This is a genomic window from Mycobacterium sp. 1274756.6 (genome assembly GCF_001668625.1).
Lineage (GTDB): Bacteria > Actinomycetota > Actinomycetes > Mycobacteriales > Mycobacteriaceae > Mycobacterium.
The window spans coordinates 57,377-387,760 of the sequence record NZ_LZLJ01000093.1 but is presented as its reverse complement, the minus strand read 5'-3'; the positions used below and the strand labels follow the sequence as shown (position 1 = coordinate 387,760).

Sequence of the window (330,384 nt, the reverse complement as noted above, 5' to 3'; positions counted from 1 at the left end):
TCCGACGGCTACCAGGGCGGGCTGCAGTTCGCGCCGAGCACCTGGAGCGCGCACGGTGGCGGCGGGTCCGCCGGGGGCGGCGGAACGTCCTCGTTGACCGGCGGCAGGTCCTCCGGCGGAGCTTCCTTCGGCGCGCTCATGGTGCGCTCGCTCGGCCCGGACAGCCCGGTGCCGCAGACCGGCCAGGCGCCCCGGCCCTGGGTGGCCAGGACGCGCTCGGCGACCACGATCTGGGCTTCCTTGCTGGCCTGGTGGGCCGATGCGGCGAACTCGCCGCCACCGTGCGCGCTCCAGGTGCTCGGCGCGAACTGCAGCCCGCCCTGGTAGCCGTTGCCGGTGTTGATGCCCCAGTTGCCGCCGGATTCGCAGTTGGCGACCCGGTCCCATTCGCTGTCGGTCGCCGCCGCGGCGTGACCGGCGAGGGCGAAGCCGCCACCACCGAGCACGGCGCCGGTAACGGCGATCTTGGCGACGCTGTAGTTCGATTGGCTGGGCTTACGGTGCCGACCAGTCATAGAACCGCTGTGTTCCTCTCGTGTGGACGCCTGCGAAGTCAGCTGTCGGGTTCGGGCTGGAGAGGCTGCCCGGCCGTCACCCCCGAAGGGAAAACGGCTTCACCCCAAGGAGTCGTCGTCGACTCCGGGTCCGGGTGGACCGGTGGGTCCCCCGCCTCCATCCGCGATGTTGCATGCGTCCCCGCGCAGCCGGATGGAGCTAGGCGCTACCGGCGGGAACGATGCGCCGACCGGAAGGTTCGACGCACCGGGAGAGACGGTAGCGGGTTCGCACGGCGTCGTCACCCCTATCGGGGAGGTGTGTTTTCGGCCGCAAAACACCGAAAACGCCCAGGAAAACCGACGTTTCCGCAGGTCAAACCCGTCGGTATCAATCCGTAGCCGCGCTGTTATCTCTTCGTTATGTGAGCGAAATCACGTCACAGCTCGGTTTCGGCCGGCGGCGCGCTCGACGGCCCACCCGCCGTCCTGCCGCCGGCTCACCCGCCCGCGAACGGCGGCAACACGTCGATGACCGTGCCCGACTTCAGCCGCGCCTGCGGGTCGCGCACCGCCACCCCGTCATACAGGTATGAGCAGCGCGCCAACACCCGCGCCAGCTCGGCGTTGCGCCCGCCGAGGGTATCCACCAGCTCGGCGACCGTGGCGTCGGGGGAGAGGGTCAGTTGCTCGGAGTCGGTGGCCGCCGCGGCGCGGGCGGCGGCGAAGTACCGCACCGTCACCGGCATCGACCGGCTCGTCGCCCCACCCATCGTCGTCAGCCGCCGATCGCGCTCATCGGCCGGTTCGGCTGGATGAAGTTCGGGTCGTTGATGCCGTGCCCGGCCGGCTTGCGCCACATCGCCGCCCGCCAGGCCGCCTCGATCGCGGCGTCGTCGGCACCGGAGCGCAACAGACTGCGCAGGTCGCTCTCCTCGCGGGCGAACAGGCAGCTGCGGATCTGCCCGTCGGGCGTCAACCGGGTGCGGTCACACGCCCCGCAGAACGGGTGGGAGACCGACGCGATCAACCCGACCAGGCCGGTCTCGCCGCTGGCCTCGTCGGTGACCCGCCACAGCTCGGCGGGCGCCGAACCGCGCGGCGCGGTGTCCGGCTCGAGGCTGAACTGCTCGCGCAGCGCGCCCAGCACCTCGTCGGCGGTCAGGATGGCGCTGCGGGTCCACCGGTGCCCGGCGTCCAGCGGCATCTGCTCGATCATCCGCAGCTGCAACTCGTTGCCGAGGCAGTAGCGCACCAACTCCACCGCGTCCTGCAACCCGGTCGTGGGGTCGAGCACGGCGTTGACCTTCACCGGCTCCAGGCGCGCCGCCTTGGCGGCCGCCAGCCCGGCCAGGACGTCATCGAGGCGGTCGCGGCGGGTGATCGAGGCGAAGTGCTTGCGGTCCACGCTGTCGAGCGAGACGTTGATGCGGTCCAGTCCGGCCGCCTTCAGCGTGTGCGCACGGTCGGCCAGCCCCACCGCATTGGTGGTCATCGCGATCTCGGGACGGGGCCGCAGCGCGGCCGTCGCGGCGATGACCTGCTCGAGGTGGCGCGCCACCAGCGGCTCCCCGCCGGTGAACCGGACGTTGGTGATGCCGAGCCGGGTCACGCCGATCCGGATCAACCGGATGGTCTCCTCGGGCTCCAGCAATTGCTTGGCCGGCAGCCACGGAACCCCTTCGGCGGGCATGCAGTAGGTGCACCGCAGATTGCACCGGTCGGTCAGCGAGACCCGCAGGTCGGTCGCGACCCGGCCGTAGGTGTCGATCAGCGGGCCGGACGCCGGTGGCGCCTCCGGTGGGCGGTCGGCTCGGCGCGGCACCGTCGGCACGCCGAGTGAACTCGTCAAAGTCATGCCTGCACCCTTTCGGGAACGGGGTCAGGGGCGGGGTAAGACCAGCTTACCGACGAATACCGGGGTGCTTTCCGACGCGGCGCCCGAGTAACATTGAGAACCATCGCGCCCCGCAGCGGCGGGGCGTTTGCCATGTCGCCTCGTTCGAGTGACCCGTCAGACAAGCAGGTGAGTTCCAGTGCCGACCGGCAAAGTGAAGTGGTATGACCCTGAAAAGGGGTTCGGCTTCCTGTCGCAGGAGGACGGCGAGGACGTCTACGTGCGCGCCTCGGCACTTCCGGAAGGTGTGGAGACCCTCAAAACCGGTCAGCGCGTCGAGTTCGGGATGGCCGCGGGACGCCGCGGCCCGCAGGCGTTGAGCCTCACGTTGCTCGACCCGCCGCCGAGTGTGTCGCGGTCGCGTCGCGAGGCGACGCCGAGCCACAAGCACAGCCCCGACGAGCTGCACGGCATGGTCGAGGACATGATCACCCTGCTCGAAGGGGCGGTGCAGCCCGAATTGCGCAAGGGTCGTTACCCCGACCGCAAGACCGCGCGGCGGGTCTCCGAAGTGGTCAAAGCGGTGGCGCGCGAACTCGACGCCTGACCGGCGCCGCCGGTTTGCCCGACCGGGCCTTCGGGAACCCTCACCTCAACCGCGTTCTGCGAGGAGGTGCCCGATGGCTGAGCAAGTGAAGGTAACCGAGGAGGAGGCGCGGGCAGTCGCCGAAGAGTCCCGCGAAAGTGGCTGGGATAAGCCATCTTTCGCCAAGGAAATCTTCCTCGGCCGATTCCCGCTCGACCTCATCCACCCGTTCCCGCACCCGGGCGCCGAGGACGAAGCGCGCACCGAGGAATTCCTCGGCCGGCTGCGGTCCTTCCTCGAGACCTGCGACGGCAGCGTCATCGAACGCGACGCGTGCATTCCCGACGACTACATCACCGGCCTGGCCGAACTGGGCTGCTTCGGGCTGAAGATCCCCGAAGAGTACGGCGGACTTGGGCTTTCGCAGGTCGCCTACAACCGGGCGCTGATGCTCGTCGCCGGCGTGCACCCCAGCCTCGGCGCGCTGCTGAGCGCCCATCAGTCGATCGGGGTGCCCGAACCGCTCAAACTCGCCGGCACCGAGGAGCAGAAGAAGCGGTTTTTGCCGCGCTGCGCCGCCGGCGCCATCTCCGCGTTCCTGCTCACCGAGCCCGACGTGGGCTCCGACCCCGCGCGGCTGGCCTCCACCGCCACCCCGGTCGAGGGCGGCTACGAACTCGACGGGGTCAAGCTGTGGACCACCAACGGCGTTATCGCCGATCTGCTGGTGGTGATGGCCCGGGTTCCCAAGGACGACGGACATCGCGGCGGCATCAGTGCCTTTGTCGTGGAAGCCGATTCGCCGGGCATCACCGTCGAGCGGCGCAACGAGTTCATGGGGCTGCGCGGCATCGAGAACGGCGTCACCCGGCTGCACCAGGTCCGGGTGCCGGCGGAGAACCTCGTCGGCAAGGAGGGCGACGGGCTCAAGATCGCACTGACCACCCTCAACGCCGGCCGCCTGGCGATCCCGGCGATGGCCGCCGGCGCGGCGAAGTGGTCGCTGAAGATCGCGCGCGAATGGTCGGCCGAACGGGTGCAGTGGGGCCGCCCGGTCGGCGAGCACGGCGCGGTCGCGTCCAAGATCGGGTTCATCGCCGCCACCTGCTACGCCCTGGATGCGGTGCTGGAGCTGTCCGGGCAGATGGCCGACGAGGGCCGCAACGACATCCGGATCGAGGCCGCCCTGGCCAAACTGTGGAGCAGTGAGATGGCCTGCGTCATCGCCGACGAACTGCTGCAGATCCGCGGCGGGCGCGGCTATGAGACCGCGGCGTCGCTGGCCGCGCGCGGCGAGCGGGCCGTCCCGGTGGAACAGCAGGTTCGCGACCTGCGCATCAACCGCATCTTCGAAGGCTCCAGCGAGATCATGCGGCTGCTGATCGCGCGGGAGGCCGTCGACACCCACCTGCAGGCCGCCGGCGACCTCGCCGACCCCAAGGCCGGGCTGCGCGACAAGGCCGTCGCCGCCGCCGGCGCCAGCCGCTTCTACGCGAAGTGGTTCCCGCAGTTGCTCGTCGGCGCCGGTCATGCCCCGCTGACCTACCGCGAGTTCGGCGCCCTCGCCCCGCACCTGCGGTTCGTCGAGCGCGCCTCGCGCAAGCTGGCCCGCAACACCTTCTACGGCATGGCCCGCTGGCAGGCGGCGATGGAACAGAAGCAGGGGTTCTTGGGCCGGGTGGTCGACATCGGCGCCGAGCTGTTCGCCATGGCGGCCAGTTGCGTGCGCGCGCAGGCGCAACGCACAGCCGGGGACAGCGACGCCGCGGCGGCCCAGCAGCTCGCCGACGCGTTCTGCCGGCAGGCCACGCTGCGCGTCGACGCGCTCTTCGACGCGCTGTGGACCAACACCGACAGCAGCGACGACCAGCTGTCCCGCGACGTGCTGGCGGGCCGGTTCACCTGGCTGGAAGCCGGCATCCTCGACCCCAGCGAGGGCACCGGACCGTGGATCGCGCACTGGGAGCCCGGCGAATCCGGCGAGGAGAACCTGTTGCGCCACATCGCCACCGGCAACCAGGTGGCAAGCTGACGGGTATGGCCGACTACGTCGCGTCCGGGGACTTCACCCGCGACACCAACTACATCGCCACCCGCATCACCGCCGACGGACGCGACGGCTACCCGGTGGAGGCCGGGCGCTACCGGCTCGTCGTTGCCCGCGCCTGCCCGTGGGCCAACCGCACCATCATCGTGCGGCGCCTGCTCGGCCTCGAGGACGCCATCTCGATCGGGTTCTGCGGGCCCACCCACGACGAGCGCAGCTGGACCTTCGACCTCGACCCCGGCGGGGTGGACCCGGTGCTGAAGATCCCGCGGCTGCAAGACGCCTACCTCAAACGCTTCCCCGACTACGACAAGGGCATCACCGTGCCCGCGATCGTCGACGTGCCCAGCGGGGCGGTGGTCACCAACGACTACCCGCAGATCACCCTGGACTTCTCCACCGAGTGGACCGCCCACCACCGCGACGGCGCCCCCGACCTCTACCCCGACCGGCTACGCGACGAGATCGACGAGGTCGCCGAGCGGGTCTACACCGAGGTCAACAACGGGGTGTACCGCTGCGGGTTCGCCGGCACCCAGGAGGCCTACAACGCCGCCTACGACCGGCTGTTCAACGCCCTGGACTGGCTCAGCGAGCGCCTCGCCGGACAGCGTTACCTCGTCGGCGACACCATCACCGAGGCCGACGTGCGGCTGTTCACCACCCTGGCCCGCTTCGATCCCGTCTACCACGGGCACTTCAAGTGCAACCGGCAGAAACTCGCCGAGCTGCCGGTGCTGTGGGCGTACGCGCGTGACCTGTTCCAGACCCCGGGGTTCGGCGACACCATCGACTTCGCCCAGATCAAGCAGCACTACTACATCGTGCACGCCGATCTGAACCCCACCCGGATCGTGCCGCAGGGCCCGGATCTGGCCAACTGGCTCAGCCCGCACGGCCGCGAGGAGCTCGGCGGCCGCCCGTTCGGCGACGGCACCCCGCCGGGGCCGCCCCGCGACGGTGAAGCGGTGCTGCCCGGGCACGGCGCGGTCTGACTAGCCCCCTGCGCCGCGCGACCCATGCGCGCACCTCGCCCGCGGGCACCCCGCCCGCGAGTGAAGACTCAGGTAGCTCGCGGACGCGTTGTCGCTCCCTGAAGCTTCACTCGGTGTACGCCAAGCTTCACTCGGCGGACTCGTCCGCCCACTCCGCCCAGCCCGGCCAGACCGTGGCCACCGACCACTCCGCGTGCGGGGCGCGGCCCAGCTCACCGTCGGGGTAGGCCACCAGCGTCATCAACTGCACGGCGATACCGGTCAGCCGGCCGCGGTGCGGGTCGACGGTCGGGATGGTCACCGCGAGGCGGGTGTCGGGGCGGAACACCGTGTTGATCTCCCCGGCCTCGTAGACCTGCAGCAGCCGCCACGGCGCCCGCCCGATCGCCTGGGGCACCGCGAGCTGGACCACGTCGCGGCCGGTCACCGGCAACTCGGCCATCTCCTGCGGTTCGGCGCAGTCGGTCAGGTCCAGCACGTCGCAGTACCAGTACGGCCCGACCCGGGCGGAATTGCCGTGGGAGTACACGCTGATCTGTGGGAGTTGGCCGGCCGGCTTCCGCACCAGCCACCAGGCGCCGACCCCGGCGGCGGCCGACGCGAGCACCGTGAGCACCGCGACCACCACGGCCGTCGTCCGCGTCATCGGCGGATCACCGCCGTGGCGTCGTCCATGCCACCCTCCTGCTCGACCCGTACCGGCCGGTTGCCGCCGAACCCGGGGACCAGCGAGTCCCCGTTGAAGCTCACCACCGTCTGCGCCAACCCGACGATCAGCAGCGCGGCGATCACGCTGAACCCGGCCCACAGTTCGGTGTAGACCAGCACCCCGACCGCGCCGCCGAGCACCCAGGACAGCTGCAGCGAGGACTCCGAGCGACCGAACGCCGACGCCCGGGACTCCTCGGGCAGGTCGTCTTGCAGCGCCGCGTCCAGGGCGGCCTTGGCGATCGCGCTGGAACCTGCGGTCACCAGCGCGGCCAGCACCACCATCATCAGGGTGCCGGCCACCGCGGCGGCCAGCGCGGCGGCGGTCACCGCCATCGCCGAGCGCACCACCAGCACCGACGGGCGGCCCAGCTTGAGCCGGGCGCTGGCGAAGTTGCCGGCGAAGTTGCCGAGGGCGGCCGCGGCGCCGACCAGCCCGAGCATGGTCAGCTGCTCCCAGCCGCCGGCGTCGTGCGACTTCACCACGAACGCCGGGTACAAGAACATGAACCCGACCATCACCTTGATGGTGCAGTTGCCCCACAGCGACGTCATGATGTTGCGCCCCAACGGCCGGGTCAGGGCGCCGCCGGCCTGCCGGGCGTGATCGCGCCAGCCGCGTCGCAGCGGCCCGTCGTCGTGGTAGCTCAACGTGGTGGGCACCTCACCGGTGGTGACCTCCACCCAGCGCGGGATCTGCATCGACAGGATAGCCCCGGCCAGGGCCACCACCACCACGACGAACAGCGCGCCGGGCAACTGGAACAGGTGGTTGGCCGAATACTCCACCCCGGCGGCGATACCGCCGCCGGCCAGGGTGCCGCCGATCAGCCCGAAGGTGGTCAGCCGGGAGTTGACTCGGACCAGGTCGATGCCCGGCGGCATCACCCGCGGGGTCACCGCGCTGCGTAGCACCGAGAACGATTTGGACAGCACCATCATGGCCAGCGCGCACGGATACAGCACCCAGGACGGATAGCTGCCGGTCTCGCCGTCGTAGTTCATGATCAGCACCGTCACCAGCGCGATGCGCAGTGCGAACGACATCGCCAAGGCGACCCGCCGGCCGTGCTGCAGCCGGTCGAGGGCCGGCCCGATCAGCGGGGCGACCACCGCGAACGGCGCGATCGTGATCAGCAGGTACAGCGCCACCCGGCCCTTGGACTCCCCGGTGGCAGCGGCGAAGAACAGCGTGTTGGCCAGCGCCACCGCCATCGCCGCGTCGACGGCGAAGTTGGCCATCACCGGCCAGGTGAGCGCGGTGAGGCCGGATTTGTCGGCGCCGTCGGCGGTGGCGGCGCGCTGCACCAGGTCATACATCCGCGAGCCCATCTCGCGGCTGCGCTGGGCGGCCGAGCGGGCGGCGCCGGGCCGCTCGCCGTTGTCGGGTGGGGCGGCGGCGGGCGGTTCGTCGTGCAGCGGCGGCAGGTAGCGGTTGCCGCTGTGCGGGCCGCGCGGCGGGGTGGGATAGTTGGCCATCCCGGGATGCTCGCGGGCGGGGCCGGTACGCCCCCGTGGCCCCGGGGCGGCCGGACCCCGCAGCGGGTGATGGCGCCTGCGATCCGACATGGGCTCAATTGTTCCCTATGCCGGGCGCGGTCCGGCGCAGCCGATCGGTGTGGCTGGTCGGCGGCGCGTACGGCAGTATGTGGGGCGATGGACGCCAACACCGACACCACCCCGCCGCCCGCCGAGTCGGACCCGGTCGACGCGGCGGTTTCGGCCATGCTCACCGCCGCCGAGGAGGTGGCGCGCGCCGCGATCGCCGAGCACCGCGGCGCCGACGCGGTGGGCGAGTACCTCGGGGCCAGCGTCGAGGACGCGGCCGCGGCCACCCACCGGTTCCTGGCGCAACTGCCCGGCTATCAGGGTTGGCAGTGGGCGGTGGTGGTGGCCGCGCATCCGGGCGCTGAGCGGGTCACGGTCAGTGAGGTGGTGCTGGTTCCCGGCCCGACGGCGTTGCTGGCGCCCGAGTGGGTGCCGTGGGAGCAGCGGGTGCGCCCCGGCGACCTGGGCCCCGGTGACCTGCTGGCGACCCCGGAGGACGACCCGCGACTGGTGCCCGGCCACACCGCCAGCGGCGACCCGGCGGTCGACGAGGTGGCCGCCGAGATCGGGTTGGGCCGCAAGCGGGTGCTCAGCCAGTGGGGGCGGGCCAAGGCTGCGCAGCGCTGGCACGACGGGTCGTACGGTCCGGCTGCGGCGATGGCCCGGTCCACGAAGCGGGTCTGCCGTACCTGCGGGTTCTACCTGCCGCTGGCCGGCTCGCTGGGCGTGATGTTCGGGGTCTGCGCCAACGAGATGTCGGCCGACGGTCATGTGGTGGACCGCGAGTACGGCTGCGGCGCGCATTCGGACACCCCGGCGCCCGCTGGGAGCGGTTCGCCGCTGTATGAGCCCTACGACGACGGGGTGCTCGACGTGGAGGCCGCCGCGCCCGCGGAGTCGGGGGCGGGGGAGCAGGCGGAGCCGGCTGCCGAGGAGCAGACCGCCGCTGAGCAGGCGGAGCCGACCGAGCAGGCAGCCGAAGAGCAGGACGAGCAGCCGGAGTCAGCCGCGGGCGAACAGACTGTGGCCGCCGAAGACACGGCCGCCGAAGACGCGGCCGCTGAAGACACGGTCCCTGAAGGCGCGGCCGCCGAAAGTACGGCCCCGGAGGGCGTCGCGGTCGACGCGCCGGAGCCCGAAATCACCGCGGACGAAGCAACTGCCCCCCGCGAGTGAAGTCTCAGGTAGCTGCAGCGCATCTTTCCGCCATGAGGCTTCACTCGGTCGCTGTGGAGCGTCGCCGTGGAGCGTCGACGTGGAGCGGTCGCTGTGGAGCGTCGCCGTGGAGCGCCACCGAGGAGCTTCACTCGGGGCCTAAGCCGGGGGTGCACACTCGATCACCCTGAGCGCACACCCCGGCGCGGCGAACCTCAGCTCTCCGCGGCGGCCTTGATCTTGGCGAGGGACTCGTTCATGCCCTCGAGCACTTCCTGGTCGAACGCCTCGGCGCCGCCCATCAGCTTCACGCTCATCGCCGACACCGGCGTGACGCCGTTCTCGGCGTGCCGGCTCTCGATCACCCGGGTGCCCTGGGCGGTCTCCTCGAGCTGGTAGCTCCACACGGTGCCGTTGGTGTTCACCTTGAACGCCAGCTTCTTCTCCGGGATCACCTCGGTGATGGTGCAGGTGGTCGGCCAGAACGCGAAGCCGCGCCGGTTCAGGTTGACCGTCTTGGTGCCCGGTTGCAGCGGCCCGCGCAGCCACATCTTGCGGGTCTGCGGGCTCCACTGCGGCATCTTGTCCAGATCCGCGATCAGCGCCCACACCTTCGAAACCGGGGCGTTGATGTCGATCTGTGTCTGCAGAAGAGGGGCAGCCATGGTTCTCCTTGAATCGTGTATCGGTTGTCAGCGGTCCAGCCCGGTTTGGGCACCCCGGGCACCGCGGCGCACCGCGCTGCGCTGCCACAGGAAGATCCCGGTGCCCAACAGTCCCACACCCAGCCCCGCGACCGTCACCGGCCGCCAACTCTCCAACGCCGGGACCAGGAACGCCGCGACCGCGGCGACCAGCCAGGCCAGCGCCCCGGCGGCGATAACCGGCGTCGGCTCGGTCAACGACGCCGGCAGCGGCGGGGGCGCGACGGTGGTGGGCATCGCCGTTCAACATAGCCGAGTCCACCACCGCGACCGGCGGGCAAGTAGTCTTCCCGCCGTGCGCGAGCAGGTCGAGGTCGTCGATATCGCCGATCCCGCCGACCCGCGGCTGGACAACTTCCGCGACCTCAACAGCATCGACCGGCGCCCCGACCTGCCGTCGGGCAAGGGCCTGGTGATCGCCGAGGGCGTCCTGGTGGTGCAGCGCATGCTGGCCTCCCGGTTCGCCCCGCTGGCCCTGCTGGGCACCGACCGCCGTCTCACCGAGTTGCGCGCCGACCTGGCCGCCACCACCGCGCCCTACTACCGGGTCTCGGCGGAGGTGATGGCCGAGGTGGTCGGCTTCCACCTCAACCGGGGGGTGCTGGCCGCCGCGCGCCGGGTGGCCCTGCCCACCGTCGGTGACCTGGTCGACGGCGCCCGCACCGTCGCCGTGCTCGAAGGGGTCAACGACCACGAAAACCTCGGCTCGATCTTCCGCAACGGCGCCGGCCTGGCCGTCGACGCCGTGGTCTTCGGGGCCGGCTGCGCCGACCCGCTCTACCGGCGCGCCGTGCGGGTCTCGATGGGCCACGCCCTGCTGGTGCCCTACGCCCGCGCCACCGCCTGGCCCGCCGAACTCGACGACCTGCGCGACCGCGGCTTCACGCTGGCGGCCCTGACCCCGGATGCCGGCGCCCGCCCGCTGGCCGAGGCGATGACCGCGGTTGCCGACCGGCCGGTGGCGCTGCTGGTCGGCGCCGAGGGGCCCGGCCTCACCCAGACCGCGCTGCGCCGCGCCGACCTGCGGGTACGCATCCCGATGTCGCGCGGCACCGACTCGCTCAACGTCGCCACCGCCGCGGCGCTGGCCTTCTACGAGCGGGTCCGCTGCGCCGGCACCCTTGGTTAAGCTCGCGCCGTGACCGACGACGCCACCCCGTGGGGCACCGGGTTGACGGTGGCCGGCTTCGTGGCCGCGGTGACCGCGGCGACGATCCTGGTGCTCAGCATCGGGTTGACGCGGTTTCAGCCGCTCGCCGCCGCGGGGCTGAACCTGGTCGCGGTCGGCGGGCTGGCCCCGACACTGTGGTCCTGGCGGCGGGTGCCGGTGCTGCGCTGGATCCTGCTGGGCGCGGCGTGCGGTGTCGCCGGGGCGTGGGTGGCGTTGCTGGTGCTGCTGGTGGTCTGACCTGGGGCTCTAGCGCTGGCCGCTGGAGCGCACCCCGAGCAGCACGTCCTCCCAGGCCGGCACCTGCGGCTTGCCGCGCCGACTGCGGGTCGGCGGTGCGGGCTCGGCCGGCTCGCTCGGCTCGGCGGGCGCGGTCGCGTCGGCCGGGGGAGCGGTGGGCGCCGGCGGGGCGGTGGGCTGGTCGAAGTCGAGTTGGGCGACCGGCGCCACCGAGCGCAGCGGCCGCTCGAAGGTCGGGTCCACCAAGGCGGTGGCGGCGTCGTCGACGGCGGTCACCGTGCCGCCGTGCGCGCCGGGGGTGAACCGGAAGTGCGCGACGTTGTCGGTGCGCCCGGCCTTCCAGGCCAGCCGCACCGTCCAGCGGCCGTCCTCGTTGCGCCAGGCGTCCCAGTCGACGTCCTCGGCGTCCTGGCCGCGGGCGAACAGCGCACCGGTGACGGTCTCCAGCAGGGTCAGCACCGACGGGCCGTCGGCGAGCATCGGGTGCGCGGCGGTGGCCAGCTCAGCCGCCCGCGACCGCTCCAGCAGCACCGGGTGGGCGAAGCGTTCGATGCGCGCGATGTCGGCGCCGGTAGCCGCCGCCACCTGCTCGACCGACGCGCCGGCGCGGATGCGGGACTGAATCTCCTTGGGGCGCAACCGGTTGTGGTTGACCTCGATCTCGATCTCGGTCTGACCGGCCTGGGCGCTGTCCCCGCGGATCGCGGCGCGCAGCCGGTCGTCGATACGCAACGCGAACTTCTCGGCGGAGTCGCCGGATTCGCAGATGATGCGCTTGCCGTCGGTGTCGAGTCCAACGACCTTGAGTTCGCGCATCACATCTCCTCGCGAGGTTGCTGGCTAGACCGCGGCCCGGCCCCGTACCCGCACTGTAGTGCAGCAACCGGCCGTTATCGGGCTGACACGCGGGACCGGACGGCCCGGGTCGGCTCCGGGCGGCTACAGCCGCTCGACCACCCAGTCGACGCACTCGGTCAACGCGCTGACGTCCTCGGGGTCCACCGCCGGGAACATCGCCACCCGCAACTGGTTGCGCCCCAGCTTGCGGTACGGCTCGGTGTCGACGATGCCGTTGGCCCGCAGCATCTTGGCGACCGCGGCGGCGTCGACCTCGTCGGTGAAGTCGATGGTGCCCACCACCGCGGAGCGCAGCGCCGGATCGGTGACGAACGGGGTGGTGTAGGGCCGGCTCTCCGCCCAGGAGTACAGCCGCTGCGAGGAATCGGCGGTGCGGCCCACCGCCCAGTCCAGCCCGCCGTTGCCCAGCAGCCAGTCGAGCTGCTCGGCCAGCATCACCAGGGTGGCGATCGCCGGGGTGTTGTAGGTCTGGTTCTTCAGGCTGTTGTCCACCGCGATCGGCAGCGACAGGAAGTCCGGCACCCACCGGCCGGACGCGGCGACCTCCTCGACCCGCTGCAGCGCGGCCGGGCTCAGCAGCGCCAGCCACAGACCGCCGTCACCGGCGAAGTTCTTCTGCGGTGCGAAGTAGTAGGCGTCGGCGTCGGCGACGTCGACCGGCAGACCACCGGCACCGGAGGTGGCGTCGATGGCGATCAGCTTCCCCTCCGAGCCGGCCGGCCGGCGCACCGGCACCGCCACCCCGGTGGAGGTCTCGTTGTGCGCCCAGGCGATGAGGTCCACCGACGGGTCGGACTGCGGCTCCGGGGCGCTGCCCGGGTCGGCGGAGACGACCACCGGGTCGCCGACGAACGGGTTCTTGGCCACCGCCGAGGCGAACTTGCTGCTGAACTCGCCGTAGGTCAGGTGCAGGGAGCGCTCCCGGATCAGCCCGAAGGCGGCGGCGTCCCAGAACGCGGTGGTGCCGCCGTTGCCCAGGATCACCTCGTAGCCGTCGGGCAGGGCGAAGAACTCCCGCAGCCCGCTGCGCACCCGGCCGACCAGGTCCTTCACCGGCGCCTGGCGGTGCGAGGTGCCGAACAGGCCCGCGGCGCTGCCGGAGATCGCCTGCAACTGTTCGGGGCGCACCTTCGACGGTCCGGACCCGAAGCGTCCGTCGCGGGGCTTGATCGAGGCGGGGATCGTCAGCTGCTCGGCCATGACCGTCAGCGTAATCAGCCACGCGCACCGGCCACCAACCGCGCCGCCGCGTCACGTGAAGCACGTCACACCGCGGTCGCGGCAGACGGCTGGGTCGCACTGCGCTGCACCTCTGGTCGAAAGGCGATACCTGCGGTACCGTTGTGGACACAAGACGATCGGATGTAAACCTCAGGGGAGGTCGCCGGAAATGGCCCAGAAGCTCGCCCGGACCAAGATGGTGCGCCGGTGGCGTCGCAACATGGAAGTGCTCGACGACACCGAATACGTCGACAAGCTGATGACGCTGTCGGAAGGCTCGGTGCGGCGCAACTTCAACCCCTACACCGACATCGACTGGGACGCGCCGGAGTTCAAGGTCACCGAGAACGACCCGCGCTGGGTGCTGCCCGCCACCGACCCGCTGGGCCGGCACCCCTGGTACAAGTCCCAGCCGCTGGAGCGCCAGATCGAGATCGGGATGTGGCGTCAGGCCAACGTGGCCAAGGTCGGTCTGCACTTCGAATCGATCCTGATCCGCGGACTCATGGAGTACGCGTTCTGGGTGCCCAACGGCTCACCGGAGTACCGCTACTGTCTGCACGAGGCGGTCGAAGAGGGCAACCACACCCTGATGTTCCAGGAGATGGTCAACCGCATCGGCGCCGACGTGCCGGGCATGCCGCGGCTGCTCAAGTGGGTCCAGCCGGTCATCCCGCTGGTCGCCGGCCCGATGCCGATCCCGTTCTGGTTCGGCATCCTCGCCGGTGAGGAGCCCATCGACCACACCCAGAAGGCGATCCTGCGCGAGGGCAAGACCCTGCACCCGATCATGGAGCGGGTGATGGCCATCCACGTCGCCGAGGAGGCCCGCCACATCTCGTTCGCCCACGAGTACCTGGCCAAGCGGGTGCCGCACCTGCCGCGGCGCAAACGGTTCTGGTTGTCGCTGTTCGTGCCGCTGACCATGCGGATCCTGTGCTCGGCGATCATGGTCCCGCCGCGCGAGTTCTGGAAGGAATTCGACATCCCGCGCTCGGTGCGCAAGGAGATCTTCTTCGGCGCCCCCGAGTCGCGGCAGATGCTGCGCGACATGTTCGGCGACGTGCGGATGCTCTGCCACGACACCGGGCTGATGAATCCGGTGGCCAAGCTGATGTGGCGGATCTGCAAGATCAACGGCAAGCCGTCGCGCTTCCGTGCCGAGCCGCAGCGCGCCCACCTCGCGCCGGCCGCCTGACCGGGTCGCCGCTTCATGCCGCACGTCATCGGACAGTCGTGCTGTAACGACTCGTCCTGCGTCTTCGCCTGCCCGGTCAACTGCATCCACCCCTCGCCGGACGAGCCCGGGTTCGCCACGACGGAGATGCTCTACATCGACCCGGACGCCTGCGTCGACTGCGGCGCCTGCGTGCGGGCCTGCCCGGTCGACGCGATCGCCCCGGACACCCAGCTGAGCGTGGACCAGCTGCCGTTCATCGCGATCAACGCCTCGTTCTACCCGGAGCGCCCGCCCGGCACGAAGCTGCCGCCGACGAGCAAGCTGGCGCCGGTCCTGCCCGCCCCGGAGTTGCGGCGCGGCCCGCTGAGCGTGGCGATCGTCGGCTCCGGCCCGGCGGCGATGTACGCCGCCGACGAACTGCTCACCCAGCCGCGGGTGCGGGTGAGCATGTTCGAGAAGCTGCCCACCCCCTACGGACTGGTGCGCGCCGGGGTGGCCCCGGACCACCAGAGCACCAAACGGGTGACCAAGCTGTTCGACCAGATCTGCGACCGCGACGGCTTCTCCTTCTACCTCAACGTCGAGGTCGGCCAGCACATCGGCCACCACGAACTGCTAGCGCATCACCACGCGGTCATCTACGCGGTGGGCGCGCCCACCGACCGGCGCCTCGACATCGAGGGCATGGACCTGCCCGGCACCGGGACCGCCACCGAACTGGTGGCCTGGATCAACGGCCATCCCGACTTCACCGACCTCCCAGTGGATTTGAGTCACGAACGGGTCGTCATCGTCGGCAACGGCAACGTCGCCCTGGACGTGGCGCGGGTGCTGGCCGCCGACCCGGAGAAGCTGGCCCGCACCGACATCTCCGACCACGCGCTGGCCGCGCTGCGCACCTCAGGGGTGCGGGAAGTGGTGATCGCCGCGCGCCGCGGACCCGCCCAGTCGGCGTTCACCCTGCCCGAGCTCATCGGGCTGACCGGCGCCGCCGACGTGGTGCTCGACGCGGCGGACCACGAACTGGTCCGCCGCGACCTCGCCGAGGTCACCGACCGGCTCACCCGCAACAAGCTGGAGATCCTGACCAACCTGCCCGAGGCCGCCGACGTGCCGCTGGGCTGCACCGCGCGCCCGCGCATCCGGTTCGTCTACCAGCGCACCCCGCACCGCATCCGCGGCGCCGAGCGCGCCACCGGCATCGAGTTCACCGTCACCGGCACCGAGCAGACGGTTGACTACGACGCCGGCCTGATCCTGACCTCGATCGGCTACCGCGGCCTGCCGATCCGCGACCTGCCTTTCGACGAGGCGAGCGCAACCGTGCCCAACGAGGGCGGCCGGGTGCTGCACGCGGTCACCGGGGCGCGCATCCCCGGCGCCTACGTCGCCGGCTGGATCAAACGCGGACCCACCGGGTTCATCGGCACCAACAAGTCCTGCTCGATGCAGACCGTGCAGCAACTCGTCGACGACTTCAACGCCGACCTGCTGCCCGACCCGGTCGGCAAGCAGGCGGCGCTGGACCGGCTGCTGAAGATCCGCCAGCCCGACCTGATCGACGTCGCCGGCTGGCAGGCCATCGACGCCGCCGAGATCACCCGCGGCGAGGCCGAGGGCCGGCCCCGACACAAGTTCACCTCAATCGAGCAGATGGTCAACGTCGCGGCCGCCGCCCCCAAACCGACACTGCGGCAACGGATCAGCGCCAAAATCCACGAACTGGTGTAAACCGCCTCAGCGGTGGCTCAGCGGTGGGCGATGCGGTCCCAGCCCGGCACCGAGTCCGGGCTGCGCGGCGCCGGCCCGACGTAGACCGCCGACGGGCGCACCAGCTTGCCCAGCTTCTTCTGCTCCAGGATGTGCGCACACCACCCGGCGGTGCGCCCGCAGGTGAACATCGCCGGCATCATCGACGCCGGCACCTCGGCGAAGTCGAGGATCACCGCCGCCCAGAACTCGACGTTGGTCTCGATGGGCCGGTCCGGGCGGCGCTCCCGCAGCTCGGCCAGCGCCGCCTCCTCCAGCGCGGAGGCCACCTCGAAGCGCGGCGCGCCCAGCCGGGCGGCAGTGGCGCGCAGCACCCGCGCCCGCGGGTCCTCCGCGCGGTAGACCCGGTGCCCGAAGCCCATCAGCTTCTCGCCGCGGTCCAGGATCGCGCGGACCAGCCCGCGCGGATCCCCGCTGCGCTCGACCTCTTCGATCATCGGCAGCACCCGCGCCGGCGCCCCGCCGTGCAGCGGGCCGCTCATCGCCCCGACCGCCCCGGACAGCGCGGCGGCCACATCGGCGCCGGTGGAGGCGATCACCCGCGCGGTGAACGTCGAGGCGTTCATCCCGTGCTCGGCGGCCGACACCCAGTAGGCGTCGATGGCCTCCACGTGCCGCGGGTCGGGCTCGCCCTTCCAGCGGGTCATGAACCGGGAGGTGATCGTCGGGCACTCGTCGATCACCCGCTGCGGCACCGGCGGACGATGGATGCCCCGCGCGGACTGCGCCACATACGACAGCGCCATCACCGAGGCCCGGGCCAGCTGGTCGCGGGCGGTCGCGTCGTCGATGTCCAGCAACGGCGCATACCCCCAGATCGGGGCGAGCATCGCCAGCCCGGCCTGCACGTCGACCCGCACGTCACCGCTGTGAATCGGCAGCGGGAACGACTCGGCGGGCGGCAGCCCGGACCCGAACTCCCCGTCGGCCAGCAACGCCCACACGTCGCCGAACGTCACCCCGCGACCCACCAGGTCCTCCAGGTCGACGCCGCGGTAGCGCAGCGCACCGCCGTCCTTGTCGGGCTCGGCGATTTCGGTGGTGAAGGCGACCACGCCGTCGAGGCCGGCGACGAAGTTCTCCGGAACCACAGTCATGGCCCGATTGTCTCATCACGGCCCACCCGCGCGGTTACCGACCGGTAGCGGCGGTAGCGTTGCCCCATGACAGGCCCCGACGACGAGCGGCTGGCGGTGATGCGGACACCCGACGAGAAGGACGGCAGCGACGACCTGGACGTCGACTGGCTGGCCGACGGCTGGCCGGCGCTGCTGCGACGCTGGATCGGCGACGCCGAGCGCGCCGGGCTCGCCGAACCCAACGCGATGGTGCTGGCCACCGTCGCGGCGGGCCGCCCGGTGAGCCGCTCGGTGCTGTGCCGCGGCATCGCCGAGGCCGGGCTGACCTTCTTCACCAACTACGACTCGGCCAAGGGCGAGCAACTGGCCGCCACCCCCTACGCCTCGGTCACCTTCCCCTGGTACGGGCTGGGCCGGCAGGTGCATGTGCGCGGCGCGGTGCGGCGCGCCGACCAGACGGCCAGCGAACAGTACTGGGCCAACCGGCCGCGCGGCTCCCAGCTGGGGGCGTGGGCCTCGGCGCAATCCCAGCCGATCGCCTCCCGCGCCGCGCTGGTGGCCCGCCTCGAGGAGGTCACCGCCCGCTTCGCCGGGCAGGAGGTGCCGCTGCCGCCGAACTGGGGCGGGTACCTGATCGCCGCCGAGGAGGTCGAGTTCTGGCAGGGCAGGGAGGACCGGCTGCACAACCGCATCCGGGTGGCCGGCGGCCGCGTCGAGCGCCTCCAGCCGTGAGCCGGTGAGGCTGTTCGCCGACACCACCCCGCTGCGCAGCGCCGACTTCCGCCGGCTGTGGGTGGCCGGAATCCCCACCGTCATCGGCGCCAACCTGACGATCTTCGCGGTTCCGGTGCAGATCTACGCACTCACCGGCAGCTCCGCCTATGTGGGGCTGGCCGGGGTGTTCGCCCTGGTCCCGCTGATCGTGTTCGGTCTGCTCGGCGGCGCCTGGGCCGACGCGATGGACCGCCGGGTGCTGCTGATCGCGGCGTCCTGCGGGCTGGCGGCGGCCTCCGCGCTGCTGTGGGCGCAGGCCGCGCTGGCGCTCAACGACGTGTGGGTGGTGCTGTGCCTGCTGGCGGTGCAGCAGGCCTGCTACGCGGTGAACGCGCCCACCCGCTCGGCGGCGATCCCGCGGATGGTCGGCGAAGACCAGCTGCCGGCGGCCAACGCGCTGAACATGACCGTCACCCAGTTCGGCGCGATCGTCGGCCCGCTGCTGGCCGGGGTGCTGCTGAAGTGGGTCGACCTGTCGACGCTGTACTTGATCGACACCGTGGCCTGCCTCATCCCGATCTGGGCGACGATCCGGCTCGCCCCGATGCCGGCCACCGCCCCGCCCGCCGGCGGGGCCGCCCGCTTCGGGCACCGGGCGGTGCTCGACGGGTTCCGCTACCTGGCCGGCAACACCGTGGTGCTGATGTCGTTCGTGGTGGACCTGATCGCGATGATCCTGGGCATGCCGCGAGCGCTGTTCCCGCAGATCGCCCACGAGAGCTTCGGCGGCCCCATCGACGGCGGCACCACGCTGGCGCTGCTGGCCGCGGCGATGTCGATCGGCGCGGTCGCCGGCGGCACCTTCTCCGGCTGGCTGCCGCGCATCGACCGGCAGGGCCTGGCGGTCGTCGTCGCCATCGGCGTGTGGGGCGCGGCGATGGTCGGGTTCGGCCTGGTGGTCGGCGCCGCCCCCGGGCGGGCCGGGCCGCTGCTGTGGGCGGCGGTGGGGTTGCTGGCCCTCGGCGGTGCCGCCGACATGGTCTCGGCGGCGTTCCGCGCGACGATCCTGCAGCAGGCCGCCTCCGACGAGCTGCGCGGCCGGCTGCAAGGGGTGTTCATCGTCGTGGTCGCCGGCGGCCCGCGGCTGGCCGACGCGGTGCACGGGATGGCCGCCGCGTCGGTCGGCACCGCGGTGGCCGCCAGCGGGGGTGGCGCCCTGGTGATCGTCGGAGTTATCGTCGCGGCGGTCGTGGCGCCGGCGTTCCTGCGCTACCGGGTCAGCGGGTGATCGCCGAGACCGGTGGACCCGGCGCGGCGCGGCAGCGACAAAGCGACTACCGTTCGGGTGGGTAGTTCTCAATCTCCAGTGTGTGAAGAAGGGGTTCTAGTGGCCGCAACCGACGACACCGCCACGCTCCGCTATCCGGGCGGCGAACTCGACCTCGACGTCGTGACGGCCACCGAGGGCGCCGACGCCATCGCGCTCGGCTCGCTGCTGGCCAAGACCGGCTACACCACCTTCGACCACGGTTTCGTCAACACCGCCTCCACCAAGAGCGCCATCACCTACATCGACGGTGAGGCGGGCATCCTGCGTTACCGCGGCTACCCGATCGAGGTGCTTGCCGAGAAATCCACCTTCATCGAGGTCAGCTACCTGCTGATCTACGGCGAGCTGCCCAGCAAGGACGAGCTGGCGGCGTTCACCCGCAAGATCGAGCGGCACACCCTGCTGCACGAGGACCTCAAGCGGTTCTTCGACGGCTTCCCCCGCGAGGCGCATCCGATGCCGGTGCTGTCCAGCGCGGTCAACGCCCTGAGCGCCTACTACCCGGACTCGCTGGACCCGACCGACAACGAGCAGGTCGAACTGTCCACCATCCGGCTGCTGGCCAAACTGCCCACCATCGCCGCCTACGCCTACAAGAAGTCGGTGGGCCAGCCGTTCCTGTACCCGGAGAACTCGCTGACGCTGGTGGAGAACTTCCTGCGGATGACCTTCGGCCTGCCGGTGGAGGACTACCACCCGGACCCGGAGATCGTCCGCGCCCTGGACATGCTGTTCATCCTGCACGCCGACCACGAGCAGAACTGCTCCACCTCCACGGTGCGGCTGGTCGGCTCCTCGCAAGCCAACCTGTTCACCTCGATCTCTGGCGGCATCAACGCGCTGTGGGGCCCGCTGCACGGCGGCGCCAACCAGTCGGTGCTGGAGATGCTCGAGGGCATCCGCCAGCAGGGCGGCGACGTCCGCGAGTTCGTCCGCAAGGTCAAGAACCGCGAGGACGGCGTGAAGCTGATGGGCTTCGGCCACCGGGTGTACAAGAACTACGACCCGCGGGCGCGCATCGTCAAGGAGCAGGCCGACAAGATCCTCGGCAAGCTCGGCGGCGACGACGACCTGCTGGCCATCGGCAAGGCGCTCGAAGAGGTCGCGCTGACCGACGACTACTTCATCGAACGCAAGCTCTACCCCAACGTGGACTTCTACACCGGCGTGATCTACCGCGCCATGGGCTTCCCGACCCGGATGTTCACCGTGCTGTTCGCGTTGGGCCGGCTGCCCGGCTGGATCGCGCACTGGCGCGAGATGCACAACGAGGGCGACTCCAAGATCGGCCGGCCGCGCCAGGTCTACACCGGCTACACCGAACGCGACTACGTCACCATCGACGCCCGCTAACCTCACTGCGATGAGCGCACAGAAACCGGAAATCGAATTTCCCGACGGCCCGGCCCCGGCCGAGCTGGTCATCACCGACCTGGTCGTCGGCGACGGGCCCGAGGCCCGGCCCGGCGGCACCGTCGAGGTGCACTACGTCGGCGTCGAGTACGACACCGGCGAGGAGTTCGACAGCTCCTGGAACCGCGGGCAGACCATCGAATTCCCGCTCAACGGCCTCATCCAGGGCTGGCAGGACGGCATCCCGGGGATGAAGGTCGGTGGCCGCCGTCAGCTGGTCATCCCGCCGGAGCAGGCCTACGGGCCGGCCGGTGCGGGCCACCGGTTGTCCGGCAAGACCCTGATCTTCGTCATCGATCTGGTCGGCGCGCGCTAGCGCATACTCAGCGCGGCGGCGGCAGCCGCAGCAGCAGCCGCACCCCGCCCAGCGGGCTGTTCTCCAACGCCGCGGAGCCGCCGTGCAACTTGGCCTGCTGGGCCACCAGCGCCAACCCGAGCCCCGACCCGGAGTGCGACGCCGAGGAGCCGCGGGAGAACCGCTCGAAGACCATCTGACGCTCGGCTTCGGGCACCCCGCTGCCGTCGTCGTCGATGGTGATCTGCAGCCCGTCGCGGGAACTGGTGGCCGCCAACAGCACCCGGCCGGCCCCGCCGTGTTTGACCGCGTTGGCGATGGCGTTGTCCACCGCCAGCCGCAACCCGGCGGGCAACCCGATGATGATGCAGGTCGGGGACGGCTCCAGCGTCACCTCCAGCCCCGGATAGACCCGCATCGCGTCGTGGGCGGCGCGGTCGAGCAACTCGGTGATGTCGACCGGGACGTGATCGTCGGCGGTGGACAACTCGCCCTGAGCGAGCCGCTCCAACGCGGTCAGCGTCGCCTCGATGCGCGACTGGGTGCGGATGACGTCGCCGAGCACCTCGGCGCGCTGCTCATCGGGCAGTTCCAGGGTGCTCAGCACCTCCAGGTTGGTGCGCATCGCGGTCAACGGGGTGCGCAGCTCATGGGAGGAGACCGCCGCGAAATCCCGGGCGCTGGCCAGCGCCTCCTTGGTGCGGTCCTGCTCCCGCCAGATCCGGCCCAGCATGCCCTTGACCGCCTCGGCGATCTCGACCGCCTCGGTGGCCCCGCGCACCTCGACCACCGGCTGCTCGTCGCCGGCGTCGATGAGCCGGGTCTGCTCGGCCAGCCGCCGCAGCGGACGCACCGCGAACGTGGCCAGCACCCAGCCCAGCACGGTGGCCGCACCGATCGCGAACGCGCAGATCATGATCACCCGCCGATGCAGGTTGGCGGTGTCGGCGATGGTGGCGTCGTAGGTGGCGCCCACCGCGATCGTCATCGGCCCCGGCCCGGGCACATCGACGGTGCGCACCCGGTAGCGCACCCCGTCGACCACGGTGTCGGCGTAGCCGATCGGCAGCGCCGGCAGCTGCACCGCCGACTTCGAGGCCACCTCGTCGCCGCGGCGCACGGTGATGACGACGTTCTGGTCCTTCGGCGAGCGCGGGATCTGGTCGAGGCCGCGGGGCAGGAACGGGATCGCGAAACCCGCCGCCTCATCCAGGCGACGGTCTAGCCGCTCCTTGCGGTCGTTGGTGATGCCGACCCAGACGATGGTGCCGACGATGAGCACCACGATCGCGGCGCCCAGCGCGGTCGCGAACGCCACCCGGGTGCGCAGCGACGGCGTGCGCGCGAACACCCGGGACAGCAGCCGGGGTCCGGGCGTCGTCGTCGCCGCCATGGTCACTGCATGCGCAGCACGAAACCCACACCGCGCACGGTGTGCAGCAGCCGTGGTGCGCCCCCGGCCTCGAGTTTGCGGCGCAGATAGCCGATGAACACGTCGACGACGTTGGTGTCGGCGGCGAAGTCATAGCCCCACACCAGCTCCAGCAGCTGCGCCCGCGACAACACCGCGGTCTTGTGCTCGGCCAGCACCGCCAGCAGGTCGAACTCCCGCTTGGTCAGATCCACGTCGACCCCGTTGACCCGGGCGCGGCGGCCCGGGATGTCGACCTCCAGCGGGCCGACGGTGATGGTCTCCGACGACGAGCTGGCCGCCGAGCCGCGCCGGCGCAGCAGCGCCCGCACCCGCGCCACCAGCTCCTTGAGCTCGAACGGCTTGACCAGGTAGTCGTCGGCGCCGGCTTCCAGCCCGGCGATCCGGTCGTCGACCGAGCTGCGCGCCGACAGCACACACACCGGCACGTCGTTGTCCATCGCCCGCAGCGCGGTGACCACGCTGACCCCGTCGAGCACCGGCATGTTGATGTCGAGCACGATCCCGTCCGGGCGGGTCTCGGTGGCGCTGCGCAGCGCCTCGGCCCCGTCCTTGGCCGTCGACACCTCGAACTGGAACAACCGCAGTCCCCGCTCCAGCGAGGCCAGCACGTCATCGTCGTCGTCGACAACCAGCACTCTCGGCGTGTTCCCACCTGCATCCATGCCGCCTATCTTGCCTGATTGCGCGGCGTTCGCGGGGACGGCGGGCCGTCGGGTGGCAGGATCGGAACCTTGGAAACCGCTGCGAGCACCGAACGCCCGGATCAGGCGCCACCGACGCCGCCGGCCGTCGCCGCCGCGCCCGCCCGCTCCCGGCCCGGCACCGACCTGCTGCGGCTGCTGCCCTACCTGCTGCCGTACCGGGCGCGCTGGCTGACGATGGTGGCGGTGGCGATCGTCAGCCTCGGCGCCACGGTCGCGATCCCGCTGATGACCAAGGCCGTCATCGACGGCCCGGTCCGCCACCACGACCAGCGCGGCCTGTGGATCCTCGGCATCGCCGCCACCGGCGTGGGCATCACCGAGGCGGTGCTGTGGTTCGTGCGCCGCTGGCTGGTCGCCCGCGCCACGATGGGCGTGGAGGCCGACATCCGCAAGGACCTCTACGCCCAGCTGCAGCGGCTGCCGATGTCGTTCCACGGGCGCTGGCAGTCCGGCCAGCTGCTGTCGCGGATCATGAACGACCTGGGCACCATCCGCCGGTTCATGTCGTTCGGGATGGTGTTTTTGCTGCTCAACTCGCTGCAGATCGTGGTGGTGACCGTGATCCTGCTGGTGCTGTACTGGCCGCTGGGGGTGGTGGTCGCGCTGTCGGTGGCGCCGGTGGCCGCCACCGTGCGCTACTTCCAGAAGATCTACACCCGGCTGTCGCGCGCCGCCCAGGACCAGGCCGGCCAGGTCGCCACCCACGTCGAGGAGGCCGCGCTCGGGGTGCGGGTGGTGCGCTCCTTCGGCCGGGAACGCTACGTCTACGACCGGTTCGACACCCAGGCCGTCGACCTCTACGACGCGGAGCTGCGCAAGGTCGCCGCCAAGGCCAAGTTCTGGACCCTGCTGGAGGTCATCCCCAACCTCACCCTGATCGTGGTGCTCGGGCTCGGCGCCTACGCCGCCGGCCACAACCTGGTCACCCTGGGCACCCTGGTCGCCTTCATCACGCTGATGCTGTCGCTGGTGTGGCCGATCGCCTCGCTGGGCTTCCTGCTGTCGATGACCCAGGAGTCGATGACCGCCGCCAACCGGGTCACCGAGATCTTCGACGCGCCCACCGAGATCACCGACGGCCCCCGCCGCAACGCACCGCCCGGCGGCCGGCTGGAACTCGTCGACGTCGGATTCCGCTTCCCCGACAGCGACGAGTGGGTGCTGCGCCACGTCACCCTCACCGTGGAGGCCGGGCAGACCCTCGCGCTCGTCGGCGCCACCGGCTCGGGCAAAACCGTGCTGGTCGGGCTGCTGTCGCGGCTCTACGACGTCACCGAGGGCGCCATCCGCATCGACGGGGTCGACATCCGCGACCTGCCGGTGCGCGTGCTGCGCAAACTGGTGGCCACCGCGTTCGAGGACCCCACCCTGTTCTCCATGTCGGTGGCCGAGAACGTGCGGCTGGGCCGGCCCGCCGACGACCCGGCCGACGACGCCGAGGTCGCCACCGCGATCGAGGTGGCCGCCGCCGACTTCGTCTACGACCTGCCGTTCGGGCTGGACACCCGCATCGGCGAGCAGGGGGTCAGCCTCTCCGGCGGGCAACGCCAGCGGCTGGCGCTGGCCCGCGCGCTGCTCGCCCGGCCGCGCATCCTGGTGCTCGACGACACCCTCTCCGCCCTCGACGTGCACACCGAGGCCCGGGTCAGCGCCGCGCTGCGCAGCGTGCTCGGCGATCTCACCGGGGTGGTGGTGGCCCGCCGCGCCTCCACCGTGCTGCTCGCCGACCGGGTGGCGCTGCTGCAGAGCGTCGGGGCGGCCCCGGCCACCGTCACCGCCGTCGGCAGCCACGCCGAACTGCTGGCCACCGTGCCCGCCTACCGCTACCTGCTGGCCGCCGACGACGAACTCGACGACGGCGCCGAACGCGACCCGGAGTGGTGCGCGGCGGAGAAACGCGACCGCCTCGACCGCGCCCAGCGGGAACGCGACGCCACCGACGCGGCCTGCGCCGAAGACGACCTGAGCGTCGCGGAGCGGCGATGAGCGACACCTGGCGGGGCCGGCTGGCCGACACCGAAGACCTGCCCATCGACGAGAGCCTGCCGCGCCGGCGGGAGGCGCGGCTGCTGCTCGGCTCGCTGCTGCGCCCGCACCGCTGGCTGGTGGCGGCGCTGGCGGTGGTGGTCGTGGTGGAGAACGCCGCGCGGCTGTCGGTTCCGCTGCTGGTGCAGCGTGGCATCGACAAGGGCATCCCGCCGATCGTCGACGGCGGCCCGGCGACCACCCTGCTGGCCATCATCGCCGCGGTGGGCGCGGCGGTGCTCATCCAGGCCGCCAGCCGGATGCTGTTCCTCAACGGGGCGGGCCGGGTCGGCCAGCGGGTGCTGCTGGAACTGCGCCGCCGCGGCTTCGCCCACTTCCAGCGCCTCGACGTGCCGTTCCACGACCGCTACACCTCCGGGCGGGTGGTCAGCCGGCTGACCAACGACGTCGACGCCATCCAGGACCTGCTGGAAAGCGGCTTCGACAGCCTGGTCTCGGCGGTGCTGACCCTGGCCGGCACCGCGGTGCTGCTGGTGGTGCTCGACTGGCGGCTCGGGCTGATGTGCCTGGCAGTGTTCCCGGTGCTGGTGGGCCTCATCGGCTGGTTCCGGTCGGAGTCCTCGCGCACCTACCGGGCGGTGCGCGAAGCCGCCGCCCTCGTGATCGTGCAGTTCGTCGAGACCATGACCGGCATCAAGGCCGTCCAGGCCTACCGGCGCGAACCCCGCAACCAGCAGATCTTCGACGACATCGCCGACCGCTACCGCGCGGTCAACGAACGCACCTTCCAGCTGCTGGCGATCTTCATGCCCGGGGTGAAGCTGCTGGGCAACCTGACCACCGGGGTGGTGCTGCTCTACGGCGGCTGGCGGGTGCTCGACGGGCAGATGACGATCGGCACCCTGACCGCGTTCCTGCTCTACCTGCGGATGTTCTTCGAACCGATGCAGGAGATCAGCCAGTTCTTCAACACCTTCCAGTCGGCGGCCTCGGCGCTGGAGAAGCTGGCCGGGGTGCTCGCCCAGCGCCCGGAGGTCACCGATCCGCCCGACCCGGTCCCGCTGGACCGGGCCGCGGGCGCGGTGCGCTTCGAGCGGGTGCGGTTCGGCTACCTGCCCGACCGGCCGGTGCTGCCGGAGCTGGACCTGACCGTCCCGGCCGGGCAGACGGTTGCGCTGGTGGGGGCCACCGGCGCGGGCAAGACCACCGTCGCCAAGCTGATCGCCCGGTTCTACGACCCCACCGCCGGGGTGGCGCGCCTCGACGGGATCGACCTGCGGCAGCTGGCCCAGGCCGACCTGCGCCGCAACGTGGTGATGGTCACCCAGGAGAACTTCATGTTCACCGGCACCGTGGCCGACAACATCCGGTTCGGGCGGCCGGAGGCCACCGACGCGCAGATCCGCGCCGCCGCCGAGGAGGTGGGCGCCGCGGAGTTCATCGCCGATCTGCCCGACGGCTACGCCACCGACGTCGCCACCCGCGGCGGGCGGCTCTCGGCCGGGCAGCGTCAGCTGATCGCGTTCGCCCGGGCCTTCCTGGCCGACCCGGCGGTGCTCATCCTCGACGAGGCCACCTCCGCGCTGGACATCCCCAGCGAGCGGCTGGTGCAGCGGGCACTGCGCACCGTGCTGGCCGAGCGCACCGCGCTGGTGATCGCCCACCGGCTCTCCACCGTCGAGATCGCCGACCGGGTGCTGGTGCTCGACGGCGGGCGCATCGTCGAGGACGGCCCCCCGGCCCGGCTCATCGCCGCCGGCGACTCCCGCTACGCCGCGCTGCACCGGGTGTGGAGCCAGTCGCTGCAGTAAAAGAGGCTCAGCCCAGCCCGATGCGCCGGTAGCGCTGCAGCCGGGCGGCCAGCCGCTCGTCGTCGGGCCGCGCGCCGACCGCGGCGAGTTCGGCGGCGACCGCCCGGGAGAGCCGCTTGACGAAGTCGATCGGCTCGTCGGCGGCGTCGGGCCGCTCCGGCACGATCGCGTCGACGATCCCGGCGGCCAGCAGGTCCGCCGAGCGGATGCCCTGGCCCTGCGCCAACTCCGGGGCGTGGTCGGTGTCGCGGAAGACGATCGCGCTCGCGCCCTCCGGGGGCAGCGGCGCCAGCCAGCCGTGCTGGGCGGCGAGCACCCGGTCGGCGGGCACCATCGCCAGCGCCGGGCCGCCGCTGCCCTGCCCGAGCAGCACCGACACCGTCGGCACCTCCAACAACACCAGATCGGCCAGGCAGAACGCGATCTCGCTGGCCAGCCCGTCCTGCTCGGCGTCCACCGACAGCGTCGGGCCCGGCGTGTCGATCACCAGCACCAGCGGCAGCCGCAGCCCGGCAGCCAACGCCATGCCGCGGCGCGCCTCCCGCAGCGCGGCCGGCCCGGTCAGCCCGCGCACCCGGCGCTGACCCAGCAGCACCGCCGGCTGCCCGGAGAACCGCGCCAACGCCAGCAAGGTGGTGGCCGCCTCGGTGTCCCCGGTCGCCGACAGCAGCACCCGCTCGGTGGCGCCGTGGCGCAACAGCATGCCTGCCCCGGGGCGTTGCGGCCGGCGGGTCGCCAACACCGACTCCCAGGCCGGGACCTCGTCGACCCGGGTGGTCACCGGGGAGGCCGGGGCGGGCAGCGGCGCGTCGAGGATCACCTTCAGCGCCCGCACCAGGGTGCGGCGCAGCCACCGCAGCGGCACCACCCCGTCGATCACGCCGTGGGCCTGCAGGTTCTCGGCGGTCTGCACCCCGGACGGAAACTTCTCGCCGTAGAGGTGCTGATAGACCCGCGGCCCCAGAAAGCCGATGAGCGCGCCGGGCTGGGCGATGGTGACGTGCCCCAGTGAGCCCCAGGAGGCGAACACCCCGCCGGTGGTGGGGTGGCGCAGATAGACCAGGTAGGGCAGGTGGGCGCGTTTGTGCGCCTCGACGGCGGCGGTGATCTTGACCATCTGCAGGAACGCCACCGTGCCCTCCTGCATGCGGGTGCCGCCCGAGCACGGCGACGCCAGCAGCGGCAGCCGCCGCCGGGTGGCGTGTTCGACGGCGGCGGTGATCCGCTCGGCGGCGGCCACCCCGATCGAGCCGGCCAGGAAGCCGAACTCGCAGGCGATCACCGCCACCGGTCGCCCGTGCACCCGGCCTTCCCCGGTGACCACCGCCTCGTCGAGGCCGGTGGCGGCCCGCGAGTCGGCCAGCTCGGCGCGGTAGTCCGGGTCGGCGGCGGCCGGCGGCGGGCTGTCCCAGCTGGTGAACGAACCCGCATCGAGCACCGTGTCGAGCAACTGCAGGGCACCGATTCGTTCCACACCCCGACCCTAATAAGCTGACAGGATGATCGGCGAGGACGCGAAGCGATGGGGAGGGCGGCGCTGAATGATAGGTGTGACCCGCGACGGCAACGTCACGATCCTGGAACTGCAGCGCCCGGAGCGCCGTAACGCGCTCAACTCCGAACTGGTCGGCGGGCTGCGCGAGGCGGTCGAGACCGCCGCCGCCGAGGACGTGCGGGCCATCGTGCTGACCGGGGCGGGCACCGTGTTCTGCGCCGGGGCGGACCTGTCCGGCGACGCGTTCGCCGCGGACTACCCCGACAAGCTGATCGCGTTGCACAAGTCCATCGACGCGTTCCCGATGCCGGTGATCGCCGCGATCAACGGCCCGGCCATCGGCGCCGGGCTGCAGCTGGCCATGATCTGCGACTTGCGGGTGGTCGCCCCCGAGGCGTTCTTCCAGTTCCCGGTCGCCAAATACGGTCTCGCGCTGGACAACTGGAGTATCCGCCGGCTGACTTCGCTGGTGGGGCACGGCCGGGCCCGGTCGATGATGCTCACCGCCGAGCGGCTGCCCGCCGACGTCGCGTTGCAGACCGGGATGGCCAACCGGCTGGGGGATCTGGCCGACGCGACCGCCTGGGCGCACGAGATCGCCGGGCTGGCCCCGCTGGCGCTCAAGCACGCCAAGCGGGTGCTCAACGACGACGGCGCCTTCGAGGAGCAGTGGCCGGTGCACAAGGACCTGTTCGACCGGGCGTGGGGCAGTCAGGACGTCATCGAAGCCCAGGTGGCGCGGGTGGAGAAGCGCCCGCCACGGTTCCAGGGCGCTTAACGGCCGTGTTGAGAGCAGCGCTGCGGCTGACCGCGGGAACCGCCACCCTGGCGGCCGGCGGGTGGCTGATGCGGGCGCTGCACGGTGCACCCGAGGCGCTCGGCGCCGGACCGGCCGCGATCCGGGAGGTCGCGGAGGGCTCCCCGAACTACGTCGACGGGGCGTTCGTCAACGTCGACCCGGCGTCGATCTTCGAGGCCAACCTCGAACAGCAGTGGCTGGTGCTGCGCGACCTGCTCGGCGGGCGGGCGGCCAGCCGGCCCGGCGGGGAGATCCCGCTGGCGGTCCCCGCGACCGAGGGCACCGCCGCGCTGGCCGCCAGCTGGCTCGGGCATGCGACCGCACTGGTGGAGATCGACGGCTACCGGGTACTCACCGACCCGGTGTGGAGTGACCGCTGCTCGCCGTCGGATGTGATCGGCCCGGAGCGGCTGCACCCGCCGCCGGCGGCGCTGGACACCCTGGCCGCCCTCGACGCCATCGTCATCAGCCACGACCACTACGACCACCTCGACATCGACGCGGTGATCGCGCTGGCCCGCAGCCAGCGCGCCCCGTTCATCGTGCCGCTGGGGGTCGGCGCGCACCTGCGCCGCTGGGGCATCCCCGAGCACCGCATCGTGGAACTGGACTGGGGACAGAGCCACCGCCTCGACGAGCTCACCCTGGTCTGCACCCCGGCCCGGCACTTCTCCGGCCGGTTCCTGAGCCGCAACACCACCCTGTGGGCGTCGTGGGTGCTGCGCGGGCCGCGGCACCGGGTGTACTTCGGCGGCGACAGCGGCTACACCCGCAGCTTCGCCGAGATCGGTTCGCAGCACGGGCCGTTCGACCTGACCCTGCTGCCGATCGGGGCGTATCACCGGAGCTGGCCGGACATCCACATGAACCCCGAGGAGGCGGTGCGCGCCCACCGCGACCTCACCGACGCCGGGGTGCTGCTGCCGATCCACTGGGCCACCTTCCGGCTGGCGCCGCACGCCTGGGCCGAACCGGTCGAGCGGCTGCTGGCCGCCGCCGGCGACATCCCGGTGGCGGTGCCGCGCCCGGGCGGGCGGGTCGAACCGGAGGTGGGCGTCCGCGCCGAGCCGTGGTGGCGGTTGTAACCCGATGCCGATTCGCGCGGCGCTGGCCGCACTCCTGGTGTTGCTGATCGTCTCCGGCTGCTCCTCCGCCCCGCCGCCGCTGACCGACACCGCGCCGGACCGCTACGTCGGCACCGACATCCCGGGCGGCCGGGTCGACGACGCGGTGGACCGGCTCGACGAGCTGGCCGGCGACCTGATGGCCGACTCGGGCATCCCCGGCATGGCCGTCGCGGTGGTCCACGCCGGAAAAACGGTCTACGCCAAGGGCTTCGGTGTGCGCAACGCCCGGTTCCCCGATGACGCAGGAAACCGGGTGAACCCCGACACCGTCTTTCAGGTGGCGTCGCTGTCCAGCGCGCTCGCCGCGACGGTCGTGGCCCACCAGGTGACCGAGGACAGCGTCGACTGGGACACCCCGGCGGGGGTGTACCTGCCGTGGTTCGGTCTGTCGGAGCCCTACGTCAGCGACCACGTCAGCATCGCCGACCTGTTCGCGGGCCGCTCCGGGCTGCCCGCAGGCGCCGGCGACCGGCTCCAAGCCCTCGGCTACGACCGCAGACAGGTGCTGACCCGGCTGAGCCAACTGCCCCTGTCGGCGTTCCGGAACAGCTTCGCCGAGACCGACTTCGGTGTCACCGCCGGCGCCGAGGCGGTGGCCGCGGCGGCGGGAACACCGTGGGAGGAACTGTCCGCCAGCGTCCTGTACCGGCCGCTGGGCATGGACGCCACCAGCTCGAGCTACGCCGACTACACCCGCCGCCCCGACCGGGCGATCGGGCACGTCAAAGACGACGACGGCTACCGGCCGCGCTACCGCGGCGACCACGACCCGCAGTCGGCGGCCGCCGGGGTGAGCTCGTCGGCCAACGACCTGGCCCGCTGGCTGGCCATGGTGCTCGCCGGCGGCCGCTACGACGGCGGCTCCATCACCTCGGTGGACGCCCTGCTGCCCGCGGTCACCGCGCAGACCGTCGCGGTCCCCGCACCCAGCCCGGACGCGCGAGCGGCCTTCCACGGCTACGGATTCGACGTGAGTGTCACCTCCTCGGGCCGCACCCGGTACGGCCGCTCCGGCGGGTTCGCGCTCGGATCGTCGGCCGCGTTCGCGGCGCTCCCGGCCGCCGATGTCGGCATCGTCGTACTCACCAACGCCGCACCGGCCGGGGTACCCGAGACCCTGGTAGGCCAGTTCCTGGACCTGGTGCAGTACGGCGAACTGCGGGAGGACTGGGCCGGTTACTACCGCGACGCGCTGAGCGACCGCGACCAGACGCCGGGAACCCTGTCGGACACCAAGCCGCCGCACAACCCCGCCACCGCCGACCCGCTCAACCGCTACACCGGGGTGTACGCCAACGACTACTGGGGACCGGCGACCGTCACCGAACGGAACGGCACGCTGCTGCTGTCGCTGGGCCCGCACCACCGCACCGTGCCGCTGACCCATTGGGGCGGCGACAACTTCACCTTCCCGGTCGACGACGACACCGTCCCGCCGGGGACGCTGTCGATGGCCACGTTCACCCCGGACACCCTGCGACTGGAGTACTACGACCGGGACCGGCTGGGGATGTTCCTGCGATGACGACCGTGCTGGCACCCGAGGGCCTCACCGACGACGACGTCGCCCAGCGCGTCGCAGCCGGGCAGACCAACGACATCCCCACCCGCGCCGCCCGCACCGTCGGGGAGATCGTCCGCGCCAACGTCTTCACCCGGATCAACGCCATCCTGGGTGTGCTGTTTCTGATCGTGTTGACCACCGGGTCGCTGATCAACGGCATGTTCGGGCTGCTGATCATCGCCAACAGCGTGATCGGCATGGTCCAGGAGATCCGCGCCAAGCAGACCCTGGACAACCTCGCCATCGTCGGGCAGGCCAAACCGCTGGTGCGGCGCCGCTCCGGCACCGCCGAACTGGCGCCCAGCGAGGTGGTGCTCGACGACATCATCGAACTCGGCCCCGGCGACCAGATCGTCGTCGACGGGCAGATCATCGAGCACGCCAACCTCGAGGTCGACGAGTCGCTGCTGACCGGGGAAGCCGACCCGATCGCCAAATCCGATGGCGACGAGGTGATGTCGGGCAGCTTCGTGGTGGCCGGCAGCGGCGCCTACCGCGCCACCCGGGTGGGCCGCGAGGCCTACGCCGCGAAACTGGCCGAGGAGGCCAGCAAGTTCACCCTGGTCAAATCCGAGCTGCGCAGCGGTATCAACACGATCCTGCGGTTCGTCACCTACCTGCTCGTGCCCGCCGGGCTGCTGATCATCTACAGCCAGCTGTTCGTCAACAACCCGACCTTCGGCGCCACCCTGGCCGAGACGCTGCGTGACCTGGTCACCGTGCAACCGGGCTGGGGCGATTCGGCCCGCCAGCTGCGGGACCTGTTGGTCAGCACCGAATTCCGTGAATCGGTGCTGCGGATGGTCGGCGCGCTGGTGCCGATGGTCCCCGAGGGGCTGGTGCTGTTGACCTCGATCGCCTTCGCGGTCGGGGTGATCCGGCTGGGCCGGCGCCAATGCCTGGTGCAGGAACTCCCGGCGATCGAGGGACTGGCCCGCGTCGACGTTGTCTGCGCGGACAAGACCGGCACCCTGACCGAGAACGGGATGCGGCTGTCCCAGACCGTCGGGGTGGACGACGGTCGCGACGACCTCGCCGAGGTGCTCGCCGCGCTCGCCGGCGCCGACCCCCGGCCCAACGCGAGCATGGTCGCCATCGCCGAAGCGCACGGCGCGGCGCCGGACTGGACGGTCAGTGCGGTCGCGCCGTTCAAATCGGCCACCAAATGGAGCGGCGCATCGTTTGCCGGGCACGGGCATTGGGTGATCGGGGCGCCGGATGTGCTGCTGGACGCCGACGCGCCGGTGGTGGCGCAGGCCGAGGAGATCGGCGCGCAGGGCCTGCGGGTGCTGCTGCTGGGCGCCGCCGAGCGCGCCGTGGACGCCGCCGACGCGCCCGGCCGGGTGCGCCCGGTCGCGCTGGTGGTGCTCGAACAGCGGGTGCGGCCCGACGCCCGCGACACCCTGGACTACTTCGCCGCCCAGGACGTGACGGTGAAGGTGATCTCCGGGGACAACGCGGTCTCGGTCGGCGCGGTCGCCGAAACCCTGGGATTGAGCGGCGCCACCCGCGACGCGCGCCGGCTGCCCGACGACACCGTCGAACTGGCCGACGTCCTCGAGCAGGCCACCACCTTCGGGCGGGTGCGCCCGGATCAGAAACGCGCCATGGTGCACGCGCTGCAGACCCGCGGGCACACCGTGGCGATGACCGGCGACGGCGTCAACGACGTGCTGGCGCTCAAGGACGCCGACATCGGGGTGGCGATGGGAGCGGGCAGCTCCGCGGCCCGCGCCGTCGCCCAGATCGTCTTGCTGGACAACAAGTTCGCGACGCTGCCGTTCGTGGTGGGCGAGGGTCGCCGGGTGATCGGCAACATCGAACGGGTCGCGAACCTGTTTTTGACCAAAACCGTGTACTCGGTGCTGCTGGCGCTGCTGGTGGGTTTCGCCGGGCTGGGCGCCAAACTGTTCGGCGGCCACCCGCTGCTCTATCCCTTCCAGCCGATCCACGTCACGATCGCCGCCTGGTTCACCATCGGGATCCCGTCGTTCATCCTGTCCCTGGCGCCCAACAACGAGCGCGCCCGACCGCGGTTCGTGCGGCGGGTGATGACCGCGGCGCTGCCCTCCGGGCTGGCCGTCGGGGCGGCCACCTTCGCCTCCTACCTGGTCGCCTACCGCGGCCCGGGCGCCAGCGCGCAAGAGCAGATGCAGGCGTCGACCACCGCGTTCATCACCCTGCTGGTCGCCGGGGTATGGGTGCTGGCGGTGGTGGCTCGGCCCTACCAGTGGTGGCGGGTGGCGCTGGTGTTGGTCTCCGGCCTTGCCTATGTGGTGATCTTCTCCATTCCGCTGGCGCGCACCGTGTTCATGCTCGATCCCTCCAACGTCGCGCTGACCCTCGCCGGCCTGCTCATCGGGCTGGCCGGCGCCGCGGCCGTCGAAGCGTCCTGGTGGATCCAGGGCGCTGTTCTCGGTGAACAGCGCCAGATCTGGCGCAGGTAGGATCTGGCAACGCAACCGAACCGTTCCGTGACGGAAGGACCACGCTATGGGTTTCCTGGACAAGGCGAAGGACATGCTGTCGAAGAACGCCGACAAGGTCGACCAGGCGATCGACAAGGCCGGTGACTTCGTCGACGAGAAGACCGACGGCAAGTACCGCGACACCGTCGACAAGGTGCAGGACGCGGCCAAGAAGGCCGTCAACCAGTCCGACCCGGAGAACTAGCCGATGGCCAAGCTCTCCGGAGCGATCGACGTCCCGCTGCCGCCGGAGGAGGCCTGGGCGCACGCCTCGGACCTGAGCCGGTACCGGGAATGGCTGACCATTCACCGGCTGTGGCGCAGCCCGCTTCCCGACACGCTGGAGAAGGGCACCGTCATCGACTCGATCGTCGAGGTCAAGGGCATGCCCAACCGGATCCGGTGGACGATCGTGCACTTCAAACCGCCGCAGGCGATGACCCTCAACGGCGACGGCAAGGGCGGCGTGAAGATCAAACTGATGGCCAAGGTCAAACCCAAGGACGACGGCTCGGAGGTCAGCTTCGACGTGCACCTGGGCGGCCCGGCGCTGTTCGGCCCGATCGGCATGATCGTGGCGGGCGCGCTGCGCGGCGACATCCGCGACTCGCTGAACCAGTTCGTGACCGTCTTCGCCCCGCACTGAGCCACCACCCGTCCGGGCGGGGCCGGCGCACCCGTTAGTGTCGAACCATGCCCCGCCCCCAGCCCGGTTGGTCGGTCGCGTTCTGCGCGCTGATCGTGTCGGCGAGCACCTGGCTGCCGTGGGCCACAACCGGAACCGGCCGCGCCAACGCGATCGGCGGGGTGGTCGGTGACCTGCCGCGCCCGGACGGTTTCGGCAGCGGCCAGACGGTCCTGCTGCTCGCGGCGCTGCTGCTGGTGACCGGCGCCATGATCGGCCGCGGTCTCACCCCGAAAGGCGCCGCGGTTGCCGCGCTGACCATTTCGGCGTTGATCCTGGCGGTATCGACGCTCTACTACCGCCACCACGTCGCCGCCGAGGCGTCGACCGGCTACGGGATGTTCATCGGCGCCGGCGCTGCGCTGGCCGCGGCGGGCTGCTCGGTCTGGGCGCTGGTCGCGCAGTTGCGCGCCGACCCGGCGCGTCCTCAGTCGCCGCTGGGTTGACCGGTGGCGATCCGGTCGGTGTCGGCGGCGGCAGCGGGGCGGATCTGCCGCGGCGGGCGGGAGGGCACGTTCATCGGCCACCAGAACCAGCGGCCCATCAGTGCCGCGATCGACGGGGTCATGAACGAGCGCACGATCAGCGTGTCGAACAGCAGACCCAACCCGATCGTCGAACCCACCTGGCCGATCACCCGCAGGTCGCTGACCACCATCGACATCATGGTGAACGCGAAGACCAACCCGGCGGCGGTCACCACCTTCCCGGTGCCGCCCATCGCGCGGATGATGCCGGTATGCAAGCCGGCGTGGATCTCCTCCTTGAACCGGGACACCAGTAGCAGGTTGTAGTCCGAGCCGACCGCCAGCAGGATAATCACCGACATGGCCAGCACCATCCAGTGCAAGTCCATGCCGATGATGTGCTGCCAGATCAGCACCGACAGCCCGAAGGATGCGCCCAGCGACAGCGCCACCGTGCCCACGATCACCAGTGCGGCCATCAGCGCGCGGGTGATGATCAGCATGATGATGAAGATCAGGCACAGCGCCGCGATGCCGGCGATGATCAGGTCGTATTTGGAGCCGTCGCGCATGTCCTTGAAGACCGCGGCGGTGCCGCCGAGGGAGATCGTGGCGTCCTCCAACGGAGTGCCCTTGACCGCTTCGATCGCGGCCTGGCGGATCGGTTCGATATGGGAGATGCCCTCCTCCGACGCCGGGTCCCCGCGGTGGGCGATGATCATCCGCACCGCCTTGCCGTCGGGGGAGAGGAACATCTTCAGGCCGCGCTGGAAATCGGGGTTGTCGAAGATCTCGGGCGGCAGATAGAACGAGTCGTCGTTCTTGGCGGCGTCGAAGGCCTTGCCCATCTCGGTGGAGCCCTCGCCGAGTTCCTCCATCTGCTTGTACATGCCCGACATGGTGCTGTGCATCGTGTACATCATCGTCTGCATGGTCGACATGGTCTCGATCATCGGACCGAACTGCGCCACCATCTGCGGCATCAGCATGTCCATGTTGTGCATGTTGCCGATCATCGAGTCCATCGTCTCGGTCATCACGTCGATGCCGTCGATGGTGTCGAAGATCGACCGCAGCGACCAGCACACCGGGATGTCGAAACAGTGTGGCTCCCAGTAGAAGTAGTTGCGGATCGGGCGGAAGAAGTCGTCGAAGTCGGCGATGTGGTCACGCATCTCGTGGATGGTGCCCTGCAACTCGTCCATGTCGGTGACCATCTCGTGGGTGATGCCGCTGAGTTCACTCATCATGGCGTGCATGCGCCGCATGGTGGCGACCGTCTTGCCCATCTCGTTGGCCTGGGTGAGCATGTCGTCCATCCGGTCCTTGAGGAACTTCATGTTCTGCATCTGACCGGCGCCTTGCATGCTGATCATGAACGGGATCGAGGTGTGCTCGATCGGGGTGCCCTGCGGTCGGGTGATGGCCTGGACCCGAGCCACGCCCGGCACCCGGAAGACGGCTTTGGCGATCTTGTCCAGCACCAGGAAGTCAGCGGAGTTGCGCATGTCGTGATCGGCCTCGAGCAGCAGCATCTCCGGGTTCAGCCGGGACTGGGAGAAGTGGCGGTCGGCGGCGGTGAACCCGGCGTTGGCCGGGATGTCCTGCGGGATGTATTGGCGGTCATCGTAGTTGGTGCGGTAGCCGGGCAGCGCCGCGAGCCCGACGATGGCCACCGCGATCGACGCGGCCAGCACCGGGCCGGGCCAGCGCACGATGACGGTGCCCACCCGGCGCCAGCCGTGCACCTCGAGTTTGCGTTTCGGGTCGAACAGGCCCCAGCGCCCGCCGACGGTCATCACCGCGGGTCCGAGGGTCAGGGCCACCACGACACCGACCATGATGCCGACCGCGCAGGGCACACCGAGGGTTTGGAAGTAGGGCATGCGGGTGAAGCTCAGACAGAACACCGCGCCGGCGATGGTGGAACCGGAGCCGAGGATGACGTGCGCGGTGCCGTTGAAGCTGATGTAGTAGGAGTCCTCGCGGCTGTAGCCGGCCTGGCGGGCCTCCTGATAGCGGCCGATCAGGAAGATGCCGTAGTCGGTGCCCGCGGCGATCGTCAACGACACCAACAGGTTCACCGCGAACGTCGACAACCCGATGATCTCGTAATGGCCGAGGGCGGCGACGATGCCGCGTGCCGCACTCAACTGCAGCCCGACCATCAGCAGCAGCATGATCACCGTCGTGATCGAGCGGTAGACCAGCATCAGCATCGTGATGATGACCAGGAAGGTCACCAGCATGATCTTGAGCATGGTCCGGTCACCGGCATGGTTCATGTCGGCTTGCAGCGCACCGGGACCGGTGACATAGACGGTGATCCCGTCCGGTGGCGGGTAGTCCTCGATGACCCCGCGCACCGACTCCACCGACTCGTTGGCCAGCGACTCGCCCATGTTGCCGGCGAGGTTGATCTGGACGTAAGTGGCCTTGCCGTCGGTGCTCTGCGCCCCCGCCTCGGTGAGCGGATCACCCCAGAAGTCCTGCACGTTCTGCACGTGCGGGTCGGCGCGGAGTCGTTCGAGCAGCTCGTCGTAGTAGTCGTGGGCGTCGCGGCCGAGGGGCTCCTCGCCCTCGAGGACGATCATCGCGACGTTGTCGGTGTCGCCCTCCCCGAACAACTCGCCCATCTTGGTCATCGCCTTCATCGAAGGCGCTTCCTTGGGGCTCATCGACACGGTGCGTGCCTGACCGACGTCCTCCAGCGACGGGATCGCGGTGTTGAGCACGAACACCAGCAGCAGCCAGATCAGGATGATCGGGATCGCCAGCCGCCGGATCCAGCGGGCGAAGAACGTGCGGTCGGTGTTGCCGCGGGAGTGACTCATGCCGACTTCGAGAAGCAGTAGATGTAGGCGCTCACCTCGTGGGCCGTCCTTTCGTCCTTGACCTCGCCGTTCGCGGTGATGCGGCAGCCGATGAAGTCGCTGCTGCCCTGGGCGACGATGTTGCCGACCATCGCCGGGGCGTTGGTGACGAGCGTGACCGACCAGGGCAGGGTCGCACCGTTGACCTGGTTGGTCTGGCCTTCGTCATCGAAGTAGTTGATGTCGGCGACCGCACCGGGCGGGCCGAAGATCTCGTAGGTGACGCGCTTGGGGTTGGAGTTGTTGCTGTCGTCGGTCATGCTGCCGGCGTAGGTCTCCGGAACATGGGAACCGAAGATCTTGCGCACCTTCCACACGGAGTAGCCGCCGACGACGAGCACCGCGACGATCACCAGCGGGATCCAGATTTTGGACAGCGCGGCAAACAGGGGGAACTGTCTCATTTCAGATCACCGTCGCACGGTTCGGTTGGGGCAGACCGGATTTGAGTTGGGCGTAGGCGGCGCGGATCGCCTCGACGAGCGCGGGGCGCGACGATGCGGTGTCGGCTCCGGCGTTGAGGTGCTGTTCGATGACGGCCAGGGCGATCGCGCTGGTGGTGTGGAACACCAGCCGTGGGTACAGGTCGGTGTCCGGGTCGGTGCCGGTGCGCCGGCCGATCTCGGCCAACATCGCCTGGGACGTCGAGTCGTTGGCCGCCACATGCTGGGCGATCAGGGCGGGGTGGGCGGCCATCAGCCGGGTCACCGCGATCATCCGGTCCAGTCCGGCGGCGGACTCGACGAACTCCACCTGTACGGCCTCCAGCGAGTCGAGTAGCGCTTCGTCGGGGCTGCGGTCGCGGAACGCCTCGACCAGCTGCTGGGCGGATTTCTCCAACTCGAACAGCACCGCGTCTTCCTTGCAGGAGAAGTAGTTGTGGAAGGTGCGGGTGGAGACGTCGGCGGCCTCGGCGATCGCCTCGGCGGTGACGGCGTCGAGGCCGCGTTGCACGGCCAGGTCGAGCGCGGCGCGCCCGAGGGCCTCTTTGGTGGCGAACTTCTTGCGCTCGCGCAGACTGCTCTCCGACATTTAGCGAAGCCTGCCCTACGTTGCAGAAGTAGGCAAGTTTGCTCGACAACGCAAAGTTTGTGACGTGCGTCACCGCTGGTGGAAGGCTAGAGCACCGGCGGGACCGGGCAGTGCAGCACACCGCAGATGGTGCGCAGCAACTCCGATTCGGCGACCGTGACCACGCCGTCGGCGGTCACCGTGGTGACCGCCGCGTTGACCACGGCGGCCTTGTCCGCGCCGACCAGTCCGTCGATCACCGGCCAGACCTGCTCCAGTCCCCGCACCCCGTCGGTGGGCAGCAACGGGATGGCCTCGCCGGGATAGGCGACGGCGATACCGGCCCGGAACGCGGCGGTGGCTGCAGTCGGATCGTCGTTGCCGGTCTGGGCCAGCACGGCCAGCAGGTGACAGACCGCGGTGCGCGCCGAAGCGAGGCTCTGGCGCCTGCTCCGCCACGGCGACGTCGACGCCACCGATTCGTTGAGACCGACGAAGATCAGGGTGCCCAAGCAGTATTCGAAGACGTCGAGCCGGCCGTCGGCGTTGATCAGCTCACCGACGACGGCCATCAGTTGCTGCTGCTCGGGCTGGGAGTGCCCGCGCAGCGCCGGGAACGCGATCGAGGCGAGCGGAAGACGCAGCCGAGGGTCCAGCGTCGCCAGTTCGGCGCCGCAGTTCCAGGCCTGGTCGGCGAGTTGGCTGCCGTGGGCGCGGGCCACGATCTGGTGCTGGGTGCGCCGGATCTTCTCGTCCCGGTCGAAGATCAGCGCGTAGACCAACGGCACCGCCGTCGCCCGGTTGTGGGCCCACTGGGCGAGTTTCGGCGGGATCGCTTCGCGCAGTTGCGCGCCGGCCCGGTAAGACGCGGCGGCGGGGTTGCCGACCGCGGAGGCGTAGTCGCGGCCGCCCGAGGTCTGGGTCGGCGGACGCCAGGGCGCTCTGGCGGCCGTGGCGGCCGGCGCCGCGGCCAGACCCATCGATCGGGCGTCCTCGGCCATGCCGTCGGCGGGCTGGACCTGCCAGTGCCGTTTGAGTTGTTCCAGTTCCGCGGGGTTGAAACCGGGCTCGAGCACCCGGATGCGCTCCAGCAGTGGGGGGTGGGTGGCGAACAGCGAGGAGATCCGCAGCCCCGGACCGAACAGCATGTGGCTGACGTCCTCGGTGCGCGGGCTGTCGAGCTGGGATCCGGCCGGAAGCCCGCCGATCTTCTTGAGTGCACCGGTCAATCCGGCGGTCTGCCGGGTGAATTGGACGGCGGAGGCATCGGCGAGATACTCCCGCTGGCGGGAGACCGCTGCTTTGATCAGGCGCCCGAAGAAGACCCCGATCCAGCCGACCAGATACAGCACCAAGCCGAGGATCATCAGCGGTGCCGCACCGCGGTCGCGACTGGAGGCGCCGCGCGTGCCGAACAGGATCCGGCCCACAACGGCCAACGCGATGATCCCGGAGACCACGCCGATCAGCTTGAGGCTCAACCGCATATCGCCGTTGACGATGTGGCTGAACTCGTGGGCGATCACGCCCTGCAGTTCGTCGCGGTTGAGTCGGTCCAGTGAGCCCTGGGTCACGCAGACCGCCGCATCCGCGGGGGTGTAGCCGGCGGCGAAGGCGTTGATGGCCTGCTCCTGCGGCAGGTAGTAGAGCACCGGCACCGGTGTGCTGGAGGCGATCGCGACCTCTTCGACGACATTGCGGTAACGCTGCAGCTTGGGGTCGGCGGGCATATCCGGAACCCGGACCCCGCCCAGGCTTTCGGCGACCTTGGTGCCGCCGCCCTGCCGCAGCGTCAACGTCTTGACCACCGACACGCCGCAGATCAGCGTCAGCACGCCGATGCTGACCAGGAGCACCGTGGCCACCCGTTGCTCGGGGAGGACGAACGGCATGACCGCGAGGTTGGCGACCGCGGTGATCGCCAACACCGCCGCGACGAACAGCAGCACCATCCGGTTGGACGCCGCGCGGACCTGCCGCTGGCGTTCGAAGAAGTCCATGGCGGATCAGAACTGGATGCGAGGAACCTCGCGCACTTCCGGGCCGGTGATCTCCAGCTGCGCGGCCGGGGTGAAGCCGAACGCGCCGGCGAACAGCACCGACGGGAACACCTCGCGCTTGTTGTTGTAGTTCATCACCGCGTCGTTGTAGGCCTGCCGGGCGAAGGCGATGCGGTTCTCGGTGGAGGTCAGTTCCTCGGAGAGCTGCATCATGTTCTGGCTGGCCTTGAGGTCCGGGTAGGCCTCGCGGAGCGCGAACAGTCGGCCCAGCGCCCCGGTCAGTGCGCCTTCGGTGGCCGACAGCTGGCCCATCGCGGCCGGATCGCCGGGGTTGGCCGACGCGGTGGCCTTCGCCGAGACCGCGGCGTTGCGAGCCTGCACCACGGCTTCCAGCGTCTCGCGCTCGTGGGCCAGGTAGGCCTTCGCCGTCTCGACGAGGTTGGGGATCAAGTCGTGGCGACGGGTTAGCTGCACGTCGATCTGGGCGAACGCGTTCTTGAACGCGTTGCGCAGCCGGACCAGTCCGTTGTAGATGCCCAACAGCATCAACCCGAACAGCACCACGAGGGCGACGATGACGATCAACGCGATGACCATAGTGTGTGTACCTTTGCTGCTCTGGGGCGGGGCCTGATCATTCTCGCACAGTGGGCGCGGGTCGGTCGGCGGTAATTTCGTTCCGGTGCGCGGCGCGTTCGCCTGGGTGGGGTGTCGAGGATCAACCGAAGTCACCGTCAACCCTCAGCCGAAACACGGTCAGCCATCACCGCCGCGCGAAACCAGCAGAGTGCCCCCGACAGGATTCGAACCTGTGACACCGGCTTTAGGAGAGCCGTGCTCTATCCCCTGAGCTACGGGGGCGGGGGACGTCTTCGAATAACGGACTAAAACCTCACCGATTGGCGCGACCAGCAGATTTTAGCGATGTCATCGGCGTCCTCCTGCCGTTCCGGACGAGCTGACAGGAGATGTCGGCTGGTCAGGATGTGGCGGGTGTGAGTTTAGCTGGCACGACAAATGCCACGCGACGTCTCGGTCGGCGGGGTCGGCGTGGGATGACCCTAGTCGTGGTATCCGCCGTTAGGCAGCTCGCTCGTGAGGTTGTCGTCGCCGGTGCAGGTAGGCGGTGATGGCGGGTTGTCGTGCAGTTGAAGCCGTGCGATCTCGCTCGGCGCCGTAGGCGTCAGCCTGGCGGGGCGCGGCGGATTTCCTGCTCACGGTGGGTCGCCCCGGTCATGCCACTGGTAGCCAATCAGCCCCCGGTGGTGTCCGGAAGCGGTGTCATGCGTGTACTGGGCCGAGGACCTTGAGTTGGCCAAGGCTCACCTGAGCCCGGCCAGCATCGACATCGGCGCGACACCGGCCGAGAAGGTCATGGGTAACGGGATCCGGATCGGCGCGCTTCGATTCGCCGGATGATGTCGTGTACGCGATGGTCGCGGACCAGCAGAGGATCGGTTGCCGCGGTGAGGACACCTCGCAGCAGGCTATACACGTTCCAGCCGGCAGGTGCCATTGCTCGTCCCGCCCGAGCGCAGATCGAGTCGGCAACCACCAGACCCGCATCCTCGGCGCTGATGCGGCGGTTCAACGGCCACGGCAGCATCGCGCCGAGGTCGCGACCGATCTCGTCATCGTCGATGGCGCGGTGGGTCATATCGGTGTCGACGACACCGAAATACACCACACCCGCCGACGCGTCGGTCGGGCCGAGTTCCATGCGTAGCGCGCGGCCCATCTGTTCGACCGCGGCTTTGCTGATCATGTAGGGAGATCCGCCCGCGCCCGGGGCGAACGCGGCCACCGATGCGATCACCGTGACATGGCCGCTGTTGGCGATCACCTGCTCCAGCGCGGGCCGGATGGTGTTGAAGGCGCCGGTCAGGTTGATCCCGATGACCCGGTCGAACTCGTCACCGTCCATGGTGCGCAGCGTCGACGGCTCGGGGACGACACCGGCATTGGCCACCACCACGTCGATCCGGCCGAAGTGGTTGGTGACCTCGGCGATTGCGTCGGCTATACCGGCACGGTCGCGGACGTCGACCGCCAGCCCGATGGCGTCGCGCAGGCCCGTCGCGGCCTTGTCCGCCTTGGTGCCGTCGACGTCGAGCAGCGCGATCCGCGCCCCCCGGGCGTCGAGAATCTTCGCCGCGGCCAAACCGATGCCCTGTCCGGCACCAGTGATCACGGCCACCTTGTCTCGGACGTCATAGTGGGTCATGAGCTCACCTCGTAGGATTCCCGGTCGAATTTGCGTGTGCGGTAGCGATATTCGAAGCTCCAGTCCGGGTAGAGACCCGCATTGTTCCCCTTGTCGTTGGTGTAGCAGCTCTTGCAGCCGCCGGTCACCCAGACGGTCGACTGGCTGCGTGACTCGACATCGGCGACAAAACGGTCCTGCACCTCGTGGCGCACCTCGACGCGGTTCAAGTCCCGGTCCGCCTCGGGCAGCACCAGGTGCATGAAATTGAAGAACGGCGTCGCAACCGGCTCGCCGGGCAGGTAGTGCAGGGGGCACCCCTTCCCCGTCGAACTGCACGTTGCGGGCGGTGACGGCGTGTGCCTGATCGGCGTACGTGGGTACATATGACTGGTCATCGGTGAACTCGCTCGCCATATCTGGTACCGACCCATTCTGGAATCGGCGTATATCTCTTGAATCGAATGATTCCTGATACCCTGAACGCGTGTCAAGGAGCGATGGAGATACCGGCGTGTACGGGGGCCGAACGCTGAGCGACCGTGTCGAAGACCGTCGCCGTCAACTCATCGTCGCCGGCTACCGCATCCTTGCTGACGAGGGTGGATCCGCCCTGACCATGCGCGCGGTGACACGCGAGGCACAGCTGAGTCCCCGCTATTTCTATGAGAGCTTCTCCAGTCGCGACGAACTGCTGGTCGCAATCTTCGACGATGCTGTGCAGCGGGTGCGGGCCGTGGTCGTCGAAGCCGTCCGCGCCGCCGATCACCACCCGGCCGCCCGGATCCGCGCGGCGTTCGATTCCGCCGCGGCCTTGTTCGAGGACGACCCTCGGATTGTGCGGGTCGCCCTGCGCAACGCGTTCGCCGAGAACGCGTTGCGCGACCACGCGTACTCCGTGCTGCCCAATTTCGTTCTGACCACCGCATTCGGACTCGCCGGCGGGGTCTCGGTCAACACGGTCGCGCTGCGACTCGACGTGAGCGCGTTGTCCGGTTCGGTGGTGACGCTGTTCCTGGACTGGACCGAAGGCCGACTCAACGCCACCCGCGCCGAGTTGGTCGACTACCTCACCGACATGGTGGACGGCATGGTCTGCAGGCAGGCCGAGGCGATGGGTCAGCTGACCGGCGCTCCGTGAGCTCGGCGTTGGCCACCGTGGTGAATTGATCGAATGAGGTTGTTACGCCGGTCGGGCCGGCTGATCTGCTGCGCCGATCCGTTCGGCGACGAATCGGGTGATGTCGGCGAGCACCGCGGCGCTTTCCGGAAGGAACGGTAACTCCTGTGGGAATGCGTGCAGCTGGCCTCGCCAGATCTGCAGACTGCACGGCACGCCGGCGGTTGCGAGGTGCCGCGCCAGCAGTTCGGAATCCGGGCGCAGCACCTCTGATCCGCCGACGACGAGCAGGGCGGGAGGCAGCTTACCCAGAAGTGGGCTGTCGACGGGGGACAGTCGACATTGGGTGAGTGGGTGGGGCGCGGCGCCCAACCCGAAGAGTTTCTCCGTCGGCTTGATCGGTATGACGGGGTCGCGGGCGGCGTTGCGGTGCGACAACTTGCTCTCGCAGTTCAGATCATAGATCCCGGAACAGCTGAAAATCCCTGCATGCGCAGGTAATCCACGTTCGGCGGCGCGCAGTGCAGTCGCGAAAGCGAGAAAGCCCCCGGGATTCACCGCCGAACCCGATCGTGGCAGCATTGCCGCCGTTGGTCAGCAGCCAGCGGTAGGCGGTCAGGCAGTCCTCGATTGGTCGATCGATCGAGGTGTCCGGAAGTTGCCGGTAGGCGATGTGCAGCACTGGCAGGCCGGTCTACCTTGCGTGCCGCGCGACGACGGCGCGATGGCTCCCCAGCCCGCCCATGGCGAATCCGCCTCCGCCGTAGATACAGGATGACGCCGTCGGAGATCGGCGTGTGCGCTCCCTTCGTCCTGACCAGTTCGCCCCTGAACCCGTGCCACTTGATCGGCTCGCGGTCGACGCCGGTGGCCCGCTGCAGAAAACCGGCAACCGGATCGATCGCGGCGAGAGCCCGCATGCTGGCCCGGTTCACCGGGACACGGCTCGACGTCGGCCGCAGCCCGGGCCAAGGCGTAGGTCACCTTGGCCGTCCAGCTGATACGTCCGTCCGTGGAATACGACCGGCGCTGCACGTCGCTGTAGGTCATTCGGTGGCCGTGCGGGACAGGAGCCGGTCCAGCTTCGACTCGATCGCGCCGAGTCGGTCCGTGTCGAGTGGCGGCTCGCGCTCGAGCAGCAGCAGGTCGATGATCTGCTGTGCGGTTGCGCGGACGCGCACCGATCGGCCCGCCGAGATGTGGCCGCGGACGGTGTGCTCCAGGGCGCCGAAGACCATATCCCGCAGGATCGCGGCCGGGGTGTCCGCGGGCAGGTGGCCGTCGGTCTGTAGTTCCTTGATCAGGGCGACGAACAACCGGGTGTAGTCGCGGCTACGCGCATGCATGGTCTTGGCAAGCTCGGAAGCGGGGGCGTTCTGGGCGTGATGGACGAAGACGTTGATCAGGTCCCAGTCGGTTTCCATCCGGTGGGCCCAGCCGTCGACGAGGAGCCGGAACCGCTCGACCGCGGTGCCGGGGCGGAGCAGCGAGCGTTCGGCCTCGGACTGCAGCAGGTCGTAGAAATCGCTCATCACGGCGGTGAGCAGGCCGGCCTTGTTGCGGTAGTGCAGGAACACGGTCCCCTCGACGACACCGGCCCGTCGGGCAATCTCGGCGCCGGTGGCGTCGAAACCGTACTGGCGGAAGCACTGGTCGGCGGCGGCGCGGATCGCACCGCGGGTCCGGTCGCCACGTGTCTGGGAGTCGACATGAGTAGTGCTCATATTCAAAATTATTGCACGCGAGTCACGATCAGGCCCAGCACGTTTGACACTGGGCGAGATATATGTCTCACTTATATGAGTGCCACTCAGGTTGTCGTGAGTGACACTCATGAAAGGTGGCCGGATACGGTGGCTAGGTTTCGGACGCGGGTAGATCCCGGCGGCGACGACTTCCGCACGAATCGCGCGGCCATGCTCGCACTCGTCGACGAGCTGCGCGGGCTGGAAGGCCGGGCGCGGACCGCGTCCGAGCGGTCAGCGGACCGGTTCACGGCGCGCAACCAACTGTTGCCGCGTGAGCGGTTGGCGCGGCTGCTCGATCCGGGGGCACCCTACCTCGAACTGCAGAACCTGATCGGTTACGCGATGGCCGAGGACGGGCTGCGCGACGCCGATCGGGCGACCTCGGTACCCGGGGGCAGCTTGCTCGCCGGCATCGGTTTCATCTCGGGTGTCCGCTGCGTGGTCGTGGCCAGCGATTCCGGCATCAACGCAGGCGCGCTCTCGGCGGCCTCCCTGAACAAGATCATGCGCAGCCAGCGCATCGCCCTGCAGAACCGGTTGCCCTTCGTGCATCTGGTGGAGAGTGCGGGCGCCAACATCCCGGCCTACCGGGTGGAGGGTTGGGTGCTGGGTGGCGAGATGTTCGCCAACCTGGCGCGGCTGTCCGCGGCGGGGCTGCCGGTGATCACGGTGTTGCACGGCTCATCGACCGCGGGCGGGGCCTATATGCCCGGGTTGTCGGATGTGGTGATCGGGGTGCAGGGGCGTGGCAAGGCGTTCCTGGCCGGCCCGCCTCTGCTCAAGGCGGCCACCGGTGAGATCGCCACCGACGAGGATCTCGGCGGTGCACAGATGCACGCCGACGTCTCGGGCCTGGTGGAGTACTTGGCCGAGGACGACAACGACGCCATCCGGCTCGTCCGCGAGGCCGTCGCGCGCACCGGCTGGGGGAGCAGGCAGCTGCGCGATGTTCCGGCCGGATTCGCCGACCCGGCTTACGATCCGGATGAGCTGGCCGGGGTGGTACCGGTCGACTACCGCCAGCCCTACGACGTCCGCGAAGTGGTCGCGCGCATCGTCGACGGATCCGATTTCACCGACTTCAAGGGCCGTTACGGCTCCCAGACGATATGTCTCGAGGGTGAGGTGCACGGCCGCACGGTCGCCTTCATCGGCAACAACGGCCCGATCGACAACGAAGGCGCCACCAAGGCAGCGCATTTCATCCAGCACTGCAGCCAGGTCGGTACGCCGATCACGTACCTGCAGAACACCACCGGCTTCATGGTGGGCACCGCCTACGAACGCGGCGGCATGATCAAGCACGGATCGAAAATGATTCAGGCCGTGTCGAATGCCACCGTTCCGCAGTTCACCTTCATGCTCGGCGCCAGCTTCGGTGCAGGCAACTACGGTATGTGCGGGCGCGGCTACGGGCCACGCTTCCTCTTCGGCTGGCCGAGTGCGCGAATCGGTCTGATGGGGTCCGAACAGGCTGGGATGACGATGCGGATCGTGGCCGAGGCGGCCGCCAAACGGCGGGGCATCGAGGTACCCGAGGACGTGCTCAAGGCCAACGAGAGCGAGGTGGCCTCGCTGCTCGAGCGCCAGGGCGACGCGTTTTACGTCTCCGGACGCGGCGTCGACGACGGCGTGATCGACCCCCGCATGACCCGCAACGTGCTCGGCTTCGTACTCTCGACGGCCGACGAGGCCGCGCAACTTCGCGCCCGACCGGTCACCTTCGGCGTGGCCAGGATGTGAGTCGACCATGACCACTATGCCTCTCGAAATAGATGGACTGCTCCTGAGTGAATGCAGCGGAGTTCTGCTCGTCACCCTCAACCGGCCCGAACACCGCAACGCGCTGTCGGCCGACGTACTCGACGGGCTGGTCCGGATTGCCGAGTACGTCGAGAAATCCCAGTTGCGCGCCGTGGTACTGCGAGGCGTAGGTGAAACATTCTGCGCCGGCGGTGATCTGAAGTCCTTCCGCGACGTCTTCCAGGGCGACAATCCGGACCGGGCGCACATCGCCGCGGCGAACCGCAACTATGGCACCGCGCTGGCGGCCTGGGACCGGCTGCCTGTCGCCGTCATCGCCGCGGTCGACGGGGCCGCGATGGCCGGCGGCATGGGCCTGGTGGCGATCGCCGACATCGCGATCTGCACGGCATCGGCGCGGTTCGCGCTCACCGAGACGAAACTCGGCCTGACGCCCGCGCAGATCTCTCCGTTCGTCGTCGCCCGGATCGGGCTGCACCACGCCCGGCGTCTGATGCTCACCTCGGCGGTCATCGGCGCCGAAGAAGCCATGCGGCTGTCGTTGATCGACGAGGTCGTACCCGACATAGAAGCGCTCGATGCCGCGGTGGAGCGAACGGTTAACCAGGTGTTGCGATGTGCGCCGGAAGCCAACGCGCTCACCAAAGAACTTGCCCATGCGGCACTGGAAATGGAGCTGGAGGACCTGTTGGACCATGCCGCGCTGCGGTTCGCGGACACGATGGTCGGACCCGAGGCACATGAGGGGGTTGCCTCGTTCTTCGGCAAGCGGGATCCGGAATGGGTGAAGACCGTATGAGATTCGACACCCTACTGATCGCCAACCGTGGCGAGATCGCGGTGCGGGTGATCCGCACCGCCCAGGATCAGGGCTATCGGACCGTTGCGGTGTACTCCGATGCCGACGCCGATGCCCCGCACGTGTCGGCCGCTGACACCGCGGTGCACCTGGGTCCTGCTCGGGCCAGCGAGTCCTACCTCGACGCGGACAAGATCATCGCCGCGGCGAAAGCCTCTGGAGCACAGGCAGTTCACCCCGGATACGGGTTTCTGTCCGAGCGTGCCGAGTTTGCCCAAGCCTGTGCCGATGCTGGCATCGTGTTCATCGGGCCGACCCCCGAGGCGATCCGCGCGATGGGCGACAAGGCCGCGTCCAAACGGTTGATGGCCGATGCGGGTGTGCCCATGCTGCCGGGCTATCAGGGCGAGGATCAATCCGACGAACGGCTGCTGGTCGAGGCCGCGCGGGTCGGTCTGCCGCTGATGGTCAAAGCGTCGGCCGGTGGCGGCGGCAAGGGTATGCGGCTGGCGACCCGACCGGACGAGGTCCCGGACGCCATCGCGGCCGCGCGACGGGAAGCGTTGTCGGCCTTCGGCTCCGATGTACTACTGTTGGAGCGGGCCCTCTTCGGCCCCCGACACGTCGAGATCCAGGTGCTCGGTGACGAGCACGGCAATGTGATCGCGCTGGGAGAGCGCGACTGTTCGGTGCAGCGCCGCCATCAGAAGGTGGTCGAAGAGTCGCCCAGCCCGGCGCTGACCCCCGAACTGCGACAGAAGATGTGCGACGCCGGCGTGGCCGCCGCCGCCAGCATCGGGTACGTCGGTGCCGGGACGGTCGAGTTCCTGCTCGACGCTGACGGCGAGTTCTACTTCCTTGAGATGAACACGCGGTTGCAGGTCGAACACCCGGTGACCGAATTCGTGACAGGGCTCGACCTGGTCGACGCCCAGTTGCGGATCGCCCAGGGCGAACAGCTTCAACTCGCGGGCGGCGATGTCGAGCTAGGCGGCCACGCCATCGAGGCCCGCCTGTACGCCGAGGACCCGTACAACGACTACCTGCCGGTGACCGGTGACGTCGTCGCCTTCGAACCGCCGGTGGGCGATGGTATCCGGGTCGACTCCGGGATCGCAACCGGAAGTACCGTCGGCAGCCACTACGATCCGCTGCTGGCCAAGATCATCGCGCACGGCGCGAACCGCGAACAGGCACGGCGCCGCCTGATCAGCGCGCTGGAACGCACCAGAATCTTCGGGCTCACCACCAACCGCACCTTCCTGATCGACATCCTGCGCCACGACCGGTTCGCCGAGAGCGAGGCCACCACGGCGTTCCTCGATCAGGTCAGCCTCACCGAGCGGCGCGAGCCCTCGACCCGACACCTTGCTGTCGCGGCGGGCTGGCTGCACCGGGAACGGGAACGCGCCGCCGCCCGCCGAACGCCCGGGCTTGCGGGCTGGACCAACGGCGCCGAGATGCATTCGGTGATGGTCCTGGGCGGCGAGGAGATTCAGCTTCTCCGTAACGGTGCCGGGCTCACTGTCACGATCGCCGGGGCTCGCCACCAGGTCGGGCTGGCAGAGCCGCTGACAGTGGACGGCGTCGTCGCCGACGCACAGGCACTGTGCATCGGACACGACCGGATCATGCTCGCTTTCAGGGATTTGGATCTGGACTTGCGGGACACTCTGCTCGATCCGCCGGATGCCGCCGCGGCCGCCGGTAGCGGAGTCCTGCTTTCGCCCATGCACGGCACCGTGACCAATGTGTTCGCCCACGTCGGCGACACCGTCGAGGCCGGGACACCGCTGATGGTGCTGGAAGCGATGAAGATGGAACGCCCCGTCGTCGCCGACGTGCCCGGGGTAGTCGACGAGATCGCCACCGCCGGGTTACAGGTCGCCGCCGACGAGGTGCTGGTGCGGATTCGCGCAGCGGAGGAGGCGTAGATGACCAACACCTCGTTCGAAACCGACGAACGAAAGGCGTTGCGCACCGCCGCCCGTGGCTTCGCCGAGCGCGAGATTGCGCCGGACCTGGATGCCTGGGAACGCAACGGTCTGATCCCGGCCGAGCTGGCAAAGAAGGCAGCCACCGCCGGACTGCTCGGCGTGGGCTACCCCGAGGAAGTTGGTGGCGAGGGCGGTTCGGTGATCGACGCCATGGTGCTGGCCGAAGGCCTGATGGCCGGCGGTGCCTCGACCGGTTCGCTCGCAGCCCTGCTGACCCACAATGTGTCGTTGCCGAACATGGTGGCGGTCGGCACCCCCGATCAGGTGCGGCGGTTCGTCAAACCCGCTCTGACGGGGGAAAAGGTCGGTTCCCTTGGCGTGACCGAGTCCGACGTCGGATCCGACCTCGCCGCCACCAGGACGACGGCGCGGCGCGATGGTGACCACTACGTCGTCAACGGCGCCAAGATGTTCATCACCTCCGGTACCCGGGCCGACTTCGTGACCACGCTGGTACGCACCGGCGAGCCAGGGCTCAAGGGGTTGTCGATCCTGGTGATCGAAGCGGGCACGCCCGGCTTCACGGTGTCGCGCAAGCTGGACAAGATGGGTTGGTTGTGTTCGGACACCGCCGAACTCGCCTTCAGCGACTGCCGGGTGCCCGCCGGGAACCTCGTCGGCCGTGAGGGCGACGGGTTCGGTCTGCTGATGCACCAGTTGATGTCGGAGCGGCTGATGCTGGCCATTCAAGCCTGTGCCATTGCGAAGCGCAGCCTCGATCTGACGGTCGAGCACGTGCGGTCGCGGGTGACTTTCGGGCAGGCGTTGATCAGCCGACAGGTCGTGCAGCACAAGCTCGTCGAAATGTACCAGCGCATCGAGGTCGCCAGGACCTATGTCCGCGCCGTGACGGGGCGTTTCGCTGAGGGAGAACAGGTCACCACCGAAACCTGTCTGGCCAAGATCGCCGCTGCCGATGCTTGCACGTTCGTCGTCGATGCCGCCGCTCAATTGCACGGCAGCATGGGCTTCATGCGTGAAACGGAAATCGAGCGCAACTACCGGGACGCGCGCGTGTTCCGCATCGGTGGTGGCGCGAGCGAGCCGCTCACAGACTGGGCCGCAAGGCTGTTGGGGTACCACGTATGAAGACTGTGACCATCGGCGGCGCCGCAGGCATGTGGGGCGACTCCTATCTGGCGACGCCGCAACTGCTCGCCGACGGGCGGTGCAACTACCTGATCTACGAGTCGCTGGCCGAGATCACCATGGCGATCCTGACCAAGGCGCACATGAAAGATCCCGACCAGGGTTATGCGCGCGACGTGATCCGGATCATCGGTGAGAATCTGTCCGGCTATCTCGAGCGCGGCGTCAAAGTCATCACCAACGGCGGTGGGATCAACCCCCGGGCCGCTGCCGATGTGCTGCGCAAGGCGGCGGTCGACGCCGGCTGTGAGGTGTCGATTGCGACCGTCACCGGTGACGACGTGCTTCCGCTGCTCGACACGCTTCGCGACTCCGAGCTGCGCGAGATCGGCCGGGGTACCCCGGTGCCGAAGCGGCCTATCAGCATGAATGCCTACCTCGGTGCTCGACCCATCGCCGCGGCACTGGCCGCGGGCGCCGACATCGTAGTCACTGGCCGGTGTGCCGACAGTGCCCTGGTGCTGGGCCCGCTGATCCATGAATTCGGCTGGTCAGCGGAGGATTTCGACCAGCTCTCGCACGGCAGCCTGGCCGGACACCTGCTGGAATGCGGGCCGCAGTCCACCGGCGGCCTGCTCACCGACTGGCAGGTGACCACCAGCTGGGCCAACAGCGGCTACCCGATCGCCGAGGTCGCCGCGGACGGAACGTTCGTGCTGACCACCCCGGCGGGCAGCGACGGGCTGGTCGACCGGCGCACGGTCGGAGAGCAACTCGTCTACGAGATCGGTGACCCCGCCGCGTATCTGCTGCCCGACGTTGCCTGCGACTGGACCCAGGTCCGGCTCACCGAGATCGGCCCGAACCGGGTGCAGGTCGCGGGGGCGCGTGGTACCGCCCCGACGCCCACCCTGAAGGCCTGCGCGCAGGTGCTCGACGGGGTGCGCGCCCAGGTCGCGTTCTTCCTGGCCGGTCACGATGCGGTTGCCAAAGGCCGACGGGTTGCCGCCGACATGCTGGCACGGTTCCGAACCTTGTTGGCCGCCCGAGGATTCGCCGACCTCCGCGCCGAGCACGTCGACATCATCGGCGCCGAGGACACCTACGGTCCGCACGCCAGGACCGCTGCGGCGCGCGAGGTGTGGGTGCGCATCGCCGTCAGCCACGACGACGCGAAGGCGCTGTCCGCATTGATCCGGGAGTTTCCGTCCATGGGCCTGTCCGGCCCGCCGGGAATCGGCGGTGGGGGTGCGCTGCCGTCGCCGTCGCCGGTACTGCGACTCGACTGCTTCCTGGTGCCGCGCGAACTGCTGCCGGCCAGCGTTGAGGTCAACGGGCATCCTGTCGAATTCACGGATGTGCCAACGGAAATTTGTGAACCTCTCGACGGCCCGCGCGGATCCGATCCGGTGGGTGAAACGGTTGAGGAACCCCATACCGTCGAGGTTCCGTTGCGGGCGATCGCGCACGGCCGCTCCGGCGATAAGGGCGCCGACGTGAACATCGGGATCATCGCGCGCCGCCCCGAGTTCGAGCCGATCCTGCACTCCCAGGTGACCTCGAAGGCTGTCGGCGAGTACCTCGCCCACCTCGGCGCGACCTCAGTGCAGCGGTTTGGCCTGCCCGGTCTGCACGCGGTGAACTTCTTGCTCCGCGACGGTCTTGGTGCCGGTGGCACCGCGTCGCTGCGCGTGGACCCGCAAGGCAAGGCCGTTGCCCAACAACTGCTCGACATGCCCGTGCGCGTGGCCACGGCACTGCAATCGCTGATCCCTGCAGAGGAGATTCCGTCATGACCGTGTTTTCCCCCGAACACGAAGAGTTCCGCGCGTCGGTGCGCCGATTCGTCGATGAACGCATCAACCCGAATATCGATGAGTGGGAGGCGGCGGGAATGATGCCGCTGCGTGAAATCATCGGCGAGATGGCCAAACTCGGCTTCGTCGGCCTCGATTACGACCCGGCCTACGGTGGCCAGGGCGCCGACCATCTGTTCACCCTGGTGCTGGCCGAGGAGATGGGCCGGGTCGACCACGGCTCCTTCCCGATGGCGTTCGGCGTGCACAACGCGATGGCAACCCCGTCGTTGCACAAGTACGGCACCGACGAACTCAAGGAACAGTTCCTCAGCCCCGCCATCCGCGGCGATGCGATCGCCGCAGTGGCCATCACCGAACCCGACGCCGGATCCGACGTGGCGGCACTGAAGACCCGGGCCCGCCGCGACGGCAACGACTGGATCATCAACGGCGCCAAGATCTACATCACCAACGCCCTGCAGGCCGACTGGCTCTGCGTGCTGGCCCGAACCTCCGACGAGGGCGGGTTCAAGGGCATGAGCCAGATCATCGTACCCACTAGCACGCCCGGATTCTCGGTCGCCAAGAAGCTCCACAAGCTCGGCATGCGCGCATCCGACACCGGGCTGCTGTCCTTCGACGACGTCCGCGTCCCGGTATCCAACACCATCGGCACCATCGGCCGCGGCTTCCAGCAGCAGATGGAACAGTTCGTGATGGAACGCATGTGGGGCTGTTACTCGGTGCCCTCGGGCATAGAGATCGCACTCGGCCGTACCCGCGATTACGCCAAGCAGCGCAAGGTGTTCGGCCAGCCGCTGTCCGCCCAGCAGTACCTCGCGTACACCTACGCCGAACTCGCTGCGGAGACCGACCTGCTCAAGGTCTACAACCGCGCCATCGCGCAGGCGTTCATGGACGGTGAGAACGTCACTCGGATGGCCACGGTGGCCAAGCTCAAGGCCGGGCGACTGGTGCGCCAGGTCGCCGACTGGTGCCTGCAGGTGCACGGCGGTGTCGGCTACATGGAGGAGACGTGGACTGCCCGCTTCTTCCGCGACAACCGGTTGCTGGCCATCGGCGGTGGCGCTGACGAGGTGATGATGCGCGTGCTGTCGTCGATGGACGGTTTCGCATGACCGGCACCCACACTTCAGCCGTATCCGAAATTTGCACGAAGGACATGTGGTGACTGACGTATTGGTCTACGATGCGATCCGCACACCGCGCGGTAAGGGTAAGCGCAACGGAGCGCTATCGACAGTCAAACCGATCGACCTCGTGGTGGGGCTCATCCAGGAAATGCGCGGTTGCCACCCCGAACTCGATCCCAACCTGATCGACGATGTGATCCTGGGCGTGGTCAGCCCCGTCGCCGACCAAGGCTCGGACATCGCCAAGGTCGCGGCGCTCGCCGCGGGCCTGCCCCCCACAGTCGCGGGCGTTCAGCTCAACCGGTTCTGCGCCTCGGGCCTGGAGGCGGTCAACACCGCTGCCCAGAAGGAGGCCTCGGGTTGGGATTCACTGATCCTGGCCGGCGGTGTCGGGTCGATGTCGCCGGTGCCGCTCGGGTCCGACGGCGACGCGTACACCCAGGAACCGGCCACGGCCTACGACGGATACCTGGTGCCGCAGGGCGTCGCGGCGGATCTGGTCGCGACGATGGGCGGATTCAGCCGCACCGAAGTCGACACCTATGCTGCGCGTTCGCACGCCCGTGCCGCCGCGGCGTGGAGCGGGGGCTACTTCGCCAAGTCGGTGAACCCGGTCCGTGACCGGACCGGTCAGGTGATCCTGGACCACGATCAGCTGCTCCGCCCGGAAACCACTGCGGAAAGCCTTGGCGCGCTGCCGTTGTCTTTCGCCGCCATGGGTGAGTCGGGCGGCTTCGACGCCGTGGCGCTGCAGACGTACCACACCGTGGAGCGGATCAACCACGTGCACCACGCGGGGAACTCTTCGGGCATCGTCGACGGTGCTGCCTTGGTGCTGATCGGCAACGCGCAGGTCGGCACGCAGCTCGGTCTGGCTCCGGGGCACGGGTCGTGGCCACCGCGGTCTCGGGAGCGGAGTCGACCATCATGCTCACCGGGCCGCCGCCGACCGCCCGCAAGGTGTTCGACAAGGCCGGCTTGTGGGTCGACGACATCGACCTGGATGAGCTCAACGAAGCGTTCGCGGCGGTCGTGCTGGAGTTCCAGCGTGACCTCGGCATCGCCGACGAAGGTCAACGTCAACGGCGGCGCGATCGCCATGGGCCGCCCGCTCGGCGCCACCGGCGCGATGCTGGTCGGCACCATGGTCGTAGAGCTGGAGCGCCGCAGCGACCGTCGGGCACTGATCACGTTATGCGTTGGCGCAGGCATGGGTATCGCCACAATCATCGAGAGGGTTTGAGAATGTCGAGTATCACGCGGGACAAGGACGCCGACGGCGTTGTCACCATCACCCTGGATGCCGAAGGGGCGTCGGCGAACACGATGACCCCGCAATTCGCGGCTGACTTCACGGCAGCAGTGCAGCGGCTGGTCGAGGAAAAGGACTCGCTTGCCGGTGTCATCGTCACGTCCGCGAAAGAGACCTTTTTCGCCGGTGCCGACCTGGCCCGCTTCCTGACCTTCACCGAGGCCGACGTCCCCGAACTGACCGCAGAGTTGACCGGCTTGAAGGCGAACATGCGCAGCCTGGAAACGCTCGGGGTTCCGGTGGTCGCGGCGATCAACGGTGCGGCACTGGGCGGGGGATACGAGATCGCCCTGGCCTGCCATCACCGGATCGCTCTCGATGTCCGGGGCAACCTGATCGGGTTGCCCGAGGCGGCCCTAGGGCTGCTCCCGGCCGCGGGCGGTGTCACCCGCACGGTACGGATGTTCGGTGTCGTCAAGGCGTTGACCGAGGTGCTGCTGCAGGGCCAGAAGCGCGCCCCGGCGGCGGCGCTCAAGGTTGGCCTGGTCGACGAACTCGCCGCCACGCCCGAGGAGATGCTGGGCAAGGCGCGGGCTTGGATCAAGGCGAATCCGCAAGCAGCGCAGCCGTGGGACGTCAAGGGCTACCGGATTCCGGGCGGCACCCCGGCGAACCCGGCGTTCGCCGCGAATCTGCCTGCGCTGCCTGCCAATCTGCGCAAGCAGCTCAAGGGCCAGCCGATGCGGGCACCGCGCGCCATCCTGGCCGCAGCGGTGGAGGGCACCCAGGTCGACATCGATGGCGCTTTCGCCATCGAGACGCGCTACCTGATGGAACTGTGCACCGGCCCGGTCGCCAAGAACATGATCAAGGCGTTTTTCTTCGATTTACAGTCGATCGCCAAGGGCGGCTCGCGTCCGGACGGCTTCCCGGTCCGCAAGGCCGAGCACGTCGCGGTGCTGGGCGCGGGAATGATGGGTGCGGCGATCGCTTACGTGGCAGCACAGTCGGGCGCCACGGTGGTGCTGCGTGACCTCACTGTCGAAGCCGCCGAGCGAGGCAAGGACTATTCCCGCAAGCTGCTCGACACCGCAGTCACCAAGGGACGTTTGAGCGAAGCGCAGCGCGACGAATTGCTCGGCAGAATCATCGCCACCGCGGACATCGCCGACGTCAAGGGCGCGGACTTCCTGGTGGAGGCGGTCTTCGAGGATCTGGATCTCAAGTGCAAGGTGTTCGCCGAGGTCGAGCCCTATCTGGACGCGGATGCGGTCATTGCGACCAACACGTCGGCGTTGCCCTTGTCGGAGATGGTGTCGTCGATCAGCAAGCCGGAGAACTTCGTCGGCCTGCACTTCTTCTCACCCGTCGACAAGATGCCCCTGGTGGAGGTCATCGACAGCGACGGCACCAGCGCCGAGACGCTGGCCCGGGCCCTGGACTTCGCGGGGCAGATCAAGAAGACACCGATCGTGGTGAAGGACGTGTACGCGTTCTACGCCAACCGGGTGATCTTCAAGTTCGTCGAGCAAGCGTTGTCGCTGGTGGCCGAAGGCGTGCATCCGGCATCAGTGGAACAGGCCACCACCCAGGCCGGGTTCCCGGTGGGGGCGCTCGCCTTGCTCGATGAGGTGAACATGAAGACTACCCAGAAGGTTCGGGCCGGCTTCATCAAGGACGTCGAGAGCGCAGGTGGCGTGTTCGTCGATACGATCGGCGGCTCACTGATGGACCGGATGGTCGATGAGTTCAAACGCCCCGGCCGGTTGGCGGGCAAGGGCTTCTACGAGTACGACGAAAAGGGTAAGCGTCTGCTGCTGTGGCCGGGACTGCTCGAGGAGTTCTACCGGCCCGAGGCCGAGATCCCGTTCGAGGACATGAAGGAGCGGATGTTGGTGGCCGCGGCGCTTGAGGCGGCTGACTGCTACCACCAGGGCATCGTGGGAACGGTCGCGGATGCCAATATCGGTTCGATCTTCGGGATCGGCTACCCGGCATGGACTGGCGGGTCCATCCAGTACATCAATCAGTACCCCGACGGGGTCGCGGGATTCGTCGCGCGCGCACGTGAACTCGCGGGCAGGTACGGCGAGCGGTTCACTCCGCCGCAGTTCCTGGTGGAGTTAGCCGCCTCTGGCGCCGAGTTGGCCTGAGGAAGCACACGAATGGCGACCAACTCACCTGAGAACTCCCGGATCCTGGCACCCGATGTGCTCAAGGGCCAGGTCTGCGTCGTATCCGGCGCAGGTACCGGACTGGGTCGCGCCGCGGCGCTGGAACTCGCGCGCGGCGGCGCGGCCGTCATCGGTTGCGGCAGGCGGGCCGATCCGCTGGCCGAGACGGTATCGATGATCGAGGAGATCGGCGGTACCGCACAGTCTGAATCGCTCGACATTCGGGAGCCGGATGCGGTCGACGCATTCATTGACCGGGTCGTCGGCGAACACGGTCACATCGACACTATGGTCAACAATGCGGTCGGTCAGTTCGGTCTGCCCGCGGAGATGATCACTCCCAATGGGTTTCGCAAGGTGCTCGAGACCAACATACTGGGGACCTGGCTGATGACCCACGCGGTGGCGACCAAGGCGATGATCCCGCAGGGTGGCGGCAGGATCTTGAACGTCACGCTCTCCCCGCACGACGGCTTTCCCGGCCTGGTGCACTCCTCGGCGGCCAGGGCGGCGGTCGAGAACATGACCAAGACGCTGTCGATCGAATGGGCCCGGTTCGGGATTCGTCTCAACGCGCTTGCGGCCGGTCACTTCGACACCAATGCGCTCAGCACCCGCTACGTACCGGGTGTCAAGGAGGACGCCTTGACCCGAGTGCCTGCGGGCCGGTTCGGGACCGAGGAGGAATGGGGTTGGCTGGTGGCCTTTCTCGCATCGCCTGCGGGTGACTACTTCAACGGTTCCGTACTCACCCTCGACGGCGCCCGCGACGTCTTCGGGGCGGGGCCATACCCACCGCCGGGATTTCTCGAAGCCGTCGCCGCGGCCCGTGCTGCCACAGGAAAGGACACCAAATGACAGCCGAAACCGACACTGTTGCACCTGTTCTGCGACTGACTCCGAGCGACGAGGAGGTCGCGATCCGAGACGCTGTCCGCAAGATCTGCGCGAAGTATCCCGAGGATCACATGCGGCAGTCGGCTGAGCGCGGCGAGTCGATGCAGGACGTGTGGGCTGATCTCGCAGCGGGCGGCTTCGTCGGCCTCAACATCCCGGAGGAATGGGGTGGCGGCGGCATGGGCATGAGTGGTCTGATCCTGGTCGGCGAGGAAACCACGCGTGCGGCCAAGGGCAGCGTGATGCTCGTGGTCTCCTCGGCCATCGCCGGTTCGGTGCTGGCGCGCCATGCCACCGATGAGCAGAAACGACGCTGGCTGCGCGGGGTCGCCGAAGGCACCACAAAAGTGGCATTCGCCATCACCGAACCCGACGCCGGCAGCAATGCTCACAACCTGCGCACTGAACTGCGGCGTGAGGGCGACCGATATGTGCTGAACGGGCAGAAAACCTTCATCTCCGGAGTCGAGTCGGCCGATGCGATCCTGGTGGTTGCCCGACTGAGGGACACGAATGACCAACTGGCTCAGCCTGTTCTGTGCATCGTCGACGCGACCGCACCGGGCCTGCGCCGAGGCACCATCGCCATGCCGTTCATCGGCGCCGACCAACAATCGCAAGTGTTCTTCGACGGTGTCGAGGTGGCCGAGGAACGCCTCATCGGCGGCGAGAACGGCGGTATGACCGCGGTTTTCGACGGTCTGAATCCGGAGCGAGTGATCATCGCCTCGCTCATGATCGGCAACGGGCTGCGGGCATTGGACAAGGCGGCACAGTACGCGCGGGAGCGCACGGTGTGGAGCACACCCATCGGTGCGCATCAGGGCGTCGCGCATCCGCTCGCCGAAGCCAAGATCGAACTCGAACTGGCCCGACTGATGACCCAGAAGGCGGCAGCACTCATCGATGCCGGTTCCCCTGGTGCCGGTGAGGCTGCGAACATGGCCAAATACGCTGCGGCCGAGGCCTCGATCAAGTGCGTGGACCAGGCGATCCAGACGCACGGCGGCAACGGGTTCACCATCGAGTACGGCATATCGGACTTGTGGTGGTTTGCCCGCCTGATGCGAACCGCCCCGGTGAGTCGGGAGATGGTCCTCAACTATGTGGCTCAGCACTCGTTGAAGCTTCCCCGCTCGTACTGAGTAGATGTAGACGGGAGATATGACATGGGAACACAGGCGTTCGACACCCTGGTCGAGGCGTTCCAGCACACGGCGACCATCGCCCCGGACGCCGTCGCGGTGCGGACGCCCGGGCACACCCAGGTCTTGAGCTGGCGCGAATACGCGGCTCAGGTCAGACAGGTGGCGGCGGGACTGGCCGCCCTGGGTGTTCGGCGCGGCGACACCGTCGCATTGATGATGTCCAATCGGGTTGAGTTCTACCCGCTGGAGGTGGGTGCTCAGCATCTGGGCGCTACATCGTTCTCGGTGTACAACACGCTGGCGCCCGAGCAGATCTCGTACGTGCTCGGCAATGCCGGCGCTCGCGTGGTGATCTGCGAGCCACAGCACGTCGAGCGAATCAGGGCCAGCGGTGTCGACCTCGACCACATTGTGTGCGTCGACGAGGCGCCCGCGGGCACGCTGGCAGTATCCGATCTGATCGACCGTGGGGCGGCCGATTTCGACTTCGCTACGACCTGGCGGGCGGTCCGTCCCGAGGATGTCGCGACACTGATCTACACATCGGGCACCACCGGCAATCCCAAGGGTGTCGAGACCACTCACGCGAACCTGATGTACCAGGCCTATTCGGTCGCGTCGGTCCTCGGCGTGGAGTTCGGCGACCGGATGACCTCGTATCTGCCCTCAGCGCACATCGCGGACCGGTTCACCTCGCTGTATCTGCAGGAAGTATTCGGCACCGAGATCATCGTCGTCGGCGATCCCAAGCTCATCGGCGGAGCCCTACCCGACGCCCGCCCCACCATCTGGGGCGGCGTGCCACGGGTATGGGAGAAGCTCAAGGCGGGTTTGGAGCTGGCAGTCGCGGGCGAGCCTGATGAGAACCGTCGTGACGCGCTGCAGTGGGCAATGGCTGTGGGTGCCAAGCGCGGCTCATATCAGCTCGGCGGGCATCCAATACCGGAGGATGTGGCTGCCGAGTGGACGAAAGCCGACGAACTCGTGCTGTCCGCGCTGCGCACGAAACTCGGCCTTGACCGGTTGAAGTGGGCGCTGGTCGGCGGCTCCCCGGTGCCCCCGGAAACATTGGCGTTCTTCGCCGGACTCGGGGTCCCGATGTCCGAGATCTGGGGAATGTCCGAGCTGTCCTGCCTGTGCACTGTCAGCCCGCCCCACGAGGCGAAGTTGGGCGCCGTGGGTAGGCTGTTACCCGGCATGGAGGCGAAGATCGCCGACGACGGCGAACTGCTGATCCGCGGACCACTGGTGATGAAGGGATATCGCCGCGAGCCGCAGAAGACCGCCGAGGCGATCGACACCGACCGCTGGTTGCACACTGGCGACGTGGCGTATTTCGACGATGACGGCTATCTGCGCGTGGTGGATCGCAAGAAGGAACTCATCATCAGCTCCGGCGGCAAGAACATGTCGCCAGCCAACATCGAGAATGCCATCAAGGCCGAGACCCCGCTCATCGGTGCCATATCTGTGATCGGCGACAACCGCCCGTACGTGACCGCACTGATCGTGCTCGACGCCGAGAGCGCCGAACCCTATGCAGCGCAACACGGTCTCGCGAGCGCAGCGGCGGTCGCCCTCGCCGCCGATCCCGATGTTGTGGCGGAGATCGCCGACGGGGTGGCAAAGGGTAACGCGCGGCTGTCCCGGGTCGAACAGGTCAAGAAATTTCGAATACTGCCGACCTTTTGGGAACCGGGCGGTGAAGAGCTGACCCTCACGTTGAAGATCAAACGGCGGACCATTGTCGAGAAGTACGCACAGGAGATCGATGACATGTATGCACCGGGAACCAAGCCAGGGGTGCATGAGGTAGTTGCCGGCGAGTCCACGGTGAGTGCGTCATGAGCATTGCCCCCGATCGCAACGAAGGCTCAACTGGCGCAGATGAGCCCAGCTTCATCGTGACGAGCCCGGCGACCGGTGAGGAGCTCGGCAGTTATCCGGTGCATTGCACCGACGAAGTAACCAAGGCGGTCGCGGACGCGCGGCGCGCGGGGCAAGCGTGGGCGGCGATCGGATTCGCCGGACGAGGTAAGGCACTCGACGCGTGGCGGGCCGAGATCGTGCGCGGGCGTGCGGAACTGGCCGCGCTCATCCACGCCGAGACCGGTAAGCCGGTCTCCGACGCACGACTGGAGATAGACCTCGGGCTCGAGCATCTGAAATGGGCAGCCCGCAACGCACAGAAGATCCTCGGGCGGCGGTCGGTGTCGGCGTCGGTGCTGACCTTCAACAACACGGCCACCGTCGAGTACCTCCCGCTCGGTGTGATCGGAGTCATCTCACCATGGAATTATCCTGCCTACGTCCCGCTCACCTCGTTTGCAAGTGCATTGGCCGGCGGTAATGCCGTCGTGCTCAAACCGAGTGAGGTGACTCCCGCCACCGGCATTTGGCTCGCGGAAGCCTTTCGTCGCGCAGTGCCTGCGCATCCGGTGCTACAGGTGGTGACCGGTCTGGCAGGGACGGGTGCGGTGTTGTGCCGCAGCGGTGTCGACAAGATCGCCTTCACCGGTTCGACCGCGACCGGCAAGCTGGTGATGGCGGCATGCGCGGAGAACCTCGTCCCGGTCGTCATGGAATGCGGGGGCAAGGACGCCCTGGTAGTCGACGCCGATGCCGATGTGGCTGCGGCTGCCGACGCTGCGGTATGGGGTGCCATCTCGAACGCCGGGCAGACGTGTGTCGCTGTCGAACGGGCCTACGTGCACCAGGCCGTCTACGACGAGTTCGTCAGCAAAGTAACCGAACTCGCGAAGACCGTCGACGCCGGGCGGCCGGATTCCAAGATCGGCCCGATCACCTTGCCCAAACAGATCGGGATCATCCGCGAACAGATCGAGGATGCGCTGTCGCGGGGTGGGCGAGCCGTTGTGGGAGGAATCGACGGGATAGGCGGAAACTTCGTGCAACCGACGATCCTCGTTGACGTGCCCGAGGACTCGTCGGCCGTGACCGAGGAAACCTTCGGGCCCACCATGACCATCGCCAAGGTGCGCGATGCCACAGAGGCCGTGCAGCGTGTGAATGCCAGCCGCTACGGTCTGGGGAGTACGGTCTTTTCCAAGCGCAACGGTCGGCCTATCGCCGACGGGATCCGCTCCGGCGCCACCTCGATCAACGGAATCCTGGTGCACCCGCTCGTCCCGAGCCTGCCGCTGGGCGGCGTCGGCGCCTCGGGCTTCGGCCGGGTTAACGGGCCAGATGGACTGCGGGAGTTCACCTTCGCCAAATCGACGACCGAGCAGCGATTCGCACTGCCACTGCGAATCGCGTCATTCAGCCGGTCGACGCGCGTGGACAAGCTGATCGATCTTGTGGTCGTGCTGCTGCACGGGAGGACAAAATGACCGAACAAGTCCCAACAGCACCGACCCAGAACGTGCGCGTGGTGATCATCGGCGCCGGCTTCGGCGGTCTGTGCACCGCGATCAGGCTGCGGGAGCAGGGCATCACCGATTTCGTGGTGTTGGAGCGGGAATCTGATGTTGGCGGTACCTGGCACGTGAACACCTATCCCGGCGCACAGTGCGATGTACCCGCCCTGTTGTACTCGTTCTCGTTCGCGCCGAACGTCGAATGGTCACGGCTGTATCCGTTGCAGCCTGAGATCCAGGCTTATCTGCGTGAATGTGCCGAAAAGTTCGGCGTGCTGCCCCATATCCGGTTCGGTTGCGATGTCCGTGAGGCCCGATGGAATGAAGCCCGGTGCCGGTGGCTCGTAGAGACTACCGACAATGTGATCGAGGCTCAGTTCGTAGTCGCCGGGTTCGGCCCCTTCAGCGCGCCATCGATACCGCGGCTCAAGGGGCTGGAGGAGTTCGCCGGCAAGGCGTTTCACTCGGCGCACTGGGACCACGAGCACGACCTGTCCGGTGAGCGCGTCGCGGTCATCGGCACCGGCGCGTCGGCGGTACAGTTCATTCCCAAGATTCAGCCCAAAGCCGCCGAACTGCGGGTATTTCAGCGCACACCGATCTGGGTCGCACCGCATCCGGACCGACCGATCGGTTCGGCCTTGCGCCGCATCTGGCGCAGCCTGCCCGGTGCACAGTGGGCGAGCCGCCAGGCCATCGGGGCACTGTTCGAATCCCTGGTCCCTGTGCTGGCCAAGCACCCATCCCTGACTGCAGGCTTGGAATGGTCGGCCCGTGGGCACCTGCGCCGCCAGGTCGCCGATCCGGTGATCCGCGAAAAGCTGACGCCAAAATACAAATTCGGATGCAAGAGGCCGACATTCTCCAACACGTATTACCCGGCACTGACGGCACCGAACACCCGGCTGGTGACCGAGGGAATTGACCGGATCGTGCCGGAAGGGATCCTCACCACCGACGGTGCGCTGCATGAGGTGGACACGGTCATCTTCGGGACCGGCTTCGAGATAACCCATCATCCGTTCGGTAATCGTGTGATCGGCCGAGGAGGCAAGACTCTCGCCGATCTGTGGAGCGGTGACCCGCAGGCCTACCTGGGAACAGTTGTCAGCGGTTTACCAAACTTCTTCGTCATCCTCGGTCCGAACTCAGCGCCCTATACGTCGGCGGTGGTGACCATCGAGGCGCAGGTCAACTACATTCTGGATTGTCTGTCGCGCACAGCCGCGCACGATATCGAGGCGATCGACGTGCGGGGAGGAGTACAGCGGGCGTTCAACGAGGAACTGGACCGGGATCTGCGCGGCTCGGTTTGGGCCACCGGCGGTTGCCAGAGCTACTACATCGGGGATTCCGGCCGGGTCATCTCCTTCTGGCCCGGCTATGCCGCGCAATTCAAGCGCCGCACCCGGCGGGTCGACCTGGACGACTTCACCCATACCAGGGGTCGATCGCCGGAATCGGTGCCGACACGATGATCCGCACACTCGACTGTCGAACAACATCACGACGATCAAATGGAGGCGACATGACAGACCCGAGATCAGCCGACGGCGAACCGACCAGGAGCGAAGTCTCTGCCTGGAACGCATTCGTCGACGGACTGCGCGCCGCGGGAGAGCAGCTGGCCGCCAACACGGCAGGGCTCGACGAAGTCGAACGGGCCGATGGCTTCCGCGCCTTGCTGCGCGCGGTGGCGAACCGGCTGGCCAGCTTCGAGGTCGATCGCGAACGCCCGGAGCTGGTGCCGTTCAACGGCTGGAGACACAAGTTCCTGATGGACAACCCCGATTTTCGATATTGGGTGGCCGACATCCACGACGGCGGGCGTTACCGAATTGCGGGTAACCGGGGCGATGCCTCGTACGTGTCTATCACCGTGTACTCACAGAACGGAATGATGGATGTCCAGGCGGACGTGCGTCTGGACAGCGACTCGATCTCCTTCGACGAGACAGGCGGTTTTGAGGTCTTCGTCGGCGGTGAACGGCCACCGAGCGGGGACTGGCTCGCTCTGACCGAGGGTGCCAGTGTGTTGTGGGTGCGACATTTCCACGACGACGTACGCAACGACGCACTCGGCTGGTGCGAGATCGAACCATTCGATGCGCCGCCGGCTCCGGCGCCGATCGATCCGCCGCAGTTTGACAACCAGTTGCGCGGCGTAGGTGGGCTGATTTCGGCGCTACCCATGATCATTGCGGCGACTACCGCCGCAGAGTTTCAGGCTCCCAATGAGTTTCGCAACTGGACGGAGTTGGCGGGCGGCGCGGTGTTCACCGAGCCGAACATTCATTACGTGCGCGGGAGCTGGCAACTCGCACCCGGTGAGGCACTGCTCATCGAGGGCGACAAGGTGGCGTGCCGGTATTGGAACATCCTCGCCTACAGCCGCTTCCTCAACTCCCTGGACTACCGGAACCGCCCCGTCTCCTACACGAACACCACGGCGACCGACTTCGACGGCAAGTACCGGTTCGTGCTGGCCGCCGAAGACCCCGGCCTGGAGACCGCCGATTGGATCGACACGGAGAGCCGGCCGGCAGGTATCGTCATGATGCGCTTCCTGCAAGCCGAGCAGCCTCCGGAACCGCCGACGGTGCAGCACGTTCGCCTCAGCGACCTGAAGGCGAGCCGGTGACGGCGTGGGCGCCGCCGGCGCGCTCGGATATCGCCCTCGGTATCCACGCCGGCGCTGAAGCCGACCGTGCCGCGAACCCGGAGCAATACCGGCTCGGCACGGAGGTCGTTGACGCCGTGGTTGATCAGGCGACCGGGGCCCGGGGCCCGGCCGAACTCGGCGATCCGGCCGAATGGCGCGCCGGGCTTGAGCAGTATCTGGCATCGGCGGCCGAAGACGGGCGACTCAACGCGCTCGGTTCCCGGATGGTCCGCGAGGCCGCGGTCGGGAGGCTGACCGCCCGCATCGAGATGAACCGCTATCTCGACGAGCACCCTGACGTCGCAGAACGACGGCTTGCCCCTCCTATCGTGATCATCGGCGGCTGGCGCACCGGGACCACCTACCTGTACCGCATGATGGCCAACGACCCTCGGCTACGCGCACCGCTACCGGTGGAACTCTTGGCCCCATGGCAGACAGCCGCCATGGATGCGGCCGCGCGAGAAGCTCACATCGACGCCAGCGCGGCCGGCCACGACATGCTGCACATGCTCAACCCGCAGATAGCCACGGTCCACGATTCGGGCGCGCGCCTGCCGGAGGAATGCGTGCTGGGGATGGGTACCACCTTGCGGAACTGGGCGTTGAGTTCCAACACGCGCCTCGACACTTATTCCACCTGGCTGGCAGGGCAGAACTTTGCCAGTGAATACGCGCAGCATCGGCTGAACCTGGCGGTGCTCGATGAGAGCGACGGGCGTCGCTGGCTGCTCAAGGCTCCTGCTCACACCGCGGAACTCAAGCACCTCGCGGGGACCTATCCCGGCGCTTGCATCGTGCACCTGCATCGCGACGTCGTCGAAACGGTGGCCTCGGGTGCAAGCTTGTTCGCGACCTTCCGGTCGACCTACAGCGACCAGGTTGACGGTCATGACGTGGGCCGGTTCCAAACCGAGCAGACCGAATTGTGGCTTCGTCGGGCCGTTGAGTTCCGCGATTCACCGTCGGCGGATACTGTCACGTGTCTCGATATCTCCTACACCGATCTGGTCGCCGACCCGGGGTCCACCCTGCGGCGCGTTTACGCCGCGGCCGAGCTCGATCCGCCGGACACGGCGGCCATGATCGAGCATCACCACCGCACCCAACCACGGCACGGAAAAGGCACACACCACTATCAGCCCGAGGACTTCGGTATCGACGCTGACACCGTGCGTGAACGCATGGCCTTCTACACCGAACGCTTCTTAGAGTCGGACGGCCGACGGTGACGTCAACCGATACTCGACCGACGGCCGAACTCGACGAAGTCCCACGACGAGTCGAGGCGGCACGGATCGGAGCGGCGGGGTGGCAACTTGTCCGAGCTGCGGCGCGGACGGTCGCGGCACGGCCTGCCCGCGGTACCTTTAAAACCGAGTTGATCAAGCAGGCGCCCGAGACCTTCACCAAACTCGGACCGACGTATGTGAAGTTCGGGCAGATCATCGCGTCCAGCCCCGGGACATTTGGCGAGCCGCTATCCCGCGAATTCCGCACCCTGCTGGACGCGGTCCCGGCCGCAGAACCCCGGGCAGTACACCGGTTGATCCGCGAGGAACTCGGCGACGAGCCACGAAAGTTGTTCAGGCACTTCGAGGAGGCACCGTTCGCCTCGGCATCCATTGCGCAGGTGCATTTCGCGACGCTGCACAGTGGACAGGACGTGGTGGTCAAGGTCCAACGGCCCGATATCCGCCGCCGGGTGGCAGCCGATCTGCAGATTCTCAAGCGGCTGGCCCCAGTCGCCGAATGCACCAAGGCGGGCCGCCGATTATCCATCCGACACGTGGTCGACGACTTCGCCGAACATCTCGCCGAGGAGCTCGACTTCCGCATCGAGGCGCGGTCCATGAAGGAATGGGTCAGCAACTTGAATGCCTCGCAGCTGGGCAACATCATCACGGTGCCCGAGGTGTATTGGGATTTCACCGGTAAGCGCGTGTTGACCATGGAACGCGTACACGGGGTTCGTATCGACGATATCGCAGCAATACGCGCCCAAGGCAGCGACGGTGAGGATTTGGTGAAGGCACTGCTGTTCGCGACCTTCGAGGGTGGTCTGCGGCACGGTCTGTTCCATGGCGACCTGCACGCCGGCAATGTGCTGGTTGACGATACAGGCCGTGCGGTGTTCCTCGATTTCGGCATCATGGGCCGTATCGACACGCGGATCCGCTCGCTGGTGTGCGAGTTGGTGTATGCGCTGTTGGTCACCCATGACCATGCCACGATGGGCAGGGCCGTGCTTGAGCTGGGTGGCGCAGGCACGATCGAACCCGATGCCGAGACCATCAAGACCATGCAGGCCCTCGCCGCGCCGATGACCATGACGTCGATAGGCGACCTGTCGTATGCCGATGTCGGTGCGCAGTTCTCGGCGCTCGCCGATGCCTACGATGTTCGGCTACCACGCGAGCTGGTGTTGATCGGCAAGCAATTCCTCTACGTCGAACGCTACGTGAAACTGCTGGCGCCCCAGTGGGAGCTGATGAAAGATCCAGATTTCTCGGCGTACGTGGCGGGCTTTCTCGCCGAGCTCACCGGCAAGTATCGCGACGAACTGGGCCGGGCTGACCGGCAGTAGGGTAGTGGCCGGGCGGGTCGCAGTCGACCCGCTTTCTTATACCGTCAGGATCGCCGCCAGCGCCGTCAGCGGAACATGCACCGTCACTGTTCCGCTGTCCGTCGACACCACGAGTCGGTCGGTGGCCACGGGTTTTCGTGTGTCATCGGCAGATCGGGCAGGTGGAGGATCAGCTCGTCGGAGGATACGGCGAACGCACGGTAGTCACCGGCATAGCCGGATCCGTCGGGCTGTGGTTCGAAATTGTCGATGGCGAACGGGTAGGTGCCGGGATCGTGTGTCGGTACCGCTCGGTCGAGCGCCTCGGTGAGACAGGGCCGGATCAGCGGGGGCAGTGCTGTCTTGGGGTCTGCCCCTCGCTTGAACAGGTCCACCAGCTTCATCTGCGTGCCGCGGGACGGATCTAATGTGAACGACCGGTAGCCGTTGTTGGCCATATTGCCCACCGTCTGCTGGAACTCGTGGAACACCACTGACCTCAGCGAATCGTGCGTAAAGGGCTGGTCGTCCAGCCTGGAGCCGCTGGCCCGCACCATCATGGCGGCGGTCTCGCGCCAAGTTCACGTCCCCGGGTGCGGTGTAAGTAGTAGTGGCGTGTCGGTCCTGATGTGGGTAGACCATCGCGGGAGTCTCTGTCGTGAAACGACCAAGGATCACTACCGAGAGGAGCGCAACGGGCCACGGCCGCGCACCTTGACCGCCGTTGCCGGCGATCTGGAGCTGCGCATCCCGAAGCTGCGGATGGGTTCGTTTTTTCCGCGCACTGCTCGATCGTCGGCGCCGAGTCGATCAGTGCCTGTTCGCGGTGGTGATGGAGGCCTACCTGCACGGCACCTCCGCCCGCAAGGTTGACGACCTGGTCAAAACCCTCGAGGCCGATTCGGGATCTCCCAAAGCGAGGTCTCGCGGATCTGCGCGGACCTCGACACCGAAGTAGCCGCCTTCCGCGACCGCCCGCTCTCGGAGCAGGCATTCCCGCATGTGTTCCTCGATGCCACCTACTGCACGGCTCGGGTCAACCACCGGGTCGTCTCCCAAGCGGTGGTCATCGCCACTGGGGTGGCCGCCGATGGTCGGGGCGAAGTGCTCGGGTTCGACGTCGGTGACTCCGAGGACGGCGCGTTTTGGACAGCGTTTCTGCGCTCGCTGAAATCACGCGGCCTGGCCGGGGTGCAGTTGGTCATCGCCGATGCCCGTGCCAGCCTGCGGGCCGCGATCGAAGCCGTACTGATCGGGGCCGCCTGGCCACGACGCCGGGTGCATTTCGTGCGCAACGTCCTCGGGCAGGTACCAAAAGGCTCCGCGGAGATGATCGCCGCGGCGATCCGCATCATCTTCGCCCAACCCGACGCCGAGCACGTTCGCGAACAACTCGACACCATCGCCACCATGCTCCGCCGGCAACTGCCCAAGGTCGAGACCATGCTGCGTGATGTCGCCGAGGACATCACCGCGTTCGCCGACTTCCCGGTGGCGTACTGGAAAAAGATCTGGTCAACCAACCCGCTGGAGCGTCTCAACCGGGAGATCAAACGCAAAACCGATGTCGTCGGTGTATTCTCGAATCCGGTCGCGCTACTGCGGCTGGCGACTCGGTGCTCGTCGAAGCCCACGACGGATAACAGGTCGCCGACAAAAGGTTCCCTTTCCGAAGCTACCCTGGCCTTGCTCAAAACCAGCGATCACGACTACAAACCAACCGAAAGTGTTGCCCTCACAGCAGCTCTCACGGCATAGTGAAAACCACAGAGCCTCTCGCGGAAACGCCGACGCTACTTTCACCACCCCCCAGGGCGCGACCTCGAGGTTTAGCTCAGGGGTCTCCGGCAGTTATAGGCCGTAGGTTTTTGCGATGATGTCGCGCTGCACCTCGCTGGTGCCGCCGACGATGGTGGAGACGAGGCTCGCCCGCACGAGCGATTCCATGTCGTATTCAGTGGCGTAGCCGTAACCGCCCATCATCTGCATGCCCTCCAGCGATGCGCGTTTGCATAGCTCGGTGGCCTTGAGCTTGGCCATCGAGGCCTCGCGCGGGAGCAGCTGTTCGGGGTTCTCGTCGGCTCGGCGTGCCACGTCGTGCACCAACAGTTCGGTGGCGGTGATCTCGGTCGCGAGATCGGCGATGCGGTGCGAGAGTGCCTGAAACTTGCCGATCGGTTTACCGAACTGCTCGCGCCCCTTGATATAGGCCAGGGTGTCGTCGAATGCGCGGCGGGCGATGCCGAGGTACAGCGCGCCGATGATGACGCGTTCGATGTTCAATCCCGCGATCAGCTGTGCCCAGCCCTGCCCTTCGCCGCCGACCAGTCGGTCCGCGCCGACGAAACAGTCGGCGAAGTAGAGGTCGTTGACCTCACGGCCGCCCATCGTATCTATCTGGTTCATCTTCAGACCCGGTGTGCCGCTGGGGACGGAGAGCATCGTGATGCCCTCGTGCTTGGGGCCGTCCGATGAGGTGCGGACCACCACCAGGATGTGATCGGCGTGATGGGCGTTGGAGCACCAGGTCTTCTGGCCGTTGATCCGGTAACCCCCCTTGACGCGTTCGGCCCGGCACGTCAGGCTGGCGACGTCGGATCCCGAACCCGGTTCGGACATCGCGATCGATTCGACCGCACCGCGTGCGACACCGCCGAGCACCTCGTGCTTGATCGCCTCGGATGCGAACTTGCGGTAGCTGTTGGCGACGATGAGGGTCACCGGATAACTCGGGATCGGAATCCTGCCATATGCCATCTCCTCGATGAACAGGCAGGCGTCGACCAGGCCTCCGCCCGAGCCGCCGTACTCCTCGGGGATCGTCAGCCCGAGCCAGCCGAGTTCAGCGAGTTTGGTCGCGATTGCGGGGCTGTGCGTGCTGGTGCCGCCCTCGGTCAGTGCCTGGCGCTGTTCACGTGTGCCACATTCGCGGGCGCTGAACTTGCGGACCGCCTCGACAAAGGCGTCCCGTTCTCCGTTTGTCGTCGCATTCATCGCTGGATTCCTCTCCTGTGTAGTGGTTATCGGCAAAGTTCGCCGCTGATCACCGTGCGCTCAGATGCGTTCGACAAGGGTGGCGACGCCCATTCCACCGGCGACGCAGAGAGTGACAACGGCGCGGCGGGCGTCACGTCGCTCGAGCTCGTCGATCACGGTGCCGAGCAGCATCGCGCCGGTCGCACCGAGCGGGTGACCCATCGCAATCGCACCGCCGTTGACGTTGGTCTTCTCCATCGGGATCTGAAAATGTTTACGGTACAAGAGCGGCATCGCCGCGAAGGCCTCGTTGACCTCAAACAGATCGATATCGTTCACGGTCAGGCGCGCCTTCGCCAGCAGCTTCTCGGTTGCCAGTAGTGGACCGGTGAACATGATCGTCGGGTCGCCGCCGGAGGTCGCTACACCTGCAATTCGAGCGCGCGGTATCAGGCCCAGCTCCGCGCCGATCGCATCGGATCCGATCAGGGTCAGCGCGGCGCCGTCGACCACGCCGGAGGAGTTGCCCGCGGTGTGTATGTGGTTGATCCGTTCCACCGAATGAAACTTCTGCAACGCGACGGCATCGAATCCAGCCTGCTCGCCGATGGCTTCAAAGGCCGGGCGGAGTTGGCCGAGGTTTTCCAGGGAGGCGTCGGGCCGCATGTGTTCATCCCGATCCAGGACGACGAGGCCGTTCTGGTCGCGGACCGGTACCACTGAGTCAGCGAAATGGCCACCCGCCCAAGCCTTGGCTGCCAGCTCCTGCGAGCGCAGCGCGTAGTTGTCCACGTCGGTGCGCGTGAAGCCCTCGATGGTGGCCATCAGGTCGACGGCCACGCCTTGGGAGATGCTGGACAGGTCGTAGGCGGTCGCCGGGTCGGTCATCAGAGCACCGCCATCGGAGCCCATCGGTACTCGGGACATCGATTCGACGCCGCCGGCGATGACCAGCTGCTCCCAGCCGGACCGAATCTGCTGTGCAGCAAAGTTGACCGCCGTCAACCCGGACCCGCAGAATCGGTTCAGCTGGACGCCGCCGACCGTGTGCGGTAGACCGGACGCGAGCACAGCAGTGCGGGCGATATCGGCTCCCTGGTCACCGACCGGCATGACCACGCCGAGGACCATGTCGTCAATCCGATCGGTGTCTAGATTGGGTTGGCGCCTGCGCAATTCGTCAACCAGACCGACCAACAGTGAGATCGGTTTGATGCTGTGCAGGGCGCCGCGCTTGCCCTTGCCGCGGGGCGTCCGGATAGCGTCGTAGACCAGAGCGTCATTGGTCACCTTTCACTCCTTTGCTGACGGATCCGAGGTGTTCCAGCGGTCCAGCAGGTGGGTCAGTTCGCCGGATCTGAGAGGTTCGGGATGCGACGCCGGAGTCCGGCTGAACCGAGGCGCCGGGGCAGGCTGCAGGAGGCCGTCGACAGTGATGTGACTGTCCCTCGCACGGTTGTGTGGGTGCTGGTGTGATTCCCACAAACTGAGCACGGGTGCGACGCAGGCATCGGTGCCGGCGAAGGCCTCGGACCATTCGTCGCGAGTCCTGGTTGCGAAGGCTTCGGACAGCAATTTGCGCCAAACCGCGCTGCCGGCGGGGTCGAGATTGCCTGGCAAATCGGTGGCATCGATGCCGAGGATGTCGACCAGTTGACTGAAGAACTGCGGTTCCAGTGCGCCGACCGAGACATATCCGCCGTCGGCGGTTTGGTAGCTGTCGTAGCAGGCTCGGCCGCCGTCGATCAAATTCTCGCCGCGTTCGCCGTCCCACATGCCGCCCGCGCGCAGGCCGTGAAAGAACGTGGTGAGCAATGCGGCGCCGTCGACCATCGCGACGTCGAGTACCTGTCCATGTCCGGATCGTTCCCGTTCGTACAGCGCGGACATGACTCCGAGCGCCATCAACATGCCACCACCAGCCAAGTCGCCGAGGAAGGCCCCGGGCGGCACCGGCGACTGGCCGGCCCGGCCGATCAGACTCAGTGCGCCGGCGACCGAGATGTAGTTGATGTCGTGGCCGGCGCGATCGGCGAGGGGTCCCCGCTGCCCCCACCCGGTCAACCGGGCGTAGATCAGCCGGGGATTGGCCGCCGTCAAGACGTCCGGGCCGATGCCGAGCCGTTCGGCTACTCCGGGCCTGTAACCTTCGATGAAAACGTCTGCCCGGCTGGCGAGTGCGACGACCTCATGAACGTCGTCGGCGTTCTTGAGGTTGGCCGCTGTGCGCGTCTTGCCGCGGTCGAGCGGGCCCGGTGGCGGAGTGAGACCGATCGCGCCGGCCAGTGCGCGGTCGATCCGGATGACCTCGGCGCCCAGATCGGCCAGCATCATTCCGCCGAACGGCACCGGAGCCAACCCGGCCATCTCCACGATTCGAACTCCGGTCAACGGCCCACCCATAGGCAAACCCCTCTCCAGGCGTCGCTATACAAATGTATAACGTATAGTGTGACTGTATAGCAAGCATCGGTGCTGGTTACGCTGTCGACCATGCGATTCAAAGGGCGGGCGATGACCCAGGAAACCGGCCCGAGGGCCACCGAACAGGATTTGACCAGCAAGGCCCGGATACGCAATGCGGCGCTGGACCTTTTCGCCCGTGACGGGGAGGACGCGACCTCGATGCGTGCGATCGCGGCGGCGGCCGAGGTCAACGTGGGACTGCTCGTACACCACTTCAAGACGAAGGAGGGTATCCGGGAAGCGGTCGACCAGCTAGTGGTCGCCCACTTCGAGCACGCGATCGCGGGTGCAGAACACGATGGAACTCCGCGCGGGATCGCGGCCGCCCGCAATGCGGCGGTCAGCCAGATGCTCGCTCGAAATCCGGCCGTCGTCGACTACCTGCGCCGTGCGGTGCTGTCCGGTCCGCGTAGCAGCATCCTGATCCGCATCACCGATCTGGCCACCGCCGAGGTCGACAGCCTGCGCCATGGCCAGCTGGCGTCCACCGACCGGTCACAGACCACCCAGATCCTCGGGCTGATGATGCGACAACTAGGCCAGCTGTTCCTACAACCGATGCTCGACGCGATGTGGGAGCACCTCGCCGGACTGGACGAACGCGCGGCTAAGCCCACGTTGTCGGTCACCGTGCTCGATCCCACTCAGGTCGACAACCCGGAGTACCCGCTGTTAGGGCGGTCTTGATGCGCTGCGCCGTTGTGAGTACTGCATTTCGTCGAGGTGCCCGCTACAAGCGTTCTGCGTAAGCGCGGCGTTCGGCGGCGTTGACCTGCCGGAGCAGGCGTCCGGCTTGTCCCAGAACAGCGTCAGTAGCGAGAAGATCATGAATACGTTCCACTCCAACGACACGGCCGCGATCTTCGTCACTGGACCGCCCGGCGAAACGAGCAGGATGAGCGGCACACCGAACTCGACGACGGAGCCGCCGTGGGCCAATGCCCTGGAGATGATCGACGGCTGTAGATTGTCCGGCCAGGCGCGGTGGAAGCGCCGCTTCATCCACCGGGCCCGAAAGGGACTGCTGCGCGGGTTATCTCTGTCGTAGCAGCGGGATCCGGCTCGCGATCCGGCGTCCGTGCGCGGGCAACGCACCCAGCCCCATCAGGGCCTTGAACTGCCAGCTGTCATCGCGCGGCGCAATTCCGATCGTCTGCGCGACATCCATGAAGTCCCAGAGGGTTTCACCGAAGTACATCAGCCCGTCGGAATTGAAGTGGTAACGGTCGAAGGCACACGCCTGCACGAAGTTGCCGTTGCCGGTGATGGCGGGCGCGGATTTGTCGTACGGGTACAGACGTATTGTGCCGTCGACGTATCCGCTGCCCATGTAGCGGACGGCCATCCGGGTCTCGCCGTCGGGCGTGACGTCGATGTACATCTGGTCCGGGAACGGGTCGTAGCGCCAATCCGAGATCGCATCGATGAACGCGAAGTTGTACTTGACGAACTCGTCGAGGCCTACCATCGTGCGGCCGAAGGTCGTCGGGTCTACATAGCGCAGATCTGGGGTGTACAGCTCATGGTTGCGGCTCATATCCCGCGCCATCCAGCTCCAGGTGTACATGGCCGACCACTCGTAGAGCCAACCGATGTCGATTCCCCGTTCGCCCATGAACGCGATCCGCCGTTCGAGTTCATCGAACCACTGCCGATGCATTTTGTTGAGCTCGTCTTCGGAGATGACTTTCCACGGCGCACCGCGATTGGACGCCAGGTACTCTGGCAGTGGCTGCCGCAGCCGCGGCTTGTCCAGTTCCTCCAGCAACATGTTGAAGTCGAACATAGGTCGTAACCCTTCCTGTTTGGCTTTTCACGCTTTCAGTTCGAGTGCGGCCGAAGCCAGCGGCGAGGCGAGCACCGTCGCCGTGACGTGGTCGACGAAGGCGGCGCGGTCGTCGCCGAGGTTGCCCTCGGTCCATTCGAGGAACAGTGAGATGATGGCGCCGAACAGCGTGGCGTAGTGCATCTTGCTGAGGTCGGAGTCATCGGGCGGCCCGACGGTGACTGAGACCATTCCGGCAACGGTTTTGCGCACGAAGTGCCGCAAACGAAGGTCGGCGACGGGCTCCACCAGCAGGATGCGGCATACCCGCGGATCGTCTGTTACCAGTTTTGCCGCAGCCTCGACACTGGCCCGAAGTCTGTGGTCTGGAGGAACTGTTTGACTGGTCGCGGCCTCAACGACGTCAACCGTCCGCTGAAATGTGGTGCGGTACACCTCGCGCAGCAGATCGTCGGTGTCGGTGAAGCTTTCGTAGAAGAACTTCTGGCTCAGTTGTGCCTGGCGGCACGCAGCCCGCATCGTCAGTGCGCCCACCCCGCCGGTGCCGACCAGTTCGATGCCGGCGGCGAGCAGCCGGGCACGCCGCTCAGCGTGCCGGACTTCAGGAGTGTTACCACGGTATGGCCTGGACATGCCTCCACATTATCGGGAAACGGCCGCTTTAGGAAGCAGCTGGTTCCGAAATTAGTGGATGGACAGCCAGGCATAGCGAATAGCTCTGACGTCGGTGTCATCGATGCGCCGGCAGATTATGGTGGCGGCCACTCGCAGCCGGCGAGATGCCCTGGCTGTAGTCGCCGTTGTCCTACCGCAGCCTTCCCGGGCGGGAGACAATCGGGCCATGGAGATCCACGTCGAGTTGGCCCGGCTCATCACCCTGGCGACCGGGGTGGATAACACCGATCCTGCGGTGGCCGAATTCACCGAACAGTTCGGCGTCGACGTCTCGCGGATCACCGACGAGCAACGCGCGCGGCTGCTGGACGCGCTCGGCCCGGACACGTTCACGACCGTGGTACAGATGTATCTCGCCGATTTCCTGCCCCGGATCCATGCCGGCTTGGACGCGTTGCAGATCGCGACTCCGTGGCGGGACGCGCCCGCAACCTTCGACGACTCCGTCGACGCGGCCACCGCAGTGTTCGACCGGTTCGCCCCCGCGGTGGCCCGGCTACGCGCACTGGACCCGGTGACCTCGGAACTGGTCCGGCTGCGCGGCGCCGCCGCGCACAACTGCAGGCTGTGCGCGTCGTTGCGTGAGGGGGGAGCGCTCGATGCCGGCGGTTCGGAGACCCTCTACGACGAGATCGAACGCTTCGAGACGTCGACACAGATCACCGACACCCAGAAGACGGCATTGCGCTACGTCGACGAACTGGTTTGGTCGCCCGGGGCCGTCGATCCGGACGTCGCAGCCGATGTGCGCAGGCACTTCTCCGAAGAGCAAGCCCTCGAGCTCACCCTCGACGTCATGCGCAACGCCATGAACAAGATCGCGGTCGCGATGGGCGCCGACGCACCGCGGGTGACCGAGGGCACCGAGCGCTACCTCACCGGCGACGACGGGCGGCCGGTGTTCGGCTGAATCGGCAGCACCGCCATGGCTACCGGGGCCTCGGCAGCGTGTCGGTCAACAGTCGGTGCGCCTCGGCACCGCACGATGGGCGGCATGCCAGAAACGCACGAGGACGGTGGGCATGGGTAGCCGCCGGAGACTCGATCTCGACGGCAGGGTCGCCCTGATCACCGGGGCAGCGCAGGGCATCGGACTGGCCCTGGCCCGCCGACTCCACGCCGACGGAGCCGCCGTCGTGCTCGTCGACGTCGACGCGGCCGCCGTCGAGCAGGCGGTGGGCCGAATCGGCGACCGCGCGCTGGGGGTCGCCGCCGACGTGCGCGACCGGTCCGCGATGGCCGAAGCGGTCGCGACCGCGGCGGGCCGGTTCGGTCGGCTGGACATCGTCGTGGCCAATGCCGGGGTGACGCCGACGCCGGCGACGCTGCGCACCATGGACGGCGCGGACTTCGACCGGGTGATCGGCATCAACCTGACCGGGGTCTACAACACCGTCACCCCCGCGCTGGAACAGGTCATCGAACATCGGGGTCACGTTGTGGTGGTGTCCTCGGCGGCCGCCTTCGCCCCGTCACCGGGCGGGTCGCCGTACATGATCAGCAAGGCCGGCGTCGAACAGTTCGGGCGCAGCCTGCGGTTGGAGCTGTCGGGGCACGGCGCGAGCGTGCAGATCGCCTACTTCGGGATCGTCGACACGTCGATGACCCACGCCGTCCTCGACGAGGACCCGCTGGGGCGTCGGCTCAACGACATGCTGGTGTGGCCGCTGAGCCGGCGCATCTCCGCCGAACAGGCGGCCCGATCCATCGCCGACGGGATCGGTCGCCGGGCGGCCAGCACGATCGCGCCGGCCGGCTGGCGTGAGTACAGCTGGCTGCGCGGGATCGCCAACCCGGTGCTCGATTTCGTGCTCACCAAGAGCCGGACGATGCGCGGCATGGTCGCCGAGTTGGAAGCCGCCCGGCTGCCGCGGGGCTGAGGCCGGCAGCCGCCGAGTCGCCGGGCGACCACTTGCCAGGTATACCCCCCACGGGTATACCTGGATGGTATGAGCGCACCCGGACACGACCACGCCATGGTGATGGACGCGCAAGCGCCCGACGACGCGGAGCACGCCGGAGACGACCACGGCGGGCACGGCGGACACGACCACGGCGATCACGCCGCGCAATTCCGCCGGCTGTTCTGGGTGATGCTGGCGCTGGCCATCCCGACGGTCGCGCTGTCCGGCATGTTCGCCTCGACGCTGGGTTACACCATCCCGTCGTTCCCCGGTTCGGCGTGGGTGGCACCGCTGCTCGGCACGATCATCTACGTCTGGGGCGGGGCGCCGTTCCTGACCGGTGCCATCAGCGAGATCCGTTCCCGGGCACCGGGAATGATGCTGTTGATTGTGCTGGCGATCACCGTCGCGTTCGTCGCCTCCTGGGGCGCGACCCTCGGCATCCTCAGTTCGGACCTGGAGTTCTGGTGGGAGCTCGCACTGCTGGTGGTGATCATGCTGCTGGGGCACTGGCTGGAGATGCGATCCCTGGCCCAGACCACCTCGGCGCTGGACTCATTGGCCGCACTGCTGCCCGACGAGGCCGAACGCGTCGAGGGTGACTCGGTCGTCGTCGTCGCCCCCGGCGAGCTGCGGGTCGGCGATGTGGTGCTGGTGCGCCCCGGCGGCACGGTGCCCGCCGACGGCACCGTGGTCGAGGGCAGCGCCGCCCTCGACGAGTCGATGGTCACCGGCGAATCGCGGCCGGTGCGCCGCTCGGCAGGCGATCACGTCGTCGCCGGGACGGTGGCCACCGACTCCGGGCTGCGCGTGCAGATCAGCGCGGTCGGCGACCAGACCGCGCTGGCCGGCATCCAGCGCCTGGTCAGCCAGGCACAGAACTCGTCGTCGAGGGCGCAGCGGCTCGCCGACATCGCCGCCGGGTGGCTGTTCTGGTTCGCGCTGGGGGCGGGCGCGCTCACCGCGGTGGTGTGGGTGCTGCTGGGCCACCCCGACCAGGCGGTGAGCCGGGTGATCACCGTTCTCGTCATCGCCTGCCCGCACGCGCTGGGCCTGGCCATCCCGCTGGTGGTCTCGATCGCCACCGAACGCGCCGCCCAAGGCGGGGTGCTGATCAAGGACCGCCTGTCGCTGGAGCGGATGCGCACCGTCGACGTCGTGCTGTTCGACAAGACCGGAACCCTGACCCGCGGCGAGCCGACCGTGACCGAGGTCGCCGGGCATGGTGAGTCCGAAACTTCGGTGCTGGCGCTGGCCGCGGCGGCCGAATCCGACAGCGAACACCCGTTGGCCCATGCCATCGTGCGTGCCGCCGTCGACCGCGAGCTGAGCGTGCCGGCCGCCGGCGAGTTCACCTCCTCGCCCGCCGCCGGGGTCAGCGCGACCGTCGACGGCCGCCGCATCCACGTCGGCGGGCCGGCGATGCTGGCCGAACAGGGCCTCGACGAGTTGTCGCTGGTGCAGCCCTGGCGTGACGAGGGCGCGATCATCCTGCATGTGGTCGCCGACGGCGCGGTGATCGGCGCGCTGAAGCTCGCCGACGCGATCCGCGACGAGTCCGCTCACGCTATCGACGCGCTGCATCGCTTGGGTGTGCGGGTCGCGATGGTCACCGGCGACGCCGAAGCCGTCGCGAACGCGGTGGCGAAGGAGCTGAGCATCGACCGGGTCTTCGCCGGTGTGCGCCCCGAGGACAAGGCCGCGAAGGTCGTCGAACTACAGAACGAAGGCGCGACCGTCGCGATGGTCGGTGACGGCGTCAACGACGCCCCCGCATTGGCGCAGGCCGACGTCGGGATCGCGATCGGCGCCGGTACCGATGTGGCGATCGCCTCGGCGGGCGTCATTTTAGCCAGCTCCGATCCCCGCTCGGTGCTCTCGGTCATCGAGCTGTCGAAGGCCACCTACCGCAAGATGCGCCAAAACCTCTGGTGGGCGGCCGGATACAACATCCTCGCGGTGCCACTGGCAGCCGGGGTGCTCGCCAAAGTGGGTTTTGTGCTGCCGATGTCGGTTGGGGCGGTGCTCATGTCGTTGTCGACGATCGTCGTGGCGCTCAACGCTCAACTGCTGCGACGACTGGACCTGCGCCCCGACGTCGGCGCCGACACCGACCACCTCCCCGTTCATACTGCGTAGAGCACGCAGAAGTGCGAGAAGGGTGTTTGCTCACCGCAGTGTCGACGCCAAGGAGAGCGCTCAGGCGGTGGAGGCGTTGCGGCCTTGGGACAGTGAGGCGTCCGCCTCGGTCGCCTTCTGCACCAGCACGCCGTCGGCCACCTCGTCGAAGGCTTTGGCGAAGACCCGCCCCATCAGCGCGACCGCGATGCTCTTCGCCTTCGTCGCGGTGTCGGCCAGCTTCACCCAGTCCGCGTCGGCGAACCCGGTGTCGGCCGCCGGCTGCCACACGTCGTCGACGTAGCGGTCGATGAGCCGCTGAGCGATGGCGCGCTGCTGCACCTCGAGGTCGGCGATGGTGTCGGCGAGCCGCGGCAGCGAGAGGCCGGCTTCCACGAGTTGCTCGATCGCGGTGATGATGCCGGCGTCGGGCGCGGAGACGGTCGACGCGTCGACCGCCTGCACCAAACCGGCGTCGATGAGGACGTCGTCGGCGCCGTCACCGAGCCGGCGCTGCAACTCGGCGCGGGGGAGGACGACGGGCTCGGTCGCCGCCAGTGGGCTCAGCGCCTCGGCGGCCAGCCGGCGCACCGCCTCCTCGGAGTCGGTTCCGGGCTCGGTGAACCGGCGGATGAGGTCCAGCGGTAGGCCTTGAGCGCGCAGGTGTTTGACCCGCTCGATGATCGCGACGTGCTCGCGGGAGTAGATTCCGACCCGGCCGCGCCGAACCGGCGGCGGCACCAGGCCGAGGGTCTGCCATTCCCGGATGTTGCGCACGGTCATCGCCACCCGCTGGGCCAACTCGTCGATCGTGAACTCCATCGCCTCCACAGTAGCACTCCGGCGTTGACCGTTACGGATAATACCGTTACGGTCGATGGCGCAGGTTATACCGAGTTGGAGGACTCTGATCATGGTGGCGACCGGGGAGACCGCGCCGCTGACGGTGCGGCGGATGAAGTTCGGGTTCGACGACGACCAGGCTCGGGCGACCAAGTACTACGCCAACGGCAGCATCGTGTTCAGCCACTTAGTGGCGGTGCTGTCGGCGATCTTCCCGCCCGGCGAGGACATCTTCGTCCGGTCGGTGCGCCGCTACCGCGATCAGATCACCGACCCCGACCTCAGCCAGCGGGTCGCGGCGTTCATCGGGCAGGAGAAGGTGCACGGCCTGCAGCACCGCGAACTCAACGAGCAACTGCTGGCGATGGGCTACCCGACGCCGTGGTTCGAGTTCCTGCTGGAGAGCACCGAGCACCTGGAGAAGTTCCTCGACAAGCGCTACCCGAGCCCGGACCGGTTCGTGAAGCTGCGCCGCTTCTTCCTCGGCTTCACCGTGGCCGCAGAGCATTTCACCGCCACCTGGGCGGAGAACATCCTCAAAAGCCCCGAGGTGCAGGCGATGATGTACGACCCGGAGATCCGGAACCTGTTGAACTGGCACGCCTTGGAGGAGTTGGAGCACAAGGACGTCGCCTTCGACGTCTACCGCGCCATCGGGGTGCCGGAGTCGACCCGGATCCGCTGGATGCGGTTCGCGCAGAACTTCGGCATCCCGATCCTGCTGCTGTTCACGCTGGCCTCGATCGTGCTGAACGACCGCGAGGGCCGCCGCCAGCCGGTGCGGTTGCTCATCGAGACCGTCCAGATGCTGCGCAGCCCGATGTTCAAGGGCTTCCACAAAGCGATGAAGCCGTTCAAGAGACGCGACTTCCACCCCAACCAGATCGACACGACCGAACTGATGACGACCTGGCAGCGCGAACTCTTCGGTGAGCACGGCGAACTGGTCGGCCACCTCAAATAGCCGGCGCCCACCCGCGCAGGAAATCCAGCCACTCCGCAGGCAGCTGCTGACGGGCGGCACCGTCGAGCACCCGCTCCAGATAACCCGGGCGCGCCGGGCCCGGGCACACCCGGTAGTCGATGTAAACCCAGACCAGTTCCGACCCGGCCTGAGTCCGCACCGGGAGCCGGAAGCGCCGGTAGTGCGCCGGCACGCTCTCGGCGACGTCGAGGGCGGCCAGGTCGTCGTCGCTGACCTGCCACACCACCCCGTGCACCCGCGCGCCCGGCGCGGCGCGCACGGTGGCCACCCCGCGCTGGTTGATCAGCCAGGTGTGCCCGTCGAGCACCGCCGGGCGCGGATCGACCGCACCGACGCAGCGGCGCGCCATCTGCTCGGCGCACAGGTTGGACCCGTAGGCGAAGTAGGCCGGCATCAGCCCCGCACGGTCAGGTAGATCAGCACCACGTTGAGCAGGGTAACGACGCCGGTGACCGCCCACCCCAGCAGCGAGGTCAGCCGGTGATTGACGTCGGTGCCCATCAGCGCCCGGTCGGCGGTCAACCGGATCACCGGGACCAGCGCGAGCGGGATGCCGAAGGAGAGCACCACCTGGGAGAGCACCAGCGCCCGGGTCGGGTCGACCCCGATCGCCAGAATCACCAGCGCCGGGATCAGCGTGATCAGCCGCCGCCACAACAGCGGCACCGACACCCGCAGCAACCCCTGCATGACCATCGCGCCGGCGTAGGCGCCCACCGACGTCGACGCCAGCCCGGAGGCCAGCAGCCCGATCGCGAACAGCAAGGCGATGGTGGGTCCGAGGGCGTCACGCACCGCGGCATGGGCGCCCTCGATCGAATCGCCGTCGACGCGGCCCTGCAGGTGGGTCGCGGCCACCACCAGCATGGCGGCGTTGACCGTTCCGGCCACCACCATCGCCAGGCCCACATCCCAGCGGGTGATCCGCAGCAGCCGCCGCCGCTGCGGACCGGCCGGTGGGCAGCCGTGCCGATCGCGGCTCAACCCCGAATGCAGGTACACCGCGTGCGGCATGATCGTGGCGCCCAGGATCGCGGTGGCCAGCAGCACGCTCTCGGTGCCGGCGAAGGCCGGCACCAGACCGCCGGCCAATCCCGCTGCCGGCGGGGGAGCGACGAACAGGCTGGCCAAAAACCCGATCGCGATGATCAGCAGCAGCCCGCTGATCACCAACTCGAAGTGGCGCTGCCCGCGCCGGTCCTGCACCGCCAGCAGCAGCATCGACACCGCCCCGGTGATCACCCCGCCGAGCAGCAGCGGCAACTCGAACAGCAGGTGCAGCGCGATGGCGCCGCCGACCACCTCGGCCAGATCGGTGGCCATCGCCACCAGTTCGGCTTGCAGCCAGTAGGCGATGCGGGTGGGGCGGCGGGCGTGGTCGCCGACGACCTCCGGCAGCGAGCGGCCGGTGACCAGGCCGAGCTTGGCCGACAGGTACTGCACCAGCCCGGCCATGACGTTGGCCACGACGATGACCCACAGCAGCAGGAACCCGAACTGCGCCCCGGCGCTGACGTTGGCGGCGACGTTGCCCGGGTCGACGTAGGCGATGGCGGCGACGAAGGCTGGGCCCAGCAGGTACCAGCCCGGCCGCGACCGGACCTCGCTGCGCAGCGCCAACCCCGACCCCCTCTCGCACCAGAGGCGAATAAAAAAGTGAGGGTAGCCGAAACTTCGCGGGGCGCAGCGGGCGCCCCTCACAGGTCGGGGATCGGCAACTCCATGTTCGGGGCGGTGAGCCCGCCGTCGACCTCGAGCACCTTGCCGGTCAGGTAGCCGCCCGCCGGCGAGGCCAGATAGACCGCCGCGGCGGCGATGTCGGCCGGGTCACCCAACCGGCGCAGCGGGGTGGCCCGCTCCATCGGGGTGCGCAGTTCGTCGTTGCCGGCCACCACCTCCAGCGCGGAGGTCAGGATCGCCCCCGGCGCGATCGCGTTGACCCGGATCCGCGGCGCCAGATCCGCTGCGGCCAGCCGGGTGTAGTGCGCCAGTGCGGCCTTGGCGGTGCCGTAGGCGGCGAACCCGCGCCCGGCCAGCCGCCCGACCGCCGAGGTGATGTTGATGACGGTCCCGCCGCCGGCGTGTTCGAGCATCAGCGGCACCGCGGCGGTGGTCAACGCGTGCGCGGTGAGCACGTTGAAGCCGAACGCGTCCTTGAGGTCCTGGGCCGAGGTGTTCAGCAGCGGGGCGGGCATGGCCCCGCCGACGTTGTTGACCACGATGTCGAGGCGCCCGAAGGTCTCGACGGCGGTCCCGGCCAGCTGCGCGGTCTGCTCCGGGCGGGCCAGGTCGGCGACGACGGCCTGGGCTCGCCGGCCCGCCTGCTGCACCTGCGCGGCGACCGCGTCCAGATCGGCGGCGGTGCGGGCGGAGACGACGACGTCGGCGCCCGCCTCGGCGAACGCCACCGCGATCGCGGCGCCGAGCCCGCGCCCGGCGCCGGTGACGACCGCGACGCTGCCATCCAGACGGAACTTGTCGAGAATCACGCCCTCACGCTAACAAGGCGGTTCAGGACTTGGACTTCGCGCGCGTCTTGCGGCCACCGGATTTCTTCGGCCGCGACTTGACGCTGGCCTCCAGCTTGGCCAGCAGGTCGGAGACATCCTCGGTCTCGTCGAGTTCGGTGGGCTGCTCCTCGGCGGTGAACGCCTCCCCGCCGGACAGTTTCGCCTCGATGAGCTCGACGAGCTGCTCCTGGTACTCGTCGCGGTACTGCTCGGGGTGGAAGTCCTCGGCCATCGACTCCACCACCTGCCCGGCCATCTTCAATTCGGCCGGCTTGATCTCCACCTTCTTGTCGAGCACCGGGAAGTCCGGGTCGCGGATCTCGTCGGGCCAGCGCAGCGTGTGCACCACCATGACCTGACGCTTGCCGAAGTCGTTGACCCGCAACGCCGCCAGCCGGGTCTTGTTGCGCAGCGCGAAGTGCACGATCGCCACCCGGTCGGTCTGGGCGAGCGTCTTGGCCAGCAGCACATAGGATTTCGTGGAGCTGCCGTCGGGCTGGAGAAAATAGCTGCGGTCATACAGCAACGGGTCCAGCTGGTCGGCCGGGACGAACTCGGCCACCGCGATCTCCCGGCTGCGCTCCTCGGGCAGGTTCGCCAGGTCGTCATCGGTGATGATCACCGCCTGGCCGTCCTCGGACTGGTACGCCCGGGCGATGTCGCGGAACTCGACCACCTCCCCGCAGACCTCGCAGACCCGCTTGTAGCGGATGCGGCCGTTGTCCTTGGCGTGCACCTGGTGGAACTTGACGTCGTGGTCCTCGGTGGCCGCGTACAACTTGACCGGCACATTGACCAGCCCGAATGCGATCGATCCCTTCCAGATGGCGCGCATAAGAGTCAGTATGCCCGCCGCCGCGGCCGGCTACCCGTTCTTCGGCGTCCCGAACCGGCGCGTCCGGTAGGAGTCGAGGGCGGCGCGGTCGGGCAGATCGGCGCCGCGGCGCGCCACCGTCAGCGCCGCGCAGTCGGCGGCCGACTGCAGTGCCGCGGTGAGCGTTCCCACCCCGATAGCCTGCAGCGCCGCGCGGCGCCGCGCACCCAGCAGGCCGGCCGACCACAGCGCGTCGATCAGCCCGACGGTGAAAGCGTCACCGGCGCCGATGGTGTCGGCCACCGCAACGGTGTCGGCGTCGACCCGGGCCACCCCGTCGGCGCAGAGCGCGAACGCGCCGCGCGCACCGAGGGTCACCGCCACCACCGCGGGCCCGGCGGCCAGCCAGCTGCGGGCGACCTGGTCGACCGGGCGATCCGGGGCGATCCAGGCCAGGTCCTCGGCGCTGACCTTGACGATGTCGCTGCCCTCGATCAGCCGCTGGATGCGTTCGCGGGCCAGCAGGCGGTTGTCGAGCAGCGCCGGGCGGATGTTCGGGTCGAAGGTGACCGTCGCCGACGGCCGGTAGGTGTCCAGCAGCGCCGCGACCGCCAGGCACCCCGGCTCGACCACCGCGGCCAGCGAGCCGGTGTGCACCAGCGTCGGCGGCGGCACGGCCGGTGTCCCGTCGAGGCGCCAATCCAGGTCGAGGCGGTAATCGGCGGCATGTGCGGCATCCAGTCGGGCGCGCGCGGTCGCGGTGCCGCCGGCGGCGACGCTGCCCGCCACCGCCCGCACCCCGGCGGAGCGCAGATACGCCAGAATCCGGTCGCCGTTGGCGTCCTCGCCGACCCGGGTCAGGAAAGCCACGCCGTGTCCCAGCCGGCCCAACCCGACCGCGACGTTGAGCGGGCTGCCGCCGACGTACTCGCCGAGCACCCGCCCGTCCTGCTCGACGATGTCGATGAGTGATTCACCGATCACGAGCGCCCCCGGCATGGTCTCGACAGTACCGAGCGATCCTGGACCGGCCACGACGTACGTTGGCAGCATGGCTTCGTCGCGGGTGCGCCTGACCAACGCCGAGAAGGTGTTGTACCCGCCGACCGGCGGCGGCGCCGCCGTCACCAAGGCCGACGTGTTCGACTACTACACCGCGATCGCCGAGGTGATGCTGCCGCACGTCGCCGGCCGGCCCGCCACCCGCAAACGCTGGCCCGACGGGGTGGCGGCGGACTCCTTCTTCGAGAAACAACTGGCGGCGTCGGCACCGGACTGGCTGTCCCGCGGTGAGGTGGCACACCGGTCGGGCACCACCCGCTATCCGATCCTCGACAGCGTCGACGCCATCGCCTGGATCGCCCAGCAGGCCGCGCTCGAGGTGCACGTGCCGCAGTGGCGTTTCGTCGACGGCGAACCCGGGCCGGCGACCCGGCTGGTCTTCGACCTCGACCCCGGCGAGGGGGTGGGCATGGCGGAGCTGGCCGAGGTGGCCCGCGCCATCCGCGAGCTGCTGGCCGCCATCGACCTGACGGTGTTCCCGGTCACCAGCGGCAGCAAGGGCCTGCATCTGTACAGCCCGCTGGACCGGCCGGTGAGCTCGCGCGGCGCGTCCGCCCTGGCCCAGCGCATCGCCCGGCAACTCGAGCGGGACATGCCCGGCCGGGTCACCGCGACGATGGCCCGCAGCGCCCGGGCGGGCAAGGTGTTCGTCGACTGGAGCCAGAACAACGCCGCCAAGACCACCATCGCGCCCTACTCGCTGCGCGGCCGGCCCGAGCCGACGGTGGCCGCGCCGCGCAGCTGGGCCGAACTCGACGACCCCGACCTGGCCCAGCTGCGCTACGACGAGGTGCTCGCCCGCGTCGCGGCCGACGGCGACCTGCTCGCCGGGCTCGACCGCACCGGCCCCGACCGGCTGCACCACTACCGCAGCAAGCGCGACGCCGCCAAGACCCCCGAACCCGTCCCCGCCGCCACACCGGTCACCGGCCGCGACGACACCTTCGTCATCCAGGAACACCACGCCCGCCGGCTGCACTACGACTTCCGGCTGGAACGCGACGGGGTGCTGGTCAGTTGGGCCGTCCCGAAGAACCTGCCCGCCACGCCCGACGTCAACCACCTGGCGGTGCACACCGAGGACCACCCGCTGGAGTACGCCACCTTCGAAGGCCGCATCCCGGCCGGCGAATACGGGGCCGGCACCGTCACGATCTGGGACTCCGGGCGCTACGACACCGAGAAGTTCCGCGACGACGAGGTGATCGTCGTCCTGCACGGCACCCGCATCTCGGGGCGCTACGCGCTGATCCGCACCGACGGCGACCAGTGGCTGGCCCACCGGATGAAAGACCAGAACATCCTCGACTTCGACACGCTCGTCCCGATGCTGGCCACCAGCGGGCCGGTCGGCGCGCTGCGCGCCGCGCAGTGGGCCTTCGAAGGCAAATGGGACGGCTACCGGATGCTGGTCGACGCCGATCACGGCCGGGTGCGGCTGCGCTCCCGCAACGGCCGCGACGTCACCACCGAATTCCCCCAGCTGGCCGGCGTCGCCGCCCAGCTCGACGAACACCGGGCGGTGCTCGACGGCGAGGTGGTGGCGCTCGACGCGACCGGCACACCGGATTTCAGCCGCCTGCAACGCCGCGCCGACGGCGCCGACCTGACCTTCTGGGCCTTCGACCTGCTCCACCTCGACGGCCGCTCGCTGTTGCGGGCCCGCTACCGCGACCGGCGGGCACTGCTGGAAACCCTCACCAGCGGAACGGATCTGGTGGTGCCCGAGCTGCTGCCCGGCGACGGCGCCGAGGCGCTTGAGCAGGCCCGCCGGAACGGCTGGGAGGGTGTGGTCGCCAAGCGGTGGGACACCGGATACCACCCGGGGCGCCGGTCGACGTCCTGGATCAAGGACAAGATCTGGGCCACCCAGGAGGTGGTCATCGGCGGCTGGCGCAGCGGTGAACGCAGCAGCGGCATCGGCTCCCTGCTTATGGGGATCCCGGGCGCCGACGGCCTGGACTACGTCGGGCGGGTCGGCACCGGCTTCACCGACAAGGAACTCAGCGCGCTGCACGCCCGGCTGGCCCCGCTGGCCACCGACGAATCACCGTTCACCGCCCGGCTGTCCACCCAGGACGCCCGCGGCGTGACCTTCGTGCAACCGGTGCTGGTGGGCGAGGTGCGCTACCAGGACCGGACCGGGGAAGGGCGGCTGCGCCACGTCAGCTGGCGCGGCCTGCGCCGCGACAAAACCCCGGACCAGGTGGTCCGGGAGTGACGAGGAGGACGACGGCATGCGGTGGGTGACCTACCGGGACGGCGCCGACGAGCGCACCGGCGTCCTCAACGGCGACGCCATCCACGCGGCCCCGCCCGGGACGACGCTGCTGGACCTGGTGCGCCGCGGTGCGACCGGCCTGGCCGAGGCCGGTCGGCAGCTGCTGGCCGCCCCGGCGCAGACGGTGTCGCTGGCCGCCGCGACGCTGCTGGCGCCGATTCCGCGGCCGCCGTCGATCCGCGACACGCTGTGCTTTCTGGAGCACATGCGCAACTGCCAGGCCGCGCTGGGCCGGGGCCGGGTTCTGCACGACACCTGGTATCGCATCCCGGCGTTCTACTTCGCCTGCCCGACCACCGTGCTGGGCCCGTACGAGGACGCCCCGATGGCGCCGGGAAGTGTCTGGCAGGACTTCGAATTGGAGATCGCCGCGGTGATCGGCACCGCGGGCGCCGACCTCACCGTGGCGCAGGCCGAGGCCGCGATCATCGGCTACACCATCTACAACGACTGGTCCGCCCGCGACCTCCAGCAACTGGACGGCCAGCTGGGCATCGGGCAGGCCAAGGGCAAAGACGGCGGCGTCACGCTGGGCCCGTATCTGGTCACCGCCGACGAACTTGAGCCGTACCGGCGCGACGGTCGCCTCGACCTGCAGGTCACCGCGCTGGTCAACGACAGCGTGATCGGCTCGGGGACGACCGCGCAGATGGACTGGAGTTTCGGGGAGGTCATCTCCTACATCTCCCGCGGGGTCACGCTGGTGCCCGGCGACGTCATCGGCTCGGGCACCGTACCGACCTGCACCCTGCTGGAGCACCTGGATCCCGCGGTTCCGCAGGACTTCCCGGGCTGGCTGCGCGACGGGGACACCGTCACCCTGCGCGTCGAGGGACTCGGTGAGACCCGGCAGCGGGTACGCGCCACCGCCCGGCCGCACCCGCTGGCCGCCCGCCCCAACCCGGACGCGAAACCCGAACCGCCGCGGGTGAATCCGGCGGTCTCGCGGGTGCCCTACACCCGCGGGCTGCACCCGGTGGGCCGGCGGGTATGGGCCTGGACGCTGCCGGACGGCGGCTACGGCTGGAGCAACGCCGGTCTGATCGCCGGCGACGGCGCGTCGATGCTGGTGGACACCCTGTTCGACCTGCCGCTGACCGCCGAAATGTTCACCGCTATGCGCGAAGTCACCGACGTCGCACCGATCACCGACATGCTGATCACCCACTCCAACGGTGACCACATGAACGGCAACCAGTTGCTGCCCGACGAGGCCCGCATCATCGCCGCCCGCGCCACCGCCGCGGAGATCGCCGAAGGGCGTCCACCGGCGACGCTGGTGGCGACCCAGATCGGTGACCTGGGTGCGGAAGGGACGCGGTATGCGCGGGAGCGGTTCGGCGCCTTCGACTTCGGCGGGATCACCGTACGCAACGCCGACACCGTCTTCGACGACGAACTGATCGTCGAGGTCGGCGGACGAGAGGTGGTGTTGCTGAACCTGGGGCCAGCACACACCGGCGCCGACTCGGTGGCGCACGTGCCCGACGCCGGGGTGCTGTTCGCCGGCGACCTGCTGTTCATCGGATGCACGCCGATCGTGTGGGCCGGTCCGATCGGCAACTGGATCAGCGCCTGCGACACCATGATCGCGCTGGACGCCCCGACGGTGGTGCCCGGCCACGGCCCGGTCACCGACCCGGACGGCATCCGGGCGGTGCGCGACTACCTGGTCTACATCAGCGAAGCGGCCGACGACGCCTACCGGCGCGGCCTCCCGTTCGACCGCGCCGCCGCGGAGATCGAGCTCGGCGAATACGCCGGGTGGCTGGACGCCGAACGGGTGGTGGCCAACATCTACCGGCGCTACCGCGAACTCGACGCCGACACCCCGGTGCTGGCGCCCACAGAACTGCTGAGCCTGCAAGCTCGCTGGCTCGCGAAGCGCTCAGGGTAGCGCCGGGTGAAAGCCGGGGCGCTCTAGCAGCGGGTGGCGGCGCGGACCCAGCGCCGGTGCTCTTCGGTGGCCCGGCCGGCGGTCGTCGCCGGACGGTGGGGGTGGACAGCGTGCTGGTGACCGCAGGGCCCACCGACCACCTCTGGTCGCGGACGATCCTTGGTGTCCATCAGCACCTCCCTCATCGGTTGAGTTCAGCGGGTTCGGCGACACTGCCGGCCCGAACCGGTATTGGCGCAGAACTCCTTCCATTCAACGGCACCCGCGCGCGCCGCGATCCCGGCGACACGGTGAGGTCGGACACAACACCGCGGTGCGGCGGGACAGCTCATCACCGCGGGAGAGTTTCGCCAGTGACGCGGGCCGACGACGGCGACGACGGTGATCGCGGTCACCGCTGAGGCGATCAGAGCCGAGGCGGCAGCGCGAGTTCGACGGTCTCGAGCGGAAACGGCGGATAGCCGGCCGCGCCGCGCACCGACAACGTCCCCCACGGGGTCTGGTCGGAGATGCGGGCCTCCGCGGTGTGTGCACCGATGCGGATGCTGACCTGCGAACCGGTCACCCGCTCGCCGGGCAGCTCGGCGTAAAGCATGCCCTGCCAGTGGTAGCGGCCGTCGATCGGATCGAAATGCCCGGTGAGCCGCACCCGCGTCGGGTACTCGCGGCCGTCGTGGGTCAGCGTCGCCGGCCCGTCGTAGGTGTCCTCGTCGACCCCGACCGATCCGGCCAGGTAGAACCGGGAGAGTCCGCGGGTGGGCAGCAGCGGGTGCACCCGCAGCCGCGAACGCGCCTCGATGCGGGTGGCGCCGCCGCGCAGCATCCCGGCCAGCACCGCGGCGATGTAGCGGGCCTGCCGGGCGGTGTTCGGGCCGGGGATACGGAAGTAGTTGGGGGTCCCGTGCGCGGCGACGATCCGGTCGTCGCGCACCGTGGTGTCCACGACGATCCGGGCGGTGCGGGTGGTGCCGTCGGCGCCGGTCACCGTCCAGGTGTCGGTGTCGTTGTCGAAGCGGGTCCGGGCGGCCGCGGCGATCACCGCGGTGTGCGGCAGCCGGCCGTGTGTGCGCGCCGGATCGCCGATCACCAGCACGTCGACCCGGTCGGCGGCGGTTTCGGCGGTCACAGGAACCCGGCCCGCCGCCACATCCGCCGGCCCAGCCGGCCCATCAGGCCCACCTCTTCGAAGAAGGTGGCCAGCGGCGCGTACGCCGAGCGGCACGCCGCCAGGAAGTGCGGGTTGCGCCGGGCGACGCGGCGGGCGGCGCGCCCGTCGAGCCCGACCCGCCGGTACACCACCGGCATGGTGAACAGGTAGCGGTAGAACGGTCCGCCCACGCCCTGCAGGTTGGCCAGGTACATCCGGCGGTACCAGCTCATGGCCGGCACCTCCTTGCGCAACCCGTCGCGGGCGAACTGGATGTGGCGGGCCTCCTCGGTGACATGGATGCGCATCAGCCGCTTGACGATCGGCTGCAGGTCCGGGTCGTCGAGGATCTGGCGCTGCAGCGCGTCGAAGATCTCCTCACCGACCAGCGCGGCGCCCCACAGCACACTGCCGCGGAAGACCAGCGGCAAGGTGTTGATGACGATGCGCTGGTAGAGCTTGGGCCGCACCGGCACCCCACCGATCCGGTCGATGGCCTTGCCGAACATCAGCATGTGGCGGGTCTCGTCGCCGAGCTCGGTCAGCTTGTAGTGGGTGGAGCTGGCGGTGGGATTCTGGTGCATCATGTCGCGCAGCAGCGCCTGGTTGAGGATGTTCTCGAACCAGATGCCCGCCGAGAGCAGGTTGACCAGTTCCTGGCGGGACAGTTCGATCTGCTGCTCGCGGCTCATCGACTCCCACAGGTCGGTGCCGTAGAGGGTGCACATCCGCGGCGGCAGGAAGAACTTGCCCTCCTCCAGCGGCGCGTCCCAGTCGATGTCGACGATCGGGGCGTAGGACTTCTTCACCGAACCCTTCAGCAGGCGCTCGGCGACCTGCTCGCGCGGGGTGGTGGCCGACTTGACGACGGTGGTCATCGCTGACGTCCCTTTCCTTGTCACGACTGGTCAGGTCATTAAGGAACACGACACCGAAGATGTCAATACCTACGGTACCGGATACCTTGTCGTACGGCTCGTTACCCTGCGGGGATGCGTGTGCTGCGGGTCATCGGCATCGGGGTGGGCGACCCCGCCCACCTGACGGTGCAGGCGGTGGCGGCCCTCAACGAGACCGAGGTCTTCTTCGTCGTCGACAAGGGGGAGACCAAACGAGAGCTGGCCGATTTGCGCCGGCGCGTCTGCGCCCGCTACATCGACACCCCCGGCTACCGGGTCGTCGAGCTGCCCGACCCGCCGAGAGCCGACCGCGGCGACTACCGCCGGGCGGTCGCCGACTGGCATGCCGCCCGGGCCGCGATCTGGGCCGAGGCGATCACCGCCGAACTCGGCCCCGACGGCGTCGGCGCCTTCCTGGCCTGGGGCGACCCGGCGCTCTACGACAGCACCCTGCGCATCCTCGACGCCGTGGCCACCCGGGTCGACCTGCGCTACGAGGTGATCCCGGGGATCACCGCGATACAGGCGCTCACCGCCGCGCACCGCATCCCGCTCAACGACGTCGGCGAGCCGGTGCTCATCACCACCGGCCGCCAACTGCGAGCCCACGGGCTGACCGGCACCGCGGTGGTCATGCTCGACGGCGACTGCTCGTTCACCCACTGCCCGCCGCAGACCCGCATCTGGTGGGGCGCCTACCTGGGCAGCGCGGACCAGCTACTGGTCGCCGGCACCGTCGGGGAGGTGGGCGAGCAGATCCGCATCGTGCGCGCCGAGGCGCGGGCACGGCACGGCTGGATCATGGACACCTATCTGCTGCGCGCCGCCGCGGCGCCCGACGCGGGCGGCCCCGGCGTGGCATGATCGCGGCCATGGGACCGTTCCTGCTGCGTGCCGCACTCACCGGGCTGGCGCTGTGGGTGGTGACCCTGCTGGTCGGCGGCATCGACTTCGTCGGCGGCCAGACCACCGCCCAGAAGGCGGGCATCATCTTCGTCGTCGCGGTGATCTTCGGCCTGGTCAACGCGTTCGTCAAACCGATCGTGCAGATCCTGTCGATCCCGCTGTACGTGCTGACGCTGGGCCTGTTCCACGTCGTGATCAACGCGTTCATGCTGTGGCTGACCGCCTGGATCACCGAGCACACCACCCACTGGGGGCTGCGCATCGAGCACTTCTGGTGGACCGCGATCTGGGCGGCGATCGTGCTGTCGCTGGTCAGCTGGCTGCTGTCGCTGGTGGTGCGTGACATCCGCCGTGTCACCAGCTGAGCGCGGGCCGACGACGGCCGCCGTCGCGCTGATCGCGGCCCTGGCGGCCGGCTTCGCCGCCGTGACCCTGGCGGTGGCCCGCATCCCGGCCGATGCGGGCGTGGACCGGGCGGTGCTGGACTGGTTCGTCGCCCAGCGGCGCGACTGGCTGACCCCGCTGCTGGTGGCGGCCACCCACGCCAGCGGACGGCAGGCGGTCGCGGTGGCCGCGCTGCTGGCGGCGGCGCTGCTGTGGTGGCGGCGGCGCAGCCTGCTGCCCGCCGCGGTGGTCGCGGGCACCTGTGCGGCGGCCGGGTTCATCGGCGTCGCGGTCAAACACCTCGCCGGCGTCGACCGGCCACCCCCGGCGGTGCACGTGGTGGCCAAGACCGGGCCGGCCTTCCCGTCCGGGCACGTCACCTACAGCCTGGCGCTGTTGGGCATCCTGGCGGTGGTGATCGGGGCGGGCCGCAGCACGCGGGTGCGGGCCGCGCTGGCGGTGGCGGTCGCGGGCATCACCGGGCTGATCGGCGCGGCCCGGCTGTACCTGGGGGTGCACTGGTTCACCGACGTGATCGGCGGGGTGCTGCTGGCGCTGACCGTGATCGGATCGGGCGCGCTGGTCTACCGGGCGGGGCAGACTGGACGGCATGCCCGAACTGCCCGAGGTTGAGGCGCTCGCGGAATTCCTGCGCCGCCACGCCGTGGGCCGCCCCGTCGGCCGGGTCGACGTGGTGGCCTTCTCGGTGCTCAAGACCGTCGACCCGCCGATCGGGGCGCTGGCCGGCCGGACGGTGCGCGACGCCCGCCGGTGGGGCAAGTACCTTGGGATCGAGGCCGACGGGTTGCTGCTGGTCACCCACCTGGCGCGGGCGGGCTGGCTGCGCTGGTCGGAGCGGCTGCCCGCGGCGCCGCCGCGGCCGGGCCGCGGCCCGCTGGGTCTGCGAGTCCACCTCGACACCCCCGGGCAGGGGCCGGGTTTCGACCTGACCGAGGCCGGCACCCAGAAACGCCTCGCGGTGTGGCTGGTCGACGACCCCGCCGAGGTGCCGGGCATCGCCGCGCTGGGCCCCGACGCGCTGGCGATCACCGAGACCGACCTGGCCGGCATCCTGGCCGCCCACACCGGCCGGATCAAGACGGTGCTCACCGACCAGAAGGCGATCGCCGGCGTCGGCAACGCCTACAGCGACGAGATCCTGCACACCGCGCGGCTGTCCCCGTTCGCGACCGCGGCCACCCTCTCCGACGCCCAGGTCGGCGCCCTGCACGCGGCGCTGACCGCGGTGCTCACCGACGCGATCGACCGGTCGGTGGGCTTGCAGGCCGCCACCCTCAAGGGCGAGAAACGCTCCGGGCTGCGAGTACACGGGCGGACCGGGCTGCCCTGCCCGGTCTGCGGGGACACCGTGCGGGAGGTGTCGTTCAGTGAGCGCTCCTTCCAGTACTGCCCCACCTGCCAGACCGGCGGCAAGGTGCTGGCCGACCGGCGGATGTCGCGGCTGCTGAAATAGCGGGCCGGGCGGGTGTCTTGACAGCTGTCGAGTGCGGCTATCCTGTCGGCGTGACTCGCCAGAAAATCCTGATCACCGGGGCCAGTTCGGGGCTGGGGGCCGGCATGGCCCGCGCCTTCGCCGCCAAGGGCCGCGACCTGGCGCTGTGCGCCCGCCGCCTCGACCGGCTCGAGGAGCTCAAGGCCGAACTGACCACCCGCCACCCCGGGATCACGGTGGCGATCGGCGAACTCGACGTCAACGACCACGAGCAGGTGCCGAAGGTGTTCGCCGCGCTCGCCGCGGAACTCGGCGGCCTGGACCGGGTGGTGGTCAACGCCGGCATCGGCAAGGGCTGGCCGCTGGGTGAGGGCAAGCTGTGGGCCAACAAGGCCACCATCGAAACGAACCTGGTCTCGGCGCTGGTGCAGATCGAGACCGCCCTGGAGATGTTCAAGAAGTCCGGCAGCGGGCATCTGGTGCTGATCTCCTCGGTGCTGGGCAACAAGGGCGTGCCCGGACTCAAGGCGGCCTACGCCGCCAGCAAGGCCGGGCTGACCTCGCTGGGTGAATCGCTGCGCGCGGAGTACACCAGCGGCCCGATCAAGGTGACCGTGATCGAGCCGGGCTACATCGAATCGGAGATGACCGCGAAGTCGAATTCGACGCTGCTGATGGTGGACAACCAGACCGGCGTCGACGCGATGGTCAAGGCCATGGAACGCGAAGCCGGCCGGGCGGTGGTGCCGACCTGGCCGTGGCTGCCGCTGGTGACGCTGTTGCGCCGGCTGCCGCCGCGGTTCACCAAGCCGTTCGCCTGAGCGCCCGGCGGGGGGCTAGGTCGCCCGGCCCCGCTCGGCGCGGTAGCGGCGCACCAGCGCGTCGGTGGAGCTGTCCGACTGCGCCGCCGGGGATGCCGCGCCGGTGAGCACCGGCTCCAGCGCCTTGGCCTGGGTCTTGCCCAACTCCACACCCCACTGGTCGAACGAGTCGATACCCCAGATCACCCCTTCGGTGAACACCTGGTGCTCGTAGAGGGCGATCAGCTGGCCCAGCACCGACGGGGTGAGCCGGGTGGCCAGGATCGAGGTGCTCGGCCGGTTGCCGGGCATCACCTTGTGCGGCACCACCGCCGCCGGGGTGTCCTCGGCGGCGATCTCCGCGGCGGTCTTGCCGAACGCCAGCACCTGGGTCTGGGCGAAGAAGTTGCTCATCAGCAGGTCGTGCATGCTGCCGTCGCCGTCTGCGGTGGGCAGGTCGTCGACCGGCTGGGCGAACCCGATGAAATCGGCCGGCACCAGCCGGGTGCCCTGGTGCAGCAGCTGGAAGAAGGCGTGCTGGCCGTTGGTTCCGGGCTCGCCCCAGAAGATCTCGCCGGTGTCGGTGCTGACCGGGCTGCCGTCGCGGCGCACCGACTTGCCGTTCGACTCCATCGTCAGCTGCTGCAGGTAGGCCGGGAACCGGGCCAGGTCGTCGGCGTAGGGCAGCACCGCGCGGGACTGGGCGCCGAAGAAGTTGGAGTACCACAGCCCGATCAGCCCGAGCAGCACCGGCGCGTTGGCCTCCAGCGGCGCGGTGCGGAAGTGCTCGTCGACCAGATGGAAACCGGCGAGGAACTCGGCGAACCGCTCCCGGCCGATCGTGGCCATCACCGACAGCCCGATCGCCGAGTCCACCGAGTACCGCCCGCCGACCCAGTCCCAGAACCCGAACATGTTGGCCGGGTCGATCCCGAACTGCGTGACCCGCTCCCGGTTGGTGGAGACCGCGACGAAGTGCTTGGCCACCGCGTCCTCGCCGAGGGCGTCGGTCAGCCAGCGCCGCGCCGCCGCCGCGTTGGTCAGGGTCTCCAGGGTGGAGAACGTCTTCGACGCCACCACGAACAGGGTGCTGGCCGGGTCGAGGTCGGCGAGGGTGGCCACCAGATCCGCCGGGTCGATGTTGGAGACGAAGCGGGCGCTGATCCCGGCGTCGGCGTAGTGCCGCAGCGCCCGGTAGGCCATCGCCGGACCCAGATCCGAGCCGCCGATGCCGATGTTGACCACGCAGCGGATCGGTGCCCCGGTGGCGCCGGTCCAGCTGCCGTCGCGCAGCCGGTCGGTGAACTCGCCCATCGCGTCCAGCACCGCGTGCACGTCGGCGGCGACGTCGCGGCCGTCGACGCTCAGCGTGCTCCCGCGTGGTAGGCGCAGCGCGGTGTGCAGCACCGCCCGGTCCTCGGAGGTGTTGATGTGCTCCCCGGCGAACATCGCGTCGCGGCGGGCCTCCAGCCCCGCGGTGCGGGCCAGGTCGCACAGCAGCCGCACCGTTTCGGCGGTGATCCGGTGCTTGCTGTAGTCGATGTAGAGGTCACCGACGCTGAGCGTGAACTCCCGGCCGCGGTCGCGATCCTCGTCGAACAGGTCGCGCAGATGGGTTTCCCCGATCCGACGGTGATGGTCGGCCAGCGCGGCCCAGGCCGCGCTGGCCGTGATGTCGGGAAGCTCGGCGGCACTCATACCCCGAGCGTAACCGGCGCGCGGCCCGCTCAGCCGGCGGCGAGCACCCGCGGGTAGAGCACGTTGTTCTCCTTGTGCACGTGCATGTGCAGGTCGGTTTCGATGTCCTCCAGCCCGGCCAGCATCGCCGTGTAGGAGCCGCAGGCGTCGGCGGGCACCGCGTAGTCGTCGGTGAGCCGGCGCAACTCGGCGAGCAGGGAACCGGCGTTGTCGTGCTCGACCATGTTCTCCTTGAGCAGGCTGCGCAGCTCCTCGGAGAGCGGGTCGTCGGAGCCGGCGCGCGCGGTGATCTGGGGGAACAGGTCGGTCTCCTCCTCACGCAGGTGCGGCTCGATGCCGCCGCGCAGCTTGCCGAAGACCTCGCGGACCGCGATCAGCTCACTGTGGTTGGGGCCGTGCACCCGGGCCACCTTGTCGACCAGGGCGCCGACCCGCGGGAACTCGTCCCACAGGAACTTGTGGTGGGTGTCGACGATGTGCTCGACGAGGGCCGCGTCGTCGAGGTCGGCCCAGGCTTCCTGCCGGCCGGGGGCCGCGCTGTGCAGGGCGTCCAACAGGTCGTCGACCGGGATCTGGGCTTCGGCGCAGGCCTCCCGCACCGGGCGCTGCCCGTGGCAGCAGTAGTCGATGCCGAAGCGGTCCAAAATCCGGGTGCGCGACGGGTCCGCGGTGACGATGTCGCCGAGAATCGTGTCGGGTGTGTAGGTGGTCATCGCGATCTCCTCACGAGGTCGGTGCGGTGTGGCCGAGCCTGCACGCCCGGTGTTGGTGCCAACACCGCCGCGGCCGGCGGGTATTCCGCCGACCGGCAACCCCCGCGTCAGTGACCGAGCCGGCCGCGCCCGAACCGCAGCAGCAGCATCGCCAGGTCCTTGCCGTCGGGGCCGAGCTCGCTGTAGCGCTCGATGACCTTCATCTCCCGGCTGTGCACCAGCCGGGTGCCCCCGGAGGCCATCCGGGCCTTGCCGATGGCCTGCGCCACCTCGGTGCGCCGCTTGACCGCGGCGAGGATCTCGGCGTCGAGCCGGTCGATTTCGTGGCGCAACTCGTCGATGGTGGGCGACTGCTCGGTCGCCGCATCGGCCTGGGTTTCGGTTTCGGTGCTCATGGGGTTCGACTCCGTACTCTGAGTGTTCTCGGCGGGTTCTGGTCTCATCTGCACTCCGGCCTCACACAACAGGCGAACCCCGGATCTGCGTGGCGGACCGCGGGGCTCAAAAGACAGCTACACCACCGGTACCGCCGAAGCGGGCGGGTAGAAAAATCGCAGCTGCACGTCGAGCACGAATCGAGTGTGCCACCCGGGCTGTGCCAGCGCAAAACCTGTCCACCGGCGGCGGTAGGTTGGTCTGGACATGAGTGTGCACGCCGACCCAGGACTTCACCCGGCTTCCGGTCCCACCGCCCTACTGGAGGCGCTCAACCCGCAGCAACGACGGGCGGTGCTGCACGAGGGCACCCCGCTGTTGATCGTCGCCGGGGCGGGCTCGGGCAAGACCGCGGTGCTGACCCGCCGGATCGCCTACCTGCTGGCGGCCCGCGATGTCGGGGTGGGGCAGGTCCTGGCGATCACGTTCACCAACAAGGCCGCCGCCGAGATGCGCGAACGCGTGGTGCAGCTGATCGGGCCGCGGGCGATGTCGATGTGGGTGTCGACGTTCCACTCCACCTGCGTGCGCATCCTGCGCAGCCAGGCCGCGCTGATCCCGGGGCTGAACTCCAACTTCTCCATCTACGACGCCGACGACTCCCGCCGGCTGCTGCTGATGGTCGCCCGCGACATGGGCCTCGACGTCAAGCGGTACACGCCGCGACTGCTGGCCAACGCGATCTCGAACCTGAAGAACGAGCTGATCGACCCGGATCGGGCGCTGGCCGATCTCACCGAGGACGCCGACGAGCTGGCCCGCACCGTCGCCGCGGTGTACGCCGAATACCAGCGGCGCCTGCGGGCGGCCAACGCGCTGGACTTCGACGACCTGATCGGCGAGACCGTCGGGTTGCTGCAGGCGTTCCCGCAGGTCGCCCAGTATTACCGGCGCCGGTTCCGGCACATCCTGGTCGACGAGTACCAGGACACCAACCACGCCCAGTACGTGCTGGTGCGCGAACTCACCGGCCACGGCCAGCAGGAGATGCCGCCGGCCGAACTGTGCGTGGTCGGCGACGCCGACCAGTCGATCTACGCCTTCCGCGGCGCCACGATCCGCAACATCGAGGACTTCGAGCGCGACTACCCCGACGCGACGACCATCCTGCTGGAACAGAACTACCGCTCCACCCAGACGATCCTGTCGGCGGCCAACGCGGTGATCGCCCGCAATGCGGGGCGCCGGGAGAAACGGCTGTGGACCGACGCCGGCGAAGGCGAGCCGATCGTGGGCTACGTCGCCGACAACGAGCACGACGAGGCCCGCTTCGTCGCCGCCGAGATCGACGCGCTGGCCGACGGCGGCGACATCACCTACAACGACGTCGCGGTGTTCTACCGCACCAACAACGCCTCGCGGGCGCTCGAAGAGGTGTTCATCCGCACCGGCATCCCCTACAAGGTCGTCGGCGGCGTCCGGTTCTACGAGCGCAAGGAGATCCGCGACCTCGTCGCCTACCTGCGGGTGCTGGACAACCCGGCGGACACCGTGAGCCTGCGGCGCATCCTCAACACCCCGCGGCGCGGCATCGGGGAGCGGGCCGAGGCGTGCGTGGCGGTGCACGCGGAGAACACCGGGATCGGTTTCGCCGAAGCGCTGCGGGCCGCCGCCGACGGTACGGTGCCGCCGCTGAACACCCGTGCGGTCAAGGCGATCAGCGGCTTCGTCGACCTGCTCGACGGGCTGCGTGCCGGCCTCGACGAGGGGCTGGGCGAACTGGTGGAGGCGGTGCTGGACCGCACCGGCTACCGCGCCGAACTGGAGTCCTCCCACGACCCGCAGGATCTGGCCCGGCTGGACAACCTCAACGAATTGGTCAGCGTCGCTCACGAATTCAGCACTGACCGGGAGAACCGCGCGGCCCTCGCGGCGGAGGCCGCTGCCGGTGCGGACGTCGCCGGCGAGAACCCCGCCAGTGAAGACGACGACACGCCGGAGACCGGAGCGCTCGCCGAGTTCCTGGAACGGGTGTCGCTGGTCAGCGACACCGACGACATCCCCGAACACGACTCGGGGGTGGTCACGCTGATGACGCTGCACACCGCCAAAGGCCTTGAGTTCCCGGTGGTTTTCGTCACCGGCTGGGAAGACGGCATGTTCCCGCACATGCGGGCGCTGGGCGACGTCGCCGAGCTGGCCGAGGAGCGGCGGCTGGCCTACGTCGGGATCACCCGCGCGCGGCAGCGCCTGTACGTCAGCCGGGCCAAAATCCGCTCCTCGTGGGGTCAGCCGATGCTCAACCCCGAATCCCGTTTCCTCCAGGAGATCCCCGACGAACTCATCGACTGGCGCCGCCTTGACACCGCACCGGCGTTCAGCGCGCCGGTCAGCGGATTCGGACCCGAGCGCAGGCCCGCGCCGACGCGGCCGGCCAACCGGCGTCCGCCGCTGGCGCTGCAGCCCGGCGACCGGGTCAGCCACGACAAGTACGGGCTGGGCCGGGTCGAGGAGGTCTCCGGGATCGGTGAGTCGGCGATGTCGCTGATCGACTTCGGCAGCGCCGGGCGCGTCAAGCTGATGCACAACCACGCCCCGATCACGAAGCTGTAGCCGCCGGGGGGCTCAGCGCCGCGAGAGGCTCGGGTGCAGCCAGGACCGGGTGGAGGGCATCAGCGCCAGCACCGTGATCGTGGCGGGCACCACCAGCAACGCCACGTCGCGGGAGCGCATCGGGTCGGCGAGCACCGCGACCACGCTCGCGGCGATCGCGACCACGTTGGCCCCCACGATGATCCACAGCCCGGCCGCATGCCGGCGCAGCAGCAGAATCCCGCCGACCAGCAGGCAGCAGGCCAGTGCGGAGGCGGCCAGCAGCACCAGCGCGCCGATCGGAAGGGGGCCGGCCGATTCGTTCGTCGACGCCGGTAGCAACACCCAGAGCAGTTGGAAGGCCAGCAGCAGCAGGCTGCTGAACAGAAGGAACGCACCCGTGAGGATGCTCAGCCAGCCGGCCAGCAGCGCGGTTCGGCTGCTGGCCGAGGGTGGGTCAGGGTCCATCTTTATGACGCTAGCAGGAGGTGGGGGAGGGGCGTAGTCACCGGATCGGCCGGCCGGACGGCCGGGGCCGGGTCAGCCGGCGAAGTTGCCGATGTTGATGCCGCGCTGGGCCAGCCACGGCAGCGGGTCCACCCGGCTGGTGCCGTTGAGCAGCACCTCGAAGTGGCAGTGCGGCCCGGTGGAGAAACCCCGGTTGCCCATGGTGGCGATCTGGTCACCGGCCATCACCCGGTCACCGACGCTGACCGTCCAGGTGTTGACGTGGCCGTAGAGGGTGACGGTGCCGTCGCTGTGGCGCACCTTGACCAGGGCGCCGTACCCGGCGGCCGGTCCGGCCTCGATGACCACCCCGTCGGAGGCCGCCACGATCGGGGTGCCGATCGAGTTGGCGATGTCGATACCGGCATGCAGCGAACCCCAGCGGTAGCCGAAGCTGGAGGTGAAGATCCCGGTGGTCGGCGCGACGAACAGCGGGCGCTGCAGCCGGGCTTCGCGTTCGGCGCGCTCCTGCGCGTAGGCCACTCCCTTGGCGAACTCCTCGTCGTGCACCGCGAACGTCGCGGCCGGCTTGACGGTGATCACCTGCATGCCGCGCGGCGCCGGCGCCTCGGCCGGGTGGGCCAACGGCGCCTGCTCGGCGACCAGCATGGGCTGCTGGGACGTCGTCTCGTCGGCCTTTCCGGTGGTGCTGTGCGCGGCGGCGGCGACCGCGCCCACGGCCATCGCGCCGATCAGGATGCGGCCGCGCACCGGCCCGGCGGTGGCCTTGCGGTGCGCTCCGCGGCGCGGCTGCCGGTCCGCACCGAAGGTCAGCTCCAGCGGGGACGGGTCCTCGGCGCTGTGCAGATCGTCGAGTTCGGGCGCCTCGAGCACGGCCGTGGCGTCCGGGTCCTCGACCCCGGCGTCATCGGGTCGGGCTTCCTCGGGACCGGCTTCCTCGAGAAAGGCATCGACGTGTGCGGAGAGGAACTCGAGTTCGGCGAGCGCCTCGAGGCCCTCGAGGAAGTCGTCGATCGGGATGATGTCGGTGACGTCGTTGCCGACGGGGCCGGAAAACCGGTCGCGCAACCGCCGCGAAGCCTCTGAAAAAGCCGACTGCTCGCTGCGATGCTGCGTCACCCGGAAACTTCCCTCTGGTCTGTAACCGTACCGTTATCTCAAGCCCAGGAGAGAGTAGCGACGCCGACGCGAGACTGGCAAGCCGGGGTCCACATCCACGGGTGAATGTGGCGCGGATCACGTTTAGGTTCCGGTGATATCCGCCACACGGTCCAGGTGAGATGCACCACAGCGGTGGGAGGCGGCGATGGAACCCGCCGGTCGGGTCGCTACAGTTCCCCCGGGCGAGTTCCCTCGGGCCTGACCCCCTGGAGCCGTCGACGTCAGCCAGCCAGTACAGAGTGAGGCCATGGATCTATTCGAGTACCAGGCGAAGGAACTGTTCGCCAAGCACAACGTGCCCACCACCCCGGGGCGGGTGACCGACTCGGTCGAGGACGCCAAGGCGATCGCCGAGGAGATCGGCCGCCCGGTGATGGTCAAAGCGCAGGTCAAGACCGGCGGCCGGGGCAAGGCCGGCGGCGTGAAGTACGCCGCCACCCCCGAGGACGCGCTGACCCACGCGCAGAACATCCTCGGCCTGGACATCAAGGGCCACGTCGTCAAGAAGCTGCTGGTGGCCGAGGCCAGTGACATCGCCGAGGAGTACTACATCTCCTTCCTGCTGGACCGGGCCAACCGCACCTACCTGGCCATGTGCTCGGTCGAGGGCGGCGTGGAGATCGAAGAGGTCGCCGCCACCAAACCCGACCGGCTGGCCAAGGTGCCCGTCGACGCGGTCAAGGGAGTGGACCTGGCGTTCGCCCGCTCGATCGCCGAGCAGGGCCACCTGCCCGCCGAGGTGCTCGACGCCGCCGCGGTGACCATCCAGAAGCTCTGGGAGGTCTTCGTCGCCGAGGACGCCACCCTGGTCGAGGTCAACCCGCTGGTGCGCACCCCGGACGACCAGATCCTGGCGCTGGACGGCAAGGTCACCCTCGACGCCAACGCCGACTTCCGCCAGCCCGGCCACGCCGAGTTCGAGGACCGCGACGCCACCGACCCGCTGGAACTCAAGGCCAAGGAGCACGACCTCAACTACGTCAAGCTCGACGGTGAGGTCGGCATCATCGGCAACGGCGCCGGGCTGGTCATGTCCACCCTGGACGTCACCGCCTACGCCGGGGAGAAGCACGGCGGGGTGAAACCGGCCAACTTCCTCGACATCGGCGGCGGGGCCTCCGCGGAGGTCATGGCCGCCGGGCTCGACGTCATCCTCGGCGACGCGCAGGTCAAAAGCGTGTTCGTCAACGTGTTCGGCGGGATCACCGCCTGCGACGCGGTGGCCACCGGCATCGTCAAGGCCCTGGAGATCCTCGGCGACGCCGCCACCAAGCCGCTGGTGGTCCGCCTCGACGGCAACAACGTCGACGAGGGCCGCCGGATCCTCACCGAAGCCAACCACCCGCTGGTGACGCTGGTGGGAACGATGGACGAAGCCGCCGCCAAGGCCGCCGAACTGGCCTTCTCCGGAAAGGACGCGTAGTCGATGTCGATCTTCGTCAACAAGGACAGCAAGGTCATCGTTCAGGGCATCACCGGTAGCGAGGCCACCAAGCACACCGCCCGGATGCTGGCCGCCGGCACCCAGATCGTCGGCGGGGTCAACGCCCGCAAGGCCGGCACCACCGTGGCGCACCAGGACAAGGACGGCAAGGACGTCGAGCTGCCGGTGTTCGGCAGCGTCGCCGAGGCCATGGAGAAGACCGGCGCCGACGTGTCGATCGCCTTCGTGCCGCCGAAGTTCTCCAAGGACGCGATGATCGAGGCCATCGACGCCGAGATCCCGCTGCTGGTGGTCATCACCGAGGGCATCCCGGTGCAGGACACCGCCTACGCCTGGGCCTACAACACCGAGAAGGGCGACAAGACCCGCATCGTCGGCCCCAACTGCCCGGGCATCATCACCCCCGGCGAGTGCCTGGTCGGCATCACCCCGGCCAACATCACCGGCTCCGGCCCGGTGGGCCTGGTCTCCAAGTCGGGCACCCTGACCTACCAGATGATGTACGAGCTGCGCGACTTCGGGTTCTCCACCGCCGTCGGCATCGGCGGGGACCCGGTCATCGGCACCACCCACATCGACGCGATCGAGGCCTTCGAGAAGGACCCCGACACCAAGGTCATCGTGATGATCGGTGAGATCGGCGGGGACGCCGAGGAGCGCGCCGCCGACTACATCAAGGCCAACGTCACCAAGCCGGTGGTCGGCTACGTCGCCGGCTTCACCGCGCCGGAGGGCAAGACCATGGGCCACGCCGGGGCGATCGTCTCCGGCTCGTCGGGCACCGCGGCCGCCAAGCAGGAAGCGCTGGAGGCCGCCGGGGTCAAGGTCGGCAAGACCCCCTCGGCGACCGCCGAGCTGGCCCGCCAGATCCTGCAGAGCCTGTAACCCCGGGCGGCCGGCTCATGGGCATCGACGCGCGCACGCCGGTCGTCGTCGGGGTGGGGCAGGCCGCCGAACGCATCGACGACCCCGGCTACCGGGCCATGTCCCCGGTCGAGTTGGCCGCCGCCGCCGCACGGGCGGCGCTGGCCGACTGCGGCGCGGACCCGGCCGCGGTCGCCGCGGCGATCGACACCGTCGTCGCCACCCGCCAGTTTGATAACTCGATCCCGCAGGCCCCGGCGCCGCTGGGGAAGTCCAACAACTTCCCGCGGTCGGTCACCGCCCGGCTCGGCGCCGACCCGGCCCGGGCGGTGCTGGACAAGGTCGGCGGACAGGGCCCGCAGCAACTGGTCAGCGAGTTCGCGGCCGGCATCGCCGCGGGCGCCGCCGAGGTGGTGCTGCTCTGCGGGTCGGATGCCACCTCGACCACCCGCCATCTGCGCGACGCCGAGGACAAGCCCGACTTTTCCGAGACCCTCGACGGTCAGCTCGAGGACCGCGGGTTCGGGCTGGAGGAGTTCGTCGACCGCTACACCGTCAGCCACGGCCTGACCGGGGCGCCGGTGCAGTACGGGTTGCTGGAGAACGCCCGCCGGGCCCGGCTGGGGCTGAGCCCGGCCGCCTACCTGCAGGCGATGGGGGAGCTGTTCGCGCCGTTCACCACGATCGCCGCGGACAAGCCGCTGTCGGCCGCGCCGGTGCGACGCAGCGTCGACGAGCTGACCACGGTCAGCACCGACAACCGGATGATCTGCGACCCCTACCCGCGGCTGCTGGTGGCCCGCGATCAGGTGAACCAGGGCGCGGCGACGCTGCTGATGTCGGTGGCGGCCGCCCGCCGGCTCGGCGTCGACGAAGACCGCTGGGTGTATCTGCACGGCCACGCCGACCTGCGCGAGCAGCAGCTGCTGGAGCGCCCCGACCTGGGCCGCAGTCCCGCCGCGGTCACCGCGGTCACCGAAGCCCTCGCGATGGCCGGCATCGGCCTCGACGAGGTGGGCGGACTGGACCTCTACAGCTGTTTCCCGGTCCCGGTCTTCAACATCACCGACGCGTTCGGTCTGCGCGCCGACGACCCGCGCGGGCTCACCCTGACCGGAGGCCTGCCGTTTTTCGGCGGGGCCGGCAACAACTACTCGATGCACGCCATCGCCGAGGCGATCACCGCGGCCCGCACCGACCCGGGCCGGTTCCTGCTGGTCGGCGCCAACGGCGGCATGATGAGCAAATACTCCGTCGGGGTGTACTCGGCGACCCCGGCGTCGTGGCGGCCCGGCCGCAGCGCCGACCTGCAACGGCAGGCCGATGCGGCGCCGACGGTGCCGGTCACCGAGACCGCGGCGGGCCCGGCGACCATCGAGACCTACAGCGTGCGCTACGACTGGCCGACCCGCACCGGCATCGTCATCGGCCGGTTGCTCGACGGCAGCCGGTTTCTGGCCACCAGCGAAGACGACGACGCGGTGGCGCTGCTGTCCGACGGTGAACCGCTGGGCGCCCCGATCACGGTCCGCGCGCTGGACTACGGCAACCGGTTCAGCCTGGCCTGACGCAGGTCGAACTAGCCGGCGGCGAGCTTGCCGGCCAGCCGCTCGACGTAGCCCGCCACCTCCGCCTCGCTGCGATCCGGCAGCCCGAACAGCACCTCGGTGACCCCGAGATCCTTCCAACGGGCCAGCTTCTCGGCGTCGGGCTTGAAATCCAGCGCCACGATCTGCGGCGCGCCGTCGCGACCGGCCGCCGCCCAGGCGTCCTGCAGCAGCTTCACCGGCGCGTCGATGTCGAAGTCGCGCGGGGTGGTGATCCAGCCGTCGGCGCTGCGGGTGATCCACTTGAAGTTCTTCTCGGTGCCGGCCGCGCCGACCAGCACCGGAACCTTTGCCTGCACCGGCTTCGGCCATGCCCAGCTCGGCCCGAAACTGACGAACTCACCGTCGTATTCGGCCTCCTCCTGGGTCCACAGCGCCCGCATCGCCTCCAGGTACTCCCGCAGCATCGTGCGCCTGCGGCCCGGCGGCACGCCGTGGTCGGCGAGTTCGTCGGTGTTCCAGCCGAATCCGACGCCGACGCTGACCCGCCCCCCGGACAGGTGGTCGAGGGTGGCGATCGTTTTGGCCAGCGAGATCGGATCGTGCTCCACCGGCAGCGCCACCGCCGTCGACAGCCGGATCCGGGAGGTGATGGCCGCGGCGGTGGCCAGGCTCACCCACGGGTCCAGGGTGCGCATGTAGCGGTCGTCGGGCAGCGACTCGTCGCCGGTGGTGGGGTGGGCGGCCTGGCGCTTGACCGGGATGTGGGTGTGTTCGGGCACATAGAACGTGGTGAAGCCGTGGTCCTCGGCGAGTTTCGCGGCCGCCGCCGGGGTGATGCCGCGGTCACTGGTGAACAACACAAGCCCGTAATCCATGGCTCGAATTAGAACGTGTTCCTGCCGGGGTGGCAAGTGTGGGCCGCCCCGGCCACCTCGACGCGATCGCCGGCAACACCCCGGTTGCTGTGCCGGGGGCGCCCCGGTGTGCGCTAGCGTGGGACACCGGATCCGCGTCGCGGTGCTGCGGCGCCGTCACGGTACGCCAACCACAGGAGAGACCATGACCTACCCGCCCGGAAACCCCGGCTACCCGCCCGCGCAGCCTCCTGGCGGCTATGGAAGCCCGGCTCCGGCTTCCCCGGCCGCAGGCTTCACCACCCCCGGCAGCGGGGAGAGCAAGCTGCCGCTGATCCTCGGCGCGGCCGTGGCGGTGCTCGGCCTGCTGACCTACCTGGCCAGCTTCGGGCCGATGCTGGAGATCGAAGGGCCCTACTCGGGTGTGAGCAGCACCTCCGGCGCCAGCCTGGAGATCATGATCGCGCTCGCCGCCGGTCTGCTGGCCGCCGTCGCGCTGATCCCCAAGGCGAAGAACTACAGCCCGATCGTGGCGGTGCTGGCCGTGGTGGGCCTGCTCGGGGTCATCTCCGACGTCCTCACCAAATCCGACGGCATGACGGTCGGCTGGGGCCTGTGGCTGGCGCTGGTGCTGACCCTGCTGCAGGCGGGCGCCGCGGTGGCGGCGGTGCTGCTCGACGCCGGCGTGATCAGCGCCCCGGCCCCGCGGCCGAACTACGGCCAGTACGCGCCGTACGGTCAGTACGGGCCCGCGGCCGGCGGCTACTACGGTCAGCCGGGTCAGCCGGGTCAGCCGGGTCAGCACGGCCAGCCCGGTGGCTTCGGCCAGGCGCCGCAGCAGCCCGCCCAGCCCGGCCTGGCCGACCAGCACACGGTGCTGCACTCCTCCTACCCGTCGCAGTCGGGCGGTTACGGCGCGAGCTCGCAGCCCGGTCAGCATCAGGGCGCCTCGACCCCGCCGACCGGCTTCCCCGGGTACAGCTCGCCGTCGGGCAGCGGGACCTCCGGCACCGGGCCGGACAACGGCGGCAGCTCCGAGGGCTCCTCGTCGGGCTCCGGGCCGACCCCGTCCTGACCGGGCGGGTGCGCGCCCACACTGAGCCCATGCGCGTGCGGTGAGACCGGTGCCGCAGCGACCGGCGGTCGGCGCCCGCCAGGCCCGCGACCTGGTGTGGGTGGCGTTCGGGCCGGCGCTGGTCGCGCTGGTCGTCATCGCCGCGATCACGCTGCTGCAGTTGCTGATCGCCAACAGCGACATGACCGGTGCGCTGGGGGCGATCGCCAGCATGTGGCTCGGCGTGCACCTGGTGCCGATCACCATCGGTGGCAGCCAGCTCGGCGTGCTGCCGCTGCTGCCCACGGCGCTGATGATCTGGGGCGTGGCCCGCACCACCGCGCAGGCCACCGCGCCGCAGGGATCGTGGCTGGTCACCCGGTGGATCGCGGCGTCGGCGGTGGGCGGACCGCTGCTCATCGCCGCGATCGCGCTGGCGGTGATCCATGACGCCGCCTCGGTGATCACCGAACTGCAGACCCCCAACGCCTTGCGGGCGTTCAGCAGTGTGCTGGTGGTGCACGCGATCGGCGCCGCGCTCGGGATCGGCTCGCGGGTGGGCCGGCGGCTGCTCGCCGCCGCCCGGCTGCCGGCCTGGCTGCTCGGTTCGCTGCGCGGCGCCACCGCGGGCGTGCTGACCCTGCTGGGCCTGTCCGGCGTGGTCACCACCGTCTCGCTGGTCGTGCACTGGTCGACGATGCACGAGCTGTACACCATCACCGACTCGCTGTTCGGCCAGCTCAGCCTCACCGTGCTCGCGGTGCTCTACGCCCCCAACGTGATCGTGGGCACCGCCGCGGTGGCGGTCGGGTCGAGCGCGCACATCGGTTTCGCGACGTTCAGCTCGTTCACCGTGTTCGGCGGCGACATCCCGGCGCTGCCGATCCTGGCGGCCGCGCCCAGCCCGCCGCTGGGTCCGGTCTGGGTGGCGCTGCTGATCATCGGGGCGACCTCCGGGGTGGCGTTGGGCCAGCAGTGCGCGCGCCGGATCCTGCCGCCCGGCCCGGCGCTGGCGCAGCTGCTGGTCGCGGTGCTGCTGTCCGCCGCGACGATGATGCTGCTCGGCTACGCCGCCGGCGGGCAGCTGGGCAACTTCGGGGCCGTCGGCGTCGACGAGACCGCGCTGGCGCTGGCGGTGCTGTTCTGGTTCGGGGTGGTCGGGCTGGCCACCGTCGTGGTCGCCGGCGGGGTGCGGATCACCCGAGCGCCCAGACCGCAGCCGGCCGCGCCGGCACCCGCACCGGCCGAGGAGCCGCCCGACCGGCCGGACCCCGAAGAACCCGCCGGCGCCGAGGAATTCACCGAGCCCGCGGGCGACTACGAGGAATTCGCCGAGCCCGCCGCGGCGCCGGACCCGGCCGCGGGCGAGGACCAGCCCGCTCGCCCCGAGCCGGTCCCGCACGAACCGCTGCCGGACCCCGAGGACGAGATGTTCACCGACGACATGCGTCCCGGGGGCGGTCCGGACGACGAGCCGCGCGGACTAGGCTGAGCCCGTGCAGCAGCCGATCCGTGTGCCTCCCAGCGCGCCGGCCCGGCTGGTGGTGCTGGCGTCGGGAACCGGGTCGCTGCTCGAGGCGCTGCTGGCGGCCGCCGTCGACGACTACCCGGCCCGGGTGGTCGCGGTCGGCGTGGACCGCGACTGCCGCGCCGTCGAGGTCGCCGAAGCCGCCGGGATACCCACCTTCACCGTCCGGCTCGCCGACCATCCCGACCGGGCGGCCTGGGACGCCGCGATCACCGCGGCCACCGCGGCGCACCGCCCCGACCTGGTGGTCTCCGCCGGCTTCATGAAAATCCTTGGTCCCCACTTTCTTTCCGAATTCCTCGGCCGCACCGTCAACACCCACCCGGCCCTGCTGCCCGCGTTCCCCGGTGCGCACGCCGTCGCCGACGCGCTGGCCCACGGGGTCAAGGTCACCGGCTGCACCGTGCACCTGGTCGACGCCGGCACCGACACCGGGCCGATCCTGGCCCAGCAGCCCGTTACGGTGTTCGACGACGACGACGAGGACAGCCTGCACGAGCGCATCAAGGTGGTCGAACGCAAACTGCTGGCCGAAGTGCTGGCCGCGCTGGCGACCGGCGGCGTGACCTGGACCGGACGAAAGGCGACGATGGGATGAGCGAGCAGACGGTGGACAACGCGTCCCGGACACCGATCCGGCGGGCCCTGATCAGCGTCTACGACAAGACCGGCCTGGTCGACCTGGCCCAGGGGCTGCACCGGGCCGGCGTGGAGATCGTCTCCACCGGATCGACCGCGAAAACCATTGCCGAGAAAGACATCCCGGTCACACCGGTGGAAGAGATGACCGGCTTCCCCGAGGTGCTCGACGGGCGGGTCAAGACCCTGCACCCGCGGGTGCATGCCGGGCTGCTGGCCGACCTGCGCAAACCCGATCACGTCGCCGCGCTCGCCGACCTCGGCATCGCCGCGTTCGAACTGGTCGTGGTCAACCTGTATCCGTTCGGCGAGACCGTCGAATCCGGCGCCGACACCGACGAATGCGTCGAGCAGATCGACATCGGCGGGCCGTCGATGGTGCGGGCGGCCGCCAAGAACCACCCCAGCGTCGCGGTCGTGGTCTCCCCGCTGGGCTACGACGGGGTGCTCGCCGCGGTCGACGCCGGCGGCTTCACCCTCGCCGAGCGGAAACGCCTGGCGGCGTTGGCGTTCCGGCACACCGCCGAATACGACGTGGCGGTGGCCAGCTGGATGGAGTCCACACTGTGCCCCCAGCCGGAGCACGGGCAGCTGCCGGACTGGGTGGCCGGAACCTGGCACCGCTCGGCGGTGCTGCGCTACGGGGAGAACCCGCATCAGCAGGCGGCGCTGTACGCCGACGCCGGCGCCTGGCCGGGGCTGGCCCAGGCCGACCAGCTGCACGGCAAGGAGATGTCCTACAACAACTACACCGACGCCGACGCCGCCTGGCGGGCCGCGTTCGACCACGAACAGACCTGCGTCGCGATCATCAAACACGCCAACCCGTGCGGGATCGCGGTCTCGTCGACCTCGGTGGCCGACGCGCACCGCAAAGCTCACGACTGCGACCCGCTCAGCGCCTTCGGCGGCGTCATCGCCGCCAACACCGAGGTCAGCGTCGAGATGGCCGAATACGTCTCGACCATCTTCACCGAGGTCATCGTCGCCCCGGCCTACGAACCCGGCGCCGTGGAGGTGCTGGCCCGCAAGAAGAACATCCGTGTCCTGGTGGTCTCCGAACCGCTGGGCGGCGGCACCGAATGGCGCCAGATCAGCGGGGGGCTGCTGATGCAACAGCGCGACACCCTCACCGCCGACGGCGACGACCCGGCCAACTGGACCCTGGCCGCCGGGCAGCCCGCCGACGACGCGACCCGCGCGGACCTGGTGTTCGCCTGGCGCACCTGCCGGTCGGTGAAGTCCAACGCGATCGTGATCGCCGCCGGCGGCGCCACCGTCGGGGTGGGCATGGGTCAGGTCAACCGGGTGGACGCCGCCCGGCTGGCCGTCGAACGCGGCGGGCAGCGGGTGGCCGGCGCGGTGGCCGCCTCCGATGCGTTCTTCCCGTTCCCCGACGGCCTGCAGACGCTGGCCGACGCCGGCGTGCGGGCGGTCGTGCACCCCGGCGGCTCGGTCCGCGACGAGGAGGTGACCGCCGCCGCCGAGGCCGCCGGCGTCACCCTCTACCTGACCGGGGCGCGACACTTCGCGCACTGACGAAACCCGCCCCACCACGGGTGATCGACGCGACACCGCCTCCCGCCGTAGGTTGGTGTGGTGGCCGCACCTGATTTCGCTCCCCGTACCACCGTCGGCGAACTCCGCGCCGCCGGGCACCGTCAACGCACCGTCAAAGAGGAGATCCGCGAGAACCTGCTGACCGCCCTCGCCAACGGCGAGGAGATCTGGCCCGGCATCCTCGGCTTCGACGACACCGTGCTGCCGCAGCTGGAACGGGCGCTGATCGCCGGGCACGACTTCGTGCTGCTCGGCGAGCGCGGGCAGGGCAAGACCCGGCTGCTGCGCGCGGTGGTCGGGCTGCTCGACGAGTGGACCCCGGTGATCGCCGACGCCGAACTCGACGAGCACCCCTACACGCCGATCACCCCGGAATCGATCCGGCGGGCCGAGGAACTCGGCGACGACCTGCCGGTGGCCTGGCGGCACCGCAGCGAACGCTATACCGAGAAGCTCGCCACCCCCGACACCAGCGTCGCCGACCTGGTCGGTGACATCGACCCGATCAAGGTGGCCGAGGGCCGCAGCCTCGGTGACCCCGAGACCATCGCCTACGGGCTCATCCCGCGCGCCCACCGCGGCATCGTCGCCGTCAACGAGCTGCCCGACCTGGCCGAACGCATCCAGGTGGCGATGCTCAACGTGATGGAGGAACGCGACATCCAGGTCCGCGGCTACACGCTGCGCCTGCCGCTGGACGTGCTGGTGGTGGCCAGCGCCAACCCCGAGGACTACACCAACCGGGGCCGGATCATCACCCCGCTCAAGGACCGGTTCGGCGCCGAGATCCGCACCCACTACCCGCTGGAACTCGACGCCGAGGTCGGCGTGATCGCCCAGGAAGCCCACCTCAGCGCCCCGGTGCCCGACCACCTGCTGGCGATCATCGCCCGGTTCACCCGCAGCCTGCGCGACTCGCGGGCTATCGACCAGCGCTCCGGGGTCTCCGCCCGGTTCTCCATCGCCGCCGCCGAAACCGTCGCCGCCGCCGCCCGCCACCGCGGCGCCCTGCTCGGTGAGACCGACCCGGTCGCCCGGGTGGTCGACCTGGGCACCGTCATCGACGTGTTGCGCGGCAAACTCGAGTTCGAAACCGGGGAGGAGGGCCGCGAGCTCGCGGTGCTCGAGCACCTGCTGCGCCGCGCCACCGCCGACGCGGCCGCCGCTATCCTCGGCGGGATCGACGTGGCGCCGCTGGTCACCGCCGTCGAAGAGGGCTCGGTGGTCACCACCGGGGAGCGGGTGTCGGCCAAGGCGGTGCTGGCCGCGCTGCCGCAGCTGCCGGTGCTCGACGCGATCGCGCAGCGCGTCGGCGCCGAATCCGAGGGTGAGCGCGCCGCCGCGGTGGAGCTGGCGCTGGAGGCGCTGTATCTGGCCAAGCGGATCGACAAGCAGTCCGGGGACGGCGAAACCGTCTATGGCTGAACCCGGTCGCGCCCACTCGCTGCGGTACTCCGCCTACACCGGCGGGCCGGATCCGCTGGCGCCGCCGCTGGATCTGCGCGACGCCCTGGAACAGATCGGCGCCGACGTGATGGCCGGCGCGTCCCCGCGCCGGGCCCTCGCCGAGCTGCTGCGCCGCGGCACGTCGACCATGGCCGGGGCGGACACCCTGGCCGCTGAGGCGCACCGGCGGCGCCGCGACCTGCTGCGCCGCAACAACCTCGACGGCACCCTCGGCGAGATCAAGAAGCTGCTCGACGAGGCGGTGCTGGCCGAACGCAAGGAACTGGCCCGCGCCCTCGACGACGACGCCCGCTTCCACGAGATGCAGCTCTCGGCGCTGTCGCCGTCACCGGCCAAAGCCGTGCAGGAGCTCGCCGACTACTCGTGGCGTTCGGCGGAGGCCCGGGAGAAGTATCAACAGATCAGCGACCTGCTCGGCCGGGAGATGCTCGACCAGCGGTTCGCCGGGATGAAGCAGGCGCTCGAAGGCGCCACCGACGCCGACCGCCAGCGGGTCAGCGAGATGCTCGACGACCTCAACGACCTGCTGGACAAACACGCCCGCGGCGAGGACACCGCCGACGACTTCGCCGACTTCATGGGCAAACACGGCGAGTTCTTCCCGGAGAACCCGCGCAACATCGAGGAGCTGCTGGACTCGCTGGCCAAACGCGCCGCCGCCGCGCAACGCTTCCGCAACAGCCTCTCCGCCGAGCAGCGCGCCGAGTTGGACGCGCTGGCGATGCAGGCGTTCGGCTCGCCGGCGCTGCAGCAGTCGCTGGCGCGCCTGGACGCCCACCTGCAGGCCGCCCGGCCCGGCGAGGACTGGCAGGGCAGCGCGGAGTTCTCCGGGGACAACCCGCTGGGGATGGGGGAGGGGGCGCAGGCGCTGGCCGACATCGGCGAGCTCGAGCAGCTCGCCGAGCAGCTCTCCCAGGCTTACCCGGGCGCCAGCATGGACGACGTCGACCTCGAGGCGCTGGCCCGCCAGCTCGGCGACGAGGCCGCCGTGGACGCCGCCACCCTCGCCGAACTGGAGCGCGCCCTGGTCAACCAGGGCTTCTTCGACCGCACCCCCGACGGGCAGTGGCGGCTGTCGCCCAAGGCGATGCGCCGGCTCGGGCAGACCGCGCTGCAGGACGTGGCCCGGCAGCTGAGCGGGCGCCGCGGCCAGCGCGACCACCGCCGGGCCGGGGCGGCGGGGGAGCTGACCGGCGCCACCCGGCCGTGGCAGTTCGGCGACACCGAGCCGTGGAACGTGGCGCGCACCCTGACCAACGCGGTGCTGCGCCAGGCCGGCACGCCCGACGCGACCGGCGGGCGGCTGCAGATCAGCGTCGACGACGTGGAGATCTCCGAAACCGAGACCCGCACCCAGGCGGCGGTGGCACTGCTGGTGGACACCTCGTTCTCGATGGTGATGGAGAACCGGTGGGTGCCGATGAAACGCACGGCGCTGGCGCTGAACCACCTCATCTCCACCCGGTTCCGCTCCGATGCGCTGCAGATCATCGCCTTCGGCCGCTACGCGCGGACCGTCACCCCGGCCGAGCTGATGGGCTTGGAGGGCATCTACGAGCAGGGCACCAACCTGCACCACGCGCTGGCGCTGGCCGGCCGGCACCTGCGCAGGCACCCGGCCGCCCAGCCGGTGGTGCTGGTGGTCACCGACGGCGAGCCGACCGCCCATCTGGAGGGCCCGGTCGGCCCCGGCGGGGACGGCGCGGAGGCGGCGGTGTTCTTCGACTACCCGCCGCACCCGCGCACGGTCGGGTTGACCGTCCGCGGTTTCGACGAGATCGCGAGGCTGGGCACCCAGGTCACCATCTTCCGGCTCGGCGACGACCCCGGGCTGGCCCGCTTCATCGACCAGGTGGCGCGCCGGGTGCACGGCCGGGTGGTGGTGCCCGACGAGGACGGGCTGGGCGCCGCGGTCGTCGGCGATTACCTGCAGTCCCGGCGCCGGGCGTAGCTTTCGTGGGCTAGCCCCCGGCGGCTGTCCCGGACGCTGTCCCGGGCGCTGTCCCGGGCGTCTGTCCCGCGGCGGTCAGCCCCCGGCGCGCGCCGAGCGTGCACTGGCTGCGAAAAACCGCGCCGGATGTCGCAGTGGCTGCACGTTGGGCGAGTGGGCGAGGGGGCGAGGGGGCTAGGGGGTGTCGCCGCTGCGGCCGCGCTTTTTGCGTTTGATGCCGACCTGGCCCCACAGCGAGAGCCCCTTGATCGTCACCGTCGGTGCGCCCGGCGTGCCGGCACCGGCCGCCTCGTGGTCGAAGTTGCCCATCACGCCGCGGCCGGTGATCTCGACGTTGACCTCCGGGGGAAGCAGGATCGTCTGGCCGCCCATGATCGAGTACGCGTTGATCTCCACCTCGGCGGCGGTGAAGTTGGCGTAGCGCAGGTCGATCACCCCGCCACCCCACAGCGCGAGCGTGGTGAGCCGCTTGGGGACGTTCCAGCGGCCCCGGCGCTGGAACCCGCTGAAGAGCGCCAGCAGCAGCGTCGACGGCGCCGGTTTGGCGTCGCCGCGCGGTCGGCTGGTGCCCCACGCGCCGGGCAGATCCGAACTGACCCGGTCCAGTTCGTCGTAGGTCTGCGCCGCATACGCTTTCGACAGCCGGTCGCGGTACTCGTTCTCCGGCAACTGCCCGCGGGCAGCGGCCTCGGAGAGCAGCTGCGCGACCTGGAACCGGTCGGTGTCACCGGCGCGCGGGCGGGGCTGCTCTGGCTTGCTCATCGGCCCACAGCCTACGACAAACCCGCAGACCGCAGCCCCCGACCGGCGAAACCGGCGGGATCAGTCGCCGGCCGGCGGCGCCCAGCGCGGCGGGCGTTTCTGCAGGAACGCCAGCATGCCCTCCTGCGCCTCCTCGGAGACGAACAGCCGCGCCGATTCCGCCGCGAGCCGCTCGGCGTCGGCGTCGAAACCGGCCAGGATCGCCGCGGTCGTCAGCGCCTTGGAGGCGGCCAGACCCTGCGGTGATCCGCGGCGCAGCTGTCCGGTCAGCTCGGCCACCGCGGCGTCGACCCCGCCCTCCTCGTCGGCGGTGAGCGTCACCAGCCCGATGCGGGTGGCCTCCGCGGCGTCGAAGGTCTCCCCGGTCAGGTAGTAGCGCCCCGCCGACCGGGCCGACAGCTTGGGCAGCAGGGTCAGCGAGATGATCGCCGGGGCCACCCCGATCCGCGCCTCGGTGAGCCCGAAGGTACTGGCCGGGCCGGCCACCACGATGTCGCATGCCCCGACCAGCCCCATCCCGCCGGCGCGGACGTGGCCGTCGACGGCGGCGATCACCGGCAGCGGCGCCGCCACGATCGCCCGCAGCAGCGCCGCGAGCTCCCGGGCCCGCTCGGTGGCCGCGTCCCCCGGATCGGCCCCGGCGGCCTGGGACAGGTCGGCACCGGCGCAGAAAGTGTTGCCGGTGTGGGCCAGCACCACCGCGCGGACGCTGTCGTCGGCGGCGGCGTCGCGCAGCCCCCGGTGCAGGGCCTCGACCAGTTCGGTGGACAGGGCGTTGCGGTTGCGCGGGGAGTTTAGGGTCAGCCGTGCGACCCCGTCGGCCACCGCGTAATCGACGGGGCTGTCCATCAGTACGACCTCGGCAGGCCCAGCGAGGTCTGCGCGACGAAGTTGAGGATCATCTCGCGGCTCACCGGGGCGATGCGGGCCAGCCGTGAGGAGGTGACCGCCGCGGCGATCCCGTACTCCTTGGTCAGCCCGTTGCCGCCGAGGGACTGCACGGCCTGGTCCACCGCGCGGGTCGAGGCTTCCCCGGCGGCGTACTTGGCCATGTTGGCGGCCTCGGCGGCGCCCACGTCGTCGCCGCTGTCGTAGAGGGTGGCCGCCTTCTGCATCATCACCTTCGCCAGCTCGATCTCGATGTGGTTGGCCGCCAGCGGGTGCGAGAGCCCCTGGTGCGAGCCGATCGGCGTCTTCCACACCTGCCGGGTCTTGACGTAGTCGACCGCCTTGTTGATCGCGAACCGGCCCATCCCCACCGCGCTGGCCGCGCCCATGATGCGCTCCGGGTTCAGGCCGGCGAACAGCTGCGCGATCGCGGCGTCCTCGGAGCCGACGAGCGCGTCGGCGGGCAGCCGCACCTCGTCAAGGAAGACCTGGAACTGCCGTTCCGGGCTGACCAGCTCCATCTCGATGGGGGTGTAGGTCAGTCCCGGCGCGTCGGTGGGCACCACGAACAGCGCCGGCTTGAGGTTGCCGGTCTTGGCCTCCTCGGTACGGCCCACCACCAGCACCGCCTGCGCCTGGTCGATGCCGGAGATGAACACCTTCTGCCCGGACAGGATCCAGTCGGAGCCGTCGCGGCGGGCGGTGGTGGTGATGCGGTGCGAGTTGGAGCCGGCGTCGGGCTCGGTGATGGCGAACGCCATCGTCAGCGAGCCGTCGGCGATGCCGGGCAGCCAGCGCTGCTTCTGCTCGTCGGTGCCGAACTTGGCGATGATGGTGCCGTTGATCGCCGGGGAGACGACCATCATCAGCAGCCCGCACCCGTGGGCGGCCATCTCCTCCATCACCAGCGACAGCTCGTACATGCCGGCCCCGCCGCCGCCGTACTCCTCGGGCAGGTTCACCCCGAGGAACCCGAGCTTGCCCGCCTCGTTCCACAATTCGTCGGTGTGCTGCCCGGCGCGCGCCTTGGCCAGGTAGTAGTCCTGCCCGTAGTTGGCGGCCATCGCGGCGACGGCCTCGCGCAGCGCGCGGCGCTCCTCGGACTCGATGAAGCTGGTGTCGATGCTCATTGGGGGTCTCCTTCTGTTTCGGGGGTCTCTACTCGGGCCAGGACGGTGCCGACGTCGACTTGGGTGCCGGGCTCGACGTGCAACTCGGCGAGCACACCGTCGGTCGGGGCGGTGATGGTGTGCTCCATTTTCATCGCTTCCAGCCACACCAGCGGCTGCCCGGCGGTGACGGTGTCGCCGACGTCGGCCCCGACGCGCAGCACGCTGCCGGGCATCGGCGCGACCAGCGATCCCGGCTCGACCTCGGTGCCGGGTTCGGGCAGCCGCGGCACCGCGCTGAACGCCACCCCGCCGAGCGGGGAGTCGACGTAGACCTGCGGTCCGGACCGTGACACCGCGAAACCGCGTGCCACCCCGGCCGCATCGGCGAGCACGACCCGCTGCGGGCCGGTGGAGACCACGGTGACGGTGTCGTCGTCGGGCAGGTGCACACCGTCGGGGCCGAACCGGTATTCCACCCGGTGTTCGGTGTCGGCGGTGTCGCGGTAGGTCTTGACCTGGTTGGCGGCGGCCAGGTTGCGCCAGCCGCTGGGGATGCCGGCGAACACCGTGGCGCCGGCCCGGTTGTGCTCGGCGTCGGCCAGCGCGGCCGCGACCGCCGACAGGCGCACCGCGGCGTCGTCGGCCAGCGGGGCGGCCAGTTCGGCCAGCCCGTGGGTGGCGAAGAACGCGGTGTCGGTGTCCCCGGCCAAAAACGCCGGATGGCGCAGCACGTTGACCAGCAGGTCCCGGTTGGTGCGCACGCCGTGGATCCGGGTGCGCGCCAACGCATCCGCCAGCACCAGCGCGGCGCGACGGCGCTGCGGCGCATAGGAGATGACCTTGGCCAGCATCGGGTCGTAGTGGATCGGCACCACCGAGCCGGCCGTGAAGCCGGCGTCCAGCCGGATCCCGGTGCGCCGGTGCAGGGAGCCGAAGCGGGCGGCCACCCCGGGCACGTCGAAGGCGTGGATGAGGCCGGCCTGCGGCTGCCAGTCGCGGGCCGGGTCCTCGGCGTAGACGCGCGCCTCGATCGAGTGGCCCCGGGTGGGCGGGGGTTCGGCGTCCAGCGGGGCGCCGTCGGCGACGGCCAACTGCCACTCCACCAGGTCGACGCCGGTGGTCTCCTCGGTGACGGGGTGTTCGACCTGCAGCCGGGTGTTCATCTCCAGGAAGAAGAACTCGCCGTGCTCGTCGGCGAGGAACTCCACCGTGCCCGCACCGGTGTAGCCGATCGCGGTGGCGGCCAGCCGGGCCGCGGTGAACAGCCGGTCGCGCATGCCGGGGATGCGCTCCACCAGCGGGGAGGGGGCCTCCTCGATGATCTTCTGGTGCCTGCGCTGAATCGAGCACTCCCGTTCCCCGACGGCCCAGACGGTGCCGTGGTTGTCGGCGAGGATCTGCACCTCGATGTGCCTGCCGGTGGGCAGGTAGCGCTCGCAGAAGACCGTCGGGTCACCGAACGCGGCGGCGGCCTCCCGGCTCGCGGCGGCCACCTCCTCGGCCAGCGCGGACAGCTCGTGCACCACCCGCATCCCGCGGCCGCCGCCGCCGGCGGAGGCTTTGACCAGCACCGGCAGTTCGGCGGCGGTGACCGAGGCGGGGTCGAGTTCGTCGAGCACCGGCACCCCGGCGTCGGCCATCAGCTTCTTGGCCTCGATCTTCGAGCCCATGGCGCGCACCGCGTCCACCGGCGGGCCGATCCAGGTCAGCCCGGCGTCGATCACCGCGGCGGCGAAATCGGGGTTCTCCGAGAGGAACCCGTAGCCCGGGTGCACCGCGTCGGCGCCGGCGGCGCGCGCCGCGGCGATGATTTCCTCGGCCGACAGGTAGCTGGCGACGGTGGGCAGCCGTACCGCGGCGTCGGCCTCGGCGACGTGCGGGGCGTCGGCGTCGGGGTCGGTGTAGACCGCGACGGTGCCCAGGCCCAGCCGACGGCAGGTGGCGAAGACCCGGCGGGCGATCTCCCCGCGGTTGGCGACCAGAACTGTGGAAATCATGTTCGCACTCACATCCGGAAGACGCCGAAGTTCGACGTCCCCTCGATCGGGCCATTGGCGGTGGCGGACAGGCACATTCCCAGCACCGTGCGGGTGTCGCGGGGGTCGATGACCCCGTCGTCGTAGAGCCGGCCGGACAGGAACATCGGCAGCGACTCCGCTTCGATCTGCGCCTCGATCGCGGCCCGCAGCGCGGCGTCGGCGTCCTCGTCGACCTGCTGGCCACGGGCGGCCGCCGCCGCCCGGCTGACGATCGAGATCACCCCGGCCAGCTGCGCCCCGCCCATCACCGCGGCCTTCGCCGACGGCCAGGCGAACAGGAACCGCGGGTCGTAGGCACGGCCGCACATGCCGTAGTGGCCGGCGCCGTAGGAGGCGCCGATGAGCAGCGAGAGGTGCGGGACGGTGGAGTTGGACACGGCGTTGATCATCATCGAGCCGTGCTTGATCATCCCGCCTTCCTCGTAGGCGCGGCCCACCATGTAGCCGGTGGTGTTGTGCAGGAACAGCAGTGGGGTGTCGGCGCGGTTGGCCAGCTGGATGAACTGGGTCGCCTTCTGCGACTCCTCGGAGAACAGCACGCCGCGCGCGTTGGCCAGGATGCCCAGCGGGTAGCCGTGCAGGGTGGCCCAGCCGGTGACCAGTGAGGAGCCGTACATCGGTTTGAACTCGTCGAACTCCGAGCCGTCGACGATGCGGGCGATGACCTCCCGCGGGTCGAACGGGGTGCGCAGGTCGGCGGGCACGATGCCGAGCAGCTCGGCCGGGTCGGCCAGCGGCGGGACCACCGGGCGCGGGGCCGGGCCCAGCTTGCGCCAGTTCAGCCGGGCCACGATCCGCCGGCCGATCCGCAGCGCGTCGGGCTCGTCGACGGCGAAGTAGTCGGCCAGCCCGGAGGTGCGGGCGTGCATCTCCGCGCCGCCGAGCGACTCGTCGTCGGACTCCTCCCCGGTGGCCATCTTGACCAGCGGCGGCCCGGCGAGGAACACCTTGGAGCGTTGCTTGATCATCACCACGTGGTCGGACATGCCCGGCACGTAGGCGCCGCCGGCGGTGGAGTTGCCGAACACCAGCGCGATCGTGGGGATGCCCGCGGCCGACAGCCGGGTCAGGTCCCGGAACATCTGCCCGCCGGGGATGAAGACTTCCTTCTGGGTGGGCAGGTCGGCGCCGCCGGACTCCACCAGCGAGATCACCGGCAGCCGGTTCTCCAGCGCGATCTTGTTGGCCCGCAGGATCTTCCGCAGCGTCCACGGGTTGGAGGTGCCGCCCTTGACGGTGGGGTCGTTGGCGACGATCATGCACTCCACCCCGGCGACGGCGCCGATCCCGGTGACCAGGCTGGCCCCGACCTGGAAGTCGCTGCCCCACGCGGCGAGCGGGGACAGCTCCAGGAACGGCGAGTCGGGGTCGACGAGGAGCTCGATGCGTTCGCGTGCGGTGAGCTTGCCGCGGGAGTGGTGGCGCTCGACGTATTTGGCGCCGCCGCCGGCCAGGGCCTTGGCGTGTTCGTCGGCGAGTTCGGCGAGCTTGGCGGTCATCGCCTCGGCGGCCTCGGTGTAGGCGGGTGCGGCGGTGTCGACGGCGGTCTGCAGCACGGTCATGACTGGTACCCCAGGGTCTTGGCGGCCAACGACGTCAGGATCTCGGTGGTGCCGCCGCCGATGCCGATGATGCGCATGTCGCGGTACTGCCGTTCGACTTCGCACTCGGTCATGTAGCCCATCCCGCCGAAGAGCTGCACCGCCTGGTGGGCCACCCACTCCCCGGCCTCCACCGCGGTGTTCTTGGCGAAGCAGACCTCGGCGATGAGGTTCTGCTCCCCGGCGAGTTGGCGCTCCACCACGTGGCGGGCGTAGACCCGGGCGACATCGATGCGCCGGGCCATCTCCGCCAGGGTGTTCTGCACGGCCTGCCGGGAGATCAGCGGCCGGCCGAAGGTCTCCCGGTCCCGGCACCACGCCGCGGTCAGATCCAGGCAGCGTTGCGCGCTGGAGTAGGCCTGGGCGGCCAGGCCGATGCGTTCGGCGACGAAGGCCTGCGCGATCTGCAGGAACCCGCTGTGCTCGGGGCCGACCAGGTTGGTTTTGGGCACCACCACGTCGGTGTAAGACAGCTCGGCGGTGTCGGAGGATCGCCAGCCCATCTTGTCCAGCTTGCGGGTGACCTCGAAGCCGGGCGTGCCCTTCTCCACCACCAGCAGCGACACTCCCGAGGCGCCGGGCCGGTCCGCGCCGCCGGTGCGCACCGCGGTGACCACATAGTCGGCGCGCACCCCGGAGGTGATGTAGGTCTTGGCGCCGTTGACCACGTAGCGGTCGCCGTCTGCGACCGCGGTGGTGCGCAGGTGGCCCACGTCCGAGCCGCCGCCGGGCTCGGTGATGGCCAGCGACCCGATCAGCTCGCCGCGCAGGGTGGGCCGCACGAAGCGCTCGATGAGCTGCTCGTCGCCGGAGGCGATCATGTGCGGCACCGCGATCCCGCAGGTGAACAGCGACGCGAACACCCCGCCGGGAGCGCCTGCGGTGTGCATCTCCTCGCAGATGACCACGGCGTCGGCGCCGTCGCCCCCGCCGCCGCCGGCCGCCTCGGGGAACCCGGCGCCGAGCAGCCCGGCCTCGCCGGCCTTGCGATGCAGCTCGCGCGGCAGTTCGCCGGCGCGTTCCCACTGCTCGACGTTGGGCAGGATCTCGCGTTCGACGAACCCGCGCACGGTCTTGCGCAGCGCCGCCCGCTCGGGGGTGGTCCAGATGCTCACGACAGCAGTTCCTCCGGGATGTCGATGTGACGGCTGCGCAGCCATTCGCCCAGGCCCTTGGCCTGCGGGTCGAAGCGGGCCTGGTAGGCCACACCCTGGCCGAGGATGTCCTCGACGACGAAGTTGACGGCGCGCAGATTGGGCAGCAGGTGGCGGGTGACCGGCAGCTCGGCGGTCTCGGGCAGCAGCTCGCGCAGCCGCGCCTCGGTGAGAGTGTGGGCCAGCCAACGGTATTGGTCGTCGGTGCGCACCCACACGCCGATGTTGGCCGAGCCGCCCTTGTCGCCGCTGCGGGCGCCGGCGATGCGGCCCAGCGGGACCCGCCGGGTCGGCCCGGGCGGCGGCGGGTCGGGCAGCGGCGGGGGATCGGCGGGCGCGAGTTCGCGGGTGTCGGTGGCGGCGGGGATGTCGGTGCGGGTGCCGTCGGGGCCCACCGCGACGTGCGGCACCTCGGCGGCCGGGACGTAGCCGGGGGTGTAGACCCCGTAGATCTGACCGGCCGCCGGGGGTGCGGTGACGTGGAAGCCGGGGTAGCTGGCCAGCGCCAGCTCGATCGCCGCTCCGGAGAACGCGCGCCCCACCTTCTCGGGGTCGGGATCGCGTGCCACGCAGTGCAGTAGCGCGCTGGCGGCTTCCTCGGTGTCGGCGTCGGGGTGGTCGGTGCGGGCCAGGGTCCACTCCAGTTCGGCGGGCCGCACCGACAGGCCCGCCTCCAGCTGGGCGCGCACCAGGTCGGCTTTGGCCTCGATGTCCAGCCCGGTGAGCACGAAGGTCATCGCGTTGCGGAACCCGCCGATGCTGTTGAGCGAGACCTTCAGCGTCGGGGGCGGCGGTTCCCCGGTGACCGCGCTGATGCGGACCCGGTCGGCGCCGTCGTCGGTCAGGGTGATGCTGTCCATCCGGGCGGTGACGTCGGGGTTGGCGTAGCGGGCGCCGGTGACCTCGTAGAGCAGTTGGGCGGTGACGGTGTCGACGCTGACCAGCCCGCCGGTGCCGGGGTGTTTGGTGATGACCGACGAGCCGTCGGGGTGGATCTCGGCGAGCGGAAAGCCGAGGTGCGCCAGGTCGGGCACCTCGGTGAAGAACGCGTAGTTGCCGCCGGTGGCCTGCGCGCCGCACTCGATGACGTGGCCGGCGACCACCGCGCCGGCCAGCCGGTCGTAATCGGTGCGGCCCCAGCCGAAGTGGGCGGCGGCCGGCCCGACGATCACCGAGGCGTCGGTGACCCGGCCGGTGACCACCACGTCGGCGCCGGCGTTCAGACAGTCGACGATCCCCCAGGCGCCCAGGTAGGCGTTGGCGGTCAGCGGGGAGCCCAGGTCGAGCTCCGCGGCGCGGCCGAGCAGGTCGTCGCCCTCCACGTGGGCCACCTTCGCGGGGACGCCGAGGCGGTCGGCCAGCGCGCGCACCGCGTCGGCCAGGCCGGCCGGATTCAGCCCGCCGGCGTTGGCGACGATCTTGACCCCGCGGTCGTGGGCGAGACCCAGACACTCCTCCAGCTGGGTCAGGAAGGTCTTGGCGTAGCCGCGCTCGGGGTGTTTGGCCCGGTCCCGGCCGAGGATCAGCATGGTCAGCTCGGCCAGGTAGTCGCCGGTCAGGTAGTCCAGCTCGCCGCCGGTGAGCATCTCGCGCATGGCGGCCAGCCGGTCGCCGTAGAAACCCGAGCAGTTCCCGATCCGGACCGCAGCCGTCATTCCCCGCCTCCCTCAAGGCTCGTCAACCAACCGGTAGGTTAGCGCGGACCGCCGGTACCGCGTCAAGCCGTGCCGCGGGATCGGGACGCCGCCTTCCCGTTGCGCCGATGCTGTCACGATTCGGCCTGGTTCTGGCGTTTTTGACCGGGTCGGCGGGCCCCGAATCGGCGGGGTCGGGCAAAACCGCGGCGCGGACCCCCACCGCCGCCGGCGGCGGGTCGGTCCGGTGGCGACGGCCGGCTTTTTGGAGCCAGTGGCGCCCACCCGTTACGCTGGGGGTAATCGTCGCCGCCGGTCACCTGCGCGGTACACCCCCGATAGGAGAGCTCGACCATGGCTGTGCCCAAGCGCAGAATGTCGCGCGCGAACACCCGCCATCGCCGCGCGCAGTGGAAGGCCGAGGCCCCGGGCCTGGTCAACGTCACCGTGGCCGGTCAGCAGCACAAGGTGCCGCGCCGGCTGCTCAAGGCCGCCCGCCTCGGCCTGATCGATCTCGATCGCCGCTGAATGCGGATACTTCGCCGCCACGGCAGATATCCTCACTGACAACCCAAACGAGGAGAAGACAGCGGTGGCGTTGCGGATACTTGTCGTCGATGACGATCGAGCGGTCCGCGAGTCACTGCGCCGATCCCTCGCGTTCAACGGCTATTCGGTGACGCTGGCCACCGACGGCATCGAGGCGCAGGAGGCCATCCTCGCCGAGCGTCCCGACGCGATGGTGCTCGACGTGATGATGCCGCGTCTGGACGGGCTGGAAGTCTGCCGTCAGCTGCGCAGCACCGGTGACAGCCTGCCGATTCTGATGCTGACGGCACGGGATTCGGTCTCCGAGCGGGTGGCCGGCCTCGACGCCGGCGCCGACGACTACCTGGCCAAGCCGTTCGCCCTCGAGGAGCTCCTGGCCCGGCTGCGGGCGCTGCTGCGCCGCACCCTCGCCGAGGACGTCGACGAACCCGTGCTGCTGACGTTCTCCGACCTGACCCTCGACCCGGTCACCCGCGAGGTCACCCGCGGCGGGCGGCCGATCACCTTGACCCGCACCGAGTTCGCGCTGCTGGAGTTGCTGATCGCCAACCCGCGGGTGGTGCTGACCCGCAGTCGCATCCTCGAAGAGGTGTGGGGCTATGACTTTCCGACCTCCGGCAACGCGCTGGAGGTCTACGTCGGCTACCTGCGGCGCAAGACCGAGGCCGAAGGGGAACCGCGGCTGATCTATACGGTGCGCGGGGTGGGATACGTGTTGCGGGAGTCGCCCAACTGATGCCGAGCCTGCGTGCGCGCCGCCGGAGCGCCACGACGGTGTCGCTGCGCTCGCGGGTCATGTTGCTCGCGATGGCGATGGTGGAGTTGGTCGTCGTACTGGTGGCCTTCGCGGTCTACCAGGTGATCTCGGCGGCGCTGTACCAGGACATCGACCACCAGCTGGAGCGGCAGGCCCAGCTGCTGAGCACCAGCGGGCTGCTGGAGACCAACCCGGAGAAGGCGATCGAGGGCACCACCTACTCGAACATCGACGTGATGTTGGTACTGCCCAACGGTGCCCGCCACCCCGCCGACAGCGGCGAGCTGGCGGTGCCGGTCGGCGCGCCGGAGCAGGCGGTCATCCACGGGCAGTCGCTGTGGTCCTGGAACACCATCGACGACCAGCGGATCTTCGCGATCCGGCGGCTCGACGGCAGTGCGCTGCTGCTGTCGATGAGCCTGGCGCCCACCGACGCGGTGATCAGCCGGCTGCGCTGGCTGCTGCTGGCGGTGGGCACGGTCGGTGTCGCCGTCGCGGCCGTGGCGGGGTGGCTGGTGATGCGCGCCGGGCTGCGCCCGGTGGGCCGGCTCACCGAGGCCGCCGAGCGGGTGGCCCGCACCGACGACCTGCGCCCGATCCCGGTCAGCGGCGACGACGAATTGTCCCGGCTCACCGAGGCGTTCAACATGATGCTGCGCGCGCTGGCCGAGTCCCGGGACCGTCAGGCCCGGCTGGTGGCCGACGCCGGGCACGAGCTGCGCACCCCGCTGACCTCGTTGCGCACCAACGTCGAACTGCTGATGGCGTCGATGAAGCCGGGCGCGCCGCGGCTGCCCGAGCACGAGATCGCCGACCTGCGCCACGACGCGGTCGCCCAGATCGAGGAATTGTCGACGCTGATCGGCGACCTGATCGATCTCAGCCGCGACGACAGCAGCGGACCGGTCCACGAGCCGGTCGACCTCACCGAGGTGGTCGACCGCTGTCTGGAGCGGGTTCGCCGCCGCCGCAACGATATCGAGTTCGACGTCGACATCGCCGGCTGGCAGCTCGACGGCGACGCCGCGGGCCTGTCCCGCGCGGTGCTCAACCTGCTGGACAACGCCGCCAAGTGGAGTCCGCCCGGCGGGCAGGTGGGGGTGCGGCTGGCCCCGGCCGAGCCCGGGTACGCCGAACTGGTGGTCGCCGACCGCGGCCCGGGGATCCCCGAGGCGGAGCGGGCCCTGGTCTTCGAGCGGTTCTACCGGTCCACCGACGCGCGGGCCATGCCCGGCTCGGGGCTGGGTTTGGCGATCGTCAAACAGGTTATTCTGCGGCATGGCGGAAGCCTGCGGATCGAGGACACCGTGCCCGGCGGTCAGCCGCCCGGAACCTCGATCCACCTGCGGTTACCCGGCCGGCAGCCGCCGGGTGAGGAGGTCGCCGGGAACTCGGCCGACGGCTCGCACGTTGACCCGAAGCGACCGCCGTCCCCGGCGGGTGGTCCGTAGCGCAGCCGCTGGTCGCCGCGACCGAGCGCTCCGAGGAAGGGCACGAAAGCGACATGACGACTGACCCGAGGTTCTCGCCACCGCGCCGGCCGCCGTATCCGCCGCACCAGTCGCCGGCCCCGGGCCACACCCAACCGCACCTGCGTCCCCACCAGACCGGCCAGCAGAGCGTATGGAGCCACCACCCGGGCTATCCGGGGCCGCCGCCGAGCCCACCGCGACGTAAGTCCCGCGCCGGGGCGCTGACCGTCGGTGCGGTGGCCATCGCGATGGTCTCCGCCGCGGTCGGCGGCGGCGTCGCCACCCTGGCCCACCAGGACCACGGCCGGATCGCCAGCTCCACGACCACCGTCGTCGGCTCCAACCCCGACGCCGTGCCCGCCGCCGAGTTGCCGCTGGGCTCGGTGGAACAGGTGGCCGCCAAGGTGGTGCCCAGCGTGGTCACCCTCGAGACATTTTTGGGCCGGCAGTTCCAGGAGGGCTCCGGCATCATCTACTCCTCCGACGGGCTCATCCTGACCAACAGCCACGTGGTCTCCGCCGCCGCCGACGCCGGCGACGGGCGGGCCGCCCCCGAGACGCTGGTCACCTTCGCCGACGGGCGCACCGCCGAGTTCACCGTGGTGGGCACCGACCCGGCCAGCGACATCGCGGTGGTGCGGGTGCGCGGCGAAACCGGGTTCACCCCGATCACGGTCGGCTCCTCGGCGAACCTGCGGGTCGGCCAGCAGGTGGTGGCGGTCGGCTCACCGCTGGGCCTGCAGGGCACGGTGACCAGCGGGATCGTCAGCTCCCTGAACCGGCCGGTCTCCAGCGCCGGGGACGCCCGCAACCAGAACACCGTCCTGGACGCCATCCAGACCGACGCGGCGATCAACCCGGGCAACTCCGGTGGCGCGCTGGTCAACATGAACGGTGAGCTGGTCGGGATCAACTCCGCGATCGCCACCCTGGGCGGGGACGCCTCCGATTCGCAGAGCGGCTCGATCGGCCTGGGCTTCGCGATCCCGATCGACCAGGCCAAACGCATCGCCGACGAGCTGATCGCCACCGGGAAGGCCTCGCATGCCTCGCTCGGGGTGCTGCTGGCCGCCGACAACACGCTGCACGGCGCCCGGGTGGTCGAGGTCGTCGAGAACGGCCCGGCGGCGGCCGCCGGCCTGCCCGGCGACGTCATCGTCACCCGCTTCGACGAACGCCCGATCGCCAGCGCGAACGCGTTGATCGCCGCGGTGCGGTCCAAGGCGCCCGGCGACGAAGCGACCCTGACCTACCTCGACGCGGCCGGCGACAGCCAGACCGTGCACGTCACACTCGGAAAGGCAGACGATTGAGCGAACTGGAAGCGGTGCGCGCGCTGCGCGGGGATACGGTGTCACTCATGGAACAGGTAGAGGAGCGGGTCGGTCGGGCGCTGATCGTGGTGGTCGACGACCGCACCGCGCACGGTGACGAGGACCAGAACGGTCCGCTGATCACCGAGCTGCTCACCGAGGGCGGCTTCGTCGTCGACGGGGTGGTGGCGGTCGAGGCCGACGAGGTGGAGATCCGCAACGCCCTGAACACCGCGGTGATCGGGGGAGTGGACCTGGTGGTGTCGGTCGGCGGCACCGGGGTCACCCCGCGCGACGTCACCCCCGAAGCCACCCGCGACATCCTGGACCGGGAACTGCTGGGTATCGCCGAGGCGTTGCGCGCCTCGGCGCTGTCCGCCGGGATCACCGACGCCGGACTCTCCCGGGGGCTGGCCGGGATCTCCGGCAGCACACTGGTGGTCAACATGGCGCCGTCGCGCTATGCGGTGCGCGACGGGCTGGCCACGCTGATTCCGTTGGCGGCCCACATCATCGGGCAGTTGTCCAGCCTGGAACTCTGAACCGCCATGCCGCCGACCCGCGACGAGATGTTCGGCAACGAATTCCCCCAGGAATCGAGCGACGAACGTGACCCCGACGCGGCCCGCGACGACGCCGATCACGAGCGGTGGCTGCGTGATAACGTGCCCCCGCACCATCGTTGAGCCCGAGGACCGAGCCCACGACTCTCAGCGGGATTGAGTCTGTCCGAAAACGCCCAGCGCTGGATGTGCCCGCTTAAACTGCGGCTAGACGGGGTCGCCCCGTCGAATCCGTATGGAGGAAAGGGACGACTCTCGTGATCAAAGGCTTCAAGAATTTCGTGATGCGTGACGACGTCATCACGGTCGCCGTCGGTTTGGTGGTCGCGCTGGCGTTCTCGAATCTGGTCGAGGCGTTCACCAAGAGCGTGATCAACCCGCTGGTGGCCCGTGCCCAAGGCGAGCACGGTTTCGGCCTGGGCGTGCAGCTCGGTGCCGCGGGCAACGAGGCGACCTTCCTCGACCTCGGCGCGCTGATCTCGGCGATCATCTACTTCCTCGTCTTCATGGCGGTCGTCTACTTCCTGATCGTGGTGCCCTACAAGCACATTCAGGCCCGCCGCGGCGTCACCGTGTTCGGCGACGCGCCGCCCACCAAGGTCTGCCCGGAATGCCTCTCCAACGACCTGCCCGAGGCCGCCCGCAAGTGCAAGCACTGCGGCAGCCTGCAGACCACGGTCTGAGTCTCCCGCCGCGGCGGGCGCTCAATGCAGGGTGAGCGTCAGCTGCGCGACGAGCGTTGCGGCGGCCACTGCCGTCGCCGCCGGCCCCGGTAGCGCCACCAACACCACCCGGTCGCTGTCGGCGATGGCCGGCCCGCTCGCCGCGGAGACCGACACCACCACCGCGTCGGCGGCCACCACCCGGGGCCGCGGCTCGGACTCGGCGGCGGCGAGGACATCGACCACATCGCCGGGGCGCACCAGGTCCAGCACGGCCGGATCGGCCGGGTGCACCGCCACCAGTCGGGCGTTCGGTCCGGCCGCCGCCGCGGTCAGTCGCGGACCGAGGATCCGAACGTCGGTGAGGATCTCACCGCGGCGGGCCGGACCGGCCAGGGTGGCCCCGACCTACCCGCCGGGGTCAATCTGCGCACCGTCGGGAACCGTTGTTGCCAGCCGGTTTTCCCGCTTCAGGTCACCGTCTGCGAGGGCTGTGCCTGCGGACAGGTCGCGGGCGGCCACCACCACCTCGGTGTGGGCGGCGGCCGGATCGGGGCGCAGCGCGCTGATCGCGGCGAGGACCACCAGCGTGGCGGCGGCGAACCGCCGGGCCGCGAGGGTGCGCGACCAGTCCGGCCGCAACATCGCGTGCAGCCGGCTCAGCAGGGTGGGGTCGAGCGAGTCGCGCATTCCGGCACGGTAGCCAGTGCGCGGGCCGCCGGCCGTCGCGTCGGCGGCGGGCTGTGGATAACCGCGCGGTGTCAGCCGGTGGTCGACGACGCGGCCGACGAACTGGCCGACTTGGTCGCGGAGCCGTTCGACCCGGGCTTGTCGCCCGAGGACTTCTCACCGGACGACTTCTCGCCGGAGGCGGCCCCGGAGGAGCCGTCGGCGCCGTTGGATTTCTTGCCGCCCGGGATGCTCGAGCCGTTGCCGGCCCGGCTGTCGGTGCGGTAGAAGCCGCTGCCCTTGAAGACCACGCCGACCGAGCCGAACAGCTTGCGCAGCCGGCCGGAGCACTTCGCACAGGTGGTGAGGGTGTCGTCGGTGAAGGCCTGCACCACGTCGAATCGATCGCCGCAGTCGGTGCACTGATAGCTGTACGTCGGCACAGAAACCTCCGAAATGTGTTACGCGTGCGTTAGCACTCTACAATTTCAAGTGCTAAAACCGCTAATCGGCGGGGGTCATTCCCGTCCGCCCCGCGGTGAGACCGATCAGACCCCGCGCCGGGGTCAGCGCGTGGCTCATCCGCACGTCGTGCGCCTCGGCCGGGACCGCGGCGAGCAACTCCTCGTCGCGCACGACCGCGACCACCGCGGCCCGCGGGTCCCGCAACGGCAGTGAGCGGTCGTAGTAGCCGCCGCCGCGCCCCAGTCGCACCCCGCGGCCGTCGACCGCCAGGGCCGGCACCAGCACCAGCGCCGCCTCGGCCAACGTCGCCGGATCCCGCCCCGGACCCGGCGGCTCGCGTAACCCGAACGGCCCGGTGACCAGATCCGCCTGCCGGTACTCGGCCCACCGCAGCGGCTCGTCGACCCCGCCGACCACCGGCACCAGCACCCGCACCCCCCGGCGCACCAGCGCATCGAGCAGCGTCGCCGAGCCCGGCTCGACTCCGACCGGCACATAGGCGCAGACCGTGTCACCGTCGATCGGCAACGTCGCGGCCCAGCCGGCGAGCGCGTCGGCCTCGGCGGCGCGCACCGCCGGTGCCACCGCCCGCCGGGCGGCCAGCAGCCGCCGGCGCAGCTCCGCCTTGTCGTTGGCCGTCATGACCTGCCTTCCGGGCTCGTCGGGGTCCGGGCGGTGGCGCCGGTCGCGCCGCGGCCCGCCACCCTCCACTTTTGCACCGCCGCACCGGCTGGGTGCCGAGGCGGCGGTTATCGTGTGAACAATGTCCTCCGTGTCCACTGCGCACGTCCGGATTCCGCGCACGGCGATCGTGCCCGCGGCCGGATTGGGCACCCGATTTCTGCCCGCCACCAAGACGGTGCCCAAAGAGCTGCTGCCGGTGGTCGACACCCCCGGCATCGAACTGGTCGCGGCCGAGGCGGCCGAGGCCGGCGCCGAACGGCTGGTGATCATCACCTCCGAGGGCAAGGACGGCGTCGTCGCCCACTTCGTCGAGGACCTGGTGCTGGAGGGCACGCTGGAGGCCCGCGGCAAGAAGGCCATGCTGGCGAAGGTGCGCCGCGCCCCCGCGTTGATCAAGGTCGAGTCGGTGGTGCAGGCCGAGCCGCTGGGCCTCGGTCACGCCATCGGCTGCGTCGAGCCGGCGCTGGCCGACGACGAGGACGCGGTCGCGGTGCTGCTGCCCGACGACCTGGTGCTGCCCACCGGGGTGCTGGAGACGATGTCGGCGGTGCGGGCCCGCTACGGCGGCACGGTGCTGTGCGCCATCGAGGTCACCCCCGAGGAGGTCAGCGCCTACGGGGTGTTCGACGTCGCGGCGGTGCCCGACGCGGGCAACCCCGACGTGCTCAAGGTCAACGGCATGGTGGAGAAACCGGCCGCCGAGGACGCCCCGTCGCTGTACGCGGCGGCCGGCCGCTATGTGCTCGACCGCGCCGTGTTCGACGCGCTGCGGCGCACCCCGCGCGGCGCCGGCGGCGAGGTGCAACTGACCGACGCGATCGCGCTGCTGATCGAGGAGGGCCACCCGGTGCACGTGGTGGTGCACCGCGGGTCGCGCCACGACCTGGGCAACCCGGGCGGCTACCTTAAGGCTGCGGTCGATTTCGCCCTGGCCCGCGACGACTACGGGCCCGACCTGCGTCGCTGGCTGGTCGCGCGGCTGGGGCTGGCCGAACAGTAACCGGGGCGACCCGACGGCAGAAAGGCGCACAGTGCGTTCGGTGGAAGAGCAGCAGGCGCGGGTGACGGCGGCCGCCATGGCTCCGCGGCCGATCCGGGTTGCCATCGCCGAGGCGCAGGGCCTGATGTGCGCCGAGGAGGTCGTCACCGAGCGCCCGATGCCCGGTTTCGACCAGGCCGCGATCGACGGTTACGCGGTCCGCAGCGTCGACGTACTCGGCATCGGCGGTATCGGCGCCGACCCGGAGGAGGCCGGCGCGCCGGCCACCGGCGAGGTCACGCTGCCGGTGATCGGCTCCATCGATGCCGGCACCCGCACCCCGACCCGGCTGCAGCCGCGGCAGGCCGCGCGGGTGCAGACCGGGGCGCCGATGCCCACCCTGGCCGACGCGGTGTTGCCGCTGCGCTGGACCGACGGCGGCGAGAGCCGGGTGCGGGTGCTGCGCGGGGTGCGCTCGGGCGCCTACGTGCGCCGCACCGGCGACGACGTGCAGCCCGGCGACGTGGCGGTGCGCGCGGGCACGATCATCGGCGCAGCCCAGGTCGGGCTGCTCGCGGCGGTCGGACGCGAACGGGTGCTGGTCCACCCGCGGCCGCGGATCGCGGTGCTCTCGGTCGGCGGGGAGTTGGTCGACATCAGCCGCACGCCGGGCAACGGGCAGGTCTACGACGTCAACTCCTACGCGCTGGCCGCGGCGGCGCGCGACGCCGGTGCCGAGGTCAACCGGGTCGGCATCGTCGACAGCGAGCCGGAGAAACTGCGTGAGGTCGTCGAGAGCCAGCTCGGCCGATCCGAGATCGTCGTGATCGCCGGGGCGGTCGGCGGCGCGGCCGCCGAGGCGGTGCGCGACGTGCTGGGTGAACTCGGCGAGATGGAGGTGGCGCGGATCGCGATGCACCCCGGCTCGGTGCAGGGCTTCGGTCAGCTCGGCGAGGAGGGGGTGCCGACGTTCCTGCTGCCGGCCAACCCGGTCAGCGCCCTGGTCGTCTTCGAGGTGATGGTGCGGCCGCTGATCCGGCTGTCGCTGGGCAAGCGGCAGCCGATGCGGCGGATGGTGTCGGCGCGTGCGCTCTCACCGATCAGTTCGGTGGCCGGGCGCACCGGTTACCTGCGCGGCCAGCTCATGCGCGACCAGGACACCGAGGAGTACTTGGTGCAGGCGCTGGGCGGGATGCCCGGCGAGTCCTCGCACCTGCTGGCCACGCTGGCCGAGGCGAACTGCCTGGTCGTGGTGCCCAGCGATGTCGAGCAGGTGCGCACCGGGGAGACCGTCGACGTGGCGTTCCTCGCGCAGCGCGGCTGAACGGTGTCGGCTCGGTGAATTTCTTGCGGTCGAGCTCGGTGCATCCGGGCTGGCCGATGCCGGTGGGTCCGCTGCGGGTGCCCGCCGGGGTGATCCGGTTGCGTCCGGTGCGGCTGCGCGACGGTGTGCAGTGGAGCCGGATCCGGCTGGCCGAACGCGATCACCTCGAACCCTGGGAGCCCAGCTCCGGGACCGATTGGCTGCCCCGGCACGCCGCGTCGGCCTGGCCGGCGCTGTGTTCGACGCTGCGCTCGGAGGCCAAGGCCGGCCGGATGCTGCCCTACGTCATCGAGGTGGACGGGCAGTTCTGCGGCCAACTCACGATCGGCAACGTGACCCGCGGGGCGTTGCGCTCGGCGTGGATCGGCTACTGGGTGTCGAAGGCGGCGGTCGGTGGCGGGGTGGCCACCGGCGCGTTGGCGCTCGGGGTGGACCACTGCTTCGGTCCGGTCAAGCTGCACCGGGTGGAGGCCACCGTGCGCCCGGAGAACGCCGCCAGCCGGGCGGTGTTGGCCAAGGTCGGCTTCCGCGAGGAGGGGCTGCTGCGGCGCTACCTCGACGTCGATGGCGCCTGGCGCGACCATCTGTTGCTGGGCCTGACCGTCGAGGAGATCGACGGCTCGGCGGCGGCCGGTCTGGTCGCGGCGGGCCGCGCCGAATGGGCATGACACACCGCTGTTACTGAAGTGAAATCTGAGACAGATGATGTTGGTGCTGCTAAATTACAGACATGTAATCATGTCGGCGCGCCTGTCCGGACGGGGCCGACCACCGGCATAGCCTGAGAGGGGAAAGGAGCAGGTCACCATGCCAAGCATCCCCCAGTCGTTGTTGTGGATCTCCCTCGTCGTGCTCTGGCTGTTCGTGCTGGTGCCGATGTTGATCAGCAAACGCGACGCGGTGCGCCGGACCAGCGATGTGGCGTTGGCGACCCGGGTGCTCACCAGTGGCTCCAGCGCGCGCCTGCTCAAGCGCGGCGGCCCGGCCGGCGGGCACCGCAGCGACCCGAACTGGCGACCCGACGAGCACGACGACTTCGGCGGGGACGACGCCGAGACCGGTGCCATCGCCACGCTCTCCGCCACCACCGACACCGAGAAGGATTACCTCGACGTCGATGTGGTCGAGGAGGATCCGGCGCTCCCGGCCGGTGTTGCGGAGGGCGCCGCCGTGGACGCCACCGCCGCGGTCAGTCCCGCCGCGGACACCGCCGGTGCGGACTCCGCCGAGCCCGAGGCCGCGCCGGAAGAGACCGTTCCGGCCGGCGAGGGGTTCGAGACCGAGGCCGCCGACGACGACGGCATCGACGGCATCGACGGCATGGACGACATCGACGAGGCCGAGGACCTGCACGAGGAGCCCGCCACCGTCGGCTTCACGGCGGTGAACCCGTCGTCGCGGAGCCGGCGCTACGACAGCCACCGCACCGCCGCCGCGGTCAGCGCCCGCAAATACGCGTTCCGCAAGCGGGTGCTGACGGCGATGCTGGCCATCCTGATGATCTCGGCGCTGCTGGCGTTCACCGTGGCCTCGGCCGCCTGGTGGATCTTCGGGGCCACCGCGACCGCGGCCGTGCTCTACCTGGGCTACCTGCGCCGCCAGACCCGCATCGAGGAACAGGTGCGCCGCCGGCGGGCCCGGCGGATGGCGCGCTCGCGGCTCGGGGTGGAGAACACCGCCGACCGGGAGATGGACATCGTGCCGGCCCGGCTGCGCCGGCCCGGCGCCGCGGTGCTGGAGATCGACGACGAGGACCCGGTCTTCGAGCACCTCGAGGAGGTCGCGTTCGCCCGCGAGCAGGACTGGGCCAGCTCGCTGCCCCGCGCCGCCGGCCAGTAGGGATCGCGGTTTCGGCCGGATCGCCGGCGGCTGATACCCTGCTTATCGGTCCAGGGGCTATGGCGCAGTTGGTAGCGCGACTCGTTCGCAACGAGTAGGTCAGGGGTTCGATTCCCCTTAGCTCCACAGAGATTGCTCAAGGTCGGGTGCCGTGGCCCGGTTAGCTGAAGATTGACAGCGGTTTCGGCGAAGCAGCGGAGACCCAGGTGTTCCGGCGCTGCGGCCTTCAGGCGCGGGCGATGGTGTGTCCCAGCGCTGACATAGATTCACCTCCAAACCAAGGCGCGGTCAGCGCACGGGTCTTGAGAACGGAGGCGAAAGCTGCAATGACGAGCGAGAAGTCCTGCCCGGCCTGCCACATCGGTTTGGTGCCAGCGGGTAAGGGCGTCTGCAGCGTATGTGCCAAGCGGGGACGCACAGCGCCAGTGCCGAAACGGAAGCTGATCAAGCATGCCCGGAAGCGCGAACCGGATCGATGCCCAGGGTGCCGGCAGCAGGTCGAGCTCGTTTCCGGTCGCGTTCCTGATCATCGGTTCCCCGGCAGCGTGAACCGCTGCCGAGGCAGCGGCAGTCAGATCGTGCCCCGCGTCGAAGAAAGAGGTCCGCGGGGAGGCCGTTGGATCATCAGTGGCGGCCTTCCGTCTTAACAGCCAACCGGCTCGGAATAGGCGTCGCCGCACACCACACCCCTACCGAACCCGGCACCGCGCCACCGGCGTCCCGAAGAACCGGAACTCCTGATCGCGGTCGATCTCGACCTCGACGCCCTGCTGGAACACGAGGATGATGTCGGAGCCGCCGAACTGGAAGAAGCCGAACTCCTCACCCTTGGCCATGTGCCGGTCCTCGGTCGCGGTGAGCACGACCGAGGACACATGGCCCATGCCCACCGGGATCACCGCGACGAGCCCGATATCACCGGCCTCGGAGCCGGCCGTGTCGAGGGTGACCACGCCGCGGGTCTGGGAGAACTCATAGCCGGTGGTGGAGTCGTCGATGCCCTGCAACTGGCCGTCCTCGATGCCGACCGGCATGAACACCTTGCCCTCGATCCGGAAGGACTCCGCCACCCGGCCGGCCACCGGCAGGTGGAAGCGGTGGTAGGCGTGCATCGGCAGCATGTAGTGCACGAAGGTGCCGTCGGCGAAGCTGTCGGCGTACGCGCTGCCCTCGATGAGCTGCCGAATGTTGCCGTACTTCGCCTTTTTCACGGCCGCGGCCGGGATGTTGGAGTCGGCGTCGACGTCGTAGGCGGCTTTGAACGAGCAGTCCGCCGGCCGGGTCACCACCAGGTTGGTGTCGGGTTCGGCGATCGGACGCAGCCCGCCGTTGAGTTCGCGGGCGATGAACTGGTTGGCGGTCAGCCACCCGCTCGGCGCATTCGGCGCGCCGTCCACCAGGGACTCCCAGACCCGGTACCGCGGCGAGTAGTCGATGAACGTCTGCAGCACCTCCGGGCTGAACGACTCCGGGCTGTCCAGGAAATCGCCCCACCGCTTGGTGAATTCGGTCATCCACGCACGGAAGACCTCGGAATCCTGCGGGGCCTTCTCGCCGGTCTTCTGGGAGACCAGGAAATAGAAGTGGGCCTCCCGGTCGTCGACCTCCTCGTCGCTGTCGCGCTTCTTCCAGGCGTCGTCGCCGGACTCGCGGGGCACCCACCGCAGAAACCGCTCGACGTAGTCCTGGTACTCCTCGATCGTGCCCGGCCACTCCAGCGCCGCGAACAAATCGGGACGCAACTCCGCTTCGGCCCACTTACGTGCCGAGGTCAGGGACTGCTCAAGCAGCTCGGCCAGGCCGGGCTCCCGGTCCAACACGGCGTGCAGTGTGCGGGAGATCGATTCCGGCTCGCTCATCAGTGCTCCTTGGTTCCGAAGCTGTCATCGAAGACACATGACCGCTCGGCCGGCACCGGCGGCGGCCCACACCGGGAGATACCCCGAGCCGCGCTTCGCTAACCCGAGCCCTCGAGGCGCCGCCGCTAAGGTGCAGGGGATGAACACCGAGAGGAGCGGTCCGGGCGACGGCGTGCTGCCGGGCCCGGGCGCCGTGGAGACCGCGGAGATCCCGCGCGAGGACCAGACCTTCGACCGCACCGTCGAGGAGGGCAAGCAGCGGATCAGCCGGGGCTGGCTGCCGCTGATCATCACCGGCTTCATCGGCGGATTCGACGTCAGCGTCGGCATCCTGGCGTTCCTGCTGGTGCAGCACTACACCGGCAACCCGGTACTGGGCGGGCTGGCCTTCGCCACCGGGTTCATCACCTTGTCGATCGGGCACAGCGAGCTGTTCACCGAGAACTTTCTGGTCCCGGTGGCCGCCGTGGTCGCCAAGGCCGGCACCGTGTGGCAGCTCGGCCGGCTGTGGACGGTCTCGCTGGTGACCAACATGGCGGGCGGCTGGCTGCTGGCCGCGCTCATGATGCTCGGGCTGCCCGCGCTTCGCGGCACCGCCGTCGAATTCGCCACCAAATACATCGATCTCGGGGTCACCTGGACCGCGCTGGCGCTGGCGATCATCGGCGGCATGCTGATGACGCTGATGACCCACCTGCAGAAGGCCACCGACTCCGAGGGCGTCCAGCTGGTGCCCGCGGTCATCACCGGGTTCATCCTCAGCATCGGCCACATCAACCACGCGGTGGTGGCGTCGCTGATGTGCTTCGCCGGGCTGATCGCCGGGGCGCCGTTCGGTTACCTCGCCTGGGTGCAGCTGCTGGTGATCGCCACCGCGGGCAACCTCATCGGCGGCCTGGCACTGGTCACCGTGTTCCGGCTTCTGCAGGTGCCGCACAAGGTCCAAGAGGCCCGCGCGAACTCCCACTGAGTGCGCCCCCCGCGTTGACTCTGCGGTGAGGGCGGCGAAATAGCGCAAAACCCGAGTGAGCTGCGCCCTCAGCGCAGAGTCAACGCGGCGGGAGGGCTCGCCGGCGGCGGGCTCGCCCCTAGATGAGCCCCTGGGCCAGCATCGCGTCGGCGACCTGGATGAACCCGGCGATGTTGGCGCCGACGACGTAGTTGCCCGGCGCGCCGTACTCCTCGGCGGTGCTCAAGCAACGATCGTGGATGCCGTTCATGATGGCCGCCAGCCGCTGCTCGGTGTAGCCGAACGTCCAGGAGTCCCGCGAGGCGTTCTGCTGCATCTCCAGCGCACTGGTCGCCACCCCGCCGGCGTTGGCCGCCTTGCCGGGGGCGAACTTCACCTGCGCCTCGGTGAAGTGCTTCACCGCCTCGGGGGTGCAGGGCATGTTGGCGCCCTCGGCGACGATCTTGCAGCCGTTCTTGATCAGGCGCACGGCGTCGTCGCCGTCGAGCTCGTTCTGGGTGGCGCTGGGCACCGCGATGTCGCACGGCACATCCCAGGTCAGCCGGCCCGGCACCAGCTCGGCGGCCCCGCCGCGGCCCTCGATGTAGGCGTCGAGGCGCTCCCGGCGGTCCTGCTTGACCTCCTTGAGCAGCTCCAGGTCGATGCCCTTCTCATCGATGACGTAGCCCGAGGAGTCCGAGCAGGCCACCACGATGCCGCCCAGCTGGTGGATCTTCTCGATCGCGTAGATCGCGACGTTGCCCGAACCCGACACCACCACCCGCTTGCCGTCGAAGGTGTCGTTGGCGGCCTTGAGGATCTCGTCGATGAAGAACACCGCGCCGTAACCGGTGGCCTCGGTGCGCACCTGCGAGCCGCCCCAGGTCAGGCCCTTGCCGGTGAGCACCCCGGACTCGTAGCGGTTGGTGATCCGCTTGTACTGGCCGAACAGGTAGCCGATCTCCCGGCCGCCGACGCCGATGTCCCCGGCCGGGACGTCGGTGTACTCGCCGATGTGGCGGTACAGCTCGGTCATGAACGACTGGCAGAACCGCATGATCTCGTTGTCGCTGCGGCCCTTGGGGTCGAAGTCCGACCCGCCCTTACCGCCGCCGATCGGCAGCCCGGTCAGGGAGTTCTTGAAGATCTGCTCGAACCCGAGGAACTTGATGATGCCCAGGTAGACCGACGGGTGGAAGCGCAGCCCGCCCTTGTAGGGCCCGAGCGCGGAGTTGAACTCCACCCGGAACCCGCGGTTGATCTGCACGGTTCCGTTGTCGTCGTGCCAGGGCACCCGGAAGATGATCTGACGCTCCGGCTCGCACATCCGGTGGATGACCGCGGCGTCGGCGTACTGCGGGTGCTTGGCGATCACCGGCTCGAGGCTGCTGAGCACCTCGTAGACGGCCTGGTGGAACTCGGTCTCACCCGGGTTGCGGTGCAACACCTCGTCGTAGATGTCGTGCAGCGTCTGATCCAGCGCAGTCATGTTCGGGATTACTTCCTTGAGCTGTGTGATGGACGTGACAGGGCCGCCAGCAGGGCGGCGGCGTTGACGTCACCGGCTGACAGATTAGTGCGCGGGGCCGCTCCGGCGCGAATCGGGGCAACGGTTGGCGCCCCCGCCGCGGCGGCCATAGCCTAGGACGAAGCGGTGGCCGAACCGGCCGACGAGCAGGGCAGGGCGACGATGCAGCTGAGTGCGCGAGGGTTGATGCGGTGATCGATCACACCTCCCGGCTGGCCGAGCTCAGCGCCATGGAGATCTTCCGCGGCTGCACCGCCGAGGAGCTGTCGCCGCTGGCCGCCACCCTGCAGCGGCTGGCGGCCCCGGCCGGCGAACTGCTGATGAAACAGGGCGAGCAGGCGGTGTCATTCCTGCTCATCTCCGCCGGGGCGGCCGAGGTCATCCACCTCGACGAGGACGAGGCCACCGTCATCGAGACCGTCTCGGCGGGCATGATCGTCGGCGAGATCGCCCTGCTGCGCCACACCCCGCGCACCGCGACGGTCATCACCGTCGAGCCCACCACCGGCTGGATCGGCGACGACCGCGCGATCGAGGAGCTGATGCGCCTGCCGGAGGTGATGTCGCGGGTGGTGCGCACCGTGCGCCGCCGGCTAGCCGCCCTGGTCACGCCCGTCCCCATCGAGGTGCGCGGCGGCGCGGACCTGCTGCTGCGCCCGGTGCTGCCCGGCGACAGCGAACGCACCCTGCAGGGCCACGTCCGGTTCTCCGCCGAGACCCTCTACCGGCGGTTCATGACCGCCCAGGTGCCCAGCCGCTCGCTGATGGCCTATCTGGCCGAGGTCGACTACGTCGACCACTTCGTGTGGGTGGTCGCCGACGCCGCCGACGACGACGCCCCGGTCGGCGACGCCCGCTACGTGCGCGACGCCGACGACCCCACCCTGGCCGAGATCGCCTTCACCGTCGCCGACGCCTACCAGGGCCGCGGGATCGGGACGTTTCTCATCGGGGCGCTCGCGGTGGCCGCCCGGGTCGCCGGGGTGCAGCGGTTCTCCGGCCGGATCCTGGCCGACAACCTGGCGATGCGCACGATCATGGAACACCACGGCGCGGTCTGGCAGCGCGACGAGGACGTCGGCGTGGTGACCACCGTGATCGACGTGCCCGACGCCGAGCACCTGCCGTTCGACGCCGCGCAGGCCGACCGGATCCGCGACACCGCCCGGCAGGTGATCCGGGCGATGGGGTGAACCGGCCGGGCCGCTGGATCGCGGCGGTGGCGGCGCTGACGATCGGCTGCACCACCGGCCCGCCGCCCGTGGCCGCGCCGAGCCCCGAAGCGGCCCCGCCGCCGGGGCCGATCCACCCCGCCGACATCCGACGGGTGGTGGGCCTGCTGCCGGAAGGCTACGAACACAACGACACCGCCGACCTCGCCTCCCCGGCCGGGATCTGGGGGCTGGGCCCGGCCGCGGTCGCCGACCCGCCGGACTGCGCGGCGCTGGCCGACCCCGCCGGCGCACGCGACCCCGCGGCCCGCGGGGTGTCCGGCTCCGGTGCCGGCGGCATCGTCTACGCCGTCGTCGCCCCCGCCGCACCGCCCGACCCCGCACTGACCGGCCGGTGCGCCACCTGGCGGATGACGTTCGCGCGCACCACGATCGACGTCGAGCTCATCGACGCGCCGCACATCGACGGCGTCCCGACGGTCGGGATGACCAGCCGCGGCGCCACCCTGGTCGAAGGCGGCGGCGAAATCGACTCCCTGGCCTACACATTCACCGCCTACCTCGACGGCTACCGGGCGGTGACCGCGGCGGTCGTCGACCCCGGCGCACCGCAGCCCCAACTGGACGCCGGGTACGCCGCCGACCTACTGGTCCGCGCGGTCGCCGAATTGCGGGGCGCAGCCCACCCGGTTGGGTAGATTGACACGGTGCTCACCCGCTCGGCACTGCTCCTCCTGATCACCGCCTGCTGGCTCGGCGGCTGCTCCTGGCGCAGCGACCCCGAAATCACCTCGGCCGACATCGCCAAAGTCACCGAGCTCAAGGACGGCTTCGGCCCCGGCTACGAGGTCAAAGACATCGCCAAGACCGGCATCGACCCGAAACTGCTGGCCGAACGCAAGCTTCCGGAGGGCCTGAAGTTCGAGCCCGAACCCTGCGAGGAGTTCGCGGTCGGCCAGAAGGTCCCCGACGGCACCGAGGGCAACATGGCCGCGGTCACCGCCGAAGGGCACGGCAACCGGTTCATCGTCATCGCCCTGGAGACCTCCCAGCCGGTGCCGTTCCGCGAACCCGGCCACGGCTGCAAGAAGGTCGGTTTCGCCGGCAAGGGCCTGCGCGGGGTCATCGAGGCGGTCGACGCCCCGCGCATCAAGGGCACCGAAACCCTCGGGGTGCGCCGGATCCTGCAGGCCTCGATGCGCGGCAAGACCCGCACCGGTGAGCTCTACGACTACTCCGCGCACTTCGGCAACTACCAGGTGATCGTCACCGCCAACCCGCTGGTGATCCCCAACCAGCCGGTCGCCGAGATCGACACCGAGCGGGCCAAGGAACTTCTGGTCAACGCGGTCGCGGCGATCACCGGTTGAGTCTCAGCGCACCCCGCGCGGCCGGAACTGCACGCTGATCCGCGGGCCGGTGCGCGCGCTGGTCTTGGGCACCGCATGCTCCCAGGTGCGCTGGCAGGACCCGCCCATCACCAGAAGGTCGCCGTGGCGCTGCGGCAGCCGCAGCGACGGGCCCCCGCCGCGGGGGCGCAGCGCGAACGTGCGGGTGGCGCCCAGGCTGAGGATGGCCACCATGGTGTCCTGGGTGCGCCCGCGCCCCAGCGTGTCGCCGTGCCAGGCCACGCTGTCGTCGCCGTCGCGGTACAGGCACAGCCCGGCGGTGGTGAACGGCTCGCCCAACTCCCCGGCGTAGATGTCGTTGAGGCGGCGGCGCAGCCGCGCCAGCGCCGGATGCGGCGGATCCTCGACGGCCAGGTCGTAGAAGCTGACCAGCCGCGGGACGTCGAGCACCCGGTCGTACATGCGGCGCCGTTCGGCGCGCCAGCGCACCCCGGTGCGCAGCGCCGCGAACAGCGCATCCGCCTCGTCGGTCCAGCCGGAGCGCACGTCGATCCAGGCGCCGGCGCCGAGCGCGCGGCGTTCGTGGTGCTCGAACAGCGAGTCCTGTACCGCTACCGCCACGGCCGACAGTTTATCGCACAAACATTCGATTTCGCGGTGTGGGCGGTGCCGCGCCGCTACCGTGGCGACTGTGAGCGTCACCGAACTGGGCTCCGACTCCGAGGTCGGCACGCTGCGGGCCGCCATCGTGCACCGCCCCGGCCCGGAACTGGCCCGGCTCACCCCGCGCAACAGCGACTCGCTGCTCTTCGACGGCCTGCCCTGGGTGACCCGCGCCCAGCAGGAACACGACGCGTTCGCCGCGCTGCTGCGCTCGCGCGGGGTGGAGGTGCTGCTGCTGGCCGATCTGCTCACCGAGGCGCTGCACAGCGGCGCCGCCCGGGTGCAGGGGGTGGCCGCCGCCGTCGACGCCCGCCGGCTGGGCGGCCCGCTGGCCGAGGAGCTCACCGCCTACCTGCGCGGCCTGGCGCCGGCCGAGCTGGCGCAGATCCTGATGGCCGGGATGACGTTCACCGAACTGCCGCTGGGCGCCGACGGCTCGCTGGTGCGCCGGATGCACCACGGCGGTGACTTCGCCATCGCGCCGCTGCCCAACCTGGTGTTCACCCGCGACTCCTCGATCTGGGTCGGCCCGCGGGTGATCATCCCGTCGCTGGCGCTGCCGGCCCGCGCCCGCGAAGCCGCGCTGACCGACCTGATCTACACCCACCACCCCCGGTTCACCCGGGTGCGCCGCGCCTATCAATCCCGCTCCGCCCCGGTCGAGGGCGGCGACGTGCTGCTGCTGGCCGCGGGGGTGGTGGCGATCGGGGTGGGGGAGCGCACCACCCCGGCCGGCGCGGAGACCCTGGCCCGCAGCCTGCTCGACGACGGGCTCGCCGACACCGTGCTGGCGGTGCCCATCGCCCAGCAGCGCGCCCAGATGCACCTGGACACCGTCTGCACCATGGTCGACACCGACGCGGTGGTGATGTACCCCAACATCGCCGACAGCCTGTCCGCCTACCCGATCCGGCGCACCGCGACCGGGATCCGCATCGACGACGCGCTGCCGTTCGTCGACGCTGCCGCCGCCGCGATGGGCATCGACCGGCTGCGGGTCATCGACACCGGCCTGGACCCGGTGACCGCCGAACGCGAGCAGTGGGACGACGGCAACAACACCCTGGCGTTGGCGCCCGGTGTCGTCGTCGCCTACGAACGCAACACCGAAACCAATGCCCGGCTTGCGGATTCGGGGATCGAGGTGCTCTCCATCGCCGCGGCGGAGCTGGGCACCGGCCGCGGCGGCCCGCGGTGCATGTGCTCCCCGATCGCGCGGGAACGATTGTGAGGCAGCGTCACCGCCAGCTCGGCAGCCAGATCTCCATGTTCCAGGTGGTCTGCGAGATCGGTGTCCCGGTCAGGATCGGGAACAGCCACGCGAAGTTCGTCAACACCACGGCGACGTAACAGGACACGACGATCATCCCCAGGACGTGGCGTTCCCGGTTGCGTCGGGGCCGGTGCAGGATGTCGCCGCAGATCAACGCGATCGTCATCACCAGGAACGGCGCCATGACCACCGCGTAGAAGAAGTACATCTGCCGGTCGATGTCGACGAACCACGGCAGCCACCCCGCGCAGTAGCCCACCAGCACCGCCGCATAACGCCAGTCCCGGCGCACCAGCATCCGCCAGGCCGCGTACAGCAGCACCGGCACGGATAGCCACCACATCGCCGGGGTGCCGACCAGCAGCACCGCCTTGACACACGACTGCGCACCGCAGCCCGGCACGTCGTTCTGGTCGATGGCGTAGAGCACCGGGCGCAGCGACATCGGCCACGCCCACGGCTTGGACTCCCACGGGTGATGGTTGCCCGCCGCGTTGGTCAGCCCGGAGTGGAACTTGTAGGCCTTGAACGTGTAGTGCCACAGCGAGCGCAACGCATCCGGGACCACCCCGAAGCCGCCGGTCAACCCGATCCCCCGGCCCTCCTCGTGGCGGCTGATCGCGGTCTCGGAGGCGAACCACGGGGCATAGGAGGCCAGATACACCCCGATCGGGATCAGCCCGAGCGCGTAGCCGGTCGGAACCAGATCGCGGCGCAGCACCCCCAGCCAGGGCCGCGGCACCCGGTAGGCGCGGCGGGCGGCCACATCGAAGCCCAGCGACAGCACCGCGAAGCCCACCACGAAATACAGCCCCGACCATTTGGTCGCGCAGGCCAACCCCAGCAGCACCCCGGCGCCGAAGCGCCACCAGCGCACCCCCAGCCGTGGCCCCCACCGGGTTTCGGCGATCCGGCCCTCGACGAAGGCGACGTGCATGCGGTGGCGCATCTGGTCGCGGTCGACGATGAGCGCCGCGAACGCGGCCACCACGAAGAAGGTCAAGAACCCGTCGAGCAGCGCGGTGCGCGACCCCACGAAGCTGACACTGTCCCCGATGAGCAGCAGCCCGGCGATCCCGCCGACCAGCGTGGAACGGCTGATCCGCCGCACGGTGCGCGCCACGATCGCCACCATCGCGACCCCGAGCAGCGCGCCGGTGAACCGCCAGCCCAGCCCGGTGTAGCCGAACAGCGCCTCGCCGAGCGCGATCAGCTGCTTTCCCACCGGCGGGTGCACGACCAGCCCGTAGCCTGGGTTGTCCTCGACGCCGTGATTGCCCAGCATCTGCCAGGCCTGCGGGGCGTAATGCTTCTCGTCGAAGATCGGGGTGCCCGCATCGGTGGGTGAGCCCAGGTTCAGAAAGCGGGTCAGCGCGGCCAACGCGGTGACCACCGCCGTCATCGCCCAACCGCCGGCCCGGTCGAGCGGGCCGAAATCCGCAGGCGGCAGCAGCGGCGCGGGGCTGATCAGCGGGACCGCGGGCACGGCGGGCGCGGCGGGCTGGCCGGTGTCGGGCGGGGCGGTCATCACCGTCGATCGTAGGCTGTCGGCCATGACCGCTGGGCGACTGTTGCTGGCGGCCACCCCGCTCGGACAGCCCGCCGATGCGTCGGCGCGGCTGGTCGCCGCGCTCGGCGCCACCGAGGTGGTCGCCGCCGAGGACACCCGCCGGGTCGGCACCCTGGCCAAGGCCCTCGACGTCACCATCACCGGCCGGCTGGTCAGCCTCTTCGACGCCAACGAGGCCGCCCGGGTGCCCGCCCTGGTCGCCGAGATGACAGCCGGCGCCACCGTGCTGGTGGTCAGCGACGCCGGGATGCCGCTGATCTCCGACCCCGGCTACCGGCTGGTGCGCGCCTGCGTCGACGCCGGCATCGCCGTCAGTTGCCTGCCCGGCCCGTCGGCGGTGACCACCGCGCTGGCCGTCTCGGGCCTGCCCGCCGCCCGGTTCTGCTTCGAGGGGTTCGCGCCGCGCAAACCGGCGGCGCGGCGCGCCTGGCTGACCACCCTGGCCGCCGAGCCGCGCACGGTGGTGTTCTTCGAGTCGCCGCGCCGGCTGGCGGCCTGCCTGGCCGACGCCGCCGCACTGTTCGGGTCCCGCGCCGCGGTGGTCTGCCGGGAGCTGACCAAGGTGCACGAGGAGGTGGTGCGCGGCAGCGTCGACGAGCTGGCCGCCTGGGCCGCCGGCGGGGTGCTCGGCGAGATCACCGTGGTGCTCGACGGCGCGACGGCCAGCGCCGACGTCGCGGACCTGGTCGCCGAGGTCGAGGAGCGCACCCGCGGCGGGGAACGGCTGAAGGATGCCTGCGCGCAGGTGGCGGCCGACCATCCGGGGGCGGTGTCGCGGCGGGAGCTCTACGACGCGGTGCTGCGCGCCCGCGCTACCGGCTGATCCGCCGCCCGGTGGCCAGCGCGGCCAGCTTGTCCGGGTTGCGCATCACGTAGAAGTTGCTGATCAGCCCGTCGGTGACCTCGACGGTGAACGCGCCCTCGAGGCGGCCCCCGTCGTAGACCAGCACCGTGGGTGCGGCGTTGCACACCGCGGTCTCGAAGCGCAGCCGCTCGAAGGCCTCGCCCAGCCGGCGCAAGCCGATCGCGAGCATCGCCACCTTCTCGGCGCCCACCACCGGGCGGCGTGCCGCGGAGGCCTTGCCGCCGCTGTCGGCGGTCCAGACCACGTCGGGGGCCAGCATCGCCAGCACCGACTCCACCTCACCGGAGGCGGCCGCGGCCAGGAACTCGCCGGTGATCCGGAGGCTCTCCGCCGGGTCGACCGGGGCGAACCGGGGCCGCCGCGCGGCGACGTGCTGCTTGGCCCGGTGGGCGATCTGGCGGGTGGTCGGCACCGACTTGTCGACCGCGGCGGCGATCTCCTCGTAGTCGAACCCGAACACCTCCCGCAGCACGAACACCGCGCGTTCGTCGGGGCCCAGCGTCTCCAGTACCACCAGCATCGCCATCGACACCGACTCGGCCAGCACCACATCCTCGGCGGGGTCCTGCTCGTCGAGCAGCAGCGGCTCGGGCAGCCACGGGCCCACGTAGTCCTCCCGGCGGCGGCTGCCGGCCCGCAGCGCGTTGAGCGCCTGGCGGGTCACCAGCCGGGTCAGATACGCCTTGGTGTCGCGCACCTCGGGCAGCGCCACCGCGATCCAGCGCAGATAGCTGTCCTGCAGGACGTCGTCGGCCTCGGTGGCCGACCCCAGTATCTGGTAGGCGACGGTGAACAGCAGCGGGCGCAGCACGGTGAACCGCTCGGTGTGCTCGTCGGGCTCTCTCACGCGCGGACCCCCTGCTGCGGCGCCGGCTGCTCGTCGGCGAACCGCCGGCCGCCCCTGAGCCAACGGTAGGCGCCCGGCTTGGCCGCTTCCCGGCGAATCGCCCACACGGTGCCCTTGCAGATGGCCTCCTTGATCGCCGCGCCCAGCCGGCCGCCGACGAACACGTTGATCGGGGTGTCGTCGAAGCGGGCGAGTTGCACGGTGCCGCGGCGGCGGCCCAGGCTGATGCACTGGCTGACGAACGCCTGATCCAGGGCGGCCGGGGCGGTCCCGTCGATCCGGGCGAGCACGGTGTTGGCGGCCTGGGCACCCATCGGCAGGGCGGCCTGGCAGCTCATCCGCAGCGGCCGCCCCGACGGCGCGGCGGCGTCCCCGGCGGCCACGATCCACGGGTCGTCGATGCAGGTGAGGGTCTCGTCGGTGCGCAGCCGGCCGAGCGCATCGGTGGGCAGACCGCTGGCGGCGGCCACCCCGGCGACACCGAACCCGGCGGTCCACACGGTCAGCGCGCTGGGCAGCGCGATCCGGTCGGCCAGCACCACCGCGTCGCGGCGCACCTCGATGACCACCGCCGTCTCCAGCACGGTGACGCCGAGCCGGGTCAGCGCCTTGGCCACCGAGCGGCGGCCCGGCTCGCTCAGCGACGGCCCGAGCCGTCCGCCGCCCAGCAGCCGCACCCGGTAGCCCTGCCCGGCCAGTTCGGCGGCCGCCTCGATCCCGGTCAGCCCGCCGCCGACCACGGTCACCCGCGCCCCGTCGGGCAGTTTGCGCAGCTGGCGGCGCAGCCGCTCCGCCTGCTCGAACTCGGAGAGGGCATAGGCGAATTCGTCGGCGCCGGGCACCGCCGGGGACACCGGCCCGGTGCTTCCGGCGGCGTAGATCAGGTAGTCGTAATCCACGGCGGCGCCGGAGGCCAGCAGCACGCGGCGCCCGGCGGGGTCGATGGTCTCGGCGGTGTCGACCAGCAGCCGGACGCGGTCGCCGAGCAGGTCGGTGTAGTCGGCGGTCGCCGCGCCGGTGCCGGCGACGTGCTGGTGCAGCCGGATCCGCTCGACGAACATCGGCCGCGGGTTGATCAGGGTGACATCGACGTCGGGCCGGGACCGCAGCCGGTTGGCGGCCAGCGTGCCGGCATAGCCTCCACCGAGGACGACGACGTGGGTGCGGCTCATGGGAATCTCCTCTGTCCGGTTCTGGGCTTCTGCCCTCAAGACACCGGCGGGTGCCAGAACGTGACAGTGAGCCGCCTCACGCCCGGGTGGCCGTCAGCCGACCGCGGGCATGGCGGTGTCGAGCCCGACGACCGGAGCGGCCTTGTGCAGGCACTCCTGCCACTCCGCGTCAGGGTCGGAGTCGGCGGTGATCCCGCCGCCGACACCGAGCACCGCGGTGCCCGCCGGGTCGAACTCGACGGTGCGGATCGCGACGTTGAGTTCACAGCCGGCGACCGGGGAGGCGAACCCGACGGTGCCGCAGTACACGCCGCGGGTGTGCGGCTCCCATCGTGAGAGCAGTTGGCGGGCACGCAATTTCGGTGTCCCGGTGACCGAGGCCGGCGGAAAGGCGGCCTCCAGCAGCGCGGTCATCGGCACGTCGGTGGGCACGTCGGCGGCCACCGTCGACACCAGATGCCACACCCCCGGCGCCCGGTGCACCGCGAGCAGTTCGGGCACCGTGACCGTGCCGGTGCGGGCCAGCCGGCCCAAATCGTTGCGGACCAGATCGACGATCATGATGTTCTCGGCGACGTCCTTGGCCGAGGCGGTCAGCTCCGCCGGGTCGGCCCGCAGCGGCAGGGTGCCCTTGATCGGGCTGGAGATCACCTCCTCGCCGCGCCGGCGCAGGAACAACTCGGGGGACAGCGAGGCCACCGCCCCCCACCGGCCGCTGAGGTAGGCCGCGCGCGCGGGGGCGCTGCGGGCGATCGCGTCGGCGAAGAAGTCCAGCGGGTCCCCGGCGACGGTGCCGGTGAGCTGGGTGCACACGCAGGACTGGTAGACCTCGCCGGCGGAGATCGCCGCCAGGCAGGCCAGCACCCCGGCGTGGTGGGTGCCGCGGTCCGGATACCGCCAGTCGATGTGGCAGGCCCGCGCCGGCGCCGGGCGGGCGAGCGCGTCGGCCAGCCAGCCCGGCATCGGCGCGCCGGTGAGGCTTTCGAACCACCAGCCGCCGGTGCCGTCGCAACGCAGCACGCAGTCGGTCCAGCCGCCGGCGGCCTGCGGCAGTCGGCGCGGCCGCCGCTCGGCGCCGAGATCGGGATAGGACAGGTAGCCGACCCAGCCGCCGCCGACGGCGTCGCCGGGGCCGCCGGCCGGTCCGGGGAACACCGCCGCCGGGTCCACCGGGCGCACCGCGACGCTGGGCGCGATGACGGCCCGGGACCGGAACCACTCGCCGGTCAGGGCGGCGGGCGGGGGCAGGCCCAGCCGCGCGGTCGCCGCACCCACGGCGCGCAGCACCCCGGCGGGTTCGCCGAGGTCGCCGAGCGATTGGATGCGCACCCGCCTAGCTTGCTGGGTTCGGCGAGCAGACGCAAAAGCGCCGCAGCGGCGCGCTGGCCGACCCGCCCGACCGGTCAGCCGAACGTGATGATGCCGCGGATGTTCTTGCCGTCCCGCAGGTCCTGATACCCGTCGTTGATCCGCTCGAGGGGGTAGCGCTCGGTGATCAGTTCGTCGAGCTTGAGCTGACCGGCGTCATACAGCCGCAGCAGCCGCACTATGTCGTACTGCGGGTTGGCCGACCCGAACAGGGTGCCCTTGATCGTCTTGCCGAACAGCACCATCTCGTCGGCCGAGACGTGCACCGCCCGCTCGGTGAAATCACCGGTCAGCCCGACCACGACCACCGTGCCGCCCTTGCCGATCGAGCCGAACGCGGCCGAGACGACGTCCTCGTGGACCTCGCCGACGGTGACCAGCGCCTGATCGGCGAGCTGGCCCCAGGTGAGGTCGGTGATCTTGGCCAGCGCCTCCTCGGCGGTGGCGAAGGCGTGGGTGGCGCCCAGTTTCGTCGCGGCGTCGCGTTTGAACGCGACCGGGTCGACGGCCACCACATGCTTGGCGCCGGCGTGGGCGGCGCCCTGCACCGCGTTGATCCCGACCCCGCCGATGCCGTAGACCACCACGGTGTCCCCGGCGCGCACCCCGCCGGCGTAGTTGGCGGCGGCCCAGCCGGTGGGCACCCCGCACCCGGCCAGCACCGCGGTCTCCAGCGGCAGCCAGTCGTCGATCTTGACCACCGAGTGCTGCGAGACCGTCCCGTACTCGGCGAACGTGCCCAGCATGCAGATCGCGCCGAAATCGGTGCCCGCGGCGTGCCGGCGGAATCCGCCGTCGGGCATGCACCCTTCCAGGATGGTGGCGCCCAGGTCGCACAGGCCCTGCTTGCCGTTCGAGCAGTACCGGCAGGTGCCGCAACTCGGGATGAAACAGCACACCACGTGGTCGCCGGGTTTGACCTTGGTGACCCCGGGGCCGACGTCCTCGATCACCCCGGCGCCCTCGTGCCCACCCACGATCGGGTACCGCACCGGCAGGTTGGGGCTGGTCAGGTGCAGGTCGGAATGGCACAGGCCGGCCGCGGTGAACCGGATCAGCACCTCGCCCTCACCCGGCCCGTCGAGGTCGAGCTCCATGAGCTCGAAGGGCTGCTCGGGGGCATGGATCACGGCGGCCGTGGTCTTCATCGTGGTTCTCCTCCGGGGTTGGGTGCGGCTGGGCTCATCAGGACGCTCGGGCGGCGGATCTGGCCGCGGTGAACAGCAGCGCGGCGTCGTCGACCGGGTCGGCGCAGAGGCGCTTGGTGTCGGCCCGGTAGTCGGGCTCGGCCGACCAGGGCCCGGCCGCCGCGGTGCCCCCGTAGGGGAACACCGGCGCTCCCCGCCGGGCGTAGTTGGACTGCAGGTCGATGAGCGCCTTGCGGACCATCGGGCGGCCGTCGAAGACCGGCTCGACCATCCCGTAGCCGTGCGCGGCCATGTGGTTCAGCAGGCGGATGAAGTGTTGGCAGATCAAATCCACCCGCAGGGTCCAGGACAGCTGGGCGTAGCCGAAGGCGAACACCAGGTTGGGCACCCCGGCGAGCATCGTGGTCTTGTAGACCTGGGTCTCGGGCAGGTCGACCGGCCGGCCGTCGACGCTGAGGGCGATCTTGCCGAGCGGGGTCATGTTGATGCCGGTCGCGGTGACGATGATGTCGGCGGGCAGCTCGGTCCCCGATTTCAGCAGGATCCCCGACGCGGTGAATCGGTCGATGTGGTCGGTGACCACCGAGGCCCGCCCTGCTTTGACGGCGTTGAAGAAGTCGCCGCCGCGGAAGAACGACCCGCCCGGGATCAGGCACAGCCGCTCGGTCCACGGGTCGTAGCGGGGGGTGAAGTGCGTGTCGACGTCGAAGCCCTTCGGCAGCTGCCAGCGGGCCAGGGCGATCAGCAGTTTCGCCATCGCGTTGGGAAAGCGTTGGCACAGCGCATAAGTGGTCCGCAGGAAGGCGATGTTCTTGCGCCGGATCAGCGGATAGGCGCGATCGCGGCCGAGCAGCCGGGTCAGCGTCTTACCGATGCGGTCCACCTTCGGGCGGGTGAAGTAGTAGCCCGGGGAGCGCTGCAGCATGGTGATGTGGGCGGTGTCGTCGGCCATCGCCGGCACCAGGGTGGCCGCGGTGGCGCCGCTGCCGATGACGACGACCCGTTTGCCGGCGTAGTCGAGGTCCTGCGGCCAGAGTTGCGGGTGCACGATCGGGCCGCGGAAGTCGGCCTCGCCGGGAAACTCCGGCCGGAACGGGTTCTCGTAGTCGTAGTACCCGCAGCCGAGGAACAGGAAGCGGGCGTGGAACCGGGTGGTTTCGCCGCTGGCGGTGTGTTCGGCGTGGATGGTCCAGCGCTGCCGGGCCCGGGAGAACTCGGCGCTGCGCACCCGGTAGCCGAAGCGGATGTGGTCGGACAGCCCGTTCTCGGTGACCGTCTGCTCCAGGTACTCCAGGATGTGGTCGGCCTGCGAGATCGTCGTCGCCCTACCCCACGGCTTGAAGCGGTAACCGAAGGTCGGCACATCGGAGTCGGACCGCAGCCCGGGGTACCGGTGGAAGCTCCACGTCCCGCCGATCGAGTCCCGGCCCTCCAGGACGGTGAAGGTGGAATCCGGCCGCTCGGTCTTGAGGTGGTAGGCGGCGTCGATCCCGGAGATCCCGGCGCCGACGATCACGACGTCGAGATCGGTTGTGGCGGTGGGGTCGGGGCGGGGTCCGCGCACCGTGCTCGGGGTCGCCATCTGCTGCCTCCTGTCGGGTCCGCGCGGGGACGCTGACCTCGGGTGTGATCAACGTCATACTACGGCGGTACCCGCGGCGGCGTCCCGGTCAGTCCTGATAGCGGGGGAACACCCCGGACGGGGCGGGCAGCGCCGTCCCGGGGGTGAGCCGCTCACCGATCGCGGCGAAGTCCCGGCGGTCCTCGGGCTGGCCGAGCAGCCCGAGCAGCCGGCCGGCCGACTCCGGCAGCACCGGCTGCACCAGCAGCGCGGCGATCCGCACCGCCTCCAAGGTGGTGTAGAGCACGGTGGCGAACCGGTCCCGGTCCGCGGCGGCGTCGCTTTTGGCCAGCTGCCACGGCGCCTGGGCGGAGAAGTACTTGTTGGCCGCCCCCAGCATCAGCCAGATCGCCTCCAGGCCCAGGTGCATGGCCTGGGCGTCGAAGTGGGCGCGCACCTGGGCGAGCAGCCCGTCGGCGGCGGCAAGCAGCTCGTCGTCGGCGGCGGTGAAGGTGCCCGGCTCGGGCACCACCCCGCCGAGGTTCTTGGCCACCATCGACAGCGAGCGCTGCGCGAGGTTGCCCAGCTCGTTGGCCAGGTCGGTGTTGATCCGGGTGATGATCGCCTCGTCGGAGTAGCTGCCGTCCTGGCCGAACGGCACCTCGCGCAGCAGGAAGTAGCGCACCTGGTCCACCCCGAACCGCTCGATCAGGGCGACCGGGTCGATGACGTTGCCCACCGACTTGCTCATCTTCTCGCCGCTGTTGAGCAGAAACCCGTGCGCGAACACCCGCCGCGGCAGCGGCAGCCCCGCCGACATCAAAAACGCCGGCCAGTACACGGTGTGGAACCGGATGATGTCCTTGCCGATCATGTGCAGATCGGCCGGCCAGTAGCGCCGGTACAGCTCGGAGTCGGTGTCCGGGTAGCCCACCCCGGTCAGATAGTTGGTCAGCGCGTCCACCCAGACGTACATGACGTGGTCGGGGTGGCCGGGGACCGGCACCCCCCAGTCGAACGAGGTCCGCGAGATCGACAGGTCGCGCAGTCCGCCGGAGACGAAGCTGACCACCTCGTTGCGGCGCACCTCCGGGCCGATGAACTCCGGGTGGGCGCGGTAGTGCGCCAGCAGCGGCTCGGCGTAGGCGGAGAGCCGGAAGAAGTAGGTCTGCTCCTCGGTCCAGGTCACCGGGGCGCCGGTCTCGACGGCGATCCGCACCGCCGGGTCGTCGTCGGCGGGCCGGGTCTCGGCTTCGGTGAAGAACCGCTCGTCGCGCACCGAATACCAGCCCGAGTAGGTGTCGAGGTAGATGTCGCCGGCGTCGACCATCCGCTGCCAGATGGCCTGCGACGCGGCGTGGTGGTCGCGGTCGGTGGTGCGGATGAACCGGTCGAAGGAGATGTTGAGCCGCTCCTGCAGCCGCTGGAACACGTCGGAGTTGCGGCGGGCCAGTTGGGCGGTCGGGATGCCCTCGGCGGCGGCGGTCTCGACCATCTTCAGCCCGTGCTCGTCGGTGCCGGTCAGGAACCGCACGTCGTAGCCGTCGAGCCGCTTGAACCGCGCCAACGCGTCGGTGGCGATGTACTCGTAGGCGTGCCCGACGTGCGGATCACCGTTGGGGTAGGTGATCGCGGTGGTGAGGTAGTAGGGGGTCATCGAGGCTCCACTTTATGGTGTGGCCGTGAGTTCTCGACGCCGAGCCGACCGGGCGGCACCGCCGGCCCCGGAACCGCTGCCCCCGCTGGTCGACGCCCACACCCACCTGGACGCCTGCGGCGCGACCGACGCCGACGGGGTGCGCGCGATCGTCGACCGGGCCGCGGCGGTCGGCGTGCAGGCGGTGGTGACCATCGCCGACGACCTGGACTCGGCGGCCTGGGTGACCCGCGCCGCCGAGTGGGACGAGCGGGTGTTCGCCGCGGTGGCGCTGCACCCGACCCGCGCCGACGCGCTGACCGAGCCGGCCCGCGCCGAGCTGGAACGGCTGGCCGCGCACCCGCGGGTGGTCGCGATCGGGGAGACCGGCCTGGATCTGTACTGGCCCGGCCGGCTGGCGGAGTGCGCGACGCCCGCGGTGCAGCGGGAGGCCTTCGCCTGGCACATCGATCTGGCCAAGCGCACCGGCAAGCCGCTGATGATCCACAACCGCGACGCCGACACCGAGGTGCTCGACGTACTACGGGCCGAAGGCGCCCCCGAGACGGTGATCTTCCATTGCTTCTCCTCCGGGCGTGCGATGGCTCACAGTTGCGTCGACGCCGGCTGGGTGCTGAGCTTGTCCGGCACGGTGAGCTTCCGCAACGCCCGTGACCTGCACGAAGCGGTCCCGCTGATCCCGCAGGAACAGATGTTGGTGGAGACCGACGCCCCGTTTCTGACCCCGCACCCGTTCCGCGGGGCCCCCAACGAGCCCTACTGTCTGCCCTACACTGTCAGAGCGTTGGCCGATCTGCTGGATCGGCCGGCCGACGAATTGGCCCTCGCCACCAGCGACACCGCCCGGCGGGTCTACGGTCTGCCGTCACCGGCGGCGTCGTGACCAGCGCGGCGGAGTTGCCCGAAAGGCGATCAATTCGTTACCGTCTTGTTACCTCGTGCCCGCTTGCCGGGCGCTTTTCATGTGCGGTGTCGAACGACCGGATGCCGCCGAGGCCGGGAAAGTAGCACGTTGAACGTACTCACCAAGCTTCATCAGTCGCCCTCGCCGCTGTTGCGCCTGGCGGTCGCCGGCCTGCTGCTGGCCCTGACCTTCGCCGGCGGCTTCGCGGTCGCCGCCCAGAAGACCGTGACGCTCAACATCGACGGCACCCCGGTCGCGGTGTCCACGATGAAGTCGCGGGTCAGCGACATCATCACCGAGAACGGCTACGAGATCGGCGACCGCGACGAGGTCTACCCGGCCGCCGACAGCCAGGTCCGCAACGCCGACACCATCGTGCTGCGCCGCAGCCGCCCGCTGGAGGTCTCGCTGGACGGCCAGCAGCCCAAGCAGGTGTGGACGACGGCCGCGACCGTCGACGAGGCGCTCGCCCAGCTGGCGCTGACCGACGCCGCGCCGGTCGCCGCGTCGCGCAGCAGCCGGGTGCCGCTCACCGGCATGACGCTGCCGGTGGTCAGCCCCAAGACCGTGGTGCTCGACGACGGCGGCCAGATCCGCGAGCTGCACCTGGCCGCGGCGAACGTGGCCGACCTGCTGGCGGCCGCCGATGTGCCGCTGGAGCAGCGCGACACCGTGGTGCCGCCGGCCGCCACCCCCATCGTCGACGGCATGCACGTGCAGGTGACCCGTATCCGCGTCACCAAGCTCACCGAGCGGGTGGCGCTGCCGCCCACCCCGCAGCGCATCGAGGACCCCGAGCTCAACATGAGCCGCGAGGTCGTCGAGGACCCGGGCGCCGAGGGCGTGCAGGACGTCACGTTCGCGGTGGCCAGCGTCAACGGTGCGGAGACCGGCCGGCTGCCGGTGGCCAACACCGTGGTGACCCCCGCCCGCGACTCGGTGGTGCGGATCGGCACCAAGCCGGGCACCGAGATCCCGCCGTCGAAGTACGGCAGCGCCTGGGACCGCATCGCCGCCTGCGAGGCCGGCGGCAACTGGGCGATCAACACCGGCAACGGCTACTACGGCGGCGTCCAGTTCGACTACGGCACCTGGATCGCCAACGGCGGGCTGAAGTACGCCCCCCGCGCCGACCTGGCCACCCGCGAGGAGCAGATCGCGATCGCCGAGGTCACCCAGGCCCGCCAGGGCTGGGGCGCCTGGCCGGTGTGCAGCGCCCGGCGTTGACGATCCGGTTTCTCGGCAGGACCGAGATTCGGGAGCTGGCCGCGGAGCTGGACCTGCGCCCCCGCAAGTCGCTGGGGCAGAACTTCGTCCACGACGCCAACACAGTGCGCAAGATCGCGTCGCTGTCCGGCGTCGGCCGCACCGACCATGTGCTGGAAGTCGGCCCGGGGCTGGGCTCGCTGACCCTGGCGCTGCTGGCCCGCGGGGCGCGGGTCAGCGCCGTCGAGGTCGACGCCGCGCTGGCCGAGCGGCTGCCGCAGACCATCGCCGAGCATGCCGGCGCCGCGGCCCGCCGGCTGACCGTCGTGCACCGCGACGTGCTGGCCGTCGAGCCCGCCGACCTGGCCGGCGAGCCCACCGCGGTGGTCGCCAACCTGCCCTACAACATCGCCGTCCCGGCGCTGCTGCACCTGCTGGTCACCTTCCCGTCGATCCGCACCGTGACCGTGATGGTGCAACTCGAGGTCGCCGAGCGGCTGGCCGCCGAGCCGGGCGGCAAACACTACGGTGTGCCCAGCGTGAAGGTGCGCTACTTCGGCGACGTCCGCCGCTGCGGCACGGTGCCGCCGACGGTGTTCTGGCCGGTGCCGCGGGTGTTCTCCGGGCTGGTGCGCATCGACTGCTACGACTCCGCGCCCTGGCCCACCGACCCGGCGTTCCGCACCGAGCTGTTCGAGCTCATCGACACCGCCTTCGCCCAGCGGCGCAAGACCCTGCGCAACGCCTTCGCCGACTGGGCCGGGTCGGGCAACGAGTCGGCGCGGCGGCTGCTGGCGGCCAGCATCGACCCGGCGCGGCGCGGCGAAACCCTCTCGATCGCCGACTTCGTGCGGCTGCTGCAACGCTCGGGTCCGCGGCAAGCCTCGGCGAGCTGACCGGGCGCCCTGGGTAGCCTGTTGCCCGTGTCAGACGGCAGCGCGGCCACCGAATGGGTGCCCACGGGTTCGGTGACGGTGCGGGTGCCCGGCAAAGTCAACCTCTACCTGTCGGTCGGGGCGCTGCGCGACGACGGCTTCCACGAACTGACCACCGTGTTCCACGCGGTGTCGCTGTTCGACGACGTCACCGTGCGCGACGCCGACGTGATGTCGCTGGAGTTCACCGGGGAGGGCGCCGACGAGCTGCCCACCGGCCGCGAGAACCTGGCCTGGCGGGCCGCCGAGCTGATGGCCGAGCACGTCGGGCGCAGCCCGGACGTGGCGATCAGCATCGACAAGTCGATCCCGGTGGCCGGCGGCCTGGCCGGCGGCAGCGCCGACGCGGCCGGGGTGCTGGTCGCGATCAACGAGCTGTGGCAGCTCGGCGTGCCGCGCGCCGACCTGCACACCCTGGCCGCGCAGCTGGGCAGCGACGTCCCGTTCGCGCTGCACGGCGGCACCGCGCTGGGCACCGGGCGCGGGGAACACCTGGCCACCGTGCTGGCCCGCAACACCTTCCACTGGGTGCTGGCGTTCGCCGCCGGCGGCCTGTCGACCCCGAAGGTCTTCGCCGAACTGGACCGGCTGCGCGCCGCCGGCGGCCACGAGCCCGCGCCCGACGACCCGGAGCCGGTGCTGGCGGCACTGACCGCGGGGGACCCGCGGCGGCTGGCGCCGCTGCTGGGCAGCGACCTGCAAAGCGCCGCGATCAGCCTGGACCCGGCGCTGCGGCGCACGCTGCGGGCGGGCACCGAGGCCGGCGCGCTGGCCGGCATCGTCTCCGGTTCCGGACCCACCTGCGCGTTCCTGTGCGCGTCGGCGGCCGCCGCGGTCGACGTCGGCGCGGAACTCTCCGGCGCCGGGGTGTGCCGCACCCTGCGGGTGGTCAACGGGCCGGTGCAGGGCGCCCGGGTGGTGCCGCCCCCGCCGCCCGCGGTGTGACACGGGCCTCAAAACCGCGCGGAGGGTTTGGCAGTTACTTAAGAGGAGTTTAAGATATCGGGCGGTGAAGAATACCGGTCAGCGCATGATCGACCCGACCGTCACGCCGGCGGGAGCGCGGTCGTGCGCCGGTGTCCGAACTTTCACCGAAGCGAGACTCAACCGCTCCCCAATCGTTGACGCGTGCTGCTCCCGAGTGGGACCGAAAGCGTGGAGCATGAGAAGCCGGGGGCCGGCCAGGAGGTTGTCGTGAGCAGGTTTACCGACACAATGTTCCGCAATGCCCGCGAGAGCAGCAAAGGGATGGTGACCGGGGAACCGGACGCCCCGGTCCGGCACACCTGGGCCGAGGTGCACGAACGGTCCCGCCGCGTCGCCGGCGGGCTGGCGGCCGCGGGGGTGGGCCCGGGTGACACCGTCGGCGTGCTGGCCGGCGCGCCGGTGGAGATCGCGCCGATCGCCCAGGGCCTGTGGATGCGCGGCGCCGCCCTGACCATGCTGCACCAGCCGACCCCGCGCACCGACCTGGCGGTGTGGGCCCAGGACACCCTCACCGTCGTCGACATGATCGAGGCGAAGGTCGTGGTGGTCTCCGACCCGTTCATGGCGGCGATGCCGGTGCTGCAGGAGAAGGGCCTGGCGGTCATCACCGCCGCCGAACTGCTGGCCGCGGACCCGATCGACCCGGTGGAGACCGGCGAGGACGACCTGGCCCTGATGCAGCTGACCTCCGGATCCACCGGATCGCCCAAGGCCGTCCAGATCACCCACCGCAACATCCACTCCAACGCCGAGGCGATGTTCATCGGCGCCAAGATGGACCCCAGCGGCAACGACGTGATGCTCAGCTGGCTGCCGTGCTTCCACGACATGGGCATGATCGGCTTCCTCACCGTCCCGATGTACTTCGGGGTGGAGTTGGTCAAGGTCACCCCGATGGACTTCCTGCGCGACACCCTGCTGTGGGCCAAGCTCATCGACAAATACAAGGGCACGATGACCGCGGCCCCCAACTTCGCCTACGCGTTGTTCGCCAAGCGGTTGCGCAAGCAGGCCACCCCCGGCCAGTTCGACCTGTCCTCGCTGCGGTTCGCGCTGTCGGGCGCCGAGCCGGTCGACCCCGCCGACGTGGAGGACCTCATCGACGCGGGCAAGCCGTTCGGGTTGCGGCCCGAGGCGATCATGCCCGCCTACGGCATGGCCGAGACCACCCTGGCGGTGTCGTTCTCCGAGCTGGGCGACGGGCTGGTCGTCGACGAGGTCGACGCCGACCTGCTGGCCGCGCTGCGCCAGGCCGTCCCGGCCACCAAGGGCCACACCCGCCGGCTGGCGTCGCTGGGCCCGCTGCTCGAGGGCCTGGAGGCCCGCATCGTCGACGAGGACGGCAGCGTGATGCCGACGCGCGGGGTCGGGGTCATCCAGCTGCGCGGTGAGCCGGTCACCCCCGGCTACCTCACCATGGCCGGCTTCATGCCCGCCCAGGACGAGCACGGCTGGTATGACACCGGCGACCTGGGCTACCTGATGGAGAACGGCCACGTCGTGGTCTGTGGCCGGGTCAAGGACGTCATCATCATGGCGGGCCGCAACGTCTACCCGACCGACATCGAGCGGGCCGCCTGCCGGGTCGAGGGAGTGCGCGCCGGCGGCGCGGTCGCGGTGCGGCTGGACGCCGGGCACTCCCGCGAGACGTTCGCGGTGGCGGTGGAGTCCAACGCCCACCAGAACCCCGACGAGGTGCGCCGCATCCAGCACCAGGTCGCCCATGAGGTCGTCACCGAGGTCGACGTGCGCCCGCGCAACGTGGTCGTGCTGGGCCCGGGCACCATCCCCAAGACGTCGTCGGGCAAGCTGCGCCGCTCCACCTCGGTCACCCTGGTCACCTGAGCGCGTCGCGCCACCCTGCCCCCCGCACCCTCGCGAACGTGAAGTTGGGTTCACGTTCGCGCCCGAGCGTGAACACACCGTCACGTTCGGCGGCGAGGGCCAGGCGGCTAGGTTCAGGCGGCTAGGTGATTCGGCGGCCTAGCCCCAGGTGTGCACGATGTTCTGGGCGGGTTCCAGGCCCGATTCGATGAGCAGTTCGGTGGCGTCGGCGGCCTGTTCGCAGATCACCGGCACCTCGGGGCGTTCGGCGGCGGCGAAGGGCTGCAGCACGAACGCGGCCGGATCCATCCGCCCCGGCGGACGCCCGATCCCGATGCGCACCCGCTGAAAGTCCTTGCTGCCCAAGGCCGACGCGATGGAGCGCAGCCCGTTGTGGCCGCCCTCCCCGCCGCCGACCTTCAGCCGGATCCGGCCGAAGTCCAGGTCCAGGTCATCGTGGATGACCACCACGTCGCCCGGCGGCACCGAGTAGAACTTCGCCAGCGGCCCGACCTGACGGCCCGACTCGTTCATGTAGCAGCGCGGCATCGCCAACACCACCGACCGGCCGGCCACCCGGCCGGTCGCGGCGGACGCGCCGGAGCGCTTGTGCGTGCTGAACGACGCCCCGAGCCGCCCGGCGAGCCGCTCGAGCACCATGAACCCGACGTTGTGGCGGGTCTTGGCGTAGTTCGGGCCCGGGTTTCCCAGGCCGACCACCAGCAGCGGCTCGGCCACGACGGCGCCCGGTCAGGACTCGTCGTCGGCCTCGGCGGCCGGCTCGGCGGCGGCCTCCTCGGCCTCTTCGCCCTCGACCTCGCCCTCCTCGGCCTCCAGGTCGGCGGCCGTCGGGGCGGTCACCACGTTGACCACCAGGGATTCCGGGTCGGACACCAGCGCGACACCCTCGGGCAGCCGGATCTCGCCGGCGACGAACTGGGTGCCGGCCTCGACGCCCTCCACCGACACGACGAGACGCTCGGGAATCGAGAACGCCTCCGCCTCGATCTCGACGTAGCTGGTCTCCTGGGTGACCAGGGTGGCCGGGGCGGCCTCGCCCTCGATCTCGACGAGGACCTCGACGACGACCTTCTCACCGCGGCGCACGACCAGCAGGTCGGCGTGCTGGATGGTGCGGCGGATCGGGTGCACGTCCAGCGCCCAGGTCAGCGCCAGCTGCTCGGTGCCCTCCAGGTCCAGGGTGAGCACCGCGTTGGTGCCGGCGTTGCGCAGCACGGCGGCGAACTCGTGGGCGGGCAACTCCAGGTGCCGCGGGGCCTCACCGCCGCCGTAGAGCACGGCGGGCACCCGGCCGGCGCGCCGGGCCCGCCGCGAGGCGCCCTTACCGGTCTCGGTGCGCTCCCAGGCGGGCAGTTCGTTGGTCTTGGTTTTCGATGATGCGGCCATCGTGTCGCTCCTGTGCAGTCGGGGGCACGGCGCAACAACCTCGAAGGACGGCCCAGGTGGGCCGAGGTCGCCGTCGATAACGGTGGCCGGTGGTTACCGGACACCCTCGCCGTGACGCCCGGTCAGGCTAGCGCATCGCGGCCTCAGAGCGGAAATTCGACCCCGGTCAACTGCTCGGAGAGGCCCCACAGCGCCTCGGCGGTGCCGCGGCGGCGGGCCAGCGGGCTGCGGCCCACCGGCTGGGTGCGGCCGCGGGAGGCGAACCGGGGGCCGACGAAGGTGTCGCCGGCCAGGTCCTGCGAGACGGCGTAGAGGGTCTGGCGGGCCCCGAACGCGGCGTCGGTGGCGAAGAACCGGTTGCCGATCGAGAGCATCATCGTGTCGGAGAGCCGCCGCCCGGAGTGGCCCTGCAGGTTGGTGTCGGAGTAGCCGGGGTGGGCGGCCAGCGCGGTCAGCCGCGACCCGGCGGCGTCCAGCCGGCGCTGCAGCGCGCTGGTGAACAGCAGGTTCGCCAGCTTGGACTGGCCGTAGGCCAGCCACCCGGAATACGGCCGCGCCTTCCAGTTCAGGTCCTTCAGGCTGATGTAGCCCAGGTAGTGCATCATCGACGACACCGTGACCACCCGGTCGGTCAGCTTGGGCAGCAGCAGGTTGGTCAGCGCGAAATGGCCCAGGTGGTTGGTGCCGATCTGGCACTCGAACCCGTCGGCGGTGAGCGCGTAGGGCACCGCCATCACCCCGGCGTTGTTGACCAGCACGTCGACGGTGTCGACGCCGGCGGCGAAGTCGCGCACCGAGGCCAGGTCGGCCAGGTCGAGCTGGCGCACCTCGACGTCCCCGACGATGCCCGCGGCGGCCGTTTGGCCCTTGGCGGTGTTGCGCACCGCCAGGATGACCCGGGCGCCGCAGCGGGCCAGCTCGGTGGCGGTCACCAGCCCGAGGCCGCTGTTGGCGCCGGTGATGATCACCGTCCGCCCGGCGAACGACGGTAGGTCTGCGGCAGTCCAGTCGGTCATGGTTGCCACAGTAGTGTCGGCGCCGGGCGTGTCCGGCCTAGGGGACGGCGACCCGGAACCCGTCGATGATCGACTCGACGTCATCGGAGTGGGTGACGGTCTCCTCGGCCAGGCTGGTCACCGTCAGCTGCACCAGGTAGCGCTGGGCGGCGGGCGCGGCGCCGGTGGCGAGCACGATCCGGTTGTAGCTGTGCAGCCGCCGCGCCAGGTAGTCGTAGCTGCCCTCGATCATCGAGGACGGAAACCCCTGGTAGTCGGCGGTGGAGGCGCCCAGCTCGGTGAAGTTCTCGTTGAGCTTCGCGTCGGAGTTGCCGTGCCCGATCGCCTCGGCGACGTCGAAGTCGCCGTCGAGCTTCATCACCAGCAGGATCGCCACCGGATAGTCGTCGTCCTTGGCGATGACCACCGCTTCCGGCGAGTAGTTGCGGTTGGTCGATTTCGCCCAGCCCGGCGGGGTGGGGATCGACACGGTCAGGTCGGTGAGGTCGGCCGGGGCCACCAGCTGGCCCTTGACGCCGTGCTCCTCGAGGTATTCGGCGATCGGGACCGGCCGCTCGGCCTGCTCGCCGGACTCGGCGGTGGTGCTGGTCGTGGTGGTCCAGATCGACTGGTAGTCCGGCGGGTGCGACGAGCACCCGGCCAGCAGGGTCGGCAGCGCCACCGCCGCGAACACGGCGGCCCGCAGGGCGGTCACAGGATCTCGCGGACCGCGTCGACCGGACGGGCCAGCCGGGTGCCTTTCGTGGTCGTGACGAACGGGCGCTGGATCAGGATCGGGTTGGCCGCCATCGCGTCGAGCAGGGCCTCGTCGTCGGCGTCGGCCAGGTTGAGCTCGCCGTAGAGCGCCTCGCGGGTGCGCACCGCGTCGCGCACGCCGATGCCCGCCGCCCGGATCATCGCGGCCAGCTCGGCCCGCGACGGCGGGTTCTTCAGGTACTCCACGACGGTGGGCTCCACCCCGTTCTCGCGCAGCAGCTCCAGCGTCTTGCGGGAGGTGGAGCAGCGCGGGTTGTGGTAGATCGTGGTGTCGGGGGTGTCAGTCATCTATGCGTCTCCGTCGAACAGTCCGGTGACCGAGCCGTTCTCGAACACCGCCCGGATGGTGCTGGCCAGCAGCGGCGCGATCGAGAGCACCGTCAGCTGCGGGAAGCGTTTCTCCTCGGCGATCGGCAGGGTGTTGGTGACGATCACCTCGCGGGCGCCGCAGGCGGCCAGCCGCTCGGAGGCCGGGTCGGAGAGCACCCCGTGGGTCGCGGCGATGATCACGTCCCCGGCGCCGTCGTCGCGCAGCAGCTGCACGGCCGCGGCGATGGTGCCGCCGGTGTCGATCATGTCGTCGATCAGGATGCAGGTCTTGCCCGCGACCTCGCCGACCACCCGGTTGGACTTCACCTGGTTGGGCACCCGCGGGTCCCGGGTCTTGTGGATGAACGCGAGCGGCACGCCGCCGAGCGCGTCGGCCCACTTCTCGGCGATGCGGACCCGGCCGGAGTCGGGGGAGACCACCACTTTGTCGTGGCCGTTGTAGTTGTCCACGATGTAGTTGCACAGCAGGGCCTGGGCCCGCATGTGGTCCACCGGGCCGTCGAAGAAGCCCTGGATCTGGTCGGTGTGCAGGTCGACGGTGACGATCCGGTCCGCCCCGGCGGTCTTGAGCAGGTCGGCCACCAGCCGCGCCGAGATGGGCTCCCGGCCGCGGTGCTTCTTGTCCTGGCGGGCGTAGGGGTAGAACGGCAGGATCGCGGTGATCCGCTTCGCGCTGCCCCGCTTGAGCGCGTCGATCATGATCAGCTGTTCCATCAGCCACTTGTTCAGCGGCGCCGGGTGGGACTGCAGCACGAACGCGTCGCAGCCGCGCACCGACTCGTTGAACCGCACGAAGATCTCGCCGTTGGCGAAGTCGCGGGCGGTCTGTTCGGTGACGTGGACGTCGAGCTCCTTGGCCACCTGCTCGGCCAGTTCGGCATGCGCCCGACCGGAGAAGAACATCAGGTTCTTACGGTTTTCCATCCAGTCGTAGCTCATGGGCTGCCCCCGGGATTGATGATCGAGCTGACAGGTTTCGCGCTCATCCTACGGAGCGGGCCGGACGCGGTGTGGCCGGGTCGAAACACGCGTCCCGCTCAGCCCCGCCGCTGCGCTTGCTCGGCGGCCTCGGCGGCGGCGCTGCCCGGCCGCTTGCGGGCCACCCAGCCCTCGATGTTGCGCTGCGGGCCGCCGGAGACCGCCAGCGCGCCCGGCGGCACGTCCTCGCGCAGCACCGTGCCCGCCCCGGTGTAGGCGCCGTCGCCGACGCTGACCGGCGCGATGAACATGGTGTCCGAGCCGGTGCGCACGTGCGAGCCGACCGTGGTGCGACGCTTGGTCTGCCCGTCGTAGTTGACGAACACGCTGGACGCGCCGATGTTGGAGTGCTCGCCGATGTCGGCGTCGCCGACGTAGGTCAGGTGCGGCACCTTGGTGCCCGCCCCGATGGTGGAGTTCTTGACCTCCACGAACGTGCCGACCTTGCCGGCGTCGCCCAGCACGGTGCCCGGCCGCAGGTAAGCGTAGGGGCCGACGGCGGTGTCCGCGCCGATCCGGGCGGCCTCGGCGTGGGTGCGCACCACGGTGGCGTGGTCGCCGACGGTGACGGCGGCCAGCGTGGTGTCCGGGCCGATGCGGCAGTGCGAGCCGATCCGGGTGCCGGCATGCAGCTGGGTGCCCGGCGCGATCACGGTGTCCCGGCCGATCTGCACGTCGACGTCGATCCAGGTGGTGGCCGGGTCGACGACGGTGACCCCGGCCAGCTGGTGGGCGGCCACGATCCGGCGGTTGAGTTCGGCGGCGAGCGCCGCCAGCTGCACCCGGTTGTTGACCCCGGCGACCAGCGCGGCGTCGTCGACGTGCTGGGCGTGCACCACCTGCCCGGCGTCGCGGACGATGCCGATCACGTCGGTCAGGTACCGCTCGTGCTGGGCGTTGTCGGAGCCGAGCCGGCCCAGCGCCCAGCGCAGCGCGGCCACGTCGAAGGCGTACACCCCGGCGTTGACCTCGCGGATCTGGCGTTGCTGGGGGGTGGCGTCGGCCTGCTCGACGATGGCGATCACCTCGCCGTCCTGGGTGCGCAGGATGCGCCCGTAGCCGGTCGGGTCGGCCAGCGTGGTGGTCAGCACCGTCACCGCCGCCGGGGCGGTGCGGTGCGCGGTGAGCAGCCCGGTCAGCGTGGCCGCGTCCAGCAGCGGGGTGTCCCCGGAGGTCACGATGACCACCCCGTCGAAGTCCGCCGGCAGCGCCGCCAGCCCGCACTCGGCGGCATGCCCGGTGCCCAGCTGCTGCTCCTGCACCGCCACGTCGATGGGCCGGCCCAGCTCGTCGGCGAGTTCGGCGACCACCGGGGCGATGCGCTCGCGGTCGCGGCCCAACACCACCGCCAGGTGGGTGGGGTCGGCGGCGGCGATCGAATACAGGGCGTGGGCCAGCATGGAGCGCCCCGCCAGGGTGTGCAGCACCTTGGGGGTGTCGGAGACCATGCGGGTGCCCGCGCCGGCGGCCAACACCACCACCGCGGTCTGACCCGGAGTCGTCACTGTCATGGTCGCCGCTCCTCCTCACCGCGTCGCGATGGGCCATAGCGTGTCATCACCGCCGGGCGGACGGCAAAAAACGGCGACGGGTCCGCCCCCGTGCCGAACCGGGCCGAGCTCCGTCGCCAGGACTCGAACCTGAACTCTCAGAACCAAAATCTGATGTGCTGCCGATTACACCACGACGGATCGCATCAGGAACTCTATCGGAGCCGATACGCTGGCCGTTGTGGCAGCACCGGACAAAGACGGGCGGCCGCCGCGGGCCCGGATGACCGGCAGCGAGCGGCGCCACCAGCTCATCGAGATCGCCCGGTCGCTGTTCGCCGAACGCGGCTACGACGGCACCTCGATCGAGGAGATCGCGCTGCGCGCGAACGTGTCCAAACCGGTCGTCTACGAGCACTTCGGCGGCAAGGAGGGCCTGTACGCGGTGGTGGTCGACCGGGAGATGTCGGCCTTGCTGGACGGCATCACCTCGTCGTTGACCAACAACCGTTCCCGGGTCCGGGTGGAGCGGGTGGCGCTGGCGCTGCTCACCTACGTCGAGGAACGCACCGACGGGTTCCGCATCATGATCCGCGACTCGCCGGCGGCGATCAGCACCGGCACCTACTCCAGCCTGCTCAACGACGCGGTCAACCAGGTGTCGTCGATCCTGGCCGGCGATTTCGCCCGCCGCGGGCTGGACCCGGAACTGGCGCCGCTGTACGCCCAGGCGCTGGTCGGATCGGTGTCGATGACCGCGCAGTGGTGGCTCGACGTGCGCGAACCCAAAAAAGAGGTGGTCGCCGCCCACCTGGTCAACCTGTGCTGGAACGGGCTGACCCACCTGGAGGCCGACCCGGTGCTGCACGACGAGTAGCGTCCATCCCGGCGAGCCCGATTGTGTCCGCCGTCACGCCCGGGTTGCCCACGGCCACAACGAAAATCACCGCCACCTACACTGGGGCCCATCATGACCGCACCGGGGCACGCCAGCCCAGCCACCCCGATCGCGGGGCTGGTGGATCTGGCGCTTTCCGCACCCGCCTTCGCCGACCTCACCGCCACCGCCGCCACGGCGCCCACCGAGCTCACCCTGGTCGGGCCGACCGGGGCCCGGCTGTTCACCGCCGCCGCGCTGGCCCGCGCCACCCCGCTGCTGGCGGTGACCGCCACCGGCCGCGAAGCCGACGAACTCACCGCCGACCTGCGCGGGGTGCTCGGCGACGCGGTGACCCTGTTCCCGTCCTGGGAGACCCTGCCGCACGAGCGGCTCTCCCCGGGGGTGGACACCGTGGGCGCCCGGATGCTGGTGCTGCGCCGGCTGGCCCGTCCGCAGGACACCACGCTGGGCCCGCCGCTGCGGGTGGTGGTGACCACCGCGCGCTCACTGCTGCAGCCGATGGCGCCCGGGCTCGGCGACATCGACCCGGTCACGCTGCGGGTCGGTGCCGAGATCGGCTTCGACGACGTCATCGCCGCCCTGGTGCAGCGCGCCTACACCCGGGTCGACATGGTCGGCCGGCGCGGGGAGTTCGCGGTGCGCGGCGGCATCCTCGACGTCTTCCCGCCGACCGCCGAGCACCCGGTGCGGGTCGAGTTCTGGGGCGACGAGGTCACCGAGATGCGGATGTTCGCGGTGGCCGACCAGCGCTCCATCCCCGAGATCGAGGTCGACACCGTCGTCGCGGTGCCGTGCCGCGAACTGCTGCTCACCGACGAGGTCCGCGCCCGCGCGGCCGCCCTGGCCGGACGGCACAGCGACGCGGCCGCCGCCATCACCGGCGGGGTCAGCGACCTGCTCGCCAAACTCGCCGAGGGCATCCCGGTCGACGGCATGGAAGCCCTGCTGCCGGTGCTGTGCCCCACCGAGCTGACCCTGCTCACCGACCACTTCGCCGAGCCCACCGCGGTGCTGGTCTGCGACCCGGAGAAGGTGCGCACCCGCGCGGCCGACCTCATCGAGACCGGCCGGGAGTTTCTGGAGGCGTCCTGGTCGGTGGCCGCCCTCGGCGCCGACGCACCGGTCGACCTCGCGCAACTCGGCGGCTCGGGCTTCGTCGACCTGGGCGAGGTGGCCGCCGCGGCGGCGCGCCGCGGTCACCGGTGGTGGACGCTGAGCCAGCTCGCCGCGGAGTCGGCGGTCGAACTCGACGTGCGGGCCGCCCCGGTCGCGCGCGGCCACCAGCGCGACATCGACGAGACCTTCGCGATGCTGCGCGCCCACGTGGCCACCGGCGGCGCGGCGGCGATCGTCGCCGCGGGCATCGGCACGGCCCGCCGCCTGGTGGAGCAGCTCAGCGAGGCCGACACCCCGGCCACGCTGATCGACGCCGGGACGGCGCCGAAGCCCGGCGTGGTCGCGGTGCTGCAGGGCACCCTGCACGACGGGCTGGTGATCCCCGGCGCGAACGTGGTGGTGCTGGCCGAAACCGATCTGACCGGCAACCGGGCCGCCGCCCGGCCGGGTAAGCGGCTGGCCGCCAAGCGGCGCAACATCGTCGACCCGCTGGCGCTGGCCGCGGGCGACCTGGTGGTGCACGACCAGCACGGCATCGGCAAGTTCGTGGAGATGGTGGAACGCACCGTCGGCGGGGCGCGCCGGGAGTATCTGGTGCTCGAGTACGCCTCGGCCAAGCGCGGCGGCGGATCCGACAAGCTCTACGTGCCGATGGATTCGCTGGACCAGCTCTCGCGCTACGTCGGCGGGCAGGCGCCGGCGCTGTCCAAACTCGGCGGCAGCGACTGGACCAACACCAAGACCAAGGCGCGGCGCGCGGTCGCCGAGATCGCCACCGAACTGGTGGCGCTCTACGCCAAACGGCAGGCCGCGCCGGGGCATCCGTTCGCCCCGGACAGCCCCTGGCAGGCCGAGATGGAGGACGCGTTCGGGTTCACCGAGACCGTCGACCAGCTCACCGCGATCACCGAGGTCAAGGCCGACATGGAAAAGCCCATCCCGATGGACCGGGTGATCTGCGGCGACGTCGGCTACGGCAAGACCGAGATCGCGGTGCGCGCGGCGTTCAAGGCCGTGCAGGACGGCAAGCAGGTCGCGGTGCTGGTGCCCACCACGCTGCTGGCCGACCAGCACCTGCAGACCTTCACCGACCGGATGGCCGGGTTCCCGGTCACGATCAAGGGGCTGTCGCGGTTCACCGACCCGGCCGAGTCCCGCGCGGTGCTGGCCGGCATGGCCGAGGGCACCGTCGACATCGTCATCGGCACCCACCGGCTGCTGCAGACCGCGGTGCGCTGGAAGGACCTCGGGCTGGTCATCGTCGACGAGGAGCAGCGCTTCGGCGTCGAGCACAAGGAGCACATCAAGGCGCTGCGCAGCCACGTCGACGTGCTGACCATGAGCGCCACCCCGATCCCGCGGACCCTGGAGATGAGCCTGGCCGGCATCCGGGAGATGTCGACGATCCTCACCCCGCCGGAGGAGCGCTACCCGGTGCTGACCTACGTCGGGGTCTACGACGACAAGCAGGTCGCCGCGGCGCTGCGCCGCGAACTGCTGCGCGACGGGCAGGTGTTCTTCGTGCACAACCGGGTCCGCTCGATCGACGAGGCGGCCGCCCGGGTGCGGGCCCTGGTGCCCGAGGCGCGGGTCGCGGTGGCCCACGGGCAGATGTCCGAGGAGCTGCTGGAGACCACGGTCCAGGCGTTCTGGAACCGCGAGTACGACATCCTGGTGTGCACCACGATCGTGGAGACCGGGCTGGACATCTCCAACGCCAACACCTTGATCGTCGAACGCGCCGACACCTTCGGGCTCTCCCAGCTGCACCAGCTGCGCGGGCGGGTGGGCCGCGGCCGCGAACGCGGCTACGCCTACTTCCTCTACCCGCGTGAGACCACGCTGACCGAGACCGCCCACGACCGGCTCGCCACCATCGCCCAGAACAACGAGCTGGGCGCCGGGATGGCGGTGGCGATGAAGGACCTGGAGATCCGCGGCGCGGGCAACGTGCTCGGTGTCGAGCAGTCCGGCCACGTCGCCGGGGTCGGTTTCGACCTGTACGTGCGGCTGGTCGGGGAGGCGGTGGAGGCCTACCGGGCGGCCGCCGACGGCCAGACCGTCGCCACCGAGGAGGCCAAGGAGGTGCGCATCGACCTGCCGGTCGACGCCCACCTGCCGCCGGACTACATCCCCAGCGACCGGCTGCGGCTGGAGGCCTACCGGCGGCTGGCCGCCGCGGCCTCCGACGACGACGTCGCCGCGGTTGTCGAGGAACTCGTCGACCGCTACGGCCCGCTGCCCGAGCCGGCGCAGCTGCTGGTCGCGGTCGCCCGGCTGCGCATCCTGTGCCGCGCCCGCGGGGTCACCGAGGTCGGCACCGTCTCGGCGACCACGCTGCGGCTGGCGCCGCTGACCCTGGCCGACTCCGCGCAGGTGCGGCTCAAACGCGTCTACCCGGCGGCCCGCTACCGCGCCACCACCGCCACCGTGCAGGTGCCGGTGCCGCGGTCGGGCAACGGCGTCGGCGCCCCGCACATCCGCGACCTGCAGCTGGTGCAGATGGTCGCCGACCTGCTCGCGGTGCTCGACGCCCGCCCGCTCGGCGACATCGACATCACCGGGCTGGCTGTGCCGGCAGCGGCCGGGGCGAAACGGCAGGCGCAGTGACCGTCGTCCTGGTCGACCCGCGGCGGCCCTCGCTGGTGCCGGTCGACGCCGTCGCCCTGCTCACCGGGGAGGTCGCCTACACCGAGGAACTGCCCGTCGTGGTGCCCTGGTCGCTGCCCGCGGCGCGACCGGTCCACGCCGGCGGCGACGCCCCGGTGCTGCTGAGCTCCGACCCGCAGCATCCGGCGGTCACCGCCCGGCTGGCCGCGGGGGAGGCCCTGATCGCCGCCCCCGAGCCGCCGACCGGGGAGCGGCTGGTCGACGCGGTGGCGCTGATGGACCGGCTGCGCAGCACCGGCCCGTGGGAGCAGGAGCAGAGCCACGCCTCGCTGCGCCGGTTCCTGCTGGAGGAGACCTACGAACTGTTCGACGCCGTCGAGCGCGGCGACTACGAGGAGCTGCGCGCCGAACTCGGTGATGTGTTGCTGCAGGTGCTGTTTCACGCCCGCATCGCCCAGGAGGTCACGCCGGGCGGGTTCACCATCGACGACGTCGCCGACGCGCTGGTGCGCAAGCTCACCGGCCGGGCAGCCAATGTGCTTGCCGGGGAATCGGTTTCACGCGACGACCAACTGACCCAGTGGGAGCGGACCAAAGCCAGGGAGAAGACCCGCCTCTCGGTGGTCGACGACATCCCCACCGCACAGCCGGCGTTGGCGCTGGCGCAGAAGGTGATCCGCCGGGTCACCCGGGCCGGATTCCCGCCGGATCTGATCCCCGAGGCGATCACCCGCATCACCGTGACCGCCGACGCCGACGACGTCGAGATCACCCTGCGCGCGGCGGTGGTGGAGTTCATCGAGGCGATCCGGCGCGCCGAACGCGTTGCGGCACAACCCGACGACGCCGACACCGAGGCCGCGCCGTTGGAGACGACCGCGCCCGGACCGATCAGCGAAGAGCGCTGGCGGACCGCCTGGGCGGCGCTGCAGCCCTAACCGCGCAGCGGCGCCGCGCCGCGGCGACCGGCCACCCGCAGTGCGACCGGCACCGCGACCAGATACCCCGCCCAGGCCGCGAACTGCAGCGCGGTCGGCGCCGGGGTGAGATGGAAGACCACCCGCAGCAGCGCTCCGGGCACCGTCCACCAGCTCGACCAGCCGCCGCCGTCGAGCACCGCGCCGGCCGGCAGCCACCCGGCCTGCTGCGCCGAACCGACCCCGTCGGCCAGCACGCCGGCGTTCACCGCGATCACCACCACACCGGCGGCGCCGCGCAGGACCCCCGGCCGCAGCCGCGCGGCGGTGACACTGAGCCCGGCGGCCAGCGCCGCGGCCGTCAGCACCCCGGCGGCCAGCCCGACCCACCCGCGCAGCCCGCCGCCGGCATAGCCGGACAGCACCCACCCCGCTTCGACACCGTCGCGGCCCACCAGCGCGAACACCAGTGCGGCCGGCGCCCACCGGCCGGCGTCGCCCGCCGCGGCGCGCCACAGCACCGCCGTGACCAGCCCGACCGCGGCCCCCGCCACCAGCGCACGCCAGCCCGCAGCGACCGGAAGTGTGACGCTGACCGCACCGGCCACCAGCAGCGCGCCCGCGGCGAGCGACATTGCTGCGGCCAGGGCGAACCCGATCCGGACCAGACCGTCGCGCCGGCGGGCCCGGACCACGACCGCGGCCAGCAGCCCCACCACCACGGCCGCCGACAACGCCAGCCGCAGTCCGAGCATGCCCTCGCCCACCAGCGGCAACGCCACCTCGACCGGGCCCGACCAGCCCGGCGGGCCGACCCCGGACAGCGCGATCACCGCCACCTCCGGGCGGGACCGGAGCCACCCGGGCCGGACCCCCGAAGCGGGTTTGCTGGTCGCAGGGGGTACGGCACGAGACCCAGATTGCCAGCCGGACGCTATACCCTCGCGTGCGGGGCAGGGGCAGCGGAGACCGTGGGACGATGAGCCCGACGAAGGGGTGTGAGGGAGTTCTGTGGGGACGGTGCGTTGGTTGCGCGTGGTCGCCGTCATCGGCGCCACCGTGCTGCTGCTGGCTTCCAGTTGCTCCTGGCAGTTGAGTGCCCGGCTGCCCGACGGCGTGCCGCCTCCGCCCGGGGACCCGGTCCCGCCGATCGACACCCACGCTGAGGGGCGCGGCGCCGACCAGCTGGCCGACTGGGCGGCCGAGCGCGCCGTCAAGCTGAACATCCCCGCGACCGCGCTGGAGGCCTACGCCTACGCCGCCCGGGTTGCCGAGGTGGAGAACCCCCGCTGCCAGATCGCCTGGACCACGCTGGCCGGGATCGGGCAGGTGGAGAGCAGGCACGGCACCTACGCCGACGCGCGCCTGGCCGGCAACGGCGACGTCGACCCGCCGATCCGGGGGCTGCGCCTCGACGGCACCGGCGGCACCAAGCACATCGTCGACACCGAGGCCGGCGACCTGGCCGACGAGGACGGGGTGGTGCGCGCCCTGGGGCCGATGCAGTTCATCCCGGAGACCTGGCGGCTCTACGGCGTCGACGCCAACAACGACGGTGTCATCAGCCCGGACAACATCGACGACGCCGCCCTGTCCGCGGCGGGCTACCTGTGCTTCCGCGGCAAGGACCTGTCCACGCCGGAGGGCTGGATCGCGGCGCTGCGCGCATACAACCACTCCGACCAGTACGCGCGTATCGTGCGGGACTGGGCCGCCGCCTACGCGGCGGGCCATCCGCTGTAGCGCGCCGCGCCGCGCAGTCCGTCGCGGCCGGGCCGGCGGTCGCTGCAATACTTGTCGGGCAACCGTCGAAGCAAGGAGAACTTCAGTGTCGATCATCGAGCAGGTCGCTGCCCGCGAGATCCTCGATTCCCGCGGCAACCCCACGGTCGAGGTCGACGTGCTGCTCGAGGACGGCGCCGCGGCGCGCGCGGCGGTGCCCTCGGGCGCCTCCACCGGCGAGCACGAGGCGGTCGAGCTGCGCGACGGCGGCTCCCGCTACGGCGGCAAGGGCGTGCAGAAGGCGGTGAGCGCGGTCCGCGACGAGATCGCGCCCACGGTGATCGGCTTCGACGCCGCCGACCAGCGGCTGGTGGACCAGGCGCTGGTCGACCTGGACGGCACCCCGGACAAGTCGCGGCTGGGCGCCAACGCGATGCTGGGCGTGTCGCTGGCGGTGGCCCGCGCCGCCGCGAACTCCGCGGACCTGCCGCTCTTCCGCTACCTGGGCGGGCCCAACGCGCACGTGCTGCCGGTGCCGATGATGAACATCCTCAACGGCGGCGCGCACGCCGACACCGGCGTCGACGTGCAGGAGTTCATGGTGGCGCCGATCGGCGCGGCGACCTTCGCCGAGGCGCTGCGCTGGGGCACCGAGGTCTACCACGCCCTCAAATCGGTGCTGAAGAAGCAGGGCCTGTCCACCGGACTCGGCGACGAGGGCGGCTTCGCCCCCGACGTGGCGGGCACCACCGCGGCGCTGGACCTGATCAGCACGGCCATCGAGGACGCCGGGTTCAAGATCGGCGCCGACGTGGCGCTGGCGCTCGACGTCGCGGCCACCGAGTTCTACCGCGACGGCGGGTACGCCTTCGAGAAGCAGAACCGCAGTGCGGCGCAGATGGCCGAGTTCTACGCCGAGCTGCTCGGCGCCTACCCGCTGGTCTCCATCGAGGACCCGCTGTCCGAGGACGACTGGGACGGCTGGGTGGCGCTGACCGCCACCCTCGGCGACCGGGTCCAGCTCGTCGGCGACGACCTGTTCGTCACCAACCCCGAGCGGCTCGAGGACGGCATCGAAAAAGGCGCCGCCAACGCGCTGCTGGTCAAGGTCAACCAGATCGGCACCCTGACCGAGACCCTCGACGCGGTCGCGCTGGCGCACAACAGCGGCTACCGCACCATGATGAGCCACCGCAGCGGCGAGACCGAGGACACCACGATCGCCGACCTGGCCGTCGCCGTCAGCTCCGGCCAGATCAAGACCGGGGCGCCCGCCCGCAGCGAGCGCGTCGCCAAATACAACCAGCTGCTGCGCATCGAGGAGCTGCTCGGCGACGCCGCGCGCTACGCCGGAGATCTGGCCTTCACCCGGTACGTCCCGGAGACCAAGTAGCCGGGTAGATGTCGGAAGCCAAGCGGCGCACACCGGCCTCCCGGCCGGCCCGGGGCGGGGACAAGACCCGGGACCGGCCGCGCCAGCGGGCGCTGCCGCGGCGGGTGCGCCCCGAGGCCGGCGCGAAGCCGCCGGCGGCGGCCGACCCGATCCGACAGGGCATCGCCGAGGCCGCCGAGGAGCGCGCCGAGCAGCGGATGGGTTTCACCGCGGGCCGGGCCGCGGTGCTGGCCGTGGTGGTCTGCGTGCTGACCCTGACCACCGGCCCGCCGGTGCGCACCTACTTCGCCCAGCGCACCGAGATGCATCAGCTGGCGGCCTCGGAGGCCGCGCTGCGCCAGAAGATCGCCGACCTGCAGCTGCAGAAGGAGAAGCTGGCCGACCCGGCCTACATCGCCGCGCAGGCCCGGGAACGGCTCGGGTTCGTCATGCCCGGGGACGTGCCCTACCAGGTGCAGTTGCCGCCGACCGCCGACGTGCCCGCGGTGCCCGGCGGTGAACCTCAGGCGGTGAACAGCGGCGACCCGTGGTACACCGCGCTGTGGCACACCATCGCCGACGCGCCGCACGGCCCGCCGCCCGAGGCCCCCGCGGAGCCGGCGGGGCCACCGGCGCCGCCGCTCCCGCCGCCCGCACCCCCGGGGCCGCCCGGTGGTTGAGCGCACCGACCTCGACGCCGTCGCGGCGCAGCTGGGCCGCGCCCCGCGCGGGGTGATCGCGGTCGCCTACCGCTGCCCCAACGGCGAGCCCGCCGTGGTCAAGACCGCGCCCCGGCTGCCCGACGGCACCCCGTTCCCGACCCTGTACTACCTGACCCATCCGGCGCTCACCGCCGCGGCCAGCCGGCTGGAATCCGCCGGGGTGATGGCCGAGATGACCGAGCGGCTGCGCACCGACGCCGAGCTGGCCGCCGCCTACCGGGCCGCGCACACGTCGTACCTGGCCGAACGCGACGCCATCGAACCGCTGGGCACCGCCACTTCGGCCGGCGGCATGCCGGAACGGGTCAAATGCCTGCACGTGCTGATCGCGCACTCGCTGGCCGTCGGCCGCGGCGTCAACCCGCTGGGCGACGAGGCGCTGCGGTTGCTCGCCGACGACCCGGCGCTGGCCGGAATCCTGGTCCCGGAGCAGTGGCGGTGAGCGCGACGGGGCCGGTCGCGGCCATCGACTGCGGCACCAACTCGATCCGGCTGCTCATCGCCGAACCGGACGGTGGCGCCCTGCGCGAGCGGCACCGGGAGATGCGGATCGTGCGGCTGGGCCAGGGTGTCGACGCCACCGGCCGCTTCGCCCCGGAGGCCCTCGAACGCACCCGGGCCGCCCTGGACGACTATGCCCGGTTGCTGGCCGAGCACGCGGTGGCGCGGGTGCGGATGGTGGCCACCTCGGCCGCGCGGGACGTGGGCAACCGGGCGGAGTTCTTCGCGATGACCGCCGAAGTGCTCGGCGCGGTGGTGCCCGGCGCGGTGGCCGAGGTGATCACCGGGTCCGAGGAGGCCGCGCTGTCTTTCGCCGGCGCGGTGGGGGAGCTGGACGCGGCCGCCGCCCCGTTTCTCGTCGTCGACCTCGGCGGCGGCTCCACCGAGCTGGTGCTCGGCGACGACGACGGGGTGACCGCCGCCTTCTCCACCGACATGGGCTGTGTGCGGCTGACCGAACGCTGTCTGCACAGCGACCCGCCGACCGCCGCCGAGGTCAGCGCCGCCCGCGCCGTGGTCCGCGACCAGCTGCGGGCGGCGGTGCGCACGGTGCCGGTCGAGCGGGCCCGCACCTGGGTGGGGGTGGCCGGGACGATGACGACCCTCGCCGCCGTCGCCCACGAGCTGCCGGCCTACGACCCGGCCGCCATCCACCTGTCGACGGTGGGCCGTGCCGAGCTGGCGGAGGTCTGCGGGCGGCTGCTGGCGATGACCCGGGCGGAGCGGGCGGCGCTGGGGCCGATGCACGCCGGGCGGGTCGACGTGATCGGCGGCGGCGCGATCGTCGTCGACGAGCTGGCCGAGCTGCTGGCCGAGCGGGCCGGCATCGCCGAACTGACCGTCAGCGAGCGTGACATCCTCGACGGCATAGCCTTGTCGTTAATCGACTGAACCCGCCCCGCCGTCGCGGCGGCCGTGGGAAGGTCATACGAACCGGGTCGGCGCACCGATATCCGGTCGGGAGAGGGGAACGGTCGTGGCTGGGCCGCAAGATGATTGGTCGCCGCTGGCGGAGGAACTCGAGGGGCGGGATCCGGAGTTCATCCGCAAGATGCTGCCGCGTTTCTGGCTGTGGGCGCGGATGTACTTCCGGGCCGAGGTCAGCGGGTTTGAGAACGTTCCCGACGAACCGGTGCTGTTCGTCGGCAACCACAGTGGCGGCTCGATGTCGCCGGACACCTTCGTGTTCGCGCTGGCCTACCACACGTTCTTCACCGTCGAGGGCAGGCCGCTGGCGGCGTTGGCGCACGACATCGTGGTGCGCACCCCGTGGATGGGTTCGATCGCCCGCAAGATGGGGATCGTGCTGGCCCGGCCGAAAACCGCGGCCAACCTGCTGTCCGCCGGCGCCAACGTGCTGGTCTACCCGGGCGGGGACGTCGACGCGCTGCGCCGCTGGCGCGACCGCAACAAGATCATGTTCGACGGCAGGCAGGGCTTTTTGAAACTGGCGCACAGCGCCGGGGTCAAGATCGTGCCGGTGGTCGCGGTCGGCGGGCAGGAGACGTTCTTCGTGCTCAACGACGGTCGCAAGACCGCGCGGCTGCTGCGCTTCGACAAGCTGCTGCGGGTCAAATCGGTGCCGCTGAGTCTGAGCTTCCCGTGGGGGCTGCTGCCCGGGGATCTGCCGCACGTGCCGTTCCCGGCCAAGATCCGCATCGAGGTGCTGCCCCCGATCGACCTGCGGGAGCGGTTCGGCGACGAGCCGGACTGGGACGAGGCCTACGGCTATGTGGCCTCCACCATGCAGGTGGCCCTGTCGAGTCTGGCCGCCAAGACCGTCCTCCCGGTGTTCGGCTGATGGCCACCGTCGTCCGCGCGGTGCGGGTGCAGGCACCAGCGGCGGAGGTGACCAAGGTGGCCACCGATCCGTCGGTGGTCTTCCCGATCATGGGCAGCTTCGGCCGGTTCGATTTCATCAGCCGCCACCGCGACGGCAGCGAGCAGTGGGACCTCTACCTCAACGTCGGCTCCATCCTCGTGGGCGGGCGGGTCCGGGTCTCGCCGCTGTCGACGGACGCGCTGATCTGGCAGTCGCTGCGCGGCACCCGCCAGCGGGCGCGCATCGAGGTGAGTCCGAACGGGGACGGCGCGACGGTCACCATGACGATGCAGGTGCACTTCTCCGGGCGGGTCACCGGATGGCTCACCGGGCAGCTCGCCCGCGGCATCCTGGCCCGCAACATGGAGGCCGGGCTGCAGCAGCTGCGCCACCACATCGAATACGGGCCCGGCTGACCGCTGTGACGCGCCTGCCGCGACCGGGAGTTATCCCCGGTCGCGGCTTCATTCATGATCGCCGCTCCGGCGATGGCGCGTGTCGGCCGCGCGGAGTACGATCGAACGTATGTTCGAAGATATGTTACCGACCCCGGAGCCGCTGGCCGACGTCGACGACGCGGAGCTGATCGAGGCGGTCGCCGGGTGGGCCCGGATCGAGTCGGCGGCCGCGGCCCGGCGGCTCGACGCGATCGCCGAACTGGTGGCGCGCCGCTCCGACCGTCCCCCAGAAGCCGGCCGGTGGGCCTGTGACTGTTGGGACGCCACCGCGGCCGAGGTCGCCGCGGCATCGAACACCAGCCATCGCATGGCGTCGAACCAGCTGTACCTGGCCATCGCGCTGCGCAACCGGATCCCGGCGGTGGGCAAACTCTTCCTCGACGGCGCCATCAGCGCCCGGTTGGCCTCCACCATCGCCTGGCACACCACCTTGATCGAGGACCCCGCCATCGTGGCGGTCGTGGACACGGAGTTGGCCGCGCTGGCCACCCGGCTGGCGCCGTTGTCGGCAGCCAAGGCCGCGACCGTCATCGAAGCACTGATCGAGCGGCACGACCCGGCCGCGTTGCGCAAGAGCCGGGCCGAGGCTCGTGGCCGAACCGTGGTGGTCAACGGCACCGAGACCCGGTCGGGTGTCACGCCGCTGTGGGGACGGTTGTTCGCCACCGACGCCGCCGCCCTGGACCAGCGGTTGACCCAGATGGCCCGCGCGGTCTGCGTCGACGACCCCCGGACACTGGCACAGCGCCGCGCCGATGCGCTCGGTGCGCTCGCGGCCGGCACTGCGCTGGTCTGCCGGTGCGGACGCACCGACTGCCCGGCGGCCGCCCCCGCGGCGGACTCCGGCGTCGTGATCCACGTGGTGGCCGAGAGCGCCGCGCTGAACGCTCGATCCGACCCGCACATCAACGGCGAGGAGCCGGTAGACCGGCGTACCCCGGACATGACGCTGGGCGATTGGCTGGCCGTCAGGCGCGAGCCCGACCCGCCCGCGGTGACCTCGCCGGCGACGATCGTCGGCGGCGCCAGCATCCCGGCGTCGGCGGTGGCCGAGCTGATCAACCGCGGCGCGGCGGTCAAGCCGCTGGCGCCGCCCGTCGGCGCCCCGGCGGAGCTTCGGTACCGGCCCAGTGCGGCGCTGGCAGCGTTCATCCGGTGCCGTGATTTGACCTGCCGGTTCCCGGGCTGTGACCGCCCGGCCGTCTACTGCGACATCGACCACGCGGTGGCCTACCCGTCAGGGGCCACCCACCCGTCGAATTTGCGTTGCCTGTGCCGAAAACATCACCTGCTCAAGACTTTCTGGAGCGGATGGCGCGACGTTCAGCAGCCTGACGGCACGATCGTGTGGACTTCGCCGACCGGTCACCGCTACATCACCCGGCCGGGCAGTGCGGCACTCTTCCCGGGACTGTGTCTGTCCACCGGGGTGGCGCCCACCGCACAGGTCACGGTGCCCCGCGATGCCCGGCGCACCCTGATGATGCCGATCCGCAGGCGCACCCGCGCCCAGGACCGGGCCGGGTCGATCGCCGCCGAACGCGCCCGCAACGTGGAACGGACCGATCAGGCCGCGCCCGGCGCGGACGGCGACAAACCCCCGCCGGGCTGACCGGTCGGCTACGCCTCGAAGCGGTATCCCATGCCGGCCTCGGTCAGCAGGTGGCGGGGATGAGACGGGTCGTGCTCCAGTTTGCGCCGCAGCTGAGCCAGATAGACCCGCAGATAGTGGGTTTCGGTGGCATAACTGGGACCCCAGACCTCCCGCAGCAACTGCTCGCGGCTGACCAGCTTGCCGCGGTTACGCACCAACACCTCCAACATGCCCCACTCGGTGGGGGTCAGGTGTACTTCCGCGCCGTCTTTGGTCACCTTCTTGGCGGCCAGATCCACGGTGAACGAGGCGGTTTCCACCGTGGGCTCGCTGACCTCGGTGGTGGTGGCGGCGCGGCGCACCGCGGCGCGCAACCGGGCCAGGAACTCATCCATCCCGAACGGCTTGGTGACGTAGTCGTCGGCGCCCGCGTCGAGGGCGGCGACCTTGTCCGAGGAGTCGGTCCGCGCCGACAACACGATCACCGGTGCGCTCAGCCAGCCGCGCAGCCCGGCGAGCACCTCGATGCCCGACAGGTCCGGCAGGCCCAGGTCGAGGATCACCACGTCGGGGGTGTGGTCGGCGGCGGCGCGCAGCGCTTCGGCGCCGGTGGCGGCGATGACGACGTCGTAGCCGCGCGCGGTCAGGTTGATCCGCAGCGCCCGCAGGATCTGCGGCTCGTCGTCGATCACCAGCACCTTCGTCATCCGATACCGCCTTCCGGTGGCGCAGCCAACTCCACGACGACGGTGAGCCCGCCGCCCGGGGTGGCGGTAGCGGTGATGGTGCCGCCCATCGCCTCGACGAACCCGCGCGCCACCGATAGTCCCAATCCCACCCCGGAAGTATTGTCGCGGTCGCCGAGCCGTTGGAACGCGCCGAAGATCTGCTGTTCGGCGTCCGGGCTGATGCCGGGGCCGTCGTCGACGACGGCGATGCGCACCCGGTCGCCGGCCGCGGTTGCGGTGAGCCGCACGGTGCTGTCCGGCGCGTAGCGCAGCGCGTTGTCGACCAGGTTGGCCAGCACCCGCTCGAGCAGACCCGAGTCGGCCAGCACCACCACGTCACCGCCGCTGACCGCCACCCGGTCCACGCCGGGGCGCGCGAACCCGGTGGCGCCCTTGCCGATACTGACCAGCGCTCGCTGCACCGTCTCCTCCAGATACACCGGGCTCAAGGTGGGCCGCACCACGCCGGCGGCCAGCCGCGAGGAATCGAGCAGGTTGCCCACCAGCGCGGTCAACTGGTCGATGGATTCGTCAACGGTGGCCAGCAGTTCGGCGGTGTCGGCGGGGGAGAAGCCGACGTCGTCGGCGACCCGCAGGCTCGACGAGGCGGCCTTGGCGGCGGCCAACGGGGTGCGCAGGTCATGGCTGACCGCCGACAGCAGCGCCCGGCGCAGGTTGTCGGCCTCGGCGAGGGCCTCGGCGCGGCTGGCCGCCGCACGCAGCTCACGTTGCCGGACCAGGCCGGCCGCCTGGTTGGCGACCGCGCTGAGCACCCGGCGGTCGCGGGAATCGAGCCGATGGCCGGACAGCAGCAACCAGAACTCGTCGTCGCCGACCGGGATCACGGTGTCGGCCGCGTCGATCGAGGCAGGCGGGTCGACGCCGACACCGGCGACCAGGTGGGCCTCACCCGAGCGCTGCCGCAGCATGCTCATGGCCCGTTGGGTGTAGGCCTCCCGCACCCGGTCCAGCAGCGTCTCAAGATCCGCCCCGCGCAGTACCGAACCGGCGAACAGCGTGAGCAGGCTGGCCTCGCGCGTCGCCCGGCCGGCATCGCGGGAGCGGCGCGCGGCCCCGTCGACCAGGATGGCGACGGCGGCCGCCACCACCAGCAGCACCATCTCGGTGACCACCGCGTCGGGTTCGGCGATGGTGAAACTGCCGCGGGGGTCGGTGAGGAAGTAATTCAGCAGCAAGCTGGAGAGCACCGCGGAAACCAGTGCGGGCGCGATCCCGCCGGCCAGGCCCACGATGAGCACACCGACGAAGAACAGCGCCGTCTTGCCGCCCACACCGAGCACCCGGTCGAGGTCGGTCAGGATGAGCGCGCACACGAAGGACGGCACCACCACCGCGGCCAGCCAGGCCGAGAGGTGGCGACGCCGGGACAGCGTCGACGGCCAGTGCAGGCCCCGCCGGGATTCGCCGTGGGTGACCATGTGCACGTCGAGGGTGCCGCCGCGCTGCAGCACCGCGGCCCCGATCCCTTCGCGGAGCAGCCGTTCCCACCGGGAGCGGCGCGAGGTGCCGATCACCAGCTGGGTGGCGGCGACCCGGTGGGCGAAGCTCAGCACGGCGGCGACGACGTCGTCGTCGACGATGTCGTGCATGGAGGCGCCCAGCCGGTTCGCCGCGTCCCGCACCTGCCCCAGCTCGGCCGGGCCCGGCGACCCGGTCGCGGTGACGACGTGCACGGCCAGCAGATCAGCGCGGCTACGCCGGGCGATCTCGGCGCCGCGGCGGATCAACGTCTCCGATTCCGGCCCGCCGGTCACCGCCACCACGACGCGTTCGGCGCCGCGGGTGGTGGTCGGGGCGGGGGGAGAGCCGCTCACGGCACCATCATCCATCGGGGGGAGTCGTTCTCCGCGCACCGCAACGCGGCAGCACGCCGGGGGAAGCGCGCTGCCGCGTCGGGTGGGGGGCTACAGCCAGCTGGAGCCGACGGCGCTGTCGGTGGTCGCCATGTTGTTGCCGGCGCTTTGCACCTTGGTGCCGTGGTCGTTGGCTTGCTGGTAGATCACCTGGAAGTTGCGGCCCAGCTGCGCGATGAACTCCTGGCACGCCGCCGAACCGGCGCCGCCCCAGAAGTCCCCGGCGGCCAACACATCCCGGATGATCGCCTGGTGCTCGGCCTCGAGCGCGGCGGCCTGAGCCTTGATCACCGCGCCGTGGGCGTTGACGTCGCCGAACTGGTAGTTGATCGTCATCGATTTCGTCCTTTCAAACCCGTGGTGGTGGTCAGCTGCTCAAGCTCGTCTGCGCCGCAGCCTCTTGCTGCTCGTAGACGTTGGCGTCGCGGATCAAGCCGTCGCGCACGCCGTGCAGCATGTTCACGATGTTGCGGAACGCGGCCTGCATCTGGCCCATCGTGTCCAACGAGGTCCGTTCCGCGATACCGCTCCAGCCGGCGCCGGAGATGTTCTGCGAGGACGCGAACATCCGCCGCGCCTCGTCCTCCACGGTCTGGGCGTGGACCTCAAACCGGCCGGCCATGTCCCGCATGAGCTGCGGGTCGGTCATAAATCGAGCTGCCATGATGGCTCCTTTCGGTGAGAAACGTTCTTGATCAGTTGTTGGCAGGGTGTGGTGGCAGGTCTCCTCCCCTCGCTCAGACCGCCGGCCGCGGCATCACCGGGTGCGGCTGAGGCCGTACCTCGAATCGGGGAGTCATGCCCATGTTGGTGCCGCGGTTGGTGCCGGCCAGCGGCAGACCGCCGAGCATGTTGCCGGGCGTGCCCGGGGTGGCGGCGGCGCTGCCCGCCGAGGACAGGCCGGCGGCGGTCGGGCTCACCGCCGGAGCGGCGGTCGCCCAGCCCTGCGGGGCCGACAGCCCGCCCAGCGAGACCGCCCGGCCGAGGCTGGCGGTCACCGACCCGGCCGGTGTCCCGGCAGCCGTGGTCGTCGAACTCAACGCGGCGGTGGCCGGGCTCAACCCGCTGGTGAACGCCGGCGTCAGCGCCAGCGCGCCCTGGTCGAGGCCCTGCGTCGCCGAACCCAGCGACGGCACCGAGGAGCCGGCCGACATGCCCACCGAGGCCACCGAACTCAGCATCGACGAGCCGTTGCTGACCGGTGAGGCCAGGTTGTTCAGCATGCCCAGCGAGTCACCGGTCGAGGCACCCGGCCCGGATACCGCCGAACCGACCTGCGACAAGATCGACTGGGTGTTGCCGGCCGCCGAAGAGGCCTGCGCCTGGGCGACCGAGGCCGCCTGGCCGGCGATCCCGGCCTGGTTGGTGTTCTGCTGCGGCGGGGTGAACGGCGTCAGCCGGGTCGCAGCCGCGGCCGCACCGGCGTATCCGGACATCGCCGCCACATCCTGGGCCCACATCTCCATGTAGTGGGCCTCGGTGGCCATGATCGCCGGGGTGTTCTGCCCCAGGATGTTGGTGGCGACCAGCGACATCAGCAGGGCTCGGTTGGCGGCGATCACCGGCGGCGGCACCGTCGCGGTGAACGCGGCCTCGTAGGCGACAGCGGCGGCTTTCGCCTGCGCCGCGGTCTGCTCGGCCTGCGCAGCCGTGGTGGTCAGCCACTGGCTGTAGGGGACGCTCGCCGCCGTCATCGCCACCGAGGACGGGCCCTGCCATTCAGCGGCCAAGCCGGTCACCGCCGCGGTGTAGGACGCCAGCGCCGAGAACAACTCGGCGGCAAGCGCGTCCCACGTCGCGGAGGCGACCAGCATCGGCCCGGCACCCGGTCCGGCGTAGATCCTCGCGGAGTTGATCTCCGGAGGCAGAACGACGAAGTCCATTGCTCCTCACAACTTCTCTAGCGGGTCGCCGTCGCGTTGGCGGCCTCGGTGGCGGCATAGGATGCGGCGCTGGTGCCGAGCGTGGCCACGAACTGCTGGTGGATCGCCGCGGCCTGGGCGGCCACCGCCTGGTACAGCTCGCCCTGCGCGGCGAACTGCGCGGCGGTCAGCGCCGACACCTCGTCGGCGGCGGCCGGCACCACACCGGTGGTCGGAGCGGCGGCGGCCGCGCTGGCGCTCGTCATCGCCGTACCCACGCCCTGCAGGTCGGCGGCGGCCGCGGTGAGCAACTCCGGCTGTGCGGTTACGAACGACATGTCCTTGACTCCTTTTCTGATCCGGCTCGGATCAACTGCTTCGACAATCCCCCGCGGGTGCGGGGGGTGGTGGGTTCCTTACGGGGTCTTAACGGGGTCGGGCCGGACTTTTACGCGGCGTTGACGACCGCGCCCGGACGATGTGGCGGCGGTCACGGCTATCCCGCCGCCGGGGTGTGGCGGACCACGGTCGGGGGAGTGGGTTTCAGCCCGAACCGGGGCGCGGGGGTGTGGCCGAACGGGGCGTGCCCGCCCATCCCGCTCATGCCCAGCCCGGCCGGGACCGTCGCCACCCGCCCGTCCGGGCCGATCACCTGGGTGGTGGGGGCCACCGCGGAGGTGAGGGCGGGGCCGGTGGCGTTCATCGGTGGTGCGGCCGCCGCCCAGGTCTGCGGCACCGAAAGCCCGCCGACGGGCACCGCTTTGCCCATCGCGGCGCCCACCGGCGCGGCGGCGGACGGCATCATCTGGTGCCAGCCCACGGTGGTCGCCGTGGTGGCGCCGGTCATGCTGCCGCCGAGCGCCCCGAGGTCGCCGAGCGGCCCTTCCGGGTTGAGCAGCGCACCCAGCCCGCCGAAGGGCCCGCCGAGACCACCGGCGGCGTTCTCGCCGGTCCCGGCGAAGTACCCGATCATGTTGGGCAGCAGGGTCGACGGGATGTAGGCCAGGGCGGTGGTCAGACCGGACGCACCGCTGCTCAGGATCGTCGACATGCCGGGGTCGGACAACGCCGATCCGGGCGCCTGGGCGAAGGACTGCAGCGCCTGCGGGATCGCGGCGACCAGTTGGGTGGCGTAGTCGGTGGCCGGCGTGCTGGCGGCCTGTGCGGTGCTCGCCGACTGGCGGGCGAGGCCGGCGGGGTCGGTGTTCTGGCGCGGTGGCGCGAACGGGTTCATCTGCGCGGCGGCGGCCGAGGCGGACGCATAGCCGTACATGGCGGCGGCGTCCTGTGCCCACATCTGGCCGTACTGCGCTTCGCCGGCGGCGATCGCGGCGGTGTTCTGGCCGAAGGTGTTGTGGGCGATGAGCGTGCGCACCAGGCTGCGGTTGGCCGCTACCTGCGCCGGGGGAACGGTCACGGCGTGGGCGGCCTCGTAGGCCTCGGCGGCGGCGCGGGCCTGCGCGGCGACGAGCTTGGTCTGCGCGGCGACGGCGTGCATCCACGCGGCGAACGGCGCAGCGGCTTTGGCCATCGCCGCCGACGCCGGCCCGGTCCAGCCGTTGCCGGTGAGGTTGGCGACGGTCGCGAAGTATCCGGAGGCCGCACTCTCCAGTTCGGCGGTGAGGGCGTCCCACGCGGCGGCGGCCGTCACCATAGAAGCCGACCCGGCGCCGGAATACATTCTGCTGGAATTCAATTCCGGTGGCAGCGCCCCGAAATCGATACCGATAGCCGACATCGGTGAATCCTTCGCTCGGCTGGCCGGTTGCAGCGGGCCAGTGGTGGATGAGCCGGCCGCGACGCTGCGGAAGATCGGCGTGACGGTCTTCAGCTTGCAGTAGGAAAACCGTTCCGACCGGCTCGGTAACCGGCTTTTAACGCAGCGCCGACAACTTGTAACACCGCTGACCCGAAGGGTTGCGCGGGCCGACCCGGTGGGTGGATTCGAGTGGTGTTCCCAGCATCCAGCTCTCCGGCGCGAAACGTCCTGTCCAAGAGCGGGATTGACTGCCGTGATGGTGGGCGCGGGTTGCGCTGGGGAAGCGCCTGTGACAGCGCGTAACGGAGAGTTAACACGACGTTCGATGCAGGTAACACACGGTAACCCCGGGGTAATCGCGCGGCGCGAGCATGGTTGCCATGAAACGCCACCTGCTTCTCGCCGGCGCCGCCGCGACGATGATCGTGCTGGCGGGTCCGGCGCACGCCGACCCGGCCGCGCCGGACGCCGGCGACGACGGCTTCCTGGCCGCGCTGGATCAGGCCGGCGTCCACCACAGCGGTCCGGCTCAGGCGATCGCCGCCGGCCACGCGGTGTGCCGACTGATGGACGGCGGGCTGTCCCCGGTCGACACGGTCAACGCCGTGCGCTCCACCAACCCGGGCTTCTCGGTCCAGCAGTCCGCGGTGTTCGCCGGCATGGCGGCCACCGCCTACTGCCCCCAGCACCTCTGACCGGCGCCGTCCCCAGCACCTCTGACCGGCATGTTTCGGCCGCAGCCTGCCGCACCCGCACCCCCCGCGCTCGCGGTACCGTTGCCCTGCGCCGGCCACCTCGCTGGCCTGCGCGATTGCGGGCGCCCCTATAGCCCAATTGGCAGAGGCAGCGGACTTAAAATCCGCACAGTGTGGGTTCGAGTCCCACTGGGGGCACCAGGTCGGCCGGTCGTTCGGCGTGGAAGGTCGCACCGCCCCCAAAAGGTCGACACGCACAATAGTGACCGAATCGGTGGTGTGATTTAGCCCTCACGAAAGCGCCGGTGTGGTTGTTCCCGAAACCGAATCCGTGGGACCCGTCCGTGCCCCATGGGGTTAGCTGGCAGGAGCGTAAGCGCAGGTAGTCCAGGATAGGGAGTTAACTCCAGGCCACAGCTGAACATCAATGTCGATAACGGCCGAATCGTCCGTCGTCCCCAAATCGGTAAAAGTGTGACGCACGTTAAATTGGCGAGATTTCACCCCGAATTCCGCTATTAGACTTGCCGAGAACATTTCCGAACGCAAGCGAAACGATTGGCGAGGGTTGTGACTACTGTGACTCGTACCGATGACGCCACCGGCGGTGTGGCGCTGGCCGAACCGGTCGCGCACCCGCAGCTGCTCGGGCCGCTGGCCGCGATGGTCCACGACATCGACGCCCTGATGCAGGCCGAGCGATGCCCGATCGTCGCCCCGCCGACCTTCCACGCCGCGATCGCCGACCGCCTCGGCGCCGCCGGCTCGACCCCCGCCGCGATGGCGCTCAGCCCGGACCGCGCCCGGCTCTACGTGGCCAGCTGCGGCGATGACACCATCTGGGTGATCGACACCGCCTCCTTCGACGTCCTCGACGTCATCGAGGGTATCGCCGAACCGTTCGCGCTGGTCGCCACCGACACGGCGGTGTTCGTGAGCACCGGTTCGACGGCCTGTGATGCCATCACCGTCATCGACGCCGCCACCAACACCGTCGCGGTGACGCTGCCGCAGACCCGCACCGTCAACGACCTGGCCGTGGCCGGCGGCCGGCTATATGCCAGCCGCGCCGACGCCACCGGCGCCGACGTCGCGGTGATCGACCCGGCGACCGGGGCCACCGAGATCATCGAGCTGGCCGGCCAGCCGGGCGTGGTCGCCGACTGCCTGGCCGTCAGCCCCGACGGGCGCCGGATCTACGTTGCCGTGCAGCACCCGACCAGCAGCCAGATCGCGGTCATCGACACCGCGGGTGGCTTCGTCGCCGGCACGTTCGCCGCCGGCGCCCCGGTCCGGGGCCTGGCGGTCAGCGCCGACGGGGCCACCCTCTACCTCGCGGAGTGCGACGCGACGCTCGGTGGTGTCGTCGAGATCCTCGACGCGTGGACCGCGACGGTCATCGACGCCGTGCACCTCGGCGGTATGCTCACCCACCTGGCGCTCAGCCGCGACGGACAGCGCGCCGTGGTGGTCAACGGCGACGACGTCACCGTGCTGTGCCTGCGAACCGGCCAGATCATTGGTTCCATCCCCACCGGCGGCCAGCCGGCGTGCGTGGTGGCCAGCCGCAACGGGCTGTACATCGCCGACTACGCCGGCACGGTGAGCGCGGTGACGACCACCGTCACCGAACAGCCGGGCGGGGTAAGCCTCCAGCCCGCGGTCTGACGCCGCGTCGTCGGCGAGACGACGCCCCGGTCCCGCTACGCTGAGGACGCCGACGAGGCGAGCGACGCGAGGGAGGCGCCAGTGGCGTTACGGGTAGTGCAGTGGGCGACCGGTTCGGTCGGAGTCGCGGCAATCAACGGTGTCCTAGAACACCCCGAACTCGAACTCGTCGGCTGCTGGGTCCACTCGGAAGCCAAGAGCGGCAAGGACGTCGGTGAGATCATCGGGTCCACGCCACTCGGTGTCACCGCCACCGACAACATCGACGACATCCTGGCCCTCGACGCCGACGCCGTCATCTACGCGCCCATGCTGCCCAACGTCGACGACGTGGTCGCGTTGCTGCGCTGCGGCAAGAACGTCGTCACCCCGGTCGGCTGGTTCTATCTCGGAGAGAAGGAAGCGGCCCCGCTGGAGGAAGCCGCCCGCGCCGGCAACGCCACCCTGCACGGCGCGGGGATCGGCCCCGGCGCCGCCACCGAACTGTTCCCGCTGCTGCTGTCGGTGATGTCCACCGGCATCACCTTCGTACGGGCCGAGGAGTACTCCGACCTGCGGACCTACGGAGCACCCGATGTGCTGCGGCACGTGATGGGCTTCGGCGGCACCCCCGAGACCGCGTTTACCGGGCCCATGCAGAAGCTGCTCGACGGCGGCTTCATCCAATCGGTGCGGCTCTGCGTCGACCGGCTCGGCTTTGCCGCCGACCCGAAAGTCCGTACCTCACAAGAGGTTGCGGTGGCCACCGGCCCGATCGACTCGCCGATCGGCACCATCGAACCCGGGCAGGTCGCTGGGCGCCGGTTCCATTGGGAGGCACTGGTCGGCGAAACCCCGGTGGTGCGGATCAGCGTCAACTGGCTGATGGGCGAGGAGAACCTCGACCCGCCCTGGTCGTTCGGCCCCGCAGGCGAACGCTACGAGATGGAGGTGCGCGGCAACCCCGACACCTTCGTCACGGTCAAGGGCTGGCAACCGGAAAGCGTCGCCGAAGGCCTGGACAGCAACCCCGGCATCGTGGCCACCGCCGCGCACTGCGTCAACGCGGTACCCGCCACCTGCGCCGCGCCGCCGGGGGTGCAGGGCTTCTTCGACCTTCCGCTGATCACCGGCCGCGCCGCACCACACCTGGCCCGCTGACCGCACCACCGGAGGTTGAGATGACACGCGCACTCGTGCTGGCCGGTGGCGGCGTCACCGGAATCGCTTGGGAGACCGGCATTCTGTTCGGCATCCTCGAAGAGGCGCCGGAAGTCGGGCGCCGGCTGCTCGACGCCGACGTGCTGGTGGGCACCTCGGCCGGTTCGGCGGTGGCCGCACAATTGGGCAGCGGTGCGACCATGGCGGAGCTGTTCGACCGGCAAGTGGCCGCCGAGTCCGCCGAACTCGATCCCGGCGTGAGCGGCGAGGAGATCGCCGAACTCTTCCTGGCCGCCATGCTCAAACCGGACACCTCCACCCGGGACAAACTGCGTGAGATCGGTGCGGTGGCGCTGTCCGCGGAGACCGTCGCCGAACCCGTTCGCCGGGAAGTGATCGCCGCGCGGTTGCCCCGCCACGACTGGCCCGACCGAGAACTGCGCATCACCGCCATCGACATCGCCACCGCGGAACTTGTGGTCTTCGACCGGAACAGCGGCGTCGAACTCGTCGACGCCGTCGCCGCCAGCTGCTCGGTGCCCGGCGTCTGGCCGCCGGTGACGATCGGCGAGCGGCGCTACATGGACGGCGGGGTGGCCAGCAGCGCCAACCTGGGCGTCGCGCACGACTGCGCCAGTGCGGTGGTGTTGGTGCCGGCGGGAGAGGACGCACCGGCGCCGTTCGGCGCCGGCCCCGCCGACGAGATCGCCGCATTTCCCGGCCGCGCCTTCGGTGTCTTCGCCGACGCCGCGTCGCTGGCGGCCTTCGGCTCCAACGTGCTGGACCCGGCGGCCCGGATCGGCGCCGCCCGCGCCGGCCGCGAACAGGGCCGGCGGGTCGCCGAATCAGTCTGCGGCTTCCTCGGCCTCGGCTGAGCGGCGGCCTCAGATGTCGATGGTGGTCACCGTCGGCTGATCGCGGGCGTAGATCTCCAGCGCATGGGCGGTCAGCTCCCGGCCCACGTCGATCATCTCCGCGGCGCGGTGGAAATCCAGGCTGCGGCAAGCCGACCGGGGCACCTCGATCATCAGATCGGGCGGATAGGCGGCGATGAGATGCCGGGCCAGGGCGGCCTGCGCGATATCGATGGTGCGGTTCATCACGTCGAAGCTGCCCAGCTTCGGCGGTTCGGCATCGGCCTCGCCCTCATCGGCTTTGACCTTCTTCTCCTCCGACGGCGCGTCAGCCGGCGCGTCGTCCGGCGCGTCGGCCGCCTCGTCGGCGGGGGTCTCGTCGTCGGACTCGGCCAGGGAGATCCCGAACCGGTCGAGCACCGCACGCGCGGTGGGCCGGTCGAGCAGGGAGCGGACCGCGTTGGTGTCCAAAAATGCTGTGGTGCTGCGCATCACCCGGTTCAGCCAGTCGGTCCCGGCGTCCTCCTCCGGGTCGTCGTCGCCGGCGCCACTGCCGTTGATGCTGACCGCAATGGTTAGGTCGGCGTTGGTCGCCGCGATCGGCGCCATCGGCACCGGGTCGAGGATCCCGCCGTCGGCGAGCAGCCGGCCGTCGAGCACGTGCGGGGCGATCACGCCGGGGATGGCGATCGAGGCGCGGATCGCCGCGTCGAGCGGACCGCGCTGCAGCCAGACCGATTTCCCGGCGATCAGGTCGGTGGCGACCGCGGTGTAGGGAATCGGCAGCTCCTCGATGGTGGCCTCACCGAGGATCTCGCGCACGGTGTCGAGAATCTTCTCCGCCCGCAGGATGCCGGCCGCCGAGATGGACGGATCCAGCAGGCGCAGCACCGCGCCCTGGGTCAACCCGGTGGCCCACTCGGTGAATTCGTCGAGCTTTCCCGCGGCGTGCAGGCCGCCCACCAGCGCGCCCATCGAGGACCCGGCCACCCCGACCACCTCGTAGCCGCGGTCCTGAAGTTCGGCGATCACCCCGATGTGGGCGTAACCGCGCGCTCCGCCGCTGCCCAGGGCCAGCGCGACCCGTGAAGTTGACGTCATAGCCCTGACATCATCGGGTTTTATCCGCCGTGATTCAAAATCCCCGTCGGCGGTCACCCGCACGCTTCGTCGGCGGCGGCCCGAACTGCGACGATCAGCGCCGACTGCCGCTCGGGACCCAGGTCGCTCCAGGAGGTGTCCCAGGTCCCCGCGTCCGCCTCGTTCGACTCCTGAACCTTCTTCAGATAGGCCTCGACCAGGCCGTCGCGATCACCGTCCTGGCCCTCCATCCAGGCCCTGGCCTGCAAACATGCGGCGATGTACTCCTCCTCGGTGGAGGCGGCCGGGGCGTTGACCTCGGTGGTCACCCCGTCGGGGGACACCGCCGACTCCCCGGGCTCCAGCGAGGTGGGCGACGTCGACCCACTGTGGTCGGCGGCACACCCGGCCAGCGTCACCAAACCGGTCACGATCACCGCGATGGCCCGCCCGGAACGAGAAAACAAGCCGCTGCGCATCCTGCCAATGTAGGTAATATCGCTGCCGTGACGAAGCGAACCGGGCAGTTGGAGTGTTGTCGGTCCTAGACCGTTCCCGTCCCTGTCTCGTTCCGTCATCCCGGGAGTGTCCCATGAGTTCCACCCTTACCGCCGTGCGCCTGCCCGACCTGCTGCACGCCACCGACCGGGCCGCCGACGACGTCCTGCGCGGCCACCACGACCGGCTCCTGCCGGCCGGCGGCCTACCGACCGACGGCCGCTGGTTCACCCGGATCCCCAGCGCACCCGACATCGACCTGTGGCTGATCAGTTGGGTGCCCGGGCACCCCACCGAACTGCACGACCACGCCGGATCGCTGGGAGCGCTGACCGTGCTCTCCGGCGCGCTCGACGAATTCCGTTGGGACAAGACGCGGTTGCGCCGCCGTCGGCTGCGCGCCGGAGACCAGGCCGCCTTCCCGCACACCTGGGTGCACGACGTGGTCGGTGCCGCACGAGGACCGACGTTGAGCGTGCACGCCTACTCACCGCCGCTCACCGCCATGTCCTACTACGAGATCCACGCCGGGCGCCTGCGCCGGACCCGCACCGAGCAGACCGCGCACCCGGAGGCGTCGTGACCAGCCGCATCGACACCCTGCTGGCCGCCACCCGCGCTCGGCTGGACCGGCTTGCCGCCGCCGACGTGCCCGCGGCGCGGCGCCGCGGCGCCGTCCTGGTCGACATCCGCCCGGCCGCGCAGCGCGAGCGGGAAGGAGCGGTACCGACCGCGCTGGTGATCGAACGCAACGTGTTGGAGTGGCGCTGCGACCCGACCAGCGACGCGCGCCTGCCGCACGCCGTCGGCGACGACGTGGAGTGGGTGATCGTCTGCTCGGAGGGCTACACCTCCAGCCTGGCGGCGGCCGCCCTGCAGGACCTGGGGCTGCACCGCGCCACCGATGTCGCCGGCGGCTACCACGCGCTGGCCGCTGCGGGAGTGCTGGGCGACCTCGAGGCTCGCCGCTAAACGTTCGGCCTCAGGCGGCGTCCGGCGCGGAGTGCTTCGGCAGTTTCGGGACATGCGGGACATGCGGCACGTGCGGCACATGCGGCAGGCTGGGGACCTTCGGATACTTCGTCGGCAACTTCGGATGGTGGGGCTGCGCTGCGTCCGGTTCCGGCTCGGGCGGGAGGGCGTCCTCGGGGGCGACGCAATCGGGATGCGCCGGATCGGCGACACAGTCGACCGGAAGGTCCGGAACGCAGCCCGGATCGGCCGGATCGAGGTCGCAGTCGGGCAGCTCCGGGTCGTCGAAGACGACCGGCACCGGCGCCGGTGCTGCCTGTGCCGCGGTGTTGACGCCCAACGCAGCCGAAACCATCAGCGCCACAGCCAACCCCGGCGCCCACCTTGCCCACTTCACCCGGTCGTACACGCCGCACACCTTAGCCCGGCGAACTCAGCAGCGGGCGCAGTCGCTCGGTCTGCTCGTGGGTCCAGCCCGGCGGCTGCAGGATCGCCGCCCACGCATCGGCGGCGTCCTGCACATAGTGGTGGCCGTGGCCGGGCGGCACGTCCAACGCCACCGCCATATCGGCGGAGACCTGAAGGAACGTCACCACCGGAATCCACCGGATCTCCGGCAGCACGTCCACTCCGTGCTCCTCGGACAGCCATTCCGGCTTGCGGAACAACAGGTCCGGGCTCCACCAGGCGATCGGGTCGGAGGCGTGCTGCAGGTAGACCACCCGGGGCGTCTCCCAGGGCGCATCCGGGCGTTTCAGATCCTCCGGGCGGGCCACGAACCGCACGTTGCGGCCGTCCTGATAGGTCGGCAGCCACTGCGGTGAACCGGCGTCGCGGCTCTCGGTGAGATCGGTCCAGATCGTGTTCTGAAACGTCGGCCCGGAGAACAGCGCCCCGTCGGTGCGGGCCAGCACGTTGTTGAGGTTCATAAACGGCGCCTCGCCGCCGAAGGAGCCCAGACTCTCACCGAAGACCACCAGCTTGGGCCGGTCGGCCTCCGGCATCGCGCGCACCAGTGCGTCGACGGCCTCGAACAGCATGGTTCCGGCCTGCCGGGCGTTCTCCTTGTCGACCAGGAACGACAGCCAGCTGGGCAGAAACGAGTACTGCATGCTGACGATCGCGGTGTTGCCGTTGAACAGGTATTCCAGCGCGGTGGCCTCGGCCTCGTTGATCCAACCGGTTCCGGTGGTGGTCGCCACCGCCACCACGTCGCGCTTCAGCCCGCCGGTGCGCTGCAGCTCGCGGGCCGCCAACTGCGCCGCGGCGGCCATCCCGTCGGCGGAATTCAACCCGGCATAGACCCGGATCGGCTCGGTGGCCGGCGCGCCGTTGAACGCGGTCAACTGCTGTATCGACGGCCCGCTCTCCACGAAGATGCGGCCCTGATGCCCCAACGACTCCCACGTCACCAACGAGCCCGGCCCGCCCGACCGCAGCGTGCTGGTCGGGGCGGCGCTGTCGGGATCCATCTCGTCGTTGACCGAGGCGAACGTGGAGTTCATGGTGTTCATCGCGGTGCGCACCACCACGCCGTTGAGCAACGCGATCGACAGCGCCACCAGCAGACCCACCGCGACGACCTTCGACACCCTCGGCGGGGCGACCCGGTTGAGCTGGCCCACCAGGAACCGGAACAGCCGCCGGGTCAGCTGACCCCCTTCGACCAGCGCGAACAGCACCAGCACCGCCAGGATGCCGGTGAGCGGGTAGCTCAGCCGGCTCAGGTGCGGCACGCCGATCAGATCCCGCAGCCGGTCCTGCCAGACGTGGAACCACACGATCGAGGCCACCATCCCGACCGCGCCGACACCGGTCAGCACCAGCCAGGCCCAGCGCGGCGCCTTCGGGCTGGATTGCCGCGACCGCAGATAGCGCACCAGCCACACCGCGAACACTCCGAGGCCGTAGCCGATGGCGCCGGCCCCGCCGCTGACCAGCCCCTGGAACAGCGGCCCGCGCGGCAGCAGCGACGGGGTCAGCGACAGCCAGATGAACACCAACCCGACCGCGGTGCCGGTGAAGGTGTAATGCCGCACCCACCAGGCGGGTTTGGCCGGCGCGGCCTCGGTCGCGGTCACCGGGTCAGCGGTGGGTGAAATTCGCCGGGCGCTTCTCGGTGAAGGCCGCCATCCCCTCGGACTGGTCTTCGGTGGCGAACGCGGAGTGGAACAGCCGCCGCTCGTACAGCAGGCCCTCGGCCAGCGTGCTCTCGAACGCCCGGTTGACCGCCTCCTTGGCCATCATCGACGCCGAGAGCGACATCCCGGCGATCGTGGTGGCCACCGCCTTGGCCTCGTCGAGCAGGTCGTCGGCGGGCACCACCCGCGAGACCAGCCCGCTGCGTTCGGCTTCGGCCGCGTCGATGGTGCGGCCGGTCAGGATCAGATCCATCGCCTTGGCCTTGCCGATCGCGCGGGTCAGCCGCTGCGAGCCGCCCATCCCGGGCAACACGCCTAGCTTGATCTCGGGCTGGCCGAACTTGGCGGTGTCCGCGGCGATCAGCAGGTCGCACATCATCGCCAGTTCGCAGCCACCGCCGAGCGCGTGGCCGGCCACCGCCGCGATCGTCGGGGTGCGCACCGCCGCCAGCTTCCCCCAGGCGGCGAAGAAGTCGGAGCCGAACACCTCGGCGAAGCTCAGCTGCGCCATCTCCTTGATGTCGGCGCCGGCGGCGAACGCCTTGGCGCTGCCGGTGATGATGATCGCGCCGATGCCGGGGTCGTTGTCGAGTTCGGTTGCGGCGCCGGTGACTTCGGCCATCACCTGGCTGTTGAGCGCGTTGAGTGCCTGCGGGCGGTTCAACGTGATGGTGGCGACCCGGCCGTCGCGTTCCACCAGAATCGTTTCGTAGGTCGTCTCAGCGGACATGATTCCTCCTTACAGGACCAGATCGGGTTGTGCCGGCGCGAAATACGCCTCGACGTCGGCGTCGGTCACCTCGGCCAGGGTGGCCGGCGACCATTTCGGGTTGCGGTCCTTGTCCACCAGCTGGGCGCGGATGCCCTCCACCAGATCATGTGAGCGCAGCGACGCGCAGGAGACCCGGAACTCCTGCACCAGCGCCTCCTCGAGACTGTCGAGGGCGGCCGCCCGGCGCACCGCCGCCAACGTCACCGACAGCGCGATCGGGGAGCGGGTGCCGATCAACTCGGCGGCCTTGTTGGCGTCCGCATCGGAGTGCTCCCGCAGCGCGGCGACGATCCCGTCGACGGTGTCGTGGGCGAAGCACTCGTCGATCCAGCCGCGGTGGGCGGCCAGCGGACTGGGCGGGGCCGGTTCGGCGAACACGCCCAGCGCCGCGTCCACGCCGTCGGCGGCGATCGCGGCGGCGAAATCGGCGAGCTTGGCGTGGGGCACATAGTGATCGGCGAAGCCGAGCGCGATCGCGTCCGGTCCGGAGAACGGGGCGCCGGTCAGCGCGGCATACAGGCCCAGCCCGCCGGGCGCGCGGGACAGCAGGAAGGTGCCGCCGACGTCGGGGATGAAGCCGATGCCGACCTCGGGCATCGCCACCTTGGAGGTGTCGGTGACCACCCGGGTGTTGGCGTGCGCGCCGACGCCGACGCCGCCGCCCATCACGATTCCGTCCATCAGCGACACATACGGCTTGGGGAACCGGCCGATCGCGGCGTTGAGCAGGTACTCGTCGTGCCAGAACTTGCGTGCGGCGGCGCCGTCGGCCTTCGCGCTGTGATAGATCGCCACCACGTCACCGCCGGCGCATAAGCCGCGCTCCCCGGCGCCGTCGAGCACCACCGCGCGGATCGCGTCGTCGCGCCCCCACTCGCCGAGCACCTCGGTCATCGCGTCGACCATCGCCTGGTTCAGCGAGTTGATGGCCTTCGGTCGGTTCAGTGTCAGAAAACCGACACCGTTGTCAACCCTGGTCAAGATGCCGTTGTCTACCGTCACACCATCGCAATCTAGATGCCTACCGCCGCTCGTCGCAGCGCGGGTAAGGTCTAGCTGTGAGCAGCCGGGGAACCAGCCCCGGCCGCTGTTCGTTGACCAGCTGTTCGCAACACCCGAACATCAGGCCTTAGGAGAGGAATCCGACGGTGCGGGAGACCAGTAACCCGGTATTTCGTTCGCTGCCCAAGCAGCAGGGCGGATACGCGCAGTTCGGCACCGGTGCCGCCGGTGCGGCCCAACAGGTGCAGCTAGGCCAACAGCTCGGCTACCAACAGCAAGCCCCCTACACGCCGCAGACCGGTGTCTCGCGGCCGATGACCATCGACGACGTCGTCACCAAGACCGGCATCACCCTCGGGGTTCTCTCCGCGGTCGCCGTCGTCTCCTACTTCCTGGTGCAGTCCAACCTCGGCTTGGCCACCCCGTTCACCTTCATCGGTGCGTTCGGTGGGCTGGGGCTGGTGCTGGTCGCGACGTTCGGCCGGAAGCAGGACAACCCGGCGATCGTGCTGAGCTACGCCGCGCTGGAGGGACTGTTCCTCGGCGCGATCTCGTTCCTGTTCGCCAACGTGGTGGTCTCCGGCGCCAACGCCGGGGTCCTCATCGGGCAGGCGGTGATGGGCACCTTCGGGGTGTTCTTCGGGATGCTGGTCGTCTACAAGACCGGCGCCATCCGCGTCACGCCGAAGTTCACCCGCATGGTGGTCGCGGCGCTGTTCGGCGCGCTGGTGCTGATGCTGGGCAACCTGGTGCTGCACCTGTTCGGCATCGAGATGGGCCTGCGCAACGGCGGTCCGCTGGCGATCATCTTCTCGCTGGTCTGCATCGGGATCGCCGCGTTCAGCTTCCTGATCGACTTCGACGCCGCCGACCAGATGGTGCGCGCCGGCGCGCCGGAGAAGGCCGCCTGGGGCATCGCGCTCGGGCTGACCGTCACCCTGGTCTGGCTGTACATCGAGATCCTGCGCCTGCTCAGCTACTTCCAGAGCGACTAGACCGCAGCTTCACCGTCGACTCTGCGGTGACCACGCACAAGGGCGAGTAGCGCCTCTGGTCACCGCAGAGTCGACGTGTATCCGGGCACGTTGTCGGGCGGTACCGGCACCATGCCGGCATGGCGGGGTTTGTGGAGCGGCGCCCGTTCCTCGGTTCGGAGGCGCGGGCCGCCGGTGCGGTGAGCTGGCATGAGCTGAGCAGGTACTACACCGCGCTCTTCCCCGACGTCTACCTCGACAAGTGGGCCACCCCCACCCTGAATGACCGCATCGTCTCCGCCTGGCTGTGGTCGAGACGGAAGGCGGTGATCGCCGGGGTCGCCGCGGCGGCGCTGCATGGCGCGAGGTGGGTCGAGAGCGACGCCGACGTGGAGCTGGTCTGGCGCAATGCCCGCGCCCCGAAGGGTGTGAGGACGCGCGCGGAGTTGCTGCTCGACGGTGAGACCCGCCGCCTGCGCGGGCTGCCGGTGACCTCCATCGAGCGGACGGCGTTCGACCTCGGCAGGCGCGGCAGCTTAGGCCAGGCGGTGGCGCGACTGGACGCGCTCGCCCACGCCACCCGCTTCAACGTCGGCGACGTCAAGCGCTTAGCCGCTAATCACCGCCGCACCCGCGGGCTCCGTCAGCTGGAGCGCGCGTTGGCTCTCGTCGACGGCAACGCGCAGTCACCGAAGGAGAGCTGGCTGCGGCTGCTGCTCATCGAGGCGGGTTTCCCGACGCCGCGCACCCAGATCCCGGTGCCAGGCGTCGACGGCTATCCGCGGTATTACCTCGACATGGGCTGGGAAGAGCTCCTGCTGGCCGTCGAATACGACGGTGAGCAGCATCGGGTCAGCCGCGACCAGTTCCGCAAAGACGTCGAGCGGTCGGAGTTTCTGCAGCGGGCGGGCTGGACTCTCATCCGGGTACTGGCCGGTCACCGCCGCAGCGAGATCGTGGGGCGGGTGCGGCAAGCCTGGGCTGCATTGACTCTGCGTTGAGCAGACAAAAGTGCGAGTAGCCTGCCTGCTCGCCGCAGAGTCGACGCCGAGGTGAGCCGCCAGAGTCGACGCGGCTCAGGAGAGCCGCTCAAGCACCATCGCCATGCCCTGGCCGCCGCCGACGCACATCGTCTCGATGCCCAACGTCTTGTCGTGGCTGGTCAGGTTGTTCAGCAGGGTCGCGGTGATGCGCGCGCCGGTCATGCCGAACGGGTGGCCGAGCGCGATCGCGCCGCCGGAGACGTTCAGCTTGTCCAAGTCCATGTCCAACTCGCGCGCGGAACCGAGCACCTGCACCGCGAACGCCTCGTTGATCTCATACAGGTCGATGTCGGAGATCGACATGCCCGCGATGCGCAGCGCCTTGCGCACCGCCTCGATCGGCCCCAGCCCCATGATCTCGGGGGACAGGGCGCTCACGCCGGTGGAGACGATCCGCGCCAGCGGGGTCAGCCCCAGCTCCTTGGCCTTGGTGTCGCTCATGATCACCAACGCGGCCGCCCCGTCGTTGAGCGGGCAGGCGTTGCCCGCGGTGATCGTGCCGTTGGGCCGGAACACCGGGTTGAGCTGCGACACCTTCTCGTAGGTGGTGCCGGCGCGCGGGCCGTCGTCGGTGTCGACGACGGTGCCGTCAGGCAGGGTCACCGGGACGATCTCCTTGGCGAAGTGGCCGTTCTTGATGGCCTCCTCGGCGCGGTTCTGGCTGCGCACCCCCCACTTGTCCTGCTCTTCCCGGCTGATCCCGGTGTGCAGCACGACGTTCTCCGCGGTCTGGCCCATCGCGATGTAGACGTCGGGGATGTTGCCGTCGTCGCGCGGGTCGTGCCACTCGGTCGCGCCCTCGGCCTGCTTGACGGTGCGGGCCTGCGCCTCGTCGAACATCGGGTTCTTGCTGTTGGGTGCGCCGTCGGCGGCGCCGACGCCGAAGCGGGACACCGTCTCCACCCCGGCGGAGATGAACGCGTCACCCTCGCCGGCCTTGATCGCGTGGAAGGCCATCCGGGTGGTCTGCAGCGACGACGAACAGTACCGGTTGACGGTGGTGCCGGGCAGGAAGTCATAGCCCAACTCGACGGCGACGGCCCGGGCGATGTTATAGCCGGCCTCACCGGCGGGCTGCGCGCAGCCCATCATCAGGTCGTCGATGTCTTTGGGGTCCAGGGCGGGCACCTTGTCGAGCGCGGCCCGCACCATCTGGGCGGCCAGGTCGTCGGGCCGCATGCTCACCAGCGACCCCTTGTTGGCGCGGCCGATCGGCGAACGCGCGGTTGAAACGATGACGGCTTCCGGCACGATGGCTCCCTCCGTATGGGTCAGCCCGAAACTTGGGTGCCCTCGAATCTAACGCTACCGCTCGGAAGTGCTCGCCACGGGGCAGCCGGCCAGCGGGTGACGGGCCGGGCGAACCGCAGCGACCGGCGCCCGGCGCGGCGCGGGGTCGAGAGCGACCGGGGGAGTCACCGCGGCGCGCACCGCGCGGCGCAGTTCCGCGGCGATGAGCGCGTAGCCGGCCGCCGACGGGTGATAGCGGTCCTCGGACAGCAGATGCGGGGCCCCGACGAACCGGCGCGCCAGCAGCTCGGCGAGCGGCACCGCGATGCCCCCGGCCGCGGTGATCGCCGCGGCCTGCGCCCTCGCCAGCTGCAGGCCGCGGGCGCGGGTCACCCAGCGCAGCGGCTGCGGGATCGCGGTGATCACCCCGAAATCCGGGCAGGTGCCGACCACGACGGTGGCGCCCTTATCACGCAGCTGCTGCACCACCAAGCCCACCCGGCGAGCCGAGGCGGCGATGCCGTTGAGCGCGGTGACGTCGTTGGCGCCGATCAGGATCACCGCCACCTCCGGCGGCGGACCGGCCACCAGCATGGCGTCGACCTGCCCGCACAGACCCTTGGAGGTGGCGCCGACGATGGCCTTGGTGGACAGCCGGATGCGCCCACTGGTCCGGTCGGCCAGATCCCGGGCGATCAGCACCCCCGGCAGCTCGTCGGTGCGCCGGCAGCCGTACCCGGCGGCGGTCGAATCACCGAAGAGCATCACGTGCAGATCGACGCGGTCCCCGCGTTGGAAGCGACGGACCGGCCCGCCGCCGCGCGAGTAGACGCCGTCGGCGCGCGGGGGCGGCGCCCAGGCCTTGGGGATGACCTGGCGAGCGTGGTCGGCCTGGCCGGTCAGCAGGTTCCGGGCCCCCAGGACGGCGGTTCCGGTGGAGGCGAGTGCACCCGCAGCGGCCAGCGCGACCGTAGATCGACGCGACGCCCGTTTGTCCACGCCCGCTAGTCTAAGAAACCTTTATGACATCTCTGACCAGCAACGATCACAGTCCAGAGCAAAAGTCATATCGAAACAGACTCACTGATTGTTGAAATAATTAAATGTGACAGGCTAAGTTTGGCCGGGCTGGCCCCCGAGGGCTGGGCCGGGGGACACGGACTACATCGGCGTAGGAGTGTGCAGCATGACCGCACCCAGTGAAGCAACCGTCATCCCGACCCGCCCGCGTAGGCGCGCCTACCCGGCCAGCGACGGCCTGCCGGTCGAGGTCACCGAGAGCGGGCCGAGCCTGCAGGCGCGGGTGGTCTCGCTGGCGACCCGGCTGACGGTCCGGCCCGCGCTGGCGGTGTTCGGCAACTTCCCGCACCTGCCCTGGCCCTGGGAGCTCATCGACTTCGTCTCCAGGGCGCTGCTACCCACCCCCGGCACCGTGCGGGTGACGGTGGACCTGCCGGACTGCGACGCCCAACTGGTGCGCGCCCCCGGCGTGCTGCCCGCCGACGGCAACCGGCGCGTGGTGCTCTACCTGCACGGTGGCGCCTTTCTGACCTGCGGGGCCAACTCGCACAGCCGGGTGGTCAACGCGGTCTCGCAGTTCGCCGACTCGCCGGTCCTGGTGGTCAACTACCGGCTGGTCCCGAAGTACTCGATCGGGCAGGCCCTCGACGACTGTTACGACGGCTACCGGTGGCTGCGGCTGCGCGGCTACCAGCCCGACCAGATCGTGGTGGCCGGCGATTCCGCGGGCGGCTACCTCGCGATGGCGCTCACGCAGCGGCTGGCCGAGGAGGAGGAGCAGCCGGCCGCGTTGGTCACCCTGTCGCCGCTGTTGGAGCTGGACAAGAAACCCAAGCAAGCCCACCCCAACATCAAGACCGACGCGATGTTCCCCGCCAAGGCGTTCGACGCGCTGCTGTCGCTGGTCAGCAGGGCCGCCGCCAGGAACATCGTCGACGGCGAGCCCGAGCGGCTCTACGAGCCGCTCGACCACATCACCCCGGACCTGCCGCGCACCCTGATCCACGTGTCGGGATCGGAGGTGCTGCTGCACGACGCGCAACTGGCCGCCCGCAAGCTGGCGGCCGCCGGGGTGCCCACCGAAGTGCGGATCTGGCCGGGTCAGATCCACGATTTCCAGCTGGCCGGCGGGTTCGTTCCGGAGGCCAAACGCTCGCTGCGCCAGATCGGCGAATACATCCGCGAAGCCACCGGCTAGGCGCCGTCCGTAGCGACCTGGGACGATGGGGCTCATGCGGATAGCCCCTCACATCAGTGAACTCATCGGCGACACCCCTCTGGTTCAGCTGAACTCGGTGGTGCCGCCCGGAGCGGGGCGCGTGGTCGCCAAGATCGAATACCTCAACCCCGGCGCCAGCTCCAAAGACCGCATCGCGGTGAAGATGATCGACGACGCCGAGGCCGCCGGCCTGCTCAAACCGGGCGGCACGATCGTCGAACCCACCTCGGGCAACACCGGGGTGGGGCTGGCGCTGGTGGCCCAGCGGCGCGGGTACCGCTGCGTGTTCGTCTGCCCGGACAAGGTCAGCGAGGACAAGCGCGACGTGTTGCGCGCCTACGGCGCCGAGGTGGTGGTGTGCCCGACGGCCGTCCCGCCGGACCACCCCGACAGCTACTACAGCGTCTCCGACCGGCTCACCGCCGAGATCGAGGGGGCCTGGAAGCCCGACCAGTACTCCAACCAGGCCGGCCCAGCCAGCCACTACGAGACGACCGGGCCGGAGATCTGGGCCGACACCGACGGCCAGATCACCCACTTCGTGGCCGGGATCGGCACCGGCGGCACGATCAGCGGCACCGGCCGCTACCTCAAGGAGGTCTCCGCCGACCGGCCCGGCGGCCCGGTCACGGTGATCGGCGCCGACCCTGAGGGCTCGGTGTACTCCGGCGGCACCGGCCGGCCCTACCTGGTGGAAGGGGTCGGGGAGGACTTCTGGCCGAAGGCCTACGACCCGGCGATCCCCGACGAGATCATCGCGGTCTCCGACTCCGACTCCTTCGACATGACCCGGCGGCTCGCGCGCGAGGAGGCGCTGCTGGTCGGCGGGTCGTGCGGGATGGCGGTGGTGGCCGCGCTGCGGGTCGCGGAGAAAGCCGGGCCGGACGCGCTGATCGTGGTGCTGCTGCCCGACGGCGGCCGCGGCTACATGTCGAAGATCTTCAACGACGAGTGGATGTCCTCCTACGGGTTCCTGCGGTCCCGGCTCGACGGCACCACCCGCGAACCCACCGTCGGCGACGTCCTGCGCGGCAAATCCGGTGTGCTGCCCGATCTGGTGCACACCCACCCGTCGGAGACGATCCGCGACGCGATCGGCATCCTGCGCGAATACGGGGTGTCGCAGATGCCGGTCGTCGGCGCCGAACCGCCGGTGATGGCCGGGGAGGTCGCCGGCAGTGTCTCCGAACGCGAACTGCTCTCCGCGGTGTTCGAGGGTCGCGCCCAGCTCGCCGACGCCGTGGACAAGCACATGAGCCCGCCGCTGCCGCTGATCGGGGCCGGGGAGCTGCTCGGCGAGGTCGCCGCGGCGCTGCGCGAGCAGGATGCGGTCATGGTGGTGGAGGAGGGCAAACCCGTCGGCGTCATCACCCGCCACGACCTGCTGGGGTTCCTGTCGGAGGGCACGCGCCGCAGATAATGCGGCCGGGCCGGGCCGGGCCGCGCTAATCTGGCACTCCACCGCACCGACTCCGAGGAGCGCGCATGACCTACCCGCCGCCGGGCAACTACCCGCCGCCAGGGGGCTACCCCCCGCCGGGTGGGCATCCGCCGCCCCCGCTGGGGAGTTACCCGCCGCCGCAGGGCGCGCCCGGCGGCTACCCGCCGCCTCCGCCGGGCAACTACCCGCCGCCGCCCCCGGGCAACTACCCGCCCCCACCCCCGGGCAACTACCCGCCGCCGCCGCCGGGGAACTATCCGCCGCCGGCGCCCGGGTACAGCGCGCCCGGCGCGGTGGGCAACCTGCCGCAGACGGCGTACACGTCCTGGGCCACCCGGGTCGGGGCGGCGCTGATCGACGGCATCCCGCCGCTGCTGGTGTACGGGCTCGCCTGGGGATTCGCGCTGGCCACCGGCGACAGGCAGTGCTACGGATCGCCTACCGGCCACGGCGGCACCTGTGTGGTGGCGTTCACCGGGGCCGGCAGTGCGCTCGTCCTGCTCGCCGCGCTGGCGGTGCTGGCCTACGCCCTCTGGAACTTCGGCTACCGGCAGGGCACCACCGGGTCGAGCATCGGCAAGTCGGTGCTGAAGTTCAAGGTCGTCGGCGAGGCCACCGGCCAGCCCATCGGCTTCGGGCTGTCGATCGTGCGCCAGCTCGCCCACTTCGTCGACGCGGTCATCCTGTGCATCGGCTACCTGTTCCCGCTGTGGGACGAGAAGCGGCAGACGCTGGCCGACAAGATCATGTCGACGGTCTGCCTGCCGACGCGCTGACCCGGATCCCGACCACCGGCTAGGCTGGGACGGCGATGAGTGAACAACGTTCGACCCGACGATCGCCGGGCCTGTCCACCACCGCCATCCACGCCGGCTACCGGCCGGATCCGGCCACCGGCGCGGTCAACGCGCCGATCTACGCCAGCAGCACCTTCGCCCAGGACGGGGTGGGCGGCATGCGCGGCGGCTACGAGTACGCCCGCACCGGCAACCCCACCCGCACGGCGCTGGAGACGGCGCTCGCCGCCGTCGAGGCCGGCCGGTTCGCCCGCGCGTTCGGCTCCGGCATGGCCGCCAGCGACACCGCGCTGCGGGCGCTGCTGCGCCCCGGCGATCACCTGATCATTCCCGACGACGCCTACGGCGGCACCTTCCGCCTGATCGACAAGGTGTTCACCGGCTGGGGGATCGACTACACCCCGGTCGCGCTCTCCGACGTCGACGCAGTCCGCGCCGCGGTCACCGACAAAACCCGGTTGATCTGGGTGGAGACCCCCACCAACCCGCTGCTGTCGATCGCCGACATCGCCGCGCTCGCCGAGATCGGGCACGCCGCCCAAGCGAAGGTCGTCGTCGACAACACCTTCGCCTCCCCGGCGCTGCAGCAGCCGCTGACCCTGGGCGCCGACGTCGTCCTGCACTCCACCACCAAATACATCGGCGGGCACTCCGATGTGGTCGGCGGGGCCCTGGTCACCGACGACGAGGAAACCGACGCCGCGTTCGCGTTCCTGCAGAACGGCGCCGGCGCGGTCCCGGGCCCCTTCGACGCCTACCTGACCCTGCGCGGGCTGAAGACCCTGGTGCTGCGGATGCAGCGGCACAGCGAGAACGCCGCCACGCTCGCCGAGATGCTGCTGGGCCACCCGGCGATCGCCGCCGTGTACTACCCCGGGCTGCCCGACCACCCCGGCCACGAGGTGGCCGCCCGACAGATGCACGGCTTCGGCGGCATGGTGTCGGTGCGGATGCACGGCGGGCGGGCGGCCGCCGAGAAACTGTGCGCGGGCACCGAACTGTTCATCCTCGCCGAATCGCTGGGCGGGGTGGAGTCGCTGATCGAGCACCCGGCGGCGATGACGCACGCCTCGACGGCGGGCTCCCAGTTGGAGGTGCCCGACGATCTGGTCCGGCTCTCCGTCGGGGTCGAGGACGTCGCCGACCTGCAGGCCGACCTGCAGCAGGCCCTCGAGGGTGTTTAGCTCGAGGGCGGCTAGCCGGTGTAGGGCTCGGCGCTGAGCAGCGTCACCGTGATGGTGCTGCCGTCGGGCACCGTGTAGCTGCGCTTCTCGCCCACCTTGGCGTTGAGCAGCGCGGCACCCAGCGGCGAGTTCGGTGAGTACACCTCCAGGTCGCCCTCGTGGATGCCTTCCTGGCGGGTCGCGATGAGGAAGGTCTCGGTGTCGGACTCGTCGTCGTCGTAGTAGACCTTCACCACCGAACCCGGCAGCGCCACCCCGGACTGGGTGGGCGCCTCGCCCACCTTCGCGGTGTTCAGCAGGTCCTGCAACTGGCGGATGCGGGCCTCCTGCTGGCCCTGCTCCTCCCGCGCGGCGTGGTAGCCGCCGTTCTCCCGCAGGTCACCTTCCTCGCGACGGTCGTTGATCTCCGCGGCGATGACCGGACGGTTGGCGATCAACTGGTCCAGCTCGGCCTTGAGCTTGTCGTGTGACTCCTGGGTCAGCCACGTCAGCTGAGTCTCCGTCATCTGGTCACGCTCCTTGTGTCGTCTACGCGAGGGTGGTGCTCCGGGCGGTCGATGCCGCCGTCCGCTGGGAACGACGCGGTCACCCGGTGTATTGCCGTCTCGCAGCGGTCTACGTCTGTACCCGCGCTAATGCAGCAATACACGGCCCCGGCGGGAACCGTGTATTGCAGACACGATACCACCGCGGTGCGTCACTCGGCGGGGCGAACGTGACCCGGCTCTCAGCTCGCGCGCAGGTAATCGGGCACGTCGGTGCCGCAGCCGTAGATATCGCCCATCGCCGGCTTCGCGCTGGACTTCAGTATCGTGGTCACCACCACCGTGGCCTGCTCCGACGGCGGCACCAGCACCTCCCGGCGCCCGGTCTCGCTGCCGTCCTTCGCCCGGACCCGCACGATGCACTGCGCGGGCCGCGACGGATCGGAGCGGGTCACCGTGACGGTCACCGACACCGTCTCGTCGTCGATCAGCTCGTAGGCCACCAGCTTGCCGCTCACGTCGTCGCTGCCGAACCGCTGGTAGCCCAGCACCGCGATGACGGTGCCCGCGGCGATCGCCAGCACGGACACGGCGATGATCACGCGCCGCCGCGGCGAGCCGGGCAGGCGGCGGCGACCGTACCGGCTGCCAGGGCCGGGTGAGGCGGGTTGGGTCATGGTGACAGGATCGACTATCGGGTGGTCAACGACAAAATGGAACTATTGGAACCAGAACGACACGACCGGACACAGGCAGGTGGAGGCACGTGAGTGGACTGCGGTTGATGGCGGTGCACGCCCACCCGGACGACGAGGCCAGCAAGGGCGCGGCCACCGTCGCCCGGTACGCCGATGAGGGGCACCGCGTGATGGTCGTGACGTTGACCGGCGGGGAGCGCGGCGACATCCTCAACCCGGCCATGGACCTGCCGCACGTGCGCGGGCGCATCGCCGAGGTGCGCCGCGACGAGATGGCCGAGGCCGCCAAGATCCTGGGCGTCGAGCACACCTGGCTGGGATTCATCGACTCCGGCCTGCCCAAGGGCGACCCGCCGCCGCCGCTACCCGCGGACTGCTTCGCGTGCGCGCCGATGGAGGAGGCCACCGCGGCGCTGGTCCAGGTGGTCCGCGAGTTCCGGCCGCACGTGATGACCACCTACGACGAGAACGGCGGCTACCCGCACCCCGACCACATCCGCTGCCACCAGGTGTCGATCGCCGCCTACGAGGCCGCCGCCGACCCGGCGCAGTTCCCCGAGGCCGGCGCCCCGTGGTCGGTCTCCAAGCTGTACTACATCCACGGCTTCCTGCGCGAACGGATGCAACTGCTGCAGGACGAGTTCGCCAGACACGGCAAGCAGGGCCCGTTCGGGAAGTGGCTGGCGCGGTGGGACCCCAACCACGACCACTTCGCCCAGCGGGTCACCACCCGCGTCGAGTGCGCCGCCTACTTCGACCGCCGCGACGACGCGCTGCGCGCCCACGCCACCCAGATCGACCCGAAGGGCGACTTCTTCGCCGCCCCGATCGACTGGCAGCAGCGGCTGTGGCCCACCGAGGAGTACGAGCTGGCCCGATCCCGGGTGCGCACGACACTGCCGGAAACCGACCTCTTCACCGGAATCGAGGACCCCGAGTGACTCTGCTGTGGACGCTGGCCCTGACCAGCGGGCTCTACGCCGACGGCGCCCCGCCCAACACCGGCCCGGAGTTCGGCAAGGCCAGCCCGTTCGGGCTGCTGGTGGTGGTGCTGCTGCTGATCGGCACCGTGCTGCTGATCCGGTCGATGAACCGGCACCTCAAGAAGCTGCCCGGCACCTTCGACCCGGACCACCCCGAACCCGACCAGGCCGCCGACGAAGGCACCCTGGAACACCCCCCGATCACCGACGAGGCACGCCGCGGGAAACCGCATGAGCAGACCTGACCGCGCCGGGAAAAACACCCTGGCCGCGGCGACCAGCCCGTATCTGCGCCAGCACGCCGACAACCCGGTGCACTGGCGGCAGTGGACGCCCGAGGCGCTGAGCGAGGCCGCCGACCGGGACGTGCCGATCCTGCTGTCGATCGGCTACGCCGCCTGCCACTGGTGTCACGTGATGGCCCACGAGTCGTTCGCCGACGCGACGATCGCCGCGGTCATGAACGATGACTTCGTCTGCATCAAGGTGGACCGTGAGGAGCGACCGGATCTCGACGCGGTCTACATGAGCGCCACGGTGGCGTTGACCGGGCACGGCGGCTGGCCGATGACCTGTTTCCTCACCCCGGACGGCCGCCCGTTCTACTGCGGCACCTACTACCCGCCCGCCGCGTTCGTCGAGTTGCTCGCCGCGGTCACCAACACCTGGCGCACCCGCCGCGACGAACTTGAGCAGGCCTCCGACCACATCGCCCACGAGCTGGCCGCGATGGCCGCCGGGGTGCCCGGCGGCGGCCCGGCGCTCGACGCCGCGTTGTGCGACGCGGCGGTGGCGGCGGTGCTCACCGACGAGGATCGGGTCCACGGCGGCTTCGGCAGCGCCTCCGATGGCCCCCATGCCCCCAAGTTCCCGCCGTCGGCGCTGCTGGAGGCGCTGCTGCGGCACCACGAACGCACCGGATCGGCCGGGGCGCTCGCCGCGGTGCAGCGGGCCGGCGCGGCGATGGCCCGCGGCGGCATCTACGACCAGCTGGCCGGCGGATTCGCCCGCTACAGCGTCGACAACGCCTGGGTGGTCCCGCATTTCGAGAAGATGCTCTACGACAACGCGCTGCTGCTGCGGGCCTACGCGCACTGGGCGCGGCGCACCGCCGACCCGCTGGCGCGCCGGGTCACCGCCCAGACCGCCGAGTTCCTGCGCACCGATCTGGGCACCGACGAGATGTTCGCCTCGTCGCTGGACGCCGACACCGCCGGGCGGGAGGGCGCCACCTACGTCTGGACCCCCGAGGAACTCCGCGCGGCGCTCGGCGACGACGACGGCCGCTGGGCGGAGCAGACCTTCGGGGTCACCGCGGCGGGCACGTTCGAAGCCGGCCGGTCGGTGCTGCGGCTGCCCGCCGACCCCGACGACCCCGAGCGGCTGGAGCGGGTGCGCGCCGCGCTGCTGACCGCCCGGCGCGCCCGGGCGCAGCCGCCCCGCGACGACAAGGTCGTCACCGCCTGGAACGGCCTGGCGATCACCGCGCTGGTCGAGGCCGCCGTCGCCCTCGACGAGCCGGGTCTGGCCGAGGCCGCCGCGCGCTGCGCGCACGCGATCACCGAGCGGCACCTGGTCGGCGGCCGGCTGCGCCGGTCCAGCCTGGGCGGAACGGTGGGGGAGAGCCCGGGCGGTCTCGACGACCACGCCGCGTTGGCGGTCGGGCTGCTCGCCCTCTACCAGCTCGACGGTCAGCCCGCCTGGCTGCAGACCGCCAGCGGCCTGCTCGACACCGCGCTGCGGCACTTCACCGACCCGGAGCGGGCCGGCCGCTGGTTCGACAGCGCCGATGACGCCGAAGAGATCCTCTACCGGCCGTCGGACCCGATGGACGGGGCCACCCCGTCGGGGGCGGCGACGATCGCCGAAGCGCTGCTGACCGCGGCGCACCTGGTCGACGCGGAGCGCGCCGGCCGCTACCGGCAGGCCGCCCTGGACACCCTGGCCGCCCACACGGTGCTGCTGGAGCGCGCGCCGCGCGGGGCCGGGCACTGGCTGGCGGTGGCCGAGGCGGCGGTGCGCGGCCCGCTGCAGATCGCGGTCGCCTGCGACCCGGGCCGGTCGCCGCTGCTGGCCGGTGCCCGCCGGCTGGCCCCCGGCGGCGCGGTGGTGGTCGGCGGCGCGGCCGGCTCCACCGAGTTGCTGGTCGGCCGCGACCGGGTCGGCGGGGCCGACGCCGCCTACGTCTGCCGGGGCACCGTCTGCGACCTGCCGGTCACCTCCGTGCGCGACCTCGCCGCGGCGCTCAGCGATTAGCGTCGCGGCGGTGTAACCTGCCGCGCATGGCCACCGCAGAAGCCGCCGCAGCACGCAGGCAACAGATCACCGACACCGTCAACCGCTACCTGGAACTGGTCGCCGCCGGCGACCCCGACGGGCTGGTCGCCCTCTACGCCGACGACGCCACCGTCGAGGACCCGGTCGGCGGGGACGTCCACATCGGCCCCGAGTCGATCCGGCGGTTCTACTCCGCGCTGCAGGCCGGGAAGGCCACCACCGAACTGGTCACCCTGCGGGTCGCCGGCAACGAAGCGGCCTTCCTGTTCCGGCTGACCATGCAGGCCGGGGAGAACCGGATCAGCATCGAACCGATCGACGTGATGGCGTTCACCGAGGACGGCAAGATCGCCGCGATGAAGGCCTACTGGTCGCCGGAGAACGTGGTCGCACTCTGAGGGCGGTTCGGTAGCGGTCAGTACAGCGCGGCGAACCAGATCGCGATGTACTGACAGATCGCGGCGACCGCGGTCAGCGCGTGGAAGAACTCGTGGTAGCCGAAGGTCGTCGGCCACGGGTCGGGCCACCGCGCCGCGTAGAGGATGGCCCCGATGCTGTAGAGGGCGCCACCGACGGCCAGCAGCACCATCGCCGCCACCCCGGCGTGGTGCATGATCACCGCGATGAAGAACGCCGCCACCCAGCCCAGCAGCAGGTACAGCGGCACCCCGACCCACTTGGGCGCGGTCGGCCAGCACACCTTGAGCAGCACCCCGGCCAGCGCGCCGCCCCAGACGACGGTCAACACCAGCCGGCCCTGCGGGGGCGTCATCGCCAGCACCGCGAACGGGGTGTAGGTGCCGGCGATGAACACGAAGATCATCGCGTGATCGACCCGTTTCATGCGCATCCGGGCGGCCACCGACGACCAGGTGATGCGGTGGTAGGTGGCGCTCACCGCGAACATCCCCACCACCGACACGGTGTAGACGAACGTCGACAGGCCGGCCATCAGCCCGGCCAGCGGCCAGGTGACCGCGATCAACGTCGTGCCCGCGATCACCGCCACCACCGCGGAGACCAGGTGGATCCAGCCGCGGGCGCGCGGCCGGGCAGCCACCGGCGGCGGTGCGAAGTCGAGTTGCGGCACGGGGTGGGGGCCGGTGTCGATGCTCACTCTTGCCTTCCCTCCTGCGGGATCACCGGTGGACGCTGCCGACCTTCACAGTAGTCTCGGTTTTCGTGGCGATCATTCCGCAGCGTCTCAAAGAGCCGGTTTACCGGCTCTACGAGCTGCGTCTGCGCCAGGGGCTGGCCGCGAACCGCTCGGAGTTGCCCCGCCACATCGCGGTGCTGTGCGACGGGAACCGGCGCTGGGCGCGCGACGCCGGCTACCACGACGTCAGCTACGGCTACCGGATGGGCGCCGCCAAGATCGCCGAGATGCTGCGCTGGTGCCAGGAGACCGGCATCGAGATGGCCACCGTCTACCTGCTGTCCACCGAGAACCTGCAGCGCGACGCCGACGAACTCGGTGCGCTCATCGAGATCATCACCGAGGTCGTCGAGGAGATCTGCGCGCCGGAGAACCGCTGGAGCGTGCGCACGGTCGGTGACCTGGAACTGCTCGGCGCCGACGCCTCCCGCCGGCTGCGCGACGCGGTGGATTCCACCCGCGACAAAAACGGCGGGTTCCACGTCAACGTCGCCGTCGCCTACGGCGGCCGCCGCGAGATCGTCGACGCGGTGCGCGCCCTGCTCGGCAAGGAACTGGCCGAGGGCCGCAGCGGCGAGCAACTCATCGAGGCGGTGACCGCCGAAGCCATCTCGGAGAACCTGTACACCTCTGGGCAACCCGATCCGGATCTGGTCATCCGCACCTCGGGGGAGCAGCGGCTCTCCGGGTTCCTGCTGTGGCAGAGCGCCTACTCCGAGATGTGGTTCACCGAGGCGTACTGGCCGGAGTTCCGCCGGGTCGATTTCCTGCGGGCGCTGCGCGACTACAGCGCCCGGCACCGCCGCTACGGCCGCTGAGCGTTCTCGCCGGTCCGGCGGACCGTGCCGTGCCAAACTGGAAAACGTGGCTGCACTGTCGGCGGTGGTGTTCGCGCTGAGCTGGTGGCTGGGCCTGTATCTGCTGGCGCGCAATCCGCGCAAACCGGTGCTGGTGTGGGCGGCGATCGGGTTGTGCGGGTTCGCCACCGTGGTGGCCGTCGACGCGGTCCGGCTGGTCGGGCACGTCGGGATGCTCAACCGCGTCGAGATCTACCTGGTCGCGGTGCCCGCCACGGCCTGGTTCGCGGTGCTGTTGGAGCTGGCCCGAACCGACGACCGCTGGCTGAGCCGGACCCGGGCGGCGGTGCTGACCGCCGCGGTGGCCGGCGCGCTGCTGGTGGCGGCGACGCTGGCCGGCGGGGTCGGCGGTCCGCTGCGCGGCGGCCACTGGCTGATGTTCGCGGTCATCTCGCTGTCGACGCTGGCGGCCATGGGCCACGCGCTGGTGCGGCCCGCCCAACCCGGCTCGGTGGTCGGGGTGGTCGTGGTGGCCACCCTGTTCTTCGCCCTGGCCAACGCGATCCTGATCATCCCGCTGGGGCTGATCCCCAGCGGGGTGGCGTTGGCGTCGACGGGGTTCGACGTGCTGCTGCTCGGGGTGGCGGTGGCGCTGTGGGACGCCTTCGACGAAGGTCAGGCGCTGCGCGCCGACATGCTGCGCTCGTTTTTGGGCGCGGTCGCGGTGGCCGCGGTCTTCGGTGTCCAGGTGCTGGTCGCGATGGCGGTGACCGAGGCCGGGGCGGCCACGCTGACCATCCTGGAATTCACCACCTTGGCGGTGGCGATCACCCTGCAGGTGTTCGCCGGCCCGCTGTCGGGTCTGCTGGACCGGGTGGCGTTCTGGAACGCCCCGGGGCTGCGGGCCGATCGCGCCGCCCTGCGCGACACCGAATCGGCGTTGCCGCTGCGCGCCGGCGGCCCCCTCGACGACCTCGACGACGCCACCTTCGCCCGGCTGACCCGGCGCGCGCTGAGCCACTACGGCGACCTGCCCAAACTCATCGCCAGCCCGCTGACCGCGCTGCCCGCCATCGACGAGCGGTTGGCCGACCGCGGCACCGCGGACCAGCCGCTGGCCCGCGCGGTCGAGCTCAAAGCGCTGCTGGCCGAGCACATCGGCCGGCTCAAGCCCCGCGGCGGCGGCGACTTCGGCACCACCGAGGAGTGGCGGCACTACAACGCGCTGTACTTCCCCTACGTCGCCGGGGTGCGGGCCTACGCCCAGAACGCCACCGCCGCCGGACTCGACCCCACCGCCCGGCAGGCCTGGCAGTGGCTGGTCACCGAGGTGCCCCAACGCTCCCTGCACAACTGGCAGAACGCGGCGGCGCGGCTGATCGCCGCCGAATTGCGCACCGGCGCGTCGGCGCCCGGCGATCTGGCAGTAGGTGGCAGTGCGACGTCTGCACCTGGCAGCCGCCGCTGAGCAGCATCAATGGTGTCGATCACGCCGGCAGACACCGTTGAGGAGCAACCATGCCGAACCCACCCGACCCGCAGCCCGCCGACCGTGCGATCGAGCTGAGCATCGGCACGATCCGCTACCGCGACGAGGGCACCGGCCCGCCGCTCGTGTTCGTCCACGGCGTCTTCGTCGACGGCGGACTCTGGCAGCCGGTCACCGACCGGCTGCGCGACCGATTCCGCTGCCTGACCCCGGACTGGCCGCTGGGGGCGCACACGGCGCCGACCCGGCCGGGCGCCGATCTGCACCCGCGGGCGGTGGCCAAAGCGATCGGGGAGTTTTTGGCCGCACTCGACCTGCGGGAGGTCACCCTGGTCGGCAACGACACCGGCGGCGCGCTGGTCCAGTTGCTGCTGGCCGACGGGTGCGACCGGGTTTCCCGGGTGGTGCTGACCCCGTGTGACTCCTTCGACAACTTCCTGCCGCCGTCGATCCGGGTGCTGCAGGTCGCGCCGCGCGTGCCCGGACTGCTGGCGCTCGGCGGGGTGCTGCTGCGGGCCCGCTGGGTGCAGCGGCTGGTCTACCGGACGCTGGCGAAGGGACCGGCCCCGGACCGGGCCCTGGCCGGCTGGATGCGCCCGTTCAGCACCGACCCGGCGGTGCGCGCCGACGTCGGCCGGTTCCTGCGCGGCATCGACAACGCCGACACACTCGCCGCGGCTGAACGGCTGGCCGGGCTGCGCGCGCCGGTGTTGCTGCTGTGGCCGCGCAACGCGCCGTTCTTCCCGTTCCGGCACGCCGAGCGCTGGGCGACGATGCTGCCCGACGCGAAGCTGGTCGAGGTGCCCGACAGCCGCACCTTCGTCTGCCGGGACCAGCCGGCGTTCACCGCCGATGAGATCGCCGCGTTCGCGGGGCCCTGACCGGGGGCGGCCTACAGCTTGCGCAGGCGCAGCCGGTTGATGGAGTGGTCGGCGTCCTTGCGCAGCACCAGGGTGGCGCGCGGCCGGGTGGGCAGGATGTTCTCGATCAGGTTGGGCCGGTTGATCGAGCGCCAGATGTCCTTGGCCGCGGCGATGGCGCGGGTGTCGTCGAGACCGGAGTAGTGGTGGAAGTGCGACGCCGGGTTGGCGAACGCGGTGGAGCGCATCGCCAGGAACCGGGAGACGTACCAGTGCTCGATGTCCTCGATGCGGGCGTCGACGTACAGCGAGAAGTCGAACAGGTCCGACACCATCAGCGTCGGGCCGGTCTGCAGAACGTTGAGGCCCTCCAGGATCAGGATGTCGGGGTGGCGGACCACCTGCTTCTCGCCGGGGATCACGTCGTAGTGCAGATGGGAGTACACCGGCGCGCAGGCGTAGTCCGAGCCGGATTTCACCGCCGTGACGAACCGCATCAGGGCGCGGCGGTTGTAGCTCTCCGGGAACCCCTTGCGGTGCATCAGGTTGCGCCGCTCCAGCTCGGCGTTGGGGTACAGGAAGCCGTCGGTGGTGACCAGGTCCACCCGCGGATGGCGATCCCAGCGGGCCAGCAGCGCCTGCAGCAACCGGGCGGTGGTCGACTTGCCGACCGCCACACTGCCGGCGACCCCGATGATGAACGGCACCGGCCGGTCGGGGTTCTTCGGCGGCTCGCCGAGGAACTCGGCGGTCGCGGCGAACAGTCCCTGCCGGGCCGCGACCTGCAGATGCAGCAGACGGGCCAGCGGCAGGTAGACCTCCTCGACCTCGCGGAGGTTGACCTGCTCACCCAGACCCCGCAGGCTCAGCACTTCTTCCTCGGTGAGCGGCAACGGGGTCGACATGCGCAGGGCACGCCACTCTTTCCGATTGAACTCCACGTAGGGGCTCGGCTCGCTCAGCCGCGGCATAAGGCCAGTCTCTCAGCCCGCCTCGGCCCGGGAGCGGGTGGGGCGAGTTTCGCCGCTAGCGTGGACGGCCATGGAGCCCGCCGCACTGATCCGCGAATACCTGCTGCTGGGGCTGCGCTTCGATCGCATCGAGCCCGGCTACGTCGACGCGTTCACCGGCGACCCGGCGTTGCGCACCGCGGTGGCCGACGAGCCGGCCCCCGACCCGGCCGCCCTGGCCCGCCGGGCCAAGGAGCTGTCGGCGGCGCTGCCCGGCGGCCTCGACGCCGACCGCGCCGCCTACCTGCGTGCCCACCTGACGGCGCTGGCCTGCGCCGCCCGCAAGTTCGCCGGCGAACCGGTCGGCTTCGTCGAGGAGGTGCGCGCCTACTTCGACGTCGAGATCGCCAAGGCCGACCCCGACACCTACCGGCAGGCGCACCGCCGGCTCGACGACGCCCTGGGCGGCACCGGGCCGCTGGCCGACCGGATGGCCGAACACCGGCGCGGCGAGGAGATCCCGCCGGCCCGGCTCGAGGCGGCCATCCACGCGTTCTCCTCGGCGCTGCGCGACCGGGTGCGCGCCGACTACCCGCTGCCCGAGACCGAGACGATCACCTACGAGGTGGTCACCGACAAACCCTGGTCGGGGTTCAACTACTACCTGGGCGACTACCGCTCCACCGTGGCGGTCAACGCCGACCTGAAACAACTGATGTCCAACCTGCCGCGGCTGGTGGCCCACGAGTCCTACCCGGGCCACCACACCGAGCACTGCCGCAAGGAAGCCGGGCTGGTCGCCCGGCTCGGGCAGGCCGAGCAGACCATCTTTCTGGTCAACACCCCGCAGTGCCTGATGGCCGAGGGGCTGGCCGACCTGGCCCTGCACGCCGCGGTCGGTCCCGGCTGGGGGCCGTGGGCCGCCGAGATCTACGCCGACCTGGGGCTGCGCTTCGACGGTGAGCGGGCCGAGGCGATCGCCGAGGCCGCATCGGCGCTGGGCAGCGTGCGGCAGGACGCGGCGCTGATGCTGCACGACGAGCACCGCGACGTCGACGAGGTCGCCGGCTACCTGCGGCGCTGGCTGCTCGTCGACGACACCCGGGCCCGGCAGATGTTGCGCTTCCTGTCCTCCCCGCTGTGGCGGGCCTACACCTCCACCTACGTGGAGGGTTACCGGCTGCTGCGCGGCTGGCTGGACGCACGGCCGGCCGGGGTGAGCCTGGCCGAACGGTTCACCCGGCTGCTGGACGAACCGCTGATCCCGTCGGCGCTGCGCGAGCAGACCCGCTGATCGGGCGCGGGTAGCTCGATGATCGGTGCCCCGCCGCCCGTGACAGACTGGACGACGTGACTGCTGCATCCCATGCTTCTTCCGACACCTCCGTGATGTCGGCCTCGCTGGCCGAGGTCGATCCCGACATCGCCGACCTGCTCGGCAAGGAACTCGGGCGGCAACGCGACACCCTGGAGATGATCGCCTCGGAGAACTTCGTGCCGCGGGCGGTGCTGCAGGCCCAGGGCAGCGTGCTGACCAACAAGTACGCCGAGGGGCTGCCCGGCCGGCGCTACTACGGCGGCTGCGAGTACGTCGACGTGGTGGAGAACATCGCCCGCGACCGCGCCAAGGAGCTGTTCGGCGCCGAGTTCGCCAACGTCCAGCCGCACGCCGGCGCGCAGGCCAACGCCGCGGTGCTGCACGCGCTGATGAGCCCCGGTGAGAAGCTGCTGGGCCTGGACCTGGCCAACGGCGGGCACCTGACCCACGGCATGCGGCTGAACTTCTCCGGCAAGCTCTACGAGACCGCCTTCTACGGGGTGGACCCGACCACCCACCTCGTCGACATGGACGCGGTGCGCGCCCAGGCCCGCGAGTTCCGGCCCAAGGTGCTCATCGCCGGCTGGTCGGCCTATCCCCGCATCCTCGACTTCGAGGCGTTCCGCTCCATCGCCGACGAGGTCGACGCCACCCTGTGGGTGGACATGGCGCACTTCGCCGGGCTGGTGGCCGCCGGGCTGCACCCCTCGCCGGTGCCGCACGCCCAGCTGGTGTCGACCACCGTGCACAAGACCCTCGGCGGCCCGCGGTCCGGGCTGATCCTGGGCAAGAAGGAGTTCGCCAAGACGGTCAACTCGGCGGTCTTCCCCGGCCAGCAGGGCGGCCCGCTGATGCACGCCATCGCCGCCAAGGCCGTCGCCCTGAAGATCGCCGGCACGCCGGCGTTCGCCGAACGCCAGCAGCGCACCCTGACCGGGGCGCGCATCATCGCCGAGCGGCTGCTGGCCGACGACGTCGCCAAGGCGGGGGTGTCGGTGGTCAGCGGCGGCACCGACGTGCACCTGGTGCTGGTGGATCTGCGCGACTCGCCGCTGGACGGCCAGATGGCCGAAGACCTGCTGCATCAGGTCGGCATCACCGTCAACCGCAACGCGGTGCCCAACGACCCGCGCCCGCCGATGGTCACCTCCGGGCTGCGGATCGGCACCCCGGCGCTGGCCACCCGCGGGTTCGCCGAGACCGAGTTCCGTGAGGTCGCCGACGTCATCGCCACCGCGCTGGCGGCCGGCCAGGATGCGGACGTGGACGCGCTGCGCGCCCGGGTTACCAAGCTGGCCAGGGACTTCCCGCTCTACGAGGGGCTGGAGGACTGGCCGCTGGTGGGCCGACACGCCTGAATTTCACATTTGACGTAAACCTTGGTTACAGTTACCTCATGGCACAGAAACCTGTCGCTAGCGCATTGACGCTCGAGCTCGACCCGCTGGTGGGCGAGAACTACGACCGGCACCTCGACACCGAGGACACCTGGTACGCCCACGATTACGTGCCGTTCGAGCAGGGCGAGAACTTCGCGTTCCTGGGGGGCCGCGACTGGGACCCGTCGCAGGCCTCGTTGCCGCGGACGGTCACCGACGCGTGCGAGATCCTGCTGATCATGAAGGACAGCCTGGCCAGCTACCACCGCGAGCTGGTGGAGCACTTCATCCTCGAGGAGAACTGGGGCACCTGGATCGGCCGGTGGACCGCCGAGGAGCACCTGCACGCCATCGCGCTGCGCGAGTACCTGGTGGTGACCCGCGAGATCGACCCGACGGCCAACGAGAACGTCCGCGTCGAGCACGTGATGAAGGGCTACCGGGCGGAGCGGCTCAGCCAGATCGAGACCCTGGTGTTCATGTCGTTCTTCGAACGCTCCCACGCCGTGTTCTGCCGCAACCTGCGCGCCCAGATCGAGGAGCCGGTGCTCAACGGGCTCGTCGACCGGATCGCCAAGGACGAGGAGCGCCACGAGGAGTTCTTCGCCAACCTGGTGGCGCACTGCCTGACCACCCACCGCGACGAGACGATCGCGGCCATCGCCTCGCAGGCCGGCGCGCTGGAGGTCATCGGCGCCGACATCGACGCCTACCAGGACAAGGTGGCCAAGATGGCCGAGGCCGGCATCTTCGGCCCCGAGCAACTGCGCCAGGTGATCTCGGAGCGGATCGCCGCCTGGGGCGTCGCCGACGACCCCGCACTGGCCCAGTTCGTTTCCTGACCCGCGCCGCCGCGGCGCGCCAGCGCGCGCCTGCGCTGCGGCGACGCGGTTGCGGGGGTAGCGTCGCAGTCGATGGCTAGCGACCTGCTCTGCTATCCGGGCGACACCTACCAACCAGGGACCGGCCCCGGTCCTGGTGCCGCGCCCCGCGTCGACACGCTCGCGGGGGGTCGCGCGAGCCATCCCCCTGGAGCGCTTCGTGACTGATTCGCGGTCGGTTTCCCAGAGCACCATTCGCACCTACGTCATCGACACCTCGGTGCTGCTCTCCGATCCGTGGGCGTGTACCCGTTTCGCCGAACACGAGGTCATCGTGCCGCTGGTGGTGATCAGCGAATTGGAAGCCAAACGTCACCACCACGAACTGGGCTGGTTCGCCCGCCAAGCCCTGCGGCTCTTCGACGATCTGCGGCTGCAGCACGGCCGGCTCGACCAGCCCATCCCGATCGGGACCGAGGGCGGCACGCTGCACGTCGAACTCAACCACAGCGACCCGGCGGTGCTGCCGGCCGGATTCCGCACGGACAGCAACGATTCGCGCATCCTGACCTGCGCGGCCAACCTCGCCGCCGAGGGGCGGCGGGTCACCCTGGTCAGCAAGGACATTCCGCTGCGGGTGAAGGCGTCGGCGGTGGGGCTGGCGGCCGATGAATACCACGCGCAGGACGTCATCACCTCCGGCTGGACCGGGATGACCGAACTCGAGGCCGCCCCCGAGGACATCGACGCCCTGTTCGCCGACGGGCAGACCGATCTGGCCGAGGCCCGGGATCTGCCCTGCCACACCGGGGTTCGGCTACTCGGCGGCGGCTCGCACGCCCTGGGTCGGGTCAACGCCGACAAGCAGGTGCAGCTGGTGCGCGGCGACCGGGAGGTGTTCGGGCTGCGGGGCCGCTCCGCGGAGCAGCGCGTGGCGCTGGACCTGCTGCTCGACGAATCGGTGGGGATCGTCTCCCTGGGCGGCAAGGCCGGCACCGGCAAGTCGGCGCTGGCGCTGTGCGCCGGGCTGGAGGCGGTGCTGGAACGACGCACCCAGCGCAAGGTGGTGGTGTTCCGCCCGCTCTACGCCGTCGGCGGCCAGGAACTGGGGTATCTGCCCGGCAGCGAGAACGACAAGATGGGGCCGTGGGCGCAGGCCGTCTTCGACACCCTGGAAGGGCTGGCCAGCCCGGCGGTGCTGGAGGAGGTGCTCTCCCGCGGCATGCTGGAAGTGTTGCCGCTGACCCACATCCGGGGGCGATCACTGCACGACTCGTTCGTCATCGTCGACGAGGCCCAGTCCCTGGAACGCAACGTGCTGCTCACCGTGCTGTCCCGGCTCGGGGCCGGCTCGCGGGTGGTGCTGACCCACGACGTCGCCCAGCGGGACAACCTGCGGGTCGGCCGCCACGACGGGGTCGCCGCGGTGATCGAGAAGCTCAAGGGCCATCCGCTGTTCGCGCACATCACCCTGGTGCGCAGCGAGCGGTCACCGATCGCGGCGCTGGTCACCGAGATGCTCGAGGAGATCTGCGTCGACCCGGCGCTGAACGCCCCGCACGGACGGTTCAGCGGCCGCTGACCTTCAGCGCGTCGATGATCTTCTGCACCTGGTCCTGACTCTCGGTGTCACCGATCGGCGTGGTGGCCAGGAAGAAGGTCACCGGGTCGGTCTTCACCGTGATCACCACGACGTGGTCACCGGACACGCCGCGGGTGGTGTCGCCGATGGTCACCTCGGCCTCCACCCGCTCGGCGTCGACCCCGTCGACCTTGATCGCCGACTTCTTGGGGGTGCCGAGGGTCGGTGAAAGGCCCTGGAAGCCGGGGCCTTCGGAGACACAGGTCAGCAGCTTCGACGCCTGGTCGGCCGGGCTCATGCTCGGCACGAAGTTGGTGACGCCGACCATCGCCTCCATCATCCAGTCCTGCGCGTCGGCGACCTCGCGGATCACCCCGATCACGTCGATGGCGTTGGGCAGGCTGCCGTCGGCGGCCGGGGCCCACCCGGGCGCCGCGCTGAGCGGGAAGCCCAGATCCCCGGCCTGGGCCACCGACCCGGTCAGGGTGCCGGCGGAGACGTTGCCGGTGCACTCGGTGGCGGTCTGCTCACCGCTGGCCGACGCCGAGGTCGACGGGCTCGTCGACGGTGTGCTGGTCGCGGTCGACGGTGTCAGCGGCGGCTGGGAGACCGGGGAGGAGGTGGTCAGTGAGGAGGTGGCGGTGCTGGTGCTGCCGTCGTCGCCGCGGACGGCGAAGACCACCGCCGCCACCAGGATCCCGACGACCAGGACCGCGGCGATGGCCCCGATCACCCACGGGGTGCGGGACTTGCGCGGCGGTGGACCCGCGGGACCCGACGGCCCGGTCGGATACGGGCTGCCCGGCGGGTAGCCGGGATACTGGCCGGGCGGGGGATAGGGCGGGTAGCCACCCGGCGGCGGGTACTGACCGCCCGGCGGCGGGGTCTGGTAGTACTGCGTCTCGGCGTACGGGTCGGCCGGCGGCTGCTGCCCGGGCGGCTGGTTGCCCCAGGCGGGATCGGGACCGTAGGGATTCTGGCCGTAGGGGTGCTGGCCGTAGGGATCCTGGCCGTACGGGCCGCCGGGAGGAGCCGTCATCTCGGTACCGCTTTCACTGTCATCGTCCGGGGCAGCTGCGCCCCGGACGTTCGTCGGGGTTCACGTTAGCGCGACGACACCGCGGTTCCGTGCGCTCGCACCGCCGGGAACCTCGGCGCGCGCCGACGGCGCGATCAGTCGTCTTTGACCTTGGCCATCGCCAGCACGTCGAGCCGGCGATCCAGTTCCTCCTCGGAGAGCTTCTCGCCGATCAGGCCGCGGTCGATGACCGTCTGGCGGATGGTCTTGCGCTCCTTGAGCGCCTCCTTGGCCACCGCGGCGGCCTCCTCGTAGCCGATCGCGGAGTTCAGCGGCGTCACGATCGACGGGCTGGACTCGGCCTGCTCGCGCATGTGCTCCTCGTTGGCGACCAGCCCGACGATGCAGCGCTGGGCGAACAGCCGGGAGACGTTGGCCAGCAGCGTGAACGATTCCAGCACGTTGCGGGCCATCATCGGGATGTAGACGTTGAGCTCGAACGCCCCGTTCGCCCCGCCCCAGGCGACCGCGGCGTCGTTGCCGACCACCTGCGCCGCCACCTGGGTGACCGCCTCCGGCAGCACCGGGTTGACCTTGCCCGGCATGATCGAACTGCCCGGCTGCAGGTCCGGCAGCTGCACCTCGGCGAGCCCGGTCAGCGGACCCGACCCCATCCAGCGCACGTCGTTGGCGATCTTGGTCAGCGACACCGCGATCGTGCGCAGCGCGCCGGACGCCTCGACGAGGCCGTCGCGGGCGGCCTGCGCCTCGAACGAGTTCGCGGCGGTGCGCAGCTCACTGAGCCCGGTCTCGGCGACCAGCACCTCGACCACCTTCGGGCCGAATCCGTCCGGGGCGTTGAGGCCGGTGCCCACGGCGGTGCCGCCGATCGCCAGCTCACCCAGCCGAGGCAGGCAGGCCCGCACCCGCTCCACCCCGGCCTCGATCTGGCGGGCGTAGCCGGAGAACTCCTGCCCCAGGGTGACCGGGACCGCGTCCATCAGGTGGGTGCGGCCGGATTTGACCACGGTGCGCCACTGCTGGGCCTTCTCGGCCAACGCGGTGTGCAACTCCTGCAGCGCCGGGATGAGGTCACGCACCGCCGCCTCGGTGGCTGCGATGTGCGTCGAGGTGGGGAAGGTGTCGTTGGACGACTGCGACATGTTGACGTCGTCGTTGGGGTGCACCGTGACCCCGTTGGCCGCGGCGATCGAGGCGATCACCTCGTTGGTGTTCATGTTCGAGCTGGTGCCCGAACCGGTCTGGAACACGTCGATGGGGAACTGGTCGTCGTGCCTGCCCTCGGCGATCTCGGCGGCCGCGGCGATGATCGCGTCGGCCTTCTCGCCGGCCAGCAGGCCCAGGTCCTTGTTGACCTGCGCGCACGCGCCCTTCAGCAGTCCGAGCGCGCGGATCTGGGTGCGCTCCAGCGGCCGGTGGGAGATCGGGAAGTTCTCCACCGCGCGCTGGGTCTGGGCGCGCCACAACGCGTTGGCGGGCACCCGGACCTCGCCCATGGTGTCGTGTTCGATGCGGTACTCGGTGTCGGCGGCGTCGGCCATCGGTGCGGAACCTCGCTTGGTCGGTGGGATCTAGGGCAGGGGATAGGCGGCTTTGGCGTCGCCGCTGAAGTCGACCGCCGAATACTCGGTGAGCTTCGACAGCCGGTGATAGGCCTCGATCATCCGCACGGTGCCGGACTTCGAGCGCATCACGATGGACTGGGTGGTGCAGCCGCCCGGGTAGTAGCGCACCCCGTTGAGCAGGTCGCCGTCGGTGACGCCGGTGGCGCAGAAGAACACGTTGTCGCCGGAGACCAGGTCCTCGGTGGTCAGCACCCGGTCCAGGTCGTAGCCGGCGTCGAGCGCCTTCTGCCGCTCGGCGTCGTCGGTGGGGGCCAGCTGGGCCTGGATCGCCCCGCCCATGCAGCGGATCGCCGCGGCGGCGATGATGCCCTCGGGGGTGCCGCCGATCCCGGCGAGCAGGTCGGTGCCCGACTCCGGGCGGCACGCCGAGATCGCCCCGGCCACGTCCCCGTCGGAGATCAGCCGGATCCGCGCGCCGGTGGCGCGGACGTCGTCGATCAGCTGGGCGTGGCGGGGCCGGTCGAGGATGCACACGGTCATGTCGCGCACCGACAGGCCCTTGACCTTGGCCACCGCGGCGATGTTCGTGCTGATCGGGGCGGTGATGTCCAGGACGTCGGCGGCGTCGGGGCCGACGGCGATCTTGTTCATGTAGAACACCGCCGACGGGTCGAACATCGCGCCCCGCTCGGAGACCGCCAGCACCGAGATGGCGTTGGGCATGCCCTTGCTCATCAGCGTGGTGCCGTCGATCGGGTCGACCGCGAAGTCGCAGTCCGGACCGTCGCCGTTGCCGACCTCCTCGCCGTTGTAGAGCATCGGGGCGTGGTCCTTCTCGCCTTCCCCGATGACCACGATGCCGCGCATCGACACCGAGTTGACCAGCTCGCGCATCGCGTCGACGGCCGCACCGTCGCCGCCCTCCTTGTCGCCGCGGCCGACCCAGCGTCCGGCGGCCATGGCCCCGGCCTCGGTGACCCGGACCAGCTCCATCGCCAGGTTGCGGTCCGGGGGCTCCGGGCGGGACGGGCGCGCCGCGGCGCCGGGGGTAGCAGTGGCGTCAGTCATGGGCTGATTGTCCCAGAAGGGGCGGCTGGGATACTGGTCGGGTGAGTACCGAGCCGCAGCCGACGCCCAAGCCCGAGAAGCCGCGCGTGCTGCAGGACGGCCGGGACATGTTCTGGTCGCTGGCGCCGCTGGTGGTGGCCTGCATCGTGCTGGCCGGGCTGGTCGGGATGTGTTCGTTCTCCCCGGGCGGGGTGCGCACCGGCCCGGCGCCCGATTACGACGCCAGCGCGGCGCTGCACGCCGACGCCGAAACCCTCGGGTTCCCGGTGCGGCTGCCCGCGGTGCCCGAGGACTGGCACTCCAACTCCGGCAGCCGCGGCGACATCGAGGGCGGCCGCACCGACCCGACCACCGGGCAGGCCACCCGCGCGGTGCTCTCCACCGTCGGCTACCTCACCCCCACCGGCCGGTACCTGGCGCTGACCCAGAGCAACGCCGACGAGGAGAAACTCGTCGGGTCGATCCGTTCGTCGCTGCACCCCACCGGCACCGTCGAGGTCGACGGCGTCCGCTGGGTGGTCTACCGCGACAGCGAGCCCGAACCGGCCTGGACCACCCGGCTCACCGGGCCCGGCGGTGCCGCCCAGGTCGCGATCACCGGGGCGGGCAGCGAGGAGGAGTTCCGCACCTTCGCCGCGGCCACCCAGTCGCAGGAGCCGCTGCCGGCCCGCCGGTAGCGACTCAGTTGCGCACCAACCGGTCGCGCAGCCGTTTCAGCCAGGACGGGCCCGCCGAGTCATCGTCGTCGGAGTCGTCCTCGTCGTCCTCGCCGGCATCGAGCTCGACGCCCTTGTAAACAGCCAGGTAGACGTTGATCGTGGTGACGATCACGATCATCAGCACCGGGCCGATCACGATGCCCCAGAAGCCGAACATGGTGATCCCGGCGAACACCGCCAGCAGCATCAGCGCCGGATTGAGCCGGGCGTCGCGGGGCACCAGGATGGGCCGGAGCACATTGTCGATGTTGGTCACCACCACCAGGTGGAACAGGAACACGAACGCCCCGCCGATGATGTTGCCGAAGAACATCATCCCGATCCCGAACGGCATGGTCACGATGCCGCCGCCGAGCGGGATGATCGACAGCGCGGTCAGCAGGATCGCGAAGATGAAGAACCCGCGGTGGAAACCACCGATGTAAATCGAGGCGGCGCCGGCCACCCCCTGACACAGCGCGATGACGAACTGCCCGCTGACGGTGCCGCGCACCATCGAACCCATCTTGCCCAGGTACAGGTCGGTGACGTCCTCGCCCAGCGGGTTGAGCTGACGGATCAGGGTCTGGATCTTGTCGCGGTGGATCAGCAGGGCCAGGAAGACGTAGAGGAAGATGATCGCCGAGGTCACCGCCCCGGCGAGGCCGCCGACGGCGCCCTGCGCCTGGCCCAGCAGCCACTGCCCGCCCTCCTGCCCGACCCGGACCATGCCGCTGCGCAGCATCTCCGGGGTCACCGTCACGTCGACGTAGGGCACCCGGTCGAGGGTGTCGTTGACGACGGTGAGCGCCTTTTCGCCCAACTTGTCCGGGCTGGTGTCGCCGACCCACTCGGTGATCTGGTCGACCATGCGCGAGACCTGCAGGACCGCGAGCACCAGGCAGCCGCCGATCGGGATGAACACGATGCCCAGCGCGGCCAGCAGGGTGGCGGTGGCCGACAGCCCGGTCGACAGCCGCCGTTTGAGCCGATTGAACAGCGGGGTGAACAGGTAGGCGCCGACCGCGGCCACCACGATCAGCACGAAATAGCTGCGCAGGAAGTAGGCGCCGAACGCCAGCGCGACCACGGTCGCGACCGCCACGGAGCGGCGCTGGGTCAGGGTGAAGTCGCGCATCATGGCCGCTTTCGGTGCGCTGCGGTTATCGGCAGCCCGATCGTCGCGGTCGGACATGTCCAGCTCCTCCCGTGTTGATCCATCTTTGCCTGCCGGGCCGGTCAGTGGCCGGGGTTCCCGACGAATCCGTTGTCAACCGCTGCTCGGCGGAGGACGCTATTGGGCAGGGAGGGGCCGTGATCGCCACCGGGATGCCGGGTCGCCGACGTATCGGCGCCGAGCCCTCGCGCGCCCGGGCGGACCGATGACAGCCGGGTCCACCGAGTTCGCGTGTCGCGCGTGCGGCACCGAGCCGCTGAAGAACGCCCGGTTCTGCCACTCCTGTGGGGCGCCGGTCGCTGCGGTCGCCGGCCCCGCGGAGTACAAGCAGGTGACGGTGTTGTTCGCCGACGTGGTGCGCTCGATGGATCTCGCCGCAGCCGTGGGGGCCGAGCGGTTGCGCGAGATCATGACGGGCTTGTTCGGCCGGTGTGCGGCCGTGGTCCGGCGCTACGGCGGAACGGTCGACAAGTTCACCGGTGACGGCATCATGGCGGTGTTCGGGGCGCCGATGATGTTGGAGGATCATGCCTACCGCGCCTGTCTGGCGGCGCTGGAGATGCAAGCTGCCCGCGACGTCGGGCTGCAGTTGCGAGTCGGTTTGAACTCGGGCCAAGTGGTGGCGGGCGAGATCGGCCCGGGCAGTTACACCGCGATCGGTGAGCAGGTCGGGCTGGCCCAGCGGATGGAATCGGTGGCGCCGCCGGGCGGGATCATGCTCAGCGAGTCGACGGCGCGGCTGGTCGCCGAGATCGCCACCCTCGGTGAGCCGGAACAGGTGCATATCAAGGGGGTCGTCGAGCCGGTACCGGCGTATCGGCTGCTGGCGGGCTCGCCGGACGGTCGACGTACCGGGCGGCAGGATCCGGCGCTCGTCGGCCGCGCCTGGGAGCTGAGCGCACTGACCGGAATGCTGGACGCGGCAACCGGAGGCAGTGGTTGCGTAGTCGGGGTGGTGGGCCCGGCCGGTATCGGGAAGAGTCGTCTCGCGCGCGAGGTCGTCACCGTCGCCCGCCGCCACCACGTCGACGTGTTCGCCACCTACTGCGAGGCGCATGCCCGCGAGATTCCCTTCAGTACGGTGGTTCCGCTGTTGCGCACCGCTTTCGGACTCGACCAGCTCGGTCATGCAGCGGCCCGGGCACGGATCAGGGAGCGGGCACCGGATGCCGATCCGCAGGACCTGCTGCTGCTCGACGATCTGCTCGGAATCGCCGAGAGTGGCACCGAGTTGCCGGCGATCGACCCCGACGCGCGGCGTCGGCGCTTGACCCGGCTGGTCAACACCTTGTCCTTGGCCCGCGCGACGCCGGCGATGTTCGTCATCGAAGACGTGCATTGGATCGACGACGTCAGCGAATTGCTGCTCGCGGATTTCCTCGCCGTGATCCCCCAGACCCCGTCATTGGTGCTGATCACCTACCGAACCGAATACCGCGGCGTTCTGACCCGCGCACCGAACTCGCAGACGATCTCGCTCGGGCCGCTGACCACGTCTCAGTCGGCGACACTGGCAACCGAGTTGATCGGCCGGCACCCGTCGGCTGCGGCACTCGCAGCGCAGGTAGCCGAACGGGCTGCGGGAAATCCCTTCTTCGCCGAGGAGTTGGTGCGCGATCTCGCCGAACGGGGTGTGCTGGCGGGCAGTCGGGGCAGCTACATCGGTCGCGCCGACCACCGTCACGCGGTGGTGCCGGCCACTGTGCAGGCCACCATCGGGGCTCGCATCGACCGCCTGGAAGTCGCCGCCAAGCAAACCCTGAACGCTGCTGCCGTGATCGGACTGCGTTTCAGCGCAGAGCAGTTGTCGTTCTTGGATGACCGGCCGCAGATCGAGGCATTGCTGGACGCCGAGTTGATCGACCAGTTCCGGTTCACTCCGCACGCGGAGTATGCCTTCCATCACCCGCTGATCCGCACGGTCGCCTACGAGTCGCAGCTGCAATCGACGCGGGCCGAGCTGCATCGGCGACTGGCGCTCGCCATCCAACGGGGCCAGCCGGATTCGGTGGACGAGAATGCCGCTCTGATAGCCGAGCATCTCGAGGCCGCCGGTGATCTGCCGGCCGCTTTCGACTGGCACATGCGTTCCGGCGGGTGGGCGCAGTACCGCGACGTCAGGGCGGCCCGGCTGAGCTGGGAGCGCGCTCGCATGGTCGCCGACCGGCTGCCCATCGATGACCCGGATCGGATCGCGAAGGGTATCGGCCCGCGTATCTTGCTGTGTGGCAGCACCTGGCGGGTCAGTGGCACGATCTCCGAAACCGGATTCGATGAATTGCGTGATCTCGCTAGCGCCGCCGGCGACCAAGTGTCCTTGGCGTTGGCCATGGCGGGACTGGCGACTGTCATGACCTTCCACAATCGGTTTCGGGAAGCGGCACAGGTCTCCGCCGAGTGCGCCGGCTTGCTCGAGTCGATCCACGACCCCGCCTTGACGGTGGCGCTCAGCGTCGCCCTGAGCAACGGCCTGTGGCAGTCCGGTCAGGTCGCGGACAGTCTCCGGTTGGCGCAACGTGCCATCGACTGGGCGGAAGGCGACGCCACCAAAGGGAATTTGACCGTCGGTTCGCCGCTGGCACTGGCACTGGCGTTGCGGGGTTCCAGCCGTTATTGTCTGGGCCTTCCCGGCTGGCGGAAGGACCTCGATCACGCCATCGAAATGGCGCGTCGGATCGATCCGACCTCCTATGCTGCCGCTGAGTCATGGAAGTACGGCTTCCCCTTGCACATCGGCGTGTCGTTACCGGATCAGGTGGCCGACCGGGAAACCGCGGAGGCACTGCAACTCGCCGACCGGGCCGGCGACGACTTCGCCGTCGATGGCGCGACGATATGCCGCGGCCTCTTTCTCATCCGTCGCGGCGGTGACCACCGTGATGCGGGATTTGCGCTGTTGAGCCGGTGGCGCGACGGTCAACTCAAGCACGGCTACGGTCAGAACGTCGTCCGCACCGCCGACATCGAGATCGCTCGGGAGAAAGCCAGGACCGGCGAGGTGGACGATGCCGTCGATCTGGCCCGGGCCGCCGTCGACTACCTATTCGACTCGGGCGAGATGATCACCCGCGGGGAAGCCACCCGCGTCTTCGTGGAGGCCCTGCTGCTCCGTGGGGCAACCGCTGACCTCGCCGAGGCGCAAGCTGCTATCAACCGTCTGGCAGCGGTGCCGACCGATCCAGGGTTCGTGTTGTTCGAGGTTCCGTTGCTGCGGCTGCGGGCACTGCTGGCCCGCGCGAAAGGTGAGGAAGCCGGCTACCGTGACCTCGCGGCACGCTACCTGGCCCGGTCCGTCGCCGCCGATTTTCAGGGGCACATCGCGTTGGCGGAGACGATGTCTGGCCAGCACTGACCGGCGTGCAGGCGGGTTGCATGACTACGAACGCACCATGGCCATCAACTACCTGGCCGGTGTCGGCCTAACCCTGCGTCTGCTGCCCGAGATGCGCCGCCGCGGTGGCGGGCACGTCGTGCACAGTTCCTCCATCGGGGCGCTGTCGAACCTTCCGACGTTTTCGGCCTACGTCGGCTCGAAAGCCGCGCTGGACGCCTTCTTCCGGATCGCGGCATGAAGTGAACAATCCGCTCGGCTCGCTGACCGCGCTGGCCGACCCGGTGATGCCGGACACCTCCACCCGGCTCACCAGCCGCAGGCGCCGCCACGTCCACGGCGCCTGACGGCCGGGTCGGCTCACTCCGGTGGGGCCGGGGCCACCACCGTGACCGGGTGCTTGGCGGTTTCGGCCTTGACCTTCTCGAACAGCTCCATGTAGTAGGGCAGGCAGCGCTGCATCGCCTGCTCGGTGGTGTAGAGCGGCTCGTAGCCCAGGTCGCGGCGGGCCTTGGCGATGGAGAAGTAGTTGTCGATGTAGAGCCGTTCCACCGCGCCGGGCTCCACCAGCGGGGCGGGCAACCCGAACCGGTAGTGCGCCCACTGCCAGGCCGCCATCGCGGCGCGCACCGGCGCGCCGGGCACCCGCAGCTTCGGGAAGGGCTGGCCGCAGGCCTCCATCACCGGTCGGGCGAACTCGAACATGTTGATCGGCTCGCCGTCGTTGATGAAGTAGGCCTGCCCGGGTGCGGTGCCGCCGGGCACCAGGTGCTCGGCGGCCAGGATGAACCCGTGCAGCAGGTTGTCGATGTAGGAGTTGTCCAGCTTGGCGTTCTTGCCGCCGATGAGCACCTTGACCTGACCGGAGAGCATGTTCTCGAACAGCCGTCGGAACATGGTCTGGTCACCGTCGCCCCAGATGCCTGACGGCCGGATGGCGCAGGTCAGCATGCCGGCACCGTCGGTGGAGTTGGCGTCGAGCACGAACTTCTCCGCGACCACCTTGGTCTCGGTGTACAGGTCGTTGTACTCGGTGGTGTAGGGCATGGTCTCGTCGCCGTTGCGGATCCGCTTGCGGCCGCCCATCACCACACTGTTGGAGGAGGTGTAGACGAACCGCTGCACCCCGGCCAACTGACCGGCCTCCACCAGATTCTTGGTGCCGTCGACGTTGATCGCGAAGCTGCGCCGCCGGATCTCCTCGGTGACCTTGGCGCCGCCGGCCAGGTCGATGATCGCGGCGGTGTGGAAGACGGTGTCGACGCCCTCGACCGCGGCGGCCACCGTCTCCGGGTTGGTGATGTCGCCCTCGAGCACCTGCAGCTTGGGGTGTTTGTCCAGCGGTGAGGCGGCCAGGTCGAACGAGCGGACCTGATGGCCGCGGTCCAGCAGCGTCCGCACCAGGTTGGCGCCGACGAAGCCGGACCCGCCGGTGACCAGGCAGCGGCCGAGCTCGGTGGTCAGTGATGCATCACCCATGGCGGGGAGCATAACTGAAACGCGTTCCAGAATGACGATTTCGCATCGGTCAGTCCCCGTCGGATTCGGCGTCGCCCAGCGCCTCGGCGACCCGTTGCCGCGCCCCCGCCAGGTGCTCCTCACAGCGCTTGGCCAGCGCTTCTCCGCGCTCCCACAGCGCCAGGGACTCGTCCAGGCTCAGCCCGCCCTCCTCGAGGCGGCGCACCACGTCGATCAACTCGTCGCGGCAGTCCTCGTAGCCGAGTTCACTCATGGCTCTAGCCGACGCGTCCGGCGTCTCACCCGGATCCTTACTCGCCATCGGTGCTCCCCTCACTCGTCGCCGCCAGGGCGCCGTCGCCGACCCGGATCCGCAGCCGGGTGCCGGCCGGCGCCGCCCGCACCGACCGCAGCACGGTGGCCGGGCCGTCGTCGTCGGGCACGGTCTGGACCAGGGCGTAGCCGCGGGCCAGGGTCGCCGCCGGCCCCAACGAGCCCAGCCGGGCGCTCAGGTGCTCGATCCGGTCGGTCTCGCGGTCGACCAACCGGGTGATGTCGCGGCGGATGGCGCCGCGGGCACGGTGCACCTCCTCGGTGCGGGCGCTCAGGGCGGACAGCGGGTCGGCGAGGACCGGGCGCCCGCGCAGCTGGGCCAGTACCCGCTGCTCGCGGCTGACCCAGTTGTGCAGCGCGCGAGCACTGCGGCGCCGCAGGTCGTCGAGCAGCTCCTGTTCGGCGGCGGTGTCGGGCACGATCCGCTTGGCGGCGTCGGTGGGGGTGGCCGCCCGCAGGTCGGCGACCAGGTCGCACAGCGGGTTGTCCGGTTCGTGGCCGACGGCGCTGACCACCGGGGTGGTGCAGGCCGCGATCGCGCGGCAGAGCGTCTCGTCGGAGAACGGCAGCAGGTCCTCCACGCTGCCGCCGCCGCGGGCCAGCACGATCACCGCCACCTCCGGGTCGGCGTCGAGACCGCGCAGCGCCGCCACGATCTGCGCGACCGCGTTGGGCCCCTGCACCGCGGTGTTGCGGATCGCGAAGCGCACCGCCGGCCAGCGCGCGGCGGCCACCGCGGTGACGTCGCGTTCGGCGGCGCTGGCCCGGCCGGTGATCAGCCCGACGGTGCCGGGCAGGAACGGCAGCGGACGCTTGAGCCGCGGGTCGAACAGGCCCTCGGCGTCCAGCAGGCGGCGCAGCCGTTCGATGCGGGCCAACAGTTCGCCGATGCCCACCGCGCGGATCTCACTGATCCGTAGCGAGAAGGTGCCGCGACCGGTGTAGAAGTTGGGTTTGCCGCAGACCACCACCTGGGTGCCCTCAGTCAGCGGGACCGGGGCGCCGGCCAGCAGGTCACGGCTGCAGGTCACGGTCAGCGACATGTCGGCGGCCGGGTCGCGCAGCACCATGAACACGGTGCGGGCCTGGGCGCGCACGTTGATCTGGGTCAGTTGGCCTTCCACCCACACCGAACCCAGGCGGTCGATCCAGCCCGCGATCCGTACGGCTACCGCCCGGACGGGGAACGGGTGCTCGGCCGACCCGCCCTGCGCGGGTCCGGTCATCGGCCGGTCACTTAGCCGACGTGCGGGTGATCCTGTTGGCGAGCAGCGTCTGGAATGGCGCCCGCGCCTTGGTGGCCTCCTCGTAGGCGAGCAGGTCCTGCAGTTGCTCCACGCTGAGCGAGGTCAGCCGGGCCCGCAGCTGCGCCAGGGTCAGCCCCGAGTAGTTCAGCTCGGCGACCACCGCCGGGGCGGAGGCATCCGGGTCGGCCGGCGTCTCGGTGCTCGCGGCCGGCTCGGGCTGGCCCTCGGCGGTCGAGTACAGCGCGAAGCGGCCCTCGGTGCGCCGCTCCCCGTTGGCCGGCGCGGTGTCGGCCGGGGCGGGGTCGTCCGACGCGTCGGGCAGATCCTCGTCGAACGTGGCCCACTCGGGCTGCTCGTCCTTGGGCGGGAAGATCGTCTCCAAGGTGGCGTCGCCCTTGATCGCCAACTCCGCCAGGTTCTGCTGCGCCATCATCACCATGTGCGCCGCCTGGCTGGCCAGTGTCATCGGATACATCAAGATCGTGCGCGGCAGCTTGCGGGTCTCCTCGACGGCGATCGTCGCGGCACCCACCAGCAGCCGGACCCCATACGGTGCAGTAGCCATGTGTCAAGAGTGCCTTAACCTGCCGTGTAGGCCAAACAGCGGCCCACCGCAGCCGGTGGCGGTCGGGCCGCGCCGGAACGTAGGCTGGGCACCATGCCGCCTACCGTCAACATGGGAATTCCCGGTGCGGCCAGTTCTCTCATCGAACCTCCGACCGGGAAACGAGTACTGCTGGCCGAGCCGCGGGGCTACTGCGCCGGTGTCGACCGCGCCGTGGAGACGGTGGAACGTGCGTTGGAGAAACACGGCGCACCGGTCTACGTCCGACACGAGATCGTCCACAACCGTCACGTGGTCGACACCCTGGCCAAAGCCGGGGCGGTGTTCGTCGACGAGACCGACGAGGTCCCCGAGGGCGCCATCGTGGTGTTCTCCGCGCACGGGGTGGCGCCGACCGTCCGTGAGTCGGCCGCCGAGCGCGAACTGCAGGTCATCGACGCCACCTGCCCGCTGGTCACCAAGGTGCACAACGAGGCCAAGCGCTTCGCCCGCGACGACTACGACATCCTGCTGATCGGGCACGAGGGCCATGAGGAGGTCATCGGGACCGCCGGTGAGGCCCCCGACCACGTGCAGCTGGTCGACGGCCCGGATGCGGTGGACTCGGTGGTCGTGCGCGACGTGAACAAGGTGGTGTGGCTGTCGCAGACCACCCTCAGCGTCGACGAGACCATGGAGATCGTGCACCGGCTGCGGGAGCGGTTCCCGACGCTGCAGGACCCACCCAGCGACGACATCTGCTACGCCACCCAGAACCGGCAGACCGCGGTCAAGGCGATGGCCCCGGAGTGCGACCTGTTCATCGTCGTCGGCTCCAGCAACTCGTCGAACTCGATGCGGCTGGTCGAGGTGGCGCTGGGGGCGGGCTGCCCGTCGGCGCACCTGGTCGACTACGCCGGCGACATCCAAGAGGCCTGGCTGGAGGGCGTGCAGTCGGTGGGAGTGACCTCCGGCGCGTCGGTGCCCGAGGTGCTGGTTCGCGGGGTGTTAGAGAGGCTCGCCGAACACGGCTACGACACCGTGCAGCCGGTGACCACCGCCAACGAGACGCTGGTGTTCGCGCTGCCGCGGGAGATCCGCGCGCCGCGGTAGACCCGCCGCTGAACCGGCATTGCGACCGGCATCGCGCGTTGATTCTGCGCTGAGCACGGAAAAGTGCGAGTGGGTCGTTTGGTGTACGCAGAATCGACGCGCGCTGAACCGGTCGAGCGGCTCAGATGTCGAATTCCCAGGCGTCGGCGCCGCGCGTCGAGCGCGGTTCGGGCGCCCCTCGGTATCGGACCCGGGAAACCGGGTGGTGGGTGCCGTTGTCGGCCGGGGTGGGCACGCGCGGGCGGCGCGGCGGCGGCGCCCATTCCGAGGCGGAGTCGTAACGGCCGGTGCGTCGCTCGTAGCCGCCGGTGCGCGGTTCCCGCGGCATCTCGCGGGGGGCGGGGCGGCGACGCGGCGGCGGCACCGCCTCGGTCGGGTCGTACTGACGGCGTGGCCGTGGCCGACGGGACCGCTCGGCGGTGCCGGCGGTGTCCCGGGTGCGTTGCCGGCGCCGCCGCTCGGCGCGGGCGTCGGCAGTCTCGTCGACCGGTGGGCGGGGACGACGACTCCGGGCCGGCCGCTCAGCGGCGTCGGGGCGGGGCCGGCGTCGGCGGCTGGGCGGTTCGTCGGCCGACCGGTCGAGGGTGTGGCGGCGCACCCGGCGGCCCGTCGAGGTGGGTTCGGCGCCGCCACCCCAGATCGAGCGCAGCTTCGCCGCGATCCCCGCCAGTGGGCTCGCCGAGGGGGTCTCCTCGGCGGGAACATCGGCCGTTGTGGCCGGGGAGGTCAGCCGCAGCAGCCAGCGGATCACACCGATCAGCAGCACCAGCGCGGAGGTGAACAGCATCAGCGGGAACCGCTCGATCAGCGGGTAACCGCAGTTGATCAGTAGGTTGCGCAGCCCGCCGTAGCTCGACCCGTGGAACACGAAGTACGCGCCGGGCACGGCGCAGAACAGGATCAGCGGCGGCTGGATGACCGCGGTGAACACCCCCGACTGGCGCACCGCGAGGACGGCGCCGACACAGCCGAGGACGTAGAAGGTGGCGAAGATTCCGCTGAGTTGCTTGCCGCCGGTGGTGGCGTCGAACCCGAAGCCGATCAGCGTCATCGTCGCGGCCATGAGCACCGCTGCCCACCACGGAACCCCGGCGACACCGGGGTGGATGGAACGGTGATCGGCGGGCACCGCCCACCGGGCACGCTGTGCTGACACAGGTAGACCGTACCGGCTGGGCGGGCGGTGACGCCGCATCGAGGCCTCAGGTGTGGCGCACACCCCAGCCCGCCGGCGGCAGAGGACACCGGCGTCGGACCGATAGACTCTGGTCCCTGTGAGCTTGAGCCTGGGGATCGTGGGACTGCCCAACGTGGGCAAGTCGACATTGTTCAACGCCTTGACCCGCAACGACGTGCTGGCCGCGAACTACCCGTTCGCCACCATCGAACCCAACGAGGGCGTGGTGCCGCTACCCGATCCGCGGCTGGGGAAGCTGGCGGAGATCTTCGGCTCCGAACGGGTCCTGCCGGCGCCGGTGACGTTCGTCGACATCGCCGGCATCGTCAAAGGCGCCTCGGAGGGGGCTGGGCTGGGCAACAAGTTCCTGGCCAACATCCGCGAGTGCGACGCGATCTGCCAGGTGGTGCGGGTGTTCTCCGACGACGACGTCACCCACGTCGACGGCAAGGTCGACCCGAAGGCCGACATCGAGGTCATCGCCACCGAGCTGATCCTGGCCGACCTGCAGACCCTTGAGCGGGCGCTGGGCCGGCTGGAGAAGGAGGCCCGCACCCACAAGGACCGCCGGCCGGTCTATGAGGCGGCGCTGGCCGCCCAGAAGGTGCTCGACGGCGGCACGACGCTGTTCGCCGCCGGTGTCGACACCACCTTGCTGCGGGAGTTGAACCTGCTGACCGGCAAGCCGTTCCTGTACGTGTTCAACGCCGACGAGGCGGTGCTGACCGACGAGGCGCGGATCGCGGAGCTGCGCGAGCTGGTCGCCCCGGCCGACGCGGTCTTCCTCGACGCCAAGATCGAGTCCGAGCTCGTCGAACTCGACGACGAGTCGGCGATGGAGTTGCTGGAGTCGATCGGGCAGACCGAACGCGGCCTGGACGCGTTGGCGCGGGCCGGATTCCACACGCTGCGGTTGCAGACCTTCCTGACCGCCGGGCCGAAGGAGGCGCGGGCCTGGACCATCCGGCAGGGCGACACCGCGCCGAAGGCCGCCGGGGTCATCCACACCGATTTCGAGAAGGGCTTCATCAAAGCCGAGACGGTCTCCTTCGACGACCTGGTCGAGGCTGGGTCGATGGCCGCGGCCAAGGCGGCGGGCAAGGTGCGGATGGAGGGCAAGGACTACGTGATGGCCGACGGGGACGTGGTGGAGTTCCGGTTCAACGTGTAGGCGGATCTGCGCATCGCCGCGATCACTCCGTTGACGTGCGCGTAACCGCGCCGGGGCGCTTGTCGTTTGTCGGTTGACCGTGTCGAGGTCGCTTTGTCGGCGAGTCCCGCTGGTCAGGGCTGGTCATCCCTGAAATCGACACGGTGACGGCGCAAAAGACCGATTTTTTCCGCCTATACGTCCATTTGGACGTCGATTTCAGGGGTTATCGCCAGCGCCGATGGTTCGTCAGTTGATGATCTCGTCGCGCTCCTCCGCGCGCAACGCGGCCAGCCGGTCGCGCCAGTCCTGGAGGGCCGCGGGCGACAGTCGCGGCCAGTCGTGGACTTCGGCGAGGACCCGGAGTGGCTCTGTGCTGCGGTAGGAGCGGGTCGGATTGCCGGGGAACTTCTTGTCGGTGACGTTCGGGTCGTTCTCGAACGCACCGGTCGGTTCGACCAGGTACACCCGTGGGGTGCCGGGTCCGGCCGCTAGTTCGGCAGCCAGCCCGGCGCCGTCGCGCACGGCGGTGAAATAGATGTGGTTCATGGTGATTTCGGGCCGGTAGTTGGAGCGAAAGCCCGCGGTGAGCAGCTCTCCGACCGCCAGTTCGGCCTTGGTGCCGTGGTAGAAGGGGCCGTCGTCCAGCACCGGATCCATCGCATCAGGCTATCGGGGAAAGGGGGGCGTTCGCGCCGTCAGGTCGCCCGTCGCCGCGACGGCTAGGGCACGGCCCGGTCCAGCGGGGCAGCGCACCGCGTCACTTCCGGAAAGCCGATCACCAGGTGTGTCCCGGCCGTGACCGCAACGTGACGGCCATCGCGCACCCTCGTGGACATGGCGGCGGTCGAGGCGATCTATCTCGTGGCGGCCGTGCTGTGGATTCTGGTGGTTTCCGCCGCGGTGATCGTCGGATGCCGCGTTGCGCTCACCGTGCGCAGAAAGCGCCGCCGGGTGCAGCGGTGGGCGGACGCGGTGCGGGCGCCGCTCGCGGTCGGTGCCGGGGTGCTGGTGTCGCTGCGTGGCGGGCGCCGACCCGCACCTGCCCGGATCCCGGCTGGTGTCGTACTTCAGTTGCAGCGCTTGGCGCGCCAGCGCCCCCCGGCCCGGTGGGCCGCGCTGCCCGCCGGCGCCAAACGACGCTGAGCAGAGGGAGGGACGCGGATGATCGATTACACCGGCCCGCAGTGGGACACCGCCGCGTTGCTGGTGATCGATCTGCAGCGCGACTTCCTCGACGACGGCGTGGCGCCGATCCCGGGCACTAGCGCGGTGGTGCCCGCCGTAGCGACGCTGGCCGCTGCCTTTCGCGCGGCGCGCCGGCCGATCGCCCACATCGTCCGGTTGTACGAGCCGGGTGGCTCGGACGTTGACCTGCCCCGCCGCGGCGCCATCGAAGCCGGTGCGCGGATCGCCGCACCCGGAACAGATGGCGCGGAGATCGCCGCGGGCGTCGCGCCGCCGGCCACCCAGCTGGATGCCGCCACTCTGCTGGCCGGGGGAGTGCAACCGGTCGGTGAGCGTGAAGTGGTGGTCTTCAAACCCCGCTGGAGTGCGTTCCACCGCACCGGGCTGGCCAACTGGCTGGCGCAGCATGACTGCGACACGGTCGTCGTCGCCGGCTGCAACCTGCCGAACTGCCCCCGCGCCACCCTGTTCGACGGCAGCGAGCGTGACCTGCGCACCGTGCTGGTCACCGACGCGGTCTCGCAGACCAGCCCCGAGCGGCTCGCCGACCTGGCCGGCATCGGCGTCTCGCTGCGCACCGCGGTAGAGGTGACGCGCGCGCTCGCCGGCACCGTGCCCCCGGGCGCCGGGCCGGGCGTGCAGATCGCGGGTGGCTGAATTACGCTCTGCCGAACCAACAGGGAGGGTGAATCAGTGACCACCTCAACGAACCACATCGCCGATCTGATCGCCGGCACCGAGGCGGCCGTGACCGCCGACCCGGCCAACGCGCAGGCGGTGTTCAAGGCCGAGGCGATCGCCCACGACGCGGTGGCCAGCACCGTCACCCTGGGCAAGTACCGCATCGAGGTCGACGAGCCGCCCGCCCTCGGCGGGGAGAACACCGCCCCCAACCCGGTCGAGTACTACCTGGCGTCCCTGCTGTCCTGCCAGGTGGTCACCTGGCGGTTCTGGGCGGAGAAACTCGGCATCGCGGTCGAGGACATCACCGCCCGCGCCGAAGGCGACCTGGACGTGCGCGGCTTCTTCGGGTTCGACGACGCGGTTCGTGCCGGATTCAACGAGGTCCGGGTGGTCGTGACGGTGAGCGGCCCGGAAACCCCCGAGCGTTACCGGGAACTGCACGAGGCGGTCGAGGCGCACTGCCCGGTGTTGGATCTGACCCGCAACCCGACCCCGGTGCGCACCACGCTGGAAACCCGCTAGCCCGAACCGCCCGGCAGCAGCGACAGAAACGCCCGCGCCGCGGGGTTGGTGGGCACCGCGGTCCGGCCGGCCAGCGCCAGCCGGCGGGTCGGGGGCTCGCCGGCCGCCCCGACCGGCGCCAGCCGCACGACCGGCAGCGCACTGAGCCGGGCCACCGGTTCGGGAACGACCGCCACCCCCAGCCCGTGCCGCACCAGGCTCAGCGCCTGATCCATCTGGCTGGTGCGAAACGCGATCCGCCGCGCCACCGCGGCCTCGGCGAACAGCGCCTCGACCGCGGTCTGCAACCCCAGGCCGGCCTGGAACTCCACGAACGGCTGATCGGCCAACTCCGGCAGCGCCACGGTGGCGCGCGTGGCCAGGGGGTGTTCGTCACCGACGACGAGCACCAGATCCTCCGGGTAGTCGCGCAGCGCCACCAGCCGGGCGGGCAGCGGGGCGGCGTCGAGGGCCACGAACGCCAGATCCAGGTCGCCGTCGTCGAGCGCGGCCAGCAGATCCAGGGTCGGCGCCTCACGCAACAGCACCTGCACGCCGGGATGGCGGGCGTGCAGGCGCGCGATCGTGGCCGGCAGGTCCACCGCGGTGAAGGTCTGCACCACTCCCAACGCCAGCTGGCCGGCCTCCGGGTCGCGCACCGCGGCCACCGCCGCCTCGGCGGCCTCGACCGCCCGCAACACCCGGCGGGCATGCTCGAGCAGCACCCGCCCCGCCGCGGTCAGCACGACCGAGCGAGTGGTCCGCTCGAAGACCGCCACCCCCAACTCCCGCTCCAGGGCGCGCACCGAAGCGCTGAGGCCCGACTGGGAGATGTGCAGCTCGGCGGCGGCCTGAGTGAAATGTCCGGTTTCGGCGACCGCGACGAAGTGCTGCAGCTGCCTGACGTCCATAAATAAATGTTAGTTGTTAAATCCACAAGATTGAGTTGTTTTACATCAAAGTTGCGGGCGGGGAGCATGGGTCGCATGTCCCGCAACACCACCGCCCCCCGCATGGATCGCCGCCTGGTCCTGGTCATGGCGATCACCTCCGGGCTGGTGGTGGCCAACAGCTACTACGCCCAACCGCTGGTCGGCACCATCGCCGACCACTTCGGCGCGTCGACGACCAGCGTCGGGCTGATCGTCACCGCCAGCCAGGTCGGCTACGCCATCGGCCTGGCGCTGTTGGTGCCGCTCGGGGACCTGATGGAGCGACGCCGGCTGCTGACCGTGATGCTCGTCGCCACCGCCGGCTGCCTGCTGGCCATGGCGTTCGCCCCGAGCTGGCCGGTGCTGGCCGCGGCCGCGATCCTGGTCGGGCTCGGCTCGGTGGTCGGGCAGGTGCTGGTTCCGTTCGCCGCCACCCTGGCCTACGAGGAGGAGCGCGGCCGGGTCATCGGCAGCGTCATGACCGGCCTGCTGCTGGGGATCCTGCTGTCCCGGGTGGTCGCCGGCCTGATCGCCGGTGCCGCCGGCTGGCGCGCGGTCTTCGTCGTCGCCGCGGTGCTCATGGTGGTCGCCTGCGCGCTGGTGCGCACCCTGCCGGTGCGCGCCCCCGAGGTGCGCATGAGCTACGGCAAGCTGCTCGCCTCGGTCGTCGAGATCGTCCGCGAGGAGCCGGTGCTGCGGCTGCGGATGTGGTACGGCATGCTCACCTACGCCTGCTTCGGGGTGTTCTGGACCAGCGTCGGGTTCATCCTCGCCGGCGGGAACTACCACTGGTCGGACACCAAGATCGGGCTGTTCACCCTGTTCGGTGTCGCCGGGGCGGTCGCCGCCAAATTCGCCGGCGCGCTGGCCGACCGCGGCTACGCGCAGGTCCAGACCGGGGCGTTCGTGGCGCTGACCGCGCTGAGCTTTCTGCTGCTGTGGATCGGCGAAGCCCACGTGGTGGCGCTGGCGGTGGGGGTGGCGCTGCTGGACCTGGGGATCCAGGGCACCCACATCACCAACCAGAGCGTGTTCTACCCGCTTCGCCCCGAGGCGCGCAGCCGGCTCAACACCGCCTACATGACCAGCTACTTCGCCGCCGGCTCGGTGGGCAGTGTGGCATCCGCGGTGATCTACGGCGCCTTCGGCTGGGGTGCGGTGTGCCTGCTGGGTGCGGCGTTCCCGGTGCTCGGCACCGCGATCTGGGCGGCGGAGATGGCGCGGTCAGGCGCCGCGGAGCGGTCCGCGGTCGCCGATCAGCGTGCCAGCACCTCGATCTCGGCGCCCAGCCGGTAACCCGGCACCAGCGGCAGGAGGTCGCCACTCCAGAACGTGCCCGGGTCGAACCAGCTCGAATCCTTGCCGGTGTCGATCAACCCCATCTCCTCATAGGTGATCGCGACCGTCTCCGCGCAGTAGGCGCTGCGGAGTCCGGTGTCGCGCCGGCGCGCCTTGCGTCGCTGGGAGACCTCCCGAACCTTCTTGTCCACGAACGGGATTCCGCGGGTCCAATCGTCGGGCGCCGGCAGCCGGCCCCGAAACCACCGGGCGGTCAACCGCGCGGTCGACGGGAACGGTGTGCCGTTCATCCGGGCGATGACCCGCAGCAGCCGATCCTCCTGCGCGCGAGTGGCATAGGGCGTCAGCTGCCGCAGCCAGCACCGCTGCCCGTAGCGACCCATCCACTGCTCGACCGCCTCACGGGCGTCGTTGAGTTGCACGCCGCGGTGATGCGTTCCGGTCCACACGTCCAGCAGCTTCTGGCCCAGTTCGGCATGCCACATCAGCGGCGGCAGATCGTCGATGGCCACCGTCATCCCGACATGGTTCACCGGGGCGTTCGACAACGTCTGGATGGCGCGGTCCGGGCCGGAACTGCCCCGGAACAGCCAGATGTCGCCGGTGCGGGTCTCGTCCAACGCGCGGCTCAGGCTCACGGTGCTCGCGGTCACCCCAGCACTGTAGGCAGACTGTGCCCATGCGCAAGTTCTGGAAGTGGCTGGGGTTGGCCGGTGTCGGGGGCGTCGCCGCCGGTGGGGTGCTGGTCGCGCGCGACCAGCGGCGCCGCAAGTCCTACACCGCCGAGGAGGTCCGCTCCCGACTCCACCAGCGGCTGGCCGAAAGCCAGGAACGCTAAAGCGCCACCGGATACAGCCGGTGGCTGCCGCTGAAGCCCTTCAGCTCGGTGTCGTAGCCCTCGGCGAAGTCGATGTCGTCCAGGTCGGCAAGCGCGGTGCGCACCGGCTCGCTCACCAGGATCTCGCCGCCCTCAGCAGCGGCGGCCACCCGCGCGGCCATCGCGACGTTGCGGCCGAACAGGTCGTCGCCGCGACGCACCGAACGGCCCAGGTGCGCCCCGATCCGGACCCGAAACCCGTTGCGCCGCGAGCCTAACGACTCCTGGATCGCGATCGCGCAACGCAGGGCGGGCTCCGGCGCGGAGAACGCGATCATGAAACCGTCACCCTGCCCCTTGACCACCAGGCCGCCGTGGTCATCGACCAGCCCGCGCACCAGCTTGTCGTGCGCGGCGATCAGCTTCACCCAGGCGCGATCGCCGATGCGCTCGTTGAGGGCGGTGGAGCCCTCGATGTCGGTGAACAGCAACACCACGGTGCCGTCACCGGCCACCCGGGCCAGATCGGGCCGCTCCACCTGCGCCCAGCCGGCCAGATCCTCGATGGAGCTGCGCACCGCGGCGCCGAACCCCTCCCGGCGCACCAGGTTGGCGGTCTGCCACACCGTTTTGACCGCCTCCCGGCCCCCGGAGAGCAGCAGGGAGCGGGCACCGAAGCGCTGCCGCAGCCGATCGGCCTCCGCGCGGCTCTGCGCCAGCCGACCCGATCCGACCCGCCACAGCACCACCAGCGCGACGGCCTCGGCCACCGCGACGGCAGCCAGCGCCCACACCGCGACCGTCACGGTCACCCCGATCCGGAGACGAAATCCACCACCGCGGCGCTGAACGCGTCGTTGTCGTCACCGGCCGCGGTGTGGCCGGCGGCGCCGAGCTCGACGAACTCCGCGGCCGGCACCTTCGCCAGGAAATCCGTCACCCCGGCCGTGCTCACCACATCGGAGAGCTTGCCGCGGATCAGCAGGATCGGAATCGTCAGCGCCATCACCGCACGCTCGAGTTTCGCGGTGCGCAACGCGGGGTCGTCGCCGGGCTTGGTCAACAACGCCGGATCCCAATGCCAATACCAGCGCCCGTCCCGCTCCCGCAGGTTCTTCTTCAACCCCTCGGTGCTGTCCGGGCGGGGCCGGTGTGGCAGGTAGGCGGCGATCGCGTCGGCGGCCTCGTCCAAGGTGGCGAACCCGTCGACGTGGCGGGCCATGAAATCCCGGATCCGGGCGCTGCCGCTCTTCTCGAACCGCGGGACCACGTCGACGAGCACCAGCCGGGTCACCCGCTGAGGGCCCGCCTGCTCGGCGGCCAGGATCGCGGTGAGCCCGCCCAGGCTGGCACCGACCAGCGCCACCGGGCCGTCGATGGCGTCGATGACGGCGAGCACATCGTCGGCCAGCGTTTCGATCGCATAGTCGGCGCCGGGGGAGCGGTCACTGTCGCCGTGCCCGCGGCTGTCGAGGGCGACGACGGGAAAGCCCCGCCCGGCGAGCACCTGCCCGGTCTTCTTCCAGGAGAACCGGTTCTGCCCGCCCCCGTGCAGCAACAGCACCGTCGGTCGCCGCCCGTCGACGGCGGTGCGGTTCCACTCGTCGGCGGCGAGCAGCACCCCGTCCGCACCGGTGTACTGGGTGGTCTGCGGCTGGGCCATCCGCTCACCGTAGCGCCCGGCGCCCGGGGCCGAACCGACCGCCACCACGGCGTGCGCGAGACGCCGCCCATGGGTTCTAATCGGGGGACAGCGAAGCGACGTGAGGCGGGCAGGCGAGTGATGACCGAACCGGACTGGATCGACGTTGCACCGACCGACGCCGCCCCGGTGGCGCTCAAAGCGCTGAGTTGGGGGCCGGCCGAGGGGCCGCTCGCGCTGTGCTTGCACGGCTTCCCCGACACCGCCTACGGATGGCGCAACCTGGCGCCGCGGCTGGTCGAGGCTGGCTACCGGGTGGTGGCGCCGTTCATGCGCGGCTACGCCCCCTCGGCGATCGCCGAGGACGGCGCCTACCACATCGGCGCGTTGATGGACGACGCGCTGCGGGTGCGGGAGGCGGCCGGCGGCACCGCCGACGACGTGGTGATCGGCCACGATTGGGGGGCGATCGCGGCCACCGGCCTGGCCGCACTGCCCGACAGCCCGTTCACCAAAGCGGTGGTCATGTCGGTTCCGCCGGTGGCGGCGTTCCGCGCGCCCGCGGCGCTCTCCGAACGGCTGCGGCTGGCCGGTCTGCTGCCCGCGCAGGCGCTGCGCAGCTGGTACATCGGCTTCTTCCAGCTGCCGGTGTTGCCGGAGCGGGCGGCGGCCCGAGTGGTCCCGCTGTTGTGGCGGCGCTGGTCACCCGGCTACGACGCCAGCGACGACCTGCGCCACGTCGACGCCGCGATCGGCACCCCCGAGGGCTGGCGCGCGGCACTCGGGCCCTACCGGGCCACGATCCGCAACACCCGGCCCCCGGCGCGCTACGCCGAACTGCACCGGCACTGGCAGTCGCCGCCGCGCCTGCCGACGCTGTATCTGCACGGCCGCGACGACGGCTGCATGACCGCCGACTTCGTGCCCTGGGCCGGCCGGGTGCTCCCACCCGGCAGCGATGCGCAGGTCATCGACCACGCCGGGCATTTCCTGCAGCTTGAGGCCGCCGACCGGGTGGGGGACGCGGTGCTGGCGTTCCTCGGCGCGCGCGGCTGAGCCGGCGTCGTGCCGGCGCACCCGATGGCCGCCGTGGACGCCCAGTTCCATTGGATGGCCGCGAAAATCCCCAGCGACCAGTTCCTGCTCTACGCCTTCGCCGGAGCCCCCGCCCGGTTCGACCGGGCCGTCGAGGACCTTGAGTGGCGGGCCCGCGCCTGCCCGGCGCTGACGGTGCGGGTCGATGACGGTGGCCCGCTGAGCTATCCGCGCTGGGTGCCTGGCACACCGGCGCCCGCGGTGGTGCACGGGCTCGACGACGCCGGCTGGACCGGCTGCCTGGACGCGGTGGCCGCCCTGGCCGACCGCCAGCTGGACGTGCACGACATGCCCTGGCGCCTGCACCTGTTCCCGGAGGTGGAGCTGTCCGGCGCCGGCACCGGGACGGTCGGCGTGCTGCAGATCGCCCACGCGCTGGCCGACGGTGGTCGTGCCTCGGCGTTGGCCGCCTGGCTGTTCGGTCGGCCCGACCAGGTGCCCGACGTGCCGAGCGCCCCGCGCGGGTTTCTGCCCTGGCGGGCGCTGCAGGCCGCCCGCGCCCATCGCCGCCTCGAACACGACATCGCCGCGGGCCGCATCGCCGCCAGATCCGGGTCCCGGCCGTTGCTGAGCACCAACACCCGACCGGACGGCCCGCGCACCCTGCGCACCATCGTCCGGCGCCGCGCCGAGCTGGGCGGGCCGACCGTCACCGTCGCGGTGCTGACCGCGGTGAGCACCGCGCTGGCCGGCTATCTCGACGAGCCGACGGACGCGGCCGGCGCGGAGGTGCCGATGGCCAAACCCGGTCCGCGCCTGGCCAACAACCACTTCCACAACGTCAGCGTCGGGCTGCACCCGCGGCTCGCCCCGCCGCAACGCGCGCAGCGCATCGCCGCCGAACTGGCCGCCGCGCGTCGCCGCGCCGAGCACCCGGCTACCGCCGCCGCCGATCGGGCGTTCGCCACCGTGCCCGCCGCGTTGTTGCGCTGGGGCGTCGGCCGCTTCGACGCGGCCGCCCGCCCGGAGCGGGTCTCGGGCAACACCGTGGTCTCCAGCGTCCATCGGGGCCCGGCCGACCTGCGATTCGGTGACGCCCCGGTGGTTTTGACCGCCGGTTATCCGGCGCTGTCACCGGCGATGGGTCTGACCCACGGCGTGCACGGCATCGGCGACACCGTGGCGATCAGCGTCCATGCCGCCCATTCCGCGCTCGGTGATGTCGACGCCTATCTGCGCCACCTGGACGCGGCGCTGTAGCCGGCTGCCGGCCCGGACCATTACCGTGGCGACCATGAGCACCGACACCGCACTCGACACCGCCCTGTTGCTCCTGCGCCTCCTGCTCGGCTTGACGCTGGCCGCCCACGGGTTGAACAAATTCTTCGGCGGCGGCCGGATTCCCGGCACCGCCAACTGGTTCGAGAGCATCGGGATGAAGCCGGGCCGCTTCCACGCGTTGGCCGCGGCGACCACCGAAACCGCCGCCGGCCTGGGGCTGGCCGCCGGCCTGCTCACCCCGATCCCGGCCGCCGGGTTCGTCGCACTGATGGTGGTGGCCGCCTGGACGGTCCACCGCCCCAACGGATTTTTCATCGTGGGCGGCGGCTGGGAATACACCTTGGTGTTGGCCGGCGCAGCGGTGGCGGTGGCGATGCTCGGCGCCGGGCGCTACAGCCTGGACTGGCTGATCTTCGGCCACAACTGGGCGGCCGGCTGGTGCGGGCTGCTGATCGCGGCGGGACTCGGGCTGGCCGGTGCGCTCGGCCAGCTGGTGCTCTTCTACCGGCCCACGGTCAGCCAGGACGGGTAGCCGGCGAGTACGGCAGCCCACTGCTGGTGTTCTCGTCCACCACGACCGGCCGGCCCAGGTAGGGAAAGGCGCGCTGGGCGCATGCCGGGCGGCTGCAGATCTTGCAGCCGGCTCCGATCGGCACCGCGGTCGACGGATCGTCGAGCGCCACCCCGGTGGAGTAGACCAGTTGATCGGCGTGCGCCAGGTCGCAACCCAGGCCGATCGCGAAACTCTTCTGCTGCCCCAGGTATCCGCGCGGCTCGGGGGTGGTGGTCTTGGCGATCCAGAAATAGGAGCGGCCGTCGGGCATCTGCGCCACCTGGGTGACCAGGCGCCCCGGCTGGGCGAACGCGTCGTGCACCACCCACCGCGGGCAGCTGCCGCCGACCCGGCTGAAATGAAACGCGGTGGCCGACTGCCGCTTCGAGATGTTGCCGGCTTTGTCGGTGCGCACGAAGATGAACGGCACACCGCGCAGCTGCGGACGCTGCAGGGTGGACAGCCGATGGCACACGGTCTCGAACCCCACCTCGAACCGGCGGGCCAACAGATCGATGTCGTAACGCAACTCGGTCGCCGCCCGGTGAAACTCGGTGTAGGGCAGCAGAAACGCCCCGGCGAAGTAATTGGCCAGCCCGATGCGCGCCACACCGCGGGCCTCGGTGCTCAACTGCGCATCCTCGGCCAGGATCGCCGAGATCAGCTCCGCCTGGCTGAGCAGGGCCAGTTGGGTGGCGATCTGGAAGGCGCGCTGCCCGGGCAGCAGCCAGTGGGCGATCCGCAACACCTTGCCGGCCGCATCGAAGTGCCGCTTGGTCTGTTCGCCGAGACCGGTGTCGACGTGGACGACGATGCCGTAGCGCTCGGCCATCAACTCGGCGAGCTGGATATCCAGACCGCCGATGCGCATGCCGTTGTCGCGGAACATCTGCTCGGCGGCGGCATCGAGGTCGGCGATGTAGTTGCTGCGGTCGTAGAAGAAGTCGCGCACCTCCTCGAACGGCATCGGCCCGTCGGGGGCCGGGTCGGCGGCGGCGCGGAACCGGTAGCCCTCCAGTTCGTCGCTGGCATCGCGAAGCCGGCGGTGCATAGTCACCACGGCGCGGCCCAGCTCGGGCATGCGGGCCACCAGCTCCTCGATCTGGCTGCCGGTCGCCGGGTGCTCACCCGCCTCGGCGGTGAACACCTCGGCCAGGTCGGCCGCCAGCCGCGCATCGGTGTCGGGCGAGAAATAGTGGGCGGGCAGATCGAAGCGCTCGGTCAACACCAGCAGCACCGACACCGTCAGCGGACGCTGGTCGTTCTCCAGCTGGTTGACGTAGCTGGCCGACAGATCCAGCGCCCGGGCCATGGCCACCTGGGTGAGCCCGCGCTCCTCGCGCAACCGGCGCAGCCGGGCGCCGGAGAACATCTTCGCCACGGTCGAACCCTACCGCGAGCGACGTTCACAAAATTCGCAAACGGTGCCGGTTGAGGACGCAATAATCCACAGCAACAGGGGGCTTCCGGAAGCGTCAATCGTGCATATGGTGTGAATTATGCAGATTCATTCCGTCCACACCCGCCGCAGCGCCGAGGTGTTCCCCCGTACCGACGAGCTGGCCTGGAAGATCGCCGAAGTGGCCGCCGACCCGGTGGCGGTGGACGCCGACGTCGAGGCGATGGTCGTCAACCGCATCATCGACAACGCCGCGGTGAGCGCCGCGGCGGTGCTGCGCCGCCCGGTGAGCGTCGCCCGCGCGCAGGCCCTGGCCCACCCGGCCAGCCCGGGCGCGGCCGTGTTCGGCGTCGAGGGCGGCTACTCCGCGGAATGGGCGGCGTGGGCCAACGGCGTCGCGGTACGCGAACTGGACTTCCACGACACGTTCCTGGCCGCCGACTACTCCCACCCCGCCGACAACATCCCCGCGCTGGTCGCCGTCGCCCAGCAGTTGGGCTGCTCGGGTGCGGACCTGGTCCGCGGGCTGGCCACCGCGTATGAGATCCAGATCGACCTCACCCGCGGAATCTGCCTGCACCAGCACAAGATCGACCACGTCGCCCACCTCGGGCCGTCGGCCGCCGCCGGCCTGGGCACGATGCTGCGGCTGGACACCGAGACCATCTACCAGGCCATCGGGCAGGCCCTGCACCTGACCACCGCCACCCGCCAGTCCCGCAAGGGTCTGATCTCCAGCTGGAAGGCGTTCGCGCCGGCACACGCCGGCAAGATCGCCATCGAGGCGGTGGACCGGGCGATGCGCGGCGAGGGCTCACCGGCGCCGATCTGGGAGGGCGAGGACGGCGTCATCGCCTGGCTGCTGGCCGGCCCCGAGCACACCTACCAGGTCCCGCTGCCCGGCCCCGACGAACCCAAACGGGCCATCCTCGACAGCTACACCAAGGAACACTCCGCGGAGTACCAGAGCCAGGCGCCCATCGACCTGGCCCGCCGGATGCGCGAGCGCATCGGCGACCTCGACCAGATCGCCGGCATCGTGCTGCACACCAGCCACCACACCCACGTGGTGATCGGCACCGGCTCCAACGACCCGCAGAAGTTCGACCCCGACGCGTCGCGGGAGACCCTCGACCACTCGCTGCCCTACATCTTCGCGGTCGCGCTGCAGGACGGCAGCTGGCACCACCAGCACTCCTACGCCCCGGAGCGGGCCCACCGGCCGGACACCATCGAGCTGTGGCGCAAGATCTCCACCGTCGAAGACCCGGAGTGGACCCGCCGCTACCACTCGGCCGACCCGGCGGAGAAGGCGTTCGGGGCGCGTGCGGAGATCACCCTCAAAAACGGTGACGTGATCAGCGACGAGCTGGCGGTGGCCGACGCCCACCCGCTGGGCGCCCACCCGTTCACCCGCGAGCAGTACATCGCGAAGTTCCACGAGCTGGCCGCCGACGTGGTGGAGCCGTCGGAGCGGGAGCGCTTCGTCGCCGCCGCCGAGCGGGTCTCGGCGCTGGCCGGCGGCGAGCTGGCCGCGCTCAACGTTCACGTCGAACCCCAGGTGCTGGCGACGGCGCCGACCATCCCGGCGGGGATCTTCTGATGGCCGGGCTGCTGGGCGCCGCCGTCGGCCCCGCCGACAAGCGGGCGGCGTTTCGTCGCGCACTCGACTCCGGTCGGCTGCAACGGCTTCCGGGTGCCTTCTCCCCGCTGGTGGCCAAGCTCGTCGCCGAGATCGGCTTCGAGGGCGTCTACGTCTCCGGGGCGGTGCTCTCGGCCGACCTCGGGCTGCCCGACATCGGGTTGACGACGCTCAGCGAGGTCGCCGACCGCGCCGGCCAGATCGCCGCCGCGACCGACCTGCCCACCCTGGTCGACGCGGACACCGGCTTCGGTGAGCCGATGAACGCCGCCCGCACCATCGCGGTGCTCGAGGAGGCCGGCCTGGCCGGCTGCCACCTCGAAGACCAGGTCAACCCGAAGCGGTGCGGCCATCTCGACGGCAAGGCGGTGGTACCGACCGCCGAGATGGTCAAACGGCTGCGTGCCGCGGTCGCCGCGCGCCGCGACCCCGACTTCGTGATCTGTGCGCGCACCGACGCCGCGGGCCTGGAGGGCGTCGACGCCGCGATCGAGCGGGCCCGCGCCTACGCCGACGCCGGCGCCGACATGATCTTCACCGAGGCGCTGGCCGGTCCGTCCGACTTCGAGCGGTTCCGCGCCGCGGTGGATATCCCGTTGCTGGCCAACATGACCGAGTTCGGCAAGTCCGAACTGCTGACCGTCGAGCAGCTGCGCGACCTCGGCTACAACGTGGTCATCTACCCGGTTACCACGTTGCGGCTGGCGATGTTCGCGGTGGAGGAGGGGCTACGCGACATCGACCGGGCCGGCACCCAGGCCGGTCTGCTCGACCGGATGCAGCACCGCAGCAGGCTCTACGAGTTGTTGCGCTACGCCGAATACAACCAGTTCGACGACGAGATCTTCAATTTCACTGTGCGCGAAGGAAACCGATGATCATGACCGCCGATGACGAACCGCAGATCCGCAAGGGCCTGGTCGGGGTCGTGGCCGACACGACCGCGATCTCCAAGGTGGTGGCCGAGACCAACTCGCTGACCTACCGCGGCTACCCGGTGCAGGATCTGGCCGCGCACTGCAGCTTCGAGCAGGTGGCCTACCTGCTGTGGCACGGCGAGCTGCCCACCGACGCCCAGCTGGCCCTGTTCTGTCAGCGGGAACGGGCCAGCCGTCGCGTGGACCGCTCGATGCTGTCGCTGCTGACCAAGCTGCCCGACACCTGCCATCCGATGGACGTGGTGCGCACCGCGATCAGCTACCTGGGCGCCGAAGACCCCGAGGAGGACGACGGCTCGGAGCCGGCCAACTTCGCCAAGGCGCTGCGGATGTTCGCGGTGCTGCCCACCATCGTGGCCATCGACCTGCGCCGCCGGCGCGGACTGGAGCCGATCGCCCCGCACAGCCAGCTCGGGTACGCCGAGAACTTCCTGCACATGTGCTTCGGATCGGTCCCCGACCCGGTGATCGTCGCGGCGTTCGAGCAGTCGATGATCCTCTACGCCGAACACGGCTTCAATGCGTCCACGTTCGCCGCCCGGGTGGTCACCTCCACCCTCTCCGACACCTACAGTGCGGTGACCGCGGCGATCGGAGCGCTCAAGGGATCGCTGCACGGCGGCGCCAACGAGGCCGTCATGCACGACATGCTCGAGATCGGGGAGCCCGCCCGGGCCGCGGCCTGGCTGCGCGGCAAGCTGGACCGCAACGAGAAGGTGATGGGGTTCGGCCACCGGGTCTACAAGCGGGGCGACTCGCGGGTGCCGACGATGAAGCAGGCGCTGACCCGGGTCGCGGCCGCCCGAGACGGCCAGCGCTGGCTGGAGATCTACACCGTCCTGGAGACCGCCATGGCCGAGGCGACCGGGATCAAGCCGAACCTGGACTTCCCGACCGGGCCGGCCTATTACCTGATGGGCTTCGACATCCCGATGTTCACCCCGCTGTTCGTGATGAGCCGGGTGACCGGCTGGACGGCGCACATCATGGAGCAGGCCAGGTCCAACGCCTTGATCCGCCCGCTGAGCGCCTACTCGGGACGCCCGCAGCGCGCCGTCGCGGGTTAGCCCGCGGCGGCCGTCGAGTCGGCCCGCTCGGCCTTGGCGGCCTGGCGGGCCAGCAGGTGCGCGCGCCGCTCCTCGAAGCGCAGCACGTCGCGCTCCAACTGCTCCACGTACTCACCGAGCTCGTTGCGGATCTGGTCCCCGCGCGGCGAGAGGTCGGTGCGCTCGAAGACCTTCCAGGTCCGCAGCACCGGCAGAACCACCTCGTCGAGGTGCTGGCGCAGATCGTAGATGCCGTGCTTGACCATGAGCACACCGTTGCGTCGCCAGTTGGGCATCCCCCGCCCGGGCATGTCGAAGCGCTGCACCACCCGGTTCACCGCGTCGATCGTCTGGTCGGGGGCCAGGTCGAACGCGGAACCGGTCAGGTCGCGGTAGAACACCGCGTGCAGGTTCTCATCCTGGGCGATCCGCCGCAGCATGCGGTCGGCGATCGGGTCGTTGCACACCCGCCCGGTCTGCCGGTGGCTGACCCGGGTGGCCACCTCCTGCAGGGTGACGTAGGCGGACTGGATCAGCACCCCGCCGAAGTCCTCGGGCGCGTGGACCCCGCGGGCCACGTGCGCCATCCGGGTCTTCTCCAGCTCCACCGGGTCGACCCCGCGGGTGACCACCAGGTAGTCGCGCATGGCGATGCTGTGCCGGTTCTCCTCGGCCGTCCAGCGGCCGATCCAGGTGGCCCAGGCGCCGTCGTGGGAGAAGTTCTCCGAGATGTAGCGGTGATAGGAGGGCAGGTTGTCCTCGGTGAGGAGGTTGACCACCATCGCGACCTTGGCGACCTCGGAGAGCTCCGACTGCTCCTCGGACCAGTCGGTGCCGCCGAGCGCGGCGTAGTTGCGTCCCTCGTCCCACGGCACGTAGTCGTGCGGGTTCCATGTCTTGGCGATTGCGAGGTGGCGGTTGACGTATTCGCCGACCACCGGTTCAAGTTCTGTTAGCAGCTCGACTTCGGAGAGTTCCTTGGTCATCGTGCCCCTGCCTGTCAAGTGGGACCCCCATCCCACGATGTGTTTAGGGCCGGGGTCAACGCTACACGGCAGCCCCGTCGGGGTCCCAATCGTCGAAGCGCGGCGGCGTGTTGCCGACGGCCCAATCCGCCCCCAATTTCTAGAACACGTTCTAGTGTAAGGGCATGGGATTTCTCAAGCCAGAGTTGCCGGTGGTCGACTTCCCGACCTGGAGCAAAGGCACCCGCAGCGAGAAGATCCGTCCCATGGCCCGGCACTGGGCGGAAGTCGGTTTCGGCACGCCGCTCGTGCTGCACCTGTTCTACCTGGTCAAGATCGGTCTCTACATCCTGGGTGGCTGGCTCGTCGTCCTGAGCACCGCGGGGATCGACGGCTTCACCGACGTCGGCACCTGGTGGAACGAACCCATCGTGTTCGAAAAGGTCGTGCTCTACACGATGCTGTTCGAGGTGATCGGGCTGGGCTGCGGGTTCGGGCCGCTGAACAACCGGTTCTTCCCGCCGATGGGCTCGATCCTGTACTGGCTGCGCACCGGCACCATCCGGTTGCCGCCGTGGCCCGGGCGCGTCCCGCTGACCCGCGGCACCGCGCGCACCCCCGTCGACGCCGCCGTCTACGGGGCGTTGCTGGTGATGATCGTCTGGGCGCTGTTCTCCGACGGCACCGGACCGATCCCGCAGCTGGGCACGGAGATCGGGGTGCTGCCGGCTTGGCAGATCGTCGCTGTACTTGCGTTGCTGGCGGTGATCGGGCTGCGCGACAAGGTGATCTTCCTGGCCGCTCGCGGTGAGGTCTACGGTCCGCTGGCGCTGGTGTTCCTGTTCGACGGGGCGGACATCATCATCGGCGCGAAGCTGATCTTCCTGGTGATCTGGGTGGGTGCGGCCACCTCGAAGCTGAACCGGCACTTCCCGTTCGTGATCTCGACGATGATGAGCAACAACCCGCTGGTGCGGCCCCGCGCGCTTAAACGGCGCTTCTTCAAGAACTTCCCCGACGATCTGCGCCCGGGCTGGCCGTCGAAGCTGCTGGCCCACATCAGCACCGCCATCGAGATGGCCGTGCCGCTGGTGCTGTTCTTCTCCCACGGCGGCTGGCCGACCGCGATCGCCGCGTTCGTCATGGTCTGCTTCCACCTGGGCATCCTGGCGGCCATCCCGATGGGGGTGCCGCTGGAGTGGAACGTCTTCATGATCTTCGGGGTGCTGGCGATCTTCGTCGCGCACCCCGAGCTCGGGCTCGGTGACCTCAATCACCCGGTGCCGGTGTTGGCGCTGTTCGCGGCGAGCGCGGGCACCGTCGTGCTGGGCAACCTGTTGCCGCGCAAGGTCTCGTTCCTGCCCGGGATGCGCTACTACGCCGGGAACTGGGACACCAGCCTGTGGTGTCTGACCGCCTCCGCCGAGGAGAAGTTGAGCCGCGGCATCGTCGCGATCGCCAGCATGCCCGCCGCACAGCTGGAGCGGTTCTACGGCAGCAAGGAGGCCGCCCAGATCCCGATCTTCATGGGGTATGCGTTCCGCGGCTTCAACACCCACGGCCGCGCGCTGTTCACCCTGGCCCACCGGGCGCTGGCCGATGTCGACGAGGACGACTACACCCTCACCGACGGGGAACGGATCTGCTCGACGGCGGTGGGCTGGAATTTCGGTGACGGCCACATGACCAACGAGCAGCTGATCGCCGCGCTGCAGCAGCGGTGCGGATTCGAACCCGGCGAGGTGCGGGTGGTCATCCTCGACGCCCAGCCCATCCACCGCCAGACCCAGCAGTACCGCCTGGTCGACGCCGCGACCGGCGAGTTCGAGCGTGGCCAGGTGCGGGTGGCCGACATGGTCGACCGTCAGCCCTGGGACGACGATCTGCCGGTGCAGGTGACGGGCTAGCGTTTCGCTCGCCCGCGCGTGCGTCGCCGCGGCCCTCGTCTGGCAACTCGGGGCGCGCCCGCGCCGCGAGACAGAAGATATGCAGGGAAATGTCGAGAAGAGGCCTGCACCATTTCTGTTTCGCGGGTTTCGCGGGCCGACGAGCGGGCCAACGCGGGTGACGACGGGGGTTCGTGGGCCGACGAGCGGGCCAACGCGGGCGACGACGCAGACCCGAAGCCCAGGACCAGCCAGCCCGGGAACCGAGGGTCGACGGGCAAGCCCGCCGACCCTCGATCCGGGACTGCTTACGCGTCCGGGCGGACCTGCTGGGCCGCGGCCACCAGGTTGGTCAGCGACGCGGTGACCTCCTCGGTGCTGCGGGTCTTCAGCCCGCAGTCCGGGTTCACCCACAGCCGCTTGGCGGGCACGGCCGCCAACGCCTCGCGCAGCGAGGTCACCATCTCCTCGGTGCTGGGCACGCGCGGGGAGTGGATGTCGTAGACACCGGGGCCGACACTGTTGGAGAACCCGATCTCGTTGAGGTCTTCGAGCACCTCCATGTGCGAGCGGGCCGCCTCGATCGAGGTGACGTCGGCGTCGAGGTCGGCGATCGCCCCGATCACCTCACCGAACTCCGAGTAGCACAGGTGGGTGTGGATCTGCGTGGAGTCGGCCACCCCGGAGGTGGCCAGCCGGAACGCGCCCACCGCCCACTTGAGGTAGTCCTCCTTCTCCGCGTCGCGCAGCGGCAGCAGCTCCCGCAGCGCCGGCTCGTCGACCTGGATCACCGCGATGCCGGCGTCCTGCAGGTCCACCGTCTCGTCGCGGATCGCCAGCGCCACCTGGTTGGCGGTGTCGGCCAGCGGCTGGTCGTCACGCACGAACGACCAGGCCAGGATGGTCACCGGTCCGGTCAGCATGCCCTTGACCGGCTTGTCGGTCAGCGACTGCGCGTAGCTGATCCACTCCACGGTCATCGGGTTGGGCCGGGCGACGTCGCCGAAGAGGATCGGCGGACGCACACACCGGCTGCCGTAGGACTGCACCCAGCCGTTCTGCGGGGCGAAGAAGCCGTCCAGCTGCTCGGCGAAGTACTGCACCATGTCGTTGCGCTCCGGCTCGCCGTGCACCAGCACGTCCAGCCCGAGCTGCTCCTGCAGCTTGATCACATCGGCGATCTCGGCCTTCATCCGCCGGACGTACTCTTCCTTGTCGATCTTCCCGGAACGCAGCTCGGCGCGGGCGATGCGGATCGCCGAGGTCTGCGGGTAGGAGCCGATCGTCGTGGTCGGCAGCGGCGGCAGGTGCAACCGGGCGTCCTGAGCCTCCCGGCGGGCGGTCGCGTCGCCGCGCTGGTCGCCGTTCGAGGTGATCGAGGCGATGCGGCTGCGGACCTGCTCGTTGCGCAGCCGCGGGTCGGCCGTGCGGGACTTGACCGCCGCGTTGGACGCGGCGATCTGCTCGGCGACCGCCTCCCGGCCGTCGCGCAGCGCCCGCGCCAGCGTCACCACCTCGGTGACCTTCTCCGCGCCGAAGGCCAGCCAGCTGCGCAGGTTGTCGTCGAGGTCGGTCTCCGCCTCCAGCGAGTAGGGCACGTGCAGCGTCGAGCACGACGTGGACACCGCCACCGAGGCGGCCGACCCGCGCAGGGGGTCCAGCCGGCCGAGCGCGGCCTCCAGGTCGGTGCGCCAAATGTTGCGTCCGTCGACCACCCCGGCCACCAGGGTCTTGCCGGCCAGCTCGGAGACGGCGGCGATATCGGCGTTCGCCCCGGCCACCAGGTCGACGCCGATGGCCTCGACCGGGGTGCGGGCCAGAGCGCCCAGCGCGGCGCCGGGGTCGCCGAAGTAGGTGGCGACGAACAGGGCGGGCCGCTTGGTGTCCGCGCCGAGTGCGGTGTAGACCCGCTCGGCCAGGGCCGGCGCGTCGGCGCTGATGTCGGTGACCAGCACCGGCTCGTCGAACTGCACCCACTGGGCGCCGGCCTCGGCGAGCCGGCCGAGCAGGTCGGTGTAAAGCGGGATCAGCTCGTCGATGCGCTCGATCGGGGCGGCGGCGCCCTCGACGGCCTTGCTCAGCAGCAGGAAGGTGATCGGGCCGATGACCACCGGCCGGGCCGGGATGCCCTGCGCCAACGCTTCGTTCAGCTCATCGAGCACCTTGGTGGCGTCCAGGCTGAAGCGGGTGTCCGGGCCGATCTCGGGAACGATGTAGTGGTAGTTGGTGTCGAACCACTTGGTCATCTCCAGCGGCTGGATCGTGTCGGTGCCACGGGCGGCGGCGAAGTACCGGTCCAGGGCGTCGGGGACCTCGGCGACCCGCGGCGGCAGCGCGCCGAGCATCACCGCGGTGTCGAGGACCTGGTCGTAGTAGGAGAACGTGTTGACCGGCACCGAATCCAGCCCGGCCTCGGCGAGCGCAGCCCAGGTGTCGCGGCGCAGGGTGGCGGCGACGGACTCCAGCTCGTCGCGGCTGGTGCGGCCGGCCCAGTAGCCCTCGGTGGCGCGTTTGAGTTCGCGGCGCGGCCCGATTCGGGGCGATCCGGTGATGGTGGCGGTAAACGGTTGAGCGGTCACAGATTCGTCCTTCACTAGCGGGTTTGGTTATCGCCGACGGACGCGCAGCCGACCCGGTGGGGTGCGCACTGCCGGTAAAGCAGTGCAACCGGGACCGCCGGACGCCCATTCCTCGAGGCGACAAGCCCCCGGGCGCGGCGCGCCCGGCACAGCAGGCAGGTCTTCGGACTCGCAGGCGCGCACCCCTCGGTGCACCTACTGGCCGTCGCTTCCCAGTCGCATCGCTGCGACCAGTGCCGATGACGGCGGTCGTTCCTGCATACCGCTGCGGGACAGTCCCGGATTCCCACCGGGTTCCCTCTCGCGAGGCATGCGCTTCGCTCGATGTCGATGCCTGGCGGCGCCGACAAACCGGCTGCGCAACCGAGGTTACCGCCTGGCGCGACGGCGCCGGCCCGGTGGGTTAGCGCCCGGCGATGGCTTCGGCGATGGGCGTGTCGCCGTCGTTGAACTCGATGGTGCGCCGGATCGTGGCCGCCCCGGTGTCGGGGGCCAGCACGGCGGCGATCACCAGTGCCACGTTCTCCCGCGACACCTCACCCTTGCCGTGCTCGGGACCGAGCGCGATCCGCCCGGTCGCCGGTTCCAGCGTCAGCCGGCTCGGCCCCAGCACCGTCCAGTCCAGGCCGCTGGCCCGCAGGTGCGCGTCGGCGGCGGCCTTGGCCTCCGCGTAATGGAAGAACGGTTCCTCCGCCGGCACACCGTGCTCGGGTCCGGCGCCGAAATAGGAGACCATCACGAACCGCTGCACCCCGGCCTGGCCGGCGGCGCCGACGACCCGGATCGCCGCGTCGCGGTCCACCGCGTAGGTGCGCTGGGGGTTGCCGCCGCCGGCGCCGGCGGAGAACACCACCGCGTCGTGCCCGGCGACGAGCTCCGCGAGCGCCTCGGTGTCGAGCTGTTCGATGTCACCGACGACCGGGGCGGCGCCGGTGACCGCCACCTCTTCGGAGTGGTCGGGGTTGCGGAACACCGCGGTCACCTCGTCGCCGCGCTCGACCAGGAGCGGGTGCAGGTGCATGGCCACCTTGCCGTGGCCGCCGAAGACGATGATGCGTGCCATGACCCAACGCTACCGGTGCCCGGCCGGCCGGGGGTCAGTTGAGCTTGCGCATGATGGACCGGGCCAACCCGGTTCCGTAGCCACCGGAGTTGCCGTCGCTGCAGACCAACACGTCGACGATCACCTCGCCGTTGACCCCCAACGCCCGATCGCAGCCGATGGTGCCCTCCATCGGGTTGCGGAACACGATGGTGTTGATCAGGTCGCCTTCGCTGCCCGACGACTTGCCGACTGCGGTGGTCTTCCCGTCGTAACTGGCCCCGTTGGCGTAGCGCGCGGTCACCGGTTTGTAGGTGCAGTTAGACATGTCGCTGTATTGGTCGTTGAAGAACCTTTTCGCCGCGGCGGCATCGGGGAACTTCACCGCGACCTCGATGACACTGGTGGACATGCTGTTGCCGCTCCCGCGGAAGCCCTGCACCGCCATGGCGGTGAAATCGGTGCCGGCGTAGGTCGCGGCGGTCGCGGGGATGAAATTACCGGTGCACTCGGTGGGCGTGACGACGACCTTCGTCAGCGGTTCGGTGCCCGATTCGCCCGGCGCGGGGCTCATCGTCGTCTTCATGCGCTCGTTGATCTGCGTCGGCGACTCCAGGAGTCCGGCCAGATCGCCGCCCGGGGCGGTGGCCGACGGGGTCGACGGGCCGGTCGAGGCCGCCACCGAACTGCTGGGGGCGGCGGCATCGGTGCTCGTCGAGGGGGCGGCGGCGACGCTCGACGGGCTGTCGTCGGCGGCATCGGAACCGGAACCGCGGGTCGCCAGCGCCGCCGCCAAGGCCACCACCAGCACCGCGATCACCACACCGCCGCCGATGAGCAGGCCGGAGCGGTTACCCGACGGCGGAGGTGGCGGCACCGGCGGAGGGCCGCCGGGATAACCGGGCGCCGGCCCGTAGGGGCCGGCCGGCGGGGGCTGCTGGGGTTGCCAGCCGGGGTTGCCGTAGGGCCCGGACGGCGGCCCGTATGGACCCGGTGGGCGGCCGGCGCCGCGGGGGTCGCCCGGGTTCGGCCCGCGAGGAAAACCGGGCGGCGGTCGGTGTGGCGGCACACTCATGTCAGGCAGGCCCCTTTGCAGGCATGGGTCGTGCACCGGTGTTCGGCGCAGCGTGAGCATAACGGTGGTCTCCGGCGGCGGCCGCGCGGCGGATTCGTGGGTCCGGCTGTCGGCGGTGCGGGCGATCCTGAGATGCTGGTCACGATCGTCCCGAAAAGTTCAAAGGAGAACGACATGGCCGAAGCCGTCATCGTCGAGGCGGTGCGCTCACCGATCGGTAAACGCAACGGCGGGCTGTCCGGGGTGCACCCGGCTGACCTGTCCGCGCAGGTGCTCAACGGACTGGTGAACCGCACCGGGATCGACCCGGAGATCGTCGACGACGTCATCTGGGGCTGTGTGATGCAGGCCGGCGAGCAGGCCCTGGACATCGGCCGCACCGCGCTGATCACCGCCGGCTGGCCGGAGAGCGTGCCCGGCGTGACCGTCGACCGGCAGTGCGGCTCCAGCCAGCAGTCGGTGCACTTCGCCGCCGCCGGGGTGGTCGCGGGCCACTACGACGTGGCCGTCGCCGGCGGGGTGGAGTCGATGTCGCGGACCCCGATGGGCTCCTCGCTGGCCAACGGCGGCCGGCCGTACTCGAAGATCTACCTGGACCGCTACGACGGCGTGGTGCCCAACCAGGGCATCGGCGCGGAGATGGTCGCCGAGCAGTGGGGCTTCTCCCGCACCCAGCTCGACGAATTCTCGCTGGCCTCCCACGAGAAGGCCGCCGCGGCACAGGATTCCGGCGCCTTCGACGACGAGATCGTCGCCATCGAGGACGCCGACGGCAACCCGGTCCTCAAAGACGAGGGCATCCGGCGCGGCACCACCATCGAGAAGATGGGGCAACTCAAACCGGCCTTCAAGGAAGACGGCGTCATCCACGCCGGTAACTCCAGCCAGATCTCCGACGGTGCGGCGGCGCTGCTGTTCATGTCGGCGGAGAAGGCCAAGGCGCTCGGCCTCAAACCGCTGGCGCGGGTGCACACCGCGACGCTGGCCGGCTCCAACCCGGTCATCATGCTCACCGGCCCGATCCCGGCCACCCAGAAGGCGCTGAAGCGCTCCGGGCTGTCGGTCGACGACATCGGCGTGTTCGAGGTCAACGAGGCCTTCGCGCCGGTGCCGATGGCCTGGCTGGCCGACATCGGCGCCGACGAGAAGAAGCTCAACCCCAAGGGTGGGGCGATCGCGCTCGGCCACCCGCTCGGCGGGTCCGGTGCCCGGTTGATGACCACGATGCTCTACCACATGCGCGACAACGGAATTCAGTACGGCCTGCAGACCATGTGCGAAGGTGGCGGGCAAGCCAACGCAACGATTTTGGAGCTCCTGTGACCGAAACCTCTGACCAGCCGGCGGCTCTCACCGAGCGGCGCGACAACGTTCTGGTCATCACGATCAACCGGCCGGACGCGCGCAACGCGGTCAACGGTGCGGTCAGCACCGCGGTCGGCGACGCGTTGCAGGCGGCGCAGGACGACCCGGAGGTTCGCGCGGTCGTCCTCACCGGCGCCGGTGACAAGTCGTTCTGCGCCGGAGCGGACCTCAAGGCGATTTCCCGCGGAGAGAACCTGTTCCACGCCGAGCACCCCGAATGGGGTTTCGCCGGCTACGTGCACCACTTCATCGACAAGCCGACCATCGCCGCGGTCAACGGCACCGCCCTGGGCGGCGGGACCGAACTGGCGCTGGCCAGCGACCTGGTGGTCGCCGAGGAGCGCGCCAAGTTCGGGCTGCCGGAGGTCAAGCGCGGCCTGATCGCCGGTGCCGGCGGGGTGTTCCGGATCGTCGACCAGTTGCCGCGCAAGATCGCGCTGGAGCTGCTGTTCACCGGTGAGCCGATCAGCGCCGAGGAGGCGCTGAAGTGGGGGCTGATCAACGACGTCGTCGCCGACGGCACCGTGCTCGACGCGGCGCTGGCGCTGGCCGAGCGGATCACCGTCAACGCCCCGCTGTCGGTGCAGGCCAGCAAGCGGATCGCCTACGGCGCCGACGACGGTGTCATCACCGCCGAGGAGCCGGGCTGGACCCGCACCACCCGCGAGTTCGGCTCACTGCTCAAAACCGAGGACGCCAGGGAGGGCCCGCTGGCGTTCGCGCAGAAGCGCGAACCGGTGTGGAAGGCGCGCTGAGCGGCGCACTTCACCGTCGCGCCGTTTCGCCCCCGGACGCCGTTGCCGTCACTTAAGTTGAGGTGATCGGCGACGGTAAGGGAGGCGCGCGGCATGAGCCAGCCCGGTCTGATCCGCGAGTTCGGTGCGATCATCACCACCAAGGCCGTGCCGCACAACGAGCCACCCGCGTGGCGGCTGCGTCGCCGGATCGTCGTCGCCGTCGTCCTCGTCGGCGGGACGGTGCTGCTGCGCTGCGCGCTGGGCCGCGACCCGGGTGAGCCGGCCTTCTTCTGGATGATGCTCGGGCTGGCCGCGCTGTGGGCCGCCGGGGCGCTGGTCTCCGGGCCACTGCACCTCGGTGTGGTGCGGTTCCGCGGCCGCTACGAGCGGCCGGTGTTCACCGGGACCGGGATCGGGCTGGTGCTGGGCGGCCTGTTCGTGCTCGCGGCCTGGGTCGCGCGTCAACTGCCGGCGCTCGCCGAGCCGACCGCCCGGCTGATGGAGTACGTCAACCACGGCAACCCGCGGTTGATGCTGGCCCTGGTGGTGCTCTCCGCGATCGCCGAGGAGATGTTCTTCCGCGGCGCGGTCTACACCGCACTCGGGCGCTATGCCCCGGTTCTGGTGTCGACGCTGCTGTTCGCCGCGGTGAGCCTGGTGGCGGGCAGCTGGCTGCTGGCCCTGGTCGCGGTGGTCCTCGGGCTGGTGTGCGGGGTGGAGCGGCGCGCCACCAACGGGGTGCTCGCTCCGGTGCTCACCCACCTGGTGTGGGGGTTCATCGTGGCGCTGGCGATCCCGCCGCTGTTCGCCTGAGCGGTCAGGAGTCGCTGAAGCGGGCGGCCCGCTGCTCCTGAAACGCCCGCACGCCCTCGCGGAAGTCGTGGGCGGCCAGCAGCTGCGACTGGCCCACGTACTCGCGGTCGAGCGTGCCGTCCAGCTCGGTGAGGGTGGCTGCGTTGATCGCATGCTTGGTGCGGGCCAGGGCCACCGCCGGACCGGCCATCAGCGCACCGATCACCTTGTCCACCTCGGCGTCGAACTCGTCGGCCGGGTACACCGCGCTCACCAGGCCCTCGGCCAGGGCGTCGGCGGCGGGCAGCCGCTCGGCCAGCAGCGCCATCCGCATCGCCCGGATCCGCCCGATCGCGGCGGCGACCAGTGCGGAGGCGCCGCCGTCGGGCATCAGGCCGATCTTGGTGAACGCCAGCAGGAAGAACGCCTTCTCCGAGGCGAGCACCAGATCACAGGCCAGCGCCAGCGACACCCCGACCCCGGCGGCCGGGCCCTGCACCACCGCGACCACCGGGCGCGGCAGCGCGGTGATCGCGCGCACCGCGCGGTTGGCGGCGACGATGATCTCGGTGGGGACCCCGTCGACGGCGTCCTCGGCGCCGATCCCGGCGCCGGAGCTGAACCCGCGCCCGGTGCCGCCGAGCCGCACCACCTTGACCCGCGGGTCGCTTGCGGCCGACTCCATCGCCGCGGCGATCCCGTCGAGCACCGGCAGGGTCACCGAGTTGAGGCTGTCCGGGCGGTCGATGGTCACCGACAGCACCCCGTCGGCGAGGGCGACGGCGAGTCCGTCGACAGGTGTCAAGTCGTCCACTGGAGTCATGGGCCACACCTTAAGCGGACGGGTTGTCGGGGTCTCAACCGCGGCTGCGATGATGCACAGCACACACCGGATGACGAGGAGGTCGGGGTATGGCGGGTCCACTGGCAGGGTTGCGCGTGATCGAGTTGGCGGGGATCGGGCCGGGCCCGCACGCCGCGATGATCCTCGGTGATCTGGGCGCGGAGGTGGTGCGCGTCGAACGTCCGCCGCGCGGCCCGGCCGGCCCGGCCAAGGACGCCATGCTGCGCAACCGCCGCTCGGTGACCGCCGACCTCAAATCCGCGGAGGGCCGCGATCTGGTGCTGCGGCTGGTCGCCAAGGCCGACGTCCTCATCGAAGGCTTTAGGCCCGGGGTCACCGAGCGGTTGGGGCTGGGCCCGGAGGACTGCGCGAAAGTCAACGAGAAGCTGATCTACGGGCGGATGACCGGCTGGGGGCAGGACGGGCCGCGCGCGCTGCAGGCCGGCCACGACATCAACTACATCTCGCTCAACGGCGTGCTGCACGCGATCGGCCGCAAGGGGGAGCGGCCGGTGCCGCCGCTGAACCTCGCCGGGGACTTCGGCGGCGGGTCGCTGTTCTTGCTGGTGGGGATCCTCGCCGCGCTGTGGGAGCGTCAGCAGTCCGGCAAGGGCCAGGTGATCGACGCCGCGATGGTCGACGGCGCGGCGATGCTCTCGACGATGATGTGGAGCTTCCGCGCCCAGGGCATGTGGACCGACGAGCGCGGCACCAACATGCTCGACACCGGCGCGCCCTACTACGACACCTACACCTGCGCCGACGGGCGCCACGTCGCGGTCGGGGCGATCGAGCCGCAGTTCTACGCCGAGATGCTGGCCAAGCTCGGTCTCAACCCCGACGACCTGCCCGCCCAGAACGACTTCAGCCGCTGGCCGGAGCTGCGGGAGCGGCTCACCGCGGCGTTCGCCGAACACGACCGGGACCACTGGGCGGGCGTCTTCGCCGGCTCCGACGCCTGCGTCACCCCGGTGCTGGCGTTCGGGGAAGTCGAAAGCGACGACCACATCAGCGAGCGGTCGACCTTCTACGACGTCGACGGGCACTTGCAGCCGCGTCCGGCGCCGCGGTTCTCCCGCAGCCAGCCGGACCTGCCGACCGCGCCGCCGGCGCCGGGAGCCGACAACGAGACCGTCCTCGACGATTGGGTATAGTCCAACCAACCAGTAGGTCGGGCCGCGGGGCGGCCGGCAGGAAGGAAGCGCATCAGTGGAGATCAAGGACGCGGTAGCCGTCGTCACCGGCGGTGCGTCAGGCCTGGGCCTGGCGACCACCAAACGCCTGCTCGACGCCGGTGCGCAGGTCGTGGTGATCGACCTGCGCGGCGAAGACACCGTCAAGGAACTCGGTGACCGGGCCCGATTCGTCGAGGCCGACGTCACCGACGCCGAGGCGGTCACCGCGGCCCTCGACACGGCCGAGTCGCTCGGCCCGCTGCGCATCAACGTCAACTGCGCCGGGATCGGCAACGCCATCAAGACCGTCAGCAAGAACGGCGCCTTCCCGCTGGAGGAGTTCACCAAGGTTCTGCAGGTCAACCTGGTCGGGACCTTCAACGTGCTGCGGCTGGCCGCCGAGCGGATCGCCAAGACCGACCCGATCGGCCCGGCCGACAGCCAGGAGCGCGGCGTCATCATCAACACCGCCTCGGTGGCGGCGTTCGACGGCCAGATCGGTCAGGCCGCCTACTCCGCGTCCAAGGGCGGGGTGGTCGGCATGACCCTGCCGATCGCGCGGGATCTGGCCCGCGAGCTGATCCGGGTGTGCACGATCGCGCCGGGGCTGTTCAAGACCCCGCTGCTGGGCTCGCTGCCCGAAGAGGCCCAGAAATCGCTGGGCGCCCAGGTGCCGCACCCGGCCCGCCTCGGCGACCCCGACGAGTACGGCGCGCTCGCCGAGCACATCGTGGTCAACCCGATGCTCAACGGCGAGGTGATCCGCCTGGACGGCGCGATCCGGATGGCCCCCCGGTAGGAAGGACAACAATGAGCCTGACCACGAAGTTCACCGAGACGTTCGGCATCGAACACCCGGTCGTGCAGGGCGGCATGCAGTGGGTCGGCCGCGCCGATCTGGTGGCCGCGGTCGCCAACGCGGGCGGACTGGGCTTCCTGACCGCGCTGACCCAGCCCACCCCGGCGGAGCTGGCCAAGGAGATCGAGCGGACCCGGCAGCTCACCGACAAGCCGTTCGGGGTCAACCTGACCATCCTGCCGACGATCAACCCGCCGCCGTACGACGAGTACCGGCAGGTCATCGTCGACTCCGGCATCAAGATCGTGGAAACCGCCGGCTCCAACCCGGCGCCGCACCTGCCGATGTTCCACGAGCACGGGATCAAGGTGCTGCACAAGTGCACCTCGGTGCGGCACGCGGTCAAGGCGCAGAGCCTGGGCGTGGACGGCATCAGCATCGACGGGTTCGAGTGCGCCGGTCACCCCGGCGAGGACGACATCCCCGGCCTGGTGCTCATCCCGGCGGCCGCCGCCAAGATCGACATCCCGATGATCGCCTCCGGTGGGTTCGCCGACGCCCGCGGCCTGGTGGCCGCACTCGCGCTGGGCGCCGACGGGATCAACATGGGCTCGCGGTTCATGTGCACGGTGGAGTCCTGCATCCACCAGAACGTCAAGGAAGCCATTGTGGCCGGCACCGAGCTGGACACCGAGTTGATCTTCCGGCCGCTGCGCAACACCGCGCGGGTCGCCTCCAACGCGGTGTCGCGGGAGGTCGTCGACATCCTCAACAAGGGTGGCCAGTTCCCCGACGTGCAGGACCTGGTCTCCGGGGTGCGCGGCAAGAAGGTCTTCGACGACGGCGACCTGGACGCGGGCATCTGGTCGGTGGGCACCGCGATGGGCCTGATCAACGACATCCCGACCGTCGAGGAACTGATCTCGCGGATCGTGGCCGAAGCCGAGGACCTCATCACCGGCCGGCTCGGGGACATGGTGGTGGACGACGCCGAGGAGAACGTCGCCTGACGGCGTGATCGGAGGGGCCTGAGGCGTGATCGAGGCGCCTGAGGCATCCGATCTTGGGCGATATCCCTGAAATCGACGCGTCAGCGGGCACAGAGGGCCAAAAATCGGCCTTTTTCGCCGCTGGCGTGTCGATTTCAGGGATGACCAGCCGGGTGCGGGCGGCATGGTCCGGGGCACGGACCCGGACAAACGAAAAACGCCCCGGCGGACCGGGGCGCAGAAAGCAGGCCGAGACGAACCGTGACACACGGCGGGGAGAAGACGGGCGTGACCGCGCTTGCGCGCGGTCACCGGCGTCGCGGGCCAGGTGCGCCCGCGAGCGGGTCGGCTACGCGGCGGGCTGGGTCAGCTCGTCACCAAACTGCTCCGAGGTGTCACCCTCCACGAGCACGTCGCCGTGGTAGAGCGCGTCGAAGTCGACCTTGATGACGTCTGAGCTTGAGTCGTCGATCCACATGCCTTGAACTGTATGGGTCACTATTAAGGAATCATTGAGTCACGATTCGGAAAACCGTGGCAATTCCTACCCTTGAGTAGGGTTCGCCGGTTTCCGCCGGTGAGGCCCCGATCCGGGCCGCCGGGCGGGTGATGCGGCGAACGGCCCGGGCACGGTGCCGGAGGGGAGAAACACCTGGTGTTGCAGCGGATCGCCCGGCTGGCCATCGCCGCGCCGCGGCGCGTCACCGCCGTCGCCGCCCTGCTGATGGTCGCCGCGGCCGTCTTCGGCGTCCCGGTCGCCCAGAACCTGTCGGCGGGCGGGTTCCAGGACCCGCACTCCGAATCGAGTCGGGCGACGGCGCTGCTGACCGAGAAGTTCGGCCAAAGCGACCAGCAACTGCTGATCCTGCTCACCGCACCCGACGGCGTCGAAGCGGCGCCGGCCCGCGGTGTGGGCACCGAGATCGTCGAACACCTGGACCACTCGCCGTGGGTGCTCAGCGTCTCCTCGCCGTGGACCGCGCCGCCGGCCGCGGCCGCCGAGCTGATCAGCCGCGACGGCCGGTCCGGGCTCATCGTGGCCAACCTCGACGGCGGTGAGACCCACGCGCAGCGCTACGCCAAAACCCTCGCCGACGAACTGGTGCACGACCGCGACGGGGTGCAGGTGCGCGCGGGCGGGGTGGCGATGCTCTACGCCCAGATCAACGAACAGACCGAGCACGACCTGCTGCGCATGGAAGCCATCGCGATCCCGCTGAGCTTCCTGGTGCTGGTCTGGGTGTTCGGCGGGCTGCTGGCGGCCGCCCTGCCGGTGGCCGTGGGCGCGCTGGCGATCGTGGGCTCGATGTCGGTGCTGCGGCTGATCAGCGCGGTGACCGACGTGTCGATCTTCGCGCTGAACCTGACGATCGCGATGGGCCTGGCCCTGGCGATCGACTACACGCTGCTGATCGTCAGCCGCTACCGCGACGAGATCGCCGCCGGCGTCGAACGCGACCGCGCGGTGCTACGCACCCTGGCCACCGCCGGGCGCACGGTGGTGTTCTCGGCGATCACCGTCGCCCTGTCGATGGCGGCGATGGTGCTGTTCCCGATGTATTTCCTCAAGTCGTTCGCCTACGCCGGCATCGCCGCGGTCGCCTTCGCCGCCACCGCCGCGATCGTGATCACCCCGGCGGTGATCGTGCTGGCCGGGGACCGCCTCGACGCCTTCGATGTGCGGCGGCTGGCGCGCCGGTTGCTGCGCCGACCGCCACCGCGGCCGCGCGCGGTGCAGGAGCAGTTCTGGTATCGCTCGACGAAGTTCGTGATCCGGCGCTGGCTGCCCACCGGCGGCGCCGTGGTGCTGCTGTTGCTGTTTCTCGGGGTGCCGTTTCTCGGGGTGAAGTGGGGTTTCCCCGACGAGCGGGTGCTGCCGCCGACGGCGTCGGCGCACCAGGTCGGCGACGAGTTGCGCACCGGCTTCGAGGACAACTCGGCGACCGCGGTGACGGTGGTGATCCCGGACGCCGACGGCCTCGACCCGGCCGACCTGCAGCGCTACGGCGCCGAGCTGTCGCAGGTGCCCGACGTGACGGCGGTGTCGACCCCGGCAGGCGCATTCGTCGACGGCCGGCCGGCCGGGCCGCCGATCGCACCGACCGGGGTGGCCGACGGGAGCGCGTTTCTCACCGTGACCAGCGCCGCCGAACTGTTCTCCGACGCCTCGGACGACCAGGTGGAGCGGTTGCACGCGGTCCCCGGGCCGGGTGGGCGCACGGTGTTGATGGCCGGGCTGGCCCCCACCAACCGCGACATCGTCGACACCATCATCGCGCGCACCCCGCTGGTGCTCGGCGCGATCGCGGTGGTCACGTTCGTGTTGCTGTTCCTGCTCACCGGCAGCGTGGTGTTGCCGATCAAGGCGCTGATGCTCAACGTGCTGTCGTTGACCGCGGCGTTCGGCGCGCTGGTCTGGATCTTCCAGGACGGCCACCTCGGCGCGCTGGGTACCACCCCGACCGGGACGCTGGTCGTCAGCATCCCGGTGCTGCTGTTCTGCATCGCCTTCGGGTTGTCGATGGACTACGAGGTCTTCTTGATCTCGCGGATCCGGGAGTACTGGCTGGCCTCGGGGCGCACGAGCGCCGACAACGACGAGAGTGTGGCGCTGGGGCTGGCCCGCACCGGCCGGGTGATCACCGCCGCCGCGCTGGTGATGTCGATCTCGTTCGCCGCGCTGATCGCGGCGCAGGTGTCGTTCATGCGCATGTTCGGGGTGGGGCTGACCCTGGCGGTGCTGGCCGACGCCACCTTGGTGCGGATGGTGCTGGTCCCGGCGTTCATGCACGTCCTCGGCCGGTGGAACTGGTGGGCCCCGGCCGCACTGACCCGGCTGCACGACCGGTTCGGCATCAGCGAAGCCGCGGAGGACCGGGTCGAGCCGCCCGAACCGGTGAGGCCTATCGTGGCCGGTGAGGACACCGTCGGGAGGTAACCGTGAGCAACACCGCAACCGTGAACAATCCGCTGTTCGCGCGGCTGTGGACCTACCTGTCCAGCCACGAGACCGAGTGGCTGCACGATCGGCGCCGGGAGAACCTCGCCGGGCTCTCCGGCCGGGTGCTCGAGGTCGGTGCCGGAACCGGCACCAACTTCGCCTTCTACCCCGACACCGTGCAGGAAGTGGTCGCCGTCGAGCCGGAGTCCCGGCTGCGCGAGGCGGCGGTGGCCGCCGCGGCCGACGCGCCGGTGCCGGTCACGGTGGTGGCCGGCACCATCGAAACCGTCGAGACCGGCGAGCCGTTCGACGCGGTCGTCTGCTCACTGGTGCTCTGTTCGGTGCAGGAGCCCGAGGCGGTGCTGCGGCAGCTGCTGTCGCGGCTGCGGCCGGGCGGGGAGCTGCGCTACTTCGAGCACGTGGCCAGCGCCGGGGCGCGCGGCGGGCTGCAACGCGTCGTCGACGCCACGTTCTGGCCGCGCCTGTTCGGCAATTGTCATACCCACCGCGACACCGAACAGGCCATCGTCGCCGCCGGGTTCGTCCCGGAGGACTCCCGGCGCGGCCGGCAGTTCCCGGCCTGGGCGCCGGTGCCGGTCTCGGAGTTCGTCCTCGGTCGCGCGCAGCGGCCGGCGGCCTAGATCAGGTACGGGTCAGTTTCGGCCGAGCAGCTCGGGCAGCCGCTGCAGCAGGGTCGGTAGCGCCGCGCTGGCCGATTCGCGCAACACCGCGCTGGCGCTGCCGGACAGCGGCGTCGGCTCCGGGTTGACCTCCACCACCGCAGCGCCACGCGCCAACGCCAACTCCGGCAGCCCCGCCGCCGGGTAGACGATCGACGAGGTCCCCACCACGACCACCACGTCGGCGGTCTGGGTCGCCTCGACCGCCCGCTGCCACGGCTCGGTGGGTAGCTGCTCGCCGAACCAGACGATGTCGGGGCGGATCAGATCACCGCAGCCGCACAGCGGCGGCTCGACCTCCAGCGCCGGCTCGGCCATCGCGGGAAGTTCACCGCGATAGGGCGCGTCGCAGCCGGCGCAGCGGAACCGGAACAGGCTGCCGTGCAGGTGGTGGACGGTGCTGCTGCCGGCCCGTTCGTGCAGGTCGTCCACGTTCTGGGTGACGACGGTGACCTCAGCGTGGTCCTCCCACGCCGCGACCGCCCGATGCCCGTCGTTGGGGGCGACCTGGCCGACCAGGTGGTGGCGCCACAGATACCAGCCCCAGATCCGCTCGGGGTGCTGCTGCCAGCCCTGGATGCTGGACAACTCGTAGGGGTCGAAGCGGGCCCACAGGCCGTTCTTGTCGTCCCGGAACGTCGGCACCCCGCTCTCCGCGGAGATGCCCGCGCCGCTGAGCACCGCTATTCGCATGACCCCAACCTAGCGAACCGCTGCGATACTGGGCAGATGGAGCTGGCGCGGTGGCTGCGCATCGACCCGTCGGACACGGCACCGCTGTTCGACCAGATCCGGGTCCAGGTCATCGACGGGGTGCGCGACGGAACGCTGCCACCGGGCACCCGGCTGCCGACGGTCCGGGAGTTGGCCGGTGAGCTGCGGTTGGCGGTGAACACCGTGGCGCGGGCCTACCGGGAGCTGGAGGCGGCCGGCATCGTGGAGACCCGCCGCCGGCTGGGCACGTTCGTCGCCCGCACCGACCCCACCGACACGGCGATGGCCGCCGCCGCGGCCGCATACGCCGATGCGGTGCGTCGGGTGGGGTTGGGCCACGCCGAGGCGCGGCGTTACCTCGACGCCGCGTTCGACTCGGCGAAGTCCACCAGCGTCAGCGCCCCGCGCAGCCCGTCCAGCAGCGGCACCGAGTAGCTCATCCCCAGCAGCGTGTTGAACACCGGGCCGCGCCCGCGGGGCAGCCGCAGGTCGTGCACGGTCTGCACCCCGGGCAGCGTCATGAGCAGTTCGGCCAGCGCATGCGCCGGGCGGCTGAACGGCATCGGCGGCACCCGGTAGCGGCGGGAGGGCCGCAGCCCCAGCCCGGAGCGGCTCAACGCCGACAGCCACAGCGGCGCCAGGTCGAACAGCATCTGCGCGCCCGGGAAGCGGCGCGCGCATTCGGCGATCAAGCCCAGCGCCTGCTCGGGCTGCAGGTACATCAACAGCCCTTCGGCGGTGATGAACACGCCCCGGTCGGTGTCGACGTGGTCCATCCAGCTGTAATCCAGCGCGGACTGGGCACGCGCGGTGATCCGCGGGGAGGCCGGCAGCAGCCGGGAGCGCACCTCGACCACTGGCGGCAGGTCCACGGTCAGCCAGCGGAAGCGGGCGTCGGGGATGGCGGCGTCGAGGCGCCAGAAGCTGGTCTGCAACCCTTCGGCCAGCGCGACCACCGTCGCTTCGGGGTGCCGGTCCAGGTAGCGGCGGGTGTGGGTGTCGAAGGCCCGGGCGCGCAACGCCATGTCCTGGCGGGTGCGGCCGAATTTGGCGAAGTCGTAGTCGATGGACTCGACCAGCCGGATCGCCATCGGGTCGTCGAGGATGGCGTCGGGGCGGGCTGCCTCGCGGGCCCGGGAGTTCAGCGTCATCAACGCCGTCTCCGAGACACCGTCGAGCGTGACCGGGTGTTTAGTGGGGCTCATCGATTAGCGACCCTACCCGGCCAGCACCTTGTTCAGCGTCCGCAGATTGCGGGTGGTGGTCGACGCCTTGTAGCGCGCCTTCCCCATCGTCTTGCCGATCGCGCTGTCCAGGGTGGCGGCTTTGGGTACCTGCCAGTAGAGGACACCGTCGCCGCGTGCGATCCGCTCGTCGGGGCTCTCGAGCGCCGCCAGCTCCTCGAGCACGGCCGGGTCGGCGACGAAGGTGACATAGGAGTGAAAGCCGTCGACCTCCGGTGCGAACGGGTAGGCGGCGACGATGTCGGCGACGGTGGCCAGCGGGTAAGCCAACACCCACGCCTCGTAGCCGAACCGGTCGCGCAGCGCCGCTTCGGCGCGCTCCCGCACCGACTGCACCGGCGCCGGCGACTCGGCGACGACGTTGCCGCTGGCCAGCACGGTGCGCACGGCGGTGAACCCGGCGTCGGTGAGCGTCGCGGCGACGTCGGCCATCGCGATCCGGATGCCGCCGACGTTGACGCCGCGCAGGAACAGCGCGTAACACTCGCCGGTCATGACCGGATCGTAGGCCGCGCGGCGACGTAGGATTTCCGGTATGACACGCCAGGTCTTCGACGACAAGCTGTTGGCGGTGATCGGCGGCAATTCACTGGGTGTGCTGGCCACCCTCAAACGGGACGGCCGGCCGCAGTTGTCCAACGTGTCCTACCACTTCGACCCCCGCGAACAGCTCATCCGGGTCTCGGTCACCGAGCCGCGGGCCAAGACCCGCAACCTGCGCCGCGACCCGCGCGCCTCACTGCTGGTGTCCTCCGATGACGGCTGGTCTTACGCGGTTGCCGAGGGCACCGCGCAGCTGACCCCGCCGGCCGCCGCGGCCGACGACGCCACCGTGGCCGGCCTGGTCGAGCTGTACCGCCATATCGCCGGGGAGCACCCCGACTGGGACGAGTACCGCCAGGCCATGGTCACCGACCGGCGGGTGCTGCTGACGCTGCCGATCGAGCATCTCTACGGGGCGCCGCCGGGGCGGTACTGAGCGTCGCGGCGCGGTCCCCGGCGGCCAGCAGCCGGGCGGTGACCAGCGCGGTCAACAGCACCGCCATGCAGTAGAGCCCGTCGTCCTTGAGTCCCCACTTCACCGAGACCAGGGTGGCGGCCCCCGCCACACACAGCAGCGCACCGACCGCCGCGCTGCGTGCGCCCGGCGTGCGCACCGAGCCGCCGTCCCACCCCGGCAGCGGCGTGTTCTCGATCGGCTGCAACGTCACGAACAGGACGGCCACCAGCACCGCCATCACCGCCACCTGCGCCACACTAAGGGCGGTCAGGTGCGGCTCGCCGGGGTAGCGGGCCAACCCCAGGTAGTCGAAGACCAGATGGACGGCGAGCAGCGCGGGCATGTGCCACAGGTAGAGCGTCATCGCGCCGGAGTTGCCGATCGCAGCCAGCCACCACACCCGCGGGCGCTGCGCCCACCGGGTGATCGCCGGGGCGGCGGCGATGGCGAAGCAGCACATCATGATCGCGTGGCCGGCCAACAGCAGCGACGGCGGGGACATGTTGGCCATGCGCTGGCCTTCGATGCCGACCAGGCTCAACTCGTAGGGGCCGGCAACCAGCAACGCCAGGTTGACCGCCAGCATCCCCAGCCCGGCGCGGAAGCCGGTGCGGGCGTCGAGCAGCCGGCGCCGGTAGGCCACCCCCAGCATCCCGGGGATCAGCCACACGCTCATGTTCAGATAGCCCAGCAGCGGCGCGCCCGGCGCGCCGGTGGCGTCGGCGGCGTGCAGCCGCACCGCGTCGACCACCCCGATCAGCAGGTACACCCCGGCCACCCCGGCGGCCAGGCGACCGACGCTGGTGATGCGGTATAGCAGCGGCACCGCGGCGAGCACCAGCATGTAGGCGCCGAGGAACCACAGCAGTTGCACACTGATCCCGGCGATCGGCCGGTAGACGTCGACCGGCAGCAGCAGCCGCAGCGCGGTGAGCGCCGCCGCCCAGAACGCCAGGTAGTAGAAGACCGGCCGGTACAGCCGGGTGGCGCGCCGCAGCAGCCACCCGCCCCAGCTGGCGCCGGGCCGCCAGGACTGCACGCAGGCGGCCGCCCCGGCGAAGAAGAACAGCGGCATGATCTGGAAAACCCAGGTCAACGCCTGAAACACCACCGAGGTGGTGAGCAGGTTGTCCCAGTGGAACACCTGATCGCGGATCACGCTGGTCGCCATGATCGTGTGGCCGGCGACCACCCCGACGAGCGACACGATGCGGATGACGTCGATCGCGCGGTCCCGGTCGGCCGGGGTCTGTGCGGCCACCTCGGCGGGGGAGGGGAATCCCAGTAGCTGTGTCATGCGCCAAACGCTAACGGCGCCGCGGGTAGGTAATTCCCCTTAATTTGGCCCCGGCCGGCGACATTTGGCCCCGGCGCGACCGGCCGGTGGTGTCAGTCGGTGGTGCCGGAGGGCTCGTCGGCTTCGGCCCGGGCTAGCCGGGCCTGGACCGCCGCCCATTCGGCGGCGTTGAGGAAGTAGTTGGCCAACGCCATCGCGGCCGAGGCGTTCTCTTCCGCGTTCTCCGCGGCCCGCTCGGCGTTCTTGCCCTTCAGATCCTGCTGCCACTGCTCGAAGTCGGCCCGCATCGCGGTGACCTGCCGCTCCACCGCGGTCTTGGTCTCCGCCCACCAGCTGCGCGACCCCTCCTGCGCCTGGGTGACCGCGTCGTCGAATTCCTGCTTCTTGCGCTCGAACTCGTCCTCGAGCTCCTGCCGACGGGACTGCAGCGCCGCCTTGCCCTTCTCGGCGGTGTCGGTGAATGAATCCTCGAAACGCTTGACCCGCTCGGCCAGCTCGCTCAACACCTCGGACAGTGGGATCAACGGTGCTCCTTACCTTCGGATACGCCGGAATCCGGCCGATCGGACGCGGCCGGCGGCTGTTGCCGGCGACCCTACCCGAACCGGCGCTGACCTGCGCCGCGTCGCTGATGCGGCCAGCGGGCGGACCGCTCGGGCCGGTGCCGCGGGCGCTACTGCACCGGGCAGGCGTACTGACGAGCCACGTCGAGCAGGCGCTGGTTGGCGCCGGGGCCGATCACGCCCTGCGCGGTCAACTCCCAGCCGATCAGACCGGGAACGCCGCCCTCACAGGCCTGGTGGGCGACCCGCCACGCGGTGTCCGGGTTCAGGTGGAACCCGTTGCGCTCCAGGCCCTGCATGTAGTTGTCGAACTCCGGCGTGCCCTGGTCGGGGATCGCGTTGGCGGCGCCGGCGAAGGCGACGGCGGCGATCACCGCGCCGATCAGAGGTGCGAGCAGCCGTCTCATGGTCATCCTCTTCCGTGTTCGGTTGTCGATGATCAGATTTGCACACCGGACCGACATCGGGGGCGGGGGCCTTACGGTTCGGAGAACCACACGGCGGCGTTTCTTGTGGTTATCACGGAGAACTAGTATCAGTTCTGCGTTTACCCTGAACGAAAGTTAATATTTTCCTCCTGTTCCCGGCATGCGAAACTCCCCGCCTCCCGAGTGGTGCTCGTCTCCTCTGATTGGCCCAGGAGGCGGTTCTTCGATGGTCCAGACCCTTCGAGCAAGCCATCACGAACCTGTTCTGCAACTCGTCAGTAGTCGCTACGAACGTGCTTCGTTGATCTTCATCCCCACCCCGCCGTTCAGCGGCTGGGGCAGAGCGTTCGGTGACCAGACCGTCGCCGAAAGCTTGACCGCATCATCCACCACGCCGAATTCATCGCGCTAAAGGCGCCAGCCACTGGGTCAAACACACCGCGATTGAGTCGCTGCTCTTCGTCAAAGCCGGCCGTCGGGCAGACTCAACCTCGTAATCACACTGCTCACATTTCAGCCGGAGAACTACGCAGCTTTCGGCCGAACCGACGCCCCGACCAGCGGTGTCGGAAACGTCAGCTTGGTATACCGAGTAGACAAACAGCCAATTCGTCACCGACGCCGTATCCCGGCTCTAGCGCGAGGTGGCGGTTATGGTGTTCGCCTCGCGAGCCAGGATGAGGTCCAGCATATCCCCAGCTGAAGAGCTACGCGTGGGTCACGAGTCTGCGGTGCTTGACCTTCGCCACATACCGACGTTACTGTGATAGTTATCATATTGCACTGGCAAGTCAGTATCAAAAAGTTGCAGCGTCATCGCAGGAGGACAACGTGAGATTCGGCACCCTGAGTGAGGCAGACACTCCGGACGGGATGACCCACTACCACCGCTATCACGAGCAGTTGGAGGAGGCGGCGTTCGCCGACTCGCTGGGGTTCGACTTCTGGGGTATCTCGGAACAGCACTTCCTGCCGACAACGAGCACCATCTCCGCCCCCGAGACTTTTTTCGCAGCCGTGGCTGCGCGGACGAGCCGGATCAAGCTGCGGTTCCTGTCGATCGTGATGCTGCCGTTCAATCACCCGGTCCGGGTGGCGGAACGGTTGGCGACCTTGGACATTCTGTCGGATGGTCGAATCGAACTGTGCACAGCCAGGTCGAACAGCCCGTTCACCCTCGACGTCTTCGGCGTCGATCCCAACGACACCCGGGAGCTGTGGCGGGAGGGGACCGAAGCAACGATCCGAGCCCTCGTCGAGGACCCGTTCGAGTTCAACGGCAAGCACTACAAGATCCCGCCGCGTTCGGTCACGCCCAAGTTGTACCGGGACGAGATGTTCCCGGTCATGGTTATCGGAACTAGCCTGGAATCGTGCAAAATTGCCGGTGAGAACGGCCTCGGCGTGGTAACACACGACAGCTGGGGCGGTTGGGGGTATATCGAGAAGTGCGCCGAACTCTACAAGGCCGCGATCGCCGACGCGAAGCCCTTCGCGCCGTATCCGGTGACCAACTCGCTCGCCTATGCTTTCGCGACAGCGAACTGCGACGCCGACGTCGAGCGTGCCTATGAGACCGCACGCCACATCGCCGAGGGGTTCATCGCGCTCGGTAACCGGATGTATGCTCCGCTGGTCAAGGCATCGGACACTTATTCTGCCTTCGCTCAGTTGCAGGATGTTTACGAGAATCGCCACGATCTCGACTACGTCATGGACAAGACACCCACAGTTCTGCTGGGAACGCCAGAGAAATTCATCGAGACCATCGAGCGGCTCGAGGCGCTCGGGTTCGACGAGGTCGCCATGCGCATTGACGGGTACGGGCATGAACAGAACATGCGGAACATCGAAATGATCGGGAAGTACGTGATCCCGCACTTCAAGGCGAAGAAGGCGGTCGTCCCGAGCCAGTACCGCACCGAGCTCGGCGTCGACAACGTACCTCGGTCGTTGATCTGAGCGTTATCGCCGTTCCGTGTTGAGACCAGCGATCGGGTGAAACGAAGACCGTCGACCGACGATGCCGCCCAGGGAGATGCACCCCTTCGAATCGACCACCTGCGGTGCGGTGATCGGGACTCGCTGCGGACATCCTTCCCATTCCGATCCCGGTGCAGCGGGACGGAGGGGACCGAACGTGTCATGTGGCGTTCCGCCAGCACCGTATGGTGTCGAGATGTCCTAGCGGCGGGCCCTTTATCCCCACGTTAACCTGCCGAGTATCTGTCGCGCGGGGTCCCACGCGGTGGTGTCCGAGTAAGGTACCTCCGGGAAGGATTTCTGCAATGACTTCAGAAGCCACGCAACGCAGGAGGCGAGCGGCGCTAGCCGCAGCCACGGACCTGTTCGGACGCAAGGGCTGGCCTGTGGCCACAGCGGATGAGATCGCTCTGGCCGCGGGGATAACGAAACGAACCCTGTACAGCTACTTCGGGACCAAGCAGGGTCTCCTGTACGAGGTGGGGAAGTCGATCATCGATGTTAGCCGGCAACGGTACGAGGAGCTATCGGACATCGATGGGCCACCGGCCGAGATGATGCGCACTGTTGTCGCCGGCTATACGGATTTGATCTTCACCTTTCGCGTCGAGTACGTGGTGTTCCTCGAGGAGATGAAGCATCTAGACGACGCCCAGTTGGTTCACGTTTCGGAGATCAGTGATGAGTGGGTGGCCCTGGTCCGTCGAATCGTGGAGGAAGGGCAGGAATCGGGTGATTTCGATACCGAACTCGATGCGATTGTCGCGACTTTCACGATTCTGGGGATGCTCAACGGGATGGTGTATTGGATCCGCCGGGAGGGCACCACGTGGGCGCGGGCGGATATCGCAGCTCAGATGGCCGAATTGGTGCTCAACGGCCTAACGGTCAACAAGACCCGTTAGCAGCAGGCGGGTGACCTCGCTGTTGAATTCGCTCCGCTTCAGGCGACCACGGGGCCGGTACCAGCGGTACACCGTGGCAAGTGTGTAGAAAATCGCCGTGGCGGCCACGACACTGTCGACGGTGTCGTTGTTGGTCTCGGCCAGAACATCCTCGATCGCGTCGACGAGGATCAGGCAAACGGCGTCCGCGCGGTGTTCAGCCTTTTTTCGGGCGCGCCCGGATAGATACTTCAGGCCCTCCAGCGACGTCGCGAATTCATTGGGGTACTTGGTGGCGAACTGGGTGAACACCGTCACCATGCGGGTCAGCCGCTCGGTGGCGGGAACATCTTCTTCCTGTTGGATCGCGGTCAGCTCCCCCATCAGGTTGTCCATCAGGCGTTGCTGAATCGTCTCCAGGATCGATTGCTTGTTCTTCAAGTGGTAGTAGACGGTGCCCCGGAGTTCCTGAACCGCTTCCGCGATCTCCTCGGTTGTCGTGGCGGCAAAGCTCTTGCGGGCGAAAAGCTCTGCAGCGGTGGTGAGGACGCGATCCCGTAGCGCAGCCGATGCGGCAGAAAGTGCGGAATCGGGTTGTCCCGAAACACTGTGCATGGCCGTCAGCCTAGCCTGCCGCGGGGGAGGCAGGGACCCGGAACACGCTTGAGACCGGGCGAGAACCGCACCAAGCGAACATCGTTGTTTCCGGGCCGGGAGCCGTGACCGGGTCCGGAGGGCAGTGAGGGCAGTCGCGCACCTGACCTCGCTGGCCGAACGACGGCGGGTCCGCCGCGCGGCGGAATGGCAGCGTGGGGTCGCGTGGGTGGACAACCCGTGCTACCGCGAGATCGTCCGTCTGGGACGGCCGCGATGTCGACGGCTTCGGTACCCCACGTAGTCGTTCATCGTCCGGCGGGGTTCCGGCCGATACGAATAGTGAAGGGGACCACAGCGAGGTCGGCCGTCTTGTGTCCAGGTCCGCGCGGAGTGCTCGGCGCGGCCGGTTCGATCGGTCATTGGGCCGCGCAGCCACCACAACCTTCGTTATGTCCACTGGATCATGTTCCGGCACAGTCGGTTAGCGAGTCGAGCCCTACCGATACGGCACAGGCACCGCTCGGCGCGATGCGCGGGGACCAAAATCGAAAAAGAACTTGACTCGGGTGGTCAGCTCATATAGCTTCAACTCCACGGCAGTATACCGGCCCGTCAGTGCACCTCAACCTGGACAAACTGGAGAGCGATCGTGAAATTTGGTTTTTTGGCTGAAGCGGATACCCCAGAGGGTATGACCCATTACCACCGCTACCACGAGCAGTTGGAGGAAGCTGCATTTGCGGATTCGTTGGGGTTCGACTTCTGGGGCATCTCAGAACAGCACTTCCTGCCGACGACCAGTAGCATCTCCGCGCCGGAAGTCTTCTTCGCCGCGCTGGCGGCTCGGACGAGCCGGATCAAACTGAGGTTCCTGTCGATGGTGATGCTTCCGTTCAACCACCCGGTGCGGAATGCCGAGCGGTTGGCGAGCCTGGACATCATCTCGCACGGCCGCGTCGAACTGTGTACGGCCCGGTCTAACAGCCCCTTCACGATTGATGTCTTCGGCATAAACCCCAACGAAACACGTGAAATGTGGCGCGAGGGGACCGAGGCGACCATTCGGGCCCTGACCGAGAATCCGTTCGAATTCAACGGAAAGCACTACCAGATACCGCCACGGACGGTCACCCCCCGGCTCTACAGGGACGAGCTGTTTCCAGTCTCGGTGATCGGCACCAGCTTCGACACGATGACGCTCGCGGGCAGTAGCGGCCTGGGCGTCGTGATGAATGACAACGGCGCGGGCTGGGATTACATCGAGAAATGTGCCCAGGCATATCAAGAGGCGAGCAAAGACGCGAAACCGTTCGCCCCGTACCCCGTCAACAAATCTATGGGATTCGCAATCATCGCGAACTGCGATCCCGACGACGATCGGGCGCGGGATACCGCACGGCACATCGTCGAGGGATTCATCTCTCTGGGCGACCGCATGTACACGCCGTTGGCCAAGGCCTCGGAGAGCTACAAGGACTTGGGCCAGATCCAAGACGTGTACCAAAACCGGTACGACCTCGACTACGTGATGGACAAGACGCCGCTGGTCGTAGTGGGAGAGCCCGACAGATTTATCAAGACCATCGAGCGCCTTCAGGCGCTGGGCTTCAACGAGGTGGTATTCCGCGTCGACGGTTACGGCCACGAGCAGAACATGCGCAGCATCGAGACCCTCGGTAAATATGTGATTCCACACTTCAAGGCTAAAGCGGCGAAGGTCCCGAGCCAGTACCGGACGGAGCTCGGGGTCGAGCAGGTACCCCAGAACCTGCTGTAGGGATTCCTCAACACAGTTTCCAGATCGAAACTCTCTCTGTGAAAGAAGGTATTGTGACCACTTTGAAATTCCACAACCCGGACTTTCTCTATGACTTGCCAGGGTTCGCGTGGGCCGTTGACGACGGCACGACGGTGCGGATCTCCGGTCAGTTCGCGACCGGTTCGGAGATGGTGCTGCTGAAGGAGTCGTTCGAGGATCAGTGCCGGCTGGCGTTCGAGAACCTCAAACGGTGCCTGGAGGAGGTGGGTTGTACCGATCAAGACCTCATCCACCTCGTCATTTACTTCGTCACCGATCCGGATGACTCGAGCGCGGAGGCGTTCAATCAGGATCTGGCTACGATGATCAGTGTCAAACTCGAGGTACTGCCGCAGGCGACCCCGGCAGCCGAACTGATCCCGGTTCCTCGCCTGATCCTGGACAAGCAGCGTTTTGAGGTCTCGGCCGTCGCGCGAAGTTCCCAGAAATGATCGGTTCATGAAGACAGCGGCTGGCGCATTGTACGAACGGTGGAAGACGGCTTGGCGGTCAGTGGACGGCGAGGCCATGAAGAATCTCTGGGATCGCAGCTACCCGGGTCTCATCTATCAGGCGGAGGAGAACGCCGAGGCGCTCGCCGGCTGGGATGAAATCGAAAGATATTGGGATACCGCACCGACTCTGGTCGATCGGGTATCCGGCTTCGAGGACCTGGGTTTCGATGTCAGTGAGGTCGGCGGCGCGGTCATCCTCTTCGGCCGAGTGTCATTCGACATCTTCGCCAAAGGGTTCTCAAAGCCGATCAGCGGTGGCATGCGAATGACCATGGTCTTGCACGTTGTCGACGGTGAGCTCAAATTGATTCATTATCACGAGTCGCGGCAGCTCGACCTGACGGCAGCGTTGAGTTGATCTGTTGGTCGGTCAATCTAATCGTTGTAATTCCTGTCAAATTAGTTCACTCACCGTAATATCGGCTTGGAGGGCCCAATGGCGTTACACCCCGAATCCCAGCGACTGCTCGACGCACTGAAGCAGGCCGGCGTCCATGCCTATGAGGAACAGACGGTTCCTCGGGCAAGGATGTCCGGCCGCGAGGGATTAGTTGCCCTGCAAGGGGAAGCGGTAGAAATGGCCGCCGTGATAAACCGCACGGTGCCCGGACCGGCTGGGGAGATCCCGGTTCGGATCTACAACCCGGGCGGCGGGAGGCCGCTGCCCGTGGTGGTGTACTTCCACGGCGGGGGATGGGTGCTGGGCGATCTCGATGTCCCGGATCGCCCGTTGCGGGTTCTCGCCAAGGCCGCGGAGGCCATCGTGGTCTCCGTCGACTACCGTCTCGCCCCGGAACACCGCTACCCGGCGGCATTCGACGACAGCTACGCGGCGACCGCCTGGGTCGCCGAACATGCGGCGGAGATCGGCGGCATTCCCGGCCAGATCGCAGTGTCCGGCGACAGCGCGGGCGGCAACTTGGCGGCGGCCGTCGCACTGGCGGCTCGGGACCGCGGTGGCCCGGCGATCTCCGCGCAGCTGCTGATCTACCCGATCGTCGATTTCAACTTCGACACGCCGTCGTATCGGGAGAATGCCGAAGGCTACGTGCTCACCAAACCCAACATGATCTGGTTCTGGGCGCACTACCTCGGTGCGCAGGACGTCGGTGACGACCCATATGTGTGCCCGATGCGTGCCCGGTCGTTCGCGGACCTGCCGCCCGCGTACGTCGCCACAGCCGAATACGACCCGCTCCGTGATGAAGGGGAAGCCTACGCGGCCCGGCTGCGGGATGCGGGTGTTGACGTGACGGCGCGCCGATTCGACGGAATGCTGCATGGCTTCTTCTGGGCGATGGCAGCGAACCCGAGTGCGGCCGGCATCGTCGATGACATGGTTGAGGTGCTGCGAGCATCGTGGGCTGAAGGCTGAGGCGGGTGTCGCCCGGGGCTCCGGGATGCTGCGCGTGAGGTCGACGAAAAAGGTCGAGGGGTGGCTTCGGGCGTTCGATGCTGCAACGCTCCCGAAGTGCGGCCACTGGGTAGGCGGGCCCATTGGCTTCCTCTTCATCTCGAATCACAACGAGGTCAGAGTTAGAGCGATGCCACCCGTCGGACGGTACACTGGCGCCGACCGTGAAGGCGACATCCGTCGGAGCTGTCCGTATCGGAGCCCTGTGTGCCGTCCAGATTGGCGGCGATGCGGTGAGTTGGACCGCGTAGCCATCGCCGGTTGGCGGGGGGCCTCCGAAGCGGGAGATCGGTGTTTCGGGGGGCAGCAAACAGCGCCACGAAATGGTGTTCGCCGCGCGCCCGCTGGCAGTTGGTGAGCAAAGCAGCATTGATCCGAGGCGACGGATCCGACGCGGATCATCGATGTGACTTTGCTGCCGGATATTCTCCGGGATAACTTGAGCGCATGTAAGCTGTAAGTACGAGGCTCTCACTGTAGGCATTGCCGACCGCATTCAAAGAACTCGGTTCGGTGCATCCTTGACACCGGTTGGCCGGGAGCGCGAGGTGAATGCGAACCGCCGGAGACCCCATCGAATTGTCGAGTGGAAAGAAAACGCGATGACGACGTCGGAGGCTGTTGAGCGTCGGCGCCGGGCCATGTTGGCCGCAGCGACGGATCTTTTCGGCCGGAAGGGGTGGCCGGTCGCCACAGCGGACGAAGTCGCGCTCCAGGCGGGCGTGACGAAAAGGACACTGTACAGCTATTTCGGTACGAAACAGGGGCTTCTGTACGAGGTTGGTAAGGCCCTCATCGATGTCAGTCGAGAGCGCTTCAACGAATTGGTGGCACTGCGCGGTTCGCCGACTGAACGCATGGCTGCGGTCGTCGTCGGCTATGCGGAGTTGGTCGTCATCTTCCATACCGAGTATTTAGTGTTCCTCGAGGAAATGAAACACCTGGATGATTTTCAGCTGGCTCATGTGACTGAAATCAGCGCAGAGTGGGTCGCTTTAGTCACTGACATCATCGAGGAGGGACAACGGATCGGGGAATTCGCGCGCGGGTATGACGCCGCGATAGTTGCGTTCACCATATTGGGGATGCTTAACGGAATCGTCTACTGGGTCGATATCGAAGAGCGATCGGAGTCGACTGTCAACCGAGCCGATCAGTTGGTCGAATTAATCTTCGAGGGGCTATCGATCATTCCGCGATCGTGAAAGTCAATGTTCGCGATGCCGTAGTCATCGATTAACCGGTCCGCAGAGCTGATCGACTCGCTGTGCCCTGTGCCTACTCAGCGGCGTCTGAAAGCGCTCCTATCAACGATGACCGACGTGACAACGGCTGAAGCGGCGTCCTCGTCGGCAGGGTGGTGACGGGGACGCCGGCTCGCCGGATCTCGGCGGTTCCTCAGTCGGAGGTCATCATCAATACCTTGGTCTCAAGGAATGTCGACAGCCCTTCGACACTGCCCTCCCGGCCCAGCCCGGACTCCTTGTATCCACCGAACGGTTGGACCGTGCACAGGTCCCACATGTTCACGCCGACTTGGCCCGTACGGATGCGGCGCGCGATCTGCTCGGCGAGTGCGTTGTCCTTGGCGAAGACCGCGCCGGATAGGCCGTATTTGGAATCGTTCGCGATCTCGACGGCATGATCGATGCTGTCGAAGGGGATGACGACTAGGACCGGACCAAAGATCTCCTCCTGGGCGATGCGCATGCTGTTGTCAACGTTGGCAAAGACTGTCGGCTCGACGAACCAGCCTCGAGGGATGTCCGGACGTTGACCGCCCACCGCAATTTCGGCGCCTTCCGTCCTACCGATCTCGATGTACTCCTCGATACGGTCACGTTGGCGCTCGGACACCACGGGACCGAACATCGTCGTCGGATCGCTGGGATCACCGACCTTGAACTGGGTGCTTGCGAACTTTAAAGCGGCGATGAGTTCATCCTGCCGTTCGCGCGGGACGAGGATCCGTGTCAGAGCGGCGCACACCTGGCCATTGTGTCCGAACCCCGACTGGATCAACGTCGGAAGTACCTGCTCCAACGGAAGGTCGTCGGCGATGATTGCAGCCGATTTACCGCCCAGTTCGAGCGTGACCGGGCGCACGAGTTCGCCGCAGAGTGCCCCGATGCGCCGGCCTGCAGCGGTACTCCCGGTGAAGGCGACTTTATCGACGCCGTCATGGGTCACCAGGTATTCACCGATCTCACGAGTGGCCGGAAGAACACTGATCACGCCAGGGGGGAAGCCTGCGGCAACGAGGGCATCCGCCAATATCATGATGCTGCCCAAGCCTTCTTCGGCCGGCTTGAGAATGACAGTGCATCCAGCGACCAGCGCGGGTGCGATTTTGTTGACCGCTCCGGCCACGGGGCCGTTCCACGGGATCACCGCGGCCACGACTCCGATCGGTTCCCGGACGATTTTCACTTTGCGGGCCGCGTCCCATTCCCGCACCTCTTCGAAGGGGAATCTTTCGTGGACGGTGATGGCGTCGTTGAGGACGGGCAACGCGAGTTGCTGACCCCACAAGGAGATGGACACGGGCGCACCGACGTCGGCAGTGAACGCGGCGGCCATATCCTCAAGGCGGCTTTCGATCTCCGTACACAATCGGACCAGGTACTCGGCACGTTCGGCAGGAGTCATCGATGGCCACGGTCCCTCGTCGAAAGCTATCCGCGCCTCGGCGACCGCTGCGTCGATATCTTCGCGCTCCGCTGCCGCGACCCGGGCAATGACCTGTTCCGTGGTCGGGGAGATGACATCAATCTTCGTGTCACTCGACGGTGTCCGCCACTCACCCCCGATCAATAGACGGTCATAGTTTCGGACCGATCCATGCGTGGCGTTCGATGTCAATTTCTCTCCTCGTTGCTCGGTTTGGTGACCCCGGGACTTGTTGGTATTCGGGTACGACTGATGATTCGGACGTCGACCACGCCGGAACGGCCTGCGGGAGGGTTTGGACGGCGTCGCGAAGGGGCACGGGTGCGCTCGGGTGAGGATCGGCCTCGTGCCGGTGGATGCTGCTGATGGTCCGTCCGTACGCGGGGTGGAGAATCCGCGGCGGCACCCCCCTCAAGAAGACAACTGTAAAAATACTGTCGAGCCAGGTTACTTCCTGCTCGATGGCGTATCGACGCCGGCGTACGGTGCATCACGATGGCGTACGGTGCATCACGATGGGTCGTCGGATGCCTTGGCTGCGACCTTGGCTGCGTGATCGATGAGGGATTTGACCGTGTTCCGGTGCATCGGTGCGAGCAGACCCCAAATGGTGCGACCGATCGAGCCGTCGAAGCGGATAAGGGTCGATATTCTGATGTCACCGTCCTTCGCAGAGAAGATGATCCTCGGGGTCCAGCGCTTCATGTCGAATCCGAGCACGACATGTTCGGGTTGATTCTCGACGATCCGTAGGCCGGCGATCTCGGCACCGGTGGCCGCGTCGGAGCGGGCGCGGAAGGGGGCGAGCGCCATGAACGCCAGTTTCAGGCTCGCCGGCGGGTCGGTTTCGAAGCAGAGTCGGGCCCACTGTTCGGCGGTCCGTGTATCGGGTGCCGCTGTGGCGAAAGAGTCCGAGTAGTCCACCCGATCCAGCAGGTTCATCGTCGCGACGTCGGTGGACAGCGGTACTCGGGTAGCCATGTGCATCTCCTCGGGGTGGTGGGTACTGGGGGCGGTATGCGACGGCGTCCCGTCAAGTGTTGCCGCATCTCTCCGCCCTTCCGGCGAAAGATGGGGCACGTCGGTCCGCTCCGGTTCGGCGGACATCGCGTCGCTGTATGACAGACATTGAGATCAATGTACACTGGCTCGCAGGTATACCAAAGCCTTTGTCATACAAACCTCGTGAGTAGCGGGTCGCGGCCTCGGCAGCGGTCAGTCAGCGGGACTCATGTGTCGCCCGGTCGGCACGCCACATCTCGGTTGACCAGTACGGAATCTTTTGACATAGCGCGGGATAGCCCCCGCAGCCAAGTAGCGGTAAACGAGGAGGTTGGACGCACAATGATCGGTGTGTACGCGAAGGCGTTCTCCGTTGAGAACCCACTCTCGGGACTGGTGGTCGGTGAGTGCCAAGATCCTGAACCGCCGGAAGGGTGGACGGTGGTTGAGGTTCGCGCGGCGGCGCTGAACCATCATGATCTGTGGGCCCTGCGGGGGGTAACAATCCTTCCTGACCAGCTTCCGATGATCTTGGGAACTGATGCCGCCGGAATCGATGAGGACGGCAATGAAGTCGTCATCCATCCGGTGGTGACCAACGACGACTGGCGTGGCGACGAAACTCTCGATCCCGCCGGTACCTTGTTGTCGGACATGCACCAGGGAACGTTGGCGGAACGGGTGATGGTCCCGCGACGGAATTTGATTCCGAAGCCGGCCGGTTTATCGTTCGAGCAGGCGGCGACGTTACCATCGGCTTGGTTGACCGCCTACCGCATGCTGTTCACCAAGGCCGACGTGCGGCCCGGGCAGACGGTTCTTGTGCAGGGGGCAGGCGGAGGGGTATCGAGCGCGGCGATCATGTTGGGGCGCGCTGCGGGATTGCGGGTATGGGTGACGTCGCGGTCGGGTGTCAAGCGGGAATGGGCACTACAGATGGGCGCGGATGCGGCCTTCGAGTCGGGGGCCCGATTGCCGGAGAAGGTCGACGTGGTGATCGAGACGGTCGGTACGGCGACTTGGGGCCACTCAATGAATTGTCTGCGCCCGGGCGGGACGCTCGTCGTCGCCGGTGGTACATCGGGATTCGATGTCGACACAGACCTGAAGCGGTTGGTGACGTCGCAATTCAACGTGGTCGGATCGATGGTTGGTACCGTTGAGGAGCTCGCGAAGCTGCTCCGGTTCGTCGAGGTCAGCGGAATCGAACCGGCCATCGACCGAGTGTTGCCGCTCACCGATGCGCACGCGGGATTTCAGGCGATGGCCGATAGCGATCAGTTCGGCAAAATCGTCCTCGTGCCATGAACCGGGTGTAAGGACGGTGCGGAGAGGCGTCCGAGGTTCGCCCGGCAACCGGTTGTGGGGTCGCGACGGGGCCCAAGTGGTACGGCAATCGTAACTCTTCGGCCAGGATCCCGTTGTAGCGCTCCACTTTGCGGCTGTGCCGCGGGGGTATGGGGTGATCCGCCGGTGGCGTGTGCCGCGTAGCACGGTGGCGAAATATTTGAACCGGTAGGCACATGTTTGGGTGTCGGTGATGATCCTATGGATGTGGGTGATGCCGTGGGCGGCCAAGAACACCCACGCTCGATGGGCAAACCGCATCGCGGTGCGCGCGGCCTCGTCGCGCAGCGTCTCGATGTAAGCCGGCGGGGAGAACATGTCTACCGCCGAGTCCAGGTAGACATATGGGCGGCGGGCGCGGGCGGTCTTGGCCCAGTCGATGACCCTGGCTCGGGCGGAGCCGCGGCCGCGGGTACGTCAGCCACCGCCATCGGGCATCCGGCCGACCTTTTTTGACACTGACGTAGACCATGTGGCCTGGCCACCGGGCCACGGTGCGCACCGAGATGGTGCTGCCGTGGGCGGCGGCCTACTCGTGCGCGTTGCGTCGAGCTGACCATTGGGGTTCGCCGGAGCGTGCCGAACCGAATGACACCTGCATGCCTGTGGCCACCGGTTGGCGGGACGCTCGATCGGTCGTGCAGGCCAAGCTCGCCATGGCGGCGATAGCGGTAAATCTACTTGCTCGCACAGGCCCTCAAGATGCTCATCTGCGCAGCGCGTCATAAAGATCCGACGGTGCACGCAGCGCTTGGCGATTCGGCCATGGCCCTCAACAGACCGCGGTATGACGGTGGGCCATGGACGGCCCTTCCTTGAGGCAGACGAGTGGTTTGGCGATTACTAATCTTGCCGCTGGAGTCTCGTCCTTCCTCGTCAAACCCGCACCGCGGTGCCTACGACGTCATGCCCCGCAACAGCTGGTTGCAGACCTGAAGGCAATGTGTTGACAGTCACAATGACGTAGCTATACTGACGTGACAGTATTCCTGGCTTGGGATGGTCAGTCGTGAGCCGCAACATGTTTCGCTGTTCTGCCTCAGCGGGGATCGGAGGTGACGTGCCGTTGTCGGCATCGCGTTGGACCTGCGGTACGCCCGTGTGGCCTGTGAGCGTGCATTGGTGCGGAGTGCCCAGCGTCGAACCGGCGGTAACCCGTGCGTTCGGTGCTGACGGCGACAGGGGCGAGGTATGACGCTAGCTCGGCCGCTGTTGAGGCCTGTCGGAGGAGTCGGCGGCGCCTTCGCAATGTCACTGGACATGATCGTCCAACTGGTGAGTACGCGATTTGCCTTCCGGGAATTCATAGAACAGTCCTGGTTCGTGGCGCGGGTGTCGGCCGTTCCGGCGATCTTGCTGACGATCCCATACAACGTGTTCATCCAGTTCGTCTTCAGCGTTGTGCTCTCGGAAATGGGCGCTGCGGACTTCACCGGCGCTGGAGCGGCATTGGCCATCGTCACCCAGACGGGGCCCTACATCACCGTGTTGATCGTCGCAGGGGCCGCGGCGACGGCGATGAGCGCTGACCTGGGCTCCCGAACGATTCGCGAGGAGATCGATGCGATGCGAACGATGGGAATCAATCCGATCCAACGCTTGGTGGTACCGCGAGTCGCGGCGATCACATTCAACGCCATACTGCTGAACGCTGTCGTCATCATCTTCGGGCTGATCGGTGCGTACATGTTCTCGGTCTATCTGACCAATGTCACGCCCGGTGCGTTCGCCGAGAGCCTCACCTTCCTAATTGGCTACCCCGACGTGATCGTCGCCTTCCTCAAAGCAACGCTATTCGGAATGGCTGCGGGAGTCATCGCGTGCTACAAGGGGATCACCGTCTCCGGAGGACCCCAAGGTGTCGGTAATGCGGTGAACCAGACCGTCGTTTACGCGCTACTTTGCCTGGTCGTGATCAACACCGTGGTTACGAGTGTCGCCGCGCCGATGACGGTGTCATGAGCGCCCGGCTAATCATCCCAACGCGATTTCCGCGGCTGAATCGCAGGGCGGACACGGTGGTCAGCGGTTGGAACAGGGTGGGCGAGCAAGTCGGTTTCTCCGTCAATACCATTCGTTTCATCCCGGAGGCATTGCTTAAACACCGAGTGGAGGTGCTGCGGCTCATCGCGCAGATGAGCTTTGGGGTCGCCGAACTCGCCCTGCTGGGCGGAACCGTGGTGATCATCGGGTTCATCACCAGCAACGTCGGCAGCATTGTTGGCACGATGAGCTACACCCAATTGGGCAGCATCGGTATCGAAGCGTTGACCGGATTCCTGTCCGCGTACATCAATCCGCGTCTCGTCGCGGGTTTGATCACCTCGGTCGGCCTGGTGATCACAATCGGCGCCGGTGCGACCGCGCAACTCGGTGCCATGCGCATCAATGAGGAGATCGATGCGCTCGATGTGATGGGAATTAGGACGGTCACTTATCTGGCTTCGACCCGAGTGTTGGCGGGAGCGATAATCACCGGTCCGCTTTTCTGTGCGGCGTTGCTGGCGGCAATCATCGTGAATGAACTAACCGTGCGCTTATCCTTCGACCAGTCCCGCGGTGTCTATAACCATTATTTCAACAGCTTTCTCAATCCCACCGATATCATTTGGGCTTTCGTTCAGGTGATGATCTCCGGGGTGATCATCATGTTGATCCACACCTATTACGGCTTCACGGCAGGTGGCGGGCCGGCGGGTGTGGGCAGGGCCACGGGCCGAGCGGTCCGTGCGTCGCTGATCGTGGCGACAACCGTGGCGATGATGGCGGGGCTGATGTTGTACGGCCGGTCCGGTGACTTCAACTTCGCGGGATGATGACATGACACGAGTGGAACGAGTGGCCGGCCTGCGGCCAGCGTTATGGACGGCCGTCCTAGTTGTCGTCACCGTTGGTGCCGTTCTGCTGACCCTGCTGGTGTTCAACCGGGACCTACAACCGTATGCGAACGTCCTCCTTGCATCGGAACGCGCGGGCCTGATGATGGAACCCCACGCCAAGGTCAAATATCGTGGTGTTCAGGTCGGGCGGGTCGCCTCGATTCAGCCGAAGGATTCGGTGGAACTTCGGTTGGAGTTGTACCCCGCACAACTCAAGTACATCCCTGAGAATGTCGAGGCCGAGATCGCCGTCTCCACGGCGTTCGGTGCAAAATTCGTGGAGTTGCTGCCACCGGAGGACCCAGCCGGAGGGAATCTCCGGTCCGGCATGGTGCTGCACGCCCGGAATGTGACCACAGAAGTCAATACCGTCTTCGAGAATTTGGTCGATGTTCTCAACCAGATCGACACCGCCAAACTGAATGCGGTGCTCACAGCGCTCTCGGAGGGTTTTCGCGGTACCGGCGAACAGATCGGCGAGGCCATTACCGGCCTCGATGAGGTTCTCCGGGAGCTGAATCCGCGAAATGAGACGATTCGGTCGAATTACCGGGCGATCGCGGAGGTCGCCGACATCTACAGCGGTGCCGCCGGCGATGTGATCGAGGTGCTTGATGCTGCGACTGCCACCAGCACGACGATTACCGAACACGCGTCGGATCTGGAGATATTGCTTTTGAACGTAATCGGTGTGTCCACGAGCGGAGTGAATCTCATCGGACCGCATCGGGAGAACCTGGTTGACGGCATCAACGTTTTGGAGTCAACGACGCGCCTGCTCATGAAGTACCAGCCGTCGATCACCTGCACGATCGTCGGGGGCAAGGTGGTTCTAGACAGCGGGCTCACCGAGGTGCTGGGGGGGAACGGCAGGACGGCGATTCTGGATGCGGGCATTTTGCTCGGCGACGAACCCTACAAATACCCCGAGCACCTGCCGATCAACGGGATCAAGGGCGGCCCCGGCGGAACGCCGAGTTGTGGATCGCTGCCAGATGTTTCGGAGAACTGGCCGGTCCGTTACCTGGTGACCGACTCCGGGTGGGGCAGGGGGCTGGATGTCCGGCCGAATCCGGGTATCGGGTTCCCCGGCTACGCGAATTACTTCCCGACGACCCGCGGGCAGGCCGAACCGCCGAGCATCCGATATCCCGGCGGTCCGGCGCCGGGACCCGTTCCCTATCCCGGAGCACCGCCGTACGGGGCGCAGTTGTACGCACCGGACGGAACGCCGTTGTACCCGGGGTTGCCGCCCGCGCCGCCGCCCGGCCGGCTACGGGAACCCGGGCCTCCGCCAGCGGGGTCAGAGCCGTTTGTGCCTGCATATCCGGGCACGGAGCCGACGAGCGTACCTCCCGCGGGCTGATCAGGACGGCAACGAACGTAACCCCGGACCAACCAGAACTACGGCCACGATCAGGAAGGCAAAATGGGAGAAAGTTTCTCGCGTACGCTCTGGCGTTTCGGGATCTACGCCGCCGTATGCCTCTCTCTGGTGGCGTTGGTCTTCATGGTCTTCGGTAACATCCGGTTCGAGAAGTCGAAGACGTACGCAGCCGATTTCATCAACGGCTCTGGTCTCACCGGCGGGGACTTCGTCCGGATAGCGGGGGTCGAGGTCGGAAAAATCCAGGATGTGTCGGTGCAACCCGATGCGACAGTGCGGGTGGCGTTCTCCGTGGATGACTCAGTGGTGTTGACCGAGGGGACCCGCGCGGTCATCCGTTACGACGATCTGATCGGAGGACGTTACATGGTCCTGGAGGAAGGAGTCGGTAGTGTTTCCCGCCTGCGTGCGGGCGACACCATCCCGCTCAGCAGGACTCAATCCGCGTTGGACCTCGATGCGTTGATCGGGGGGTTTCAACCACTGTTTCGCGCCCTTGACCCGGATCAGATCAATACGTTGAGCAGCGCCCTGATCACGGCATTCCAGGGTCAGGGTGGCGCGATCAGCTCCGTCCTGGCACAAACCGCTTCGCTGACCGACACCTTGGCCGACCGGGACCACCTGATCGGTGAGTTCGTGACGAACCTGAACGTCTTGCTCGCATCGATGGGCGACCAGGGGGATCAACTTGCGACGACGGTGGACTCACTCTCCGATCTGGTGGAGGGGCTGGAGGCCAGGAAACAGGACATCTCGAACGGAGTCGCCTACGCCGATGCGGCGGCGAGTTCGATTGCGAGTCTGTTGGCTGATATCCGAGAACCCGTCAAGAAGGTCGTCCATGAGACCGATCGGACCGCTGCGCTGGTCCTCGCCGAACACGAATACTTCGATGACCTGCTCAACACCCTGCCCGACGCGTACCGGATCCTGGGGAGGCAAGGGCTCTACGGCGGTTACTTCAGCTTCTATCTCTGCGATGCGGTACTGAAGATGAACGGTAAGGGTGGGCAGCCCGTGTATGTCAAAGTGGCGGGCCAGGACACGGGCAGGTGTGCGCCGCGATGAAACCGTTCGGTGAACGCAATCCGGTGGCCATCGGTCTCATCGGTATCGGCGTCACATTTTTACTCATCGCCCTGGCGTTGAACTACAACCGGTTGCCGTTCTCGACTACGGGGCGGTCGTACAGTGCCTACTTCGACGGTGCGGGTGGATTGGCTCCGGGCAATCCTGTGCAGGTGTCGGGCGCCCGGGTCGGCCGGGTCTCCTCGGTAGATCTCGACGGTGCGCGGGTTCTGGTTAGGTTCAAGGTCAACGGTGATGTCGTTCTCGGCGACCGCACAGAGGCAGCGGTCAAGACGAAGAGCCTTCTGGGAGCGAAACTCCTGGAGTTGACGCCGCGCGGAACGGATCCCCTCACCGAACCGATCCCGGTAGACCGAACCACGCCGGCCTATCACCTTCCCGACGCGTTGGGAGATTTGAGCACGACCGTCCGAGGTCTGGATACCGATCAGTTATCCGAGGCGTTGACGGTTCTGGCACAGGAATTCGCCGAGACACCCGCTGATATCAGGATGGCGGTCAAAGGTCTGACACGGTTGTCGCAGACCCTAAACGACCGTGATGCCCAGTTGAGGAACCTGCTACGCAACGCGAACAAGGTCAGCACCGTGATCGCGGACCGCAGCGATGCGGTAGTCAACCTGGTGCTGAACACGAATTCGCTTCTCGGGCAGCTGGTAACGGAGAGCCAAGCACTTGATGCGATTGCCGGAAACCTGTCTGCGGCGGCGAAACAGTTGAAGGCGTTTATCAGCGACAACCGGGAGACACTCCGCCCGGCATTGGACAAACTCAACGGGGTGTTGCAGATCATCGACAACCGCAAGGAGCAGATCCAGGAATCGATCCCGCTACTCAATAAATATGTCATGTCGTTGGGCGAATCCCTGGCGGCGGGGCCATTTTTCGTGGCGTACATCAGCAACCTTCTGCCGGGACAGTTCGTCCAGCCGTTCATCGACGCCGCGTTCGCCGACCTGGGGTTGGATCCGGCAACCAAGTTGCCGTCGGAACTGACTGATCCACAGGATGGGCAGGCAGGCACCCCGCCACTTCCGGTGCCCTTTCCGCGCACCGGTCAGGGAGGGGAGCCTCGCCAGAATATCCCGGAGGCCATATCCGGGAATCCCGGCGACCGGGAATGCGGGCCACCGGGCCTTGCGCTGCCGGGGCCCGGGTGTTATCCGCTGCGTGAGGACCCCCCTGCGCCGTCGCCGGGCGGTCCGCCTCCGGGGCCACCGGCTCCGATCGACGAGGGATTGGCCCAGTCGGACGACTCGACCACCGAATCGGCGGGGCCGGCTCCGAATGATGGGGAGAACTGATGAATAAACGAGGTGTACGCCGCGGGATCGGAATCCTCCTGACGCTTGTCCTCATCGGTGGCGCCGTGGCCACGCAGAGTATTGCCCGAAGCGGCCGGACTTATGTGACCGCCTACTTCGATAACGCCAACGGTATCTATCCGGGGGACAATGTCGTCATCCTTGGCGTGCCGGTCGGCAAGATCGAGCAGATCGACCCGGAGCCGAGTCGTGTCAAAATAACGTTCTGGTACGACGACAGATATCTGGTTCCCGATGACGCCAACGCGGTCATCCTCTCGCCGTCGCTGGTTACGGTCCGGGTGCTCGAGTTGACACCCGCCTACACGGGCGGGCACGCCATGGCGGAGGGATCGGTGATCCCCCTGGAACGTACGGCGGTTCCGGTGGAGTGGGACGATCTGCGTCAGCAGTTGGAGAAACTGACGGACACCCTGCAGCCCACTGAGGCCGGCGGGGTCAGCTCGGCGGGAGCGCTGGTGAGCACCGCGGCGGATAATCTGCGCGGGCAGGGTCAGGAAATGCGAGCAATGGTGTTGCAGCTCTCGCAGGCTGTCTCCGCGCTCGGTGACCATAGCGGCGACATCTTCCACACCTTCAAAAACTTGGCGGCGCTGGTCGCTGCGCTGCGTGATAACAGCAGCGCCCTAGGAGAATTGAACGATAATCTCGCGACCGTCACGACCCAACTCGCCAACGACCCTGACGAGGTTGGGCAAGCCCTCCGTGACCTCAACGCCGTCGTGGGTGACGTCACCGCCTTCGTCGCCGACAACCGGGATGCACTCGGGACGACGTCCGAGAAGCTGGCATCAGTTTCGCAGGCGGTGGCTGAGTCTCTCGATGACATCAAGCAGACGCTGCACATAGCGCCGACAGCCCTCCAGAATTTCGTCAACATCTATGAGCCTGCCCACGGTTCACTCAGTGGTGTTCTCGCTACCAGCAATTTCGCCAACCCGGTTCAATTCCTGTGCTCGGCGGTGCAAGCCGCATCACGGCTCAATGCGGAACAGTCGGCCAAACTGTGCGTTCAATATCTGGCGCCGATCGTCAAGAACCGCCAGTACAACTATTTCCCCCTTGGCGAGAACCTGTTCGTCGGCGCCACCGCTCGGCCTAACGAGATCACCTACAGTGAGGACTGGCTTCGGCCGGATTACATACCGCCCGGGCCAGAATACCCCGTGCCCACGGATAGCTTTCGAACCGTTGATCCACCGCCCGACGGGCCGCTGCCGCCGGCGAATACGATCTACGACTACTTCGGCAATCACGTGGCACCGGATCACGGGGATGCCCCCTACGTTCCCGCGAAGCCGCCCAATCCCTTGCCGGTCGATCCCGCTACCGGGCTACCGGGAATGATGCTGCCCCCGGAGGACGGCGAATGATCACCTTGATGTGGTGCGCGGCGCGCGGTACGCGTACCGGTGTAGTTCTCGTGTTGGGCGCCATGGTGGTGATGCTGTCGGGATGCGGCGCGCTAAGCGAATTTCGAGGTGCCAACTCATTTCCTTTACCAGGAACGCAAGGAGGCGGCCCGGGCGCCTATACCGTGCAGATCCAGATGAAGGATGTACAGAACCTCAAACAGAACTCACGGGTACGGGTCGATGACGTCACGGTTGGAAACGTCACGAAGATTGAACGGCAGGGATGGCAGGCTTTGGTAACGGTGAGCCTCAACGGTGATGTGCGCCTGCCGGAGAACGCAACGGCGACACTCGGCCAGACAAGCCTCCTGGGGTCATTGCACCTCGAACTCGCGCCGCCGGCCGGCTCTCCGGCCAGGGGCAAGCTCCACGATGGATCGTTGATTCCCTTGGAGTCGACCGGCGGTTATCCGTCGACCGAACAGACACTGGGAGCCCTGTCGCTCATCCTCAACGGCGGAGGAATCGGTCAGCTACACGACATCACCGAAGCGCTGAGCTCCGCGTACGGTGGGCGCGGTGAAGAATTGCGGAGTTTGATCACGCAACTGGACGTATTCACCGGTTACCTCGACGAGCAGAAGGACGACATCATCGTCGCGGTGGATAAGTTGGACAGTCTTTTCGGCCAATTCGCCGAGCAGAAGCCGATCCTGGACAAGGCGTTGGAGACAATCCCCGCTGCCCTGACGGTGCTGAGGGACCAACGGGAGAACCTATCCGACGCGCTGGACCAGCTCGGTAAATTCGATGCGCTGGTTGTCGATTCGGTGAATAAGACCAGGGAGAACCTCGTGAAAGAACTCCAGGATCTCGGACCCGTTTTGCAGGCGGTCGCGGATGCAGGACCGGACCTGATCGACTCGCTCGACTTCTTCGTGACCATGCCGTTTCCCAAATCGACGTTGACCAATTACTTCCGCGGCGATTATGCCAACGAGACATTGATCATCGATCTGACGCTGAGCCGGTTGGACGCCGGGCTCCTGACCGGAACGCGGTGGGAGGGCACATTGACCGAACTGGAGCTTCAGTGGGGTCGAACCATCGGGCAGTTGCCAAGCCCTTACACGGCCCGGAACCCGTTGCTGGCCCCTTACCACTTCAACCAGGGGCCCTGACATGAACTTGACCAGACAAATCCGAGTCCAGCTACTGATCTTCGGAGCAGTGGCGCTGACGGTGGTCGGGATCGTCGTCGTCAATTACCTTCAGGCCCCGCGACTGCTCCTGGGCATCGGGCGATACACCGTCGCCGTCGAGATGGCCGAGACCGGCGGTCTGTACCGAGGCGGCAATGTGACCTACCGGGGTGTCAACGTCGGGCGGGTCCATGATGTGCGGTTGACCGGAGACGGTGCAGAGGCGGTACTTCGACTCGACTCGAAGATCGCTATCCCGGCGACAGATCTGGTCGCCGAGGTGCACAGCATGTCGGGCGTCGGCGAACAGTACGTTGCGCTGACACCGAGTACTGAAGGCGGTCCCGTTCTGAAAAACGGTGACGTTATCCCGCGGGATCGAACCTTCCTACCGCCGGACTTCAACACTCTGCTGGCCGCGACGAACCGAGGCTTGGCTGCGATCCCCCGAGACGACCTGAAGACCGTCGTCGATGAGTCTTATACCGCTGTCGGAGGCCTGGGACCGGAATTGGCACGCCTGGTAAAAGGGGTCACCAGATTGTCGATCGATGCCCGAACGAACTTGGAGTCGCTCATCACATTGATCGATGATTCGGGACCGATCCTGGACAGCCAGATTCGATCGGCCGACTCGATCGCCAGATGGACGGCGAACTCATCTGACGTCACGGGGCAGCTACGAGACAACGACGTCTCCCTGCGCGGGATCCTCCAAGAAGGGCCCGCGGCGCTGCAGGAGACTCAACGACTGCTGGAGCGGTTGGAACCGACCCTCCCCGTTGTCTTGGCGAACCTGGTGAGCATCGGTGACGTGGCGGTCACTTACCGGGACAACTTGGAGGGCATCTTGGTCTTGGTGCCTCAAATCACCGCGATGGCGCAAGGGGCACTGTTGGCCCAAAAGGGAACGAAGCAGGCCTACCGCGGCATCTACCTGGACTTCAACTTGAACATGAATCTTCCACCGAACTGCACCACCGGGTTCCTTCCCGCGCAACAACAACGATCGCCGCTCTTCGAGGACTACCCGGACCGACCACCCGGCAACCTCTACTGCCGGGTACCCCAGGACTCGACTCTCACCGGCGTTCGTGGTGCACGGAATTACCCGTGCGTCACCCGGCCCGGCAAGCGCGCACCAACGGTGAAGATGTGCGAGAGCGACGAGCCATACATTCCCCTGAATGACGGATTCAACTGGAAAGGCGACCCGAACGCCACGTGGACCGGCCAGGAAGTCCCGCAACTGGATCCGGACGAGGGAGCTCCGCCGCCGGAAGCATCACCGGAGGATGACGGGGCTCTTCCCGCCGCGGACACCGTTCCGATGGCGGTGTCCGGTTACGATCCCGACACGGGCCGGTATGTAGGACCGGATGGGAACGTCTACGCGCAGTCGAATCTCATTCGGGGCGCCGGAGAGGAGTGGACATGGCAACAGATGCTGATCCCGCCGAGCGGAAACTGAGCGACGAAAGCGCCGCACCGCCGTCTGCTGCGGGCACGGAGCCAGCGGAACCGGCTGCGGAGGACCTCTCATCGCCGGTTTCGATGATGACGAGAGAAGCCGGCGTCGAGCCAGAGGACGACGCGGAAAATGGCGCCGAAGACGACGACACCGAAGACGATGGCTGTGACACCGGGGGAGCAGCGGAGGCCACCATCGGCCCAAGGAAACTGGCAGGGCGGTTCAGTCGTCCCCTGTCGGTCGGCATGATCCTGGTGGTCATCGCGGGTGCGGTCGCGGGCTGGCTGGGATATCAGAGCTACCAGGCGCGCGCAAAGCAGCAGCAAAGGCAGCTGCTGCTGCAGGTCGGCCGGCAAGCGGTGTTGAATCTGACGACCATCGACTGGCAGCACGCCGAAGCCGATGTCCAGCGGATACTCGATTCGGCCACGGAGGATTTCTACGAAGAATTCTCGCAACGGCAAGGGCCTTTCATCGATGTCGTGAAGAAGGCCCAATCAAAATCCGTGGGAACTATCTCCGAGGCGGCATTGTGGTCCGACGACGCCGGTGAGGCCGAGGTACTGGCTGCTGTTGCGGTTGAGACGAAAAATATCGGTGCGGAGGAACAGGACCCACGAAATTGGCGAATGAAGGTCACCGTCAAGATGGTCGACGGGGAGGCGAAGGTATCGAATGTCGAGTTCGTGCCATGAATCACACAAGCGCTAACCGAGTAAACAACCAGCCCGACGACCAGGACGGCTCGGTGGACATCATGGGCGAGAAAGAGAATACGACTCCGGTGGAGAGCGTGGCCCCGCGCGAAGATGCCGACGAGGCGACGACGCTCCCTCGGAATGCCGCGTCGCAGTCGGGTGGAGTTCGCCGCACCCCGGAACTGGGCGATGATGCCGACGAGGTCGGTGATACTTCTCGCCTCACTGACGCACAAAAGCCTGAACAGGGGGCTTCGCAGGCGCGCACGAGCAGGCGGATTCGCTTCGCCGCGGGGGTGGCACTGTCCACGCTGCTGCTGATGTTCGCCGCGGCCGCCGGTTTTTTCGCGTGGTATAACGCAGGACTCGACACCGCGGATCGCGCTGGCGCCGAAGCATTGGCCGCCGCGAAGGACTCCACCGTCGCGTTGCTGTCCTATCAGCCGGATACCGTGGAGACGGATCTAGGAGACGCGCGGGGCCGGTTGACCGGTGATTTTCAGGAGTCGTATACGCAGTTGATCGAAGACGTGGTCATCCCAGGGGCACAGCAGCGTCACATCGCCGCGACCGCCATGATTCCGGCGGGAGCGACGGTATCAGCGAGTCGTGGCCACGTGGTGGTCTTACTGTTCGTGAATCAGACCGTCGTGGTGGGCGACGGCGTACCAACTGACACGATGTCAAGTGTCCGAGTGACCCTGGACAAGATCGACGGCCGGTGGCTCATCGCCGCGTTCGAACCGGTGTAGGAAGATCTCAGCATGAGGCCTGGACCTGGAAGGTTCGGGAGGTCCGTTCGGGGAACCTACTGTCGTAGCCCAGGGCGGTGCCCCGAATGTCGTACGTGGGCCCAGAGACCGTTACCACCGCGTCTCCCTCGAGGTCGCGGTTATAGCCGCCGGTGAAACCAGCAAGATTGTTGATATCGACGAATTCGATCGTTGGCTCCTCGGCGGTGGAAATCATCACCGTCATCCCGACGGTCCCGTCGCCGGTGACGATGGTCGTGTACGGGCCCACCGCCGAACAACGTGCTGAGTCGACGCTGCTCATCTCGATGCCGTCGACGGTCACCACGGCCTCGCCCCGAGGGGGCGAGGCGTCTTCGACCTCGGGTGCCGTCGGCGAGCATCCTGTCGCGCAGCCGGCCCACAACACGGCCGCCGTCATCATTAAGCCTTTTCCTGCCACTTCGCCCTCCGTGAGCTGCGTCTCAATATTTTCTCGGGGAAATTGTCATAATATGGTATATCGGGCTGTCTTGTATATGGTTAAAATCTGCGAAACATTGATCCCGGTTGAATTCGGTAATCGTTCCGGGGAGGCGCGTGAGAACTCTCTTTGAACGTCGGCGACCATCGGCGCGGACATGGATCGATCTACTATTCGGGCGCCTAGCCGGATTATTGAGGTAGATTTTACGACGTGGATGTCATCTCATCGTCGGCATGCGCCGCCTGGTTGCTGGCGATCGCACTTTCCGTTTGTGCGTGTGGTGGCCGGGAGCTTGAAATCGAGAATCCGGGATATCCCGGCGCGGATGATCGAAGCGTCATCGATATCGAGCTGGCCGATCACAGCGAGGCGGATATCGGATTCGCGGATGATATCGAACGGCTGCATTCGTACGAGATGGAGTTGTTGACCCTGGTATTCGACCGATCTGCGAATTCCGATCTGCTGTCTTTCGTGGTGGAAGCCGCCGAGAGTCGAAGGATTGAGGCCGCTACACTGGCAGCCCTGCGCGTCCAATGGGTCGACGGATCCGACGTCGACGACCGCACCACGGCCGGCGGCGGGTTCGGCAGGGAAGTGCGTGGGGATACCGAGAGGGCCATCGCGGATCTTCGCACGCTACGCGGTGCCGACTTTGACGTGCTGTGGCTTGAGACGATGATCGAACTGGACCGACAGGTGCTTGATCTCGCGGAAACTCACGTTATCCGAGGAGGAAACGACGACGCGGTAGCGGCGGCCGCCGGAATGGTCGCATCACGGAAGTCCTCCCTGGGGCGACTCAACGCGTTGTTGCGGGGCTGATGTCCTGCTGGCGAGGCGATGGTGCGTAGCCGGCGGCGCTCTCGCGTACCTGCCATATCAGGTGGGGACAGAGTTCCTGGGTAGCCTGGCCGATCAGATACGCCGCGTCATATTCGTCGTCGGTGCGAAATCGGTCTTTTATTTCGGCGGCCAACTCCGAGTACTCCTTGCCGCCCGCGATCTGGTCACAGAGGCCATAGCCGTAACGTAATGCCTCGTCACTGCTTGCGAAGTCATAACCGGGTCGGGTCGTGATGTTGATCAGATATCCCAACGGATCACCGTCAGCGGCGGGCGCCGCAGCCAAAGCGGTACCGAAGACCATCAGGATGAGGGCTGACCATAACCGGACGTAGCTCGGCATATGAAGTTCACCTTCCAGAGTGACGTGTCCTTGTTCTGATTCATCGTTCGGTGCGCCGTGCAGAAAATCGGCATGCAATGAATCTGGTTGGTGCCTTGGTAAATCTAGGCGTTCTTGGCATCATTCTCGTTGCTTTTTCCGACCCAAGGAACTCGTGAGTGTAGTCGTAACCGCCCGAGCAATTGTGAAAGCATCGGCGGTTACCGCCATGGCGGCGTTCGAAGCGAAACAATTCGAACCGACATAGATGAGGTCTAGTTCAGATTTCGTGCGTTCGGCCCGAGCCGCTGCGTGGCAGATCATTAGTCGGGCGCTCCGAGCGTCATCGCCATGTCGGCGAGCATGAATCGGAGCCTGCGCGGCTCCGCGCATGCTGATCTCGGCTGAAGGGCCACGGGCAACACCGGAGCGGGCAGCGCGCAATGCCTGCTTCCGGGTGGGCGGGGCCGGGTGGTTATCAGAGCTGGACCGTAGTCTGCGGTTGGAGCGGGCGGATACAAGGGTGAGGAAGCCGACGGGATCACCGGACACGCGATTACCGCGCCGTGGTCAGGGACACCGGTCGGCGACCGTTGCGGAATACCTGGCGGTCCCCGAGGTCTGCTGGTAGCAGGTGACCCAGCCGGTCCCGCTTGGTACTGAGGTACTCGTTGTTCTCGTTCGTGAGACGAGGTGGGAGCGGGACACGTTCGGTGATCTCGAGTCCGAAGTCTTGGAGATCGGTGTACTTCGCCGGGTTGTTCGTCATCAAGCGGAGCCGACGAACCCCCAATTGCCGAATGATCTGGCCGGCAACGGTGTACTGGCGACTGTCGACGGGCAGCCCCAACTCGATGTTCGCGTCGACCGTGTCGCGACCGGCGTCCTGGAGCGTGTACGCGTGAAGTTTGTCGGCCAAGCCGATGCCCCGCCCCTCATGGCCCCGAAGGTATATCAGAACCCCGCGACCAGCAGACGTGATCGCTGCGAGGGAGTCCTCCAACTGGGCGCCGCAGTCGCACCGCAGCGAACCGAACAGGTCGCCCGTGAGGCACTCACTGTGCACACGGACCAGGAGAGGTTCCTCGGTGGCGATGTCGCCGTGGGTCAACACCACATGTTCCAGACCATCGACGAACGATTCCCAGACCTGGCAGTCGAATTCGCCGTGAGGAGTCGGAACCCGAGCGCTGGCACTGCAGCTCACGAGGTGCTCATGCCGAAGACGGTATTCGACGAGCTCGGAGATCGACACTTTCTGCAGGCCGTGACGGCTAGCGAATTCGTCCAGTTCGGTCGCGTTGGCCATTCTGGTGTGGTCGCCGCTGACTATCTCGCAGATTACCCCGGCTGGCTGTAAGCCTGCCAGCCGGGTGAGGTCGACGGCAGCTTCGGTATGCCCTTCGCGAGTCAGCACACCACCTTCCCGACTGCGTAGCGGCATGATGTGTCCCGGCCGCAGAAAATCGGTGGCGACACTGGCCGGGTCGGCGAGAGCTCGGATCGTGCTGGCGCGGTCCCGCGCCGAGATTCCGGTGGTGACCCCCTCCGCCAGATCAACGGATACGGCGAAGGCCGTCCCGTGTGCGTCTCTATTGTGTGTGACCATCGGCGGGATCTGAAGTGCGTCGAGTCGTTCGCCCGGGAGGGCCACACAGATCAGGCCCGAGGTGTGCCGGACGATGAATGCGATCGCCTCCGGGGTTGCCGCTTCGGCCGCAATGATCAGGTCACCTTCGTTCTCCCGGTCTTCATCATCAGTGACGACGACCATCTCGCCGCGTCGAATCGCGTCGATTGCTGCAGTGACGGCGCAGGTCATGAAGGCCTCCAGGAAAGCTGTTGGTAGTCGCGGACCAGGCGGGCTGCTTAGTACACTGGAGAGCCAGTATATCTAGCTGGCGCTGAGTTAGGCAAGAGTCAATTCCGGCGTGGTAACCGATCCTTCGGCGCTCGTCGCTGGCCGCGCGAATGTGATGTAAAGCAACGCTGATCCAGGAAGAAGTCGGATTCGGTCGAACCGACGCGGCGGAGATGCATCGTGGCCGGTGACATTCTCATCGAGCGTAGCCCGAGGTGAGAAGGACCGGGATTTCACCCGACGGCCGCACTGATCTGCGCGGCGGCTTGGGCGTCAATGGGGCACGAACCCCGACGACCGGACCACCCGGGGAGGGGGTTAGCCGGTGGCGGTGGCCGGCCCAGTGGGGTTTGGGGGATCAGCGGGGCTCAGATCCGGGTGTTTCTGGCGTCTCCGATGGGGGTTGGATGAAATCTACCGTAGATGCCCCCGAGGAATACCAGCGGCGTGGAATCGTTGGCCACCTCAGCCGCGACCGCCTGTCCGATCACGATTGTGTGATCGCCGGCCTCGATCTCCTTCTCGAGGCGGCACTCGATCCACGCGACCGCATCGGTGAGGGCGAGACCGGTCGGGCGTTTCGTGTGCTCGACACCGACGAAGCGGTCGGCGCCTTTCATCGCGAACCGGCGCACCGCCCCTTCGTGATGGTCGGCCATCAGATTGACGCAGAACGCACCGGAATCCCGGATTTTCGGCCAGGTTGACGAGGACTTGGCGGGACAGAAGAGAAGCAACGGCGGGTCTAGTGAAACCGAGGTCACGGAGTTCGCGGCCATACCGATCGGCCCATCCATGCCGTGTGCCGTGATCACGGTGACGCCAGACGGCAGACGGCCGAAAATCCGACGGAATTCCTCCGGTTCAAGCTCCACGGGTACGTTCATTTCCTGTTCCTCTCCCCGGAACGACACAGTGCGCTACTGCTTTCGGTGTCGTTCCGGGGATCGACACGTCGGCAGCAAGGTACGGCGCTCTCGCGGGCGTCCCTGTCAGGGCAGTAGACCTATCGGCGGGTGGTCTTCGGAGCCCTCATCGCTTTTCTTCTGCTGCGGCGCCTTCGGATTGCGCTGAGGTCCGACGCCGTGGAGGACGCCCAGGTCGCCGCCCACGTCATAGGCCCTGAGGTGGGGGACGACCTCACGAGCGAGTAGATCGAAGTTCGCTGTCGAGACCTCCGGCGGCATGTTGCCATGTGCGGCACACATGATGACCGCCCCCGCGTCGAGGCGGTCCACGTAGCCGATGAGCTGTTCGACGACCTGGTCGGGGGTGCCCCAGACTTGCAAATCCGCCAGGAACGAGCAAAACCGGTCGAGACCGTGCTTCTCGATGTTCCGACTCAACGCCGCGTAATATTCATAGCCCTCGATCTCGGCGAATCCGATGTTGTCAAACTGGTAGTGCTCCACCGTCGACCTCGCGTAACGCTGAAGGTAAACCTCCCGAAGGTGTTGCGCTTCGGCCTCGGTCGGTGCAGTACCGACGAAAACACACAACACCGGTTTGGGGGCTTCCTCACCATTCAGTTCGCGATAGCGGCTTCGGTACATCCGCATCTCTTCCTCGACGGTCTCCCAGGGCTTCTGGGCGATGACCATTAATCCGATGCCGAGCTTGGCCATGAGATCGATCGACTTCGGAGAGATCGCCGACGCGAACGTGCGGCCTTTGAATGGCGCGAACGGCCTGGGCCGCAGCTCGACCCGAGGCTGCCGGTAGAGCGCACCGTCATATTCCATGAAGCCCGTGTCCAGGCCCTGCATGATCGCCTCGGCGTATTCACTGAACAGCTGGCGGGATTCGCCCATGTTGAGCCGGAAGCCGTCGAACTCGGTGGGCGCCAAACCCCGGCCGATCCCCAAGACAGCCCGGCCCTGAGAGAGGTGGTCGAGAAGGATGAAGTTCTCGGCCGTGCGTAGCGGATCCTGCCAGGGCAGAACCGAAACCATTGTGCCGAGCTTGATCGTCGAGGTCCGCCCCGCCAGCCAGGAGAGGAATTGCGGCACGTTCGGTGTCAGTTGATAGGAGGTGAAGTGGTGTTCGGGTGTCCACACGGATTCGAACCCAACGTCCTCGGCGCGTGCGGCCAAGTCCAGCTCATGCCGGTAAACGTCCGCGTCATCGATGTCGTCATCGACGTTTTGGAAGATGAGCGATAGTCCCGTGTGCATTTCCTTACCTCATATCTGTTGGGCCGGCAGAGTTGGCGCGTGGTAATCCGGTGCCGCTTCAGGGCCTCAGACCTAGCGCAGGGGCCGGACCTGTTATACCATCAAGCCAGTATACGGACGGTATACCGAACAGCCAAAATTCGCAAGGGGCTGCTCGACGCGTGATTTCGGCTCGAAGGAGGGCTCCGTGGTCTCATTCGCCGACCGATCGGTATCTGATGTGGGTCTCGTGCGTCGACCGCAGCATCCGCTGGATGGGACGGATGTTGCTGGGAAGATGACATCACCTGCCCGGCAAGGCGATGTGATAGGTATCGCGCGACGCTTGCGTGTCGGTGGATCCGGGAGTCGGAGCATCGGGTCGGAATCGGTTGCTTGCACGGAGAAAAACGGGCGTTCGTCGGGCGCTTTGAGGGTGACCCCCGTGTTGCTGGTGCAAATCTTAGGATTGGCAATTTTGGGTCCAGCCGTGGCACAAGCGGATAACAAACGCCTCAACGACAGCGTCGTAGCAAACGTCTACACGCTTCAGCAGCAGGCCGGGTGTACGAACGACGTGACCGTCAGCTCACAGCTTCAACTGGCAGCCGAGTGGCACTCCAGGGATCTACTGAACAATCGGAGCTTGGACGGCGACATTGGCACCGACGGATCCACGCCACAGTCCCGGGCCGATGCAGCAGGATTTCGGGGGCGGGTTGCGGAGACGGTGGCGATCCATCCCGCGCTGGCGATCAGTGGTATCGAACTGATCAATCAATGGTATTACAACCCAGTGTATTTCGAGATCATGTCCGACTGTGCGAACTCCAAGATGGGGGTTTGGTCGGAGAACAGCCTTGATCGAACGGTTGTCGTCGCTGTTTACGGGCAACCCGAACAGTCGGCCGCTGCAGACGAACCCGACGTGGGGTTGACCATGCCAGAGCGGCGAGGTCAACGGGAAAACCTCCCGGTCGGTCCAACACCCGATTACGACGCTAGCGACGAGATCGAGTTCGGCATCAGTTGGTTGCCTTGGATTCTGCGCGGGGTCTATCCACCACCCGGATATCCCCCCCAGTAGGGGATGTCCGCGGATGGGCCGCCCCGGCTTTCCACCAGGGCAGGCTGGATGTCGGTGCGTTCGGTAATGGACGGCCCGGTGGCTCGTGTGGTACCCGACGGGTGGTCTCGGTGCTTCGAGAGGAAGTGGGTAGGGCGGTGCGGGATTGGCAAGCGTTATCCGAAACACGGACAGCGGATGTTTCGGTGCCGGCTGCCGTCGGTGGGGATTGGACACCGCGGTTCGCTCGGGTCGCGGAGGCTTTGGCCCAGGAGGTAGGGAGTGGAGGTGAGATCGGCGCCGCGATCGCGGTCAACGTTAACGGCGTTCATGAGCTCGACATCTGGGCGGGGTACGCCGACACCGCCGGGCGAACGCCTTGGGGTGGGGACACCATCGTCAACCTTTTCTCATCGACGAAGACGGTGACCAGCCTGGCGGCGCTGGTCCTGGTGGATCGGGGAGTGCTCGACCTGGAATCGACCGTGGCGCGGTACTGGCCGGAATTCGCCGCGAATGGGAAAGGCGATATCAACGTCGGGCAGGTTTTGGGGCACACCTCCGGGGTGCCGGGCTGGGATGCGCCGTTCACGTTGGAGGACATGTACGACTGGGACACGGCCACGGCGCGGTTGGCGGCCCAGGCTCCGTGGTGGTCGCCAGGGTCGAGGTCGGGCTATCACGCCACCAGTTACGGGCACCTGGTCGGCGAGCTGATCCGCCGCACCACGGGGATGTCGTTGAAGGAGTTCGTGCGGAGGGAGATCGCAGCACCGTTGGATGCGAATTTCCAGATCGGTGCCGCTCCCGAGGACACGTCGCGGATCGCTGAACTCACCCCGCCGCCACGGCCCGACCTGGCCGACTTCTCATCTGCTGATGTGGAGATCATGCGGCGGACCTTCGCGAACCCGCCGATCGGAATTGCGGCGACGTGCACCGCGGGATGGCGCGCCGCGGATCTGGGAGCGGTCAACGGCCACGGGAACGCCAGCGGCCTGGCGCGGATCCTGTCTCCATTGGCGATGGCCGGTGCGGTGGACGGTCTCCAGTTGCTGCGGCCGGCAACGGTGGAGCGGATATTTGAAGTTCAAGCCGACGGAGTCGACCTGGTCCTGGGCGTGCCGCTGCGTTTCGGCAACGGCTTTGCGCTATCGGAGGCCACCTCTGTGCCGTATATCCCGACTGGGGACCGAATCGCGTTCTGGGGTGGCTGGGGCGGATCGATGGTGGTCATCGATGCGGATCACGGGGTCACCATCGCGTACACGATGAACCGCATGGGTGCGGGAACCCTGGGATCCGAACGGACGGCGAAGTACGTCACATTGATCTATGAGGCCCTCGGCTAAGCCTCGGAGTCGTCCGGCCGCCCGGGTGCACCGGTTGACGTGCCGTCGGGGCCGGACTCGCTACCGCTGAGTTGCACCAGTTGCACCTTCTACAATTGGCGAATGCCCACTTTGCAGTTGACGAGCGATACGGAAGCCGACCGCCTGCTGAGCGCCGACCCGTTCGCTCTGCTGGTGGGGATGCTGCTCGACCAACAGATACCGATGGAGACCGCGTTCGCCGGGCCGAAGAAGATCGCCGACCGGATGGGCGGGCTCGACGCCGGCAAGATCGCCGCGCACGACCCGGAGAAGTTCGCCGCCGTCTGCGCGGAGAAGCCCGCGGTGCACCGGTTTCCCGGCTCGATGGCCAAACGGATCCAGGCGCTGGCCCAGATCGTCGTCGAGGACTACGCCGGAGACGCGGCGAAGATCTGGACCGACGGCGACCCGGACGGACCCGAGGTGCTGCGCCGGCTCAAGGCGCTGCCCGGCTTCGGCGAGCAGAAGGCGCGGATCTTTTTGGCACTGCTGGGCAAGCAATACGGCGTCACCCCGACGGGCTGGCGAGACGCCGCCGGCGACTACGGCAAGGAACACACCCACCTGTCGATCGCCGATGTGGTCGATGCGGCGTCGCTGGATCGGGTGCGCGCCACCAAGAAGAAGATGAAGCAGCAAAAAGCCCAACGCGGGTGAGAGGAAGGACGGCGACGTGAAGACCCATCTGACGTGTCCGTGCGGGGAAGCCATGGTCGGCAAAGACGAGGACGACCTGGTCGAGATCGTGCAGAAGCACCTCGCCGACGTGCACCCGGGCATGGAGTATGACCGGGACGCCATCTTGTTCATGGCCTATTGACCCGCGGGAACCGCGCGCGATGAGCGACACCTTCAGCGCCGCCGACGCCTACCGGCTGGTGCACCAGCGCGTCGATGACCTGTTGCGCGGGCGCACCGAGGTCGCCGAACGCGTGGTGCCGGCCTGCCCGGCGTGGACCGTGCGTCAGACGGTCAGCCACCTCACCGGCGTCTGCCAGGACATCTTGGCGCAGAACCTGCAGGGCGCGGGCAGCCCGGCCTGGACCCAGGCCCAGGTGGACCGGCTCGCCGAACACGACCTGGATCAGGTGCTCGACTTGTGGGCCGAGGCCGTCGGGCCGATCGTCGACGTGCTCGAGCAGGCCCCGCCGCTGATCGGCGGTCAGCTGGTGTTCGACACCCTCACCCATGAACACGACGTGCGCGGCGCGCTCGGTGAACCCGGCGCGCGCACCGACGATCCCGCGTTCGCGGTGGCCGCCGGGTTCCTGACCGCCAGCTTCGACCGCGCCATCCGGGATGGCGGCCTGCCCGCGATGCTGGTGGTCGCCCCGACACCGGGCTCGGTCCTACTCGGCGACCCGTCGGCGCCCGGCAGCCCGGTCGTCGTCGAACTCAGCGACTTCGAGATGCTGCGCGCCCTGGGCGGGCGCCGCAGCGTCGCTCAACTGCGGGCGCTGCCCTGGCAGGACAACCCCGGTCGCCTCCTGACGGTGTTCAGCGGCAGCGCCGTCCACCCGCCGGAGGCCGACCTTCTCGAGTGACCCTGGGTCAGGGCACCACCGTTGCGCCGATGGTCGGCATGAACTGGCACTGCTTGTCCTTGGTGGTGACCTGGCCGAAGATCGTCGACATCACGCTGCCCGAGCCGGTGTCGACGATCGCGGTCAGCGTGGTCGGGCCCTCCGGGTTGATGTCGTCGCGCGGGGTCAGCGCGACGGTGCCCGACTTGCCGGTGGTCAGGTTCACCCAGGTGACGTTCAGCGGCAGCTTCTGCTTCTCCGCCGGCCCCGGGGTGCCCACCGCGGTGAACACGTAGGCGGTCTGGCCCGGCCCCGGCCCGGGGGTGGGGATCTTCGCCGGCCCGGCCACCGACAGGGCGCTGGCGATGACGTTGCCGCCGTCGGCCAGGCAGTCGGTGCCGATGGAGGGGTACATGAACTCCTGGGTCGGCGGGGCGTCCGGACCGAAGTCCGGGTTGGCCGCCGCCGCGGGCTCGGCAGCCGGTGCCGCACCGGGCGCGGCGGCCGGCGCCTCGGCCGGCGGGGCCTCCGCCGGCGCCGCCTCGGCCGGGCCGGGCGGGGTGGGCTTGGCGGCCATCGCGTGCGGCTTCTCGATCGGCACCGGGCCGACCGCGTTGGCCGGGTTGACCCCGGTGGGCAGGTGCGGCTGCGCCCCGGGCTGCACCCCCGCCGCCGCCGGGACGTGCGCGACCGGTTCGGCCTGCACGAACTCGGCCACCGAATCCGCCACCTGCTTGGAGTCGGCGGGCGCGTCGTTGTTGCCCTTGAACGCCGCGGCGGCGGCCATCAGCAACTGCACCGCACCCTCCGGGTCGGCGGCGGCCTGCTGGATCACCGGGCTCAACTGCTCGATGGCCGGCAAGCCGGGCATCTGCGCCGACGAGGCCGGATCGGCCGGTGGAGCGGCCGGGTCGGCCGCCGCGGTGCTGGCCAGTGTCAGCGCCGTCGTCGAGGCGATGGCCACGGCGGCGATGCCGGTCGTCAGGTGCGAAGTCCGTGCCACGATCTACTCCCGTGTTCGGTGGTGGGCGGTGGGGGTGGAGTCCGGTCGGGTCAGGGCAGGGCCGAAACCGGGAACAGGCTGGCCATGTCGGGAACCAGGCCGGTGCTCGGCGAGGTCGCGGCCGGGCTGGTCACCGGCGCGACGCCGGGCACGGTGCCCGGGGTGGTCGCGGCCGGCAGGCCGCCGGGCAGCAGCGAGGTGAAGTCGCCGGGCAGCGACACCTGCTGGGGCAGCGGCACCGGCAGGCCCGGCACGTTGGGGATGTTGAACTGCGCGTTGGGCACCAGCTGGTTGGCGCCGGTCACCGGGCTGGTCGCCGGGGCGACGGGGTTGGTCGCGGTGAGCCCGGGCAGCGGGTTGGTGGCGGCCGGCTGCGGGACGGCCGGCGCGGGCTGCGGCAGGTTGACGCTGGCGGTCGCGGTGGGCGGCTGCGGCGCCGGGGCGGTGGCCGGCAGCCCGGTGAGGTTCTGCAGCACCTGCGGCGCGGCGGCCGGGACGGCGGCGAGCTGTTCCACGGCGGTGGTGCCGGGGACGGCCGGGTTGGGCGCGGGAGCGGTATCGGCCTTGGCGATGCCGCCCATCAGCAGTGCTGCGGAGGATCCGGCCACGACGGCGGTGGCGGTGAGCAAGCTCCGGGTGAAGGACATGTGAAGTTCCCCAATTCGTTCGACGGCGTGTTCAATCGCCGAACGTATTCCGTTGCTGGAGTTACTCAAGTGACACGTGTGGCATTTATTCAACCGTTACGGACGTGAGCGATGGCAGTGACCAAACCGATACTGACTAGAGTCGTGCGAATCGACGCCTCATCCGTGGCGCCCCGTCGCCAGCTCCTCAGATCCGTTGCCCCGCTGTTGCTGGCGCTGAGCATCGCCGCCCGGCTGGCCTGGACTTATCTGGTCCCGCACGGGGCCAACTTCGTCGACCTGCACGTCTACCTCGGCGGCGCGGCCACCCTCGACCAGCCCGGCACGCTCTACGACTACGTCTACGCCGATCAGACACCGGACTTCCCGCTGCCGTTCACCTACCCGCCGTTCGCCGCGCTCGTCTTCTACCCGCTGCACCTGCTGCCGTTCGGCGTGGTGGGCTTCGGCTGGCAACTCGGCATCATCGCCGCGCTCTACGGCGTGGTGCGGCTCAGCCAGCGCTTGCTGGGACTCGCCGCCGGCCACCGCGAGGCCATGCTGTGGACGGCGGTCGGCATCTGGATCGGGCCGTTGCGCACCACCTTCGACTACGGGCAGATCAATGTGGTGCTGGCGTTGGCCGTGCTGATCGCGGTTTACAGCGGTCGCTGGTGGCTCTCGGGCCTGTTGGTGGGGCTGGCCACGGGCATCAAGCTGACCCCGGCGGTGGCCGGGCTGTATTTCCTCGGGGCGCGGCGCTGGGCGACGGTGCTTTTCTCCGCGGTGGTCTTCGCGGCGACGGTGGCGCTGTCCTACCTGGTGGCCGGCGATTCGACCCGCCGCTACTTCACCGAACTGCTCGGCGACGCGGGCCGGGTGGGGCCGATCGCCACCTCGTTCAACCAATCCTGGCGTGGCGGCCTGTCCCGCATTCTCGGCCACGACGCCGGCTACGGACCGCTGGTGTTGGCCGCGATCGGTGCGACCGCGCTGCTGGCGGTGCTGGCCTGGCGGGCGCTGGGCGAGGACCGACTCGGCCGGCTGCTGGTAGTCGAGTTGTTCGGACTGCTGGCCTCACCGATCTCCTGGACCCACCACTGGGTGTGGCTGCTTCCGTTGATGATCTGGCTGATCCACGGCCCGATGGCTCAGCGCGCGGGCGCGCGGGTGCTCGGGTGGGGTTGGCTCGCACTCACCCTGGTCGGGGTGCCGTGGCTGCTGAGCTTTGCCCAGCCGAGCATCTGGCAGATCGGCCGGCCCTGGTATCTGGCGTGGCCGGCGCTGGTCTACATCGTGGCGACCCTGATCACCCTGGCCTGGATCGCCGTCGCCGGCTGCCGCGTCGCGGCGCGGCCGGTCACTCGTCGATGATGCCGCTGATGTCGCGCGCCATCGCGACATCCTTGTCGGTGATCCCGCCCTCCGAATGCGTCACCAAAGCGAACGACACGGTGCGCCAACGGATGTCGATGTCGGGATGGTGGTCCTGGCTCTCCGCGTGCTCGCCGACGCGGCGCACCGCATCGATGCCGGCCAGAAACGACGGAAACTTCTTCGAGCGTCGCAGCGCGCCGTCGGCGTGCTCCCAGCCGGGAAGCTCGGGCAACGCCGCGGCGACCTGCTCATCGGTCAACACAGCCATCCCTCGACGATAGGCCGGTATAACGTCCTTCGCTATGACCGAACAGATCGTGGTGGCCGCCGCGGTCATCCGCGACGCCACCCTGCTGGTGGCCCAACGGGTGCGACCTCCCGAATTGGCCGGCCGCTGGGAACTGCCCGGCGGCAAGGTCGGCGCCGGGGAGACCGAACCGGTAGCGCTGGCCCGGGAACTCGCCGAGGAACTCGGCGTCGACGTCGACGACGTCACCGTGGGGGAGCGGCTCGGTGTCGACGTGGCGCTGTCGGCCACCACGACGCTGCGCGCCTACCGGGTGCACCTGTCCGGCGGCGAGCCGCGCGCCTGCGATCACGGCGCGCTGCGGTGGGTGCGCGCCGCGGAGTTGCCCGAGATCGACTGGGTGCCCGCTGACCGGGCGTGGCTGACCGACTTGGCGCGAGCGCTCAGCGCGGGCTGAGCCCGGACGGCGAGGTGTCGGCGAAGCCGGCCCGGTGCAGAATCGCCTGACCGGCGCCGTCGGTGACCAGGTCCACGAAGCTCTGGGCGAGCTCGTCGCGAGTCGGGCTGCGCAGCACCGCGATCGGATAATCGGTGATCGCCTCGGTCGCCTCCGGAAACGTCACCGTGTCGACTTTGTCGCCCGCGGCGATCGCGTCGGTGACGTTGACCAGCCCGGCGTCGGCCTGACCGGTGGCCACCTTGTTGAGCACGTCCTCGACATCGGGTTCCTCGCTGACCGGGTTGAGGTGCACGCCGGTGATCTTCTCGACTTCTTCGGTGGCCACCCCGCACGGCATCGGCGCCGGGCTGACCACCACGGCCAGTCCGGGGCGGGCCAGGTCGGCGAACGTTTCGATGTGCTGCGGGTTGCCCGGCGCGGTCACGATCGCCAGCGTGTTGGAGGCGAAGGTGACCGGCTTGTCGGCCACCAGCCCGGCGTCGACCACCCGGGCCATCTGGGCGGTGTCAGCCGAGGCGAAGACGTCGGCGCCGGCGCCCTGGATCAACTGGGTCGCCAGATCGGCTGCACTGGCGAAGTCGAACTGCACGCGGGCGCCGGGATGGTCGTGCTCGAACCGCTCGGCGATGGCGGTGAACGTCGGCCGCAGCGAGGCGGCCGCATAGACCACCACCGCCGACGCCGACGACTGCGGGGCGCACCCGCACAGCGTGACCAGCAGCGCCGCCGCGACCGCGGCGGGTCGCCTCACAGGCCGGCGGCCGGCTTCTCGTCGTGCCCGCCGAACTGCTTGCGCATCGCCGAGAGCGCCTTGTCGGCGAACTCGTCGAGGTTGCGCGAGGAGAACCGCGACCCCAGCGCCGCGGTGATCACCGGCGCGGGCACACCCTCCTCGATCGCGGCGATCGCCGTCCAGCGGCCCTCCCCGGAGTCGGAGACCCGCCCGGCGAACTTCGCCAGATCCGGGGACTCCACCAGCGCGGCGGCGGTGAGATCGACCAGCCAGGAACCGATTACGCTGCCGCGGCGCCACACCTCGGCGATCTCGGCCAGATCCAGGTCGTAGCGGTAGTACTCGGGGTGCGCCAGCGGCGCGGTCTCGGCGTCGGAGCTGGCCTGGTCCTCGGCGCCGATGTTGGCGCGGTGCAAGATGTTGAGGCCCTCGGAGATGGCGGCCATCATCCCGTACTCGATGCCGTTGTGCACCATCTTCACGAAATGCCCTGCGCCACTGGGCCCGCAGTGCAGATAGCCGTGCTCGGCCGGGGTGGCCTTGCCGTCGCGGCCCGGCGTGCGTTCGGCGGCCTCCACACCCGGCGCCAGCGACGCGAACACCGGTTCCACGGTGGCCACCGCGTCGGCGTCTCCGCCGATCATCAGGCTGTAGCCGCGCTCCAGCCCCCACACGCCGCCGCTGGTGCCGCAGTCGAGCAGCCGGATCCCGCGTTCGGCGAGCTGTTCGGCGTGCCGCAGGTCGTCGCGGTAGTAGGTGTTGCCGCCGTCGATGACGATGTCACCCTCATCGAGGGTCTCGCCCAGCTCGTCGATCACCGAATCGGTGATCGAACCGGCCGGCACCATCACCCAGACCGCCCGCGGTGCGGTCAGCTTCTCCTTGAGCTCGTCGAGTGAGCCGACCCCGACGGCGCCCTCACCGACCAGCGCCTCGACGGCGTCGCGGTTGCGGTCGAAGACGACGCATTCGTGGCCGTCGCGCATCGCGCGGCGCACCAGGTTGGCGCCCATCCGGCCCAGGCCGATCATCCCCAGCTGCATCGCGTGTCCTCTCTCAGTTGTCGGTCAGGAGCCGGGCAGCCACGGCTGCTGCCAGCCCGGGTACCCGCGCACCAGCCGGGTCGCTTCCTCCGGCCCCCAGGAGCCGCGCTCGTAGCGGTGCACCGGAGGCGGGTCGTCGAGCAGGGGTTGCACGATGCGCCAGGTCTCTTCGACCGCGTCCTGGCGGGCGAACAGCCGCCGGTCCCCCTGCAGTGCGTCGTGCAGCAGCCGCTCGTAGGGCAGCAGCGACTCGCCCAGCTGTTCGGCGAAGAGCGTGTCCAGATGCACCGGGTGCAGCGCGTCCTTGCCCAGCGCCGAGATCTGCAGCCGCAGACCGGGATCGGGGTCGACACGCAACACGATCTGGTTGGGGGCGGCCTGCGCCGGTTTGGGCAGGAACGGCAGCGGGGGAGTGCGACGCAAGAACAGCCGGACTTCGGTGACCTTGTGCGGCAACCCCTTACCGGCTCGCATGAAGATCGGCACCCCGTACCAGCGCCAGTTGTTGATCTCCAACCGCAACGCGGTGTACGTCTCGGTCTGCGAACTGGCCGCCACCCCCGGCACGTCGGTGTAGCCGTCGTACTGGCCGCGCACGTAGTGGGCGACGTCGACCGGGGGCATGGCCCGGAAAACCTCGACCTTCTTGTCGCGCAACTCGGCGCCGCTGGCCGAGGTCGGCGGTTCCATCGCCACCAGCGCCAGCACCTGCAGCAGGTGGTTCTGCACGACGTCGCGCAGCGCCCCGACCGCGTCGTAGAAGCTGCCGCGGTCCTCCACCCCGAAGTCCTCAGCCATCGTGATCTGGATACTCGCCACGCTGCGGCGGTCCCAGATCTCGGAGAGGGCGGTGTTGGCGAACCGCAGGTACTCCAGTTCGATGACCGGCTCTTTGCCCAGGAAGTGGTCCACCCGCAGGATCTGCTCCTCGGCGAGCACCCGGTGCAGCCGGTCGTTGAGTTCGCGCGCGGACGCCAGGTCGTCGCCGAAGGGCTTCTCCACCGCCACCCGGGCGTTGTCGGCCAGCCCAGCCTGGCCGAGCTGCTCGACGATCGGGCCGAACAGCGACGGCGGCATCTCCAGGTAGTACAGCGGCTGTTCGGCGTCGCCGACCTGCTCCGCCAGCTGCCGGTACAACCCGGCGTCGGTGACATCGCCGTGCAGGTAGGACAAGCGGCCGGCCAGCCGGTCGAATACCGTGTCGTCGACGCTGCCCTCGGTGGCGGTGATCGCGTCGCGCGCCCGGGAGGTGAGTTCCTCCACGGTGATGTCGTCGGCGGCCACGCCCAGGATCGGGCAGGTCAGCAGGTTGCGCCGTTCCAGCCGGTACAGCGCGCGAAAGGTCATCTTGCGGGCCAGGTCCCCGGTGATGCCGAAGATCACCAACAGGTCCGCCGTGCGCGCTTCGGTCACCGGCGATTCCCTTCCCGCCGCATCGGCGGCGCTGGTCGGTCAGGTTCGGATTCTTTCCCCAATCTGCCAGCCTGCGCCGGTTCCCGCCAGGGCAGCCGGGCCCGGCACCCGCGGACTCCCAGGAGAAACACAGGGCGGCGGTGGCCGCGAAACCGGCCCGATCAGCGGTGAGAAGTACGTCACCGGGGCCGGTCTCGGTTTCGCGATCACCCCTTCACGCTGGCAGAATCGGCCGGTGCAGTTCCGCAACGTCGCCATCGTCGCCCACGTCGACCATGGCAAAACCACCCTCGTCGACGCCATGCTGCGCCAGTCCGGCGCGCTGGCCGAACGCGGCGAAGCCACCGAGCGGGTGATGGACTCCGGTGACCTGGAGCGGGAAAAGGGCATCACGATCCTGGCGAAGAACACCGCCGTGCACCGCCACCACGCCGACGGCAGCGTCACCGTCATCAACGTCATCGACACCCCCGGCCACGCCGATTTCGGCGGCGAGGTCGAACGCGGCCTGTCCATGGTCGACGGAGTGCTGTTGCTCGTCGACGCCTCCGAAGGCCCGCTGCCCCAAACCCGGTTCGTGCTGCGCAAGGCGCTGGCGGCGCACCTGCCGGTGATCCTGGTGGTCAACAAGACCGACCGGCCCGACGCGCGGATCGAGGAGGTCGTCGAGGCCAGCCATGATCTGCTGCTCGATGTCGCCGCCGACCTCGATGAGGCCGCCCAGCAGGCCGCTGAGCACGCGTTGGGCCTGCCCACCGTGTACGCCTCCGGGCGCGCCGGGATCGCGGCCACCGTCGCCCCGCCGAACGGTCAGGTGCCCGAGGGCGACAACCTCGACCCGCTGTTCGCGCTGCTGCTCGAGCACGTCCCGCCGCCCGCCGGCGACCCGGCGGCGCCGCTGCAGGCGCTGGTCACCAACCTCGACGCCTCCAGCTTCCTGGGCCGGCTGGCCTTGATCCGCATCGCCAACGGCCGCATCCGCAAGGGCCAGCAGGTGGCCTGGATCCGGGAGGTCGACGGCGCCGAGACCGTCACCAGCGCCAAGATCACCGAACTGCTGGTCACCGAGGGAGTGGAACGCACCCCCACCGAGGAGGCGGTGGCCGGAGACATCGTGGCCGTCGCCGGCATCCCCGAGATCATGATCGGTGACACGCTGGCCGACCCGGCGGCGCCGGTGGCGCTGCCGCGCATCACCGTCGACGAGCCGGCCATCTCGGTAACCATCGGCACCAACACCTCCCCGCTGGCCGGCAAGGTTTCCGGGCACAAGCTCACGGCGCGGATGGTCAAGAACCGCCTGGACGCCGAACTGGTCGGCAACGTCTCGATCCGGGTGGTCGACATCGGCCGCCCGGACGCCTGGGAGGTGCAGGGCCGCGGCGAGCTGGCGTTGGCGGTGCTGGTCGAACAGATGCGTCGGGAGGGCTTCGAGCTGACCGTCGGCAAACCGCAGGTGGTGACCAAGACCGTCGACGGGCGCCTGCACGAGCCGTTCGAGCAGCTCACCGTGGACTGCCCGGAGGAGTACGTCGGCGCGATCACGCAGCTGGCGGCCGCCCGCAAGGGCCGGATGACCGAGATGACCAACCACACCAGCGGCTGGGTGCGGATGGAGTTCACCATTCCCAGCCGCGGGCTGATCGGCTGGCGCACCGACTTCATGACCGAGACCCGCGGCACCGGCATCGCCAACGCGGTGTTCGACGGCTACCACCCGTGGGCCGGGGACTTCCGGGCCCGGCACAGCGGCTCGCTGGTCAGTGACCGTTCGGGCACCATCACCCCGTTCGCGCTGCTGCAACTGGCCGACCGCGGCACCTTCTTCGTCGAACCGGGCCAGGACACCTACGAGGGCATGGTGGCCGGCATCAACCCGCGGGCCGAAGACCTGGACATCAACGTCACCCGGGAGAAGAAGCTGACCAACATGCGCTCGTCGACCGCCGACGTCATCGAGACGCTGGCCAAGCCCATCGAACTGGACCTGGAGCAGGCGATGGAGTTCTGCGCGGCCGACGAGTGCGTCGAGGTCACCCCCGAGGTGGTGCGGGTGCGCAAGGTGGAGCTTTCGGCCACCGCGCGGGCACGCAATCGGTCTCGGGCCAAGGCGCGCGGTTGAGGAAATTCGCGGCGAACCCGCGCGCGGTGCGCAGGTCGCGGCCGCGAAATCCTATGGTGGTGGACGTGCCGAGACCCGCCCGCAGTGCCCGCAGCCGCTTGGGCGTGCTGGTGTCGGCGCTGTCGATGCTGGTCGCGGGCTGCATGGTCAATCCGCCGCCGGCGCCGCAGAGCACCGAAACCCCGCAGAACGCGCCGCCGCCGTCGGCGCGGGTCACCCAGATCATCATGGCCATCGATTGGATCGGGCCGGGCTTCAACCCGCATCTGCTCTCCGACCTGTCCCCGGTCAGCGCGGCGGTCAGCTCGCTGGTGCTGCCCAGCGCGTTTCGGCCGATCGCGGACTCGAGCACCCCGACCGGGTCGCGTTGGGAGATGGATCCGACGCTGCTGGTTTCGGCGGAGGTGACCAACGACAGTCCGTTCACGGTGACCTACCGGATCCGGCCGGAGGCGTCCTGGACCGACAACGCGCCGATCGCCGCCGATGACTTCTGGTACCTGTGGCGCCAGATGGTCAGCCAGCCCGGGGTGGTCGACCCGGCCGGCTACGACCTGATCACCGGGGTGCAGTCGCTGGAGGGCGGCAAGACCGCCGTGGTCACCTTCACCAAGCCCTACCCGGCCTGGCGGGAGCTGTTCAACAACATCCTGCCCGCGCACATCGTCAAGGACGTGCCCGGTGGGTTCGCCGCCGGGCTGGCACGGGCCATGCCGGTCACCGGCGGGCAGTTCCGGGTGGAGAACATCGACCCGCAGCGCGACGTCATCCTGCTGGCCCGCAACGACCGCTACTGGGGTCCGCCGGCGGTGCCGGATCTGATCCTGTTCCGCCGGGCGGGCGCGCCGGCCGCGCTGGCCGACTCGATCCGCAACAGCGACACCCAGGTCGCCCAGGTGCACGGCGGGTCGGCGGCCTTCGCCCAGCTCTCGGCGATCCCGGAGGTGCGCACCGACCGGATCGTGACACCGCGGGTGCTGGAGTTGGCGCTGCGGGCGAGCACCCCGACCCTGCGCGACACCCAGGTGCGTCGCGCGGTGCTCGGGCTGCTCGACGTCAACCTGCTGGCCGCGGTGGGCGCGGGCAGCGACAACACCATCACCTTGGACCGCGCGCAGGTCCGCACCCCGAGTGACCCCAGCTACGTGCCGACCGCGCCGCCGGCGCTGAGTCGCGCCGAGGCGCTGGACCTGCTCGCCGGCGCCGGGTACCTCATCGAGACCGATCCGGTCGCCACGCCCGCGCCCAGCCCCGCCCCGCCGCCGACGACGTCGCCGGTGATCACCCGCGGCCGGGTCAGCAAGGACGGCGAGCAGATGGCGTTGGCGATCGGGGCCGCCGCCAACGACCCGACCGCGGTGGCGGTGGCCAACACGGTGGCCGATCAGCTGCGCGACGTCGGCATCGCCGCGACCGTGCAGGCGCTGGACCCGGTGGCGCTCTACGGCGACGCGCTGGTCAACAACCGGGTCGATGCCGTGGTCGGCTGGCGCCGCGCCGGCGGTGACCTGGCCACCCGGCTGGCGTCCCGGTTCGGCTGCAGCGCCCTGCAGGCCACCCCGGTGCCGACCACCGCGGCCGATGGCACCGCCGAGACGAGCACGACCCGGTCGCCGTCCACCACCGCGCAGACCCCGACGACCACGCCGAGCGCGCCGCCGGCCACCGATTCGGGCACGCTGATCCAGGCGCCGTCGAACGTCACCGGGATCTGCGACGGCAGCCTGCAGGCCAACATCGACGCCGCCCTGGACGGCAGCAAGCCCATCGCCGAGGTGATCAAGGCGGTGGAGCCGCAGCTGTGGAGCATGGCCACCGTGCTGCCGATCCTGCAGGACACCACCATCGTGGCGGCCGGGCCCAGCGTGGAGAACGTGGAGCTGTCCGGGGCGGTGCCGGTGGGCATCGTCGGCAACGCCGGCAAGTGGCTCAAGACCGCGCCGTAACGGGCGGACTGATTCTGAATTAGCGTCAGATTTCTCGCGCGTTCCTGATTGTGTCTCAGCGTTTTCTAAGCTAACCTCTGTCGGTGTACGGGGCCGCGTCGGCCCGCCGGGGGCATGGAGGGAACCCAGTCATGGAGATCGCTGTTCGACCCGCTGTAACCGCTGGCGTCGCGCTGGCTGCGGCCGGGATGATCGCCGTCACGCCGGTGGCGTCGGTGGTGCCGGACGTGCAGGTTCCGAACATTCAGTTGGTGGGGTTTGCTGACACGCTTGATGATTGGCTGAGTGGGTTTAACGCTGATCTCTTTGCGGGCCAAATCGCTTTCAACAGCAACTTGGTCGACCGCTATGCGGGCGGTTTTGGGGCAGAAATCCAGCTTGAAAAGCTTCTTTTCGGTTCAAACAACGCCCTGAATGGGGTCATCAACCGTCTTTACAACGTTTTCAACATGGGACTGGGTGCAGGCCAAAACTCGCTGAATGGCGTGCTCGGAACGAGCGTTGACCCCAGCGAAGTTACCGCTAGCTTGCTCGCGGGTTTCGATCCGAACGGTGGCAACGTCTTCAATACGGGTCAGATCGGCGGGTTGGAGGGCATGTTCGGGCAGGCGCTGCAGGCCTTCGCCAACGCAACCGGCTTCCCTAACGACAGCCTCATGGGTGCGCTGCAAGACGGGCTGATCGATTTCAATGGTGGTCTTGTTAGCGTCCTGAAAGATTTCAACGGTGCACTTGTCGACAGCCAACTTGGCCTGGAGAGGATGGTCTCGCCGCTGTTTGAAGCTGTCGCACAGATCTACAACCCTGATCAGGTGATTTATAAGGGCGCAGACAGCATTCTCAACGGCGTCGTCAACCGCGGCTTCAACACGTTCAATATGCTGCTCGACTCGGCTCAACAAGGCTTCCTCGGCTTACTCGGAGCAGATTTTGAATCCGCGGACATCACCAGCAGCCTGTTGGTCACGCTTGGTGTCACGGGTCCCTTCAACACGGGTGTCATCGGCGGCCTCGAAGGATTCTTGGGTAACGGTTACATGATGTTGGCCGACTTGGCCGGCCTAATCCAGGCGCTCCTTGGCTTCTGACAAAGCCTGAAGCGCAATCGGTCCTACCCGCGTCGACGGCCTCGGGTTTCGGCCCGCGGAGTGGTGGGTGATCATTGAGTGATGGTCAAGCCCCCGCAACCGCGGCTGCTGTTCGTCCACGCCCACCCCGACGACGAGACGCTGACCACCGGGGCGACGATCGCGCACTACGTCGCCCGCGGCGCGCAGGTACAGGTGGTGACCTGCACCCTCGGTGAGGAGGGCGAGGTCATCGGGGAGCGCTACGCCCGGCTCGCCGTCGATCAGGCCGACCAGCTCGGCGGCTACCGCATCGCGGAACTGACCGCGGCGCTGGCGGCCCTCGGCGCCGGCCCGCCGACGTTTCTGGGCGGGCCGGGCCGGTGGCGGGATTCCGGCATGGCCGACACTCCGCCGCGGCGCTGGGGCCGATTCATCGACGCCGACGAACGCGACACCGTCGGCGCGCTGGTGGCGATCATTCGCGACCTGCGTCCGCACGTCGTGGTCACCTACGACCCCGGCGGCGGCTACGGACACCCCGACCACGTGCACACCCACACCGTCACCACCGCCGCGGTCACCGCGGCCGGCGCAGCCACCGACTATCCGGGCCAACCGTGGCGGGTGCCCAAGCTGTACTGGACGGTGACCTCGGCCAGCGCCGCCACCGCCGGTCTGGAGGCGCTAAAAAGCGAAGACCTGGCCCCGGGCTGGCAGCGCGTGCCCGGCAACGACATCGGCTTCGGGGTCGCCGATGAGCAGATCACCGCGGCGATCGACGACGCCGCAGCGCTGCCCGCCAAGATCGCCGCGATGCGCAACCACGCCACCCAGGTCAGCGTCGGCCCGACCGGGCGGGCGTTCGCCCTCTCCAACGACCTGGCGATGCCGATCCTGGCCGCCGAACACTACGTGCTGGCCGCCGGTACGGCCGGCGAACGCGACGCGCGCCGATGGGAGACCGATCTCCTGGCCGGAGTTGATCTCGCCGACCCGGCGGCGCGTTAGGATATGCCCAGCAGTGAGCCGCCGAAGGCACCAGTGCAAGGCACCAACGGAAGGCATGGGTATGGACCCGGACATGGACGACAACCTGGAGCGCTGGCAGTTGCGTGGCGACCAGTTCCAGTGGGTGGTGGGGTCGCTGGTCGGTTTGCTTGACAGCATCCCGACTTGACACCACCTGCCCCGCAGCCAGAACCGAATACCAACACGGCGGGCCCCGTCGCCCGCTTCGTCGTCCTAACCCTGCTGGCCGTCGACGGCGTTCTCTCCGCCGTGGCGGCCGCGTTTTTACTGCCGTCCTACCTCGGACCGGTCCCATTCCCGATCAGCGCGCTCATCAGCGGCCTGGTCAACGCCGCCCTGGTCTGGGCCGCGCGCTACTGGACCGACTCCCCGCGCATCGTCGCCTTGCCGCTGTGGACCTGGCTGCTGGCGGTGGCCGCGATGACATTCGGCGGCCCCGCCGACGACACCATCTTCGGCGGCCGCGGCCTGATGGGCTACGGCGTGCTGCTGCTCATCGTCTTCGGTGCCGGCCCGCCCGGTTGGGTGCTCTGGCACCGCAAACAGGTACTCGAGACCCGCGAGCAAGCCGCACAGGACGAGGAATCGGCCGAAGCAGCCGAAAACTCAGGGGATCAGGTTCAGCAGCAGGTCACCCAGGGTCCCACCGACGTTGCCGAGCAGCTCTCCACCAAGGGCAGGTAGCGCGTCCAACCCCAGATCCAGCTGGCCCAGCAGCTGCAGCAGCCCGGCCGCGGCGAGGTCCAGACCGGCGGCGCCGAGCCCGAACGGGGGTAGCGGTGGTAGAAGCCAGTCGATCTCAGCGGTGATGAAGGTGTGGATCGCCTGCACGGTAGCGGTGGCGATCTTGCTGAGGCCCTCACCGAAGCCGACCAACCCGGCCAGAAAATCGGTGGTGTTGAACAGCAAACTTTCGACGATCGACTCGCCGAGGTCGTAGAAAATATTGATCTGTGGTGCCAACAAACCGACGAGTGGTACCCAGCCGGCATCCCACGCCACCAGATTGACCCCGTACCGGACCCACGGTTCGACACCGGAGTAGATCGACTGGATCGCCGCGGCCACCGGCGCTAAGAAGTTGCCCGTTGCCGAGGCAAGGATGCCGATCGTGTCGCCGAGGTCCGGAGCGGTCGGAAGAGTCTCGAGGACCGGCGTCAGCGACGGCAACAGCCACCCGGAAACGCCGTCGACCAGATCCAGCGGCGTGCTGGCCGTCAACTCGATCGACGGGAGCGACGGGACCGACCAGACCGACTCCGGAGCCGTACTCGGCGCCAAGACGACCGCCGCAGCGCTGATCAGCGCCGTTCCCGACAGCAGCAGGGGCCTGTCCACAGCGTGCAATTCCGTCTCCTCCGCGACCGGTTCGGTGCCCTTGAACCTAGCGGTGCACGCATAGCCGCGGCGATGCTTCGCCGCAAAAGGTGCCGGACTACCGCGCTGACCGGGGTCATCGTGCGCGGGGCTAGGGTGAACGGGTATGTCGGCGCACGGATTGTCGAGGATTGTGAGGTGCGCGCAGTGACACTCGATCGGACGCGGACACTGCCGCCGTGGCTGTGACCCCCGACCGCGGCGCGCGCGTGCCCGACGCGGCCCCCGCTCCCAGCCCGTCTGCGCTGCGGCGGGTGCTGCGCCGGGCCCGCGACGGGGTGACCCTCAACGTCGACGAGGCGGCGATCGCCATGACCGCCCGCGGCGACGACCTGGTCGACCTGTGCGCCAGCGCGGCCCGGGTGCGCGACGCCGGCCTGGAATCCGCCGGCCGCCGCGGCGCGGCGGGCCGGCTGCCCATCAGTTACTCGCGCAAGGTGTTCATCCCGGTCACCCACCTGTGTCGCGACACCTGCCACTACTGCACGTTCGTCACCGTGCCGGGCAAGCTGCGCGCCCAGGGCAAGGGCATGTACATGGAGCCCGACGAAATCCTCGACGTCGCCCGCCGCGGCGCTGAAGTCGGCTGCAAGGAGGCGCTTTTCACCCTGGGGGACCGGCCTGAGGCGCGCTGGCCGGAGGCCCGGCAGTGGCTCGAGGAACGCGGCTACGACTCGACGCTGTCCTATGTGCGGGCGATGGCGATCCGGGTGCTCGAGGAGACCGGCCTGCTGCCGCACCTGAACCCCGGCGTGATGAGCTGGTCGGAGCTGTCGCTGCTCAAGCCGGTCGCCCCCTCGATGGGCATGATGCTCGAGACCACCTCGCGCCGGCTGTTCGAGACCAAAGGTCTGGCCCACTACGGCAGCCCGGACAAGGACCCGGCGGTGCGGCTGCGCACCCTGACCGACGCGGGCCGGCTGTCGATCCCGTTCACCACCGGCCTGCTCGTCGGCATCGGCGAGACCCTGGCCGAACGCGCCGACACTCTGCACGCGATCCGCAAGATCGGCAAGGAGTTCGGCCACATCCAGGAAGTCATCGTGCAGAACTTCCGCGCCAAGGCGCACACCGCGATGGCGGCCGCCCCCGACACCGTCATCGACGACTTCCTGGCGACGGTCGCGGTATCCCGACTGGTCCTGGGCCCCAAGATGCGGGTGCAGGCACCGCCGAACCTGGTGTCGCGCACCGAATGCCTGGGCTTGATCGACGCCGGCGTCGACGACTGGGGCGGGGTCTCCCCGCTCACCCCCGACCACGTCAACCCGGAGCGGCCCTGGCCGGCGCTCGACGAACTGGCCGCGGTGACCGCCGAGGCCGGCTACGACCTGGTGGAGCGGCTGACCGCGCAACCGGCCTACGTGCAAGCCGGTGCCGCCTGGATCGACCCGCGGGTCGGCGCCCATGTGGCGGCGCTGGCAGAGCCGGCGACCGGCTGGGCGCGCGACATCAACCCGGTCGGGATGCCGTGGCAGGAGCCCGACGAGGCCATCACCACCGGCCGGGCCGACCTGAACACCGCGATCGACACCGACGGCCGAACCAGCGCCACCCGCAGTGACCTGGACTCCGCGTTCGGTGACTGGGACTCCATCCGCGACCGGGTGGAGGAGCTGGCCGCACGCGCCCCCGAACGCATCGACACCGACGTACTGGCCGCGCTGCGGGCCGCCGAGAAGGACCCGGCCGGCTGCAGCGACGACGAGTACCTCGCGCTGGCCACCGCCGACGGTCCGGCGCTGGACGCCGTTGCCGCGCTGGCGGATTCGCTGCGGCAAGAAGCCGTCGGCGACGACGTCACCTACGTGATCAACCGCAACATCAACTTCACCAACATCTGCTATGTCGGGTGCCGGTTCTGCGCCTTCGCCCAACGCAAGGGCGACGCCGACGCGTTCTCCCTGTCGACCGACGAAGTCGCCGACCGGGCGTGGCAGGCCCACGTGGCCGGCGCCACCGAGGTCTGCATGCAGGGCGGCATCGACCCCGAACTTCCGGTCACCGGCTACGCCGACCTGGTGCGCGCGGTGAAGAACCGGGTGCCCTCGATGCACGTGCACGCCTTCTCCCCGATGGAGATCACCAACGGGGTCACCAAGAGCGGCTTGAGCATTCGGGACTGGCTGACCAGCCTGCGCGAGGCCGGGCTGGGCAGCATCCCCGGCACCGCCGCCGAAATCCTCGACGACGAGGTGCGCTGGGTGCTGACCAAGGGCAAACTGCCCGCGTCCATGTGGGTCGAGGTCATCACCACCGCCCACGAGGTGGGGCTGCGGTCGAGTTCGACGATGATGTACGGCCACGTCGACCACCCCCGGCATTGGGTGGGCCACCTCAACGTGCTGCGCGACATCCAGGACCGCAACGGCGGTTTCACCGAGTTCGTGCCGCTTCCGTTCGTCCACCAGAGCTCACCGCTGTACCTGGCCGGGGCGGCCCGGCCCGGACCCAGCCATCGCGACAACCGGGCGGTGCACGCGCTGGCGCGGATCATGCTGCACGGGCGCATTCCCAACATCCAGACCAGCTGGGTCAAGCTCGGCGTAGGTCACACCCAGGTGATGCTGCGCGGCGGCGCCAACGACCTGGGCGGCACCCTGATGGAGGAGACCATCTCCCGGATGGCCGGCTCGGAGCACGGCTCGGCGAAGACGGTGGCCGAACTAGCCTCGATCGCCGACGGCATCGGACGGCCGGCGCGTCAGCGCACCACCACCTACCAGCCGGTCACGCTCGCCGGGGAACTGGCCGCGGGCAGCTGATCACAGCCGCGCCGCCAGCTCGGTGCCTTGTTTGATGGCGCGTTTGGCGTCCAACTCGGCGGCGCGCGCGGCGCCTCCGATGACGTGCGGGCTCATCCCGGCCGCGCGCAGCCCGTCCTCGAGGTCGCGCACCGGCTCCTGCCCGGCGCAGACCACCACGTTGTCCACCGCCAGCAGGCGCGGACGGCGCCGGTCGGGCCCGAAGCTGATGTGCAGGCCGTCGTCGTCGATCCACTCGTAGTTGACCTCGGAAAGCTGCTGGACCTTCTTGGCTTTCAGGGACGCGCGGTGCACCCAGCCGCTCGTCTTGCCCAACCCGGTGCCCTGGCGGCCCTTGGTGCGCTGCAGCAGGAAGACCTCGCGCGCCGGAGCCGCCGGCATCGGCGCGACCAGCCCGCCGCGCACGGTGGGGGAGTCCGACACGCCCCACTCGGTGCGCCACTCCTTGAGGTTCAGCGTCGGCGACTCGTCGGTGACCAGCAGCTCGCTGACGTCGAATCCGATTCCGCCGGCACCGATTACGGCTACGGATTCGCCGACGGCCTCGACTCCGGTGATGGCGTCGGGATAGGACAGCACCATCGGGTGTTCGATGCCGGTGATCTCCGGGATGCGGGGCACCACGCCGGTGGCCAGCACCACCTCGTCGTACCCGGCGAGACCGTCGACCTCGGCGCGGGTACCGAGGCGCACCTCGACGCCGTACTTCGCCAGCATGGTGGTGTAGTAGCGGATGGTCTCGGCGAACTCCTCCTTGCCCGGAATCCGCCGGGCCAGATCGAATTGGCCGCCGATGAACTCGTTGCCGTCGAACAGGGTGACCGCATGGCCGCGTTCGGCGGCGCTGACCGCGGTGGCCAGCCCGGCGGGCCCGGCGCCCACCACCGCCACCGACCGGGCTCGCCGGGTCGGGGCGAGCACCAGTTTGGTCTCGTGACCGGCGCGCGGGTTGACCAGGCAGGACACCTTCTTGTGTACGAAGGCGTGATCCAAGCACGCCTGGTTGCAGGAGATGCAGGTGTTGATCTCGTCGGCGCGGCCGGCCTGTGCCTTGCGCACCCAATCCGGATCGGCCAGCATGGGCCGGGCCATCGAGATGAGTTGCACCGCAGTGTCGCTGAGGATCTGCTCGGCGGCCTGGGGCATGTTGATCCGGTTGGAGGCGACCACCGGGATGTCGACCTGCCCGGCGACAGCAGCGCTGAGATCGACGAACGCGCTGTTGGGCACCGAGGTGACGATGGTGGGCACCCGGGCCTCATGCCAGCCGAACCCGGAGTTGATCATGCTCGCCCCGGCTGCCTCGATCTCACCGGCCAGGGCCAGGATCTCCGCCCAGGTCTGGCCGTCCTCGACGTAGTCGGCCAGCGACATCCGGTAGCAGATGATGAAGTCCTCGCCGAGCGCGGCGCGGGTGCGGCGCACGATCTCCACCGGGAAGCGTCGCCGGTTCTGTGGGCTGCCGCCCCACTCGTCGGTTCGCTTGTTGGTGCGCGGCGCCAGGAACTGGTTGATCAGATAGCCTTCGCTGCCCATGATCTCGACACCGTCGTAGCCGGCCTCGCGGGCCAGCCGGGCGCAGCGCACGAAATCGTCGATCGTGGACCGCACCGTCTTCGCCGGCATGCGGCGCGGCCGAAACGGGGTGATCGGCGACTTGATCGCCGACGCGCTCATCGACAACGGGTGGTAGGCGTAGCGCCCGGCGTGCAAGACCTGCAGCAGGATCTTGCCGCCTTCGTCGTGCACCGCGGCGGTGATGCGGCGGTGCCTGCGCGCCTCACCGGAGTTGACCAGCTGGGAGGCGAACGGCAGCAGCCAGCCGGTGCGGTTGGGTGCGTACCCGCCGGTGATGATCAAGCCCACCCCGCCGCGCGCCCGTGTCGCGAAATAGGTGGCGAGCCGGTCGGTGTCGCCGGCGCGGTCCTCCAGCCCGGTGTGCATCGAGCCCATCACCACCCGGTTGCGCAGCGTGGTGAACCCCAGGTCCAGCGGGGACAGCAGATGGGGGAAGGAATCGGTCATGGCTTCTCCTGCAGGGCGTCGGTTACCTCGTCGAGCCAGGCGAGCGCGCTTTCCTCGGCCCGGATGCCGCCGCGCAACACCAGGTATTG

At 69.5% G+C, this 330,384-nt stretch carries 300 protein-coding genes, 4 tRNA genes, 13 pseudogenes and 2 riboswitches (1 of these 319 running past the window's edge); of the genes and pseudogenes, 180 read left to right on the top strand and 137 right to left on the bottom strand.

The window, feature by feature from the left end; genetic code table 11:
- Positions 1 to 151 precede the first annotated feature (151 nt).
- The 3 genes and pseudogenes from A5643_RS16495 to moaA all read right to left on the bottom strand — a co-directional run.
- Positions 152 to 515, bottom strand: a pseudogene (locus A5643_RS16495) (transglycosylase family protein); the annotation flags it as partial.
- 10 nt (positions 516 to 525) lie between these two features.
- Positions 526 to 691: riboswitch (cyclic di-AMP (ydaO/yuaA leader) on the bottom strand.
- A gap of 303 nt (positions 692 to 994) precedes the next feature.
- Complete coding sequence (locus A5643_RS16490) at positions 995 to 1,243, bottom strand: MoaD/ThiS family protein (protein ID WP_066857950.1); 249 nt, start codon at positions 1,241 to 1,243, stop codon at positions 995 to 997.
- A 29-nt stretch (positions 1,244 to 1,272) separates the two neighbouring features.
- The gene (gene moaA, locus A5643_RS16485; protein WP_066857946.1) at positions 1,273 to 2,352 is read right to left on the bottom strand and encodes a GTP 3',8-cyclase MoaA; all 1,080 of its coding nucleotides are present in this window, start codon (positions 2,350 to 2,352) and stop codon (positions 1,273 to 1,275) included.
- A 178-nt stretch (positions 2,353 to 2,530) separates the two neighbouring features.
- On the opposite strand from moaA, the gene A5643_RS16480 reads away from it, so the two are divergent.
- From A5643_RS16480 to A5643_RS16470, 3 genes are all read left to right on the top strand, one after another.
- Positions 2,531 to 2,938, top strand: coding sequence for a cold-shock protein (locus tag A5643_RS16480; protein WP_066857943.1), 408 nt, complete (start codon positions 2,531 to 2,533; stop codon positions 2,936 to 2,938).
- 73 nt (positions 2,939 to 3,011) lie between these two features.
- A complete protein-coding gene (locus A5643_RS16475; RefSeq protein WP_066857940.1) occupies positions 3,012 to 4,949 on the top strand; it encodes an acyl-CoA dehydrogenase family protein in 1,938 nt (645 codons plus the stop codon).
- Positions 4,950 to 4,954: 5 nt separating this feature from the next.
- Positions 4,955 to 5,959 (top strand): glutathione S-transferase family protein, encoded by a 1,005-nt coding sequence (locus A5643_RS16470; RefSeq protein ID WP_066857937.1) that lies wholly within the window; start codon positions 4,955 to 4,957, stop codon positions 5,957 to 5,959.
- 127 nt (positions 5,960 to 6,086) lie between these two features.
- Here A5643_RS16470 and A5643_RS16465 read toward each other — a convergent pair whose 3' ends face one another.
- Both A5643_RS16465 and A5643_RS16460 read right to left on the bottom strand, forming a co-directional pair.
- Positions 6,087 to 6,605: a DUF2771 domain-containing protein gene (locus tag A5643_RS16465; RefSeq protein WP_066857934.1), complete on the bottom strand. Its 519-nt coding sequence runs from the start codon at positions 6,603 to 6,605 to the stop codon at positions 6,087 to 6,089.
- Entirely contained in the window at positions 6,602 to 8,236 is a 1,635-nt protein-coding gene (locus A5643_RS16460) for an MFS transporter (RefSeq protein WP_066857931.1), read from the bottom strand. The genes A5643_RS16465 and A5643_RS16460 overlap by 4 nt, the downstream gene beginning before the upstream one ends.
- An 87-nt stretch (positions 8,237 to 8,323) precedes the next feature.
- Here A5643_RS16460 and A5643_RS16455 point away from each other — a divergent pair, with 87 nt between their 5' ends.
- Positions 8,324 to 9,391 (top strand): DUF3027 domain-containing protein, encoded by a 1,068-nt coding sequence (locus A5643_RS16455; RefSeq protein ID WP_082949007.1) that lies wholly within the window; start codon positions 8,324 to 8,326, stop codon positions 9,389 to 9,391.
- Between the two features lie 194 nt (positions 9,392 to 9,585).
- On the opposite strand, the gene A5643_RS16450 is transcribed toward A5643_RS16455, so the two are convergent.
- Together A5643_RS16450 and A5643_RS16445 are read right to left on the bottom strand one after the other, a co-directional pair.
- Entirely contained in the window at positions 9,586 to 10,035 is a 450-nt protein-coding gene (locus A5643_RS16450; RefSeq protein ID WP_066857928.1) for an SRPBCC family protein, read from the bottom strand.
- A gap of 27 nt (positions 10,036 to 10,062) precedes the next feature.
- Entirely contained in the window at positions 10,063 to 10,311 is a 249-nt protein-coding gene (locus A5643_RS16445) for a DUF2530 domain-containing protein (RefSeq protein ID WP_066857925.1), read from the bottom strand.
- A 58-nt stretch (positions 10,312 to 10,369) separates the two neighbouring features.
- On the opposite strand from A5643_RS16445, the gene A5643_RS16440 reads away from it, so the two are divergent.
- Both A5643_RS16440 and A5643_RS16435 read left to right on the top strand, forming a co-directional pair.
- A complete protein-coding gene (locus A5643_RS16440; RefSeq protein ID WP_066857923.1) occupies positions 10,370 to 11,203 on the top strand; it encodes a TrmH family RNA methyltransferase in 834 nt (277 codons plus the stop codon).
- Between the two features lie 9 nt (positions 11,204 to 11,212).
- Entirely contained in the window at positions 11,213 to 11,482 is a 270-nt protein-coding gene (locus A5643_RS16435) for a DUF2537 domain-containing protein (protein WP_066857920.1), read from the top strand.
- Positions 11,483 to 11,491: 9 nt separating this feature from the next.
- Here the strand turns inward: A5643_RS16435 and sepH are convergent, their stop codons facing one another.
- Both sepH and serC read right to left on the bottom strand, forming a co-directional pair.
- On the bottom strand, positions 11,492 to 12,298 hold the full coding sequence (sepH, locus tag A5643_RS16430; RefSeq protein ID WP_066857917.1) for a septation protein SepH: 807 nt from the start codon (positions 12,296 to 12,298) through the stop codon (positions 11,492 to 11,494).
- 123 nt (positions 12,299 to 12,421) lie between these two features.
- Positions 12,422 to 13,540, bottom strand: coding sequence for a phosphoserine transaminase (serC, locus tag A5643_RS16425; RefSeq protein WP_066857914.1), 1,119 nt, complete (start codon positions 13,538 to 13,540; stop codon positions 12,422 to 12,424).
- A 190-nt stretch (positions 13,541 to 13,730) separates the two neighbouring features.
- On the opposite strand from serC, the gene A5643_RS16420 reads away from it, so the two are divergent.
- Complete coding sequence (locus A5643_RS16420) at positions 13,731 to 14,759, top strand: AurF N-oxygenase family protein (RefSeq protein WP_066857911.1); 1,029 nt, start codon at positions 13,731 to 13,733, stop codon at positions 14,757 to 14,759.
- Positions 14,760 to 14,774: 15 nt separating this feature from the next.
- Positions 14,775 to 16,472, top strand: coding sequence for an FAD-dependent oxidoreductase (locus A5643_RS16415; RefSeq protein WP_066857908.1), 1,698 nt, complete (start codon positions 14,775 to 14,777; stop codon positions 16,470 to 16,472).
- 17 nt (positions 16,473 to 16,489) lie between these two features.
- Here A5643_RS16415 and A5643_RS16410 read toward each other — a convergent pair whose 3' ends face one another.
- Entirely contained in the window at positions 16,490 to 17,608 is a 1,119-nt protein-coding gene (locus A5643_RS16410; protein WP_066857905.1) for a citrate synthase 2, read from the bottom strand.
- Positions 17,609 to 17,674: 66 nt separating this feature from the next.
- Here A5643_RS16410 and pdxH point away from each other — a divergent pair, with 66 nt between their 5' ends.
- From pdxH to A5643_RS16390, 4 genes are all read left to right on the top strand, one after another.
- Positions 17,675 to 18,322, top strand: a complete 648-nt coding sequence (gene pdxH, locus A5643_RS16405; RefSeq protein ID WP_066857902.1) for a pyridoxamine 5'-phosphate oxidase — start codon at positions 17,675 to 17,677, stop codon at positions 18,320 to 18,322.
- A gap of 4 nt (positions 18,323 to 18,326) precedes the next feature.
- A complete protein-coding gene (locus tag A5643_RS16400; RefSeq protein ID WP_066857900.1) occupies positions 18,327 to 19,592 on the top strand; it encodes an MFS transporter in 1,266 nt (421 codons plus the stop codon).
- 99 nt (positions 19,593 to 19,691) lie between these two features.
- Positions 19,692 to 20,987: a citrate synthase gene (locus tag A5643_RS16395; RefSeq protein ID WP_066857897.1), complete on the top strand. Its 1,296-nt coding sequence runs from the start codon at positions 19,692 to 19,694 to the stop codon at positions 20,985 to 20,987.
- A gap of 10 nt (positions 20,988 to 20,997) precedes the next feature.
- Positions 20,998 to 21,363, top strand: coding sequence for an FKBP-type peptidyl-prolyl cis-trans isomerase (locus A5643_RS16390; RefSeq protein ID WP_066857894.1), 366 nt, complete (start codon positions 20,998 to 21,000; stop codon positions 21,361 to 21,363).
- Positions 21,364 to 21,370: 7 nt separating this feature from the next.
- Here the strand turns inward: A5643_RS16390 and A5643_RS16385 are convergent, their stop codons facing one another.
- Positions 21,371 to 22,735 (bottom strand): sensor histidine kinase, encoded by a 1,365-nt coding sequence (locus A5643_RS16385; protein ID WP_066857891.1) that lies wholly within the window; start codon positions 22,733 to 22,735, stop codon positions 21,371 to 21,373.
- 2 nt (positions 22,736 to 22,737) lie between these two features.
- Positions 22,738 to 23,448 carry a response regulator transcription factor gene (locus tag A5643_RS16380; protein WP_156628860.1) on the bottom strand — a complete coding sequence of 237 codons (711 nt, stop codon included), beginning with the start codon at positions 23,446 to 23,448 and terminating at the stop codon, positions 22,738 to 22,740.
- Between the two features lie 60 nt (positions 23,449 to 23,508).
- Here A5643_RS16380 and A5643_RS16375 point away from each other — a divergent pair, with 60 nt between their 5' ends.
- Together A5643_RS16375 and A5643_RS16370 are read left to right on the top strand one after the other, a co-directional pair.
- The gene (locus A5643_RS16375; RefSeq protein ID WP_066857885.1) at positions 23,509 to 25,467 is read left to right on the top strand and encodes an ABC transporter ATP-binding protein; all 1,959 of its coding nucleotides are present in this window, start codon (positions 23,509 to 23,511) and stop codon (positions 25,465 to 25,467) included.
- The gene (locus A5643_RS16370) at positions 25,464 to 27,278 is read left to right on the top strand and encodes an ABC transporter ATP-binding protein (protein ID WP_066857882.1); all 1,815 of its coding nucleotides are present in this window, start codon (positions 25,464 to 25,466) and stop codon (positions 27,276 to 27,278) included. Before A5643_RS16375 ends, A5643_RS16370 begins: the two co-directional genes overlap by 4 nt.
- Positions 27,279 to 27,285: 7 nt before the next feature.
- Here A5643_RS16370 and A5643_RS16365 read toward each other — a convergent pair whose 3' ends face one another.
- The gene (locus A5643_RS16365) at positions 27,286 to 28,752 is read right to left on the bottom strand and encodes a carboxyl transferase domain-containing protein (protein WP_066857878.1); all 1,467 of its coding nucleotides are present in this window, start codon (positions 28,750 to 28,752) and stop codon (positions 27,286 to 27,288) included.
- 67 nt (positions 28,753 to 28,819) lie between these two features.
- Here A5643_RS16365 and A5643_RS16360 point away from each other — a divergent pair, with 67 nt between their 5' ends.
- From A5643_RS16360 to A5643_RS16330, 7 genes are read left to right on the top strand one after another with little or no spacing between them, the layout of a single operon-like run.
- The gene (locus A5643_RS16360) at positions 28,820 to 29,551 is read left to right on the top strand and encodes an enoyl-CoA hydratase (protein ID WP_066857875.1); all 732 of its coding nucleotides are present in this window, start codon (positions 28,820 to 28,822) and stop codon (positions 29,549 to 29,551) included.
- Positions 29,552 to 29,556: 5 nt separating this feature from the next.
- Complete coding sequence (locus A5643_RS16355; RefSeq protein WP_156628854.1) at positions 29,557 to 30,657, top strand: MBL fold metallo-hydrolase; 1,101 nt, start codon at positions 29,557 to 29,559, stop codon at positions 30,655 to 30,657.
- 4 nt (positions 30,658 to 30,661) lie between these two features.
- A complete protein-coding gene (locus A5643_RS16350) occupies positions 30,662 to 32,224 on the top strand; it encodes a serine hydrolase (RefSeq protein ID WP_066857872.1) in 1,563 nt (520 codons plus the stop codon).
- Complete coding sequence (locus A5643_RS16345; protein WP_066857869.1) at positions 32,221 to 34,710, top strand: HAD-IC family P-type ATPase; 2,490 nt, start codon at positions 32,221 to 32,223, stop codon at positions 34,708 to 34,710. Before A5643_RS16350 ends, A5643_RS16345 begins: the two co-directional genes overlap by 4 nt.
- 46 nt (positions 34,711 to 34,756) lie before the next feature.
- The gene (locus A5643_RS16340) at positions 34,757 to 34,936 is read left to right on the top strand and encodes an antitoxin (protein WP_066857865.1); all 180 of its coding nucleotides are present in this window, start codon (positions 34,757 to 34,759) and stop codon (positions 34,934 to 34,936) included.
- A 3-nt stretch (positions 34,937 to 34,939) separates the two neighbouring features.
- Positions 34,940 to 35,377, top strand: a complete 438-nt coding sequence (locus A5643_RS16335) for a type II toxin-antitoxin system Rv0910 family toxin (protein WP_066857862.1) — start codon at positions 34,940 to 34,942, stop codon at positions 35,375 to 35,377.
- A 47-nt stretch (positions 35,378 to 35,424) separates the two neighbouring features.
- Positions 35,425 to 35,862 carry a hypothetical protein gene (locus A5643_RS16330; RefSeq protein ID WP_066857859.1) on the top strand — a complete coding sequence of 146 codons (438 nt, stop codon included), beginning with the start codon at positions 35,425 to 35,427 and terminating at the stop codon, positions 35,860 to 35,862.
- Here the strand turns inward: A5643_RS16330 and A5643_RS16325 are convergent.
- The 8 genes and pseudogenes from A5643_RS16325 to A5643_RS18320 all read right to left on the bottom strand — a co-directional run bounded on the left by A5643_RS16325 (position 35,759) and on the right by A5643_RS18320 (position 44,368).
- A pseudogene (locus A5643_RS16325) lies at positions 35,759 to 38,717 on the bottom strand (MMPL/RND family transporter). The gene A5643_RS16330 and the pseudogene A5643_RS16325 sit on opposite strands and share 104 nt — an antisense overlap.
- The gene (locus tag A5643_RS16320; protein ID WP_082949006.1) at positions 38,714 to 39,160 is read right to left on the bottom strand and encodes an MmpS family transport accessory protein; all 447 of its coding nucleotides are present in this window, start codon (positions 39,158 to 39,160) and stop codon (positions 38,714 to 38,716) included. The pseudogene A5643_RS16325 and the gene A5643_RS16320 overlap by 4 nt, the downstream one beginning before the upstream one ends.
- Before the next feature lies 1 nt (position 39,161).
- A complete protein-coding gene (locus tag A5643_RS16315; protein ID WP_066857856.1) occupies positions 39,162 to 39,788 on the bottom strand; it encodes a TetR/AcrR family transcriptional regulator in 627 nt (208 codons plus the stop codon).
- 86 nt (positions 39,789 to 39,874) lie between these two features.
- On the bottom strand, positions 39,875 to 41,767 hold the full coding sequence (locus A5643_RS16310; protein WP_066857853.1) for a M48 family metallopeptidase: 1,893 nt from the start codon (positions 41,765 to 41,767) through the stop codon (positions 39,875 to 39,877).
- A gap of 6 nt (positions 41,768 to 41,773) precedes the next feature.
- The gene (locus A5643_RS16305) at positions 41,774 to 42,364 is read right to left on the bottom strand and encodes a LemA family protein (protein WP_197497754.1); all 591 of its coding nucleotides are present in this window, start codon (positions 42,362 to 42,364) and stop codon (positions 41,774 to 41,776) included.
- Between the two features lie 191 nt (positions 42,365 to 42,555).
- Positions 42,556 to 42,628: transfer RNA gene (locus tag A5643_RS16300), tRNA-Arg, on the bottom strand.
- A 511-nt stretch (positions 42,629 to 43,139) separates the two neighbouring features.
- Positions 43,140 to 43,991, bottom strand: a complete 852-nt coding sequence (locus A5643_RS16295) for a short-chain dehydrogenase/reductase (protein WP_066857850.1) — start codon at positions 43,989 to 43,991, stop codon at positions 43,140 to 43,142.
- On the bottom strand, positions 43,988 to 44,368 hold the full coding sequence (locus A5643_RS18320) for a hypothetical protein (protein WP_156628852.1): 381 nt from the start codon (positions 44,366 to 44,368) through the stop codon (positions 43,988 to 43,990). The genes A5643_RS16295 and A5643_RS18320 overlap by 4 nt, the downstream gene beginning before the upstream one ends.
- An 89-nt stretch (positions 44,369 to 44,457) precedes the next feature.
- Between A5643_RS18320 and A5643_RS16285 the strand changes: the two genes are divergently transcribed.
- Positions 44,458 to 45,111: a TetR/AcrR family transcriptional regulator gene (locus A5643_RS16285; RefSeq protein WP_066857844.1), complete on the top strand. Its 654-nt coding sequence runs from the start codon at positions 44,458 to 44,460 to the stop codon at positions 45,109 to 45,111.
- A gap of 42 nt (positions 45,112 to 45,153) precedes the next feature.
- Here A5643_RS16285 and A5643_RS18790 read toward each other — a convergent pair.
- A pseudogene (locus A5643_RS18790) lies at positions 45,154 to 45,772 on the bottom strand (alpha/beta hydrolase fold domain-containing protein).
- Positions 45,773 to 46,136: 364 nt separating this feature from the next.
- Positions 46,137 to 46,814 carry a TetR/AcrR family transcriptional regulator gene (locus A5643_RS16275; RefSeq protein ID WP_066857841.1) on the bottom strand — a complete coding sequence of 226 codons (678 nt, stop codon included), beginning with the start codon at positions 46,812 to 46,814 and terminating at the stop codon, positions 46,137 to 46,139.
- A gap of 192 nt (positions 46,815 to 47,006) precedes the next feature.
- Here A5643_RS16275 and A5643_RS16270 point away from each other — a divergent pair, with 192 nt between their 5' ends.
- The 16 genes and pseudogenes from A5643_RS16270 to A5643_RS16195 all read left to right on the top strand — a co-directional run bounded on the left by A5643_RS16270 (position 47,007) and on the right by A5643_RS16195 (position 69,540).
- Positions 47,007 to 48,581 (top strand): acyl-CoA carboxylase subunit beta, encoded by a 1,575-nt coding sequence (locus A5643_RS16270; protein WP_286143677.1) that lies wholly within the window; start codon positions 47,007 to 47,009, stop codon positions 48,579 to 48,581.
- A 16-nt stretch (positions 48,582 to 48,597) separates the two neighbouring features.
- Complete coding sequence (locus tag A5643_RS16265; RefSeq protein WP_197497752.1) at positions 48,598 to 49,401, top strand: enoyl-CoA hydratase-related protein; 804 nt, start codon at positions 48,598 to 48,600, stop codon at positions 49,399 to 49,401.
- Positions 49,398 to 51,335 carry an acetyl/propionyl/methylcrotonyl-CoA carboxylase subunit alpha gene (locus A5643_RS16260; RefSeq protein WP_066857832.1) on the top strand — a complete coding sequence of 646 codons (1,938 nt, stop codon included), beginning with the start codon at positions 49,398 to 49,400 and terminating at the stop codon, positions 51,333 to 51,335. Before A5643_RS16265 ends, A5643_RS16260 begins: the two co-directional genes overlap by 4 nt.
- Positions 51,336 to 52,487, top strand: coding sequence for an acyl-CoA dehydrogenase family protein (locus tag A5643_RS16255; RefSeq protein ID WP_066857829.1), 1,152 nt, complete (start codon positions 51,336 to 51,338; stop codon positions 52,485 to 52,487). It abuts the gene before it with no gap.
- Positions 52,484 to 54,283, top strand: a complete 1,800-nt coding sequence (locus tag A5643_RS16250; RefSeq protein ID WP_066857826.1) for an acyclic terpene utilization AtuA family protein — start codon at positions 52,484 to 52,486, stop codon at positions 54,281 to 54,283. The genes A5643_RS16255 and A5643_RS16250 overlap by 4 nt, the downstream gene beginning before the upstream one ends.
- On the top strand, positions 54,280 to 55,425 hold the full coding sequence (locus tag A5643_RS16245; protein WP_066857823.1) for an acyl-CoA dehydrogenase family protein: 1,146 nt from the start codon (positions 54,280 to 54,282) through the stop codon (positions 55,423 to 55,425). The genes A5643_RS16250 and A5643_RS16245 overlap by 4 nt, the downstream gene beginning before the upstream one ends.
- Positions 55,426 to 55,471: 46 nt before the next feature.
- Positions 55,472 to 56,683, top strand: a pseudogene (locus tag A5643_RS16240) (acetyl-CoA C-acetyltransferase).
- Positions 56,684 to 56,685: 2 nt separating this feature from the next.
- The gene (locus A5643_RS16235; protein WP_066857820.1) at positions 56,686 to 58,845 is read left to right on the top strand and encodes a 3-hydroxyacyl-CoA dehydrogenase NAD-binding domain-containing protein; all 2,160 of its coding nucleotides are present in this window, start codon (positions 56,686 to 56,688) and stop codon (positions 58,843 to 58,845) included.
- Positions 58,846 to 58,857: 12 nt separating this feature from the next.
- Entirely contained in the window at positions 58,858 to 59,724 is an 867-nt protein-coding gene (locus A5643_RS16230) for an SDR family oxidoreductase (RefSeq protein ID WP_066857818.1), read from the top strand.
- Positions 59,721 to 60,908: an acyl-CoA dehydrogenase family protein gene (locus tag A5643_RS16225; protein ID WP_156628851.1), complete on the top strand. Its 1,188-nt coding sequence runs from the start codon at positions 59,721 to 59,723 to the stop codon at positions 60,906 to 60,908. Before A5643_RS16230 ends, A5643_RS16225 begins: the two co-directional genes overlap by 4 nt.
- 24 nt (positions 60,909 to 60,932) lie before the next feature.
- Positions 60,933 to 62,759 (top strand): fatty acid--CoA ligase FadD11, encoded by a 1,827-nt coding sequence (fadD11, locus tag A5643_RS16220; protein ID WP_066857813.1) that lies wholly within the window; start codon positions 60,933 to 60,935, stop codon positions 62,757 to 62,759.
- Positions 62,756 to 64,264 (top strand): aldehyde dehydrogenase family protein, encoded by a 1,509-nt coding sequence (locus A5643_RS16215; RefSeq protein ID WP_066857810.1) that lies wholly within the window; start codon positions 62,756 to 62,758, stop codon positions 64,262 to 64,264. Before fadD11 ends, A5643_RS16215 begins: the two co-directional genes overlap by 4 nt.
- Positions 64,261 to 65,769, top strand: a complete 1,509-nt coding sequence (locus tag A5643_RS16210; protein WP_066857807.1) for a flavin-containing monooxygenase — start codon at positions 64,261 to 64,263, stop codon at positions 65,767 to 65,769. Before A5643_RS16215 ends, A5643_RS16210 begins: the two co-directional genes overlap by 4 nt.
- A gap of 50 nt (positions 65,770 to 65,819) precedes the next feature.
- Positions 65,820 to 66,932: a DUF1214 domain-containing protein gene (locus tag A5643_RS16205; RefSeq protein ID WP_066857804.1), complete on the top strand. Its 1,113-nt coding sequence runs from the start codon at positions 65,820 to 65,822 to the stop codon at positions 66,930 to 66,932.
- On the top strand, positions 66,929 to 68,185 hold the full coding sequence (locus tag A5643_RS16200; protein WP_066857801.1) for a sulfotransferase family protein: 1,257 nt from the start codon (positions 66,929 to 66,931) through the stop codon (positions 68,183 to 68,185). Before A5643_RS16205 ends, A5643_RS16200 begins: the two co-directional genes overlap by 4 nt.
- Positions 68,182 to 69,540 carry an ABC1 kinase family protein gene (locus A5643_RS16195; protein WP_066857798.1) on the top strand — a complete coding sequence of 453 codons (1,359 nt, stop codon included), beginning with the start codon at positions 68,182 to 68,184 and terminating at the stop codon, positions 69,538 to 69,540. Before A5643_RS16200 ends, A5643_RS16195 begins: the two co-directional genes overlap by 4 nt.
- 83 nt (positions 69,541 to 69,623) lie before the next feature.
- On the opposite strand, the gene A5643_RS16190 is transcribed toward A5643_RS16195, so the two are convergent.
- A complete protein-coding gene (locus A5643_RS16190) occupies positions 69,624 to 70,079 on the bottom strand; it encodes a hypothetical protein (protein ID WP_156628850.1) in 456 nt (151 codons plus the stop codon).
- A gap of 67 nt (positions 70,080 to 70,146) precedes the next feature.
- Between A5643_RS16190 and A5643_RS16185 the strand changes: the two are divergent.
- Positions 70,147 to 71,277, top strand: a pseudogene (locus tag A5643_RS16185) (IS256 family transposase).
- A gap of 93 nt (positions 71,278 to 71,370) precedes the next feature.
- Here the strand turns inward: A5643_RS16185 and A5643_RS16180 are convergent.
- The 3 genes from A5643_RS16180 to A5643_RS16170 are packed head-to-tail and all read right to left on the bottom strand — an operon-like array spanning position 71,371 to position 74,898.
- A complete protein-coding gene (locus tag A5643_RS16180; RefSeq protein WP_066857792.1) occupies positions 71,371 to 72,513 on the bottom strand; it encodes an acyl-CoA dehydrogenase family protein in 1,143 nt (380 codons plus the stop codon).
- 60 nt (positions 72,514 to 72,573) lie between these two features.
- A complete protein-coding gene (locus A5643_RS16175) occupies positions 72,574 to 73,785 on the bottom strand; it encodes an acetyl-CoA C-acetyltransferase (protein WP_066857789.1) in 1,212 nt (403 codons plus the stop codon).
- Between the two features lie 3 nt (positions 73,786 to 73,788).
- Positions 73,789 to 74,898, bottom strand: coding sequence for a CaiB/BaiF CoA transferase family protein (locus tag A5643_RS16170; RefSeq protein ID WP_082949002.1), 1,110 nt, complete (start codon positions 74,896 to 74,898; stop codon positions 73,789 to 73,791).
- Positions 74,899 to 75,009: 111 nt separating this feature from the next.
- Between A5643_RS16170 and A5643_RS16165 the strand changes: the two genes are divergently transcribed.
- Positions 75,010 to 75,648, top strand: a complete 639-nt coding sequence (locus A5643_RS16165; RefSeq protein ID WP_066857784.1) for a TetR/AcrR family transcriptional regulator — start codon at positions 75,010 to 75,012, stop codon at positions 75,646 to 75,648.
- On the opposite strand, the gene A5643_RS16160 is transcribed toward A5643_RS16165, so the two are convergent.
- From A5643_RS16160 to A5643_RS17905, 3 genes are read right to left on the bottom strand one after another with little or no spacing between them, the layout of a single operon-like run.
- On the bottom strand, positions 75,634 to 76,056 hold the full coding sequence (locus A5643_RS16160) for a DUF3556 domain-containing protein (RefSeq protein WP_286143675.1): 423 nt from the start codon (positions 76,054 to 76,056) through the stop codon (positions 75,634 to 75,636). The two genes, A5643_RS16165 and A5643_RS16160, sit on opposite strands and share 15 nt — an antisense overlap.
- A complete protein-coding gene (locus A5643_RS16155) occupies positions 75,995 to 76,747 on the bottom strand; it encodes a nuclear transport factor 2 family protein (protein ID WP_066857778.1) in 753 nt (250 codons plus the stop codon). The genes A5643_RS16160 and A5643_RS16155 overlap by 62 nt, the downstream gene beginning before the upstream one ends.
- A gap of 27 nt (positions 76,748 to 76,774) precedes the next feature.
- Complete coding sequence (locus A5643_RS17905; protein ID WP_082949001.1) at positions 76,775 to 77,380, bottom strand: TetR/AcrR family transcriptional regulator; 606 nt, start codon at positions 77,378 to 77,380, stop codon at positions 76,775 to 76,777.
- 118 nt (positions 77,381 to 77,498) lie between these two features.
- On the opposite strand from A5643_RS17905, the gene A5643_RS16145 reads away from it, so the two are divergent.
- The 3 genes from A5643_RS16145 to A5643_RS16135 all read left to right on the top strand — a co-directional run bounded on the left by A5643_RS16145 (position 77,499) and on the right by A5643_RS16135 (position 81,465).
- A complete protein-coding gene (locus A5643_RS16145) occupies positions 77,499 to 78,332 on the top strand; it encodes a carboxymuconolactone decarboxylase family protein (RefSeq protein WP_082949000.1) in 834 nt (277 codons plus the stop codon).
- A 112-nt stretch (positions 78,333 to 78,444) separates the two neighbouring features.
- Positions 78,445 to 79,302, top strand: a complete 858-nt coding sequence (locus A5643_RS16140; RefSeq protein WP_066858077.1) for a short-chain dehydrogenase/reductase — start codon at positions 78,445 to 78,447, stop codon at positions 79,300 to 79,302.
- Positions 79,303 to 79,371: 69 nt separating this feature from the next.
- Positions 79,372 to 81,465 (top strand): heavy metal translocating P-type ATPase, encoded by a 2,094-nt coding sequence (locus A5643_RS16135; protein WP_082948999.1) that lies wholly within the window; start codon positions 79,372 to 79,374, stop codon positions 81,463 to 81,465.
- Between the two features lie 60 nt (positions 81,466 to 81,525).
- On the opposite strand, the gene A5643_RS16130 is transcribed toward A5643_RS16135, so the two are convergent.
- Entirely contained in the window at positions 81,526 to 82,266 is a 741-nt protein-coding gene (locus tag A5643_RS16130) for a MerR family transcriptional regulator (RefSeq protein ID WP_066857765.1), read from the bottom strand.
- Between the two features lie 55 nt (positions 82,267 to 82,321).
- Between A5643_RS16130 and A5643_RS16125 the strand changes: the two genes are divergently transcribed.
- Positions 82,322 to 83,251 carry a metal-dependent hydrolase gene (locus A5643_RS16125; RefSeq protein ID WP_231995630.1) on the top strand — a complete coding sequence of 310 codons (930 nt, stop codon included), beginning with the start codon at positions 82,322 to 82,324 and terminating at the stop codon, positions 83,249 to 83,251.
- On the opposite strand, the pseudogene A5643_RS16120 reads toward A5643_RS16125, so the two are convergent.
- The 5 genes and pseudogenes from A5643_RS16120 to A5643_RS16100 all read right to left on the bottom strand — a co-directional run.
- A pseudogene (locus tag A5643_RS16120) lies at positions 83,250 to 83,666 on the bottom strand (gamma-glutamylcyclotransferase family protein); the annotation flags it as partial. The gene A5643_RS16125 and the pseudogene A5643_RS16120 sit on opposite strands and share 2 nt — an antisense overlap.
- The gene (locus tag A5643_RS16115) at positions 83,666 to 84,892 is read right to left on the bottom strand and encodes an Nramp family divalent metal transporter (RefSeq protein ID WP_066857759.1); all 1,227 of its coding nucleotides are present in this window, start codon (positions 84,890 to 84,892) and stop codon (positions 83,666 to 83,668) included. The pseudogene A5643_RS16120 and the gene A5643_RS16115, both read right to left, overlap by 1 nt.
- Before the next feature lie 77 nt (positions 84,893 to 84,969).
- Positions 84,970 to 85,761 carry an SDR family oxidoreductase gene (locus A5643_RS16110; RefSeq protein ID WP_066857757.1) on the bottom strand — a complete coding sequence of 264 codons (792 nt, stop codon included), beginning with the start codon at positions 85,759 to 85,761 and terminating at the stop codon, positions 84,970 to 84,972.
- Positions 85,762 to 85,783: 22 nt separating this feature from the next.
- A complete protein-coding gene (gene ku / locus A5643_RS16105; RefSeq protein ID WP_066857754.1) occupies positions 85,784 to 86,617 on the bottom strand; it encodes a non-homologous end joining protein Ku in 834 nt (277 codons plus the stop codon).
- Positions 86,618 to 86,647: 30 nt separating this feature from the next.
- Entirely contained in the window at positions 86,648 to 87,595 is a 948-nt protein-coding gene (locus tag A5643_RS16100; protein WP_066857751.1) for a carbohydrate kinase family protein, read from the bottom strand.
- Between the two features lie 52 nt (positions 87,596 to 87,647).
- On the opposite strand from A5643_RS16100, the gene A5643_RS16095 reads away from it, so the two are divergent.
- Positions 87,648 to 89,879 (top strand): ATP-dependent DNA ligase, encoded by a 2,232-nt coding sequence (locus A5643_RS16095; protein WP_066857748.1) that lies wholly within the window; start codon positions 87,648 to 87,650, stop codon positions 89,877 to 89,879.
- A 16-nt stretch (positions 89,880 to 89,895) separates the two neighbouring features.
- On the top strand, positions 89,896 to 91,836 hold the full coding sequence (locus A5643_RS16090) for a fumarylacetoacetate hydrolase family protein (RefSeq protein WP_066857745.1): 1,941 nt from the start codon (positions 89,896 to 89,898) through the stop codon (positions 91,834 to 91,836).
- A gap of 406 nt (positions 91,837 to 92,242) precedes the next feature.
- On the opposite strand, the gene A5643_RS16085 is transcribed toward A5643_RS16090, so the two are convergent.
- Both A5643_RS16085 and A5643_RS16080 read right to left on the bottom strand, forming a co-directional pair.
- Complete coding sequence (locus A5643_RS16085) at positions 92,243 to 92,962, bottom strand: DUF4873 domain-containing protein (protein ID WP_066857742.1); 720 nt, start codon at positions 92,960 to 92,962, stop codon at positions 92,243 to 92,245.
- Positions 92,959 to 93,861, bottom strand: a complete 903-nt coding sequence (locus A5643_RS16080; protein WP_066857739.1) for an AurF N-oxygenase family protein — start codon at positions 93,859 to 93,861, stop codon at positions 92,959 to 92,961. The genes A5643_RS16085 and A5643_RS16080 overlap by 4 nt, the downstream gene beginning before the upstream one ends.
- Before the next feature lie 114 nt (positions 93,862 to 93,975).
- On the opposite strand from A5643_RS16080, the gene cobF reads away from it, so the two are divergent.
- From cobF to A5643_RS16055, 6 genes and pseudogenes are all read left to right on the top strand, one after another.
- Positions 93,976 to 94,746 carry a precorrin-6A synthase (deacetylating) gene (gene cobF, locus A5643_RS16075; protein ID WP_066857736.1) on the top strand — a complete coding sequence of 257 codons (771 nt, stop codon included), beginning with the start codon at positions 93,976 to 93,978 and terminating at the stop codon, positions 94,744 to 94,746.
- A gap of 8 nt (positions 94,747 to 94,754) precedes the next feature.
- Entirely contained in the window at positions 94,755 to 95,153 is a 399-nt protein-coding gene (locus A5643_RS16070) for a phage holin family protein (RefSeq protein ID WP_066858072.1), read from the top strand.
- On the top strand, positions 95,128 to 95,805 hold the full coding sequence (locus A5643_RS16065; RefSeq protein WP_156628849.1) for a phosphatase PAP2 family protein: 678 nt from the start codon (positions 95,128 to 95,130) through the stop codon (positions 95,803 to 95,805). Before A5643_RS16070 ends, A5643_RS16065 begins: the two co-directional genes overlap by 26 nt.
- A pseudogene (locus A5643_RS19035) lies at positions 95,783 to 95,989 on the top strand (DNA-formamidopyrimidine glycosylase family protein); the annotation flags it as partial. The gene A5643_RS16065 and the pseudogene A5643_RS19035, both read left to right, overlap by 23 nt.
- A 189-nt stretch (positions 95,990 to 96,178) precedes the next feature.
- The gene (locus A5643_RS19030) at positions 96,179 to 96,646 is read left to right on the top strand and encodes a zinc finger domain-containing protein (protein ID WP_502686250.1); all 468 of its coding nucleotides are present in this window, start codon (positions 96,179 to 96,181) and stop codon (positions 96,644 to 96,646) included.
- Between the two features lie 50 nt (positions 96,647 to 96,696).
- On the top strand, positions 96,697 to 97,446 hold the full coding sequence (locus A5643_RS16055; RefSeq protein ID WP_066857727.1) for an SDR family oxidoreductase: 750 nt from the start codon (positions 96,697 to 96,699) through the stop codon (positions 97,444 to 97,446).
- 15 nt (positions 97,447 to 97,461) lie between these two features.
- Here A5643_RS16055 and pgi read toward each other — a convergent pair whose 3' ends face one another.
- The 3 genes from pgi to A5643_RS16040 all read right to left on the bottom strand — a co-directional run bounded on the left by pgi (position 97,462) and on the right by A5643_RS16040 (position 100,279).
- A complete protein-coding gene (gene pgi, locus A5643_RS16050) occupies positions 97,462 to 99,123 on the bottom strand; it encodes a glucose-6-phosphate isomerase (RefSeq protein WP_066857724.1) in 1,662 nt (553 codons plus the stop codon).
- Between the two features lie 29 nt (positions 99,124 to 99,152).
- Complete coding sequence (ric, locus tag A5643_RS16045; protein ID WP_066857722.1) at positions 99,153 to 99,836, bottom strand: iron-sulfur cluster repair di-iron protein; 684 nt, start codon at positions 99,834 to 99,836, stop codon at positions 99,153 to 99,155.
- 107 nt (positions 99,837 to 99,943) lie between these two features.
- Positions 99,944 to 100,279 (bottom strand): chorismate mutase, encoded by a 336-nt coding sequence (locus tag A5643_RS16040; protein WP_082948997.1) that lies wholly within the window; start codon positions 100,277 to 100,279, stop codon positions 99,944 to 99,946.
- A gap of 199 nt (positions 100,280 to 100,478) precedes the next feature.
- On the opposite strand from A5643_RS16040, the gene pcrA reads away from it, so the two are divergent.
- Complete coding sequence (gene pcrA, locus A5643_RS16035) at positions 100,479 to 102,824, top strand: DNA helicase PcrA (RefSeq protein ID WP_066857716.1); 2,346 nt, start codon at positions 100,479 to 100,481, stop codon at positions 102,822 to 102,824.
- A 12-nt stretch (positions 102,825 to 102,836) separates the two neighbouring features.
- Here pcrA and A5643_RS16030 read toward each other — a convergent pair whose 3' ends face one another.
- Positions 102,837 to 103,271, bottom strand: coding sequence for a hypothetical protein (locus A5643_RS16030; RefSeq protein ID WP_066857713.1), 435 nt, complete (start codon positions 103,269 to 103,271; stop codon positions 102,837 to 102,839).
- Positions 103,272 to 103,343: 72 nt separating this feature from the next.
- The gene (locus A5643_RS16025; protein WP_066857710.1) at positions 103,344 to 104,390 is read right to left on the bottom strand and encodes a M23 family metallopeptidase; all 1,047 of its coding nucleotides are present in this window, start codon (positions 104,388 to 104,390) and stop codon (positions 103,344 to 103,346) included.
- A 289-nt stretch (positions 104,391 to 104,679) separates the two neighbouring features.
- Here A5643_RS16025 and sucC point away from each other — a divergent pair, with 289 nt between their 5' ends.
- Genes sucC through A5643_RS16010 form a run of 3 tightly spaced genes read left to right on the top strand, consistent with a single transcriptional unit; the run spans position 104,680 to position 108,308 of the window.
- The gene (gene sucC, locus A5643_RS16020) at positions 104,680 to 105,855 is read left to right on the top strand and encodes an ADP-forming succinate--CoA ligase subunit beta (RefSeq protein ID WP_066857707.1); all 1,176 of its coding nucleotides are present in this window, start codon (positions 104,680 to 104,682) and stop codon (positions 105,853 to 105,855) included.
- Positions 105,856 to 105,858: 3 nt separating this feature from the next.
- Positions 105,859 to 106,761 carry a succinate--CoA ligase subunit alpha gene (gene sucD / locus A5643_RS16015; protein WP_066857704.1) on the top strand — a complete coding sequence of 301 codons (903 nt, stop codon included), beginning with the start codon at positions 105,859 to 105,861 and terminating at the stop codon, positions 106,759 to 106,761.
- A gap of 17 nt (positions 106,762 to 106,778) precedes the next feature.
- On the top strand, positions 106,779 to 108,308 hold the full coding sequence (locus tag A5643_RS16010) for an acetyl-CoA acetyltransferase (RefSeq protein ID WP_066857701.1): 1,530 nt from the start codon (positions 106,779 to 106,781) through the stop codon (positions 108,306 to 108,308).
- Positions 108,309 to 108,319: 11 nt separating this feature from the next.
- Here A5643_RS16010 and A5643_RS16005 read toward each other — a convergent pair whose 3' ends face one another.
- Positions 108,320 to 109,165, bottom strand: coding sequence for an LLM class F420-dependent oxidoreductase (locus tag A5643_RS16005; RefSeq protein WP_066857698.1), 846 nt, complete (start codon positions 109,163 to 109,165; stop codon positions 108,320 to 108,322).
- A 184-nt stretch (positions 109,166 to 109,349) separates the two neighbouring features.
- Here A5643_RS16005 and A5643_RS16000 point away from each other — a divergent pair, with 184 nt between their 5' ends.
- Genes A5643_RS16000 through A5643_RS15975 form a run of 6 tightly spaced genes read left to right on the top strand, consistent with a single transcriptional unit; the run spans position 109,350 to position 117,343 of the window.
- Positions 109,350 to 110,219: a DUF5336 domain-containing protein gene (locus tag A5643_RS16000; RefSeq protein WP_066857695.1), complete on the top strand. Its 870-nt coding sequence runs from the start codon at positions 109,350 to 109,352 to the stop codon at positions 110,217 to 110,219.
- Positions 110,220 to 110,268: 49 nt separating this feature from the next.
- Positions 110,269 to 111,690, top strand: a complete 1,422-nt coding sequence (locus tag A5643_RS15995) for a cell division protein PerM (protein ID WP_066857692.1) — start codon at positions 110,269 to 110,271, stop codon at positions 111,688 to 111,690.
- Positions 111,691 to 111,694: 4 nt separating this feature from the next.
- The gene (gene purN, locus A5643_RS15990) at positions 111,695 to 112,324 is read left to right on the top strand and encodes a phosphoribosylglycinamide formyltransferase (protein ID WP_066857689.1); all 630 of its coding nucleotides are present in this window, start codon (positions 111,695 to 111,697) and stop codon (positions 112,322 to 112,324) included.
- A complete protein-coding gene (gene purH / locus A5643_RS15985) occupies positions 112,321 to 113,904 on the top strand; it encodes a bifunctional phosphoribosylaminoimidazolecarboxamide formyltransferase/IMP cyclohydrolase (protein ID WP_066857687.1) in 1,584 nt (527 codons plus the stop codon). The genes purN and purH overlap by 4 nt, the downstream gene beginning before the upstream one ends.
- 60 nt (positions 113,905 to 113,964) lie before the next feature.
- Positions 113,965 to 115,350: a sigma 54-interacting transcriptional regulator gene (locus A5643_RS15980; protein WP_502686245.1), complete on the top strand. Its 1,386-nt coding sequence runs from the start codon at positions 113,965 to 113,967 to the stop codon at positions 115,348 to 115,350.
- The gene (locus A5643_RS15975; RefSeq protein WP_066857683.1) at positions 115,343 to 117,343 is read left to right on the top strand and encodes a VWA domain-containing protein; all 2,001 of its coding nucleotides are present in this window, start codon (positions 115,343 to 115,345) and stop codon (positions 117,341 to 117,343) included. The genes A5643_RS15980 and A5643_RS15975 overlap by 8 nt, the downstream gene beginning before the upstream one ends.
- A 174-nt stretch (positions 117,344 to 117,517) precedes the next feature.
- Here A5643_RS15975 and A5643_RS15970 read toward each other — a convergent pair whose 3' ends face one another.
- From A5643_RS15970 to A5643_RS15940, 7 genes are read right to left on the bottom strand one after another with little or no spacing between them, the layout of a single operon-like run.
- Positions 117,518 to 118,105 carry a DUF1707 SHOCT-like domain-containing protein gene (locus tag A5643_RS15970; protein ID WP_066857680.1) on the bottom strand — a complete coding sequence of 196 codons (588 nt, stop codon included), beginning with the start codon at positions 118,103 to 118,105 and terminating at the stop codon, positions 117,518 to 117,520.
- A 60-nt stretch (positions 118,106 to 118,165) separates the two neighbouring features.
- A complete protein-coding gene (locus tag A5643_RS15965; RefSeq protein ID WP_066857677.1) occupies positions 118,166 to 118,954 on the bottom strand; it encodes an enoyl-CoA hydratase family protein in 789 nt (262 codons plus the stop codon).
- Positions 118,954 to 120,123, bottom strand: coding sequence for an acyl-CoA dehydrogenase family protein (locus A5643_RS15960; protein WP_066857674.1), 1,170 nt, complete (start codon positions 120,121 to 120,123; stop codon positions 118,954 to 118,956). The genes A5643_RS15965 and A5643_RS15960 overlap by 1 nt, the downstream gene beginning before the upstream one ends.
- Entirely contained in the window at positions 120,120 to 122,102 is a 1,983-nt protein-coding gene (locus A5643_RS15955; RefSeq protein WP_066858069.1) for an acetyl/propionyl/methylcrotonyl-CoA carboxylase subunit alpha, read from the bottom strand. The genes A5643_RS15960 and A5643_RS15955 overlap by 4 nt, the downstream gene beginning before the upstream one ends.
- 8 nt (positions 122,103 to 122,110) lie before the next feature.
- Positions 122,111 to 123,706, bottom strand: a complete 1,596-nt coding sequence (locus A5643_RS15950; RefSeq protein ID WP_066857671.1) for an acyl-CoA carboxylase subunit beta — start codon at positions 123,704 to 123,706, stop codon at positions 122,111 to 122,113.
- Positions 123,703 to 124,860 carry an acyl-CoA dehydrogenase family protein gene (locus tag A5643_RS15945; protein ID WP_066857668.1) on the bottom strand — a complete coding sequence of 386 codons (1,158 nt, stop codon included), beginning with the start codon at positions 124,858 to 124,860 and terminating at the stop codon, positions 123,703 to 123,705. The genes A5643_RS15950 and A5643_RS15945 overlap by 4 nt, the downstream gene beginning before the upstream one ends.
- Entirely contained in the window at positions 124,857 to 126,554 is a 1,698-nt protein-coding gene (locus A5643_RS15940; protein ID WP_066857665.1) for an acyclic terpene utilization AtuA family protein, read from the bottom strand. The genes A5643_RS15945 and A5643_RS15940 overlap by 4 nt, the downstream gene beginning before the upstream one ends.
- A 333-nt stretch (positions 126,555 to 126,887) precedes the next feature.
- Between A5643_RS15940 and rpmF the strand changes: the two genes are divergently transcribed.
- The 7 genes from rpmF (at position 126,888) to A5643_RS15910 (ending at position 131,870) form a co-directional block, all read left to right on the top strand.
- A complete protein-coding gene (gene rpmF, locus A5643_RS15935; RefSeq protein WP_066857662.1) occupies positions 126,888 to 127,061 on the top strand; it encodes a 50S ribosomal protein L32 in 174 nt (57 codons plus the stop codon).
- Positions 127,062 to 127,131: 70 nt separating this feature from the next.
- Positions 127,132 to 127,818 (top strand): response regulator transcription factor, encoded by a 687-nt coding sequence (locus A5643_RS15930; protein ID WP_066858066.1) that lies wholly within the window; start codon positions 127,132 to 127,134, stop codon positions 127,816 to 127,818.
- Positions 127,818 to 129,290, top strand: coding sequence for a HAMP domain-containing sensor histidine kinase (locus tag A5643_RS15925; protein ID WP_082948996.1), 1,473 nt, complete (start codon positions 127,818 to 127,820; stop codon positions 129,288 to 129,290). Before A5643_RS15930 ends, A5643_RS15925 begins: the two co-directional genes overlap by 1 nt.
- A 53-nt stretch (positions 129,291 to 129,343) precedes the next feature.
- Positions 129,344 to 130,624, top strand: coding sequence for a S1C family serine protease (locus tag A5643_RS15920; RefSeq protein ID WP_066857659.1), 1,281 nt, complete (start codon positions 129,344 to 129,346; stop codon positions 130,622 to 130,624).
- Between the two features lie 47 nt (positions 130,625 to 130,671).
- Positions 130,672 to 131,166 (top strand): MogA/MoaB family molybdenum cofactor biosynthesis protein, encoded by a 495-nt coding sequence (locus A5643_RS15915; RefSeq protein WP_066857656.1) that lies wholly within the window; start codon positions 130,672 to 130,674, stop codon positions 131,164 to 131,166.
- Positions 131,167 to 131,172: 6 nt separating this feature from the next.
- Positions 131,173 to 131,310 (top strand): hypothetical protein, encoded by a 138-nt coding sequence (locus tag A5643_RS18315; protein ID WP_156628848.1) that lies wholly within the window; start codon positions 131,173 to 131,175, stop codon positions 131,308 to 131,310.
- A gap of 161 nt (positions 131,311 to 131,471) precedes the next feature.
- On the top strand, positions 131,472 to 131,870 hold the full coding sequence (locus A5643_RS15910; protein WP_231995624.1) for an MscL family protein: 399 nt from the start codon (positions 131,472 to 131,474) through the stop codon (positions 131,868 to 131,870).
- A 21-nt stretch (positions 131,871 to 131,891) separates the two neighbouring features.
- Here the strand turns inward: A5643_RS15910 and A5643_RS15905 are convergent.
- The 3 genes and pseudogenes from A5643_RS15905 to A5643_RS15895 form a co-directional block, all read right to left on the bottom strand.
- Positions 131,892 to 132,539, bottom strand: a pseudogene (locus tag A5643_RS15905) (SAF domain-containing protein).
- Positions 132,540 to 132,610: 71 nt separating this feature from the next.
- Positions 132,611 to 132,961 (bottom strand): FmdB family zinc ribbon protein, encoded by a 351-nt coding sequence (locus A5643_RS15900; protein WP_066857650.1) that lies wholly within the window; start codon positions 132,959 to 132,961, stop codon positions 132,611 to 132,613.
- Positions 132,962 to 133,022: 61 nt separating this feature from the next.
- Positions 133,023 to 133,625: a 5-formyltetrahydrofolate cyclo-ligase gene (locus A5643_RS15895; protein ID WP_066857647.1), complete on the bottom strand. Its 603-nt coding sequence runs from the start codon at positions 133,623 to 133,625 to the stop codon at positions 133,023 to 133,025.
- A 130-nt stretch (positions 133,626 to 133,755) separates the two neighbouring features.
- On the opposite strand from A5643_RS15895, the gene A5643_RS15890 reads away from it, so the two are divergent.
- The 5 genes from A5643_RS15890 to A5643_RS15870 all read left to right on the top strand — a co-directional run bounded on the left by A5643_RS15890 (position 133,756) and on the right by A5643_RS15870 (position 137,935).
- A complete protein-coding gene (locus A5643_RS15890; RefSeq protein WP_066858061.1) occupies positions 133,756 to 134,667 on the top strand; it encodes a UTP--glucose-1-phosphate uridylyltransferase in 912 nt (303 codons plus the stop codon).
- Positions 134,668 to 134,698: 31 nt separating this feature from the next.
- On the top strand, positions 134,699 to 135,970 hold the full coding sequence (gene glp / locus A5643_RS15885) for a molybdotransferase-like divisome protein Glp (RefSeq protein WP_066857644.1): 1,272 nt from the start codon (positions 134,699 to 134,701) through the stop codon (positions 135,968 to 135,970).
- Positions 135,971 to 135,984: 14 nt separating this feature from the next.
- Positions 135,985 to 136,638 (top strand): GNAT family N-acetyltransferase, encoded by a 654-nt coding sequence (locus A5643_RS15880; RefSeq protein ID WP_066857641.1) that lies wholly within the window; start codon positions 135,985 to 135,987, stop codon positions 136,636 to 136,638.
- A gap of 139 nt (positions 136,639 to 136,777) precedes the next feature.
- Positions 136,778 to 137,809: a divisome protein SepX/GlpR gene (gene sepX, locus A5643_RS15875; RefSeq protein WP_066857637.1), complete on the top strand. Its 1,032-nt coding sequence runs from the start codon at positions 136,778 to 136,780 to the stop codon at positions 137,807 to 137,809.
- 53 nt (positions 137,810 to 137,862) lie between these two features.
- Positions 137,863 to 137,935, top strand: a tRNA-Ala gene (locus tag A5643_RS15870).
- Between the two features lie 563 nt (positions 137,936 to 138,498).
- Here A5643_RS15870 and A5643_RS15865 read toward each other — a convergent pair.
- On the bottom strand, positions 138,499 to 139,668 hold the full coding sequence (locus tag A5643_RS15865; RefSeq protein WP_066857635.1) for a phosphatidylserine decarboxylase: 1,170 nt from the start codon (positions 139,666 to 139,668) through the stop codon (positions 138,499 to 138,501).
- 139 nt (positions 139,669 to 139,807) lie between these two features.
- Here A5643_RS15865 and A5643_RS15860 point away from each other — a divergent pair, with 139 nt between their 5' ends.
- A complete protein-coding gene (locus A5643_RS15860) occupies positions 139,808 to 140,638 on the top strand; it encodes a formate/nitrite transporter family protein (protein WP_066857632.1) in 831 nt (276 codons plus the stop codon).
- 118 nt (positions 140,639 to 140,756) lie between these two features.
- Here A5643_RS15860 and gdhA read toward each other — a convergent pair whose 3' ends face one another.
- Positions 140,757 to 142,106, bottom strand: a complete 1,350-nt coding sequence (gene gdhA, locus A5643_RS15855; protein ID WP_066857629.1) for an NADP-specific glutamate dehydrogenase — start codon at positions 142,104 to 142,106, stop codon at positions 140,757 to 140,759.
- 269 nt (positions 142,107 to 142,375) lie between these two features.
- On the opposite strand from gdhA, the gene pat reads away from it, so the two are divergent.
- The 3 genes from pat to A5643_RS15840 are packed head-to-tail and all read left to right on the top strand — an operon-like array spanning position 142,376 to position 144,687.
- Positions 142,376 to 143,338, top strand: coding sequence for an acetyltransferase Pat (gene pat, locus A5643_RS15850; RefSeq protein ID WP_066858058.1), 963 nt, complete (start codon positions 142,376 to 142,378; stop codon positions 143,336 to 143,338).
- The gene (locus A5643_RS15845) at positions 143,335 to 144,015 is read left to right on the top strand and encodes a DUF5642 family protein (RefSeq protein WP_066857626.1); all 681 of its coding nucleotides are present in this window, start codon (positions 143,335 to 143,337) and stop codon (positions 144,013 to 144,015) included. The genes pat and A5643_RS15845 overlap by 4 nt, the downstream gene beginning before the upstream one ends.
- A 9-nt stretch (positions 144,016 to 144,024) precedes the next feature.
- Positions 144,025 to 144,687: a DUF5642 family protein gene (locus A5643_RS15840; protein WP_066857623.1), complete on the top strand. Its 663-nt coding sequence runs from the start codon at positions 144,025 to 144,027 to the stop codon at positions 144,685 to 144,687.
- A 3-nt stretch (positions 144,688 to 144,690) separates the two neighbouring features.
- Here A5643_RS15840 and A5643_RS15835 read toward each other — a convergent pair whose 3' ends face one another.
- Positions 144,691 to 145,287 (bottom strand): alpha-ketoglutarate-dependent dioxygenase AlkB, encoded by a 597-nt coding sequence (locus A5643_RS15835; protein WP_197497749.1) that lies wholly within the window; start codon positions 145,285 to 145,287, stop codon positions 144,691 to 144,693.
- 70 nt (positions 145,288 to 145,357) lie between these two features.
- Here A5643_RS15835 and A5643_RS15830 point away from each other — a divergent pair, with 70 nt between their 5' ends.
- Positions 145,358 to 146,560, top strand: coding sequence for an arginine deiminase (locus A5643_RS15830; RefSeq protein WP_066858055.1), 1,203 nt, complete (start codon positions 145,358 to 145,360; stop codon positions 146,558 to 146,560).
- A 7-nt stretch (positions 146,561 to 146,567) separates the two neighbouring features.
- Here A5643_RS15830 and A5643_RS15825 read toward each other — a convergent pair whose 3' ends face one another.
- Positions 146,568 to 148,130 (bottom strand): dolichyl-phosphate-mannose--protein mannosyltransferase, encoded by a 1,563-nt coding sequence (locus tag A5643_RS15825; protein WP_066857617.1) that lies wholly within the window; start codon positions 148,128 to 148,130, stop codon positions 146,568 to 146,570.
- A 25-nt stretch (positions 148,131 to 148,155) separates the two neighbouring features.
- On the opposite strand from A5643_RS15825, the gene rsmI reads away from it, so the two are divergent.
- A complete protein-coding gene (gene rsmI / locus A5643_RS15820; RefSeq protein WP_066857614.1) occupies positions 148,156 to 148,995 on the top strand; it encodes a 16S rRNA (cytidine(1402)-2'-O)-methyltransferase in 840 nt (279 codons plus the stop codon).
- Here rsmI and sigJ read toward each other — a convergent pair.
- From sigJ to metG, 6 genes are all read right to left on the bottom strand, one after another.
- Positions 148,985 to 149,884 (bottom strand): RNA polymerase sigma factor SigJ, encoded by a 900-nt coding sequence (gene sigJ, locus A5643_RS15815; protein ID WP_066857612.1) that lies wholly within the window; start codon positions 149,882 to 149,884, stop codon positions 148,985 to 148,987. The two genes, rsmI and sigJ, sit on opposite strands and share 11 nt — an antisense overlap.
- Complete coding sequence (locus tag A5643_RS15810) at positions 149,881 to 151,056, bottom strand: NAD(P)/FAD-dependent oxidoreductase (RefSeq protein ID WP_066857609.1); 1,176 nt, start codon at positions 151,054 to 151,056, stop codon at positions 149,881 to 149,883. Before A5643_RS15810 ends, sigJ begins: the two co-directional genes overlap by 4 nt.
- Positions 151,057 to 151,149: 93 nt before the next feature.
- Positions 151,150 to 152,385, bottom strand: a complete 1,236-nt coding sequence (locus A5643_RS15805) for an aminodeoxychorismate synthase component I (protein WP_066857606.1) — start codon at positions 152,383 to 152,385, stop codon at positions 151,150 to 151,152.
- A 74-nt stretch (positions 152,386 to 152,459) separates the two neighbouring features.
- The gene (locus tag A5643_RS15800; RefSeq protein ID WP_066857603.1) at positions 152,460 to 153,572 is read right to left on the bottom strand and encodes an NDMA-dependent alcohol dehydrogenase; all 1,113 of its coding nucleotides are present in this window, start codon (positions 153,570 to 153,572) and stop codon (positions 152,460 to 152,462) included.
- A gap of 37 nt (positions 153,573 to 153,609) precedes the next feature.
- Complete coding sequence (locus A5643_RS15795; protein WP_066857600.1) at positions 153,610 to 155,154, bottom strand: flavin-containing monooxygenase; 1,545 nt, start codon at positions 155,152 to 155,154, stop codon at positions 153,610 to 153,612.
- An 88-nt stretch (positions 155,155 to 155,242) separates the two neighbouring features.
- The gene (gene metG, locus A5643_RS15790; RefSeq protein ID WP_066857597.1) at positions 155,243 to 156,790 is read right to left on the bottom strand and encodes a methionine--tRNA ligase; all 1,548 of its coding nucleotides are present in this window, start codon (positions 156,788 to 156,790) and stop codon (positions 155,243 to 155,245) included.
- Between the two features lie 19 nt (positions 156,791 to 156,809).
- Between metG and A5643_RS15785 the strand changes: the two genes are divergently transcribed.
- From A5643_RS15785 to A5643_RS15765, 5 genes are all read left to right on the top strand, one after another.
- Positions 156,810 to 157,673, top strand: a complete 864-nt coding sequence (locus A5643_RS15785) for a TatD family hydrolase (protein ID WP_066857594.1) — start codon at positions 156,810 to 156,812, stop codon at positions 157,671 to 157,673.
- A gap of 129 nt (positions 157,674 to 157,802) precedes the next feature.
- A complete protein-coding gene (locus A5643_RS15780) occupies positions 157,803 to 158,921 on the top strand; it encodes a resuscitation-promoting factor (RefSeq protein ID WP_066857591.1) in 1,119 nt (372 codons plus the stop codon).
- Positions 158,894 to 159,796 carry a 16S rRNA (adenine(1518)-N(6)/adenine(1519)-N(6))-dimethyltransferase RsmA gene (rsmA, locus tag A5643_RS15775; RefSeq protein ID WP_066858052.1) on the top strand — a complete coding sequence of 301 codons (903 nt, stop codon included), beginning with the start codon at positions 158,894 to 158,896 and terminating at the stop codon, positions 159,794 to 159,796. Before A5643_RS15780 ends, rsmA begins: the two co-directional genes overlap by 28 nt.
- Before the next feature lie 21 nt (positions 159,797 to 159,817).
- Positions 159,818 to 160,780 (top strand): 4-(cytidine 5'-diphospho)-2-C-methyl-D-erythritol kinase, encoded by a 963-nt coding sequence (locus A5643_RS15770; RefSeq protein ID WP_156628846.1) that lies wholly within the window; start codon positions 159,818 to 159,820, stop codon positions 160,778 to 160,780.
- Positions 160,781 to 161,029: 249 nt separating this feature from the next.
- Positions 161,030 to 162,667 carry a fatty acyl-AMP ligase gene (locus tag A5643_RS15765; RefSeq protein ID WP_066858049.1) on the top strand — a complete coding sequence of 546 codons (1,638 nt, stop codon included), beginning with the start codon at positions 161,030 to 161,032 and terminating at the stop codon, positions 162,665 to 162,667.
- A 138-nt stretch (positions 162,668 to 162,805) separates the two neighbouring features.
- On the opposite strand, the gene pth is transcribed toward A5643_RS15765, so the two are convergent.
- From pth to A5643_RS15725, 8 genes are all read right to left on the bottom strand, one after another.
- Complete coding sequence (gene pth / locus A5643_RS15760) at positions 162,806 to 163,384, bottom strand: aminoacyl-tRNA hydrolase (protein WP_066857585.1); 579 nt, start codon at positions 163,382 to 163,384, stop codon at positions 162,806 to 162,808.
- 12 nt (positions 163,385 to 163,396) lie between these two features.
- The gene (locus A5643_RS15755; protein WP_066857582.1) at positions 163,397 to 164,053 is read right to left on the bottom strand and encodes a 50S ribosomal protein L25/general stress protein Ctc; all 657 of its coding nucleotides are present in this window, start codon (positions 164,051 to 164,053) and stop codon (positions 163,397 to 163,399) included.
- A 143-nt stretch (positions 164,054 to 164,196) separates the two neighbouring features.
- A complete protein-coding gene (locus tag A5643_RS15750; protein ID WP_066857579.1) occupies positions 164,197 to 165,069 on the bottom strand; it encodes an oxidoreductase in 873 nt (290 codons plus the stop codon).
- Between the two features lie 37 nt (positions 165,070 to 165,106).
- A complete protein-coding gene (locus A5643_RS15745) occupies positions 165,107 to 165,763 on the bottom strand; it encodes an LpqN/LpqT family lipoprotein (protein ID WP_066857576.1) in 657 nt (218 codons plus the stop codon).
- On the bottom strand, positions 165,760 to 166,113 hold the full coding sequence (gene arsC, locus A5643_RS15740) for an arsenate reductase (glutaredoxin) (RefSeq protein WP_066857573.1): 354 nt from the start codon (positions 166,111 to 166,113) through the stop codon (positions 165,760 to 165,762). The genes A5643_RS15745 and arsC overlap by 4 nt, the downstream gene beginning before the upstream one ends.
- Complete coding sequence (locus A5643_RS15735) at positions 166,114 to 167,094, bottom strand: ribose-phosphate diphosphokinase (RefSeq protein ID WP_066857570.1); 981 nt, start codon at positions 167,092 to 167,094, stop codon at positions 166,114 to 166,116. It abuts the gene before it with no gap.
- Positions 167,095 to 167,192: 98 nt separating this feature from the next.
- Positions 167,193 to 168,638, bottom strand: a complete 1,446-nt coding sequence (gene glmU, locus A5643_RS15730; protein ID WP_066857567.1) for a bifunctional UDP-N-acetylglucosamine diphosphorylase/glucosamine-1-phosphate N-acetyltransferase GlmU — start codon at positions 168,636 to 168,638, stop codon at positions 167,193 to 167,195.
- Between the two features lie 114 nt (positions 168,639 to 168,752).
- A tRNA-Gln gene (locus A5643_RS15725) sits at positions 168,753 to 168,824 on the bottom strand.
- An 82-nt stretch (positions 168,825 to 168,906) separates the two neighbouring features.
- Here A5643_RS15725 and A5643_RS15720 point away from each other — a divergent pair.
- The 3 genes from A5643_RS15720 to A5643_RS15710 all read left to right on the top strand — a co-directional run bounded on the left by A5643_RS15720 (position 168,907) and on the right by A5643_RS15710 (position 174,188).
- Positions 168,907 to 169,500 (top strand): TetR/AcrR family transcriptional regulator, encoded by a 594-nt coding sequence (locus A5643_RS15720; protein ID WP_066857564.1) that lies wholly within the window; start codon positions 168,907 to 168,909, stop codon positions 169,498 to 169,500.
- Between the two features lie 93 nt (positions 169,501 to 169,593).
- Positions 169,594 to 173,250, top strand: coding sequence for a transcription-repair coupling factor (gene mfd, locus A5643_RS15715; RefSeq protein ID WP_066857561.1), 3,657 nt, complete (start codon positions 169,594 to 169,596; stop codon positions 173,248 to 173,250).
- Complete coding sequence (locus tag A5643_RS15710; protein WP_066857558.1) at positions 173,247 to 174,188, top strand: nucleoside triphosphate pyrophosphohydrolase; 942 nt, start codon at positions 173,247 to 173,249, stop codon at positions 174,186 to 174,188. Before mfd ends, A5643_RS15710 begins: the two co-directional genes overlap by 4 nt.
- Here the strand turns inward: A5643_RS15710 and A5643_RS15705 are convergent.
- The gene (locus A5643_RS15705) at positions 174,185 to 175,000 is read right to left on the bottom strand and encodes a hypothetical protein (protein WP_156628845.1); all 816 of its coding nucleotides are present in this window, start codon (positions 174,998 to 175,000) and stop codon (positions 174,185 to 174,187) included. The two genes, A5643_RS15710 and A5643_RS15705, sit on opposite strands and share 4 nt — an antisense overlap.
- Before the next feature lie 178 nt (positions 175,001 to 175,178).
- Here A5643_RS15705 and A5643_RS15700 point away from each other — a divergent pair, with 178 nt between their 5' ends.
- From A5643_RS15700 to A5643_RS15665, 8 genes are all read left to right on the top strand, one after another.
- The gene (locus A5643_RS15700; RefSeq protein ID WP_156628844.1) at positions 175,179 to 175,910 is read left to right on the top strand and encodes a lytic transglycosylase domain-containing protein; all 732 of its coding nucleotides are present in this window, start codon (positions 175,179 to 175,181) and stop codon (positions 175,908 to 175,910) included.
- Positions 175,911 to 175,995: 85 nt separating this feature from the next.
- Positions 175,996 to 177,282 carry a phosphopyruvate hydratase gene (gene eno / locus A5643_RS15695; protein WP_066857553.1) on the top strand — a complete coding sequence of 429 codons (1,287 nt, stop codon included), beginning with the start codon at positions 175,996 to 175,998 and terminating at the stop codon, positions 177,280 to 177,282.
- An 8-nt stretch (positions 177,283 to 177,290) separates the two neighbouring features.
- Positions 177,291 to 177,941: an FtsB family cell division protein gene (locus A5643_RS15690; protein WP_066857550.1), complete on the top strand. Its 651-nt coding sequence runs from the start codon at positions 177,291 to 177,293 to the stop codon at positions 177,939 to 177,941.
- A complete protein-coding gene (locus A5643_RS15685; RefSeq protein ID WP_066857547.1) occupies positions 177,934 to 178,425 on the top strand; it encodes a DUF501 domain-containing protein in 492 nt (163 codons plus the stop codon). Before A5643_RS15690 ends, A5643_RS15685 begins: the two co-directional genes overlap by 8 nt.
- Positions 178,422 to 179,375, top strand: coding sequence for a Ppx/GppA phosphatase family protein (locus A5643_RS15680; RefSeq protein ID WP_066858043.1), 954 nt, complete (start codon positions 178,422 to 178,424; stop codon positions 179,373 to 179,375). Before A5643_RS15685 ends, A5643_RS15680 begins: the two co-directional genes overlap by 4 nt.
- A gap of 85 nt (positions 179,376 to 179,460) precedes the next feature.
- Complete coding sequence (locus tag A5643_RS15675) at positions 179,461 to 180,285, top strand: lysophospholipid acyltransferase family protein (RefSeq protein ID WP_231995620.1); 825 nt, start codon at positions 179,461 to 179,463, stop codon at positions 180,283 to 180,285.
- A complete protein-coding gene (locus A5643_RS15670) occupies positions 180,285 to 180,722 on the top strand; it encodes an SRPBCC family protein (protein ID WP_066857541.1) in 438 nt (145 codons plus the stop codon). The genes A5643_RS15675 and A5643_RS15670 overlap by 1 nt, the downstream gene beginning before the upstream one ends.
- A 109-nt stretch (positions 180,723 to 180,831) precedes the next feature.
- Positions 180,832 to 182,376: an HNH endonuclease signature motif containing protein gene (locus tag A5643_RS15665; RefSeq protein ID WP_066857538.1), complete on the top strand. Its 1,545-nt coding sequence runs from the start codon at positions 180,832 to 180,834 to the stop codon at positions 182,374 to 182,376.
- Between the two features lie 8 nt (positions 182,377 to 182,384).
- On the opposite strand, the gene A5643_RS15660 is transcribed toward A5643_RS15665, so the two are convergent.
- From A5643_RS15660 to A5643_RS15630, 7 genes and pseudogenes are all read right to left on the bottom strand, one after another.
- A complete protein-coding gene (locus A5643_RS15660) occupies positions 182,385 to 183,065 on the bottom strand; it encodes a response regulator (protein ID WP_066857535.1) in 681 nt (226 codons plus the stop codon).
- A pseudogene (locus tag A5643_RS15655) lies at positions 183,062 to 184,894 on the bottom strand (ATP-binding protein); the annotation flags it as partial. The gene A5643_RS15660 and the pseudogene A5643_RS15655, both read right to left, overlap by 4 nt.
- 117 nt (positions 184,895 to 185,011) lie before the next feature.
- A complete protein-coding gene (locus tag A5643_RS15650) occupies positions 185,012 to 185,296 on the bottom strand; it encodes a WXG100 family type VII secretion target (RefSeq protein ID WP_066857532.1) in 285 nt (94 codons plus the stop codon).
- A 31-nt stretch (positions 185,297 to 185,327) separates the two neighbouring features.
- Entirely contained in the window at positions 185,328 to 185,624 is a 297-nt protein-coding gene (locus A5643_RS15645) for a WXG100 family type VII secretion target (protein ID WP_066857531.1), read from the bottom strand.
- A gap of 73 nt (positions 185,625 to 185,697) precedes the next feature.
- On the bottom strand, positions 185,698 to 186,843 hold the full coding sequence (locus A5643_RS15640) for a PPE family protein (protein ID WP_066857528.1): 1,146 nt from the start codon (positions 186,841 to 186,843) through the stop codon (positions 185,698 to 185,700).
- A 17-nt stretch (positions 186,844 to 186,860) separates the two neighbouring features.
- The gene (locus A5643_RS15635) at positions 186,861 to 187,160 is read right to left on the bottom strand and encodes a PE family protein (RefSeq protein WP_066857525.1); all 300 of its coding nucleotides are present in this window, start codon (positions 187,158 to 187,160) and stop codon (positions 186,861 to 186,863) included.
- 158 nt (positions 187,161 to 187,318) lie between these two features.
- On the bottom strand, positions 187,319 to 188,560 hold the full coding sequence (locus tag A5643_RS15630) for a PPE family protein (protein ID WP_066857522.1): 1,242 nt from the start codon (positions 188,558 to 188,560) through the stop codon (positions 187,319 to 187,321).
- Positions 188,561 to 188,961: 401 nt separating this feature from the next.
- On the opposite strand from A5643_RS15630, the gene A5643_RS15625 reads away from it, so the two are divergent.
- The 5 genes from A5643_RS15625 (at position 188,962) to A5643_RS15605 (ending at position 192,959) form a co-directional block, all read left to right on the top strand.
- A complete protein-coding gene (locus A5643_RS15625; RefSeq protein WP_082948992.1) occupies positions 188,962 to 189,276 on the top strand; it encodes a DUF732 domain-containing protein in 315 nt (104 codons plus the stop codon).
- Positions 189,277 to 189,400: 124 nt separating this feature from the next.
- Positions 189,401 to 189,477: transfer RNA gene (locus A5643_RS15620), tRNA-Leu, on the top strand.
- A 378-nt stretch (positions 189,478 to 189,855) separates the two neighbouring features.
- A complete protein-coding gene (locus tag A5643_RS15615) occupies positions 189,856 to 190,944 on the top strand; it encodes a YncE family protein (RefSeq protein ID WP_156628843.1) in 1,089 nt (362 codons plus the stop codon).
- 81 nt (positions 190,945 to 191,025) lie between these two features.
- Entirely contained in the window at positions 191,026 to 192,084 is a 1,059-nt protein-coding gene (locus A5643_RS15610) for an NAD(P)H-dependent amine dehydrogenase family protein (protein ID WP_066857512.1), read from the top strand.
- 20 nt (positions 192,085 to 192,104) lie between these two features.
- Positions 192,105 to 192,959 (top strand): patatin-like phospholipase family protein, encoded by an 855-nt coding sequence (locus A5643_RS15605; protein ID WP_066857510.1) that lies wholly within the window; start codon positions 192,105 to 192,107, stop codon positions 192,957 to 192,959.
- Positions 192,960 to 192,968: 9 nt separating this feature from the next.
- On the opposite strand, the gene A5643_RS15600 is transcribed toward A5643_RS15605, so the two are convergent.
- Together A5643_RS15600 and A5643_RS15595 are read right to left on the bottom strand one after the other, a co-directional pair.
- A complete protein-coding gene (locus A5643_RS15600) occupies positions 192,969 to 194,039 on the bottom strand; it encodes a patatin-like phospholipase family protein (protein WP_066857507.1) in 1,071 nt (356 codons plus the stop codon).
- Positions 194,040 to 194,092: 53 nt separating this feature from the next.
- Complete coding sequence (locus A5643_RS15595) at positions 194,093 to 194,497, bottom strand: lipoprotein LpqV (RefSeq protein WP_066857504.1); 405 nt, start codon at positions 194,495 to 194,497, stop codon at positions 194,093 to 194,095.
- Between the two features lie 113 nt (positions 194,498 to 194,610).
- On the opposite strand from A5643_RS15595, the gene A5643_RS15590 reads away from it, so the two are divergent.
- Both A5643_RS15590 and A5643_RS15585 read left to right on the top strand, forming a co-directional pair.
- Positions 194,611 to 195,099: a cysteine dioxygenase gene (locus tag A5643_RS15590; protein ID WP_066857501.1), complete on the top strand. Its 489-nt coding sequence runs from the start codon at positions 194,611 to 194,613 to the stop codon at positions 195,097 to 195,099.
- Positions 195,096 to 195,488 (top strand): rhodanese-like domain-containing protein, encoded by a 393-nt coding sequence (locus A5643_RS15585; RefSeq protein WP_066857499.1) that lies wholly within the window; start codon positions 195,096 to 195,098, stop codon positions 195,486 to 195,488. Before A5643_RS15590 ends, A5643_RS15585 begins: the two co-directional genes overlap by 4 nt.
- 10 nt (positions 195,489 to 195,498) lie before the next feature.
- On the opposite strand, the gene A5643_RS15580 is transcribed toward A5643_RS15585, so the two are convergent.
- The 4 genes from A5643_RS15580 to A5643_RS15565 are packed head-to-tail and all read right to left on the bottom strand — an operon-like array spanning position 195,499 to position 199,403.
- The gene (locus A5643_RS15580) at positions 195,499 to 195,897 is read right to left on the bottom strand and encodes a hypothetical protein (protein WP_156628842.1); all 399 of its coding nucleotides are present in this window, start codon (positions 195,895 to 195,897) and stop codon (positions 195,499 to 195,501) included.
- Positions 195,898 to 195,907: 10 nt separating this feature from the next.
- Positions 195,908 to 197,590: an alpha/beta hydrolase gene (locus A5643_RS15575; RefSeq protein ID WP_066857493.1), complete on the bottom strand. Its 1,683-nt coding sequence runs from the start codon at positions 197,588 to 197,590 to the stop codon at positions 195,908 to 195,910.
- Entirely contained in the window at positions 197,574 to 198,359 is a 786-nt protein-coding gene (locus A5643_RS15570) for an enoyl-CoA hydratase (RefSeq protein ID WP_066857490.1), read from the bottom strand. Before A5643_RS15570 ends, A5643_RS15575 begins: the two co-directional genes overlap by 17 nt.
- Before the next feature lie 9 nt (positions 198,360 to 198,368).
- The gene (locus A5643_RS15565) at positions 198,369 to 199,403 is read right to left on the bottom strand and encodes an enoyl-CoA hydratase/isomerase family protein (protein WP_066857487.1); all 1,035 of its coding nucleotides are present in this window, start codon (positions 199,401 to 199,403) and stop codon (positions 198,369 to 198,371) included.
- Between the two features lie 146 nt (positions 199,404 to 199,549).
- Between A5643_RS15565 and A5643_RS15560 the strand changes: the two genes are divergently transcribed.
- Positions 199,550 to 200,398, top strand: coding sequence for a Bax inhibitor-1/YccA family protein (locus A5643_RS15560; protein WP_066857484.1), 849 nt, complete (start codon positions 199,550 to 199,552; stop codon positions 200,396 to 200,398).
- A 119-nt stretch (positions 200,399 to 200,517) separates the two neighbouring features.
- Positions 200,518 to 201,378 carry an endonuclease domain-containing protein gene (locus tag A5643_RS15555; protein WP_066857481.1) on the top strand — a complete coding sequence of 287 codons (861 nt, stop codon included), beginning with the start codon at positions 200,518 to 200,520 and terminating at the stop codon, positions 201,376 to 201,378.
- Between the two features lie 75 nt (positions 201,379 to 201,453).
- Here A5643_RS15555 and A5643_RS15550 read toward each other — a convergent pair whose 3' ends face one another.
- Together A5643_RS15550 and A5643_RS15545 are read right to left on the bottom strand one after the other, a co-directional pair.
- Positions 201,454 to 202,671 carry an acetyl-CoA C-acetyltransferase gene (locus A5643_RS15550; RefSeq protein WP_066857478.1) on the bottom strand — a complete coding sequence of 406 codons (1,218 nt, stop codon included), beginning with the start codon at positions 202,669 to 202,671 and terminating at the stop codon, positions 201,454 to 201,456.
- 54 nt (positions 202,672 to 202,725) lie between these two features.
- Positions 202,726 to 203,649 (bottom strand): SGNH/GDSL hydrolase family protein, encoded by a 924-nt coding sequence (locus A5643_RS15545; protein WP_082948991.1) that lies wholly within the window; start codon positions 203,647 to 203,649, stop codon positions 202,726 to 202,728.
- Between the two features lie 187 nt (positions 203,650 to 203,836).
- On the opposite strand from A5643_RS15545, the gene A5643_RS15540 reads away from it, so the two are divergent.
- From A5643_RS15540 to A5643_RS15525, 4 genes are all read left to right on the top strand, one after another.
- Positions 203,837 to 204,868 carry an alpha/beta hydrolase gene (locus A5643_RS15540; RefSeq protein WP_066857475.1) on the top strand — a complete coding sequence of 344 codons (1,032 nt, stop codon included), beginning with the start codon at positions 203,837 to 203,839 and terminating at the stop codon, positions 204,866 to 204,868.
- A gap of 34 nt (positions 204,869 to 204,902) precedes the next feature.
- A complete protein-coding gene (locus A5643_RS15535; protein ID WP_066858039.1) occupies positions 204,903 to 206,309 on the top strand; it encodes a cystathionine beta-synthase in 1,407 nt (468 codons plus the stop codon).
- 65 nt (positions 206,310 to 206,374) lie between these two features.
- A complete protein-coding gene (locus tag A5643_RS15530) occupies positions 206,375 to 207,106 on the top strand; it encodes an RDD family protein (protein WP_066857472.1) in 732 nt (243 codons plus the stop codon).
- Positions 207,107 to 207,141: 35 nt separating this feature from the next.
- Positions 207,142 to 208,311, top strand: a complete 1,170-nt coding sequence (locus A5643_RS15525) for a cystathionine gamma-synthase (RefSeq protein ID WP_066857470.1) — start codon at positions 207,142 to 207,144, stop codon at positions 208,309 to 208,311.
- Positions 208,312 to 208,322: 11 nt separating this feature from the next.
- On the opposite strand, the gene greA is transcribed toward A5643_RS15525, so the two are convergent.
- Positions 208,323 to 208,817, bottom strand: coding sequence for a transcription elongation factor GreA (gene greA / locus A5643_RS15520; protein WP_066857467.1), 495 nt, complete (start codon positions 208,815 to 208,817; stop codon positions 208,323 to 208,325).
- Positions 208,818 to 209,038: 221 nt separating this feature from the next.
- Positions 209,039 to 209,473, bottom strand: coding sequence for a DUF4307 domain-containing protein (locus tag A5643_RS15515; RefSeq protein WP_066857464.1), 435 nt, complete (start codon positions 209,471 to 209,473; stop codon positions 209,039 to 209,041).
- An 89-nt stretch (positions 209,474 to 209,562) separates the two neighbouring features.
- Between A5643_RS15515 and mca the strand changes: the two genes are divergently transcribed.
- The 4 genes from mca to A5643_RS15495 are packed head-to-tail and all read left to right on the top strand — an operon-like array spanning position 209,563 to position 213,152.
- On the top strand, positions 209,563 to 210,435 hold the full coding sequence (gene mca, locus A5643_RS15510; RefSeq protein ID WP_066857461.1) for a mycothiol conjugate amidase Mca: 873 nt from the start codon (positions 209,563 to 209,565) through the stop codon (positions 210,433 to 210,435).
- 2 nt (positions 210,436 to 210,437) lie between these two features.
- A complete protein-coding gene (locus A5643_RS15505) occupies positions 210,438 to 210,722 on the top strand; it encodes a hypothetical protein (protein WP_066858036.1) in 285 nt (94 codons plus the stop codon).
- Positions 210,709 to 212,733, top strand: a complete 2,025-nt coding sequence (locus A5643_RS15500; protein WP_066857458.1) for a thioredoxin domain-containing protein — start codon at positions 210,709 to 210,711, stop codon at positions 212,731 to 212,733. The genes A5643_RS15505 and A5643_RS15500 overlap by 14 nt, the downstream gene beginning before the upstream one ends.
- 26 nt (positions 212,734 to 212,759) lie before the next feature.
- Positions 212,760 to 213,152: a nuclear transport factor 2 family protein gene (locus A5643_RS15495; RefSeq protein WP_066857455.1), complete on the top strand. Its 393-nt coding sequence runs from the start codon at positions 212,760 to 212,762 to the stop codon at positions 213,150 to 213,152.
- A gap of 17 nt (positions 213,153 to 213,169) precedes the next feature.
- Here the strand turns inward: A5643_RS15495 and trhA are convergent, their stop codons facing one another.
- The gene (gene trhA / locus A5643_RS15490) at positions 213,170 to 213,844 is read right to left on the bottom strand and encodes a PAQR family membrane homeostasis protein TrhA (RefSeq protein WP_502686249.1); all 675 of its coding nucleotides are present in this window, start codon (positions 213,842 to 213,844) and stop codon (positions 213,170 to 213,172) included.
- 92 nt (positions 213,845 to 213,936) lie between these two features.
- On the opposite strand from trhA, the gene A5643_RS15485 reads away from it, so the two are divergent.
- The 3 genes from A5643_RS15485 to A5643_RS15475 are packed head-to-tail and all read left to right on the top strand — an operon-like array spanning position 213,937 to position 217,077.
- The gene (locus tag A5643_RS15485) at positions 213,937 to 214,728 is read left to right on the top strand and encodes a (2Z,6E)-farnesyl diphosphate synthase (protein WP_066857452.1); all 792 of its coding nucleotides are present in this window, start codon (positions 213,937 to 213,939) and stop codon (positions 214,726 to 214,728) included.
- Between the two features lie 46 nt (positions 214,729 to 214,774).
- Positions 214,775 to 216,175 carry a hypothetical protein gene (locus A5643_RS15480; protein ID WP_231995614.1) on the top strand — a complete coding sequence of 467 codons (1,401 nt, stop codon included), beginning with the start codon at positions 214,775 to 214,777 and terminating at the stop codon, positions 216,173 to 216,175.
- 50 nt (positions 216,176 to 216,225) lie between these two features.
- Positions 216,226 to 217,077, top strand: coding sequence for an alpha/beta fold hydrolase (locus A5643_RS15475; RefSeq protein ID WP_066857449.1), 852 nt, complete (start codon positions 216,226 to 216,228; stop codon positions 217,075 to 217,077).
- Between the two features lie 11 nt (positions 217,078 to 217,088).
- Here the strand turns inward: A5643_RS15475 and coaA are convergent, their stop codons facing one another.
- Entirely contained in the window at positions 217,089 to 218,027 is a 939-nt protein-coding gene (gene coaA, locus A5643_RS15470; RefSeq protein ID WP_066857446.1) for a type I pantothenate kinase, read from the bottom strand.
- A gap of 70 nt (positions 218,028 to 218,097) precedes the next feature.
- Between coaA and A5643_RS15465 the strand changes: the two genes are divergently transcribed.
- The 4 genes from A5643_RS15465 (at position 218,098) to phoH2 (ending at position 223,106) form a co-directional block, all read left to right on the top strand.
- A complete protein-coding gene (locus A5643_RS15465) occupies positions 218,098 to 219,300 on the top strand; it encodes a DUF885 domain-containing protein (protein ID WP_066857443.1) in 1,203 nt (400 codons plus the stop codon).
- A 95-nt stretch (positions 219,301 to 219,395) separates the two neighbouring features.
- Positions 219,396 to 220,682, top strand: a complete 1,287-nt coding sequence (gene glyA, locus A5643_RS15460) for a serine hydroxymethyltransferase (protein ID WP_066857440.1) — start codon at positions 219,396 to 219,398, stop codon at positions 220,680 to 220,682.
- A gap of 38 nt (positions 220,683 to 220,720) precedes the next feature.
- Positions 220,721 to 221,545, top strand: coding sequence for an acyl-ACP desaturase (locus A5643_RS15455; RefSeq protein WP_066857438.1), 825 nt, complete (start codon positions 220,721 to 220,723; stop codon positions 221,543 to 221,545).
- 232 nt (positions 221,546 to 221,777) lie between these two features.
- A complete protein-coding gene (phoH2, locus tag A5643_RS15450) occupies positions 221,778 to 223,106 on the top strand; it encodes an RNA 5'-3' helicase PhoH2 (protein WP_197497761.1) in 1,329 nt (442 codons plus the stop codon).
- Here the strand turns inward: phoH2 and A5643_RS15445 are convergent.
- From A5643_RS15445 to glpX, 3 genes are all read right to left on the bottom strand, one after another.
- Positions 223,093 to 224,145 (bottom strand): hypothetical protein, encoded by a 1,053-nt coding sequence (locus A5643_RS15445; protein WP_066857435.1) that lies wholly within the window; start codon positions 224,143 to 224,145, stop codon positions 223,093 to 223,095. The two genes, phoH2 and A5643_RS15445, sit on opposite strands and share 14 nt — an antisense overlap.
- A gap of 134 nt (positions 224,146 to 224,279) precedes the next feature.
- The gene (locus tag A5643_RS15440; protein ID WP_066857432.1) at positions 224,280 to 225,686 is read right to left on the bottom strand and encodes a class II fumarate hydratase; all 1,407 of its coding nucleotides are present in this window, start codon (positions 225,684 to 225,686) and stop codon (positions 224,280 to 224,282) included.
- Positions 225,687 to 225,716: 30 nt separating this feature from the next.
- A complete protein-coding gene (gene glpX, locus A5643_RS15435; RefSeq protein WP_197497748.1) occupies positions 225,717 to 226,778 on the bottom strand; it encodes a class II fructose-bisphosphatase in 1,062 nt (353 codons plus the stop codon).
- 41 nt (positions 226,779 to 226,819) lie between these two features.
- Between glpX and A5643_RS15430 the strand changes: the two genes are divergently transcribed.
- Positions 226,820 to 227,455, top strand: coding sequence for a DUF4245 domain-containing protein (locus A5643_RS15430; RefSeq protein ID WP_066857427.1), 636 nt, complete (start codon positions 226,820 to 226,822; stop codon positions 227,453 to 227,455).
- 4 nt (positions 227,456 to 227,459) lie between these two features.
- Here A5643_RS15430 and A5643_RS15425 read toward each other — a convergent pair whose 3' ends face one another.
- Positions 227,460 to 228,617 carry an AI-2E family transporter gene (locus A5643_RS15425; RefSeq protein ID WP_082949017.1) on the bottom strand — a complete coding sequence of 386 codons (1,158 nt, stop codon included), beginning with the start codon at positions 228,615 to 228,617 and terminating at the stop codon, positions 227,460 to 227,462.
- A gap of 367 nt (positions 228,618 to 228,984) precedes the next feature.
- Between A5643_RS15425 and A5643_RS15420 the strand changes: the two genes are divergently transcribed.
- Both A5643_RS15420 and A5643_RS15415 read left to right on the top strand, forming a co-directional pair.
- On the top strand, positions 228,985 to 232,005 hold the full coding sequence (locus A5643_RS15420; RefSeq protein ID WP_353612574.1) for an ATP-binding protein: 3,021 nt from the start codon (positions 228,985 to 228,987) through the stop codon (positions 232,003 to 232,005).
- A gap of 16 nt (positions 232,006 to 232,021) precedes the next feature.
- Positions 232,022 to 232,219: pseudogene (locus A5643_RS15415) on the top strand (SDR family NAD(P)-dependent oxidoreductase); the annotation flags it as partial.
- Between the two features lie 125 nt (positions 232,220 to 232,344).
- Here A5643_RS15415 and A5643_RS15410 read toward each other — a convergent pair.
- The 4 genes from A5643_RS15410 to A5643_RS15395 are packed head-to-tail and all read right to left on the bottom strand — an operon-like array spanning position 232,345 to position 235,587.
- On the bottom strand, positions 232,345 to 233,463 hold the full coding sequence (locus A5643_RS15410; protein WP_066858030.1) for a 3-beta-hydroxysteroid dehydrogenase: 1,119 nt from the start codon (positions 233,461 to 233,463) through the stop codon (positions 232,345 to 232,347).
- Positions 233,464 to 233,512: 49 nt separating this feature from the next.
- The gene (locus tag A5643_RS15405) at positions 233,513 to 233,764 is read right to left on the bottom strand and encodes an exodeoxyribonuclease VII small subunit (RefSeq protein WP_066857419.1); all 252 of its coding nucleotides are present in this window, start codon (positions 233,762 to 233,764) and stop codon (positions 233,513 to 233,515) included.
- Positions 233,754 to 235,001, bottom strand: coding sequence for an exodeoxyribonuclease VII large subunit (xseA, locus tag A5643_RS15400; protein WP_066857416.1), 1,248 nt, complete (start codon positions 234,999 to 235,001; stop codon positions 233,754 to 233,756). Before xseA ends, A5643_RS15405 begins: the two co-directional genes overlap by 11 nt.
- Positions 235,002 to 235,008: 7 nt before the next feature.
- A complete protein-coding gene (locus tag A5643_RS15395) occupies positions 235,009 to 235,587 on the bottom strand; it encodes a lipid droplet-associated protein (RefSeq protein WP_066857413.1) in 579 nt (192 codons plus the stop codon).
- A gap of 93 nt (positions 235,588 to 235,680) precedes the next feature.
- Here A5643_RS15395 and A5643_RS15390 point away from each other — a divergent pair, with 93 nt between their 5' ends.
- On the top strand, positions 235,681 to 236,679 hold the full coding sequence (locus A5643_RS15390; RefSeq protein ID WP_082948989.1) for a 4-hydroxy-3-methylbut-2-enyl diphosphate reductase: 999 nt from the start codon (positions 235,681 to 235,683) through the stop codon (positions 236,677 to 236,679).
- A gap of 121 nt (positions 236,680 to 236,800) precedes the next feature.
- Here the strand turns inward: A5643_RS15390 and A5643_RS15385 are convergent, their stop codons facing one another.
- Positions 236,801 to 237,835, bottom strand: coding sequence for a DUF6542 domain-containing protein (locus A5643_RS15385; RefSeq protein ID WP_066857407.1), 1,035 nt, complete (start codon positions 237,833 to 237,835; stop codon positions 236,801 to 236,803).
- A 118-nt stretch (positions 237,836 to 237,953) separates the two neighbouring features.
- On the opposite strand from A5643_RS15385, the gene ychF reads away from it, so the two are divergent.
- Positions 237,954 to 239,027 carry a redox-regulated ATPase YchF gene (gene ychF, locus A5643_RS15380; protein ID WP_066857403.1) on the top strand — a complete coding sequence of 358 codons (1,074 nt, stop codon included), beginning with the start codon at positions 237,954 to 237,956 and terminating at the stop codon, positions 239,025 to 239,027.
- 228 nt (positions 239,028 to 239,255) lie between these two features.
- Here ychF and arr read toward each other — a convergent pair whose 3' ends face one another.
- The gene (gene arr / locus A5643_RS15375) at positions 239,256 to 239,666 is read right to left on the bottom strand and encodes an NAD(+)--rifampin ADP-ribosyltransferase (RefSeq protein WP_066857400.1); all 411 of its coding nucleotides are present in this window, start codon (positions 239,664 to 239,666) and stop codon (positions 239,256 to 239,258) included.
- A 177-nt stretch (positions 239,667 to 239,843) separates the two neighbouring features.
- Between arr and A5643_RS15370 the strand changes: the two genes are divergently transcribed.
- From A5643_RS15370 to A5643_RS15360, 3 genes are read left to right on the top strand one after another with little or no spacing between them, the layout of a single operon-like run.
- Complete coding sequence (locus tag A5643_RS15370; protein WP_156628841.1) at positions 239,844 to 240,152, top strand: hypothetical protein; 309 nt, start codon at positions 239,844 to 239,846, stop codon at positions 240,150 to 240,152.
- Between the two features lie 18 nt (positions 240,153 to 240,170).
- Positions 240,171 to 240,851, top strand: a complete 681-nt coding sequence (locus A5643_RS15365) for a cysteine hydrolase family protein (protein WP_066857395.1) — start codon at positions 240,171 to 240,173, stop codon at positions 240,849 to 240,851.
- A 57-nt stretch (positions 240,852 to 240,908) separates the two neighbouring features.
- The gene (locus A5643_RS15360) at positions 240,909 to 241,400 is read left to right on the top strand and encodes an OsmC family protein (protein WP_502686248.1); all 492 of its coding nucleotides are present in this window, start codon (positions 240,909 to 240,911) and stop codon (positions 241,398 to 241,400) included.
- Here the strand turns inward: A5643_RS15360 and A5643_RS15355 are convergent.
- The gene (locus tag A5643_RS15355) at positions 241,397 to 242,290 is read right to left on the bottom strand and encodes a LysR family transcriptional regulator (protein ID WP_066857390.1); all 894 of its coding nucleotides are present in this window, start codon (positions 242,288 to 242,290) and stop codon (positions 241,397 to 241,399) included. The two genes, A5643_RS15360 and A5643_RS15355, sit on opposite strands and share 4 nt — an antisense overlap.
- A 75-nt stretch (positions 242,291 to 242,365) precedes the next feature.
- Between A5643_RS15355 and A5643_RS15350 the strand changes: the two genes are divergently transcribed.
- Positions 242,366 to 243,607: an MFS transporter gene (locus tag A5643_RS15350; RefSeq protein WP_231995610.1), complete on the top strand. Its 1,242-nt coding sequence runs from the start codon at positions 242,366 to 242,368 to the stop codon at positions 243,605 to 243,607.
- On the opposite strand, the gene A5643_RS15345 is transcribed toward A5643_RS15350, so the two are convergent.
- A complete protein-coding gene (locus tag A5643_RS15345) occupies positions 243,568 to 244,263 on the bottom strand; it encodes a guanylate cyclase (protein WP_066857387.1) in 696 nt (231 codons plus the stop codon). The two genes, A5643_RS15350 and A5643_RS15345, sit on opposite strands and share 40 nt — an antisense overlap.
- A gap of 26 nt (positions 244,264 to 244,289) precedes the next feature.
- Here A5643_RS15345 and A5643_RS18310 point away from each other — a divergent pair, with 26 nt between their 5' ends.
- Positions 244,290 to 244,448 (top strand): hypothetical protein, encoded by a 159-nt coding sequence (locus A5643_RS18310; RefSeq protein ID WP_156628840.1) that lies wholly within the window; start codon positions 244,290 to 244,292, stop codon positions 244,446 to 244,448.
- Here the strand turns inward: A5643_RS18310 and A5643_RS15340 are convergent.
- Together A5643_RS15340 and A5643_RS15335 are read right to left on the bottom strand one after the other, a co-directional pair.
- Positions 244,445 to 245,245 (bottom strand): adenylate/guanylate cyclase domain-containing protein, encoded by an 801-nt coding sequence (locus A5643_RS15340; protein ID WP_066857384.1) that lies wholly within the window; start codon positions 245,243 to 245,245, stop codon positions 244,445 to 244,447. The two genes, A5643_RS18310 and A5643_RS15340, sit on opposite strands and share 4 nt — an antisense overlap.
- Complete coding sequence (locus tag A5643_RS15335; RefSeq protein WP_066858025.1) at positions 245,236 to 246,090, bottom strand: alpha/beta fold hydrolase; 855 nt, start codon at positions 246,088 to 246,090, stop codon at positions 245,236 to 245,238. Before A5643_RS15335 ends, A5643_RS15340 begins: the two co-directional genes overlap by 10 nt.
- 120 nt (positions 246,091 to 246,210) lie before the next feature.
- Between A5643_RS15335 and A5643_RS15330 the strand changes: the two genes are divergently transcribed.
- The 3 genes from A5643_RS15330 to A5643_RS15320 are packed head-to-tail and all read left to right on the top strand — an operon-like array spanning position 246,211 to position 248,917.
- Positions 246,211 to 247,125, top strand: a complete 915-nt coding sequence (locus A5643_RS15330; protein WP_066857381.1) for an alpha/beta fold hydrolase — start codon at positions 246,211 to 246,213, stop codon at positions 247,123 to 247,125.
- Positions 247,126 to 247,134: 9 nt separating this feature from the next.
- Positions 247,135 to 248,364 (top strand): WS/DGAT domain-containing protein, encoded by a 1,230-nt coding sequence (locus tag A5643_RS15325; RefSeq protein ID WP_156628839.1) that lies wholly within the window; start codon positions 247,135 to 247,137, stop codon positions 248,362 to 248,364.
- A gap of 34 nt (positions 248,365 to 248,398) precedes the next feature.
- The gene (locus tag A5643_RS15320) at positions 248,399 to 248,917 is read left to right on the top strand and encodes a DoxX family protein (RefSeq protein WP_066857379.1); all 519 of its coding nucleotides are present in this window, start codon (positions 248,399 to 248,401) and stop codon (positions 248,915 to 248,917) included.
- On the opposite strand, the gene A5643_RS15315 is transcribed toward A5643_RS15320, so the two are convergent.
- Entirely contained in the window at positions 248,901 to 250,310 is a 1,410-nt protein-coding gene (locus tag A5643_RS15315; RefSeq protein WP_082949015.1) for a short-chain fatty acyl-CoA regulator family protein, read from the bottom strand. The genes A5643_RS15320 and A5643_RS15315 overlap by 17 nt on opposite strands.
- Positions 250,311 to 250,437: 127 nt before the next feature.
- Here A5643_RS15315 and prpD point away from each other — a divergent pair, with 127 nt between their 5' ends.
- The 3 genes from prpD to A5643_RS15300 are packed head-to-tail and all read left to right on the top strand — an operon-like array spanning position 250,438 to position 253,984.
- A complete protein-coding gene (gene prpD, locus A5643_RS15310; protein ID WP_066857373.1) occupies positions 250,438 to 251,940 on the top strand; it encodes a 2-methylcitrate dehydratase PrpD in 1,503 nt (500 codons plus the stop codon).
- Positions 251,940 to 252,857 (top strand): methylisocitrate lyase, encoded by a 918-nt coding sequence (gene prpB / locus A5643_RS15305; protein ID WP_066857370.1) that lies wholly within the window; start codon positions 251,940 to 251,942, stop codon positions 252,855 to 252,857. The genes prpD and prpB overlap by 1 nt, the downstream gene beginning before the upstream one ends.
- A complete protein-coding gene (locus A5643_RS15300; RefSeq protein WP_156628838.1) occupies positions 252,854 to 253,984 on the top strand; it encodes a bifunctional 2-methylcitrate synthase/citrate synthase in 1,131 nt (376 codons plus the stop codon). The genes prpB and A5643_RS15300 overlap by 4 nt, the downstream gene beginning before the upstream one ends.
- On the opposite strand, the gene A5643_RS15295 is transcribed toward A5643_RS15300, so the two are convergent.
- Complete coding sequence (locus A5643_RS15295; protein ID WP_066857364.1) at positions 253,981 to 254,949, bottom strand: acyl-ACP desaturase; 969 nt, start codon at positions 254,947 to 254,949, stop codon at positions 253,981 to 253,983. The genes A5643_RS15300 and A5643_RS15295 overlap by 4 nt on opposite strands.
- A gap of 164 nt (positions 254,950 to 255,113) precedes the next feature.
- On the opposite strand from A5643_RS15295, the gene A5643_RS15290 reads away from it, so the two are divergent.
- A complete protein-coding gene (locus A5643_RS15290) occupies positions 255,114 to 256,835 on the top strand; it encodes a DUF3556 domain-containing protein (RefSeq protein ID WP_066857362.1) in 1,722 nt (573 codons plus the stop codon).
- Between the two features lie 287 nt (positions 256,836 to 257,122).
- On the opposite strand, the gene metE is transcribed toward A5643_RS15290, so the two are convergent.
- The 3 genes from metE to A5643_RS15275 form a co-directional block, all read right to left on the bottom strand.
- Entirely contained in the window at positions 257,123 to 259,408 is a 2,286-nt protein-coding gene (gene metE / locus A5643_RS15285; protein ID WP_502686244.1) for a 5-methyltetrahydropteroyltriglutamate--homocysteine S-methyltransferase, read from the bottom strand.
- Positions 259,409 to 259,530: 122 nt separating this feature from the next.
- A riboswitch (cobalamin riboswitch) is annotated at positions 259,531 to 259,764 on the bottom strand.
- Between the two features lie 32 nt (positions 259,765 to 259,796).
- Positions 259,797 to 260,456, bottom strand: a complete 660-nt coding sequence (locus tag A5643_RS15280) for an SDR family oxidoreductase (RefSeq protein ID WP_066857359.1) — start codon at positions 260,454 to 260,456, stop codon at positions 259,797 to 259,799.
- Positions 260,457 to 260,490: 34 nt separating this feature from the next.
- Positions 260,491 to 261,312 carry a sensor domain-containing protein gene (locus A5643_RS15275; protein WP_197497747.1) on the bottom strand — a complete coding sequence of 274 codons (822 nt, stop codon included), beginning with the start codon at positions 261,310 to 261,312 and terminating at the stop codon, positions 260,491 to 260,493.
- A 372-nt stretch (positions 261,313 to 261,684) separates the two neighbouring features.
- Between A5643_RS15275 and A5643_RS15270 the strand changes: the two genes are divergently transcribed.
- From A5643_RS15270 to A5643_RS15260, 3 genes are all read left to right on the top strand, one after another.
- Entirely contained in the window at positions 261,685 to 262,833 is a 1,149-nt protein-coding gene (locus A5643_RS15270) for a thiolase family protein (protein WP_066858017.1), read from the top strand.
- Complete coding sequence (locus tag A5643_RS15265; RefSeq protein ID WP_066857352.1) at positions 262,830 to 263,630, top strand: crotonase/enoyl-CoA hydratase family protein; 801 nt, start codon at positions 262,830 to 262,832, stop codon at positions 263,628 to 263,630. Before A5643_RS15270 ends, A5643_RS15265 begins: the two co-directional genes overlap by 4 nt.
- 93 nt (positions 263,631 to 263,723) lie before the next feature.
- Positions 263,724 to 264,425 carry a CPBP family intramembrane glutamic endopeptidase gene (locus tag A5643_RS15260; protein WP_066857342.1) on the top strand — a complete coding sequence of 234 codons (702 nt, stop codon included), beginning with the start codon at positions 263,724 to 263,726 and terminating at the stop codon, positions 264,423 to 264,425.
- Between the two features lie 4 nt (positions 264,426 to 264,429).
- Here the strand turns inward: A5643_RS15260 and A5643_RS15255 are convergent, their stop codons facing one another.
- The gene (locus tag A5643_RS15255) at positions 264,430 to 265,227 is read right to left on the bottom strand and encodes an enoyl-CoA hydratase (protein ID WP_066857340.1); all 798 of its coding nucleotides are present in this window, start codon (positions 265,225 to 265,227) and stop codon (positions 264,430 to 264,432) included.
- Positions 265,228 to 265,316: 89 nt separating this feature from the next.
- Between A5643_RS15255 and A5643_RS15250 the strand changes: the two genes are divergently transcribed.
- From A5643_RS15250 to A5643_RS15240, 3 genes are read left to right on the top strand one after another with little or no spacing between them, the layout of a single operon-like run.
- Complete coding sequence (locus A5643_RS15250) at positions 265,317 to 266,402, top strand: CaiB/BaiF CoA transferase family protein (protein ID WP_066857338.1); 1,086 nt, start codon at positions 265,317 to 265,319, stop codon at positions 266,400 to 266,402.
- A gap of 55 nt (positions 266,403 to 266,457) precedes the next feature.
- Positions 266,458 to 267,222: a 3-hydroxyacyl-CoA dehydrogenase gene (locus A5643_RS15245; protein WP_066857336.1), complete on the top strand. Its 765-nt coding sequence runs from the start codon at positions 266,458 to 266,460 to the stop codon at positions 267,220 to 267,222.
- A gap of 11 nt (positions 267,223 to 267,233) precedes the next feature.
- Positions 267,234 to 268,232: an NAD(P)H-dependent flavin oxidoreductase gene (locus A5643_RS15240; protein WP_066857333.1), complete on the top strand. Its 999-nt coding sequence runs from the start codon at positions 267,234 to 267,236 to the stop codon at positions 268,230 to 268,232.
- Positions 268,233 to 268,560: 328 nt separating this feature from the next.
- Here A5643_RS15240 and A5643_RS18885 read toward each other — a convergent pair whose 3' ends face one another.
- Positions 268,561 to 268,689: a hypothetical protein gene (locus tag A5643_RS18885; protein WP_109561980.1), complete on the bottom strand. Its 129-nt coding sequence runs from the start codon at positions 268,687 to 268,689 to the stop codon at positions 268,561 to 268,563.
- Positions 268,690 to 268,866: 177 nt separating this feature from the next.
- Between A5643_RS18885 and A5643_RS15235 the strand changes: the two genes are divergently transcribed.
- Positions 268,867 to 271,149: an MMPL family transporter gene (locus tag A5643_RS15235; RefSeq protein WP_066857330.1), complete on the top strand. Its 2,283-nt coding sequence runs from the start codon at positions 268,867 to 268,869 to the stop codon at positions 271,147 to 271,149.
- Between the two features lie 2 nt (positions 271,150 to 271,151).
- Positions 271,152 to 271,793: a class I SAM-dependent methyltransferase gene (locus tag A5643_RS15230; RefSeq protein WP_066857327.1), complete on the top strand. Its 642-nt coding sequence runs from the start codon at positions 271,152 to 271,154 to the stop codon at positions 271,791 to 271,793.
- A gap of 12 nt (positions 271,794 to 271,805) precedes the next feature.
- On the opposite strand, the gene A5643_RS15225 is transcribed toward A5643_RS15230, so the two are convergent.
- Positions 271,806 to 272,525 (bottom strand): NAD-dependent deacylase, encoded by a 720-nt coding sequence (locus A5643_RS15225; RefSeq protein WP_066857325.1) that lies wholly within the window; start codon positions 272,523 to 272,525, stop codon positions 271,806 to 271,808.
- Between the two features lie 36 nt (positions 272,526 to 272,561).
- Between A5643_RS15225 and A5643_RS15220 the strand changes: the two genes are divergently transcribed.
- Positions 272,562 to 272,981, top strand: a complete 420-nt coding sequence (locus A5643_RS15220; RefSeq protein ID WP_066857323.1) for an Rv1152 family transcriptional regulator — start codon at positions 272,562 to 272,564, stop codon at positions 272,979 to 272,981.
- Here A5643_RS15220 and A5643_RS15215 read toward each other — a convergent pair.
- Entirely contained in the window at positions 272,900 to 273,751 is an 852-nt protein-coding gene (locus tag A5643_RS15215; RefSeq protein WP_066857318.1) for a class I SAM-dependent methyltransferase, read from the bottom strand. The two genes, A5643_RS15220 and A5643_RS15215, sit on opposite strands and share 82 nt — an antisense overlap.
- Before the next feature lie 12 nt (positions 273,752 to 273,763).
- The gene (locus A5643_RS15210) at positions 273,764 to 274,285 is read right to left on the bottom strand and encodes a DUF1697 domain-containing protein (protein WP_066857315.1); all 522 of its coding nucleotides are present in this window, start codon (positions 274,283 to 274,285) and stop codon (positions 273,764 to 273,766) included.
- Positions 274,286 to 274,325: 40 nt separating this feature from the next.
- On the opposite strand from A5643_RS15210, the gene A5643_RS15205 reads away from it, so the two are divergent.
- Entirely contained in the window at positions 274,326 to 274,769 is a 444-nt protein-coding gene (locus A5643_RS15205) for a PPOX class F420-dependent oxidoreductase (protein ID WP_066857312.1), read from the top strand.
- Here the strand turns inward: A5643_RS15205 and A5643_RS15200 are convergent.
- From A5643_RS15200 to A5643_RS15190, 3 genes are all read right to left on the bottom strand, one after another.
- On the bottom strand, positions 274,699 to 276,087 hold the full coding sequence (locus tag A5643_RS15200) for an acyltransferase family protein (protein WP_066857309.1): 1,389 nt from the start codon (positions 276,085 to 276,087) through the stop codon (positions 274,699 to 274,701). The genes A5643_RS15205 and A5643_RS15200 overlap by 71 nt on opposite strands.
- 92 nt (positions 276,088 to 276,179) lie before the next feature.
- On the bottom strand, positions 276,180 to 276,611 hold the full coding sequence (locus A5643_RS15195) for a hypothetical protein (protein WP_066857305.1): 432 nt from the start codon (positions 276,609 to 276,611) through the stop codon (positions 276,180 to 276,182).
- A gap of 149 nt (positions 276,612 to 276,760) precedes the next feature.
- Positions 276,761 to 277,057, bottom strand: coding sequence for a DUF732 domain-containing protein (locus A5643_RS15190; RefSeq protein ID WP_156628836.1), 297 nt, complete (start codon positions 277,055 to 277,057; stop codon positions 276,761 to 276,763).
- Positions 277,058 to 277,314: 257 nt separating this feature from the next.
- Here A5643_RS15190 and A5643_RS18945 point away from each other — a divergent pair.
- The 3 genes and pseudogenes from A5643_RS18945 to A5643_RS15180 form a co-directional block, all read left to right on the top strand.
- Positions 277,315 to 277,492 (top strand): annotated as a pseudogene (locus A5643_RS18945) (ATP-binding protein); the annotation flags it as partial.
- Between the two features lie 417 nt (positions 277,493 to 277,909).
- Entirely contained in the window at positions 277,910 to 279,040 is a 1,131-nt protein-coding gene (locus tag A5643_RS15185) for an LLM class flavin-dependent oxidoreductase (protein WP_066857299.1), read from the top strand.
- A 326-nt stretch (positions 279,041 to 279,366) separates the two neighbouring features.
- Positions 279,367 to 279,966, top strand: a complete 600-nt coding sequence (locus tag A5643_RS15180; protein WP_197497746.1) for a TetR/AcrR family transcriptional regulator — start codon at positions 279,367 to 279,369, stop codon at positions 279,964 to 279,966.
- On the opposite strand, the gene A5643_RS15175 is transcribed toward A5643_RS15180, so the two are convergent.
- Positions 279,943 to 280,560: a TetR/AcrR family transcriptional regulator gene (locus A5643_RS15175; RefSeq protein ID WP_066857292.1), complete on the bottom strand. Its 618-nt coding sequence runs from the start codon at positions 280,558 to 280,560 to the stop codon at positions 279,943 to 279,945. The two genes, A5643_RS15180 and A5643_RS15175, sit on opposite strands and share 24 nt — an antisense overlap.
- 631 nt (positions 280,561 to 281,191) lie before the next feature.
- Between A5643_RS15175 and A5643_RS15170 the strand changes: the two genes are divergently transcribed.
- The 5 genes from A5643_RS15170 to A5643_RS15150 all read left to right on the top strand — a co-directional run bounded on the left by A5643_RS15170 (position 281,192) and on the right by A5643_RS15150 (position 285,474).
- Complete coding sequence (locus tag A5643_RS15170) at positions 281,192 to 282,319, top strand: LLM class flavin-dependent oxidoreductase (RefSeq protein ID WP_286143669.1); 1,128 nt, start codon at positions 281,192 to 281,194, stop codon at positions 282,317 to 282,319.
- A 53-nt stretch (positions 282,320 to 282,372) separates the two neighbouring features.
- Positions 282,373 to 282,792 (top strand): RidA family protein, encoded by a 420-nt coding sequence (locus A5643_RS15165; RefSeq protein ID WP_066857285.1) that lies wholly within the window; start codon positions 282,373 to 282,375, stop codon positions 282,790 to 282,792.
- Between the two features lie 7 nt (positions 282,793 to 282,799).
- Positions 282,800 to 283,213 (top strand): nuclear transport factor 2 family protein, encoded by a 414-nt coding sequence (locus tag A5643_RS15160; RefSeq protein WP_082948985.1) that lies wholly within the window; start codon positions 282,800 to 282,802, stop codon positions 283,211 to 283,213.
- A gap of 78 nt (positions 283,214 to 283,291) precedes the next feature.
- Positions 283,292 to 284,230: a LipP1 family hormone-sensitive lipase gene (gene lipP1, locus A5643_RS15155; protein WP_066857279.1), complete on the top strand. Its 939-nt coding sequence runs from the start codon at positions 283,292 to 283,294 to the stop codon at positions 284,228 to 284,230.
- Between the two features lie 641 nt (positions 284,231 to 284,871).
- Positions 284,872 to 285,474, top strand: a complete 603-nt coding sequence (locus A5643_RS15150) for a TetR/AcrR family transcriptional regulator (protein WP_066857277.1) — start codon at positions 284,872 to 284,874, stop codon at positions 285,472 to 285,474.
- Between the two features lie 193 nt (positions 285,475 to 285,667).
- Here A5643_RS15150 and A5643_RS15145 read toward each other — a convergent pair whose 3' ends face one another.
- Both A5643_RS15145 and A5643_RS15140 read right to left on the bottom strand, forming a co-directional pair.
- Positions 285,668 to 287,131, bottom strand: coding sequence for an aldehyde dehydrogenase (locus A5643_RS15145; RefSeq protein WP_066857274.1), 1,464 nt, complete (start codon positions 287,129 to 287,131; stop codon positions 285,668 to 285,670).
- Positions 287,132 to 287,449: 318 nt separating this feature from the next.
- On the bottom strand, positions 287,450 to 287,920 hold the full coding sequence (locus A5643_RS15140) for a DUF2867 domain-containing protein (protein ID WP_197497745.1): 471 nt from the start codon (positions 287,918 to 287,920) through the stop codon (positions 287,450 to 287,452).
- Between the two features lie 363 nt (positions 287,921 to 288,283).
- Between A5643_RS15140 and A5643_RS15135 the strand changes: the two genes are divergently transcribed.
- Complete coding sequence (locus tag A5643_RS15135; RefSeq protein ID WP_066857268.1) at positions 288,284 to 289,249, top strand: zinc-binding dehydrogenase; 966 nt, start codon at positions 288,284 to 288,286, stop codon at positions 289,247 to 289,249.
- Between the two features lie 94 nt (positions 289,250 to 289,343).
- Here A5643_RS15135 and A5643_RS18775 read toward each other — a convergent pair.
- Positions 289,344 to 290,077 (bottom strand): annotated as a pseudogene (locus tag A5643_RS18775) (transposase family protein); the annotation flags it as partial.
- 402 nt (positions 290,078 to 290,479) lie between these two features.
- On the opposite strand from A5643_RS18775, the gene A5643_RS15130 reads away from it, so the two are divergent.
- The 10 genes from A5643_RS15130 to A5643_RS15085 all read left to right on the top strand — a co-directional run bounded on the left by A5643_RS15130 (position 290,480) and on the right by A5643_RS15085 (position 301,449).
- Positions 290,480 to 291,250 (top strand): MlaE family ABC transporter permease, encoded by a 771-nt coding sequence (locus A5643_RS15130; RefSeq protein ID WP_066857265.1) that lies wholly within the window; start codon positions 290,480 to 290,482, stop codon positions 291,248 to 291,250.
- Positions 291,247 to 292,104, top strand: coding sequence for an ABC transporter permease (locus tag A5643_RS15125; RefSeq protein WP_066857263.1), 858 nt, complete (start codon positions 291,247 to 291,249; stop codon positions 292,102 to 292,104). The genes A5643_RS15130 and A5643_RS15125 overlap by 4 nt, the downstream gene beginning before the upstream one ends.
- 4 nt (positions 292,105 to 292,108) lie before the next feature.
- Positions 292,109 to 293,533 carry an MCE family protein gene (locus tag A5643_RS15120; protein ID WP_066857260.1) on the top strand — a complete coding sequence of 475 codons (1,425 nt, stop codon included), beginning with the start codon at positions 292,109 to 292,111 and terminating at the stop codon, positions 293,531 to 293,533.
- A gap of 63 nt (positions 293,534 to 293,596) precedes the next feature.
- Positions 293,597 to 294,625 carry an MCE family protein gene (locus A5643_RS15115; protein WP_066857257.1) on the top strand — a complete coding sequence of 343 codons (1,029 nt, stop codon included), beginning with the start codon at positions 293,597 to 293,599 and terminating at the stop codon, positions 294,623 to 294,625.
- Positions 294,622 to 295,950 (top strand): MCE family protein, encoded by a 1,329-nt coding sequence (locus A5643_RS15110; RefSeq protein ID WP_066858014.1) that lies wholly within the window; start codon positions 294,622 to 294,624, stop codon positions 295,948 to 295,950. Before A5643_RS15115 ends, A5643_RS15110 begins: the two co-directional genes overlap by 4 nt.
- Positions 295,950 to 297,344, top strand: coding sequence for an MCE family protein (locus tag A5643_RS15105; RefSeq protein ID WP_066857248.1), 1,395 nt, complete (start codon positions 295,950 to 295,952; stop codon positions 297,342 to 297,344). Before A5643_RS15110 ends, A5643_RS15105 begins: the two co-directional genes overlap by 1 nt.
- Before the next feature lie 8 nt (positions 297,345 to 297,352).
- Positions 297,353 to 298,507: an MCE family protein gene (locus A5643_RS15100; protein WP_082949013.1), complete on the top strand. Its 1,155-nt coding sequence runs from the start codon at positions 297,353 to 297,355 to the stop codon at positions 298,505 to 298,507.
- Between the two features lies 1 nt (position 298,508).
- Entirely contained in the window at positions 298,509 to 299,999 is a 1,491-nt protein-coding gene (locus tag A5643_RS15095) for an MCE family protein (protein ID WP_066857246.1), read from the top strand.
- On the top strand, positions 299,963 to 300,694 hold the full coding sequence (locus tag A5643_RS15090; protein WP_066858008.1) for an Rv1363c family protein: 732 nt from the start codon (positions 299,963 to 299,965) through the stop codon (positions 300,692 to 300,694). The genes A5643_RS15095 and A5643_RS15090 overlap by 37 nt, the downstream gene beginning before the upstream one ends.
- Entirely contained in the window at positions 300,691 to 301,449 is a 759-nt protein-coding gene (locus A5643_RS15085) for a hypothetical protein (RefSeq protein WP_156628833.1), read from the top strand. Before A5643_RS15090 ends, A5643_RS15085 begins: the two co-directional genes overlap by 4 nt.
- Before the next feature lie 7 nt (positions 301,450 to 301,456).
- On the opposite strand, the gene A5643_RS15080 is transcribed toward A5643_RS15085, so the two are convergent.
- The gene (locus A5643_RS15080; protein ID WP_066858003.1) at positions 301,457 to 301,870 is read right to left on the bottom strand and encodes a lipoprotein LpqH; all 414 of its coding nucleotides are present in this window, start codon (positions 301,868 to 301,870) and stop codon (positions 301,457 to 301,459) included.
- Positions 301,871 to 302,125: 255 nt separating this feature from the next.
- Between A5643_RS15080 and A5643_RS15075 the strand changes: the two genes are divergently transcribed.
- A complete protein-coding gene (locus tag A5643_RS15075) occupies positions 302,126 to 302,740 on the top strand; it encodes a DUF305 domain-containing protein (RefSeq protein WP_156628831.1) in 615 nt (204 codons plus the stop codon).
- Here A5643_RS15075 and A5643_RS15070 read toward each other — a convergent pair.
- The 4 genes from A5643_RS15070 to A5643_RS15055 form a co-directional block, all read right to left on the bottom strand.
- Positions 302,718 to 303,182 (bottom strand): DUF732 domain-containing protein, encoded by a 465-nt coding sequence (locus A5643_RS15070; RefSeq protein ID WP_231995603.1) that lies wholly within the window; start codon positions 303,180 to 303,182, stop codon positions 302,718 to 302,720. The genes A5643_RS15075 and A5643_RS15070 overlap by 23 nt on opposite strands.
- A 457-nt stretch (positions 303,183 to 303,639) precedes the next feature.
- Positions 303,640 to 304,905: a bifunctional 3,4-dihydroxy-2-butanone-4-phosphate synthase/GTP cyclohydrolase II gene (locus A5643_RS15065; protein ID WP_066857237.1), complete on the bottom strand. Its 1,266-nt coding sequence runs from the start codon at positions 304,903 to 304,905 to the stop codon at positions 303,640 to 303,642.
- 407 nt (positions 304,906 to 305,312) lie between these two features.
- Positions 305,313 to 305,831, bottom strand: a complete 519-nt coding sequence (locus tag A5643_RS15060) for a flavin reductase family protein (protein WP_066858000.1) — start codon at positions 305,829 to 305,831, stop codon at positions 305,313 to 305,315.
- A 105-nt stretch (positions 305,832 to 305,936) separates the two neighbouring features.
- On the bottom strand, positions 305,937 to 307,118 hold the full coding sequence (locus A5643_RS15055) for an LLM class flavin-dependent oxidoreductase (protein ID WP_082948982.1): 1,182 nt from the start codon (positions 307,116 to 307,118) through the stop codon (positions 305,937 to 305,939).
- A gap of 433 nt (positions 307,119 to 307,551) precedes the next feature.
- Here A5643_RS15055 and A5643_RS17900 point away from each other — a divergent pair, with 433 nt between their 5' ends.
- From A5643_RS17900 to A5643_RS15035, 5 genes are all read left to right on the top strand, one after another.
- Complete coding sequence (locus A5643_RS17900) at positions 307,552 to 308,184, top strand: CAP domain-containing protein (protein ID WP_502686247.1); 633 nt, start codon at positions 307,552 to 307,554, stop codon at positions 308,182 to 308,184.
- A 185-nt stretch (positions 308,185 to 308,369) separates the two neighbouring features.
- Complete coding sequence (locus A5643_RS15050; protein ID WP_066857235.1) at positions 308,370 to 309,515, top strand: serine hydrolase domain-containing protein; 1,146 nt, start codon at positions 308,370 to 308,372, stop codon at positions 309,513 to 309,515.
- Positions 309,516 to 309,617: 102 nt separating this feature from the next.
- The gene (locus A5643_RS15045; RefSeq protein WP_066857233.1) at positions 309,618 to 310,193 is read left to right on the top strand and encodes an HhH-GPD-type base excision DNA repair protein; all 576 of its coding nucleotides are present in this window, start codon (positions 309,618 to 309,620) and stop codon (positions 310,191 to 310,193) included.
- A 16-nt stretch (positions 310,194 to 310,209) separates the two neighbouring features.
- Positions 310,210 to 310,356, top strand: coding sequence for a DUF1059 domain-containing protein (locus tag A5643_RS15040; protein WP_066857231.1), 147 nt, complete (start codon positions 310,210 to 310,212; stop codon positions 310,354 to 310,356).
- A 19-nt stretch (positions 310,357 to 310,375) separates the two neighbouring features.
- Positions 310,376 to 311,080, top strand: coding sequence for a maleylpyruvate isomerase family mycothiol-dependent enzyme (locus tag A5643_RS15035; RefSeq protein WP_066857229.1), 705 nt, complete (start codon positions 310,376 to 310,378; stop codon positions 311,078 to 311,080).
- 7 nt (positions 311,081 to 311,087) lie between these two features.
- On the opposite strand, the gene A5643_RS15030 is transcribed toward A5643_RS15035, so the two are convergent.
- On the bottom strand, positions 311,088 to 312,062 hold the full coding sequence (locus A5643_RS15030; RefSeq protein WP_066857226.1) for an Rv1157c family protein: 975 nt from the start codon (positions 312,060 to 312,062) through the stop codon (positions 311,088 to 311,090).
- A gap of 50 nt (positions 312,063 to 312,112) precedes the next feature.
- Complete coding sequence (locus A5643_RS15025; RefSeq protein WP_066857224.1) at positions 312,113 to 312,709, bottom strand: hypothetical protein; 597 nt, start codon at positions 312,707 to 312,709, stop codon at positions 312,113 to 312,115.
- 111 nt (positions 312,710 to 312,820) lie between these two features.
- Here A5643_RS15025 and A5643_RS15020 point away from each other — a divergent pair, with 111 nt between their 5' ends.
- Positions 312,821 to 314,062 carry a mannosyltransferase gene (locus tag A5643_RS15020; RefSeq protein ID WP_082948980.1) on the top strand — a complete coding sequence of 414 codons (1,242 nt, stop codon included), beginning with the start codon at positions 312,821 to 312,823 and terminating at the stop codon, positions 314,060 to 314,062.
- Here the strand turns inward: A5643_RS15020 and A5643_RS15015 are convergent.
- A complete protein-coding gene (locus A5643_RS15015) occupies positions 314,049 to 314,333 on the bottom strand; it encodes a 4a-hydroxytetrahydrobiopterin dehydratase (protein ID WP_066857221.1) in 285 nt (94 codons plus the stop codon). The genes A5643_RS15020 and A5643_RS15015 overlap by 14 nt on opposite strands.
- A 34-nt stretch (positions 314,334 to 314,367) precedes the next feature.
- On the opposite strand from A5643_RS15015, the gene A5643_RS15010 reads away from it, so the two are divergent.
- Positions 314,368 to 314,769, top strand: coding sequence for a (deoxy)nucleoside triphosphate pyrophosphohydrolase (locus A5643_RS15010; protein WP_066857219.1), 402 nt, complete (start codon positions 314,368 to 314,370; stop codon positions 314,767 to 314,769).
- On the opposite strand, the gene modA is transcribed toward A5643_RS15010, so the two are convergent.
- The 3 genes from modA to A5643_RS14995 are packed head-to-tail and all read right to left on the bottom strand — an operon-like array spanning position 314,756 to position 317,961.
- Positions 314,756 to 315,523, bottom strand: coding sequence for a molybdate ABC transporter substrate-binding protein (gene modA / locus A5643_RS15005; RefSeq protein ID WP_066857217.1), 768 nt, complete (start codon positions 315,521 to 315,523; stop codon positions 314,756 to 314,758). The two genes, A5643_RS15010 and modA, sit on opposite strands and share 14 nt — an antisense overlap.
- Positions 315,520 to 316,548: a phosphogluconate dehydrogenase (NAD(+)-dependent, decarboxylating) gene (gene gnd / locus A5643_RS15000; RefSeq protein ID WP_066857215.1), complete on the bottom strand. Its 1,029-nt coding sequence runs from the start codon at positions 316,546 to 316,548 to the stop codon at positions 315,520 to 315,522. The genes modA and gnd overlap by 4 nt, the downstream gene beginning before the upstream one ends.
- A 24-nt stretch (positions 316,549 to 316,572) precedes the next feature.
- Positions 316,573 to 317,961 (bottom strand): glucose-6-phosphate dehydrogenase, encoded by a 1,389-nt coding sequence (locus A5643_RS14995; RefSeq protein ID WP_066857213.1) that lies wholly within the window; start codon positions 317,959 to 317,961, stop codon positions 316,573 to 316,575.
- Between the two features lie 235 nt (positions 317,962 to 318,196).
- Here A5643_RS14995 and typA point away from each other — a divergent pair, with 235 nt between their 5' ends.
- The 5 genes and pseudogenes from typA to A5643_RS14970 form a co-directional block, all read left to right on the top strand.
- Positions 318,197 to 320,083 (top strand): translational GTPase TypA, encoded by a 1,887-nt coding sequence (gene typA, locus A5643_RS14990; RefSeq protein WP_066857210.1) that lies wholly within the window; start codon positions 318,197 to 318,199, stop codon positions 320,081 to 320,083.
- A 59-nt stretch (positions 320,084 to 320,142) separates the two neighbouring features.
- Positions 320,143 to 322,029 (top strand): ABC transporter family substrate-binding protein, encoded by a 1,887-nt coding sequence (locus A5643_RS14985; RefSeq protein ID WP_502686243.1) that lies wholly within the window; start codon positions 320,143 to 320,145, stop codon positions 322,027 to 322,029.
- Positions 322,030 to 322,160: 131 nt separating this feature from the next.
- On the top strand, positions 322,161 to 323,117 hold the full coding sequence (locus tag A5643_RS14980) for a hypothetical protein (protein ID WP_066857204.1): 957 nt from the start codon (positions 322,161 to 322,163) through the stop codon (positions 323,115 to 323,117).
- An 81-nt stretch (positions 323,118 to 323,198) separates the two neighbouring features.
- The gene (gene mshB / locus A5643_RS14975) at positions 323,199 to 324,107 is read left to right on the top strand and encodes an N-acetyl-1-D-myo-inositol-2-amino-2-deoxy-alpha-D-glucopyranoside deacetylase (protein WP_066857994.1); all 909 of its coding nucleotides are present in this window, start codon (positions 323,199 to 323,201) and stop codon (positions 324,105 to 324,107) included.
- 165 nt (positions 324,108 to 324,272) lie between these two features.
- A pseudogene (locus A5643_RS14970) lies at positions 324,273 to 324,671 on the top strand (hypothetical protein); the annotation flags it as partial.
- Between the two features lie 63 nt (positions 324,672 to 324,734).
- Here the strand turns inward: A5643_RS14970 and A5643_RS14965 are convergent.
- Positions 324,735 to 325,466 carry a hypothetical protein gene (locus tag A5643_RS14965; protein ID WP_066857201.1) on the bottom strand — a complete coding sequence of 244 codons (732 nt, stop codon included), beginning with the start codon at positions 325,464 to 325,466 and terminating at the stop codon, positions 324,735 to 324,737.
- 218 nt (positions 325,467 to 325,684) lie between these two features.
- On the opposite strand from A5643_RS14965, the gene A5643_RS14960 reads away from it, so the two are divergent.
- Positions 325,685 to 328,270: a bifunctional FO biosynthesis protein CofGH gene (locus A5643_RS14960; protein ID WP_066857197.1), complete on the top strand. Its 2,586-nt coding sequence runs from the start codon at positions 325,685 to 325,687 to the stop codon at positions 328,268 to 328,270.
- Here the strand turns inward: A5643_RS14960 and A5643_RS14955 are convergent, their stop codons facing one another.
- A complete protein-coding gene (locus A5643_RS14955; protein ID WP_066857187.1) occupies positions 328,271 to 330,295 on the bottom strand; it encodes an NADPH-dependent 2,4-dienoyl-CoA reductase in 2,025 nt (674 codons plus the stop codon). It lies immediately after the preceding gene.
- On the bottom strand, positions 330,292 to 330,384 hold the end of the coding sequence (locus A5643_RS14950) for a PadR family transcriptional regulator (protein WP_066857184.1). It continues 465 nt past the right edge of the window; only the last 93 of its 558 coding nucleotides appear in the window; its start codon lies beyond the right edge, outside the window — the gene reads right to left on this strand; it ends in the stop codon at positions 330,292 to 330,294. Before A5643_RS14950 ends, A5643_RS14955 begins: the two co-directional genes overlap by 4 nt.

Excerpts from the sequence above, each read along its gene's own strand:
- A5643_RS16490 (WP_066857950.1), bottom strand. The coding sequence starts at position 1,243 with ATGCCGGTGACGGTGCGGTACTTCGCCGCCGCCCGCGCCGCGGCGGCC.
- moaA (WP_066857946.1), bottom strand. The coding sequence starts at position 2,352 with ATGACTTTGACGAGTTCACTCGGCGTGCCGACGGTGCCGCGCCGAGCC.
- A5643_RS16475 (WP_066857940.1), top strand. The coding sequence starts at position 3,012 with ATGGCTGAGCAAGTGAAGGTAACCGAGGAGGAGGCGCGGGCAGTCGCC.
- A5643_RS16470 (WP_066857937.1), top strand. The coding sequence starts at position 4,955 with ATGGCCGACTACGTCGCGTCCGGGGACTTCACCCGCGACACCAACTAC.
- A5643_RS16465 (WP_066857934.1), bottom strand. The coding sequence starts at position 6,605 with ATGACGCGGACGACGGCCGTGGTGGTCGCGGTGCTCACGGTGCTCGCG.
- A5643_RS16460 (WP_066857931.1), bottom strand. The coding sequence starts at position 8,236 with ATGTCGGATCGCAGGCGCCATCACCCGCTGCGGGGTCCGGCCGCCCCG.
- A5643_RS16455 (WP_082949007.1), top strand. The coding sequence starts at position 8,324 with ATGGACGCCAACACCGACACCACCCCGCCGCCCGCCGAGTCGGACCCG.
- A5643_RS16450 (WP_066857928.1), bottom strand. The coding sequence starts at position 10,035 with ATGGCTGCCCCTCTTCTGCAGACACAGATCGACATCAACGCCCCGGTT.
- A5643_RS16445 (WP_066857925.1), bottom strand. The coding sequence starts at position 10,311 with ATGCCCACCACCGTCGCGCCCCCGCCGCTGCCGGCGTCGTTGACCGAG.
- sepH (WP_066857917.1), bottom strand. The coding sequence starts at position 12,298 with ATGCGCGAACTCAAGGTCGTTGGACTCGACACCGACGGCAAGCGCATC.
- serC (WP_066857914.1), bottom strand. The coding sequence starts at position 13,540 with ATGGCCGAGCAGCTGACGATCCCCGCCTCGATCAAGCCCCGCGACGGA.
- A5643_RS16420 (WP_066857911.1), top strand. The coding sequence starts at position 13,731 with ATGGCCCAGAAGCTCGCCCGGACCAAGATGGTGCGCCGGTGGCGTCGC.
- A5643_RS16415 (WP_066857908.1), top strand. The coding sequence starts at position 14,775 with ATGCCGCACGTCATCGGACAGTCGTGCTGTAACGACTCGTCCTGCGTC.
- A5643_RS16410 (WP_066857905.1), bottom strand. The coding sequence starts at position 17,608 with ATGACTGTGGTTCCGGAGAACTTCGTCGCCGGCCTCGACGGCGTGGTC.
- pdxH (WP_066857902.1), top strand. The coding sequence starts at position 17,675 with ATGACAGGCCCCGACGACGAGCGGCTGGCGGTGATGCGGACACCCGAC.
- A5643_RS16390 (WP_066857894.1), top strand. The coding sequence starts at position 20,998 with ATGAGCGCACAGAAACCGGAAATCGAATTTCCCGACGGCCCGGCCCCG.
- A5643_RS16385 (WP_066857891.1), bottom strand. The coding sequence starts at position 22,735 with ATGGCGGCGACGACGACGCCCGGACCCCGGCTGCTGTCCCGGGTGTTC.
- A5643_RS16370 (WP_066857882.1), top strand. The coding sequence starts at position 25,464 with ATGAGCGACACCTGGCGGGGCCGGCTGGCCGACACCGAAGACCTGCCC.
- A5643_RS16360 (WP_066857875.1), top strand. The coding sequence starts at position 28,820 with ATGATAGGTGTGACCCGCGACGGCAACGTCACGATCCTGGAACTGCAG.
- A5643_RS16350 (WP_066857872.1), top strand. The coding sequence starts at position 30,662 with ATGCCGATTCGCGCGGCGCTGGCCGCACTCCTGGTGTTGCTGATCGTC.
- A5643_RS16345 (WP_066857869.1), top strand. The coding sequence starts at position 32,221 with ATGACGACCGTGCTGGCACCCGAGGGCCTCACCGACGACGACGTCGCC.
- A5643_RS16340 (WP_066857865.1), top strand. The coding sequence starts at position 34,757 with ATGGGTTTCCTGGACAAGGCGAAGGACATGCTGTCGAAGAACGCCGAC.
- A5643_RS16335 (WP_066857862.1), top strand. The coding sequence starts at position 34,940 with ATGGCCAAGCTCTCCGGAGCGATCGACGTCCCGCTGCCGCCGGAGGAG.
- A5643_RS16330 (WP_066857859.1), top strand. The coding sequence starts at position 35,425 with ATGCCCCGCCCCCAGCCCGGTTGGTCGGTCGCGTTCTGCGCGCTGATC.
- A5643_RS16320 (WP_082949006.1), bottom strand. The coding sequence starts at position 39,160 with ATGAGACAGTTCCCCCTGTTTGCCGCGCTGTCCAAAATCTGGATCCCG.
- A5643_RS16315 (WP_066857856.1), bottom strand. The coding sequence starts at position 39,788 with ATGTCGGAGAGCAGTCTGCGCGAGCGCAAGAAGTTCGCCACCAAAGAG.
- A5643_RS16310 (WP_066857853.1), bottom strand. The coding sequence starts at position 41,767 with ATGGACTTCTTCGAACGCCAGCGGCAGGTCCGCGCGGCGTCCAACCGG.
- A5643_RS16305 (WP_197497754.1), bottom strand. The coding sequence starts at position 42,364 with ATGGTCATCGCGTTGATCGTCATCGTCGCCCTCGTGGTGCTGTTCGGG.
- A5643_RS16295 (WP_066857850.1), bottom strand. The coding sequence starts at position 43,991 with ATGACCCACTATGACGTCCGAGACAAGGTGGCCGTGATCACTGGTGCC.
- A5643_RS18320 (WP_156628852.1), bottom strand. The coding sequence starts at position 44,368 with ATGACCAGTCATATGTACCCACGTACGCCGATCAGGCACACGCCGTCA.
- A5643_RS16275 (WP_066857841.1), bottom strand. The coding sequence starts at position 46,814 with ATGAGCACTACTCATGTCGACTCCCAGACACGTGGCGACCGGACCCGC.
- A5643_RS16270 (WP_286143677.1), top strand. The coding sequence starts at position 47,007 with ATGCTCGCACTCGTCGACGAGCTGCGCGGGCTGGAAGGCCGGGCGCGG.
- A5643_RS16265 (WP_197497752.1), top strand. The coding sequence starts at position 48,598 with ATGCCTCTCGAAATAGATGGACTGCTCCTGAGTGAATGCAGCGGAGTT.
- A5643_RS16260 (WP_066857832.1), top strand. The coding sequence starts at position 49,398 with ATGAGATTCGACACCCTACTGATCGCCAACCGTGGCGAGATCGCGGTG.
- A5643_RS16255 (WP_066857829.1), top strand. The coding sequence starts at position 51,336 with ATGACCAACACCTCGTTCGAAACCGACGAACGAAAGGCGTTGCGCACC.
- A5643_RS16250 (WP_066857826.1), top strand. The coding sequence starts at position 52,484 with ATGAAGACTGTGACCATCGGCGGCGCCGCAGGCATGTGGGGCGACTCC.
- A5643_RS16245 (WP_066857823.1), top strand. The coding sequence starts at position 54,280 with ATGACCGTGTTTTCCCCCGAACACGAAGAGTTCCGCGCGTCGGTGCGC.
- A5643_RS16235 (WP_066857820.1), top strand. The coding sequence starts at position 56,686 with ATGTCGAGTATCACGCGGGACAAGGACGCCGACGGCGTTGTCACCATC.
- A5643_RS16230 (WP_066857818.1), top strand. The coding sequence starts at position 58,858 with ATGGCGACCAACTCACCTGAGAACTCCCGGATCCTGGCACCCGATGTG.
- A5643_RS16225 (WP_156628851.1), top strand. The coding sequence starts at position 59,721 with ATGACAGCCGAAACCGACACTGTTGCACCTGTTCTGCGACTGACTCCG.
- fadD11 (WP_066857813.1), top strand. The coding sequence starts at position 60,933 with ATGGGAACACAGGCGTTCGACACCCTGGTCGAGGCGTTCCAGCACACG.
- A5643_RS16215 (WP_066857810.1), top strand. The coding sequence starts at position 62,756 with ATGAGCATTGCCCCCGATCGCAACGAAGGCTCAACTGGCGCAGATGAG.
- A5643_RS16210 (WP_066857807.1), top strand. The coding sequence starts at position 64,261 with ATGACCGAACAAGTCCCAACAGCACCGACCCAGAACGTGCGCGTGGTG.
- A5643_RS16205 (WP_066857804.1), top strand. The coding sequence starts at position 65,820 with ATGACAGACCCGAGATCAGCCGACGGCGAACCGACCAGGAGCGAAGTC.
- A5643_RS16190 (WP_156628850.1), bottom strand. The coding sequence starts at position 70,079 with ATGATGGTGCGGGCCAGCGGCTCCAGGCTGGACGACCAGCCCTTTACG.
- A5643_RS16180 (WP_066857792.1), bottom strand. The coding sequence starts at position 72,513 with ATGAATGCGACGACAAACGGAGAACGGGACGCCTTTGTCGAGGCGGTC.
- A5643_RS16170 (WP_082949002.1), bottom strand. The coding sequence starts at position 74,898 with ATGGGTGGGCCGTTGACCGGAGTTCGAATCGTGGAGATGGCCGGGTTG.
- A5643_RS16165 (WP_066857784.1), top strand. The coding sequence starts at position 75,010 with ATGACCCAGGAAACCGGCCCGAGGGCCACCGAACAGGATTTGACCAGC.
- A5643_RS16155 (WP_066857778.1), bottom strand. The coding sequence starts at position 76,747 with ATGTTCGACTTCAACATGTTGCTGGAGGAACTGGACAAGCCGCGGCTG.
- A5643_RS17905 (WP_082949001.1), bottom strand. The coding sequence starts at position 77,380 with ATGTCCAGGCCATACCGTGGTAACACTCCTGAAGTCCGGCACGCTGAG.
- A5643_RS16145 (WP_082949000.1), top strand. The coding sequence starts at position 77,499 with ATGGTGGCGGCCACTCGCAGCCGGCGAGATGCCCTGGCTGTAGTCGCC.
- A5643_RS16140 (WP_066858077.1), top strand. The coding sequence starts at position 78,445 with ATGGGTAGCCGCCGGAGACTCGATCTCGACGGCAGGGTCGCCCTGATC.
- A5643_RS16135 (WP_082948999.1), top strand. The coding sequence starts at position 79,372 with ATGAGCGCACCCGGACACGACCACGCCATGGTGATGGACGCGCAAGCG.
- A5643_RS16130 (WP_066857765.1), bottom strand. The coding sequence starts at position 82,266 with ATGGAGTTCACGATCGACGAGTTGGCCCAGCGGGTGGCGATGACCGTG.
- A5643_RS16125 (WP_231995630.1), top strand. The coding sequence starts at position 82,322 with ATGGCGCAGGTTATACCGAGTTGGAGGACTCTGATCATGGTGGCGACC.
- ku (WP_066857754.1), bottom strand. The coding sequence starts at position 86,617 with ATGCGCGCCATCTGGAAGGGATCGATCGCATTCGGGCTGGTCAATGTG.
- A5643_RS16100 (WP_066857751.1), bottom strand. The coding sequence starts at position 87,595 with ATGCCGGGGGCGCTCGTGATCGGTGAATCACTCATCGACATCGTCGAG.
- A5643_RS16095 (WP_066857748.1), top strand. The coding sequence starts at position 87,648 with ATGGCTTCGTCGCGGGTGCGCCTGACCAACGCCGAGAAGGTGTTGTAC.
- A5643_RS16090 (WP_066857745.1), top strand. The coding sequence starts at position 89,896 with ATGCGGTGGGTGACCTACCGGGACGGCGCCGACGAGCGCACCGGCGTC.
- A5643_RS16080 (WP_066857739.1), bottom strand. The coding sequence starts at position 93,861 with ATGACCACCGTCGTCAAGTCGGCCACCACCCCGCGCGAGCAGGTCGCC.
- cobF (WP_066857736.1), top strand. The coding sequence starts at position 93,976 with ATGCGTGTGCTGCGGGTCATCGGCATCGGGGTGGGCGACCCCGCCCAC.
- A5643_RS16070 (WP_066858072.1), top strand. The coding sequence starts at position 94,755 with ATGGGACCGTTCCTGCTGCGTGCCGCACTCACCGGGCTGGCGCTGTGG.
- pgi (WP_066857724.1), bottom strand. The coding sequence starts at position 99,123 with ATGAGTGCCGCCGAGCTTCCCGACATCACGGCCAGCGCGGCCTGGGCC.
- ric (WP_066857722.1), bottom strand. The coding sequence starts at position 99,836 with ATGACCACCTACACACCCGACACGATTCTCGGCGACATCGTCACCGCG.
- A5643_RS16040 (WP_082948997.1), bottom strand. The coding sequence starts at position 100,279 with ATGAGACCAGAACCCGCCGAGAACACTCAGAGTACGGAGTCGAACCCC.
- pcrA (WP_066857716.1), top strand. The coding sequence starts at position 100,479 with ATGAGTGTGCACGCCGACCCAGGACTTCACCCGGCTTCCGGTCCCACC.
- A5643_RS16030 (WP_066857713.1), bottom strand. The coding sequence starts at position 103,271 with ATGGACCCTGACCCACCCTCGGCCAGCAGCCGAACCGCGCTGCTGGCC.
- sucC (WP_066857707.1), top strand. The coding sequence starts at position 104,680 with ATGGATCTATTCGAGTACCAGGCGAAGGAACTGTTCGCCAAGCACAAC.
- sucD (WP_066857704.1), top strand. The coding sequence starts at position 105,859 with ATGTCGATCTTCGTCAACAAGGACAGCAAGGTCATCGTTCAGGGCATC.
- A5643_RS16010 (WP_066857701.1), top strand. The coding sequence starts at position 106,779 with ATGGGCATCGACGCGCGCACGCCGGTCGTCGTCGGGGTGGGGCAGGCC.
- A5643_RS16005 (WP_066857698.1), bottom strand. The coding sequence starts at position 109,165 with ATGGATTACGGGCTTGTGTTGTTCACCAGTGACCGCGGCATCACCCCG.
- A5643_RS16000 (WP_066857695.1), top strand. The coding sequence starts at position 109,350 with ATGACCTACCCGCCCGGAAACCCCGGCTACCCGCCCGCGCAGCCTCCT.
- purH (WP_066857687.1), top strand. The coding sequence starts at position 112,321 with ATGAGCGAGCAGACGGTGGACAACGCGTCCCGGACACCGATCCGGCGG.
- A5643_RS15975 (WP_066857683.1), top strand. The coding sequence starts at position 115,343 with ATGGCTGAACCCGGTCGCGCCCACTCGCTGCGGTACTCCGCCTACACC.
- A5643_RS15970 (WP_066857680.1), bottom strand. The coding sequence starts at position 118,105 with ATGAGCAAGCCAGAGCAGCCCCGCCCGCGCGCCGGTGACACCGACCGG.
- A5643_RS15965 (WP_066857677.1), bottom strand. The coding sequence starts at position 118,954 with ATGGACAGCCCCGTCGATTACGCGGTGGCCGACGGGGTCGCACGGCTG.
- A5643_RS15960 (WP_066857674.1), bottom strand. The coding sequence starts at position 120,123 with ATGAGCATCGACACCAGCTTCATCGAGTCCGAGGAGCGCCGCGCGCTG.
- A5643_RS15955 (WP_066858069.1), bottom strand. The coding sequence starts at position 122,102 with ATGATTTCCACAGTTCTGGTCGCCAACCGCGGGGAGATCGCCCGCCGG.
- A5643_RS15950 (WP_066857671.1), bottom strand. The coding sequence starts at position 123,706 with ATGACCGTGCTGCAGACCGCCGTCGACACCGCCGCACCCGCCTACACC.
- A5643_RS15940 (WP_066857665.1), bottom strand. The coding sequence starts at position 126,554 with ATGACGGCTGCGGTCCGGATCGGGAACTGCTCGGGTTTCTACGGCGAC.
- rpmF (WP_066857662.1), top strand. The coding sequence starts at position 126,888 with ATGGCTGTGCCCAAGCGCAGAATGTCGCGCGCGAACACCCGCCATCGC.
- A5643_RS15925 (WP_082948996.1), top strand. The coding sequence starts at position 127,818 with ATGCCGAGCCTGCGTGCGCGCCGCCGGAGCGCCACGACGGTGTCGCTG.
- A5643_RS15920 (WP_066857659.1), top strand. The coding sequence starts at position 129,344 with ATGACGACTGACCCGAGGTTCTCGCCACCGCGCCGGCCGCCGTATCCG.
- A5643_RS15915 (WP_066857656.1), top strand. The coding sequence starts at position 130,672 with ATGGAACAGGTAGAGGAGCGGGTCGGTCGGGCGCTGATCGTGGTGGTC.
- A5643_RS18315 (WP_156628848.1), top strand. The coding sequence starts at position 131,173 with ATGCCGCCGACCCGCGACGAGATGTTCGGCAACGAATTCCCCCAGGAA.
- A5643_RS15910 (WP_231995624.1), top strand. The coding sequence starts at position 131,472 with ATGCGTGACGACGTCATCACGGTCGCCGTCGGTTTGGTGGTCGCGCTG.
- A5643_RS15895 (WP_066857647.1), bottom strand. The coding sequence starts at position 133,625 with ATGACGGCCAACGACAAGGCGGAGCTGCGCCGGCGGCTGCTGGCCGCC.
- sepX (WP_066857637.1), top strand. The coding sequence starts at position 136,778 with ATGCCAAGCATCCCCCAGTCGTTGTTGTGGATCTCCCTCGTCGTGCTC.
- A5643_RS15865 (WP_066857635.1), bottom strand. The coding sequence starts at position 139,668 with ATGAGCGAGCCGGAATCGATCTCCCGCACACTGCACGCCGTGTTGGAC.
- A5643_RS15860 (WP_066857632.1), top strand. The coding sequence starts at position 139,808 with ATGAACACCGAGAGGAGCGGTCCGGGCGACGGCGTGCTGCCGGGCCCG.
- gdhA (WP_066857629.1), bottom strand. The coding sequence starts at position 142,106 with ATGACTGCGCTGGATCAGACGCTGCACGACATCTACGACGAGGTGTTG.
- pat (WP_066858058.1), top strand. The coding sequence starts at position 142,376 with ATGGAGATCTTCCGCGGCTGCACCGCCGAGGAGCTGTCGCCGCTGGCC.
- A5643_RS15825 (WP_066857617.1), bottom strand. The coding sequence starts at position 148,130 with ATGACCGCCCCGCCCGACACCGGCCAGCCCGCCGCGCCCGCCGTGCCC.
- rsmI (WP_066857614.1), top strand. The coding sequence starts at position 148,156 with ATGACCGCTGGGCGACTGTTGCTGGCGGCCACCCCGCTCGGACAGCCC.
- A5643_RS15810 (WP_066857609.1), bottom strand. The coding sequence starts at position 151,056 with ATGAGCCGCACCCACGTCGTCGTCCTCGGTGGAGGCTATGCCGGCACG.
- A5643_RS15800 (WP_066857603.1), bottom strand. The coding sequence starts at position 153,572 with ATGAAGACCACGGCCGCCGTGATCCATGCCCCCGAGCAGCCCTTCGAG.
- A5643_RS15795 (WP_066857600.1), bottom strand. The coding sequence starts at position 155,154 with ATGGCGACCCCGAGCACGGTGCGCGGACCCCGCCCCGACCCCACCGCC.
- metG (WP_066857597.1), bottom strand. The coding sequence starts at position 156,790 with ATGACCCCCTACTACCTCACCACCGCGATCACCTACCCCAACGGTGAT.
- A5643_RS15755 (WP_066857582.1), bottom strand. The coding sequence starts at position 164,053 with ATGGCCGCATCATCGAAAACCAAGACCAACGAACTGCCCGCCTGGGAG.
- A5643_RS15750 (WP_066857579.1), bottom strand. The coding sequence starts at position 165,069 with ATGACCGACTGGACTGCCGCAGACCTACCGTCGTTCGCCGGGCGGACG.
- arsC (WP_066857573.1), bottom strand. The coding sequence starts at position 166,113 with ATGACTGACACCCCCGACACCACGATCTACCACAACCCGCGCTGCTCC.
- A5643_RS15735 (WP_066857570.1), bottom strand. The coding sequence starts at position 167,094 with ATGAGCTACGACTGGATGGAAAACCGTAAGAACCTGATGTTCTTCTCC.
- A5643_RS15720 (WP_066857564.1), top strand. The coding sequence starts at position 168,907 with ATGACCGGCAGCGAGCGGCGCCACCAGCTCATCGAGATCGCCCGGTCG.
- mfd (WP_066857561.1), top strand. The coding sequence starts at position 169,594 with ATGACCGCACCGGGGCACGCCAGCCCAGCCACCCCGATCGCGGGGCTG.
- A5643_RS15690 (WP_066857550.1), top strand. The coding sequence starts at position 177,291 with ATGTCGGAAGCCAAGCGGCGCACACCGGCCTCCCGGCCGGCCCGGGGC.
- A5643_RS15670 (WP_066857541.1), top strand. The coding sequence starts at position 180,285 with ATGGCCACCGTCGTCCGCGCGGTGCGGGTGCAGGCACCAGCGGCGGAG.
- A5643_RS15665 (WP_066857538.1), top strand. The coding sequence starts at position 180,832 with ATGTTCGAAGATATGTTACCGACCCCGGAGCCGCTGGCCGACGTCGAC.
- A5643_RS15660 (WP_066857535.1), bottom strand. The coding sequence starts at position 183,065 with ATGACGAAGGTGCTGGTGATCGACGACGAGCCGCAGATCCTGCGGGCG.
- A5643_RS15650 (WP_066857532.1), bottom strand. The coding sequence starts at position 185,296 with ATGACGATCAACTACCAGTTCGGCGACGTCAACGCCCACGGCGCGGTG.
- A5643_RS15645 (WP_066857531.1), bottom strand. The coding sequence starts at position 185,624 with ATGGCAGCTCGATTTATGACCGACCCGCAGCTCATGCGGGACATGGCC.
- A5643_RS15640 (WP_066857528.1), bottom strand. The coding sequence starts at position 186,843 with ATGGACTTCGTCGTTCTGCCTCCGGAGATCAACTCCGCGAGGATCTAC.
- A5643_RS15635 (WP_066857525.1), bottom strand. The coding sequence starts at position 187,160 with ATGTCGTTCGTAACCGCACAGCCGGAGTTGCTCACCGCGGCCGCCGCC.
- A5643_RS15630 (WP_066857522.1), bottom strand. The coding sequence starts at position 188,560 with ATGTCGGCTATCGGTATCGATTTCGGGGCGCTGCCACCGGAATTGAAT.
- A5643_RS15625 (WP_082948992.1), top strand. The coding sequence starts at position 188,962 with ATGAAACGCCACCTGCTTCTCGCCGGCGCCGCCGCGACGATGATCGTG.
- A5643_RS15605 (WP_066857510.1), top strand. The coding sequence starts at position 192,105 with ATGACACGCGCACTCGTGCTGGCCGGTGGCGGCGTCACCGGAATCGCT.
- A5643_RS15600 (WP_066857507.1), bottom strand. The coding sequence starts at position 194,039 with ATGACGTCAACTTCACGGGTCGCGCTGGCCCTGGGCAGCGGCGGAGCG.
- A5643_RS15595 (WP_066857504.1), bottom strand. The coding sequence starts at position 194,497 with ATGCGCAGCGGCTTGTTTTCTCGTTCCGGGCGGGCCATCGCGGTGATC.
- A5643_RS15590 (WP_066857501.1), top strand. The coding sequence starts at position 194,611 with ATGAGTTCCACCCTTACCGCCGTGCGCCTGCCCGACCTGCTGCACGCC.
- A5643_RS15570 (WP_066857490.1), bottom strand. The coding sequence starts at position 198,359 with ATGTCCGCTGAGACGACCTACGAAACGATTCTGGTGGAACGCGACGGC.
- A5643_RS15555 (WP_066857481.1), top strand. The coding sequence starts at position 200,518 with ATGGCGGGGTTTGTGGAGCGGCGCCCGTTCCTCGGTTCGGAGGCGCGG.
- A5643_RS15540 (WP_066857475.1), top strand. The coding sequence starts at position 203,837 with ATGACCGCACCCAGTGAAGCAACCGTCATCCCGACCCGCCCGCGTAGG.
- A5643_RS15535 (WP_066858039.1), top strand. The coding sequence starts at position 204,903 with ATGCGGATAGCCCCTCACATCAGTGAACTCATCGGCGACACCCCTCTG.
- A5643_RS15530 (WP_066857472.1), top strand. The coding sequence starts at position 206,375 with ATGACCTACCCGCCGCCGGGCAACTACCCGCCGCCAGGGGGCTACCCC.
- A5643_RS15525 (WP_066857470.1), top strand. The coding sequence starts at position 207,142 with ATGAGTGAACAACGTTCGACCCGACGATCGCCGGGCCTGTCCACCACC.
- greA (WP_066857467.1), bottom strand. The coding sequence starts at position 208,817 with ATGACGGAGACTCAGCTGACGTGGCTGACCCAGGAGTCACACGACAAG.
- A5643_RS15515 (WP_066857464.1), bottom strand. The coding sequence starts at position 209,473 with ATGACCCAACCCGCCTCACCCGGCCCTGGCAGCCGGTACGGTCGCCGC.
- A5643_RS15500 (WP_066857458.1), top strand. The coding sequence starts at position 210,709 with ATGAGCAGACCTGACCGCGCCGGGAAAAACACCCTGGCCGCGGCGACC.
- A5643_RS15495 (WP_066857455.1), top strand. The coding sequence starts at position 212,760 with ATGGCCACCGCAGAAGCCGCCGCAGCACGCAGGCAACAGATCACCGAC.
- A5643_RS15475 (WP_066857449.1), top strand. The coding sequence starts at position 216,226 with ATGCCGAACCCACCCGACCCGCAGCCCGCCGACCGTGCGATCGAGCTG.
- coaA (WP_066857446.1), bottom strand. The coding sequence starts at position 218,027 with ATGCCGCGGCTGAGCGAGCCGAGCCCCTACGTGGAGTTCAATCGGAAA.
- A5643_RS15465 (WP_066857443.1), top strand. The coding sequence starts at position 218,098 with ATGGAGCCCGCCGCACTGATCCGCGAATACCTGCTGCTGGGGCTGCGC.
- glyA (WP_066857440.1), top strand. The coding sequence starts at position 219,396 with ATGTCGGCCTCGCTGGCCGAGGTCGATCCCGACATCGCCGACCTGCTC.
- A5643_RS15455 (WP_066857438.1), top strand. The coding sequence starts at position 220,721 with ATGGCACAGAAACCTGTCGCTAGCGCATTGACGCTCGAGCTCGACCCG.
- A5643_RS15445 (WP_066857435.1), bottom strand. The coding sequence starts at position 224,145 with ATGACGGCTCCTCCCGGCGGCCCGTACGGCCAGGATCCCTACGGCCAG.
- A5643_RS15440 (WP_066857432.1), bottom strand. The coding sequence starts at position 225,686 with ATGGCCGACGCCGCCGACACCGAGTACCGCATCGAACACGACACCATG.
- glpX (WP_197497748.1), bottom strand. The coding sequence starts at position 226,778 with ATGACTGACGCCACTGCTACCCCCGGCGCCGCGGCGCGCCCGTCCCGC.
- A5643_RS15425 (WP_082949017.1), bottom strand. The coding sequence starts at position 228,617 with ATGATGCGCGACTTCACCCTGACCCAGCGCCGCTCCGTGGCGGTCGCG.
- A5643_RS15410 (WP_066858030.1), bottom strand. The coding sequence starts at position 233,463 with ATGGGTGATGCATCACTGACCACCGAGCTCGGCCGCTGCCTGGTCACC.
- A5643_RS15405 (WP_066857419.1), bottom strand. The coding sequence starts at position 233,764 with ATGGCGAGTAAGGATCCGGGTGAGACGCCGGACGCGTCGGCTAGAGCC.
- xseA (WP_066857416.1), bottom strand. The coding sequence starts at position 235,001 with ATGACCGGACCCGCGCAGGGCGGGTCGGCCGAGCACCCGTTCCCCGTC.
- A5643_RS15395 (WP_066857413.1), bottom strand. The coding sequence starts at position 235,587 with ATGGCTACTGCACCGTATGGGGTCCGGCTGCTGGTGGGTGCCGCGACG.
- A5643_RS15390 (WP_082948989.1), top strand. The coding sequence starts at position 235,681 with ATGCCGCCTACCGTCAACATGGGAATTCCCGGTGCGGCCAGTTCTCTC.
- arr (WP_066857400.1), bottom strand. The coding sequence starts at position 239,666 with ATGGATCCGGTGCTGGACGACGGCCCCTTCTACCACGGCACCAAGGCC.
- A5643_RS15370 (WP_156628841.1), top strand. The coding sequence starts at position 239,844 with ATGGCGGCGGTCGAGGCGATCTATCTCGTGGCGGCCGTGCTGTGGATT.
- A5643_RS15365 (WP_066857395.1), top strand. The coding sequence starts at position 240,171 with ATGATCGATTACACCGGCCCGCAGTGGGACACCGCCGCGTTGCTGGTG.
- A5643_RS15355 (WP_066857390.1), bottom strand. The coding sequence starts at position 242,290 with ATGGACGTCAGGCAGCTGCAGCACTTCGTCGCGGTCGCCGAAACCGGA.
- A5643_RS15350 (WP_231995610.1), top strand. The coding sequence starts at position 242,366 with ATGTCCCGCAACACCACCGCCCCCCGCATGGATCGCCGCCTGGTCCTG.
- A5643_RS18310 (WP_156628840.1), top strand. The coding sequence starts at position 244,290 with ATGCGCAAGTTCTGGAAGTGGCTGGGGTTGGCCGGTGTCGGGGGCGTC.
- A5643_RS15335 (WP_066858025.1), bottom strand. The coding sequence starts at position 246,090 with ATGGCCCAGCCGCAGACCACCCAGTACACCGGTGCGGACGGGGTGCTG.
- A5643_RS15330 (WP_066857381.1), top strand. The coding sequence starts at position 246,211 with ATGACCGAACCGGACTGGATCGACGTTGCACCGACCGACGCCGCCCCG.
- A5643_RS15320 (WP_066857379.1), top strand. The coding sequence starts at position 248,399 with ATGAGCACCGACACCGCACTCGACACCGCCCTGTTGCTCCTGCGCCTC.
- A5643_RS15315 (WP_082949015.1), bottom strand. The coding sequence starts at position 250,310 with ATGTTCTCCGGCGCCCGGCTGCGCCGGTTGCGCGAGGAGCGCGGGCTC.
- prpD (WP_066857373.1), top strand. The coding sequence starts at position 250,438 with ATGCAGATTCATTCCGTCCACACCCGCCGCAGCGCCGAGGTGTTCCCC.
- prpB (WP_066857370.1), top strand. The coding sequence starts at position 251,940 with ATGGCCGGGCTGCTGGGCGCCGCCGTCGGCCCCGCCGACAAGCGGGCG.
- A5643_RS15300 (WP_156628838.1), top strand. The coding sequence starts at position 252,854 with ATGATCATGACCGCCGATGACGAACCGCAGATCCGCAAGGGCCTGGTC.
- A5643_RS15295 (WP_066857364.1), bottom strand. The coding sequence starts at position 254,949 with ATGACCAAGGAACTCTCCGAAGTCGAGCTGCTAACAGAACTTGAACCG.
- A5643_RS15290 (WP_066857362.1), top strand. The coding sequence starts at position 255,114 with ATGGGATTTCTCAAGCCAGAGTTGCCGGTGGTCGACTTCCCGACCTGG.
- A5643_RS15280 (WP_066857359.1), bottom strand. The coding sequence starts at position 260,456 with ATGGCACGCATCATCGTCTTCGGCGGCCACGGCAAGGTGGCCATGCAC.
- A5643_RS15270 (WP_066858017.1), top strand. The coding sequence starts at position 261,685 with ATGGCCGAAGCCGTCATCGTCGAGGCGGTGCGCTCACCGATCGGTAAA.
- A5643_RS15260 (WP_066857342.1), top strand. The coding sequence starts at position 263,724 with ATGAGCCAGCCCGGTCTGATCCGCGAGTTCGGTGCGATCATCACCACC.
- A5643_RS15255 (WP_066857340.1), bottom strand. The coding sequence starts at position 265,227 with ATGACTCCAGTGGACGACTTGACACCTGTCGACGGACTCGCCGTCGCC.
- A5643_RS15250 (WP_066857338.1), top strand. The coding sequence starts at position 265,317 with ATGGCGGGTCCACTGGCAGGGTTGCGCGTGATCGAGTTGGCGGGGATC.
- A5643_RS15240 (WP_066857333.1), top strand. The coding sequence starts at position 267,234 with ATGAGCCTGACCACGAAGTTCACCGAGACGTTCGGCATCGAACACCCG.
- A5643_RS18885 (WP_109561980.1), bottom strand. The coding sequence starts at position 268,689 with ATGTGGATCGACGACTCAAGCTCAGACGTCATCAAGGTCGACTTCGAC.
- A5643_RS15225 (WP_066857325.1), bottom strand. The coding sequence starts at position 272,525 with ATGCGAATAGCGGTGCTCAGCGGCGCGGGCATCTCCGCGGAGAGCGGG.
- A5643_RS15220 (WP_066857323.1), top strand. The coding sequence starts at position 272,562 with ATGGAGCTGGCGCGGTGGCTGCGCATCGACCCGTCGGACACGGCACCG.
- A5643_RS15215 (WP_066857318.1), bottom strand. The coding sequence starts at position 273,751 with ATGAGCCCCACTAAACACCCGGTCACGCTCGACGGTGTCTCGGAGACG.
- A5643_RS15210 (WP_066857315.1), bottom strand. The coding sequence starts at position 274,285 with ATGACCGGCGAGTGTTACGCGCTGTTCCTGCGCGGCGTCAACGTCGGC.
- A5643_RS15205 (WP_066857312.1), top strand. The coding sequence starts at position 274,326 with ATGACACGCCAGGTCTTCGACGACAAGCTGTTGGCGGTGATCGGCGGC.
- A5643_RS15200 (WP_066857309.1), bottom strand. The coding sequence starts at position 276,087 with ATGACACAGCTACTGGGATTCCCCTCCCCCGCCGAGGTGGCCGCACAG.
- A5643_RS15190 (WP_156628836.1), bottom strand. The coding sequence starts at position 277,057 with ATGAGACGGCTGCTCGCACCTCTGATCGGCGCGGTGATCGCCGCCGTC.
- A5643_RS15180 (WP_197497746.1), top strand. The coding sequence starts at position 279,367 with ATGACTTCAGAAGCCACGCAACGCAGGAGGCGAGCGGCGCTAGCCGCA.
- A5643_RS15175 (WP_066857292.1), bottom strand. The coding sequence starts at position 280,560 with ATGCACAGTGTTTCGGGACAACCCGATTCCGCACTTTCTGCCGCATCG.
- A5643_RS15160 (WP_082948985.1), top strand. The coding sequence starts at position 282,800 with ATGAAGACAGCGGCTGGCGCATTGTACGAACGGTGGAAGACGGCTTGG.
- lipP1 (WP_066857279.1), top strand. The coding sequence starts at position 283,292 with ATGGCGTTACACCCCGAATCCCAGCGACTGCTCGACGCACTGAAGCAG.
- A5643_RS15150 (WP_066857277.1), top strand. The coding sequence starts at position 284,872 with ATGACGACGTCGGAGGCTGTTGAGCGTCGGCGCCGGGCCATGTTGGCC.
- A5643_RS15140 (WP_197497745.1), bottom strand. The coding sequence starts at position 287,920 with ATGGCTACCCGAGTACCGCTGTCCACCGACGTCGCGACGATGAACCTG.
- A5643_RS15135 (WP_066857268.1), top strand. The coding sequence starts at position 288,284 with ATGATCGGTGTGTACGCGAAGGCGTTCTCCGTTGAGAACCCACTCTCG.
- A5643_RS15130 (WP_066857265.1), top strand. The coding sequence starts at position 290,480 with ATGACGCTAGCTCGGCCGCTGTTGAGGCCTGTCGGAGGAGTCGGCGGC.
- A5643_RS15125 (WP_066857263.1), top strand. The coding sequence starts at position 291,247 with ATGAGCGCCCGGCTAATCATCCCAACGCGATTTCCGCGGCTGAATCGC.
- A5643_RS15120 (WP_066857260.1), top strand. The coding sequence starts at position 292,109 with ATGACACGAGTGGAACGAGTGGCCGGCCTGCGGCCAGCGTTATGGACG.
- A5643_RS15115 (WP_066857257.1), top strand. The coding sequence starts at position 293,597 with ATGGGAGAAAGTTTCTCGCGTACGCTCTGGCGTTTCGGGATCTACGCC.
- A5643_RS15110 (WP_066858014.1), top strand. The coding sequence starts at position 294,622 with ATGAAACCGTTCGGTGAACGCAATCCGGTGGCCATCGGTCTCATCGGT.
- A5643_RS15105 (WP_066857248.1), top strand. The coding sequence starts at position 295,950 with ATGAATAAACGAGGTGTACGCCGCGGGATCGGAATCCTCCTGACGCTT.
- A5643_RS15100 (WP_082949013.1), top strand. The coding sequence starts at position 297,353 with ATGTGGTGCGCGGCGCGCGGTACGCGTACCGGTGTAGTTCTCGTGTTG.
- A5643_RS15095 (WP_066857246.1), top strand. The coding sequence starts at position 298,509 with ATGAACTTGACCAGACAAATCCGAGTCCAGCTACTGATCTTCGGAGCA.
- A5643_RS15090 (WP_066858008.1), top strand. The coding sequence starts at position 299,963 with ATGGCAACAGATGCTGATCCCGCCGAGCGGAAACTGAGCGACGAAAGC.
- A5643_RS15085 (WP_156628833.1), top strand. The coding sequence starts at position 300,691 with ATGAATCACACAAGCGCTAACCGAGTAAACAACCAGCCCGACGACCAG.
- A5643_RS15080 (WP_066858003.1), bottom strand. The coding sequence starts at position 301,870 with ATGACGGCGGCCGTGTTGTGGGCCGGCTGCGCGACAGGATGCTCGCCG.
- A5643_RS15065 (WP_066857237.1), bottom strand. The coding sequence starts at position 304,905 with ATGACCTGCGCCGTCACTGCAGCAATCGACGCGATTCGACGCGGCGAG.
- A5643_RS15060 (WP_066858000.1), bottom strand. The coding sequence starts at position 305,831 with ATGAACGTACCCGTGGAGCTTGAACCGGAGGAATTCCGTCGGATTTTC.
- A5643_RS15055 (WP_082948982.1), bottom strand. The coding sequence starts at position 307,118 with ATGCACACGGGACTATCGCTCATCTTCCAAAACGTCGATGACGACATC.
- A5643_RS15045 (WP_066857233.1), top strand. The coding sequence starts at position 309,618 with ATGCCCACTTTGCAGTTGACGAGCGATACGGAAGCCGACCGCCTGCTG.
- A5643_RS15035 (WP_066857229.1), top strand. The coding sequence starts at position 310,376 with ATGAGCGACACCTTCAGCGCCGCCGACGCCTACCGGCTGGTGCACCAG.
- A5643_RS15025 (WP_066857224.1), bottom strand. The coding sequence starts at position 312,709 with ATGTCCTTCACCCGGAGCTTGCTCACCGCCACCGCCGTCGTGGCCGGA.
- A5643_RS15020 (WP_082948980.1), top strand. The coding sequence starts at position 312,821 with ATGGCAGTGACCAAACCGATACTGACTAGAGTCGTGCGAATCGACGCC.
- A5643_RS15015 (WP_066857221.1), bottom strand. The coding sequence starts at position 314,333 with ATGGCTGTGTTGACCGATGAGCAGGTCGCCGCGGCGTTGCCCGAGCTT.
- A5643_RS15010 (WP_066857219.1), top strand. The coding sequence starts at position 314,368 with ATGACCGAACAGATCGTGGTGGCCGCCGCGGTCATCCGCGACGCCACC.
- gnd (WP_066857215.1), bottom strand. The coding sequence starts at position 316,548 with ATGCAGCTGGGGATGATCGGCCTGGGCCGGATGGGCGCCAACCTGGTG.
- A5643_RS14980 (WP_066857204.1), top strand. The coding sequence starts at position 322,161 with ATGGAGATCGCTGTTCGACCCGCTGTAACCGCTGGCGTCGCGCTGGCT.
- mshB (WP_066857994.1), top strand. The coding sequence starts at position 323,199 with ATGGTCAAGCCCCCGCAACCGCGGCTGCTGTTCGTCCACGCCCACCCC.
- A5643_RS14955 (WP_066857187.1), bottom strand. The coding sequence starts at position 330,295 with ATGACCGATTCCTTCCCCCATCTGCTGTCCCCGCTGGACCTGGGGTTC.